This window comes from Streptomyces viridochromogenes (genome assembly GCF_001270495.1).
Classification (GTDB): Bacteria; Actinomycetota; Actinomycetes; order Streptomycetales; family Streptomycetaceae; genus Streptomyces; species Streptomyces viridochromogenes_A.
The window spans coordinates 55,653-486,383 of the sequence record NZ_LGUR01000117.1; the positions used below are offsets into that span (position 1 = coordinate 55,653).

The window sequence follows — 430,731 nt, forward strand, 5'->3', positions numbered from 1 at the left end:
AGTGCCGTACCTGGCTGGCGGTTTCCTCGGCGCGGGGACAGCGGGACCACTTGGCGGGGCGGATCGAGGCGTCACTGGGCTACCTGGGGCCACAGGGCTGACCCTCCGCCCTGCCGGGGGGCCGATTGTCAGTGGTGGACGGCAAGCTGGTGGTACGCCCTCATATGCGGGGCGTGACGCGATGACGCCGATCCGGGGAGAGCCGACCGATGCCCACCGCCGTACTGACCGACCGCGAGCGCACCGCCGTCCAGGCCTATCTGCGGCTGTTGCACACCGTACGAGCCGCGTTCGACGGTCCGCCCGGAGCGAGCCGGCCGTCCGTCGTGCCGCCCGCCGTCCTCGCCGAGGCGGAGCAGGCACTGGCGGACGCGGGCCTGAGCGGCAACGAGGAGGTGTTCTTCCGGATGCTCCAGAGCTGGTGTCCGGCGGAGCCGTAGCGGATCACGCAACGACCCCGGGGGCTCAGGTGTGCGGCACGCTCACCGCTGTCGCCACCAGCCCCCGCTGGACGGTCCACCGGCCCTCGAACCCATCGAGCTGACGGTCGCCGACCCATGGTCCCGGCACCAGCAGCCGGGCGCGGAAGCCGCCGCTGCGCCGGTCGCCGGGGTCGGTGAAGACGTCGATGTCGGCCTCGGTGAAGTCCAGCCACTTTCCGGTGAGAGGGAACCACGCCTTGTAGACGGATTCCTTGGCGCTGAAAAGAAGCCGGTCCCAGTGCACGCCGGGGTGGTCGCCGGCCAGGCGGCGCAGCCGTTCCTCCTCGGCGGGCAGGGCGACGGCGGGCAGCACGCCCTCCGGGAGCGTCTGGTGGGGCTCGGCGTCGACGCCGAGGGAGGCCAGGTCGGCGGCGCGGACCAGCGCGGCGGCGCAGTAGCCGTCGCAGTGGGTCATGCTGCCGACCAGGCCGGCCGGCCAGACCGGGGCGCCGCGTTCGCCGGGCAGGATCGGCTGTGCCGGCACGCCGAGCTTGTCCATGGCGCGCCGCGCGCAGGAGCGGACGACGGCGAACTCCCGGCGGCGCTTGCCGACCGCCCGGGCCACGACCGCCTCCTCCTCGGGGTAGAGGACCGTGTTCACGGGCTCTTCGTCGCCGTACGCCTCGACGGTGACCACCGAGGCCGGCAGCAGTTCCTCGATCAACGGGTGCCGTCCTCCCTGGGCAGAATCCGGCGCAGCCGTCCGGGCGGGTCCGGTCGCTTGCTCCACTCGCGGGGGTATCCCACCGACACCTCCTCGAAGCGGACGCCCTCGTGCCAGGTGGTCCGCGGGATGTGGAGGTGGCCGTAGACCATGGTCTCGACCCGGAATCTGCGGTGCCAGTCCGCGGTCAGCCGGGTGCCGCACCACATGGCGAACTCGGGGTACCACAGCACGTCCATGGGATGCCGGTCCAGCGGGTAGTGGTTGACGAGGACGGTGGCCAGGTCCTCGGGCAGTGCGGCGAGCCGGCGCTCGGTCTCGGCGACCCGGGCCGCGCACCAGGCCTCGCGGGACGGGTACGGGTCGGGGTGCAGCAGGTACTCGTCGTTGCACACGATCCCGGTCCCGTTGGCGTACGTCAGCCCCTCCTCCTTGGTGGTGCAGCCGGAGGGCAGGAACGAGTAGTCGTACAGCAGAAAGAGCGGCGCCACGGCGACCGGGCCGCCGGGACCGTCCCAGACGGGGTAAGGGTCCTCGGGGGTCGTCACGCCGAGTTCCCGGCACAGCTCGACCAGGTGCTCGTAGCGGGCGACGCCGCGCAGGGTGACGGAGTCCTTGGGGTGGGTCCACAGTTCGTGGTTGCCGGGTGCCCAGACGACCTTGTGGAAGCGGTCCGCGAGCGTTTTGAGGGCCCATCGGATGTCCGCCACGGTCTCCGCCACGTCACCGGCGACGAGCAGCCAGTCGTCGTCGGAATCCGGGCGCATCTTCTCGACGAGGGCGCGGTTCTCCTCGTAGCCGATGTGCAGGTCGCTGATGGCCAGCAGCTTTCCGGCACCGCCGACCGTCGACGTCACACCTTGCCCCTTTCGATCACACGAACGACACCACGAGACCACAGGATGAGTTCACGGTACAAGGGGGATCGGGTCGGCGCCCCGGCGGGGCCGAGCCAGGTGGCCGGGGTGGTCGGGAATGATCCGCAATTCCGTAACACGTACGTTGCACGCGGCGCCCCTTGAAAGCCGTATGATCGCCCCAACACCACGGCTGACAACGCCCCTTCGCAAGGGGCGGTTTGGTGTCCCTCCAACCACTCTGCCCGGGCATGGGCCTGCTTCGCCCTGCCCGCGAACCCCGAAAGGACGGCCCTGCATGGTCTCTCGCGTACGCGTCTGGCTCAACCGCACGTACGCGGAGAACGTGTTCTTCATGGATCAACTGCGGCGAAATCCCAGTGATCGGGCCGTCGAGATCCATGCGACGCACGGGGACGCCGACTCCCCCGTGCTGGCCGCCGCCGACACCGCCGAGCTGGAGCCGGAGGGCCTGTCCCCGGCCGGATACGTCGAGTACGCCCTCGCCCAGTGCCGACGCCGTGGCGTCGACGTGTTCGTGCCCCGGCTCCACCAGTCGGCGATCGTGGCGCACCGCGCGGACTTCGAGGCGGTCGGTACGGCGCTGCTGGCTCCGCCGCCGGAGGCTGTGGCGGTCTTCCACGACAAGGTGATCGCCTACGAGGCCGTGCAGGCGGTCGGGGTGCCGGTGCCGCCGTGGTGGCGGGTGCGTGACGCCGATGAACTCGTCGCCGCGGTCGAGGAGTTGGAGGCGGCCGGTCACAAGGCATGCTTCAAGCCTGCGTCCGGTGCGGGCGGGGTGGGCTTCCGCGTGATCACGCGCGCCCCCTTCTCGCTGATGCACCTCAGCGGGTTCCCGACTCCGTATGTGCAGCTGGATCATGTCGTGGACGCGTTGCGGCGGGCCGACGAGCCGGTGGACTGGCTGGTCATGCCACGGCTGGAGCAGCCCGAGGTGTCGGTGGACTGCCTCACCGGTCCCGACAACCGGGTCCGGCTGGCGATCGGCCGGATCAAGAACGGTCGGCGTCGTGGGTTCACCCTTCAGGAGCAGTGGCTGGAGCCGGCGCGGCTGATCGCGGAGGGGTTCGGGCTGCACTATCTGTCCAACATCCAGTTCCGGATGTTCGGGGAGACGCCGGTGCTGATGGATGTCAACACGCGGCCGGCCGGGGGCCTGCACCAGCTGTCGCTGTGTGGCGTCAACGTGCCTTGGCTGGCTGTCCAGTTGGCGCTCGGTGAGGACCCGGGAGAGGTCGCGCCGCCGTTCCTGGGACAGGACTACACGGTGGTCTCCGGGCCGCGGCCGCTGCGGCCGGTGTCCATTCCGCAGCAGCGGGGCGAGGTGGAGGGGCCGTTGCTGCCGGCGTTGCCGGCGCCGGCTGACTCCGTCGGGAGCGGGGTCACGTCCGTCACGGCCGGGTTCACCGGCTGAGGTCGCTCTCGTCGTCGCCCGGAGAAAAACTTTCCGGGAGGGTGTATCAGGGCGCGGACAGCGTGCTCATAAGAGTGAAAGGCACGGGGGAACGCACCACCACGGGGGAACGCACCACACGGGGGATGCACGGGGGCTTCGGGTCGGCCGGCGCTGTCACGGGGGCGGCGGCCGGCCGGCCCGAAGGTGCGTCGCGGGGTCAGAAGCGGCCCGCGCCGCGGTACAGCTCCAGTTCCCCGTCGAACTCGACGGCCAGCACCGTGGCGTGCGGGTCGAGGTCCGCGCCGGTGGGCGGTTCGATCCAGAGGACGCCCGGCGTTTCGTGCAGGCCGCCGGTGATGCGGTGGGCCAGTTCGGTGCCGCTGGCGAGGACCGTGACCCGGCGTACCGAACCGAGGAGCCCGCGCACGTTGATCTCCGCGCGCGGGGCGTCGAAGAGGATCAGGTACAGGGTGCGGCGGTCCTTGGAGAGGGTGCTCGGGCCGTAGTGGTGACCGGCCGGGAGGCCGCGCTCGGTGCCGTACACCGCCTCCGCGTGCCTGGCGATCCAGTCGCCGAGCCCCTCCAGGCGTTCGACGTGCTCCCGCGGGATCGTTCCGTCCTCGCGTGGTCCGACGCTGAGCAGCAGGTTGCCACCGCCGCCGATCGTCTCCGTGAAGTAGCGGATCAGCTGGTCGACCGACTTGTGGTTGTGGTCGTGGTGCTGATGGCCCCAGGAGTCGTTGAGCGTCAGGCACAACTCCCAGGGGCCCTCGGGCGGGACGACCGGGGCGCCCTGTTCGGGCGTCGCGTAGTCGCCCTCGCTGAGCATGCGGGCGTTGAAGACGACGTCCGGCACCTCGGAGCGGATCAGCGCGGCCAGCTCGGGGATCCGCCACTGCTCCTCGCTGCGGTCCCACTCGCCGTCGAACCACATCAGGTCGGGCCGGTAGCGGGAGGCCAGCTCCCGGATCTGGCCGTCCCGGTAGGCGAGGAAGCGTTCCCAGGCGTCCAGGTCCTCGTCCTCGGCCGCGACCTCCGAGTAACGGTTGTCCTCCAGCTCCGGCGGGCGGCCGGGCTTGCGTGTGGAGGCGTAGTCGGGATGGTTCCAGTCGGAGTGCGAGTAGTACAGGCCGACCTTGAGGCCCTTCTCGCGCAGGGCCTCGGCGTACGGGCCGATGTAGTCCCTGCCGAGGTTGAGGTCGCCGTACCGCGTGTCCCACAGGGCCACACCGTCATGGTGGCGGCTCGTCAGCACGGCGTACCTGGCCCCGGCGCGGGCGAACAGGTCGGCCCACGCCTTCGGGTCGTACTCGGCGCCCGTGAACCGCTCCAGCTGGGACATGTACTGGTCGTGCGGGACGATGTCGTCGTAGAACGACCAGGACTCCTGGACGCCGTCGACGGCGTAGATGCCCCAGTGGATGAAGATCCCCAACTTGGCGTCGGTGAACCAGGGTTGCATCGGCATGGGGTCAGCCCCTCCGGAGCCGGAGCGTCAGCACCTGGAAGGGGCGCAGCGAGACCGCCACCCCGCCGTCGGAGACCTCGACCGTCTCCTCCAGCGGGCGCTCCAGCAGGTCGGTGACCTGGGCGCCGGCCAGCGGGAAGCCGGTGCGCAACACGCCCTGCGCGCGGCCGCCGCCCGACTCGTAGAGACGCACCACGACATCACCGGACTCGTCGTCGGCGAGCTTGACCGCCTCGACGGTCACGCCCTCGCCGTCGACCGAGACGACCGGCTCGGGCGCGCCGGCCGCGTCCGCGACCCGGAGCGGGAGGTTGAGGGAGTAGCCCTCGGCGACGGTGTCCTCGATGCTCGCGCCGGGCAGCAGCGAGTAGGTGAAGCGGTGCTTGCCCTGGTCGGCCTCCGGGTCCGGGATGCGCGGGGCGCGGACCAGGCTGAGCCGGACCGTGGTCGTCGTACCGCCGTCCTCACGGACCGTACGGGAGACGTCGTGGCCGTAGGTGGAGTCGTTCAGCACGGCGACGCCGTAGCCCGGTTCACCGACGTGCACCCAGCGGTGGCCGGAGACCTCGAAACGGGCCGCCTCCCAGCTGGTGTTGGTGTGCGTGGGCCGCTGGATGTGGCCGAACTGGATCTCCGCGGAGGAGTGCGCGGCCCGGACGTCCACCGGGAAGGCGGCCTTGAGGATCTTCTCGGCCTCGTGCCAGTCGATCTCGGTCTCGAAGTCGATGCGCGGGCTGCCGGCGCGCAGGGTGATGGTCTGGATGATCGTCGAGCCCCTGCCGAAGGACCGCGTCACACGGATCGCGCCCAGCAGCGGGTCCTCGGAGACGACCTCGACCGACGAGGGCTCCAGGAGGTCCGTGTACCGGTTCTTGTAGTGCTTGTCGATGTCCCAGGCGTCCCAGTAGTTCGGGAGGTCGGTGTGGAGGCGGAGCAGGTTGCCCTTGTCGCCGAGCACCTCCCGGTCGGCCCGCAGATCGAGGACGGACGACAGGGTGCCGTCCTGCGCCACCTCCACGCGCACCAGGCCGTTGTCGAGGACACGGCCGGAGACCCGGACCGGCTGTGCGGGCTCGGCGTCGGTCAGCGGGGCGCTGCCGTTGGCGGGCACCTCCACATAGGCCGTGGCACCCTCGGCCGTACGGACCACTTCGGCCCGGTCGAACGGGCTGGTGTTGAAGACCCTTGCCGCGCCGCCGCCCAGCGCCGCGACCGCCTCGGCCGTCAGCGCCTCCAACTCCTCGGCGACACGGGCGTATTCGGCCTCGGCCTCGCGGTGTACCCAAGCGATCGACGAGCCCGGCAGGATGTCGTGGAACTGGTGCAGCAGCACCGTCTTCCAGAGCCGGTCGAGCTTCTCGTACGGGTAGGAGTAGCCCGGCGCGTGGAGTGCGGCCGTCGTCGCCCACAACTCGGCCTCGCGGAGGCGGTGTTCGGAGCGGCGGTTGCCCTGCTTGGTGCGGGCCTGGGAGGTGTAGGTGGCGCGGTGCAGCTCCAGGTAGAGCTCGCCGACCCAGACCGGGGCGTCCGGGTACTCCTCGCGGGCCTTGGCGAAGAACTCGTCGGGGTGCTCGACGACGACCTTGGGCGAGCCCTCCAGGTCGGCGAGCCTGCGCGCGCGTTCCATGATCTCGCGGGTGGGGCCGCCGCCGCCGTCGCCCCAGCCGAAGGGGGCCAGGGAGCGCGTACCGCCGCCCTTCTCCGAGTAGTTGCGGACGGCGCGGTCCATCTCCTCGCCGCTGAAGCGGGCGTTGTAGGTGTCGACCGGCGGGAAGTGGGTGAAGATGCGGGTGCCGTCGATGCCCTCCCACCAGAAGGTGTGGTGGGGGAACTTGTTGGTCTGGTTCCAGGAGATCTTCTGGGTCAGGAACCATTCGTTGCCGGCGAGCTTGGCGAGCTGCGGGTAGGCGGCGGTGTAGCCGAAGGAGTCCGGCAGCCAGACGCCCTTGGTCTCGACGCCGAAGTGCTCGATGAAGAACCGCTTGCCGTGGACGAGCTGGCGGGCGATGGCCTCGCCGCCGGGCAGGTTGCCGTCGGCCTCGACCCACATGCCGCCGACCGGCGCCCACTGGCCCTTCTTCACGGACTCCTGGATGCGGGCCCAGACGTGCGGGTAGTTGTCGCGCACCCACTCGTACTGCTGGGCCTGCGAGCAGGCGAAGATGAAGTCGTCGTACTCGTCGGCCAGCGAGGTGACGTTGGAGAAGGTGCGGGACGTCTTGCGCTTTGTCTCGCGGATCGGCCAGAGCCAGGCCGAGTCGATGTGGGCGTGGCCGACACCGGAGATGGTGTGCGCGCTGGCGTGCGCGGGGCGGGCCAGGACGGGCGCGAGCAGTTCGCGGACGGCCGCGGCGCTGCCGGAGACGTCGTCCAGGTCGAGGGCGTCCATGGCCCGGTCGAGGGCGTGCATGATCTCGTGGCGGCGCGGCTCGTGCTCGCCGAGGTGGACCATGAGCTCGCGCAGCACCTGGAGGTCCAGGTCGAGGTGCCAGACCTCCTCGTCCAGGACGGCGATGTCGGCGCGCTGGAAGGTGTAGAGGGGCTTGTCGCCCGCCGTGAGGATGTCGCCGAGCGGGGTCGTCCTCGAGAAGTTGTCGGCCAGGATGTCCGGGTTGGAGGCGGCCTCGACCAGGTAGTCGATCTCCTCGCCGCCCGCGACCGGGTTGCCGATGGGCACGTACTGGTTGAGCGGGTTGACCGCCTTCAGGGGCCGGCCGTCGGGCAGGTGGACCAGGGCCTCGGCCTGGTTGCCGGGCCAGTCCCCCACGAAGCCGAGGTCGATGACCGCCTCGACGCGCCGTCCGGCCCACTCGGCGGGCACCCGGCCGCGCATCCGGAACCAGGTCGTGCCCCAGGGCGGGCCCCACGGGGTGTCCATCGCGAAGGGCGTGTAGCGGGCGGCCGCGGCCTCCTCGAAGGAGACCGGCTCACCCGGCGCCTGCCAGGCCTCGACCTCGAAGGGGACGGTGGCCGCGTAGATCGCGGGCTTGATGCGCTGGTTGTGGACGCGCTCGACGCGTTCCTCGATCCGGCGGCGTTCGTCGTGCATGAGAGGTCTCCAGGGAGGGAGAGAACGGAGGGGGAAGCGAGGGAGGAGGCGAGGGACTGGAAGCGCTTTCCGGGGCGCGCGCTACCTAAGGTACGCGAGCCCGGGATGGACCCCGGTGTAGCCCTCGACCAGCCTGCGGGCGACGTTGACCGAGTCGACCAGGGGGTGCAGCGCGAAGGCCTTCACCGCCGTGGCCCGGGCACCCGACTCGGCGGCGGCCAGCACCTCCCGCTCGACCGCCTTGACCGAGCAGACGAGGCCGGTGGCATGGTCGGGCAGCGGGGCGACGGCGACCGGGTGGGCGCCGTTGGCGTCGACCAGGCAGGGCACCTCGATGACGGCCTCGGAGTCGAGCACCGAGAGCGTGCCCTGGTTGCGGACATTGAGGATCAGGGTCGTGCGCTCGTCACGGGCGATGGCCCGCATCAGTGCGAGCGCCACCTTCTCGTAGCCGCCGGAGAGGTCGTCGGCGTCGCGCTCGCCGGCGCCGGCCGTCTCCCGGTTCTCGGACATGTAGGTGGCCTCGCGCTCGGCGCGGGTGCGGTCCCAGATCTCCAGGGCGGAGGCGTCCGACCGCTCGACCTCCTGGTAGAAGTGCGCCTGCTGGTCGGCGAGGAAGGCGCCGCGGGTCTTCTCTGCGTGCTGGTAGGCGCGGACGGCTTCCCGGTTGAAGTAGTAGTAGTGCAGATACTCGTTCGGGATCGCGCCGAGCGAGCGGAGCCAGTCGACGCCGAAGAGCTTGCCCTCCTCGAAGGAGCCGAGCAGGTCGGGGTCGGCGAGCAGGCGCGGGAGTTCGTCGCGGCCGGCGACGCGCAGGCCGCGGACCCAGCCGAGGTGGTTGAGGCCGACGTAGTCGATCCACGCCTCGCCCGGGTTCTTGACGCCGAGCACCCGGGCGATACGGCGGCCGAGGCCGACCGGTGAGTCGCAGATGCCGATGACGCGGTCGCCGAGGTGGCGGGACATGGCCTCGGTGACCAGGCCCGCCGGGTTGGTGAAGTTGATGACCCAGGCGTCGGGGGCGAGCCGGGCCACCCGCTGGGCGATGTCGACGGCGACCGGGACGGTCCGCAGGCCGTAGGCGATGCCGCCCGCGCCGACCGTCTCCTGGCCGAGGACGCCTTCGGCGAGCGCGACCCGCTCGTCGTTCGCCCTGCCCTCCAGGCCGCCGACGCGGATCGCCGAGAAGACGAAGTCGGCGCCGCGCAGCGCCTCGTCCAGGTCGGTCGTGGCGGTCACCTCGGGCGCGTCGGGCACCCCGGCCGACTGCTCGGCGAGCACGCGGGTCACCGCGGAGAGCCGCCGGTCGTCCAGGTCGTGCAGTACGACATGGGTGACCCGGCCTTCGGCGCGGTCCGTCAGGAGTGCCCCGTACACGAGCGGCACACGGAATCCGCCGCCGCCCAGAATCGTCAGTCTCACGCTTGAACCTTTCCTGCCACGACCACCTCGACGCCCGCCTCCTCCAGGGAGGACCGGGTCGCCGCGTCGACCGGCGCGTTCGTCACCACCACGTCCAGGTCATCCGGACCGCACACCTTCGCCATTCCCGTACCCGGGAACTTCGCCGCGTCGGCGAGCAGCACGACCTTCTCGCCGGCCTTGATCATGGCCCGCTTGACCGGCACCTCGACGACCGTCGTGTCCATCACCTGCCCGCCCGGCCGCACCCCACTGGTGCCCAGGAAGAGCCAGTCGGCATGCAGCTGGCGCAGATTGTCCTCGGTGAGGAAGCCGACCAGGGAGCGGTACTCGCGGCGGACCATGCCGCCGAGCAGCACCAGCTCGATGCCCTCGTCGTCGGCGAGCTCCTCGTAGACCACCAGGTTGCTGGTGATCACGGTGAGCCGGCGGCCGTGCAGCTGGCGGGCCAGCCGGAAGGCGGTGGTACCGATGTCGAGCAGCACCGACTGACCATCTTCGATCATCGCCGCGGCGTGCGCGGCTATGGCGTCCTTCTCGGGCACGCGCATCTCGGCGACCTCGGCGAAGGGCTGGTCGCCCTCCTCCACGACCGCGCCGCCGTGCACCCGCGTGAGCAGACCGTCCTCCTCGAGTTTGACCAGGTCACGCCTGATCGTGGCGGGGCTCACACCCAGCTGTTCGGAGAGATCGGTCACGGCCGCGGGGCCACCGGCGCGCAGGGCCCGCAGGATGAGTTGGTGTCGTCGTTCTGCCAGCACGACGTGAACACTACTCGTCATCTTCAATCATCGCCATGCTCATTTCTGCTCGGGTATTGACCAATCTCTCCGATCGGCGCACGATTCCGCTCACCGAAATGAAGAGTTTTGACGAGAGGACGTTGCGGTGGACGACGACCGGCCCGATGTGCTGCTGACCGGGCTGCTCTTCTACGACCTCGTCCTCACAGGGCTCGGGAAGCCGCCGACCCCGGGCGAGGAGATCTGGACGGGCGGCATGGGCTGCGGCCCGGGCGGCATCGCCAACCTGGCGGTGGCCGCCGCCCGCTTCGGCCTGCGGACCTCGCTGGCCACGGTGTTCGGCGACGACCTCTACGGCGAGTGGTGCCGGGACGTCCTGTGCGACCAGGAGGACATCGACCTCTCGCTCTCCCGCACGGCGGACGGCTGGCCCACCCCGGTCACCGTCTCCCTCGCCTACGGCCACGACCGGGCCCTCGTCACCCACGGCCAGGAGCCCCCGTACTCACAGGACGCGCTGATGGGCGACCCGCCCGAGGCGCGCACGGCCCTCGTCCACATCGAGGCCGAACCACGCGCGTGGCTGGCCAAGGCCGCCGCGAACGGCACCCAGATCTACGCCGACGTCGGCTGGGACCCCAGCCAGCAGTGGTCCACCGACCTGCTCGACCAGCTCTCCCTGTGCCATGCCTTCCTCCCCAACGAGACCGAGGCCATGGCCTACACCCGCACCGACAGCGCGGCCGCGGCCCTCGGCACGCTCAGCGAGCTGGTGCCGGTGGCCGTGGTGACACGCGGCGGCGACGGCGCCGTCGCCGTCGACCAGACGACCGGCGAGTACGCCGAAGTGCCCGCCCTGGACGTCGACGTCCTCGACGCGACGGGCGCCGGGGACGTGTTCGGGGCGAGCTTCGTCGCGGCCTCGCTGGGCGGCTGGTCGCTGGAGGAACGGCTCCGGTTCGCCGTACTGGCCGCCGGCCTGTCGGTCCAGCGGCACGGCGGCGCCCTCGCGGCCCCCGGCTGGTACGGCGTCGACCGCTGGTGGCGCTCCCTGACCGATCCCGAGCTGAAGCGGGCGTACGGCTTCCTGGCGGACCGGCTCCCCCAGAATCCGGGGCCGCCCGTCGCGTACGCCCCCGTGACCCCGCCCGCACGGCAGAACTGACCTCCCCCCCACGCCCCTCTCATGCGAAGTCCCGAAAAGATCCGAAAGGCGGTGGGAGCTGTGCGGCTCTCACGAAGAGGCCTGCTCCGCGCGGGCCTGGCCGGTACGGCCGCCACGGCGCTCGGCGGCCTGGCGTCCGGCTGTGCCGTTCCGACCGGCTCGACCGGCCGGAACATGGTCCTGTGGTACTGGAGCGGCGGACTGAGCGACACGGTCGTCAAGAACGCCAAGGCGCGTTACGACCGCTCCGTGGCCCTCGACGCCATCCAGATCGGCGGCCAGTACCGCTCGAAGCTCATCACCACCATCACCGGCCGGGCCCACATCCCCGACATCGCGGGGCTCAAGGGCGAGGACATGGCCGCCTACCTGCCGAACGCGGACCAGTTCATCGATCTGCGGACGCTGGGCGCGGAGAAGTACAAGGACCAGTACCTGTCCTGGAAGTGGGACCAGGGCATCGCCGACGACGGCACGATGGTCGGCTTCCCGATCGACTGCGGGCCGGTCGCGCACTACTACCAGTTCGAGATCTTCCGCAAGGCCGGGCTGCCGTACGAGCCCGACGACGTGTCGAAGGAGCTCGACACCTGGGAGAAGTTCTTCGACGCGGGCGTGCGGCTCGGCAAGCGCGTCCCGGGGGCCAAGCTGCTCACCGACGTCAACTCGGTCTTCGAGAACATCGTGCAGCAGGGCGCGCAGCGGTACGTCGACAAGGACCGCCACTTCATCGGCGACCAGGACCATGTGCGGCGGGCCTGGGCGCTCGCCGTGGAAGCCAAGCGGCGTGGGATCGTCTCGAACCTGGTCAGCGGCACCCCGGACCAGCAGTCGGCCATCCAGGACGGCAAGCTGCCGAGCCAGCTGAACGCCTCCTGGGCCAGCTTCGACATCAAGAACGGCGTGCCGAAGACCAAGGGCAGGTGGCGGGTGGCGCAGATGCCCGTGCGGCCCGCCAACAGCGGCGGCTCGTTCCTGTCGATCACCAAGGCGTGCCGGGAACCCGAGCAGGCCTTCGAGATCATCACCTGGATCCTCAACGCGGCCAACCAGGCGCAGGGTTACGTCGACGCGGGCCTCTTCCCCTCCACGCCCGCCTCGTACGACCTGAAGCAGATGCGGGAACCGGACGAGTTCTTCGGCGGGCAGGTCACGACGGACGTCTTCGGGCCGGCCGCGCAGAAGATCGTGGTCGCCTACAACAGCCCGTTCGACATAGCTCTCGGGCAGCCCCTCAAGGATGAGATCAAGAACGTCGGCGTCCTCGGCAAGGACCCCAAGAAGGCCTGGAGTGACGCCATGAGCAAATGCCGTCGCATCGCGAAGCACCTGGGGGTGAGCTACTGATGGCCGTCCTCGAACAGACCCCGCCCGTCGTGGCCCAGCCCTCCCCGGCACGCCCGAAGAAGGGCTTCCGCAAGTACTGGCACCTCTACGCCGCCATCTCGCCCTTCTACCTGATCTTCCTCGGCTTCGGCCTGTTCCCGGTCGGCTTCTCGCTCTACCTGTCCTTCCACCGCTGGGACGGCCTCGGCTCGATGGAGTGGGCCGGGCTCTCGCAGTACCAGTACCTGCTGAGCGACAGCGACTTCTGGAACTCGATCGGCAACACGGTCGCCATCTGGGCACTGGCCACCTTCCCCATGATCTTCCTGGCGATGATCACGGCCGTGATGCTCAACTCCGCGGTCCGGTTCAAGGGCCTGTACCGCGTCGCCTACTTCCTGCCGAACGTCACCTCGGTCGTCGCGATCGCGATCGTCTTCGGCTCGATCTTCGCCACCAACAACGGCATGGTGAACGCCGTTCTGGAGGGAGTGGGGCTCGACCAGGTGGCCTGGCTGAACACGCCCTGGGGCATCAAGGTCACCATCGCGGCGCTGATGACCTGGCAGTGGACCGGGTACAACGCCATCATCTTCCTCGCCGGACTCCAGACCATCCCGAGCGACCTGTACGAGGCGGCGCGCATGGACGGCGCCGGCCCCGTCCAGACCTTCTTCCGGATCACGCTGCCGCTGCTGCGGCCCACGCTGCTGTTCGTGCTCGTCGTCTCGACGGTCACGGGCCTGCAGAGCTTCTCCGAACCGCAGGTCCTGCTCCAGACCTCGTCCAACGACTCGACGTTCGCGGGCGGTCCGGGCCACTCGGGCCAGACGATGGTCCTCTACTTCTTCCAGCAGACCTTCGACAACAACGACTTCGGGTACGGAGCCGCGGTGGCCTGGGGCATCTTCCTCGTCGTCGTGCTCTTCTCGATCATCAACTGGCGCCTCGTGCAGCGCCGGGGCGAGTAGGAGGAGCGCATCATGTCTTCCATCAAGGGATCCCGCCGCAGAGGGATCGCGCTGCACCTCCCGCTGATCATCGGCACGCTGATCTCGGCCTTCCCGTTCTACTGGGCCGTGATCATGTCGACGCACAGCTCGTCGGAGATCTTCTCGTACCCGCCGAAGCTTCTGCCGGGCACGCACTTCCTGGAGAACGTCCGCAACCTCTTCGACGCCGTCGACTTCTTCGGGTCGATGCTGAACTCGCTGCTGGTCGCGGTGTCGGTGACCTTCCTGGTCCTGCTCTTCGACTCGCTGGCGGCCTTCGTCTTCGCCAAGTTCGAGTTCCCCGGCAAGGGGCTGCTGTTCGGCCTGCTCATGCTCATCTTCATGGTGCCCGCGCAGCTGTCGGTGATCCCGCAGTTCGTCGTCATGGCGAAGATCGGCTGGATCGGCTCGATGACCGCGCTGATCGTGCCGGCCGCGGCCAACGCCTTCGGCATCTTCTGGATGCGCCAGTACATGAAGACCGCCATCCACGACGAACTGCTCGACGCCTCCAAGCTCGACGGCGCGAACTTCCTGCGCCAGTACTGGCACGTGGCGCTGCCAGTGGTCCGCCCCGGCCTCGCGTTCCTCGGCATCTTCACCTTCATGGGCCAGTGGAACGACTTCGCCTGGCCCCTGATCGCCCTCACCAACCCGGACAACGTGACCCTTCAGGTCGCGCTCTCCCAGCTCAACGGCACCCACGGCACCACCGACTACGGCATCGTGATGACCGGCGCCCTGCTCGCCCTCGTCCCGCTGCTGATCGTGTTCGCGATCGGCGCCAAGCAGATCATCGGCGACCTCGCGAAGGGAGCCGTCCGCGGATGACGAGCGATCCGCTGCTCGCCCTGCGCCCCTGGGAGGCACCCGAGGTGACCTCCTGGGGACGGCTGCCCATGAACGCCGTCGACCGGCGCTCCGGAGCACTCCCCCTGGACGGCGACTGGCGCTTCCAGTTGCTGTCCGCTCCGGACGCGCCGGTCGGCGGTGCGTGGTCGGCGGCGCACGTACCCGGTGTCTGGACCATGCAGGGCACCGACGACCTTCCGCGGTACCTCAACGTCCGGATGCCCTTCGCCGAGTTCCCGCCCCACTCCCCCGCCGCCAACCCGACGGGCGTGTACGAGCGCGAGGTGGACGTCCCCGCCGAGTGGGCCGGACGCCGGATCGTGCTCCAGGTCGGGGCCGCCGAGAGCGTGCTGCTGGTGCATGTGGACGGGCGGCCGGTGGGCATCTCCAAGGACTCCCATCTGGCCGCCGAGTTCGATCTGACGGGGGCCGTGCACCCCGGCTCGCCCGCGACCGTGCGGCTCACCGTCGTCAAATGGTCCGACGCCTCGCACATCGAGGACCAGGACCACTGGTGGCACGGCGGGATCACCCGCTCGGTGCTGCTGTACGCACGGGACCCCCTGCATCTCGCGGACGTGACCGTGCGGGCCGCGTACAGCGGTGAGCTGCGGGTCGACTGCCGGGTGCGGGACAGCGGCGGCGCGCTGCCCGACGGGTGGTACGTCACCGGCGAGCTGGACGGTGAACTCATCGTCCAGGACGCGGAGTTCGACCAGGCCAACATCGAGGACGAGCGGGTCTCCGACTTCCTGGGCGAGGTACGGCTGCACACCACCGTCCCCGACGTGCGCGCCTGGAACGCCGAGACGCCCGAGCTGTACGGACTGACCGTCCGCCTGCACCGCGCCGACGGCACGGTCGCCGACACCTCCCGCCACCGGATCGGCTTCCGGGACGTCGAGATCGTCGGCCGGGACCTGCTGGTCAACGGCGAGCGGGTGTTCATCCGGGGCGTGAACCGGCACGACTTCCACCCGCTGACCGGCCGGACGGTGTCGTACGACGACATGCGCGCCGACCTGGTCCTGCTCAAGCGCTTCGGCTTCAACGCGATCCGCACCGCCCACTACCCGAACGACCCGACGCTGTACGACCTCGCCGACGAGCTCGGGTTCTACGTCGTCGACGAGGCGGACATCGAGTCCCACGACCACGCCCACGAGATCGCCGACGACCCGCGCTATCTGAACGCCTTCGTGGACCGGGTCTCACGGATGGTGCTGCGCGACAAGAACCATCCGTCGGTCATCATCTGGTCGCTGGGCAACGAGTCCGACTACGGCGCGGGCCACGACGCCGCGGCGGGCTGGGTGCGCCGGCACGACCCGACCCGGCCGATCCAGTACGAGGGGGCGGCCAAACTCGGCTGGGCGGACCCGGGCCTCGCCTCCGACATCGCCTGTCCGATGTACGCGCCGCTGGAGGACTGCGTCGCCCACGCGCTCTCGGGTGAGCAGACCAAGCCGCTCATCCAGTGCGAGTACTCGCACGCCATGGGCAACAGCAACGGCACGCTGGCCGACCACTGGGCTGCCATCGAGGCCACCCCAGGTCTTCAGGGCGGGTTCATCTGGGAGTTCTGGGACCACGGGATTCTGCAACACGTGAGTGACGGAAGACCGGCCGGGCGTGGGGGCGCCGGGCTCTATGACAACGGTGTCGCCGCGCCCGGGTACCGCTGGGCGTACGGCGGTGACTTCGGCGAGACGATCCACGACGGCGCGTTCATCGCGGACGGCGTGGTGTTTCCCGACCGCACGCCCAAGCCGGCGATGCACGAGCACCGGGAGATCGCGGCGCCGGTGCGCATCGAGTGCTTCCGGCACGAGGGTGTCGTCCTGACCAACCACCAGCACTTCCGCGGCTTCGACTGGCTGGCCGCCGTATGGGAGCTGTCGCTGGCGGACGGTCGCATGCTGACCGCGCCGGCCGAACTGCCCGAGCTGTGCCCGGGTGAGACGGCGGCGGTGCCGCTGCCGTTCGCGCTGCCGGAGGACGGCGGTGAGGCGTGGCTGACGCTGCGGGTGACCGTGGCCGAGGACCAGCCGTGGGCGCCGCGCGGCACCGAGGTGTGCGTGCCGCAGGTGCGGCTGCGCGGGCCCGCTCCGGTCGAGGTCGCCGCCGTGGCCCTGGGGGTCGCCCCGGCCGAAGGCTGGGGGAAGGTCGAGGTGGACGACGAGGGTCTCCTCGTCCACCCGCTGCTGACGGTGGCCCCCACGCTCTCACTGTGGCGTGCGCCCACCGACAACGACGAGTTGGGCGGCATGGCGCAGCGCTGGCGGAACTGGGGACTCGACGCGCTGGTGCGCAAGGTCGTGTCCGTACGGCAGGCCGCCGGGCGTTTGACGGTGGAGGCCGAGTCCGCGGGCACGACCGGTGTCGTACGGCACCGGCAGGTCCTCACACCCGTCGAGGGCGGCGTCCGGGTCGAGGAGGAGGCCGAGCTGCCGGAGGCGTTCGACGACGTGGCACGGGTCGGCACGGTCTTCGAGACGATCGCGGGGCTCGACCTGCTGGACTGGTTCGGGCAGGGGCCCTGGGAGTCGTATCCCGACCGCGGCGCGGGCGCTCCGGTGGGCCATCACTCCGTCCCCGTCGACGACCTGTTCACCCCCTACCTGCGCCCGCAGGAGAGCGGCGGCCGGCACGGCGTACGGCGGTTCACCCTGTCCGCGCCGGACGCCACCGGCCTCACGGTGGTACTGGACGAGCCACGCCAGGTCTCGGTGACCCGCTACCGCGCCGAGGACCTGACCGCCGCCACGCACCACGACGAACTGGTGCCGCGCCCCGGCTGCGTGGTGCACATCGACGCGGCGCACCGCGGCCTCGGCACGGCGTCGTGCGGCCCCGACACCTTCCCCTCCTATCGCGTCGCACCGGGCGTCCATCGCTGGAGCTGGACCCTGCGCGTCCTCTGAACTCTCCTCCTCTCCCTCTCTTCATGGAGCACCCATGTGTACTTCGCATGCGCACGACCAGGGCGAGGCCGCGCAGGCCGGCGCCGGAAGACGCAGTTTTCTCCGGGCCACGGCACTGATCGGCGCCGCCGCCACCGCCTCGGTCTCGCTGCCGACGGTGGCCGAAGCGGCATCCGCGGACGACTGGCGGCCCGACTCGGACAGCCGTCGCTTCACGCTCGCCGTGATGCCGGACACCCAGTACCTGTTCGACGGGCCGAGCATCGACAAGGCGCCGGTCGAGGCGTCCCTGCGCTATCTGCTGGAGCACGGCCGGAAGGAGAACATCGTCTTCCTGTCGCACCTGGGCGACCTCACCCAGAACGGCACCCAGCCCGAAGTCGCCGCGATCAGTGAGGCGTTCCGGCTCCTGGACCGGCGGGGTGTGGGATACAGCGTCCTCGCCGGCAACCACGACGTGAAGTCGTCGACGGACGATCAGCGCGGTGCGACGCCGTATCTGGACGCCTTCGGGCCCAAGCGGTTCGAGGGGAAGAAGACGTTCGGCGGAGCCTCCCCCGACGGCTACAACAGCTTCCACCTCTTCAAGGCCGGCGGACGCGAGTGGATGGTGCTCGCGCTGGACTGGCGGCTGTCGGCGAAGGGCTACGCGTGGGCCAAGGACGTCCTCGCCCGGCACTCGAGGACGCCGGTCGTGCTCACCACCCATGAGCTGGTCGTCGAGGACGACTCGCTGTCGGCGTACGGGCAGCAGCTGTGGGACCGGCTGATCGAGGACCACGACCAGATCTTCCTCACCCTCAACGGGCACTACTGGCCCGCCGGCCGGGCGACCCGCAAGAACGCGGCGGGCAACGACGTACACCTGCATCTGACGAACTATCAGAACCGTTACTTCGGCGGCGCGGCGATGATCCGCCTGTACCGCTTCGACCTCGACCGGAACGTCATCGACGTGGAGACGGTCTCCCCGTGGATCCTCGGCCGGGCCGCCAAGGGCCTCAACGAGCTGGAGCGGCAGGAGATCGAACTCAGCGGTGACGCCGACCGGTTCAGCGTCGAGATCGACTTCGCGGACCGCTTCTCCGGCTTCGCCCCGCTGCCCGCCCGCCCGGCGCGCCCCGCCTCGCGGATGCTGGTCCCGGGCACCGTGGCGTACTGGCGCTTCGAGAAGCCGGTGGAGGGCGGCACGGTCCGCGACCTGTCCGGGCGCGGCAACGACCTCTCGCTCGTCACGGTGGGCGGCGGCGAGCTGGGCTGGTCCGCGGACCACCACCCCGACCAGCCCGGCCACGGCAGCCTGGAGTTCCAGGGCTTCAAGTCCCCGCTGAAGGGGGCGTACCTGCGAACGGTCGAGGGGGCGCCGCTCAACTCGGCGACGTTCAGGGACGGTTACACCATCGAGGCGTTCTACCGTCTCCCCTCCGACTGGGACCCCGACCACAACGCCTGGTCCGGCCTGCTGAGCCGGACCGGCACGGGCGGCGCCGCCGGCAAGACCGCCGACGACCCGGACGAGCCGCTCGCCACGCTCTCCCTGTCGAACGACCGGGAGCCGCAGTGGGCGATGCGCCCGCTGAACCAGGAGGGCATCGCCACCAACTGGGCCCAGGAGACCCCGCTGGAGACCTGGTGGCACCTGGCGGTCGTCAACGACGGCACCCACACCACGATGTACGTCGAGGGCTGCCCGGTGGTCCGCAATCCGAAGGCACGCTCGACCGGCATCACATCCGTCGGGCTGCCGTGGCTGCTCGGCGGCTACGAGTACGGCGGCAAGATCGACCAGATCCTGCACGGCCGCCTCGGCGACGTCCGGATCGTCGCACGGGCGCTGCCCGTCAGGTCCTTCATGTCCCACTGACGCCCTACGCGACGACCCTTCACCGACGCCACCGACGCCCTTCGAGGACCACCGTGACCGAGCAGCAACTGCCCACCTGGGCCGACCCATCCGTCTCCGCCACCGACCTCGACCCGCAGGGCGTCTCCAGACGCGGGCTCCTGCGCCGCGCGGGCCTGTTCGGCGCCGCGTTCGCGCTGGGCGGCGCGGCCGTGCCCGCGGTGGCGGCACCGGCTTCGGCCGCCTCCGACCGGGGTCCGGGCGGCGACGACCCCCGCCTCGCCTACCTCGTCGGCGACCACCACATCCACTCCGTCTACAGCCACGACGCCAAGTACACCTTCTCCCAACTCGCCGCCGCGAGCGCCAAGTTCGGCCTGGACTGGATGGTGTTCACCGAGCACTCCAACTTCGGCCACTCGAAGTTCTGCGGAAGTGACCGTTAAGCCCGCAGGTCAGCGACCTGCGGGCTTAATCGGTTCTACACCGTGCCTACCGGGGCCAGTTCTGCACCCACCAGCGTTCACGCACGATGCGCCCGATCTGTTCCACGAACTCGTCCCGAGCCTGTTCGCTGACGTGCCCCTTCGAGGCGAGCCACATGAACTGGCCTTCTTGCTCGACTCCAATGACGGCCCGGCCCCCCGGCAGGCTGTCCACAAGCTCCATACGGAACTCGGCGCACGGCTTTCCTTCTTCTGACTCGTCGTCACCCTGCGTGTTGACGCCTTCCCCGTCCGCCATTCGCACTGCCTCCCTGCTCACAGCCGCACACTCGTTCTCACGTTCGAACGCGCGGTCGAGGTGATCCGTTTGCGCCCCCCAGGCGGATCACCGACTGTGCCATACCGATCAGGGTGTGACCAGAGTGAATCAATGAGTAACGGAAAGTCGTACTATTCGCCCGAATTTCCGTCACTCTGCGTTCGCCTACGGGCAAAGGTCTCAGCGATCTCAGCGAGCTGCCGGCGCTCCTCGTCCGACATCTCCTCAATCCGGGCCGCCAGGACGCGCGTCGTCCGGTCCTGACTCCAGACGTGCGACCGCATGCCGAGGTACTGCGCGGCCGCAGCCTCCTGAACCACGCGCAGCGGCAGCGCAAGACCGACATGGAGGGCGCGCAGGATCGCCTCGGACGGGGCGTCAGTATTCTCGCCGCGCTCCAGCTTGCTGACCCACCCGAACTTGAACGGGCGCTCGCCCGTTTCGGGGTCAACGGACTGCTCAGCGAGCTTCCGGACGCTGATGTTCAGTTCGGCACGCCGCTGCCGTACGAGGTCGGCGAAGTCGGTCCGCTGCTCTGTCATGGCGTGCATTCTGCCCCTTCGCTCCCCTTGCGTGACGCCTGATGTCTACGTTACCGCTATTGATCATTGAGTAAATAGCAGGTCAGGCAACGCAACCGTTCACGCCGCTGCACAAAGTGTCTACGGAAACACTACGCGCGCGCCATCCCCACAAGGTGTGATGTCCGAATCTCAGCTGCGCTGTGCGTTTCCGTAGACAAGCCGTCTACGAGCATGTACTGTCGGCCTTGTTCACGAAAACGCACAACACGTTTACGGAGGTGAACGCGTGCGTCCCCAGCAAAACCCCATGGTCCTCGTCAAGGCTGACCTGCTGGTCCAGCTCATGGAGCGCACCGGCGACGGACGATCGGTCAGCGTCCGAGAGCTCGCCGACGCCGCCGGATGCCACCCCAGCAAGATCGGCCACCTGCGTACTGGCGAGCGAGAGACCGCCACCCAGGACGAGGCAGTGGCAATTGCCAAACGGCTTGGAGTAGACCTCCTCGTCCTTTGGGAGCACACCGGCCGTACCAACCCGGCCCCCGCGGAGCCCCCGCAGATCCTTGCGGTGCCGGCATGAGCGGCGAGTTCTCGTTCGAGGAGGCCGAGCGCCGCTTGGGGCCAGCCGCTGTCGCAGAAGCCCGCCGCAGTGCGGCCGAGGCGCCGGAACTGAGGCCCGAGCAGCTGGAGCACCTGCGGCAGCTGTTCGCCTCGGCGATGGGGCCCGTCAAGCCGCAGCCGGCGGCCAACGCCGCCTGACTCACCAAACGCCGAAGGGCCGCCCAACTCCCCAGTCTGGCGACCCCCGACTCGGCAATCCACCAGATCCCATCGAAGGAGTGGATCACCTTGAAGGACAACCTTACTCAGCTCAGTGCGGCGACCGCGCTGGTGCAGCTCCTTGAGGAGCACCCCGAACTGTCCGAGCACATGTCCTGGTCGATCAGCCGGGTCGGGGTACAGCTTGTCGGCTTCATCCACGAGGGCGGCATGCAGGTGCTCGCGGACTGTGCGAAGTTCCTGGGCGGCAGCGTCCGGGCCGACGAGAGCACGTACGAGAGTGGCGGCCAGCGGTTGCGGACGCACGTGTTGGCGTCGACGTGGCGGGATGTGCCGGTTCAGGTTCTGCTGCCGCTGCCGGTGGCTGCTGAGCAGGTGGCCGCGTGAGCGCCCCGCTGGTGGTGAACACCACGGACGGAACGGTGTGGACGCGTCGTGGTGCGATGCGTGGCGGGGAGGCGCTGTACGCGCTGGCGGCCGTTGAGGACTGCCCGGATCTGGTGATGGCGACGCTGGCGGAGTTGGCGGAGCACGGGATCGCGGGGTCGGCGGATGTGCTGCCGATGCCGGTGGGCCCGGAGCCGTGGTCGCAGGCCGAGGCGCGGGACGAGTTCGAGCGGATCCTGAGGGAGAAGTTCCGCCTTGAGGACGCCCTGAAAGCGGCGCTGCGGGCTGCGGCTGGTGCTCGCCGCGAGCGGGACCTGATCCGTGAGCGGGTGTCGGAGCCGTACGGCTGCACGTACTGCGGTGTGGAGAAGCGCTCGCACGGCCGCCGCTACATCGGCGGGGCGGGGATGCACGCGTGGGAGCGGCCGACGGATGAGCAGGTCAAGGACCGGATGCTGGCCCGGCGGGCGGCTCGGTTCACGTCGCACACGGAGCATCTGGCGACGCTGTCGGTGGCGCGCACCGAGGATCTGCTGGCTGCTGAGGGCCAGGTCGCCGAGCTACTGAAGGAGCGGCACGTCACGAACGAGGCCCTCGACGACGCGGCCCGCGCGCTGAGGGAGCAGCGGGACCGGATCGCCGAGTTGGATGCGCTCACGGCCGCCGCGACCGAGTTCCGTGTGTGGGAGCCGGGTTACGGCCTGTACATCCGCCGGGCTCCGGGCGCGGAGGGCTTCGCGATTCTGGAGGCGCGCCGGACGAGTCAGGGTCGCCGGGCGTGGACGACGTCGGGTCTCCGGTACACGGTCGTGCTGTCGGATGAGGAGTTGTTCTGCTGGCCGGACGCGGAGTCGGCGGTGGCGGAGGCTCGGCGGGTGTTGCCGGGTGCTGTGGTCCGGGAGGACGAGCCGGACGCCATCACGCGGCAGATGGCCCCGTCGCAAGCGTTGCGGGATGTGCCGGACGGCGAGCACTACGCCTACGTCCACCACGGCTACGGCAAGGGCCGGGACCTGCCCGAGACGGGCGGTGCCCCGTGTTGATGCTCCTCGCCGATCTGAACGTGGCCAGCGCCGTGTGCCTGTCCATCAGCATCCACGCCGCCCTCAGCGTGCCGTACTACCTGCTCGTCGAGTCCGAGTCCGCCCGCGACTTCGACCCGCGCCCGGCCGTACGCCGTACCGCCGCCGTCCTGCACCAGGGCGCCGTGCACGCGGGCCACGACCTCAACCGCGCGTACGCCACCAGCCAGCGCGCCGCGCAGGACGCCCTGCGCGAGGCCGCGCTGACCGTGGCCGCGCTCCTCATCCTCACCATCCCGACCGGGGGCCACCGATGAACCGCATCCGCCTGATCATGCACCGCCTCTTCCGCCGCCCCACCATCACCGGCCCGTACCGCCTGTACGTCCGCCGCACCCCGGCCGGCGCAATGCTCGACGTCGAGCACTACCTCACCGCGGTGATTGAGACGATCGCCGACAACGCGGACCTCATGGACCTGCTGGTCGAGATCGAGGAGGACCGCCGCAGCGCCCGCGCCCACAAGCACGACGGGTGGGAGCCCGAGCAGCTCCTCGTCGAGAAACTGACGACCGCGCTCGGCTACGAACTCCCGCTCAACGGGGCGGCCGTGGGACGGCTGGCCGATCGGCTGCGGGCGGTGGCTCCGGTCGCGGCGATCCCGGCTCAGCGTGAGGCGGGTGCGGCATGAGTGCCCGCGAGCGACTGACGGGCATGGTCCGCACCGACCGGGGCGACATGACCGTCTGGGCGCCGTTCATGGTGCGCGACGCCTTGGACGCCCACCGTGCCGAAGCCCTCGACGAGGGCATCACCGCCCTCCGCAAGTGGGCCCACAAGCCGGGCATCTCCTTCGCGCTCGGCGTGCTGCTGTCCGTCCGCGACGACCGGAACCCGGAGCAGCCCGGCCCGACCGCCGCCGACGGGCAGGCGTACGACGGCGAGTTGGCCATGCTCCGCGGCCTCGTAGCAACGCTGAACGCGGTCGCCGAGCACGGCGACCTGAGCGACGTTCGGAAGCTGCTCGGCGAGTACGCCAGCGATGACGCTGCCGCCCGCGAGGAGAAGGCCAGCAGGGCGGACACCACTCCCGACTTCTTCCAAGCCGGCCACGTCTACGCCCGCGAGCACCACGGCCTCCCCATCGAGTTCACCGTCGAACACGTCGCCACCACACCCAGCGGGGACTACCGGGTCGCGTGGGGCTGGCGCAACGCCTTCGGCTGGACGGAGGAGCCCTGGGACTGTGACGACCTCGACGGCTGGACCGACGTCACCGAGCGAGGTCCCGCCGATGAGTGACCTCACCCGCCGCGCCCACCTCCTCGCCGCCATAAGGCAGCACGGACGGCCCGTCACCACCGGGCTCGCCGAGCAGCTCCTCGCCGGGACGTGGCCGACGTACGGCCGCAACACGGCACGCAAGGACCTCCGGGGCCTGAACCGCGCCGGACTCCTCGTCTCTGCCGACGTCGACGGCCGTCGCGTCTACCGCCCCACGACCGGAGAGGACAGCCGCCCGTGAGCTTCCCCACCGTCACGCCGACCACCGACGCCGAGCGCGTCCTCGGTCAGATCCAGCGCGGTGAGATCCGCTGCGGCGCCGCCGTTGCCCGCGCGATCGCCGCCCGGCACGAGGCCGCGTACGGCGGCGCCTTCAACGGCACCCCCGCCCAAGCCCTCCTCGCCAACCTCGCGCGGGCCGACGCCCTCACCGCGCTCAACTTCCAGGACGCCGCATGACCGACCACCGACTAACCCGACTGATGCAGACCACCGATACGTCCGGCGACTGCTGGCTCTGGACCGCAAAGCCGAACGGCGAGGGATACGCCAACGTTCGCATCGACGGCGTGCACTACCGGGCGCACCGGCTCGCCTATGAACTCCTCGTGGGGCCCATCCCTGACGGGCTCGTCCTCGACCACCTCTGCCGCGTCCGGCACTGCCTCAACCCGGCCCACCTGGAACCAGTGACGATCGCCGAGAACATTCGGCGCGGGCGGGCGGTGCTTCCCCCGTACAGCTCGCGTAAGACGCACTGCCCGCAGGGCCATGTGTACGACGAGGTCAACACGTACGTGACGCCGCAGGGCAAGCGGGACTGCCGCACGTGCCGGCGAGCGGCCAGGCGGCGTTGCGACGCACGCCGAAGGGCGGCGGCATGACGACTACGCCTCTGACGGCCGGGGCCACCGCCCCGGCCGCCGGCCGCCGGGTCACCCCGACTGGCCGCCTCATCCTCTCCGCGGACGCCGACCGCGCTGACTGGCTCACCGCCCGCCGCTCCGGCATCGGCTCCTCGGACATCGCCGCGATCCTCGGCATCAGCCGCTACGGCAACGCCCTGTCCGTCTACCACGACAAGACCGGCGGTCTTCCGCTCGACGGCGACGACTCCGAACCCGCCCTGTGGGGGCGCGCGTTCGAGGAGACCGTCGCCCGCGAGTGGGCCCGCCGCAACCGGTCGGTCGTCCGTCGCGTCGGCCTCGTCGCCAACGTGGACCGCCCGCACGAGATGTGCACCCTCGACCGCCGCGTCCTGGAATGCCCGCTCGCCGACGGCCGCGAGAAGTGCGCCGTCGAGATCAAGTGCCGCGACAAGATGAAGGCCTCCCAGTTCCGCGCCGGTGTCGCCGACGACGTGCTGGTGCAGACGCTGTGGCAGGCCATCGTCTGCGGCTTCGACCACGTCCACGCCGCCGTGCTGATCGGCGGGAACGACTACCGCCAGTACGTCATCCGGGTCCGTGACCACGCCCAGCTCGTCGAGGACTTGCGGGCGGCCGGCGAGCGGGCCTGGCAGCAGATCGTCGAGCGGCGGGCCCCGGTCCTCGCGCACGACGCCGACCCGGATGTCCTGCTCGACCTGTACGGGCGGCTCCACCCGGACCGTGCCGGGACGGTCGACATCACCCGGGACGTGGACACGCAGGAGGCCGTCGAGGAGTACCTCGACGCGCACCGGGCCTACGCCGCCGCGGAGAAGCGGAAGAAGGCGGCGAAGGCCCGGATCCTCGCCGGTCTCGCCGGAGCCGAGGCGGCCACCGTCCTCGACAAGCTCCACGTCTCGCTCGACGAGCGCACCAAGAGGACTCCCGACCTCAACCGGCTCGCCGAGCGCTGGCCTGACGCCTACGCCGACTGCGTCGAGGACCGCGTCTACCGCCAGATCAACATCCCCCGCTCTGTCCGTGAGGAGCACAACGCATGAGCACGATCGCTGAGCGGGCCGCAGCGGCCGCTGGCCGAACCGACGGCGCCGAGGCCGTCGACCAGACCCCGACGCCCACGTACAGCCCGGCCCCGCTACAAGACCCCGGCATTCCCGAGCCTGGCCCGGACGGACCGGAGAAGGTCCCCGTCTGGGTCGCCTGGTCCCGTGTCATGGGCGAGGTGCGCGGCATCAACAAGGGCGACTGGTACGGCAGGCCCGGCGAACGCGGCAGCTACCAGTTCCGCGGGGTGGACTCCGCCCTCAACGCGTTCGGTCCCGCCTGCCGCCTCCACGGCGTCCTCGTTTTGCCGATCCACGTCGAGACCGCCTACCGCGACGTGAAGACGTCCGGCGGCAAGCCCTCCCGCGAGTGCACCGCGACCGTCACCTACCGGATCATCGGCCCGACCGGCGACAGCATCGAGGTGCAGTCGGCGGGCGAGTCGATGGACTCGGCGGACAAGGGCACGGCGAAGGCGCTGTCGACGTCGCTGCGTTCGCTGCTGTTCCTGGGTGGCCTGGTCCCGACGAGCGACACGGACCCGGACGCGACGAACATCGAGCGCGGCGAGGCCCCGGTGCGGACGGCGGTGGAGTACCTCGACGAGATCGCCCACCCGCAGACCAGCGCCGGACGGCTGAAGCAGATCTACTACGAGCTCCGGCAGTCGAACCAGCTCGGCGCCCTCGTCACGAATGAGACGGGCGGGGAAGAGCGTGTCGGCGACATGGTCATCCGCCTCGGCAAGGAGCGCAGCGCCGGGGGTGCCGAGTGACTCCCTGGCACCTCCAGCGCATGGCCGCCCTCGACTTCGAGGCGTCCGACAAGACCCCCGACACCGCGCGCATCGTCTCCTGCGCCCTCATCCTCGTCGGCGGTGGCCTGCCCACCGACACCCGCACGTGGCTGGTCAACCCCGGCATCGCCCAGGAGCCCGGCGCGATCGCCGTCCACGGCCTCACGGACGAACACCTCGCCGAGCACGGCACACCCGCCGAGGCGGCCGTCGGCGAGATCGCCAAGGCGGTCGCCGAGGTGGTGGCCGGCGGGACCCCGCTCGTTGGGCACAACCTCGGCTCGTACGATTTCAACCTCCTCAACCACGAATGCCTCCGGCACCTCGGCGACAGCCTCGAAGGTGTCTGCCGCCAGCCCCTGACGCGGGTGGTCGACACCCTCGTCCTCGACAAGCACGCCGCCCCGTACCGACGCCGGGTGTCAGAGACGCAGGGCCCGTACCAGATGCGCACGAGCGCTGAGACGTACGGCCTGAAGTGGGAAGAGGACAAGGCCCACGGCGCCGAGTACGACGCCATGCAGTCCGCGCGGGTCGCCTACAAGATCGGCGCGATCGCCCACACCCGGCCCGAGGACCGGCCCGACTGGGTGCAGCAGCTGCGTAACCGGCGCGGCCCGTATGACCGGTTCAACGACCTGGCGTTCGTGGACGTCGAGGAGCTGCACCGCCGCCAGGTGGTGTGGGCGCGGGAGTCCGCCGAGTCCTATCAGGCGTGGCTGCGGGAACCGGCGAAGTCCGGTGAGAAGCACGACCCGAACGCGGTCATCGACGGCACGTGGCCGCTGCGCCCCGTCGAGGGGGGCGACGCCTGATGTTCGGACTCACCACCACCCGCCGCCTCCGCCGCGAGGTCGCCGAGGCCAAAGCCGACGCCACGGCCGAGACCGACCGGCAGCGCGAACGCGCCGACAACGCCGAGCAGGCCCAAGCCACCGCCGAGTACAACCGCGGCCAGGTCCTTAACCAGCTCAACACCGCCGACGCCGCGAACCGGCGCCTGCACGACCGCAACCTCGAACTCGGGCGCCGCATCAGCGCCTTGACGGAATCCGACCCGGAGTACGCGGCCCGCCTGGAGCGCAGGGTGGCCCGGCTCCGCCTCGCCGGCAAGCGCATCTTCGCCGCCTACGGAGCGCAGAAAAAGCGCGCCGACCGTCTCCAGCAGCGTCTCGACGATGCGTGTGGCCTCAACGCCCCGGCCGTCCTCGCGGGCAGCGGCTGGCAGAGCACCCGCCACGACAAGAAGACGGGGTGGGCGTCATGACGAACCGGATCAGGCCGGTGCTGCACCGCGCGGCCACCCTCCTCTTCCCGGCGACCGGCGTGCACCGGTTGCCCGCAGCCCGCCCGGTGTGGCCGGCCGCCCCGGACACGGTCGTCGCGCAGGCCTTTCGGACGTGTGGGCCGTGCGGGATGGAGTTGCCGGTCACGCTGCACGGCGACGCCTACCTGTGCCCGTTCGGGCACCTGAACGGGGGCGATCTGTCGTGAGCACCCTCGGAGCCGCCCTCATCCTCCTCGCCGTCCTCGGGTTCTCGCTGACTGCCTTGTTCTGGCAGATCGGCCGCGCCCGCCGGGTCGAGTCGGAGCGGGACCGGATCATCCGCGAAGCCGAGCAGCACGACGTCGGCCCGGACGCGCTCCGTCTCCTCCAGGAGCTGGACGCGCACCTCGACGCGTACGCCGCCGCGGTCCACGGCCTGTACGAGCAGCCGCACATCTCGCCCGATCCGGTCCTTGCGGCCGGGCGGGAGCGGCTGTGGGACGCCGTACGCGACAACCAGAACCACCACCAGGGGGACCAGTGAACAGCCAACCTCTCATCAGGACACGCCCGTTGATGGAATCGCGTCCGCTGGTCCTGGCCTCGGTCGCCCCGGCGGCCGGGTCCACGGCACCTGCCATCACCATCACCGTCCACGGCCTGCCCGCCCCGCAAGGGTCGAAGCGACACGTCGGCAACGGCGTCATGATCGAATCGTCGAAGAAGGTCAAGCCCTGGCGGCAGGACGTCAAACACGCCGCCCTCGACATCACCGAAGCCCTCGACGACTGGACCGTCCTCGACGGCCCCCTCGCCGTCGCCATGACGTTCACCTTCGACCGGCCCAAAGGGCACTACCGCACGGGCCGCAACGCCCATCTGCTGCGCGACACGGCACCCACCCGGCCGGCGGGCATGCCGGACTTGTCGAAGATCGTCCGCTCCACGGAGGACGCCCTGACCGGCGTGGTCTGGAAGGACGATGCCCGCGTCGTCGAATACCGGCGGCTCGGCAAGTGGTACGCGGGCACCGCCGCCGCCGACGTGCTGGCCGTGCCGGGCTGCGTCATCCGCGTCTGGCCGCTCGCCGCGGAGGTGACGGTCTGATGTACCGCCACGACAACGACGCCTTGACGGTCATGGATTGGTTCTGTGGGGCCGGCGGCTCCTCCCAGGGCATGCACTCCATCCCGGGCGTCCGCATGGAACGGGCAGCGAACCACTGGGAGCGGGCGATCGAGTCGCACGCCGCGAACTTCCCCACCGTCGACCACTACCGCGGCGACATCCGCGAAGCCCCCGTCGAGACGTGGCCCGTCACCGACATCTTCTGGGCCTCGCCGGAGTGCCCGCAGTGGTCCAACGCCCGCGGCAAGAAGCGCGACTTCGACGCCTCCCTCCAGGGCGACCTCTTCGACGGGTTCGGCCCGTCCGAGGAAGAGGAGCGATCCCGCGCGCTGATGGAGGAAGTCCCCATGTACCTGCGCGGCGTGCAGCAGCGCGGCGGCCTGGTCAAGGCCGGGGTCGTCGAGAACGTCGTCGACGTCCGCGCCTGGGACCAGTGGGACCGCTGGATTGGCGAGATCACGAAGCTCGGCTACAAGACCCGCGTCATCGCCCTCAACAGCATGCACGCCGACCCGCGCACCGTGCACAAGGCCCCGCAGAGCAGGGACCGCCTGTACGTCGCCTACTGGCACAAAAGCCTGGCCCGCACCCCGGACTGGGACAAGTGGCTGCGACCGCGCGCCTGGTGCACCGGATGCGACACGTGGGTGCAGGCCGTCCAGCGGTTCAAGCAGCCCGGCCGCGACATGGGCCGCTACCGCCAGCAGTACGTCTACCGCTGCCCTAACACGAAGTGCCGCAACCAGATCGTGGAGCCGGAGACGCTGCCCGCCGCGGTCGCCATCGACTGGGCGATCCCCGGCCAACGGATCGGCGACCGGGCCAAGCCGCTCGCCGACAAGACCCTCGCCCGCATCCAGGCCGGCCTCGACAAGTTCGCCCGGCCGATCACCCTCGAAGCCGCGGGCAACACCTTCGAGCGCAGGCCGGGCGTGCGGACCTGGCCCGTCGACGCACCGCTCACCACGCAGACCACGACGGCAACGAAGGCCATGGCCTACGAGCCGTTCATGGTCCCGGCGGGCGGCACCTGGCGCAACGACCCGTCCAGCGTGCTGGACCCGATGGCGTGCCGCACCACCCGCGAGAACGACGGGCTCGCCATACCGCCGTTGCTGATCCCGGTCGAGGGGCGGGAGGGGAAGGAGCCGGCCTCCGCGAACAACCCGCTCCGGACCCAGACTGCGCGCAACGAGACCGGCCTGGCGTGGCTGCCGTTCATGGTCACCATGCGCGGCGGCGGCGACCAGCTGCGCGGCCGGTCCATCGGCGAACCAGTCGGCACCGTCTCCGCCAACGGCAACCACCACGGCCTCGTCACCCCGAACCTCCCCGCGTTCGTGATGCGGAACAACGGCAGCGCCGGGAACGGCGGCGAGCACTGCACCCCGGCCGACGAGTACTTCCGCACCATGACCACGGCCGGCCACCAGTCGCTCGTCACCTGGGAGCACCTGCTCGTCCCCTACTACGGCAACGGCACCGCGAAGACCGTCCGTGAGCCTGTCGGCACCCTCTCCACCCGCGACCGGTACGCGCTCGTCCAGGGCGACGTGGACATCGAGGACGTCCTCTTCCGGATGTTGGAGCCGCACGAGATCGGCCGGGCCATGAGCTTCGCCGATCAGTACATCGTCCTCGGCTCGAAGCGCGAACGGGTCCGCCAGTACGGCAACGCCGTCACTCCCAACTGCGCCGAGGTCATCGTCGCCGCCCTCGTCGAGGCGATCACTGGCGAGGACATCGACCGGCACACGCGACCCGAGATCGAGGTGGCGGCATGAGTCACTACAGCGGATCCGTCCCCGACACCGAACCCGCCCGCGCCTGGCTCGTCAAGACGCCATGCAAAGCCGACCCCGACGCCATGTTCGCCACCAGCACCGCCGGAATCGAGGCCGCCAAGGACGTCTGCCGCAGCTGCTCCGCCGTCGAAAGCTGCCTGCAGTGGGCCCTCGAAACCGGCGAAGAGCACGGCGTGTGGGGCGGACTCTCCGACAAGGAACGCCGCGCACTGCGCAGCCGCCCTATCCGCCCGATCAGCATCGACGACTACACCGGCACACCCCGCACATCGCGCCAGGGCCTGTCGTTCCAAGAGATCTGGGACGGCGGCACCTTGGCCGACGGTGAGCACCTTCTGTGGGTCGGCCCGAAGGTCATCTACCGGCGAGGCGAGCAGCAGGTCACGCCGAACCGGCTCGCGTTCTACCTGGATCGCGGGCACTGGCCGGAGGGCGACACGAAGCGGACGTGCGGGGTGGCGGGGTGTGTGCGGCCGGCGCACCTGAATGACCGCACGGAGCGGGATGAGGAAGCCGACCTGGCGGTGGCGGTATGAGCGGCCCGTGGTTCGGCGGCCTCCAAGTCCGCGGCCTCGACAAGGGACAGACCCCGATCGCGGACCTGTTCTGCGTCGCCTGCCGCCATCACGAGCGGACCACGGGCCGGGCCAAGGTCACCGACTACCTGCGGGCCAACCCGCTCAACGAGCACCGCGCACGGTGCCGCCCGAAGACCACCTGAACAGCAGCCCCGCCGAGGCGAATTCGGCGGGGCCACCCACCACCAAGGAGAACACCACGATGGGCTACACCACCAGCTTCGAAGGCCAAGTCGCCGTCGAGCCGCCCCTCAACCCCACCGAGATCGCCTACCTCCGCGACTTCGCCGAGAGCCGCCGCCACCAGCGCCCCGAGGGCCCGTACTCCACCCACGACTACGGCTACAGCGAACTCGGCCACCCCGCCTACAACACCCCGCCCGAGGGCCAGCCCTCGCTGTGGTGCAACTGGGAGCCCACCGACGACGGCACCGGCATCCGCTGGAACGGCGCCGAGAAGTTCTACGACGCCACGAAGTGGATGCAGTACCTCATCGACCACTTCCTCAAGGCCGACGCCGCCGCGAAGGGACAGCCCGGCTTCGAGGCGTTCACCTTCGATCACACCGTGAACGGCGTGATCCAGGCGCAGGGCGACGACCCCGCCGACGCGTGGGAGCTCCTCGTGCTCGACAACGAGGCAGTCGGCGGCGGCATCCACGGCTACTGACCAACCGACCGGCGGCCGGCCCCTCGGCGCCCCAACGCCGCGGCCGCCACCCGGGCCAGCCCCTCAACATCCCCCCGCCGAGGGGCTGGCCCACCCCACAGACCCAGAACCAGAAAGGGACACCGTGACAATCCACATCGACGCCGACGTCAAGTTCGACAGCAAGGTCCTCACCGACGTCGCCGAAGCCCTCGAACCCCACGCCACCGAAATGTTCAAGCAGCGCCGCGGCCGGTGGATGGCCGTCGTCGAGCTCTCCCACGTCGAACGCGCCGAGCCTGGCCCGGACGAGGAGAAGAACCCCACCGTCAAGGTGCGGGTGACGAGCATCGAAGTCGCGGCCGACGAGATCACCGCGGGTCGACTGCGAGGCGTGCAGCGGGAGATGTACGACCGTCGCACCTCCGGCGGGACCCTCTTCGAGTCCGACAGCGACGTCGCCTGATGAGCGGCCGGCCGCAGGGAGGCGCCGACTCTCGCCGCTCTGCGGCCGGGCCGGGCCCGTGCGAGCGCTGCGGTGCTCCCGTGCTCAAGCAACTCGTCGGCCACCGGGCCGCGTTGAACGTCACCGCGGACGCCGTGCCCCAGCCGGCCGAGCAGCTGCTGCCGCTCACCAACCCGAACCGGCTGCTGTGGTGCCTCGTGGCGCTGCACGGCGGCGGGAGCGAACTGCGTTGGCGGTGCCGACACGACTGCGGGCACGACGCGGTGATCGAGCACCGGTGCCCGCCTGGGGTGGCGCAGTACGGGCGCCGGCCCGAGGGGGCGATGTGGTGACCAGGTCAGAGTGCGTCGCTGTCCAGCAGCTCGTGCCAGCGGGGCAGCTTCCGTTCGAAGACGCTGGCGAACTCCGGGTCTCGAACAGCCTGCCGCAGGTCGGCCACCAGCTGTTCGTAGAGGGGTCGGATCTCCGCGTCGTTGACCGCGGCCTCCCAGCGGCCCATGGGGATCAGCATTGCTTGCGGCTTCTCCCGGCGGGTGAGCGCGACGGGCTGGCCGAGGAGGCGTACCTCGGCGATGACCTCGGTCATGTTCGCGCGGACATCAGAGACGCCCATCTTGCGCACGTCGGACTCACTCATGCGCTCAGGATACACACCGGACCAACATCAAAGTCCGTCGCATTGTACAATTCAGGGGCGGGAGAGGCGCACATGAAGCCGCCCTAACCGGCGCGTTCCGCACGCCTTGACCCCATCAACCCCGCACCAAGGAGCCTGCCCGTGAGCAACGTCCGCCACATGCCGCGCGAAGAGGCGGACCAGCTCGGCCCCGAGCAGCACGACGCCGAGCGGTACGTCCTCGGCGGATGCATGCACAGGCCGAAAGACATCACCACCGTCCGCGGCGTCATCACCCGCGCCGACTTCGCGCTCCCGCAGCACGAACTGATCTGGGACGTCATCGGCCACCTCTACGACAACGGCGAGGAGATCAGCCCGCTCACGCTGCGCCTCGCCCTGGAAAAGCGCAAGGAACTCCAACGGGCTGGTGGCCTCGCCTACATCAACACCCTCGGCGACTACAAACTCGACGCCGAATACCACGCCTACATCGTCCGCAAGGACGCCGACCTACGCGCTGAGGCCGACCTCGGGCGCCGCATCGTCAACCAGGCCACCGCACCCGACGCCGAACCGGGCACCGCCGTCACGTTCATCGACGACTACCTCAAGCGGCAACAGGAACGCGCCCTCGGCCGCTCCGGCGACCCCGCCGACGCCCTCCTCGCCGAACTCCTCGACACCAGCGCCCTCGACAACATGCCCACGCTGGAACCCCTCGTCGGTGACCTCCTGCACCTCGACACACTGGCCCGCATCATCGGGCCGTCCGGGCACATGAAGAGCTTCGTCACCATCGACCTGGCCGGCCACGTCGGCACCGGCATGAAGTGGCACGGCCAGTACGTCCGACAGGGCACCGTCGTCTACCTCGTCGCCGAAGGCGCCCGCGGCATCCGCCAGCGCGTGCGGGCCTGGGAGAAGCACTACGGCATGCGCATGGACAACGTCCTGTTCCTGCCCCGCCCCGTCCAGGCCCGCGGCCCCGAGTGGGACGTCCTCATCGAGGCGATGAAGCGCCTGCGCCCGCAGCTCATCGTCATCGACACCCAGGCCCGCGTGTCCGTCGGCGTCGAGGAGAACTCCAACACCGAACTCGGCATCGTCATCGAGCGGATGGACGACCTGCGTCGCGCCACCGAAGCGTGCGTCCTGCTGATCCACCACACCGGCCACGTCGGCGAGCACGGCCGCGGCGCCTCCGCCGCCAAGGGAGCCCTCCAGTCGGAGATGCACGTCTCCAAGAAGGGCGACAACGCCTCCAACATCACGATCACGCTGAAGGTCGGCAAGCAGAAGGACAACGAAGAAGGCAGCGACCTTCAGTTCTCGCTGCGGGTGGTCGCCCTCGACGGCGAAGCCAAGCCCGATGGCTCGGCAGTCACAAGCGTGGTGTTGCAGTCCCTGGACCACCAGCCGGCCGAGGTGGTCAAGGGCACGCCGGAGTGGCTCGTCAGCATCCTCGACAAGGCCGAGATCCCACTGAAGTGGGGCAGCCCCCGCGTCATCAAGTGGTGCACGGAGTACGGCATCCAGATGCGCAAGGAGAAGGTCGAGGAAGCGGTCCGCATCCGCAAGCGGAGGGACTCCTTCGAGGAGGCCGAAGGGGGCCCCGGAAACCTCCCCCCGAACCTCCCCCGCGATCTTGAAGCCGAACTCCCCCACGATCAAGGGGGGAGTTCGGGGGAGTTCGAGGAAAACCCCAGGTCAGACCTCCCCCCAAATTCCGGGGGAGGCACGGGGGACGGCCCATCAAAAACTCCCTCCCCCCGCCCCGTCTCTAAGACGGGGGGAGGTGTGGGGGAAACAGGGGAAAACGGCAGCCCCACCGGACCCCCCTGCACCGTCTGCGACCGCCCCATCCCCGCCGACTGGGCCAACCGCGGATACGACACCCACGTCGGCTGCGACCCCGCCACCGGAAGCCACCCCGCACCCCACGACGCCGCCTAGGAGCACCCCATGACCACCGACCAACTCACCCAGGACGCCCCCGAGATCCGCGTCTTCCACCGCCCGGACGGATGGACCATCCCCCACCTCGAACCCCACCCCCAGGACTGCACCACCAACCACACCGGCCAACGAGACGGCCAGCCGCCCTGCACAGCAACCGCGGTGTGGAAAGTCGTCGAGCTCTACGACCTCCACGCCACCTTCAGCTTCTGGTGCGACAACGACCTGCCCACCGAATACAGGCCGGCCGCCACCCCTGCCGCCTGAGCGCTCATCCGGTTACAGCCGCCACGCGCGCGACCCACGAGTCGATCAGTACCGCGCGCGACCCACACGACCACCGCCCTGCGAACCAGCCACCCACGGAGAACCCCATGGCCGACCAGCCCCTGACCCCCGACATGGTCAACGCGATCGTCCGCGACATGGACGACCCCCGCTACCCGACCCGTATCACCGTCTTCTGCGACCACTGCGGCACCGAGCACACCGGCGAGTACATGGTCCGTGAGGGCGTGACGAGCCGGGAGCGCCTCGCCGTGGCGCGCAAGTACCTAGTGGAGAACGAGGGCTGGGAGCACACCGAAGACGGTGACGACTTCTGCCCGGAGCACGCCGCGCCGGCTGCTGCTGGGACGGGTGAGTGACCGCCATGACCGACCAGACCGCCCCGCTCACCGACCTCGATCTCGACGAGATCGCCAGCCGAGCAGCACACCTCTACGAGTACGTGGCCGTGACGGTCGCCGACGCCGAGCCCGACTTCGAGCAACTCACCGATACCGATGTGCCCGCGCTGCTCGCCGAAGTCCGCCGGCTCCGCGCCGTGCTGGCCGCCGAGCAGTCCGCGCACCGGTTCACCCTGCGGCAGCGCAACAACCGCTCCAACCGACTGATCCACCTGCGCGACCTGGCGCTCGCCCGGGACACCGAGGCACTCCTGGCCGCCGCGAAGGACACGCTGGCAGCCTCGGTCGACGACCACACCGGGTGCAGTGACACCACCGACGAGACCGACGACGAGGGCCTGTCGGGCCCGTGTGACTGCGGTGAGGGCGCCGTGCACTACACGACCGCCGACTGCCCCGCCGCGCAACGCGCCGCCACGCCGGCCGCCGAGGCGTGCGGGAAGTGCAAGACGGTGTTCGACCCGGCCGACACCCGCTTCGACGGCCACGCCCAGCACAAGGGCACGCCGTACTGCCGCCGCTGCGTGGACCTGTGCCGCGACAACGAGATCGCCGACCACCGCTGCGTGATCTGCGCGTGAGCAGCAGGACGCCCGCCGCTGTTGGAGCCAGCGGCGGGCGTACCCCCGACCTTCCCACACCCACCAGGAGCTGACCATGAGCCACCGCCCGACTGGCCCCGCATGCGGCAACAACCCGAACTACCCGCTCAGCGACGGCGACCGTCAGGCCGTCGCCGACTTCAAGGCGTACCTCACCGACCGGGCCGCACTCCGCGACCGCATCGCCGAGGCACTCATCGCCTGGACTTACCGCGGCAAGGACCCCGAGCACGGCGGCATCCTGGACACGGTGCGCGCCAACGCCTACAGCCGCGCCGATGCGGTGCTGGCTGTGCTGCCGCCGCCCGCAGACCGGGCCGCCGTCTTGCGGGAAGCCGCCGACGCCGTTGCCGCGCACCCCGGCCCGATCCCGTACCGGCCGCAGCTCGACGAGGACGGCGGCTTCTGGTGGGACACCCGCGACCGGGACGCCGTCGCCGCCCTGCTGCGCCGTCTGGCCGCCGAGACGCCCCAGCCCGAAACGCAGGCCGACGACACCGACTTCCAGGACCGAGGCGACGCGGCTCGTCGGGCAGCCGGAATCGACGGCACGGCAGGCGACGCCCAGGACGTCCCGCACGGCTTCGTCCTTGACAGGCCTACGGGCAGCTGTCTGTTGTGCGGACTCGCTCTCGGCTACCGCAAGCACCAGCCCGCCGTCGTGCAGGCCGACCCGGAGCCGCCACTGCACGGCGAGTCCGTCGCCCACATCGCCGGATGCCACGACGACGAGCAGGCACACCAGTGAGCACCGCCGAGCTCCTCGTCGAAGCCATCCACACCTTCAACGCGGTCGCCGATGCGTTCGTGCAGTGGCTGATCTTCCTGGCCACTGTCGCCGCGGTCCTCGCGCTCGCTGTGATCGCGTGCGGCGCGTGGGGCGTGCGTGCCCTGTGGCGGCGCGCGGCGGGGCCGTCCTGGCGTCGTGGGCATGTTCGAGCCCGGATCTACGCCGCACGCCGTCTCAGGCGCTCCAACGGGCGCACACGGCCCCACTGGGTCCACAGCCAGCCACTCGACTACGAGGAAGCCGCATGACCGAACAGCCCTGCCCCTTCTGCGAGATCGTCGCCGGACGCGCACCCGCCGCGATCCACCGCAGATGGGACGACGCGATCGCCATCGTTCCGCTGAAGCCCGTCGTCTACGGCCACCTGCTCGTCATCCCGACGGCTCACGTCACCGATTTCGTCGCCGACCCGATCGTCTCCGCAGCCACCATGCGGCGTGCAGCCGAGTTCGCGGGCGACTACCCGGCCGGGTCCATGAATCTGATCACCTCACGCGGCCGGGAGGCCACGCAGTCTGTGTTCCACCTGCACCTGCACCTCGTCCCCCGCGCCGAGAACGACGGCCTGGCGCTGCCCTGGTACAGCGGCCGATCCCGCACGACACGCAAGGCGCGCCCGTGATCGCCCGCGCGCTCGCCGTCGGCATCATCTGCGCCCCCTTCATCAGCGCTGCCCTCCTCGGCCTCGGCCGGGCCGCACGCGCCCTCCTCAACCGCACCCGGAGGAACCCGTGATCGACCGCATCCCGCTGGATGCCATGACCAGCGACCAACTCGACGCCCTGTACGAACGAGTAGCCCAGGCTGAGCAGGAAGCCGACGCCGCAGTCGCTGCAGCCGCACACCTCACCACCCTCGTCGGGAAGCGCTCCGAGCGGGCCGAGCGGAAGGCCGAGGACTAAGGCCGCCGCGCCGACATCGCCGAGCGAGAGCTGCACGTCCTTCGCTCAGGTCTCCGCGCGAACGGCGCCGACCCTACGCAGATCCAGAACCTGTGGGCGCAGATCCGGCTACGCAACCACCAGTGGCGGGACACGAAGCGCGAGCTGGAGCAGACGCAGGCCGCCATCGAACGGGTGCGCGCCCTCGTAGCCGGCATCGCCCACCCCACCTCTGCCGGGATCCGGGAGTACGACCTCGGCCGCCACGAGATGGCGACTGCCGTAGTGCTCGCCCTCACCGAACACGAGCAGCCCACCACCTGACCCGACCGACCCACCCGCGCCCCGCCCTCCACGCGAGGGCGGGCGCTCGCACGTTCACCGCCCCCACGCCTCCGGGCCGCCACCCCGCCACTCGATCAGCGCCGAGCGCACCACGTCCATCTCGTCGAACTCCTGCAACCCCGCCTCCTGCATGAACCGGGCCACGTCCAGCACCGAGTACGCCCGACCCAGGATCGCCCCGTTCACGCGCACGCGCCGGCCGCCGTCCTCGTCGGACGGGTACACGATCACAGGGCGCGGTCCGGGCATGGATCCAGCATGATCCGGACTGTCCGGACTCGCATCCGGGCAGGTCAGTGGCGTAGCCCGGATCACGGTCCGGGGCCCGGATTTGTGCGATCCGGAGAGAGTCCGGACGGTCCGGATCAGTCCGTGGGCGCGTGCCGGGCGGCGGTCTTCACGTCGGCCTCGGCCTGGTTGCGCGCCGTGCCCTGCTCGCGCGCGTACTCGGTGACCGCGGCCTGCACGTCGCGGGCGAGGTCGCGCCAGGCGCGCCATGCGGTGTCGTACGCCGCGGTCTGCTCGTCGGTCCAGCCGCCGTCTTGGGTGGGCGGGCCGTACTCGTCTCGCAGCTGCTCGACGCGGGCGTGCGCCTGGTCGGCGGCGCGCTGGAGGTTCACGAGTTCTTCGAAGGTGTGTGCCACGTGCAGGGAGTTTAAGCAGGGCATGAAGCGGCCCCCGCCTCGGGTGAGACGGGGGCTCGGTGGATGCGGCTACGGGTGCCGCACAAGGTCATCCGTCCTGTGCCCCGGCCTGCCCGTCGGCGAGCTCGCGCAGCCGTCGCGCAGCAGCTGACGCCCCGTACTCCCACGCCTCGTCCAGGTCGCTGAAGTCAGAGCAGTCCGGGGCAGGCATGTCCGATACAGAGTCGGCGCCCTCACGCAGCACGGCGGCCCGATAGGCGCCGACCAGTTCGGCGGCATCCTCTGTGCTCAGCCCGACAAGGCCGGGGTTCTCCAGCGTTTCCATGAGTCGATCGTGGGCTGTCGTAGTGGTCACGGGCTCTCCTTGGTGCTCGGGAGGGAAGCGCCGCTTCTTACGCGGCTGCTTGGGGTTCGCCTTGAAGAACGCGACCACCTCGTCCTCTCGGAACCGGAGTCGCGTGCTGCCCTCGCCCGCCACCGGGGAGGGGAAGATGCCGGTCCGCCGATATGTGTGGATCGTCTGACGGCTGACCCCGTGCTCCGCCGCGATCTCGGTCATCGTCATCAAGCGCGGGCTCCCCTCAGGTTCAGGGCTCTTGGGCACGGCAACATCCTCCCTGATCTGCTTGACGTTTGTAAAGCAGATCGTGCACTCTGGAACGGCACCAACAACACGGCCCCGGTCGGTGTGTGAGAGCCCGACCGGGGCCAGCCGAATCCCCTGAGCTACCAGGAGAAACGACCGTGACCAACGGTACCGACAAGCCCCCGGAGCAGCCCAGCCCGGCGCAGCCCCAGCCGAACCAGATCCTCGCCCAGCCCGCCACCGTCGAGACCTGCCGCGCCGACTACGACGCCGGCGCCGACGTCCGCTCGCGCCTCGGCTGGAAGGACGCCACCTGATGGGCGACACCTTCGGCGGCCAGTGGAACCGCCCAGGCGAGATCAGCCGCAAGGACCGCCAACGAGGCCGCTCGATGCGCGAGGTCCAAGACCGTGCCTCGTACGACAACGAACCCCAACTCGGCTGCGGCGCGATGTTCCTGCTCTGCATCCTCGCCATCGCCGCAGCCATCGGATTGGGGCTGTCGTGATGGAGCGCTTCCTGTACGCCCTCGGCATCGTCGGCGCGTTCACCGCCCTCGCTTTCGCCATCTACCGCGGCGCTGTCTGAGGAGACCCAGTGGACAAGCACACCGCCATCCAGGCCGCCGTCAACGCCGCCGCCGTCGCCACCCAGGCGATCAACGACTACGGGCGGGACTCGGACGAGGCGCGAGGAGCCCTCGACGCCGCGCGTACCGCCGTCACCACCGCCCGCCAACACGGCGCGACCGAAGACGATCTCCGCACCGCACGCCCCGCCTAACCCAGACCGGCCGGGCCCCGAAACCCCCGCGGGGCCCGGCCCCCTTCCGTGAGACGAGACCCACCACATGAAGCTCCGCACCACCCTCACCGCCTGCGGCACCGACGGGCCCTCGGCCAGCACCACCACCGTCGATACCGAACCCCGTACCGGCCGCGCCCGCAGTCGACAGCCTCACCCGCGACACCTTCGACCTCACCTGGTCCCTGGCCTCCGACGCCGAACGCGACGCGTACTGCATGAGCGTCGCCATCCTCCCGTCCGACCAGGCCGCCGAAGAGATGCAGCGCGGCGCCGGCGGCAGCGACGAACTGGACTGGCCGCTGATGGTCGAGCTGATGGAAGCCGAGTGCGCGCTCCGATGAAACACACCTTCCGCAGCCCGCTCGCGCGCTACGGGTTCACGGTCCTCGCGGCCGTCGCCGTCCTCACCGCGCAGCCCGGCCCGTTCCTCGTCTGCGCCGCGCTCGCCGCCTACGCCTGGCGTCACCGCCGCTGACCAGCTCCCAGGAGAGCACCGTGAAGACCAGCAAGATCGAGCGGACCCGCCTCGTCCCCCACACCGTCGACGGCGAGACCGAGATGGTCCTGGACACCGAGGTCATCGAGGTGCCCGCACCCCCCGCCGACTGGGACCAGCGCGTCCGCGTCGCCATCACCATCGGCGCTGCCGTCCTCGTCACCGCGTCCCTCGTCTGGACCACCGCGTCCGTCGGCGCGCTCCTCGCCATGTCCACCGTCGCCGTCGTCGCATACGCCGCGGGCGTCGCCTTCGACGCCTCCTGGATCCTGTGCATGGGCGCCGAGTGGCTGCTCCGCTACGACCCCGACCGCGCCGCGCTGCCTCGCAGAGCCGGGCATGCCGCCCTCGCCGTGTCCATGGGAGCGGTGTTCGCCCACGGCCAGCTCTCCGGGGAGTGGGTCGTCGGGGCGGTCGGCGCGGCGGTGTCCGCGCTCGCGAAGGGCGGCTGGATGATCGCCATGCGCGTCCACGCCCGCCCACTCGACGACCGCACCCAGCAGTGGGTCACCAAGCGGCGCGCCGCCGTCGACGGCCAGCTCGCGATGATCCCGATCCGCCGGGAACTCCAGCGCGGGCAGCACCTTGTCGACGCCGAGCAGCGCAGCCTGACCGGCAACCCGGATCACGGATCCGCCAATCCGGACCAGTCCGGACCGGATCCGCAGTCCGGATCCGCCAATCCGCTGCCCACCCTCAACGGGCCGATGACCGTGAAGCAGGCCGTCGTGACCGCGAAGGACTCCGGGATCCACGATCCGGATGCGGTCCTGCGCTACGTCCACAAGGTCGCCGACGCCAACGCCAAGCCCGAGACCGTCGCCCGCTACCTAAGGGGGGCGTGATGACCGAGTCGAAACCCGGGGTCGACGAGCTCCGCGTGCGCGGCATCCTCCAGCGACACGGCGTCGGCCCGGACGCCGTCCCGCCGAAGCCGGCCGCACGCCCACGGGACTGGCTCGACGGCATCCTCGACACGAAGACCGACCCCGCACCGGCGGCCGCCCCGGAGCCTGAGCCGGACGCCGCGCCCGCCGTGGAGAAGGCCGAGCCGAAGCCGCCCGCCGCCAAACCGAAGAAACGGCCGAAGCAGCCCAGGCGGAGGGCCGCCGCCGAACCGCGCAGCGCCTTCGACACCCGACCGCCGTCGCCCCGCCAGTCCCTGGTCGAGGCGTGGGACCGGGTGCCCTACCGCCTGAAGTGGCTCGCCTACCACGCGTCCGCCGCCTACCTCGGCTGGTCGATCGGGCTGGTCGGCTGGGTCACCTACGTCACCGCGTGGATTGCCCGCACCGGCCTCGCCGGCCCGCAGGCGATCCTCTGGTACGCCGTCGGCGCCCTCACCCTCCTGCTGCACCACCGCACCCGCAGATGGTGGCCGCCCGTCGCCTGGCTCGCCGCCGTCCCCGCCGCCTCAACCGTCGTCGGCGTGCTCCTCTACGGCACGCCCTCCCTTTAAGGACCCCACGTGTTCGGCAACCTCGGCACCGTCGGCCTCGCCGCCGCCCTGACCTGCCTGCTCATCTTCGGCGTCCCTGGCGGCGGCAAGCTCAAGCCGTTGGGCTGGTGGACCACCGTGTTCGTCGCGATGCTTGCCGCCAGCTCCTACAAGGCCGCCGGTGGCCCGTTCACCGTCGTCCCCGACGCGGCCGGCACGGTCATCGGCTTCCTCCAGGGCTTCCTCAAGGGGCTCACGATGCCCGCTCTCGCCCTGTGCGTGCTGATCTTCATGCTGTTCAAGAAGCTGACGACCAAGCAGGTCGGGTTCACCGCGCTGCTGTTCTTCTACATCGCCACCGGCGCTGGCGGCACCTGGACCTACGTTGCCGACGCCATCGAGAACGCCCGGGTGGGCCTCCAGTGACGTACTTCAGCCTGCGCAAGAGCGATCCGGAACCCACGCCTGACGACGTCCACGACGAGGAGCTCGCCGAGGACGAACTCGTTGACGACGAGACGCCAGGTCTGGCCGGGATCGGCGGGGCGCTTTGGGCTGGGGTCAGCGGGCCGGGCAGGTGGCTGCACGCCCGCGGTCGCGCTGATGTGGCGTGGTTGCTCTATGTGGGGTCGGTGTGGGCTGTCGGCTTCTACGGCGGTTGGGTGGCTGTAGGTCTGATCGCGGGATGGGTGCTGGCGTTCGCCGCGTTCGTGCCCCGCGACCAGCTGGACGGGTGGGCTGAATGGGTCGAGCGGCGCAGTCCCGTCCGCCCTGCCGAGCCCGTTCCAGACGCCGCGCCAGAAGCGCCGGTCGACCCCCTCATCACGGTGATGTGGAACCTGATCGGGCAGGCCCCTGGCGTCCACGTGAAGACCCTCGCCGACCGCCTCACCAAAGCCACCCCGGGGGAGCCCGTAGACCGGGCCGCGGTGAGGGCCAAGTTGAGGGCTCTCGGTATCCCCCTGAAGGGCTCCGTCCGGGATGCGGCGGGGAGGGTGAACGAGGGGGTCCACCGGGCCGACCTCCTGGCGTGGGAGGAGGCCCTCTCCCGGCCTGATCCCGATCCCGCCTCTGAGGCCCGTAGCGGCCCTGTAGCTACGGCTGTGACCTGCGATGTAGCGGACGCTCCTACGCCTGTAGCTACGCCCCGATCGAGGCTTCGCGGGCTGCTGTCGAGGGGGGGTGCGTGAATGCCGCACGAGTACTTCTGCCGTGCCTGCGACGCCGTCTCCCCGGAGCGGTGGGAGCGCCGCGTGGATGCCGAGGACGAGTTGGTCGATCACCGTCGCGCCGCTCATGGAGGGTTGGCGCCGGCCGCGGGGGACGGCGTCCGCCCTGTGCATGCGGAGGCGCGGGGCGACGGGATCCTGCCGCGCGGGAGTTGCCTCGCTGTTCTGTTCTTGCTCGCGCTGGTCCTGAGCAACTGCTGGGGCCGCTGAGCCCACAAGCCCCCGGGCGGCCGCCCGGCAACACCCAACCGAAAGGAATCCGCGATGGAGACCAACCATCAGTCCGTCCGTGACTACGCCGCCGCTCGCGAGCGTGGAGACCGCGACGAGACCGAGCGCCTGAAGAACGAGGCGATCGCCCGCTTCAACACCCGCACTACCGACGGCACCGAGCTGCGCGACATGACCGAAGCCTCGATGACCGTGCCGTTCGGCGAGCAGGGCTGACCCCTTAGACCCCGGCGCGGCCGTGCCTTCCGCCAAGACGACTACGGCCGCGCCGGTCCACCCATCCCGAACACGAGACAGGAGACCGCCATCATGGCCTTCCGACGCACCATGCCCCAAGAGGAACTCCGCTCCAAGCTGACCGCCGAGGAGCGTGCACGACACGAGACGACCTACCAAGCATCCAGGGGCGGGCACTTCCCCAAGCCGGACAGGCCGGTGCCGGGTACGCCGCAGGGCCAGCAGGAAGGCTGACGGCCTGCCACACTGGAGACTGCGCGCCGGGTAGCGCCCGGCACCCCCTGAGAACCGCCCCGCTGCCGCAACCCCGTCGGCAGCGGGGCCTCCTCATGTCACAACACGGACACATCCCCTCCACACGGTGCGCACACGGCAGGATGATGCCGATCACGCACCAAACGCCCTTGGGGGGACCATGAGCAACGACACACCACCACCCATGCCCGACTTCCCGCCGGCGCCGCCGGCACCGAAGAAGCCCCGCAACTGGGTCGTCATCGGGACGGGCATCGCCGTCATCGCCGCAGTCATCGGTACCGGGCTGTTCGTCGTCAACTCGCGCGACGACAGCGCGGACATGGGCAGCGCCTCGGCGTCGAGCACGCCGACCGACGAGACCGTCACGGCCGCGGTGGAGGAGGAGCCGACGCCGGAGGACACGCAGCCGGAGATCATGGCTCTCACGGATGCCGTGGAGTACGTGGACGGTTTCGAGATGAGCCTGTCCGACTACAAGCGGGGTACGTCGTCGGAGTATTCGGCGCCGGAGAACACGCCGTACGCCTCGTTCACGGTGAAGGTCAACAACGCGTCGGATGCGGTCGTGGACCTGAACTCTGGGTACATCTCGTGCTTCTACGGCGAGGAGTCCCGTGAGGGTGAGCTGATCTTCTCGTCGGATCCGGAGCTGGGTGGTCTGCCGTCGATGCAGTTGCGTCCGGGCCGGTCGGCGTCGGCGCGGGTGGCGTGTCAGTTGCCGAAGGGTGAGGAGTATCTGCAGATCGAGTTGGCGCCGTATTCGGATGCGGAGCCTGCGATCTTCGCAGGGAATGTGAAGTAGCTGGACAGCGAGAGGCCCCGCCTGGTTGGGCGGGGCCTTCGTCATGCGGTGGGCTACGCGTCGAGCGCCCGCTGAATCGCGGCGGCCTGGACGTCATCGCCGCGCTCGGCGAACCACGCACGCAGCTGTTCCAGCCCGGCCCGGTCGAGAGCGACGGTCGGATGGCCGCTGGCGTCCGTTGTGACGTGGGTGTCGATGCCGAGGCCGGCAAGGAAGGCGCGGAACTCTTCCCGGTCCTGCACGCCCATGGTGGGGGCGAAGAGTTGTGGCTTGCTCGCGGGGCGGACTGGCTCCTTGCTTGGGTGCTCCGGGCCCGCGCCCAGCGCCCGGTCGTAGGCGTCCAGGTGCTGCTCGAACTCCTCGCGGCTGATCCGGTCGGGGTCGATACCGAGGGCGTCCCATAGGTCGTCGCGGGCGCTCATGTGGTGGGCTCCTCGTCCGGGCGCACCGGGCCCGCGTCCAGGTCGACCACCGCACGGAACCGGTGACCGCATGGCAGCCACCGCAGCCGCAGCGCCGTCTCGTCGACCCCGAACGCCGCGTCCTCCACTCGCTGATCGACGCGCTCAGCCTCGGCGTCGCAGGCAGGGCAGCGCGGGAGCGGCGGAGCGGGCAGGTTCCGCAGGACCGTACCCAGCCCTTGAGCGTCTCGTTCACGGAACTGGCGGTGCAGGTCGGCGATCTGTCGGCTAGTGAGTTGCTGCACGGCCTCGCTCATGTGGTCTTCTCCTCGCTGCCCGCCGGGCGCTCCGGCAGCTCGGCGTCCGGTCGGCGCAGGCGACGGCGTACGGCCACGTTCTCAGCATGCCGCGCGTGCAGCACGCGGACGAACCATGCGTTCGCGAGGTACCCGATCGCTCGACGATCGTCCTTCTCGCCCCGATCGATGTACCCCATCAGGGAGTTGCACTTCGAGCACAGCAGGCCACGCACGGCGAAGAACCCGTACTGCTGCGCATGGTCGATGAACAGCTTCCCGTCCGGAGTCTTGGCGGCCGGTGTGCCGCAGAGCTCGCAGCAGCCTCCGGCGTGCGTCCACAGTTCGTCGTAGTCCTCGCACGTGAGTCGGTAGCGCCCGTGCTGGCAGGTGGCGTGATGGGTCACTGGCTACCGCTCTTCTTCGGCCCCGGCTTCGCGGGCTCGATGTCGTGGTCTCGCGCGATGCGGCGGACGTAGGCGGCTGTGAACGGCGAGCGGTGCGTGACGTCGGTCGGCCGCTCACCCCCGCGCAGCGCCTCAACTACCGCCGCAACGGCGGCGTCTCGCGCCTCGTCGTGGGCCTTCTTGGCCTCCCGGTAGCGGTCGGCGGCCTGGTCGAGCTTGGTCATCGGATCCATGCGCAACACGGTAGCGCAATCCCCTTGCGCAACCAAGAGGTGAAGCGCTAGCGTGTATCGCAACAGGAAAGCGCAACAAGGGGGCAGTAATGCAGAACACCACCACCGACCAGGCCCGCTGCCTCCACTGCCACCGCATGCTCCGGTCTGCCAAGTCGATCGCTCTCGGCTACGGCCCCCGCTGCGCCCGCAAGATCCGCAACACCACCGTCGACCTCACCGACTACAAGCCCCACCAGATCCAGTCGGCCCGCGAACTCATCGAGGACGCCGCGATCATCCCCCTCCGCTCCGTCATCTTCATCGCCGTCAGCACCGACGGCACCGAGACCTACAAGACCGCCCCCACCGCCTGCTCCTGCCCCGCCGGCCTGAAGGGCTCGCGCTGCTATCACACCTTGGCCGCACGCTTGCTGTTGGCCGCCTGACCTTGAAGGAGAAGGATGCTCGACCCCAAGTCGGCGCTGCCGCAACGCTTCTGGGACAAGACCCGTTCAGAAGACACGGGCTACAGGACGCCATGCCTGACCTGGACGGCCTTCAAACAGCCCAACGGCTACGGCAAGTTCGGACTGAACGGCAAGAGTCAGTACGCCCACCGAGTGGCGTACGAGGCGCTGATCGGGCCGATCGCCGCCGGGCTGATGATCGACCACCTTTGCCGGAACCGGGCATGCGTGAACGTCGAGCACATGGAGGCAGTGACCAACAAGGTCAACATCCTCCGGGGCGAGACCATCATGGCCGCGAACGCCGCCAAGACGCACTGTCCAAACGGCCACGAGTACACCGAGGAAAACACCTACATCTCGCCGTCCTCCGGAGGCCGTACCTGCCGAACATGCATCCGCGAGTGGCGAGCGAAACGGTCTGAGCGCGAGAAGGCAGAGCGCAGGGCGAAGCCCAAAGAAGAGCCGACCCACTGCCGGAACGGCCACCCGATCAACGATGCTAATCGGTACATAACCCCCAGGGGGTGGCGAGCGTGCCGGGCCTGCACCCGCGATTCGAAGGCCCGCTACAACGAGCGCAAGAAGCAGCGCTGACCGCCCGACACGACAGGAGAACCCCCGTGACCGAACTCGCTCACCGCCAGGAGCAGTCGACCGGCCCGGTCGTCTGGATCCTCTCCACCGGAGAGGACCACGAAGGCGGCGAAGTCCTCGGCGTCTACACCAGCAAGGACGCCGCGAAGGGCCCGTTCGTCGAAGCAGCCAAGCGCATCCCGTTCGACCTCGACAGCGCCTGGCAGGACGAGGAGAGCGGAGCCGTGCACGCCCACGGCGGCTGCGATTGGGTGGCCCTCGAACCGCACCCGCTCATCGGCTACCCGCAGCTCGCCTGATCCCGCCAACGCCGAAGGCCCCACCCGCCGCCAGGGAGTGGGGCCTTCACCATGCGCACCCTGCCACCAGTTGCACACGCCGTTACCATCACACCATGGACACCGGTAACGAACCCACCGTACCGGCCGAACCCCCAGAGGACGGCCCGGACACGGGCACCCCCACCCCCAGCGGCCCCGCCGACCCCCACGGCCTCCGCATGCGCGACGGCCGCCACCGCTTCGCACGCAACCCCGCCCGAGCCGCCCTCGACGCCCGCGCCGCCGAACTCCGCGCCCAGGGCTGGACCTACCAGCGCATCGCCGACGAACTCGGCTACGCCACCAAGACCGGCGCCCTCGACGCCGTACGCCGCGCCGTACGCGAGGTCGTCCAGGGTCCGGCCGAGCGGCTCGTCGCGCTGCACATCGAGCGCCTGGAGACCCTGTACGAGAGGGCGCTGGCAGTAGCCGAGCGGCAACACGTCGTCGTCTCTCACGGCAAGATCATGTACGGCGAGGACGGCAACCCCCTCATCGACTCCGGGCCCGAGCTCGCCGCGCTCCGCGAAGCGAGGACCACGCTCGAATCGTTCTGGAAGCTGGCCGGCATCGCCAGGCCGGACAAGGTCGAGCACTCCGGCGGCGTCACCTACCAGGTTGTCGGCATCCAGCCCGAGGACGTCGTGTGACAACCGCCGTCGTCCGGTTCGAACCGCGCGGCGCCAACGTCGACCTCCTCAAATGCCGGGACGCCGAAGTCGCGGCAGTCGGCCGCGCCGGCACCGGCAAGACCCTCGCAGCCTGTTGGAAGATGCACCTCGCCGCCATGCAGGTGCCGAACCTGCGCGGGTTGATGCTCCGCGCCACACATATCTCGCTGACCTCGACCACCCTGGTCACCTTCCAACGCCAGGTGGCCGCACAGGCGTTGGCTGACGGCAGCGTCCGCTGGTTCGGCGGCTCCAGCAAGGACCCCGCCGCGTTCCGCTACGCCAACGGATCCACCATCCTGGTGGCCGGCGGCGACCGCCCGGAGAAGTTCCTCTCAGCCGAACTGGACCGCATCTTCGTCGACGAGGCCGTGGAGATCAGCCTCGACCTGTACGAGACGCTCATCAGCCGCCTGCGCGGCTCGGCGAAGACGTACAAGCAGATCCTGCTGTCGACCAACCCCTCGCACCCAAGCCACTGGATCAAACGCAGAGCGGACGCCGGAACCCTCCGGATGATCACCTCGACGCACCGGGACAACCCGTACTACGTCGACCGCGAAGGCTCCTACACAGAGGCCGGCCGCGAGTACATGGAGAAGCTCGACGCGCTCACCGGGGCGCGGCGGCTGCGCCTGCGCGATGGGTTGTGGGTGGCGTCAGAGGGCGTCGTCTTCGAGGGCTGGGACGACAGCATCCACATGATCGACCGCTTCGATGTGCCGCCCGATTGGACGCGCTGGTGGTCGATCGACCTGGGGTATACGAACCCCTTCTGCTGGCAGGACTGGCGCGAAGACCCTGACGGCCGTCTCTACTTGGTCCGTGAGATCTACATGACGAAGCGGCTGGCCGAGGACCACGCCAAGCAGATCCTGGAGATCATGCGGCAGAACCCGGACGAGCCGCAGCCACGCGCCATCATCACTGACCACGATGCCGAGGACCGGGCCACGCTGGAGAAGCACCTCGGCATGGGCACCATCGCGGCGAAGAAGACCGTGTCCGACGGCATCCAAGCCGTCCAGTCCCGCCTCAAGACGCAAGGCGACGGCAAGCCGCGGCTGTTCATCATGCGCGGAGGCCTGGTCGAGGAGGACAAGGATCTCCTCGGGTCGGGCCGGCCGACGCGGACGTCGGAGGAGATCCCTGGCTATGTATGGGCGGTGAAGCCGGGGAGCGGCGCGGGACTGAAGGAGGAGCCTGTGAAACAGAACGACCATGGGTGCGACGCGCTCAGGTACATGGTGGCGGCCCGGGATCTGGTGGGCCGGACAAGGGTGAGGTGGCTGTGAGGATGCGGAAGATCAGACTTTCAGAACTGAAAAATCTCCTGTCACCATCCCTGTTGACAGGAGGATTTACACTCATCTCAGTTGGCGTCGGGAATATCTTCGGCGTCGGGGCCGGAATGATCACCGCCGGGGCCGCGATGGTCCTCCTGGGGGCACCGATCGTCCGCGACTGAGAGGAGGGGCGGTGGCCAGACGCAGCATCGCCGACGCCCTCTTCAACCGGTCGACCACCAACACCCCCGTCCCCTTCGCCTCCCGCGCCCAGTCCTACGGCGGCCTGTTCGGCAGCAACCGCAGCGCCGAAGGCCAGATGCGCGCCATGTCCGCCGTGGGCACGCTCTTCGCGATCGTCGACAGGACGTCCAACGCCACCGCCCTCGTCGACTGGAAGCTCTACCGCAAGGCGAAGAGCGGCCGCGACGAGGACCGCATCGAGGTCACCAGCCACGCCGCGTTGGACCTGTGGAACAAGCCCAACCCGTTCATGCCGCGGCAGGAGTTCGTCGAGTCCAGCACCCAGCATTACGACCTCACCGGCGAAACCTGGTGGGTCATCGCCCGCGCACCGGGCTTCAAGCTGCCGCTGGAGATGTGGCCCGTCCGCCCCGACCGCATCACCCCCCAGCCCGACCCCGAGCGCTTCCTGAAGGGCTACGTGTACACCGGCCCCGACGGGCAGCAGATCCCCCTCGAACTCGACGAGGTCATCCAGCTGCGCCGGCCGAATCCCTTGGACCCGTACCGCGGGTTGAGTCCGGTGCTGTCGATCCTCCCCGACCTCGACACCAGCCGGTACGCCGCCGAGTGGAGCCGCGCCTTCTTCATCAACTCGGCTCAGCCGGGCGGGATCATCGAGGTCCCGCAGGCCCTCTCCGACCCTGAGTTCGACGAACTGAGGGCGCGCTGGAACGAGCAGCACAAGGGCGTCGGGAACGCGCACAAGGTCGCGATCCTGGAGCACGGCAAGTGGGTCGACCGAACCATCAGCCAGCGCGACATGCAGTTCGTCGAACTGCGGGGTGCGACAGCTGACCGGGTGCGTGAGGCGTACGGCATCAGCAAGTCCGCGATCGGTGACTTCGAGGACATCAACCGGGCCTCCGCGCTCGCCGCGAAGGCGTGGTTCGCGGAGCAGCAGACGATTCCCCGCCTGGAACGCATCAAGGCCGCGCTCAACTTCGAGCTCCTGCCCATGTTCGGCGCCACCGCCGCGGGCCTGGAGTTCGACTACGACAACCCCACCCCGCCGGATCCGGAGCAGGAAGCAGCGACCCTCACCGCCCGAGTGAACGCCGCCGCCGCGCTGATCGAGGCGGGCGCGTACGGGCCGGCCGCGCTGGAGGCGTTCGAGCTGCCGCAGATCCAGTTCGGGACGCCGGGCGCGGACCCGGACAAGGAGCTGCTGATCAAGTTGGTGACGCGGGCTCCGCTGTTGGCGCCGACGATTCTGCCGATGCTCGGCTTCGACATGCCGACGGCCCCCGCTGCTCCGGCTCCCGCTGCGCCTGCTGTGCCACTGGAGGGCGAGCCCGCGAATGCGTGGCGGGAGCTGGTGTCCGGTCTCGCCGGCGGCGATGGTCCGGACGTTGAGGCGGCGATGCGGTGGGAGGCCGTCGCGGAGATCGACGACAACACGTGCGATCCGTGCCGCGAGAACGACGGGCAGGTCTACCGCAACCGGGCCGCGGCCTACAAGGACTACCCCGGCGGCTCCGGCTACGTGCACTGCGTGGGTGCGGAGTTCGGCAACGAGTGCAGGTGCCGCGTGGTCAAGCGCGGCCGGAAGGGAGAAGGGTCCTGATGCCGTTCATCGACCTGCCGGACCGTATCCCCGGCGTCCGCGCACAGGCCAGTAGCGACCGGCCCTGGTACCGCATCACCAACCAGGCCGCCGACGAGGCGGAAGTGATGCTCTACGACGAGGTCGGAGGCTGGCTCGGCGCCACGGCGGACGAGTTCATCAACGACCTGCGCGGCATCACCGCGTCGAAGATCCTCCTCAGAGTTAACAGCCCTGGCGGCTCGGTGACAGAGGGAATCGCGATCGCCAACGCGCTGCGCTCCCACCCCGCGAGCGTCACGGTCCAGGTCGACGGAGTTGCGGCGAGCATCGCCTCGGTCATCGCGATGGCTGGCGATCGCGTGCGGATGATGCCGAACGCGCTCTTGATGGTGCACGAGGCCAGTGGACTTTGTGTCGGGGAAGCAGCCGACATGATCAAGATGGCTGAGCTCCTCGACAAGATCTCGGACAACATCGCCGGCGCCTACGCGGCACGTGCGGGCGGCACCGAGGCCGAGTGGCGACAGGTCATGAAGAACGAGACCTGGTACCGAGGCGAAGAAGCCGTCGCGGCTGGCCTGGCGGACGAGTACGTGTCGGTGCCCAAGCGTGGCGACGAGCCCGCAGAGCCGGAGATGCGGAAGGCCTTCGACCTCACGGCGTACGGCTACAAGGGCCCGCGCCGCGAGGAGCCCAAGCCTGCTCCGCCCCCGGTTGCGCCCGAAGCGGTCGAGCTGACGCTGGAGACGGCGACGCTCAGCGAGGACATCCGGTCCCTGATCGGCGAGGAAGTCGCCGCCCAGCTGCGTGCCGCGGTCGGTGAGCCCGGGCTGGAAGAGCCCGCCGTGTCCGCCCCCGCGGAGCCGCCCGTCGTGGAACCGGCCCCCGAGTCCAAGGCGCACACCGAGCCCCCAGCCGAGCCCGTGGTCCCGGCCGCCGAACCCGAAGACCCGTGGGCGGCGATGGTCGCCCACCTGACCCAGGACGAGCCCGACGCGTGGTCGGTGCTGGTCTCCAACCTCACCACCACGGCGTCGTCCAGCGCGGCGACGGAAGCCTGAAGGAGGCACCAGTGGCACCCACTCTGACCTCGCCGCGCAACAGCGACGAGCTGGCGGAAATGCTCGCCGACCCGGCGCGCGCCAAGCAGATCATGGAGACGCCGAAGGCACTCGCGGACTTCATCGACGAGTACGCCAACCGGCAGCAGGGCGACGGCACCGAACTGCAGCGGCAGATCGACGAGGGCGTCCAGCGCGGCCTTGCGAACATGCTCCGCGACAACGACGAGAAGGCCGACCGGAGTTCCGTCCAGGACTCCATCAGGCGGCTCAACCTCGACCCGCAGACCCGCCCGGCCAACATGCTGACCTCGCACAAGCAGGCCACCGCATACAACCCGAAGGCTGTCGGGTCCGCGCTGGACGGCAAGTTCGAGAACGCGGCGGACTACTTCCGGCACGCCTGGCACCTCAACCGGGACCCGCAGGCCCGGGCGAAGATGGACGGGATCCGCAACGCGTACTCCAGCGTGGTCCCGGCCGACGGCGGGTTCCTGGTCCCGGAGACTCTGCGCTCGCAGCTGCTTCAGATCGCGCTGGAGTCGTCCGTCGTCCGCTCCCGCGCCACCGTCGTCCCGATGGAGACGGCCCGCGTCCCCTTCCCGATGATCGACAGCACCACCAACGTGGGCTCCGTCTTCGGCGGCATGATCGGCTACTGGGGTGAGGAAGGCGCCGCCCTCGTCGAGTCCAACCCGAAGTTCGGCCGCGCCGAGCTCGACGCGAAGAAGCTCACCGGCTTCGCTCTCGTCCCCAACGAGCTGCTCCAGGACAGCCTGATCTCCTTCTCGGCGCTCATCGAGACCCTCTGGCCGATGGCGCTGGCGTTCTTCGAGGACGTCGCCTTCATGTCCGGGTCGGGCACCGGCGAACCGCTCGGCTTCCTCGGCGGCGAGAACCCTGCTGGCATCGCCGTCCCCAAGGAGTCCGGGCAGACCGCGGACACGATCGTCCTCGAAAACGTCATCAAGATGTACAGCAGGATGCTGCCCAGCTCGCTCGCTCGCGGCATCTGGGTGTGCTCCCCGGAGGCCATCCCCGAGCTGTACACGATGGCCCTCTCCGTGGGCACCGGCGGCGGCCCGGTCATGCTCACCAACGTCGCTGGTCCCGCGCCGATGACCATCTTCGGCCGGCCGCTGGTCGTGTCGGAGAAGGCCGGGCGTCTCGGCGACCGCTCCGACCTGTCGTTCGTGGACCTCTCCTACTACCTCGTCGGCGACCGCCAGCAGATGACCGCCGCATCCTCGACCGAGTACAAGTTCGGCGAGGACAAGACCGCCTACCGCATCATCCAGCGCGTCGACGGCCGCCCCTGGCTCCAGTCCGCCATCACCCCCGCCAACGACGGCCCGTCCCTGTCGCCGTTCGTCGAGATCGCCGAGCGCGCGTAACCCCCCGGCCGACGCCGGCAATCAACCCCCGGCGTCGGCTTCTACCCGGGCCGGCAGTGTCGCCCCGGCAGGGCATCACCAGACGAAAGGACAAGGCTCGTGGCACAGGATGGCCTGGGCAGGCTCTTCGACATCAGCACTGCGTTCGTTCCGACGGACGCGGTCGCGGGTGCGATCACCGGCAAGCGAGTGTCCCTGCGGAACGCGGGCGGCTGCACGATCGTCGTGCAGACTTCCGGCGGCAGCACGGACATTACCGACGTCGACCTGCAGCAGCACACCGCAGCGTCGGGCGGCACCACCGCCGACCTCGACGTGATCACCTACTACTACAGCAAGTCCGAGACGACCCTCGACGGCGACGAGACGTGGACCCGCAGCACGCAGGCTGCAGCCTCAGAGATCACCAACGTGGGCGCTGCATCGGAGGAGCTCCTTCTCGTCATCGAGGTCGACGCCCGGCAGTTGTCCGACGGCTACAGCTATATCAGCCTCGACATCCCGGACCTTGGCACCAACGGCACCCGCTTCTGCTCCGGCCTGTACCTGCTGCGGGACCTCGCGGTGCAGCGCACGCCGGCCAACCTCGTCGCCCCGCTGAGCTGAGGAGCCTGACTCATGAGCACCCTGATTCAGGGCAACGAAGTACGGGCGCTGATGCTCGGGCGTGGACCGGTGTCTACGGCGACGGGCACGCTCGACGAGGACGTCACCCCGACGCTGTTCACGGTCGCGGGCGGCGAGGTGCTGATCACCGCCCTGTGGGCGAAGGTGACCACGGCGATCACCGTGGCGAACACGGTGACGATCCAGGCCAACCCCACCACGGGGGACACCGCCGCGATCGTTGCGGGCGACCTTGGTACCACGGACACCGCGGCCGGGACGGTTCTCGGCTGGGAGCCGGACAGTGCCGCGTTCACCCGCAACGGGCCGCCGGCCTCGGCTGTGGTGTCGACCGGCACCGTCGAGATCGACTCGAACGGGACCAACGTGGACGGCGCGATGACCGTGTACTGCACGTGGGTGCCGCTGACCAACGGCGCAACGCTGGTGGCTGGCTGACATGGCCGGATGGACGTGTGCAGGCTGCACCACCACCTACTCGGTGGGCGCTCCGCGATGCCCGAACTGCGGCAGCACCGAGCGCACCGAGGGCCGCGGCGGGGCTGTGCTGCCGTCGCTGACCGTCGAGTGCGGCAACGGCGCCTGCCCGCACGTGGGGAAGCGGCGGCGGGTGCACCTGCGTACGGCCGCCCCTGGAGTGCTGGAAATGCCGCGCCTGGTCTGTGCCGGGTGCGGCCTGGACATGCCGACGGTCACGCCGTGGCCGCCGGTGACCGGTTCGGAGGAAGACACCATGCCGAAGATCACCGTTCACGGCGGCCCGTCGTACGCCGCCGACATCCCGGCCGAGCCGGAAACGGACGAGGCCGCAGAGGGGAGTGAGGAGCCATCAGCTGGGAGCAGCTCCGAGACATCCTCGCCGAAGTCCGACAGCACGCCCGAGACGAGCGAGACCGGGACCCGCAAGCCTGCCCGCAAGACGGCGAGCCGCTCAAAGAAGGCCACGACGGGGAGCTCTACTGCCCCTTCGACGGATGGCGACCAGGAGACCAGTGGGTCGGCTGCTGACACCGAGGACGCCTCGTCGTGAGCGCCTTCGCGAACCGGGAGCTGTTCAAGGCCACCGGTCTGACCCTGAACAGCTCCACCGACCACGTCACCGCCGGGGTCACGAACGCGACCACGGGCCGGACCGGGGCGATCGACATCTCCCGGGTCAGCAATGGCCTGCTGGTCGTGAACGTGTCGAACGCCCCGACCGGTACTGACCCGACGCTGGCCGTGTTCTTTGAGGTGCTCGACGCAACGGGCACGGTGTGGGTGCAGACCTCGTCGGCGACGTCGATCGGCGGGGCGCTGCTCACGTCGACTGGCTACACCTACGGGCAGATCAGTACGGGCTACACCCTGGCGAACGTCGGCCGGATCCGGTGGGCCCTCACCGGCACGACCCCCAGCTTCACCGGGGTGTCCTTCTCCATCCACGGCCGGCCCTGACCCGCACGACGACGAGACCTGAGAGGAGGTGACGAGAGATGGCGGAACCCGTGTACGCGACGCGTGAGGACGTGCAGCGCGCCCTCGACAGCAAGCTGACCGCCCGCAATGCCGCGCAGATCGACCGCGCCCTGCAGTCCGCGTCCCGGGACGTCGAGTCGCTGTGCCATCGCGTGTTCTACCCGCAGACGGCGACACGCTACTTCGACTGGCCGGACTCCCAGTACGGCACGTCGTGGCGGCTGTGGCTCGACGACTCCGAACTCATCTCCGTCACCACCCTCTCCTCGGGCGGTACGACGATCGCCGCCTCCGATTTCAACCTGGAGCCCAACCGGTCCGGCCCCCCGTACAGCCGACTGGAGATCGACCTCGGCAGCTCGGCCGCGTTCGGCGGCGGCAGCACCCACCAGCGGGACATCACCATCACCGGGCTGTGGGGCTACAAGAACGCCGAGACTACGGCCGGCACGCTCGCGGCGGCCCTGTCCACCACCACAGCAACCACGATCAGCGTGAACGCTGCGGCCGCGGCGGCGCTCGGTGTCGGCTCGGTCATCCGCGTGGATGACGAGCGGATGGTCGTGGCGGGCCGCAGCATGGCCGACAGCGGGCAGAACGTCGGCGGGGCTGGGCTGACCGCGCAGGCGAACAGCGTCGCCGTCGCCGTGTCGGACGGCACCGCGTACTCGGTCGACGAGGTCATCCTCATCGAGTCCGAGCGCATGCTCATCGTCGACATCGCGGGCAACAACCTCACCGTCATCCGCGCGTGGGACGGCTCGGTGCTCGCCGCGCACACGGCCGGCGTCGATATCTACGCCTCCCGCACGCTCACCGTCACCCGGGGCGCGCTCGGCACGACCGCGGCCACCCACTCCAACGGGGCGTCCGTCGTGCGCTGGGACCCTCCCGGCCTGGTCCGCGACCTCGTGATCGCCGAAGTCATCAACCGGGTCACCAACGAGCAGGCCGGATACGCCCGTACTCGCCGGACCAGCGGTGGTCTCTCCAGCAACGACCAGGCCAAGACCGCCCGGGACCTGCCCGCGCTGCGGGAGCAGACCTACAACGCGTGCGGCCGCAAGGCCCGGATTCGGAGCGTGTGACATGCCTGGATTCGACGTCCGCGTCAACAGCAGCGCCTCCGGACCGTGGGCCACCGGCCGGGCCGGGCGAGCCCTGCACGACTACTCGGACGACGTCGAGTACCAAGTCGCGCGTGAGGGCGAGCGGATGGTCCACGCCCGGCTGCGGCAGGTGCTGCGGCATCCGACGGGCTACTACCAGTCGAAGATCAGCGTGGACCGGGCGGGCGACCGCTACAAGATCCACGACCAGCGCATCGTCTACGGACCGTGGCTCGAAGGAACCGGCTCCCGCAACAGCCCGGTCACCCGCTTCCCCGGCTACTTCACATTCCGCCGCACCAAGGCCCTGCTGGACCGCAAGGCCCCGCAGATCGCCCGCGAACTCCTGGCCCGCTACCGGTCGAGGGGGCTGATCTGACATGGCCCTCGACATCCGCACCATCCTCTCCGCCGTCGAATCGCACGCACTCGCGTCCGGCCACTTCGTCACCGTCAACGGGCATGAGCCACTGTCACCGCCCACGTCCGGGATCACCGCCGCGGTGTGGGTCGAGCAGATCGGCCCCGCTCGTGGTGCGTCCGGCCTCACGAGCACATCGACACGGCTGGCCTTGTTTGTGCGCCTGTACTCCTCGCTGGTGCAGCAGGAGCCGGACGCGATCGACCCCGACCTGATGACCGCCCTGGACGCGCTCATGGCGGCGTACAGCGGCGACTTCGAGCTCGGCGGCCTGATCCGCAATGTCGACCTGCTGGGCGCCTACGGCGACCCGCTGTCGGCCCGGGCGGGGTACCTCGCCGAGGCCGGCTCGGAGTACCGGGTCATGACGATCACTCTTCCACTCATTGTCAACGATCTCTGGGCGCAGGTGGCGTAATGACGATCAGGAGCGGCCTCGCGCAGGCCTTCTACTACGGCGGATACGACCTCAGCGGGGACACGGGCTCCGCCAACGACCTCGGCGGCGGCCTCGCCGGCACGCAGGACACCACCCCGATCAACAAGTCCGCGTACCGGCGCATCGGACTGCTGCGGGACGGGCGGATCTCCTGGACCAGCTTTTTCAACGACGCCGTCGGCGCCGCGCACGAACGCCTCGGAGCGCTCCCCACCGCGGACCAGCACCTGATGTGGCTGACCGGCAGCAGCATCGGCAGCCCGGCCGCGTGCATGGTCGGCAAGCAGATCGACTACAACCCCAGCCGCCCGCAGGACGGATCGCTGACCATCTCCGTCAACGCGCAGGCCAACGGGTTTGGCCTGGAGTGGTGCGACCTCCTCACGGCCGGCGTACGCACCGACACGACCGCGACGAACGGCGCCTCGCTGGACCTTGGTACCGGGTCGACAGCGTTCGGGCTGCAGGCATATCTGCAGGTGCTCGCCTTCACCGGCACCTCGGTGACGATCAAGTTGCAGGAGTCCAGCGACGACGGTTCCGGGGATGCGTGGGCGGACGTGACCGGGGGCGCGTTCACGGCGGTGTCCTCGGGGCCGACCGTGGAGCGGATCCAGACGGGCCGAACGCAGACCGTGGAGCGCTACCTGCGGGTCGTGACGACCGGCACCTTCTCGAACGTGCAGTTCGTCGTGGCCGTCAACCGCAATGCGACGGAGGTGTTGTTCTGATGGGCCAGCCGTTCCGCCCCAACGACCCGAAGATGCCGGTCGAGGCGTATCAGACGTTCAGTGTGAAGTCCCGCCCGGACCAGGCGGTCAAGTCGGTGTGTGAGCGTGTCGGCTGTGAGGCGTGGCGGCTGGGCTGGGAATCACTCATCGACGAGTCGACCGACCTCGGCCGCGCGCAGGCGGCGTTCATCCGTACCGAGTCGCGGCGGACGTTCCGGGAGCAGCGCAACGCGGCCGGGCTGACGGTGTTCCGGTTCGAGCCGTATCAGCGGTGCTTCGCGGATCACCAGACGATGCCGGAGAAGTACGTCGTGCGCGGCGGGGACTGGCGGGGCGTGGTGGGCCAGGTGCGGGTGCACAAGCGGGCGGCGGACTGGGTGGAGCACGTGCAGCAGCACATGGGCCTGCTGCTCGACGAGCGGGACAAGGGCTGACGCGATGACCGAACTGAAGCAGTGGCGCCTGACCGTCGGCGGCCAGGACTACACGGACGACTGCGACGACATCGACGTCCAGATGCCCGCGCTCGTGTACGACGTGCCGCACGACGACGGTCGTGCGCAGCGCCGCCACCTAGGCCCGAAGGGCTTCAGCATCACCCTCACGCAGCCGAGCGAGCGACTGCGCTCCCTGGCCGACGGCGGCCACCACATCCGCATCGTGAAGGTGGCGTTCGAGGACCAGGCGATCCGAGTGCCCGTGGTGTTCCACGAGGAATGGGTGGACCGCGACGGGGTCCGCAAGATGTTCGGCTCCCTGTACGTCGACCCCGACCGTGAGCCGAAGTGGGTCACCGAACCAACCGATGGAGGGCGGCGCCCGCTGACCCTCGTAACAAAGGAGGGCTGAGCCTTGGCCATCGAATCCGGATTGGGCTGGACCACGTTCAGCGTGGACGACAGCAGCGGAACGGCGCGGGACATCCGCTCCAGCACCTTCAACCTCGACTGGACGATGCCGCGCGGCGTGCAGGACATCACCGCGCTGACGCAGTCCGCGAACGCGCGACTGCTGCTCCTCGCGGACTTTTCCGGCACAGCGGCGGGCGGCTTCGACGACGGCTCGAACCTCGCGCACGCGGTGTTCAAGACGGTCTCGTCCACGTCGGTCGCCCGGACGATGTCCATCGCAATCTCCGGCCAGACGCTGGCGAACGAGGTGCTGCTGACGGACTACGCGCTGACCCGGGCGCAGTCCGGCGAGTTCACGTGGAGCGTCCCGTTCAGCCTCGCTGACGGAAATGTACCGACTTGGTCTTGAGAACGGTTTCCAATAAGAAGGGGGGTGCAGCATGGGTTACCGACCCAAGCGCCGCATCTACAACCTGAACTTCGCAGGCACCGAATACGAGGGCCTCGAAGTCGCCGCCCGAGGCATGACCGTCGGCGAGGAACTCGAACTCGACGGCCAAGACCTCACCGGCGACCTCATCGTCCGCGCACTCGCGAACCGCCTCATCTCCTGGAACGTGGAGGACGACAACGGCGAGCCCGTGCCCACCACGTTCGAAGGCGTCTGCACACAGGACGGCGCAATGATCCTCGCCATCCTCAACGCCGTACGGCAGGCGAACAGCGGGGTCCCCGACCCTTTGCCCGAGACCTCGCCCTCTGGCGAGACCTCCCCGGCGCCACCAATTCCGATGGCACCACTGTCCGAGAACCTGGAGAGCTACGCCGTGCCCGTCTGATCCTCGGCCTGTGCGACCGCTTCAAGAAGCTGCCCTCGGAGGTGCTTACCGAGCCCGCCGAGCTGCTGCGCCTGATCACCATCGAACAACTCGGCACGCCTGAACAGCCGACGGAAGGAGGGGACCCCGAATGGCCGACGACGTAACCATCACCGTCCACGTCCGCGACCTGACGGGCCCCGGCTTCAACTCCGTCTCCCGCAACCTCAACCAGCTGCAACGCCAGGCCAACCAGATGGGCGGCCAGCTCCGCATCGTCGGCGGCCAGCTCGACAACGTCGCCAGCTCGGCCGCGAACGCCGGCCAGAACCTCGGCGGCGGCACGGGCTTGCGCGGGCAAGCGATCGCCGCCGGGGCCGCGCTGGGCACGACGCTGCTGCCGACGATCGGCGCGCTCGCCCCGATGTTGTCCGGCCTCGCGGTGGTGGGTGGCGGTGCGGCGCTCGCGATGGACGACCTGAAGAAGAAGGCGAAGCAGCTCAAGGCGCCGTTCGAGGAGTGGCAGAAGGTCGCGAACAAGGCGGTCGCTCCGCACACGGAGAAGGCCGTCAAGAGCCTCAAGTCCGCGATGGAGGATCTCAACCCGGTCATCAAGACCGGAGCGGACACCTTCGGCCGGATCACAGAGAAGGCCGCGAAGTTCGTCGACAGCCCAGCGTTCCAGTCGGCGTTCGCGAAGAACGCCGAGATGGGCGCCAAGTGGGTGGAGGAGTTCGCCGGGAGCGTCGGCGACTTCACCCAGGCGTTCCTCGACTTCGGCACCAAGAGTCAGCCCGCCCTGGACGCGTGGGACAACCTCCTCGGCGGTTTCCTCGACACCGGCATGCCCGGCATGTTCAAGGAGATGGAGCAGGGCATCGGCGGCTCCTCCGACTTCCTGAATGGGCTGGCCAGCCTCATCAACGACAGCCTGCTGCCCACCCTGGGGAAGGTCGCCGGGAGCTTCACGGAGGCGTTCGGGCCGCTCCTGAAAGAGCTGCTGATCGGCACGGGGAACGGCATCAAGCTGTTCGGGGAACTGTTCGACGGCGCGATGAAGGCGCTGGAGCCAGCCGCCGATATCGCAGCGGACATCTTCCGCGGCCTTAACGAGATCTTCTCTATCGGCGCGAGCGTGGCCGGGGACCTGGCGAAAGCCCTCGGGGGAGCCCTGCTGGGGACGGTGTCCGAGTTCGCCGGTCAGGGCGGCAAAGTCGACGGGCTGCGCGGCAGCTTCACGCGATTCTCGGACTGGGTGAAGGAGAACCAGGCCACGATCAGGCTGGCATTCGCCGCGATGGGCATTGCCCTGATCGACATGGTGAACATGGGCGTCCAGTCCGTGCCGCTACTGATCGGGGCGTTCCGGGGCATGACGGAGATGGTCCTCGGCAGTGTCGAGCTGCTGATCGACGGCCTCGCCTCGGCGTTCGGTGACCTGCCGGTCGTCGGCGACCTTTTCAAGGACGCACAGACCCAGTTCGACAAGTACGCGGGCGGCTTCCGGGAGAAGCTCGCCGGGATGCAGAGCAGCACCCAGCAGTTCGCAGACATCGCCAGCGAGCAGCTCGGCCGGGCGAAGCTGGTGCTGAACGTGGACCAGGCCAAGGCGAGCTTGGAGCACATCAAGGAGCAGCTGAAGGACCCCGAGCTGACCAAGGAACGCAAGGCCAAACTGTCCGCCGACAAGGAGGAGGCGGAATCGAGACTCGCGGCGGTGCAGCAGAGGCTCGACGGGTTCGACGAGAAGAAGGCCACGGCGACCCTGGACGCCAACCCGGGGCCGTTCAACAGTGACGTCGCCAAGGCCAACGGCACCAAGTTGGCCAAGAAGCTCGCGCTGCTCGGCGCGAACCCGGCCCTCTTCAACGCGGCCGTCCGGGCCCTTAACGGCAGCACGGTCGGCACCGCATACGTCAACATCCAGCCGCGCGGATATACCCCCGGCTCCGCTGGCGGTGGCCTCAAGAAGGCCGACGGCGGCATCGTGAACTACTACGCCAACGGCGGCGTGCGGGACGAGAGCCACATCGCTCAGATCGCGCCGGCCGGGTCGTGGCGGGTGTGGGGCGAGCCGGAGACCGGCGGCGAGGCGTACATTCCGCTGTCCCCTATGAAGCGGTCGCGGTCGCGGGAGGTTGCTGAGGAGACGGTCGGCATCCTCGGTGGTGACGTGCAGTGGTTCGCCAAGGGCGGCGTGACGAAGGCGGAGCGGGAGGCCCGCAGCGGCGCCCGCGGCGATCTGACGATCTCCCACTTCGGGCGGATGGCCGGGTACAAGACTTCGGAGATCATCGGCCAGCTCGGCCGGGCCGACTCCGTCGGCTCGCTGGTGGACGCCCTGAACCAGTGGCGGTCCACCATCCTGAAGGCCACGCACGGCCGGCAGGAGCGCGGCCTGCTGAAGGCGCTGGATTCCTCCGGCCGGAAGCTCTTGTCGTGGGAGAAGCAGCTCACGAAGGTCAGCGCCTCGTTGGAGAAGGCCAAGGACAAGCTCGACAGTCTCAAGAGCGCGGCCGCGCAGCTGTCCGACTCGGTCAAGGGCGGCGTCCTTTCCAGCGCGAACATCACCCGCGGCGCCAGTGGCGACGGCCTGGTGACCACACGGTCTGTCATGGGCGGCCTCATCGCTTCCCGGGACAAGGCGACCGCGTTCTCCGGTGCGCTGGCCGGCCTGAAGAAGAAGGGCCTCTCCTCGGCGCTGTTGCAGCAGATTGCCGAGGCCGGCATCGAGGGCGGCGGGCTGGAGACGGCGGGCGCGCTGATGAGTGCGTCGTCGTCGGAGATCCAGACCATGAACAGTCTGCAGTCGCAGATCAGCGGCGCGGCGGGCAGTGCCGGGAAAACGACGTCCGACGCGGTGTTCGGGGCGCAGATCAAGGCGCAGCAGGCGTACGTGAGCACGTTGACGAAGTCGCAGGACCGGCTGACGAAGTCGATGGAGTCTCTGGCCAAGAGCATCGAGCGGATGATCGAGAAGGCGTTCAAGGGCAAAGCCGCGGGCGGCATCGTCGGCGGCGCAGCGTCGGGCGGGATCCGCTCCAACCTCACGTGGGTGGGTGAGCAGGGCCCGGAGTTGGTGAACCTGGCCCCGGGCACGCGGGTGTGGTCGAACCCGGACTCGCGGCGCATGCAGCAGCAGGCGTGGGCGTCGATGCTCAACGAACCCCGCGGCGCAACTGCGCGGGGCGGGGCCGCGGTGGCCGTCGGCCGCCGTGAGCCGGTGGTGCTGGAGCTGCGGTCGTCGGGCTCGGACATCGACGAGCTGCTGCTGCGGATCCTCCGCAAGGCGATCAAGAACCGTGGTGGGGACGTGCAGTTCGTCCTGACCGGGCGTTCGAACTAGGGAGAGCAGAGTGCACAGGTACAAGGTCGGTAACTGGGCGATGGCCACCACGGCCGCCCCGGTCGAGGTGACGACGGGCACGGCCATCAAGACGATGCTTCAGGTCGCCACCCCGAGCACGCGGCAGATCCAGCTGATCTCCTGGGGGTTCACGCTGGACGCCGCCCCAGCGACAACGGGCGAGGGCGTCATCGAGCTGGTACAGACCGACGTCGCGGCGACCGTGACAGCCCATGTCGCGGCGGGAATTCAGCCGCTGGACCCCAACGCGCCCGCCTCGCTCTGCGTCGGCGGCACTTCACTGACGGGCTACACGGCAACGGCAGAGGGCACGACGACCGCCTCGCGCTCCTTCGACACGGTCAAGATCAGTGGCGTCTCGAACGGGGCGTGGCCCACCAGCTACTCGTACCAGTGGATGCCGGACGAGCGGCCCATCGTCGCAGTGTCGAGGTTCCTACGGGTCCGGGCCACATTCTCAGCCGCGGTGAATGCTCTCGTGTGGGTCACCTTCGACGAGTGACCGGCCAACCAGACGACGAACGAGGAGGTGAGACATGCCTGGCATTGCCGCACGGGTGATGGGGTGGCAGCGCCGCATGGGCGCCGTCGCCGGGCCCTTCGGTGCAACTGGCGAGACTGCCCCCACCGGGCCTGTGCTCGTCGAACTCCTCATCGCTGGCACCTGGGTGGACATCACCTCCTACGTCCTTCAGCGCGACGGCAGCCAGAACGTTTCCATCACCCGCGGGCAGCGCGACGAGGGCGGCCAGCCCGAGCAGTCCACCTGCTCGTTCCAGCTGAACAACAGGGACGGCCGCTTCTCCCCGCGCAACCCGACCTCGCCCTACTACGGGCAGCTCGGTCGTAACCAGCAGATCCGCGTCTCCGTCGCCCGCGGCGACGTGAAGGACTACCGATTCTGGGGCGAGATCAGTTCGTGGCCGCAGCACTGGGACATCACCGGCAACGACGTTTGGATCGAGGTCGACGCCGCCGGGATCATGCGCCGCCTCAACCAGGGCGCGACACCGGAGCACTCGGTCCTGTATGACGCGGTGACCTCCCCGCAGATCGACGCGCTGGTCGCGTACTGGCCGTGCGAGGACGCCGCCACCGCGACGACCGTCGTGTCCGCGCTCGCCAGCGGCTCACCTATGACGTTCACCGGGAACCCGGCCCTCGCTGCCTACAACGGGTTCGGCGCCTCGGACCCGCTGCCTACGCTCACCGGCGCCTCCCTGTCCGGCGGGATCGCCAAGTACGACACCACCACGGTGACGCAGTACCAGCTGCGCTACCTCCTCGCCGTCCCCACCGTCGGGTTCACCGACCTCGACGTGATCTCCCGGCTCACCGTCGACCAGGGCGCCTACAACCTGCGCTTCCTGGACATCCACTACAACGACCCGCCGGGCGGCTTGGGCTCGTTCGGCGGGCCGGGGACACTGACGATCCTGCTGAAGGACGGCGACCAGAACGACCTCGCTGTGAGCGGCACGCCATCGATCAGCCTCGACGTCCGCAACCGCAGGATGCGCGTGTCCTTGGAGGTCGCGAACAACGGCACCGCGATCGCCGTGACCCTGCGCGTCCTCGATGTCGAATCCGGGGTGACGGATTCGACGACGATCGGCCTCGTCTCCACCCAGGTCACCCGTGTCACCAGCGTGTCCATGGCCCCCGACACCCTCGACGGGGACGCCGGCGTGACCGCGGCGGCCATGGGCCACGTCACGGTGCAGACCACGGTCACAGCGATCGATGATCTGGGGCGGGCGCTGGCGCCGGGCGGTGAGACGGCGGGCCGCAGGATTCAACGGCTGTGCGCCGAGGAGGCCATCGCCCTCGACGCAGTGGGTGACCTGGACGACACGGTGGCGATGGGCGGCCAGCCCCGGGTGAAAGCGATCGACCTGATGCGGGAGTGTGAGCTCGCGGACGGCGGGATGCTGCTGGAGAGCCTCGCCGTATTCGGTCTCACGTACCGGACGCGCACTTCGATGTACAACCAGGATCCCGCGCTGGAGCTGTCGTACCCGGACGGGCAGCTGTCGCAGGTACCGATCCCCATCGACGACGACCAGCGCACCCGCAACAAGGTCACCACCTCCCGGGTGAGCGGGGTGACGCCGGCGACGGCCGAGGAGACCGTGGGGCCGCTGTCGACGGCGCCGCCGCCGGTCGGGGTGGGCGTGTACGGCGACGACGTCACCCTTAACGTCGAGACGGACGGCGTGCTGCCGGACCAGGCGGCATGGCGGCTGTCGCTGGGCACGGTCGATGAGGCGAGGTTCCCGCAGATCTCGGTGAACCTGGCGCACCCCGAGTTCGTAAACGACCCGTCCCTTGCGCAGGCCGCGTTGTCGGTTCGGCCGGGCGACCGGATCGTCATCGCGGATCCGCCGGCGTGGCTGCCGCCGGACGACATCTCCCAGCTTGTCCTTGGCCTGTCCGAGACCATCGACCACTTCCAGCACCGCATCAGCTACGTGTGCGCCCCCGAGTCCCCGTGGCGGGTGGGTGTCCTCGACGACGATGTGCTCGGCCGGATCGACACCGACGGCTCCGCCGTCTACGCGGCGATCGACGCCGACGAGCAGACGATGCTGGTCACGCCGACTGACGAGCAGGGCGTGAACCGGTGGACGTCCGATCCGGACGATTTTCCGTTCGGTGTCCGGGCGGGCGGCGAGGTCATGCAGGTCGCCGCCGTCGGCTCGGTGATCAACGTGAACCCCTATTTCGAGACCAACGTGACCGGGTGGGGCGGCAACGGCGCGTCCGTCGCCCATTCCACCGCCGTTGTCCATCCCTCCGCCGCCGGGTCCATCCTCATCACCCCGGACGGATCCAGTGCAGCCGGTGGCGCGAACTCCGCCGTCTCTGCGAATGGGACATGCGCGCCGGGCGACGAGATCGTGGTCTCGATGTGGGCCTACAGCCCCGGAGGCTGGCCCGACATCCGCCCGTGCGTGGACTGGTACGACAGCTCGGGGGCGTTCTTGTCTTCCGGGTTCGGTGACGGCTTCGCCGTTCCGGCCGGGCAGTGGACGTTCCTCTCCCAGACGGTGACGGCGCCCGCATCGACCGCTCGTTTCGCCACCCGGGCCCGGCATGCCGGGACACCACCGGCGTCGGCGATCTGGTACGCGTGGGCGATCCGTGCCGTGCAGCCCGGGGGCTACGTGCGGGATGCGTTCACCCGCAGTGTCACCGATGACTGGGGGACGTCCACGAGCGGGCATGCGTGGGCGCTGTCCGGCGGGACGGCGTCCGAACGGGACGTCACAGGGACCCAGGGGACGGTGACACTGACGTCCGCGCCGTCGACGCTCCGCTTCCAGGCAGTGGATATCAGCGTCAGCGACTGCGACATCAAGGTGCTGGTCAGTGTCGACCAGGTCGCGACGGGTGACCCACTCATGCCGGGCCTTTTGCTGCGTTACGTCAGCGGCAGTCAGTTCTACCGCTGCCGGGTGCACTTCGAGCCCAGCGGCACGATGGGCCTGTCCGCAACCAGCGCGACAGCGCAGATCGGGTCGACGGTGACGTTGCCGTACACCTACTCCGCGAACGATCAGTTCTGGCTGCGGGGCAAGCTCACCGGTGACCGGGTCCGGGCGAGAGTGTGGCCGTCCGGCCATCCGGAACCTGACACCTGGGTCCTCGACCGTGAGCTGAACACGGGCTCGATACCGGCTGGGATCATCGGCCTGACCAGCTCCGCCCTCTCGGGTAACACCAACGTCAACCCGGTGCTCAGTTACGACAACTTCGAGCTGCTCGATCCGCAGCAGTTCGTCGTCACCCGCGAACACAACGGCGTGTCCAAGGCGCAGACGACGGGCACTGATGTGCGCCTCGCCCAGCCCACGATCCTGAGCATGTAGGAGGCCAGCAGTGGTCGAGTACTACCCCCAGCCGCTGGCCGGACAGCGACTCCGCGCCAGCACGCTGCGCGACATGCTGCCCAAGACGGCACGCAAGACGGCGGACACTTCGAGGTCGGCGACGACCACCGCAGCCGCTGACCCGCACCTGACGTTCGAGGTTGAGGCGAACGCCGTCTATGTGTGGGACGGCTGGCTGAAGTACGACGGCGCCACCGGCGGCGACTTCATTGTCGACTTCACCGCGCCCACCGGTTCGCTGGGCGAGTGGGGCGCGCACGGCGCCGGCATCGTCGTGATCGGCGCCGATGACAGCCCTCTCGTGTTGCAGACGGACACCGTGCAGTCGACGGGCTACATGGTGCGCCTGGAGACGAACGACGTCATGCAGTTCAGGACGTACGGCGCGCTGGGCACCGGCAACGCGCTGACGATCCTCATCGCCGGGACGCTCCGTGTCGGCAGCACCGCTGGGACGTTCAGCCTGGACTGGGCGCAGGGCACGTCGAACGCCACCGCCACGACCGTGTTCACGGATTCGTGGCTCAAGATGACCCGCGTCCAATAGGGAGACCGCATGGCAGCCGTACTGAACAGCATCGAATTCCAAGGGCTTCCCGAGGGCGGCGGTGACCCGGTGGCCGTGCTGTCGATCTCCCCTCCGTCGTTTCAGGCGGGGCAGCAGGTGACGGACGAGTTCATCGCTTATGTCGAGGCTTTCATCGCGGGCCAGCAGAACGTGGCCAGCGTGAAGGTCACCAAGTTCGAGACCGTGTCCACGGTCATCTGAAGCGAGGCGTCATGGCCACACCACTGACCGCAGAGCAGATGCTCACCAAGCTGACGGCCGAGGGCCTGACCGTCCACGAATATCCCGGCTGGAAGACCCACAACCGGGACGACGAGACCGGCAAGGCGTTCGGACCCGTGGTCGGCGTGCTCATCCATCACACGGCCGGCCGCAACGACAAGGACCTCTGCTACCGGGGCCGGACTGGTCTGCCCGGGCCGCTGAGCCACGCCTGGTTGGGGAAGACGGCCGGGCTGTGGCTGCTCGGGAACGGGCGGGCGAACCATGCCGGCCTGGTGGACCTGGACGTGGTGAACGCGCTGCGCGCCGAGGTGTCCCCGCTGCCGAAGGATGATCAGGCGAACACGGACGGCAACGACTGCTTGTACGGGCTGGAGATCGAGAATCTTGGGGACGGCCAGGATCCGTACCCTGTCGAGCAGTACCGGCGGGCAGTGTTGTGGGCGGCCGCGTTGTGTCGGGCGCACGGCTGGTCGGAGCGATCTGTGGCGGGGCACAAGGAGGTCCAGCCGGGGAAGATCGACCCGTCGTTCGACATGGACGTGTTCCGGGCTGATGTGCGTGCGCAGTTGGCGAAGGGCCCGACCGTCGTGGTGACGGCGCCGAAGCCGACCCCGTCACGGCCGCGGGTGGATCTGTCCCGCCTGGTGGCCGCGGCGAGGAAGGATCCTGGGGCCGCGCAGGGGCACGTCACGTACATGGCTGGCACCAACCTCGTTGAGGCCGCGCTCGTCAAGGAGGGGCTGCTCGGCCGCCGGTATGCGGGGGACGGCTCGTTCGGGTCGTTGACGCGGGATGCGTATGCGAAGTGGCAGCGCAGGCTCGGCTACAGCGGGAGCGCGGCGGACGGTATCCCCGGCATGACCTCGCTGAAGAAGCTCGGCGCGAAGCACGGCTTCGACGTCGTCGCGTGAAGAAGGAGAACCGACCATGGCCGACCGCCACCCCGGAACCACCCACCTGCTGCGCTACTTCGAGTACGCACACCTCCCCGAGCACCTCCAGCCTGTCAGCGCGTCGTGCGGCGACCTCGCACAGCAGATGGCCGCCGCGCTACCGGACGGACCCGAGCTCACGGCCGGCCTGCGGAAGCTGCTGGAGGCCAAGGACTGCTTCGTACGGGCAGCCCTCGACACCCCGAAGGAGAACTGACCCATGAAGATCCTCGGAAGAGAGCCCGTCGCGATCCTCGCGTTCATCGCGATCGCCCTCAAGCTGTCCTCGGCGTACGGCTGGGACGTGTCCGCGGAGGACCAGGCCGCCATCATGGCCGTCCTGTCCTGCGCCGTCGCGGTTGCCGAGGCGCTCATCCTCAAGACCGGCGCTGCGTTCGCCGCGCTCGTCAACTTCGGGAATGCGGGCCTCGCCCTGTTCCTTGCGTTCGGCTTGAACATGACCGCCGAGCAGCAGGCCCTGTGGATGCTCCTCATCGAGGGCGGTGTCGCGTTCTTCGTCCGCCGCGAAGTCACCGCGCCCGTGCAGCTGCTGCGGATCGAGCAGTCGAGTCCGATGGATCGCGGCTCGCACGCCAAGGCAGCCTGAGCTGACCCGTGAGCGCGTCGGGGAGGTGGTGGCGTGGACGCGGCCATGGTGACGGCGATCGCAGCTCTGATCGGCGGACCCGTGGCCGCGTTGGGCGCCATGTACGGGAACCGCGGCGCGAACCGGGCAGCTCGGGAGGCCAGCGCGGTGACGGGATTCGACAGCCTGACGCAGCGCCTGGTGGCCGAGAGAGACAAGGCGGAGGCCGATCAGGCGAAAGCGGAGGCGCGGGTCGAAGTCCTCGAACTGGAAAACGCGCGCCTGCGGCTGATGGTCGAGCGGCTCGGGGGGACGCCATGACGCGGACGCAGAGCGCCTTGTACCGGGCGCGGCATGTGCTGTGGACGCTCGGCGTGGTCCTGTTCCTGGGAGGAGCAGCCGCGATTGTGTGGCTGCTCCTGGACCGGGATCAGATGGCCGACCAGCTGGCGCACGAGGCGGACCTGCGCGGGATGGCCGTGTCGACGCTCGCCTCGGACGTGCGGGAGCTGCGGGCGCAGGTGCGGGCGGAGGGTGAGACACCGGTGGCGCCGGATCCGACGCAGGCCGTGGAGGATCTCCCGGAGAGGGCGGAGGTGCCGGTGCCGATCCCGGGGCCGCCTGGTCCGGCCGGGAGCCCTGGCCCGTCGGGGACGCCCGGGCGGGACGGCCTAGATGGGAGTCCCGGCGCGAGCGGCGAGCCGGGCAGCCCTGGGGTGGACGGTGCGACGGGCCCGGCTGGTCCTCAGGGCGAGCAGGGTGTTCAGGGGCCGCAAGGCGAGCCAGGCCCTCAGGGGGAGCAAGGTCCCCGAGGCGAGCAAGGGCCGCCGGGGCAGTCGTGTCCGGAGGGATATTCGTGGCAGGCTCCGGCGGGTGATCCGGATGCGTTGGTGTGCCGGCGGGATGGTGCGCCGCCGCCGTCGGATGAGCCGGGGAACGGGAACGGTCTGTTGGCGTTGGATCCGCAGCGCCGCCAGTACGCGTGATCTACCAGTCTGGGACCAGCTGGTAGATCACTGGTAGTTCAGGCCGCCTCGACAATCTCGGCCCGCACCGCCGCCACCCACTCATCCCGCAACTGCTCGTACAAAGCCCGCTCCGCCTGCGTCCACGGCCTACCCGCCGCGCCCCGAACGACGGCACGAATCGCCTCGTTCACGGAGGCAGCAGACCGCACGAGGCCAGGGCCAAGAGGGTTGGGGGACATGGGGACAAGCCTACGGGCCCACACCGACACCGGCCGTCAACCAAATGTCAGGCTGCCCAGAGCCCTCACATGAGGCTGGCCTTGCCCCATACCCTGACAGTGACGAGCTGTTCAGAGAGAGGCAAGGCCATGTCGCCTTCTGATGCTACCCCGGACCCGTACGCCGACCCGCTGAAGTTCGGCCAGCGGGTGCAGATTCTCCGCGAGCGCCGGGGCATGACCCGCGCGCAACTCGCCGACTTCATCGGCGTCTCACCGCACACCCTGAAGAAGATCGAGAACGGGCAGCAGCAGGCGCCCGGCCTCGACATGGTGATGCGGATCGCCGAGGCCCTACGGGTACGCGACCTCGCCGACCTGACGGGTCTACCTGACATGCACGTTGATCTTTTCGTCGGTCCGGGCCATCCCCGCCTCGCCGCGGTGAAGGCCGCCATCGACAACTTTGCGCTCACTTCCAGCATCGAACCCCCGCCCGTGGCGCACGTCGAGGCGCGTCTCGCTCGCGCATGGACCGCCCGCCACGCGGCGAAGAACCACCGCGAGGAGATCGGCAAGCTCCTGCCCGACCTGATCCGCGACGCGCAGGCATTGGTCCGGCACGCGGACTCGGGCAATGAGCGCCGGCGCGCTCAGTCCCTCCTCGCCCAGACGTACTCGCTGTCGCAGTTCTTCATCGCCTACCAACCTGACGCAAGCCTGCTGTGGCGGGTCGCCGAGCGCGGCATGGTCGCCGCCCAGGACAGTGGGGACCCGCACGCCATCGGCGTGGCCGCGTGGCTGCTCGCGCAGGCCCACCGCGACTCCGGCGCCCGCCACTTCGACGCCGCCGACGCCATCAACGTGGAGGCGGTACGGTTCCTCGAACCCCTCTTGCCCGACGCCGACGATGACGTGCTGGCCATCGCGGGCGCGCTGGAGTTCGAGCTCGGCTACACCGCCGCCCGCCGCCGCGAGACCGGTACGGCGTGGCGGCACTGGGACAAGGCCAACGACATGGCCGCCCGTCTGCCCGGCGGCTACTACCATCCGATCACGTCGTTCTCGCAGGCCATCATGGGCGCCCACGCCGTCACCGTCGCTGTGGAGCTGCACCAGGGTGGCGAGAGCGTGCGGCAGGCGGCTCGCGCGGACGAGGTCACGATCCCTTCGAGGCCGCGCCGTGCACGGCACCGGATCGAGGAGGCGCGCGGCTACCAGCTGGACGCGCAGCCGGACGTCGCGATCGCCACTCTGGAGAAGGCGTACCGTGCCGCCCCGGAGACCATCGCGTACAACGGGTACGCGCGGCGGATCATCCTCGAAGAGGTCGAGTCGAAGCAGGCGCCGCGGAGGCGCCGGGCGTCGCAACTTGCCGTGGAGATCGGCATCTTGGCCGCGTAATGGAGGGGACCGGATTCCGGTCCTCTGCCCTACCCACCCGCGCCTACGGTCAGTGATGTAGCGATCACAGACGCACGCGGGGAGCAGTCGTGTCCGACGTACGAAAGCCACTCGAACCACAGCCCGGGGTCCTCATCCACCCCGCCGCAGACCGCCGACTCGCCACCGAGCACTGGCTACTGTCGACACTCCCCGATGACTGGAGGGGCCCGGCGCGGAGGGATTGGAAGAGGCAGCGAGTGACTCTGCTGCCCCTCGGCACGCTGTTCTCTGCCGTCCGTATCCCCGGCAGCCTCATCCTCGCCCTCACCGGCACCCTCACACCCCGCGACATCGACAGCGTGCTCGCGGACGTCCTCCACGGCGGCCCCGTCATCTGCGATCCCCGCCGCGCCTGGTACTACGCACTCGTCCCCGCCAGCGTCCCCCGCACGGTGTCGGCGAAAAAGCTCGACACCTGGCGGGACATCAACGTGGAAGTCCTCGGCAGGGACGCCTACCTGGGCGTGCCTCCACTGGACGCCGTCGCACTGAACCCTCAGGCCCCGGCCTCGTACTGGTCCGTGCCGATGGAGTCAGCCGCGTCACTGTGCGCGCCGCTGACCGTGGGCCGTCTGATCGGCGCCGGACGAGACCGGCTGCTCGAAGGGGTGGGCGAGTGAGCCGCGTCGAACAGCAGTGGGAGGAGAGCGGCCGCGGCGCGGCTCCCCACCAGCAGCGCGTTGTCGTGACGGCCGCCGCCCGCGAGGAGGCCGCTTTCAGTAGCTACTGCGGCCACCTGTCCGGCTGCCGCGAGTGCAACGCACGTTTCGAGACCGGGGCGCCTTTCTGCGACGAGGCCAAGGAGTTGGGCGCGCTCTACCTCGCGGCACACGGCGAGAGCCGCGAGGTAGAGCGCGCCCGGGTGGCGGGAAAGGTGAACGTATGAGCCACACCGACACGGGCACCGGTATCGGGCGCGGCACTGTGCGTCCTGAGCTGTCCGCCGGCCGAGCCGCAGGCTATTGCTGGGTCGAACGCCCGGGCTGGCGCCTGCACTGCACGAAGCCGCCCGGCCATACGGGAAAGCACTGGCACACGTACACCAAGACCGGCTGGTCGTGACAGGCCCCCGCTACCGGCCGCGACGCCGACCGCGCCGGTAGCGGGACGAGGCGGCCGCTACGTCCCCCGAGGCGGCCGTGGGCCCGCCGCCGGGTGCCTCCCCTGTCACCTGGCGGCGGGCCCCTCCTCAGCCGACGAGGCCGGCGAGCGGCACGTCTAGGGCCACAGCGATCCGGATCAAGGTGTCCAGGGTCGGGGACGCGTGGCCCTGTTCAATCCGGTTGATCGTCTGCCGATCCATCCCTGCCAGCTCGGCCAGCTTTTCCTGGCTGAGGTTGGCGTGAAGGCGGGCGGCGCGGATGCGTTCGCCGATGGCCCGGCGGCGAATGAGGACCCAGTCGGGCGGTGGAGCGGACGGCACCCGACCACGCTGTCTGGATCATGAACGAGTGTCTGTATCGTGCACCGTACATTTGTGGATCACAAGCGTGGTAATCGTGCACAGATCGGGGAGGTATGCCACGCGAATCGGTGATACCGAGAGGCAGCGCTTGCCTACGGAAAATCACCGACGAAGGGTAGAAGAAGACACCCCCCGCCAATGACGGCCGGCCGTCGCATCCGCCCCCCAGGCGTGCGGCGGCCGGTCACTTCCACCTGATACGAATCGACTCCTTGTCGAAGTAGCTGCCGTCCGGCATCCGGCCCGGCCGCGCCTTCCCCACCCGAATCTCCATCAGGTAATCGATTGCCGCCCGCCGACGCGACAGGTCGAACTGGTGGTTCCACACGGTGAGGATGTCGTCGGCCGCCACGAGCTCCGCGATCGGATTCCCCTTTACCGCGTCCTTCATCTGCTCCTCCGCGGCCTGCAGCCGCAGCCGCGCCGGCGCTGCCGCGGCACGCCACTCCTGCATGTCCATCTCGCCTTTACCAAGCGAGGTCGCGAGCTCGTCCAGCCGCTGGCGCGCAGCCCGCATCTCAGCCTGAACGGCACTCACGTTGATACTCGGCTCACGGCGGGCCAGTAGGTCGGCGGCGTCCGGCCGCGTCAGCCGCTCGATCACGTGAAGCACCACGTAGTCGTCCAGGCCCTTCCCGTCGCGCGTCACACAGCCGTTCTCGCATCGGTACGCATCCTCCATAGGACCTCGCTCAGCCCCGGCGCCCTTCTTCTTCCCGCGCCGTACGGGGCGCGGGAAGCCCTTCAGCTTTCCGTTGTCGCACTCGTCACAGACGTAGATCCGAGAGCCCAAGTGGCGGCGCACGTTCGTGGTGGAGGACCGGCGTTCCGGCTCCTCCAGCATCGCGACCAGACTCCGATACGTCGGCTCGTCCACGAGGCGCATCCAGTCCGCACGCCCCACGATCTCGCCCCGATGCTGCATCAACCCCGCGTTGCGGGGGCGCATCAGCAACTTGCGAAGCTGGTTTTCCTTCTGCTCGTTGCCGTGCACGGACACGACGCCATGCTTCGCGTTCTCCGCAACGAGGGAGCGGAGTGAAACCCCAGCTAGAACCGCAAGCGTCTCCCGCGCGACGAGGGAGGCTTCCGAGTCTGCGGCAAAGCCCGCGTCGATCCCGCAGTTCGAGCACGCGAAGATAACCAGCAGGGTGTCGCTGCTGTCGCAGGCCTTGCAGATGAGGTCGCGGGTGAACTGGTCGTCCGCGCCGCAGCCTTCGCAGTGCCGGCGGTCTGTGAATCCGTCGGGGCCGTGCTTGCCGCAGGACGGGCATTCCAGGGTGCGGGGGGTACGGCCGTCCGACTCGAACCCGAATGGGCGGGGGCCGCCGCTGTACTCGCCGTGCTGGGCTTTCTGGTCCCGGGCCCGCTTCGACCGTTCGATCATCCGCTCGACTTCGTACCGGGCTTGGACGCCCAACTGGCGGGCGATCATCCTGCCGGTGGCGGTGGACAGGTCGAGGTCGCCCGCCTTGACGGTGCGGGTGGGGATAGCGGCCGGCCCGCAGACGTCGATGTACTCCTCCAGCTCGGCTGGGGAGCGGTGGAGGCGGTCGGTGTGCCAAGCCAGGACGCAGTCTCCTTCGCCGCGGCGGAGCTCTTCGAGCATCGCTTTGTAGTCGGGTCGCGGCTTGCCGCTGTACGCGGAGAGGTCGTTGTCCTCGAAGACGCGGACGATCCGGTACTCGGTGGTCGCGTCGGAGAGCCGCCCGGCGAGTTCACGGCAGTCGTTGGTCTGCCGCTCGGTGGCGAGGTGGGCGCCTTCGCGGTCTTCACTGATGCGGGCGTAGATGAAGCAGCGGACTACTCGGCGGACCGCGGCGATGGCGGTGTGAACATGTTCGGGCACGTGCCTGAGCATGCCACTTTAGAGGTCACCTTCGCAGCACTTCGGCCACGCCAAGTACGGGGCCGCGCTGGAGCACGAGGAGATCCTCAGGGCGCGCGCCGAGAACCCGCGCCAGCTCATCTTCCAGGGCCTGGAGTGGTACATCCCGGCCGCCGAGCACTGCACGGTCTTCGCGGCGCCCGGCGCGCACGAGGTCGACCTGCTCACGCGGTTCGAGAGCGCCTACGACGGCAAGCTGCTCGGCTACGACAAGGGCGGGGCCGCCGACGCTGACACGGCCCGCAACGAGGCCCACGCGGTGAAGGCCCTCAAGTGGCTGGCCGAGCAGCGCCGCACGGGCTACGTGGACGACGTCCTGGTCCTCGCCAACCACCCGATGCGGCTCGGTATCGACTCCCCGCACGAGATGCGGGCCTGGCGGGACGCGGCTCCCGAGATCATGGTCGGCATGGAGGGCGCGCCCGGCGCCCAGGGCGCGGCCATCCCCGGGTGGCGCGGCGCGACCTCGATCCGCGGCGAGTACGAGAACAAGCCGTCGGCGCAGTCATGGGCGGGCTACCCGGCGGACGCGTATCTGACGTACGGCGGCTTCGACTGGGCGACCGCGACGGTGGGCGGTCTGTGGGACTCGATGCTGGCCGAGGGCCGGCTCTTCTCGATCACCACCAACTCCGACGCGCACCGCATCGTCTTCGACACCTGGAAGAACGGCGACTGGCCTGCGGGCCAGAACTTCGACACCACCGGCAAGCTGCCCGACCCGGTCGACACCACCACCCCGCAGCCGGGCAGCGACTTCTGGCCGGGCCAGTTCAGCCGCACCCACGTCGGTGTGACCCGCTACGGCTACCGCGCGGTGATGGCGGGCCTGCGCGCGGGCCGGGTCTGGCTCGACCACGGGCATCTGCTCGACGGCCTCGACGTCCGCCTCAAGCGGGACTGCGACCATGGTCGGGGCGTCACCCTGGGCGGCCGGCTGCGGGTGCGCAAGGGCGAGAAGCTCACGCTGAACGTGACGGTCACGACCGCGTCCCGGCCCAACTCCCAGGGGATCCTCCCGGAGTTGGCGCACGTGGACGTCATCCGGGGCGCGGTGCGCTGCCCGGTGACCGACCGGAACACCTGGCAGGCCCCGGACACCAAGGTGGTGCGGACGAAGGACGTCAGCGGCCGCAAGGGGACGTACACCCTGAGCATCCCGCTGTCCGCCGGAAGCGAGTCCTTCTACGTGCGGCTGCGCGGCAGCGACGGCAACCGTCACGGCGCGGGCTATCTCGGCGCCTCGGTCGACCCGCACGGGCCGATCCCGCACACGCCCGGAGACGGTGACCCGTGGGCCGATACGTGGTTCTATTCGAACCCCGTATTCGTCGACGTGGCAGGGGCCTGATGAAGCGTCATCTCCGCACTCTCGGTTGCTTATCGGTCGCGCTCACCCTCGGTGCGGGGACGGCGGCCGCCGCCGACACGGCCCCGCACTGGGCGCAGACCGGCACGGCGTACACGGACACGCTCGGCGGCGGACAGGGGCTGGCGAGCCGCGCGGACGGCACACTGCTGTACCGCGGGCTCGCCTCCATCCCACTGGACCTGCGGATCAAGGGCTGGAACCACGTCGGGGACCCGGACATCGCGCGGGGCCACGTCTTCGACGCCTACCAGGGCCCCGACACGGCCACGTCGAAGATGTTCGCGGTGACGACCCCGGCCGGGAAGCGCTACGAGTACGTCCACCGGCTCAACCCGGGCGAGAAGCTGAACAACTCCTTCGCCGCCGTCTCGCCCGACGGGCAGTGGCTGGTGTCGGGCGAGTGGGGTTAGCAGCGAAGACTCCAGGTGTTCCCCGCGCCCCTGCTCAACCCGGCCACCCCGCCGGCGGGCGGGGACCTGACGGAGACCTGGCAGATCACCCTGGACAAGCCGGTGCGCGACATCCAGGGCTGCGACTTCGTGACGGACACACGCCTGCTGTGCGCCTCGAACGACGCCACGGGGACACTCTTCCCGGAGATCCGCCCCCTCCTCCAGGTCGACCTGCCGCACAAGGTGGACGGCCGGCCGATCACCGGCACGGTGAAGAGCCTGTTCGCACTGCCGCAACGCAGCGTGTGTTCGGGCACCTTCGAGACGGAGGGCGTCGACTACGACGTGAACAGCGGCACCCTGCGGGCGGAGATGATCCCGCCCGGGGTGTGCGCGGTGGCGACCGCCGTGTACTCCTACCGGCAGGGCTGACGGTCAGGCGTAGAACCGCGACAGACTCTGCAGGACGGCGGCGGGCTTCCCGCCGCCGTCGATCTCTATGGTGCCGTCGACGGTGATCTGCACCCCGCCCGGCACGTCCTCGACCTCCGTCAGCTTCCCGACGAGCCGGATCCGCGAGCCGACCTTGACCGGCGAGGGGAAACGCACCTTGTTCAGGCCGTAGTTGACCTTCGTGGTGACGCCCTGGACGTCGAGCAGCTCGGTGAACAGGGGGATGAAGAGGGAGAGGGTGAGGTAGCCGTGGGCGATGGGGGCTCCGAACGGTCCCTCGGCCGCCTTCTCCGGGTCCACGTGGATCCACTGGTGGTCACCCGTGGCGTCGGCGAACGTGTTGATGCGGTCCTGGGTGATCTCGATCCACTCGCTGGTGCCGAGGTCGCTGCCCGCCAGCTTCTTCAGTTCGTCGAGGCCGTTCACGGTGATGCTCATGGGGTTCCTTAACTGTTGCCGTACCGGGTACGGACACGGGACTTGAGGAGCTTTCCCGAGGCGGTGCGCGGGAGTTCCTCCGCGAGGACCACCGACTTGGGAATCTTGTACTTGGCGAGGCGACCGGCGAGGGACGCGAGGATCTCGTCGGGGTCGGGCGTGGTGCCCTCGCGGGGGACGACGACCGCGCGCGGCACCTCGCCCCACTTGTCGTCGGGCACGCCGATGACCGCGCACTCGACGATGTCCGGGTGGGCGAGGAGCAGGTCCTCGATCTCGGCGGGGTAGATGTTCTCGCCGCCGGAAATAATCATGTCCTTGATCCGGTCGACGATGAAGACATAGCCGTCCTCGTCGATGCGGGCCGCGTCCCCGCTGCGGAACCAGCCGTCGGCGAAGGACGCGGCCGTCTCCTCGGGCAGCCCCCAGTAGCCGGGCATGACGTGCGGTCCGCGGAGCACGACCTCGCCGGTCTCTCCGACGTCGACCGGCGCCATGTCCGGCCGTACGACGCGTACGTCGCTGAAGAAGTGCGGTACGCCCGCCGAACCGGCCTTGCTCACCGAGTGTTCGGCGTCCAGGAACAGGGTGCCGGGCGCGGCCTCCGTCATGCCGTAGCCCTGAAGGAACGTCAGGTCGCGTTCCTGGTAGGCGGCGATGAGCGGGGTGGGGACCGGGGAGCCGCCGCAGGTCAGGATGCGGAGGGAGGACAGGTCGGCGTCGGGCCAGCGGGGGTGGCGGGCGATCTGGTCGAACATGGTCGGTACGCCGAACATGAAGGTGATCCGGTGCCGTTCGACCAGGTCGAGGGTGGCATCCGGGTCGAATGCCTCGACCAGGACACAGGCGCCGCCCTTGAGCAGGACCGGGAGCGTCAGCATGTTCAGGCCGGCCGTGTGGAACAACGGGGCCGAGACCAGGGCGCGTTCGTCGGCGATCAGGTCGGTGTCGACGAGGACGTTGATCGCGTTCCAGATGATGTTGCCGTGGGTGAGCATCGCGCCCTTGGGGCGGCCGGTCGTCCCCGAGGTGTACATGATGATGCAGGTGTCGTCCGGGGTGACCGGTGTGTCGATGGGCTCCTCGGAGGCCGAGGCGAGCGCCTCCTCGTACTCGGCGCCCACTTCGACGTAGGTGCGGACGTCCGTGCTGCCCGGCAGTCCGGCCACCAGCCCGGCGTGCGACGGGCCGTAGACGAGGGCCTTGGCGCCGGAGTCGGCGAGTTGGTAGGCGATCTCGGGTCCGGCCAGGCGGGTGTTGAGCGGGACGAAGACCGCGCCGAGCGTGCCGGCCGCGAACAGGGTCTCCAGGTAGGAGGGGTGGTTCGGGCCGAGGTAGGCGATGCGGTCGCCGCGGCGCACGCCCCTCTCGCGCAGGGCGTGGGCGAGACGGGTCGTGCGGGTGTGCAGGGTGCGGTAGTCGGTGGACGTCTCGCCGTGGATCAGGGCGGTGCGGTGCGGGGTCTTGCGGGCCCGGCGTGCGGGCCATGACCCCAGTCCCTCGTTGCGCATGTCACGCCCCTTACGGTTTCGTCAGCCCGAGCAGCCGGGCGGCGTTCTCCTTGAGGATCTTCGGCTTCACCTCGTCCTTGATCGACAGCTTCTCGAAGTCGGCGAGCCAGCGGTCGGGGGTGAGGACGGGGAAGTCGGAGCCGAAGAGGACCTTGTCCTTCAGCAGGGTGTTGGCGTACTGCACCAGCTGCGGCGGGAAGTACTTCGGCGACCAGCCGGACAGGTCGATGTGCACGCCCGGCTTGTGCGTGGCGACGGCGAGGGCCTCGTCCTGCCAGGGGAAGGACGGATGCGCCAGGATGATCTTCAGATGCGGGAAGTCGGCCGCCACGTCGTCCACGTGGAGGGGGTTCGAGTACTTCAGCCGGATGCCGCCCCCGCCGGGGACTCCGGCGCCGATGCCCGTCTGGCCCGTGTGGAAGAGGGCGATGGTGCCCGTCTCCTCGATCACCTCGTAGAGGTCGTACGCCACCGAGCGGTCGTTGGGGAAGAAGCCCTGGATGCTGGGGTGGAACTTGAAGCCCCGCACCCCGTACTCCTCGACCAGGCGCCTGGCCTGCTTCACGCCCGCCTTGCCGCGGAAGGGGTCGATGGAGGCGAAGGGGATGAGGACGTCCGCGTTGGCGGCCGCGGCCTCCGCGACCTCCTCGTTCGGGACGGGCGCGGTGCCGGTGGCGGACTCGGCGTCGACCGTGAAGATCACGGCGGCCATCTTCCGCTCGCGGTAGTACGCGGCGGTCTCCTCCAGGGTCGGCTTCCGCTTGCCCTCGACCTTGAAGTAGGCCGAGGAGGCGTCGTGCAGGTCGTCGTCCAGGGAGGAGTGGCCCTTGGAGGACACCTCCGCGTGGGTGTGGACGTCGATCGCGACGAGGTCGTCGACATTCATGGCCAGGGCCATCACGCCTCCGGGAACTTGGGCGCCGGGATACCGACCGACTGGAGTTCGGCGCCGACCGAGGTGGGCCAGACGTCGGCCAGGGTGTCGGGGGTCCAGCCGCCGTCGGCGTAGACCGCCGCGATCTCGTGCGGATGCGACCAGAGTGCCACCTTGTCGCCGCCGACGCCGATGGCCTGGCCGGTTACGCCCCGGGCCGCCTCGGAGGCGAGGAAGGGGACGAGGGCCGCGCAGTCCTCGGGGGTGCCGAAGCCCTCGCCCTTGCGCAGGAAGTCGGGCAGCGGCTCGCCGTTCTTCATCGCCTCGATGTACGGGGCGAAGGCGGGGATGGTCTCGGTCATGGCGGTCGCGGCGACCGGCACGATCGCGTTGACGGTGATGTTCGCGCGGCCCAGCTCCATCGACCAGGTGCGGGCGAAAGCGGCGATGCCGGCCTTGGCGGCGGCGTAGTTCGTCTGGCCGAAGTTGCCGCGCTGACCGGCCGGGGAGCCGACCAGGATCAGGGTGCCGCCCTCGCCCTGCTCGCGCATCCGGACGGCGGCGGCGCGGGCGCAGGTGAAGGTGCCCTTGAGATGGGTGGTGATCACCGCGTCGAAGTCCTCGTCGGTCATCTTCCACAGGACCTTGTCGCGCAGGATGCCCGCGTTGGTCACCAGGATGTCGAGCCGCCCGAACTCCTCGACCGCGCGGTTCACCAGCCGCTCCGCGGCCTCGGTCGTGCCGACCGGGACGACCTCGGCGACGGCGGTGCCGCCGGCCTCGGTGATGGACTTCACGGCCGCCTCCGCCACGGCCTCGTCGATGTCGTTGACGACCACGGAGGCGCCGTGCGCGGCCAGGGCGTGGGCGTAGGCGAGGCCGAGGCCCCGGCCGCTGCCGGTGACGACGGCGGCCTTGCCGGTGAGATCGATGCTGGGCAAGGGAGGGTCCCTTCGACGTGGGGTGCGGCTACGAGATCGAAGTTAAGAGCAATAATTGATGTCGTCAATAGTTGTTGGTGACCTTCGGGTGCGTCATGCTGGAATCTGTACAGAGGAACCCCGGCACCGGGGCCGAGACCAGGGAGTCCGCCATCGCCCGCCAGCACGCCAAGAACCCGGCACCCATCGACGCGAACGAACCGTGGATGCGCGGACTGCACGCGGACACGGGTTACCTGCTGTACCGCATGGGCCTGCGCTCGGGTCAGTTGTTCAACACGTTCCTGCAGGAGTCGGGGGTGCGGCTGCGCCACTACGCGGTGCTGCGGTTCCTCGCCACGTCGCCGGGCGCGCTCCAGCGCGAGCTGAGCGCGTCGCTCGGCTACGACCCGAGCGCGATCGTCGGCCTGGTCGACGACCTGGAGAAGCTGGGCTTCGCCGAGCGGCGCCCCTCCCCCGACGACCGCCGCAGCCGGATCATCGTCCTGACCGAGGGCGGCCGGGCGTTCCTGCGGGACACCGACGAGGCCGGGCAGCGTGTCACCAACGAGTTGCTCCAGCCCCTCGACGCCGCCGAGCGCGAGCAGCTCCACGCGCTGCTCCAGCGCGTCACCGAGTCCGGGCTGGGGTGACGCGGTAATGAGGTGCCCATGACCACCGACGCGGTACCGTCCCCGCCGCCTGTGCCGGCCCCGCCGTCTCTGCCGCCCGCGCCGGCCAAAGGGCCGCGTTCCGCGCCCGACCGGCTGCTGTCCGTGCTCGGGGCCTTCGACCTCGAACATCCGGCGCTGTCCCTGACGGACATCAGCCGACGGGCCGGGCTGAGCCTGAGCACCGCGCACCGGCTCGTGACCGCCCTTGCCGAGTGGGGCGCCCTGGAGCGGGACGACTCCGGTCTCTACCACGTCGGGCTGCGACTGTGGGAGCTCGCGGCACTGGCGCCGCGCGGGCCGGCACTGCGGCAGATCGCGTTGCCGTACCTGGAGGACCTGTACGAAGCGACGCACGAGAACGTGCAGTTGGCGGTCCGGGACGGGAACGAGGTCGTCTACATCGAGTGGCTGTCGGGACGCTCCGCGGTCGGCGTGCACATCCGGGTCGGGGCGCGCTGGCCGCTGCACGCCACCGGGGTCGGGCTCGCGCTGCTCGCGCACGGCGACCCCGAGTTCCAGGAGGAGTACTGCGCCGGGCCGCTCGCCTCCTTCACGCCGTACACCGTCACCGAACCGGCCCGGCTGCGCCGCATGCTGGCCGACGTGCGCCGCGCGGGGGTCGCGGTGAGCAGCCGCCAGGTCACGGACGACGCGCTGTCGGTGGCCGCCCCGGTGCGCGGTCCGGGCGGGTCGGTCGTCGCCGCCGTGTCCGTGGTCGTGCCCCAGGCCGACGCGCAGGTCCCGGTGCTGGTGCCGGCCGTGCGGCTCGCGGCGCGCGGGATCTCGCGGGGTCTGGGGTGGCAGCCGGAGAAGGGGACGTAGGGGCGCCGCACGACGGCGTTTCGCCCCGCGGGTCCGACCGGCGCTACAGCCGCACGGTCATCTCCACGGCCACCTCGTCACCGGACCCCAGACCCTGCGGCGCCCGCACCGCCTTCTTGAGCGGCAGCAGATAGCCGCCGCCCTTGGGGAAGAGCGAGGTCTCGAAGGAGACTTCGCCGATCCTCGCCTCGACCGGGATCACCCCCCAGCCGTACGTGGCCATCGCGGCCACCTCGCGAAGGTCGGCGGATTCCTGGTCGGGCACGCTGACGAAGTAGTACGGCGCCGGCCCGCGCCATTCGATCACCTGGCCGGTGAAGGCGAGTTCCATACGTCAGGGTCTCTTCTCTCTCCCAGAGTGTCCACGCCAGGATCCCAGGCCGAGGTCTCCGCTGCGCGGGGAGGGCGACGGATGGGCGCTCCAGCACATTTCCCCATTCAGAGGGTGAACTCCCCTGCGACGGAAGGGTTTTCTCTGCTTCACCTCTTGACGACCGGATGGACGGGGAGCACATTGACGACACTTTGAGAGCGCTCTCAGCCTCAAAGGGAGGAACCCCACCCCGCACCCCCACTCCGTACACCGAGAGGCAGCACCCCCCATGAGTGAACCCTCCGGCATACACCGCAGACACCGCTCCCTCAGGCGGACGTTCGTCGCCCTGCTCGGCACCCTCGGCCTGGCCGCGGCCGCCGCGACCGTCGCCGTGCCGTCCGCGAACGCCTCCGCGCCCACGCCTCCGTCCGGCTGGACGCAGGTCTTCCTGGACGACTTCAACGGCGCCGCCGGCACCGGCGTGAACACGGCCAACTGGCAGTACGCGACCGGCAAGGGCTATCCCGGCGGTCCCGCCAACTGGGGCACCGGCGAGATCGAGACGATGACGAACAGCACCGACAACGTCGCGCTCGACGGCAACGGCAACCTCCGCATCACCCCGCGGCGGGACGCGTCCGGCAACTGGACCTCCGGCCGTGTCGAGACCAACCGCACCGACTTCCAGCCCCCGGCGGGCGGCAAGCTCCGCGTGGAGGCCCGGATCCAGGTGCCGAACGTGACCGGGGCCGCCGCCAAGGGGTACTGGCCGGCGTTCTGGATGCTGGGCGCGCCCTACCGCGGCGACTACTGGAACTGGCCCAGCGTCGGCGAGCTGGACATCATGGAGAACACGCAGGGCCAGAACACGGTGTACGCCACGATGCACTGCGGCACCTCACCGGGCGGTCCCTGCAACGAGACCAGCGGCATCGGCTCCAACACCACCTGCTCCGGCACCACCTGCCAGGCGGGCTTCCACACGTACCGGATGGAGTGGGACCGCTCGACGAGCCCCGAGGAGATCCGCTTCTACCTCGACGGCACCAACTTCCACACCGTGCGGGCCAACCAGGTCGACTCGACGACCTGGACCAACGCCACGAACCACGGATTCTTCATCATCCTCAACGTGGCCATGGGCGGCGGCTTCCCGGACGCCTTCGGCGGCGGCCCGGACAGCGGAACGCAGCCGGGGCACGCCATGGTCGTCGACTACGTCCAGGTACTGTCGGCCGGTGGGAGCGGTACCACGCCCCCGCCGACGGGCAACCGTGACGCGTACAGCTCCATTCAGGCCGAGTCGTACGACGGTCAGAGCGGCGTGAGCGCCGAGACCACCTCCGACTCGGGCGGCGGACAGAACATCGGCGCCGTGGCGAACGGCGACTGGGCGCTGTACAAGGGCGTCAACTTCGGTTCCACGGCGGCCACCCAGTTCGTCGCCCGGGTGGCGAGCGGTGCGGCGGGCGGCGTCAGCGGCCTGGTCGAGGTGCGCCTCGACAGTCGCGGCAACGCTCCCATCGGCAGCTTCTCCGTGGGCAACACCGGCGGCTGGCAGTCGTGGCGGACCATCCCGGCGAACATCAGCGGGGTGACCGGCACCCACGACGTCTATCTCACCTTCACCAGCGGGCAGTCGTCGGACTTCGTGAACGTGAACTGGTTCAACTTCGGCCGCTGACCCGTGCGTCGCACGGTGACCTGCCTCGTCGATGCCCCGCGAGAGCCCGGCGGCCCTCGCGGGGCGTCGTCACGGTCAGCGTCGCCGTCGTAACACCTGGACGATTCTCGGGAGCGCGGCGCCGAGCACGAGGGCGGCGAGCGGGACCGCGACGTCGGTCCAGGTGCGGCGGATGGGCCGGTATGTCGCGACGCCGCCGCTGATCTCGATGTAGCCCACCGGTGTGGCATCCACCCCGCCTCCACCGCCGCCGCCCTCACCGGTCCCGAGTTCGCCGATCCGTCCGGCTCCGGCGCCCAGGCCGAAAGCGACCTTGGCGACCGGGACGACGGTGACGCCGTCGGCGGTGACGGGTTCGCCGTAGACGGCCTTGACCGAGGCGCTGCCGCCGAGTCTGTCGGCCAGATGTTCCAGGAGGGTGTCGGCGGCGTGCGTCGCGGTGATCTCCGTGCTCGGCAGCGGCACGGGGGCTGGGTTCTCTTCGCGGGCTGTCATCCAGGACTCGTACCACCACCGGCAGGGGCGGAACCAGCCCAACGAACCGCACACCACGGACACCTCCTCCCGGCCCACCCAGCGGAGCGTCACCGTAGATCCGACCGAAACGCCGCCGGCGTCACCTCCGTGTGCTGGTGGAAGAACTTGGAGAAGTTCGCGGCGTCCGGGAACCCGATCGCCGCACCCACGCGCCCGATCGGCATGTCCGTGTGCGCCAGGAGCCGCTTGGCCTCCAGGATCACGCGCCGGTCGATGAAGCCCTTGGGCGTCTGACCCGTGGCGGCGCGGACGGCGCGGACGAGGGTGCGGCGGGAGTAACCGAGCTGGTCGGCGTAGGCGCTGACGCTGTGATTGGTGGCGAAGCCCTGCTCGACCGCGTCCCGGAAGAGGGTGAAGGTCGTGTCGGCCTGGCGGCGCTCGGCCTCCGCCGAACTCGCGGCGAGGTGGGCCAGGCGCAGCAGGAATGCCGTCAGTGAGTGGCGCAGGACCGCGGTGTGCAGGCTCAGGGGCAGGGTCGTCGTGTCCTCGTACTCGCGTTGGAGTTGGGCCAGCGAGGACCGGAGGGCGGTGAGCCGCGCTTCGTCGGGGTGGAGCAGGGGCGGGAGGTCGTAGCGGTAGAGGCCGGTGGCCTCGACCGTGGCGCGGGGCAGGAAGCCCGGCTGCATGGCCAGGACGATCCCCCGGTACTCGCTCGCCCGTGAGAAGCGATGGACCTGTCCGGGACGGATCCACAGCAGGTCGCCGGGGCCCGCCTCGTACTCCGTGAAGTCGATCATGTGGCGCACGGGTCCCTGACTGAAGAGCATCACGACGTGGAAGTCGATGCGGTGCACGCGCTCCAGCGGCGCCTCGTCGGCGTGCCACGTGTGGTCGCCGCCGCCCATCGGGCCGAGCTGCATGCCGACGCCGCCGACGCTCAGCTCGACGGGGAAGGGGAACGTTCTGATCCCTCCGTCACCGACGTCCCCTCCGCCGCCGCCTTCGACCCTTGTGTCCACCATGTCCGTCTCGTGCCGCCTCAGTTGCGCGCCGCCCATGCTCAGCCGTGCGGTGCGCCGGCGACGGTGTCCCACTTTCACCACAGCGTGACACACGCCGACCTTCCCTCGTAAAAGTCAGACTTTTACTTTTGAACGCGTTGGACCAGCCACTTCGCTGCGATCGAGGATTTTTTGAAGATGAGCACGCAGACACCGGACAGCTTCGAATGGACCGAACTCGACCGGCGTGCCGTCGACACGGCCCGCCTTCTGGCGGCCGATGCCGTACAGCAGGTCGGCAACGGCCACCCGGGCACCGCGATGAGCCTCGCCCCGGCGGCGTACACGATCTTTCAGAAGGTGATGCGGCACGATCCCGCCGACCCTGAGTGGACCGGCCGGGACCGTTTCGTCCTCTCCCCCGGCCACACCTCGCTGACCCTCTACACCCAGCTGTTCCTCGCCGGGTACGAGCTGGAGCTCGACGACCTCAAGGCATTCCGGACCCAGGGTTCGAAGACGCCGGGTCACCCGGAGTACGGGCACACGGCAGGAGTCGAGACGACGACCGGCCCGCTGGGTCAGGGCGTCGCCAACGCCGTCGGCATGGCGATGGCCGCCCGTTACGAGCGCGGCCTCTTCGACCCGGAGGCTCCCGAGGGCGAGTCCCCGTTCGACCACACCATCTGGGCGATCGTCTCCGACGGCGACCTGGAGGAGGGCGTCTCCGCCGAGGCATCCTCCCTGGCCGGCCACCAGAAGCTCGGCAACCTCGTCTTCCTCTACGACGACAACCACATCTCCATCGAGGGCGACACCGCGACCGCGTTCTCCGAGGACGTGCTCAAGCGCTACGAGGCGTACGGCTGGCACGTGCAGCGGATCGAGCCCGCGCTGGGCGGCGACATCGACGTCCACGCGCTGTACGCGGCGCTCAGGGCAGCGCAGGCCGAGACCGAGCGCCCCTCGATCATCGCCATGCGCACGATCATCGCCTGGCCCGCCCCCAACGCCCAGAACACCGAGGCCTCCCACGGCTCCGCTCTCGGCGCCGACGAGATCGCCGCCACCAAGCGCATCCTCGGTTTCGACCCCGAGCAGAGCTTCGAGGTCGCCGACGAGGTCCTCGCCCACGCCCGCCGTGCCCTGGACCGGGGCGCCGAGGCGCACGCGGCCTGGGACAAGCAGCTCGGCGCCTGGCGCTCCGCCAACCCCGAGCGCGCCCTGCTGTTCGACCGGATCGTCGCCGGGCAGCTGCCCGAGGGCTGGGAGGACGCCCTGCCGGTCTTCGAGGAGGGCAAGTCGGTCGCCACCCGTGCCGCCTCCGGCAAGGTGCTCCAGGCCGTCGGCGCCGTGGTCCCGGAGCTGTGGGGCGGCTCGGCCGACCTGGCCGGCTCCAACAACACCACCATCGACAAGACGAGTTCGTTCCTGCCGAAGGGCAACCCGCTGCCGGAGGCCGACCCGTACGGCCGTACCGTCCACTTCGGCATCCGCGAGTTCTCCATGGCCGCCGAGATGAACGGCATCGCCCTGCACGGCAACACCCGCATCTACGGGGGTACGTTCCTGGTGTTCTCCGACTACATGCGCAACGCCGTGCGCATGTCGGCCCTGATGCAGCTGCCGGTGACGTACGTCTGGACGCACGACTCCGTCGGCCTCGGCGAGGACGGCCCGACCCACCAGCCGGTCGAGCACCTGGCCTCGCTGCGCGCCATCCCGGGCCTGAACGTCGTCCGCCCGGCCGACGCCAACGAGACCGCGGTCGCCTGGGCCGAGATCCTCAAGCGGCACTCCACCAACCCGGCCCCGCACGGGCTCGCGCTCACCCGCCAGGGGGTGCCGACGCTCCCGGTCAACCCCGATACGGCGAAGGGCGGTTACGTCCTGAAGGAGTCCTCCGGCGAGACGCCCGAGGTGATCCTCGTCGCCACCGGTTCCGAGGTCCAGCTCGCCGTCGCCGCGCGGGAGCGGTTGGAGGCCGACGGGATCGGTACCCGGGTGGTGTCGATGCCGTCCGTGGAGTGGTTCGAGGAGCAGCCGCGCGAATACCGCGAGAGTGTCCTGCCGCCGGCCGTGAAGGCGCGGGTCGCCGTCGAGGCCGGTATCGGGCTCACCTGGTACCGGTTCGTGGGCGACGCGGGACGCATCGTCTCCCTGGAGCACTTCGGTGCCTCCGCCGATGCCGGGACCCTGTTCGCCGAGTACGGCTTCACCCCCGAGAACGTCGCCGCCGCAGCCCGCGAATCGCTGGCCGCCGCCCGCGGTTGATCCGAACGCCAGAAGGAAGTTGATCACTGTGACCACCGAAGCGACCGCGACCACCGCGACCGCCGGCACCCTCAAGCGCCTCTCCGACGAAGGCGTCTCGATCTGGCTGGACGACCTGTCGCGCAAGCGGATCGAGTCCGGCAACCTCGCCGAACTCGTCGCCGGCAAGAACGTCGTCGGCGTCACCACCAACCCGTCCATCTTCCAGGCCGCCATCGGCTCCGGCGAGGGCTACGAGGAGCAGCTCGCCGACCTCGCGGTGCGCGGCGTCACGGTCGACGAGGCCGTGCGCATGATGACCACCGCGGACGTGCGCGCCGCCGCCGACATCCTGCGGCCCGTCTACGACGCCACCGACGGCCGGGACGGCCGGGTCTCCATCGAGGTCGACCCGCGGCTCGCCCACGACACGACGGCCACGATCGCCGAGGCCCGGCAGCTGGCCTGGCTGGTCGACCGGCCCAACGTGATGATCAAGATCCCGGCGACCAAGGCCGGACTCCCCGCCATCACCGAGGTCATCGGCCAGGGCATCAGCGTCAACGTCACGCTGATCTTCTCCCTGGAGCGCTACCGCGAGGTCATGGACGCCTACCTCGCCGGTCTGGAGAAGGCCGCCGCGAACGGCCTGGACCTGTCCGGCATCCACTCCGTCGCCTCCTTCTTCGTCTCCCGTGTCGACAGCGAGATCGACAAGCGGCTGACCGCGATCGGCACGGACGAGGCCCTCGCGCTCAAGGGCAGGGCCGCGCTCGCCAACGCCCGCCTCGCCTACGAGGCATACGAGGATCGGTTCGGCTCTGCCGACAACTCGACACGCGTGGGTGACCGCTGGGCCGCCCTCGCCGGTGCCAAGGCCAACAAGCAGCGCCCTCTGTGGGCCTCCACCGGCGTGAAGGATCCGGCGTACAAGTCCACCCTGTACGTGGATGAGCTGGTCGCGCCGGGCACTGTCAACACGATGCCCGAAGCCACGCTCGACGCCACCGCCGACCACGGCGAGATCACCGGCGACACCGTCACCGGCGGTTACGCGCAGGCCCGTGCCGACCTGGCCGCCGTGGAGACGCTGGGGATCTCGTACGACGAGGTCGTCACCCGGTTGGAGGACGAGGGCGTCGCCAAGTTCGAGGTGGCGTGGCAGGACCTGTTGGACGCCGTCGAGAAGTCCCTCGGCAGCAAGGGAGCTGACGCAGAATGATCTCCGACTGGGACAACCCCCTGCGCGACCCGCGCGACCGCCGTCTGCCCCGTATCGCGGGCCCGTCCGGGCTCGTCATCTTCGGGGTCACCGGCGACCTGTCCCGCAAGAAGCTGATGCCGGCCGTGTACGACCTCGCCAACCGCGGGATGCTGCCGCCGGGCTTCTCCCTCGTCGGGTTCGCCCGCCGGGACTGGGAGGACCAGGACTTCGCGCAGGTCGTGCACGACTCGGTGCGCGAGCACGCCCGTACGGAGTTCCGCGAGGAGGTCTGGCAGCAGCTCTCCGAGGGCATGCGGTTCATCCCGGGTGCCTTCGACGACGACGAGGCGTTCGAGCAGCTGCGCGGCACCGTCGACGAGCTCGACAAGGCCCGCGGTACGAGCGGCAACTACGCCTTCTATCTCTCCGTGCCGCCGAAGTTCTTCCCGAACGTCGTGCAGCAGCTGAAGAAGCACGGGCTGGCGGACGCCCCCGAGGGGTCCTGGCGGCGGGCGGTCATCGAGAAGCCGTTCGGCCACGACCTCACCAGCGCGCGTGAGCTGAACGCGATCGTGCACGACGTGTTCGACCCGGAGCAGGTCTTCCGCATCGACCACTACCTGGGCAAGGAGACCGTCCAGAACATCCTGGCGTTGCGGTTCGCCAACCAGATGTTCGAGCCGATCTGGAACCGGTCGTATGTCGACCACGTACAGATCACGATGGCCGAGGACATCGGCATCGGCGGCCGGGCGGGCTACTACGACGGCATCGGCTCGGCCCGTGACGTCATCCAGAACCACCTGCTCCAGCTGATGGCGCTGACGGCCATGGAGGAGCCGGCCGCCTTCGACGCCGCCTCGCTGCTCACCGAGAAGCTGAAGGTACTCAAGGCGGTGAAGCTGCCTCAGGACCTGGGCGAGCACACCGTGCGCGGGCAGTACGCGGCGAGCTGGCAGGGCGGCGAGCAGGTGCTCGGGTACCTCCAGGAGGACGGTATCGACCCGCGGTCGAAGACCGACACCTACGCCGCCGTCAAGCTGAACGTCGACAACCGGCGCTGGGCGGGCGTGCCGTTCTACCTGCGCACCGGCAAGCGGCTCGGGCGGCGGGTCACCGAGATCGCGGTCGTCTTCCAGCGGGCGCCGCACTCCCCGTTCGACTCCACCGCCACCGAGGAGCTCGGCCAGAACGCGATCGTCATCCGCGTCCAGCCGGACGAGGGCATGACGGTGCGGTTCGGCTCCAAGGTGCCGGGCACCTCGATGGAGATCCGGGACGTCACGATGGACTTCGCGTACGGCGAGTCGTTCACGGAGTCCAGCCCGGAGGCGTACGAGCGGCTCATCCTGGATGTCCTTCTCGGGGACGCCAATCTGTTCCCCCGTCACCAGGAAGTGGAAGAGTCCTGGAAGATCCTCGACCCGATCGAGGAGTACTGGGACACCCATGGCAAGCCGGCGCAGTACGCGTCCGGGAGCTGGGGACCCGAGGAAGCCGACGAGATGCTCGCACGAGACGGACGGAGCTGGCGCAGGCCATGAAGATCGACCTGACCGACACCACGGCAAGCAAGATCAACAAGGCGCTGGTGCAGGGCCGCCGCGCGATCGGCACGCCGGCCGTGGGCATGGTCCTGACGATGGTGATCGTCACGGACGAGGAGAACGCGTACGACTCGATCAAGGCGGCCGAGGAGGCCTCGCACGAGCACCCCGCCCGCACCCTGGTCGTGATCAAGCGGCACGCCCGCACCCCGCGCGACCGCACCCGCTCGCACCTCGACGCCGAGGTCCGGGTGGGCGCCGACGCCGGGACCGGTGAGACGGTCGTGCTGCGCATGTACGGCGAGGTGTCCGAGCACGCCGACTCGGTGGTGCTGCCGCTGCTGCTGCCGGACGCGCCGGTCGTGGTGTGGTGGCCGGTTGAGGCACCGGAGAACCCCGCGAAGGACCCGCTGGGCGCGCTGGCGCAGCGCCGGATCACCGACCTGTACACCACCGAGAACCCGCAGGCGGAGCTGGAGGCCCGCGCGCGCTCCTACGCGCCCGGCGACACCGACCTCGCCTGGACCCGGCTCACCCCGTGGCGCTCCATGCTGGCCGCGGCCCTGGACCAGGCCCGGGTGCCGATCATCTCGGCCGTCGTGGAGGCCGAGGCCGACAACCCGGCCGCCGAGCTGCTGGCCCGCTGGCTGGAGGCCCGCCTCCACGTCACCGCCGAGCGCGTCGTCACCGCCGGACCGGTCGTGACCGGCGTGCGTCTGGGCACCGAGAACGGTGAGATCGTCATCGACCGTCCCGAGGGTCCGCTGGCCACGCTGTCCCTGCCGGACCAGCCGTCCCGCACCCTGGCGCTGAAGGTCCGCACCACCTCCGAACTCATCGCCGAGGAGCTCAGGCGCCTCGACGCGGACGAGATGTACGCCGTCGCCCTGCGGGGCGAGGCCACCAAGGAGAACCCCTCTCATGTCTGAGACTGCCAGGCTCACCCGGCGCCCCGAGTGGGCGGCCCTGGAGGACCACCGCGCGGACGCGCTCCAGCGCCCGCGGCTGCGTGAGCTGTTCGCGGCCGACCCCTCCCGCGCCGAGCGGTACGTCGTACGCGTCGGTGATCTGCGCATCGACTACTCCAAGCAGCTGATCACCGACGAGACGCTCGCCCTGCTGCGGGAACTGGCCGTCGCGACCGACGTGACCGGGCTGCGGGACGCGATGTTCCGCGGCGAGCGGATCAACGTGACCGAGGACCGGGCCGTGCTGCACACCGCGCTGCGGGCGCCGCGCGAGGCCGTGATCGAGGTGGCCGGCGAGAACGTCGTGCCCCAGGTCCACGCGGTGCTCGACAAGATGAGCGCGTTCGCGGACCGCGTCCGCTCCGGCGAGTGGACCGGCCACACCGGCCGCCGTATCCGCAATGTCGTCAACATCGGCATCGGCGGCTCCGACCTCGGGCCCGCGATGGCGTACGAGGCTCTTCGCCCGTTCACGGCACGGGAGTTGACGTTCCGGTTCGTGTCCAACGTGGACGGCGCCGACCTCCACGAGGCGGTCCGTGACCTGGACCCGGCGGAGACGCTGTTCATCGTCGCGTCCAAGACGTTCACCACGATCGAGACGATCACCAACGCCACCTCGGCCCGCTCCTGGCTGCTGGCCGGGCTCGGCGGCGAGGACAAGGCGGTCGCCAGGCACTTCGTCGCCCTGTCGACGAACGCCGAGAAGGTGACGGACTTCGGCATCGACCCGGACAACATGTTCGAGTTCTGGGACTGGGTCGGCGGCCGCTACTCCTACGACTCGGCGATCGGCCTGTCCCTGATGATCGCCATCGGCGCGGAGCGCTTCCGGGAGATGCTCGACGGCTTCCACACCGTCGACGAGCACTTCCGCACCGCGCCCATCGAGGCCAACGCCCCGGTGATCCTGGGCCTGTTGGGCATCTGGTACGGCAATTTCCTCGGCGCCGAATCCCATGCGGTGCTGCCGTACTCGCACTACCTGTCGAAGTTCACGGCGTATCTCCAGCAGCTCGACATGGAGTCCAACGGCAAGTCGGTCGACCGCGACGGGCAGGCTGTGGACTGGGAGACCGGTCCCGTGGTGTGGGGCACGCCCGGCACCAACGGGCAGCACGCCTACTACCAGCTGATCCACCAGGGCACCCGGCTGATCCCGGCCGACCTGATCGGCTTCGCCCGTCCGGTCGCGGAACTGAGCGACGAACTCAAGGCGCAGCACGACCTGTTGATGGCGAACCTCTTCGCGCAGGGCCAGGCGCTCGCCTTCGGCAAGACCGCGGACGAGGTGCGCGCGGAGGGCGTGCCCGAGGAGCAGGTCCCGCACCGCACCTTCCTCGGCAACCACCCCACCACCACGATCCTCGCCCCCGAGCTGACCCCGTCGGTCCTCGGCCAGCTGGTCGCCCTCTACGAGCACAAGGTGTTCGTGCAGGGCGCCGTCTGGAACATCGACTCCTTCGACCAGTGGGGCGTCGAGCTGGGCAAGGTCCTCGCCAAGCGCGTCGAGCCCGCCCTCACCGAAGCGTTTACATCAGCCGCTGCCGCGGCGGGCTCGGTCCCCGGCCTCGACCCCTCCACCGCCGCCCTCGTGGCCGCCTACCGTGAACTCAAGGAAGTGAACTGACATGCAGATCGGTCTTGTTGGTCTCGGCAAGATGGGCGGCAACATGCGCGAGCGCCTGCGCAACGCCGGCCACACGGTCGTCGGCTACGACACCAACCCCGAACTGTCCGACGTCGCGAGCCTGGCCGACCTCGTCGACCAACTCGACGCGCCGCGCACGGTGTGGGTCATGGTCCCGGCCGGCCACCCCACCCAGCTGGTGATCGACCAGCTGGGCAGCCTCCTCAAGCCGTACGACACGGTGGTCGACGGCGGCAACTCCCGCTGGACGGACGACGAGAAGCACGCCCAGGAGCTGAGCAAGCACGGCATCGGCTTCGTCGACGCGGGCGTCTCCGGCGGCGTGTGGGGCCTGAAGAACGGCTACGCCCTGATGGTGGGCGGCGAGAAGGAGCACGTCGACCGGCTCAAGCCGATCTTCGAGGCGCTCAAGCCGGAGGGGCCGTACGGGTACGTCCACGCGGGCAAGGTGGGCGCCGGGCACTTCGCGAAGATGGTCCACAACGGCATCGAGTACGCCATGATGCAGGCCTACGCCGAGGGCTGGGAGCTGCTGGAGAAGGTCGAGTCGGTGGACAACGTCCGGGAGGTCTTCCGCTCCTGGCAGGACGGCACCGTCATCCGTTCCTGGCTGCTGGACCTCGCGGTCAACGCGCTCGACGAGGACGAGCACCTGGAGAAGCTGAAGGGCTTCGCCCAGGACTCCGGCGAGGGACGCTGGACGGTGGAAGCCGCCATCGACCACGCGGTGCCGCTCCCGGCGATCACCACCTCCCTCTTCGCGCGGTTCGCGTCCCGCCAGGACGACTCCCCGCAGATGAAGATGATCGCGGCGCTGCGCAACCAGTTCGGCGGGCACGCCGTCGAGTCGAAGGAGTAGCCCGCCGTGGGGGATCTCCTACTGGTCCGCCACGGTGAGACGGAGTGGAGCAGGTCGGGACAGCACACCAGCTGGACCGACCTCCCCCTCACGCAAGCCGGAGAGGAGCAGGCCAAGTCCCTTGCCCCGCTCCTCTCCGGCCGGACCTTCTCCCTGGCCCTGACCAGCCCGCTGCGCCGCGCGGTCCGCACCGCCGAACTGGCGGGCGTCGCCGGGGCCGTACCGGACCCGGACCTGCACGAATGGGACTACGGCGGCTACGAGGGCGTCACCACCGTCACCATCCACCGCTCCCGCCCCGACTGGTACCTGTGGACCGACGGGGTGCCACCGGGCCCGGACGGTCACCCCGGGGAATCCCCGGCCGAGGTGGGCGCGCGGGCCGACCGGGTGCTCTCGCGGGTGGACGTGGCGCTGCTCGACGGCGATGCCGTCCTCGTGGCCCACGGTCACTTCCTGCGCGTGGTGACCGCCCGCCGACTGGGGCTCGCCCCGGCGGAGGGGCGCCTGTTCCAGCTGGCGACGGGCACGGTGAGCCGGCTGTCGACGGAGCACGGTCGGCCTGTGATCGCCGAGTGGAACACCCGGCCGTAACCCCCCTGGCGGAGTTGACAGGTTCGGCAGGCCGGCGTCAGAGTCCCCGCTGATGGAGATCAACGATCTGACGCCGGCCGAGCTGCGGGTGTGGCAGGCCTTTCCCCGGGGCGAAGCCGTGGACTTCCGTACGGCGGAGGACGACAGCGCGCCCGACGGCGCCGACTGGGGACCGCAACGGACCGTGCGCGCCGCGGTGTTGAGGGCACTGCTGCTCGACGGGCCGGTGGAGAGCGGCGAGGTGGCCGCCCTCAAGGTGGCGGGCGCGCGGATCGCCGGTGTGCTGGACGTGCGGTACGCGACGATCGACAGCGTCGCCCGCCTGAGCCACTGTCACTTCGAAGAGGTTCCGGACCTCTCCGGCGCCCAGCTGAAGTACCTCAATCTGACCGGGTCCCGGCTGCCCGGTCTGGCGGGCGCGCGGATGCGGGTCGACGGAGGGCTGCGGCTGACGAGCTGCCGGTTCAGGGGGCGGGTACGGCTCGGCGGGGCGCAGATCGCCGGGGCGTTGTGTCTGGAGGGTGCCGAGATCATCGTGCCGGAGGGGACCGAGGCCCCCGTCCTCCAGCTCCACCAGGTGACCGTCGGCGAGGACCTGTGCGCGTCGCGTCTGCGTACGCACGGAGAGATCCGGCTCGACGGCGCCACAGTGAGCGGCTCGCTCCGCCTGGAGAACGCCGAACTCCGGCGGCCCGGCGGCCTTGTGCTCCACGCCGAGGCCCTGGAGGTGGGCGCCAACGTCCTGTGCAGGCGTCTGGGCGCGCACGGCCGGATCGATCTGCGCGGCGCCCGCATACCCGGTCTGCTCGACCTGCTCTACAGCCGGCTGTCCAACCCCGGCGGTACCGCGTTGCATGCGAGTAGCTGTGTCATCGGCGAGGTGTGGCTGCGCAAGGGCCCGCCGATGGAAGGCATGCTGAACCTGCGGCGCTCCCAGATAGACCACCTGAACCTGGCACCCGAGATGCTGTCGGACCAGGTCCGCATACTCGACCTCACGTACGTCTCCCTGACCCCGCACGTGCCGCCGGAGCACCGACTGCCCATGCTGGAGCGGGACGGCGACACGTTCGACCCGCACGGATACGAGCAGTTGACGGCCTCCTACCGCCGCACCGGCGACGATCACGCCGCCCGTCTCGTCCAGCTCGCCAAGCAGCGCCGCCACCGCACCACCCTGCCCTGGTACGGCCGCCTGTGGGGTCACGTCCAGGACGCCACCGTCGGCTACGGGTTCCGGCCGATGCGGGCCCTGGGCTGGCTGCTGTCGCTGCTCGCCATCGGGTCGGTGGCCTTCGCGCTGGACGCGCCCCCGCCGTTGAAGGCGGACGAGGCACCGCACTTCAACCCGGTGTTCTACACGCTCGACCTGCTGCTCCCGGTGATCTCCTTCGGGCAGGAACCGGCCTTCGCCCCGGAGGGCGGACAGCAGGCCCTGGCGTACGTCCTCGTCCTCACCGGCTGGATCCTGGCCACCACGGTCATCGCCGGTGTCACCCGGACCGTCAGCCGCCAGTGACTCCCGTCATCGGACCGGCCGCCCCGCGTGCTGGGCGGCCAGCCGCACCGGCGCGTTCTGGGCGCCGTAGCCCCGGTAGCCGTCGCGCTGCGCCAGCTCGAAGAAGACGCGGCCGACCGTCACGGTGTAGCAGTGCCGGAACTCGCCGTGCGCGTCACGGTCGTAGAGGATGCCCAGCTCGCGATACGTCTCCAGCTCGCCGTCCGGGAACTCGTACCGCGCCGCCAGATCGTCGTAGTAGTTGGCGGGGATCGGCAGCAGCCGGCCGCCCGCCGCCCGGAAGCGGCGCGCTGCGGCGACCACGTCGTCCGTGGTCAGCGCGATGTGCTGGGCGTGCACCGTGTCGTCGGTCGGCGCCGCGCCCACGCTCAGGGCGATCCGCACACTTTCGTCGGCGTTGGTGACGGCGCGGCTGCGCATCAGGCCGTACGGGTCGGCGACGTCGACGCTCTCCTGGGCGTGCAGGCCGAGGACGCTGCGGTGGAAGAGGGTCGCCTCGTCGAAGTGGTGCCAGGGCTGGGTGAGGGCGAGATGGTCGATGCCGTGGACGCCCGGGGTCCCGGCCCGGTGGGCGACGTCCGTGAAGTCGGCGCGCCAGTTGGGCAGTTCGTTCCGCTGGGTCGCGCAGAAGAAGAGTTCCGTGCCGTCGGGTGCCGCGACCGCGTCGAGCGGGGCGTCCTCAGGGGCGCGGCGCCGGGGCAGTACGGGGGCCAGGAGGGCCTCGGCGCGGCGGGCGGCGCCGGTCGGGTCGGGTGACTCAAGGCCGATCGCGGCGAGCCCGGTGCCGTCCCGGCGTGCGGCGCCGGAGGTGTTGACCAGGATCCTGGCCTCGCCTTGCTGCCACAGGTCGACCGGCTTGCTGCGGTGCCGTGCGGTGCGGGCGAAGCCCAGGGCGCCGAGGACGGCCGAGACCGGTTCGGCGTCGGGCGTGACCAGTTCGGCGAAGGCGATGCCGGTGGGGACGACGGGCGCGGGCGGGGTGGCGACGCCGACCGTCTCCTGGAGGACCAGGAGGGAGCGGTGGGCGTCGACGGCGGTCGGGCCGGCCTCGGCCTGGCGGAAGACGTCGTTGAAGACCTCCAGGGAGAGGGGGCCGTCGTATCCCGTGCGCAGGACGTGGCGGACGAGGCCGGCGACGTCGAAGCCGCCCTGGCCGGGGAAGCAGCGGTAGTGGCGGCTCCACTGGAGGACGTCCATCGCGAGCAGCGGGGCGTCGGCGAGCTGGAGGAAGAAGATCTTCTCGCCGGGGATGTCCTCGATGCCCTTGGGGTCCGAGCCACGGGACAGAATGTGGAAGCTGTCCAGGCAGGTGCCGAGGGCCGGGTGGTCGGCCGCCTCGACGATGCGCCAGGCGTGGTCGTACGTGCTGACGTGCCGCCCCCAGGCGAGTGCCTCGTACGCCACCCGGAGGCCGAACTCCTGGGCCAGGTCGGCGAGTTGGCGCAGGTGGTACGCGGCGAGCGCGTCGTCGTCCACGGCGAGCGGGTGCACGCTGGAGCAGACGAGGACGGTGTCGGCGCCGAGCCGCCGCATCACCTCGAACTTGTGCCGGGCGCGGCGCAGACCGCGGGCGAACTCGTCGGCGGGCACGGCCTCGATGTCCCGCATCGGCTGGTAGAGGTCGACGCTCAACCCCAGATCCGCACAGCGCGCCCGGATCTCCTCCGGGGTCAGCGGGCTGGCCAGCAGGTCGTTCTCGAAGATCTCCACGCCGTCGAAGCCGGCCCGGGAGGCGGCCGTGAGCTTCTCGGTGAGGGATCCGCTGAGGGAGACGGTGGCGATGGAAGTTCGCATGCCGGTACCTCTTCCTGACTCTGCTAGCTGGGGGTTCCTACGGCGCCCGCGCGTTCGGCGAGCTCGGCGATGTCCGCGAGCATGCGCGTGCTGTCGGGCTCACGCCCGGTGAACAAGCGGAACGCGTCCACGGCCTGGAAGACCGCCATGCCGCCCCCGTCGAGGGTGGCGCAGCCCAGCGCCCGGGCCGTGCGCAGCAGCTCCGTCTCCAGCGGGCGGTAGACGACCTCGGCGACCCACAGCCCCGGGTGGAGCAGCTCGGCCGGGAGGGGCAGGCCGGGGTGGGCTGCCATGCCGGTGGGGGTGGCGTGGACGAGGCCGTCGGCGCGACCGATCAGGGTGCGCAGTGCGTCCGGGGTGGCGCCGACCGCCCGGCCCGCGCCGAAGTGCCCGTTCAGCGCCGCGGCGAGATCGCCGGCCCGGTCACGCAGCGCGTCCACGACGGTGACCCGCTCGGCGCCCAGTGTCAGCATGGCGTGTGCGACGGCCGCCCCCGCTCCCCCGGCACCCAGCTGCACGACCCGCTCCAGCGGCACGTCCGGCAGCCCGCGCGCGAACGACGCGGCGAAACCGGTGACGTCCGTGTTGTGGCCGACGGCCCTGCCGTCCTCGAAGACCACGGTGTTGACCGCGCCCAGCGCCTCGGCCTGCGGGGCGAGTGCGTCCAGGTGCTCGATGACGAGCTGCTTGCACGGGTGCGTGATGTTGAGCCCGTCGAAACCGAGGTCGCGGGCGGCCCGCACCAGGTCGCCCACCGCCTGCGGCGGGACGCCGAGCGTGTCGATGTCGATGAGCCGGTACAGATAGCGCAGACCCTGCCGGTCGGCCTCCCGCTCGTGCAGCGCCGGGCTGAGCGACGGTCCGATGCCGGAGCCGATCAGCCCGACGAGATATGAGTCCTTGGCGTCCTTGCCCACCGGTGGACCTCCTGAGCGGCTCACTAATGTACGAACTGGTGAGTTAGTAATAGCAGGCGGACCGGAGCCTGGGAAGGCCTGCCCCGACACGGGAGACGACCGGGCTTCTACAATCACCGGCACGCGGGTGGGCCACCGGGGCGCGCTCACCCCTCGCCGAAGGAAGCCGATGACCAGCGTCGAAGAGCCGGCACGCAGCAACGGGCGGACCCGTGACGCCGCCCGCACCCAGGCCGAGATCCTCGACGTCGCGACGCAGGAGTTCGCCCGGGTCGGCTTCGCGGGGGCCCGGGTCGACGACATCGCCGCCCGGACCAGCACCACGAAGCGGATGATCTACTACTACTTCGGCGGCAAGGAACAGCTGTTCACAGCCGTGCTGGAGCGGGCGTACGGCGTGATCCGGGAGACCGAGCAGCAGCTCGACGTCGAGCATCTGGACCCGGTCGCGGCCATCCGCCGGCTGGCGGAGCTGACCTTCGACCACCACGAGCAGCACCCCGACTTCATCCGCCTGGTCAGCATCGAGAACATCCACGGGGCCGAGCACATCGCCGCCTCCGAGAAGCTCGGCAAGATCGGCTCACCCGCACTGGACGTGATCCGCCGGATCCTGGCGTCGGGGCAGCGGTCCGGCCTGTTCACGGCCGACGTGGACGCCGTCGACCTGCACGCGATGATCAGTTCCTTCTGCTTCTTCCGGGTCTCCAACCGGCACACCTTCGGTGCCCTGTTCGGCCGTGACCTGGTGGATCCGGCGCAGCGCGAGCACTACCGCACGATGCTCGGCGACATGGTGATCGCGTACCTGACGGCACCGCGGGCCGAGGACTGACCGAGGGCCGACAGGCGAGATCCTTCGGCTCGACCTCTTGACACTCGGGAAACCTCGGCGCAACATCCGTAGCCATCCGCTACTAACTATCCAGTGGGTTAATTAACCGGGTAGCTCCCGGTCGGCCGACCCGTCACCCCAGGGATCCGGCGCCTCTCCTCTGCACTCGCTCCCCCATATGGTGGAGTCCCCTCGAAGGAGCACCCCTGTGTCCGTCCCCGACACCGCCGTCGGCCAGCCGAAGAAAGCGGCCACGGCTGCCTGGATCGGCAGCGCCCTGGAGTACTACGACTTCTTCATCTACGGCAGCGCCGCCGCGCTGATCTTCCCCGAGGTCTTCTTCGACGAGTCCGACCCGGCGACGGCGACCCTGCTCTCGCTGGCCACGTTCGGCGTGGCGTACGCGGCCCGGCCGGTCGGCGCGCTATTCCTCGGTCACTACGGCGACCGGCTGGGGCGTAAGAAGATCATGGTCTTCACGCTGATCCTGATGGGTGTGTCGACGTTCCTCATCGGCTGTCTGCCGACCCGCGACCAGGTCGGCACGCTCGCCCCCGTGCTGCTGGTGCTGTGCCGGGTGCTCCAGGGCATCTCGGCGGCCGGCGAGCAGGCCAGCGCCAACTCGATGACCTTGGAACACGCGCCACCACACCGGCGCGGCTTCTTCACCAGCTTCACGCTGAGCGGCACCCAGGGCGGGCAGTTGCTGGCCACCCTGGTCTTCATCCCGGTCGCCGCGCTCCCGGAGGAGCAGCTGCTGTCGTGGGGCTGGCGGGTTCCGTTCTGGATGAGCATCGCGGTCGCCGTCGTCGGGTACGTCATCCGCCGCAAGCTGGAGGAGACGCCGGCCTTCGAGCGGCAGGCCGCCGCCGAGGGTGTCGTCAAGCTGCCGCTCGCCGTGCTGATGCGGGAGCACTGGGCGGATGTGCTGCGGGTGATCGCCGGTGCCCTGGTCGCCTCGGTCAGCACGATCTTCACGGTGTGGGCGCTGTCGTACGCCACCAGCGACTCGGTCGGGATGGACAGGTCCGCCATGTTGTGGGTGGGCGCGCTCGCCAACCTGGTCGCGCTCGGCGCGATCCCGCTGTGGGCCGCGCTCTCGGACCGCATCGGGCGCCGTCCGGTGTACCTGATCGGCGCGGCCGGCAGCGCGGTGACGATGTTCCTCTACCTGTGGGCGATCTCCACCGGCTCCTACCCGCTGACCCTGGTTCTGGGCATCGTCGCCTTCGGTGTGGTCTACAGCGCCGCGAACGGCGTGTGGCCCTCCTTCTACGGCGAGATGTTCTCCACCCGGGTCCGGCTGTCCGGCATGGCCATCGGCACCCAGATCGGCTTCGCGGTCGCCGGTTTCGCGGTCACCTTCGCCGCGCAGATCGCCGGCCCGAACGGCGACGACTGGTCCGCGGTGGCCCTCTTCACGGCGGCCCTGTGCGTGCCTCCGATCGTGGCCGCGCTCACCGCCCGCGAGACCGCGAAGGTCCCGACGGAACAGCTCGGCGAACGCGCCTCCGACAAGACGGCCCAGCGGGAGAGCGTCGCGGCCTGATCCGCTGGCTCACCCCACCGGTCACCCGGTCACCCGGTCACCCGGTCACCCGGCCACTCCACCACTCGGGTCCTCGGACGCAGAGACAGCTCCGAGGGCCCGAGTCGTGACGTGTCGCGGCGCTACGCGTTCGACCAGCCCCTCCTGCACAGCACCAGCCGGTACCCGTCCGGGTCCTCGATCGTGACGCCCCACTCGTTCCAGTACGGGTTCGGCGACACGACCCGCTTGCCGCCGTGCCGCTCCAGCCGGGCCACCAGGTCGTCCGGCACGGGCCCGTCCACGTAGACGACGAGGAGGTCCTCCTCGGTCGGGCGGGGTTCGACCGGGTGGGCGGCCTCGTGGACGAGTTCCAGATGCCAGCCGGCGTCCGGCCAGCCCAGCATCAACAGGTCGTGCTCGCCCGGTTCCCCGCCGCCCACGGCCCGCCATACGACAGCGAGTCCCAGCCCTTCGACCCAGAACCGCTCCGCCGCGGCGAGATCCCTGGACGGACGGGCGATACGGATGTGGCTGCGGCCGTTGACCGGCATGATCGACCCTCCATCTGATCGGCATTGATCCGCTCGGCAGCGTAGGCGGCTCCCGTGCGCCGGGCCATCGGTCATAGGCCCTCCGCCCAGCGCCCTAGTCCTCCGGCCCGGCGGGGTGTGTCAGGCGGGCGTCGAGGATGCCGTCACGGCGGACGAGGCCGCCCGCCGACTCCCAGGCCACTTGCCGGCTTCGTTCGCCATGCCCGTTCCGACCGCTCCGAGCACCACGCCGATCGCGCCCAGCGAAATCGGATCCATCATGCCGCGCACTCCCCCGCCCGTGTCTCCACGTCACTCCCAGGTGATCAACCCTAACGGCAGGCAGGGGAGGTGACGGAGGCTCAGCCCCGGTTGGCGCCCTTCGCGATGCCGTACACCCGCTCCACCCGCAGCCGAAGCACCAGCCGCCCGTCCCGGACCATCGCCGCCCGGAAGTCCTCCCAGTCGGGATGCTCACCCAGGACGTCCCGGTAGAGGCGGACGAGCTCCTCGACCGTGGCGTCGTACGGGTCCTGAGCGACCGGCGCCAGGTCGGCCGTGCCCTCGGCGACGGTGTACGCCCGCCGGTCGGGGGTCGTGACGTGGTACGACGCCCGGGGGTCCCGGCGCAGGTTGCGGGTCTTGGCGCGGTCGTCGGTGATCGAGACGCGGATGATCCGCTCGTCGGGGTAGTAGGCGTGGCTGACGTTCGACAGCTGCGGCCGGCCGTCGCGTTTGAGGGTGACCAGCACCCCGCCGTGGCTCTCGGAGAACAGTGCGAGCAGTGCGTTCTGGGTGGCGTCCTGAGTCATGTCTGGAGCAACCGCGTCGAGCGGCCTGCCCATTCCCTCCTTCGCCCGCCCAGCGTAGACACTGTCTACTCGATCATGGTAGACACTGTCTATGCAGGAATCCGAATCAGGACTTCGGGCCCGGCTCATCGACGTCGGCGTGGATCTCGTGACCCGCGAGGGCGCCCAGGCGCTCACCCTGCGGGAGATCGCCCGCCGGGCCGGCGTCTCGCACGGCGCCCCGCGCCGCTACTTCGCCACCCACCTGGAGCTGCTGTCGGCCATCGCACGACGCGGGTTCGAGGAGCTGGGTCGGCGGGCGACCGCGGCGGTCGAGGACGGTACGGCGAGCCCGCGGGCCCAGGTGTCCGCGCTGGGGCGGGTCTATCTGGAGTTCGCGCTGGGCAATCGCGGCATGTACGAGCTGATGTTCCGTCACGATCTGCTGGAAAGCGGTCACCTGGGGCTGCGGGACACCAGCCTGCCGCTCTTCGGCCGCCTGGTGGAGCTGGTCGTCCAGGTGCGTCCCGACGCCGACGCCCGGCTCGTCGCGGGTGCGTTGTGGGCCAACCTGCACGGCATCGCGCAGCTGTGGGGCTGGGGAAGTCTCCAACTCGCCACGGATACGGATGACTTCGGGCCCTTGCTGCGGTCGTCCCTGGAGGCGCACCTCGGGCCGGTGGGCGAGTGAACCCGCGACTCACTCTCGCGAGCAGCGTCGTCGGCGCCGTGATCGTCGCACTCGACGGGACCGTCCTGACCGTCGCCCAGCCCAGCCTGCGACGCGGCCTGGACGCCTCCTTCGCGCAGGTCCAGTGGACCAGCACCGGCTATCTGATCGCGGTGGCAAGCCTGTTGGTGTTCGCCGGGCGGCTCGGCGACCGGTACGGGCACCATCGGCTCTTCGGCATCGGCATGCTCGGCTTCGGGGCGGCGTCGGCCGGCATCGCGGTGGCGCCCGGCGTCGGCTGGGTGATCGGACTACGGGTCGTGCAGGGCGTGTTCGGTGCGCTGCTGCAACCGGCCACGCTCGGGATGCTGCGGGCCGCGTTCCCGCCCGACCGGCTGCGGGCGCCGATCGCCGTACGGACCGCCGCGATCGGGGTGGCGGCCGCCGCCGGGCCGGTGGTGGGCGGGGCGCTGGTGGCGGGGCCGGGCTGGCGCGCCGTGTTCCTGCTGAATGTCGTCCCCGCCCTCGTCCTCGGTCTGCTCGCCCTGACCGTACGGCCCCCGCGCCCACCCTCCCCGGCCCGGCTCGACCTGCCCGGAGCGCTCCTGCTCGCGGTGGCCCTGGCCTGTCTGGTCCACTCCCTCGTCGCACTGCCGGGGTGGGCCTTCACGGCCGCGACCGCCGCGGTCACCGGCGTGGCCTTCGTCCGGCACGAGCGCCGTGCCGCGAGTCCGCTGCTGCCGGTCGACGTCATCGGATCGGTGGCCGTCGGGTCGGCGCTCGGCATGTTGGTGGCCGCGTCGGCGGCGCTGTCGGGCGCGCTGTTCGTCGGCACCTTCCTGTTGCAGGGCCCGCTCGGCCTGGACCCGTTCCGCAGCGCTCTGGTCAGCCTGCCGCTGGCCCTGCTGATGGTGGTCGCGGCGCCCACCTGCGCGGTGCTGCTGCGCCGGGCCGGGGCCCGCCGTACGACCGTGGCGGCGATGGCGGTCCTGGCGCTCGGGATCCTGGTCCTCTCCCGCGCGTCGGCCATCCCCGCCCTCTGCGCCGGGTTCGCCCTGGTGGGGGCCGGGTTCGGCACGGTGATGGTGGCGGCGACCCATGTCGTCGTACGGGAGGCCGCCATCGGGTCGGCCGGTGTGGCGGGCGGGCTTCAGCAGACCGCGATGAACGTCGGGCCCGTGCTGGGCGTGGCCGCCGCGACCGCCCTCATGGGAGCGGGGGGCGGCTCCGGGCTGCCGCTGGGTGTCTTCGCCGCCCTCGCCCTGGCCGGTGTGGCGCTGGGCCGGGGGCTGCCGGGGCGGCAGGCCACGCCGAAAGACGATCATGGCCAATCGACGGACCGTACACGTGTTCCTGCGCGACGATGAGATCAGAGGCCGTTCCGCCGGGGTATGCCGGAGCGCACCCTCGTCGTACGTATTCGGAGGAGAACGATGGCACTGCTGACACAAGAGGTCGACCCGGGTGAGGTCGGGCTGGACGCGAAGGCGCTGGACCGCCTCGACCAGCATTTCGCCCACTATGTCGACGAGGGGCGGATACCCGGCTACCTGGTGTCCGTGGCCCGTGGCGGTCGCGTCGCCCACCTCACCACCCACGGCCATCGGGACCTCGCGGCGGGGCTGCCCGTCGAGGCCGACACGCTGTGGCGGATCTACTCCATGACCAAGCCGGTCACCTCGGTGGCCGCGCTGCTGCTGGTGGAGGAGGGCAAGCTGTCGCTCGACGACCCGGTGGGCAGCCACCTGCCCGCCTTCGCCGAGCCCCGGGTGTATGTCAGCGGATCCGGCGCCGACACGGTGACCCGCCCCGCCGAGGGACCGATGACCGTCCGGCACCTGATGACCCATACGGCCGGACTGACCTTCGCCTTCTACCACACCCACCCCGTCGACGCCCTGTACCGCGACGCCAACCTGGAGTCGGCCGTGCTGCCCGGCTCCGACCTGGCCAGGACGGTCGACGTGTACGCGAGCCTGCCGTTGCAGTTCGAGCCGGGCACGCAGTGGAACTACTCGGTCGCCACGAACGTCCTGGGCCGGGTCATCGAGGTGGTGTCCGGGCAGCCGCTCGACGCGTTCTTCGCCGAGCGGATCTTCGGGCCGCTCGGGATGACCGACGCCGGGTTCTGTGTGAGCGACGAACAGGCGGGGAGGCTTTCGGAGTTGTACGGCGAGACCGACGGCGGCGGCATCGAGCCGATCCCCGGGCTCCCGCTGCGCGGCCGGCCCCGCTTCCTGTCCGGCAGCGGCGGTATGGCCGCCTCCGCGCACGACGTCCATCGCTTCATGGAGCTGCTGCGCCGCCGCGGCGAGCTCGACGGCACCCGGCTGCTGGCCCCCGAGACCGTGGACCTGATGACGTCCAACCACCTCCCGGGCGGCGCCGACCTGCGGGCCTTCGGCAGTCGCCCCGCCCATGACGAGGCCGGCAACGACGGCATGGGCTTCGGCCTCGGTGTCTCGGTGGTGATCGACCCGACACGGACGAAGGCCCCGACCGTCCTCGGCGCCTACGGCTGGAGCGGGGTGGCGACCACCACGTTCTGGGTCGACCCGCGCCACGACCTGACGGTGCAGTTCATGACGCAGGTGCGGCCCAGAACCTCGCACACACTGTTCCAGGACCTCAAGCGGCTCGTGAACGAGGCCGTCACGGACTCCTGAGAACGCTGCCGGTCACTGGTCCACGCGCAAGGTGAACTCCACTCCTTCCAGGGCGAGTTCACGCAACCACTCCTCCGAGCGGGCCGCCGTCCCGGCGGCGCGGTTCAGGCCCGCCGGCAGGGAGCCGTCCAGGATGTGGCGGACGCCCAGGGCGAGGGGACGGGAGACGCAGCGGGCCATCGCGCTCTCCTCCGCGTCCCCCACCAGGTCGAGCAGGTAACTGCCGGACCACGTCCGCCCGCCCCCGCCGCGCACGTCCAGCGACACGGCGAGGACGACACGATCGCGGTCGGCGTCCGTCGTGGGGTAGGTGGCCGCCAACTCGCCTGCCAGTGCGGCGATTCGGGCATCGTCACCGGCCTTCAGTTCCTCGAAGACGGCGTCCCAGGCGCGCAGCCAGCCCGCCAGGCGCAGGGTGCCGCGCACAAAGGCCTGCGGCTTCCATGTGTCCGGCAGCCCGTACTGCTCGACGAACGGAACGCTGTCGCGGTTGGGGTAGACCTCGAAGGCCTCACCGTCGACGACATGCCGCCGCGTCGCCTCCCACGGCCGCTCGGCGACGGTCTCGGCGCCGTCCCGGATGTAACGGGCCGGTGAGCGCAGGGCGTTGAGCACGCCGGCGGGCGCCCAGCTGAAGCGGTACCTGAAGTCGTTCGGGACGGCGGGGACACCGCCGCAGTACGAGGTGAGGCTGTACGAGGCCGCCGTGTCGTCACCGACGGCCTCCCGGGCACGGCCGACGAGGCAGTGGGCGAAGAGGTGGTCGATGCCCGGGTCGAGGCCGGCTTCGGTGAGGACGACGAGCCCGGCCGCCGCGGCCGCGGGCACCTGTCCGAGAACGGCGTCCGACACATAGCTGGAGCAGGCGAAGTGCGCCTCCTGCCGGACGCAGGCCGCCAGGATCCCGGCGTGCTCCGGTGCGGGCAGCATCGATACGACGATGTCGCCGGGCGCCAGTTCGGCGGTGAGCGCGGGAAGCGTGTAGGCGCGGGGCTCGGCGCGTCCGGTGAGGCCCAGTCCGGCCAGGGCGTCGGCGGCGCGCTCCTCGGTACGGTGCCACAGCCGTACCCGGTCGGCCGTGTCGCACAGCCGGGCCAGGCCGCTGCCCGTGGACAGTCCGGCGCCGACCCAGTGGACGGTGCCGCTCGCGGGAAGCCGCGCGGGGCGGTCAGGCATGACGGAACTCCCCTTCCGCGACGCCGAGTTCACGGCAGGTGTGGTGGAACCGTTCCAGACAGCGCCCCCAGGGGCCGCCCGTCTCGAAGTCCAGCAGCTGAGGCAGCAGCGCCGCGGAGAAGTCGGTGCTGGACTCGCGGGGCAGCAGGGAGGGCAGGTTGTCGATGGCGATCAGGTCGAGCGGGGGTTCCTTGCGCAACCGGCGGACGGGATCGGTCCAGTCGGTGGTGCGGTCGTAGACCGGCAGGACGTTCAGGGGGGAACCGACGTCGACGGTGACGTCGCAGAGGGTGCGCAGTCGGCGGGCCGGGTCGTCGAGGTCCTGCTCGCGGAGGAAGGGCGGGACGGGGGTGGTGGCGAGGACGGCGTTCACCGTCACGTCGTGCGCCAGCAGAGCCGGCCGGTCCACTTCCCGGGTCTCGGCGAGGTCCCAGGGGGTGGCCTCGACCCCTGCGGTCAGGAACGCGAGGCGCGCTCCCCGGCCGCTGCGCCCCAGGGCGCCGATCACGAGCGCGGTGAACTCCTCGTCATCGGGGCCCGGTTGGAGGGTCTCGTCCAGTTCTTCCTTCGTCGTGGGCGTCAGCGGTGCGACGAGCTTCCCGCGGTGCTGGAGGACGGCCAGGGCGGCACCGAGGTAGCCGGCCCAGAAGCCGAACGCGGCGAGGCGCCGGCCGTCGTCGTCCACCAGGTACTCCAGGTCGAGGAGTGCCCCACCGCCCGCCGCGAAGCGCCGGAGCAGGTCCTCGGCGCCGGGCTGTTGCTTGTAGGCGTGCCCGAAGAAGATGTGCCGGTGGGTGAGTTCGCCCGGCTGCTCCGGGAGTTCCTTGAGTCCGATGACGACGGCCTGCCCGGGCGCCGACACCCACGACCCGGCGGGGACGACCCGGCAGCCGACGGCCTCGTACTCCTCGACGGGGAAGATCCGCTGCGGGGACTCCTCGACGGTGAGCGTCACCCCGCTCTCGACGAGCCGCCGTGCGTCGGACGGCACGATCGGGGTGCGTCGCTCCGTGGAACGGACCTCGTGGCGCAGCCACAGGTGGAGATCGGTCATACGCGGTTGGCCTCCGGGCGCTGGGCGTCGGCCGCGAACCGGCCGGCGCTCAAGGGGGTGACGTCCACGAAGGGTACGCGGCCGAGGTACAAGTCGCGGACGACCTCGCCGACGGCCGGGCCCTGCAGAAAGCCGTGGCCGGAGAAGCCGGTCGCGTAGAGGAAGCGGGAGACCGAAGTCGCCTCGCCGATCAGGGCGTTGTGGTCCGGCGTGACCTCGTACAGGCCCGCCCATCCTCCCGTGCGGCGCAGGTCGAGCAGGGCGGGTGCGCGGCGTTCCATGGCCTCGGTGAGGCGGGGGATCCAGCGGTCGTGGGTGTCGGTGGCGAAGCCGGGACGCTCGTCGGGGTCGGACATGCCGAGGAGGAGTCCGGGGCCCTCGGTGTGGAAGTAGAGGCTGGTGGTGAAGTCGATGGTCATGGGCAGGCGCGGCGGCAGTCCGGCGACGGGTTCGGTGACCGCGATCTGGCGGCGCAGCGGCACCACGGGCAGGTCCACGCCGGCCATCGCGCCGACCGCCCGCGACCAGGGGCCGGCCGCGCAGATCACCGTGTCGGTGGCGATGCGGCCGAGGGTCGTCGTGACGGCGGTGATCCGGTCTCCGTGCAGTTCGATGCCGGTGACGTCGTTGTGGCGTAAGATCCGCGCCCCGTACTGGCGGGCGGCGGACGCGTAGCCGTGGACGACGGATTCGGGGGTGCAGTGGCCGTCGTCCGGGGAGTACGCGGCCGCCAGCAGTCCGTCGGTGCTGATCAGCGGGGACAACCTGCGCGCCTCGGCGGGGTCGATCATCCGGCTCGGCACGCCGAGGGAGTTCTGGAGCCGGACGCCCGCCTCGAAGCCGGCGACCTCCTCCGGAGTCGAGAGGAGGAACAGATAGCCGACCCGGTGCAGCCCGATGTCGTAGCCGGTCTCCTCCTCGAACCGCCCGAACGCCTCCAGACTCCGCGCCCCCAGCCGCACGTTGAGCTCGTCGGAGAACTGCGCCCGCACCCCGCCGGCCGCCTTGGACGTGGACCCGGACGCGAGCTCGTCCCGCTCGACCAGGACGACGTCCCGTACGCCCGCCCGGGCGAGGTGGTAGGCGATGCTGGTGCCCATCACACCGCCGCCGATGACGACGACGCTCGCATGGGTGTTCACGGCCGCACCTCCTCGGCCGGCTCCACCGCGGCTCCGTCGCCGGGCCACTCCCGGAGGCCGGCCCGGACGCCGACGGTCGCGATGCGCCGGCGCTCTGCCCCGCCGGCCCCGATGCCCTTGCGTGTGGTCACTGACCCACCTTCCCGGCCGTAGTAGACGATTTCGCCGGGTGCCGTCCGGGCGGGGCGCCGGCCGGTGAGTACGGCTCCCAGCCCGACCAGACCGTCGGGTGTCAGCAACCCCGCGCCGAGGGCGTCCATCACCGGCCCGGCTCGAACGACCCCACTCTGACCACCGAGCACCCGGGAGCCAGCCACCGCGCTGCCGACGGCCGCGCGCGGCGTCGTGACGGCCGTGCCGTCCATGACCGCGGCCAGGCGCCCGGTGACCGGGTCGAGCACGGTGATGACGGCGTGGACGGTGGGCAGGCCCGACGCCGCGTTGCCCGGGTTGACGCTGCCGATCTTCGCGACGGCCCCGGTGTCCGCCGACAGCCGGGACGGATACGCGAAGACCACGCTGTCGTCGGAGCGGCTCGGGTGCGTGTTCTTCCCTGGCAGGTCGGCCGCGTCGAGGTCGGGCAGGTGTGCCACCTGGTCTCCGGAGAGGAAGAGGACGTCGTCGGTCATTCCCCCTTCCTGTCCGGACGGGCCCGGCCGCAATCAGGACAGGTGCGCGACCGCGTCCAGATGGGGCAGGTGGTGGTCGAGGCGCTCCCGCTTGGTGCGCAGATAGGTGATGTTGTTCTCGCACGGCGGGATCAGCAGCGGGACCTGCTCGGCCACCTGGATGCCGTGGCGCACCAACGCCTCGCGCTTGCGCGGGTTGTTCGACATCAGGCGGACGCTGTTCACCCCCAGGTCGTGCAGGATCTCGGCGGCGACTCCGTAGTCGCGGGCGTCCACCGGCAGGCCGAGCGCGAGGTTGGCCTCGACGGTGTCCAGGCCCTCCGCCTGCAGGGCCATCGCCCGCAGCTTGCCGAGCAGACCGATGCCGCGGCCCTCGTGGCCCCGCAGGTAGACGACGATGCCGCTGCCCTCGGCGACGACGGCACGTAGCGCGGAGGCGAGCTGGTCACCGCACTCGCAGTGCTGGGAACCGAAGGCGTCGCCGGTCAGGCACTCGGAGTGCAGCCGGGTGAGAACGTCGTCCGTGCCTATCTCGCCGTAGACCAGGGCCACTTGCTCGTCACCGCGATCGTGGTCGAGGTATCCGACCGCGCGGAATTCCCCGTACACGGTGGGCAGGGGGGCATTCACCACGCGTTCCACGCCGGAACGCTGCGTCCGCTGTCCGGACTTCTTGCCGAGTACGCCAATTTTTTCTGTCATGATTCTTCAGTTCCTAAGCAGAGACGAAAGGCCGTGAAAAGATGAGTGGTTCACAAACGCGGCCGGCGGCACACTCGCTGGTGCCGGCGGACACCACCGAAGACGTACGGACGCGAGGAGCGGGCGTTTCACGGCAGGTCGCGGTCCTTCCCGTCGGAAGCTTCGAGCAGCACGGCGCGTTCCTTCCGCTGGCGACCGACACGCTCGTGGCCTGCGCCGTCGCGCGCGAGATAGCCACGGCGTACCCGGTGCACCTCCTTCCGCCGGTGACGATCTCCTGCTCGCACGAGCACGCGGCCTGGCCGGGGACCGTCAGCATCTCCTCCGTGACCCTTCATGCGGTGATACGGGACATAGCGGCTTCGCTCCGCCGTTCGGGCGTCGACGCGTTGGTGCTGGTCAACGGGCACGGCGGAAACTACGTACTGGGCAACGTCGTTCAGGAGTCCTCCGCGCGCGGCGAGCGGATGGCGCTGTTCCCGGCCCCGGAGGACTGGGAGACGGCACGGGAGCGGGCGGGGGTGGAGACCTCGCTGCTCACCGACATGCACGCGGGGGAAATAGAGACCTCCATCCTTCTGCACACTCATCCCGAATTGATCCGACCCGGTTATGAGACTTCCGATTTCGTATCGGACGACCGCCGTCATCTGCTCACCCTCGGTATGTCCGGCTATACCGATTCGGGCGTCATCGGCCGCCCTTCGCTGGGCTCCGCGGAAAAGGGGAAGCGGCTGCTGGCGAGCCTCGCGGATTCCTTCGGCACGTATGTGGCACTGCTGACCTCCACGGACGATTCCGTTCGGGACACGGGAGACGCAAAATAGCGGCTGGGTTCCGGGTCCGCCATGGTGACGGCGGACCCGGAACCCGCGCGCAGGCCGGTGTACCAGCGGGCGACGAGGACGAGCGCGCCGGGCAGGGCGGCCACGAAACTGAGGACGCCGTACACGACGGCGACGGCCAGGCCGGTGTCGGCGCCCAGTCCCGCGGCCCCGAACGCCCAGGCGGTGACGCCTTCCCGGGGGCCGAAGCCGCCGACGTTCAGGGGCAGGCCCATGGCGAGCAGGGCCAGGACGGCGAGCGGCAGCAGGACGGCCACGGAGGCGGCGGAGCCGGCGATGCGCGCGGCGAGCACGAACATCGCGAGGTGGCCGGCGAGGACGACGACGGAGGAGACGGCGACCCCGGGGCCGTTGCGGCGGGACAGCAGGGCTTCGCGGGCCTCGCCGAGGGTCGTGCGCAGAGCGGTCGGTTTCGTCCGGTCACGACGGGACGGCGCACGGTTCATGCGCACGGCGGCCACGACGGCGAGCGCGCCCACGGCCGCGAACAGGACGAGCGGGGTGAGGTCGCGGGCCTCGTTCAGCACGGGGGACGGCATGGTCAGCAGCACGACGGCGCCGACGACCGCGAGGGCGACCTGACCGGCCGTCCGCTCCAGAACGACCGCGCGGACACCGCGCCCCATGTCGCCGGCGCTCTGCCCGTGCCGCACCGCCCGGTGCACATCGCCGAGGACACCGCCCGGGAGGGCCGCGTTGAGGAACAGGGCGCGGTAGTAGTCGGCGACCGCCGGCCCGAGCGGCAGCCGGATCCGCAGCCCCCTGGCCACGAGCTGCCAACGCCACGCGCTGAACACGGTGGTGGCGACCCCGATCCCGAGCGCCAGGACCAGCGCCGTCGCGTCGATCCGGCGCAGCCCGTCGAGGAAGACACCGGTACCGAGCCGCCAGAACAGCACGCCGAGGATGGCGACGCCGACGGCCGTGCCCAGGTGGGTGCGGACGGTGGGGGTGTTGAGGCGGGACAGAAGGGCACGGAGGGGGCGGCGGGGACGGCCGGCGCGTGGCGCGTCGGGGTCGACGGCTTCCGGGCGGGCGGGCGCGGCCGTACGTACCGCCGCGGGCCGCGTGACGCGTGCCCTTGCCACCGTCTCCACGCTCATGACGCTCCGCCCGTCGGCCGACACAGTGCGAGCAGATCGCTGTGGTGGACCACGACGCGCAGTTCACCGGCCTGGCAGGCGGCGAGGCGTTCGGACAGATAGCGGTCGGCGCGCTCGCGGAGTTCGGGGCGTTCCTCGACGGCCGCGCCGACCCAGCCGCGCAGCCACTGGGCGGTGAGCGCCGACTCGTCGGGGCCCAGCCGCCAGGGGCTGGGGTGCACCTGTACGGTCGCGCCGTGCTCGGCGAACGCCTCGGCCGCCGCCGTGACCGCGTCCGGGCCCAGCATGCCCGAGCGGCGCTGGTGGGCGTTGAACGCCTCGGCGATCTCCGCGTCCAGCGGGTCGGACGGGGTGAGTTCGACGCGGCCGGCGACGGACAGCGTCAGCAGTGCCGGGCAGCCCGCGCCCGCACAGGCGGCGGCGAGGGTGCCGACCTCCTCGCGGGTGAGGACGTCGAGCAGCGCGGAGGCGGTCACCAGCGAGGCGCCGTTGAGGGCGTCCGGCGTGAGCCGGCCGATGTCGCCGCGGCGTGTCTCGACGGTGACGCGGCTGCCGTCGGCGCCGGAGCGCGGGGAGGCCACCGCGGCGAAGTGCAGGAGGTAGGGGTCGCGGTCGTGCAGGATCCAGTGCTGGGCGCCGTCGAGGTGGGGCGCGAGCCAGCGGCCCATGGAGCCGGTGCCGCAGCCCACGTCGTGGATGACCAGCCCGGCGCGTCCCGGCAGGTTGGCGAGCCGGATCCGCAGCGGGTCGAGCAGGTCGTGGGCCCGCGCGGTGGCATCGGCGCCTTCGCGCAGCTCCAGCCACTCGGGGGCGTAACGGGGCGGGTCGTCGGACCCGGCGTCCCTGAGGCGTACGGTGGCCCGCTCCCCGGGGCGGAAGCTGGGCCCGGCCCCGAGGATCACGGCGTCCGTGTCGGACCCCGGTACGGATACGCCGCTCATTTCACCCTCCGCCGAAACGATCCCGCTCTGCGGCCCGGGCGGCTGCGCCGTAGCCGACACGTCTGACGCGTCCGACGCGCCCAACCCGTCCGTCGCGTCCCTCGGTCCCGGCTGGGCCGGAATCGTGCCCCCGGTCTGTGTCGTCGCCGTCTTCCTCATGCCGCCCTCCGGGGTTCGTTCGGCAGCCGGCCCAGGACCGCGGCCAGGCTGCGGGCCGTGCCGGCCCAGCCGTTCAGGGCGGCCCGGCGTCCGCGGGCCGCCGCCTTCAGCCGGCGTCGTACGTCCGCCTCGCCGAACCAGCCGCGCAGTTCGGCGGCGATCGCGGCGGGGTTCTCCGGCGGGACGAGGATGCCGGGGACGCCGCCGTCGGGGGCCCGGCCGACCGCCTCCGGCAGTCCGCCGACGTCCGTCGCCAGTACGGGGATCCCGCGCGCGAGGGCTTCCGTCACCGCCATGCCGTACGTCTCGGCGTAGGAGGTGAGCACCATGAGGTCGGCGGTGTTGTAGCTGGCGTCGAGTTCGGCCCCGGCCTGCGGGCCCGCCAGGATCAGCCGGTTCTCCAGGCCGTGCCGCGCGATCAGGGACCGCAGTTCGGTCACGTACTCGGGGTCCTGGTTCAGCCCGCCCACGCACACACAGCTCCACGGCAGGTCGGTCACCGTCGCCAGTGCCTCCACCAGCCGGTGCTGTCCCTTGCGCGGCGTCACCGCGGCCACGCACAGCAGGCGGGACACGCCGTCCGTGCCGGACGCGAGGGGCGCGATGTCGGCGCCGGGGGCGGCGACATGGACCCGTTCGGGGGCGAGGCCGTGGTGGGAGACGAGGCGGCGGACCGCCCAGTCGCTGGTGGCGATCACCGCGGGGACGGCCCGCAGCACGGTGCGTTCCCGGGCGTCCAGCTCCGCGGCGACGGCGGGCTCAAGACCCGTCTCGTCGCCGAGCGGCAGGTGGACGAGGACCGCCAGCTGCAGCCGCTCCGCCTCCGGGATGATGATCTCGGGGACGCCGCAGGCGACCAGCGCGTCGAGGAGGACGACCGTGCCGTCCGGGAACTCCCGCAGCGTACGGGCCAGTTCCGCACGGGCCGCCGCCCCGGGCCGGGGCCAGCTGCCGTCCACCGCGTGCTTGTGCACCTGCCAGCCGAAGCCGGGCAGGTCCAGGCTCACCCGCCGGTCATAGGCGTTGCCGCCGCTCGGCACGGTCGGGTCGTCGACGCCGCCCGGCATCACGAAGTGCACGGAGCGCAGGGACATGGGGATGATCTCGGCGTTCTTCAGGGCGGAGTGCTGCACCGGCACATAGCCGAGCTTGACGGTCCCCGCCTTATCCGTCTTGTCCGTCTTGCTTGTGCTCTCCGGGCCCGGCTGGTGCAGGGGCCTCTTCTCCAGGGTCGCGTCGGTCACAGCGCACGCTCGTAACTCGCCCAGGCGACATGCGACTCGTGCAGGGTGACGGTGAGACCCGCGAGACCCTTGGCACCCTCGCCCAGCGCGCCCTTCTCGATCCGCTCGGCGAGCCGGTCGGCGATGACCTTGGCCAGGAACTCGGTGGAGGTGTTGATACCGGCGAAGTCGGGTTCGTTGTCGAGGTTTCGGTAGTTCAGCTCAGCGACGACGGCGCCCAGCTCCTGCGTGGCCAGTCCGATGTCGACGACGATGTTGTCGTCGTCCAGCTGTTCGCGCCGGAACGTGGCGTCCACCAGGAACGTCGCTCCATGCAGGCGCTGCGCGGGCCCGAAGACGTCGCCGCGGAAGCTGTGGGCGATCATGATGTGATCGCGGACGGTGATGCTGAACAACGGACGACCCTCCAGGTGCGGTACGCCTAGTCCCCGGCTGATGGCCGCCGGGGATGCCGTGTAGTACGGCTCTTGGCTTCCCCTTGTTCAGCCGTCTCTCACTCTTTTCTCAGGTCAGGCGCTCTTGTCGTCCGGGAATGAACGAGTCCGTCAGGGCGTGTCCGGGTACCTGACGCGGTGACAGAGCGCCGGGATCTCCCCGGAGGTGAGCTTCGGCATCACCTCGGGCAGTTCCTCGAAGGCGCTCTCCCCGGTGACGAGCGCGTCCAGGGCCGGGTCGGCGAGCAGGTCGAGGGCGAGGGCGAGCCGGTCGGCGTACGTACGGCTGGCGCTGCGGGCCGGGGAGACGGTGCCGACCTGGCTGCTGCGGATGGCTAGCCGCCGGGAGTGGAATGCCTCGCCGAGCGGCAGGCTGATCTGCCGGTCGCCGTACCAGCTGAGTTCGAGGACGGTGCCCTCGGCCCTGAGCAGTTCGAGGGACCGGGCGAGGCCCTGTTCGGTGGCGCTGGCGTGGACGACCAGATCGCACTCGCCGAGCGCCTCCTCGGGCGAGGCGAAGCCGGCACCGAGGGCCTTGGCGATGTCGGCCCGGCCCGGATCGGCGTCGACCAACTGGAGCCGGACGCCCGGAAAGCGGGCCAGCAGGGCGGCCACCGAGCAGCCGACCATGCCGCCGCCGACCACGGCGATCCGGTCGCCGACCAGGGGCGCCGCGTCCCAGAGGGCGTTGACGGCGGTCTCGACGGTGCCGGCCAGGAAGGCTCGTTCGGCGGGCACGGTGTCCGGTACGACGGTCACGGCGCTCGCGGGGACGACGTACCGGGTCTGATGCGGATGAAGGCAGAAGACGGTACGCCCGACGAGCTCGTCCGGCCCCTCCTCCACCACGCCGACACTCAGGTACCCATACTTCACCGGTGCGGGGAACTCGCCCTCCTGGAACGGTGCCCGCATGGCCGCGTACTGGCTCTCCGGGACCCCGCCCCGGAACACGAGCGTCTCCGTGCCCCGGCTGACTCCCGAGTAGAGCGACCGCACCAGGACGTCGCCCTCGCCCGGTTCCGGCAGGGTGACCTCCCGGATCTCTCCTTCACCCGGAGAGCTGAGCCAGAACGCACGTGCGGTGCGGTTCATCGGAATCCTCCTGAACGATCGGGAAGCTGTTCACGTACCGAGGTGTGCACAGGTCGCGCACAGTACGCGGCCTTGATCGACTCTGTCATCTGGCCGGAGGAATGTGCGGTGGCCCTGAACAACACGTACGAAGCAAGGCTGGTCCAGCAGGAGACCGCTGTGGGAGCGGGCGTGCAGATCCTGTTGCTGGCCCTGCTCGGTTCGGCGATCGGTATGGGGCCGGCGGGCCTGCTCACCGGCCTCGTCTTCGCCATCGCCTCCTGGGCGCTGCTCTCGCTGGCCCTGCACCGGAGCCGGCTGCGTTCCTTCGGCCCGGCGAACCGGGTCACCCTGGGCCGCGCGACGCTGGTGGGCGGTGTCACGGCGCTGGTGGCGGACTCCTTCCAGAGTTCACCGCCGGTGACGCTGTTCGTCGGCCTCACGGCGGTGGCCCTGATCCTCGACGGCGTGGACGGCAAGGTGGCCCGCCGCACCGGCACGTCGACGGCCCTGGGCGCACGCTTCGACATGGAGGTGGACGCGTTCCTGATCCTGGTGTTGAGCGTGTACGTCTCGATGTCGCTGGGCCCGTGGGTTCTCCTGATCGGCGCCATGCGCTACGGCTTCGTCGCCGCCGCCCGCGTCTGGCCCTGGCTCAACGCCCCGCTCCCGCCGAGCACGGCCCGCAAGACGGTCGCCGCGTTGCAGGGCGTGTTCCTGCTGCTGGCCGCGTCCGGCTTCTTCCCGTACGCGGCGACGTTCGCGGTCACCGCGGCGGCGCTGGCGGCGCTGGTCTGGTCGTTCGGCCGGGACATCCTGTGGCTGTACCGGACCTCGCGCCCGCGGCGGCGGGCGCGTGTGACGGAGGTGCGGGAGCTGGTGGCGTCCTGAGCGGGTGCCTCCGGCGGTTGACCGGGGATGCCTGCGGCGGCCCATCTCGGTGAGTGGGGGTTAATCGCGCAGTTCCCCGCGCCCCTGAGATGCCTGCGGCGGCCCGTTGCGGTGAGTGGGGGTACGCCTGGCGCGTGCGGTTCGTTGGGGGGCCGCGTCGGGTGGGGGCGTCCGTCCTCGGTCCAGCTGGCTGGCGTACGGCCAGGCGGTGCTGCTCCTTGACACCGGGCCAGGCATCTTCCAACCCGCCCGGCGTTGGAAGACGAGCACGGCCACCCCTAACCCTCCACCCGCAGAACTTCGCCTCGCGGCGGAGGCGGCCACTTCTCGGCGCCGGTACGTGCATCTCCAGCCCGTCCGGCGTTTGAGGGCGAGGCCGTAGGCCGATGGGGGTCCAGGGGCGGAGCCCCCTGGCGGGGTCGAAGGGGCGGAGCCCCTTCAAGGGATGGGACGGGTAGGGGCGGCGGGGGCGAGGACATGGGCAGCGGCCGACCGGAGGCCGTCACAAGTTCCGCGCGGCGGGACTTACCGGCGCGGCAACACCCCGATCGCCGCGAGCGGCACGGCCGCGAGTACAAGCCAGGGCACGGCCGTCGGCAGACCAAGGTCGAGCAGCGTGCCGGTTGCCGAGCTGCCGACCAGGACGATCAGGCCGGAGATCGACGACAACGCGCCGGTGTAGAGGCCCAGTCTGCCCTCCTCGGCAAGGTCGGGGACCCAGGCGCGGGCGACCGGCGCGACGAGCATCTGGCCGAGGGTGAGCAGGACGACGAAGCCGGCCGCGGGCAACAGGGCTGCCGTGCCCGTCCAGTCGGCGGGGCGGGCGGCGGCCACGACCGCGAACCCCGCCGCGATCAGCAGCAGTCCGGCCACCATGGACCGGCGCGGGGTGAGCCGCTCCCCCACCCAGTGGGTGACCGGCAGCTGGGCCGTCACCACCAGCAGCGAGGACAGGGCGAACAGCCAGGCCAGCGGCGCCTGGGAGCCGGTGGCGCGCTCCACCTCGTCGGGGAGGGCGAGATAGAGCTGGTTGTAGGCGAGCAGGTAGGCGCCGTACGCGCAGCACAGGGCGAGGAAGCGGCGGTTGCGCAGCAGCTTCCCCGTGCCGCCGCGGAACCGGACGCCTCCCCGCCCGGGTATGCGCTGCGGCAGCAGCCACGCGTGGCCGGCGAGGACGAGGACGAAGATGCCGGCGCCGGCGAGGCAGACCGTACGGAAGTCCACCGAGAGCAGGAGCGCGCCGAGCAGCGGTCCGACGAACGCGCCCGCCTGTCCGGCCACCGTCAGCAGCGCGAGGACGCGGGTGCGGGAGCCGGCCCCCGACTCCTCCCACAGCACCGCCTGCCGGGCCACCTCGGACTCCACGGCCGGCGAGAACAGCGCGGCGGCGAATCCGATCAGCAGCACTGCGGCGATGACCGCCCATGTCTCCCGCGCGTAGCCGAGCCACGCGAATCCGGCGATGCGCAGTACGCAGCCCGCGAGCACGACGGGCCGTATGCCGTACCGGTCGGCCAGCGCCCCGCCCACCACGAACAGGCCCTGCTGGCTGAAGGTCCGCAGCCCCAGCACGAATCCGACCAGCCAGCCCGCCATGCCGATGGCCCGTCCCAGGTGCTCGGAGAGGAAGGGCAGGACGGCGAAGAAGCCGATGTTGAAGGCGAGTTGGGTGAGGATGAGGAGGCGGAGGAGGGGGGAGAGGCGGGGGCGGTCCGGCGCCTTGCGACGCGGGCCGAGTGACAGGAGTGCGGTCATCCGCTCTTCACCAACTCCCTGGCCGGTGTCTGGTTCTCGGGCAGTGGCACGACTGGGTCCGCGCTGCCCCGCCGTCGCCGCACGCCGCCCGCCGCCGTCACCGCCAGCGCGCCCAGCAGGGCGAGTACGGCGGCGGGGGCGAGGACCGCCCAGGGGGCGCGTTCGGCGTAGGGCTGGTTCTCGGCCAGGAGCAGGCCCCACTCCGGGGAGGGCGGCTGGGCGCCCAGGCCCAGGAAGGCGAGCGAGGCGAGGGCGAGGGCGATGCCGGGGAGGCGGAGCAGGGCGTGGCGGGTGACGGGCGGGATCACGGCGGGGAGGAGTTCGTGGCGCAGGAGGTACCAAGGGCCGGCGCCCAGGGCTCGGGTGGCCGTGAGGTGGAGGGCGGCGCGTTCCTGGCGGAGGAGTGCGGAGGTGTGGGCGGCGAGCGGGGCCCAGGCCACGGCGGCCACGGCGAGCGCGGGGGTGGCGGTTCCGCTGCCGACGACCGCGGTGACGAGCAGGGCGACGAGGACCGGCGGCAGTGCGGTGACGGTGTCGACGAGCGGGCCGGACAGCCGGGGCAGGAGGCCGAGTGCCAGGCCGGTGAGCAGGGTGGCGGCGGTGATCGCGAGGGCGAGCAGCAGGGTGTCGAGGGCGCCGTGGCCGACGCGGGCCAGGACGTCCCTGCCGAGGGCGTCGGTGCCGAACGGGTGCGAGGGAGAAGGGGCGGCCAGTCGCTCGGTGGTGTCGAGGGCGAGCGGGTCGCGGGGCAGGGCGAGGGCGATGACGGTGAGGAGCAGGCCGGCGTAGAGGAACGGCAGGACCGTGCGGGCGGGGGGTGTCGGGCGGTGCAGGGACGGCAGCGCGCCGTCGCGCAGGGCGGGGCCGATCAGCAGGCGGGCGAGGAGGTGGGCCAGGCCGGCGGCCGCCGCGGCGAGCAGGACCAGGGCGAGGGTGCCGGCCTGGAGGACGGGCAGGTCCTGGGCGAGGGCGGCCTGGAGGGTGGTGCGGCCCAGGCCGGGGATGTCGAAGATCTGCTCGACGGTGACTGATCCGCCGGTCAGTCCTACGACGAACAGGCCGGTGTTGGGCAGCAGTCCGGGCAGGCAGCGGCGCAGGGCCTGGCGGGCGAGCGCGGGGCCGGGCAGTCCGCGTGCGGTGGCGGCCAGGGCCCAGGGCTCGGCGAAGGCGCCGGGCAGCAGGTCGTCGAGGAGACGGCCGAGGACGGCACCGGCGGGCAGGCCGAGGGCGAGGGCGGGGAGGATCGTCCACTGGGGGCCGTACCAGCCGAGTGCGGGCAGCCAGCCGAGTTGGACGCCGACGACGGTGGCGAGCACGGACGCGGTGAGGAATTCGGGGAGCGCCGCGAGGACGGCCGAACCGCTGCCTCCGGTCCGCCGCGCGTCGAGTCGGCGGTGGGCGCCCAGCCACAGGGTGCGGGCGCAGATCAGCGCGGCGGTCGCGGCGGCGACCGCGAGGGCCACCGCCATCAGCAGCAGGGAGACGCCGAGGGCCTGGAGCACGGCGGGCGTGACCTCGCTGCCGGAGATCCACGACCGGCCGGCGTCCCCGCGCCACAGCCCGCCCAGCCAGTCACCGAGGAGGTGGAACGGGCCGTGGTCCAGGCCGAGTTGGGCGCGGATGTCGGCCAGCACCTCGGGGGTGGGGTCGCGGTCCGCCGACCGGGCTTTGAGCACGGTGAGCGCGGGGTCGGTGTGGGTGAGCCAGGGCAGTACGCCGATGGCGCACACCAGGGCGGCCGCGATTCCCGCACGCCAAAGGAGCATGCCTGCCTGGCGTCGCACGGGTCAGCGCCGGGTGCCGATGCCGACGAGGGTGCGCTCGTACGGGTCGAGGAGCGCGCCGCGCACGGAGCTGCCGACGCCGGTGATGATGCGCTGGTGGACGAGGGGGACTACGGCGTCGGTGCCGAGGACCTCGGCCTCGGCCGCCATCGCCGCGTCCTGCCGCTCGGCCGTGTCGGCGATGTCCGCGGCCTTGGCCACGGCCCGGTCGACGTCCTTGTCGCAGAGCAGGGCCAGGTTGTAGCTGCCGTCGCAGGTGTAGTCGCTGGCGAGGACACCGACGGGGTCGCCGGTGTCGACCAGGCTGTTGCGTGCGCCGACGAAGGCGTCGAATGTGCCGTCCAGGGCGTCGCTCTCCAGCCGCGAGTACTCGCGCACCTCCAGCGTGACCTCGAACCCGGCCTTCTCCAGCTGCTGCTTCAGCACCTGGGCGGCTTCCGGGAGCTCGGGCCGGTTGTCGTACGTGGCGAGCGTGATCCGCGTCCCGTCGGGCTTGCCCGCCTTCGCGCGTCCGACCGGCTCGGTCCGCTTGCCGGCGGCCCAGGTGACGGCGGGCCCGTAGATGCCGGCGCCGGGGTCGGCGTATCCCTCGTAGACGCCCTTGGCGAGCGCGGAGGTGTCGACGGCCTCGCGGGCGGCGGCCCGGAGCGCGGGGTCCTTGAAGGCGCCCTTGTCGGTGTTGAGGAGCAGGCTCGTGGTGCGGGTCGTCGCGATCGCCTCGCGGGTGGCCTTGTCGAGGGTGGCGGCCTGGGCGACGGGGATCGCCTCGGCGAGGTCGACCTGGTCGGTGCGCAGGGCGCTCGCGCGTGCGGTGCCGTCGGCGACGAACTTGACGTCGATGCCGGGGGCCTGGGCCCGGCCGCCCCAGTAGTCGTCGTAGCGGTCGAGGGTGGCGGCCGTGGAGCCGAGGACCTTGGTGAGCTCGAAGGGGCCGGTGGCGGTGCCGACCGGGTCGGCCTTGTCGTTCCTGCCGTACGCCTTGCCGGAGAGGATGGCGAGGGACGGGCTGGACAGGCGCAGGGGCAGGACGGGGTCGGGGGTCCTGGTGGTGATCCGTACGCCGGTGCCGCCGTCGGCCTTCGCGGTGAAGGTGACGCCGGCGAGGGCGGCGGGGACGGGTTTGGCCTGCGCGGCGTGGGTGAGTGCGGTGGCGACCGCGGCCGGGGTGACGGTGGTGCCGTCCTGGAAGGTGGCCTCGCGCAGGGTGAACAGCCAGGTGCGGTCGTTCTCCTGGCGCCAGGAGGCGGCGAGGGCGGGGGCCGCGGCGCCGTTGGCGTCCAGCGCGGTCAGGCCCTCGGTGACGCCGAGGCGGCTGAGGATGGTGGAGTCGGCGCCGTACGGCGAGAGGCGCTCGGCGGGCGAGAAGGCGAGGGCGACGCGGAGGCGGGAGCCGGCTTCGGCGCCGTCGGCGGAGTCGGTTCCGCCACTGGAGGCGAAGCAGCCGGCGAGGACCGGGGCCAGCACGAGGGCGAGGAGCGGGCGGAGTCGGCGTGGCACGGGCTATCGCTCCATCGGTATCTCGAAGTGGACGACGCCGAAGGCGCCGTCGGGATCCACGCGCTCGTCGTGCACGACCTTGCCGCGCGAGCGCCAGAAGGCCTCGGCGCCGGGCACCCGCGGGTCGGTGTGCAGATAGACGGCGCGGTAGCCGCCGTCCGCCGCCGCGAAGGCGAGCAGTTCGTCGACCAGCCGCGCGGCGAGGCCGCGCCTGCGGTGCTCGGGGCTGACGTAGACGCGGCGCAGCTGCGCGGTCTCGCCGCAGGGGTAGCGCTCGGCGAGGTCGCGCGGGTTCGGCGGGTGGGCCGGGCCGCGGGCGTCCAGGGCGGCGGTGGCGACGACACCGTTGTCGTGCGGGTCGAGCGCGACGAGGAGGGTGTGGCGGGGCGGGGCGAGATAGGCGGCGGCCGGGTCGATGATGTCCGCGTGCCAGCGCGGCACGTAGCCGGTACCCAAGTCGTGGTAGACGGTGTCGAGCATCAGGGCTCGCGCACCGTCGAGGTCGTCCGGGCTCGCCGCCCTGATGCTGTACTCATGCACTTGCACATCATATGCATCAGGAGCGAAAGGCCTTTCCGCCCGCCCCCGCCGTTCCGCGCAACCTCCTTACGGCTCAGACGATTTGACAGTGATCGAAGATCACATCCAACCTTTCCACATGACATCCATTTTCAAAAAGGGTACCCTGGTGGCGGAAGAGGGGTGCCGCTGATGCGCATCGCGTTCGTCGGCAAGGGCGGCAGCGGCAAGACCACCCTGTCGGCTCTCTTCTCCCGCCACCTGGCCCGCTCCGGCGCGCCCGTGCTGGCCATCGACGGCGACATCAACCAGCACCTCGCCGAGGCACTGGGCCATGACGGGGACGCCCTGGACGCCCCGCCGCTCGGCGCCCACCTGCGGGACATCAAGGAGTTCCTGCGCGGCACCAACCCGCGCATCTCCTCCGCCGACGCCATGATCAAGACCACCCCGCCCGGCAGCGGCTCACGCCTGCTGACCCTGCTCGGCGACGACGAACTGCACGCGCGGCACGTCCGGCGCGTGGATGCCCAGGGCGTGGACGTACCCCTGATGGTCACGGGCGAGTTCGACGAGAGTGACCTGGGGGTGGCCTGCTACCACTCCAAGCTCGGCGGGGTCGAGCTCTACCTCGGCCACCTCGTCGACGGCCCCGGCGAGTACGTGGTGGTCGACATGACGGCGGGCGCGGACGCCTTCGCGTCGGGCCTGTTCACCCGCTTCGACATGACGTTCCTGGTGGCGGAACCCACCCGCAAGGGCGTCTCGGTCTACCGCCAGTACCGCGACCACGCCCGGGAGTTCGGCATCCGCATCGCGGTCGTCGGCAACAAGGTGACGGGCGAGGACGACCTGCTCTTCCTGAAGGAGGAGGTCGGCGACGACCTCCTCACCCACCTGGTCCACTCCCCCTGGGTCCGTGCGGCCGAACAGGGCCGGGAACAGGGCGAGTTGGAGACCCACAACGTCCACGCCCTGAACGTCCTGCGCGAGGCGGTCGACGCCCACCCCAAGGACTGGCCCACCACCCACCGCCACGCCGTCGAGTTCCACCTGCGCAACGCGCGCGCCTGGGCGGACGACAGGACGGGCGGCGACCTGGCCTCCCAGGTCGACCCGGACTTCGTGCCGGGCCCGGCGCCGGCCTGACCGACACCCCACCTCAGCACCCGGCCGTACTACGGCACCACCCCCACCGAACAGGAACTCACACCCATGTCTCTCGACGTCTCCCCCAAGCTCCTCGCCGAAGCCGAACACGGTGACATCCGCGAGGAGGACTTCGTGGCCACCGTCCGCACCTCACTGCCGTACGCCTACGACCTGATCGCCTCCCTCGCGGCCGAACTGCGCGACGGCACCGCCGAGTTCACGGACAACCAGACCCCTCCCCCGTCCGAGCAGGAACGCGGCCAGCTCCTGCGCGCCCTCGCCAGCGACGCGATCCGCGGCAGCCTGGAACGGCACTTCGGCGTGGCCCTGGCCTTCCAGAACTGCCACCGGGTGGCGGCGTTCCGGCCGGAGGCACGGGACGGGGAGACGTACGGGCGGTTCACGTCGGTACGGTCGCAGGTGCTGAACCAGTCGCCGGAGTTCCGGGACTGCTGACCGTCAGGCCGCGCGCTCGGCCCGTGCCCCGTGCGCGCGGATGATGTCCGCGTACCCGTGCCCGGAGTTCTTGACGGTGCGGGCCTGTGTGCCGTAGTCGACGTGGACCAGGCCGAAACGCTTGTCGTAGCCGTACGCCCACTCGAAGTTGTCCAGCAGCGACCACGCGAAGTACCCGGCCAGTGGGGCGCCCTTGCGGGCGGCGGAGGCGCAGGCCGCGAGGTGCTGGAACAGGTACTCCTGGCGCTCCGGATCGTCGACGGTCCCGTCGGGGCTTACCACGTCCGGGTAGGCGGAGCCGTTCTCGGTGACGTAGAGGCGACGGGCGCCGTAGTCGTGGGTGAGGCGGAGCAGGAGGGTCTCGATGCCGCCGGCGTCGATCTCCCAGTCCATGCCGGTGCGCGGGACGCCGGTGCGGCGGATCTGGCGGGCGTGTGGGGCCGGGCCAGTGGGGTCGTCGGCGACGGTCGCCGGGAAGTAGTAGTTGAGGGCCAGCCAGTCCAGGGGGGCGGCGATGGTGTCCAAGTCGCCCGCGCGTTCCGGGAGTTCGACGCCGTACACCTCCCGCATGTCCACCGGGAATCCACGGCCGTGGACCGGGTCGAGCCACCAGCGGTTGGTGTGGCCGTCCACACGGCGGGCCGCGGCCACGTCCTCGGGGCGGTCGGTGGCCGCGTGGACGGTGGAGAGGTTGTTGACGATGCCGACCTCGGCCCCGGGGGCGGCGGAGCGGATCGCCTGGGCCGGGGGCCATCCTGCCCTCCAGGTGGCCGATCCACGCCGAGCACAGGGGTTCGTTGAGGGTGGCCCACTGGGTGACGCGGTCGCCGAGGCGTTCGGCGACGACGGCCGCGTACGCGGCGAGGTGCTCCGCGGTCTCCCGCTCGGGCCAGCCGCCCCGGTCCTGGAGGGTCTGGGGCAGGTCCCAGTGGTAGAGGGTGACGAAGGGCGTGATGCCCGCCGCCAGCAGTCCATCCACCAGCTCGTCGTAGAACGCCAGCCCTTTCGCGTTGACCCGGAGGTTGGCGGACGCCGACTGCCACAGCAGCATGGCCGTCTTCCCCTTGGCGAAGTCGCTGACGGACTGGTTCTGGGCGTACTCGGCGTTGCCCGGGGCGACGATCTTGTCCTTGGCCATCAGGTCGACGAACTGCTTGACACCGGCGACGGCCCGGTCGGAGGTGAAGTCCGGCTTGCCGTCGGCGGTGAAGAAGTCGGCGCCGTGCTGCTTGGCGAAGACGACGGCATGGTGGATGTTCTCCGAGGGGTTGGAACCCTCCACGCCCAGGCCCCACTTGCCGCCCCCGGAGAGCTTCTTGCCGTCGGCGACCAGCTCGTCCCAGGTGGCCGGCGGCTCGGAGATGCCCGCGTCGGCGAACAGCTGCTTGTTGTAGTAGAGCGCGTACGCCATCGAGTACAGCGGCACGGCGGCCGGGTCCTGCCCCTCGGCTCCGGTCGATCCGAGCGCGGAGTCGACGAAGCGTTCCTTGCCGCCGATCGCGGTGAACTTCTTCGCGTCCCACGGCAGTAGCGCGCCGGTGGCCTGGAGGCTGGCGCTCCAGGTGTTGCCGATGTTGAGGACGTCGGGGCCCTGGCCGGAGGTGGTCGCGGTGAGGATGCGGTTCAGCAGGTCGGACCAGGGGACGACCTCCAGCTCCACCTTGATGCCCGTCTGCTTCTCGAACTTGTCGAGTTCGGGCTGGAGGACCTTCTTGTCGACCTCGATGCTGGCGCCCTGGTTGGAAGCCCAGTAGGTGAGGGTCTTCGGCGAGTCGTTGGATCCGCCGCCGTCGGTCGACGAACCGCCTCCGCAGGCCGCGGCGGCCAGGACCAGAGACATGGTGACGGCGACTACGGCCGCGGTTCGCGCTGTGCGCATGGCTCGTTGTCTCTTCCGGGAGTGCTTAATTTAGAGCGTGAGTTAAGCCTTGAGACGAGCCTGCGTCAAGGCTTTTGACACACCGGGCGGGGCCGACAGTGGGCTCCGTCCGCCGAGGGGCGGAGCCCACTGTCGCCTGCCGCTACCGCGATGCCGTCGCCACCGGCGCTGGTGCCGACGCCGACGCCGATGCCGACGCTGGTGCCGGTGCGTATCCGGTCGGGCGGGCCGTGAATGTGCCGCGGCCCTGCGTCCGGCTGCGCAACCGCGTCGCGTAGCCGAACAGTTCAGCCAGCGGCACGGTCGCCGTGACGACCGCGGCGCCCACCCGGGTGACGGACCCGGAAACCCGGCCGCGCCGAGCCGCCAGGTCGCCGAGGGCTGCGCCGACGGCGTCCTCCGGCACGGTCACCGTGACCTCGACGACCGGCTCCAGGAGGACCATCGCGCAGGCGCGCAGGGCATCGCGGAGGCCGAGTCGGCCGGCCGTACGGAACGCCGTGTCGGAGGAGTCCTTCACATGGGTCGACCCGTCGGTGAGCGTGACACGCAGTCCGGTCACCGGGTGGCCGCCGAGCGGGCCCTCGGCGAGGGCGTCCCGGCAGCCGGCCTCGACGGCACGGACGTACTCCTGCGGCACGCGACCGCCGACGACGGCCGAGCGGAACTCGAACCCGGACTCCGTCTCCAGCGGCTCGACGTCGAGGACGACATGCGCGAACTGCCCGGCCCCGCCGTCCTGTTTGACGTGCCGGAAGACGAAGCCGGACACCCCTCGGCCGACCGTCTCGCGGTAGGCCACCCGAGGGCGGCCGACGTTGACGTCCAGCCCGAGGTCCCGCCGGATCTTCTCCACCGCGACCTCCAGATGCAGTTCGCCCATGCCCGACAGCACCGTCTGGCCGGTCTCGGCGTCGGTCCGCACGACCAGCGACGGGTCCTCGTCCGCCAGCCGTGCCAGCGCGGAGGCCAGCCGGTCGGTGTCGGTGGACCTGCGCGCCTCGACCGCCACGGACACCACCGGCTCGGCCACGCCGGGCGGTTCGAGGACGAGCGGGGCGTCCGGTGCGCAGAGGGTGGAGCCCGCACGGGCCGACTTCAGGCCGACCACGGCCACGATGTCCCCGGCGACCGCCCGGTCCACGTGGGCGTGCCGGTCGGCCTGGACCCGCAGGATCCGCCCGATCCGCTCGGTGCGCCGGGTGCCCGCGTCGAACACGACGCCTCCCTTCTCGATCGTTCCCGAGTACACCCGCAGGTAGGTCAGCCGCCCGGTCGAGGTCGAGCTCACCTTGAACGCCAGCGCCGCGAACGGCGCCGCCGGGTCGGCGGGCCGCTCCTCCTCGACGTCGTCGCGCAGCCCGCGTACGGCCGGCACGTCCAGCGGCGACGGCAGATACGCCACGACCGCGTCGAGCAACGGCTCGACACCACGGTTGCGGTACGCCGAGCCGCACAGCACGACCAGCCCGTCGCCACTGCGCGTCAGCTCCCGCAGGGCGGCGGCCAGGGTCTCCGCCGAGACCGTCGACCGTACGCAGAACTCCTCCAGCGCGCCGGCGTGCAGCTCGGCCACCGCCTCCTCCAACAGCCGCCGACGCCGCCGCGCCTCCTCCCGCATCTCCTCGGGTACTTGTTCTTCTACGGCCGTGTCGGCGCCGTCGGCCCACACCAGCGCCCGCATCCGTACGAGGTCCACGACGCCGCGGAACCCGTCCTCCGCGCCGATGGGCAACTGCACGACCAGCGGCGCCGGATGCAGCCGTTCCCGGATCGAGGCGACCGCCGTGTCGAGGTCGGCCCCGGCGCGGTCCAGCTTGTTGACGAACGCGATCCTCGGCACACCGTGCCGATCCGCCTGCCGCCACACCGACTCGCTCTGCGGCTCGACCCCCGCGACGGCGTCGAAGACGGCGACCGCGCCGTCCAGGACGCGCAGCGAACGCTCCACCTCGTCGGCGAAATCGACGTGTCCGGGCGTGTCGATGAGGTTGATCCGGTGACCGTCCCAGGCGCAGCTGACTGCCGCGGCGAAGATGGTGATGCCGCGATCGCGTTCCTGCGGGTCGAAGTCGGTGACGGTGGTGCCGTCGTGGACCTCGCCCCGCTTGTGGGTGGTCCCGGTGGCGAACAGGATCCGCTCGGTGACGGTGGTCTTGCCGGCGTCGACATGGGCGAGGATGCCCAGGTTGCGGACGGCGGCGAGGGTGTTGAGGTTGGTGCGCACGGCCCTTGGCCTTTCGGGTGATCCGGTTGATCCGGAACGAAAAAGGGTCAGCGCGATTCCCGGACGTTGCGTGCACGCGCACGTGAGCACGGCCTGCCGCCCATCAAAGTCAGTGGACGGCAGGGGTGTTGACGTGTTCTGGCGCTCTCAGATGCTCGTCACGGGCATCCGGTGCCGGCCGCGCAGCGGGCACCGGGAGGACCAGGACACGAGGATCACGTCGTACCGGGAGGAGGAGACGACGACGGCGGTGCGGTCACACACGGCCCGGCTCCCCTCGACTCGTCACGGTGACGCGCCGTTGATCGTTGTGCGGCGCGTTGCTGCGTGGTGAGTGTAGGGAGCCGGGCAGGGTCGAAGCAGCTGATTTTCAGCGGTCGTCGTCGATCGTGACGGCCGAGGCGGGGCAGACCGCGGCAGCCTCGCGTGCGGCTGCGTGCAGGTCCGCGGCGGGCCTCGGTTCGAGGAGGGTGACTATTCCGTCCTCGTCACGCTGATCGAAGACCTCGGATGCCACCAGTACACACTGGCCGGCGCCGCAGCAGCGGCCCTCGTCCACATGGACTTTCACGGCTGTTGCCCACCTTCCCGCTCGGGAGCCGTCACCACCGCACGGGCACGGTGCGCAATCCGCCGACGAGGAGGCCCTCCACACGCTTCAACTCATCGACGGGTACGTCCAGTCGAAGGTTCGGCAGCTTGCGGAGGAGGACCTCCAGGGTGACCTGGAGCTCGGTGCGGGCCAGGCTCTGCCCGAGGCAGGAGTGCGGTCCCGCGCCGAAGGTGAGATGGGGGTTCGGGGACCGGGACAGCACCATGTCGTCCGCGTCGCTGAAGACCCGCTCGTCCCGGTTGGCGGCGGGCATGCTGCACACGACGGTGGTGCCGCTCGGCAGCAGCTCGCCGTCGACCTCCACGTCCTCGGTGAGGTAACGCCGGATACCGAAGCCGAGGTTGGTGTCGAAGCGCAGCGCCTCGTCGACCGCGGTACGCACCAGGGTGGGGTCGGCGAGCAGCCGCTCCCACCGGGTACGGTCGGCGAGCAGCATGGCGACCATCTTGCCGATCATGTTCGCGGTGGTCTCGTGTCCGGCGACCAGGAGCCCCATGGCGGTGCCGAGCAGCTCCTCGTCGGTCAGCCCCTGCCCCTCCCCCTCGCTCTCCCGGATCACCATGCCGATCAGATCCTCGCCGGGCGCGGCGCGCGTCGTGGCGATGTGTGCGGACATGTACTCGGCGAATTCGGTGTACGCCGCCCGGGTCTGGTCGCCGGTGAAGCGGCTGACGTTGAGGAAGGCGTCGGACCAGTGCGAGAACCGGTCCCGGTCACCGGCGGGGACGCCCAGGATCTCGCAGATGACGTAGACGGGCAGCGGGAACCCGAGGCCGGCCTTGAGATCGGCGGGCTGACCATGGCGGACCATGTCGTCGACGAGGCCCTCGGCGATCCGCACCATGCCGGGGCGCAGGGCCGTCATGCGCTTGGCGGTGAAGTACTTGCCCACCTGCCGTCGCCACCGCAGGTGCGGCTCACCCCGGTCGGGCAAGGCGAGGGCCGTACTCCCGTCGGCGGCGGGACCACCGGCCCCTTCGGGGGCGATCCGGGCGGCGCCCACGTCCCCTGCGGTCGGACGGACGAACCGCGCGTCGGACAGCAGGGCTTTTACGTCGTCGTAGCGGGTCAGATAGGCCGCTTTGTCCCCGCTGGGGAGTTCAACGGTGGTCACCGGGCACCGGCGGCGCAGTTGCTCCCATTCGGCCGGCGGCTCCAAGGGGTTGTCGCTGGGCAGGGGCAGCCGAAGAAGTTCGTTCTCGCGCATCTGGCATCACCTTGCATGGGGGGAGGCGGGTGAGCGACACGGAAGCATTCACCGCACGGCACGCTACCCACGTTGTGCATCATGCATCAAGAGTGCATGATGCACTTTCCATGTATGGCGCAATCTCACCGTAGGGTGGGGATTCGCGGGCCTGGGGACTCGCGGACCTGGGGACTTGGCCGTGCGGCCGGGAAGGAGAGCGGCATGGGCGCCCGAGAGGCGGCGGAGCGCATCGAGCGAGAGCTGCTGATCCTCACCCGCCACAAGGAGATGCGGGCACCTCGGGGGCCACGGCGCGGAGACCCGCTGGACCAGAGTGCCTACGTACTGCTCACCAGGCTCGAGACCCAGGGACCGATGTCCATCCCGGACTTCGTCGAGGCCTTCGGACTCGCGGCGTCGACGTTCACCCGCCAGACCTCGGCCCTCCTGCGCAACGGCCTGGTGGAACGGACACTCGACCCGGCCGGCGGAGTGGCCCGCAAGTTCCGGATCACCGAGGAGGGCCTCAGGCTCCTCTCCGAACAACGCGAGGGAATCGTCACCGGCCTGTCCACCGTCGTGGCCGACTGGACACCCGAGCGCCTTGACCGCTTCATCGCCGACCTACGTCAGTTCAACACCGACATCGAACGGATCACCGGGCGGCCTTGGCCGAGGGGCGCGGGCGATTCGGGTCACTGACAGCGGGGTCAGGCACTGACAGCCGGATCAGACACAGACAGCGAGGTCAGGCACAGACAGCAAGGTCAGGATCCGCCAGAGGTGGGGCGACGCCCACCGAGGAGGATGTCGACCAGCGCCGCGGCCCGCCGCTCCGACGCTGCGGCGTTTCCGGTCAGGAGCTGATGGAGGAAAGCGCCGGTGACTGCGTCGGCAACGGCGTCGAGGTCTGCTCCCGCGCCCACCTGACCGGCGTCCACAGCGCGCCGCTGCCGCTCCACGAGTGCTTCGCGCCGAGGGCCGGATGATCGACGCCTCCCCGGCCGGACGGTTGGGTACACCGACCGACATCGCCGCCGCGGCCGCGTTCCTGACCAGAGCCCCGCCGCGGGACCGGCCCATCGGCACGCCGACGCCATAAAACAGCTCATGCGGGTCGAGAAAACCTCGACCCGCATGAGCGGTAACAATCTGTGTCTGTGTCCGAGGGGGGACTTGAACCCCCACGCCCGATAAAGGGCACTAGCACCTCAAGCTAGCGCGTCTGCCATTCCGCCACCCGGACTAGGTGTCTGCCGCCTTGCCGGAAGTGTTCCCGGCGGCGACGTGGACAACAATACCAAGGTTTCGGAGTGCCTTTCACCTGCATATCCGTCCACCTGGGGGCCCACGGCGGGTCATGCGGCAGGGTCCCCCCTCGGCAGTCCGAGCGCTGCACGGCAGGTGACCGGAGGGTCACGCACGGGTGAGGTCGCCCGAGCGCCGGTGGCACCCACACGGAGGCGCCACCGGCCCCCGTCACGGCATGAGGTGGTAGTCCGGGAAGTTCCCGGGCAGCCGCTCCCCCGCCGGCCCCTGGGTCACGGCGCGCACCAACAGCTCGCCGCCGACGAACGCCCCGCGCCAGGACGCGCCGAAGCCGCCGAACAGCTCGTCGCGGTCGCCACGGGAGCGCGGTTTGCCGTGGCCGACCTTGAACGCACGGATCTGCGGGGCCAGGCGGTCGTACGTAGACCGGTCGTCAGTGGACAGGGTGGCGACCAGCGCGCCGTTGGACGCGTTCATCGCCGCCAGCAGCTCCGCCTCGGTGTCGACCAGGACGATGGTGTCGACCGGGCCGAACGGCTCCGCGTGGTGGAGCGGGGAGGACGGGGGCGGGTTCAGCAGCGTGACCGGCTGGACGTACGCCGAGGTGTCCTGGCCGGACAGGAAGCGGGCGTCCGACAGGCTGCCCCGGTGCAGCGGGACGGCGCCGCGGTCGATCGCCTCCGCGACCTGGTCGTGGAGCTCCTTCGCCTTGGCCGCGTTGATCACCGGACCGAAGTCAAGCTGCGGGTAGGCGTCGTCTGCCTTCTCGACCGCCAGCGGGTGGCCGACCCTGAGCCCGCGCACCGCTGGGAGGTACGCCGCCAGGAACTCGTCGAACAGCTCTCGCTGGACGACGAAGCGCGGGTACGCCGTGCAGCGTTGTTTGCCGTAGTCGAAGAGCTTGGGTACGACCGCCGTGAGCGCGTCCCAGTCCGTGTAGTTCCAGATGCCCCAGGTGTTGAGTCCTTCCTGTTCGAGTACATGCCGTTTGCCGAGGTCGGCGACTGCCGTGGCCACCGCGGCGCCGGTGTCGCGGCCGCCGACGAAGGAGACGCAGCCGATCTCGGGCGCCCGCACCAGCGCCTCCGACAGCTCTCCTCCGCTGCCGCTGACGAGGGTGACGGGAATTCCCTCGCGGGCGGCCAGCGCGCAGGCCAGGGTCAGACAGGCGACACCGCCATCGGTCGGGGTCTTGGCGATGACCGCGTTGCCTGCCAATGCCTGTACCAACACTGCGTGAACGAGCACACTCATCGGGTAGTTCCAGCTCGCCACGTTGGAAACCGGACCGTCCAGTGGGGACCGGCCCGTGACCATCGGTTCGATGCCGTCGACGTACCAGCGCACGCCGTCGATGGCCCGGTCGACATCCGCCTGCGCGAGCCGCCACGGCTTGCCGATCTCCCAGACGAGGAGCAGGGCGAGCAGGTTCCGGTGCTGGGTCAGGGCGTCGAGCGTGGCCGCGACACGGGCGCGGCGCTCCTCCAGCGGGATGTGCCGCCACGCGCGGTGCTGGTCGAGCGAGGCGCGTACGGCCTGGTGGGCGGTGGCCCGGTCCAGGCGCGGCGGCCCGGCGATCGGGCTGCCGTCGACGGGGCTGGTGGCGGGCAGCGGTCGGCCGTCCGCCTGCCAGCTGGAGTTCCAGAGGTTGAGGACACGGTCGTCCCGGAATGCCTCCGGGGCGACCGCGAGGCATCGCTGCCAGGCGTCGGACCAGGACGTGCCTGTTTTGAGGGTGAGGGTGGTTGCCATCGGGTCTCCGCTCGCGGTGCACAGTCGGGGGCGGTCGTACATGGCGGTCGTACGAGGGGGCGCATGGGGCGCACATGGGGTACGTGGTGGACGTGCATGGCGGACGTACGTGGCCGGGACGGACTGCTAGCGAGGAATGGCGGCTTCTGGGCCTGACCTCGCGTCCACCACGAGTGAGGTCACGCCTCGGCTCCCAGGCGGTCCAGCACCAGGCGGGCGGTTTCGGTGGGGGTGCCGCCGACCCGTACCCCTACCGCTTCCAGCGCCTCCTTCTTCGCGGCTGCCGTACCGGACGAGCCGGACACGATCGCTCCCGCGTGGCCCATCGTCTTGCCCTCGGGTGCGGTGAACCCGGCGATGTAGCCGACGACCGGCTTGCTGACGTGGTCGCGGATGTACGCGGCCGCGCGTTCCTCCGCGTCGCCGCCGATCTCGCCGATGAGGACGATGAGTTCGGTGTCGGGGTCGTCCTGGAAGGCGGCCAGGCAGTCGATGTGGGTCGTGCCGACGACGGGGTCGCCGCCGATGCCGACGCAGGTGGAGAAGCCGATGTCGCGGAGTTCGTACATCAGTTGGTAGGTGAGCGTGCCGGACTTGGAGACCAGGCCGATGCGGCCGGGCTTGGTGATGTCGGGCGGGATGATGCCCGCGTTGGACTGGCCGGGGGTGATCAGGCCCGGGCAGTTGGGGCCGATGATGCGGGTGCCGCGCGCCTTCGCGTACGAGGTGAAGGCGACGGAGTCGTGGACGGGGATGCCTTCCGTGATCACGACGGCGAGTCCGATGCCGGCGTCGGCGGCCTCGACGACGGCCGCCCTGGCGAAGGCGGGCGGCACGAAGACGACGGTCACGTCGGCGCCGGTCGCCCGTATGCCGTCGGCGACCGAGCCGAAGACGGGCACGGCTCGGTCGTCGAAGTCGACGGTGCGGCCTGACTTGCGCGGGTTGACGCCGCCGACGACGTTCGTGCCGGCGGCGAGCATGCGCCGGGTGTGCTTCATGCCCTCGCCGCCGGTCATGCCCTGGACGAGGACCTTGCTCTCCTTGGTGAGGTAGATGGCCATGTCGTCATGTCTCCTCAGGCTGTGGCGGCGGCGAGTTGGGCGGCCCGCAACGCGGCGCCGTCCATGGTGGTGGCCTGCTGGACCAGGGGGTGGGCGCGTCCGTCGAGGATGGCGCGCCCGCGGGCGGCGTTGTTGCCGTCGAGGCGGACGACGAGCGGCTTGGTCAACTGCACGCTGTCCAGGGCCTGCACGATGCCGTCGGCGACCGCGTCGCACGCGGTGATCCCGCCGAAGACGTTGACGAAGACCGACTTCACGGCCGGGTCGGAGAGGATGACCGACAGCCCGTCGGCCATGATCTGGGCCGATGCCCCGCCGCCGATGTCGAGGAAGTTGGCGGGGCGGGCGCCACAGCCCGCGACCACGTCGAGGGTCGACATGACGAGACCGGCGCCGTTGCCGATGATGCCGACCTCGCCGTCGAGCTTGACGTAGTTGAGGCCCTTGGCGGCGGCCGTCGCCTCCAGGACGTCGTCGTGCTCCACGGCGTCGGCACCCCAACGTGCCTGTCGGAAGCGGGCGTTGTCGTCGAGGGTGACCTTGCCGTCGAGGGCGAGGATCTGCCCCCGCGCGGTGCGGACGAGCGGGTTCACCTCGACGAGGAGGGCGTCCTCGCGGACCAGCACCTCCCAGAGTCGTACGAGCACGTCGACGGTCTGCGGCGGCAGTCCGGCCGCCTCGGCGATCTCGCCGGCCTTCGCGGAGGTGACGCCCTCGGCCGGGTCGACGGGGATACGGGCCACGGCCTCGGGCCGGCCGGCGGCGACCTCCTCGATCTCCATGCCGCCTTCGGCCGAGGCGATGGCGAGGAAGCCGCCTGCCGCGCGGTCGAGTACATAGGACACGTAGAACTCGGTCTCGATGTCCACGGGTTGGGCCAGCATCACCTTGCCGACGGTGTGGCCCTTGATGTCCATGCCGAGGATCTGGCGTGCCGTGATCTCGGCGGCCGCGGGGTCCGCGGCGAGCTTCACGCCGCCCGCCTTGCCCCGGCCACCGGTCTTCACCTGCGCCTTCACCACGACGCGGCCGCCGAGTCGGCGTGCGATCTCGCGGGCTTCCTTGGGTGAGTCCGTCACCTCTGCCCGTGGCACCAAGATGCCGTGTTCCTCGAAGAGTTCCCTTGCCTGGTGTTCGTACAGGTCCATTCCGGCTCCTGACTCAAAAGTGCCGCACGCCCCCTGGACACCACCCACCGGATGCGGGATAACAAGGTTCATACAGTATTCGTCGACTGTATGCAATGTACCGCGAGAGCCGTTCCAACCCCCTACGAAGGGACAGGACTTCGCCATGCCCGACGACACCCAGGACGTCATTTCCGGTGGTCATCTCGTTGCCAAGGCGCTGAAGGCCGAGGGGGTCGACCGCATCTACACCTTGTGCGGCGGCCACATCATCGACATCTACGACGGCTGCGTCGACGAGGGCATCGAGGTCGTCGACGTCCGTCACGAGCAGGTCGCCGCCCATGCCGCCGACGGTTACGCCCGCATCACCGGCAAGCCCGGCTGCGCGGTCGTCACCGCGGGTCCCGGCACCACCGACGCCGTCACCGGTGTCGCCAACGCCTTCCGCGCCGAGTCCCCGATGCTGCTCATCGGCGGCCAGGGCGCCCTCACCCAGCACAAGATGGGGTCCCTCCAGGACCTGCCGCACGTCGACATGATGACGCCGATCACCAAGTTCGCGGCGGCCGTGCCGGACACGGCGCGCGCGGCGGACATGGTGTCGATGGCGTTCCGCGAGTGCTACCACGGCGCGCCGGGGCCCTCCTTCCTGGAGATCCCGCGCGACGTCCTCGACGCCAAGGTGCCGGTGAGCAAGGCGCGCGTGCCCAAGGAGGGCGCCTACCGCGCCTCCACCCGCTCGGCCGGCGACCCCGAGGCCATCGAGAAGCTCGCCGACCTGCTGGTCCACGCCGAGAAGCCGGCCATCCTGCTCGGCAGCCAGGTGTGGACGACCCGCGGCACGGAGGCGGCCATCGACCTCGTCCGCACCCTCAACATCCCCGCGTACATGAACGGCGCCGGCCGCGGCACGCTCCCGCCGGGCGACCCGCACCACTTCCAGCTGTCGCGCCGGTACGCCTTCTCCAACGCCGACGTCATCGTCATCGTCGGCACGCCCTTCGACTTCCGTATGGGCTACGGCAAGCGGCTGTCGCCGGACGCGACCGTCGTGCAGATCGACCTCGACTACCGCACCGTCGGCAAGAACCGCGACATCGACCTCGGGATCGTGGGCGACGCCGGACTGGTGCTGAAGTCGGTGACCGAGGCGGCTTCCGGACGCGTCAATGGAGGCGCGTCGAAGCGCAAGGAGTGGCTCGACGAGCTGCGCGCGGCCGAGCAGACCGCTCTGGAGAAGCGGCTGCCGAGCCTGAGGTCGGACGCCTCGCCGATCCACCCGTACCGGCTGGTCAGCGAGATCAACGACTTCCTCACCGAGGACTCGATCTACATCGGCGACGGCGGCGACATCGTCACCTTCTCCGGTCAGGTCGTGCAGCCCAAGTCACCCGGGCACTGGATGGACCCGGGACCGCTGGGCACGCTCGGCGTCGGGGTGCCGTTCGTGCTCGCGGCCAAGCAGGCGCGGCCCGACAAGGAGGTGGTCGCGCTCTTCGGCGACGGGGCCTTCTCCCTCACCGGCTGGGACTTCGAGACGCTCGTCCGCTACAACCTCCCCTTCGTCGGCATCGTCGGCAACAACTCCTCCATGAACCAGATCCGCTACGGCCAGGCCCAGAAGTACGGCCTGGAGCGCGAGCGGGTCGGCAACACCCTCGGCGACGTCCACTACGACAAGTTCGCGCAGATGCTGGGCGGTTACGGCGAGGAGGTCCGTGACCCCGCCGACATCGGCCCCGCGCTGCGGCGCGCCCGCGAGTCCGGCAAGCCGTCGCTGATCAACGTCTGGGTCGACCCGGACGCGTACGCCCCCGGAACCATGAACCAGACCATGTACAAGTGAGGTGGCCTGCATGACCGGCACGACGGGTACTCCGCCCAAGGCTCTCGAAGGCATCCGCGTCCTGGACATGACCCACGTCCAGTCCGGCCCCTCCGCGACCCAGCTGCTCGCCTGGCTCGGCGCGGACGTCGTCAAGCTGGAGGCGCCGACCGGAGACATCACGCGCAAGCAGTTGCGCGACGTCCCGGACGTCGACTCCCTCTACTTCACGATGCTCAACTGCAACAAGCGGAGCATCACTCTCAACACCAAGACCGAGCGCGGCAAGGAGATCCTCACCGAGCTGATCCGGCGTTCCGACGTCATGGTCGAGAACTTCGGACCGGGCGCGGTCGACCGGATGGGCTTCACCTGGGACCGCATCCAGGAGATCAATCCGCGTATCGTCTATGCCTCCATCAAGGGGTTCGGCGACGGCCCGTACACCAACTTCAAGGCGTACGAAGTCGTCGCGCAGGCCATGGGCGGGTCGATGTCGACCACCGGTTTCGAGGACGGGCCGCCGCTGGCGACCGGAGCCCAGATCGGGGACTCGGGGACGGGTGTGCACGCCGTCGCGGGGATTCTCGCGGCGCTGTTCCAGCGCGAGAACACCGGGCGTGGGCAGCGGGTCAACGTGGCCATGCAGCACGCTGTACTCAACCTGTGCCGGGTGAAGCTGAGGGACCAGCAACGCCTGGCACATGGGCCGCTTGCTGAATATCCGAACGAGGACTTCGGCACGGAAGTTCCCCGCTCGGGAAACGCGTCCGGCGGCGGTCAGCCCGGCTGGGCGGTCAAGTGCGCGCCGGGCGGCCCGAACGACTACGTGTACGTCATCGTGCAGCCCGTCGGCTGGCAGCCGATCAGCGAGCTCATCGGCCGGCCCGAACTCGCCGACGACCCCGAGTGGGCGACGCCGGAGGCCCGGCTGCCCAAGCTCAACAAGATGTTCCAGCTGATCGAGGAGTGGTCCTCGACCCTGCCGAAGTGGGAGGTGCTGGAGAAGCTCAACGCGCACAACATTCCGTGCGGGCCGATCCTGTCCACCAAGGAGATCATCGAGGACTCCTCGCTGGTCGCCAACGAGATGGTGGTCACCGTGCCGCACCCCGAGCGCGGCGAGTTCGTGACCGTCGGCAGCCCGCTCAAGCTCTCCGACTCCCCCGTCGAGGTGTCCAGTTCACCGCTGCTCGGCCAGCACAACGAAGAGGTCTACATCGGCGAGCTCGGCCTCGGCGACGAGGAGCTGCGCCTGCTCAAGTCGAACGGAGTGATCTGACGTGATGGCCGAAGACCGCGTCCTGAGGGTGCGGACGCTCCTCGACTCCGTGCGGACGGAGGGACGCACGGCGCTGACCGCGCCCGAGGGCAAGGTGATCGCCGACGCGTACGGGATCGCCGTACCGGGCGAGGAGCTCGCGACGGACGTCGACGAGGCGGTGGCGTACGCGGCGCGCTTCGGCGGGCCCGTGGTGATGAAGATCGTCTCGCCGGACATCCTCCACAAGACCGACGCGGGCGGCGTGATCGTCGGCGTCGAGGGAGCGACGGACGTACGGGCCGCGTTCCACAAGATCATCGACAACGCGCGCGCGTACAACGCGGATGCCCGTATCGAGGGCGTGCAGGTCCAGGAGCTCCTCCCGCAGGGGCAGGAGGTCATCGTCGGAGCCGTCACCGACCCGACGTTCGGGAAGGTCGTGGCCTTCGGGCTCGGCGGGGTCCTCGTCGAGGTCCTCAAGGACGTCACCTTCCGGCTCGCTCCCGTGACCGCCGACGAGGCACTGTCCATGCTGGACTCCATCCGGGCGGCGGAGATCCTGCGCGGGGTGCGCGGCCAGGCGGCCGTGGACCGGTGGGCGATCGCCGAGCAGATCCGCCGTGTCTCGCAGCTCGTGGCGGACTTCCCGGAGATAGCCGAGGTGGACCTCAACCCGGTGATCGCGACCGCGGAGGGGGCGGTCGCGGCCGACATCCGCGTGATCCTCTCAGAGGCACCGGTCAAGGCGCGCCGCCGCTACGGGCGCGACGAGATCCTCACCTCCATGCGCCGGCTGATGCAGCCGTCGTCGGTCGCCGTCATCGGGGCCTCCAACGAGCAGGGAAAGATCGGCAATTCGGTCATGCGCAACCTCATCGACGGCGGATTCGCCGGGGACATCCATCCGGTGAACCCCAAGGCCGATGACATTCTGGGCCGCAAGGCGTACAAGAGTGTCACGGACGTTCCCGGTGAGGTGGATGTGGCGGTCTTCGCTATCCCCGCCAAGTTCGTGGCCTCGGCCCTGGAGGAGGTGGGACGCAAGAAGATCCCGAACGCCGTGCTGATCCCCTCCGGGTTCGCGGAGACCGGCGAGCACGAACTCCAGGCGGAGATCGTGGAGATCGCCGAGCGACACGGCGTCCGGCTGCTCGGGCCGAACATCTACGGCTACTACTCGACGTGGCAGGACCTGTGCGCCACGTTCTGCACGCCCTACGACGTCAAGGGCGGGGTGGCGCTGACGTCGCAGTCCGGCGGCATCGGGATGGCCATCCTGGGCTTCGCGCGGACCACGAAGACGGGTGTGTCGGCGATCGTGGGCCTCGGCAACAAGTCGGACCTGGACGAGGACGACCTGCTGACCTGGTTCGGCGAGGACCCGCACACCGAGTGCATCGCCATGCATCTGGAGGACCTCAAGGACGGGCGCGCCTTCGTCGAGGCCGCGCGGGCGACCGTACCGAAGAAGCCGGTCGTGGTACTGAAGGCGGGACGGACGGCGGCGGGCGCGAAGGCGGCAGGCTCCCACACCGGAGCGCTCGCCGGCGACGACGCCGTGTACGAGGACATCCTGAAGCAGGCCGGCGTCATCCGGGCGCCCGGGCTGAACGAAATGCTGGAGTACGCGCGCGCGTTGCCGGTGCTGCCCGCCCCCAAGGGCGACAACGTCGTGATCATCACCGGGGCCGGCGGCAGTGGCGTACTGCTCTCGGATGCCGTGACCGACAACGGACTGTCCCTGATGGAGATCCCGCCGGACCTCGACGAGGCCTTCCGGAAGTTCATCCCGCCCTTCGGGGCGGCGGGCAACCCGGTGGACATCACAGGGGGCGAGCCACCGTCGACGTACGAGGCGACGATCCGGCTCGGTCTGGAGGATCCGCGCATCCACGCGCTGGTCCTGGGCTACTGGCACACCATCGTCACTCCCCCGATGGTCTTCGCGGAGCTCACCGCGCGCGTGGTGGCCGAATTCCGGGAGCGCGGCATCGAGAAGCCCGTGGTCGCGTCGCTCGCGGGCGACGTCGAGGTCGAGGAGGCCTGCCAGTACCTGTACGAGCGGGGGGTCGTGGCTTACCCGTACACGACCGAGAAGCCGGTGGCCGTGCTCGGCGCGAAGTACCGCTGGGCTCGGGCGGCGGGGATCTTGGGGGGCGGTTCATGAGGTGAGTGGGCGCGGGTCGGCCGACGGTGCGCGTCGGCCGACCCCGGGACCCGTGCGCACACGAAAGGCATTGGACAGGGGGCGCTGGCCAGAACTTTCGACGCAAGGGGTGCAACTAACGTGACAACTACCGATGTTCCACGGGTCGCCGCCTTCCGGGAGGTGACCGACAAGAACGGACGCGTCTATCGCGTCGGTGAGTCCGACATCGACATCATGGGGCGCAAACGCAAGTGGATGGTGATCCTGCCCTGGGTCGGCATGATGGGCATCTCCTCCGCCGAGTACGCGTTCGCGTCCGCGGAGGACACGCTGCACACGGCGCACCACTGGAACAGCATGCACATCTTCTGGATGATGACCGTCTGGGTCTTCTTCCAGGCCGCGGTGGCCTTCCCCGCGGGCAAGCTGCGGGAGAGCGGAAAGCTGCCGGCCCGCTGGGCGATGATGTGCGGCGCGACGGGCACCCTGCTGGGCTACCTGTCGCTGGCGTTCGCACCGCACGTCGTCTTCGCCTACATCGGCTTCAGCATGTTCAGCGGCATGGGCGCGGGCATGGTGTACGCCACCTGCGTCAACATGGTGGGCAAGTGGTATCCGGAGCGCAAGGGCGGCAAGACCGGCTTCGTCAACGGCGGTTTCGCCTACGGCTCGGTGCCCTTCGTCTTCCTCTTCAACGGCTACATGGATCTCACCAACTTCCGCTGGGTGCTGGTCTCGGTGGGTGTGTTCCTGGCCGGGATCGTGGCGTTCTCCGGCTTCTTCTTCAGGGACCCGCCGAAGAACTGGTGGCCCGCGTCGATCGACCCGCTCAACCCGCCGAACGACCCGCGCGCGGCCCGCTCGCTGCGGATGAACCCGCCGGCGGTCCGCCAGTACTCCCCCAAGGAGGCGTGGAAGACCGGCCGGGTGGTCCTGATGTGGTTCTGCCTGGCCTGTACCTCCGGCGTCAACATCTTCGGTATCGCCTTCCAGGTGGACATCGGTGAGGAGGCCGGATTCGCGGGCGGGATCGTCGCCACGGCCATGTCCCTGAAGGCGATCGTCAACGGTACCGGCCGCGGTGTCATCGGCTGGCTCTCCGACCTCTACGGCCGTAAACGGTGTCTGCTCGTCGTGTGCGTCATCCTGGGACTCTCCCAGTACGGCATCCTCTGGTCGGCGGAGGCCAAGAACCTGCCGCTGTTCCTGATCTTCTCCTCGATCTCCGGTTTCGGTGGTGGCGCCATCTTCCCGATGTTCGCCGCGCTCACCGCCGACTACTTCGGCGAGAACAACAACGCGTCCAACTACGGCATGGTCTACAGCGCCAAGCTCGTCTCAGGTCTGGGCGCGGGCATGGGCGCCGTCGTCGTCGGCGCCTGGGGGCACTCCGGCGCCTTCATCCTGGCCGGCTCCATCTCGCTCTTCGCCGGGTGCGTCGCGGTGTTCCTCAGCCCACCGGGACGCGACAAGGAAACGCGCATCGCTGCCAACCCCCAACCGCTCGGCGAGGACATGGCCTGACATGACGGCAGATCCGTACGCAGCAAGCAGTTCGTCCGCACCGTCCAACGCCGCACACCGTCCCTACCGTGAGGTGACCGACGCGCGCGGGCGCGTCTATCGCGTCGGCGAGACCGACCGCGACATCCTCGGCCACTCCCGCAAGATCATGGTGTATCTCCCGTGGATCGCCATGATGGCCATCAGCGTCTTCGAATACGCGTACGGCTCCGCGGAGGACACCTTGTCCCACGCGCACGGCTGGACGCAGAGCAACACGTTCTGGATTCTCAGCGTCTGGGTGTTCTTCCAGGCCGGTATCGCCTTCCCGGCGGGCTGGCTGCGCGAGAAGGGCATCCTGACGGCCCGCACGGCCATGTACCTCGGCTCCGGCCTGTGCCTGCTTGGCTTCCTCGCCCTGTCGCACCTGGACAACGTCTGGCTCGCGATCCTCGGGTTCGGCGTCATCGGCGGCATCGGCGCCGGCCTGATCTACGCGACCTGCATCAACATGGTCGGCAAGTGGTTCCCCGAACGGCGCGGCGCCCGGACCGGGTTCGTCAATGGCGGGTTCGCGTACGGATCGCTGCCGTTCATCTTCATCTTCAACTACGGGTTCGACACCGCGAACTACCACCGGGTGCTGGACCTGATCGGCTGCTACATCATGATCGTCGTCCTCGGCTGCGCGTTCTTCTTCAAGGACCCCCCGAAGAACTGGTGGCCCGCGGAGGTCGATCCGCTGACGTACTCGGGCGACCGGAAGAACGCGGCGAGCCTCGCCAAGAACCCCCCGGCGGTGAAGCAGTACACGCCGAAGGAGGCCATCAGGACCGGCATGCTGCCACTGATGTGGCTGTCCGTCGTCCTGACCGCCGGAGTGTCGATCTTCGGCATCTCCTTCCAGGTCGACTACGCCAAGGAGGTCGGCTTCGGCCCGCTGGTCGCGGCGTCGTCGATGGGCGTGATGGCGGTCATCAACGGCATCGGCCGCGGTGTCGTGGGCTGGTTGTCCGACCGGTGGGGCCGTAAGTCGACGCTGGTGTTCGTGATCGTCGTGCTGGGTCTGGCCCAGTTCGGTGTGATCTGGGCGGGCGACCTCAGGAGCGAGTGGCTGTTCCTGTTCTTCGCCTTCCTCTCCGGCTTCGGCGGCGGCGCGTTCTACCCGCTGTTCGCGGCGCTTACCCCGGACTACTTCGGGGAGAACTACAACGCCACCAACTACGGTCTGGTCTACAGCGGCAAGCTGATCAGCGGCCTGTTCGGCGGCGGTCTGGGCTCCATGGTGGTCGCGGCCTGGGGCTATGACGGCGCGTACGCGCTGGCCGGCGGCGTGTCGTTGGTGGCGGCGGCGATCGCGTTGCTGCTGCGACAGCCGGGGCGGAGCATGACGGTTCCGCATCCTGCGCGCTGACAGTCGTGCATGTCGTGTGTATCGCGCACATCGCGCATGTGAGGAGGCCCTCCCCACTTCGGGGAGGGCCTCCTCATGTCCGTGCGACGACCGTCAGCACTTCTCCCGCAGCGAGTGCAGGTGCTCGCTCGAACGGCGTGCGAACGTCAAGGAGTCCGTCGGGTTGTCGTGTTCCGCCTGCCAGTGGTGGGCGAACCGCTGTCCGCGGATCTTGGTCACGGCGGAGATGAACCGCTTGTAGTCGATGTCGCCGTCGCCGACGTCGACCATGTCGTAGCCGTACTGGTTGGTCGGGTCGCTCACGCCGTCCTTGACGTGGAACAGCGGGTAGCGGTGCGGCTGCTTCAGTACATAGTCCAGCGGCTCGAAGGGGGCGGCTGATCCGTCGGGCCGCTTCGAGAAGCGGAACTGGCCCGAGTACGCCCAGAAGATGTCCATCTCCAGGTAGACGAGGTCGGGGTCGGTCTCGGCGAGCAGCACGTCGTAGAGGCGGACCTTGGGGTTGTCGGTGGCGAAGGAGAACTCCTCGGAGTGGTTGTGCTGGTAGAACTTCATGCCGCGCGCCTTCGCCGCCGCGCCGTAGGTGTTGAACTCCTCGGCGGCGCGCTTCCAGGCGTCGACGGTGGAGCCGTAGCGGAACGGCCCGGAGGCGGTGCCTATGTGCTTCAGGCCGAGGGCCTGGGCGTCGTCGAGGACCTTGGTGAGGTTCTGGGCGAAGGTGTAGGCGCCCGGATCGTTGGAGTAGTAGCCGACGTGGCTGCCGATCGGGTTCAGGCCGTGGTTCCGGGCCAGCCGCTTCAGCTGCGCGAGGGTGATGGGTCCTGCCGAGCCCTGCGTGTATCCGGCGAACTCGACCTCGTCGTAGCCGTACTTCTCCAACTCGGCGAAGACGGGGGCGAAGCCGAGCGTGGAGACCTTGTCGCGCAGGCTGTAGAGCTGAATGCCGAGGCGGCCGGGCGGGAGGACGGGGCGGCCGCGGCCGGCGCCGCGGGATGCCGTGTCGGTGGCGGACGCAGTGCCGGGGGCGGCGGCCGCGGTGGCTGCGGCGGTCCCGAGCAGGGCGGCGGCCGTGGTGCCCGCAGCCACGCCGAGCATGCCTCGTCTGGTGAGGCGGTGGGTGAGTTCGGGATCCGTCTGGGAAAAGCGGCTCATGCCTGGGAACTCCCTGTGATCGAAGGCCGTTGTCAGTGGTGAGTGCTTCACTTGTGATCAGTCGGAACTGAGCGGGCTGACCACTCAGCCGAGACCGGCGAGTTGGAGCAGAAGTGACTTCACATCGGTGGCCGCGACGCGGTCGCCGACAGCGCGGGGGGTGGAGCAAATGAGGAGCGGACCGTCTTCGTCGCTCGCGGGAATGCGGCCATGGCTGCCGCGAATAGGTGACGGATCCAGAGGCACGACCGCCATCCGGTAACGCATGCCCAGCTTCTTGCGGGCGAGCGCGGTCGCAGCCTTGACCTTGACGTAGGGGTCGAGGGGATCCATGAAGAGTTCGACCGGGTCGTAGCCGGGTTTGCGATGGATCTCGACGAGTCGCGCGAAGTCGGGCGCGTGGACGTCGTCCAGCCAGTAGTAGTACGTGAACCAGGCGCCCGGCTCCGCTACGGCGACCAGCTCGCCGGCACGCGGATGGTCGAGATGGTGGGCCTTCTTGCCCTCGTCGTCGAGGAGTTGCTCGATGCCGGGTAGCCCGTCCAGGGCAGCCCGGGTCGCGTCGAGGTCTTCCGGTCGGCGTACGTAGACGTGGGCGACCTGGTGGTCGGCGACCGCGAAGGCGCGTGACGCCATCGGGTCGAGGTACTCCATGCCGTCCTGGGTGTGCACTTCAAGCAGGCCTGCCCGCCGCAGGGCGCGGTTGATGTCGACGGGGCGGCTCACGCGGGTGATGCCGTACTCGGACAGCGCGACGACGGTACGGCCCTCCGCGCGGGCGTCGTCCAGCAGCGGGGCCATGGCGGCGTCCAGGTCGGCGGCCGCTTTCAGTGAGCGCGGGTCGTCGGGGCCGAAGCGCTGTAGGTCGTAGTCAAGATGAGGGAGGTAGCACAGGGTCAGATCGGGGTGCCGCGTGCGGATGATGTGGCGGGTCGCGTCGATGATCCAGCGGCTGGACACGAGGTCGGCGCCGGGACCCCAGAAGTGGAAGAGCGGGAAGGTGCCCAGCCTCTCGGTGAGTTCGTCGTGCAGGTCGGGCGGCCGGGTGTAACAGTCGGGCTCCTTGCGCCCGTCGGAATAGTAGATGGGGCGGGGGGTGACGGTGATGTCGGTGTCGGCGCCCATGGCGTACCACCAGCAGATGTTGGCGACGGTGTAGTCGGGGTGCGCGCGGCGGGCGGCGTCCCAGAGTTTGTCGCCGGCGACCAGTCCGTTGTGCTGGCGCCACAGGAGTACGTCGCCGAGGTCACGGAAGTACCAGCCGTTGCCGACGATGCCGTGCTCCGACGGGTGGGTGCCGGTGAGGAAGGTGGACTGGGCGGCGCAGGTGACGGCTGGCAGGACGGTGCCGAGCGGCGCCTGGGAGCCGGACTGGGCGAGCCGCTTGAGGTGGGGCATGTGGTCGAGGAGACGGGGGGTGAGGCCGACGACGTCGAGGACGAGGAGAGAGGTGGGGCGGTGCCTGGCGGTGGCACCGGCTCGGGGTGCTGCGCGACCACGTGGTGAGGCGGCCGGGGTTGCCGGGGCCGCCGGATCCACTTGGTCCGCCGAGTCCGGTCGTGCGGTCATGGCAGCTCCTTCAGGCCGAGATCCGTCAACAGGTCGCGGGCGAGGGTGAGTTCGGCTGCGATGCCGTCGGCTAGCTGACTGCGGGCGCGGGGCCGCAGTTCGGCCGGTAGCGCCTGCCAGGTGTAGGTCTCGACCTCGAGGTGGCGGGTGAGCGGGTGCGGGCCGCCGACGAGCCGGGTCAGTGCGGCCTTGAGAACGGGGAGTGTGGAGGTGAGCGGCGCGGCGGGGGCCGCGTGGAGTGGGACGTGGAAGTGCGCCCGCCACGGAGATGTGTCGGGCAGTGCGTCGCCCTTGAGCGCCTCGCCGAGGTCGTCTGTGCCGCGCAGCCCGGGGGCGACGGGGGCCCCTCCGGCTCGATCGGGGGTGAGAGCGAGGGAGGTGCGGGTCTGGTGCAGGAAACGGGGTTCGTCGAAGGCGGCAAGGGCCTCGCGGACCTCGGGGAGATGGGGGTGTTCGGCGTGCAGGGCGGCTGAGAGCTGGGACTTGACGACGGGGACGCGGGCTTCGGCGAGCGCGTCCAGGGCGGTGTGCGGATCTTCGAAGGAGGTGGCGAGGTGGCAGGTGTCCACGCAGATGCCGATGCGGTGGTGCCCGATCAGCGTGAGCGGGGCGATGGCGTCGCCGGTGGTCTCGACGGTGCAGCCGGGTTCGGGTTCGAGGCCGACGCGGATGTCGCGGCCGGTCAACTCCTCCAAGGCGTCGAGGCGTTCGGCGAGGGTGAGGAGAGCGGTGCAGGCGGTCTCTGCGCGGCGCTCGTCGTAGGCGGTGCGCCAGGCGAGGGGCAGGGTGGAGATGCTGCCCTGGGTGACGTCGTCGGGGAGGAGTCCGGCGAGTACGCGGGCCAGGGCGGTGGTGTGGTCGAGGCGCTCGGGGTCGGCCCAGTCCGGCTTGTAGACGCGGTACTTGACCTCTTCGGCACCGAAGCCCTCATACGGGAAGCCGTTGAGGGTGACGACCTCGAGACCGCGTCGGTCGAGTTCGGTGCGCAGGCCGCGCAGGGCGGACGGGTCGGAGACGAGGGCGTGCGCGGCGTCCCTGGCAAGCCACAGGCCGATGCCGAGGCGGTCGCGGCCAAGCCGTCGACGGACGGGTTCGCAGTGGTCTCGGAGCTGGGCGAGGACCCCGTCGAGGGTCTCGGCCGGGTGGACGTTGGTGCAGTAGGCGAGATGGACGGTGGAGCCGTCGGGGTGGCGGAAGCGCATGGCTCACGCCCCCGTGGCCGGTGCGCCGGCCGGATCGGCTCGCTCTCTCGGTCCGGCGGCCAATGCGTCCGACTCGCGCGGTGCGTCGGCCGATTCGGACGACTCGCTCGATGCGTCGGCCGATTCTTGGGGGTCTTTCGGAGCACCGCGGAGGATGGAGTTGCCCTCGTGGGTCGCCTCCGGTGTCACGACGTCGAGGTTGAGGCGGCCGCTGAGCCCGTAGAAGGCGACCGGATTGCGCCACAGCACGAGATCGACGTCGTCCGGGTCGAAGCCTTCGGCCAGCATCAGGTCGGCGACCCGGCGGGTCTTCAGGGGATCGCTCCTGCCCCAGTCGGCCGCGGAGTTCACCAGTACCTGCTCGGTTCCGTACTCGCGGAGGATCGCGACCATCCGCTGCTCGTCCATCTTGGTGTCGGGATAGACGGAGAAGCCGAGCCAGCAGCCGCTGTCCTTGGCCTCCTTGACCGTCGTCTCGTTGAGATGGTCGACCAGCACGTGGCCCGGGGGCAGCGCGGACTCCCGGACGACATCGAGAGTGCGGCGCAATCCCGCGAGCTTGTCGCGATGCGGGGTGTGGACAAGCGCGGGCAGTTCGTGGTCGGCGGCGAGCTGGAGCTGTGCGCCGAGGGCCGTGTCCTCGGCGGGGGTCATCGAGTCATAGCCGATCTCGCCGACGGCGACGACCCCGTCCTTGACGAGATACCGGGGCAGTTCGTCCAGGACGGGAGCGCAGCGCGGGTCGTTCGCCTCCTTGGGGTTGAGGGCGAGCGTGCAGTGGTGGGCGATGCCGTGCTGGGCGGCTCGGAAGGGCTCCCAGCCGAGAAGGGAGTCGAAGTAGTCGAGGAAAGAGGCGACGGAGGTGCGGGGTTGGCCGAGCCAGAAGGAGGGTTCGACGACGGCGCGGATGTCGGCGGCGTGCATGGCCTCGTAGTCGTCGGTGGTCCGAGACGTCATGTGAATGTGGGGGTCGAAGAGGCGCATCAGGACTCCTTGCCGTCTGTGCCGCGGGTGCCCTCAGGGGCCGGCGAAGTGGCTGTGGGGTCGGTCAGGGTCAGGACGCGGTGCAGGTCTCCGGGGACGGGGCGACCCGCGGCGGTGCGTTCGGCGGCGTAGTCGCCCAGCATGCGGGCGAGTTCTGCGTCACCGTGGGCGCGGAGGTCCAGCTCGGCCACGGCGTCGACCGGCACACCGGTGAACAGGCACTTCAGGACCGCGTGGCGCCACTGGTGGGAGTCGAGGTGCCGGGCGGCGTAAGGGCCGACGGCGGCGGCGAGGAGTCGCGTGTCGTTGGTGCGCAGGGCGTCCTCGACGAGCGGGACGGCGTCGGGGCCGGGCACGAGGTGGGGCAGCGCGTGCAGGACGGCGCGGCGTTCGGCGGCGGTGCCCTGGAAGTAGACGCGGGTGACAGCGTCCACGTCGGCGTGGGCAGCGTGCAGGATGAGAACGCGGGCGGCGTCTGCGTGCTCGGAACCGCAGCGACGGCCGGCCTCGGCGATGCGCAACTCCCAGACGGAGATGGGCCCGTGGGTGCCAGGGTGCGCGGCGGCCTCCTCCAGGGCCCGGTGGAGCCAGCCGCGAGCGGCCGTGCCGAGTTGGGCGGCGAGGCGGGCGCGAAGGTCGGCGGGTGCGGTGAGGGCGAGGGACTGGGGTGTGTCTCGGGTGTCCGGCGCGGGCACGGCACCTGCCAGGTCTTCGAGGCCCGTTCTGGCTTCGACGCCCGCGTGGGTGTCCGAGCCGGCTCTTCGATCGGTTCCCGCTCGGGTGTCGGATCCGGGTCCGGCTTGGGCCTCGGCTCGGCTCTCCGTGCCCGGTCCGCCTGCGGCCTCGGCTCGGGTGTCCGAGCCAGCTCTGCCTTCGGCCTCGGCTCGGCTGTCGGCCCCGGCTCGGCTCTCTGCGCCGGTTTTGGCCGCGGCGCCCGTTCGGTGCTGGTGGGTGTCCGCTCCCGGTGTCGCCGGGGTGGTGCCGGGGTGGGTCATGAGGTGCTCCCTTCAGGGGTGGCGGAGGGATCGCCATGAAGTGGGGCTGGGATTGGGACAGGGATCGGTGATCGGGCGGCCGTGGCCTCGGCGCTGCGGAGGAACGGGAGGGACAGTTCGGCGAAGTGGGGACCCGCGTGGGAGTGGCGGGGCAGTTCGACGACGGTCAGGCCCTGGTAGCCGGTGGTGGTGAGGGCGGCGAGCACGGGTGGGAAGTCGATCTCGCCGTCGCCGAACGGGAGGTGCTCATGGATGCCGCGGCGCATGTCCTCGATCTGGACGTGGCGCAGCCAGGGGCCGGCGGCGCGCACGCAGTCGACGGGGGAGAGGGGTTCGAGGCACTGGCAGTGGCCGATGTCGAGGGTCAGTCCGAGGTGTTCCGGGTCGCTGAGGGTGCGGCGGAGTCGGTGGAAGTCGGCGAGGGTGGAGAGGAGGTGACCGGGTTCGGGTTCGACGGCGAGAGGGACGTCGGCTGCGGTGGCGGCCTCCAGGACCGGGGTGAGTGCATCGGCGAGACGGTGCCAGGCCGTGTCCGGATCGGTGCCCGCGGGCGTGATGCCGCTGAAGCAGTGAACGGCGTGAGCACCGAGGTCGGCGGCGACCCGGACCGCGCGGATCAGCAGGTCGACGCGGCGGGCACGGTCGTCCGGATCGGGGTCGAGCAGGCTGGGGCCGTGCTTGCGCCGCGGGTCGAGCACATAGCGGGCGCCGGTCTCCACGGTGACGCCCAGGCCGAGCGCGTCCAGGCGTTGGGCGAGGCGGCGGGTGCGGGCGGCGAGATCCGGGGCGAGGGGGTCGAGGTGCATGTGGTCGAGCGTCAGGCCGACGCCGTCGTAGCCGAGGTCGGCGAGAAGGGCGAGGGCGTCGTCGAGGCGGAGGTCCGCGAGCCCGTTGGTGCCGTAGCCGAAGCGGAGTGGGGTGCGGGAGGAGGCCGGTCCGCCGGGGTCCCGCGCCGGGTGGGGCCGGAGGCTCATGTGACGCTCACCTTCTTCGCGTACTTCCGGCCGATCGGGGCGAGTGCGGCGATGGCCAAGGCGGTGAGCCCGGAACCGGCGCGGGCCGCGAGCACCGCCTGGAGCGGGATGGTGGCGCGGATGCCGCCGCCGACGGCTCGCTGGGTCAGGGGCGGCGAGGGGTTGAGCGCGGCGTGGGTGTAAAGGCGGCCGGCGGTGGCGGCGTAGACGGTGGCCAGGGCGGTGGGCAGGACCCTGTCGAGGGTGAGACCGGCCCGGTCGTGTGCGGGCGTCCGGCGTCCGGCGCCCATGCCCACGCCCACGCCGGTGCCGGTGGCGGTGGCGGTGGCGGTGGCGGTGGCGATGACAGTGGCGGTCCTGTCGCCGGCGCCGGTCGACGCGGCTCGCTTCGTGCCCGGCGCGCCACGTGTCGAGAGCAGGGTGAGGACGGCCGTCACTGCGAGGGCGGCCAGGGGCGGCAGGGCCGTGCCGCCCTGGGTCTCCCGGCGCGAGACGGTCGTCACGGCGAGGGTGTGGGTGCCGAGGAGGGCGGCGGAGGGCAGTGCCTCCCGCGGACGGCCGGTCGTGGCGGCACCGAGGAGATGGTCGAGGCCGCGAGCGGCGGCCATGGCCACGGGGCCGGCGGGTGTGTGCTTCAGGGCGAGGTCATATGCCCAGACGGTGGCGGCCAGGGGGGCGGCCACCGCCAGGGCGGGGCGGCCGGCCCTGGCGGCCAGGCCGAGCCCGGCGGCGGTCAGGGCGCAGGCCGCGGTGAAGGCGGAGGCCGGCCGGATGCGGCCGGAGGGCAGGGGGCGGTGAGGGCGTTCGGCGGCGTCCTCCGCGCGGTCCGCCCAGTCGTTGAGGGCCATGCCGGCTTCGTAGAGGCAGAGGGAGGAGCCGATGGCGAGCAGGGTGCGGGGGTTGGGCCGACCCCCGGCCGCGACGGCCCCGCTCAGGGCGTCGCCGGGGACGGTGAACAGGGCGGGGAGCCGGAGCAGTTCGGCCCAGGCACGGGCCCGGCTCATGGCCGCTCCCCCGGAAGGGGCTCGCCCGGATCGACGGCCGGTGTGGCGGCCCTCTCGACGGACTCGCGGTGACCGGCGCCCTGAGCGGCACCCTCCCCAGCAACCTCGCGGTCACCGGCACCCCGAACGACACCCTCCCCAGCAACCTCGCGGTCACCGGCACCCCGAACGACACCCTCCCCAGCAACCTCGCAGTCACCAGCGCCCGGAGCAACAGCCTCGCCCCGAGCCGTGGACACTCCACCCCGAGCCGTCGCGCCCCGAAGGGCATCGACGCCGTCCGCCGGGCGGAGCCTCTCCCCCAGTCCCGTCAGCGCCGCGTACTGCGCTGCCAGGCTCGCCGGTCCGTCCCCCACCGGGTCCTTGAAGTAGAAACCGAGTTCGCCGAGCGGGCCGGTCAGGCCGGCCTCGTGGGCGCGGGAGGTGAGCCGGGCCAGGTCCAGCACCAGGGGTGCCGCGAGGGCCGAGTCGCAGCCCTGCCAGATGGTCTGGAGGATCATGCGGGTGCCGAGGAAGCCGTCGAAGGCGATGTGGTCCCAGGCGGTCTTCCAGTCGCCGAGCGCCGGGACGTCGTCGATGTGGACCTCGCCCTCGGGGACGCTGCCGAGGGTGTCGGCGAGGACGCGTTCCTTGCCGGCGTTCTTCGCCGCGGCGGCGGCCGGGTCGGCGAGGGCGGCACCGTCGCCGCCGCCCAGCAGGTTGGTGCCGGACCAGGCACGGACGGTCAGGGCGCGCTGCGCGAACATCGGGCCCAGCACGGCCCGCAGCAGGGTCTGCCCGGTCTTGCCGTCCCGGCCGGCGTGGGGCAGGCCGCTGCGCCCGACCTCGCGGGCGGCGACGGGGTGGTGCATGCCCTCGGACGGGGTGAAGTTGACGTAGGGACAGCCCGCGCGCAGGGCCGCCAGCGCGTACAGGGTGCTGGCGGGAAGCGGGGAGTCGGGACAGCCCTGGGACGCGGGTTCGGTGGAGGCGACGTTCACGACGACGGTCCGCTCCAGCTCGTGGCGGTGCGCGAAGTCACGTATGTCGTCGGCGAAAGCCGTGATCAGTTCGGCCTCGCTCCTGGTGTCCCCCCGGATGGGGCCGCCGGGCCTGATCTCCCGGTCGGCAGCCGCGAGTTCGGCGGCGACGGCGGTGGCGACGCGCGGCGGGAGGACGCCGCCTGCGGTCAGGGTCTCGGCGCGTTTGGGCAGGGGGCAGTCGACGGTGTCGTGGCCGCCGAAGACGAGGTCCGAGAGAGCGGGCAGGGCGCTGTCGGTGAACGCGGAGGTCTCGGTCACCATGCCGGTGGGCGGGTGCAGCCCCGCGGTGACGGCGGCGCAGCCCGTGACGACGGTGGTGGCGACGGAGCCTCGTGCCCCGATCAGCCACACCCCCACACGCGGTCGGGAGAGGGACGCGGACATGGGCAGCCTCCTTGTCGTACCTGTCGTGCTTGTCGTGCTTGTCGTGCTTGTCGTGCTTGTCGTGCGCGAACCCGGGGGGAGGGACAAAGACGGCGGGCGGGGGTCCGGCGTCCCCCGCCCGCCGCCCGCTCAGCCGCCCGTCGTGGGCAGTTCCTTCAACTGGATGTTGCGGAAGGAGACCTGGTCGTCGGCGCCATGGTTCTGGAGGCCGATGTGACCGTCGGTCAGACTCCGCTCAGGGTCCTTGTTGGTGAAGTCGTTGATCTTGACTCCGTTGAGGAACACCTGGAGGCGTTCGCCCTGGACCTTGATCTCGTAGGAGTTCCACTGGCCGGGCGGACGCAGGACCTGGTCACGGGCCTTGATGTTCGCCGACTTGAACGAGTAGACGGATCCCGTGGTGCGCTCGGGCGCGTCCGTGGCGTCGATCTGGACCTCGTAGCCCTTGTTCACCGCGGACCAGGGGTCGCCGGAAGCCGGGAAGCCCACGAAGATCCCGGAGTTGTCGTCGCCCTGCATCTTCCAGTCGAGCTTGAGGGAGTACGACTTCAGCTCCTTGGCCTGGTACCAGAGCAGACCCATGCCGCCCTCGGACTCCAGGGTGCCGTCCTTGACGTTGAACTTGCCGGGGCCGGCCTGCTTCCAGCCGTCCAGGGTCTGGCCGTTGAAGATCTTCCGGTAGTCCTTGCTCGGCTTGCAGTCCGCCTTCACCTGACCGGTGGCGTACTGCAGACCGCCGAGCAGGTGGGCCCGGAAGGCCTCCTCGGCGTAGGACTCCTTGGTGTGGCCGCCGCCGGTGTAGAAGGACCGGCCGCCGCCGTAGCTCTGGCACCAGGCGATCGGATGGTCGCCCTTCATGTTCCCGCCCTGGTAGGTGGTCTCGTCGAGGGTGGCGAGGACCTTGGCCTGCTCACGCGGGTTGGTGCGGTAGTTGTACCACTCGTCGGTGCGCTCCCAGGTCTCGCCCAGGTGCGCGGTCGACGGATGGTCGTGGTCCTCGACGCGCACGGTGGCCTTCTGGATGGCCGGATGCGAGTCGAAGTAGGCGCCAACGAGGCCGCCGTAGAACGCCCAGTCGTACTCGGTGTCGGCTGCGGCGTGGATGCCCATGTATCCACCGCCGCCGGCCACGTAGTCCTCGAACGCCTTCTGCTGATCGGCGTTCAGCACGTCACCGGTGGTGGACAGGAAGGCCACCGCGTCGTACTTGGCGAGGTTGGTCGTGGTGAACTGCCGGGCCTCCTCGGTCGCGTCGACCGTGATGCCGGCCGGGGCACCGAGCTCCTTCAGGGCGGTGATGCCGGCCGGGATGGAGTCGTGGCGGAAACCGGCGGTCTTGGAGAAGACCAGGACCTTCTTGCCGCCCTTGAACGGCTGGGTGGAGAACTCGAAGTCGTCCACGTCGTACAGCGCGCCCTCGCCGCCCCTGAAGACCAGGTAGATCTCCGTGGTGCGCTTGGGCAGGGCCCGCAGCGGGACGTCGAGGTTCTGGAAGGTCTCCCAGCCGCCGGTCGGCGGGATGTACGCCGAGCCGTGCAGCGGTCCGTCGGGCGAGCCGGTGCGCAGCTCGATGAAGCCGCCCGCGCCGCCGGAGGAGGCCCGCACGGTCATCTTCTTCTGGCCGTCGAACCGGTAGGGGGTGAAGGAGATCCAGTCGCCGTCGTTGATGTTGCCGACGGTCTTGCCGCCGTTGGCGCCGGTCTTGTCGATGACCGACACGCCCGACTGGGTGGTGAAGTGCTCGCCCTGGCGGTGCAGGGGCTGGAGCACGGTGCGGGCGGTGCCGGTGAGGGCCTCCTGACCGTTGGCACCACTGTCGGTGTAGCTGGCGCCGACGACGCCGTAGATGTTGGCGTTGGGGTCGTGGCCGCCGTCACCGGCGGGCGGCTTCAGGGTGCCCTCGCAGCCCATCTCGCTGGTCAGCTCGTGGGCGTGGGAGTCGTGGCCGAGGCTGTAGACGACCTTGACCTTGGAGCAGTCGATCGTCTCCTCGGGGTCGGTGACGGTCACCTTGAACGGGACGGGCTTGCCGAACTCGGCCAGGGCGCCGTTGCCCGGGACGTCGATCCGTACCTTGGGCTCGGTGTTGCCGACCACGATCCGGGTACTGGCGTTGCCCGTGTTGCCCTCGGGGTCCTTGGCGGTGAAGGTGGCGGTGTAGGTGCCGGCCTTCTTGTACCGGTGGGTGGGGTTGAGGCCCTCGCCCTTGGTGCCGTCCCCGAAGTCCCAGCTGTAGGTGAGCTCCGGGGAGTCGGCGTCCTTGGCGGCACCGGTGAACGTGACCTTCAGGCCGACCGCTCCGGACGTCTTGTCGGCGCTCACCTCGGCGATCGGCGAGAAGCCGTCCTCGGCGTTCTCGATCCGGTACAGCGCGGAGTGCTCGTCGCCCTGGAACCAGGAGATGCCGTAGTCGAGGACGTAGAGCGCGCCGTCGGGGCCGAACTCCATGTCCATGATCTGGGTGCCGGTCCACGGGAAGTCGTTGATCTTCGCGACGGAACCGTCCTCGTTCTGCTCGATCCGCTTGATCCAGCGGCGGCCGAACTCACCCGCGAAGAAGTCGCCGTCGTACGCCTCGGGGAACTTCACTCCGGAGTCGAGATCGGGGTCGTAGCGGTAGACCGGGCCGGCCATCGGGGACTCGGAGCCGCTGCCGAACTCGGGCACGGAGCCGCCGTCGTACGGGATCCAGGCGGCCTGCGCGGGCGGCAGGTCGACCAGGCCCGTGTTGTACGGCGAGGTGTTCTTCGGGGCGGCGCAGTCGAACTTCTCGCCGGAGGTGCCGGTGGCGAAGTCGTAGTCGACGTAGGCGTCGTTGTTGCCGGTGCAGAACGGCCAGCCGAAGTTGGCGGCCTTGGTGACCTTTGCGAACTCGACCTGTCCGGCCGGGCCCCGGCTGGGGCTCGCGGCACCGGCGTCGGGGCCGTAGTCGCCGACGTACACGATGCCGGTCTTGTCGTCGACGCTCATCCGGAACGGGTTGCGGAAGCCCATCGCGTAGATCTCGGGGCGGGTCTTGTCCGTGCCCGGGGCGAAGAGGTTGCCCTCCGGGACGGTGTACGAGCCGTCCTCGGCGACCTTGATACGGAGGATCTTGCCGCGCAGGTCGTTGGTGTTGGCCGAGCTGCGGCGGGCGTCGAAGGCGGGGTTGCGGCCCTCGCGGTCGTCGATCGGCGTGTAGCCGTCGGAGGCGAAGGGGTTGGTGTCGTCGCCGGTCGACAGGTAGAGGTTGCCGTCCGCGTCGAAGTCGATGTCGCCGCCGACGTGGCAGCAGGTGCCGCGGGAGGCCGCGACGTCGATGACCTTCTTCTCGCTGGCCGTGTTCAGCGTGCCGTTGGCGTTCAGGACGAAGCGGGAGAGGCGGTTGACGCCGTCGAACTTCTTGAAGTCCTCGGCGGTGCCGGTCTCCGGGGCGTCGCCCGCGGGGGTGTCGAGCGGCGGGGCGTAGTAGAGGTAGATCGCCCGGTTGTCGGTGAAGTCCGGGTCGATGCCGACGCCCTGGAGGCCCTCCTCGTCGTGGCTGTAGACGGGGATCTTGCCGGCGATCTTGGTGACGCCGCCCTGGTCGGTGAGGCGCAGCGTGCCGTCGCGCGAGGTGTGCAACACGCTGCGGTTCGGGAGCACGGCGAGCGACATCGGCTCGCCCATCTCGGGTTCGCCCTTGGCGAGCGGCACCTGCTGGAACTGTCCCTCGGCGGCTGCCGGTTCGTCGTGTTCCGGGTGGCCGGGGTGGGCGCCGGCGACGGTCGCCGGGGCGCCCACGGTCAGGAGCAGGCCGGTGAACAGGGCGACGGCGGTGCGAAGTCCGGGGCGCCTGGGGGTGTTGCGGGTGCTTCTGAGTCTGGTTCTGTGCACGAAGTCCCTCCGGGAACGGGTGGGCCGTACGGGGTGGGTGCGAAGACGTGCGGTGCGGGCGCCGGGGTGCGCCGTCACCCCGGAGGTGGCTGTGCCATGAACACTTCCGCGTGTCCTGAGCACTTCCGTGTGCGATGACCACTTCCGTGCGTCAAGAGCACATCCGTGCGTCAAGAACACTTCCGTGTGTCCTGAACACTTCAGGGACGGTAACCGCGTCCGTGCGGGGCGAACACCCCTTGCGTCAGACTCGGTCGCCCTTTCTCCCAGCACAGGACAAAGCAGGATCCGCGCAGGTCGGAGGGGGGGCCGGCGGTGCGTCCGGTCCCCGTCCCCGACCAGCGCCGGGTACTCGGTTCAGTTGTTGAACGCGGCGTCGAAGGACGCGCTGGGCGGCTCGAAGTCGTATGCCTTGAGACGGGCCAGCGCCTCGGGGGCGCCCTGGAGCCGGTCCATGCCGGCGTCCTCCCACTCCACGGAGATCGGGCCCTTGTAGTCGATGGAGCGCAGCATCCGGAAGACGTCCTCCCAGGGGACGTCGCCGTGCCCGGCCGACACGAAGTCCCAGCCCCGACGCGGGTCGCCCCACGGCAGGTGGGAGCCGAGGCGGCCGTTGCGGCCGTCCAGGCGTTTGCGGGCCTCCTTGCAGTCGACGTGGTAGATGCGGTCGCGGAAGTCCCACAGGAAACCGACGGGGTCGAGGTCCTGCCACACGAAGTGGGAGGGGTCGAAGTTCAGGCCGAAGGCCGGGCGGCCCCCGACAGCCTCCAGGGCCCGCCAGGTCGTCCAGTAGTCGTAGGCGATCTCGCTGGGATGGACTTCGTGCGCGAACCGCACGCCCTCCTCGTCGAAGACGTCCAGGATGGGGTTCCAGCGGGTGGCGAAGTCCTCGTAACCTCGCTCGATCATCGACTCCGGCACGGGCGGGAACATGGCGACCAGATGCCAGATGGCGGAGCCGGTGAAGCCGATCACCGTGTCGACGCCGAGGGCGGCGGCAGCGCGCGCGGTGTCCTTCATCCGGTCCGCGGCCCGCCTGCGCACCCCCTCCGGGTCACCGTCGGCCCATACCTCGGCCGGCAGAATGGCCTGGTGACGCTCGTCGATGATGGCGTCGCAGACGGCCTGGCCGACCAGGTGGTTGGAGATCGCCCAGCACTTGAGGCCGTACTTGTCGAGCAGCGCCTTCCTGGAGTCGATGTACGACGGGTCCGCGAGGGCCTTGTCGACCTCGAAGTGGTCGCCCCAGCAGGCGAGTTCGAGTCCGTCATAGCCGAAGTCGCGGGCGAGCCGGCAGACCTCCTCCAACGGCAGGTCGGCCCACTGGCCGGTGAACAGCGTGAACGTACGCGGCATTGCGCGTCAGCCTCCTCGGACCGCTATCAGGGTGTGGTTCAGACCGCAATCGGGGTGTAGACGGAGTTCTTCTCGGCGCTCTCCTCCACCGCCGCCAGCACGCGCTGCACCTGCAACCCGTCGGCGAAGGAGGGCTCGGGCTGCCGGCCCTCGGCGATGGCGTGGACCAGGTCACGGGCCTGGTGGACGAAGGTGTGCTCGTAGCCGAGGCCGTGGCCCGGGGGCCACCAGGCGTCCAGGTAGGGGTGGTCGGGCTCGGTGACCAGGATGCGGCGGAAGCCGGCGTGGACCTGGGGTTCCGTGCCGTCGTGGTAGGCGAGTTCGTTGAGGCGCTCCAGGTCGAAGGCCAACGAGCCGTGTTCGCCGTTGAGTTCGATGCGCAGGGAGTTCTTGCGGCCGGTGGCATAGCGGGTGGCCTCGAAGGACGCGAGGGCGCCGGAGGCGAAGCGGCCGGTGAACAGGGCGGCGTCATCGACGGTGACCTGTCCGGTGGCGTCCTCGGACGCGACCGCGGACAGCCCCTTCACCGCCCCGCCGGGCAGCGGCCGTTCCTTGACGAAGGTCTCCGTCACCGCGGACACCCCGGTCAGCCGCTCCCCCGCCAGGTATTGCGCGAGGTCGATGATGTGGGCGCCCAGGTCGCCGAGCGCGCCCGAACCGGCCAGTTCCTTGCGCAGCCGCCAGGTCAGCGGGGCCGCGGGGTCCACGAGCCAGTCCTGGAGGTACGACACCCGCACATGGCGCAGACGGCCCACTCGGCCCTCGGCGACCATGCTGCGGGCGAGAGCGGTGGCGGGCACTCGGCGGTAATTGAAGCCGACCATCGCCAACTGGCCGCGCGCGTACGCCGCTTCGGCCGCCGTCACCATCGTCTCGGCCTCCTCGACGCTGTTCGCGAGGGGCTTCTCGCACAGGACGTGCTTGCCGGCCGCCAGCGCGGCGAGCGCGATCTCGGCGTGGCTGTCGCCCGGGGTGCAGATGTCCACGAGGTCGATGTCGTCCCGCGCGATCAGGGCACGCCAGTCGGTCTCGGTCGCCGCCCAGCCGTGCCGCTCGGCCGCCGTCCGTACGGCGGTGGCGTCCCGCCCGCAGATCGCGGCCAGGACCGGGCTGCGGGGCAGGTCGAAGACACGGCCCGCCGTGCGCCAGCCCTGCGAGTGCGCGGCGCCCATGAAGGCGTAGCCGACCATGCCGACGCGCAGCGGCCGCTTTCCGGCCGCCGTGCCGGGTGGGGACACCCCGGCCCCGGTCTCGGCCGCGGGGCCGGGCCCGCCCGCCTCGGCGACCGTGGCCCTTGCCTGCGCCTCGGCCCCGTCGGGCTGCTGCGGCTGTCCCATGCGATAGTCCTCCTCGTCGTCGTGCCGCGGTGGGGGGTTGCGGGGGCGTCCTGCGGATCGTGCCGTCCTCACTGCCCGGGTCTCGCCGGAGCTACGGCTGTGCCTGTCGCGGTGCGGCGGTCGCCGTTGGGTGTTCCTCGGCGTTGGCCGCCGCCCGGTCCACGGCAACGGCCGCCGCAGGCGAACGGCTTCCCGGCTTCGGCCACTTGGGCTCCCGAGGCTCGATCACCGAGCTCCGAAGGCGACCACCCGAGGCCCTGAGCCCCCGAGGTCCGGAGGCCCCGCAAGCCCGCAAGCCCGCAGGTCCGGGGGTCCGGAGGTCCGGAGGTCCGGAGGTCCGGAGGTCCGGAGGTCCGGAGGCATCGGCCTCCCAAGCTCCGCCACCTCCGCTGCCCAAGCCCGGTCGCCCCGGCAGCCCCGGTCCCGGCCACCTCGGCCGCCCAGGCCCAGGCCGCCTCGGCTCCTCCGGCCCCGGCCACCGCGGTCCCCGGCTCAGATACGGCCACACCGCCGCACGGCCCCTGGGCCACTCGGCCCACACGGCCACTCGGCTCCACGACCCCACCGCCCGAAGTCCTCGACCCCGCTCGGTCGGCCCGTGGTCAGGTGCCGCGCTCTGGTCGGCTCGATCCGCTGGACGCTCCCCGCCCTGCCCGACGGACGCCTCGGCCCCGTCGGACAGGGTGCGCCTCACTTGAAGCCGGTGGGCATGTACTGGTCGACGTTGTCCTTGTCGACCACCGCCGAGTAGAGCGTGATCGAGGCCGGGATCTCGAACTCGGCCATGCCGCTGACACCGTCGCCCTGACCCAGCGCACGGGCCAGGTCGATGGCGGACGCCGCCATGGTCGGCGGGTACAGGACGGTGGCCTTGAGGACGCCGTTGTCCTGCTTGATCGCCTGGAAGGCGGACAGCGCGCCCGCACCGCCGACCATGAGGAAGTCGTCGCGCCCGGCCTGCTCGATGGCCCGCAGCGCGCCCACGCCCTGGTCGTCGTCGTGGTTCCACAGGGCGTCGAACTTCGACTGGGCCTGCAGGAGTTGGGCCATCTTGGCCTGCCCGGACTCGACCGTGAACTCGGCCGCCTGACGGGCCACCTTCTTGATGTTGGGGTAGTTCTTCAGGGCGTCGTCGAAGCCCTGGGTGCGCTGCTGGGTCAGCTCCAGGTTGTCCAGCCCGGCCAGTTCGATGACCTTGGCGTCGGACTTCCCCTTGAGCTTCTCGCCGATGTAGTGACCGGCGTTCAGGCCCATCCCGTAGTTGTCGCCGCCGATCCAGCAGCGGTACGCCTGCGGGGAGTTGAAGATCCGGTCGAGGTTGACGACCGGGATACGGGCCCGCATCGCCTTCAGGCCGACCTGGGTGAGCGCCTTGCCGTCGGCGGGCAGCACCACCAGGACGTCGACCTTCTTGTTGATCAGTGTCTCGATCTGGCCGATCTGCGCGGCGGTGTCGTTCGACCCCTCGGTGATCTCCAGGGTCACGTCCGAGTACTTCTTGGCCCGGCTCTTGGCGTTGTCGTTGATGGCGTTGAGCCAGCCGTGGTCGGCCTGCGGGCCGGCGAAGCCGATGGTGACCTCCTTGCCGGGCTTGTCGTCGGCGGCCGGCTGGTCGTTCGCGGCCGGCTCGTCGCCGGACTCGTTGCTCGTGCAACCCGCGAGGAGGGCCCCCGCCCCGATGGCGGCGGATCCGAAGAGCAGCCCTCTGCGACTGGTGAGCTCTGGCATGGCGGTGAACCCTTTCCTCAGGTCTTGCTGAGCGGGAAGCGGTACGGCCCTCAGGTCGTGCTCGCGGTACGGCGCTGGACCAGCACGGCGGCGACGATGATCGCGCCCTTGGCGATCTGCTGGACGTCGCTCTGCAGGTTGTTCAGGGCGAAGATGTTGGTGATCGTGGTGAAGATCAGGACGCCGAGCACGGAGCCGACGATGGTGCCACGGCCCCCGCTGAGCAGGGTGCCGCCGATGATCGCGGCCGCGATGGCGTCGAGTTCGTAGAGGTTGCCGTTGGTGTTCTGGCCGGAGCCGGCGAGGATGATCAGCAGGAAGGCGGCGATGCCGCAGCACAGTCCGGACAGCAGGTAGAGGTAGAGCCGCTGGCGGCGGACGTCGATGCCGGCGAGCCGGGCCGCCTCCGCGTTGCCGCCGACGGCGACCGTGCGGCGTCCGAAGGTGGTGCGGTTCAGGATCAGCCAGCCGATGATCGTCACGACTGCGAACACCATGACCAGTGGTGGAATGCCGAGCACATAGGCGTCGCGCTCGCCGAGGTCCAGTACAGAGGGCACGGTGACGATCTGCGTCTTGCCGTCCGTGATCTGGAGCGCCAGTCCGCGCGCGGAGGCCAGCATGGCGAGCGTGGCGATGAACGGGACTATCGCGCCGTACGCGATCAGCATCCCGTTGACCAGCCCGCACCCCAGGCCGACGACCACCGCGGTGAACAGGATGCCGACGAAGCCGTACTCCTGTGTCGCGACCGTGGTCGCCCACACCGAGGCGAGCGCCACGATCGCGCCGACGGACAGGTCGATGCCGCCGGAGACGATGACGAAGGTCATGCCGACGGTGACGACGCCGATCACGGAGGCCTGAGTGAGGACGAGTTGGAGGTTGCGGGTGTCCAGGAACTCGTCCGGCTTGGTGATGCCGCCGATGATGATCAGGACGGCGAGGACGCCGAGCAGGGAGAGGGTGCGCACGTCGGCGCGGGCCATCAGGCCGCGCCAGGCGGGCGGTGCACCGGCCGACGGCACCTTGCCGGTGCTGTCCCGGGGCGGTGAGGCGTGCTGCGTCATGACGCCGGGCTTCCTTCCATGACGAGGTCGAGTACGCGGTGTTCGTCGAGTTCACGGGCCGGTGCTGTGTGGACGACGCGCCCTTCGCGCAGTACCAGCACGCGGTCGGCGAGGCCCAGCACTTCGGGCACTTCGCTGGAGACCAGCAGGACGGCGAGGCCTTCGTCGGCCAGCCGCCGCACGACTGCGTACAGTTCGGCGCGGGCTCCGACGTCGACGCCGCGAGTGGGTTCGTCGAGCAGCAGCACCCGGCAGCCGCGCAGCAGCCAGCGGGCCAGGACGGCCTTCTGCTGGTTGCCGCCGGACAGGGTGCGCACCGGCACGTTCGGGTTGTCGGGCCGCAGCGACAGCTCGCGGGTCGCGGCCCTCGCGGCCCCCAGTTCGGCGGCCCGGTCGATCCAGCCGCCGCGTGAGAAGCGGGACATGGAGGAGACGGAGACGTTGCGGGTGACGGACTCCAGCATGAGCAGCGCCTGTGCCTTGCGTTCCTCGGGCGCGAGCCCGAGCCCGGCGCGCACGGCTGCCCGCACACTGCCGGGCCTCAACTCCCGCCCGTCCACCAGGACTTGACCGGCATCGGGCTTCCTCGCCCCGTAGATCGTCTCCAGGATCTCGGAGCGCCCCGAGCCCACCAGCCCGGCGAGCCCGACGATCTCGCCGGGCCGCACGCTCAGGTCGAGCGGCTCGAACTCCCCGTTCCGGGCGAGTCCCCGGACCTCCAGCACCGGCTGCCCGACCGCCGCCATGTCCTTGGCCGGCCGCTCGGGAAAGACGTACTCGACATTGCGTCCCGTCATCAGCGCCACGACCTCGCGCGTCGGCGTCGTCTTCGCCGGAAGCCCGACCGCCACGGCCCGCCCGTCCTTCAGCACCGTCACCCGGTCGCCGATCCTGCGGATCTCCTCCAGCCGGTGCGAGATGTAGACGACGGCGACTCCGGCGGCGGTGAGGTCCCCGACGATGCGGAAGAGGTTGTCGACCTCGTCCGGGTCGAGGGCCGCGGACGGCTCGTCCATCACGATCAGCCGTACGTCGTGGGAGAGCGCCCGCGCCATGGAGACGATCTGCTGCTGCGCCGCCGACAACTCCCCGACCAGACGCGCCGGATCGATCTCCGGATGCCCAAGTCGCTTGAGTAGCTGGGCGGTTGACTCCCGAGCTACCTTTCCGCGTACGACGAAGCCGGCGGCCGTGGGTTCATGGCCGAGGTGGACGTTCTCGGCCACCGACAGATGCTCGACGAGGTCGAGTTCCTGGTAGATGGTGGCGATGCCGAGACGCATGGCGGCGATGGGCGAGCGGAGCGTGACCGGTTCGCCGCGCCAGTGGATGGTGCCGGTGTCGGGCTGGTGGGCGCCGGCCAGGACCTTGATGAGGGTGGACTTGCCGGCGCCGTTCTGGCCGAGCAGGCAGTGCACTTCACCGGCCTGGACGTCGAGGGCGACGCCGTCGAGGGCGCGGACTCCGGGGAACGACTTGGTGATGCCGGACATGCTGAGCAGCGGTGGTTCTGGTGCCATGAGGTCCCCTTGGCGGGCGTGCGGGCCGGTTTCAGGGCGGGGCGAGGCAGAGCAGGGCAGGGCTGAGCGCTGTGCGAGGTGCGGTGCTGGTGAGCCGTACGCAGTGAGTGGCTTACGCGGGTGAGAACACGTGGTCGCTGATGAGCCGGGCCGCGCCGATGACTCCGGCGGTGGGGCCCAACTCGCCCAGGACGATGGGGAGGTTGCCGGTCGCCAGGGGCAGCGACTGGCGGTAGACCTGGGTACGGATCGCGGCGAGCAGGTTGTGGCCGAGGCCGGTCACCCCGCCGCCGATCACCACCAGGCCCGGGTTGAAGAAGCTGACGAGTCCGGCGATGACCTGGCCGACGCGGTTGCCGCCCTCGCGGATCAGGTCGAGCGCGGTGGCGTCGCCCGCGGCGGCCGCCGCCGCGACATCGACAGCGGTCAGGGTGCCGTTCGCCGCCAGCCGTGAGGCGAGTTCCTCCGACAGCCCTTGCTGGGCCGCCTCCACGGCGTCCCGGGCGAGGGCCGCTCCACTGAAGTGGGCCTCCAGGCAACCCCGGTTGCCGCAGGCGCAGGGGCGGCCGTCGGGCACGGCCTGGATGTGCCCGATGTCGCCCGCGCTGCCCGTGACACCGCGGTGGACGTCACCGCCCGCGACGATGCCGCAGCCGATGCCGGTGCCGATCTTGACGCAGAGGAAGTCGCCCACGGAGCGTGCCACGCCCGCGTGCCGCTCCCCCATCGCCATGAGGTTCACGTCGTTGTCGACCATGACCGGGCAGCCGAGTTCCTGGCTGAGCGCCTCCCGCACCGGGAAGCCGTCCCAGCCCGGCATGATCGGCGGAGCCACGGGGACACCCTCGGGAAAGCGGACCGGTCCGGGGACGCCGATGCCGGCGCCGTCGAACCCCTCCGCGAGCCCGGAGGCCCTCAACTTGGCGGCCATGGACAGGACTTGCTCGAAGACCGCGACCGGTCCCTCGCGTACGTCCATGGGCTGGTTGAGGTGTCCCAGGATCTCCAGTTCGGCGTTGGTGACGGCGACGTCGACCGAGGTCGCGCCGATGTCGACGCCGAGGAAGCGCAGCCCGGGGTTGAGCCGGACGTTGTGGGAGCGGCGGCCGCCGCGCGAGGCGGCGAGTCCGTCGGCCACCACCAGGTCCGTCTCCAGCAGACGGTCCACCTCCACGGCCAGCTTGGACCGTGAGAGGTCGATCTGATCGCCCAGCTGGGCCCGGGAGTTGGGTCCGCCGTCGCGCAACAGCCTGAGCAGTCGGGCCTGATGGGCGTTCGCGGGTCGCGCCGTCATACGTCTCACGAGCCCCTCCCCGCCTCATTCGGCCTGTGCGCGCCGGATTTCGGCCACCTCGGTGACCTGCTTTCGAGGGGAACGTAGCAGCGGCCGCCGGAGGTGGGAAGAAGTTACGCAGAGATTGCCGTCAACTTTCTCCACTCACAGGACAAAGAAGAGATCGCTCAGGACTTGGGCCGTGCGTGATACGACCGTCGCGTGTGCTCGGTGTGCTCCCGCATCAGCTGTGTCGCGCGCTGCTCGTCCCGGTCGGTGATCGCGGCGATCATTCCGCGGTGCTCGATCCAGGACTGCTGGCCGCGCTGGCGGGCCACGGGCGTGTAGTACCAGCGGACGCGGCGGTCGACCTGGGCCGCCAGCTCGGCGAGGACCGCGTTGCCCGCGAGGTCCATGATCTTCGCGTGGAAGCGGGCGTTGAGGGCGACGGCGGCGTCCACCTCGTCGGCGGCGACGGCTCTCTCGCCCTCGGCGCACAGCTCCTCCAGCGCCGCGATACCGGCGCTGTCGGCATGGGCGGCGGCGAGCCGGGCCGCCTCGGCCTCCAGCAGCGTACGCACGGTGAGGAGCTGGTCGGCCTCCTCCTCCGTCGGCTCGTGCACGAACGCGCCCTGCGCGGGCCGTAGATCGACCCAGCCTTCGGTGTTCAGCCGCTGGAGCGCCTCGCGCACCGGCTGCCGGGACACACCGAGGTGACCTGCCAGTTCGCTCTCGACCAGATGCTGCCCCGGCTGGAGGGCACGGGTCGTGATGAGTTCGAGCAGCGCCTCGTAGACACGGTCGCGCAGTGGACCGGGCCGTTCGAGCTTGGGCACCGCACCCTGCGGCAGTCCTGTCGACAACATCGGTTCCCCTCCTGGGCGAACACCGGGCGTGCACCGGGCGACTGCATCCGCTAGCCAACCGTCACTGGAAAGCCAGTATCGATTGTCTTTCGTCTACAGTCTACGGCGCACAAAGGCCAGGGCGCCGAGGAGTTGGCCACGTCACACAGGCCTCAGGGACAGCGGACGACCTGTCCGGCATACGACAGGTTCCCGCCGAACCCGAAGAGCAGCACCGGATCGCCGGTCGAGATCCGTCCCTGCTCCACGAGCTTGGAGAACGCCAGCGGAATGCTCGCCGCCGATGTGTTCCCGGACTCGGAGACATCACGCGCGACCACGGCGTTGACCGCGCCGAGCTTCAGCGCGAGGGGCTCGATGATGCGCAGGTTGGCCTGGTGCAGGACGACTCCGGCGAGGTCCTCGGGAGCGAGGCCGGCGCGTTCACACGCCCGGCGGGCGATGGCCGGCAGCTGTGTCGTCGCCCAGCGGTAGACGCTCTGCCCCTCCTGGGCGAACCGCGCCGGCTGCCCCTCGATGCGCACCGCGTGCCCCATCTCGGGAACCGAACCCCACAGCACCGGCCCGATGCGGGCCTCGTCGGACGCCTCCACGACGGCCGCGCCGGCCCCGTCGCCGACCAGCACACAGGTCGTACGGTCGCTCCAGTCGGTCACGTCGGACATCTTGTCGGCGCCGATCACCAGCGCCCGGGACGCGGCCCCCGCCCGGACCGCGTGGTCGGCGGTGGCCAGGGCGTGGGTGAAACCGGCGCAGACGACGTTGACGTCCATCGCCGCGGGCGAGGGGATGCCGATCCTGGCCGCGACCCGGGCGGCCATGTTCGGGGAGCGGTCGATGGCGGTGGAGGTGGCGACCAGGACCAGGTCGATGTCGCCGGGGGCGAGGCCCGCCGCCGCGAGCGCCTTGGCGGCGGCGTGGGCGGCCAGCTCGTCGACCGGCTCGTCGGGCCCGGCGATGTGGCGCGTGCGGATACCCACCCGGGATGTGATCCACTCGTCACTGGTGTCGACCATGCCCGCCAGGTCCGCGTTGGTGAGCACCCTGGCGGGCTGGTAGTGGCCGACTGCGGCGATGCGCGAGCCGTTCATCGATGGTGATCCCCTCGGGCCTTGGGTAGCGGGATTCACCAGTCTGATCAGTGACTCACGGGTACGGGTGCAAGTGATGCCACAGGAAACGGGCGCCCGTGTTGTCAGCTTCCATCAGGCCCCCGGACGCCCGAACAACTTCCGAACGTCTACCCGGTGAACAGCTGCGTAGCCTTTTGTACGAGTTCGTAGAGCCCGTATGCGAGGGGCACACCCACCCAGACCCAGGCGAAAGCGATCAGCCCCCGGCGGCCAGGCGGACTGCTGATGCCACTGCCACCGCTACTGCTGTCGCTGGACATCGGCGGCCTCCTTCTCCTTCGACGCCGGGGCGGGAATGTGATGGCGGGGGTGGACGGGCCGGACGAGTTCGTTGGCGACGAAGCCGACGGCGAGCAGCCCGATCATGATGAACATCGACAGGGTGTACAGGGACGCGCCGTCCTTGCCCGCCTCCTCCTGCCGGTCGGCGATCCAGTTCACGATCAGCGGCCCGAGGACGCCGGCCGTGGACCAGGCCGTGAGCAGCCGCCCGTGGATGGCGCCCACCTGGTAGGTGCCGAAGAGGTCCTTCAGATAGGCGGGGATCGTCGCGAAGCCACCGCCGTAGAAGGAGAGGATCACCAGCGCGCACAGGATGAACAGCGGCTTCGACGAGTCACCGGCCAGCGCGATCAGCCCGTACATGAGCGCGCCCACGCCCAGGTAGAGACGGTAGATGTTCTTGCGTCCGATCAGGTCCGAGGTCGACGACCAGCCGATCCGGCCCGCCATGTTGGCGGCGGACAGCAGGGCGACGAAGCCCGCGGCGGCCGACACCGACACCGGGGTGGAGGTGTTCGCGAAGAAGTCCGTGATCATCGGCGCGGCCTTCTCCAGGATGCCGATGCCCGCGGTCACGTTCATGCAGAGCACGACCCACAGGCACCAGAACTGCGGCGTGCGCACGGCGTCGCGGGCGGACACCTGCGGACCGTCGACGGCGCTGGGCCCGTCGTCACCGGCCGGCTTCTCGGTGCGCGGCACCCGGACCAGCAGCACGCCCAGCAGCATGAAGACGGCGTACGACAACCCGTGCACCAGGAACGCCAGCGCGATCCCGGAGCTGTCGCTGCCGAAGGACTCCAGCATCTGCGCCGACCAGGGCGAGGCGATGAGCGCGCCGCCGCCGAAGCCCATGATCGCGATGCCGGTGGCCATGCCGGGCCGGTCCGGGAACCACTTGATCAACGTCGAGACCGGCGAGATGTAGCCGATGCCGAGGCCGATGCCGCCAACGAAGCCGTAGCCGAACACGATCAGCCAGTACTGCTCGGTGGCGGCACCCAGCGCGGAGAGCAGGAAGCCGGACGAGAAGCAGATCAGGGCGACGGTCATGGCCCAGCGCGGCCCGTTGCGCTCCACCAGCGTGCCGCCGAACGCGGCCGACAGACCGAGCATGACGATGCCGAGCTGGAACGGCAGCGCGCTCTGTGTGCCGCTCAGACCGAGGGCTGATTCGAGCGGCGGCTTGAACACGCTCCAGGCGTAGGCCTGGCCGATGGAGAGATGGACGGAGAGAGCGGCGGGGGGAACCAGCCAGCGGCTCCATCCCGGGGGTGCGACCGGTGGACTCATGATCCCGAACGGTAGGGAGGAAGCCGGAAGTTGAAAAGTCGGCGCGTCGACCGTATGCGGTGAGCGGTATCCGGGGCGCGACGAACGGTCGAACGCCGTACGGAAAGCCAGCCCTGCCCTGCCGGACCGCCGTGCGCGAACCCTTGCTGACCCCCTATCCATACTGTAGACAATATTCAGTCGACGAGATTCGACGCGATCGGACACTACTTCCCAGCCACTCCGCGGTACTCCCTCGACCGAACGGAGCGTTCCGAAGTGAAAGTTGCAGTCCTCGGCGCCGGTGCGATCGGCGCCTACGTCGGAGCCGCGCTGTATCGCGCCGGCGCCGACGTGCACCTCATCGCCCGTGGACCGCATCTCGCGGCCATGAGGCAGCACGGGGTGCGGGTGCTCAGTCCGCGCGGCGACTTCACCGCCCGCGCGCACGCGACCGACGACCCGGCCGAAGTCGGCCCGGTCGACTACGTCTTCCTGGGTCTGAAGGCCAACTCGTACGCGGCGTGCGGGCCGCTCATCGAGCCCCTTCTGCACGACGGCACGGCGGTCGTGGCCGCCCAGAACGGCATCCCCTGGTGGTACTTCCACCGGCACGGCGGCCCGCACGACGGCCACCGTGTCGAGAGTGTCGACCCCGACGGCGCGGTCAGTGCGGTGCTCGCGCCCGAACGGGCCGTCGGCTGCGTCGTCTACGCGGCCACCGAACTCCAAGGGCCCGGTGTCGTACGGCACTTGGAAGGCACCCGGTTCTCCATCGGGGAGCCCGACCGCAGCGTCTCCGGGCGCTGCCTCGCGCTCAGCGAGGCCATGGTGGCCGGTGGCCTGAAGTGCCCGGTGGAGCCGGACCTGCGTAACGACATCTGGCTCAAACTGCTCGGCAACATCTCCTTCAACCCGATCAGCGCGCTGGCCCGCGCCACCATGCGGCAGATGTGCCTGCACGGCGGCACCCGCAAGGTCATCGAGACCATGATGGCCGAGACGCTCGCGGTCGCCGAGGCCCTCGGCTGCGAGGTCGGCGTCTCCATCGAGCGCCGCCTCGCGGGCGCGGAGCGGGTCGGCGACCACCGCACCTCCACGCTCCAGGACCTGGAGCGCGGCAAGCCGCTCGAACTCGACGTACTCCTCGCGGCAGTCGTCGAGCTCGCGGAGATCACCGGCGTTCAGGTGCCCACCCTGCGCACCGTGCACGCCATCTCGGACCTGCTCGCGCTGAGGAGCGCCGCATGAACTCTGACGAACGCCGTACGAGGAAACGCGACCGGACCCCGAAGACCTACACCCGGCTCACCCACCCCCTGGTCCGGGACTCACGCGACGAGCCCTTCCGGCGGGCGAGCTGGGAGGAGGCCCTGAACCGCGCGGCCGAGGGGCTGGCCCGCAACCGGGACGCCTTCGGCATGTTCTCCTGCGCCCGGGCCACGAACGAGATGAACTACGTGGCGCAGAAGTTCGCCCGCGTCGTCATGGGCACGAACAACGTCGACTCCTGCAACCGCACCTGCCACGCGCCCAGCGTGGCGGGCCTGTCGGCGGCCTTCGGGTCGGGCGGAGGCACCTCCTCGTACGAGGAGATCGAGCACACCGACGTCATCGTGATGTGGGGCTCCAACGCCCGCTTCGCGCACCCGATCTTCTTCCAGCACGTGCTGAAGGGGATCAGGAACGGCGCCCGCATGTACGCCGTCGACCCGCGCCGCACCTCCACCGCCGAGTGGGCGGAGAGCTGGCTCGGCCTGAACGTCGGCACCGACATCCCGATGGCGCACGCGATCGGCCGCGAGATCATCCACGCGGGGCTCGCGAACGAGGCGTTCATCGAGCGGGCGACCAGCGGCTTCGAGGAGTACAAGGCGCTCGTCGAGCCCTGGACGCTGTCTTTGGCCGAGAAGGTGACGGGCGTACCGGCCGCCGCCATAAGGGAGTTGGCCCACGCCTACGCCCGTGCCGAGCGGGCCCAGCTGTGCTGGACCCTCGGCATCACCGAACACCACAACGGCACCGACAACGTCCGCGCCCTGATCAACCTCTCCCTGCTGACCGGGCATGTGGGCCGCTACGGCAGCGGGTTGCAACCCCTGCGCGGCCAGAACAACGTGCAGGGCGGCGGCGACATGGGCGCCATCCCGAACCGTCTGCCCGGCTTCCAGGACATCCTCGACCCCGACACCCGCCTGAAGTTCGAGTCGGCCTGGGACACCGTGATCCAGCCCCACTACGGGCTCAACCTCACCGAGATGTTCGAGGCCATGGAGGAGAGCTCGCTCAAGGCCGTCTACTGCATCGGCGAGAACCCGGCGCAGTCGGAGGCGGACAGCGAGCAGGCCGTACGCCGCATGCGGCAGCTGGACTTCCTCGTCGTCCAGGACATCTTCCTGACGAAGACGGCCCGGCTGGCGGACGTCGTCCTCCCCGCGACCGCCGGGTGGGCCGAGACCGACGGCACCACCACCAACAGCGAGCGGCGGGTGCAGCGGGTCCGGCGGGCGGTCACCCCGCCCGGCGAGGCACGCGAGGACATCGACATCATCTGCGAGCTGGCGGCGCGGCTCGGCCACGACTGGAAGTACGCGGACGCCGAGGCCGTCTGGAACGAGCTCAGGTCGGTCTCGCCGGACCACTACGGGATGACGTACGAACGGCTGGCGGAGCACCAGGGCATCCAGTGGCCGTGCCCGAGTACCGAGCAGCTCGAACCGACGTATCTGCACGGCCGGCTGTGGGCGAAGGACCCGGCCGAGCGCGGTGTGCCGGCGCCGTTCGGGATCGTCCAGCACGATCCGCCGGTCGACCTCACCGACGAGGAGTATCCGATCCGGCTCACCACCGGGCGGCGGCTCGACTCCTACAACACCGGGGTGCAGAGCGGGAGTTTCGCCTCCCCGCTGCGACGCGGCGAGTTCGTCGAGCTGTGCCCGGAGGACGCCGAGCGGTTCGGGGTGGTGGTCGGCGAGGAGGTCCAGGTGACCTCGCGGCGCGGGTCGGTCGTCGCGCCGGTGTGGGTCGACACCGCGCTGCGGCCCGGGCTCGCCTTCATGACCATGCACTTTCCCGACGAGGTCGACACCAACCAGCTGACCATCGAGGCGAACTGCCCGATCGCGGGGACGGCGGAGTTCAAGGCGTCGGCGATCCGGATCGAGAAGCTCCCCGTCGCGACCATCGTGAGGTGACCTTAAGTGGACTTGCACTTCGGTGACAGCAAACCGACGGACGACGAACGGGCGGCCGTCGACGCCCTGCTCGGCCCGCCCGAGTCGTCCTGGGAGGGCGCCGACCGCTCCGACGCGGACCTGAGGTGGGCCAGGGGCGGACGCGAGGCCCGGGACCGCCGCGACCTGCTGTTGCCGGGGCTGCACGCGATCAACGACCGGATCGGCTGGCTCAGCGAGGGCGCCCTCGACTACCTGTGCCGGCGGCTGACGGTGCCGCCGTCGGAGGCGTACGGCGTGGCCACCTTCTACGCCATGTTCTCGGTCAAGCCACGCCCCGCGACCGTGCTCCACGTGTGCACGGACCTCGCGTGCGCGGCCGCCGGGGCGAGCGAGCTGTGCGCCGGGATCGAGGCGCGGCTCGGACTCGGGAGTGGGGTGAGCGTGGAGCGCAGCCCCTGCCTCGGTCTGTGCGAGCGGGCTCCGGCGGCGCTCGCGATCAAGGCGGGGGATCCGGTGCGTACGGCGGTCTCGGCGCCGGCGACCGTGCACGACGCCGTTCTCGCCGCGAGCGCCCCGGACTCGGCGCCGGAGGAACCGCCGGCCGTGATGGCGGTACCGCAGGCGGGCAGCGACAGCCTGGTCCTGCTGCGGCGCGTCGGAGTCGTCGACCCGTCCTCGCTGGACGACTACCGCGCCCACGGCGGCTACACCGCACTGCGCCGGGCCTTCGAACTCGGTCCCGCCGGAGTCATCCGCGAGGTCACCGACTCCGGCCTGGTCGGGCGTGGCGGCGCCGCCTTCCCCACCGGCCGCAAATGGCAGGCCACGGCGTCGCAGCCCGACCACCCCCACTACGTCGTCTGCAACGCCGACGAATCCGAACCGGGCACCTTCAAGGACCGCGTGCTCATGGAGGGCGACCCGTACGCGCTGGTCGAGGCGATGACGATCGCGGCGTACGCGACCGGCGCACACCAGGGGTATCTGTACGTGCGGGGCGAGTACCCGCGGGCGCTGGGGCGTCTGGAGCAGGCCCTCGCGCAGGCACGCGCGCGTGGGCTGCTCGGGGAGGACATCCTCGGTCAGGGATACGCCTTCGACATCGAGATCCGGCGGGGCGCGGGGGCGTACATCTGCGGTGAGGAGACGGCTCTGTTCAACTCCATCGAGGGCTATCGGGGCGAGCCGCGCTCGAAGCCGCCGTTCCCGGTGGAGAAGGGGCTGTTCGGCAAGCCGACGGTGGAGAACAACGTCGAGACGCTGGTCAATGTGCTGCCGATCCTGACGATGGGCGCCCCGGCGTACGCGGCGATCGGCACGGACAGGTCCACCGGCCCGAAGCTGTTCTGCGTGTCCGGGAGCGTGGAGCGGCCCGGCATCTACGAGCTCCCCTTCGGCGCGACGCTGGGCGAGCTGCTGGAGCTGGCCGGGGTACGGGAGCGGCTGCGGGCGGTGCTGCTGGGCGGCGCGGCCGGCGGCTTCGTACGGCCCGACGAGCTGGACATCCCCCTCACCTTCGAGGGCACGCGGGAGGCGGGCACGACGCTCGGCTCGGGCGTGGTCATGGCCTTCGACGACACGGTTCCGCTGCCCCGGCTGCTGCTGCGCATCGCGGAGTTCTTCCGCGACGAGTCGTGCGGGCAGTGTGTGCCGTGCCGGGTCGGGACCGTACGGCAGGAGGAGGCGCTGCACCGGATCGTGGAGCGCACGGGTGCGGCGGCCGCCGATGACATCGCCCTGCTCAGGGAGGTCGGCCGCGCGATGCGGGACGCCTCGATCTGCGGTCTGGGGCAGACCGCGTGGAACGCCGTGGAATCCGCCATCGACCGTCTGGGGGCGTACGAATGACCGTGGTACCGCTGGGGATCCCGCGCCGGCTGCTGGAGTTCACCATCGACGGGGAGCCCGTGCGCGGGGCGGAGGGCTCCACGATCCTCGACGCCTGCCGGGCGGCCGGGAAGGACATCCCGACTCTCTGCGAAGGGGACACGCTGCGGCCCAAGAACGCCTGCCGCGTCTGTGTCGTCGAGGTCGAGGGGTCGCGGACGCTCGTCCCGGCCTGCTCGCGCAAGGCCGAACCCGGGATGGAGGTGAGGACCGACACCGAGCGCGCCCGGCACAGTCGCAAGATCGTCCTTGAGCTTCTCGCCTCGTCGGTCGACCTGTCGACGACCCCGCAGGTCGCCGGGTGGATCAAGGAGTACGAGGCGAAACCGGACCGGTTCGGGCCGGACGCGGCGCGGCTCAACGAGGAGCCGAAGGTCGACAACGAGCTGTATGTGCGCGACTACGACAAGTGCATCCTCTGCTACAAGTGCGTGGACGCGTGCGGTGACCAGTGGCAGAACAGCTTCGCGATCTCGGTGGCCGGGCGGGGGTTCGACGCCCGGATCGCGGTGGAGCACGACGCCCCGCTGACCGACTCGGCGTGCGTGTACTGCGGGAACTGCATCGAGGTGTGCCCGACCGGGGCGCTGTCCTTCAAGTCCGAGTTCGACATGCGGGCGGCCGGTACGTGGGACGAGTCGGCGCAGACGGAGACGACCACGGTGTGCGCGTACTGCGGTGTGGGCTGCAACCTCACCCTGCACGTGCAGGACAATGAGATCGTGAAGGTCACCTCGCCGCACGACAATCCGGTGACCCACGGCAACCTGTGCATCAAGGGCCGCTTCGGCTACCAGCACGTACAGAACCGGGACTGATCAGGGACTGGTGGGGACGGGAACATGGGACGAGTCACGGAACGACGCAAGGTGATCCGGATCCGGGACGGAGTGGTCTCCACCCGCCCGGACACACTCGTCGCCGAGGAACCCCTGGAGATCCGCCTCAACGGCAAGCCGCTGGCGATCACCATGCGCACGCCCGGCGACGACTTCGCGCTCGCCGCCGGGTTCCTGGTGAGCGAGGGCGTGCTCGCCGAGCAGGGCGACCTGCAGAACATCGTGTACTGCGCGGGCGCCACGGTGGACGGCTCGAACACGTACAACGTGGTGGACGTGAAGACCTCGCCGGGGGTGGTGATCCCCGACATCACCCTCGAACGCAACGTCTACACGACGTCGTCCTGCGGGCTGTGCGGCAAGGCGTCGCTCGACGCGGTCCGCACGACCGCCCGCTGGCCGATCGACGACACACGGGGCGGCGACGCTCCCCCGGTCCGGCTCGACCCCGACCTGCTCGCGGGCCTCCCCGACCGGCTGCGCGCGGCCCAGCGGGTCTTCGACCGGACCGGGGGCCTGCACGCGGCGGCCCTGTTCACCGAGGACGGCGAGCTGCTCGACATACGGGAGGACGTGGGCCGGCACAACGCGGTCGACAAACTGGTCGGCCGCGCCCTGCAGAACGGCGACCTGCCCCTGTCCCGCACGGTCCTCCTCGTCTCCGGGCGGGCCAGCTTCGAGCTCGTCCAGAAGGCCGTGATGGCGGGCATCCCGGTCCTGGCGGCCGTCTCGGCGCCCTCGTCCCTCGCGGTGGATCTGGCCGCGGAGACAGGGCTGACGCTGGTGGGCTTCCTGCGGGGCAGCTCCATGAACGTGTACGCGGGTGAGGACCGCATCGCCCTGCGGGCCGCGGCCGCCCAGGGCTGACGAGGTTCCCCGCGGCACGGCGGCGGGGCCCTGAACGGCGGGGAGCGCCCCCTGCGCCTGCAGGGGCCCCGCTGTTATGGCTCGGTCGCCTACGGGGCGCCTTGTGCCGGTGTCGAGAGACCGATCGTGCTCGACCCTTCGGGCCTGCGCGCGTTCGGTCTCTCGACACCGGCGCGCCCCTTCGGCTCCCTCGCGGCCGGTGTCGTGGGGACAGTGGCTGTTGGTGGGCCGTTGCCCGGCGATGGTGTGGGCTGGTTGGCCCGGCTCACGTGGCTTTGAAGGTCACATCCGCGGCCCGCACCACCGAACCCAGTCTCGGGAAGTCGAGCCGTACCGATGCCTCGTGCTCGGCCGCCGTGAACGCGGTCATCGCGTCCTCGACGAAGACCAGGTCGTAGCCGAGGTCGGCGGCGGCCCGTGCGGTGGACTCGACGCCGAGGTTGGTGGCGATGCCGCCGAACACCAGCGTGGTGATGCCGCGTTGGCGGAGCCGGTCGTCCAGGCCCGTGCCCTGGAAGGCGCCGATGGTGCGCTTCACGATCTCGATGTCGTCGTCCGTCAGGAGTCCTGGCACGAGGCCGCTGCCGGACGGCTGCTCGGCGACGCCGCTGCGTTCGACGCGGACGAGGACGACGGTCGCTCCCGCCGAGCGGCCGGAGGCGGCCAACTCCTCGCAGGTGACGAGGACTTCGGTGCCCTTCCGGGGTTCGAGGGGCAGCGCGACGATGCGGTCCATCAGGTCGACGAGCACCAGGGCGGTGCGGGCGGGTTCGAGGGCAAGGGCTGCGGTCATGACGGAACGTTATCCGTCGTCAGCTCTGCGTACCGGAGATCCGGATCAACAGGTCCATGAAACGGTCGCGTTCGGCCGCCGAAAGCGGGGCGAGGAGCGCGTCGTTGGCCTCGCGGGCCGCCTTCTCGCAGCGCTTCAGCAGGCGCGCCCCGTCGTCCGTGAGGGAGACGGCGTTCTTACGGCGGTCGTCGGGATCCGGCGCACGGACCACGAGGCCCTGCGCCTGCAGGTCGTTGAGGATCCCGACCAGGTCCTTGGGGTCGAGCCGCACACCGCGGCCGAGGTCCGCCTGTGCGACGGGGGCCAGGTCGCGGACCGCGGAGAGCACTACGTGGTGCCACATCTTCATGCCCTCCGCCGCCAGCGCCTCGGCCACCAGGGAGCGGCCCCGGGCCGCCGCGCGGCCGAGCAGCCAGCTGGGGAGGGAGCGGATCGCGGGGAGCGGGGCTTCGGGCATGCGGACACCCTACCGAGAATTCGTTGGACTTCCCAACGACCATCCCGGTACGGTCGAAACCGTTGGTGTACCCAATGAGTTCTGGAGGTGTGATGCGTCGCGTCCGCTACGAGTCCACCGGCGGCCCCCTGTTCCTGGAGCAGACCCCCGTCCCCGAACCGGGCCCCGGCGAGCTCCTCGTCCGGTGTGAGGCGATCGGCGTGACACTCCCCGTCGTCCGCAAGGTCACCGAGGCCGCCGAGCCGGTCCCGCTGGGCGGCGAGATCGCGGGCAGGGTCGTGGCCGTGGGCGTCGGGACCACCCGCTTCGGCGCCGGCGACCGCGTGACCGGACTGTGCTTCGGGCACGGATACGCCGACTACGCACTGCTGCACGAGGCCATGGCCTCCCCGGTTCCCGACACCGCCACCGCCACCGATGCCGTCGCCCTCGTCCGCAGCGGCCTGGTCGCACTCGGCGCGCTGGAGGCCGCCCGGCCCGAGCCGGGAGAGGCCGCACTGGTCACCGCGGCGGCGAGCGGCGTAGGGCATCTCGCCGTGCAGCTCGCGCGGGCGCGGGGTGCGGAGCGGGTCGTCGGCGCCGTGTCCGATCCGGCCAAGGCGGACTTCGTGCGCTCCCTCGGCGCCGACGAGGTGGTGGTCTATGCGGACGACGACTGGGGAGCACCCGTCGACTACGTTCTCGACGCCGTCGGCGGCGACCTGCTCACCCCGGCCCTCGCCGCCCTCGGCCCGGGCGGACGGCTCGTGGCGTACAGCTCGGGCGGCGGGACCGTTCGGGCATACGACCTTCTCGTGGGCGCGAAGTCCGCCGTCGGGTTCCAGATGGCGCGGATCGCCCGGGAGGAGCCGGAGTTGTACGAGCGGTGGCGGCAGGAGCTGTGGAAACTGTTCGGCGAGGGGCTCGTGACGCCCGCCGTGCACGGAGAGTTCGCGCTGACGGAGGCGGCCGCGGCGCACGCGGCCGTCGAGGCGCGGGCCAACCGGGGGAAAGTAGTACTCCATCCGTGACGTGACACGTGCACGGTTCTTGTGATGTGTGCGATAGCCCAACTAACGTCTGTGATGCGCACCTTGGACGTGGGATGTCCGGATGTTCAGATGCCTGGACACATGACCAGACGATGAAGGGCGGGCCGCACCATGCCGTCAAGAGTTCGCGCACGTCTCAGAGCTGCCCTCGTCGCGGCCGTCGCCCTCACGGCGACGGCCGCGACGTCAGGTCCGGCGGAGTCCCGACCGAGCACCAGGACATCGCCGTTCGAGCAGCAGGTCCTCTTCAGGGCCGACCAGGATCCCGGGTACGCCTGCTTCCGCATCCCGGCGATCGTGAAGTCCAAGGACGGCACGCTGCTCGCGTTCGCCGAGGGGCGGGTACTCAACTGCGGTGACGCCGCCGACATCGATCTCGTCCTCAAGCGGTCGACGGACGGTGGCCGCACCTGGGGGCCGCTCCAGGTCGTCAACGAGGGCAACGGCGACACGCACGGCAACCCCGCACCGATCGTGGACCGTGAGACCGGGCGCATCCTCCTGGCGGAGACGTACAACACGGGCCGTACGGACAGCGGCAGTTGCTCCGTGCCCTGCGATCGCACGCCTCATCTCCAGTACAGCGACGACGACGGCCTGACCTGGTCCGAGCCGCGCGATCTGAGCGCCCAGATACTGCCCGCGGACTGGAACTCCTGGTATGCCACGGGTCCCGTGCACGGCATCCAGCTCACCAAGGGCAAGCACGCCGGGCGGCTTGTCTTCGGCGTCAACACCGAGACCTGGGACGGCAGTCGGGTCACCGACAACCACGCCGCCCTCATCGTCAGCGACGACGGCGGCGACAACTGGCGGGTCGGCGCCACCGACTCGTGGGCCATTTCCGCCGCCGACAGCACCTTCCGGCAGAAGCCGTCCGAGGTGACGCTCACCGAGCGTACGGACGGCACGATCATCATCAGCGGACGGGAACAGGACGGCACCGACCTCGGGCATCGCTCCCAGACGTACAGCCGGGACGGCGGCGACAGCTTCACCGGCCCGTTCCGCGACCTTCCGGACCTCTACACGCCCCAGGTGCAGGGCGCCACGCTCCGCCTGGGCAACCGACTGCTGCTGTCCGCGCCCGGCGATCCCGACCGTCGGCGGACCATGATGATCCGGACCTCCTGGAACGGCGGCACCACCTGGGACAGCGTGGACCGGGGCAAGGTCGTCACCACGGACTGGTCGGGCTACTCCGACATGGTCGGCATCGACGCGTCCACGGTGGGCCTGATGTACGAGGGCGGCGCCGTCGACGCGCGGGACGAGATCCGCTTCGCCCGCTTCACCGAGGGCTGGCTGGGACCACGTCGCGGCCCCGACCCGACCACCCCCGACCTCGCCCCGGGCGCACCCCGCGCGACCGTCCTCGGGGGCGCCCGGGTGACGGACGGCGTAATGGGCAAGGCCATGGAGTTCGACGGCGACGACGCCGTACGCCTGCCGTACCGGTCCCGACTGCCGCTCGGTACGGGCGAGTTCACCGTCTCGCTGTTCTTCCGGTACTCCGCCACGGCCGGCGAGCAGCCGTTCCTGTGGATGGGCGGGATCGGCTCCACCCAGCCACAGGTCTGGCTGCGGGGGGAACCCGCCAACGACCGGGTGCGTGCCCTGATCACCACCCGGGAGGGGTTCGGGACGGTGCACACCTCGTCCGTGTGGGCCGGAGACGCCCACAACGACGACGCGTGGCATCACCTCGCGCTGCGGCGCGGCGGCGGAAAGCTGACCCTCTTCGTCGACGGCAGGGCGATCAGCACCACTGACGTGCCAGGTTCGGTCAGCCGGAACTCGCCGTTCGGCGTGCACGTCGGCCAGCGCATGGACAGCCGGGCCTTCCTCACCGGCGCGATCGACGACGTGCGGGTGTGGAACCGGGCACTCGGTGACTCGGAGCTCGATGCCGCGGCACGGGCCGGTGCCCGTAAGAGTTCGGCCACGCCCGACACCGTCCTGTGGCTGCCCATGGACCAGGTGGGCTGAGACCACTAACGTCCCAGGCGTGCCCGACGACGCACGAGCACGGCAGCGCACGGGAACGGGGCTCGGCCTCCTGCTGGCCCTGGTTCTCGCGGCCGTGCTGCTCACCGCCCTCCCGGACGACGGCGAACGGGAGGGCGGTGGCGCGTGCCGGCCGCACTCGGTCGCGTCCTGGTCGGCCGACAAGGGTCTGACCGGCGAGTTCACCCGGTACGGCGACGACCCCTCCCGCACCGACGACTGGACCGGCGGCGACGGCACCCACTCGGTGCGACTGCCGGACGGCCGACTGCTGTGGCTGTTCTCGGACACCTACCTCGGCCAGGTCTACGCCCCGCCCAACCCCTTCGGCGAGTCCTCGACCTGGCGGGACACGACCGCTCCCCTGGTGCGCAACTCGGCGGTCGTCATGCGCGACGGCCGCCTGGAGCGCACGCTCGCCACGCCCCTGTTCCCCGACCCCGCCCCGAACCAGTGGCGCTGGCCGGTCGCGGCCCGCGTCGAGCCCCGCTCCCCCGGCTCGGACGAGCAGGTCGTACGGGTGCTGCTGTGGGTGCGTACGGCCGGGCAGGCCCCGTGGATCTACGGCGTGCCCACCGCCACCGAGGTCGCCACGCTCGCGCTGCCCGACCTGCGGGTCGAGTCGGTCGTCAAGGTCATCGACCAGCAGTTGGTGCCGGATCCGTCGCGGCGTGTTCTGTTCGGGACGACGCTGGTGAAGGAGGGCGGCTGGACATACGTCTATGGGGGCGACGACGGTCAGGCCGCGTCCCGGCCGACCTCGCACGCGTACGTCGCGCGCGTGCCCGAGGGCAGGCTCGCCGAGCCGGGGGCCTGGCGGTACTGGAACGGTTCCGAGTGGGCCGGGGCGGGCGCCCGGCCGCGCGCGGTGCTCGGGGACGGGCAGCGCAAGGGTGTGGGCAGCGCGTTCTCGGTGGTGCGGGTGCGGGGGACGTACGTCCTGTTCACGATGGCCGCGGGCACCGAGGGGCTGACCACGGTCACGTCGTACTGGGCCTGCTCCCCCGCCGGCCCCTGGCACGGGCCGACGAAGGACTTCAGCCCGGCGCTGCCGCGGGGCGGTCAGGTCGCCGCCTACAACCCGCAGACGCATCCCGAGCTGAGCGGCGAGGGGCGGCTCGTGCTCAGCTATGACGTCAACTGGCTGGAGACGGGGGGCGCCGCGGCGCAGCTCAACCGGAACGTGTCCCTGTACCGACCGCGGTTCGTGACGCTGCGGCTGGCTCCGACGCGGTGACCTGCCGCGGGGCGTCGACGTCGGCTTCGGCACCGGATTCGGCACCGGTGTCGGTGTCCTGTGCCCGGCGCTTGGCGATGACCGCGCACACCATCAGCTGCATCTGGTGGAAGAGCATCAGCGGCAGCACGGCCAGCGAGGCGTGCGCGCCGAACAGGACGCTGGCCATGGGCAGCCCGGCGGCGAGGGACTTCTTGGAGCCGGCGAACTGGATCGCGATGCGGTCCTCGCGGTTGAAGCGCAGCGCCTTGGCGCCGTACCAGGTCAGGGCGAGCATCACGGCCAGCAGCACCACCTCGACGGCCAGCAGGCCGGCCAGCCGGGCCGGGCTCACCTGGTGCCAGATGCCCTGGACCATGCCCTCGCTGAACGCGGTGTAGACGACCAGCAGGATCGAGCCACGGTCGACGAGCCCGAGGACCTTCTTGTGCCGGGCGACGAAGCCGCCGATCCAACGGCGCAGCAGCTGCCCGGCGACGAACGGCACCAGCAGTTGCAGCACGATCTTGACCAGCGAGTCGGCGGAGAAGCCGCCCGCGCCGCCGCCGAGCACGGCCGCCGCGAGGAGCGGGGTGACGACGATGCCGACGAGGGAGGAGAAGGAGCCCGCGCAGATCGCGGCGGGGACGTTGCCGCGCGCCATCGAGGTGAAGGCTATGGACGACTGGATCGTCGACGGCACGAGGGTGAGGAAGAGCAGGCCCTGGTAGAGCGGGTGCGTCAAAACCACCGGGACGAGGCCGCGGGCGGCCAGCCCGAGAACCGGGAAGACGACGAACGTGCAGGCCAGGACTGTGACGTGGAGCCGCCAGTGCTTCAGCCCGTCCATCGCCTCACGGGTGGACAGCCGGGCGCCGTAGAGGAAGAAGAGGAAGGCGATCGCGGCCGTGGAGGCGCCGGACGCCACGTCGGAGGCCGTCCCGCGCGCCGGGAGGAGGGCCGCCAGGCCCACGGTCCCGAGCAGCAGCAGGATGTACGGGTCGATCGGCATCCAACGCGGCCATCGCAGGCGTTTCACTGTGCTCCACTACTTCGCTGTCGTACTCGGCTGTCGCTTCGCCGAGCTTCGGGTTCCCGGCACGGACGTGCCCTCTCCATCGTCCTCCGACGATCAGCGATCGGGAATCCGGCACACCACTCTGACTGTCATCACGTTCCGCGATAACGGCAGCTAGCCTGGGGAGCGTGTACGACCCCTCCCATCTGCGCACCTTCCTCGCGGTGGCCCAGACGCTGAGCTTCACCCAGGCCGCCCGGCGCCTCGGCCTGCGTCAGTCGACCGTCAGCCAGCACGTGCGGCGCCTGGAGGACGCGACCGGGCGGCCGCTGTTCTCCCGGGACACGCACTCCGTGGAGCTGACCGAGGACGGCGAGGCCATGCTCGGCTTCGCCCGCCGGATCCTGGAGGTGCACGAGCAGGCGTCGGCGTTCTTCACCGGCACCCGGCTGCGCGGCCGGCTCCGCTTCGGCGCGTCCGAGGACTTCGTGCTGACCCGGCTGCCGGAGATCCTGGAGGGCTTCCGCTACGACCATCCCGAGGTCGACCTGGAGCTGACCGTCGAACTCTCCGGCACCCTGCACGAGCAACTCGCCGCCGGAAAGCTGGACCTGATGCTCGCCAAGCGCCGCTCCGAGGACCCGCGGGGCGAGCTGGTCTGGCACGACCGGCTGGTGTGGATCGGCGCGGAGCGGCTGCGGCTGGAGCCGGACCGTCCGGTGCCGTTGATCGTCTATCCGCCGCCCGGCATCACGCGGGCGCTCGCCCTGGAGGCACTGGAGCGCCAGGGCCGTGACTGGCGGATCGTGTGCACCAGCGGCAGCCTCAACGGGCTCATCGCGGCGGCCCGGGCCGGACTGGGCGTGATGGCGCACTCCCGGGGTCTGATCCCGCCGGGACTGGCACGCGTCCCCGACCGGGCCGGGCTGCCGGAACTGGGCCGGGTCGACTTCGTGCTGGTCCACGGGGAGCGCCGGACGGCCGCCCAGGGAGCGGCGGACGCGCTCGCGGCGGCGATCCTGGCGGGCGGGGACCGGTTGCACCGACGCTGAGCGCTCCGCCGGAGGTGTCCCTGGACAGGAGGCCGCCCGTGAAGAGGACCCGTGTGACAGGTTCGGCCCCTCGTACGCTGACAGAAGAGACGAGGACACGCCGGGGAAGGACATGATCCACCGGGCCCGGACCGGGTAATCGGGTCGTAGCGATTCGGTGGAGATTACGGGCCCGAAACTTACTCAACCGTCAGTTTTCTGTCCGACCCTTCCCCATGTGAGCGTATTTTCCCACGCTGACCAGTGCATACCTGAGCACCCATCGATTTCCGGCCCCCTCCCGTCCGAAACGTGGTTGGGGTAGCTTTCACGGCGCTGAGCGGAACGTCAGCGAAGCGATCGGACGGGGAGCGGGGAGCGGGGTTTGCGCGAGTTCACCAACCCTCCGTTGGCATTGGCACCGCCCGTGGGCGGCCTGGCCGACATCGTCTTCCAGCATGCGCAGGCGGACCCGCTGTACGCCGCGCTGGGCCGCAAGGACGAGGGCGGGCAGTGGCGGGAGGTCACCGCCGCCGAGTTCCGTGACGAAGTACTCGCCCTCGCCAAGGGCCTGCTCGCCCGGGGTATCCGGTTCGGCGACCGGGTCGCGATCATGTCCCGCACGCGGTACGAGTGGACGCTCTTCGACTTCGCGCTGTGGACCATCGGAGCCCAGGTGGTGCCGATCTACCCCACCTCCTCGGCCGAGCAGTGCTTCTGGACGCTGTACGACGCCGAGTGCTCGGCGGCGATCGTGGAGCACGAGGACCACGCGATGACGATCGCCACCGTCATCGACCGGCTCCCGCAGCTGCACCAGCTGTGGCAGCTGGACGCGGGCGCCGTGCAGGAGTTGTACGACGCGGGCGCCCACCTCGACGACGAGGTGGTCCACCGCCACCGGCAGGCGGTCACCCCCGACTCCGTGGCGACGATCATCTACACCTCCGGGACGACCGGGCGCCCCAAGGGCTGTGTCATCACGCACGGCAACTTCATGTTCGAGGCGGACACCGTCATCGAGCGCTGGGAGCCGGTGTTCCACTCCAAGAAGGGCGACGAGGCCGCGACGCTGCTGTTCCTGCCGCTCGCGCACGTCTTCGGCCGGATGGTGCAGGTCGCCGCGATCCGCGGCAAGGTCCGCTTCGGCCACCAGCCGCAGATGAACGCGGCCGCCCTGTTGCCGGACCTCGCCGCGTTCAAGCCGACGTTCTTCCTGGCCGTGCCGTACATCTTCGAGAAGGTCTTCAACGCCGCCCGCCGCAAGGCCGAGAAGGAGGGCAGGTCGGGCGCCTTCGAGAAGGCCGTCGAGGTCGCCGTGAAGTACGCGGACGCCATGGAGGCCAAGGCGTGGGGCGTCGGTCCCGGTCCGTCGGCCGGTCTGCGCATGCAGCACCAGCTCTTCGACAAGCTCGTCTACTCCAAGATGCGGGCCGCGATGGGCGGCCGCATCCGGCAGGCGATGACCGGCGGCTCGGCGATGGACCGGCGCCTCGGCCTGTTCTTCGCGGGCGCCGGAGTCCATGTCTACGAGGGGTACGGCCTCACCGAGTCCACGGCGGCCGCGACCGCCAACCCGCCCTATCGCACCCGCTACGGCACCGTCGGCCAGCCCATCCCGGGCATGACCGTGCACATCGCGGACGACGGCGAGATCTGGCTGCACGGCCCCAACATCTTCCAGGGCTACCTCAACAACCAGAAGGCCACCGACGAGTCCCTGCACGACGGCTGGCTGGCCACCGGTGACCTGGGCTCCCTCGACGAGGACGGGTACCTCACCATCACCGGCCGCAAGAAGGAGATCCTGGTCACGTCCGGTGGCAAGAGCGTCTCGCCGGGAGTGCTGGAGGAACGCGTCCGCGACCACCCGCTGGTCGCCCAGTGCATCGTCGTCGGCAACGACCGCCCGTACATCGCCGCCCTGGTCACCCTCGACCAGGAGGCCGTCGAACACTGGCTGATGATGCGCGACAAGCCCCAGATGACGGCGGCCGAGCTGGTCCGCGACGCCGACCTGGAGACCGAGGTGCGGCGCGCGGTCGTCGCCGCCAACACCCTTGTCTCGCAGGCCGAGTCGATTCGCACCTTCCGTATCCTCGCCCAGCCCTTCACCGAGGAGCACGGACTGCTCACGCCGTCGCTGAAGTTGAAGCGCAAGGCGATCGAGAACGCGTACGCCAACGAGGTCGAGGCGCTGTACCGGGCCTGATCCCGCCGCTTCCGGTGTTTCCCACGGATTCTCCGGTCAGGAATGCATCTCGGGCCGTGATCGTTGACGATGTCAGTACCACTTGACGACAACCGTAAGGATCAAGAGCTCGTGAGCAGCAAGGTCCCCCCGATCATCCTCAACAACGGCGTCGAGATGCCCCAGCTGGGCTTCGGCGTCTGGCAGGTGCCGGACGACGAGGCGGAGCAGGCGGTCAGCACCGCGCTGGAGGCCGGGTACCGCAGCATCGACACAGCGGCGATCTACGGCAACGAGGAGGGCACCGGCAAGGCGATCGCCGCCTCCGGCCTTCCCCGCGAGGACGTCTTCGTCACCACCAAGCTCTGGAACGACGACCAGGGATACGACTCCACGCTGCGCGCCTTCGACGTGTCGCTGGAGAAGCTGGGCCTGGAGTACGTCGACCTGTATCTCATCCACTGGCCGCTGCCCGCCCGGGGCACGTACGTCGACACGTACAAGGCGTTCGAGAAGCTGCACGCCGACGGTCGCGTCCGCGCGATCGGTGTCTCCAACTTCCTTCCGGAGCACCTGGAGCGGCTGCTCGGCGAGACGTCGGTCATCCCGGCGGTCAACCAGATCGAGCTGCACCCGCACCTTCAGCAGCACGCCTCCCGCGAGTTCCACGCCGAGCAGGGCATCGCCACCGAGGCCTGGTCGCCGCTCGGCCAGGGCAAGGGGCTGCTGGAGGTCCCGGCGATCGTCGCCATCGCGCAGAAGCACGGCCGCACCCCGGCCCAGGTGGTGCTGCGCTGGCACCTCCAGCTGGGCAACGTCGTGATCCCGAAGTCCGTGACGCCCTCGCGGATCAAGGAGAACATCGAGGTCTTCGACTTCAGCCTGGACGACGAGGACCTCGCGGCGATCAGCGCGCTGAACGAGGACCGGCGGATCGGCCCGGACCCGGCCGCCGTCGACCTGGGCTGACGCCCGCCGCGATACGCCCGTCCGCCCGCCGCTCAGCTGTGTGAGCGGCGGGCGGACGCGTTCAGTCGCCGCGCACGTCGGAGAGGACCACCTCGAACTCCTCCAGGCCGGTCACGGTCACATGGGCCTTGGCCGCACCTTCGTGCCTGGCCGCCGCCTGTCCCGCGCGGGACGCCGCCAGGGACGCCTGGTCGACGAAGAGCACTCCGACCAGCCCGCGCCCCCGCTCCCGGTCGACCAGCAGGGACGCCCTGGCCAGCCCTCCGAGGGTGTCGAGCTTGGGCACCACCGTCGCCCGGAACGTGTCGGCGAGCAGGTCCGTGTCGGCCGGCTCGAACTCCAGCCTGGTGACCCGCAGTCCGCCTCCCGGCTCCGGCTGCCGGACCTGGTGGAAGACCAGCGCCTCGTAGTTGTCGACCGCCACCGTCCCGAGGAACGGCTCCAGCATGGCCGTCCGCCGCTCACGCAGCACCTCGTCGCTGTTCTGCCGGGCCTCCGCCGACTCCCACCAGCTCGCCGCGAGCAGTTTCCCGAGCGTGCGGTCCACGAAGACGCTCGCTCCCCGGTATCCCGGGCGGTCTTCCAGCAGCTCCCGCCCTTCCGTGTTCAATGCCCTGATGGCCGCGTCGATCTTCGTGGGATCACCGGTCGTGTAGATGGCGCGTACGAACATGACACCTCCCAGAAGCCGGGGCACATATCCGAAAGCTTCGGTATGTCCAGTCTTCTACTGGGGTGATGACGCCGCAAACAGCGTCCGTAAGGAAACGTTCCTACCAGGAGGATCCGACCCCGGTGCGCATCCGAACACTGCCCCTGACCGCGGCCTCCGGCGCCGCGCTGCTCGCCGCCGCACTGCTCCCCACCAGCGCCTCCGGCATGCCGGACCCGCCGTTCGTCCGCGAGGGCTCGGTCAGCGCCGCCGATCTGCTCGCGAAGGTGACGTCCTGCGCACAGGTATCACACGGCATGTACCGCACCGACGAGACGGCGGCGGCCACCGTCCCCGTGTGCGGGAAGAACGGCGCCGTCTTCTGGACGGCGGACATGGACATCGACTGCGACGGTCAGCGCACCGCCCTGTGCAATGAGCACACCGACCCCTGGTTCCTGCCCGACACGGCGTTCCACCAGTCCGACGGCCGCCCGCTGCGGTCCGACACACTGCCGTACGTCGTCGTCCCCGGTGCCGGCGACATCTGGGACTACAAGGCGGCCGGCATCGGGGGCGGCAGCGTGGTCGCCGTCGTCCACGACGACGAGGTCCGCTACGCCGTCGTCGGCGACACCGGCCCCCGGCGGATCATCGGCGAAGCCTCCTACGCCGCCGCCGAGGCCCTCGGCATCGACCCCGACCCCACCACCGGCGGCACCGCCTCGGGCGTGACGTACATCCTCTTCAAGGACTCCCGCGTCTCGCCCATCGAGAGCCACGAGGCCGCGGTCGCGCTGGGCGAGCAGCTGGCGGAGGAGTTCATCGAGAACAACTGAACACACCGACGCGTCAGTTGGGCTGTCCGATCGGCCGTACGACGACGGTGTTGACGTCGACGCCGTCGGGCTGCCGGATGGCCCACACCACCGAGTCGGCGATCTGGTCGGCGGTCAGCAGATGCCCGGGCGGCAGGCTGCCGTAGCTGTCCCAGAACGGTGTCTCCACCCGGCCCGGGGCGATGTGGGTCACGCCGATGCCCCAATCGGTCACCTGCCGCCGGGTGTTCTCGGCGAGCCCGGTCACCGCCCACTTGGTCGCCCCATAGATGTTGCCGGGCCCGGGCACGAACCCGGCGACGCTGCCGACAAGGACGATCCGGCCACGGGTCTCCTTGAGGGCGTCCACGGATGCGCGGATCAGCAGGGCCGGGCCGAGTACGTTGGTCAGCACCATCTCGGTCCAGCCGGACGGGTCGCCCTCGGCGACCGAGTCGTGGGTGGCGAAACCGGCGTTGGCGACAACCGTGTCCAGTCGGCCGAAGTTCTTGAGCATGGCGTCCACGGCCGCCTGTACGTCGGCGTAGTCGGCCGCGTTCCCGACGACCGTCAACAGGCCCTCGGGCTCCCCGAGTTCCTTGGCGAAGCCCCGCAGCCGCGCCTCGCCACGGCCGGTGACGGTGACCCGGTGCCCGGCGGCCAGCAGCTGCCGTGCGACGGCGGCGCCGATGCCGCTGCCGCCGCCGGTGATGAGTGCGACCGGTGAGTCGGTCATGTGATCCCCCTGTGTTCCGGTTTGGACGAGGGGGAGTCCATCACTTGGAGAGCTCTCGAAGTCAAGGCCCGCCGGTACTGATCGGCGTCACTTCGTCCGTACCGCCGTGTACACCGTCTGGGCCGCGAGCATGAACACGTCCGGACGGTGGTGCACGCTCGCCTTGTCGTCCGGGTCGAGGAGCCGGTCGAGGGTCGCGCGGTCGTCGGCGTCGAGGCGGTCGCCGACGCCCTCGCGGGTGCGGGTGAGTGACGCGACGACGTGGGCGCGGGCGCGGTCCGTGGTGGGGGCGGGCAGGTCGAGGAGGAAGGTGCGGGTGCCGGTGGGCCGGAGGCCGGCGGCGGTGAGCAGGGCCGGCCAGTCCTCGGTCTCGGTGACGGAGCCGGGCAGGTCCGCGCGCATCACGGCGAACCACTCCGCCTCCAGCGCATCGAGCCTCGCCTGGAGCCCGGGCCGCCCGAAGCCGACGTCGCGCGGCAGGAACCGGGCCGGCAGGCCACCCTCCTGGAGGGCCAGCGTGCCGCCGTGTGTGAGGCGGGCGGCGAACGCGGTGAGGGCGGCGCGCTGGTCGCCGAGGTGGTGCAGGCTGCGCCCGGCCCAGAGCAGATCGGCGGGGTAGTCCAAGTCGCCGAGGACGTCCGGGAGTTCACCGGCGAGGGTGCCGAAGCGGTCGGCGACTCCGAGTCGCTCGGCGCGCGCCCGGGCCCGCTCCAGGAGCGGTGCGGATCCGTCGACGGCGACGACGCGGGCGCCGGGGAAGGTGTCGGCGAGCAGGCAGGACACGACGCCGGGGCCGCTGCCCACGTCGACGACGAGCCCCGGCTCGGTCTGCCGCTTGGCGAGCCACGCCATGGCGTGCTCGTACATCGGCGTGAACAGCTCGGCCTCGGCCTCCAGCACCGGGCCCATCTCCGCCCAGTCGAGGTCGGTGTGGTCGTGATGGTGCGCCTGGTGCTGGTGGTGCTGATGGTTCTCGTGGGCCATGGTGGTCCGCCTCTCGTCCGGATGCCGCCAGCGTGCTCCGACGCATGGCCCCCGGGCCACTGTCCTTGCCGTAGCGGCAAAAACAGGGCAAAGAAAATGGGGTGCGGCCCCGGGCGTCGGTCGCCCACGATGGCCCGATGGACGACGACATGGTGAAGCGCTTCCTCGAGGACGGGTTCGTGAAGATCGAGGGCGCCTTCCCGCCGCGCGTCGCCGAGCACTGCGCGCGGCTGCTGTGGCGGGAGACGGGGTACGACCGGGAGGACCCGGGCACCTGGAAGGACCCCGTGCACTGGGTGTACGACATGGCGCAGGGCCCCTTCGCGGCCGCCGTCAACACCCCCGTCCTGCACGAGGCCTTCGACGTGCTGGTGGGTGAGGACCGCTGGCAGTCGCGCTACTCGCTGGGGAGCTTCCCGCTGCGGTTCCCGCACGAGGAGGAACCGGCCGACGCGGGCTGGCACATCGAGGCCAGTTATGTCCCCGAAGGCGCCGAGCACCCGCACACGAACGTGCGCTCGAAGGATCGTGCGCTGCTCATGCTGTTCCTGTTCAGCGAGGTCACCGAGGAGGACGCGCCGACCCGCATCCGGGTCGGCTCCCATCTCGACGTACCGCCGGTCCTGGCGCCGTACGGCGAGACCGGTGCCTCGTTCCTGGAGCTCGGCCCGAAGGTCGCGGAAGCCTCCGCGCACCGCCCCCTCGCCCACGCCACCGGCAACCCCGGCGACGTCTACCTCTGCCACCCCTTCCTGGTCCACGCGGCCCAGCCCCACCACGGCACCCGCCCCAGATTCATGGCCCAGCCACCCCTGCTCCCGACGGTCCCGCTGGAGCTGGAGCGAGCGGACAGCAACTACTCGGCAGTGGAGTTCGCGATCCGCCGGGGCCTGGCCAGAGAGAACTGACCACCCCCGGCGGACCACAACGCCCTGAAGGGGCGCGGGGCTGTATCCATGTGCGGCTCCGCCGCGGGCGCGACCAGCCACAACGGACCCGCAGCCGCACTCACAGCACTACGACAACGGCGGGTACGCGTTCTGCATCAACTGCTGGAACTGCGCCGAGAACCAGTGCCCCGACAGCGGAGCGTCAGGCAGGGCGCCGGACATGTTGTTGCCGTTACGCGGGTTCCCGGTGTACGTCGGGTCGCACATCCGGTCGAAGCCCTTGCCCTCGTCGTTCGGGATCTCCTTGCTCGCGCCGTCGGACTCACCCGGAGGCTTGATCCAGACGTACGCGTCGATCCCGGCCGCCGGGTTGGCCTGCGGCCGCTCACCCAGCCCGGCCCCGGACTGGTTGCACCAGTTGCCGACGTGGATGCGGCGGTCGTAGCGGCCGCCGTTGACGTAGGTGTCGACGTCGGTCATCGCACCCGGGCCGGCCGGCCGCGCGCTGCCGCCCCAGCCGTTCCTCGACGTGTCGATCAGCATGCCGATACCGGAGTTGAACCCGGTGGTGACCAGCTGGTTGCGGAAGGCCTGCGCGAAGGACAGCTCGTCGGTGTACCGGTTCCAGTCGACCCACTTGGACTCACGGACGGACTTGCCGCCGACCGAGTCGTTGATGGTGAAGTTGTTCTCCTTCAGAGCGCTGTAGTTGGCCGTGTTGGCGATGAAGCCGTGAACGTCGTTCACGGTGGCGCCCTCGGAGGTGGCGGCCTCCTTCATCACGGTGGCGCTGGCGGCGAAGTTGTCGTCCCAGCCGATCCAGCCGTGGTGGCCGGCGTCGATGTAGTTGTAGACGTTGGCCGCGTCACCGAGCTTGTTGAGGGCGTAGCCGACGCCCTTCTGGTAGTTGCCGTTGGCCTTCATCACGTCGCACTGCGGCGTGGCCGTCGGACGGCTGCCGGTGTTGGTGACGAGGTTGGGCAGCGAGTCGATCTCGATGGTGGTCACGATCCGCAGCGCGGCGTACTTCGGGTCGGCGAGGATCGCGGCGATCGGGTCGATGTACTCGGTCTTGTAGCGGCCGAGCTCCGTCGGGCCTAGCTCGCCGTTGGAGGCGAGGGCGGCGCAGTCGCGGCCCGGAAGGTTGTAGATGACCAGCTGGACGACGAGTTCGCCGGAGCCCTTCTGGGTCAGGGCCTCGTCGAGGTGGTCGCGCAGGCCCATGCCGCCGTTGACGCCGTTGATGGCGGCGATCCGGTCGAGCCAGACGCCGGTGGGCTGGTTGGCGATCCGGCTGCCGCCCGGTTCGGCGGCGGCCTTCGCGGACCACTCCGGGTTCACGTACACCTTGGCGCCGGAGTACGGGTTGTCGACCTTGGGACCGGTCGGGCCGGGGTCCGGCGGATCCGTGGGGCCCGAGCCGTCGTCGACGTTGCAGGTCACGCCGTCGAGAGTGAAGGTGGCCGGGACGGCGTTGGTGCCGCTGTAGGAGCCCTGGAAGCCGAAGCTGACCGAACCGCCGGTCGACAGGGTCCCGTTGTAGGTCTCGTTGGTGGCGGTGACCGCCGCGCCGCTCTGGCTGATCTTCGCGTTCCAGCCGCTGGTGACCTTCTGGTTTCCGGCGTACGACCACTTCAGCGACCAGTTGGACTTGGCGGAGCCCTGGTTGGTGACCGTCACGGCGGCGGTGAAGCCGGTGTCCCACTGGTTCTGCACCTTGTAGTCGACGGTGCAGGGGACGGCCGCCGTGCCGACGTCCGCGGGGACGGTCGCGGCGAGCGCGGTCCCCGAGGCACCGGCGACCAGCGCCAGGGCGGCGAGCATCGCAGTTCTGGTACGACTCATGAGTGCGGGTTTCCTTCTCCGTGAGGGGAGTTGTCCGTCGAGGGTGCGCGGCTGACCACGCGGCCCGATGCCGTACGACGTGGGGGTTCCGTCGTGGACGGGTACGTCAGCCACTGGCTCAGGCCGTCGCGTACGTGGACGTCGCGCGGCCCGAGGAGGGCTCGTTGAACAGGTCGGAGACGACGATCGACGCCGAGCGGGCGACGGTTGGTGCCGTTCAGGGTGCCGTTCGACTGGAACTCCGTCGGTACGGCATCGCTCCCCGACCCGGAGTACTCCACCGCGCACGCGGGGGTGGCTCTCTGCGCCATGGCCGCCGGCTCCGTCACGGCTCCGGCGACGGCTAAAAGTAATGAACGCGGGGGGTGTCGCATGAGCGACTCCTTGCAGATCAGCGCGTCGTGACGGACGCGTCGACTGATGGAATCGCTCCCACTGGTGTCAATGAAGCTAGCGCCAAGTGACGGTAAAGGACAGAGGAGTTGCTGACTTTCCCTCAACTAAATCCGTCGAATCTTTTCGACTCTTCAAGCACCTTGACCCTTTGCACCCCCATCCTCACTATGGGAGCGCTCCCACTGGTTCAAGCCTTGACTTCTCCGAGCCGCAAGGAGGAACCAGCACGTGCATCCCCCACGCAGACGCAGAACCGCGCGACGGTTGTGGACCGCCGTCGCAGCGGCCCTGGCACTCCCCTTGACCATGCTGGGCACGGGTTCAACCCCCGCCCAGGCCGCGGCAGTTCAGTGCAGTGTCGACTACAAGACCAATGACTGGGGCTCCGGCTTCACCGCGGATCTGACGATCACCAACCGCGGTACGGATGTCATCGACGGCTGGACTCTGACGTACGCCTACGCGGGCAACCAGAAGCTCGGCAACGGCTGGAACGGCACCTGGTCCCAGTCCGGCCAGTCGATCACCGTGAAGGACGCCGGCCACAACGCGCGGATCGCCGCCGGGGCCGCGGTCACCACGGGCGCGCAGTTCAGCTACAGCGGCAGCAACGCCGCTCCCACTAACTTCGCGATCAACGGCACCAGCTGCACCGGTGCCCACCAGCCCCCCATCACCGTGCTGACCAGCCCGGCGGCGGGCGCCGTCTACACCCAGGGCGACGCCGTTCCGCTCGCGGCCACCGCCGCGGCGGCCGACAACGCCACCATCAGCAAGGTCGAGTTCTACGACAACACCACGCTGCTGGGCACGGACACGACGGCGCCGTACTCGCTCTCGGTCTCCAGCTTGACCGTGGGCAGTCATTCGCTGCTGGCCAAGGCGTACGACAGCCTGGGCGCGTCCGCGGAGTCCACGCCGGTCGGCGTCACGGTCGCCTCGGGCCCCGCCGTGGTGGCCTCGCAGGCCCAACTCCCCGTCCAGCAGGGCAAGTCGGCCTCGTACGACCTGAAGCTGTCGACCCAGCCGTCGTCGAACGTGACCGTCACCACCGCCCGCACGAGCGGCAATTCGGGTCTGTCGGTGACAGGCGGCGCCTCGCTCACCTTCACACCGTCGAACTGGAACACCGCTCAGAAGGTGACCATCACCGCCGCCTCCTCCGGCACCGGTGCGGCGACCTTCGAGTCGACGGCGGGCGGGCACGCGAAGGCCACGGTCACCGCGACCCAGATCGCGGCGACGAAGGCGTACGACGCCCGCTTCCTGGAGCTGTACGGCAAGATCACCAACCCGGCGAACGGCTACTTCTCACCCGAGGGCATCCCCTATCACTCGGTGGAGACACTGATCGTCGAGGCGCCGGACCACGGTCACGAGACCACGTCGGAGGCCTACAGCTACCTTCTCTGGCTGCAGGCCATGTACGGCAAGGTCACCGGCGACTGGGCCAAGTTCAACGGGGCCTGGGAGATCATGGAGAAGTACATGATCCCGACCCACGCCGACCAGCCGACGAACTCCTTCTACAACGCCTCGAAGCCGGCGACGTACGCACCCGAGCTGGACACCCCCAACGAGTACCCGGCGAAGCTCGACGCGTCGGTCTCGGTCGGTTCGGACCCGATCGCCGGTGAGCTGAAGAGCGCGTACGGCACGGACGACGTCTACGGCATGCACTGGCTCCAGGACGTCGACAACACCTACGGCTACGGCAACTCGCCCGGCAAGTGCGAGGCGGGACCGACCGACACGGGGCCTTCGTACATCAACACCTTCCAGCGCGGCGCGCAGGAGTCGGTGTGGGAGACGGTGCCGCAGCCGACCTGTGACGCCTTCAAGTACGGCGGAAAGAACGGCTACCTTGACCTGTTCACCGGTGACGCCTCCTACGCCAAGCAGTGGAAGTTCACCAACGCCCCGGACGCCGACGCGCGTGCGGTGCAGGCCGCGTACTGGGCCGACAAGTGGGCCGACGAGCAGGGCAAGGGCGGTCAGATCTCCGCGACCGTCGCCAAGGCCGCGAAGATGGGCGACTACCTGCGCTACGCGATGTACGACAAGTACTTCAAGAAGGTCGGCAACTGTGTCGGGCCGTCCACCTGCCCGGCGGGCACCGGCAAGGACGCCTCGCACTACCTGCTGTCCTGGTACTACGCGTGGGGCGGTGCCACCGACACCTCGGCGGGCTGGGCCTGGCGCATCGGCTCCAGCCACGCGCACGGCGGCTACCAGAACCCGATGGCCGCGTACGCCCTGGCCAACTACGCCGACCTGAAGCCCAAGTCGGCTACGGGACAGGCGGACTGGGCCAAGTCGCTGGAGCGGCAGGTCGAGTTCTACCGCTGGCTGCAGTCCAGCGAGGGCGCGATCGCGGGCGGTGCGACCAACAGCTGGGCGGGCCGGTACGCGACGCCGCCGGCCGGGAAGTCGACGTTCTACGGCATGTACTACGACCAGCAGCCCGTCTACCACGACCCGCCGTCCAACCAGTGGTTCGGCTTCCAGGCGTGGTCGATGGAGCGGGTGGCCGAGTACTACCAGCAGACGGGGAACGCGGCCGCGAAGGCCGTCCTCGACAAGTGGGTCGACTGGGCGCTGTCCGAGACGACCGTCAATCCGGACGGTACGTACCGGATTCCCTCGACGCTTCAGTGGTCGGGCCAGCCCGACACCTGGAACGCGTCAAGTCCGGGCGCGAACAACGGACTTCACGTCACCGTCGCCGACTACACCAACGACGTCGGTGTGGCGGCCGCGTACGCCAAGACCCTGACGTACTACGCCGACCGCTCCGGTGACACGGCTGCCGCGACCACGGCGAAGGCCTTGCTGGACGGCATGTGGGACAACTACCAGGACGACCTCGGCATCGCCGTCCCGGAGACCCGCGCCGACTACAACCGCTTCGACGACGGGATCCACGTCCCGAGCGGCTGGACCGGCACCATGCCGAACGGCGACGCGATCAACTCGTCGTCGACCTTCGACTCGATCCGCTCGTTCTACGAGGACGATCCGGCCTGGTCGAAGATCGAGGCGTATCTCGCGGGCGGGGCGGCGCCGTCGTTCACGTATCACCGGTTCTGGGCCCAGGCGGACATTGCCTTGGCCATGGGTTCGTACGCGGAGCTTCTCGAATAGTCCCCGCGAAGCGCTCCGCGAAAAGGCCGTGACGTTGTCTGCGGGTCCGTTGTGGTTGGTCGCGCAGTTCCCCACGCCCCTGAAGGGGCGCTCCCGTGCACGGCGTTTTCCCGGAACCGCTTGAAGGCTCCGCGTGCGTGGTCCCGTCACCTGACGGCGGGACCGGTCGGCCGGGCGGCCCCCTCCCGCACTGGGGGCCGCCCGGCCTCCCCCCACATCCAGGAAAGGACTCCCCTGTGCGAAGAACCCGCATCCTCACGGCCGTACTCGCACTCGCCGCCGGACTGCTCGCGGGCACCCCGCCCGCACTCGCCGCCCCTGCCGCCAAGGACGTGTCGATCGCCGCCGACACCTACACCTGGAAGAACGCCCGCATCGACGGCGGCGGTTTCGTCCCCGGCATCGTCTTCAACCGGACCGAGAAGAACCTCGCCTACGCCCGTACCGACATCGGCGGCGCCTACCGCTGGCAGGAGTCGTCGAAGACCTGGACGCCGTTGCTGGACTCGGTCGGCTGGGAGGACTGGGGGCACACCGGTGTGGTGAGCCTGGCGTCCGACTCCGTGGACCCGGACCGGGTGTACGCGGCGGTCGGGACGTACACGAACAGCTGGGATCCGAAGAACGGCGCGGTCATGCGGTCCTCCGACCGGGGCGCGAGCTGGCAGAAGACGGAGTTGCCGTTCAAGGTGGGCGGCAACATGCCGGGCCGTGGCATGGGTGAGCGGCTGGCGGTCGACCCGAACAAGAACAGCGTGCTGTATCTGGGCGCGCCCAGCGGCAAGGGGCTGTGGCGGTCGACGGACTCCGGTGTGACCTGGTCGCAGGTGGCGAACTTCCCCAACGTCGGCAACTACGTGCAGGATCCGAGCGACACGAGCGGATACGCCAGCGACAACCAGGGGATCGTCTGGGTCACGTTCGACGAGTCCACGGGGACGTCCGGGAACGCGACCAAGACCATCTACGTGGGGGTCGCCGACAAGGACAACGCCGTTTACCGGTCGACCGACGCGGGCGCGACCTGGTCGCGGGTCGCCGGGCAGCCCACGGGATACCTGGCCCACAAGGGTGTCCTGGACGCGGCGAACGGCTACCTCTATCTCGCCTACAGCGACAAGGGCGGGCCGTACGACGGCGGCAAGGGCCAGCTGTGGCGGTACGCGACCGCGAGCGGCACCTGGACGAACATCAGCCCGGTCGCCGAGGCCGACACCTACTACGGCTTCGCCGGCCTGACCGTCGACCGGCAGAAGCCCGGCACGGTGATGGCGACGGCGTACAGCTCCTGGTGGCCGGACACCCAGATCTTCCGCTCCACGGACAGCGGCGGCACCTGGACGAAGGCGTGGGACTACTCGTCGTATCCCAACCGCGCCAACCGCTACACCATGGACGTCTCGTCGTCGCCGTGGCTGACGTGGGGCGCGAATCCTTCCCCGCCGGAGCAGACGCCGAAACTGGGCTGGATGACCGAGGCGCTGGAGATCGACCCGTTCGACTCGAACCGGATGATGTACGGGACGGGCGCGACGATCTACGGCACCGAGGATCTGACGAAGTGGGACAGCGGGAGCCAGTTCACCATCAGGCCGATGGTGCGGGGCCTGGAGGAGACGGCGGTCAACGACCTCGCCTCTCCCCCGTCGGGCGCCCCGCTCCTGAGCGCCCTCGGTGACATCGGCGGCTTCCGGCACACGGACCTCACCAAGGTCCCCTCGATGATGTTCACCCAGCCGAACTTCACCACGACCACCAGCCTGGACTTCGCCGAGACGAACCCCAACACCGTCGTCCGGGTCGGCAACCTGGACTCGGGACCGCACATCGCGTTCTCGACGGACAACGGCGCCAACTGGTTCGCCGGGACCGATCCTTCGGGGGTCAGCGGCGGAGGTACGGTCGCGGCGGCGGCGGACGGCAGCCGGTTCGTGTGGAGCCCTGCCGGTACGGGCGTGCAGTACACGACGGGCTTCGGCAGTTCGTGGGCGGCGTCGAGCGGCATCCCGTCCGGGGCGATCGTCGAGTCCGACCGGGTCGACCCGAAGACCTTCTACGGCTTCAAGTCCGGGAAGTTCTACGTCAGTACGGACGGCGGCGCGACCTTCACCGCCTCCTCGACGACCGGGCTGCCGAGCGGTGACAGCGTCCGTTTCAAGGCGTTGCCCGGCGTGAAGGGCGACGTGTGGCTGGCGGGCGGTGCGACGGACGGCGCGTACGGTCTGTGGCACTCGACCGACGGGGGTGCGAGCTTCACGAAACTCTCGAACGTCGAACAGGCCGACGCCATCGGCTTCGGCAAGGCGGCGCCCGGGGCGTCGTACCAGGCCCTCTACACCAGCGCGAAGATCGGCGGCGTACGCGGCATCTTCCGCTCCGTCGACAAGGGTGCGAGCTGGACCCGCGTCAACGACGACGCCCGCCAGTGGGGTTGGACGGGCGCGGCGATCACGGGCGACCCGCGGGTGTACGGGCGGGTCTACGTGGCGACGAACGGCCGGGGCGTCATCTACGGCGACACCGCCGACGGCGGCACGACGGACCCGGACCCCGATCCCGACCCGGACCCGACACCGACCGGTGCCTGTGCGGTCTCGTACAAGGTCACCAACCAGTGGTCCGGCGGTTTCCAGGCGGACGTACAGCTGTCCAACACCGGTTCCAGTGCCTGGAGCGGCTGGTCCCTCGGCTGGACCTTCGCCGACGGGCAGCGGATCACGCAGGTGTGGAACGCCGACCATACGCAGTCGGGTTCGGCGGTGACCGCGAAGAACGTGGGCTGGAACGGCAGTGTGGCCGCCGGCTCGTCCGTCAGCTTCGGGTTCACGGGGAGTTGGCAGGGGGCGAACGCGAAACCCACCGCCTTCAAGCTGGGTGACCAGAGCTGCACGGTGAGTTGAGCCGAGCGAGCGCGAGGGCGCGTGCCGTTCGCCGGCACGCGCCCTCGGTGCGCTCTCCTAGAGCTTCCACTCCCCGATCTGCTCGGCGAAGCCCGAGTCCATCCCCCACGTGACCGTGGCCACCTTCGACGCCTTCGGCACCTCGAACACGACCCAGCCCAGCGCCTTCGCGCCCGGCTTCAGCCGGACGTCCGACGACATCGACGGGCCGGCCGTGATGTCGGCGATGACGGTCCCGAACTGCTGGCCCTGGTCGTCGGCCATCTTCGCCCCGTTGATGGGAGCGTCGGAGTAGACCTTGGTGCCGGTGTTGACGAGCTGGAACTGCACGCCGATCCACCGGTTGCCGGACTCGGGGGCGAAGAACTCGTCACTGGACTTGGCGTTGTCGACGACCTTGACGACCGTGACGTCGAGTCCGCTGCCGCCCTCCATGCCCTTGAGGGCGAGCGTGTCACCGACCTTGGCGACGTCGGGCGCGGCACTGCTCTTCTCCGCGGCGGGCTCCTTCTCGCTGCCGCTGGCACTGTCGGCCTTGGCGGAGGCTTTCGCCTTCGGCCTGTCGACGACCTCGTCGCCGGAGCCGGAACCACAGGCGGTCAGACCGAGCGCGGCGACGGCGACGGCCGCGGTGGCGGCGAGACGTATGCGGGTGTGGTGGACCATGTTCTCCCCAGGTTTCGGTGGTACGCATGTGAAGGACCCGTAAAGAACCCGCATGGTTGTACGGATCACCGAAACGATCCGGGGTCGGGAAGCAACCTGGCAGCCCGTTATGACGTCCGGGCTGCCAGACCGGCGGAGGTGATCGCCGATGCTCAGGGCGTGTAGACGGTCGGCCGTGGCGCAGTCGGCATCCCGTTGCCGATGAAGAAGCTCGGGTGCGGGGGCTGGTTGTAGGCGGTGTTCTGCCAGGCCAGGCCCGTGCGGTACATCGGGTCGTGCAGGAGGGTCGTGATCCTGGTGTTCGTCTCGTACGGCGTCGAGTAGATCCTGAGCGCCGTGTTGCCGCTGGTGCGCCAGATGACCTCCTCGCGCCAGTCGCCGAGGATGTCGCCGGACAGTACGGGCGTGGCCTTCGTGCCGTTGTTGGAGGAGACGCCGGAGCCGGTGAGCAGGCGGGTGTCGGACGACGTGCCGTACTTGTCGATGCGGGTGCCGTCGAGGAGTTCGCGGACCGTGTCGCCGTCCCACCAGGACAGGAAGTTGACGGACGACGGCTCACGGCCCTTGGTGGCGCCGGCCTCGTCGCGGATGGAGGTGTCGGAGGCGGACCACACCTCGGCGCCGTCGTTGCCGGCCCAGATGTCCCCGGCGACGCCGCGGCCGTTGTCGCAACAGGCGGCGAGCTTCCAGTTGACCGTGCCGTTGGCCGGGTTGATGTACAGCTCGGCGGGCTGGCCGGTGGACTCCGAGACCTTGAAGTACTCCAGGCCCGCCCGGGACGGGTCGAGGTCGCCGAGATGCTGGGCGTCACCGTGTCCGGTCTTCGTGGTCCACAGGCCGTGGCCGTTGTCGTCGACGGCCATCGAGCCGTACACGATCTCGTCCTTGCCGTCGCCGTCGACGTCTCCGACGGAGAGGCTGTGCGAGCCCTGGCCGTCGAAGCCCTTGCCGGTGTTGGTGGAGGAGTTGGTGTCGAAGGTCCAGCGGCGGGTGAAGCTGCCGTTCCGCCAGTCCCAGGCGGCGATCACCGAACGGGTGTAGTAGCCGCGGGCCATGATGAGGGAGGGGCGGGAGCCGTCCAGGTAGGCGGTACCGGCGAGGAACCGGTCGGCCCGGTTGCCGTAGGAGTCGCCCCAGGACGAGACCGTGCCCCGGGCCGGTACGTAGCCCACCGTCCCCATCGCCTTGCCGGTCTGGCCGTTGAACATGGTCAGGTACTCGGGGCCGGACAGGATGTAGCCGGAGGAGTTCCGGTGGTCCGCCGACGAGCTGCCGATCACCGCGCCCGTGCCGTCCCGCGTGCCGTCGGCCGTCTTCATGGCGACCTCGGCCTTGCGGTCGCCGTCGTAGTCGTACACCTGGAACTGCGTGTAGTGCGCGCCGGAGCGGATGTTGCGGCCCAGGTCGATGCGCCACAGGCGGGTGCCGTCGAGCTTGATGCCGTCGACGATCGTGTTGCCGGTGTAGCCGGACTGGGAGTTGTCCTTGGCGTTGGTGGGCTGCCACTTGAGGACGATGTCGAGGGCGCCGTCGCCGTCGAGGTCGCCGACGGAGGCGTCGTTGGCCTCGTAGGTGTACGCCACTCCGTCGGGGGTCGTGCCGCCGGCGGGCGGGCTGATCGGGACGTCCTTGTACCCCGTGCGGAACTGGACGGCGTGCACGGAGTCGCCCTGCTCCACGCCGTTCACGATCGCGCGGATCGTGTAGTCGGCCTGTTCGGGGGCGCCGGAGTGGAAGTAGTTCGTGGAGCCGGTGACCGGCGTCGAGTTGACCTTCGTACCGGCCCGGTAGACGTTGAAGGAGACGTCGTTCGGGTCGGTGCCCAGCCAGCGCCAGCTGACCAGGTTGCCGCTCGACGTGTGGACGCTGACCACACCCCGGTCCAGCGCCTCGACCTGACGTGCGGTGGCGGCCTCCGCGGTGCCGGCGCCGTTCAGGGTGGTGAGCCCGGCGGCGACCAGGGCGGCGGTGGCGAGCGTCGCGGAGAGAGCGACGCGGCGTCTGCGGTGCTTGCGCGGGTGCTGCACGTGACGTACCTCCTCGGGAGGACGGACGGATTCCGTTCCCTCAGTCGCCGCCGTGCGTGCGGAAGTTGCCGTATCTCTCGGCCAGTTCGGCCACCGTCAGGGCGATTTTCTCGCGGAGTTCGGGCGGTTCGAGCACCTCGACGCCGGTGCCGAGGCGCAGGAACTCGGCGTGAGCGTGGTCGACGGACTCGATGGGGACGGTGGCCCTGGTCCAGCCGTCCGCCTCCGTACGGTGGTTGGTCGCGCGGTCGACGCTCTCTCCGGGCGCCAGTCGCACCACCGCCTCCCGGCGGTACAGCCGGTCGTGGAAGTCGCGCTGGTACGCCCTCCAGTACGCGGCCAGATCGAAGTCGCGGGGGCGAGTGAACTCCTCGTCGGCGGGGGCGAGTTGGAGGATCTGGTCGACGCGGTAGGTGCGGGGGCCGGGGCCAGAGACGACGTACCAGCGGCCCGCCTTGAGGACGAGGCCGTACGGCTCCAGCCGGCGTTCCACGTCGGTGGGCTCCCGCCAGCGGCGGTACAGGACGCGCAGGACGCGGCTGTGCCAGACCGCGTCGGCCACCGCCGGGAGGTGCGGCGTCTCGTCGGCGCCGGCGTACCAGCCGGGTGCGTCGAGGTGGAAGCGGCCGCTGATCCGGTCGGCGTGGCCACGCAACTCCGGTGGCAGGGCAGCGCGCACCTTGAGCTCGGCCGCGGCCAGGACCGAGCCGAGGCCGAGCTGGGCGGCGGGGCCGGGGGCGCCGGCGAGGAAGAGGGCCTCGGCCTCGTCGGCGGTGAGTCCGGTGAGGCGGGTGCGGTAGCCGTCGAGAAGGCGGTAGCCACCGGCGTGGCCCGCATCGCCGTAGAGCGGGACGCCTGCCGCGCTCAGCGCCTCGACGTCGCGGTACACCGTGCGGACCGACACCTCCAGTTCGTCGGCGAGCTGCGCGGCGGTCATCCGGCCGCGGGTCTGGAGCAGCAGGAGGATGGAGACGAGTCGGCTGGCTTTCACTGACACAGGATGGCAGTGAAGCGGTCATAGCGTCGCGTCATGGCCCTCAAGGAGAAACCGGCCTTCGCCGAGAAACTGCTGACCGTACCGCCGCCGATCGAGGTGGCCGGGCGGCACGTCAAGCGCTACCACGTCACCACGGACCCGGCGGGCATCGCGCCCGAGGTGGCGAAGGCGGCGTACGAGATCCTGCCGGAACTGCTGCCGGAGCCGGACGGCACGCCCCCGGCGACGTTCGTCGTGCTGCACCGGGGCGGGGACGACGGCGCCTATCTGAACGCCTACAGCTGGGTGTGGGACAACGTCCTGCACTTCAAGGGCGCTTCGGCGGGCCAGCCGATGCTGGGCTGCCCGGACCGCGACCCGACGAACTTCATCGTCCCCGGGCTGCCGTGGATCGGCTGCGTCTGGGAGCTTCCGCCGATCCTGCACGAACGGGACGCCTGGGTGCGGCACGTCATCGCGCCCGAAGTCCCGGACCTGTCGGCCTACTTGGCCGATGCCCTGCCCGAAGGAACCACTGGAGACCGCGTATGAGCAGCCCGCACGACTTCGACTTCTTCCACGGCGCGTGGGAGGTCCGCAACCGCCGCCGCACCGACTTCCTCGACCCGGGCAGCGACTGGGAGGAGTTCTTGGCCACCAGCCGCTGCCGGCCGCTGTTCGACGGGGCCGCGAACCTCGACGAGATCGACATGCCGCACCTGTCGGCGAAGGGGGCGACGCTGCGGCTGTTCGACCCGGAGACCGAGCGGTGGTCGCTGAACTGGGCCTCCAGCGTCAGCGGGACGCTGTTTCCGCCGGTCTTCGGCCGGTTCGAGGGCGAGCGCGGGGAGTTCTACGGAGACGACACCCACGACGGGAAGGACATACGCGTGCGGTTCGTCTGGTCGGGCGTCTCCGCGGCGTCGGCCCGCTGGGAGCAGGCGTTCTCCCTCGACGACGGACAGACCTGGCTGACGAACTGGGTCATGGAGTTCACCCGGGCTTCAGAAACGCCCGCAGGCTGAACACCGGGTCCGGACGGGGCCGGTCCTGGTCCGGCAGCTCCGCCAGGCGGGCGGCGAAGCCGTCGGCGAGCGCGCCGCCCGGCGGCACGGCGACGAACCAACCCCGGCGCAGGTCGGCGACCGTTCGGCGGGGGCTGCGGCCCTGGCCGTGCCCCGCGAAACGGGCCTGCCCGGCCGGGACCAGCCCGTGGGCGAGGGCGTACGACTCCACGAGCGCCGCCTCGTCCCGGGCCGGGCGGCGCGGACGGGACGCCATGACGGCATCGATGTCACTGCCCACGTTGTGGGCGGCGGCCTTGTCGACCGTGGTGACGTACACCCCGCCGGGCCGCAGGACCCGGGCGCACTCGCCGACGGTGGTGCGCACGTCCTCGGCGGTCCGGGCCAGGTGCAGCAGCCACACGCTGCTGACGGCGTCGAAGCGGCCGTCCCCGAACGGCAGCCGGCGGCTGTCGGCGAGCACGACGGAGCCGGGCAGCCGGGCCGCGGCCTGCCGGGCCATGGCGGGTGCGCGATCGACGCCGACCACGCTCAGGCCGTCGCGTGCGGCGGCGAACCGCCGTGTGACGATGCCGGTGCCGCAGGCGACGTCGAGCAGGCGCCGGGTTCCGGCCGGCAGGAGTCCCAGCACCGCCTCCGCCGCGGCCGACGCCCGGGGCTCGCCGCCGCGTGAGGCGTCGTATCGCTCCGCTTCCTTGTCGTAGTCCAGCACACCCTTCAGTTTGCCCCGTGGCCGGGGGCGAGTCCCTCGATCCTGCGGGCGAGTGCGAAGTCCCGCTCGGTCACGGCGCTCACCGTGTGGGTGTTCACCGTGAGGGACACCGTGTTGTAGCCCAGGGTCAGGTCGGAGTGGTGATCGAGCTCCTCCTGGACCTGGGCGATGTGCACGACCATCGCCGTGGCCGCGAAGTGCGAGGGGAGCCGGTAGGAGCGGGCGAGGCGGTCGCCGTCCAGCGACCAGCCCGGCAGCTCCGCGAGCCGGTCCTCGATCTCCTTCTGCGACAGCGGTTCGAGGGGCATGGCCTCGCTCCTTCCTCAACGGGCTCAACGGGATCAACAGGAGGGTTCGTCTTCAGACTGCCACAGCCGGGGCGCGACAGCCCTGGTCAGGCGGGTGCCCGGCGGGTCGACGGCGACACCTTCGGCGGCCGGATCATCGGCGGCGGCCCGCACGGGGGGCCTGACCCACGATCGCGGTCGGCGCGCCGGTCGCGTAAGACAGCCACGCACTCCTCGACTACGGTCGTACTCATGACCATCGTCCCGTCCGGAGACGCCACGCCCGCCACCGGCCCCGCCGACCAGGGAGTGGGCCCTCTGCTGCGGGCCTGGCGGGAGCAACGGCGGGTCAGTCAGCTGGAGTTGGCGTTGCGGGCCGACTCCTCGGCGCGGCACATCAGCTTCATCGAGACGGGTCGTTCCCGGCCCAGCGAGGAGATGGTGCTGCGGCTGGCCGAGCACCTCGACGTGCCGGTGCGGGAGCGCAACGCCCTGCTGCTGGCCGCCGGGTACGCCCCGCACTACCCGGAGACCCCGCTGGACGACCCGGCGCTGGACGCGCTCCGCGCGGGCATGGAGCGGCTGATCCAGGGCTACGAGCCCTACCCGGCCGTCGTGGTGGACGCGATGTACAACGTCCACGCGGCCAACCGGGGCATCCTGATGCTGCTCGACGGCATCCCGGATCACCTCCTCACACCCCCGCTGAACGCCATGCGTCTGACCCTGCACCCGGAGGGCCTCGCGCCGCGCATCCGCAACCTGCGTGAGTGGCGCGGTCATCTGCTCGCCCAGATCGAGCGGCAGATCGCCCTGCACCGCTCCGAGCCGCTGCGGAAGCTGTACGAGGAGGTGGCGGCGTACCCGGTGCCGGAGGAGGAGGTGCCGGAAGGGACGGTGGCGGAAGGGACACCCGGGAGCCCCGAACCGGCGGAGCCGGTCCCGTACTTCGCGCTGCCGTTGCAGGTCGAGGTCGAGGGCCGCGTCCTGTCCTTCATCTCCTCCATCTCCACGTTCAACACCCCCATGGACGTGACCGTCGCCGAGCTGGCCATCGAGACCTTCCTCCCGGCCGACCCGGCGACGATCAAGTACCTTCAGTCGCTGCTCCCCTGACGGCCCTTCAGGGCCAGGTGCTGGAGCGCGGCGAACGCGGCGACGGTGAGCGCCTGGAGCACGGTCCACACCGCGCCCGCTCCGGTCGGCGCCAGCCACATCGCGAGAGCGACGCAACTCAACACGCTCCAGGCGAGGTTGGCCTCGATCACGGCACGCACCGGGAACGCTCCGGGACGCGCACGGGAGGCGAGGAGCCCGACGGCGGCGGCGTACACGGCGAGGAACGCGCCGAGCGCCAGCAGCAGTCCTCTGTCGACCCCGAGCAGCCGCCCAAGCGGCCCGGACGCGGCGAGGTAGGCGAGCCCGTTCGCGCCGGTCACCACGGCGTCCAGAGCCAGGAGACGGCGCAGCACGGCGTGCGGGTCGGAGGTCCGGGTGAGCGCGGCAAGCGAGGTGGCGGACATGACGAATCACCCTCCGTCGAGGTCGAGTTGCGGTGCTGCGGGACCCGGATCCCGGCCCGGAGTGCGCCGGCCCGGAACCCGGTGACTCAACGATCTCCCGCACGGGCGGGACGGTCGATTACCCGACAGGTAATGGGGGCCGGCACTCGACTCCACTCGACGACACTCGACGCGGCTGAGGACAACCGGTTACGAAGGCGTCCGCGTCCCGCCGAGCAGGGCCGCGATGCTGTCGTCGTCACACGTGTCCCAGAAGGAGCCGACGATGTCCTCGACCTCGTCCATCGAGTCCGCTTCGAACAGGACCGGCTGGTAGGTGGAGATGTCGTACTCGACGTCGACGAGGCTCTTGATGTCCAGCGGCCGGAAGTCGGCGCTGCGGAAGTGGTCGAGTTCCCCGTAGGAGGAGACCAGCGTCGCCCCGTACGCCTTCCGTTCGCCGCGCTCGCGGACGACACCGCATTCGAGAGTGAACCAGAACACCTTGCCGATGAACTGAAGGGCCTCGGCGCTCTGCACGCGGGCCGCGGCGTTGCCCGCGAGCCGGTACAGACGGGCGAAGCGGTCGCTGGCCAGGACGTTGCCGTGCCCGACGAGGTCGTGCAGGAGGTCGGGATCCTCGGTGTAGAAGGGGGAACGAGGATGCCGGAGGTACTGGGTGGAGTGGAAGACGGAGTTCGCCAGACCCCCGCAGAACTCCCGCAACGGAACGAGCGCGGGCGCTGACTGAAAGCGAAACCCCGATATCGATCCCAAGCGGCTGCTCACGTCGCGGAGTTGAGGCACGTGGTCCAGCGGGACGGCCAGTTGTTCTGCCGATTCGAGGTACTCAGTGGACGCATCCGTGCGGTGCCGGGCGATGAGGTCGACGCAGACCGTCCGCCACACCTCGTGCTCCCAGTCGGTGTACTCGACCACCGGAATGGGATCCTCCGGCGTCAGGTCGGCCGACAGTGCCGCGATCTCGCCGCGGCGTATTTCATAGGCGGCATCGGTCATTTGGGCATGCTGCCCCTGCATGAGGGATCACTCCAATTCAAGACGATCGTGTGAGAGCGGGCACCGGCCCGGCCGCCGGTCAGGCGGAAGGAATACCGAGGACGCTGTGCTCGGCTACTTGAGAAGGCATGTCGACGACCCCTGACAGCGCTCGCATCATGCGCCTCATCGAGGAACGGAGTTCTCTCGCGGGTTCATCGAGCAGGACCGCGCTGACCAACTCCAGAGGAGGGTACGGTCGTGACATCGGGCATTCCATTTGGTTCCGCCACTGTGCTGCGAACCGCCTGCCTGAGCACTATGGGATGCAAGTCGCAGGCCGGAATCTGCTGAGTGGCATATCCGTTGGAAGCCATGCGGTCGTCCTAGGAGTTCGACTGGGCAACTCAATCAAATTTAGAACCGGGGACCAGTCGATCCGACCTCTCAGCGCTCCCCGGTCGACGTTTCTCTCAACCGGGCAACTCCTCCGCCCGCTTCCGCAGCGCGATCCGGTCGACTTTACGGTTGGAATTCAACGGGAAACTGTCCAGGTGAACGTATCGGCGCGGCAGTGTGCTGTGCGGCAGCACGGCGCGCACACCGTCGGCCAGCACCTGCTCCGGCGCTTCGTCGCCGGTGTAGAACACGACCAGCTCCGTTCCGTGTGGCGCGGGCCTGGTGACGGTGACCGCGTCGCGCACCCCTTCGCATCCGCGTACCACGTGGTCCACTTCCGCCAGCTCAACGCGCCAGCCGTGCACCTTCACCTGCGAGTCCAGGCGGCCGATATAGACGAGCTCGCCGTCGGGATGCGCGCGTACCCGGTCGCCCGTGCGGTACCAGCGCCGACCGTCGAACTCGACGAACCGGCCCTCGTCGTCGGCCGGATCGAGGTACCCGGACGCCATCTGCGGACCTGTGATCCACAGCTCGCCCTCGACGGAGGACTCCTCCCCCTGCTCAGTCACCAGGCGGAAGTCGTTGCCGTCATGCACCTTCCCGATCGGCACGGTGCCGTTGACGCCCCGCCTCTCCGACTCCTCGCCGGACCAACGGTGCCAGCAGATGCCGATCGAGAACTCGGTCGGCCCGTAGAGGTTCTCCAGCTTCGATCCGGGTGCGGCCGCCAGCCAGTCCACGACGTCCTGACAGCGCAGCGCCTCCCCGCCGAAGAACGACCACCTCAGGCCGGGCAGCGCGCCCTTCTCCAGCCCTCCCATCTCCCGGGCCATCCAGATACCGCTCGGCGTGGAGTGCCACACGGTGACCCCGTGCTCGGCGAGGTATGCGGGAAGATCCCGATACGCCGACAGCGGCACGGCCTGCATCATCGCGCCCGCACCCCACGCGGCGAACACGTCGTGGATGCCGGGGTCGAAATTGAGGTCGTAGGTCTGGGCGAACACGTCATCCGGACGGAAGTCGCACCGCTTGTCGAGCTGCTCGAAATAGTGCGCGAAACCGCGGTGCGAGATGGGAACTCCCTTTGGAGTCCCCGTCGAACCCGACGTGAAGAGAATGTAGGCCGGATCCGAAGGCGCCACTTGGACCGGCTCCGAGAGCTCCGGATGCGACGTCACCGGAATGGTCGGAAACCTGTCGGCGAAACCACCGGTGTCGAGGACCCGAACGGTCGTTTCCGCATCGGTGATCTCCGGCAGTACCTCCAGACCGCGTTCGTCGGCGAGCAGGGTGTCCACGCCGGCCACCTTGATCATCCGGCGGGTGAGCGCCGCGGGGAAGTTCGGCTGGAGCGGAACAACGGTGGCGCCCGCGTACAGCACCGCCAGTAGGCCCACATAGGACGTCCTGCTCTTGCCCGCCAGTACGCCTACCGACCTGGGAGAACCGTTCGCTATGAGCGACCCCGCCCAGTGCAATGCGGTGTTGTGCACCTCTCGATAGGTGACGATATCCGAACCGATCCGTACCGCGGGACGGTCCGGGGCCAGTTCCAGTCCGCGCAAGAATCGCTCGACCAATGTGAGAGACATAAACCTTGCCAACCCCTATCTCTCACGCTGTGAAAGTATTCTTCAGCGTGATGGTTAGTCTCCTATCTTCAAATCAGTAGATTACCGATCGGCACACCGAACTGTACTGACATCCGTCAGGTGCATCGGTTCGGAGTCGATGAGGGTGGTGGCGTTCGAGGTCGGGCGGCACGACCACCCCGACGAGGCCCCGTAACAGACGTCTCACCGCCATCCTCGTGAGACCGGCACCGGAACATGACACACTGCACGGCGTACTTTCGGCGCGTAGGGGAGGCGTGGCGTGAGTGAGCGGCGGCCCGCACCCACCGTGGGCCAAGTAGTGCTCGGCAAGCGTCTGCAGGAGCTCCGAGAGGCGGCCGGACTGGGACGTGACGAAGCCGCACGCGTGCTGCGCGTGGCCCCGGCGACGGTACGCCGGATGGAGACGGCCGAGGTCGCGCTGAAGATCCCGTACGTGCAGGTCCTGCTGGAGACGTACGGCGTCCCGGAGTGCGAGGCGGCCGACTTCGTCACCCTGGCCGAGGAGGCCAACCAGCCCGGCTGGTGGCAGCGCTTCCACGACGTGCTGCCGGACTGGTTCAGCCTGTACGTGAGCCTGGAGGGCGCCGCCCGCATCGTCCGCTCCTACGAGCCGCACTTCGTGCCGGGCCTGCTCCAGACCGAGGAGTACGCCCGTGCCGTACTGGAGGCGGGGACGATCGGGCAGACAGGGCCGGAGACGATAGAGCGGCATGTGTCGCTGCGCATGGAACGGCAGCGCCTGCTGGAGCGCCCGGACCCGCCCCACCTGTGGGTGATCATGGACGAGACGGTGCTGCGCCGTCCCGTGAGCCTCCGCGGCGAGGTGATGCGGGACCAGCTGGCCAAGCTCCTGGAGTTCGCCGAGCGGGACCGCGTCACGCTCCAGGTCGCCGAGTTCGCCTCCGGCCCGCACCCGGGGACGTACGCGCCGTTCAGCCTGTTCCGCTTCGGCGAGCCCGAGCTGCCCGACTTGGTGTACACGGAGTATCTGACCGGCGCCCTGTATCTGGACTCCCGCAGGGAGGTCGCCGCGCACCTGGAGGTTCTGGACCACATGTCGACGGCTGCCGCGTCGGCCGAGCGCACGAAGAAGATCCTGCGGGAGTGCCAAGCGGACTTCTGACCCCGAGGACGTCTGATCCGCAAGGACGTCTGAGCGGCGCGGACTTCTGCCCGGCGTACGGCAACCTTTCCCGCCGCCGCGGACGACCTACCTGTCCGAGACCGCAGACGAGCCCGAGGAGAACACCCCGCATGACCGGATCCGACGCCGCGCCCGACCGCATCGACACCAGTCGGCCGCATCCGGCCCGGGTGTACGACTGGTGGCTGGGCGGCAAGGACAACTACCCGGTGGACGAGGAGCTGGCCCGCAGGATCCTCGCCGTGGACAGCAGCGCCGTCCGCGGGGCGCGCGCCAACCGCCGGTTCATGCACCGGGCCGTCACCACGGTCGCCGAGGCCGGCATCCGCCAGTTCCTGGACATCGGCACGGGCATCCCCACCGAACCCAATCTGCACCAGGTGGCGCAGGGCGTGGCCCCGGAGGCGAGGGTGGTGTACGCGGACAACGATCCGATCGTCCTGCGCCACGCGCAGGCCCTGCTGCACAGCTCGGCCGAGGGCACCACCGCCTATGTGCACGCGGACGTCCGCGACGCCGACGCGCTGCTGGCCCGGGCGGGCGAGGCCCTGGACTTCGGTGCGCCCATCGCGCTGTCCCTGGTGGCACTGACCCACTATCTGGGCGACGAGCCCGACGGCGACGACGTCTACGGCCTGCTGGCGAAGTACGTCGCCGCGCTCGCGCCCGGCAGCTATCTGATCCTGTCCCAGGTGACGCCCGATCTGAACCCCGCCGCGATCGACAAGGCAGCCGAGCACTTCCGGCGCAGCGGCACCTCCTTCCACCCCCGCTCGCTCCCCGAGTTCTCCCGCTTCTTCGACGGTCTGGAGCTGCTCGGCCCCGGTGTGATCCCGGTGTCCGGCTGGCGCCCGGGCCTGGAGGACGTGGCGGCCCAGGCGGAGGGCATCGTGCCCGTGTACGCGGGGGTCGCCCGCAAGGTCTGACCCGTACGGGTGCGGTGAAGGGGTGCGCTCCCGCGCATCGCCCTAGGTTCGTGATCAGGGACCAGGGCAAGCAAGGGAGCGCCTGTGACCGACACGCGGACACCGCCCACCCCGCCCGCCGAGCCACCCCCCGAGCCCGGCGCGGCGCTGCTCAGGGCCGGCAGGTTCTTCCGGCCGGGTACGCCCGCGCCCGATCTGCACAGCGTCCGGCTGACCGGCGGGCGGGAGGCGGACGCCTTCTACCGGGACCGGTGGAGCCACGACAAGGTCGTGGACTCCACGCACGGCGTGAACTGCACCGGCTCCTGCCGCTGGAAGGTGTACGTCAAGGACGGCATCATCACCTGGGAGACCCAGCAGACCGACTATCCGAGCGTCGGCCCCGACCGCCCCGAGTACGAGCCCCGCGGCTGCCCTCGCGGCGCCGCCTTCTCCTGGTACACCTACTCCCCCACCCGGGTCCGCTACCCGTACGTCCGCGGCGTGCTCCTGGAGATGTACCGCGAGGCGAAGCAACGCCTCCGCGACCCCGTCCTGGCCTGGGCGGACGTCCAGAGCGACCCCGAGCGCCGCCGCCGCTACCAGCGGGCACGCGGCAAGGGTGGTCTGGTCCGGGCGAGTTGGGACGAGGCGATCGAGATCGTCGCCGCCGCACACGTCCACACCATCAGGACGTACGGCCCGGACCGCATCGCCGGTTTCTCCCCCATCCCCGCGATGTCGATGGTGTCGCACGCGGCGGGCGCCCGCTTCCACTCCCTGATCGGCGCCCCGATGCTGTCCTTCTACGACTGGTACGCCGACCTGCCCGTGGCCTCCCCGCAGGTCTTCGGCGACCAGACCGACGTGCCGGAGTCGGGCGACTGGTGGGACGCGGCGTATCTGATGATGTGGGGCTCGAACGTCCCGGTGACCCGCACCCCCGACGCGCACTGGATGGCGGAGGCCCGCTACCGGGGCCAGAAGGTCGTGGTGGTCGCCCCCGACTACGCCGACAACGCCAAGTTCGCCGACGAGTGGCTGCACCCGCACCCCGGGACGGACGGCGCGCTGGCCCTCGCCATGGGCCACGTCATCCTCAAGGAGTTCTTCGTCGACCGCGAGACACCGTTCTTCGCGGACTACGTACGGCAGTTCACCGACCTGCCCTTCCTGGTCACCCTGGAGGAACGGGACGGGGCCTACGTCCCCGCGAAGTTCCTGCGCGCCTCGGACCTGGGCCAGAGGGGCGCAAGCGCCGAGTGGAAGACGGTCGTACTGGACGCCGCGACGGGCCGCGCGGTCGCCCCGAACGGTTCTCTCGGCTTCCGCTGGTCCGAGTCGGGCGAGGGCAGGTGGAATCTCGAACTCGGCGACATACGCCCGCAGTTGAGCCTGTACGGCAGCGAGGTCTCGGCGGGTGTCGAGGTACTGCTGCCGCGCTTCGACACCGAGGGCGGGTCGCACGGGCAGGGGCGCGGGGACGTCGTACGGCGCGGTGTCCCGGCGACGAAGCTCGGCGGTGCGCACGGACCGCTGGTGACGACAGTCTTCGACCTGCTGCTCGCCCAGTACGGGGTGGGGCGGCGGGGACTGCCGGGCCGTTGGCCGGTGTCGTACGACGACGCCGACGCGCCCGGCACGCCCGCCTGGCAGGAGGCGCACACCTCGGTCCCGGCCGTCAGGTGCATACGCATCGCCCGGGAGTTCGCACGGACCGCCGAGCGGTCGAAGGGCCGCTGCATGATCCTGATGGGCGCCGGCACCAACCACTGGTTCCACTCCGAGACCATCTACCGCGCCTTTCTCGCCCTGCTGCAGCTCACCGGCTGCCAGGGCCGCAACGGCGGCGGCTGGGCGCACTACGTGGGCCAGGAGAAGTGCCGTCCGGTGACGGGCTGGGCGACGCTGGCGGCGGCGTCGGACTGGGCACGGCCGCCACGGCAGATGATCGGCACGGCGTACTGGTTCCTCAACACCGACCAGTGGCGCTACGACCGGTTCACGGCCGACGTGCTGGCCTCGCCGCTCGGCACGGGCCGGTTCCGGGGGATGACGGGCGCCGACTGCCTCGCGCTGTCGGCGCGCGTGGGATGGATGCCGTCGTATCCGACCTTCGACCGCAATCCGCTGGAGCTGGGCGAGACGTTCGGCGACCCGGTGTCGAGGGTGGTGGCCGAACTGCGGGCGGGCACCCTGAAGTTCGCCTGCGAGGACCCGGACGCGCCGGAGAACTGGCCGCGGGTGCTGACGCTGTGGCGGGCCAACCTGCTCGGCTCGTCGGCGAAGGGCGCCGAGTACTTCACCCGGCACCTGCTGGGCACGCACTCGTCCCTCCAGGCCGAGGAGGCTCCGCAGGACGTACGGCCGCGGGAGGTGACCTGGCGCGACGAGGCACCCGAGGGCAAGCTCGACCTGCTGCTGTCGCTGGACTTCCGGCAAACGTCGTCCACGCTGCTGTCGGACGTCGTGCTGCCCGCCGCGACCTGGTACGAGAAACACGACCTGTCCAGCACGGACATGCACCCCTACGTCCACTCCTTCACCCCGGCCGTGGATCCGCCGTGGCAGGCGCGCACCGACTTCGACACCTTCAAGGCGCTGGCCGAGCGGCTGAGTGAGCTCGCCGTCGGCCATCTGGGGGTGCGGAAAGACCTGGTCGCGACGCCGCTCCAGCACGACACCCCCGGCGAGATCGCCCAGCCGGGCGGCGTCGTGCTGGACTGGCGGCGCGGGGAGTGCGATCCGGTCCCCGGGCGGACCATGCCTCAGCTGACCGTCGTGGAGCGGGACTACACGGCGATCGGCGCCAGGTTCACGACGCTGGGCCCGCTGGCCGAGCAGCTCGGCCTGCCCGCCAAGGGCATCACGCTGAAGCCGGACGAGGAGGTCGAGGACCTCCGGCACCTGAACGGCGTGACCCCCGACGGCCGCCCCTCCCTCGATACGGCCGTGAAGGCGGCGAACACCATCCTCGCCCTCTCCGGCACCACCAACGGCCGCCTCGCCACCCAGGGCTTCCGCACGCTGGAGGCCCGCACCGGGCAGGAGATGGCGCACCTGGCGGCCGAGCACGAGGGCAAGCGGGTCACGTACGCGGACACGCAGGCGGCGCCCGTGCCGGTGATCACGTCACCGGAGTGGTCCGGCAGCGAGTCGGGCGGGCGCCGCTACACCGCCTTCACCCTCAACACCGAGCATCTCAAGCCCTGGCACACCCTCACCGGCCGCCAGCACTTCTTCCTGGACCACGACTGGATCCACGAACTCGGCGAGGCGCTCCCCGTGTACCGGCCACCGCTGGACATGAACCAGCTGTTCGGCGAGCCGCGCCTCGGCCCTGACGGGCAGCGGGAGGTGACGGTCCGCTACCTCACGCCGCACAACAAGTGGTCCATCCACTCCGAGTACCAGGACAACCTCTTCATGCTGGCCCTCTCCCGCGGCGGCCAGAACATCTGGATGTCCCCGCAGGACGCGGAGGCGATCGGTGTCGTGGACAACGACTGGGTGGAGGCGGTCAACCGCAACGGCGTCGTCGTCGCCCGAGCCGTCGTCTCGCACCGGATGCCGGCCGGCACCGTCTACATGCACCACGCGCAGGAACGCACGGTCGCCGTTCCGAGGACCGAGACCACCGGCAGGCGCGGCGGCATCCACAACTCACTCACCCGGTTGATCCTCAAACCGTCCCATCTCGTCGGCGGCTACGCCCAGCTCTCCTGGGCGTTCAACTACCTGGGCCCGACGGGCAACCAGCGCGACGAGGTGACGGTGGTCCGCCGCCGCAGCCAGGAGGTCGAGTACTGATGCGCCCGATGGCCCAGATCGCGATGGTCATGAACCTCGACAAGTGCATCGGCTGCCACACCTGCTCGGTCACTTGCAAGCAGGCGTGGACCAACCGGCGGGGCATGGAGTACGTCTGGTTCAACAACGTGGAGACCCGCCCCGGCCAGGGCTATCCCCGCCGCTACGAGGACCAGGAGCGGTGGCGCGGCGGCTGGGAGCTGAACCGGCGCGGCGCGCTGAAGCTGAAGGCGGGCGGCCGGATCCGCAAGCTCGCCGGGATCTTCTCCAATCCCGAACTCCCGGAGATCAAGGACTACTACGAGCCCTGGACGTACGACTACAAGAACCTCACCGACGCCCCGCTGGGCGACGACTTCCCGGTCGCCCAGCCGATCTCGCAGCTCGACGGCAAACCGATGAAGATCGAGTGGTCGGCGAACTGGGACGACAATCTCGCGGGCGCCCCGGCCTACGGCGACTTCGACCCGATGGCCGAGCGGGCGCGCCGGCATGCCTCGGACAAGGTGCGGTTCGAGTTCGAGCAGACCTTCATGTTCTATCTGCCGCGCATCTGCGAGCACTGCCTCAACCCGTCTTGCGTGGCGTCCTGCCCGTCCGGGGCGATGTACAAGCGGGCGGAGGACGGCATCGTCCTCGTCGACCAGGACCAGTGCCGGGGCTGGCGGATGTGCGTGACGGGATGCCCGTACAAGAAGGTGTACTTCAACCACCGCACCGGCAAGGCCGAGAAGTGCACGCTGTGCTATCCGCGGGTCGAGGTCGGTCTGCCGACGGTCTGCTCGGAGACGTGCGTGGGCCGGCTGCGGTATCTCGGGGTGGTGCTGTACGACGCCGACAGGGTGACCGCCGCGGCATCGGTGCGCAGCGAACGGGACCTGTACGAGGCGCAGTTGGGTGTCTTCCTCGACCCCGAGGACGCCGGGGTGCGGCACGCGTGCGACGCGGCGGGGATCCCGTACGACTGGGTGGAGGCGGCCCGCCGCTCCCCCGTGCACGCGCTGATCAGCAAGTACCGGGTCGCGCTCCCGCTGCACCCGGAGTACCGGACGATGCCGATGGTCTGGTACATACCGCCGCTCTCCCCGGTGGTGGACGCGCTGAGCGAGACCGGGCACGACGGTGAGGACGCCGGGAACCTGTTCGGGGCGATCGACAGCCTGCGCATTCCGCTGGAGTACCTGGCGGAGATGTTCACGGCCGGTGACATCGGTCCGGTCCGGTCCTCGCTGGAGAAGCTCGCCGCGATGCGCGCCCACATGCGGGCGATCAACCTCGGTGAGGAGCCGGATCCTTCCGTGCCGGACGCCGTGGGCATGCAGGCGCGTGAGATCGAGGAGATGTACCGGCTGCTGGCGATCGCCAAGTACGAGGACCGGTACGTGATTCCGACCGCGGCCGTCGCGGACGCCCGGCGGCTGGAGGAATCGGCGCTCCCCGAGGGGTGCAGCCTCGACTACGACGGCGGGCCCGGGATGGGCGGGGACGGCCCCTTCGGCCAGGACTCGGGCCGCAAGCTGCTGCCGCTGGTGCCGGTGGAGAACTTCCACCTCCTGCGCCGACGGCAGACCGCGGACGACACGGCCGACACCACCCCCACAGCCGATGCCACAGCCGAACCCGAGGAGGCCTGATGCCGTCCTTCGAGGTGCTCTACCAGGCGGCCGCCCTCTGCCTGACCTACCCCGACGACGACTTCCGCGCCCGACTGCCGCTGCTGCGCGAGGCGGCCCCGCAACTGCGGGAGTTCACCGACCACGCGGCCGTGACACCACCCACCGAACTGGCCGCGCACTACGTGCAGGTCTTCGACCTCAAGAACCGTCACAGCCTGTATCTGAGCTGGTGGCGCGACGGGGACACCCGGCGGCGCGGCATGTCACTGGTCCGCTTCAAGGACCTCTACCGCGACCACGGCCTGGAGTTCACCGGCGAGGAGCTGCCCGACTTCCTGCCCGCGGTACTGGAGTTCGCGGCCCGCACCGGCAACACCGATCTCCTGCTGGAACACCGGGACTGCCTGGACCAGCTCCGCGCACGGCTCACCGACTTCGGCACACCGTACGCGTCCGTACTGGACGCCGTGTGCGCCACCCTGCCGACCGCGCAGCCGGGGACGCGCCCATGACCACACTCCTCTGGGGCGTCCTGCCCTACGTCACCTTCGTCCTGCTGGTCGCCGGCCTGTTCTGGCGGCACCGCTACGACCGCTTCGGCTGGACCACCCGCTCGTCCCAGGTGTACGAGTCGAGGCTCCTGAACATCGCCTCGCCCGCCTTCCACTACGGCATCCTCTTCGTGCTGGTCGGCCATGTCGTCGGGCTGTTCGTCCCCGAGTCGTGGACGGGCACCGTCGGCGTGAGCGAGCACACCTACCACCTGTTCTCGCTCTACGGCGGTACGGCGGCCGGCCTCGTCACGGTCGGCGGGATCGCGCTGCTGCTCTACCGCCGCCGCACCCGGGCTCCGGTGTTCCGGGCGACGACCGCCAACGACAAGGCGATGTACGTCGTGCTGGTCGCGGCGATCGTGCTGGGCATGGTCGCCAAGCTGACCCACTCCTCCGGCGACGGCTACGACTACCGCCAGTCCATCGCCCCGTGGGCCCGCAGCCTGTTCACCCTCAGCCCGGACACCGACCTGATGGCCGGCGTGCCGGTCCTGTACCAGGTCCACGCGCTGATCGGCATGGCACTGATCGCGCTGGTGCCGTACACCCGGCTGGTGCACATGTTCAGCGCGCCGGTGCAGTATCTGTTCCGGCCGTACCTGGTGTACCGCAGCCGGGACCCCCGACAGCTGGGCCCCCGGCCGGAGCGGCGCGGGTGGGAGAAGACCGACGCCTAGCGCCTAGGCGGCACCGCCCTTCGCGTCCCGGTCGTCGTCGACGATCTCGGCGTCCACCACGTCGTCGTCCTGCGGTGAGGTCTGTTCCGTGCCACTGCCGGTGCCCGCACCGGCGCCGGCGTCGGCACCGGTCGCTGTCTGCTGGGTCTGGGCGTACATGGCCTGGCCCATCTTCTGGCTCACCGTGGCGAGTTTCTCGATGCCGGTGCGCAGGGCGTTCGTCTCGGCGCTCTCCGCCAGGAGCTGCTTCAGCTCAGCTGCCGCCGACTCGACCTCCGACCTGGTGTCCGCGGGGACCTTGTCCTCGTTGTCGCGGACGAACTTCTCGGTCTGGTAGACGAGTTGCTCGGCCTGGTTCCTCGTCTCGGCCGCCTCGCGGCGCTTGCGGTCCTCCTCGGCGTACTCCTCGGCGTCCCGCATCATGCGGTCGATGTCGTCCTTCGGCAGGGCCGAGCCGCCCGTCACCGTCATCTTCTGCTCGCGGCCGGTCGCCATGTCCTTCGCGGAGACGTGCATGATCCCGTTGGCGTCGATGTCGAAGGCGACCTCGATCTGCGGGACACCGCGCGGGGCCGGGGGCAGACCCGTGAGGTCGAAGACGCCGAGCTTCTTGTTGTACGCCGCGATCTCGCGTTCGCCCTGGTAGACCTGGATGCCGACCGAGGGCTGGTTGTCGGTGGCCGTGGTGAAGATCTCCGAACGCCGGGTGGGAATGGTCGTGTTGCGTTCGATGAGCTTGGTCATGATGCCGCCCTTGGTCTCGATGCCGAGGGACAGCGGGGTGACGTCGAGCAGGAGGACGTCCTTGACGTCGCCACGGATGACACCCGCCTGGAGAGCCGCGCCGACGGCCACGACCTCGTCGGGATTGACGCCCTTGTGCGGGTCCTTGCCCGTCAGTTCCTTCACCAGGTCGGTGACGGCGGGCATCCGGGTGGAGCCGCCGACGAGGATGACGTGGTCGACCGCGGAGAGCTTGATGCCGGCGTCCTTGACCGCCTGGTGGAAGGGGGTCTTGCAGCGGTCGAGGAGGTCCGCGGTGAGCTCCTGGAACTGGGCGCGGGTCAGTTTCTCGTCGAGGTGGAGGGGGCCCTCGGCGGAGGCGGTGATGTACGGCAGGTTGATCGTCGTCTCGGACGAGGAGGACAGCTCGATCTTGGCTTTCTCGGCGCCCTCGCGCAGCCGTTGCAGCGCCATCTTGTCGTTGCCGAGGTCGATGCCGTTCTGCCCCTTGAACTTCTTCACCAGGTGCTCGACGACCCGCTGGTCCCAGTCGTCGCCGCCCAGATGAGTGTCACCGTTCGTGGCCTTGACCTCGATGACGCCGTCACCGATCTCCAGCAGCGAGACGTCGAAGGTGCCGCCGCCGAGGTCGAAGACCAGCACCGTCTGCTCCTCGCCCCGGTCGAGGCCGTAGGCGAGGGCGGCGGCCGTGGGCTCGTTGATGATCCGCAGGACCTTCAGGCCCGCGATCTCCCCGGCCTCCTTCGTCGCCTGCCGCTGGGAGTCGTCGAAGTACGCCGGGACCGTGATCACCGCGTCGGTGACGTCCTCGCCGAGATAGGACTCGGCGTCCCGCTTGAGCTTCTGCAACACCCGGGCGGACAGCTCCTGCGCCCGGTAGCGGGTGCCGTCGATGTCGCCCTGGCCCGGGAAGCGCCAGGTCCCTTCGCCCATGTGCCGCTTCACGGAGCGGGCGGTGCGCTCGATGTTCGTCACCGCCTGCCGTTTGGCCACCTCCCCCACGAGCACCTCGCCGTTCTTGGCGAAGGCCACGACCGACGGTGTGGTCCTGGCTCCCTCCGCGTTGGCGACGACTGTGGGTTCGCCGCCCTCCAGGACGGCGACCACCGAGTTCGTGGTCCCGAGATCGATCCCGACCGCGCGTGCCATCGCTGTCCCCTTCCGCCAGGGCGCCCCTTGAACTCCAGCACAAAACTTGAGTGGGTTCTTGTCAATGGGACGAGTGACCGGGGGGCCGGCTACCAAACGAGAACTGAGCGCCCGCTCAGTCTCTGGGGCCCTGGGGGGCAGGCCCGCAGGGCCGCCCCCCCAGGGGCGCGGGGAACTGCGCGACAAGCCCCCCAGGGCGCCGCAGCCGCCACACAGCCGCCGCGGCACCCCCTCGGGCGACCCGCTACACCCGCTACACCAGCTACACCAGCTTCGCCGACAGAGTGATGTTCGTGCCGGTCAGCGCCTGACTCACCGGACAGTTCTTCTTCGCATCCTCCGCCGCCGCAGCGAAGCCCTCGGCATCGAGACCCGGCACCGTCCCCTCGACGGTGAGGTGAATCCCCGTGATCCCCTCCCCCGGCTGGAAGTTCACGTCGGCCGAGGTGACGAGCTTGGCCGGCGGCGTCCCGGCACCCGCCAGAGCGTGCGACAGCGCCATCGAGAAGCAGCTGGAGTGCGCGGCCGCGATCAGCTCCTCAGGGCTGGTCTTGCCGTTGGCGTCCTGGGAGCGCGAGGCCCATGTGACCGGCTGGGCGGCGATGGCACCTGAAGAGTCGAAGTTGACGACACCGTTGCCCTCGAGCAGGTTGCCTTCCCAGACGGTGTGTGCGGAGCGCGTGGTAGCCACGATTCTTCCTTTCGCGTGGGGGCCCGTTTCCTGGGTCCGTTCCCCTATCCGATCACACTCCGGCGCACCGCACCTGGAAGACCGGCCTACGCGGGGTGAACGGCAGGTGGCGTGCAGCATCTCGGGGGCCGCCGATTTTCAGGCGGCCCGTTCCTCCGGCTCCGCCCCCAACGGCACCTGGGGCCCGTTCGATTCCCGCAGCCAGCGGCGCAGCACGCGGTGCACGTGCTCGGCGCCCACGAGGTCCTCCCCGTCACCGGCCGGCGCGGAGAAGACGACCGGCGACAGCAGGAACGGCTTCCCCTGCGCCCCGCCGAGTCCGCCGTGCGAGCCGATCTGCTCCTCGAAGGCGAGGACCTCGCCGCCCTCGGCCGGGTCGTACGCGGAGTTGACCATGATGTCGGCGGCGTTCGGGAACGAGTGCGTGCGGCGTACGGCGTCGGCGGCGCCCGGCCCGAAGATCTTCAACGGCCCCGGATCGTCGTCCAGTCGGTCCAGCGGGACCTCCGCGCCGTACGCGCCCAGCACCACCCCGCCGTGCTCCTCGCTGCGGACGAGCAGGAATCCGACGCCGGGGTGGTTGGCGAGGGTGGTGAGCAGGGCCGGGTGGCGGGCGTCGATCTCCTCCTTGGTCATCCGGTGCGGCACGTCCGGGAAGGAGATCAGGCCGAGGTTGCCGGACGCGAGCACGATCGGCTCCGAGCGGCGGGAGGGGCGACGCTGCTCACCGCCCTCCTCGACGGGTCGGCGCAGCGCCGCGCGGACGGCCGCACGGGCCTCGGCGCCGCTGTGGGTGCGCTGCGCCCTGCGCGGCACGGGCAGCCCGCAGCCGGCCCGCACCAGATCGCCGAGGCCGAGTCCGTAGCGGGACCGGAAGGTCTCGCCGGGGCTCTGGCCGTGGTCCGACAGCACGACGATCCGGTACGGCCGCGGCGCGTGCTCGGCGACGTTCTCGATCAACGCGAGCGCCCGGTCGAGGCGTTCGAGGACCTGGTCGGCGTCCCGGCTGCACGGCCCGGAGTGGTGCGCCACCTCGTCGTACGCCACGAGGTCGGCGTACACGGCGGTGCGGCCGGCGAGCATGTCGCCCATCACCGCGGCCACGACGACGTCTCGCTCGACGACGGTCGCGAAGGCGCGGACGAAAGGGTAGAGGCCGCCGCGGGAGACGCGCGGGCGGACCTTTCGGACGCGGGCCCGGGAGGACTGGCCGATCTCGCGGCCGACCTCGGCGATGAAGGACAGGGCCGTGCGCACGGCGTTGGCCGGGTCGGAGAAGTAGGCGAAGTAGCCCGCGCGGGAACGGTTCTCACGGCCGCGCCGCCTGGTGGCGATGGACAGCACGAGGGCCTGCTCGTCGGCGCCGCCGCTGAAGAGGTTGCCGCGGCTGGCGCCGTCGGCGGTGAGCAGTCCGCCGTCGCCGGTGCGGTCGATGGCGCGGCGCTGGAGTTCGGCGGCGTTGGCGGGACGGTTGCAGACCATCACCTCACGGCCGGCCTTCTCGTACCAGCGGAAGGCGGGGACGTCGTGGTTGCTGCCGTGCAGGATGCCGAGCTGGCTGGCGCCGGTCTGGCTGGACCAGTCGGTGCGCCAGGGGGTGAGCCGGTGGGTGGGGCGGGCGGGGGCGCCGGGGCTGTCTCCGGTCCCGCTGCCCGCGGCGCTGCCCAGCCAGCGGGCGACCGTCGGCATCAGGTCCTTGCCGACGGCGTCGAGGAGGACGTCGTGGCCGACGCCGTCGAGCTGGATGAAGACGGTGCCGGGGCTGGACGGGCCCGGCGGCAGGGCCCTGCGGCGGCGGTCGGCCAGGCGGTACAGCCGGCGCCTGTACGCGTCGTCGTCCCGTACGGCAAGGGCGGCGCCGGTGGCCGACGCCACGGCGGACATCACGGCGGCGACGATGACGGCGGTCTCGGGGGCGGCCTCGCTGTCGCCGGAGGGCACGAGACGCAGGGCGACGATGAGCAGCGAGCCGTTGAGGAAGAAGACGAGGAGGCCGAGCACCAGCGCGGGCACGAGCAGCAGGAGCCGTACGAGAAGAGGCCAGACCAGCGCGGACAGCAGACCGAAGGCACCGGCGCCGAGGGCCGCGGTCATGGCGATGCTGGTGGCGCTGTCGCCGTCGGCGGACTGGAGTTGGAAGTCGGGGAGGACGCCGGCGAGCACGAGCATGGTGACGGTCGAGACCGCCCATACGGTGACGCTCCGCCCTACCTGACTGACGACCCGTCGCCAACGGCCACCACGCACAGCCCACCTCCCGGCCCCATTCTCTCGCCCCCGCCGCCCCTACCCGCCCCATCCCTGGGGCGGAGCCCCGGGAGGGGCGCGGGGAACTGCGCGACCGGCCACGACGGCGCCGCAGACGCCAGACGACCTTTCAACGGCCGTCGTAACCCGCTGTCGGCATCGACAGTCTTCGGTGTACCCGGGCCTTCATCTGCGCGTCGTACGAGGGTTCGGCCCGCCCCACGATCTCCACCCGCACCCCCCGGCGCGCGCACTCCGCGGTGAACTCCTCGACGGACGACAACGCGCTCTCCAGCACTCTCCGGCTGGGCGCCACGAACAGGTCGAGGCCCGGGTGGACGCCCTCCCACAGCACGCTGTGGTCGGCCCGCAACCGGCGTACGAGAAGCTCGCGCGCGACGACGTACCCGTGCTCGGCGGCCCAGCGCGCGCACATCGCGTGCTGGCTGCGGGAGTCCACCAGGAAGGGGTCGGCGTCCAGCTCTTCGAGCGGCGTCAGACTGGCGATCGCCGTCACGCGCACTACGGATGCCCCCATGGCGTCCCCCTCACCTCCGGGTTTCGCCGCCGACCCTACTGCAGCCCGTACGCTTCGGGGAGTCGCGTGAAGGAGGCAAAGAAGGTGCCGGTGGAGATCACGTGGTGGGGGCACGCCACCTGCACGGTCGAGGATTCGAACATGCGCGTTCTCACCGACCCTTTGTTCGCACGCCGGCTCGCGCACCTTCGTCGCCGCCGGGGCGCGCCGCCACCGCCCGCCGCCTGGCGCGCGGATGTCGCCGTGGTCTCCCACCTGCACGCCGACCATCTGCATGTCCCGTCCCTGGCCAGGCTGGAGCGGGGCACCCGCCTGCTCGTGCCCCGGGGCGCGCTCCGGGCGGTGCCGGGCCTGCGCCGGCTCACGCACCTGCAGGTGAGCGAGGTGGAGCCGGGGGATGTGACGACGGTGGGCGGTCTGGCCGTACGGGCCGTGCCCGCGCGGCACGACGGGCGGCGGCTGCCGGTCGGCCCGCGTCGCGCCCCCGCCCTCGGCTATGTCATCGAGGGCGAGGCTCGGACGTACTTCGCCGGGGACACCGGGCTGTTCGACGCGATGGCGAAGGAGGTCGGGCCGGTCGACGTGGCGCTGCTGCCGGTCGGCGGCTGGGGACCGTATCTCGGGGAAGGGCACCTCGACGCGGGGCGGGCGGCCGAGGCACTGGCCCGGCTCGCGCCGCGCAGCGCGGTGCCGGTGCACTACGGCACGTACTGGCCGATCGGCATGGACGCCGTACGCCCCCATGAATTCCACGCACCCGGCGACGAGTTCGCACGGCTCGCGGCGGAGCGCGCGCCCGGCGTTTCGGTGCATCGGCTCGCGCACGGGGAGCGCGTGCGCCCGGAGGTGGCGCGGTGACGCTGCTGGCCGCCGCCACGACGGTGGTGCCGACGCAGTCGACGCAGCAGGCGATCGGCTATCCGTCGCTGTTCCTGCTGGTGCTGATCGGGGCGCTGGTGCCGGTGATCCCGACGGGCGCGCTGGTGAGTTCGGCGGCGGTGGTGGCGTTTCATCAGACGGCACCGTTCTCGCTGGCGCTGGTGTTCGTGACGGCGTCGACGGCCGCGTTCCTGGGGGACGCGACGTTGTACTGGCTGGGGCGGCGTGGCATGGGCTCGAAGAACGGCTCGCGCTGGCTGGAGGCGATCCGCTCGCGTGCGCCGGAGGACCGGCTCACGCAGGCGCAGGAAAAGCTCGCCGCGCATGGGGTGGCGGTGCTGGTGCTGTCCCGGCTGGTGCCGGCGGGGCGGTTGCCGGTGATGTTGGCGTGTCTGCTGGCGACGTGGCCGATGCGGAGGTTTGCGCGCGGGAACTTGCCGGCCTGCCTGGCCTGGGCTGTGACGTATCAGTTGATCGGGATTCTTGGCGGGTCGCTGTTCTCGGAGCCTTGGGAGGGTGTGGTTGCGGCGGTGGCGCTGACGCTGGTCATCAGTGTGGCGCCCAGTGTGTGGAGGCGGGTTCGATCTGCCCGGTGATGTTCGTTGCGGGGTGCGGACCGTATGTGGTTGCTCGCGCCCGCGCGGCGGAGCCGCATGTCGATACAGCCCCGCGCCCCTAGGCGGGCTGCACTACAGCACCCTGGAAGCGCCGACCGGCATGTCCCACAGGTTTTCCCGGTCCAGTCCCGCCTTCTCCCAAGCCGCGCGCACGCGTGTCAGCGGCTCCAGGACCGGTTCCGCCGACAGCACGAACGTCGCCCAGTGCATCGGTGCCATCCGGCGCGCCCCCAGGTCCTGGGCCGCTCGGACCGCCTCCTCCGGGTCGCAGTGGACGTCGCTCAGCCACCAGCGGGGGTCGTAGGCGCCGATGGGGAGCAGGGCGAGGTCGATGCCGGGGTAGCGCTCGCCGATGCGGGTGAACCAGTGGCCGTAGCCGGTGTCGCCCGCGAAGTACACGCGCCGGCCGTCCGGGGCGGTGAGCACCCAGCCGCCCCACAGGCTGCGGCAGGTGTCGACGAGGGTGCGCTTGGACCAGTGGTGGGCGGGGACGAAGTCGAAGCGGACGCCGGACAGTTCGGCCGCCTCCCACCAGTCCAGCTCGGTGACCTGCGTGAACCGGCGGCGACGGAACCAGGCGGCGAGACCGGCCGGTACGAACACGGGGGTGTCGCGCGGGAGTAGGCGCAGGGTGGGAGCGTCCAGATGGTCGTAGTGGTTGTGGCTGATGACGACCGCGTCGACGCGCGGGAGGGCGCCCCAGGCGATGCCGACGGGGGTGATCCGGGCCGGGGTGCCGAGAATGCGGCGTGACCAGACGGGGTCGGTGAGGACGGTCAGTCCGCCGATCCGCACGACCCAACTGGCGTGCCCCGCCCAGGAGACGGCGACGGTGTCCGCGTCCACGCGGGGCACCGGGCCAGGCTCGAAGGGCAGCCGGGCGATGTCGGCGAGGCCCTCCCGCCCGGGGCGTACGGAGCCCTCGCGGGCGAAGCGGGCGAGGGTCTTGAAGCCGGGCAGCGGGGCGGTGAGCCGGTCGTGGAAGGTCCGCGGCCACACCCGGCGTTCGCCCAGCGGACGGGGTGCGGGGAGCGGCGGGAACGGGGACGCGAAGGGTGACGGGTTTGCCGGAGCGCCGGCGTCCCGGGTGGGCCTGCGCGGTGTGGTCGACGTGGGTGACTCGGACTGCTGCGTCATCGAGGAGGCTCCCATCGCTGAGCTTCGTCACGGAGGTCGTCGAAGACCGACTTCAAGTGGATCAACGCGCGGTGCACGTGCGGCAGTTCCAGCGGCGAGGGTGAAGTCACGCATTGCGCTCGTTCCTCGTCCGTGCCGGCCAGCAGCGGTCCGGTGGACAGCCGTACGCGCAGCGCGCCGAGGTCGTCGCCGAAGCGGTGCCCGCCCGGCGCGGGCATGCCGAGCCGGGCGGCGAGGAAGTCCTCCAGGTCCTGCGCGTCCCCCACGCCGTGCGCGGACAGCCCGGCGCGCAGCGGGCCGAGGTCGACGTACAGGTGCCGCCCGGCCTGCGGGGGCCGCGCCACGGCGCCCGCTCCCACCGCGGCGGTGTGCGCGGCGGCGGCCACGCGCGCGTGCAGGCGTACGGCGGCGGTGATCCGTGTGGTAACCGGCTCGGGCTCCTCCAGCGCGTACCCGGCGGCGTGGGCGACCGGCCCGGCGACCCGGGCGCCGAGCGCGGTGAGCACGTCGAGCACGCGCGCGTGGAGGCCGTTCCCGGCGCCGTCCGCGGGGAACCGGGCGACCGCGGCCGGCCAGCCCGGCGGGAGGTGGGCGCCGGCCAGGTCGGTGACGACGGTGACCTGCTCGGGCAGCATCTCGGCGGGGCTGAGCAGCACGGTGTCGTGCGGGGCGTGCACCGTGTCGCGCCAGGTCTCGTCGCTGACCAGGTGCAACCCCTCGTCGGTGGCGGCTTCCAAGGTCTCGTGCAGTGCCTCGGGCGGGGCCACGGTGGCGGTGGGGTCGTCGGCGACGGACAGCACGAGCAGCCGCGGGTCACCGCCCTCGGCACGGACCCGGCGGACGGTCTCCAGGAGGGCGTACGGATCCGGCACACCGCCGCTCTCGGCCGGTGTCGCCACATGGAAGACGGGTCTGCCCAGCAGTCGTGCGTACGGCGCCCACCAGGCGGCACAGGGCCGGGGCACCAGGACGTCGCCGCCGAGCGCGGCGGTCAGCGCGAGCAGCAGGGCGGGCGCCCCGGGAGCGGCCACCGCCTGCTCGGGCCGGGTCGGCAGCCCACGCCGGTCCCAGTATCCGCACGCGGCCTCCAGGAGTGCGGCGCCGCCCCCGACGGGCTCGCTCTCGGCCCTGCCGGCGGCCGCGGCGAGGACGGCGGCCAGCTCGGGCAGCACGGGCAGCCCGTCGCCCGGGTGCGGCGGTCCGTAGCGGACGGGGCCGTGGCCTTCGGGGTCCGTCGGGCGCATGGTGCCTCCGCGCTGTGCCTGGTGCCTCAGTGAGTACCCATCGTGCCGCCGTCCCATGGGCGCCCGCAGAGGTTGCGCCCGTCACAGCGTCGGCGTGCGTCAGTCCTCCGTGGTGGGCGCCTTGCGGCGCAGTCGGTACACCGCGCCGCCGGCCGCGCCCGCGATCAGGAGACCGCCGGCGACCAGCGCGGGGACGGAGTCGGTGAAGGTGCCGCCCGAGCCGGCCCGCACACCGTGGTGGCTCGCCTCGTCGGCGCAGTCGGCCTCGGCGTTGTCGGGTTCGGCCATGTCAGGTGCGGCCTTGTCGGGTTCGGCCATGTCGGGTTCGGCTCTGTCCGAACGGGGATCGGCGCAGTGTTGACCGCCGCCGCCCGTGCCGCCGCTGCCACCCTCCATCCCGCCCTGGCCGCCGTCGTGGCCGCCCTCGATGCCGCCCTCGTGGCCCCCGTCGTCGCCGCCCTGGCCGCCGTCGTGGCCCCCCTCCATGCCAACCTGGCCACCGTCCGAGCCGCCCATGCCTCCGTCCTTGCCGCCCTCTTTTCCTCCGTCCTTGCCTCCGTCCTTGCCGCCGGTGTCGAGGGCCACCGTCAACGTCGCGCTCCACTCCTTGCCCTCCCCTCCGGGCGCCGCCGGGCAGGTGCCGTCCACTGTCCATGCGGAGTCCGATCCGACCGCGTCGGGGTCGCCCTCGAAGTTCCCGGCCGGGGGGATGCGGGCGGTGCCGCTGTAGGCGGGCCCGGCGCTCTTCTCGTCGTTGCCGGAGACCCGTTTCAGCTCGACGGTGCCCTCCTCGAAGGCTTGCGAGGTGGCGTCGAGGGTGGCGGGCGCGGTCCCGCCGATCGGGTCGCAGGAGACCGAGATGGTGACGCTGCCGCCCGGGGAGACGCTGCCGGGGCTGACCTCCGCGGTCGGTTCCGCGAAGACGGCCGAGGCGGCGAAGCCCAGGACGACACCGGCCAGAGCGGCGACGGACAGGGCGCGGACGGTGCGGCGCATGGGGTGAGCTCCTTCGGCCGACGGCTGCGGGGGTACGGCGGTCGTGCCCCCAGCCATGACAGCCCGCCCGGCGGCCGGGCGCGCGCGGCCGGGCACCATTCGCGGGACGGAGCACGGCCGAGCGGGTGACATCCCCGTCAGTTCAGCAGCGTCAGTTCAGCAGCGCCGCCAAGTCGCGCTCCAGGCCGCGGCCCCGTCGGCTGACGACCCCGGCCGCGACGTCCGAGAGCTTGCGGTTGGTGCCCTGGGAGATGCGGCGCAGTACGCCGAAGGCGTCGTCGGCGTCACAGCCGAGGACGTGCATGACGATGCCGCAGGCCTGGTCGACGACGGGCCGGGTGCGCAGGGCGGTGTCGAGCTGGTCGAGCTCGGTGAGCGCGGCGCGGTAGGAGCGGTCGCGGACCAGGCAGCTGGCCGCGAAGTCGCCGAGAGCGTGCACGGGGCCGTGGGCGACGTCCTCCAGGGCGCCCGGCCGGAAGCTGTAGAGACTGAGCGTCACCGTCAGCACGGAACGGCGGAACGGGAGCGTGACACTGGAGCGCACGCCCGAGTCGAGCGCCATGGCGCGGTAGTCCGGCCAGCGCTCGTCGCGCAACAGGTCGGCCGAGTCGACAGGCTCGCCGCGTTCCAGGGCGGCCGGAATGGGTCCGTCCCCGGAGCGGAGCTGCACGGCGACGAGTCCGGCGAGGTCGGGATGGGTGACGGCGGCGGGCCGCTCGGCTCCCGCCTCGGCGACGACGCTGCTCGCTCCGCAGCAGTCGGTGGTGCAGCGCACGGCCTGTTCGACCAGCTCGGACAACCGGCGCCCCGGAAGGGCGGCTTCGGCGGACTCGTGTCCCCAGTGACCCACTGGGTGGTGAGCGGACATCCTCAACTCCTCCTATCTTTCTGCGCGTTCCCGGACCCGCGCGGGAAAAACAGCGGAGGAACAGGCAGAACCTGTGGGCGCCCCGCCGTCCCGGAGCACGTCACCACGAGCTAGGTTCGTCCCTATGGCGAAGACCGACGAATTCGGTGAAGAGCTCGCGGATTTCGTGCGCCGCGTCGCGGAACTCAAGGCGGCGCGGTCCGTGTCGGAAGGGGACCTGCCGACGGTACTGGACGCGGCCATCTTCGAACTCGACCATGTCGCCGACCAGTTGTGGCCGTGGTACGAGCGGCTGTCCTCGTCGGGACCGCCCCGCACGACGTCCGCCGACCGCCAGGAGCAGCATCTGCTCCGGGCCGTGTTCCAGCGGTTTCCGCTCCCCGTGGCGCTGGTGGACCGGGAGGCGGTGGTGCGGCGGCTGAACTTCGCGGCGACGTCCTTCACGGGTGTCCGGGCGGGCTATGCGACGGGCCGGCCGCTGACCGGGTTGCTCGCCCATGCCGACCGGGCCGCCTTCCGTTCCCAGGCTGCGGCCGTGGCCCGCGGTGAGGGCGACCGCAGCCTCACCGTGCGCCTCCAGCAGCGCCCGTCCGTGCCGGTCCACGCGACCCTGACCGCCGTCCGCCCCAGCGGGGAACCGCACACCACCGTGCTGGTGGTGCTACAGCCGGGGGACCTCAGCGCGTCCGAGTCCGCAGGCGTGACCGAAAGCCCGACGACCCAGGTCTCCGACCTCACCGAGGCGACCCGGCACGCGGCCCTGATGGACGTCCTGGACGAGATGACCACGACCCTCCTGACCGCACCGCGCGGCGACCGCGAGGCGGTCGTCCGGGAGGCGGCCCGGGTCCTCCATGGCCGCCTCGCCGACTGGGTGATCGCCGACACGGGCACGGACGGCCTGTCCCGTACGACGGTGCTGGCCCCCTCGGAGAAGGAGGCGAAGACGCTGTCGTCCCAGTCCCCGGCCACCTGCCCCCTCGTCGTGGAGACGGCCCGCTCGGCCTCCCCCGCCCTGCAGGTCCGTCCCCCGGACCCGGACGCCTTCGGCCGCGATCCCGAGGGCGCCCCCGTCCTCGTACAGGCGAACGTCACGTCACTGCTGTGCGTGCCTGTCGTGGTCGGGGGCGCCGTGGAAGGCGTCCTGACACTGTTCAGATGCGGAGCCCGCCTCGCCTTCTCGATGGCGGAGGCAAAGGCGCTGGACACGATGTCCCGCCACATATCACTGGCGGCGACAGCAACCCCCTGAAGGGGCGCGAAACCCGCCCCTCAACCCACGTCGCTCAGAACCTGCTCCCGTACCCGGCTGCAGCACCGGCTGATCAGCCGGGACACATGCATCTGCGAGATGCCGAGCTGCTCGGCGATCCGGCTCTGCGTCATGTCCCCGAAGAACCGCATGTACAGAATCGCCCGCTCACGCTCGGGCAGCGCCGCCAGCCGAGGCGCGACCGCCTCACGGTCCACGACCGTGTCCAAGGCGGGATCGGCGGAGCCCAGCGCGTCGCTGAGCGAGTACCCGTCGTCGCTGCCGGGCAGCTCCGCGTCCAGCGACAGGGCGGTGAAACTCTCCAGTGCCTCAAGGCCGACCTTGACGTCGGCCTCGCTCATGTCCGCGTGCGCGGCGATCTCGGCGACCGTCGGACGGCGACCGGACACGGTCTGCAGGTCCTGGACGGCGAACCGGACGCGGTTACGCAGGTCCTGCACCCGGCGCGGCACATGCAGCGTCCACATGTGGTCGCGGAAGTGCCGCTTGATCTCGCCGGTGATGGTGGGCACGGCATAGCTCTCGAAGGCGTTGCCGCGTTCGGGGTCGTACCGGTCGACGGCCTTGACCAGTCCGAGGGCGGCGACCTGGCGCAGGTCGTCGAAGCTCTCGCCGCGGCTGCGGAACCGTCCGGCGAGCCGGTCGGCCATGGGGAGCCATGCCTCGACGATCCTCTCGCGGACGGTGTCGCGCTGCTGCCCCTCGGGCAGGGTGGCGAGCTTGCGGAAGTCCTCCGCGGTATCGGGGGCGTCGTCGTGCGGGTGGTGCTTCGCGCTCACTGAAGTGGGCATCGTGCGTCGCAACTCCCTTGGTTGTGCTCTGGCTTGGACGGTCACCATGGGAGTGCGGGCGCGTACCGGAGCGGGACACACCCGTGGCGGGGAATCCCCGCTCCCACGGACGTGCCTCCTGTCCGAAGCACTGATTCTTCGCCTGCCCCCGCCCCCGGGCCGCAAACCCCCGGGCAGGTTTTCCACCGTCCGGCAGGGTCACTCGGAGCGGAGCCGCACAGTCCCCCACCGGACCCGGGAGGTCCCGCATGAGCACCAAGGTCGCCGACCATGTCCTGCAGCGCCTTCGCGAGTGGGGTGTGGAGCACGTCTTCGGCTATCCCGGCGACGGCATCAACGGCCTGCTCGCCGCCTGGGGCCGCGCCGAGAACAAGCCCCGCTTCATCCAGTCCCGGCACGAGGAGATGTCCGCGTTCCAGGCGGTCGGTTACGCCAAGTTCAGCGGCCGTCTCGGGGTGTGCGCGGCGACGTCCGGACCGGGCGCGATCCATCTCCTGAACGGCCTGTACGACGCCAAGCTCGACCATGTCCCCGTCCTGGCCGTCGTGGGCCAGACGCACCGCACCGCGATGGGCGGCTCGTACCAGCAGGAGGTGGATCTGCACACCCTGTTCAAGGACGTCGCCTCGGACTTCGTGGAGACGGTGACGGTCCCCGAGCAGCTGCCGAACGTCCTGGACCGGGCGATCCGCACCGCGTACGCGCGCCGTGCGCCCACGGCGATCATCATCCCCGGCGACGTGCAGGAGCTCGACTACTCGCCGCCCACGCACGAGTTCAAGATGGTGCCCTCCAGCCTGGACCGCAGCGGTTGGACGTCGATCCCCTCGGACGACTCGATCCGCCGGGCGGCCGAGATCCTCAACGCCGGTGACAAGGTGGCGATCCTGGTCGGTCAGGGCGCGTCCGGCGCGCGGGCCGAGGTGGAGCGGATCGCCGAACTGCTCGGCGCCGGCGTGGCCAAGGCCCTGCTCGGCAAGGACGCGCTGAGCGACGAACTACCGTATGTCACCGGCTCGATCGGCCTGCTGGGCACCCGCCCCTCGTACGAGCTGATGCGCGACTGCGACACCCTGCTGACCATCGGGTCCTCCTTCCCGTACACGCAGTTCCTGCCGGACTTCGGCGAGGCGCGGGGGGTGCAGATCGACATCGATCCGCACATGGTCGGGATGCGGTATCCGTACGAGGTGAACCTGGTCGGCGACGCGAAGGCGACGCTGGAGCGGCTGATCCCGCTGATCAGGTCCGAGGAGCGCGGCCGTGAGTGGTACGACACGGTGTGCGACAACGTGGCGCGCTGGAGTGAGGTGATGGAGCGGCGGGCGAACCAGTCCGCCGACCCCATCAACCCGGAGTACGTCGCCCGCACCCTGGCCCCGCTGCTCCCCGACAACGCGATCGTCTCCTCCGACTCGGGCTCGGCGGCCAACTGGTACGCCCGCCACCTGACGATGCGGCCGGGCATGCGCGGGTCGCTCTCCGGGACCCTCGCGACGATGGGCTGCGGTGTGCCGTACGCGATCGGCGCCAAGTTCGCCCACCCGGACCGTCCGGCGATCGCGCTGGTCGGCGACGGCGCGATGCAGATGAACGGCCTCGCGGAGCTGATCACGGCGGCGAAGTACAAGGACCTGTGGGAGGACCCGCGCCTGGTCGTGGCCGTGCTGAACAACCATGACCTCAACCAGGTCACCTGGGAGATGCGCGCCATGGAGGGCGCCCCGTCCTTCCTGCCTTCCCAGGAGCTTCCGGACGTGCAGTACGCCGCCTTCGCCCGCAGCCTCGGCCTGACGGGCATCCGCGTCGAGAAGCCCGAGGACGTCGAGGCCGGCTGGCGGGCGGGCCTGGAGGCGGACGGCCCCGCGGTCATCGAGTTCCTCACCGACCCCGCCGTACCCCCGATCCCGCCGCACGCCACCTGGGAGCAGATGGAGGCCACGGCCTCGTCGATCCTGAAGGGGGACGCGGATCGCGGGTCGATGATCAGGCAGGGGTTCAAGGCGAAGGTGCAGGAGTTCCTGCCGGGGCGGGAGAAGAAGGGCCACTGAACTGTTGAACGGCACTGAAGAGTTCAGTTGCGCACGACACAGTTCAGTGGTCAGTTCAGTAGCGCGGTGAACTGTTCAGTGCCGTACCTACTCGACTGGTGGGTACAGCGCTCGGCCGAACTCCTCCGCATAGCCACGACCCCGCCGGCTTCAAGATGAACAGGGGTGAGGATGACCGCCGACCGGGCATACGATGCTCATTCTCCTCGGTGATGTCACGCACGGAAGCAGTCGTCAAGTCCCGTCGCATTCTGGCTAATTGGGTCGGACGTTCACTGCAGGCCGAGTGGCCCGGCCGGTTCGGCGAGTGCGGGCACGAGCTTGTCGGGTGACGTCAGTACCTGCAGCGGTACGTGATCCGCGCCCGCATCGAGGTGCTGTTTCGCCCTCGCCGCGACGGCATCGGCGGTGCCGTGGGCCACGACTGCGTCCACGAGGCGGTCACTGCCGGGCTTGGCGAGGTCTTCGTCGCTGAACCCCATCCGTTTCCAGTTGGCGAGGGCGTTCTTCAGGCTGAGGTACATCTCGAGCGTCTGGCGACCGATGGCGCGCGCCTCCTCGGTGTCGCCGGCCAACACCACCTTGTGCTCCGGTGCGAGGAACGCGTCGGGCCCGATGGTGGGGCCGGGCTGTCGCACACGGCAAAGGCGGGCAGGAGGCGTCCGTTCGGTAGTGGCCGGCCACCACCCTGGAGATGCCCTGCCTACCTGCGCTGACTCGTGTCCTGAGAACAACAGTCATCGCAGGTAGCAGGGCATCTCTAAGGTGGATTCAGGCTCAGTGGGCCATCACGGGCTCGCCCTCGGACGGCTCCAGAGCCCGATTCGGAATCAGGAACGCCGCGATCACCGCACCGGCCACGAAGATCCCGGAGTCCCACGCCAGGGTGGCCGTGTAGCCCTCGACCCCGGCCTGCGCCGCGGCCAGCGCGCTGGGCTTGTGCGAAGTCAGGTAGTCGGTCGTGGCCGACGAGGCGACGGTGGTCAGCAGCGCCGTACTGATCGAGCCGCCCACCTGCTGACCGGTGTTGATCAGCGCCGAGGCGACGCCCGTGTCATCGCGGTGCAGGCCTGAGGTCGCCCCCTGGAACGCGGTGGTCATCACCCCGCCGAGGCCGAGACCCAGCAGGATCATGCCGGGCATGATGTGGGTGGCGTAGGTCTGTCCAACTCGACGCGGAGAGCGAGAACCTGCGTATCACCCGCAAGACCCTCCTCACCCTCCCGCTGCCCTCACCCGCCACCGCCCCGACATCCCGGACCACCCCGCCTACCAGCAGATCCTCACCGCCCTGGCAGACGCAGGCCGACCGATGCGCGCCCGCGACCTCTGCCAGGCCTTCGACCTGCCGATCCTCCCGAAGCACACCGAAGGCATCCGCTCCAAACTGAAACGCCTGCTCAGCCGGGGCATCCTCATCGAAGCCGAACCCGGCTTGTTCGCCCGCCCCGACGCCTGAGAGCCACCCCCCACCCGCGACCAGCGATCCTTCCCCAACCTCAACCACGAAGCTAACAAGAGCTCACGTTCCGCACTCTCAGGCTGAGGACTCCGGTGTGGCGTCATGTTCTGCTCCGGAGCGCTCAGTGGTTCGGGGCAACCGCCGGTTCGCGCAGGCGAGCGTTGTTCTGCAGCGCCCACCGCATGGTCCGCGGTGGGCGCCCGAGCAGGGTTTCCAGTTGGTCGGAGAGGACGTCGTACCGCCCGCCGGCGATCAGCCTGGCCTGGATCCTCAGGTGCGCCGCCACGTGCCGGGCCGCAGCCGGGTCGCCCAGGGCCTCCTGCAGGAGGGTCTCGTCTATGAAGGTCTCGTTCCAGGCCTCCACTTCCTCAGGGATGTAGGTGACCTGGCGTCCCAGCGCGGCTGCGTAGTCCTCAGCGAACCCGTACATGTCCTTCAGCTCCGGGCCGGTGAGCGCGTAGGACTTCGAGATGTGCGGTGCGGGGTCGACCAGTATCTTCACGCACACCTCTGCCAGGTCGTGAACGGCGATGGGCGCGAGCCGCTGGTTGCCGTAGGGCAGGCGCAGTTCACCGTTGCTCAGCGGGCCCAGTTGCATCCAGGTCAGGTGGGGGGACTCGGCGAACGTGGTCGCACGTACGTTGACGGTCGGGAGGCCGGACCAGTCCAGCACCTGCTCGCAGACCCAGTGCGCCCGCTGCTGCGGTGACCAGTCCGTGACCAGTCCGCCGAGCCAGGAACGCCGCTCCTCATCCGGTGTGGTCATCTTCTCGAGCGTCATGTACGACTGCTCGTAGTTGGACAGGTGCACGAAGGCCTCGATGTCGCCCTGGGCTCGCGCCGCCGCGGCCATCAAGGTGAGGGCATCGGCGTAGTACGGCTGCGCGCTCATGCTGAAGTAGATGCGCCGGACACCCTTCAGTGCGGCGGCCACGTCCGCGAGTTTGAGCAAGTCGCCGACGAAGACCTCGGCCCCGGCCTCGCGCAGCGACTGCGCGCGTTCGTCGTCCCGTCGCACGAACGCGCGCACCGGGTGGCCCTGTTCGAGCAGCATGTCGACCATCACCCTGCTCACGCCACCGACTTGGCCGCCGGCGCCGGTGATCAGAATGGGATTGCGTTCCGTCATTGCTGTGTCCTCCATCTGGTTGGGGTGGTCGGCCGTTCAGAAAGCCGAGGAGGGTGGCGTTGACCTCGGCGCGACGCTCCTGCTGCCTGCTTGGTGGGCATGACTGAAAATCGTCTGGTATCTGATTGGTTTCCTCACCGGTGAAGGTGAGGAGGGCGGGTGGCGGGCTGGGATCTCAGGGCTTGGAGATCATGGTGTGGCCGCTTTGGGGCTTGCCTCGGCGATCGCTTGGAGGGCTGCGTCGGTGTCCGCGATGGCCAGCATCCTGTTGATGTCGGCGCCGGCCAGTGCGCCGGCCGCTGCGGAGGCCCCGACCTGGGCGACCAGATCGGTGACGTTGCCGGCCACCCACACACCCGGCACCTCGGTGGTCCCGGCCGTGCCGGAGGCGAAACCGCGGCCCTTCGGCAGGTCCAGCACCGGCAGGCCCAGACCCTCCAGACCCTTAGTGCGGGCCTGCATCGGCGCGGCGACCGCGACGACGCGGCGGGCCACGACCTGGCCGTCGGCCAGGCGCACCCCGGCGAGGGCACCGTCGGCGTCGTTGACGACCTCGGTGACCGGGGTGTCGACGATGCGGATGCCGCGGGCGGCGAAGCGGGCGCGGCTGTCCTCGTCCAGGTCGGTGCCGTGGGTGAAGTAGGTCAGGTCCTCGGTCAGCTGACGGAACAGATACGCGTGGTCGATGGAGGCCTCGCCGGTGGCGAGGATACCGATGGGCTCGTCGCGCACCTCCCAGCCGTGGCAGTACGGGCAGTGCACCACACTGTGCCCCCAGTGCTCGGCGAGCCCGGGCACCTGGGGCAGCACATCCGTGAGGCCGGTGGCCACCAGGATGCGGCGAGCGGTGATGTGGCGGCCGTCGGCCAGGGTGACGGTGAACCGCAGGTCCCCGTCCGCCGACGGGGCGGCAGGCTCGGCCGAGACCACCTCGCCGGACACGACGCGTCCGCCGTACTGGCGCACCTGCTCCCGGCCCCGTCGAAGGATCTCGGACGGCGGGGTGCCGTCCAGGGCGAGGAGGCCGTGCACGGCCTCCGCGGGCGCGTTGCGCGGGGAGCCGCTGTCGATCACGACGACCGAGCGGCGGGAACGGGCGAGGATCAGTGCACCGTTCAGCCCCGCGGCGCCCCCGCCGATCACCACCGCGTCAACGGTCCCCTCGGCCAGTGCGTCGCTCACGTACGGAGGAGTCGCCACAGCCATGGCCTCCTGCCTTTCCTTGTCAGTCATGGTTCGGTCAGCCCTTCGAGTTCTGGGTGGTTGGAGGGGGGTCAGCTGTTCAGGAAGCCCACCATGTGGTCGGCGACCGTCTTGGGCTGTTCGAGGTGCGGGAAGTGCCCCGCCGGGTATGACGATCCGTTCGCCGAGGCCGGTGAGGTGTTCCGACAGGAGCCGACGGAGTCGGTGCCCGGCGCCCCGGCGGACGCTCCCCCCGGCGACCCGGCGGACGCGTCCCCGGCCATCCAGTGGACGCCCCGCCGGCGATCTAGCGGGTGGCCCCGGTGCGCTCCCGCACAGTCGCCGCCTCGCTCGCCGTCGTCCCGGCCCCCGGCTCGGCGCTCTGCTGCGCGAAGCCGCGCCGGCCCGGCAGGATGGCGAGGACGATCAGTGTTCCGGCGGCCATGATGATCCCGCCGATGAGGCTGGTCTGGGCGACTCCGTGGGCGAAGGCCTGGTGGACGGCGTCCACGGCGGCCTGGGCCTGCTGGGGCCCGGCGGCGGGATCCTGCGCGACCCGCTCCGCGACAGCCAGGCCGGCGCCGACCGAGTCCTTGGCGGTCTCCATCGCCTCCGCCGGGAGCCGGTTGCCCACCAGGTCGGTCAGCTCGTCGCGGTAGGCCGTGCCCAGCAGTGAGCCCAGCACCGCGATGCCCAGCGCCCCGCCCAGCTCCAGCGCGGTGTCGTTGACACCGCCGCCGACGCCCAGCTCGGACTCGGGGAAGGAGCCCATGATCGTGTCGGTCGCCGGGGAGATGGCCAGTCCGAGCGCGAGGCCCAGCATCATCAGCGGCGCCAGGAAGTCCCCGTACGTCGACCCCTTGTCGATCTGGGTGAGCAGGAACATGCCCGCCGTGCCGACGGCCAGGCCGGTCACGGCCATCACCTTCACCCCCAGCTTCGGGGTGAGCATCCCGGTCAGCGCGGACCCGAGGAACACCGCACCGCCCAGCGGCAGCAGCCGTACACCCGTGTCCAGGGCGCCGTAGCCGAGGACGAACTGCAGGAACTGCGTCGCGTAGTAGATCACGGCGAACATGCCGAAGAAGAAGAACATCACCGCGAGCATCGAGCCGCTGAAGGGCCGCAGCGCGAACTTTCGGACGTCCAGCATCGGGTGCGGGTGCCGCAGCTCCCAGGCGACGAAGGCGACCAGACCGACACCGGCGACCACGGCGGCGGTGACGGGGCCGGCGCCCCAGCCGGAGTGCGGGCCCTCGATGGCGGCGTAGATCAGGGAGCCGACGGTGACGATCGACAGCAGACCACCGACGTAGTCGATCCGGCCCATGCCCTCCGCCTTGGACGGCGGTACCAGGGCGAGCGCGCCGAATACGGCGAGGACGGCGATCGGCACGTTGATCAGGAAGGTCGAGCCCCAGGCGTGGTCCTCGAGCAGCCAGCCGGAGACCAGTGGGCCGACGGCTACCGCCACCCCGGAGGTCGCGGCCCAGGCGGTGATGGCCTTGGCCCGCTCGCTCCGGGGGAAGGTCGCGACCACCAGGGACAGCGTGGCCGGCATCACGACCGCGGCACCGACACCCATGATCGCGCGGGCCACGATGACCAGTGAGGTCTCGTCGACCATGCTCCCCATCACCGAACCGCCGGCGAAGATCAGCAGACCCAGCACCAGCGCGCCGCGCCGGCTGTACTTGTCGCCGATCGCGCCCAGCACCAGCATCAGCGCCGCGTACGGAACGGTGTAGCTGTCGACGACCCACTGCAGATCACTGCTGCTCAGGCCCAGGTCGGTGGTCATGTCGGGGGCGGCGACGATCAGCGACGTGTTCGCCATCACCGTGATCAGCAGGCTCAGGCACAGCACGAGCAGCGCCCACCAGCGCCGCGCGTACGGCCCGGTCATCTTCTCCACGGGGGTATTTGCAAGGAAGGGCATCAGTAGCTCCTGAGAGGGACGGTCGGATGAGCGGAAGCACTTAATTGCCCATCGATGTGCACAGTAGTTTATTGCCCCTTGCTGTGCAACTATCGCGATGGCTCCCTTCTTCCACCCGCCTTCGAGGTACCGACGTGATCAGCCGACCAGCACGAACACCGACGACGAGGCCGAGACGGTCTCCGGCCCGGCCCCACGAGACGCCGCCCCCTCCTGCTCCGACTTCGACTTCATCCCCCTCGCCGACTTCGACCTCGACTTCGGCGCAGCGTCGGGACGCGCGGGCCACCCGTGCCCGGATCCTCGACGCGGCCCGGCGGGAACTGACCCGCGACCCCGACAGCCGCCTGGAGGACATCGCCGCCGCCGCCGGTGTGGCCCGGCGCACCGTGTACGTCCACTTCGCCTGCCGGGCCGCGCTCGTCGAGGGCCTGGCCGCCGAGGCCGCGGAGGCGATCCGGCGCGCCGTCGCGGGCGCCCCGGCCCCGACCCCCGACGCCGTCGCGGACCTGGCGCGATTCGTCCTCATGGTGTGGCCCGTCGGCGACCGCTACCGCGCCCTGATCCGGCTGGCCCGCGGCCATGACCTCGCACGCGCACGCGTCGACGAACTGCTGACCCCCGCTCGCGACATGGCCACGAGGGTCTTCGCCCACGGCCGCCGACAGGGCGTCTTCCAGACCACCGTCCCGCCCGACCCGCTCGGCCGGGCCATCGAGGCCCAACTGCTGGCCCTGCTCGACTGCGCCGACTGCGGCCTGTGGTCCGACGACGGCACCGGCGCCGCCACCGCCACCCTCATCGCCGCCGGAGTCGCCCCGGACACCGCCGCAGCGAAGGTCGATCAGGTACGGAAGTCCGGGTCGCCCCCGAGTCCCGTCTGAAACCCCGTGCCCGTACCCCACTCGCACTCACACATGTCCGCCCCCCCAACTCCCTGTTCCCCGAAGCCCTTTGGAGGAGGGCCGATCTACCGCCCCCCGCCCCGAGCGCGACTGCGACCAGGAGTGCGAGTTTTCGTACTCGTACTCGCACGAACCCGCCGACGGCTCCGACCGTCGGCTGTCGGTGAGCGAACTCGCCCTGCGGATGGACGGGTTGACGAAGTCGGACGACGACAGCGAGGCCCGGGCCCGCTCGGCGGAGGCGACCGTCTTCCTGTCGTACGCGGACCTGTCCGACGCCCTGGCCTGGAACTGACCCGGGGCTACGGTTCCGACCGGATCCGCGCCCGCGGCCTGACCACCCTCGGCTTCGAGGCCACCGCGACGACGACCGTCTCGGCGGCCTCCGGCAACCGCGTCACCTTCAAGGACTTCAAGGTCGCGGGCCGCGTCGCCCGGCCCGAGGCCAGTGAGACGTTGCTCGGCAGGTCTTCGCCGAGCCGATCGCGCCGCGGAACATCCCCGACGGCCTCCGACTGCGCTCGGTCACCACCACGGAGCAGGGCCTCACCGCCCACTTCTCCGCAAGTCGGTCACCTTCCGCCGCGACGACGCCCGGGACACCTCGTCGACGGGTCGGTCGGAGAGCAATCAGGTGCCGTGGGCCGGAAGAGCCGTAGCCATCGCCGAAGCAACCTCCTCGACCACGGCGCTCGCCCGATCCTTCGGCACGCCGGCCGCGATGAGGGTGGCCGTGGCGATCCGGTGCCCGTCGTCCTCCAGCGCGCCGGTGTTGACGGACTCCACCAGAGCTACGATCAACGCCATCAGGCCTGTGCTCTGCACGGCCGGCGGCAGATGCGAGTGGAAGACGCCGTCCCGCTGCCCGCGCTCCAGGATCCCGGTGACGGCCTCCCGGGCCGGCGCGAGCACCTCGGCGAAGCGCTCGGAGCCGAGGTCCCGCCGGGTGAGCGCCACCAGCATGCGGTAGCGGTCGCCCACGCGCCACATCCGGAGTACGAACCACGCCAACGCCCGCTCGGCCGACTCCCCCGGCTCCGGCCCGGCCTCCACCGCGTTCCGAAACGTCTCGGCGGCTTCCTCGGCGAGCGCCTCCAGCAGCGCCGCCCGCCCCGGGAAGTGCCCGTAGAGGGTGCGCCGGACGACCCCGGCGGCCCGCGCCAGCTCCTCCAGCGTGACATCGGGGTTCCGCCCCAGCTCCTCCCGAGCCGTGGCCAGGATGCGCGCCCGGTTGGACCGCGAATTGCGGCGCAGCGGCTCGCGGCCCACGTGCTTGCTCACGGAGAACCTCACAGCATCAAAGGACGGACGAACGGCCCCCATTTTGTCACGCCGAGCCGAAGCCCCCGTATCACGCCCCAGCAACCGCTGCCTCACGCGGGACCCGCCCCACCTCGTGGCCCCGAAGCTCGGCCGACGCGGAACCGAGCGCGCCCGGTGCGGCCCTCGCGCTTGTTGCTCGACGAGAGCCCCGGCGCGCCGGGCGCCGCCGCCGACCTCGTCCGTCGCGGCCATCCCACCGGCCACCCCCCGTCGGATCAGACCCCGAACTCCCGGATCACCATGTTCCGGAACACCGCCTGCCCGTCGATGGTGAACAAGGCCAGCCCGGTGTCGGACACGTCGGGGAAGACCACGGTCGAGTGCGCGTACCGGCCGTCGTCGACGAACATCTCCACGGACGTGCGGTCGACGAGGACGCGCAGGCGGACCGTGCGGTCGGACAGGTGGAAGGGCGTCCGGCTCTCCTGCCAGCGGTCCGAGGTATCGAGGCCGGCGGTGTAACCGCGGTTGAGAAGGCGTAGTCGCCGTAGACCCCTACGTCGACGTGCCGCCCGCCGTCCGCCGAGCGCCGCAACTGCAGCTCGGCACCCGTAAGTTGGTCCCAAGTGATGTCGCAGATCAGTCCTTCTGGTCCCTGTCGGGGGTCGTGGGCCGGACGGGGAAGCGGGCCATACGGCCGCGATGCGGCGGTGGCCCGCCACGGGGACCGTGGCAGGGCCACGGTTTCGGGTGGGGCGCCGGTGAGGGCGAGGGTGGCGACCACGGCCGCGCCGAGGCCCGCCCGGACCAGGGGCAGGGGCGGTCGGCGAGGTCCCTGACCGAGCGGGGCGACGGTGACCAGTCGGCAGGGGTAACCACGCGGTCATCGTCGTCGGCGATCGGCGCGGACGCCAGGTCGCGCCACTGCTCGTGTGGATCGGGATCGTCGCCGTCGTACTCGACGACCAGGTGGAGGCCCGCCGTGAACTCGCCGAGCTGACCGGGCGTTCGACGGGGCCGGTGACAACCTGACCGTCAAGCCGGTCAGCCGCCCCAAGGACGCCTCTGGCTTCGTCGAGCTGTCCCGCCGCTGGGTCGTCGAGAGGTCGCTCGCGTGGATGATGCACGCACGCCGCCATGCCCGGGACTACGAACGGCTCATCCAGTACTCCGAGACCTGATCACCTGGGCCGTCGTCACCCTCATGACCAGGCGTCTCGCACGGAAGGGGGCCACCCCCAGCTGGCCAAGGAAACCCACATCGGCCACGAGTGCCTGACAGGCGTGGTCACCGTTCCCCGGTCAAGCGGATCCCCGAAGCCCATGCTCCATCTGCTCTCTAGGCGGAGGCGGCAGCCACGAAGAACGGAATGGCGATGAGGAAGCGGTCGGCCTCGGCGCGTCGGTGCTGTTCGGCGAGCCACTCGTCGGCCTGGTCACGGCCGACGGCGCCGCTCGTGCAGGCCGACTCGGCGAGCCTGGTGAGCAGCGGCAGCATCGCGGGATCGGTGAACACGTTGGTGTGCACCTCGACGGTGACGTCGCTGAAGCCGCCGTCCAGGAGCAGGTTGCGGTACTGGCGGCCGGCGCGGGGCGTGCCCAGGAGGTCGGCACGGGCGTGCACGATCGTGCGGGTGAGCGCCGCATCATCAGAGTCGACCATGATGGCGTCCCAGTCCTGCCCTACCAGGACGATCCTGCCGCCCGGGCAGAGGACGCGCCGCGCTTCCGCCACCGCGCGCCACGGCTCCTGAAGTGCGTGGAAGACCTTGTCGGCACGGTAGCCGCGCACACTTCCGTCGGCGAACGGCAGATCCTCCGCCCCCGCCTCCCGGAACTCGGCCGCCGGCCACCGTTTCCGGGCCGCGGCCAGCATCCACGGATCGGGATCCACGCCCACCGCGTGGACGCCACGCTCGGCCAGCTCGGCGACGGCCCGCCCGGCACCGCAGCCGATGTCCACGACAGACGAGCCCGGGACAAGAGACAGCAGCTCGTAGGAGCGGGCCCGCAGCAGGCTGGCGCTCGGCATCTGGTCCATCGCGTCGAGGAGGGCCAGCATGGCCTCGGTGTTCCGGTGCTTTTCCACCGTTTCCGGGTTCTTGGACATGGACGCCAGGCTACGACTTAATGTCAACATGAAGTCAAGCGGAGACAACGGCGCGAGCGCGATGAGCATCGGCGCTCTCGCGGCACGGTTCGGTCTCGCCACGCACGTCCTGCGGCATTGGGAGTCGATGGGCCTGCTGCACCCCGTACGGGACGCAGGCGGACGCCGCCGCTACGGCGCGGACGACCTCACCCGCGTGGCGGCGATCCTCATATTCAAGGAGGCCGGCCTAGGCCTGGACATCATCAGGAGCCTGTTCGCCACCGTCGAGCGCTCTACCCGGCACGAGATCCTGCGTGCCGAGGCCGAAGAGCTCCGATCGAGGATCGCCGCCACCCGGATCTCATTGGAGCTCATCGAGGGTGGCCTGAACTGCGAGCACGAGGACGTCACCCAGTGCCCGTACTATCGGCGGCTCATCGCCGAGCAGGTCGGCTCCCGAGTGCCGGCGCACGGGCGAGCGCGAGGCGGAAAGCCGCCTGCTCAGCGGGGCGATTGAGCACGACCCGTGAGCACGGCCCGACCCGGGCCGGGCGAGGAGCGTACAGGTCCGACCGACGACGAGCCGGAGCCGCTTGAGTTCGTACGACGGCACCGACACTGGCCGAGGATCAGAAGCACGCACTCACTTCGACGCCGTTTGGTCGGCTCACGGCGCTGGCTCCCCGTCTTGAGGTTGACCTGCTCGACCGCCTCGCGCTCCAGGCCTTCGCGGCGACTGACGGCACCTCCTGCAGGGGAACGCACAGCACTCCGTCGTCGGCCACGATCACGTCACCGCGTCGGACGGCGGTGCCGGCGACCACGGCGGGCGCGTTCACCGGGCCGGGGCCGGCCTTCACCGTGCCCTGCGCCGAGACCCCTCGCGAACAGGCAGGGAAGCCTATTGCCGTCAGCTCGGACGGACCATGTGGTCCGCGCGGTCATGCAGCCCATCTCCTTGGTCTCGACGCCGAACACGGGCGTGATGTCCAGCAGCAGGTCGGGGGGAACCTCGCAGACCTGGCGCTGGCGCGGCTCGAACTGGAACCCCTGGGCGGCGACGAGCGGCCGGGTGCGCGGTGGTGGCCGTGGGCCTGGGCGATCCTGCGCGTCAGCAGGGTGGTCGCCTGTGCCTGGTGGCGGTCCCGGGTGTACGGGGGCGTTCGCCACGTGGGTGAGCAGGACGTCGGGCTGACGCTCGCGCAGGATGGCGACGATCGGACCGGTCGCCGACTCGTCGACGCCCAGCGGGAGTCCGTACTGCTTTCCGCATCCGCAGGGACGGCACCCAGCTCCAAGAGACCACCGAGGCGGAGCGCTGGCACGAATTCGTGCACACGCGGTCCGAGTTGGCGGGGCGGCGGCCGCAGTACCACCGTCTGCCGGCGGCGTGGCGTTCGGCGACTGACCGTGCGGTTCAAGCCCGGCGACACCGCGCATGCGGTGGAGCAACTCGACTGGATGCGGGCGCAGTTCTTCGGCCAGCCGCCCGGACGACCGCCCGGCGGCGGGTGAACCTGCGGGCCATGTCTCCGCAGCGTCGAGGTGGGGGGCCGCATCAGATGCCTGTGCGACGAGCGCGGCCGTGCCCTGCTCAGCGGTGGCGCGGGCGAGGCAGCAAGGCGAACGCGCTCTCCGCGATCGAGGTCAGGCGGGCGGGACTGTGGCCGTAGGCGCCTACGACATCGCTCCCGCGGATGACGGTCAGCAGCAGGAGGTACGCGAGGTCGTCGGGATCCGCGTCGGGGTCGATGTCGCCGTTGCGCTGCGCCGCTCGCACACACTCGGCCACCGCCGTCCGGACTACGGAGAAGCAGGCGTTGGCCAGGCGTGTCACCTCGGGGTCGGAGGTGCCGAGCTCCAGGGCCATCTTGGCGGCGAAGCAGGCCGCTGCCGCCCGGTCGGGGGCGGGGGGTACGTCAGCGGCGAGTGGCACCCCGTGGACGGCGCGGAGCAAGTATGCGTGCAGTCGTTCCAGGGCGCCCTCGTCCGGTCCGGCGAGCGCCTTCGGCGCGAACTGCCCCAGCCGGGCGAAGTAGTCGGCCATCGCCTGCAGCAGCACGCCGTGCCTGCCATCGAACGCGGCATAGAGGCTGCCGCGGCCCAGACCGGTGGCGGCGCTGATGTCGTCGAGGCATATTCCGAATCTGATAGACGCTGATGACTACCGCAACGTCATGGCCATTCACCTTCCCGGAACCACACCTGTCATCGGCAGGCACTCCTGCTCCCTCGCACTCGCTCGCCTGGCCGGGGCCGAGACTTGGGCCCAAGCCGAAGACTCGCTCGATTCCCCACAGTGCCGCAAGGAAAATTGGGGAAAAACTACCCAGAGAATCCCTGACTCTCAGGCTTTCTGGAACGGCATTCGAACTTTGGCCGATCTATTTCGGAAACGAGGAGCCATTGATTACGCCGCTCACCGGAAATCACCTTCCGAACTTCTCGAGGTCCCTTATGACAGCCTGTTCTCGATCTTCCGTCCAGTACGGATGGGCGTTACTCGCCAGCGGCAACGCCACGCCGCAGCGTGGATCTGGGAAGCCCTCACAGGCAGCCCAGCCCGTGACTCCCCTGTCTACGCCGGAGGCTGGGAAGGACTGAGCGTGGCCTCGGTGACCGAAGCCCGGCGGAAGTTCCACGATCGCGTTCCGGAATCTGCCGCCAGGGCGTTGACGCTGTGGGGGCTGGAATGGCTGGACGAGAAGGGCACTGGACCCCAGCCCGACTCGAGAGCCGCTGGTGCCGTGGGCGGCCCGGTGCGATCGTGGTCTGCGCACTGAACTGTTCCGCGCGAGGGTTGCTACTTCCTTCTATGCAGAGAAGAGTTCAGTGCCCAGGTCAGGGCCACGGGAACTGAACTTTTTCCTTTCGTCCGGAGGGGGCGGCGCGTCAGTGCCCGAGCGCCGCCCCCTCCGGCCTGTCCGCCTCGTCCGGGTCCCTCGGAAGCAGCAAATCCTCGTAACGGCCCAGTGCCAGCACCACGCCGAGCATGAGCAGTGGGAGGAGCACAGCGAGCAGTGCCATGACCTGGTCCTTCCCCGAGCAAAAGGTGCGTGGGGGGTAAGGGACCGGGTCTCCCCGCTTCCGGTGCGCAAACCCTGTGTTGCCCCGGGATGTACGGGTACGCGGTGCGCACGCCGAAGATCTGGAGGGAGTCATGCAGCGAGGCAGCGACCGGCTGAGCGTTCACCGTGACGACGAGATGAAGCACGAACTGCAAGGACTGCTGAGGTCCGGCCACCCCACCCGGACCGAGGAGTGGCACGATCCGGAGCCGTCCGCCGATGACGATCCGCAGGTCGCGGGTGGTCCGGTGAGGCCGGGGAGTACGTCGTCCCTGGCGACGGTCCGACTCGAACTGGCGCGGTTCCTGGGACGCAGCGCCTTCCCGGCGAGTCCCCGGGAACTGGTCGTCACGTTGCGCCGCGGGTACGCGCCCGACGCCCTGGTGGAGTCGTTGGAGCGCCTGCCGCGCTCGAAGCGCTACGCCAATGTCCAGGAGCTGGCCGAGGCCCTGACCGGGACCGGGGAGCGCAGGAGGGCCCGCGATGGCTGATTTCGTGAGGGACGTCATGACACCGGGCGTGGTCGCCGTCCGCCCGGACGCCTCGCTCGTCGAGGCGGCGCAGCTGATGCGGGCGCAGGACATCGGCGATGTCGTGGTGGCCGACGGACAGGACGTCGTGGGCGTCCTCACCGACCGTGACATCACGGTGCGCGCGGTCGCCGACGGCGCCGACCCGCTGACGGTGAGCGCCCGGTCGGTGTGCAGCCGGGACCCGGTGGTGATCGATCCGGGCGAGCGGGTGTCCGTCGCGGTGGCGTTGATGCGCGAGCACGCCGTACGGCGGCTGCCCGTCGTCGAGGACGGGCTGCCGGTCGGCGTCATCAGCCTCGGGGATCTGGCCGAGACCCAGGATCCCGACTCGGCGCTGGCCGAGATCAGCCGTGCGGCTCCGGACGAGTGATCGGATGAGTGGTCGGTTGAGTGGTCGGACGGGCCGGGACCAGGCCGCCGAGATCAGCTCAAGCTCCTCCGGTGTCACCGTCGACGTCGGCGAAGCCACGGTCCGCTATCTGCTCTACGGCCTGCTGCCCAGCTGGTTCGTGCCGGGAGTCGCCGACTGGTGGATGCACCGCCGGACCCGGATCGAGGAGACGGCGGGCGTCAAGGAGTCCCTCATCCACTCGATGATGATGACCGAGGTCGGCATCCCCATCGCGCTGACCCTGCGCTACGAGGTCAACCCGCTGCTGCTCAGCGTGCAGTTGGGCGCGACGGCGGCGCACGAGGCGACCGCGCTGTGGGATGTGCGTACGGCCGTCGACAGCGACCGCGAGGTCAAGCCGGTCGAGCAGCACATCCACAGCTTCCTGGAGTCGCTGCCGTTCGGCGGGCTGGCGGCGCTGATGTGTCTGCACGCCGACCAGGTGCGGTCCCTGTTGCGCGGAGGCCGGGGCGATCCCGACGCGTGGCGTCTCGTGCCGCGTCGAAGGCCGCTGTCGCGCGGCTATCTCGCGGGCATCGGCGTCGCCATCGGGGCCTGCGTGCTGCTGCCGTACGGCGAGGAGCTGTGGCGTTGCGTGCGCGCCCGCCGGCGGGACAAGAAGCGCTCCACGAGCGACGAGGCCCACTTCAGGGCCACGGAAGGACGTTGAGACATCATGCGTATCGCTTTTCTGACCGCGCCCGAGGGCGTCGAGCAGATCGAGCTCACCGATCCATGGCAGGCGGTGGTGGACGCGGGCCATGAGCCGGTGCTCGTGTCGACGAAGCCGGGCACCATCCAGGCGTTCCACCATCTCGACAAGGCGGACAAGTTCCCCGTGCAGGAGGTCGTGGGCGAGGCGTCGGCGGACTCCTTCGGCGCGCTGGTCCTGCCGGGCGGGGTAGCCAACCCGGACTACCTGCGGATGAACCGCAAGGCCGTCGCCTTCGTGCGGGACTTCTTCGACCAGGGCCGCCCGGTCGCCGCGATCTGCCATGCCTCCTGGACGCTGGTGGAGGCGGACGTCGTCCGCGGGAGGGTGCTGACCTCCTGGCCGAGCCTGCGGACGGACATCCGCAACGCGGGCGGCACCTGGGTGGACGAGCAGGTGCGGATCTGCGACCACGGTCCGAACAAGCTGGTCACCAGCCGTAAGCCGGACGACCTGAAGGCGTTCTGCGAGACGTTCCTGGAAGTCTTCGCGAAGGAGGCATCGTAAATGGGGAACCGCAAGGAGGAGCAGCGGGAGGCCTTCCGGGCGGACGACCCCACGGCCGGGCCGCTCACCACCGACCAGGGCGTCGAGGTCGACCACACCGACGACTCGCTCGCCGCCGGGGAGCGCGGGCCGACGCTGATGGAGGACTTCCACTTCCGGGAGAAGCTCACCCACTTCGACCATGAGCGGATCCCGGAGCGGGTGGTCCACGCGCGTGGCGCGGGGGCGTACGGCTATTTCGAACCGTACGAGTCCTGCGCGGAGTTCACCCGCGCGGCCTTTCTCCAGGATCCGGCCGTGCAGACGCCGGTGTTCGTGCGGTTCTCCACGGTGCAGGGGCCGAAGGGTTCGGCGGACACCGTGCGGGACGTGCGCGGCTTCGCGACCAAGTTCTACACCTCGGAGGGGAACTACGACCTGGTCGGGAACAACTTCCCGGTCTTCTTCATCCAGGACGGCATCAAGTTCCCCGACTTCGTGCACGCGGTGAAGCCCGAGCCGCACAACGACATCCCCACCGGCTCCTCCGCGCACGACACCCTGTGGGACTTCGTGTCGCTTCAGCCGGAGACGCTGCACGCGATCATGTGGCTGATGTCGGACCGGGCGATCCCGCGCAGCTACCGCATGATGCAGGGCTTCGGTGTGCACACCTTCCGGTTCGTGAACGCGGACGGGAAGGGCACGTTCGTGAAGTTCCACTGGAAGCCGCGGCTGGGCGTGCGGTCGCTGGTGTGGGACGAGGCGCAGGAGTGCCAGGGCCGCGACCCGGACTTCAACCGGCGTGATCTGTGGGACGCGATCGAGGCGGGCGAGTACCCGGAGTGGGAGCTGGGTGTCCAACTCGTCGCGGAGGAGGACGAGTTCGCGTTCGACTTCGACCTCCTCGACGCCACGAAGATCATCCCGGAGGAGCAGGTGCCGGTACGGCCGATCGGCCGGATGGTGCTGAACCGCAACCCGGAGAACTTCTTCGCGGAGACCGAGCAGGTCGCGTTCCACACGGCGAACGTCGTCCCCGGTATCGACTTCACCAACGACCCGCTGCTCCAGGCGCGCAACTTCTCCTATCTGGACACGCAGCTGGTCCGGCTGGGCGGCCCCAACTTCGCCCAGCTGCCGGTGAACCGCCCGGTGGCGCCCGTACGCACGAACCAACGTGACGGCTACCACCAGAGCGCGCTGCACAGCGGCACGAACTACTTCCCGAACTCCCTCGGCGGCGGCTGCCCCGCGCACGCCGGTGTCGACGGCAGCGCGTACACGCGCCCCCACGCTCGAACAGAATCGCGCGGGGGGACCCCCTTCGCCGAACGCGTCGACGGCGCCAAGATCCGGCGCCGCAGCCCGAGTTTCCAGGATCACTACAGCCAGCCGGCGATGTTCTGGAACAGCATGGCGGACTGGGAGAAGGAGCACATCGTCGCGGCGTTCCGGTTCGAGCTCGGCAAGGTCGGCGTACGGGAGGTGCGAGCCCGTACGGTCGAGCATCTCGCCAAGGTGAACGGCGACCTGGCGTCCCAGGTGGCGCGCGGCATCGGAGTTCCGGAGCCGTCCGGGACGGAGGCGGCGGACAAGCTCTCCTCCCCCGCGCTGAGCCTGGAGTCGCAGCGCGGCGACGGCTCGATCCGCACCCGGCAGATCGCGGTCCTCGTCACCGACGGCGTCGACACCGCGCAGGTCACCTCGGTACGTGAGGCGCTCACGGCCGAGGGGGGCGATCGTCGAGGCGCTGGCCCCGACGGACGGCGCGGTCGCCGGTGCCCACGGTGACCGGTGCGAGGTCGACCGCGCCCTGCCGACGGTCGCGTCCGTGCTGTACGACGCCGTACTGCTGCCCGGCGGCCCGCACGGCACCCCGCCCACGGCCGCCGTCCAGGACGCGATGCGCTTCGTGCGGGACGCCTACCGGCACGGCAAGCCGGTCGGCGCGCTCGGCTCCGGCGTGGGCATCCTGTCGTCCCTGGAGCCGGAAGGCATACGGCTGTCCGCCGAGTTCCACCACACGGTGGCCGACCAGGGCGTGGTGACGGACACGTCACCGGGCCCGGCGAGCGAGGACTTCCTGGATGCCTTCAAGGCCGCCCTGTCGGCGCACCGGCATTGGGGCCGTCCGCCGGTACGGCGCTGAGCGCCGGACGGTCAGCCGTGATGGGCGGGGCGTGCGCGGCGCACGCCCCGCCCATCACACGTTGCGGTCGCGGGCGCCCTCCCGAGTGCGGCCCGCGGCCACCGTGCGGCGCGGGTTGCGGCGCAGGTACTCGCCCTCCAGCTGCGCCATGCGTTCGTTGTGGGCCCGCAGCGCGCCGTTCGAGCCGTACAGCAGCGTGTCGTGACGCGTCCGGTGGATGGTCTCCAGCTCCTTCATGAGCTGCTGGTCGTCCAGCCGGCTGGGGTCGACTCCGGTCATGGTGGTGCCCCGCTCGTCGTGTTCAATCATGCGGTCCGGGTACCCGCCCGTGGAGCACACAGCACCCGAGCGGCGTACAGGAGAGACAGACCATGGATCTCGCCTTCCTGAACCCACTGTACGAACACCCCGGCCCTTGGGCCTCCGTATACGTGGACACCTCCCGGCACACGGAGGACACCCCCCATGAACGGCACCTGACGGCTCGAGCCCTGTCGCGGGAGCTCGCCGGGCAGGGCGCCGACGACGCGACCTGCCGGGCCGTACGGGATGCGCTGGAGGAACTGCGGCACTCCTCCGAACCCCATGGCCGCGCGATCTTCGCCCGAGCGGGTGAGGTGGTCCTGGATCCGCCGCTGTCCCGTGCCCCGCTGCGCGACAGCACCGACTGGGCCCCGCTGCCGCACACCGCGCCGCTGCTGGAGCTGGCGGGCGAGGATCCGGTCTGCGTGGTGGCCTACGTCGACCGCCGGGGCGCCGCGTTCGAGCTGCGGACCGCGCTGGGCCGGCAGGACGTCGGTACGGTCACCGGCCGACAGCATCCGATCCACCGGACGAGCACGGTCGACTGGTCCGAGCGGCACTTCCAGCTCAAGGTGGAGAACACCTGGGAGCACAACGCGGCCGAGATCGCCGACGCGCTCACCGTCTGCCAGGAGGAGACCCGTGCCGACCTGCTGATCCTCGTGGGTGACGACCGGGAGCGGCGGACGGTGCACGACCGGCTGCCGCAGCGGTTGCACGATCTCGTGGTGGAGGCGCCGCACGGCACCGGCAGCCGACTGCTCGACGGGGACGTCGAACGGGCCCGGGAGGAGCATGTACGGCAGCGGGCGGTGCGGGAGCTGGAGCGGTTCCTGGCGGCGCGCGAACCCGGGGCCGAGGGGCGTGCCGGGGCGGTGGAGGGTGTGCCCGCGCTTGTCGCGGCGGCGCGTGAGCACCGTATCGACGAGCTGCTGATCCGGCCGGACGGCCCTGACGCGCACCGTGAGGTGTGGATCGGGGAGGACCCGGACCAGCTGGCGGTGCGCCGTACCGACCTGAAGATCCTCGGCGAGCAGAACTCCTGGCCGGCCCGCGCCGACGACGCGCTGATCCGCTGCGCGGTCGCCACGGGTGCGGGGGCGCTGTCGGTGACGCCGGCGTCCCAGGGGGAGACCCCGGCGGGCGGCCTGGGAGCACTGCTCCGCTGGACCTGACCGGCAGCTCCCCGCCCCCGCCGCCCCTACCCGTCCCATCCTTCTGGGGCTCCGCCCCAGACCCCGCTCCTCAAACGCCGGAGGGGCTGAGTTTCAGCCCGTCCGGCGTTTGAGGACGAGGCCCGCAGGGCCGAAAGCGGGGGTCTGGGGGCGCAGCCCTCAGGGATGGGACGGGTAGGGGCGGCGGGGGCGGAAAACTATCGTGCCCGCTCCACCCGCCGCTCGTCCCACACCGGCTCCGCCGTCTCCCGCACCCGCCCGTCGCTGCCGAACACCAGATACCGGTCGAAGGATCGCGCGAACCAGCGATCGTGCGTGACCGCCAGCACCGTGCCCTCGAAGGCCTCCAGACCCTCCTGAAGGGCCTCGGCGGACTCCAGGTCCAGGTTGTCGGTCGGCTCGTCGAGAAGGAGGGCGGTCACGCCCTCCAGTTCCAGCAGGAGGATCTGGAAACGGGCCTGCTGACCACCGGAGAGGCGATCGAACGTCTGCTCGGCCTGGTGGGTGAGTTCGTACCGGCGCAGCCGGGACATCGCGGCGCCCCGGTCCTGGGCGTGCTCCTTCCACAGGATGTCGAGGAGCGTACGGCCCATCAGCTCAGGATGCGCGTGCGTCTGCGCGAAGTGCCCGGGCACGACGCGCGCACCCAGCTTCCACGCCCCCGTGTGCGCCACGTCGTCCCCGGCCAGCAGGCGCAGGAAGTGCGACTTGCCGGAGCCGTTGGAGCCGAGGACGGCGACCCGTTCGCCGTAGAAGACCTCCAGGGAGAACGGCTGCATCAGCCCCGTGAGTTCGAGTCCCTCGCAGGTGACGGCCCGTACCCCGGTACGGCCGCCCTTCAGCCGCATCTTGATGTCCTGCTCGCGCGGCGGCTCCGGCGGCGGGCCGATCTCCTCGAACTTGCGCAGCCTGGTCTGGGCGGCCCGGTAGCGGGAGGCCATGTCCGGGCTGTTCTCGGCGGCTTGACGGAGCGTCAGCACCAGCTTCTTCAGCTGCGCGTGCTTCTCGTCCCAGCGCTTGCGCAGCTCCTCGAAGCGGGCGAAGCGGTGGCGCCGGGCCTCGTGATACGTGGCGAAGCCGCCGCCGTGCATCCAGGCGTCGGCGCCGGCCGGCGACGGCTCGACGGAGACGATCTTCTCGGCTGCGCGGGCGAGGAGTTCGCGGTCGTGGGAGACGAAGAGGACCGTCTTGCGGGTCTCCTTCAGCCGCTCCTCCAGCCACCGCTTGCCGGGCACGTCGAGGTAGTTGTCGGGCTCGTCGAGCAGGAGCACCTCGTCGCTGCCGCGCAGCAGCGCCTCCAGCACCAGCCGCTTCTGCTCACCTCCCGACAGGGTCCGCACCTGCCGCCACTGCGCCCTCTCGTACGGCACGCCGAGCGCGGCCATGGTGCACATGTCCCACAGCGTCTCGGCCTCGTACCCGCGCGCCTCGGCCCAGTCGGCGAGCGCCTGCGCGTACTTCAGCTGGGCCGCCTCGTCGTCGACGGTCATGATGCCGTGCTCAGCTGCGTCGACGGCCTGCGCGGCCTCGCGGATCCGGGGCGGCGCGACCGAAACGAGCAGGTCGCGCACCGTCGTCTCGTCCCGTACCGATCCCACGAACTGCCGCATCACGCCGAGTCCGCCACTCACGGTGACGGTCCCGCCGTGCGGTTTCAGCTCACCGGAGATCAGCCGCAGCAGGGTCGTCTTCCCGGCCCCGTTCGGCCCGACGAGCGCCACCACGGCGCCTTCCCCCACCCGGAACGACACGTCGCCGAGCAACGCCCTCCCGTCGGGAAGGTAGTACTCAAGATGCGCGGCTTCCAGATGTCCCATGGGGCCGCATTCTGATATCCAGCGACGGGCGCGGGCAAACGCTTATCGGCGCCGGCCAGCATCTTCAGCCCGTCCGGCGTTTGAGGACGAGGCCCCTTAAGGGCCGAAGCGGGGTCTGGGGCGGCAGCCCCAGCGGGGTCGAAGGGGCGGAGCCCCTTCACAGGATGGGACGGGTAGGGGCGGCGGGGGCGAGAAACCTCGGCCCAGCCCTAGTCGGCGTCCACCGCCCGCCCCGTCGGCCCGCCCTCCCCCACCGGAGCGACCACGGCCCCCGCCCAGGTCAACGCCTTCCAACCGTCCGCCGGCGCCCCCTCCAGGATCACCACCCCGGTGTTGTCCAGCGGGTGCGCCGCGGCGAAGGGCACGTCCACGTTGACCGCCCGCGCCGCCGTCCACATACGGATCGCGGCGCCATGACTGACCATGGCCACCGTCCCGGCCCCGCTCGCCGCGGCCTCCGCCACCACGGAGTCGTAGCGCGCCAGCACCTCCACACCGCTCTCACCGCCCGGCATCCGCAGCCCCGTGTCCCCGGCCGCCCAGGCGAACACCGTCCGCATGTAGAGCCCGCCCTGCTCGGTGTCCCCGCGCGCCATCTCCAGGTCCCCCGCGAACACCTCGCGGATCCCGTCCCGCACCAGCACGTCGAGGCCCCGCGCAGCGGCCAGCGGGGCGGCGGTGAGCTGGGTGCGGACCAGAGTGGACGCGTAGACCGCCTCGATGTCCTCGTCGGCCAGCGCCGCGGGAAGGGCGGCGGCCTGCTGTTCGCCGAGGGCGGTCAGACCGGCGCCCGGAACACTCGTGTCCAACAGGTAGTCCACGTTGGCCGGGGTCTGGCCGTGGCGGACGAGCAGCAGGCGCATGTACGGGTTCCTCCGTGTGTCGGTCACCGCCGGCCGGTCAGCAATCGGCGACTTCAGGGTACCCAGCCCTGTATGAGCCCAGACGTCGACCTCACCGTCCCGAAACCCGGCCGGCACGCCCTGCGCGACCGGCTCCTCGCCCTCGACTCCCGGCTGTTCGAGTTCGCCGCCGAGCGGAACTGGCCGTATGCCGAGCCGGTCCTGCCGCGGCTGAGCCGGAGCGCGAACCACGGCGTGCTGTGGTTCGCGACGGCCGCCGTCATCGCCGCCGGCCGGACCCCTCGGGGCCGCCGGGCCGCGGCCCGCGGCCTCGCCTCGTTGAGTCTGGCCTCGCTGACCATCAACACCCTCGGCAAGCGGTCGGTGCGCCGGCCTCGCCCCGTGCTGGACCCCGTACCGCTGGGCCGGCAGCTGAAGCGCCAGCCGATCACCACGTCGTTCCCGTCCGGGCACGCCGCGTCGGCGGCCGCGTTCGCGACCGGAGTCGCGCTGGAGTCGCCCGCCTGGGGCCTCGCGGTGGCTCCGATCGCCTGGTCGGTCGCGTTGTCGCGCGTGTATACGGGCGTCCACTTCCCGAGCGACGTGGTGGCGGGCGCGGCCCTGGGCGCGGGTGCCGCGTTCGCCGTGCGGGGCATGATCCCGACGCGTGACCGGCTGGTCCCGCCGGCCCGGACCCGGACGGACGTACCGGCGCTGGAGGACGGAGACGGCCTGGTCGTGGTCGCCAACAAGGCGTCGGGCAGCTCCGACCAAGTGCACGCCCTGCTGGACATTCTGCCGCGCGCCGACCTGGTCGAGTGCGAACCGGCGGACACCCGGGCCGAGTTGCGCAAGGCGGCGGCCCGGGCCCGGGTGCTCGGGGTGTGCGGCGGCGACGGCACGGTGAACACGGCCGCCGAGGTGGCGCTGGAGCACGGCCTGCCGCTCGCGGTGCTGCCCGGGGGGACGCTGAACCACTTCGCCTACGACCTGGGCGTGGAGGACGAGCGCGACCTGGGCCGGGCCGTCCGGCGGGGCGAGGCGGTGCGCGTGGACGTGGGCCGGTTCACCTGCGACGGACGGCAGGGCGTGTTCCTCAACACGTGCAGCCTCGGCGTGTATCCGGAGCTGGTGCTGGAGCGGGACCGCTTCTCGCCCCGGATCGGCGCCTGGCCGGCCGGGGTGCTCGCGGCGCTGCGCGTCCTGCGCCGGGACCGCCACCCGCTGCACGCCGAAGTCGCGGGCCGCGCGCACCCGTTGTGGATGCTGTTCGCCGGGAACGGCACCTACCACCGGATGGGCCTCGCCCCTGCCCGGCGCCTGAATCTCGCGGACGGCGTGCTCGACGTACGGGTCGTGCACGGCGGCCGCCGCCCCGCGCTGCGCCTGCTCGCGGCCGCCGTGGCAGGCCCGCTGACGCGTTCTCCCGCCCACGCGGCGGTCCAGGTCGGCCGGCTCCACCTGTCCGGCGTCACACCGGGCGCACTCCTCGCGTACGACGGTGAGGTCACGGAGGTGGGCGGCGAGGTGACGCTGGAGAAGCTGCCTGAGGCACTGACGGTCTACCGTCCGCTGGCCGGTGCCTGACATGTTCCTGATGAGCCGTCAGTCCAGATAGTAAAACGCAGGTCTCACCATTCGACATGCGACGTACCGTGTCGAGTACCGCCAGGCGGGGCCGCGCGCCCCGTGAACCGGTACGACGCGACGAGGGGAACACGCATGTCGAAGGCCCAGGAGACCGCCGTCTACACCCACGGGCACCACGAGTCCGTGCTGCGTTCGCACACCTGGCGTACGGCCGCCAACTCGGCGGCCTACCTGCTCGGCTCGCTGAAGCCGCACATGAGGATCCTGGACGTCGGCTGCGGCCCGGGCACCATCACCGCCGACCTGGCGGCCCTGGTCCCCGACGGACAGGTCACCGGCGTCGACCGGGCGCCGGAGATCCTGGACCAGGCCCGGGCCACGGCGGCCGGGCGAGGGCTGACGAACGTCGACTTCGCGGTCGCGGACGTGCACGCCCTGGACTTCCCGGACGACACGTTCTGTGTGGTCCACGCCCACCAGGTGCTCCAGCACGTCGGCGATCCGGTGAGCGCGCTGCGCGAGATGAGGCGGGTGACCAGGCCGGGCGGCCTCATCGCCGTCCGCGACTCGGACTACGCGGCCATGACCTGGTATCCGGCGTCCCCGGGTATGGACGCCTGGCTGGACCTGTACCGCCGCGTCGCCCGCGCCAACGGCGGGGAGCCCGACGCCGGACGCCGGCTGAAGTCCTGGGCGCTGCGGGCCGGGCTCACGGACATCGCGGCCACGTCGAGCACCTGGACCTTCTCGACGCCGGACGAGCGGGCCTGGTGGAGCGGGCTATGGGCGGATCGCACGCTGGCCTCGGCGTATGCCGAGCGGGCCACGGAGGGCGGACACGCGAGCGCGGAGCAGTTGCGGGCCGTGTCGGCGGCCTGGCGGGAGTGGGGCCGGCGGGAAGAAGGCTGGTTCAGTGTTCTGCACGGGGAGATTCTGTGCCGTAAAGAAGCCTGAATCGCGCGTTTCTGGAAACCCGGTGAGCAGGAGGTCAAAAAACTATGGTTCCTATTCTGCTCGTGCTGCTGCTGGCGCTGATTCTCTTCGGCGCCGGATTCGCGCTGAAGGCGCTGTGGTGGATCGCGGTCGTGGTTCTCGTACTGTGGCTCCTGGGTTTCGTGATGCGCGGCACCACCGCGGCAGGAGGCAGGGGTCGCTGGTACCGATGGTAGATCCAGGTCAACGATGAAAAGTCGCCGCTGACGAAACATGAGAAATCGGCAGTGAATTGATTTCACTGCCGATTTCTCACGTCTTGTGAAGCCGATTCCTCACTCCCTGGGAAGCAACGGCCCCAGTGGACCGAGGTCCAGGTTCAGGTCCTCGGGCCGCAGTCCGTAGCGGTCCCGCAGCTCGGCCATACGGTCGTCCAGCAGCATCAGCGTGAGCCCGATGCGCTCCTCCTGCTCCTCGCTCAGGTCGCCCGTGTCGAAGCGGCGCAGCGCCTGGCGCTCCATGAGCTGGCGCAGCAGCTCCACGACCGTCAGGACGAGCTTCACGAGGTCGCGTTCCACGGTGTCGGGGTCGAGGTCCAGCCGGTTGCGGTGGTGGGACGTCACGCCAATTCCCCCCAGGGCGACGGGACCTGCTCGTTGACCGAGCTGATCAGCGCGTTCAGGTCGATCCGGACGAGGTCGACGTCCGCGATCCGCAAAGTGATGTCCCCCGTGACCACGACGCCCCCGGAGAGCAGCCGGTCGAGCAGGTCCACGAGGGCGATCTCACGGCGTTCGACGGCGGTCACGGCTCCACCTCCGGCTCCTCCGCGAACTCGTCGGTGAAGGAATAGGCCGCCCAGGGCCCGGTGAGTTCGACCCGGATTCCGGGGGCGTCGTCCTTCTCCCGGTCCACCAGTTCCACGAATTCCTCGGAATCGGCACGCGGCACGAGATAAGCGGCGTTGAGCATGTTCTGCCCGGACGCACCGGAAAGGGCGGCGTTCTGCGGGGCGTGCAGCCGGGAATCCTCGGCGAAGGCGGAAAGCGTTTCGTGGAGTCGGCCGGCGAATGCGGCGGCCTTCTGCCATACGTCCTCTCGGGCCCGGGTCTGCATACGGCGCCGACGCAGATAGTCGCGCCCCGACACGGGCTCCTTGGCCTCCTTGGCCTCCGCAGCCTCCTTGGCCTCCGAGGTCTCCGCGCCCTCTGAGGTCTCCGGTTCGGCATACACCTTCACGCCCCACTCGACCCGGCCCTCCAGCCGGTCGAGGACGCGCCGGAAGTCCTCCTCGCGGGCCTCCATCATGGTCCGTACGCCGCTGTCGTCCCGGAAGACGGTGGCGAGCCGCAGCGGCAGCGGAGTGGTGACGACGGTGAGCGCGTCGATGACCTGCTGGTGGGCCCGGGCCGTGGCGGTGAGCCAGTCCAGGTCCTCCAGATGGGCGCGCAGCGGCTCCTCGGCGAAGTCCGCCTCGGGCACCGTACTGACGACGGCGATCAGGCCGTGGTGCGTCAGCTGCTTGGGCGGCGACCCGGCGACCCCGGTCAGCTGGGACTGGAGGGCGGAGCGAAAGGGGCGACAGACGGCGTAGACGTAGCGCAGTCCGGTCATGGGGCCTCCTCCTGTTGCCTGGCGGGCTCCAGCTGAGCCAGGCGCTCGCGCAACTCGGCGTTCTCCCGGGCCAGTTCGTCCCGGCGGGCGCGCGTCGACAGCGCCGGGTCGTCCTCCCACCAGTCGATGCCCATCTCCTTCGCCTTGTCGACGGAGGCGACGATGAGCCTCAGCTTGATGGTGAGGAGTTCGATGTCGAGCAGGTTGATCCGGATGTCGCCCGCGATGACCACGCCCTTGTCGAGCACCCTCTCCAGGATGTCGGCGAGGTTGGCGCTGCTGTCGTGGCCGTAGGGCTGGGGCAGCCGCCCGGGAGTCGTCATCGGCGGCTCCCGCCACCGGCGTACTCGGCCTCGTCCTCGGCCTCGCTCTCAGGCTCCTCCTCGGGCTCCTCCTCGTACTCGTCCTCGTCCTCGGTCTCGTACTCGTCCTCCGGTTCCTCCACGTCCTCGGCCGTGTACTCCCCGTTCTCGTCCTCCCCGTTCTCCTCGTCGTCCTCGTCGTCCTCCTCGGCGTACGCGGCTTCCCCGTCTTCCTCCTCTTCTCCTTCGTACGCCTCCTCGTCCTCCTCCGCGACCGCGTCCTCATGGCTGCGGACGACCTCGCCGTCGCGGATCTCGCCGCGCCAGCCGTCCTCCGCCTCTCCCTTGAGGGTGACGTAGCGGACGTAGTTCTTGAGGTCGAGCCGGGCGCGGCGGCCCTGGGCGCGCCAGATGTTGCCGGTCTTCTCGAAGAGGCCCTTCGGGTAGTACTCGACGACCAGCAGGACACGGGTGAGGTTGTCGGCGAGCCGGTGGAAGGAGACGACGCCCTTCGTGGTGCCCTTGGCGCCCTCCGACGTCCAGGCGATGCGGTCGTCGGGCGTCTGCTCGGTGGTGTGCGCCTTCCAGCTGCGGTTGGACCAGAAGACCTTGAGCTGCCAGTCGGACGTCGTGTCGTCGGCGCGGTTCGCGCTCTTGACGCCCTTCGCGAAGGTGCTGAAGTCCTGGTACTGGGTCCACTGGTCGTACGCGGTGCGCAGCGCGACGCCGACATCGACGTACTCGATGATGACGGTGGGCTTCTTGCCCGCCCCGCCCTTGCCCTTGCCGCCGCCGAGATTCTTCAGCGCGTCGGTCACGCCGTCCTTGGCGCGTGAGGCGCCGAGTTCCAGCGCGCTGCGCAGTGGTCCCTTGCCCTCGGCGAGCTTGCGGCCGCCGTCCAGGGCGAGCTGGGCGAAGCCGGGGCTGCGGCCCTCGGCGATGTCGGTCAGCTTGACCGTGGCTTCACCGAGTTTCCGGCCGGCGCCGGTCAGCAGTCGCGTGGCCTGGGCGGCGAGGTACTCGCGCAGTTCGGCCTTGAGCCGGTCGGCGGCCTCGCTCTGGGCCAGGCCGCTGAGCGGTCCCGTGGCCCCGCGGGCCGCGGAGGTCGCCGACTTCGCGGATCCGAGTGTCTCGGTCATCGCTCGTCACCGCCCTTCGGCAGCCGGGACCGTGCGCCGCGGGCGGTTCCGCGCGCCGCGGCCGTCTTCTTGGCGGCGGGCTTCCCGTTCGCCGTCTTCTTCGCCGCCGTCGCCTTCTTGGCCGGCGCCGTCTTCTTCGCCGCCGCCTTCTTCGCCGCGGTCTTCTTGGCGGGCGCCTTCTTCGCCGGAGCCTTCTTGGCCGCCTTACGACGCGGCTCCTCCTCGTCCCCGGGCTCCTCAGCGTCGTCCTCCGGACCGAGATCCTCCGCCCCGGACGCCACCCCGGCCAGCTGGTCACGCACCTGTGCGGTACGCCCGTGCAGCCGGTCGGCGAAGGCGTCGAGCTGCCGCTCCACCATGGCGCCCGACGCCGCCTTGCCCACGCCGCGCAGGTCCTCGCGCAGCTGGTCCCCGATCTCCTTGAACTGCGGGTTGTTCTGCAGTTGCTGGGACACCAGGTCCGCGAGCGCCCGCGGGCTCAGTTGCATCCGCTTGCCGGCCACCAACGTGCCGACGGCGAAGGCCAGCTTCATCTTCTTCGTACGTCCGAGGACGTATCCGGCCCCTACCGCGAGGCCCAGTCCCACTCGGTTCATCGTGCCGTCCCATCACTTGCCCGTGCCGCGCGCAAGGGCGATCTCCAGCCGGTCGAGGAGCTCGTCCTCCCGACGGTCGAACTCCTCCTCGTCGATCTCGCCCCTGGTCAACTGCTCTTCCAGCGCGGCGAGTTCGGCGCGCACGGTCGCCGGGTCGTAGTAGAGGCGTTCCGCCTCCTGCAAGACCTGTCTGATCACCCATGCGCTGCCGCGCACCGGAGCGAACGGCAGCAGCACCACCTCTCCGACCAGTCCCACGTCACTCCTCCACACTCTCCGCGGTCTCCGGGCTCGCCACGCCGGTCATGGTCCCCGCGGGCTCGGCGGGGCCCGGATCGACGAAGCTGTACGGGGGCAGCGGGCCGTTGACGCGCAGGTCGAGGTGGGGGTGGCCCTTGCGGAGCTGTTCCACCGCGGTGAGGAAGGTCTCGACCCCCTCGCGGTCCACCAGGAACGACACGTTGGCGAGCCAGCCGCTGGAGTCGGGACCCACGCTGACGGCGTCCGCGGCGGGCTCCAGGGTGTGCTGGACGTCGGTCGCGTCCTCGGCCTCCTGGGCCTTGACCGCGGCGACCACCATCTCGCCGAGCCGGAGCCGTTCCTCGTACGTACCGCCGCCGGCCTGCCGGTTGGCCTCCGTGATGGCCCGGATCTCCGGGTTCTCGGACAGCACGCGGTGCAGCACGGCCTCTTCGGCGTGGCTGGCCTTGATGTTGTACTCGACCTTGCCGTCCAGGGCCGCGAGGCGTTCCTTGTAGTGCTCGGCGCGCTCGGCGAGGACTCCGGTGACCGTGTCGTCGTCGGGGGCGAGGCTCCCGAACCGCATGGGCAGCACGCAGCCGCCCGCACCCACCTCGGCGAGCACGTTCGAGTGGGCGAGCAGTTCCCTGCGCTTGGGGCGCAGCCCTTCGGGGGCGTCACTGACCAGGGCGGCCAGGCCACCTTCCTTCAGTACCCGGATCGGGCTCGGCGGGTCGCCGACGCCGCCCACGGCGCTCGGAAGTGAGGGGTGCGAGCTCGCGGTGATGCCGTACACGTACGTGCTCACTCCTGCTCCTCCTTCCGGCGCGACGCGGTGGCCTTGCGGGCGCGCGGCTTCGGCTGGGCCTCGCCTTCGTCCCGTTCGTCCCGCGCCTGCTTGAAGGCGTCGGAGATGGTCTCGGCGGCGCCGGACAACGCCCCCTTGGACTTGCCGCGCGCGCCGGACTCGGTCATCTCGCCGACGAGGTCGGGCAGACCCGGGTTCTTGCGCGGGCCGGCCTCCAGGTCGAGCCGGTTGCACGCTTCGGCGAAGCGGAGATAGGTGTCGACGCTGGCGACGACGACCCGTACGTCGATCTTCAGGATCTCGATGCCGACGAGGGAGACCCGTACGAACGCGTCGATGACCAGCCCCCTGTCGAGGACGAGCTCCAGGACGTCGTAGAGGCCGCTGCTGCCGCCTCCGCCTCCGGTCTGCTGTGCCGGGACAACGGTCATGCCGGCCGTTCCTCCTTGTCTGGGGATCTTGTTTGGGGATCTTGTTGGGGACGGTGTCTGGGGATGGCGTGACGGGCGTGGGTGGGCGGCTCGGGGGTGCGGTGAACGTCCCCTAACGGCCGCCGGACCTGTGTGCGTCGGACCGTCCGCGTTCGTAGCGGCGGACCCGGCGGTAGCCGGTGAGCTGCCCCTGGGGGTCGAGATCCACCTGGTAGCTCGCCATCAGGCTCATCGTGTCGGGGACACGGGCCAGCTCCAGGACCTCGATCTCCAGCACCCAGCCGTCCTCGGTCTGTTCGAACGAGGACACGGTCTCCGCCGCCTTGCCGGTGAGCTCGGCGAGCTGGGCCCGCGCCTGGCGCAGGACCTCCATCGGGCTCGGCATGTCGTCCGCCCCGCCCTGTCGTTGTCTGGATGATTTGCGTGAGTTCTGTGAATCAGTCATGGGCGCCTCCCACGGCGAGTGGCCCGGAAGGCCTTGGCCAAACCCATGAGTTCGCTTGTGTCAGCCACGCAGTGCGTCGAGCCTGCGCCGGGCGGGCCCGAGGGCGCGGGGACGGCTCATCACCCCCGCCCAGGGGTTGGTGCGGGCCTGGTCCACGGCATCCGCGATGGTCCAGCGGCGGGCGTCGAGGTCCGGGTCGTCCAGCTCGGCCCAGGTGAGGGGCGTGGCCACGGGGGCGCCGGGCCGGGGGCGCACGGTGAAGGGCGCGACCGCCGTCTGGGCGTAGGCGTTGCGCTGCACGTCCAGGTAGAGACGGTCACCGCGGTCCTTCTTGCGGGCGGCGGTGGTGAGCCGGTCCGGGTGGGCCTCGACGAGGGTGTCGGCGACGTCCCGGGCGAACTCGCGTACCTGGTCGAAGTCCTGCTCCCCCTTCAGCGGTACGACGACATGCAGGCCACGTGACCCGGTCGTCATGAGCGCCGACGGCAGCTTCAACGCGTCGAGCAGTTCGCCGAGCAGCCCGGCCGCCTCCCGCACCTGCGCGAAGTCGTCCTCGGCCGGATCGAGGTCGAAGACCATCCGGTCGGGGAAGTCGATGCGATCCGTGCGCGACAGCCAGCGGTGCAGGGTGAGACACGCCTGGTCGGCGAGGTAGACGAGGGTCGCGACGTCGTCGCAGACCGTGTGGCGGACGGTGCCGTCCTCCTTGGCCACCTCGACCCGGGTGATCCAGTCCGGGTAGTGCTCCGGGGTGTTCTTCTGCATGAACTGCGGTCCGTCGACGCCGTCGGGGTGCCGTTCCAGCATCAGCGGACGGCCGCGCAGATGCGGCAGCATGAACTCGGCGACGGACCGGTAGTAGTCGACGAGGTCGCCCTTGGTGTACTCCTTGGCGCCCCCGTCACCGGGAAAGAGCACCTTGTCGACGCGCTTGACCTCGACGGTACGGCGGCCCGCCCGCACCTGTTTCGTGCCGTCGCCGCCGGTCACCGTACGACCGCCTCCTCCACCAGCAGTTTCCCCGCGGCGGCGATGGACGCGGCGTCGATGCCCGCGGCGTGCAGCTGCTCGTCCGGCGAGGCCGAACCGGGCATCCTGCGGACGGCGAGGCGCACCAGGCGCGGCACCGGGCGCCCGTCGAGGAAGGCGTCGAGGACGGCGTCGCCGAGGCCGCCCTCCTCGTGGTGGTCCTCCACGGTGAGCAGGCAGCCGGTCTCCTCGGCGGCCCGGCGCAGGGTGGCCCGGTCGACGGGCTTGACCGAGTAGAGGTCGACGACCCTGACCTGGATGCCGTCGCGGTCCAGCGCGTCGGCGGCGGCGAGTGCCTCGTGCACGGTGACGCCGGCCGCGACGACGGTCAGCCGGTCGCGGTCGCTGGAGCGCAGCACCTTGCAGCCGCCGACGGGGAACTCCTCGTCGGGGCCGTAGATCACCGGGGCGGCGCCGCGCGAGGTGCGCAGATAGCGGACGCCGTCGAGACCCGCCATGGCGGCGACGAGCTGCGCGGTCTGGTTGGCGTCACACGGGTAGAGCACGGTCGAGCCGTGCACGGCCCGCATCATCGCCAGGTCCTCCAGGCCCATCTGGCTCGGCCCGTCCTGTCCGATGGCGACGCCCGCGTGCGAGCCGACGAGGTTGATGCCGACACCGCTGACCGACGCCATGCGCACGAAGTCGTGGGCGCGGGTGAGGAAGGCCGCGAAGGTGGAGGCGTACGGCACCCAGCCGCGCGTCGCGAGCCCCACGGCCGCGGCGACCAGCTGCTGTTCGGCGATGTAGCACTCGAAGAACCGGTCGGGGTGTGCCTTGGCGAAGAACTCGGCGCGGGTGGAGTCGCTCACCTCGCCGTCGAGGGCGACGATGTCGCCGCGTCCGGTGCCGAGCGCGGCGAGCGCCTCGCCGTAGGCGTTGCGGGTGGCGACCTCCTCCCCCTTCTCCCAGCGGGGCAGTTCGAGGTGTCCGGCGGGCACGGCGTGCAGCATGCGGGTGGCGGGCGGCTCGTGGACCCGGACGCGCAGGTCACGCGGTCCGCCGAGTTCGGCGATGGCCTCGTCGGCGTCCGGCAGCGGCTTGCCGTGCAGTCCCTCGCGGTCCTCGACGGCGCCGACGCCCTTGCCCTTGAGGGTGCGGGCGAGGATCACGGTGGGCTGCCCGACGGTGGACCGGGCCTCCCCGTAGGCACGGTCGATGGCGTCCACGTCGTGCCCGTCGACCTCGACGGTGTGCCAGCCGAAGGCCTGGAAGCGGCGGGCGTAGGCGTCGAGGTCGTGCCCGTGCCGGGTCGGGCCGCGCTGGCCGAGCCGGTTCACGTCGACGATCGCGGTGAGGTTGTCCAGATGCTCGTACGCCGCGTGCTCGGCGGCCTCCCACACGGATCCCTCGGCGAGCTCGCTGTCCCCGCACAGCACCCACACCCGGTACCCGGTCCGGTCCAGCCGCTTCCCGGCCAGCGCGATGCCGACGCCGATCGGCAGGCCCTGCCCGAGCGAACCGGTCGCGGTCTCCACCCACGGCAGCCGCCGCGGCGTCGGATGCCCTTCGAGCCGGCTGCCGAGCTTGCGGAAGGTGACCAGTTCGCCGTCCTCGATGGCGTCCGCGGCCTTGTAGGCGGCGTAGAGGAGGGGTGAGGCGTGCCCCTTGGAGAGGACGAAGCGGTCGTTGCCGGGGTGGGCGGGGCGGTCGATGTCGTAGCGGAGGTGCTCCGCGAGGAGTACGGCCATCAGATCCGCGGCGGACATCGACGACGTCGGATGCCCCGACCCCGCGGCGTCGGAGGCACGCACACTGTCCACGCGCAACTGCTGGGCCAGTTCGACGAGTTCAGCGGTGTTCATGGGTGTCCTGGTCTCCTTCGGAAGGCTGGCGGGAGCGGGGTTCGGGGGCTATGGGGGCGTCCGGGTGCGGCTTGTGCACGGCCGGCGAGCCGGGCGGTGCTTCGTCGTCCGCGGAGGTACCGGGGTCCGGCCCACGGCCCGCGCGCAGATCGGGTCGCGTCACCGGGCCGGGCGGCTCGGGGTGCTTGCCGGCGTCGGGGTCCTGGACGGGGTCGGGCGGCTCGGACCCGGTTGCGGGGCCGGGCCCCGGACGCGTGGCGGGTTCACCGGCTGGCTGGTCCTTGGCCGGCGCGCCGCCGGGCTGGTTCTTGGCGGGTTCACCGCCAGGTTGGTTCTTCGCGGGCTCACCGCCGGGCCGGTTCTTCGCCGGCGCGCTGCTCGGCTGCCGCCCCTTCGCGGACTCGGGCTCGCGTCCGGACGATCCGGACTCCCCGGGATTCGGTCCCGCCGAGGGCGCCTTCTCCGGCCGCCCCGGCGTGCGCGCCAGCTCCGGGGAGGCGGTGTCCAGCGGCACCGACCACGAGCGAACCAGCCCCAACTGCACGGCCTGGCGCGGCAGTACGGCGTCCAGGAGCCAGTCGGCGGCGACGCGTACGCGGTTGCCGGGCATCGCGGCGAGGTGGTAGCCGCGGGTGACGGCGCCCGCCGCCACGCCGGACAGGTGGACGCCGAGCGGGTTGGCGGCCGCCTTGACGCCGCCGAGGTCCACGACGAAGCCCATGTCGCGGTGGCGGTAGGCGCGCCGCTCACCGAGGCCCAGGGACGCGGCGACGTTGTGGGCCACGGTCTTGCCCTGCCGCCAGGCATGCTGGGCCGTCATCGGCGTGTACTCTCCGGGCTTCTCCAGGTCGGGCACGGCGGCTCCGTCCCCCGCTGCGAACACCTCGGGCCGGCCCGGCACCTGGAGGTGGGGGTCGACGAGGAGGCGGCCCCGCTCAAGGGGCAGGCCCAGGGACTCGGCGAGCGGGTCGGGCCGTACTCCGACGCACCACACCAGGGTGCGGGTGTCGACGAACTCGCCGTCGGTCAGCAACACCCCACCGTGTGTGGCCTCCTTCACGGAGGTGCCCATCCGTACGTCCACGCCCCGCTGCCGCAGCACCCGGTCGGCGGTGCGGGAGAGCCTCGGGTCCAGCTCGGGCAGGACGCGGTCGGCGATGTCGAGCAGCAGCCAGCGCGGCCGCATACCGGCCCGCAGAGGGTGTTTGCGCACCTGGGCGTCGGTGAAGAGCTGGCCCTGCGCGGCGACCTCCGTACCGGTGTATCCGGCACCTACGACGACGAAAGTGCACCGCGCGGCGCAGCTCTTGGGGTCGTCGGCGGCCGCCAGCTCCACCTGCCGGGTCACGTGGTCGCGCAGGTACAGCGCCTCGGGCAGGCCGCGGAAGCCGTGCGCGTGCTCGGCGACGCCGGGGATGGGCAGCAGCTTGTTGACGCTGCCCGCGGCGAGGATCAGCCGGTCGAAGCGCAGGCTTCCGCCGTCGCCCTCGGGTCCGGTGTAGTGGACGGTGTGCCCGTCGAGGTCGATGGAGTCGGCCTCGCCCAGCACGAGCCGTACATGAGGCAGGGTGCCGGAGAGCGAGACGGTCACCCGGCGTGGTTCCAGGATGCCGGCGGCGACCTGGGGCAGCAGGGGCAGATACAGGAAGTAGTCGGTCGGGTTCAGCAGGGTGATGTCGGCCTTGTTCCGGGTGAGCCGGGACAGGGTGCGGGCCGCCCGGTACCCGGCGAATCCGGCGCCGACGATCACGATGCGGGGTCGACTCACGGTTTGCCTCCGGGGCTGTCGCGTACCTCGGGAGCCTTCCGCGTCCCCCTGGTCAAGGCCCCCAAACGTCGCCCCCCGGCCGGCGCCGGCTTCCGGAGCGCCGACCCGTACGTCCCGGTTCCGGGTCGGTTTCCCGCCTGGCCGCCGGGTACCCGGACGGCGACCCGTCCCCGCCGCCGACCCGACGCGGCAGTTCCGGAGGTGCCCCCCATGCCCGAGTACGGCTATTTCCTGGCGTGCGAGGAGTTCCGTCCCGCCGAACTCGTCGAGCAGGCGAGGATGGCGGAGCAGGCCGGATTCCAGTCGCTGTGGATCTCGGACCACTACCACCCGTGGAACGACGCGCAGGGCGAGAGCCCCTTCGTGTGGTCGGTGATCGGCGCGATCTCGGAGGCGGTGTCGCTGCCGGTCGAGACGGCCGTGACCTGCCCGACCGTGCGGATCCATCCGGCGGTGGTGGCGCAGGCCGCGGCGACCTCCGCGGTCATGACGAACGGCCGCTTCCGGCTCGGCGTCGGCTCGGGCGAAGCCCTCAACGAGCACGTCCTGGGTCATGTGTGGCCGCCCGCGAGCGTCCGTCTCGAGATGCTGGAGGAGGCGATCCTGATCATGCGCCGGCTGTTCACCGGCGAGGAGATCAGCCACTACGGCAGCCATTACCGGGTGGAGAACGCCCGCCTCTACACGGTCCCCGACGAACCGGTCCAGATCGACATCTCCGGCTTCGGCCCGGCGGCGACGGCCCTGGCGGCCCGCGTCGGCGACGGCTTCATCACGATGATGCCGGACGAGGAGCTGGTCACCCAGTTCCGCAAGGGCGGCGGGCACGCCAAGCCGGTGATGGGCGGCACGAAGGTCTGCTACGGCACCGACCGCGACGACGCCGTACGCACGGTGCGGCGGCTGTGGTCCAACCAGCTGCTGCCCGGCGAGATGGCCCAGATCCTGCCCTCGCCGCGCCACTTCGAGCAGCTGGAACCGCTGGTCACCGAGCAGATGGTGAGCGAGAACACGGTGTGCGGCGACGACGTCGACGAGCACGTGGCCGAGCTGAACGCCTTCGCCGACGCGGGCTTCGACCGGGTCTACGTCAGCCAGATCGGCCCCGATCAGCGCGGGTTCTTCGACTTCTACCGCACCAAGGTGCTGCCTCAGCTTCAGCCGTGACGAGGGGCGGGCCCACGCGATGAAACTCCATCTCCCCGTCGTCTCCGTCTACACGGTGCCCACCGACGCCCCCGAGGCGGACGGCACCCTGGCCTGGAACTCCACGACCGTGGTGATCGCCGAGGTGACGGCGGGCGACGCGACCGGCACCGGCTGGACCTACGGCCCGGCGGCGGTCGGCGACTTCCTGCGCGACCACCTCGCGCCCCTCGTCGAGGGACGAGGCGCCCTGGACATCCCCGCCGCGCACGACGCGATGACCAGGGCGATCCGCAACGCGGGCCGCCCGGGCATCGCCGCGTGCGCGCTCTCGGCGCTGGACATCGCCCTGTGGGACCTCAAGGCCCGACTCCTCGAACTGCCCCTGGCCCGGCTGCTGGGCAGCTGCCGCGAACGCGTCCCCGTCTACGGCAGCGGAGGCTTCACGACGTACCACGACACGCATCTGGCCGCGCAGTTGAACGGCTGGGTGCACGGCCAGCACATCCCGCGCGTGAAGATAAAGATCGGCGAGGACTGGGGCCGCGCGGCCCTGCGCGACGTGGCCCGGGTCCGGGCGGCCCGCCAGGTGATCGGCGTCGAGGCGGAGTTGTACGTGGACGCCAACGGCGCCTACACCCGCAAGCAGGCGATCCGCGTCGGTCACGCCCTCGCCGAGCACGGCGTCGGCTGGTTCGAGGAGCCGGTGTCCTCGGACGACCTGACCGGGCTGCGGCTGATCCGCGACACCCTGCCGTGCGACGTCACGGCCGGCGAATACGGCTACGACCTCCCGTACTTCGCCCGCATGATCGCCGCGGGCGCGGTCGACTGCCTCCAGATCGACGCGACCCGCTGCGGCGGCCTGACCGAGTTCCTGCGCGCCGCAGCCCTGGCCCAGGCCCACGGCCTGGAGGTCTCGGCCCACTGCGCACCGCACGCCCACGCCGCGGCGGCGGCCGCCCTGCCCAACCTGCGGCACATCGAGTGGTTCCACGACCACGTCCGCGTGGAGGACATGTTCTTCGACGGCGCCCTGGATCCCAGGGGCGGCACGATCACCCCGACCCAGGGCCTCGGCCACGGGCTGACGCTGAGGGCGGAGGAGGTGCAGGAGTTCCGGGTCGGCTGACACGGCCCATCGCGTCGCGGCAGCACCGGAGCGCTCAGCGGCGAGCCAGGCGGCTCAGCCGACGTGCAGCCAGCACGCCGACGCCGATCGTGACCGCCCGCCCCACCCTGCCACGGTTGCGGGACAGCCACTCCTGGCGGCTTCCCGGGCGGGACTCCTCGTCGAAACGCCCGTGCGCCCCGAAGTCCCGCCCGTGCGGACCGTCCGCCGGCGTCCACAGGTTCCCCGGAGCGGCCTGCTCGCCCTCGTCGTGCTGCGCGTCGAACCCGGTACGCGCCAGATACCGGTCCAGGAACCCGGGAACGACGGCGTTGGCCATCAGCGTCGCCACCGTCGAACCCCCGACCCAGTACTCCCGGCGCCGCCCGTGCCCCGCGGCGTGCACGATCGCCCGCGCGGCCACCTCCGGCTGGTACACCGGCGCCACCGGCCTGGCGCGTCCCGGCACACGGCTCAACACCCAGTCGAACTGCGGGGTGTTGAGAGCGGGCATCTGCACCATCGTCGTACGCACCCGGCTCCCGTCGCGGAGCAGCTCGCAGCGCAGCGACTCGTTGAACCCCTGAATCGCGTGCTTCGCCCCGCAGTACGCCGACTGCAGCGGGACCCCGCGGTAGGCGAGCGCGGAGCCGACCTGCACGATCGTGCCCCGGTCGCGCGGCAGCATGTGCCGCAGGGCGGCCCGGGTGCCGAACACATACCCCAGGTACGTCACTTCGGTCACCCGCCGGAACTCGTCCGGAGTGATCTCGGTGAAGGGGGCGAAGATCCCGGCGAAGGCGTTGTTGACCCAGACGTCGATCTGCCCGAAGGCGTCGACGACCTGCTGGGCCGCGTCGTCGACGGCCTTGGCGTCGGCCATGTCCACGGTGACGACCAGGGCCTCACCGCCGGCCCGCTGCACTTCGTCCGCCGCACCGGCGAGACCCTCGCGTCCCCGGGCGAGCAGGGCGACCCGGTCACCCCGCGCGGCGAAGGCCAGGGCCGCGGCCCGGCCGACACCGCCGCTGGCCCCGGTCACGACGACGGCCCTGCCGCGCTTCGGCAGGGCCCCCTCCCGCGGCTTGCGCACCGGCCTCACGCCCGGTGGTGCGGCTGCTCGGGGTCGATGTCGTCCGGGTGCGGCTGCCGCGCCCCGGGCGCGTGCGGTGTCCCCGCGCCGGGCACTCCCGCCTCGGGCGGGCCGGCCGGCATCGGGGGATACGGCAGGCCGAGCCCGCCGGGCGGGGCGACCGGGGCGCTGCCGCCGACGGTGCGTCCGGGGGCGTGTCCCGGCTCCGCCGCGTGGTCCGGCATCGGCCGGGACGCCGACGGGCGTGCGGCGCCGCGCAGCGCATACGCCACCACGCCGAGGATCGCCGCGGTGATCAGTGCCGCGGCCCAGTCCGGCAGCCCGGTGGCGAGGCCCAGCCCGAGGGCGAGCGCGAGGGCCGCGCCCGCGTACAGGGCGACGGCGCCGGAACCGGCGTAGAGCATGGCCCGGCGGCGCTGCCTGCGTGTCTGCTCGCGCAGTTCGTCGCGCACGGTCTCCCGCGCCACCTGCGCCAGCTCGTCGACCAGTTGCTTGTCCAGGTGCTCAAGATGATCCAAGCGGTCCATGGGCGCCGAGTACCCGCACAGGCGTGCGCATAACAGCGTGTGTCACGGCACGTACCCGCACGTGAACCCCTCGGAGTGAGGGGATCGCGTGAAACGATCTCCCCAGCCCCGGCTCCCCCAACTAGGCTCGTCCGTATGGACATCCTGGGAACCACGCTGCGCGTGTGCGTCGACGACCTGGAGAGGGCAGTCCCCTTCTACGAACGGCTCGCGGGCGGCCAAGCCCTCCGCTTCGAACGCGGCGGCGTCCAGGTGGCCGCGATCGGCTGCTTCCTGCTGATGAGCGGCCCGGAGGCCGAGCTGGAGGTGCTGCGCAAGGTCGCGGCGACGATCGCCGTGAAGGACGTCGAGGAGGCCCACCAGGTGCTCACCGAACTGGGTGCGCACATCATCGCGGGTCCGGTGCCGACGCCGGTGGGCCGCAACCTGATCGCGATGCATCCCGACGGGGCGATCTACGAGTACGTGGACCGCCAGGGCTGATCGTCAGGGCTGGTCCAAGGCCGACACGATGATGTCGGCCAGCAGCGCGACGAGTTCGCCGGGGGGCGCCGGCCGGCTAGGCCCGCATCTCGGCGGTGATCGCCCACCGCTCGTGATCCCGCCAGGCCCCGTCGATGAAGAGCATGCCCGGCGAGAAGCCCTCCAGGCGGAAGCCGCAGGCGCGGGCGAGGGCGATCGAGGCGGTGTTGGCCGGCTGGACGTTGATCTCCAGCCGGTGCAGCCGCAGCGGCCCGAAGGCGTGGCCCACCACCAGGTCGAGACCCTCGCGCATCAGGCCGCGCCCGGCCGCGTGGGCGAAGGCGCCGTAGCCCAGGGCCCCGCACTGGAAGGCGCCCTCGACGATGTTGTTGATGTTGACGAACCCGGCGATCCCCCCACCGTCGTCCTTCGCGCAGACCAGGAACCCCGCCTTGCTCGGATCCTCGATCAGCCGTCCCGCGTAGGCGGCGTACGCCGCGGCGCCGTCCGGCGGGAAGAGCCACGGATGGTGCAGTTCCTTGCTCTCCCGGGCACGCGCCGTGAACTCCGCGCTGTCCTCGTACGTGAAGTGACGTATGCCCACGCGGGGGCCTTCGGCGAGATAGCGGGACGCGGGGTGAGGCATTGCGCCAGCCTACGACGACCCGCTATCGACGCCGGCCCATGAAGTACGCCCCGACCAGCGCACCGATGACCCCCATGGCGAGCAGCGCCAGCCACAGCGGCATCGTGACCAGGGGCACCAGCAGACGGATCTCGGTCTCGCGGGTGTTCTCGAAGACGAGGACCAGGGCGAGGGCGAGCAGCACCAGCACGATGATCCCCTTGGGGGTCAGCGCACCGCGCCGGCCGCTCTGCGTCCCGCCCGCCTTCCTGCCACCCTGCGACGTCGTCCTCGCGGTCATATGACTAGGATGCTCCCGGCGACGCGATCACGCATGGTGAGCGACCCTGCAAGCGCTCAGCCGATCACCGGCAGTTCGATCACCCCCGTGTCCTCGGGCGCGCTGACCACGGTCACCGGCTTGATCCCCCGGTTCCCGAAGTACGCGTCGTCACTCGCCGCGATCACGAACCGCAGCCGGTGCCCCTTCTCGTACCGGTGCACGATCCCCGGCAGGGTCACGGTGAAGCTCTTGGTGACGTCGGGCACGCGGACCGGTGCGACCAGCCGGTGCACCAGCGTCTTCGTGCCGTCGGGCGCGACGTCGTACAGCTTGGCGAACAGGACGAGCTTGTCGGCGGCGTCCCCGGAGTGCTGGGTCCGCTCCGCCCGCGGGGAGACGACCTTCAGGGTGGCCCGGGGTGCGCCCACGACGTCGGTGGTGCGCGCGAGCGGCTCGCTGGTCCAGCCGAGGTAGGTGCCCTCGGTGTCGTACGGCGCCGGGTCCGGGAGGCCGATGGCTCCGGCGAGTGAGCTCTCGGAGTGGCTGGTGGGGACGAGCCAGTTGGTGTACGTCCGGCTGCCGCGGGCCACCTTGCGGCGGTTGTCGACGAGCTTGCCGTCGCCGGAGAGGTAGAGCGTCCGGCTGAGCGCGGGGACGCGGTCGGTGGTGGCGTAGGTGTCGTTGGGGTCGGTGATCCAGTCGCGGTAGTAGGCGAAGTCCGGTCCGGTGTCGACGTTCCGTTTCCCCAGGTAGCGGTCGAACCAGGCGAGGATGCGGCGGCCGACGTAGCTGGTCTCCAAGTTGCCCTGGCCGAGGTTGAGTTCACCGGCGGCGGGGTCGCTGATGCCGCCGCTGTGGCCCCAGGACTGCCAGATCATCTTCGTCGGCGTTCCTTGGGCTTTGAGGGTCTTGTACGTCGCCGTCGCCTCGTTGAGGTTGAAGAGGCTGTCGGCCTGGCCCTGGACGAGCAGGGTGGGTGCCTTGACGCGGTTCAGGTACGAGACCGGCGAGACGCCGCGTGCGTAGGTGAGCAGCTCGGCGGTCTGCTTCGCCGGGTAGCGGCCGGAGTTGAGGGTGCGGACGGTGTCGCAGACCTTGGTGACGAAGTGCAGGCAGGCGAGGGAGTTGACGCGGGAGGGGTCGAGGTTCGGCTCCAGCAGGGGCTGGCCCTCGCCGATGAGGTAGAAGCCGTTGGCCCACTGCCATTTGAAGGCGCCCGGCACATTGCTGCCGGCTGTCGCGTTGTTCGGGTCGAGGGAGTACACCAGGTCGTGCCAGGTGATCATCGGCACCAGCGCGTCGAGGCGCTGGTCGACGGCCGCCGTGGCCAGCTGGATGGCCCCGCCGTAGGAGCCGCCCACCATGCCGAGGCGCGGGTCGCCCGGGGCGTCGAGGGTGACGAAGTCGGCTTTCGTGCCGTCGTCGGCGGCGCGGCTGCCGCCCAGGAAGTCGATCAGCCGGGAGGCGGCGACCGCGTCGATGGTGGGGTCGTCGAGCGAGATGAGGCAGCCCGACTCGCCGAAGCCGAGCCCGGAGTAGACGAGGGAGACGTATCCGCGCTGGGCGAAGGTCTTGCCGATGGCGTCGGTCGAACCGTCGGACTTGCTGCCGCCGAAGCCGTTGGTGGCGAGGACGGCGGGTGCGGGGTGGGCGCGGTCCACGCCCGCGGGCCGGTACAGGTCGGCGTCGACGATGCAGGTGCGGCCGCCTGCCTGGACGGTGAACTTCAGGGCGGTGACGGTGAACTGGGCGCTCGCGGCGGCGGCCGGAGCGGTGAGCGCGAGGGGTGCGGTGAGCGTGGCGCCGAGGAGGAGAGCGAGCGGGGCTCGGAATCTGGGCACACGTCGGGACACGGAGACCTCCACACTGAGGCACGTTGAGGACAGCCCTGTTTACCGACCAGTAAGTACTGGCCGGTTGTCATGGTGTGACACGTGTCAGACGAGGTCAATCGCCGTGACGGTGGTTTCTTGACAGAAATTCAGTGAAGGGCGGGTCAGGCGAGGGCGGGCTCGTCGAGGGTCAACGTCCCCGCGTCGGCGTCGAGTTCGGCGCCGACCCCGAGGGGAATCGTCAGCGCCCCTTCACCGTGCCCGAACCCGAACTCCTCCACAACGGGCACACCGAGGCCGCCCAGCCGGTCAGACAGCAGCGCACGCACCCGCTCGTACGGCTCGCACTCCTGCCACGACCCGAGCAGCACCCCGCGCACGCCGTCGAACAGGCCGGCCCGCAGGAGTTGGGTGAGACAGCGGTCGAGCCGGTACGTCTCCTCACCCACGTCCTCCAGGCACAGCAGTCCGCCGCGCGCGGAGGTCCGGGCGTGCGGGGTGCCCGCCTCGGCCGCGAGCAGACAGAGACAGCCGCCGAACGTGACGCCGCGCGCCCGGCCCGGTACCAGCGCGGAGCCGGTGGAGGTGATCGTGCGCACCGACTCCGGCTCGAACAGGGTGGCCCTCAGATGCTCCTGCGCCCGCGCGTTCTTGATGAAGTCGATGCCCGCCGCCATCGGCCCGTAGAGCGTGGCCAGCCCGAGCCGCGTGGCGAACGCCTCGTGCATCACCGTGACGTCGCTGAATCCGACGAACACCTTCGGCCCGGCCGCCCGCATCGCCTCCCAGTCGAGAAGGCCGACCATGCGCTGGGCCCCGTAACCGCCCCGGGCGCACAGCACCGCGGCCACGGAAGGGTCGCACCAGGCGGTCTCCAGATCGGCGGCCCGGTCGGCGTCGCTGCCCGCCAGATAGGCGAACTGCCCGTGCCGGTCCAGCACATGGGGTGCCACCACCGGATCGAGATCCCAGCCGCGCAGTATGTCGAGCCCGGCCTGCAGCCGCTCCTCGGACACCGGCCCGCTGGGTGCGACGACGGCCACGCGGGCGCCGGGGGCGAGGCGGGACGGCCGCAGGAGCGGCCGTACGGGCGTGTTCACTTGGTGAGCTCCAGTTTCGGCACTCCGGGCGGGTTGAGTCCGAAGGCCTGGGCGTACAGGGAGAGTTCGGACTCCAGGACGCGGATCATGGTCTCCGCCCGCCGGAAACCGTGGCCCTCCCCCTCGAAGGCGATGTAGGCGTGCGGCACCCGGCGTCCCTCCATGCGGGCGAGGAACCGCTCGCACTGGGCGGGCGGGCAGATGACGTCGTCCAGACCCTGGAGCAGCAGGAACGGCACGGTGAGACGGTCGGCGTGCACGGCGGGTGACCGTTCCGCGTACCGTGCCGGCACCTCGGCGAGCGGTCCGACCAGGGTCTCCAGGTACCGCGACTCCAAGTCGTGGGTCTCCCCGGCACCCCAGCCGGCCAGGTCGAGGATGGGGTAGAGGATCGTGCCGCAGGCGTAGACGTCGGTGGTGGTGAGCGACGCGGCCGCGGTCCAGCCGCCCGCGCTGCCGCCGCGGATGGCGAGCCGGTCGCGGTCGGCTGTGCCCTCGTCGGCGAGGGCGAGCGCGACGGCCGCGCAGTCCTCGACGTCGACCACGCCCCACTGCTCGCGCAGCCGGTTGCGGTACTCCCTGCCGTACCCGGTGGAGCCGCCGTAGTTGACCTCGGCGACCCCGATGCCGCGCGAGGTGAAGTAGGCGATGGCCAGGTCGAGCACGAGGGGCGCCCGGCCGGTCGGCCCGCCGTGCGCCCAGACGACGAACGGAGGCGGGGTATGGGCGGGGGCCACGCACCCGGGGTTGTGGGGTGGGTAGACGTGCGCGTGGATCTCGTCCCCGGCGGGGCCGGTGAAGGTGCGGATCTGCGGCTCGGGGTAGTAGGCGGGGTCGACGGCGTCGTCGTGTTCGGCGCCGATGACCCGGGCACGGCCCGTACAGGTGTCGAGTTCGACCACCTCGTGCGCGCTGCGCGGGCTGGCGCCGACGGCGACGATCCGCTCGCCGTACACCGCGAGTGTCGGCTCGAACTCCGTCCAGGGGCCCGCCGCGTCGACGATCTCGCCGGTCTCGGGGTCCAGCACCCCGAGGGCGGTCGGCCCGCGGCCGTGCACCACGGCGACGAGCCCGCCCTCCAGTGGGGCGAACCAGCGCAGGCCCGGCTTCCACAGCGGCCCGCCGAACTCCTCGTCGCGCGGGCACAGGGGGTCGCCGTCGCGGTAGAGGTTCCACCAGCCGCCGCGGTCGCTGACGTACAGCAGCCGGCCGTCAAACGCCCAGTCGACCTGGGCGATCGACTCCTCCGGGCCACCGGCGACGGCCCGCGGGCTGCCGAGCGTGCCGTCGGCGCCGACGTCGGCGACCAGCAGCTCCGTGCCGTCCCAGGGCATGCGCGGATGGTCCCAGGCGAGCCAGGCCGTCCGCCGCCCGTCGGGCGAGATCCGCGGCCCGGTGACGAACCGGTGCCGGTCGTCGGTGAGTTCGCGTACGGCGTTGCGGTCCTCGGCCGCCGATCCGTTCAGCGGGACGGCGGCCAGGACGCGCCGCACATCGGTGGGCCCCTCCCCCGTGAACTCCTCCAGCACGCACCACACTTCGCCGAGTTCGAGCCGCACCTGCGGCTCCGCCCAGCGCAGTCCGCCGCCCACGGCCGACACGGGAGTGAGCGGTCGCGGCTCGCCGCCCTCGTCGTACCGGTAGAGCCGCTGATCGGCGAAGTCGACGAAGACGACGAGCGGCCGCCCGTCGACCAGCACGCCCGCCCAGGGCTGCCCGCCGTACTCGACGACCCTGCTGCGCACGTTCCACGGAGCGGGCAGCACGGAGTCCTCCATCCCCTCGGCCCGCCGCCGCACCAGGGTGCGCCGGCCGCCCTCCGTGGGCCGCGGCTCGGTCCACCACACCTCGTCGCCGACGAAGCCCACCCACTCGGGGTGCCCGTCGTGGGTGGCGGCGAGGGCCGCGTCGATGGGCGAGGGCCAGGAACCGTACGCCAGCGTCCGCACTGTCTCCCCCATCTCGCCTAGGCCGTCCGCAGGAAGCGGTCGAGGACACGGACGCCGAAGTGCAGCGCCTCCACCGGCACGCGCTCGTCGACACCGTGGAACATCGCCCCGTAGTCGTAGCCCTCCGGCAGCTTCAGCGGGGAGAAGCCGTAGCCGGTGATGCCGAGCCGTGAGAACTGCTTGGCGTCCGTGCCGCCGGGCATGCAGTACGGCACGACGTGCCCCTCGGGTGCGAACTCCTCGACGGCGGCGCGCATCCTGGCGTACGTCGGCGAGTCCACCGGCGACTGGAGGGCCACCTCGCGATGGTGGAACTCCCAGTCCACGTCGGGCCCGGTGAGTTCGTCGAGGGTGGCACGGAACTCGTCCTCGATGCCCGGGAGATAGCGGCCGTCGACGTAGGCCACGGCCTCCCCGGGGACCACGTTGACCTTGTAACCCGCCTCCAGCATGGTCGGGTTGGCGCTGTTGCGGACGGTCGCCTCGACGAGCCCGGCCACCGGGCCGAGCTTCTCCAGCAAGCCGTCCACGTCGTCCAGGTCGGCCTCCAGGCCGTACAGCGCGGCGAGTTCGGTGAGGGCGGCGCGGACCGTCGGGGTCAGCCGCAGCGGCCACTCGTGGGCGCCGATCCGGGTGACGGCGGCGGCGAGGCGGGTCACCGCGTTCTCCCCGTTGGGCCGGGAGCCGTGCGCGGCCTTCCCGCGTGCGGTGAGCTTGACCCAGCCGGTGCCGCGCTCCCCCGCCGCGATCGGGTAGATCTGCCGCCCGCTGCCGTCGTGGACGGTGAAGGCGCCGGACTCGCTGAAGCCCTCGGTGCAGCCCTCGAAGAGCCCCGCGTGCCGGTCGGCGAGGAACCCGGAGCCGTCCTCGGCGCTGGCCTCCTCGTCGGCGGTGAACGCGATCACGACGTCCCGTCGGGGCCGTACGCCCTGCCGGGCCCAGGCCCGGACGACGGCCAGGATCATCGCGTCCATGTTCTTCATGTCGACCGCGCCCCGCCCCCACACCACCCCGTCGCGGATCTCCCCGGAGAAGGGGTGCACGCTCCACTCGGCGGCCTGCGCCGGCACCACGTCCAGATGACCGTGGACCAGCAGCGCGTCGGCCGACGGGTCGGTGCCCTCGAAGCGGGCGACGACGTTCGTCCGGCCCTTGGTGCGCTCCAGCATCGTGGGCTCCAGGCCCGCCTCGGCCAGCCACTCGGCGGCGTACTCCGCGGCCGGGCGCTCCTGGCAGTCGCCGCCGCCCCGGTTGGTCGTGTCGATGCGGATGAGGTCGGAGGTGAACGTCACGACCTCGTCCAGTGCCTGCTGGTCAGCCATACTGCTCCTCCACCGCGGCCGAGACGATCGTGGTGACCGCCTTGAAGGTACGGATTCCCTCGTACATGCGCTCGCTCGTGTACGCCACCTTCCGCTCCCCGATCCGTTCGACACCCGGGACGACGGTGGCAGCCATCGCGAGATGCTCGGCGTCGAATTCGAGGGCGACGGTGAACGGGCCCTCGCTCACCGGCGCCTGACGGACCGCAAGCGCGGCCGCCTCCTTGGCGGCGGCCCGGATGTCGGCGGCGGTCCTGGCCGGCGTACGGCACACGGCGGCGTACCGCGAGACATGGTCCTTGACGGCGACCTTCAGCGCCTCGGGCGCGTACCCGAGGGCGTCCTCGCAGGCCACGTCGTCGCCGGTGACGAGCACGACGGGCACACCGTACTCGGCGACGACACGCGCGTTCAGCAGTCCCTCGCTCGCCCGCACGTCGTTCAGCCACACGCCGGTGACGGAGTTGGCGAGGTAGGTGTGGGCGAGGACGCCCTCCATGCCGGCGCCCGCGTGGTAGCCGACGAAGGCGATGCCGTCCACGTCGCCGTGCTGCACGCCCTCGACCATGGACAGCGCCTTGTGCCGGCCGGTGAGCATCTCCGCCCGCTCGTCGAGCCGTTCGAGCAGCAGATTGCGCATGCTCCAGTGGGCCTCGTTGATGACGACCTCGTCGGCGCCCCCGTCGAGGAATCCCAGCACGGCGGCATTGACGTCCGAGGTGAACATCCCCCGGCACCGCTCCCACTGCGACGTCCCGGGCAGTACGTCGGCCGGCCAGGTCACGCCGGTGGCACCCTCCATGTCGGCGCTGATGAGGATCTTCATGTGGATTCACGTTACGCGTCGACGAGGGAACTTCCTACGAGTCGGAAGAGCCGTATCAAGCCGTGGTGCGGGGCTTGAGGAAGGCCAGCGGCACGGCCACGACGGTGGCCACGGCCATCACCCCGGCGGTGACGACGGCCTCCCCGGTGGACAGGCCGCTCGCGACCCCGGTGAACAGGGTGACCAGCAGCGCCCGGCCGCTCATGCTCAGCGAGGACGCCGGTCCCTGCAGTTCGGGGAAGACCTGGAGGGAGCGGCCGAAGACGACCGGGTAGACGGCGGCGAAGCCGACGCAGAACACGGCCAGCGAAGCGGTGGTGGACACCGGGCCGTCCCCGAAGGCGAGGAACAGCCCCACCCCGGCCACAGCGGCGGCGATGCCGCACGCCACGGTGCGTCCGGGACCACCGATGAGGGCCATGAGCTTCGCGGCGAAGAGGCTGGTGACGGCGAACGACGCGACGATGACCAGCAGATGGCCCGCGAAGGCCAGGGTGGACAGCCCGAAGTCGTCCGTGTACTCGCCACCTATGGCGAGTGACGCCGACTGCAACGTGTCCCCTTCTGAGCGTTCCCGATACGAGGGTGACCGTCGGTATGAGTTCGGTCCTCGATGCGAGCTTGGATCTCAAGATCGGTCGTCGCTCATCGTAGGCAGACGGTCGCCCCTCGCCACAACGTGATTTCTCACCCCGACCCGCTGTCCGGGCACGTCGCGAGCGGCCGAGCACCTCTTTCACGCCCCCGAGGCGCGCTTGTCAGCCACCCGGTCCGGGCACTACTGTCACCACGCCTTGGTGAACGGGAAATCCGGTGTGATGCCGGTGCGGCCCTCGCCACTGTGAATCGGGAAGTCCGGCTCCGGCCCTCACGGGCAGCCACTGGGTCCTTCGGGACCCGGGAAGGCGGAGCACGGGCGGTGCTACCCGTCAGCCAGGAGACCGGCCAAGGCACGTCAACCATCCACGAGGTGCTGGAGAGGGTCTGCTGAGCCATGCACATAGCCGAGGGTTTCCTGCCTCCGGCGCACGCGGTCGCCTGGGGCGTCGCGTCCGCGCCCTTCGTCGTCCACGGCGTCCGTTCACTCACCCGTGAGGTCAAGGAGCACCCGGAGAGCACCCTGCTCCTCGGCGCCTCCGGAGCCTTCACGTTCGTCCTGTCCGCGCTGAAGCTGCCCTCGGTGACCGGCAGCTGCTCGCATCCCACCGGCACCGGCCTCGGTGCCATCCTGTTCCGGCCGCCGATCATGGCCGTCCTGGGCACCATCACGCTGCTCTTCCAGGCGCTGTTGCTCGCGCACGGCGGTCTGACCACCCTCGGCGCCAACGTCTTCTCGATGGCGATCGTCGGTCCCTGGGCCGGATACGCCATCTACAAGCTGCTGCGGCGTTACGACGTGCCGCTGATGGTCGCCGTCTTCTCCGGGGCCTTCGTCGCCGACCTGTCCACCTACTGTGTGACCAGCGTCCAGCTGGCGCTCGCCTTCCCCGACCCGAGCAGCGGATTCCTGGGCGCGCTCGGCAAGTTCGGCTCCATCTTCGCCGTCACCCAGATCCCCCTCGCGGTGAGCGAGGGACTCCTCACGGTCCTCGTGATGCGGCTGCTGGTGCAGTCCAGCAAGGGCGAACTGACCCGGCTGGGCGTGCTCCTGACCAAGAAGCAGTCCCGGACCGAGACCGAGTCCGAGGCGGTGACCCGATGAGCCGGAGTCCGATGAGCAAGAACACGAAGATCAACGTCCTGCTGCTGCTCGTCGTGGCCGCCCTCGCCGTGCTACCGCTGGCCCTCGGCCTCGGCGACCACAAGGAGGAGCCGTTCACGGGCGCCGACGGCGAGGCGGAGTCGGCGATCACCGAGATCGAGCCGGACTACAAGCCCTGGTTCTCGCCGCTGTACGAGCCGCCGTCCGGCGAGATCGAGTCGGCGCTGTTCTCCCTCCAGGCGGCTCTCGGTGCCGGGGTCCTCGCCTACTACTTCGGCCTGCACCGGGGACGGCGGCAGGGCGAGCAGCGGGCGCTGGAGCGGCTGGGGGACGACGCCGATCGCCCGGCCGGCGCCGCCGCCGAGGAATCCACGGCCGAGAGGGCCTGACGCCTCGTGCTGCCGATCGACGCGGCGGCGCACAGCAGTCGCTGGCGCCGCCGTCACCCCGTGGACAAGGCCGTGCTCGGGCTGGGCCTCACCGTGCTCGCGATCTCGTTGCCGCCCTGGCCGGGAGCCGCACTTGTCCTGGTCACCGCCCTCGCCGTACTGCTGGGTCCGGCGGGGGTGCCCGCGCGGCGGCTGTGGCGCGCCTACCGCGTCCCGCTCGGCTTCTGTGTGACCGGCGCGGTCACGCTGCTGGTCCAGGTCGGCGGGCCGGAAGGCTTCGTGTCCCTGGCCGACGAGGGCCCGCTGCGCGCCGGGGAGCTGCTGCTGCGCACCTCGGCCGCCTCGCTCGGGGTGCTGCTGTTCGCCTTCACCACCCCGATGTCCGATCTGCTGCCCCGCCTGGTGAGGGCCGGCGTGCCCGCGCCCGTCGTCGACGTCGCCCTGGTGACGTACCGCATGAGCTTCCTGCTCCTGGACTCCATGCGCCGTATCCGGGAGGCCCAGGCCGCCCGGCTCGGGCACACCGGCAGGGCCGCGGAGTGGCGGTCGCTGGCCGGGCTCGGGGCCACCGCCTTCGTGCGGGCCTTCGACCGGGCCACCCGGCTCCAGGCCGGGCTCGCCGGGCGCGGCTACGACGGCACCCTGCGTGTCCTGGTGCCCGAGGCCCGGGTCTCCGTCCGCTTCACGGCCGCGAGTTGCGCACTGCTCGCGACGCTGGCCGCCCTCACCCTCGTACTGGAAAAGGCCCTGCCATGAGCGAGCCCACCGCCCTGGTCGCCCTGCGGGGCGCGTCCTACGCCTACGAGGACGGCCCCGTCGTCCTCAGCGACCTCGACTTCGACGTGCGCGAGGGGCGCGCGCTTGCGCTGCTCGGGCGCAACGGCAGTGGCAAGACCACGCTGATGCGGCTGCTCAGCGGTGGACTGCGCCCGCACGACGGCCGGTTGACCGTGGCGGGTACGCCGGTCACGTACGACCGCAAGGGGCTGACCCGGCTACGGACGACCGTGCAGCTGGTGGTGCAGGACCCGGACGACCAGCTGTTCGCCGCGTCCGTCGCCCAGGACGTCTCCTTCGGCCCGCTGAACCTCGGTCTGGCCGATGCCGAGGTACGTGTGCGGGTCGACGAGGCGCTCACCGCCCTGGACATCACCGCGCTGGCCGACCGGCCCACGCACCTGCTGTCGTACGGGCAGCGCAAGCGCACCGCGATCGCGGGCGCGGTGGCGATGCGGCCCCGTGTGCTGATCCTGGACGAACCGACCGCCGGGCTCGACCCGGACGGCCAGGAGCGCCTGCTCGCCACCCTCGACGGACTGCGCGCGAGCGGCACCACGGTGGTGATGGCCACCCATGACGTCGACCTGGCCCTGCGCTGGGCCGACGACGCGGCGCTCCTCACCCCGTCCGGCGTACGCACCGGTCCGGCGGCCACCATGCTGGCCCGCACCGATCTCCTCCAGCAGGCTGGACTACGGCTGCCGTGGGGCGTCGCGGCCACCGAACTCCTTCGCTCCCACGGCCTGTTGACCGAGGCGGCGGACGGTCCGCGGACCGCCGAGGACCTGGCCGCCCTCGTCTCGGCCCCCGCCGAGGGCTGACGACTTTGCCCGCCAAAGGTCGTCAATGACTCGAATGTTCTCTCACTCCCTGTTCTATGGAACCGGCGTACACCGGGAGTACGGGAGTGAGGGAACATGGCCGAGGACCTCGCGGGCGCGGGCCCGCCGCCGCAGTCCGCCGGCTTGAAGCCCAATGCGATCGGGTTCCTCGACGCACTGGTCATCGGGCTGAACTCCACCTCCCCGGCGTACTCGGTGGCGGCGGTCATCGGCCCGGTGGTGGCGCTGGTGGGGATCCACGCCCCCGGTGTGATGCTGGCGTCGTTCGTGCCCATGCTGCTCATCGCCTCGGCGTTCTACTACCTCAACAAGGCCGACCAGGACTGCGGCACCACGTTCTCCTGGGTCACCCGGGCCATGGGGCCGTGGGCCGGGTGGCTCGGCGGCTGGGCCATCGCGATGACCGGGGTGCTGGTCGTCGGGTCGCTCGCGGACGTGGCCGTGACCTTCGCCCTGCTCGCCCTCGGCCTCGACAGCTGGGTGGACGACGACGTGCTTCGCCGGCTGCTCACGGTGCTGCTCATCCTGGTGATGACGGCCATCTGTGTCATCGGCACCGAGGTGTCGGCCAAGGTGCAGAACATCCTGATCCTCGCGCAGGTCGTCTGTCTGCTCGCCTTCGCCGTGGTGGCGCTGTACCGCGTGTACGCCGACACCGGCACGCTCGACGCCGTCGAACCGTCGATCAGCTGGCTGGACCCCTTCGGAGCCGGCGGGGCATCGCTGACCGGGGCCCTGCTGCTGGGTGTGTTCATCTACTGGGGCTGGGAGTCGGCGGTCAACCTCACCGAGGAGACCGAGGACTCCGCCACCGCTCCCGGCAAGGCCGCCGTGTGGTCGACGGTCATTCTGCTGGTGACCTATGTGGCGGTCGGTTTCGCGGTGGTCGCCTACGCCGGAGCGGCCTATCTGGCCGAGAACGCGGCGGAGGAGGAGTTCATCTTCGCCCTGCTCGCCGAGGAGGCCATGGGCGGCTGGCACTGGGTCGTACTGCTGGCGGTCTCGACGTCCGCGCTGGCGTCGACCCAGACGACGATCATCCCGGCGTCCCGCACGGCGCTGTCCATGGCGCGGCGGCATGCGCTGCCCGCGCATTTCGGGCGGATCCATCCGCGGTTCCGCACGCCGGACGTGAGCACGTGGTGGGTCGCCGGCATCGCCATCGCCTGGTACCTCGTCGTCAGCGAGATCAGCTCCAACGCGCTGTTCGACTCGCTCACCGCGCTGTCGCTGCTGATCGCGTTCTACTACGCGCTCACGGGCGTCGCCTGCGTCGTCTACTACCGCCGCCATCTGACGCGCAGCGTCCACCACTTCGTCCTCATCGGCCTCGGCCCGCTCGTCGGCGCCGGGCTGCTGGCCTGGCTGCTGGTGGAATCGGTCATCGACATGTCCGACCCCGCCAACTCCTACAGCGGCGACTCGTGGTTCGGGCTCGGTCCCCCGCTCGTCATCGGTATCGGCATCGCCGTCACCGGCGTGGTCATCATGGTCGTACGGCGGCTGCTGGCGCCCGTGTTCTGGTCGGAACGCCCCGGTGTGGTCGACCCCTCCCTCGTCGACGGTGACGGGCCGGGGAGCAAGGAGTCCTGAAGATGTCAGTCGTCCTCGGCTTCGACGAGTCCCCGGGCGCCGTGCGTGCGCTGACCGTCGCGATCGAGCTGTCGGCAGCGTTCGACGAACCCCTCGTGCTGGTCTACGGCGCCGCGGCCCCGGGCGCCATGGGCGACGAGTACGCCGCCCATCAGCAGGCGGTCCGCGAAGCCGGTCAGCTCGCCCTCGAGCACGCGGTCCGGGTGGCGGAGGAGGCCGGTGTGCGGGCCACGGTCGAGCTCATCGACCAGAAGCCCGCACCGGCGCTGATGGATGCCGCGTCACGCCATGCGGCGCGGTTCATCGTGGTGGGCACGTGGGGCGAGAGCCCGGTGCGCGGGGCGCTGCTGGGCTCGACTCCCCACAAGCTCCTGCACCTCTCCGGCGTCCCGGTCCTCTGCGTGCCGACCGAGACCTGAGCCGCCTGTGTGCCCACCGGGACGAGCGGTTCAGGTCGCCGTCGCCGCTGCCGCCGCCCGCCCCGCCGTGCGGCCCGAGAACAGGCAGCCGCCGAGGGTCTTCCGGGTGAGGAGCTTCTCCTCGAAGGGCTCCACGACTGCGGGACCAGTTCCCCACGTGACATGGAAGCGCGGCCCGAGTTGCCGTGTCCGTCCGCGAGCCCGCCGCCGCGCTCGGCCCAGCCGACGATGGGGAACCACTGCATGCCGAGCCCGGCCAGCCAGGACCGCATCTCCTCGGAGGCGAAGTCCACGTACGCCTCGGCCCACTTGTAGGCCCAGTAGTCCTGCCCCGACGGGTCGGAGATCCCGCGGTCGAAGCCCGTGCCCAGCCAGTCCTGCCAGGCCAGGTCGTGGGAGTCCTTGACGCCCATCAGCCGCTGCTCGTCGGAGTTGACGAAGGAGAGCCCGCCGAAGGACCAGAACGCCTGCCTCCGAGACTCGCCTCCGGCTCCTGGTCCAGCAGCACCTTGCGTCCCGCCGCCTCCAGTTCGGCCGTGGCGACCAGCCCGGCGAGCCCGTGGCCGACGACGATGGCGTCCGCGTCCGCGGATCCGGCCGAGGCAGCGAAGGCCGGGAACGTCGCCTGCGCGAGAGCGGCACCGGCGAGCACCCCGCCGGCGACGGTCAGGGCACGACCGCGGGTGATCGCGGCAGGGGCTGACGACGGGTTCTCCATGGGCTGCCTTCCGGAGGTACGCAGGGGCATGACGCAGGGGTGCTGCGCGGGGCGGGAGGCACACGAGAGGCCGCTGTGGCAGCGGGTGTTACCGACGGCAGCCCTGGGGGTCGCCGCGGTCGCCAGATGCCGCAACCGTGAACTCTTCTCACGTTTGATGGATGCGATCCACCAGGATGTCGATCACCGACGGCGTCCGCGGCCCGTAGCCGAGCAGCACCCCGTCCTCCATGTCGACGACCCGGCGGTTCATCCCGGCCGGCGTCTGGCTGATCCCCGGAATATCGACCAGACCGTCCACACCGCCGACCGACTCCAACCCCTTGGTCATCATCAGGATCACGTCCGGCTGGGCCCGCACCAGGGCCTCGCTGGTGATCGGCGTGAACGGCTTGTCCAGTCCGGCCTCCTTGCCCGCGTCCAGGGCCCCCGCGGCCTCGATCAGCGAGTCGGCGCCCGACCCCTTGCCGCCGATCAGATAGACGGCCGCGCTGCCGCGCATGTACAGGAAGGCCACCTTGGGCCTGCTGCCCTTGGGTACGGCGGCGCGGGCGGCGGCGAGTTCGTCGCTCATGCGCTTGTTCAGGGCCTCGCCGGCCTCGGGGACGCCGAGCGCCTCGGCGACGCGGGTGGTGCGGGTGGTGACGTCGGCGAGTTCGGTGGCGGGGTCGAGGACGACGACGGGGACGCCGGCGTCCCGGATCTGGTCGATGGCCTCCCGGGGGCCGGTGTCGGTGTCGGCCAGCACGACCGTCGGCCGCAGCGAGAGCACGCTCTCCGCGCTCACGTCGTGCGCCTTGGTGACCTGCGGGAGCTTCTTCGCCTCCGCGAACGTGGCGGTGACGTCCCGGCCGACGACCCGGTCACCGAGGCCCAGCGTGAACACGATCTCCGCGACACCGCCGTTGAGCGGCAGGATGCGCGAGGCGTCCTTCACCGTCACCCTGCGACCGTCGGAGGAGTCGACGGTGACCGGCAACTTCGGGGCGGGCGGCTCACCTTCGAGCGGGACGAGGGTGTTCTTCGCGAGCCGCTTCTCGGCCGCGGCGGCGCGGGCGCTCGCGGAGGCGGGGGAAGCGTCGGTCCCACCCGAACCGGAGGAGCCGGAAGAACCTCCCCCGGCGCAGGCGCCCGACACGAGCGCGAGCGTCAGGCCGAGGACGGCGAGATGTCTCCGGGATGCGCGCATGGGTTTCCCTTCCCTCTCTGCTGGCACACTACCGAGCAATACTTTAGGTTAGGCTTACCTTAGTTTCCTCTGGTGGGGGTGTTCCATGGCGTGGGCAAGTAGCCTGCACCGCACGGGAGTTGGACCGTTCCTCGGGTTCGCGGCCGTGGCCGCCCTGCTACTTCCGGCCGCCGGGCCGGCAGCCGCGGCAAGCGGTTCGGCGACGGGCCCCGAGGGCCAGAAACTCACCGTCTCCAAGTCCTCCGGCCTCGATCCGGACGGCGAGACGGTGACCGTGACGGGCTCCGGCTACAACACCGAGAAGGGCATCTACGTCGCCTTCTGCGTGGACAACGGCGCGGGTAAGACCCCCACGCCGTGCGTGGGCGGGGTGGACATGTCCGGTGAGTCCGGGGCGTCCGCCTGGGTCTCCTCCAACCCGCCGTCATACGGGGAGGGACTGGCGAAACCGTACGAAGGCAGCGGCCACAAGGGCTCGTTCAGCGTGCCGCTCAAGGTGCGCGCCAAGGACGCGAACACCGACTGCGCCAAGTCCGGCGTGAAATGCGCCGTCATCACCCGCAACGACCACACCCGGGGCGGCGACCAGAGCCAGACGGTCCGGATCCCGGTGACCTTCGGCGGCAGTGGCGGGAACACGTCGAACGGCGACGGCGCCTCGGCGACGCCGACCGCGTCGGCCGGGGCGAGCACGACCGGCGGTGGGGGTAGGGGCAGTTCGGCCGAGAGCGGCGACACGACGTCCGACGGGCCGCTCGCGAGCACCGGTTCCGCCGCCCTGACGGCCGGCGGGACGGCGGCCACCCTGGTCGCGGCCGGCACCGGGGCCTGGCTCTGGGCCCGCAGGCGGCGGCGCGCGGCGAACGCGGGGTGACCGTGAACGCGGGATGACCGCAGTACGGGCCGGCACTCGCATCCCGCCCCGCACCTGACCGCACATTCCTGACGTTCCAGATATTCCAGAGGGGGACTTGAAGATGGGGAAAAGACCCGGCGCCGCCGCCGTGACAGGCGGTGCCCTGCTCGCGCTGCTCTGTCCGGGCGCGGGGTCGGCGGTCGCACAGGACGCGGGCCCGTTCCCGCGCCCGGTGTCCGGCGGGTACGCGAGCTGGACGACGGCCGATGCTGAGCCGGCCGACCACGACATGACGATCGCCGTCGGTGAACCCGCCACAGGAGGATCCGTGGACCGCGCCTGGTTCCCGGCGACGGGCGGCGGCGCGGATCCCGAATCGGGCGCCGCGGAGATCGAGTTGGGCGGCACGGCCCGGATCCTTCCGGCCTCCGACGCGATGCCGCCGTTGACGCTGGGCGGCCTGCGACTGGAGTTGGACGGTGGCGACGACGGCGGCAGCGGCGCCCTCTACGCCCGTACGACCACCGACGGCCACGCGCGTGAGCTGGCGCTGGCCGCCATGACGGCGGACGGCGCCGCCCCTGCCGTACGGGCAGGCGGGGTGACATGGGCCGGGCTGCGGGCGTCACTCACGGGCGAGGGCGCGCGGCTGCTGGCGGAGTGGAGCGGGGAGCCGTTCGCCGAGGGCGACCCTCTGGGCCGACTCGATGTGACGGTCGGTACGGGGAGCGCCCCCTCCCCGGGGCCCGGCGGCTCCGCGCCACCCGCCGGGACACCGTCTCCGTCGCCGGACACCACGGCCCCGAACGGGCCGAAACAGCCGAGCCAGCCGGACCGCGCCACGCCGTCCTCACCGGCGGCGACCGTGTCGGCCGGAGACCTGGCTGCGGGCGGCGAACAGACCGTGCGCGGCGCGGGGTTCGAGCCCGGCGAGGTCGTCCTCGTCGCGATCGACGCCGACACCCGGTACCAGGCGGTGGCCGACGAGGAGGGACGTGTCTCACGGGCCTTCCCGGTGTACGCGACCTCCGTCGAGGGCACGCACACGGTCGAGCTCCGCTCCGTCACCGGCGAACGCGTGGCGGCCACCCGGTTCGAGGTCCGGCCCTCGGGCTGACCCGGGCGCGAGAAGGAGCGAATCCGAACCAGGAGCGGGCCGCGCGGCCCGCTCCTCGGCATACCCAACCGCCCTCAACTGCCGTTCTGGATACGGGAGTTGGAAGTACATCGCCATGCGTTGACAAGCGACGGGAATTCATACTTAGGTTTGCCTTACCTAACCACCCGCAGATAACCCCCGCAGGGTTGTCGCACCCCAGAAAGGTGTCCGCTCACCATGAGACCCGTCCTCTCCGCCCGTACCACCGCCCGCGCCGGCCTCGCCGTCATCGCCTCCTCCGCCCTCACCCTGGGCCTGGCGACCTCGGCCTCCGCCGCCACCTCGACGCGCACGGTCACCGACGGCGGCACGACGTACAACCTCTCGGTGACCGCCCCGAACACGGCGACCGCCGCCGGACAGGTCATCAACGTCACCGGCTCCGGCTTCAACACCGGCCAGGGGATCTACGTGGGTCTGTGCGTGGTCGACGGCGCACCGGGCGCGAACAAGCCCACCCCGTGTCTGGGCGGCCAGGACGAGACCGGCTCCACGGGCGCCTCGCACTGGGTCAACAACACCTTCGGCGGCATGTTCGCCAACAGCTCCAAGTTCGGCTCCGGCGGCACCTTCAACGTGAACATCTACGTCAAGGCCACCCTCGACGACGGCACCGTCTGCGGCCAGGACGTCGACTGCGCCGTCGTCACGCGTGCCGACCACTTCGACAGCAACGACCGCAACTACGACGTGCACGTCCCGATCACCTTCCAGTAAGCGCGCGTAGCACCGACTGGTACTCGGGCCGGCCACCCGGCCGGCCCTTTCCGGTACGTCCGCATCCCGAACTCCTTCCCGTAGGAACCCGCCATGACAGACGACACAACCACGCGGCGGCGGCCGGCCACCCCGGCCGTACGCCGGCTCAGACGCCCCGCGGCGCTTCTGGGCGCCGTCGCCCTGGTGGCCGCCGGAGCCACGGCCGTGACCGTCGGCTCGCCCGCCCAGGCCGCCGACACCCCGAGGACGGCCCTCGGCAAGCAGGGCCAGAAGCTCTCGGTCTCCGCCTCCGCGAACATCGACCCGGCCGGCGAGACCCTGCGCGTCACCGGCGAGGGCTACGACGACACCAAGGGCGTCTACGTCGCCGTCTGCAAGGACAACGGCGACAACCGCGTCCCCACCCCCTGCCTCGGCGGCGCCGACCAGAGCGGCAGCAGCGGTTCCTCGGTGTGGATCATCCCCAGGGACGCCTCCGACGAGGGCGCGGGCACGGTCGCCGAACGGTGGGGCGAGGGCGGCACCTTCGACGTCGACCTGGGTGTCAAGGCCAAGGACAGCGGCCTCGACTGCCTGGAGGTCGCCTGCTCCGTCGTCACCCGTGTCGATCACAACGGCCCCGGCGACCGCTCCCAGGACGTCCGCATCCCGATCACCTTCGAGGGCCATGACCCGGGCGATGGGGACGGCGACGGCGACGGTGTGGACGTCCCGCCGGGCACCGTCAGCTATGTGAAAGCGGCCGAGTTCACCACCGCAGGACGCCCCCTGGACCTCCTCCTCCACCCCGGCTCGGGGAAGCTGTACGTCGGTTCGGACAACATCCCCGACACCTCCGACGTGGCCGAGCAGGGCCTCTACGTCCTGGACCCGGGTGACGGCAAGGTCCTCGGGCACATCGCCCAGGCGCCCGGCCCGAACGGTGCGATGGCCGCCCGTGTGGTCCGGCGGATCGCCGGCCCGCTCCCCGGCGACGGCGTGGTCTTCCACTACCCGCTGCGCGGCATAGGCACCGCCAAGCAAGGGGACGCGGTCGCGCGGGGCGTCTGGTTCAACGGCGCGACGTTCACCGGCGTCGGTCAGGACGCGGACACCTCCACCGTCCTGGTCGCGGCGGGCCCCGAGCTGCGCCGCGTCGAGATCGCCACCGGCGCCGTGCGGGACACCGTCACGCTGGAGGGCGGCAACCAACTCGGCGTGGACGCCGCGCGCGGCACCGCCTGGTCCGTGGGCACCAGCGAGGGCAAGCCGGTGCTGCGCCGTGTGGACACCGCAACCTTCGAGGTCACCGCCACGGCCGAACTCCCCGCCGACTCCGTCTTCTTCGTCGAACCGGACCCGGCCACCGGCAACGTCTGGGTGGCGAGCGGGACTTCGGTGCTCGTCTTCGACAAGGACGGCAAGCCGCTGACCACCCTGACGGGCGCGGACCGGCCCACGGCGGCGGCCTTCGACAAGACCACCGGGCGGGCCTTCGTGCTGCGCGAGGACCTCTCCGAGAGCACCTCGGACCAGAACGGCTCGCTCCAGATCCTCGACAGCGCGACGTTCCGGCGGACGGCCGACCCGCTCTCCCTCGCGGGCAGCCTCGCGGGCGCCTACGCGGGCGTCGCCGTCACCCCCGGTGCGGCCTCCGTGTACGTCACCAAGCAGGCGGAGAGCAAGGTCGTCAAGCTCGACCTGCGTATGTCCCCCAAGGTCACCCAGTCCCCCACCGACCAGTCCGCCGACCCCGGCGACGAGGTCACGTTCGTCGCGGCGGCCGAGGGCACCCCCGAGCCGACCGTGCGCTGGCAGGTCAGCCCGGACGGCGGCCAGACCTGGTCGGCGCTGGAGGGCGCGACGAAGAACGCGTACTCCTTCACCGCCAGGGCGGCGCAGAACGGCTACCGGTACCGCGCCGAGTTCACGAACGCCGTGGGCACGACCCGTACCGCGCCGATCACGCTGACGGTCACCGAGTCCACCGGGGACGGCGGCGCCACCGGAGGCGGCGACGGCGGAGAGGAGTCCGAGCCGTCGGGCAGCAGGACCGAGACCGGCTCCGAGGGCCAGAAGCTCACCGTCACCCCGGTCAACCACCTGGCCACCGAGAACCAGACACTGAAGGTCACCGGCGCCGGCTACGACACCGACAAGGGCGTCTACGTCGCCCTGTGTGTCGACAACGGCGACGGCGAACTGCCGACGCCGTGCGTCGGCGGTGTCGACATGAGCGGCGCGTCCCACTCCTCGGCGTGGATCTCCTCCAACCCGCCGGACTACGGCCAGGACCTCGCGATCCCGTACGGCGACGGCGGCTCCTTCGAGGTCGAGCTGTCGGTGGACGCCAAGGACGAGTTCACCGACTGCTTCAAGGCCAGGTGCGTCCTCGCCACCCGCGCCGACCACACCCTCTCGGGCGACCGCTCCCAGGACGTGAAGGTCCCGGTCAGCTTCGTCGGACAGGACCCGGTGGACACGGACCCGGAGCCCGGAGACACCGGCGGGACGGGTGGTCCCGGTTCCTCGGGCGGCACGACGGGCGGCGCTAGGGACACGGCCGGTGGCAGCACCACGGGTTCGACCGGCGGCGGCACCGGCACGTCCACCGCGGGCGGCGGCCTCGCCTCCACCGGCCTCACCGTGATCTCCGCCGCCGCGCTCGCGGCCGCCCTGACAGCCACGGGCTGGGTGGCCTACCGCCGGGGCCGCAGGGTCGAGTGACCTGGGGTGGTCACGCCGTGCGGCCCGCCACCACCCACCTCGACGGCAGCTCGATACGCGTGCCGTCGGGCCCGTACTCCGTGGTGATCAACGGCAGTTCGCCGCCGGCGAGGACGGTGAGCCCGGCCGCGCGCAGGTACTCGGGCACGGACTCGTCGGCCACCTCGCCGGGGGCGATACCGTGCCGGAAGACGGGCGCGAGCTTGGGCGGCGGGCCCGACGGGCCCTGGGCGAGGCCCAGCAGGACGGGCTTGGCGGACTCGGAGAGTTCGACGAGGAAGACCCGGCCGCGCTCACCGACCAGCGTGGCGATCTGGTTCACCATCGACTGCCGGTCGTCGGGCTCGGCCTGGTGCAGGACGCCCCGCACATAGACGTTGGCGTCACCGAGTTCGGCGTGCAGCGTCTCGGCCTCGGCCTTCTCCACGGCGTCGAACAACCGGTACGTCGCCGGCCCCGCGGGGTCGGCGCGCCGGGCGTGGTCGAGGGCCGCGGCGGACAGGTCGGCGCCGACGACGCGCGGGAAGCGCTCGGCGAGGAAACGGGTCTGGGTGCCGTTGCCGCAGCCCAGGTCCACCATCGCCAGAGCAGGATCGGTCAGGTACGCCTCGAAGAGGGCCAGATGGCGGCCGGCGGTCAGGGCCGGTTCCGCGTCCCAGAACACCGCCCCCGGTTCCTCGGGGGCTTCACGCCAGAAGCCCTCCCAGGCCTCCCGGTAACGACTCGTCACACTCATGCCCGACTCCCCAGGTTGCGACGCCGACCCGCCGTGAAGTGACGGGCGAGTACGGTTTATCGCGGCCTGGTTTCGGCCACAAGCGCGCGGCGCATACCTTCACTCCGCATTCGAGACCCGTACGCCGTCGTGCGCCCTTTGGGCCACGATGTGTCAGCGGCGCGGGACCGTGAGTTCGAACCAGACGGCCTTGCCGGTGCTCGTACGGCTCGCGCCCCACGCACGGGCCAGCACACTCACGACCCGCAGGCCGCGCCCGACGTCGTCGGTGGGCCCGGCATTCAGCAGGGTCGGCAGGTCGTGATCGTCGTCGTCCACCTCGCACAGCAGCGTGTCACCGCGCACGAGGCGCAGTTCGACGGGGCGGCTGTGGGAGTGCCGTACGGCGTTGGTGACGAGCTCGCTGACCATCAGTTCGGCGCTGTCGGCGAGGCCGCCCAGGCCCCAGTCGTGCAGCTGCTCCCGGACGACGGCGCGGGCCCGGCGGGCCTCCACCGGGTCGAGGGGGAGCCGCCATTCGGCGACGTCCTCCGGTTCGATGCCGTTGAGCCGGGCCATCAGCAGGGCCACGTCGTCCTTGCGGCCGCCGCGTGTGTTGAGCGACCGGATGACGGTGTCGCAGGCGTCGTCCATGGAGGCGGCCGGGTGGGCGGCGGACTCGCAGAGTGTCGCGAGTCCCACACCGATGTCCTCGCCGCGCACCTCGACCAGCCCGTCGGTGCACATCACGATCCGGTCGCCGGGCTCCACGCGCACGCGTACCGCCTCGAAGGGGACCCCGCCGACGCCGATCGGCGCACCCGTGGGCAGGTCGAGCAGCTCGCTGCGCCCGTCCTCGGCGCGGACCAGGACGGGCGGGATATGGCCGGCGTTGGCGATGTGGAGCTCGCTCGCGATGGGGTCGTAGACGGCGTACAGGCAGGTCGCGAGGTAGGTGTCGCCGAGGCGCTGGGCGAGGTCGTCGAGGTTGCGCAGCAGCCGTGCGGGCGGCAGGTCCAGGGCGGCCATGGTCTGCACGGCCGTACGCAACTGGCCCATCATGGCGGCCGAGTTGAGGCCGTGGCCCATCACGTCGCCGACGACGAGGGCGGTGCGCGCGCCGGGCAGTTTCACGGAATCGAACCAGTCGCCGCCGACCCGGCCGAGGAGGGTGCCGGGCAGATAGCGGGTGGCGATGTCGCAGCCCGCCATACGCGGCGGGATGTGCGGCAGCATGCTGTCCTGGAGGGTCTCGGCGACGCTCTCCTGGTACGTGTACATGCGCGCGTTGTCGAGCACGAGGCCCGCGCGGGCGGCGAGTTCGGCGCCGGTGACGCGGTCCATGTCGTTGAAGACGGGCCGCTCGGGGTGGCGCAGCAGGATCATGAACCCCAGCACCACGTCACGGGCCTTGAGCGGCACGACCAGCATGGAACGGCCCGTGATGAGCGGCCGGATGTCGCGCTTCTCGAACTGGGAGGCGATGGCATGGCCCATCTCCTCGCTGATGCGCGGCACAAGCACGGGATCGCCGGTGGTCATGCACTGGAAGAACGGCGTGTGCGCGGGGAAGGGCATGGCCTCGCCGACCGGCACGACGTCGTCCCAGCGGCCGGGTTCGTCGGTGTGCTCGACGGCGACCCGGTGCCACATGGTGGTCGTGTCCGGCACGCCCTCGGGGAACCCCTCGCCCGCGACGACCTGTTCGCGCAGATAGGTGCCGGCGACGTCGGTGAAGCGGGGCACGACGGCCTTGCTGACCTCGATGATGGTCCGCGACAGATCGAGGGAGGTGCCGATGCGGCCGCTGACCTCGTTGAGGAACTCCAGCCGTTCGCGTACGGCCGCGTATTCGAGGTTCTCGACGTCGTCGGGGTCCTCCTGCGGTAACGGCAGGCCCTGAGCGGCGGCCCGGGCGGCCCGCTCCCGGCGGGCCCTGCGCTCGACGCGCCGGGGCACGCCCCAGTCGGGGGTGACGGGCACCCGGTCGTTCTGGCTGAACTCCAGGACGGGATAGCCCAGTTCGAGGATCTGTCCGACGATGCGGGCGCTGTCGTCGACGCTCATGCTGGGGAGGATCTCGGGGAGCTTGCGAGCGAGTTCCTCGGCGCCGGGGAAGTCGGTGTGCAGGGCGAACCCGGGAGCGACACGCTCGTAGCGGGTGTCCCCGTCGTGCTCCTGGTCGTCCTGCTGGAGCCGTCCCACGTCGGCGCCGAGCACGAGCAGCCGCTCCGGCCCGGGTCCCACCAGCGGGTAGGCCCACCACAGCACGTCGACGCGATCGCGCTCGGGCACGGTGAGACGGGCGCGGCCCGCCGCCGGGTAGTACAGCCGCCCGTCGAGGGAGGATTCGAGATCGTGGCCGAGACCGTCGTACGCCGCGTAGGCGCCGTACGGGGAGACGTCGTCGTCCTCGGGGAGCGCTCCGGAGACGGGCAGCAGGTCGACGGCCGGGCGTCCGAGCGCCTCCTCCTTGGCGGCACCGAACAGACGGCGTGCGCCGGAGCTCCAGTGCGAGACGAGGCCCTCGCGGTCCACCACGACCACGGCCAGCGGGATCCGTCCGGACGCGGCTTGTTCCGCCACCGCGCCGTCCCTCTCGGTGCCACGGTCCATCGCCCAGGCCCTCTCTCCCCAAGGCTCCGCAAGATCTGCGCGCCCCCACCACCGTACGGCTCAGGGCCGAGGCGATGTGCCGCAATACGGGAATTGATGAGACAGGTTCACGTCGCCTCGCGCATCGGCCGCAGGGCCCGTCCACAGCGCGTCCGCGCAGGACAGGCCGGTGTCCCGGTCGTCGGCTCAGTCCTCGTGCCCGAGCTGAAGGTCGCGTTCCGTACGGCCCCCTCCGGCGACTTGGAGCACGGTGGCGACCGGCGGGTAACCCGTGGCGATGACGGTGTACTCGCCGGTGGCCAGATCGACGAACCGGAAGGTGCCGTCCGGTCCGGTGGTCAGCGAGTCCATGACGTTGCCGGCCGCGTCGAGGAGGGTCACGCGCGCGTCCTCGACGGGCCGTCCGCCGCCCGCCCGCACGGTGCCGCGCAGCAGGGCGCCGCCGGCGAGTTCGATGTCCTGACGGGTCTCGCGGGCCGCCTTGACGGTGACGGGAACGGCGGCCGGGCGGAACGCGGCCGCGCTCGCGGCGAGGGTGTACTCCCCGGCCACGAGTTCGGTGATGACGTAGCCGCCCTCGCGTCCGCTGCGGGTGGTGGCGACGACTTCGCCGTGCACGTCGGTGAGCGTGACGGTGGCGTCCACGGGGGTGCCGTCCGGGGTGAGCACCCGGCCGGCGAGGCGTCCGGCGCCGCCGAGGACGATGTCCAGTACGACGGGGCGCTCACCGACGGTCACGGAGACGGCCTGCGGCTGGTGGCCGCCGGCGGCGGCGATCATGACGTACGACCCCGGGCCCGGCGTCGCCAGCGTGTACCGCCCGTCGCCGCCGCTCCCGCCGCGCCCGACCTGCTGCCCGGCGATGTCGATGAGCGTGAGCGCCGCGCGCGGTACATACGTCCCGTCCGGATGCTGCACCGTGCCGCGCACGGGAACTTCGGCGGCGTACGGCGAACGGGCCGCGGGGATCGGGGTGTTCACCGGCGCCGATTCCGTCTCCGGGGCCGGGGCGTTGTGGGACACCAGCGGTTTCTCCTTGAGGAAGAAGGCGATCAGCAGACCGAGGACGAGCACCGGCACGAGGTACAGGAAGATCCTCGGCATGGCGTCCGCGTAGGCCCGGATGTAGTCGTCGCGCAGCGCCGGGGGCAGGGTGTGGACGAGCTGCGGGGTGATGGACTCGGGGTGGGGCAGCTCGCCGCCCGCGCGCGTGGGGAGGCGTTCGGCCAGGGCGTCCGTGAGCCGGTCGGCGAACAGCGTGCCGAAGATCGCCGCGCCGACGCTGCCGCCGATCTGCCGGAAGTAGTTGTTGGCGCTGGTGGCGGTGCCGAGGTCGGCGGGGCGCACGGAGTTCTGCACGGCGAGGATCAGGACCGGCATCACCATGCCGATGCCCGCGCCGAGCACGGCCATCCAGAGGCTGTAGTGCAGCCGGGGCGTGTCCACTTCGAGGCGGGACAGCAGCCACATGCCGACGGCCGAGAGCGCGCTGCCGAGCACGGTGTAGATCTTGTAGCGGCCGGTGAGGCTGATGAGCTGGCCGCAGACGATGGAGGCGCCGACGATGCCGCCCATCATGGGCAGCATCAGCAGGCCCGACTCGGTGGCCGTCGCGCCGTCGACCATCTGGAGGTAGGTCGGCAGATAGCTGGCGGCGCCGAACAGGGCGACGCCGATCACCAGGCCGACGAGTCCGGTGACGTTGAAGACGGAGTCCCTGAACAGCCGCAGCGGAATCAGGGGTTCGGCGGCGAAGTGCTCGGCGACGAGGAAGAGGACGGTGGCGAGGGCCGCGCCCGCGCCCAGGCCGAGGATGACGTGGGAGTCCCAGGCGTACTCGGTACCGCCCCAACTGGTCAGCAGGACCAGGCAGGTGGAGGCGGCGGCGAGCAGCAGGGCGCCGAGGACGTCGAGCCGGGCCTTGGCCTTCGGCTTGGGCAGCTTCAGCACGACGGCGACGACGGCCAGGGTGACGAGGCCGAAGGGGACGTTGATGTAGAAGCACCACCGCCAGGAGAGGTGGTCCGTGAAGTAGCCACCCAGCAGGGGCCCGGCGACCGAGGCGAGCCCGAACGCGGCGCCGATCAGGCCCATGAAGCGGCCGCGCTCCCGGGCCGGCACGATGTCCGCGATGATCGCCTGGACGCCGATCATGAGCCCGCCCGCGCCGACGCCCTGGACCGCGCGGTAGGCGATCAGCTGGTCCATGGTCTCGGCTCGCCCGGCGAGCGCCGAGCCGACGACGAAGACGACGATCGCGAACTGGAAGACGCCCTTGCGGCCGAGGAGATCGCCGAGCTTGCCGTAGATCGGCAGTCCGACGGTGGCGGTGAGCAGGTAGGCGGTGATCGCCCAGGACATCCTGTCCAGGCCGTGCAGCTCGCCGACGATCTTCGGCAGCGCGGTGGCGACGATCATCTGCTCCAGCGCGGCCAGCAGCAGCGCGAGCATCAGCCCCAGGAAGACCAACCGCACCCGGCGCGGACTCAGCTGGGGCTCGGCGTCCTGGGGTGGAGCCTGTGGAGGGGGTGCGGTGACGGTTTCGTCCTGCACCAGAGTCGTGCCGCCCACGTACCGCTCCCCTCGCCGCACCTGCTCACATTTCCCGCAATAGGCGACAACTACGAGCAAGCACGGCGAGTTACGGCACCGTCCCGGACACGGCCGAGATCCACTCGATCCGGTGAGGAGGCCAAGGACCCCCGAACACCGGGGACTTACTTCTCGACCTCGGCGGCGAGGTTGGCGAGCAGTGCGTCGTAGATGCGGCCGAGGCCCTTGGGCGCGAAGGTCTTCTCGAAGAAGCCGCCGATGCCGCCGGCGCCCTGCCAGGTCGTGGTGACGACGACGCGGGACTTGCCCTCACCTGCCGGGGTGACCCGCCAGGTGGTGACCATGGAGGAGTTGCGGTCCTTCTCGACGAGCTCGCCGTCGGTGGGCTCGCTGACCTCCAGCAGGCAGTCACGGACGCGCTTGCTGGTGGCCTGGAGCTTCCAGTGGACGAGGGTGCCCTCGCCGTCGCCGCCCTCGCGCACCTCGTACTCGCTGTAGTGCTCGGGCAGGATCTTCTGCCGGGTTCCGCTGTAGTCGGCGAGGGCGTCGAACACCTTCTCCGCGTCCGCCGCGACGACCCGCTCCGTAGTGGCCTCGACCTGCGCCATTGACTTCCTCCAGGACCTGATTTCTCGGGGGTTGGGGCAAGCCAACCACCCCGCCGCCGGAGCACCCAAATCGGGGTACCGATCAGCTCACCGAAGCGATCGCACAGTGATCGGAAACGAAGCCGGGAGATAGGTCGCACGATCAAGGGAACATGTGTTCTATTCTGAGGGCAGTGCTACCGAGGAGGCACCATGCGCTGGGAGAACCTCACCCTGGAGTCCGAACACAGCCGGGCCGACGCCGCGCTGTTCGGCGCGGACGCCGTGGTCACCCGCACCTTCGACACACCCAAAGTCCCCCCAAGGACGTATTAGGTGCCTGTACGCTTGTCGGCATGCCTACCTCCTCCGCGGCGGACGCTCCCGCCACGTTCCGGCGTCGCAAGCGGGCCAGCCTCTACGTCCGCCTGTCGGTAGCTGCCGACGCTGAGAACCTGTCACTTGATGGCATGATCGAGGACATGCGCGACCTCTGTGCGCGCGAGAATCTCGAAGAAGTCGCCTTGCACATCGACGATGGTAAGTCGGGCGGACGGCGCGACCGAGACAAATTCCAGGCTTGGCTCAACGACGCACGTACCGGCGCGTGTGACGTCCTCGTCAACCCCGTTACGGACCGCCTGACCCGTGAGGGCCTGAACGTCGCTGCGACGATCCTGGACATCGTGGAGGGCAAGGACCCAGCGACGGGTGCGCCATCCCACAAGCCGGTCCGCCTGGTCGACTGCAACGGCCTGGACTCCCTCCACGGCGACGCCTTCCGCTTTCGCTTCGTGATCCAGGCGGAGGTAGGCCGGTCCGAGCGCGAGCGCATCCGTCAGCGTTCACGGGACCGCGAGCGACGGTTGAAGCGCGCCGGCCGCTGGGGCGGAGGGACGGCCCCCTTCGGCTACAAGGCCGTTCCCAATCCGGAGAAGGACGAGGAGGGCAACCCGAAGGGCTGGGTCCTGGTCATTGAGCCTGCGGAGGCGAAGGCCGTCCGGGAGGCCGCTGACGCACTCCTGAAGACACCCCCGGACGCGTTCAACAAGGTCGTCCGCCGCATGAACCACAACGGCCCTGCGCCCCGCCGTGCTGACCACTGGTCCAGGGTCACCCTGCGCCGTGTCCTTACCGGGGACGCGATCCTGGGCCGCGTGTCCGAGAACGGACGGCCACTCCGCGACGCAAAGGGCGAGATCGTAGCCCCCTTCCCGCCTGTCCTGACGCTGGCCCAGGTGACCGCCCTGCGCGCCCGCCTGGCCGGTACTGGTGTCCAGGCCAAGCTTGCTGATGGCCGTCCGTCACGCGTCCTGTCCGGACTCCTCACATGCCACTCCTGCCAGGCGGACCTGACTGTCCACCACTCCGTCCGCAGGTACCGCGTAGGCAAGGAGAAGCGGCTAAAGGAGGTACCACAGATCACGTACCGCTGTCCCACGCGAGGCTACGGCGGCACGTGTGAGAAGCCAGTGGCCGTGTCCGCCGAACCAGCGGAACAGCACATCGTTGGCCTCTACTTGGCCACGGTTGGCCACATGCCCAGGTACGAGGAGCGGACGACCGTGTCCGGCCTGGAAGAGATGGCCGCCGTGGAGGAGGAGATCAAGGAGGTACTGGCCGACCTGGCCACGAACGCGGACGCGGACACGTTCGCCCGCCTGCAACAGCTCCAGGCACGTCAAAAGGAGCTGTCCGAGAAGGACTTGACCACGCGGACAGAGCTGGTACCGACTGGTCAGACCCTGGCGGAGTACTGGGCGGGCGCCATGGTTGACGACCGCCGTGACCTCCTGGACGAAGCCTTTGAGGAACTGACGATCCTGCCCGGCAAGCGCGGGATCAAGGGGTTCCAGGAGGACCGCCTGATCCGGCGCTGGGCGGAGGATGACGAGGAGCTGGACGAGGACCAGGAGGCCCTCCTAGACGCGCTGCCGGCGCCCGCGGAGGCCGTGAAGCCTTCGCCTGACGAGGTCCTGGCGGAGCTGGCGCCGTACGTGGAGACGGTGAAGCGGCTGAAGGCGGACGGGGTCGACGTGGACTCGTACCTGGTGATGTAGGGGCCGAGGGGCCGACAGCGGGCGAGTTGTTCTCTTATTTTTGTTCTGTCCCACTAACTAAATAATCTCTACTTCTTCTCGCCTCTTGGGGCTTAGCCCAGAAGCTGGGACAGAACTCCTCCTTTCAGAACAGCGCAGATCAGGGGACCTCCTCTCCGGTCAGGTAGCGAATCGCTCACCCGACCTGAGGAGAGGTCCCCTTGGTCGTCCAAGAGACCCACTGCGCCCACTGCGGCGACCCCCTGACCGGCCGTCAGCGCCGTACGTGCTCGCCACGCTGCCGGAAGGCCGTACAGCGCTCCGCGCCTGCCCTGCGGACGTGCAAGCTGTGTCGCCAGCCCTTCCAGCCGTCCGGCCCTGGCCGACAGTCCATCTGCCCGTACGACGACGCGGACGACTTCTGTCAGGGCCTCCAGGACGACCAGGAGGACGCGGAGGCCGCGCGCCTGGCCGCCCGCGAGGAGGCTGTGTGCGAGGGCCCTGAGTGCTCCTCTCCGCTGCCGTACGCCGGACGTGGGCGCCCGCCCCGGTTCTGCTCCTCCTCATGCCGCACGCGCGCCTACCGGCGGGAGGCTCGATCGTGAACGCAGTCTCCGCAGTCCCCGCGCCACTCCTGGCCGACCGCCAGGCCCGCACGCGCGTCAACCGCCGTCTGGCCGCCCTGGGCGTCCCTGCGAAGGCGTGCAGCCTCTGCTACACCCTGAAGGGCCTGGACGCCTTCCCTGTCCACCAGGGCGGCTTCCGTGGCCGTCTGGCCCGCTGCAAGGAGTGCCACCGCGCCGGCCAGGCCCGCCTTCGCAAGGATCCCGCCTACCGTGCCGCGGAGCGCCAGCAACAGCGTCCGTACGACCGCAAGCGGGCCCTGGAGGACGACCGCAGGGCCTACATGCTGGGTCGCTCGCAGCTTCGCCGTGCGCTGGAGGTCGGTGCCGAGTACGACGGCCACCAGCCGGAGGACCTGGCCCTTCACTGGGATGACGAGGGCTACTACGCGTGCGTGTGCTGCGGTGGCCCATACGAGCACCTGGACCACAACGTCCCCTTGATCAGGGGCGGCTCACACACGCTGGACAACCTCCTGCCACTCTGCCAGGACTGCAACCTGGCCAAGTCCGGTAAGTGCCCGTACCGCTTCTACGCGGAGCGCTTCCCTGCGCTGAAGCCCTACCTGGCGCCTTTCTTCGACGTTCACGAACGCCTGACGGAGGAGGAGCTGGCCGCCCGCGAGGCTGCCGTTAACGACTCAAGCGAGGCGGCTTGACTCGACTCAATTGAGTCGGCTACTTTGGAGGCCCGCCAGGTTGGCGGGGACGAGAGGGGTTAACGATGATCATGCAGTGTGGTGGGTGCTCCGCAGATGTTCGCGTGACGCGGCAACAGTTCAAGGACGAGGACACGGCACCGTGTGACAACTGCCCGGCAGGGGTCGACCTGGCTCACGCCCGTGCCCACAGCAACTAACCGTTAACGACTGACGCTCGGCCCCTGGCCTTCCCGCTGGGGGCCTTCGTCATGCCCCCAAGTTACCGCCCGGTAGGGGACATCCTCACCGGTCAGTAGTAGGGACAGACGAGGTCCTGGAGTGCCGCGCACTCAGCAACGAATGCGACCTGGCGGTCTGAGCGCTAGGACCTCGTCGACAGTCCTCGCCCCTTCGTAGCTCAGTTGGTAGAGCGGCCACCCCTCCACGCCTCACCCAGGCGGGAGGACAGTGGCGACGGTTGATGCGCTGGTTCGAGACCAGCCGAAGGGACTTGCGCGACTCCGGGGCGTCCTCTCCCCCGTTGAGCGCGCTCTGGGGCCCTGTTGCGACGCCTGAGGGCGGGAGACAGGGCCCCATCAACCTCTGCGCGGAGGGTTCGACAGCGAGGGTGGATGGTGAGAGCGCCCGATGCCGCACAGTAGCCGTGGCCGTAGGTGAACCCCTGCGGCGCGACGGCCCCAAGACTTCCCCGCCCTGGGTGTTTGGCCTCCAGGTCGGGGAACGCTGCTCCCTCGCCCCTCGTAGCTGTCGGGTCTGGGTCATGCATGCGGGTAGCGCCCGCAGGCTCGGAAACTCCCCCTGATCAGGGGACGGAAGAGCGGTGCCGGTCGTCTAACGGCCTAGGACTCCTCCCCTTCCGGGAGGTAATGCAGGTTCGAATCCTGTCCGGCACACTCCGCCCCGCAGGCCCTAAGCCTGCGCTCCCGCCCTGGCGGGTGACTGGTCCGTTGGGCGCGGACAGGGTAGGGGCGGACGCGCCCGACAGGTTGAAGCGCTGGCGACGGCGCGAGGGGTTCAAATCCCGACTACCCGCAACGCTTTGCAGGCTTCTGACCTGCGTTAACGACACTTTCCCGCTGCCCTGGAGGCCACCGTGACGAAGGCGTGGCTCGCGTGGCTGGCCGCGTTCGTGGCCCTGGAGGCCAAGGCCCTGGCCGACAAGCGCAAGGGCGACACGCTCAGCGAGCACGCCTGGCGCTGGTTCGGCATCAAGGCCCAGTCGCCCATGCCGTCCGGCTGGGTACGCTTCCGGCGCTTCAGCCTCCTCGCCGGCCTGGTGTGGCTCACGCTCCACTTTCTGACGGGCGGCTGGGTGTAGCGCTGGCGACGGACGCGCCCTTGCCGGGACGGACGATCTGGAGGGCCAGGTAGGGCACGAAGGCCACTACGTCACGGCCTTGGCTGCCCTTGCGGCCCACGAACTCCACACCGTGGTCCGTGTACCGCATGGAGCGGGCCTCCACGGTCTGAGTGCTGCCATCCGTGAACGTCACTTCGAACTCAGTCATGGCTCCAAGCCTACTCAATGGGGGTGGCTGCCGTGGCCCATCGCGCATTGTCCGTATGCCCGACGCCTGGGTGTCCCACGCTGACGCCTGGTGGCCGCTGCGACGCGTGCAAGGCGAACGCAAGACGTTCACGACGCTCGCCCACCCAGGCTGGCTACGATGCTCAATGGAAGCGCACACGACGCGCGTACCTCATGGCCCATCCGCTGTGTGAGTGCGAGGACTGTGCATCCATCCCTTCGCCGCTGCGATCAGCTGCCACGGAGGTTGACCACATCGACGGCCTGGGCCCACTCGGTCCACGTGGTCACGACTGGTCCAACCTCAGGGCGATGACGAAGCGCTGTCACTCACGCTCGACTGCACGCAACCAGCCTGGAGGCTGGAACGACCGCGCTTGATCACTCAGCGCTGAGTCACCGAGCGTGACGGGGGCCGGGGGGTGACCCCTAACGATCATGGACCTCCAGAACGCGGGGGAGGGCTCTGGCCCCTGCGCCCGGTTCAGACACCTGATGTGACCCCCGATACACGCACGCATCGTGACTGCCCGAAGGGGGTGATCACCCATGCCCAGAGGTGGAGCACGCGCCCGCTCCGGGCCGGCGCCGACCAGCACCGAGCGGAGCCACAAGGCCAAGACCGACACCCAGGGGTGGGTCACTCTCCCTATCGACGGCCGCGACGGCCCGTTGCCCGCCTTCCCGCTGTCCTCCCCGAGCGACCGTGAGTACGAACTCTGGGAACGGCTCTGGGAGACGCCGCAGGCCGTCATGTGGGAACAGCTGAACCAGGAGTTTGAGGTGGCGTCCTACGTGCGCCTCCTGGTCCGCGCTGAGAAGCCCGGATCGTCCGCCATCATCTGGGGCCAGGCAAAGCAATTCGCGGAGTCGCTGGGCCTCTCCGTGTCCGGCATGCAGCGAAACCGCTGGACGATCGCCCCCGTTAACGACGATTCCGACCAGTCGGCGCCCCAGTCCGCTGTCTCCCCTGTCGCCGACCTGGCCGCGCGCCTGAGGGCGGTGTCAGGTGACTGACGGCAAGTGCCTGGTCGTCACGCTGGCGTGGATCGAGCGGCACGCTGTCATCCCTGACGGCTTCGACCAGGGCAAGCCGTTCACGATGCTGCCGTGGCAGCTGAAGGTGGCGAGCAACCTCTACACGGTCAAGGCCACGGCCCAGGTCGGCCAGAAGTCGACCGCGTTCGTGTACCGCCGTGCCCAGGTGATCATGCCCCAGAAGTCGGGCAAGGGCCCCTTCGCTGCCGCTGTCGTCCTGGCCGAAGCCGCGGGTCCGACCGTGTTCGATGGCTTCGCGGAGGGCGGGGAAGCGTACGAGTGCGCCGACTGGGGCTGTCCCTGCGGTTGGTCGTACGTTTACGGCGAGGGCGAGCCTATGGCTGTCCCCCAGCCGACGCCCCTGATTCAGCTTCTGGCGACCTCTGAGGACCAGGTAGCGAACGTCTACCGGCCGCTGAAGGCCATGATCAAGCACGGCCACCTGTCCGCGCTGATGAGCGTGCGCGAGGGGTTCGTCAAGGTCGGCGACGAGGGCCGAATAGACGTGGTCACCTCGTCCGCACAGAGCCGCCTGGGCAACCCCATCACCTTCGCCATCCAGGACGAGACAGGCACGTACACGGCGACGAACAAGATGATCAAAGTCGCTGAGACGATGCGTCGCGGCCTCGCCGGCATGTCCGGCCGGTCCATGGAGACGACGAACGCGTACGACCCGTCCGAGTACTCCACGGCCCAGAAGACGCACGAGTCCAGCGCGGAGGACGTCTACCGCTACTTCCCGCAGGCTCCGCCCACGCTGAGCTACCGGAACAAGCAGGAACGACGCCGCATCCACCGCGCCGTGTACGTCGACTGCCCTCACATCGACCTGGACGCGATCGAGGCCGAAGCGGCGGAGCTACTGGAGTCCGACCCTGGCCAGGCCGAACGATTCTTTGGCAACCGCATCGTCGCAGGTCACGGCGCTTGGCTTGAAGCCGCGCAGTGGTTGTCTCGCGCGAGCGAGCGCGAGAAGCCTGCGCCGTCCCAGTACAAGCTGATGAAGGTCCCGATTGTCCTTGGGTTCGACGGCTCCGACAGCGACGACTGGACAGGCGTCCGCGCTGAGACGATGGATGGCTATCAATTCACGCCGACCTACGGCCCCAGCAAGCGACCCACCGTGTGGGACCCCGCTGAGTGGGGTGGACAGGTCCCCCGCCTGGAGGTCGACGCGGCGGTTGATGAGCTGTTCCGCACGTACGACGTCAAGTTGATGTACTGCGACCCCCCGTACTGGGAGACAGAGGTCGACAACTGGGCGGAGCGCTACGGCGAACGCCGCGTTATCCGCTGGCATACGCGCCGCATCGTCCAGATGCATGCCGCCGCTGAGCGGATCAAGACGGACATCATCAAGCGCGACTCGGGGTTCACGCACGACGGTTGCGAGATCACCGAACGCCACATGTTCAACGCACGCATGGCCGCTCGGCCGAGTGACCGGTACGTCCTGGCGAAGCCGGAACACCGCCGGAAGATCGACCTCGCCGTTGTGAGCGTGCTCACCCATGAAGCCGCGTGCGATGCCATCGCCGCAGGCCTGTTGAAGAAGAAGCCGCTGTACATGTCGGCGTGAAAGGAGTGTGGGCGTTGGCTACCCGTGAACAGGCTCTTACGCTGGTCGGCTTGCTGGAGAATGAGCTACTGCGCCGGCGCCCACAGATTCAGCTGACCTCTGACTTCTACCGGGGGAACCAGCCGCTGACCTTCGCCTCCGACCAGTTCCGCAAGTTCCACGGGGACCGGTATCGCAAGTTCGCGGACAACTGGGTCCAGGTCGTCAGTGACTCCCCCGTGGAGCGTCTCACCGTGAACGGCTGCATGCCGTCCGGGGTGACCGAGGCAGACAAGGAGTCGTGGCGCGTCTGGCAGGAGAACGGCCTGGACGCTGACTCCCAGCTGGGCTTCCTGGGGGCCGTGAACGCCTCCCGTTCCTTCGTCCTGGTCTGGGGCAACCCCGACGACGAGGAGACGCCCGAAGTCACCTTCGAGGACGCGTCGCAGGCCATAGTGGCGTACGTGCCAGGCTCACGCCGTAGGCGCCGTGCCGCGCTGAAGCGATGGGACGACGGCGACAGGTCGCACGCAACGCTGTACCTGCCTGACGAGGTCTGGAAGTTCGAACGGCCGATCCTGGCCGCCGGCACCGAGTCACCGCAGATGCGCGCTGTTGACGAGGAGCTGTCGAAGTGGGGCCTCCGGGACACTGGCCTGGAGCCGAACCCCCAGCCCAACCCGATGGGCGTCGTGCCCATGGTGGAACTTCCGAACAGGCCGACGCTGGTGGACGACCCGATCAGCGACGTAACCGGCGTGATCTCCATGCAGAACGCCGTCAATCTCCTGTGGGCCCAGCTGTTCACGGCGGCTGACTACGCGTCGTTCCCCCAGCGCATCGTCCTGGGCGCGGAGGTCCCTGAAATCCCGATCCTGGACGAGAACGGCCAGATAGTCGGGTCGCGCCCCGTGGACCTGGAGCGCTTCGCTGTCGACCGCGTCATGTTCTTTACGGGCGATGACGTCAAGGTCACGGAGTGGACGGCTGCCAACCTGGAGGCGTACACGAAGGTGATCGAGGTCGCCGTAGGCCACATTGCCGCGCAAACGAGGACACCGCAGCACTACTTGGTTGGCAAGATGGCCAACCTGAGTGGGGATGCACTCCTAGCCGCTGAGACCGGTCTGGTGAAGCGTGTCGAGGAGAAGCAAATCTGGTTCGGCCAGGCCCTCCGCGAGATGTTCCGTCTCATTGCCCTGGCACAAGGCCAGGACGCGAAGGCGCGAGCGATAGCCAGTGGTCGCGTTCTGTGGGCGGACGCTGAGTCTCGTTCCCAGGCCCAGCTGGCAGATGCACTGACCAAGCTGCGACAGATCGGCTTCCCGTTCGAGTGGCTGGCCCTTCGGTTCGGCTTGACCCCGACGGAGGTTGCTGACCTCCTCCTCATGCGGGACCGCGAACTTCAGGCCGATCCGATAGGCGCAATGACCCAGCTCATGGCGCAGGACCCCGCCCTGGGTTCAGCCGACCCAATTGGGGCGTCTGGTGGTGACGATGGCGTGGAACCCGTGGGCCAGGAGGCACCAACAGCAGCGTGAAGCCCTGGCGGAGACCACGGCTCGCGCAGTCCTAGCCGAGTGGGCGAAGGTCCGGCCTGACGACGTGGCGCGCGACTGGGGGCGACTACTCCCCCGGGTCACTGCGTACGTCCAGGCCGGACAGCTCCACGCGGCAGAGGGCACGCACACCTTCATGAAGGATCTCCTGGGGCCCGACGCCGAAGGCGCCCCGGAGGTCGTCCCCGAGCAATTCGCATCTCAGACGCCCGACGGCCGGAACCTTACGGGGGTCCTGGCACGCGCGATCCCGACGGCCATCAGGTCCCGCTCGGCCGGCCAGTCCCCGCAGACCGCAATGGCGCGGGGCGCTGCCTTCCTGGACATGGTGGTACGGACGATCGTTTCCGACACGGGGCGCCAGGCGGACCAGGCCGCAATGGTCGCTAACCGCAGGGTCGTCGCGTACGTGCGCGTAGTGGAGTTGCCCGCCTGTTCGAGATGCATCATCCTCGCCGGCCGCGAGTATGGCGTGTCGACCGGTTTCCTTCGGCATCCCCGCTGTGACTGCACCATGGAGCCGGTTACCCGCCGCAACAGGCCGATGCCGCTGGACGCTGAAGAGCTGTTCGAGTCGATGACTCCGGCACAGCGGCGGAAGGCGTTCGGTGAAGCGGGCACGAAGGCCATTGAGGACGGCGCTCGTATCTCGTCCGTCGTGAACGCCCGCAAGTCCATGGCGAAGGTCGAGATGTTCGGCCAGACGGTCCAGGTCACGTACGCGGGCACTGGTTCGCGGAAGAAGAAGCGACCGCCACGGCTCATGCCGGAGGAGATCTACCGCCAGGCCGAGTCTCGCGAGCACGCGATTCGCCTTCTCTACAAGAACGGCTACCTGAGGTAGCGCGCAACGCGCCCTCTCCCCCTTCTCTCTGACCCCCGCGCAAGGCGGCTGGGTCCCTTTCCCGACCCCGCAACGGAGGCTTCGCATGCCCGAAAACACCGACGAGACGACCCCCCAGACCGGCACCGAGGAGACCCACACTCCTGGTACCGGAGAGGGCGCCCCCCAGGGGACCGGCCCGACTGGCGACGGTGACGGCACTGCCGGAGGCTCCGACACCCCGGAGGGCACGGACGCCCTGGGCGACGCCGGTAAGAAGGCCCTGGACTCCATGAAGGGCAAATGGCACTCGGAGCGGGACCGGCGCCGTGAGCTGGAGGCAGAGCTGGAGACCCTGAGGGCCCCGAAGCCGTCCGGCGACAACGACCAGCCTGACCCGGAAGCGATCCGGCGTGAGGCTACGCGGGAGGCCACGAAGGCCGCGAACACCCGCATCCTGCGATCGGAGATCAAGGCCGCTGCCGCGGGCAAGCTGGCCGACCCGACCGACGCACTGGCGTACCTGGACCTGTCGTCCTTCGAGGTCGACGAGAACGGCGACGTGGACGCCGACGAGGTCCGGGACGCGATCGACGATCTTTTGACCCGGAAGCCCTACCTGGCCGCAACTGGCCGACCGCGCTTCCAGGGGTCCGGCGACGGTGGCGCTCAGCGCAAGGCGGAGGGACCGTCCCAGCTCACCCGCGAGGACCTGAAGCGGATGGGCCCCGCCGAGATTCACCAGGCCAAGCGTGACGGCCGCCTGAACAAGGTGCTCGGCATCTCCCAGTAACCCCCTTAGACGCTTGGAGCGTTCATGGCTGTTGACACATTCATCCCTGAGGTCTGGGCGGCTGACCTGTTCGTGGCCCTCCGCCACGACACCGTGTTCGGTCAGTCCGGCATCATCAACCGGGACTACGAGGGCGAGATTTCGGCGTCCGGCGACACCGTCCACATCGGTTCGCTGACGCGTCCGACCATCGCCACGTACACGAAGAACTCCACGGCGATCAACCCCCAGACCCTGACCACCACGGACCAGACGCTTCTGGTCGACCAGAGCAAGTACTTTGCCTTCGAGGTCGATGACATCGACCGGCGCCAGGCCCGCGACGGTGGCCAGCTCCTGAACAAGGCCGCGAACGACGCCGCGTTCGGCCTGGCCGACACGGCGGACCTGTTCCTGTCCGCTCTGATGACCGCGAACGCGGGCAACGTCATCACCGCTGGTGACGCTGCGACCGCTGACGCTGCGTACAAGATCGTGCTCGCCCTGAAGGTGAAGCTGGACAAGGCGAAGGTCCCGAGCGCCGGTCGCTTCCTGATCGTCTCGCCGGAGTTCCACGCGCTCCTGCTCCAGGACGCCCGGTTCATCGACGCGTCCCAGTACGGCGACAGCAACGCCATCCGCAACGGTGAGGTTGGCCGGATCCTGGGCTTCAACGTCCTGGTCAGCCTGAACCTTCCGGCTGGCACCGCCGGCACCGCGCCGGAGGTCTCGAACTTCGTCGTGGCCGGTCACGCCATGGCGACCACGTTCGCGGAGCAGATCAACAAGGTCGAGGCGTACCGCCCTGAGGGCAGCTTCGGCGACGCGATCAAGGGCCTTCACCTGTACGGCGCGAAGGTCGTCCGCCCGGAGGCCCTGGCCGTCATGGACGTGGACGTGACTTCGGGTCTGCCCACCTGATCCAGCTGAGTAGTGGGTCCGCTGGCTAGCGCTGGCGGGCCCGCCTCGGTTCCCTTCCCTCTCCCTCTTTCCCACCAGGAGTGCACCCATGGCGGACGTCGCCGTTGAGATCGTGAACAACTCCAAGCAGACCGTTCGTATGACCGTGGACGACGGCGAACAGCTGGACTACCTGAAGAAGCTGGTCCGGCGCGAGGACCTCCAGTCCGTCAAGGTCGTGACTCCGGCCGGTCGCAAGCCCGCCGCGAGCAAGTAAGGGAGTGACGTCCCGTGGCCCTGTCCCCGCTGGCGACGACCGCTGACCTTGCGGCCAGGGGCGTCACTGTCGCGGCTGAAGAGACAGCCTTCGTTAACTCCGCCCTGGCCACTGCCTCCGCTGTGGTGCGCGAAGCGGCTGGGTCCCCGATCAGCGAGACGACCAGCACGGTTGAACTGCCCGGCGAGGCCGCTGCATGGCTGCACTTGCCTGGCCTTCCGGTCCGGTCGGTGTCTGCTGTCCTCCTGGACGGCGTGGCTGTGACGGACTGGAAGCTTCGCGCTGGCGCCCTCTGGCGCGCGTGCGGATGGCAGTCTGGATGCGACCCGTCTGACGTGACGGTGACGTACGTTCACGGTCTGCCGGAAGTCCCGGAGGACATCGTGGACCTGGTGTGCCGCATGGCTGGCCAGGCCCTGGTGAAGTACCGGGAGAACCCTGAGGCGATCGGCACGAAGCCTGTCGTTCAGGAGCGCATCGGCGACTACTCCGTCACCTACGCCTACGAACTCACCTACTCCGACATGGAGTTGCCGAAGTACCTGCGCCGTCGGCTGGCCGCGCGCTTCGGTAACGGTGTTGAGACGGCGAGGACACGTTGAGCCGCGTCTCTCATCTGCTGAACAGGCAGCTTCAGGTGTGGCGGCACGTCCGCACGCCGGACGGCGGGGGTGGCTGGACCCAGGCCTGGACCCAGGTGTCCACCACGCGGGCCAGGATCTCCCAGCCGTCCGCCCGTGAACGCGTCGTCGCCGACGCCTCCCAGGCCCAGCTGACCCACGTCATCTACACGCCCGACGGCGCGGACATCCGACGTGGTGACGAACTGCGCCTGGGCGCCCGGGTCTTTGAGGTCCTGGCCACCTACGAACCCTCCGAGCCTGGCACCTACCTGCGCGTGAACTGCGAGGAGCGCCAGCCAACCTAAGGAGTCCCGCGCATGGCGGCTCTTTCCGCTCAGCGTCTGGCCGTGGCTGGCGCTGCTCCTTCCTACTCCGCTGCGGCAGCTGGCGGTGACACGGCCCCTGTCGGCAAGGGGCTGGTCCTCCACGTCGTGAACGGCAGCGGCAGCGCAGTCACCGTCACCGTTGTGACCCCCGGCACCATCGACGGCCTGGCCGTGGCAGACGCTGCACTATCCGTACCGGCTGGTGCGAGCGGCTTCATCCCGCTGGGGAACGTGTACCGCAACCCGTCGACCAACCGAGCGGCTGTCACCTACAGCGCCACCACAACCGTGAGCGTGGCCGTCCTCCAGCTTCCGTAAGGGGGCCGTATGAACGCTGCATTCAGCGGCCTTCGCACTGCCCTGGCCCGCCTTCGCCTGATCCCCGCGCGCGTGAACGAAGCGCGATCGGAGGCCTTGCGCGACTGGGCGGAGGCCCTGGAGAAGACAGCGAAGGACCTCGCACCTGTCCGACGCGGCGTCCTGCGCGACTCGATCCAGGCGAAGGTCAATGAGTCGTCGGGCAAGGCATGGGTCCGGGTCGACCCGACCCAGTCCCTGGACTACCCGTACTACGTGGAGAAGGGCACTTCCAAGATGGAGGCCCAGCCCTTCCTTGGTCCCGCCGCGCAGATCCACCGACGCACTGGCGAGCGAGCCCTTCGCCGTGCTGTCCCGAGACGGCTGGGGAGGTAGCCATAGCCACCGCTATCTGGCCCCTCCAAGTGGCCATCTACCAGAAGCTGACCGCCAGTTCCGCGCTGATGGCTCTTGCCACGGGCGTGTTCGACGAGGTCCCGGAGGACCAGGCGTTCCCGTACGTGTCCTTCGGCAGCATCGTCGAAACCAAGGACGACACACACGACCGCCAGGGCCTGTTCGTGACCGTGGTCATCCACGTCTGGTCCAAGTACCCAGGCAACCGCGAAGCCGCGGACATCTTCTCCGCTCTGGACGCCGCGCTGGACCGCCAACCCCTCGCGGTCGCGGGCTTCAAGGACGTGTCCATCTGGCACGAACAGCACGAAACCCTGAGGGATCCGGACCCTTCCATCAGGCACATCAACGCGCAATACAGGGTCCGCCTGACCCGACTTTAGGAGGAGCCACGCATGTCTGGTGTGGACGCTTTCGGTATCCAGCTTCAGCGGTCCGACATGGCAACACCGTCGGCGACGTTCACGGCCATCGCCAACGTTACGAACCTGGGCGGTCCGGAGATCGAGCGGGAGACCTACGACGTCACCGCGCACGACTCCACGGACGGCTGGCGTGAGTTCGTCGGCGGTCTGAAGGACGGCGGGGAGGTCAGTGTGGAGGTCAACTACGACCCCCGCGACCACGACACCCTGGTTGCCGACTTCGAGGACGACGCCCCGCGCGATTACAAGATGGTCTTCCCCACGCAGGCCGGCGGAGGCAACTGGGCCTTCAAGGCCATCCTGAAGGGCTTCAAGCAGGAGGCCCCGGTAGACGACAAGTTCACGGGCGAACTGACCTTCAAGGTCAGCGGCAAGCCCACCATCACCCCTGGAGCGTGACCCGTGGCAATCCTCTCTGCTGACGACATCCTCAACGCCGACGACCTGAAGTCGGAGCCGGTAGAGGTCCCCGAGTGGGGCGGCACGGTCCTCGTTCAGGGCATGTCCGGCACGGCGCGCGACCGCTTTGAGGCCGCGATGATGAAGGACAACATGTCCGGCGTGTCCAAGGACAAGGCTCTGGACAACTACCGCGCCCGCCTGGCCGCTGCGTGCATCGTGGGCGAGGACGGCAAGCGGCTCTTCCAGGGTGACGCCGTCGTGCGGCGGCTGGGTGAGAAGAGCGCCCAGGCCCTTACCCGGGTCGCGGAGGTCGCCTCCCGCCTGTCCGGCCTGACCGACGCCGACGTGCAGGAACTGACGGGAAACTGACGGACCGGCCAGAGCGACAGTTCTACTTCCGCCTGGCCGGTCATCTCGGCATGACGGTCCGTGAACTTCTCGCCCGCATCACCTCCCGTGAACTCACGGAGTGGATGGCGTACGAAAGGATCACGGGCCCGCTCGACTCCCGGCTCCGCACCGACATCAGTGCCGCAATCATCGCTGCCACGGTGGCCAACTCCGCGAGCGGCAAGGCCAAGGCCAAGCCCCGGGACTTCATCCCCACCTGGTTCAAGCGAAAGAAGACCCCCGCCGAACTCTGGCAGGAGGTCATGAAGGCGAACGCTGCCCTAGGTGGCGGAGTCCAGACCTCAGACGAAAGGGGGTGAGCCATGGCTACGCTCGCCTCCCTGACTGTGGCCTTGGGCATAGACACAGACGAGGTTTCGTCAGGTGCCAGGCGCGCTACTGCCGCACTGCGGTCCATCGGCGCCACCGTGTCCGGCATGACCCAGGACGCTGAGGGGAACTGGCGCAGTCTTGACGGACGCGTCCTCTCCTCGGCACACGCCATGATGACGAACGGTCAACGCATGCGTGATGCCCTGGGTGGCGTCGGTCAGGTCATGCGAAGCCTGGGCCAGACCGCGGCGCGAGACATGGCCGAAGGCATACGTCGGGCCGGAGACGCTGGCGTCAAGACACTGGGCGGCCTGTCAAAGGCATTCGGCGTGGCCAGCGTCGGCGCGATCGGTGCGGCTGGCGCAATGGCCGCCGTGCCCGTGGCGATCCTGGGTATCGGTGTCGCCGCTGCGGCCCAGTCCCAGACGGTGAAGGACGCCTTCTCCGGCCTGAAGGACCACGTCACGTCCACCATGCAGGAGCTAGCGAAGCCTCTCGTCAAGCCGCTGGCCCAGGCCGCCGGTCAGATGAAGGACATCTTCGACGACATCGCCCCGCAGCTGGGCAAGATGTTCGAAGCTGCCGCGCCCATGATTAAGCCCTTGGTCGCGGGCATCGGCGACCTGGTGAAGGGTCTCGTCAACGGCTTCGTCCCCGTCATGGAGAAGGCCGGCCCCCTGGTCGAGTCGCTGGGCGGTCTGCTCGGCACCCTGGGCAGTGCCCTGGGCGGCTTCTTCGAGGGCCTGTCGTCTGGCATCGGTTCCGCCGGAGCCGTGTTCGACGGCCTGGGTTCCGTGCTCGGGGCCCTCCTGCCGACACTGGGCCAGCTCATGGGAACGATCCTCGAAGTTGCCGGTCCTATCCTGGGCAAGCTCCTGACCGGCCTTGCTCCCGTGATCGAGATTCTCGGCCAGGCTCTCCAGCCTGTCATTGTCGCCCTGGGCCCTGTCCTGGACGCCCTGGTTACCGCGTTCCTGGCCCTCGTCCAGGCCCTCCTTCCGCTCCTGCCTCCCATCGCCCAGCTGGTCGTTGCACTGCTACCTGCGTTGACACCGATCCTTCTGGCCCTGGTCCCGCTGTTCGGCGCCCTGGGCGAGGTCGTTAACGCCCTGGTCCCGATCCTTACGCCCATCATCGCGCTGGTCGCGAAGCTGGCGACGATCCTTGGCGAACACCTGGCAGCGTTCATCACGGACGTCGTGGTCCCCGCAGTGAAGGCCCTGGCCGCGCTGCTCCGGGGCGACTTCTCCGAGGCTGGCGAGTTTGCCAAGACGGCCATGAAGAACGCTGCCTCATGGATCGTCAAGACGTTCACGGAGCTGCCGGAGAAGATCGGGAAGGCCCTCGAAGGTCTGCCTGGCGTCCTCAAGAACGTCGCCGTGACCGCTGGCACGGCCTTCCTGAGAAGCCAAAAGACCATGATCGACAACTGCATCAAGGACCTGAAGGCCCTCCCCGAAAAGTGCCGTCAGGCAGCTATGGGCATGGGCAAGGTCCTGCTGTCCGCTGGCCGCGACCTGATCCGAGGCTTCATCAGCGGCATCACCAGCATGTTCGGATCCGTCCGCAGCAAGCTGGGAGAGCTGACGTCGATGCTGCCGGACTGGAAGGGCCCTGCGGCCCTGGACAAGCGCATCCTCACGCCCGCCGGCCGCAAGGTGATCGCTGGTTTCCAGCACGGCATTGCCGCCCAGGCGCCCCAGTTGAGGCGTCAGCTCCAGGGCCTGACGGCGGACCTTCCCGGCATGGTCGCGGACGTGTCCCCCCGCGGCGTACTCAGCGCGGCGATGCGCAATGACCAGCGCGTCACGTTCGACGTGACCGGCGCGGACGAGGACATGAAGCGGCTCATCCGCCGCATCGTCAAGGACGACGGCCGAGGCGACGTGCAAACCGCCTTCGGCCAGCGATAAGAGAGGGGGTCAGCGGTGGCATTCCCGCTGGACATCCGTACGGACATCTTCGTAGGCGGCACCTGGCAGAACATCAGCCCCGACGTCTACGTCCGGGACGTCAAGCAGATCGTTCGCGGCCTGCGCGACCAGGGTTCCACCGCTGACCCCTCCTCCCTCCGGCTCACGCTGGACAACCGACTGGGCAAGTACACCCCCCGCAACGCCATGTCACCGCTGTTCGGGCTGATCGGACGGAACACCCCCATCCGCGTCAGCCTGCCCAGCGAGGATGACAACTACCTCCAGCTGGACGGCCGAGACGGCAACTACGCCGACACCCCGGACGCCGCGGCCCTGGACATCACGGGGGACCTGGACGTCCGTGCCGAGATCTCCCCCAACTGGTACGGCTCCGACAACCAGTTGATCATTGGTAAGTGGGACCGCCCGACCCTTCAACAGAGCTGGATGTTTCAGGTCGTTGACGGCACCGTGAACTTCCGCTTCACCACGAACGGCGACGACTACGCGACCGCCCGCGCCTTCGCCCGCCCGCTCCCTGATCTCCCCGAGCGCGCTGCCATCCGCGCGACGCTGGACATCGACAACGGCAACGGTGGCAACACGGTCACCTTCTACTGGGCCGAGACGCTCGATGGCCCCTGGACCCAGATAGGCGCCCCCGTCAGCAACTCCGACGGGACCACGGCCCTGTTCAGCGGCAGCGCTCCTCTCCGGATCGGCATCACGGACCTGCGCAACGGCGTTCACCGCTCGCGACACCCGTTGAACGGACGCGGCTACCGCTTCGAGGTCCGCAACGGGATCAACGGCACGGTCGTTGCCTCTCCTGACTTCCGCGCTGCCACCGATGGCGCCTCCTCCATCGTCGACCCACAAGGCCGAACCTGGACACTCCACGGCTCCGCCGAACTCCGGGACCGTGAGGACCGGTTCATGGGTGAAATTGCGTCGTGGCCAAACCGCTGGTCCGTTGACGACGCCGACCGGTACGTCCCGATCACGGCTACCGGCATCATGCGCCGACTGGGACAAGGCGCGAAGGCCCTCGAATCAACCCTCCGCCGGCGCATCCCGTCGGGCAACCCCCTGGCCTACTGGCCCCTGGAGGAACAGCAGGACGCAACGCGGGCCTACTCCCCGATTCCCGGAGTCCTCCCGGCGTCGGTGTCCTCCGTCGACTGGGCGTCCTTCGACACCTTGCCCTCGTCCGCCCCGCTGCCACGCCTGACTGGCATCTCCTCCTTGGTCGCTACGGTCCCCTCGGCCACCCCGGGACAGTGGCAAGTCGAGATGGTCTACAACGCCAACGACCTGATCCCCCTCACGGACTCAGAGGTCCTGAAGATCCACTCAGCCGACGGCACTGTCCGCCGCTGGGAGATCCTGTTGCGCAACGCGCGCGCGACCGTACGCGGGTACAACGCGGGCAACGTAAAGATCATTGAGCGGTTCATCAGCATCGGTGCCGACGTGTTCCACGGCTGGGTGCGCCTTCGTGTGTTCGCCTTCGACAGCGGCGGCTCCTTCTCCTGGAACGTCGGCTGGCAAGACGTCGGAGGCAACGCTGGTGGCTACGGGAACACCGAGACAGGTACATGTGGCAGCGTCGCCAGCCTGTCCGCTGACTGGCCCGCGCTGACCGAAGGCTGGAGCGTCGGCCACATCTCAGTCCTGCGCGAAGCGGGCAGTGTCCTGTACGACGGATCCGATGACGCATACCGGGGCGAGACGGCCTGGGAGCGCATGCGCAGGCTCGCGACCGAGGAGGGCCTTTCGTTCACGCGGACCGCTGGCCGGCTGCCGGTTGAAGCCGTCGGGTACCAGCGCCGTAGCTCCCTGGTCGACCTGTTCGAGGCAGCTGCCGACGCTGACGGCGGACTCCTCACGGAGGACATGCGACGGATCGGACTGCACTACCGCGACCGGTCCAGCCTCTACACCCAGGACCCCCGCATCACGTTGAGCTACGTTCAGCCTGGCCTGGGGCCTGACCTGGAACCTGTCGACGACGACAGCGGCGTCACGAACGACGTCACCGTCACACGCGACGGGGGTTCCTCCGCGCGCGCTGTCCTGGAGGACGGCCCCCTGTCGGTGGACAGTATCGGCAAGTACGACACGTCCAGGACGGTCAGCCTCTCCGACGATGAACAGGCTGAGCCTCACGCCTACTGGCGCTTGCATCTGGGCGCGTGGGACGGCGCCCGGTACCCGTCCGTCTCGCTCATGCTGCACAAGCCTGGCGCGCAGTGGCTTATCCCGCTGGTGATGCGCTTGCGCGAGGGCGACAAGATCAGGCTCACGGACCTCCCCGAGTGGGTCAGTCACGACGATGTGGAGTTGATCGTCATGGGGTGGACCGAGCGTCTCGACATGTACCGCTGGGAACTGACGCTGAACTGCGCGCCAGCTGGCCCGTGGGACACGGCCGTGACCGACCATGCCGTCTACGGCAAGGCCAACACGGACGGCTCCGTCCTCGCGGCAGCCGCCACCGACACGGCCACCTCGCTACTGGTCCGCGTCACGGTCGGTCCCCAGTGGACTGAGGACCCAGTGTTCTTCCCGCTCCAGGTCCGTCTGGGCGGGGAGGTCGTCCAGGTCAACGCGATCGGTGCAGGCGTGTCCGACACGTTCACCCGCTCCCTGACCTCGTCCTGGGGCAGCACCGACACGGGTGAGGCCTGGACGAACACGTCCGGAGCCGTCAGCGACTACAGCGTGTCAGGCGGGCAGGGTCGTCACCTCCTCACCTCGCTGAGCGTCTCGCGTCGGTCGGCCTTCACCCAGCCGTACGCGGACGTGGACGTGCGCGCCGACATGGGCGCCTCCCAGGTCGCGACGGGCGGCAACATCATCGGCTCACTCATGGCCCGCGTGGTCGACGGCAACAACATGTACCTGGCGCGGATTGAGTACCGACCGTCCGGCGGTGCGTGGCTGGTAGTCCGGCGCAGGGTCAGCGGAGTGGAAACCACGCTGGGGTCCGTCGTCCAGGTGGCCACCTCGTACTCCGCCGGCCAGATGTTCACGGTGCGGCTCCAGCTGGAGGGCACCACGCTCCGCGCCCGTGCATGGGCCGTCGGCTCCACGGAGCCTGGCACGTGGCAAGTCACCGCCACCGACGCATCGTTCGCCGCTGCCGGAACGTGTGGCTTCCGCTCGATCCTGGAGACGGGGAACACGAACGCGTCGCCGTCCGTGCTGTTCGACAACTTCAAGATCACCACTGACCAGCGCTTCACGGTCGTCCGTTCCGTTAACGGCGTCGTCAAGCCCCATGCTGCGGGCACGGTCCTTGGCCTGGCCTACCCAGCGCTCACCCCCCTGTAAGGAGATCCCTTGTCCACTCCTGTCGACATGTGGCGCCCCGGAATGGACCTCACGGGCGGTCGCCTTCAGTACATGCTGGAGCGGCTGAATACCAGCTCCACCGTGAACGTCGAGACCTTCGGCGCCGTAGGCGACGGGACGACCGACGACACTGCCGCGATCCAGGCCGCCCTTGATCTCGCCCACGATTCCGGGGGCGGCCTGGTCCAGTTCACACCTGGCAAGACGTACGCCGTGTCCACGTTCTTGGTCGTTTACGACTTCACCACCATCTACGCGTACGGCGCGACGATCAAGGCCATCGGCAACTCCGGCTTGCTCCGGAACTTCCTGGACACCGAGACCTTCAGCGTCTACGGCGGGCACTCCCACATCCAGGTCCTGGGCGGTGTCTGGGACGGCAACGCCTTCAACGGCACGACCGGCAGCGTCACGTCCATGACCAACATCATGAACTTCGTGCACTGCCAGGACATCACCGTCCGGGACGCCACGCTGACCAACGTGTCCAGCGGACATGCCATGGAGTTCAACTCCACTGACGGCGCGAAGGCCCTGAACTGTCGCTTCCTGGGCTACGAGGACAACACCGTTGACAGCTCACGCCAGTACAGCGAAGCGGTACAGATAGACATCGCCGTGTCCGGCTCCTCGTCCATCGGCGCCTTCGACAACACGCCCAGCAAGAACATCCTGGTGGATGGTTGCTACTTCAGCGACTCGTCCCGCTGCGGCTTCTTCGGTCGCGCTGTCGGCAGCCACACGCTCGCGGGCGGCCAGTACTACTACGGTATCCAGGTCGTGAACAACCGCGTGGAGGGCACTCTTCAGGAGGGCATCCGGGGGTACGGGTGGCGCCGTGCGCTGATCGCCAACAACATCATCAACAACACGGGCTTCAGCGGCATTGCCGTGACGCACCCGAACCCCGCCAGCGCCGGCTACTCCCCGAACAGCCGAAACATCTCGATCACGGGCAACACGATCGAGCGACCGGCCACGGACTCCGGCATCCGCGTCCTGGGCTACTCCGGCGCGACGATCGACCAGGTGGCCATCTCGGGTAACTCGATCCTGGGCAACGCCGCTGACTCCGCGAACGGGATCCAGGTCGAATACTGCTCACGCCCCAACGTGAACGGCAACACGATCTCTTCCGTCGGGTCGACCGGCATCTACAACAACCAGTCCGACGGTGGGTCCATCAACGGCAACACCCTTCGGAGCGGGGCCACGACTGGTATCAACATCAACAACAGCACTGGCACCACGATCAGCGGCAACAACGTCGACACTTGCGGAACGCACTGCATTGTGGTCAGCGGCTCGAATGACTTCCTGATCACGGGCAACCGCACGACCAACGCAGGGAACGGCGCGGCAGCCTCCGCGAACAACGCCGGCATCCGCCTGAGCACTGGCGCCACCGATGGCATGGTGACGAACAACCGCATCATCAAGGGCTCCACGATCAAGGGCATTTCCGTCATTGACGGAGTCAGCGGGAACACGATCGCCAACAACGACCTGACGGGTAACTCCTGGTCGGCGACCAACAGCGCGGCCAGCGGAACCGTTGCCGCCTTCTCAGTCGGTACGTCCACGGTCACGTACGGGTTCGGCGGTGGCGTGTCGAACCCTGGCGACAACCTGGTGTCCTGACCCCCCGCTCTCTCCTCCCCATTCGTTAACGGCCCCTGGGCGCTGGCTTCGTGCTGCCCGGGGGCCGCCCCCTGGAAGGACTCACGCATGTCCACCACCCCCATGACTCCGTCCCAGCTCCTGGCCAATCTCACCGAGTGGGGCGTCAAGTTCGAGGAGTACCGGTCCTGGCGGACCCACAACCGGGACAGCGCCACGGGCAAGTCCTTCGGTCCGGTATCCGGCTTCATGGTCCACCACACTGGGTCCGACGCGAGCGACCAGCGCGCGCTCCTGTACAACGGCGTGGCCGGTCTGCCTGGCCCCCTCTGTCACTTCGGCCTGGCCCAGGACGGCACGGTCCACCTGATCGGCTGGGGTCGGACCAACCATGCGGGACTGGGAGACCCTGACGTCCTGCGCGCTGTCGTTAACGAGTCGTACGACCAGTACCCGCCCGTGGACAACCAGTCCACCGTGGACGGCAACGATTGCTTCTACGGCGTAGAGATCTGGTACAGCGGCGGCCACAAGATGACGGACGCTCAGTACGCCACCCTTCGCCGGCTGGCCGCTGCGGTCTGCGACTACCACGGTTGGTCCGCGAAGTCGGTCATCGGACACGGCGAGTGGGGTTCGCCGGGCAAGTGGGACCCCGGCATGTCCGCCGGTCGCATGATGGACATGGCCGCTGTCCGCGCCGACGTCCAGTCCACCCTGGACAGCAAGGTGGCCACGCCGTCCAAGCCCACCACTCCGACCAAGCCCGCCCCGAAGCCGACCACTCCGGCGAAGCCGGTCGTTGACCTCTCGAAGGTGGAGAGTGCGGCCAGGACCAACCCGCCCATGGCTGGCCGGACGGTGACCTACTCCGGCGTGAAGACGCTGAAGGCCGCACTCATCCGCGAGGGCCTCCTTGCCAGCTCAGACACGGACGGCCACTACGGACAGCGCGTGGTCAAGGCGTACGCGGCATGGCAGCGCAAGTGTGGGTACTCCGGCGCCGCGGCGGACGGTGTCCCCGGCTGGACCAGCCTCCGGAAGCTGGCCGCGAAGCGCGGCTTCACCGTCGTCCGATGAACGGACAGGGACCGGACGGCCAGGACAACGACGTGGGGACGGTGACCATCGGCGCCCGCGAGATCTATGACCAACTGGTGGCCATGCGGGAGGAGGTCCGGACATCGACCCAGAGCCTGGCCACCATGACCGACCGCCTGGCCGATCACGAGGACAGGATTCGTGCCGTGGAGCGATGGAAGTACTCCGTCCCCACGGCCCTTGTGACCGCTGTCCTATCAGCGGCCACGACCATCTACACGAAGCTGGGAGGCTGACGTATGGAGAAGCTGAACAAGGCCCTCGCGTGGGCGCGCGAGAACAAGCGCGTGGCCCTGGCCGGCGCCGCGGTAGTGGCTGGCGTCGTGGCGCACTACGTGCCGGGGCTCCCGAAGGAGGCGATCGTCAACGCTGTCGCCGTCCTCCTCGGGGTCTGATCCGGGGGACGTCCTCTCCGGCCTGGTGGTAACGGACCACTACCCGGGGAGGACCCTTGAAGGACATTGCGCTGACCGGCCTGTCCCGCGCCGGTAAGGACTCGGTCGCGGCCAGGCTGGTGGAGGCCCACGGATACGTTCGCGTCGCCTTCGCTGACAAGCTGAAGGAGGCCGCGCTGAAGGCTGACCCCCTGATCCCGCACATGCAAGGAGACAGGCAGCTGACCACGCGCCTGTCCGAAGTCGTCCGGCTGGTCGGCTGGGAGTATGCCAAGGATGATCTTCCGGAGGTCCGCCGATTCCTTCAGGACTACGGCCAGACGATCCGCGAGATTGAGCCCCAGTTCTGGATCAGGGCCGCAGGGTTCGCCGTCCGGGCAGCGCACGCCGCTGGCAAGCCGGTCGTCGTGACGGACGTCCGGTACCAGAACGAAGCCGACTTCCTGACCGTGAACGGCTTCCGTCTGGTCCGCGTCGAACGTCCGGGCCAGACCCCGGGCCAGCACCGCAGCGAACGGGAAATGCTGGACTACCCGGCGGACCGCACCATCACTAACGGTGGCTCGCTGGAGGCACTGGCCGCGCTGGCCGACACGCTGGTTGTGTGACTGAAAAGGGGTCCCTTCGGGGGCCCCTTCTTCGTTGTCAGGCGCCCTCATTGGGGCGGCTACGCTACTCTGGAAACTCCGCCAGTTGATCAAGGGAGAGTGACCATCATGGCGAGGACCACGAAGAAGCAAGAGGCCGCAGACCTGATCGAGAGGGTTAACGACCTCCTGGAGGCAGGCTCCTTCCTGGAGGCGTACGCCGCGCGCCCGACCGTGGAGACGGCCATTCAGGCGTGCCGGCCCCAGGACCGTGCCGCGCTGACCAAGGACCTGGAGCACGCCTACGAGACGCACCCAGAGCCAAAGGAGCCGGAGGCGCCCACAGAGCTAGCCATTCGCTCCTGGCACGACGTAGAGGGCGTGGACGCTGTCGTTAACGACGGTGTCAAGCAAGTGCGCAAGGCCGTCAACGCGGGCCTGAAGACTGCCGACATGGCCAGGCAAATTGCCGAGACGCTGTTGGACGCGCGCCTGAAGATGCGGACCGTTGACGATCTCCCGGACATCGTCGCGGACCGGAAGTATACGAAGGACATCGCACGGGACCTGTTCCTGGAGGCCCGCAAGGGCGTGACGGAGGAGGACGTTCACCGCTGGGCCACGCACAAGTCCCTGGCGAAGGCGGTCCGAAACCGCATGTCGGACGTCGTCGTGGAGTACCTCCGTGGCCTGGACGACAACCCTGACGCGTTCCCCGCCATGGACAGGGCACGCAAGGAGTTCCCGAAGCTGTCAGCCACCGAGGCTGTTTACGCGCTGTACGAGAAGGCGGGGACCACGCTCCCCCGCAAGGGACGTACAGAGCTGGCCCGTGACGACGCTCGCCGGAAGGCTGAACTCCTCCGCCAGCTGGAGGCCGGCACCTATCAGGAGGAGGACGAGGAGCAGGACGGCGAGGAGCTGGCGAAGGACATTGCCGCCCTGGAGCGCGTGGAACGCGGGTTCTTGATCGCCACGGAGCGCGCTGCCAGCCTGACCCCCGAGGCTCGCGGCCAGCTGAAGGCACGCCTCAATGAGATGATCACGAAGTTGGCCGCTGCGGCGGCTGGCTTGTAGGGCGGGGCCATGGCTGAGCAGATCATTCGACAGCCGGACGGACGGCTGGCCGTCTTCTCCTCCGTCTCTGACTCCTTCGTCCTCCTGGACGCGACGCCGGACGAGGTCGTGGAGTGGCGGGCGACGGAGGCAGCGGAGGCCGCGCGCCGGAACACCAGGGCGGAGCTGGCGCGCGTGCTGGACGATGCCAACGACCGGCCGTACCGACAGTTCACGCTGACCTGGGAGGAGGCGTCCAGGCGTCACGCGCTGGCGGACGATGACGAGACGTAGCCTCCGACGCGCACAGACGATGGGTCGGCCCCCGGCGCGGGGTCGGCCCTTGTTGTTTCAGCGGAAGGAGGGGCGGGGCGCCTCTAGTTGTTTCTTTATTTTTGTTTAGTCCCACTTAGAAAAACATTCCCTATTCCTCTCGCCTCTCCAGCTTCGCCTCAACAACTGGGACAATTCTCGATTTCCATTCTGGGGACCTCCTCTCCGGTCAGTAGTGACGGCACTCGCCCCGCTACCTGGGAGGACCCTTGTCCAAGATCGATACCGTAAAGAAGGCGGGCGCCCGCTTCTACGTGAACGACTCGCGCCCCAACGTCACCGTGCCTGGCGTGACGTCCGTCGTCGGCATGCTCCCGAAACAGGACTTCCTGGGCCCGTGGCAAGCCAACATGGCCGCTGACCTCGCCATCGACTCGTTCGACTACCTCAGGCAGATGGCTGACCGCGACAGGGCCGGAGCGAAGCGCTACATCGCCGGCGCTGCCCGCCGATACACGGAGGTCCGGTCCAAGCTGGGTTCCCGCGCCCACGACGTGTTTGAGCGGCTCATGAACGGTGAGGAGGTCGACTACGTCCACCCCGACATCGTGAACCACGTCCGGCACTTCCAGGAGTTCCTGGCCGCTGTGAATCCGGAGCTGGTCCGCGCGGAAGACGTGGCTTGGTCGTATGAGCACGAGTACGCGGGCAGCTTCGACGCGATCCTTCGCATCTGGGTCCAGGTCGACACCTTCGGCCGGATCACCATCACCCCGGACCGCTCGGGGACCCCGATTCTGGTCATGGTCGACTACAAGACCAGCAAGAGCACCTACACCGACGTGGCCCTTCAGCTGGCCGCCTACCGCTACGCGGACGTGATCATTGACGAGGACGGCAACGAGGAGCCGATGCCCGCCATTGACTCCGCTGCGGTCCTGCACATCACGGACGAGGAGTGGTCGTTCAAGGGCGTCCGCGCTGACCGTGACGTGTTCGACTACTTCGTAACGCTCCGGAAGGTCTTCCGCTGGGTCCGCGAGGACAGCAAGGACGTCATCGGCAAGGCCCTGGCCTCCTCCAAGGGCCGCATGGTTACCGGCACCCAGCGACGGGGGAAGTGAGCACATGGCCGACTCGTTCAGGCTCGATCCGCTGATGGCCCTGGAGCCTCCGGGACCGATCGTCTTCCCCCCTGTCCCCATGTCCCGTGAGGAGGCCCTGGCGAAGGCCACGGAGCACGTAAACGCCCTCGCCACGAACGGCCGCGGATACCAGGACGGTGTCCGCTTCGCCGACAAGGTGGAGGCAGTGGAGCGGCTGGCCCGCTTCCTGGCCGGCGACAGTTCGGGGGCCTGATGGCGCAGCGCATGATGAACGGTCCGGAGCCGCTGTACCGCCTGGTTGTGGTGAAGCGGCGGACCCAGCGCAACCCTGCGTATACGGGTTGGGGGTGCGGTGAGCCGCTTCTGGTCGCGACTGACGAGACCTATACGGAGATCTACGGCCCGTACGTCCGCCAGCACGCGGCCACGACAATGAAGGGGAAGGAGTCCGGCCCCTTCACTGTCTCGGCAGAGATCCAAGTCTGTGCGCCCCAGTGGGGCCCTGTCGTTAACGCTGCCCAGGCGAAGGAGGCCTGACCTTGCCCACTGAAGAGGAGATGCGCGACCCAGCTTTCTGTTGGCGCTGCATGCGCAAGTGTGGTTCCCAGCCGCACCCCTGACGCCTCCTCAAGGCCCCCGACTGGCTTCGTGCCTGGTCGGGGGCCTTTTTGCGTTCTGGGGGACATCCTCTCCGGGCCAGTGGTGACAGCTCATCACTGAGAGGGGTTCACGATGACCGCCGACTTCCGAGAGACGCGCGTCACCGTCGCTGGTACGGAGCACGTCATACGCACGGAGCGTGGAGGCAGGGTCCGCACTGACAAGCAACTGGAGTCCGCACACACACGAAGGCCGTGAAGGCGAAGGTCGTTGCGTTGCGCCGTGCCAATCTCCCCCGCCTCCTGGCCGCCGCGAAGGCAGCGGAGGAGCGGGCAGAGAGCGGCAACTGGCTTGCCAAGGAGGACGCGAAGCTTGCGCGCCGTCGCGTCCGGACCGCTGAACGCGGCTCGCTTCCCGTGTGACTGGGGGACGTCCTCTCCGGACCAGGGGTGAGGGACAGCGAAGCGCCAGCTCAGAGCCAGGGGACGCCCTCCCCGGACCAGTAGCAGAGGGGCGCTTCACCCCAACTTCAGTCACTTGTCAGTCACCCCTGGAGGCACTGTGTCCATGCTCGACATCTTCGCGACCGACCCGGAGGCGAAGGCAGCACGCGAGGAGCGAGAGTCCGCGAGGGAGAGGGCGACGCGCCCTGACTACGCCTTCCAGTTCCGTTCCGGCGGTCGCGTGAACGGCAAGCCGGTCAGTCTCCGCCAGTGGCGCATCACCACGCCGAAGCTGGAGGTCGCCCAGGCCGTCAAGGAGCTGTACGGCGGCACCATCGGTGAGGCCCCGAACGGGGATTACGCGGTGGACACCGACACCGAGACGATCGAGGTCGTCATAGACGCCTCCAAGATCGAGTCCAAGCTCATTCAGTGGGCGGACGGCCTCCCCGTGCACGAGTGCGACGGCTCCGTGTTCCTGTCGCCCGACGAGGACAAGGGCAAGCCGTGCGGCTGCCCGAAGATCCTGGCGGAGCGGAAGGAGAAGGCCAAGCAGCGTCGTGGCCCGAAGCCGAACATCGTTCTCCCGATCCGACTCCCGCAGGACGAGGACCTGGGCCTGGGCAAGTACACGGCCACGGCGTGGTCCTTCGCGGAGGACCTCCCCTACACCATGAAGGCCCTGGGCCGCATCGACGGTGAGGCCCTCTGCATCCTCCGCCTGGAGCACGTGGAGTACACCACGCAGTCCGGGGAGAAGCGGGAATTCACGAAGCCGGTCCTGGACGTCGTCACCTCGTACCAGGACGCCATCTCCGCTGACCCGGAGGACTGATGGCGGGCAGCCGGGCCGCGATTCTGCGGGCCTTGCCGGACGCCACGATCAAGCGGCCCCTGTGGACGTTCCTCTGGTCCGACGCGAAGGCTGTCCTCCACGAACGACGCCGACGCTTCGGCATCGACGAGGAGCGCATCAATCCCGCTGACCTGGAGGAGGACGGCGACGCATGACCCGATGGTCCGGCCCTTGACGGGGTCGGGCCTTCGGGCGTGCCAACACCGTTAACGACAGGAGGTCACCCAGTGACGTTCCGACTTCCCAGCGGAAACATCGTCCGTACGTCCGACCAGGGCGGAGGCTGGACCGAATTTGAGACGCGCACCGCTGACAACCGCGTGATCAGCACCGTGTACCTGGCCGGTGCGAAGCGTGCCGCCACCATCAGCGACCTGGAGGCGAACGCCCAGTGAAGCGCCGTGAACTTCGCCGCCGCGTGTTCCTGTTCGGCAAGCCCTACGCCTGGCACACCGCCCCGGACGGGAGGCTGACCCTTCGTCCGCTGTCGGAGGGCTGGTCCGCGCTGACCGGCGCGCACGCTGCCCTGGAGTCTCTGCGGCGCGCACGCGACATCTGACCTCTGGGTCGGGCCCTTGACGGGGTCCGGCCTTCAGGGGCGCCCAGACCGTTAACGACCAGGAGGCACCCATGGCCGAAGCCACGAAGTCCACCCGCACCGTGACGACGACGGAGGAGTCCTACACGCTGACCCTGACCCCGCAGGAGTACGCCTACCTGACCGCCCTGGTCGGTGACCAGCCGAGGGGCCACGGCGACGGGGCCAGCGGCACGATCTGGGACGCCCTGTTGACGCCGGCCAACGGTGATCAGTTCACGCACAACGGCGTGACCTACGACCTGACGGCGGAGTACCTGGACGCGTCGGGCGACCGCTGGAAGTTCACGGGTGCGCGGGACAGCAACGGCCAGCCGCTGATCTCCTGCCTGGTGGAGGACTCCGCCGGGTACCAGGACTGGCCGCTGTCGCGCTTCGTAGAGACCTACTCATACAGCCCCGGCATCCGCCGCGCCTGACGCGCGTCTGCGCCCGCCTGGTCCGGCCCCTGACGGGGTCGGGCCTTCGGCGTTGCCTACAACCGTTAACGACAGGAGGCAGCGTGTTCCGAATCATCGCGAAGGCCAGCGCTCCGGCCCTGGGCGACGTCCGCCAGCTGGGCCAGGGGGACGTCGTGATCCTGGACGAGGACGCCACGGAGCGCCCCGACTGGGGCCGCTACCTGGAGGCCATGAACCAGGCCATCACGAACGGCGCCGAAGTGTGCCAGGCCGCCAACTGGCCTGTCCGATGGGCCACGGGGGTGGACCAGTGACACCCGCTGACGTCGCCGTACGCGTCCTCGCCATGGCTGCCTTCCTGGCCGCCCTCGCCTGGGCCCTGGACCTCTTCCCCTGGCAGCGGAGGCGTTACTGATGAACCATACCGGCATCCCCGCGGACGTCCATCCCGTCTGGCCCGCGCCTGACGCGGAGCCTGTCGACGTCACCGCCCTGACCTCCGCTGTCCGTGCCGCATGGATCACGCCGGACCTGATCGCAGACCTGGAGGACTGATGGACGACTGGCGCGGGCTTGACCCGCTGGCCGTGGCCCAGGAAGAGGCCGCCACCCGTCGCGCTGAAGAGGAGCTGGCGGAGTCGTCCTCCTGGTCGTCCTACGGCAACGGCGCGGCGATGCAACTGGACTGGGAGGACTGAATGGACGACTTCGAGATTCGCCAGCGGGAACGACGGTCCGGCGTGGCCCCAGTGCTGGACATGGACGGTCCGCTGTTCGTCGTCTGGGACATACAGCTGGACAAGCGCGTCCCGTTCGGCAACTACCGCCGGCACGACCAGGCCGTGGCCCGGATCCTGGCGGAGCGCCGGAAGCGGCGCGGCGTCGCTGAACCTTCGTCCTGCGCTGAGTGTGGCATCCCGAAGCGGCCGCACGGCCGTCGCTTCACCCTGTCTGCTGGCGTGCACACCTGGCAGGCCCCCGACCAGGCCCTGATCTTGCGCCGTATGCGCACACGTAGGGAGTTGAGGCAGCGTGGCTAACCCTTCGAAGGCCCGCGGCACCCGCTGGGAGTCCGCAATACGCGACTACCTGAACGGCGTCCTGGAGTACAGCCACCCCACGGACTGGCGGCTGGTCAAGCGCCAGGCCCAGGAGGGGGCCAAGGACGTCGGAGACCTCCACGCCTGGCCCTTCATCCTGGAGGCGAAGGACGTCAAGTCCCCGGCCGTGCCCACGTGGTTGCGCCAGGCCGACCAGGAGGCCGTTAACGCTGGCTTCCCGTACGGCGTCGTGATCCACAAGGTTCGGGGGAAGGGCCCCGCCCTGGCCCGCGTCCACATCACAGCGGAGACGTACGACCGCCTGATGGTCGCTTGCCCGGAGGCGCACGCCGCTGTCGCGCCTGACTCCTACTCGCCCAGGTTCCGGTACTGGACCTGGACCCTGGCCGACTTCGCGGAGGTCCTGCGCGCTGTCCGGCAGACGGAGTCCCTGGACATCGGGACCTTCGCCCAACCTGACCTGCGGTTGTTCGCGGAGTAGGGGACGTCCTCCCCGGTCCAGTGACGTAAGCACACGCCCCCGACAGACGGGAGTCCCCGTATGGACGTTTCCGCGATCCTGGACCGCTTCCAGGAGGTCAGCGACCAGCCGGACGGCGGTTACCTGGCCCTTTGTCCATCGCACGGGGACTCCCGTCCCTCGCTGCGCATCTGGTTCGGGGAGGACGGACGTGTCCGGATGACCTGCCGCGCCGGATGCGAGACGAACGACGTGATCACCGCTGCCGGCCTGCGCTGGCGAGACATGTTCAACGCGACCGGCGCGGCACGCGTCGTCAAGGCCGCGAAGCCGGTCCTGGTCGGCACGGAACAACTGGCCGCCCTGCGCGTGTATCTGGACGCTGCGGCCCAGGAGTTCAGAAACTCCCCTGCGGAGTCGTACGCGGTCCGCCGCTTCGGCATGACCCAGGACCTGGCCTCCCGCCTGGGCCTGGGGTACGACGACGGCCAGCTTCCGGGACTGATGTTCTGGGACGAGGAGGGACGGCGGCGTAACTACCGCTCCCCTGGCTTCCGGCGGCACCCGCGCCTGATTGTCCCCCTGGTCGGCTTCGACGGCACGCCCCGCGGCCTGCAGGGCCGTGACGTGTCCGGCGACTGTCCGGCGCGATGGATGTCCCTCGTCAACCCTGACGGGATGCACTGGGGTGCCTATGGCGTCCTTCTGGCCGACCGTGAAACGGACGTCTTCATCGTCACGGAGGGCCCAGGCGATGGCCTGACCGCCGTGGCCGCCGGCTTCCACGCGGTCATCATCCGTGGCGCCTCCCTGGTGGCGAACCCCGAACTGGTGGAGGAGCTGGCCGCGGGCCTGAAGGGCAAGCGCGTCGTCCTCGCCGGAGACAACGACAAGGCCGGCAACGGCTTCACTGAGCGTCTGGCCGCCGGCCTGGCCTCCCACGGCGTCCCGACCCAGGCCCTTGCCATCCCCAACGAGGGGGACGACCTGACCGATTGGAGGGCCCGTGACGTGAACGCCTTCCCCGATGCCCTGGAGGCTGCCGTTAACGCCCCTGCGCCCGCTCCGGCGCCCGCCCAGGACGACGACTCGCCCCTTGCCACCCAGGAGGACGTGGCCCCGACCAGGGACCAGGTGGACCTGATCACGGACCTGTACTACGACACGATCAGGGAGTACGGCGCGTCCGACGTCCAGGGGGCGTACCTCCTGGCCCAGTTCGCTGACGGCCAGATCAAGTATGCGCCTGGCCTGGGGTTTTATACCTGGACAGGCCGTGTCTGGGAGCGGTCGGATCTGAAGGTCCGCAACATGGTCCACTTCATCGGTCGCGCGCTGATGGCCGCTGCGAAGCGGAAGACGGAGGACAAGGCCCCCGACGCGAAGGAGGACCCCGGGGAGGGCCTGCGCAAGGCGGCCAAGGGGTTCACGACCAGGCGGAAGATTGACGACCTCCTGGCGGAACTTCAGTCGGTGCCTTCCGTTCACGTTTCGCCCACGTACTTCGACAGCCAGCCGGACCTCCTGTCCTTCCGGAACGGGACCGTGGACCTGACGACAGGGGTGATCCGCCCCCACGACAAGGACGACTTGCTGACCTACTGCCTGGACATCAGTTACCGGCCGGAGGCCACGTGCCCTCGCTGGGAACAGTTCCTGGCGGAGATCTTTCCCGGTATGCCGGAGATGCCGGCGTACATCCGCCGCCTGGTCGGCTACGGCGTCACGGGCCACACCGCGGAACAGTGCTTCGCTGTCCTGCACGGGCGCGGCGCGAACGGAAAGTCTGTCCTGACGGACACCCTGACGAACGTCTTCCGCTCGATCACGGCCACCACTCCGTTCAGCACCTTCGAGGAGAAGTCGTCCGGCGGCATCCCGAACGACATTGCGGCCCTGCGAGGCTCCCGCCTGGTCATGGCCAGCGAGGGCGAGTCGGGTAAGCCGATGTCCGAAGCGGTCCTGAAGCGCGTGACCGGTAAGGACGAGATCTCCGCGCGCTTCCTGCGCCAGGAGTTCTTCACCTTCAAGCCGACGTTCCTTCTGATGCTCGGGACCAACTTCAAGCCGAAGTTCCGCGGCCAGGACGAAGGCTTGTGGCGTCGCGTGAAGCTGATTCCGTTCGTTCGGTTCTTCGCGCCGGAGGAGCGGGACCACACCCTGGACCAGAAGCTGGTGGCGGAGGCCGAAGGGATCGCAGCCTGGGCCGTCCGCGGTGCGATGGAGTGGTACGCCTCCGGCCTTCAGGATCCCCAGCGCATCGTGGACGCAACGAAGGACTACCGGCGCACGTCGGATGCCCTCGCCGGGTTCTTCCCTGGCGTCCTGGAGCGGTGCGACGAGGACACGGCCATGGCCGGCGGTGAGGCGTACCAGGCGTACAAGCACTGGTGCGAAGCGGAGGGCCTGCCCCAGCGCGAGCAGTGGACACGCCGCACGTTCATCGACGCCCTGGCCGAACGCCGCGTCCCCAACAAGCCGACCACGAAGGGCATTGCCCTGATCGGTGTCCGTCTCGCCTCCGACCACTCCGACGCCCCGGACGGTCCGGGCATCTTCGGGGACGAGTAGCCGGGGGACGTCCTCTCCGGACAGTCGTGAACGCCCTGGGTCGGGCCCTTCGGGGTCCGGCCTTCCGGCGTGACTACGACTGATGGAGGGACACACGTGCCTCAGACTCGCACGCCGCTGACGCTGGCCGATCACTTCAAGATCCTGGCCCTGATCGCAGACCTTCGCGCCACTCGAAAGCCGGTCCATCTGGACCTGTTCTGCTGCCAGGGTGGCGCATCCGCCGGCTACGACAGGGCAGGCTTCGCGGTCCTGGGCGTGGACGTGGACAACCAGCCGCGGTACCCGTTCGCCTTCGTCCAGGCGGACGCCGTGGAGTTCCTGGCCCGCTACGGCCACCTGTTCGACAGCGTCAGCGCCAGCCCTCCGTGCCAGGCGTTCACGCTGGCGCAGCGGATCCAGGGCAACACGCATCCCGACTTCATCGTGCCGATACGCGCGCTTCTGGCGGACCTGGACCGGCCCTCCGTGATCGAGAACGTACCGGGCGCGCCCCTGGTCGATCCGGTCGTCCTCTGTGGGGCCATGTTCGGGATCCACACGTACCGGCATCGGCTGTTCGAGACAGGCGGAGGCTTCACGTTCACGGCGCCGGAGCATCCGGAGCACAAGGCCCCCACCGTGAAGATGGGCCGGAAGCTGAAGCCTGGCGACTTCTATCACGCCGTAGGCAACTTCCAGGGCGTCGACTACGTCCGCCGTGACCTGGACATGCCCTGGGCCACGCGTGAGGGCCTGCGGGAGTGCATACCGCCCGTCTACGCAATGTTCATCGGCGCCTATCTGCTGGCGCACCTTCGCCCCTAGGCGACCGACTCACTAGCCCCTCCCTGGCAGGACAAGGCCGGACCTCCACCGCGGGGGTCCGGCTTTCCCCCTGTCCGCATCGTCAACGGAGAGGGGACGACATGCGTTACGTCGGAGGTAAGAGCCGCCTTGCGAGGGCCATATCGGAGGCCATCCAGGCCCGCCGCCAGGGCCGGAGCAAGTACGTGGAGCCGTTCCTGGGAGGAGGCGCGACGTTCGCGCGCATGGCCCCGCTGTTCGATCACGCCAGCGCGGGTGACGTCGTGCCGGACCTGGTCCTGATGTGGCAGGCGGCGAAGAATGGTTGGCAGCCCCCGACGGACGTAGATGACGCGCTGTACGAGGCGCTGAAGACCGCCGGTCCGTCGCCTGTTCGTGGGTTCGTCGGGTTCGGCTGTTCGTTCGGCGGTAAGTGGTTCGGAGGCCGCGCGAAGGGCGGATTCAACGCTGACGGCACGCCGCGGAACCATGCGGCGGAGTCGGCCCGTGCGGTACTGCGCCTGGCGCCCAGGATGGCAGGCGCGGACGTCCGCCAGTGCGGGTACCAGGACTGGCGCCCGGATGCGGATACGGTCGTCTACTGCGATCCGCCGTACGCCGGCACACAGTCCTACGGCGCGGCCGGCGCGTTCGATAGCGCGCTGTTCTGGAAGACCGCTGAGTCCTGGGTGGCAGACGGCGCGCTGGTCCTGGTGTCGGAGTACGAGGCGCCGGCCGGCTGGGTCCCCGCACTGGTGACGGAGCACCGCCAGTCACTACAGCACGGCAAGGGCGGAAGGCCCAAGACCGTCGAGACCCTGTGGGTTCACGAGACCCAGCACTGACACAAGGCCGGACCTCCACCGCGGGGGTCCGGCTTTCCCCCTGTCCGCATCGTCAACGGAGAGGGGACGACATGCGCCACTTCAGCGGCACCCTGAACGGCCTGGGCTGGGACGGATACGTCGTGGAGCGCCCGGAAGACCTGGAGCCATTCCGCGACTGGATCCGCCGCCAGGCCGAATCCCGCACGCCGGTCGCTGTCGACACGGAGACGTGCGGCCTGAAGATCTACGCCTGGGGCCCTGGCTTCCTGCGCCTGGCCCAGTTCGGCAACGAGACGGAAGCGTGGGCGCTCCCGATCGAGCATGGCGCTGTGTACGCGGAGGCCGCCGTCTGGGCCCTCCGCATCCTGCCGGACATCACGGGTCACAACTGGGCCGGCTTCGATGCCCTGGTCTGTGACGAACACCTGGGCGTCCCCCTGGAAGAGACCTGCGCGAAGGCCACGGATACCAAGATCCTGGCGAAGCTGATCGACCCCCGCGCGGAGATGGAGGGCGGCATAGGCCAGAGCCTGAAGCCGCTGTCCGCGCACTACATCGACGCGTCCGCGCCGGACACCCAGGACGGCCTCAAATCCGTCTTCAAGGACCTGAAGCTGAAGATCGCTGAAGGCTTCGCGAAGATCCCGCTGTCGCATCCCACCTACCTCGAGTACGGCCTCTTGGACGTGATCCTGACGTCCCGGCTCCGCCCTCGCCTGGAGCGGACGCTGGCCAAGCTGGGCGTCCCGCAGCGGCTGTCCGTTTACGAACACCGCGTGGCCCGCATCTGCGCCCAGATGGTCCGCGCCGGCATGGTCCTGGACGAGGAGTACACGACCGGCCTCCAGGCCGATCTGTCCTACGACGCGGACCAGTTCGCGGAGATCGCCCTTCGCTACGGCGTGGAGTCCGTGAACTCTGGCCGCCAGGTCTCCGCCGCGCTCCTGGACATGGGCGAGTCGCTGACGGAGAAGACAGCGTCCGGCGCCTGGAAGGTGGACAAGGCCGTCCTGATGGCGATCGCGGACCTGGATCGAGACTGGAAGGCCATCGGTTCACGGCCCCCGAACGCCCTCGCTGACGCTGTCCTTCGCAGCAAGCGGGCCGGTAAGTGGCGGAGCGCGTACGCGGACAACTTCCTGGAGAACGTGGACGCCAGGGGCCGGATCCACCCCAACATCCAATCCATGCAAGCGCGGACCTTCCGCATGTCGGTGACCCAGCCGGCGGTCCAGACGCTTCCGTCCTCGGACAAGATGATCCGCCGTGCGCTCCTCGCCGACGAGGGTCACGTCATGATCAGCACCGACTTCCAGGCCGTGGAACTTCGCGTCCTGGCCGCGCTGGCTGACGTGAAGCGCATGAAGCTGGCGATCGCCAACGGGGAGGATCTGCACTCGTTCACGGCCCGCCTGGTGTTCGGCGAGGGGTTCACGGACAAGGACCGGAAGGTCTCCAAGGGAATCGCGTTCGGCAAGGTCTACGGGGGTGGAGCCACGACTGTGGCCCGCCAGACTGGCGCCCCGATCGACGCTGTTCAGCGCGCCATGGCGAAGTACGACCAGGTCTACCCGGAGGTGGGCCGCGCGGCGAAGGACTGGCGCATAGAGGCGTTCAACAACCGCATGGTTGCCGTCTCGATCACGGGTCACCGTCTCCCGCTGGACCGCGACCGCACGTACGCCGTGACGAACTATCTGGTCCAGTCCACGGCCCGTGACTGCCTGGGTCAGGCCCTGATCCACATGGACGAACGCGGCCTGGTCCCGTTCCTGCGCCTCCCGATCCATGACGAGGTCCTGGCTTCGGCCCCGAAGGAGGACGCGAAGGACATCGCGCGGGCCATCTCGGAGTGCATGACGTTCGACCTGTTGGGCGTCCCGATCGCCGCTGATGCCGAAATCGGCAAGCGGTCCTGGGGTTCGCTCTACGGCGCCGACTTCTGACCGGTCCCGATCGACTGTGAACGGCCCTGTACGTATGACACCCGTCACGCGTTCAGGGCCTTCACCGATTCGTTACACATGCCGACTCAAGTGAGTCGCCTGGAAGGCGATCGTCCATAACAACGCGGTCTACCTGGGACAACGTCTCCTACCCAGGTCTGATCTGTGGTTTCGCGTCGATCGCTACTGGTCAGTAGGCGTCATCCGGCTGGCAACCTTGGACATCCAACCGCTTGTGCCGACTCAATTGAGTCGCTTACTTTCACATTGCGCTCACAACTCGCGGACCGATCAGCCGCGAACGGAGGGGCGCGTTCCCCACCACACCCATGTCCCTGGTTCCCCATGCCCTGGCCCAGCCATGCCCTGGCCCAGCCATGCCCGGATCCGGGGGCCCCCAGAGAGGGCCACCACCGTGAACGTCACCACTCGCACCCAGGTCATCGGCTCCGTCATCAGCGAGGAGGTTACGGACGAGACGCTGGCCGCAGCGCAGGCCGGCAACCGCGACGCTGGCGCATCGATCCTGGCGGACCTGGAATCCCGCTTCGCCGCCCTGGCCCGTCGGACCGCTGCCCGCACGGAGGGCGACGCCAGTGAGGGCCTGCGCTCCGCCTACGTGGAGGATCTGACCCAGGAGGCCGCCCTGATCGCCTGGGAGTGCCTGGTCGGGTACGAGGGCGACAGCGTTGACGGCTTCCGCGCCTACGCCTTCCGCTACGTGGAGCGTGAACTTCCGGCCCGCGCTCGCGACATGATGAACGGCACGGACGACGACTCTGACGGTAAGAAGCTGTTCGCGCAGATGGTGAAGCACTTCCGCGCTGCCGACGTGAACCACCAGATGATCGAAGCCGACTACGTGAACCTTGCTGAGTCCGCGGTCCAGGACAAGGGCCTGGTCGCCACGCTGAACGGTGGCGCCTACAAGTCCCGCGTCCGCATGTCGCCGGAGGCCGCCTACGCCGCGCGCCTGGCGTACCAGGGTGCCATCTCGATCTACGTCCCGACCGCTGGCGAGGACGCCGACACCACCATTGCGGACACCCTGGCCGACCCCACGGCCGTTAACGACCTGGACGTGGTCCTGGGCGGCTACCGGCCGATCCAGTGGGTTCTCCCCGCCCTGGTCCTGGAGGACAACCTGGCGACGCCGAAAGACGACGTCCAGCGCGGCCTGGTCCTCCTGGCGCTGGATCGTTTCCGCGCTGGCACGGTGACGGAGACGGACCTGGAGCTGATGGAGGGCCTTACCTGCCGCAGCGAAGCCGTTGGTACGGCCGTGGACATGCTGCGCTCCCTGCACACCCAGCGCGAGGAGGGGCCGGACGCGTCCACCGCTGAGTCCCAGACGAACGCTGCCCTGGGCCGTGGCTCGATCGCCCTGACCGCCCAGCGGGCCATCCTGGAAAAGGCCACGGACGACGCCGTGAAGCGGGCCCTGGTGCGTCGCGTGCTCGGCATGCTGTCCCCGCGTCAGGCGTACATCCTGGCCGCGTCGTTCGGCTTCATGGGCAAGTTCAAGGACGACGCCCAGGTGGCTCGCGAGATGGCCAAGGCGGGCATCGCCGACGTGGAGGCGGCCAGGGTGCGCAAGGACCGCGACAAGGCGCGTGCGGCGTTCACGAAGCGCTGGGCGTCCCTGGTCGCGAGGGGTGGCGAGCGCATGGCCCTGGAGCTGGCCGCTGCCATGCAGGGTGTTGACCTGACGGAGGCCCTGGACGAGGACTGACAGGGGACGCCCTCCCCGGACGGAACCAAGGGGCCTCACCGCTGGGGCCCCTTCCAGCCGCCTCAACAGGGGCGTTTACGAGAGGACCACCCCATGTCAGACCTGGACGCCCTGGGCAACCCCGAACACGAGTGTGACGAAGGGTGCGGCCCCTACGAGCCGCAGGCTGACCGCAACCTTGAAGACCTGGACGAGTCGGCCCACATCGACGCCCTGTACGAGGAGTTGAACCTGGTCCGCGAGCACGTGGCCTTGCTGCTCCTGGCGCTGGCCCAGGTGGAGGGGCCGACGATCGGCCTTCAGCCGCGCGGTATCTCCGTGCTCCTGGACCTGTCCCAGACGGAGGCTGAAGCCCTCCTGGGCCGCAAGCACCATGACCCCCAGGCCGTCGTGAACCACGCCATCAGCGTTGCCGGCGAGGACGGATACGTGGGCCGCGCCATGGAAGCCGTGTTCCGCGCTCAGATCATGCGCGCCTCCGCCGTGACCAGCCCGGACGAGGACGACGAACAGGATTGACGCGACTCAATTGAGTCGGCTATCTTCAGCACTCCAGCCGCCCCTATTGGGGCACCTGCCCTGAGAGGACCTGACCCGTGAACGCCATCCGCACGCGCCTGACCGTCACCGCTGGCGTCGTCATCATCGCCCTGACCGGCGCTGCCTTCTGGCTTTCCTACGCCCACCTCCACGACGTGGCCGCGACTCACGGCCTGGGCACGTCCCCCGCCAGAGCCTGGGCCTGGCCCGCGACCCTGGACCTGTTCATCGTCGCCGGAGAAATCATGATGCTGGTCGCCGCACTGGCGAAGCGCCGTGACTTCTGGGCCATCGGCTTGACGGTCGCTGGGTCGGTCGGCTCCATCGGCCTGAACGTTTACGGTGTCGGCGCCGACGCACCCAAGATTGAGTACCTGGTGGCCGCCGTCCCGCCGTCCGCCGCCCTCCTGGCCTTCGGCGCCCTCATGCGGCAGGTTCACCACGCCTTGGCTGGCGAGGAGGAGGCCAAGGCGGAGCCTGGGGAGGCCCTGACGTACGAACTCCAGGGTGATCGCCCGCTGTCTGCCCGCTTCATGGAGCCCCTGGAGGAGTACCAGGCCGCCATGGACGAGGTCGTGGAGAAGATGGCCACCGAAGCCGGCGTGCCCCTGGAACTGGTCAAGACCACTGCTACAGAGGACGCTAGCGACTCCGCCGACGAGGACGAGGACTCCGAGGAGGAGGTACCGGTCTACACCATTTCTTCGAAGCCGACCCTGGCGGAGATTGACGCCGCCATCCAGGACATCCGGAAGGAGGGCCGCCCCCTCTCCGGCGGTCGCCTGGCGAAGTACTTCGGGGTGAGCGGACGCACTGGCCGCCGCTATCTCTCCGAGTGGAGCGAAGCCCAGGAGTCGACCGCCTGACACCCCGTCATTGCAACCCCCTGCAACCTTGTACAACCTTTTGGCCGGGCCCCCAACTTAGGGGGCCCTTCCCTTTGGCCAGGGCTTTTTACCTTCCATTTGCCCGTAACAGAGTGGTCACACCACGCGTCGCATGCCTTACAGTTGGTTGAAAGGGGAAGAGCCGATTCCGGGGGGTTTTTGTGAACTCTTGCTCCGTGACGTTGCGCGCCTTCATACCGTGTGTTACGTCCTACGGCTGGACCTGGGGCGAGTGGCGTGGGGAGACGCCTCTTGCCGTTGAGGTCCTGGCCGAACTTGCCGAACTGCCGCGAGTGCTCCGTTCGTACTCCACGACGGTTGCCACCATGTTGCGCATGGCCGACTCCGGCGACAGGTTCAACATCACCGCGTACGGGACACGTTCAGGTCGTGTCTACGGTCGTGATCAATGGCTGTTCGATGCCGTGTACGGCACATACCGGCCGCACGGTGACCCGTGGGTCCCGCGCCGATTCAAGGTCCTACAGGACACCGAATCCGAACAGCCGTTCGAGAGGCATGCAACGGGTGTTGCCCCCGTTGTGTCACTGATGAGCCGGCGGGCACCCCTGCCGGAGGACTGCCCTCCGATGGTCGCATGACGGGTACGCTCCGGGCATGGACCTACCTCCGATTACCGAGCGCGGTACACGGGACCAACTGGCAGAGCAACTACGCGACATGTCGACGGGCTGGTATCTGCGGGCCAACGACCGGCTGTCCGAACAGGCAGCCGACGCGGCGGACCAACTGACAGCAGGAGCCGACTCCGTGACGGTGGGACATACCACTTACACGGTTGACGAACCTGGTGACAGCGCGTCGACTCCGTAGTTACCCTGGTCACACTGGTCTGGCAACAGGCTGGACCTAGCGCGCAGTTAGGACAACAGCAAAATGACCCAAGCGGACAGCGCTGCTCCTGCGCTGAGAAGGTCGCTTGACTCTGACCCCACCCAGGGCCAGGGGCAAGCGGAGATCACTGCAACCACGCCCCTGCCTCCTGGGTGGTCGTCTTTCTGCTCCAAGCCGACCCGGACGGATCCGGCGCACTGGTACGCCACAGCGCCATGGGACGCCGACGTCATCAACCTGTCCCATGGCCTGAGGGGCGACGAGAACCAGCTGACACAGACCGTGGACGCCGAGACGTGGAGAGGGCTCCACCGCGTCGTGGCAGAACAGGTGCTCTTGCACCAACAGCTGTCGGGGCGGGCGCATGCCTAGGGCCGTCCTAAAGTACGTACCGCACACCATCAGGCACGCGCCCGACCTTGAATCGACGCGTCAGGCCCACTGCACCACGGCCGGCTGTGGCGAGTCGTCCACCCCCAGCGACGAGGACACTGTTCAGCTCTGGTGCCTCGGTCACACGGGACGGCACCCCGAGCACACCGTGTTTCGACGGGTCTTCACCGACCACGCACGAGTGATACGAGAGGAGTAGTAACGCCACCCCGAGACAGGCCCCGTTCACCGCGCCAGGTGGGCGGGGCCTTTCCGTTGCCTGTGAGCGGGGCGTGAGAGAGACGTGAGGAACCAGTAGCCATGCATATATCTATGCCGCTACCCGGGCACATTGGACCATGGAGGCCCTGGACTCTCTCCCCTTTTGTCCAGGGCCTTCTTCATGCCCGCCCAGGTCAGGCTGTGGTTAACGACTCCAGCTGTAATACGTCCTAGCCAGGACTTCCGACACACCCGAGTTCGCCGGGATCACGTTCCACGAGATCCGGGCCCGCTCGATCATCAACCGGGTGCCGGGCGCCTCGCGCATGCCCTTCGAGTGGACGGTCAACCCGTATCGGGGCTGCTCGCACGCGTGCGTGTACTGCTTCGCCCGCAAGACCCACAGCTATCTCGACCTGGACACGGGCCTCGGCTTCGACTCCCAGATCGTGGTCAAGGTGAACGCGCCGGAGCTGCTGCGCCGGCAGCTCTCCGCACGTCGCTGGCAGGGCGAGCACATAGCGATGGGCACGAACGTCGACTGCTACCAGCGGGCGGAGGGCCGCTACCGCCTGATGCCGGGCATCCTCGCCGCCCTGCGCGATCACGCCAACCCCTACTCGATCCTGACGAAGGGCACGCTGATCCTGCGCGACCTGGAGCTGCTGAAGCAGTCCGCCGAGGTGACCGACGTCGGCATCTCCGTCTCGGTCGGCTTCGTCGACCCCGAGCTGTGGCGCACCGTGGAGCCGGGCACGCCCGCCCCCGAGCGGCGCCTGGACGTCGTACGGACCCTGACCGAGCACGGCCTCGGATGCGGGGTGCTGATGGCACCGGTGATTCCCTTCCTGAGCGACCAGCCGGCCCAACTGCGGGCCAGCGTGCGGGCGATCGCCGCCGCCGGGGCGACCTCGGTCACGCCGCTGGTGCTGCATCTGCGGCCCGGGGCGCGCGAGTGGTTCATGGCCTGGCTGGGCCGCGAGCACCCGCACCTGGTGCGCCGTTACGAGCGGCTGTACGCGGACGGTGCCTACGCGCCGAAGTGGTACCAGCGCCGGATCACCCGTCAGGTCCACGACCTGGCGCAGGAGTACGGCATCGGCCCCACGCGCGCGGGCATGCCCCGGCGGATCCGCGAGCCCGAACCGGCGCCGGAGCCCGCCGGGCACACGCAGCAGGAACCGACCCAGCTCTCCCTGCTCTGAGGGCATTGGGGGCCTTGGGGGGCATTGGAGCGCATCTCTCGGCCCAATAGGGTCAAGTCTCGTCAGAACCTGTTCTTCCAGGCGTCCGTTCCGGGATGAATGCGGCCGGGACCGTGGCTCTCGCGGTCCGCATCCCTCCGTCCTGGGAGGACCCCATGGGAAAACGCGCAGCCATGCTGTGCGGTGCCGCCGTCGTCATGGCCGCGGCCGTGCCGGCCGTCCCCGCCGCCGGGGCGAGCGCCCCGCACATCGCCGACACCGCTCAGGCCGCACCCCTCACCTGGAAGAAGTGCGGCACCACGAAGTACCCGACGCTCCAGTGCGCGTCCCTGGAGGTGCCGCTCGACCACGCCGATCCGCGCGGACGGCAGATCACCCTCGCGCTGTCCCGCGTCCCGCACACCGCGAAGAAGTACCAGGGCCCGCTGCTGGTCAACCCCGGCGGCCCCGGCGGCAGCGGCCTCACACTCGCCGGATTCGTCGCCTACGCGCTGCCGAAGGCGGTAGCGGCCCAGTACGACGTCATCGGCTTCGATCCGCGCGGGGTCGGCGCGAGCAAACCGGCCGTCAACTGCAAGTCCGGCTACTTCGCCCCGGTGCGCCCGGACTCCGTGCCGCGCACACCAGCGATCGAGCGGGCCAACCTCCAGCGCGCCAAGGCCTTCGCGCAGTCCTGCGGAAAGAAGTACGCGGACGTGCTGCCGCACATCAACACGATCAGCGCCGTGCGGGACATGGACCGGATCCGCGCGGCTCTCGGCACCAGGCAGATCAGCTACTTCGGCTACTCGTACGGCACCTACCTCGGCGCGGTCTACGCGAAGCTCTTCCCACAGCGGGTGCGACGCGCGGCCCTGGACTCGGTCGTCGACCCCACCGGCGTCTGGTACGAGGCCAACCTCGCACAGGACGTCGCCTTCGACGACCGCCACCGCGCGTTCCTGGCGTGGGTCGCCAAGTACGACAAGACGTACCGGCTCGGCGCCGATCCCGCGCGGGTCGAGGCCAAGTGGTACGCGATGCGGGCAGCCCTGGCCAACGCGCCGGCCGGCGGGAAGGTGGGCCCCTCCGAGCTGGAGGACACCTTCCTGCCCGGCGGCTACTTCAACGGCTACTGGCCCTATCTCGCCAAGGCGTTCGCGGCGTATGCGAACGACAAGGACGCCGCCCCGCTGATCGAGGTCTACGAGAAGTTCGGCGCCGCGGACGCGTCCGACGAGAACGGATACAGCATCTACGCCGCCGTCCAGTGCAGGGACGCCGCCTGGTCCCGGGACTGGCAGCGGTGGCGCGCGGACAACTGGGAGGTGTACGCGAAGGCGCCGTTCATGACCTGGAACAACGCCTGGTACAACGCGCCGTGTGCGTTCTGGCCGAACGAGTCCCTCCCCTCGGTGAGCGTCATCAACGGCAAGGTCGCGCCCGTGCTGCTGTTCCAGGCGACCGGCGACGCGGCCACCCCGTACCAGGGCGCCGTCACGGTGCACCGGCAGCTGGCCCGCTCCAGCCTGGTGGTCGAGCGGGGCGGCGGCAACCACGGCATCACGCTGGGCGGCAACTCCTGCCTGGACAAGCACCTCGCGGCCTACCTGACCGACGGGACGGTGCCACGCGGCGACGGCGTGGTCGACGCGGTGTGCGAGGCCCGGCCCGACCCGAAGCCGCTGAGCTCCAAGGCGACGTCGGCCACGGCAGCGGGCGCCGAACTGCACAGGCTGATCGGCTTCCGCCACTGAGCGGGTGACCGCCTGACCAGCCGACCGTCCGGTCGCGCCCGAGGGTCCGTCGGGGGCGTTGTCAGACCCGTGGTCCACCATGGACGCATGAGTGAGCTGACCAGGATTCCCGCCCCCGACGGAGTCGCCCCCGCCGCCCAGTACACGCATGTCGTGCTCGGTACGGGCCGTTTCGTCGCCGTCTCCGGCCAGCTCGCCCTGGACGAGGACGGCAGACTCGTCGGCGAGGGCGATCCGGCTGTCCAGGCCCGCCAGGTCTTCGAGAACCTCAGGCGCTGCCTCGCGGCGGCCGGGGCGACGTTCGACGAGGTCGTCAAACTCACCTACTTCGTCACGGACATGGCACACATGCCCGCCATCCGCGCGGCCCGTGCCGAGCACATACCCGACGACCGGCTGCCTGCCGCGTCGGCGGTCCAGGTCGCGGGGCTGGTGCGGCCGGAGTTCCTGATGGAGGTCGAGGCGTTCGCGGTGCTGCCGGACTAAATCGAAGGCCGGCCGGGGCGGGCGGCCTCTAGGGTGCCGCCATGAACGACGACGACCGCATCGGAATCCGCCGTATGACCCTGGCCGACTGCGGCCGCGTCTCCGAGATCCGCGTCGGCGGCTGGCGCAGCGCCTATCAGGGACTCATGCCGCAGTCGTACCTGGACGCCATGGACGTGACCCAGGACGCCAATCGCCGCCGCGCCCACTTCACGGGGGCCGACCGCAGGGTGGTGAACCTGGTCGCCGAGGAGGACGGCGGGATCGTCGGCTGGGCCTGCCACGGCCCGTACCGCGGCGGCGAGGGGCACACGGAGGACGCCGAGTTGTACGCCCTCTACGTGGACCCCGAACGGTACGGCGCCGGCACGGGCCACGCCCTGCTCCAGGAGTCGATACGCCGGTGCACGGCCGCCGGACGCCCCCGCATGCTCCTGTGGGTCCTCAAGGACAACACCCGCGCCCGGCGCTTCTACGAGCGGGCGGGCTTCCGCCCGGACGGCGCCGAGGAGCCCTTCGAGGTGGACGGCGTGCAGGTGCCCGAGGTGCGGTACGTGCGGGAGCTGGCGGCTCACCGCTGACGCGGAATCCGCGCCAGCGCCTGAACCGCCGCCTCTGCCAGCGCCGGGTGGGCCAGGGCCTCGTTCAGGACGCGTCTGGCCCTCTTGTCGCCGAGGGTGCCGAGGCCTTCCACACAGGCCAGGGCCACGCGGCGGTACGGGTCGTGCGGATGCAGGCGGCGTTGCAGGGTGGTGATCAGGGCGGGCACCGCCTCGGGGGCGCGCAGCTCGACCAGGAGCCGGACCGGGTGCAGGGCGTAGGCGACGCGGAGTTCATTGGTGGCGAGGGCGGCCGCCGCGCGGGCCGTGCGCGGGTCACCGAGCCGGGCCAGGGCGTGGGCGGCGGAGACACAGCGCTGCGGGTCACGGTGGTTCAGGAGCAGGACGAGGGACTCGAAGGCCCGGCGGTCCCCGGCGATGCCCAGCCGGAACGCGGCCAGCTCCCTCGCCCACAGCGGCTGTCCGGGCGCGGTGAGCACGTCGGCCAGTTCGTCGAGGTCCTCGGTCGCCACGAGGTGGTCGTACGCGGGCGACGCCCCGGACTCCTGCCGTAAGCGCTCCGTGAGTGATCGCAACTCTTCGTCCATGAAGGCGAGCGTATGCAAGCGGCCCGCTCGGCGGGACCTACATCACAAAGACGAGGTCTGGCGCGCTCGTTACCCACCGGTTAAGCTCATACGAGCGAGTCACCCACTCGTGGATTTACTTGCAGCGGCCTGGTGACGCAGCCACTGCAAGGGAGCACCTCCCACGCCTTCAAGGCGGTGGGGGCGCTGGTCGGTTCGGTACATCAGGTACCGCAGTACGACTCGGCTCCGGGACAGGGCCGGTCGGATCCGCCGTTCCCCGGCGCGTGTGCACGCGCTCGGCGGCGGCACCGGGCGTGTGCGCCAGAAGCCCGGCAACACCCGCACTCACTCCTTTCTCCGCACCCGGTGCGCCTTCTCGGCGCACCCGGGGGCGTTTCCAGTCGTCACCCTCATTCCTGGAGTCCCGCGATGGCCACTCCCCTGTCCGACCCCTCGTCCGACACCCCTCTGTCCCCGCTCAGGACCGTTGCCGTCGTCGGCCTCGGCACCATGGGCACCGGCATCGCCGAGATCCTGGCCAAGGCCGGTCGCGAGGTCATCGGCATCGACATCAGCGAGGCCGCCGCCGCCAAGGCCGTCGCCGCCCTGGAGTCCTCGACCGCCCGTGCCGTGGAGCGCGGCCGGCTGACCGAGGAGGAGCGCGCGCAGGCCCTGGCCCGCGTCCGCACCTCCGCCGACCTGCGGGCCGCGGCCGACGCGGACCTGGTCATCGAGGTGGCGCCGGAGTCGTACGAGATCAAGCAGCAGATCTTCCGCGAGCTGGACGGGATCGTGCGCCCCGAGACGATCCTGGCGACCGGTACCAACGCCCTCTCGGTCACGCGGCTGGCCGCCGACTCGGCGCGCCCCGAGCGCGTGCTCGGGCTGCACTTCTTCAACCCGGCACCGGCGATGCGCCTGGTCGAGGTGGTCTCCTCCGTGCTGACCGCGCCCACGGCCGTCACCGCGGTCACCAACCTCGCCCTCGACCTCGGCAAGGAGCCCGTCGCGGTCGGCGACCGGCCCGGGTTCGTCGCCGACGGGCTGCTGTTCGGCTACCTCAACCAGGCGGCCGCGATGTACGAGGCGAAGTACGCCTCCCGCGAGGACATCGACGCCGCGATGCGGCTCGGCTGCGGGCTGCCGATGGGGCCGCTGGCCCTGCTCGACCTGATCGGCATCGACACCGCGCGCCGGGTTCTGGAGGCCATGTACGCCGAGTCCCGCGACCGGCTGCACGCCCCCGCCCCGATCCTCAAGCAGCTCAGCGAGGCGGGTCTGACGGGCCGTAAGTCGGGCCGTGGCTTCTACACGTACGAGGCGCCGGGCAGCGCCACCGTCGTGCGGGACGCGCTGACGCCGCTGGACGGCGCCGCTCTGACCCCCGGCCGGACGGTCCGCTCCGTCGGTGTCGCCGGCTCCGGCACCATGGCGTCCGGGATCGCGGAGGTCTTCGCCAAGGCCGGGTACGAGGTCGTGCTCGCCGCCCGCAGCGAGGAGAAGGCGCAGGCCGCGAAGGCCCGTATCGGCAAGTCGCTTTCCCGCTCTGTCGACAAGGGGCGGATGACCGCCGAGGCCGCCGCGCAGACTCTGGACCTGATCACCGCGGCGGGTTCGTACGACGCGTTCGCCGACGTCGATCTGGCCGTCGAGGCCGTCGCCGAGGACCTGGAGATCAAGCGGCAGCTGTTCGCGACGCTGGACAAGGTCTGCAAGCCGGGCGCGGTGCTGGCCACCACCACCTCGTCATTGCCCGTCGTCGCCTGCGCCCGTGCCACCTCGCGTCCGCAGGACGTGATCGGCATGCACTTCTTCAACCCGGCGCCGGCGATGAAGCTGGTCGAGGTCGTCCGTACGGTGCTCACGGCCGACGACGTCCACTCCACGGTCCGCGAGGTCTGCGGGCGGATCCGGAAGCACGCCGTTGACTGCGGCGACCGTGCCGGGTTCATCGTGAACGCGCTGCTGTTCCCGTACCTGAACAACGCGATCAAGATGGTGCAGGAGCACTACGCGACGCTCGACGACATCGACGCCGCGATGAAGCTGGGTGGCGGCTACCCGATGGGCCCGTTCGAGCTGCTGGACGTCGTCGGGCTCGATGTCTCCCTGGCGATCGAGAAGGTCCTGCACCGCGAGTTCCGCGACCCGGGCCTCGCCCCGGCGCCGCTCCTGGAGCACCTGGTGGCCGCGGGCTGCCTCGGCCGCAAGACCGGCCGTGGCTTCCGCGAATATGCCCGGCGCTGAGCGGCCCGGGGACTGGTTCGGAGCGGGTCAGGAGTGGGGCGGGCTGCTGGATCCCGGCAGCCCGCCCCCGCCCGCCCCGCGCAGCTCTCCGCCAGCCGACCGAAGCGGCTCGCCGCCGCCCGCCCGACCCGGCGCTCCCTCGCCCGTCCAGGGCGGGGGAAACCCCGTGCATGCGCATCAAGCTGCGCACATGCAGTACGTTCGGGTCATGTCCCAGCCCGCCAAGTCCTCACGTACACCAGCCACGTCCGACGCGCCGGAAAGTGCCGCCGGCAGTCGCGCGGCCGCCCAACGGCTCAAGATGCGCCGCGAACTGGCGGCCGCGGCGATGGAGCTGTTCGCGACCAAGGGGTACGAGGCGACCACCGTCGACGAGATCGCGGCCGCGGCCGGGGTCGCCCGCCGCACCTTCTTCCGCCACTTCCGCTCCAAGGAAGAGGCGATCTTCCCGGACCACGACGACACCCTGATCCGCGCCGAGGCGGTACTGAACGCCGCCCCCGCCCATGAGCACCCGCTCGACACGGTGTGCCGCGGCATCAAGGAAGTCATGCGGATGTACGCGGCCCGGCCGGAGATCTCGGTCGCCCGCTACAAGCTCACGCGCGAGGTGCCCACCCTGCGCGAGGCCGAGATCGCGTCGGTGGCCCGCTACGAACGCCTCTTCACCCGCTACCTCCTCGGCCACTTCGACGAGCACGCCCACGACGACGACGCCAACGACGACCCGCTGCTGGCGGAGGTCGCCGCGTCCGCCGTGGTCACGGCCCACAACCACGTCCTGCGGCGCTGGCTGCGGGCGGGCGGGCAGGGCGATGTGGAGGCGCAGCTCGACCATGCCTTCGCGATCGTGCGGAGGACGTTCGGGACGGGCATCGGCGCGGGCCGGGACACCGCGCCGCGTACGGCGCCGGCCTCCGTGGCCGCGCAGGGTGAGGTGCTGGTGACCGTGGCCAGGACGGACGCGCCGCTCGACGAGGTGATGCGGACCATCGAGCAGGCGCTGAAGGAGCGGGCGTAAAGCGTCACCAGGGTGTGGAGGCGAGGACTTGGCCTCCTGGTGGGCTCCGCCACGGGAACCATTTCCCCGGCCCGTCCGTCCTCCATGTCGAAGCACGATCTTCACGGTGTGCGACGGAAGTGGGTTGCCATGCAGACGAACGACCCGACCAAGCTCGAGGCCACGCTGGCCGACGGGCGGCGCATGACCCTGTCCCTCCCCGCGACGGAAGCGAAGTGGGCCGGCGACGGCATAAAGGGCCTGCGCACCGTCCCGCCCACGCACACGGGCCGCGGCGAGGAGCCGCGCGCCCTCCCCGAGGAGCCGGCGCTCCCCCTGCAGATAGCGCTGCTCGGCCTGGGCGCCTAGGCGGGTTGCGGAGGTCCCTGGCCAGCCCCAGCCCCCCGTGCCGGACCGACCGGCCCGGGGCGAGCACCAAGCCGGGCATGTTGTGGCCGTGGCGAGCAGGACGCGAGGGCGGCCCGGTACCGGGCCGATCAGGGACATCCCGTCCGGGGTCATCGGGCGCGACCCATCCACTCCTGCGCCCACCGCTCCCAGTCAGCCCCCGGCGGATACGGCCACGCGGCCGCCGCCAGCGCCTCCACATGGCCCTGCCGGAAGCGGTCCCGGCCCCGGTCCACCTCCATCGCCCCGGCGGCCCGCACGCCCTTGCCCAGCGGCGCCAGCACCGCCTTCGCCGAGCCCAGGTGGACCAGCCGCCTCGGCAGTGACTCGGCCGGCACAGCGACGCTGTAGCCCTTCCCCGGCGGCCACCTCGATCCGTACGCCCAGCAAGGCGGACACCTGCCGGGACCGGACGCCTGCGGCGATCACCACCACGTCCGCCCGATAGGTCCCGGCCGTCGTACGGACCTCGACGCGGTCCGCGCCGCAGCCGCTCGGCCAGCGTGGCCACGAACTGCCCCGGACCCACGGCCCACTGGCGCTCCACCAGGAACCCGGCCCGCGCGGCGGGCCTCAGCGCCGGCCCCGTCTCGGCCAGCGCCGTGGGCACCGGCGCCGTGGTGGCGGGCCGTGCTGCGCAGCCCCAGGGCGGCGAGGAAGTGCAGCAGCGCGCTGCTCGGCACCGGGTTGATCCTGATGGGCTACCACCGGGCGACCGATAGCACCCGATTTGAACCTACTCGTCGGTAACTTTGATCGATCATCGCTCATTTGTTACGTAAAGATTTCATCTGAGAGCAACTTCTGGCACTCGGTGCCTTGCCGGATGACACGCCGTGCCATACGTTGAAGGAGTCCGGGCGGCCGGCGTGCAGAGACCTTTCGTACGTCGGCTGTCCCCGCAAACCCTTCCCGGGGTCTGCGCGCCCGGCGCCTGCGTCACAGGCAACCTCCCGCGCCACAAAGCGCTGCCGAACAGCACCACCCGCCGAACCGACGGCAACCACCAAAACCCTCAGCAGCACCGACGTAACCCTCAGCACCCCTCCCTCAGGGTGCGTACCGCCGGAGGCAACACCGTGACCGTGAAGGACATTCTGGACGCGATCCAGTCGCCGGAATCGACGCCGGCCGACTTCGCCGCTCTGCCGCTCCCCGAGTCGTACCGCGCGATCACCGTGCACAAGGACGAGACGGAGATGTTCGCGGGCCTGCAGACCCGCGACAAGGACCCGCGCAAGTCGATCCACCTGGACGACGTTCCGGTGCCGGAACTCGGGCCGGGCGAGGCCCTGGTGGCCGTCATGGCCTCCTCGGTCAACTACAACTCGGTCTGGACCTCGATCTTCGAGCCCCTGTCGACCTTCGGGTTCCTGGAGCGCTATGGCAAGCTCAGCGAGCTCACCAAGCGCCACGACCTGCCGTACCACATCATCGGCTCCGACCTCGCGGGCGTGGTCCTGCGCACCGGCCCGGGCGTCAACTCCTGGAAGCCCGGTGACGAGGTCGTCGCGCACTGTCTGTCCGTCGAGCTGGAGTCCAGCGACGGCCACAACGACACCATGCTCGACCCCGAGCAGCGCATCTGGGGCTTCGAGACCAACTTCGGCGGCCTCGCCGAGATCGCCCTGGTCAAGTCCAACCAGCTGATGCCCAAGCCGGGCCACCTGAGCTGGGAGGAGGCCGCGGCCCCCGGGCTCGTGAACTCCACGGCGTACCGCCAGCTGGTCTCCCGCAACGGCGCCGGCATGAAGCAGGGCGACAACGTCCTGATCTGGGGCGCGAGCGGCGGACTCGGCTCGTACGCGACCCAGTTCGCGCTGGCCGGTGGCGCCAACCCGATCTGTGTCGTCTCCAGCGAGCAGAAGGCGGACATCTGCCGGGCGATGGGCGCGGAGGCGATCATCGACCGCAACGCCGAGGGCTACAAGTTCTGGAAGGACGAGAACACCCAGGACCCGAAGGAGTGGAAGCGCTTCGGCAAGCGCATCCGCGAGCTCACCGGCGGCGAGGACGTCGACATCGTCTTCGAGCACCCCGGCCGCGAGACCTTCGGTGCCTCGGTCTACGTCACGCGCAAGGGCGGCACCATCGTCACCTGCGCCTCGACCTCGGGCTACAACCACGAGTACGACAACCGCTACCTGTGGATGTCGTTGAAGCGGATCATCGGCTCGCACTTCGCCAACTACCGCGAGGCCTGGGAGGCCAACCGGCTCATCGCGAAGGGCAAGATCCACCCCACCCTGTCGAAGGTCTACTCCCTGGAGGAGACCGGCCAGGCCGCCTACGACGTGCACCGCAACCTCCACCAGGGCAAGGTCGGCGTCCTGTGCCTGGCCCCCGAGGAGGGTCTCGGCGTGCGCGACGAGGAGATGCGCGCCAAGCACATCGACGGCATCAACCGCTTCCGCAACATCTGATCCGCACCATCTGAGACACCCGAGGTCATAGATGACTGAGCGTCAGCCCGCCGAAGGTGCGCGGGAGAAGGACCGGCCGTGGCTCATGCGCACGTACGCCGGTCACTCCACGGCCGAGGCGTCCAACGAGCTGTACCGGCGCAACCTCGCCAAGGGGCAGACCGGCCTGTCGGTCGCGTTCGACCTGCCGACGCAGACCGGCTACGACTCCGACCACATCCTCGCCCGCGGCGAGGTCGGCCGGGTCGGCGTGCCGGTCGCGCACCTCGGTGACATGCGCCGGCTGTTCCAGGACATCCCCCTGGAGCAGATGAACACCTCGATGACGATCAACGCCACCGCCATGTGGCTGCTGGCGCTCTATCAGGTCGTCGCGGAGGAGCAGGGCGCGGACATCACCAAGCTCCAGGGCACGACCCAGAACGACATCGTCAAGGAGTACCTGTCCCGCGGGACGCACGTCTTCCCGCCGGGTCCGAGCCTCCGCCTGACGACGGACATGATCGCGTACACGGTCTCCCACATCCCGAAGTGGAACCCGATCAACATCTGCAGCTACCACCTGCAGGAGGCGGGCGCCACGCCGGTCCAGGAGATCGCGTACGCGATGTCCACCGCGATCGCGGTTCTCGATGCCGTACGCGACTCAGGGCAGGTCCCCGCCGAGAAGTTCGGGGACGTCGTGGCCCGTATCTCCTTCTTCGTGAACGCGGGCGTCCGCTTCATCGAGGAGATGTGCAAGATGCGGGCGTTCGGGCGGATCTGGGACCAGGTCACGCGCGAGCGCTACGGCATCGAGAACCCCAAGCAGCGCCGCTTCCGGTACGGCGTCCAGGTCAACTCCCTCGGTCTGACCGAGGCGCAGCCGGAGAACAACGTCCAGCGGATCGTGCTGGAGATGCTGGCCGTGACCCTGTCCAAGGACGCACGCGCGCGTGCCGTGCAGCTGCCCGCCTGGAACGAGGCACTGGGCCTGCCCCGGCCCTGGGACCAGCAGTGGTCGCTGCGGATCCAGCAGGTACTGGCGTACGAGAGCGATCTGCTGGAGTACGAGGACATCTTCGAGGGCTCGAAGGTGATCGAGGCGAAGGTGGACGAGCTGGTCGAGTCCTCGCTCGCCGAGATCGACCGCATCCAGGAGATGGGCGGCGCGATGGCCGCCGTCGAGTCCGGCTACCTCAAGTCCCAGCTGGTCGCCTCGCATGCCGAGCGCCGGGGCCGGATCGAGTCCGGCCAGGAGAAGATCATCGGTGTCAACGCCTTCGAGGGCACCGAGCCGAACCCGTTGACCGCCGATCTGGACACGGCGATCCAGACGGTGGACCCGGCCGTCGAGGCCCGGGTGATCGCCGGGCTCCAGCACTGGCGCGACACCCGGTACCAGCCGCCCTTCAACCACCCGCGCCCGTGCAAGGCGCTGGAGAGGCTGAAGGAGGCCGCGAAGGGCACCGCCAACCTCATGGAGGCCACCCTGGAGTGCGCCCGCGCCGGTGTCACGACCGGCGAGTGGGCCGGGGCCCTGCGCGAGGTGTTCGGCGAGTTCCGGGCGCCGACCGGCGTGTCGTCGGCGCCGGTGGCGATCCCCGCCGAGGAGGGCTCGGCCCTGTCGCTGGTCCGCCGCAAGGTCGACCTGACCGCGAAGGACATGGGCGTCGGCAAGCTGCGCTTCCTGGTCGGCAAGCCGGGCCTGGACGGGCACTCCAACGGCGCCGAGCAGATCGCCGTGCGGGCACGCGACGCCGGGTTCGAGGTGGTCTACCAGGGCATCCGGCTGACGCCCGAGCAGATCGTGGACGCGGCCCTCGCGGAGGACGTGCACGCGGTCGGCCTGTCGATCCTCTCCGGATCGCACGCCCAGCTCGTGCCGGACGTCCTGGAACGGCTCCGTGTGGCCGGTGCCACAGATATACCCGTGATCGCCGGTGGCATCATCCCGAATGGTGACGCCGAGCAGCTCCGGGCCGCCGGAGTGGCCGCCGTCTTCACCCCGAAGGACTTCGACATCACCGGAATCATCGGCCGCATCGTCGACGAGATCCGGAAAGCGAACAAGCTCGACCCCCTGGAGGTCCCCGCATGACCACGGTCAACCGCCTTCGCCCCCGGCGTTCCTGCCTGGCGGTACCGGGCTCGAACCCCCGCTTCCTGGAGAAGGCTCAGGGCCTCCCGGCGGACCAGGTCTTCCTCGACCTGGAGGACGCGTGCGCGCCGCTCGCCAAGCCCGAGGCGCGGCACACCATCGTCAAGTTCCTCAACGAGGGTGACTGGACGGGCAAGACGAGGGTCGTGCGCGTCAACGACTGGACGACCGAGTGGACGTACCGCGACGTCGTCACGGTCGTCGAGGGAGCCGGCCAGAACCTCGACTGCATCATGCTGCCGAAGGTGCAGACGGCCCAGCAGGTCGTCGCCCTCGACCTCCTGCTGACCCAGATCGAGAAGACGATGGGCTTCGAGGTCGGCAAGATCGGCATCGAGGCGCAGATCGAGAACGCGCAGGGCCTGAACAACGTCAACGAGATCGCGACGGCCTCGCAGCGCGTCGAGACGATCATCTTCGGCCCGGCCGACTTCATGGCGTCCATCAACATGAAGTCGCTGGTCGTGGGCGAGCAGCCGCCCGGCTACCCGGCGGACGCCTACCACTACATCCTGATGAAGATCCTGATGGCCGCCCGCGCCAACAACCTCCAGGCGATCGACGGCCCCTACCTCCAGATCCGCAACATCGACGGCTACCGCGAGGTCGCCCAGCGCGCCGCCGCGCTCGGCTTCGACGGCAAGTGGGTGCTGCACCCGGGCCAGGTCGAGGCGTCCAACGAGATCTTCTCGCCCTCGCAGGAGGACTACGACCACGCCGAGCTGATCCTGGACGCGTACGACTACTACACGTCCGAGGCCGGCGGCAAGAAGGGCTCCGCGATGCTCGGCGACGAGATGATCGACGAGGCCAGCCGCAAGATGGCGCTGGTCATCTCCGGCAAGGGCCGCGCCGCCGGTATGCAGCGCACCAGCAAGTTCGAGATCCCGGAGGCCTGAGCGCGATGCAGTTCGGACGCACCTACGAGGAGTTCGAGGTCGGGGCGACGTACAAGCACTGGCCGGGCAAGACGGTCACGGAGTACGACGACCACCTGTTCTGTCTCCTCACCATGAACCACCACCCGCTCCACATGGACACGAACTATGCGGAGAAGACGACGGACTTCGGCAAGAACGTCGTCGTGGGCAACTACATCTACTCCCTCCTGCTCGGCATGTCGGTCCCGGACATCTCCGGCAAGGCGATCGCCAACCTGGAGATCGAGTCGCTCAAGCACGTGGCGCCGACCTTCCACGGCGACACGATCTACGGCCAGACGACCGTGCTGGACAAGTGGCCGTCGAAGTCGAAGAACGACCGCGGCATCGTCTACGTCGAGACCAAGGGCTACAAGCAGGACGGCACGCTCGTGTGCGTGTTCCGCCGCAAGGTGATGGTGCCGACCGAGACGTACATCAAGGAGCGCGGCGGCGAGCAGCCGGGCCGCCCCGAGCTCAAGGAGCAGGAGAAGTAGCCATGGCGCGACTCGCCCAGACCGCCGGTCTGACCGACATTCAGCAGGAGATCCTCTCCACCGTCCGCGACTTCGTGGACAAGGAGATCATCCCGGTCGCGACCGAGCTGGAGCACCGCGACGAGTACCCGCAGCAGATCGTCGACGGCCTCAAGGAGTTGGGCCTCTTCGGCCTGATGATCCCCGAGGAGTACGGCGGTCTGGGCGAGTCGCTCCTGACGTACGCCCTCTGCGTCGAGGAGATCGCCCGCGGCTGGATGTCGGTCTCCGGCATCATCAACACGCACTTCATCGTGGCGTACATGCTCAAGCAGCACGGCACGCAGGAGCAGAAGGAGCACTTCCTGCCGAGGATGGCCGCCGGCGACATCCGCGGCGCCTTCTCGATGTCGGAGCCGGGCCTGGGCTCCGATGTGTCGGCGATCACGTCGAAGGCGGTGAAGGACGGCGAGGAGTACGTCCTGAACGGCCAGAAGATGTGGCTGACGAACGGCGGAACGTCGTCTCTCGTCGCCGTACTCGTCCGAAGTGACGAAGGACACCCCGAGGGCACCGCGCCCCACAAGTCGATGACGACCTTCCTCGTCGAGAAGGAGCCCGGCTTCGGAGAGGTCCGCCCCGGCCTCACCATCCCCGGCAAGATCGACAAGATGGGCTACAAGGGCGTCGACACGACCGAGCTCATCATGGACGGCCTGCGTATTCCGGCCAATCGGGTGCTCGGCGGCGTCACCGGCCGAGGTTTTTACCAAATGATGGACGGCGTCGAGGTCGGGCGCGTGAATGTGGCGGCCCGTGGCTGTGGTGTCGCTCAGCGTGCGTTCGAGCTCGGCGTCCAGTACGCCCAGCAGCGTCACACTTTCGGCAAGCCGATCGCTCAGCACCAGGCCATCCAGTTCAAGCTGGCCGAGATGGCTACCAAGGTCGAGGCGGCGCATGCGATGATGGTGAACGCAGCACGCAAAAAGGACTCCGGGGAGCGAAACGACCTCGAAGCAGGGATGGCGAAGTACCTCGCCTCCGAATACTGCAAGGAGGTCGTCGAGGACGCCTTCCGGATCCACGGCGGCTACGGCTTCTCCAAGGAGTACGAGATCGAGCGCCTCTACCGTGAGGCTCCGATGCTGCTTATCGGTGAAGGTACCGCCGAGATCCAGAAAATGATCATTGGTCGCAGACTGCTCGAAGAGTATCGGTTCCAGGGCTAGATGTCCGGGTTCGGGGTGCTTTCTTCGAGAAGAAGATCACACCCCGTCAACACTCTTCGGCCGCCGACTCGACTTCCTGGCTTGCCCAGTTGTGGCCCGCGACCGGTACCATCCCGGGAAAGCCGCCGTCCCCCGTCGAAGCGCGGCATCATCCGCTACGAAGGTCATCCATGCCCCACAGCCAAACCTCTGCACCACGCGACAGCCGGGCCGGCGTACGCCTCGCGCGCGGAGCATCGCCGTGGCTTCTCCCGACCGTCGCCACCGCAGCCCTCAGCCTGGCCCGCGCACGCCGCTCCGGCGTAGCGAAGGCCGTGGCCGTGCCCGCCACCGCGCTCGCGGCGGGCATGCTGTGGTTCTTCCGCGACCCCGAGCGCGAGATCGCCCAGGGCCGGGTCATCTCGCCCGCCGACGGTGTGGTGCAGAGCATCATGCCGTGGAAGGACGGCCGCACCCGCGTCGCGATCTTCATGAGCCCGCTCAACGTCCACGTCAACCGTGCGCCGCTCTCCGGCACGGTCACCTCCGTGGAGCACATCCCGGGCGGGTTCGTTCCGGCGTTCAACAAGGAGAGCGAGAACAACGAGCGCGTAGTCTGGCATTTCGACACCGAACTCGGTGACATCGAGATGATCCAGATCGCCGGCGCGGTGGCCCGTCGCATCGTCCCCTACATCCCGCAGGGCACGAAGGTCGAGCAGGGCGACCGTATCGGTCTGATCCGCTTCGGCTCGCGTGTCGACATCTACCTGCCCGAGGGCGTGGAGGTCGCGGTCGAGGTCGGGCAGAAGACCGTGGCTGGGGTGACTCGCATTGACCGTGATTGATCCTGAGACACAGCCGGGCTGGGTGCCCGAGGCCGACGACGTGGACGAAGAGGAGGAGATGCCTCTTTCTCTCCGCCTGTCGATAGCGGACACCCTGACCCTCGGCAACGCGACCTGCGGCTTCATGGCGGTGTACTTCACCACCACCGGCATCCTGATCCCGCACCTCTCGGGTGACGATTTGGGCATGGCCCGCAACAGCGCGGCCACGGCGGTCATCCTGATGCTGTGCGCGGCGGTCTTCGACCTGTTCGACGGCCTGGTGGCGAGGAAGCTGCGCTCCTCCCCCATGGGCGCGGAGCTGGACAACCTCTCGGACCTGATCAGCTTCGGCCTGGCCCCGGCGTACTTCGTCCTGGTCTACGGCATGGTCGCCAACGACGCGCACGAGCGGGTGGCGGCGGTCGGCGCGATCGTCGTTCTGCTGGCGGTGGTGCTGAGACTCGCCCGGTTCTCGTGTGTGACGGTGCCGAACGGCATGTTCCAGGGCATGCCGTCCCCCTTCGGGGCGCTGACGGTCGTCTCGATCGTCCTGCTGGAGCTGCCCTTCGTGGCGACGCTGCTGGCGATCCTGGGTACGGCCTGGCTGATGGTGAGCCGGGTCGAGTACCCGAAGCCGCGGGGGCGCCTCGCGGTGGCGATGCTGTCCTGGATCGTCGTGTCGATGGGTCTGCTGGCGGCCTGGGCCTTCGATGCCCCCAGCGGCCAGCTTCTCCTCCAGACCGGCTGCGCGTTGCAGCTGGTGATGGGCGCGGTCATTCCGCTGTTCGCCACGGCTCGCCGGGTGAACAACTTCCGTGACAACCGGCGTGAGGCGCGGGCGGCGCAGCTGCCGTAGCGCTCCGCTGAGTGGGGCCCCGGACCGGGTTGGTTCGGGGCCCTTCGCATGTCCGGCAGCGGCACCGGTGCGGACCTGGGGGGCCTCGCCCCCGCCGCCCCTACCCGTCCCATTCCCCAGGGGCTGCGCCCCTTCGACCCCGGTTGTCTTTCGGGTGCGGGCGGGAGAGGGCTGGTCGCGCCCACGCGGCGGAGCCGCACATCGATACAGCCCCGCGCCCCTTCTGGGGCTCCGCCCCAGACCCCGCTCCTCAAACGCCGGAGGGGCTGGATTCGCCAGGCATCTTCAGCCCGTCCGGCGTTTGAGGACGAGGGGAAGCCGGTGTCAGGCCAGGAAGTCGCGCGCCAGTCGTTCCGCCGAGCGTTCCAGGATGGGTCCGGCGTCCGCGATGCACTTGGCCACGTCCGGCTCGATCTCCGTCAGCGGGTACGCCCGCCGGATCCCGGCTCGGCCGAGCGCCTCCGGTGCCAGCGCGAGGCGGCCACACACCGCGACGACCTCCTTGCCGGCCGCGCGCGCGGCGGCGGCGACGCCCGCCGGGGCCTTGCCGTGCAGGGTCTGCTCGTCCAGGGAGCCCTCGCCGGTGATGACCAGGTCCGCCCGCTCCAGCGCGGACGCGAAGCCCAGGACGTCGAGCATGACCTCGATGCCGGGCCGGAAGCCCGCGCCGATCAGCAGGGCGCCGTAGCCGATGCCCCCCGCCGCCCCCGCGCCCGGCGACGCGGCGTGCTCGGCCGCCTTGGGACCGAGCGGCCCCTCCAGCACCTTCGCGAAGTGCGCGAGCGCGGCGTCCAGCGTCTCCACGTCGTCCGGGGAGGCGCCCTTCTGCGGCCCGTACACCGCGGGCGCGCCCTTCGGGCCGGTCAGCGGGTTGTCGACGTCGCTGGCGAGCACCAGTTCGACGGAGGAGAGCCTCGGGTCCAGGCCGGAGAGGTCGGCGGTGGCCAGGTCACCCAGGCCGCCGCCGCCCGGCGTCACGGGCTCCCCGTCCGCGTCGAGGAAGCGCGCGCCCAGCGCGCTCAGCATTCCGGCGCCGCCGTCCGTGGTGGCGCTGCCGCCGACCCCGAACACGATCGTGCGGGCGCCCGCGTCCAACGCGGCCCGCAGCAGCTCTCCGGAGCCGTAGGTGGACGCCGTGAGCGGCGCGAAGACGCCCGCGGGCAGCCGCTGCAGGCCGCTCGCCTCCGCCATCTCCACGACCGCCGTGTCGCCGCGCAGCGCGAACGCCGCGGTCACCTCGTGCCCGAGGGGCCCGGCGACCCGGACCTCCCGCCGCTCGAAGCCGGCCGCGACCGCCGCGTCCACGGTTCCGTCGCCGCCGTCGGCCACGGGCATGGCCTCGACCTCGACGTCCGGCACGATCCGGCGCAGACCGGCCGTCACCCGCTCGGCGACCTGCACGGCCGTGAGCGACCCTTTGAACTTGTCCGCGGCGATGAGCACGCGCTGTGTCACCTGATTTTCCCCTTGTTCTCCGGGCCTCGCGCACGCCAAGGCCAGTCGCGCCGCTGCGACCTTAACCGGAGGAGGCCCGTGACGTCATGCGATGCCCGGACCCTGAGAAGGCGGTGGGAACAACTTACGAGCGGCCTGGGAAGCCGCTGTGCGAGCTGCCGAACCTCCGAGCGGCCGCCGCCGGAATTGGGTAGACCGGTCCTATGACCCCTGTGGGCACTGAGCCAGAGCTCGCCGACCGCGTCCTCGGGGGCTGGCTGGGCCGGATCGCGGGCAACATGCTCGGCAAACCGGTCGAGCAGGGCGACCTGTGGACGCGGGACCGGATCGATCAGTATCTGCGGCAGGCCGCCGCCCTGCCCCTCACCGACTATCTCCCCGAGCCGCCGAGCGAGGACCACGGCCTGGAGCTGCGGCCCGAATGGCGGCAGTGCGTGCGCGGCCGGATCCACGGCAGCTGCCGCGACGACGACGTCGACTACGCGATCCTCGGCCTCGACCTGCTGGAGACCCACGGCTTCGGCTTCAGCACCGAGCAGGTCGGCGACCTGTGGCTGCTGCGACTGCCGTATCTCCAGACCTTCACGGCGGAGCGGGCCGCGTACCGCAACCTCGCGAACGGGCTGAAACCGCCGCTCACCGCCACGTACGACAACCCGTACCAGGAGTGGATCGGCGCCCTCATCCGCGCCGACATCTACGGCTGGACCTGTCCGGGCGACCCGCGTCGCGCCGCCTCCCTCGCCCGCCGGGACGCGGTGCTGTCGCACACCGGGAACGGCGTGTACGGCGCGATGTGGGCGGCGGCGCTGATCTCCGCGGCGTTCACTGCGCCCACGGTCCGCGAGGCGATCGACCAGGCGCTCGTCGTCATCCCGGCGAGCAGCCGCCTCGCCCGCACCGTACGCCGCGTCGTCTCGCTCCATGACACCCGGATGACCTGGGAGGACACGCTCACCACGGTCGCCGAGGAGACCGCCGGGCTCGGCTGGATCCACACCATCCCGAACGCCGCCGTCCTCACCGCCGGGCTTCTCTACGGCGACGGCGACTTCACGCGCACCATCACCCTCACCGTGCGCGGCGGCCTGGACACCGACTCCAACGGGGCGACGGCCGGTTCGGTGGCGGGGGTGCTGACCGGGGCGGAGGCGCTCCCGGAGCAGTGGACCGGGCCGCTGGAGGACACGGTGCGCAGTGCGGTGTTCGGGTTCGACGGGGTGCGGATCAGCGAGCTGGCGGAGCGCACGGTGCGGCTGGCGGAGGCCGAGGTGGAGTGAGGAGTAGGGAGCACCCGTTCGACTGAACTGGCAGCGATCCCCGGGCCGGGTTGCGCGGGCTCGTTAGGCTGCCTGGATGACCACCACGCCAGACTTCGCCGCGTACATCGCGAGTCTCCCCCGTGTCCTCGCCGGTGCCGCCGCCCTCTTCCGTGACGGCGAGGGCCAGGTGCTGCTCGTGGAGCCCAACTACCGTGAGGGCTGGGCCCTTCCGGGCGGCACGATCGAGTCCGACGACGGCGAGACGCCCCGCCAGGGCGCGCGCCGCGAGACGTTCGAGGAGATCGGCCTGGACCGGGAGCTGGGCCGGCTGCTCGCGGTGGACTGGGTGCACGGGACGGGGCGGCCGCCGCTGGTGGCGTATCTGTACGACGGCGGGGTCCTCGGCGAGGACGACTTCAAGGCGATCCGGTTGCAGGAGGAGGAGCTGCTGTCCTGGCGGCTGGTTCCGCGCGGGGAGATCACCGCTCATCTGCCCGGCGCCCTGGGCCGCCGCGTCCTGGCGGCGCTGGACGTCCTCGCGGACGGCGAGGGCACGGCGGAGCTGGAGAACGGTCACCGGGTGGCCTGACGGGCCCCTCGAATATCCATTCGCGGCCGTCACGGCGACCGTCCTACCCTCGGCAGCATGACCAAGCCCCTCGTCGCCCTCCTCAGTGGCGCCGGTATCTCGACCGACTCCGGGATCCCCGACTACCGCGGACCGAACGGGCTGTGGCGGCGGGATCCGGAGGCCGAGAAACTCGTGACGTACGAGTACTACATGGGCGATCCGGAGATCCGGCGGCGCTCGTGGCAGATGCGGCGCAAGAACCGGACGCTCAAGGCCGAGCCCAACGCGGCGCACCGGGCGGTGGCCGAGCTGGAGCGGTCCGGGGTGCCGGTGCGGGTGATCACGCAGAACGTGGACGGGCTGCACCAGCTCGCGGGGATGCCCTCCCGCAAGGTGCTCGAACTGCACGGCAGCGCACGGAGTGTGCTCTGCACGAAGTGCCATGCGCGCGGGCCGATGGAGGACGCCCTGGCGCGGGTCGAGGCCGGCGAGGACGACCCGCCGTGCCTGGAGTGCGGCGGCATCCTCAAGTCGGCCACGGTGATGTTCGGCGAGCGGCTCGATCCCGTGGTCCTCGGTGAGGCGGTCGCGATCACCAAGGCCTGCCAGGTGTTCATCGCCGTCGGCAGCAGCCTTCAGGTGCAGCCCGCCGCCGGACTCGCGGGCGTCGCCGCCGACCACGGCGCCCGGCTGGTCATCGTCAACGCCGAGCCGACGCCGTACGACGACCGCGCCGACGACGTCGTACGGGAACCCATCGGCACGGCGCTGCCCACGCTGCTGCGCGAACTGGCCGGCTAGGGCGGCCGCCCGGAACTAGAACAGTGCCGTTCCGTTCTCGAAGTCCAGCAGTCGCCGCTTGCGGTCCAGGCCGCCGCCGTATCCGGTGAGGCTGCCGTTCGCGCCGACGACGCGATGGCAGGGGATGATGATGCCGATCGGGTTCCTGCCGTTGGCGAGGCCGACCGCGCGGGAGGCGCCGGAGTTGCCGAGGGCGTCGGCGAGTTCGCCGTAGGAGCGGGTCTCGCCGTACGGGATCTTCCGTAGTTGCTCCCAGACGCTGCGCTGGAACGGTGTTCCGCACAGGCGCAGTTCCAGGGTGAACTCCTTCAACTCGCCTGCGAAATATGCCTCCAGCTGGTCCTCGGCCTCTCCGAAGAGGGATTCCTCGCGGGTGCCGAAGGTCTCTTCGTGCGGGCGGTGGCGTTGGTCGGTCATGTAGAGGCCGCACAGGACGCCGTCCTCGGCGACGAGGGTCAGGGGGCCGTAGGGGCTGTCGATGACGGTGTGCTGTTTCATCGGGAGTTCCTGATGTCCTTACACGGGGAGGAAGTTGATCGGGTGGCTGTCCGTCGCCCACAGGTACTGGACGGCGTACGCCCGCCAGGGGCGCCACGCGGCCGCCCGGGCCGTGAGGGCCGCCGGAGTGGACGGGAGGCCCAGCTCCTGGGCGGCACGGCGGATGCCGAGGTCGGTGGGGAGGAAGGCGTCGGGGTCGCCGAGGGCGCGCATCGCGATGACGTCGACCGTCCAGGGGCCGAAGCCGGGGAGGGCCAGGAGACGGGCGCGGGTCTGCGGCCAGTCACTGTCCGGGCCCAAGTGCACCTCTCCGTCGGCGAGTTGACGGACCAGGGTGGTGAAGGTCGCTCGGCGCGTGCGGGGCATCGCCAGTGACTCCGGGTCCACGGACGCCAGCGCCTCGGGGGACGGGAAGAGGTGGGTGAGGCCACCTTCGGGATCGTCGACCCGCTCGCCGTGGGCGGTGACCAGGCGGGCCGCGTGGGTGCGGGCGGCGGCCGTGGAGACCTGCTGGCCGAGCACGGCCCGTACGGCGAACTCCGCCTCGTCGACGGTGCGCGGGACCCGGCGTCCGGGCGCCTTGTCGACCAGGGGCGCGAGCAGGGGGTCCGTGCGCAACTGGTCGTCGATCGCGACCGGATCCGCGTCCAGGTCGAGCATCCGGCGGCACCGGCTGATCGCGACGGTCAGATCGCGCAGGTCACCGAGGGTGAGACGGCAGGCGATGTGGTCGGGCTGGGGTGACAAGGACACGATGCCGTGGCCGTACGGCAGCCTGAGCGTGCGGCGGTACGCGCCGTCCCGCCACTCCTCGACCCCGGGGACGGCGGTCGCCGCGAGGTGGCCGAAGAGGTTGTCGGGGTTGAGGGGGACGCGGAACGGCAGGCGCAGGGTCAGGACGCCGGCGGTGTTCGCCGCGGTCCCCGGGGTGCTCGGGGTGCCGCGGGGTGCGCGGGTGCGCAGGTCGGTCGGGGCGAGGGCGAAGACCTCGCGGACGGTGTCGTTGAAGGTGCGGATGGAGGCGAAGCCGGCCGCGAAGGCGATGTCCGCCATGGGCAGGGGCGTCGTCTCGATGAGGAGGCGGGCCGCCTGGGCGCGCTGGGCGCGGGCCAGGGCGAGCGGGCCGGCGCCCAGTTCGGCGAGGAGCTGGCGTTCGATCTGCCGGGTGCTGTAGCCGAGGCGGGCGGCGAGGCCGGGCACGCCCTCGCGGTCCACGACGCCGTCGGCGATCAGCCGCATCGCGCGGGCCACCAGGTCCGCGCGCTGGTTCCATTCCGGGGAGCCGGGGCTGGTGTCCGGGCGGCAGCGCTTGCAGGCCCGGAACCCGGCCTGCTGGCAGGCGGCCGCGCTCGGGTGGAACCGCATGTTCGCGGGCTTGGGCGGGACCACCGGGCAGCTGGGCCGGCAGTAGATCCCGGTGGTCACGACCGCCGTGTAGAACCAGCCGTCGAAGCGGGCGTCCTTGGACTGAACAGCGCGCACGCAGCGCTCGGTGTCGGTGTGCATCCCCTTCTGCATGCGTCCAGCATCGACCACAGGAGGCGCCGAGGGCTGGCGAGAATCCGACATCAACCTCGTCTGCGCTGGGAGCTGCCGGATCCCTCAGGGGACCTTGAGCACATCACATGAACAATCATTCATATGTTCGCGTACGATGAGTAAGATACCCACATGGGTCATGGAGCCGTCACCACCGCGCAGGACGCAGCCGAGCGCGTACGTCTGGACGCGGCCAACGTGGCCAAGGTCGCCACCACCCTCCAGGCTCTCTCCACCCCATCCCGCCTGCTGATCCTGGCGCGGCTGCGCGAAGGGCCCCTGCCGGCCACGGAGTTGGCGGCCGAGGTGGGCATGGAACAGTCCGCCTGCTCGCACCAGCTGCGGCTGCTGCGCAATCTGGGCCTGGTGGTGGGTGAGCGGCGCGGCCGTTCGGTCGTGTACGCCCTGCACGACCACCATGTCGCCGAGCTGCTCGACCAGGCCGTGTACCACGTGGAGCATCTGCGGCTGGGCATCAGCGACGCGGCCGACTGAGACCGGTCGTTACGACGCCGACGGGCCCGGAGCCGGGCCCACGCCCCGCAACTGCTCGATCTTCCCGCCGAGTTGGGGACGGAGCTGTTCCAGCAGCTCCGGCTTCGCGCTGACCACCCAGCGGGTGCCGACGAGGTACTTGCCGCCGTAGACGGCGGCCGCGTCCAGCCAGGTGAGCTTGAGCTTCTCCTGCGGGAACGTCGTGATGAGGTAGTCGCCCCGCTTCGTCCGGCAGACTCCTTCACGCAGTTCGTCCGCCTCGGTCCGGATCCTGACCTTGCAGCCGGTCAGGTCGGCGAGCACCTCGACCTTGGCCGGGGCCACCACGCCGGCCGCGGTGGCGGAGACGTTCGTCGGGCTGCTCTTCGCGGCGGAGCCTTCCTTGCCCTCGCCCCCGCCGCACGCGGTGGCCAGGAGCAGAAGAGCCAGGCTGCCGGTCGCCGTCGCGACGCGGCCGACGCGACCGGTGCGTCCTCGGTGTGCCTGCACGAAGCTTCCTCGGTGTGACTGTGACTGCACGAAAGGTGGTACGGATCAGCACCGGATGCCGTTCACCTCGTGGGTCACGGTCTGTTCGGTCAGCCGACCTGCGCGGCGAACGCCTCGTACGCCCGCTCGTCGAAGAGGACGAAGCGGACCTCCTCGACGTCGGTCTCCGCCTCGCGCACCGTGGCGACCGCGATGCGTGCGGCGTCCTGCAGCGGATAGCGGTAGACGCCGGTGGAGATCGCCGGGAAGGCGACGGTGCGGGCGCCGAGCTCGTCGGCGACCCGCAGGGACTCGCGGTAGCAGGAGGCGAGGAGGTCCGAGCGGTCCTCCTGGGCGGAGAAGACCGGGCCCACCGTATGGATCACCCAGCGGGCGTCCAGCTCCCCCGCCGTCGTGGCGACCGCCTGCCCCGTGGGCAGGCCCTTGCCGTACCGGGAGGCGCGCAGCTTGCGGCACTCGTCGAGGATCGCGGGGCCGCCGCGGCGGTGGATCGCGCCGTCGACTCCTCCCCCACCGAGAAGGGAGGAGTTCGCGGCGTTGACGATCGCGTCCACGGTCTCGCGCGTGATGTCGCCCTGAACGAGCCTGATGGTGGTCATGACTGCCTCTATAGCAGCCCTGGCCACCGGTGGCCGGTTCATGACCAGGCGATCGGCAGCGAGCGCACCCCGTGGACCGTGCTCGTCGAGAGGGCGAGCGACTCGGGCGGGGCCGTCATGCGCAGGGACGGGAGCCTGCGGAACAGGGCGGACAGGCCGAGGCGGAGTTCGGTGCGGGCGAGTGCCTGGCCGAGGCACTGGTGCAGCCCGTGACCGAAGGCGAGGTGGCCGCTCGCGTCGCGGCGGACGTCGAGGGCGTCGGGGTCGGCATACACGGACGGGTCACGGTTGGCGGCCTGCAACGCCACCACCACGCCCTCACCCGCGCGGATACGGACGCCGGAGAGGTCGACGTCCTCCGTGGCGACCCGCCGTATCCCGGAGTGGATGACGGTCAGATGGCGCAGGAGTTCCTCCACGGCGCCCGGCCACAGGGAGTCGTCCGTGCGCAGGGCGTCGAGCTGGGCCGGGTTCTGCAGCAGGGCGATCACAGCCAGCGGGAACATGTTGGCTGTCGTCTCGTGGCCCGCCAGGAGCAGGAGGGAGACCATACCGGTGGCCTCGTCGAGCGTGGCCTCGCCGGTCGCCACGCGCTGCGCGGCCAGCCGGGAGATCAGGTCGTCGGCGGGGTCGTGCGCGCGTCGCTCGATGAGGGCGCGCAGATAGCCGTAGAGCGCCATGCGGGCGGACATCGCCTCGGCCGGGTCGCCGGCGACGCTGGTGAGGGCGTTGGACTTCGCGCGGAAGAAGCCGTGGTCCTCGTAGGGGACGCCGAGCAGCTCGCAGATGGCGAGGGTGGGGAGCGGCAGCGCGTACGACGCGACCAGGTCCGCCTCCGTGGCGTCGCCGTCCGTCATCGCGTCCAGCAGGTCGTCGCAGATCCGCTGGACGGCGCCCTCCATCTGCTCGATGCGCCGGAAGGTGAAGTCGGGGATGAGCATGCGGCGCAGCCGGGTGTGGTCCGGCGGGTCCATCTGGTGGAAGAGGCCGGGGGCCTGCGGCGGGGCACCGGGGCGGGTGTGGGGGAAGGCGGGGTGGTTGGCGTCGGCGCTGAAGCGCGGGTCGGCGAGGACCGTGCGGGCGTCCTCGTGACCGGTGACGAGCCAGGGGCTGTTGTCGCCCCAGATCGTCACCCGGCGGACCGGCTCCTCGGACTGCCACTTGGCGTACTCGGGGGCCGGGTCGAGCAGGGGGCGGATGGCGGGTAGGGACGGGTACGTCGTCATTTCTCGGTTCCTTCGGTGTGCAGGTCCGCGAGGGTGAGGAGCAGGGACTTGACGTCGGTGGCCGCGTACGCCTCCTTCGCCCCGTCCGGCCGCGAGCACAGCAGTACGGGGCCGTCGGCGGGGTCGCCGGGCAGGCGACCGTGGCTGCCGCGGACGCCGGACGGGTCCAGGGGGACCGTCTTGAGGCGGTAGCGGAAGCCGAGCTTCTTGCGGGCGACCTGGCCGACGGCACGCAGTTTCACCGCGGGGACCGTCTCGTCGTAGAGAAGCTCGGCGGGGTCGTAGCCGGGCTTGCGGTGGATCTCGACCTGGCGGGCGAAGTCGGGGGCGCGGTCGTCGTCCAGCCAGTAGTAGTACGTGAACCAGGCGTCGGGGTCGGCGAGTGCGACGAGTTCGCCGGAGCGCTCGTGGTCCAGGCCGTGAGCCGCCTTGCCCTCCGTGTCCAGCACCCGTTCCACGCCGTCGAGTCCGGCGACGATCTTCGCGACCGCCTCGGTGTCGGCCGGGTCGCGGACGTAGACGTGGGCGACCTGGTGGTCGGCGACCGCGAAGGCGCGTGACGTCCACGGGTCGAGGTACTCCATGCCGTCCTGCGTGTACACCTCCAGCAGCCCTGCCCGGCGCAGGGCGCGGTTGATGTCGACCGGGCGGGAGACGGGCGTGATGCCGTACTCGCTGAGCGCCACGACGGTCGCGCCCTGGCTCAGGAAGTGGTCGATCAACGGGCGCAGGGCGTCGTCGAGTTGGCGGGCGGCCTGGATGGTGGCGGGTGAGTCGGGGCCGGAGCGCTGGGGCTCGTAGTCCATCTGCGGGATGTAGACGAGGGTGAGGTCGGGGCGCTTCTCGTCGAAGACCTGGCGGGCGGCTGCCAGGATCCACTGGGTGGAGGGCATGCCCGCGTTCGGCCCCCAGTAGGTGAAGAGGGGGAACGGGCCGAGCCGGTCGGTGAGTTCGTCGTGCAGGGACGGCGGCCAGGTGTAGCAGTCGGGTTCCTTGCGGCCGTCGGAGTAGTAGACGGGGCGCGGGGTGACCGTCCAGTCGACGTCGGCGCCCATCGCGTACCACCAGCAGATGTTGGCGACCTTGTAGTCGGGGTCGGTCCTGCGGGCCGTCTCCCAGATCTTCTCGCCGCCGACGAGCGCGTTGTGCTGGCGCCACAGCATGACTTCGCCGAGGTCGCGGAAGTACCAGCCGTTCGCCACCGCGCCGTGCGTGGAAGGGGGTTCGCCGGTGAGGAGCGTGGACTGGACCGTGCAGGTCACGGCGGGGAGCACGGTGTCGAGCCGGGCCTGGAAACCGCGGTCGCCGAGGGCGGCGACGGACGGCATGTGCTTCAGGAGGTTCGGGGTGAGGCCGACGATGTCGAGTACGACCACACGGTTCATGAGGGGTCCTCCTTGAGGCCGAGACCGGTCAACCGGTCGCGGGCCCAGGCGAGTTCGGCGGCGATGCCGCCGGCCAGGTCGGCGGGCGGGTCGGGGAGGACGGACCAGGTGTAGGTCTCGACCTCGATGTGGTCGCAGTGTGCGGAGGGCCCGCCCAGCAGCCCGGCGAGGACCTGGTCGAGCTGGTCGGCCGTCGTACGCAGCGGGGGTTCGGGGTCGGTGTGCAGCGGGGCGTGGAAGTGGACGCGCCAGGGGCCGGCGTCGGCGGGAAGCTCGCCGGCGAGGGCGTCCGGGAGGTCGTCCACACCGAGGACGTCACCGTCGCCGCTGGTCCGGGTCTGGTGCAGGAACCGGGGTTCGGCGAGCCGGTGCAGGGCCGCGCGGGCGGCGGGGTCGGCCGGGTCCGCGGCCTCCACCGCGCAGGACGCCTGGAGTTTGACCACGGGCATCCCGGCTTCCGCGAGCCGACGCAGGGCCTCGGCAGGCTGCTCGAACTGCACGGCGAGATGGCAGGCGTCGAGGCAGATGCCGAGCCGGTCGGGATCCAGTCCGCCCAGCTCCCGCACCGCCTGCGTGGTGGTCTCGACGACGCACCCGGGTTCCGGTTCGAAGCCCACGCGGATACGGCGGCCGGTCCACGCTTCGAGCGCCGCGAGCCCCGTGGTCAGCCGGTCCAGGGCGTGCCGCGCCTCCTCGGCGCAGACGGGCGTCCACGGGGTGCGCCACGCGAGCGGCAGGGTGGAGACGCTGCCGTGGTCGACGTGGTCCGGGAGGAGGGCGGCAAGGACGCGGGCGCAGTCCAGGGTGTAGTTCAGCCGGGCCTCGTCGGCCCAGTCGGGCTCGTACACGTCCTTCTTGACGACCTCGCGGTGGAACCCGGCGTACGGGAAGGCGTTGAGGGTGACGGTCTCCAGCCCGCGCGCCCGCAGTTCGGTCCTCAGACGTGCCAACGCGCTCTCGTCATCGGCGAGTTCCGTGACGACGGGACGCGCCAGCCACAGCCCGATGCCTAGCCGGTCGGTGCCGAGGCGTTCCCGCACGGGCTCGGCGTGGTCGGCGAGTTGGGCGATGACGCCCTCCAGGTCCTCCGCCTGGTGAACGTTGCTGCAGTAGCCGAGGTGGACGGTCGTACCGTCCGGGTGCAGAAAGCGCATGGGCTGCTCACGCTCCCCCGCGACGTATGGAGTTCCCCTGGAAGGTGGCCAGCTCGTCCGGCTTGGGCTCGTCCAGCTCCAGTCGCCCGCTCTGGTCGTAGAAGGCGACGGGGTTGCGCCACAGCACCTCGTCCACGGCGTCGTCGTCGAACCCGGCGGCGAGCATGGCGTCGGCGGTCCTGCGGGTCTTCAGCGGGTCCGAACGCCCCCAGTCCGCGGCGGAGTTCACGAGCATCCGCTCCGTCCCGTGCTCCTTGAGGATCTCGACCATCCGGTCCTCGCTCATCTTGGTCTTGGGGTAGATCGAGAACCCGGCCCAGCAACCGCTGTCGAGGACCATGCCGACGGTGAGCTCGTTGAGGTGGTCGAGGACGACGAGTTCGGGGGCGATGCCCGACTCGCGTACGACGTCCAGGGTGCGCCGGGTGCCGGCCGCCTTGTCGCGGTGCGGGGTGTGCACGAGGGCGGGCAGCTCGTGCTCGATCGCGAGCTGGAGCTGACGGGCGAGCGCCTCGTCCTCCTCCGGGGTCATCGAGTCGTAGCCGATCTCGCCGACGGCGACGACCCGGTCCTTGGCGAGGTAGCGGTCCAGTTCGTCGAGGACCGGGAGGCAACGCGGGTCGTTGGCCTCCTTCGGGTTGAGCGCGATCGTGCAGAAGTGCTGGATGCCGAACTGGGCGGCGCGGTACGGCTCCCAGCCCAGCAGCCCGTCGAAGTAGTCGTAGAAGCTCTCGGGCGAGGTGCGGGGCTGGCCGAGCCAGAAGGCGGGCTCGACGACGGCGCGCACCCCGGCGGCGTACATCGCCTCGTAGTCGTCGGTCGTGCGGGAGGTCATGTGGATATGGGGGTCGAAGATGCGCACGGTCAGCCCTCTTCCTTGAATACGTCCGCGAGTGGGTCCGTGGTGGGTGCGTGCCGGAGTGTCTGCTGGAGCGCGTGGTCGAGTTCGGCGCCGACGATGTCCGGGAAGGCACGGACGACGGGCCCGATGTCCTGGGGCACGTCCCGGCCGGCGACGATCCGCTCCTGGGCGAAGTCGGCGAGCATCCGGGCCAGTTCACGGTCGGCGCGGGTGCCGAGGCCGGTGACGCGGTCCAGCGGGATCCCGCAGAAGACGCACTTCAGTACGGCCTGGCGGAACTCGGCGTCGGGGAGGCGCGCGGCGGCGTACGGCCCGAGGGCGGCCTCGATCAGGGTGGTGTCGTTGCCGCGCAGCGCCTCCCGTACGAGGGGCAGCGCGAGGTCGCCCAGGTCGAGCAGGGGCAGGGTGCGCAGGACGGCGCGTCGTTCCGCCGGGTCGCCGTGCCGGTGGAGGCGGGTGACCTCGTCGGCGAGCTCCTGACCGCGCAGGGGCAGTGCGGTGATGAGGACGGCCCGGGCGGCCTCGTCGACGGTCCAGTAGTGGTCCATACGGCCGTGTCCGCAGCGCCTTCGAACGGCGGGGAACAGGCGCCGCACGGCAGCGGGTTCGGCGGCGACCTCGGCGGCGCTCTCGTCCAGCCAGGTGCGGGTCGTGGGATCCAGTACGGCGATCAGGGCGGGGTGGGGGTCCGGCGGGGCCGAGAGGGAGGCGGTCGTGACGGCCATGGAGGAACAGCCTTCTGCGAGGTGGGAGGAGTGGGGCGGGAAGGAGAGCGGGCGGGGCGGTGACTAACGGACCGCGCGCAGGAACTCGATCGAGCGGCGGGCGACGTCGGGCGCGTCGAGCGAGCCGCCCTGGATCTCCACGGAGATCAGGCCGCGGTGGTTCAGGTCGCGCAGGGCGTCCAGGACGGGCGGGAAGTCGATCTCGCCGGCGCCGAATTCGAGGTGCTGGTGGATGCCGCGGCGCATGTCCTCGATCTGCACATTGCGCAGAAGCGGTGCCGCGTCGTGCACGCAGTCCAGCACGGAACGTTTCTCCACGCAGTGCGCGTGACCGATGTCCAGGGTGATCCCGAACAGCTCGTGCCCGTCCACCAGTTGGGCGAGGTGCAGGCAGCGCTCCACGGTGTCGACGAACATGTACGGCTCCGGCTCGAAGGCCAGCGCCACCCCGTACCTCTCCGCGGTCTCCAGCACGGTCTCGACCCCGGCCGCGAGCCGCTTCCACGCGTCCCGCTCCGGCAGCCCGTCCGGCACCGGGCCGCTGCACAGGTGGACTGTGGGCGAGCCGAGGTCCGCGGCGATGCGCAGGGCTCGCCGCAGCAGGTCGATCCTCGCCCCGGAGCCGTCCGACATCAGCGTGGGCAGGTGCTTGCCCCAGGGGTCGAGGAGGAACGGCGCGCCGGTCTCCACCGTCACTTCCAGTCCGTGCCGCCCGAGCTGCCGCGCGAGGGCGGCGACGTGCCGGGGCAGCTCGTCGGCGTACGGGTCGAGATGGCCGTGGTCGAGGGTGAGGGCGACGCCGTCGTAGCCGAGGTCGGCGAGGACGACGAGGACATCGGTCAGCCGGTGATGGGTGAAGCCGTTGGTGCCGTAGCCGAACTTGAGAGGGGTGGAGGGAGTAGTGGGGGGAGGTCTCATGGTGCGGATTCCTCACACGGAGGTGCGGTGGGTCTCAGGTGGGCGATATGCGCCGGGCGAGCCGTCGCGCGAGGGGATGGACGACGCCGAGCGCCGCGGCGACACCCGGTGCCCCACCGCGCGCGGTGAGCGCGGCCTGCAAGGGCATCAGCCCCAGAATCCCGGCCCCCACGGCCCGCCGTACGTTCTCCCCCGACGGCTTCCGCACGGCACGGACCTGGGCGGAACCGTAGGCCCCGAGGTAGGCGAGAGCACCGGCGGCAGTGAGGGCGGTGCGGAACCTCTTGGAAGGCACGGTGCCGGCAACGCCTTTAAGGGGCGCGGGGCTGTGTCGAACTGCGGCTCCGCCGCGGGGCGCGACAAGCCACCACGGCGCCGCAGCCGCGCGATGCCCCTTCGCGGCACCCCCTGAGGCGTCTTGCTCGACCGGAACCGCCGTAGCCAGGGCAGTCGCCGCAGACACGGCGAGGGTCACCCCCGGCACCCGCACCGGCGCCCCACCGATCTCATGGCGACTGAGCGCCATCAACGTACCGGTGTGCACCCCGACCAGCCCGGCGGGCACAGCGGCACGCCGCACCGCGACACCAACCGATTCCGCCCCCGCCCCAGGCACCACCGCACCGGCCAGAACGTCCAGAACCCGTGCCCCTGCCATGGCGAAGCCCCCCGCCGGCGTGGACTTGAGCTTCAGGTCATATGCCCAGATGAGTCCGGCCAACGGCAGCGCGACACCCACACTGCGCCGACCCCCCGCGGCAGCGGCGAGCCCGATCCCCGCCACGGTCAACGCCCCGGCCACGCCAAGCGCCGTACGCCGCGGAACACGCCCCGACGGCACAGGCCGATCCGGTCTCTCGACGGAGTCGACCGTGGCGTCGGCGTAGTCGTTGAGGGCCATGCCGGCCCAGTAGAGACAGACGGAGGAACCGATCACTCCGAAGGTACGGGCGTCCAGCGGGCGTCCGGCGGCGGCCGCTCCCGCGATCACGTCACCGGGCACACTCAGCGCGGCCGGGGCTCTGACGAGCAGGGCGAGGTCGCTGAGGCGCACGGCAGACCGGGATCCGAAGCGGACAACCGCTTTCCGATCTTTCATGGCCGCACCCTACTCGCGGCTATTGAGCCTTCAGATACCTACCCCCCGGTAAGGGGAGTGACAAAGAAGACACAGAATTCCCTTACCGCGGAACCCGAACTACCGGTAAACGTGGACCGTTTGACCGGTCTCACGGCTCCTGCCGCAGCCGCCGCCACACCGCCTTGGCCGCGTTGTGCCCCGACATCCCGTGCACGCCCGGTCCGGGCGGGGTCGCCGACGAGCAGATGAAGACAGCGGGGTGCGGGGTGCGGTAGGGGAAGAGCGACAGCTTGGGCCGGAGCAGGAGTTGGAGCCCGGAGGCCGCTCCGGAGGCGATGTCGCCGCCGACATAGTTGGCGTTGCGGGCGGCGAGCTCGGCCGGGCCGGCCGTCGCGCGCGCGAGGACGCGGTCGCGGAACCCCGGGGCGAAGCGCTCCAGTTGACGTTCGAGGACGTCCGTGAGGTCTCCGGTCCAGCCGTTCGGCACATGCCCGTACGCCCAGAAGACGTGCTTGCCCTCGGGGGCCCGCGTGGGGTCGACGACGCTGGGCTGCACCGTGATCATGAACGGCTTGTCGGGCGCCCGGCCTTCCCGGGACGCGGCGCGCAGGGCGGCGCCGATCTCCGCGCTGTCCCCCCCGACCTGCACGGTGCCGGCCCGCCGCGCCTCCGGCGAGGTCCATGGCACCGGGCCGTCCAAGGCGTAGTCGATCTTGAAGGCGGCGGCGCCGTAGCGGTAGCCCTCGTAGTAGCGGCCGAAGCCGGCGATGCGGGCCAGCGCGGTGGGCGAGGTGTCGAAGATGTACGCGCGCGCGGGCGGCAGGTCGTCGAGCCGCTTGACCTCGTAGTCGGTGTGGACGGTGCCGCCGAGGTCCTTCAGATAGGCGGTGAGGGCGTCGGAGATGGACTGGGAACCGCCGCGGGCCACGGGCCACCCGCGGGCGTGGGCGGCGAGGGCGAAGACCAGTCCGATGGCACTGGTGGCGAAGCCGTCCAGCGGGGCGATGACGTGCGCCACGAGGCCGGCGAAGAGCGTCCTGGCCCGCTCGTCGCGGAAGCGGCGCGTCAGCCAGGTCGACGGGGGCAGTCCGACCAGGCCGAAGCGGGCGAGCGTGACCGGGTCCCGGGGTAGTGCGGTGAGGGGCAGGGACATGAAGTCACGGGCCAGCGTGTCCCACTTGGCCAGGAACGGCTCGACCAGCCTGCGGTACGTGCCCGCGTCGCGCGGGCCGAACGAGGCGGCGGTCTCGGCGACGGACCGGGACAGCACGGCGGCGCTGCCGTCGGTGAAGGGGTGCGCCATGGGCAGCCCGGCGTGCAGCCACTCCAGGCCGTAACGGTCGAGCGGCATGGTCCGGAAGACGGGCGAGTTGATGCCCAGGGGGTGCGCGGCGGAGCACGGGTCGTGCCGGAAGCCGGGGAGGGTCAGCTCCTCGGTGCGGGCTCCGCCGCCGACGGTGTCACGCGCCTCGAACACGGCCACGGAGAAGCCGCGGCGGGCCAGCTCCACGGCAGCGGTCAGTCCGTTCGGCCCCGCACCCACCACGACCGCATCGAGCATCGACGGCACCTTCGGACTCCTTCGTCAGCCGATGGCCATTGAAGGATCAGGATATGCCGGGGCACTGACAGACCGGGGCACGGTGTTCCAGCCGGGGGTGCGGTGCCCCGACCAGGGCCACGGGGCCGTATGGATCTGCGGCTGGACCGCGCTCCCCTGGACGATCAGTTTCCCGCCGACAGCAGTCCCGCGACCCGGCGAGCCGTAGCCGCGTCCCGGGCCGTCGTGAACGGCAGGGCGTTGCCGCCCGTGATCCGGAACGGTTCGCCCGCGTGGGTCAGGTGGGCGCCACCCGCCTCCTCGACCAGGAGAATGCCCGCGGCGTGATCCCATGCGGCCTCCCAGCTGAACGCGGTCGCGTCCAACTCGCCCCGGGCGATGGCGAGATACTCCAGCCCCGCCGAGCCGCACGCGCGCGGCCTGACCCCGTCGGTCCACAGGCCCAGCAGCGCGCGCTTCTGTTCGTCGGTCGTGTAGTCGGGGTGGGACGTGGCGATGTCCAGGTCCCGGCCGGGCTCCGGCGCGCCGGAGTGCAGCCGCTCGCCGTCGAGGTAGGCGCCCTTGCCCCGTATCGCCGTGGCCAGTTGGTCGCGGGCGGGGGCGTAGGTCCAGGAGGCGAGCAGGACGCCGTGCTGTGCGAGCGCGACCAGCGTGCAGAAGCCGGGGTCTCCGTGCACGAACTGGCGGGTGCCGTCGACGGGGTCGACGATCCAGACCGGGGCGTCGCCCTGTAGCGCGTCGTACGACGCCGGGTTGGCGTGCACCGCCTCCTCGCCGACCACGACCGAGCCCGGGAGAAGCGCGCCGAGCACCCCGGTGAGGTACTGCTCGGCGAGCCGGTCGGCGTCGGTCACCAGGTCGTGCGGTCCGGCCTTCTGGTCGATCTCATGGGCGGCGAGCTGCCGGAAGCGGGGCATGATCTCGCCCGCGGCAGCCTTGCGGACCGCTTCCTCCACGTCCGCTTCGTGCTGTGCGAGAAACTCGTCGATGGTTTCGTTGTATCCGATCACCCCTCCATGAGAGCACGCCCCGCTGACAGTCCCCGCCTGCCCGGTGGACGCCGGATGGCATCGGCATGAACATGGGGGGTGCGTATCCGCAGGTCAGGGGTGTGCGTATCGGCAGGTCAGGGGCGTGCCCATGACGCCCGGCGGCCGTTCTCAGCGCCCGACGGCGTAGCCCTGCATCCCCCGTGGATTCGCCGCCGCCGACAGCACCCCGGTCTCCGGGTCCCGCGCGACCGCGCACAGCCGGCCCTCCGACCAGGCGTCACCGACGGTCACCGCATGGCCACGCCGCCGTAGCTCCGCCACCACCTCGGGGGCCGTACGGGACTCCACGGTGACGCTTCCCGGTCGCATCCCGCGTGGGTAGAAGGAACCGGGGAAGCTGTCGTTGTGCCAGTTCGGGGCGTCGATCGCGCCCTGGAGGTCGAGGCCGCCGCGGACCTGGCCGCGCAGGGCGACCGCGAGGAAGAAGTGCAGCTGCCACTGGTCCTGCTGGTCCCCGCCGGGCGTACCGAAGGCCATGACGGGCACACCGTCGCGCAGGGCGACGGACGGCGTGAGCGTCGTACGGGGCCGCCGTCCCGGTGTCAGCGAGTTCGGCAGGCCCTCCTCCAGCCAGGTCATCTGGAGCCGGGTGCCGAGCGGGAAGCCCAGTTCGGGCACGACGGGGTTGGACTGGAGCCAGCCGCCGCTGGGGGTGGCCGCGATCATGTTGCCCCAGCGGTCGACGATGTCGAGGTGGCAGGTGTCGCCACGGGTGCCGCCGTCGGCGGAGACGTCGGGCTCGCCCGGCACCGGCGACGTCGGGCTCTTGGCGACCGTGGGTTCACCTGCGCCCAGCGCGTCGAAGCCGGGCCCCTCGGTGGCCGCCACGCGCGCGTGGGCGCACAGTCGCGGGGCGCGGCCGCCCGGGCTGCCGGGCCGCAGCTCGTGGGAGGCCCTCTCGCCGACCAGCTCCCGCCGTGCGGCGTTGTAGCGGTCCGACAGCAGCTCGTCGAGCGGTACCTCGGTCGCGTCGCCGTACCAGGCCTCCCGGTCGGCCATGGCCAGCTTGCAGCCCTCGATCAGCAGATGGACGTAGTCGGCGGACCCGTACCGGGGCAGCTCGTGCGGCAGCAGCGCGAGCTGCTGGAGGAGGATCGGGCCCTGACTCCAGGGGCCGGCCTTGCACAGGGTCCAGCCGTTCCAGTCGTACGTCGCCGGCGCCTCGTAGGTCGCGGACCAGCCGGCGAGGTCGGCGGCCGTGAGCGTGCCGGAGTGTCGCTCGCCGCTGGTGTCCAGGGTGGGCCGCCGGGCCTGCCGCACGAGGGCCTCGGCGATGAAGCCGGTCCGCCACACCTCCCGCGCGGCCTCGATCTGCGCGACCCGGTCCCCGGCACCGGCGACCTCGTCCAGCAACCGCTTCCAGGTGGCGGCGAGGGCGGGATTGCGGAACAGCTCCCCGGGCCGGGGCGGCTTCCCGCCCGGCAGATACACCTCGGCCGACGAGGTCCACTCCGTCTCGAACAGCTCCCGCACGGTCTCGACGGTCTCGCCGACCCGCTCCACGGGCGCGTGCCCGTCTTCGGCGTAGCCGATGGCGTACTGGAGCACATCGGCGAGGGACCTGGTGCCATGGTCCCGCAGGAGAAGCATCCAGGCGTCGAACGCGCCGGGCACGGCGGCGGCGAGCGGTCCCGTCCCGGGCACGAGTTCCAGCCCGAGCCCCCGGTAGTGCGCGACGGTCGCCCCGGCCGGCGCCACGCCCTGCCCGCACAGCACCCGCACCTCGCCGCCCGCCGGGGCGAGCAGGATCGGTACCTCACCGGCCGGCCCGTTGAGATGCGGCTCGACGACATGCAGCACGAACGCGCCCGCCACGGCGGCGTCGTACGCGTTACCCCCGCCCTCCAGCACGGCCATCGCGGACTGCGAGGCGAGCCAGTGGGTGGAGGACACCATGCCGAAGGTGCCTTGGAGTGTGGGGCGGGTGGTGAACATAGGACCTCTCACCTCGCTGTTTACACACATTGGCCCGGCTGACGGGCAATCAGGACCGGCCTTCCCGCTCCCCCAGCAGGCTATCGATCACCGACGCGAGCACGACAGGGGAGCGAAGTCATGGATCCGAGTCGGGAGTTGGGCGGTGGCGGCACACGCGACTTAAGAAGCCGTATCCACGCGGTGCCACCAAGGGCTCGGCGTGGATGGCTCCATGTGCACCGCCTATTCGGGTGCTTGTGTGAAATCGACGCTTCTCGCGTGTGGGCCGGCGGCATACCTCTGGCGAGCACACACCGATCGAAGGAGATACTTATGCGTGCACCTGCCATGCTTGCCGCCGTCGCTCTCGCCGGGAGTGTTCTGCTCGGAGGGCCGGGCCAGGCCTTTGCCGACGAGAACGACGATGCGAGCAACAGCGGAATGGAATTCGGGAACAGCGCTCCGGCTGATTCCGATTTCGGCCAGGGTACGTCCGAGGCCGGACAGGGCGCGTCCGGCTTCGACCAGGGTGCGTCCGGCTTCGACCAGGGTGCGTCGGGCTTCGGCCAGGGCGGGTCTGGTTTCGGCGAGGGCCTGGATCTCTGACGGCCACGCCGCCGCGCCTTCGTCCCCACGCCCCGCACCGGGATGCTCTCGGTGCGGGGCGTGGGATCGGGGCCTGCCGGAGGGCCCTGACGGAGGGCGGAGATCCAGGTCACAATCTGCGAGAGGGAAAGGTCACAGCCCTGCCCTCTGCTGCTCCTTTGTCGTTCTGACCTAGCATCCGAGCATGACGGTCCTGCCTGACGACGGGCTCTCGCTGGCCGCCGAGTTCCCTGACGCAACCCATGAGCAGTGGCAACACCTGGTGGAAGGTGTGCTGCGCAAGTCGGGCAAGGACGTCTCGGGCCCGGCAGCGGTAGAAGCCCTGTCCACTGCTCTGGAGGACGGGCTGCGCACCCGTCCCCTGTACACCGCGCGCGACGCCGCGCCCGATCCCGGCCTGCCCGGGTTCGCCCCGTTCGTCCGTGGCGCTCGCGCCGAGGGCAACACGGTCGGCGGCTGGGATCTGCGCCAGCGGCACACCACGGTCACGGACGGCGTGGCGCTCGCGGACCTGGAGAACGGCGTCACCTCGCTCTGGCTGGTCCTCGGCGAGGGCGGCATCCCGGTGGCGTCGCTCGGCCGGGTCCTGGACGGCGTCTATCTCGACCTGGCCCCCGTCGCCCTCGACGCGGGAGCCGACGTGGAGCCCGCCGCACGGGAGTTGCTGCGGCTGTACGAGGAGCGGGGCGTCGCCAAGGAGGCTGCGCGCGGCAACCTCGGCGGGGACCCGCTCGGCCATGAGGCCCGTACCGGAGAGTCCTCGGCGTTCGCGCCGGTCGCCTCGCTCGCGCGGCTGTGCGCCGAGGAGTACCCGGGGCTGCGGGCGCTGACCGTGGACGCGCTGCCGTATCACGAGGCCGGCGGCTCGGCCGCCCAGGAGCTGGGCTGCTCGCTCGCGACCGGCGTCGCGTATCTGCGGGAGCTCACCGCGGCGGGGCTGACGGTCGAACAGGCGTGTGCGCAGCTGGAGTTCCGCTACGCGGCCACCGCCGACCAGTTCCTGACCATCGCCAAGCTGCGGGCGGCGCGTCGGCTGTGGGCGCGGGTGACCGAGGTGTGCGGGGCGCCGAGCGCGCAGGTGCAGCACGCCGTCACCTCGCCGGTGATGATGACGCGCCGCGACCCGTGGGTGAACATGCTGCGCACGACTGTCGCCACGCTGGCCGCCGGGGTCGGCGGCGCCGACGCGGTGACCGTGCTGCCCTTCGACCACGCGCTCGGCCTGCCGGACGCGTTCGCGCGACGCATCGCCCGCAACACCTCGACCATCCTCATCGAGGAGTCGCACCTCGCCCGGGTGATCGACCCGGCGGGCGGCTCCTGGTACGTGGAGCGGCTCACGGACGAACTCGCCCATGCGGGCTGGGAGTTCTTCCAGCGGATCGAGGGCGCCGGAGGCCAGGCCGCCGCGCTGCGCTCCGGGCAGCTGGGCCAGGACCTCGCCGCGACCTGGCAGGCGCGGGCCGGCAAGCTCGCCAAGCGCCGCGAACCCGTGACCGGCGTCAGCGAGTTCCCGCACCTCTCCGAGCCGCCCGTGGAGCGCGAGCCCGCCCCCGAACCCCGGTCCGGCGGCCTCCCCCGGGTCCGCCGCGACGAGGCGTACGAGGCCCTGCGCGCCCGCTCCGACGCCCACCTGGCCGCCACCGGCTCCCGGCCCCGGGTCTTCCTGGCCGCGCTGGGCCCCGCCGCCGCGCACACCGCGCGCCTCACCTTCGCCTCGAACCTCTTCCAGGCGGGCGGCATCGAGCCCGTCACCGGGGGCACGTTCGAGGAGAGCGGTGCCACCGAGGTGTGCCTGTGCTCCAGTGACGCCCTGTACGAGGAGCAGGCCGAGTCCGTGGCCGCCGGGTTCAGGTCGGCGGGCGCCACGCATGTGTTCCTCGCGGGCCGGCCCGGGCAGTACACCGAGGTCGACTCGTACGTCTTCGCGGGCTGTGACGCCGTCGCCGTGCTGTCCGCCACCCTCGACCGCATGGGAGTGTCCTGATGGGAATCCCCGACTTCTCCGGGATCGAGCTGGGGACCCCGACCGCCGGCGGCGGCGCCGACGAGTGGCGTACGGCCGTCAAGCAGGCCACGGGCGGCGACGAGCCGCTGTGGGAGACACCCGAGGGCATCGCGGTCAAGCCGCTGTACACGGGCCGTGACCTGGAGGGCCTGGACTTCCTGTCGACGCAGCCGGGCATGGCGCCGTATCTGCGCGGCCCGTACCCGACGATGTACGTCAACCAGCCCTGGACGATCCGCCAGTACGCGGGCTTCTCGACCGCCGAGGAGTCCAACGCCTTCTACCGCCGCAACCTCTCGGCCGGCCAGAAGGGCCTTTCGGTCGCCTTCGACCTGCCGACCCACCGCGGCTACGACAGCGACCACCCGCGCGTGACGGGTGACGTCGGCATGGCGGGCGTGGCGATCGACTCGATCTACGACATGCGGCAGCTGTTCGACGGGATCCCCCTCGACAGGATGACCGTGTCGATGACGATGAACGGCGCCGTGCTGCCGGTGCTCGCGCTCTACATCGTGGCGGCGGAGGAGCAGGGCGTACCGCCGGAGAAACTGGCCGGGACCATTCAGAACGACATCCTCAAGGAGTTCATGGTCCGCAACACCTACATCTATCCGCCGAAGCCGTCGATGCGGATCATCTCCGACATCTTCGCCTTCACCTCGCAGCGGATGCCGCGCTACAACTCCATCTCCATCTCCGGCTACCACATCCAGGAGGCGGGCGCGACGGCCGACCTGGAACTGGCGTACACCCTCGCGGACGGCGTGGAGTACATCCGCGCGGGCCGCGAGGCCGGTCTGGACGTGGACGCGTTCGCGCCCCGGCTGTCGTTCTTCTGGGCGATCGGCATGAACTTCTTCATGGAGGTCGCCAAGCTGCGGGCGGCGCGGCTGCTGTGGGCCAAGCTGGTCAAGCAGTTCGACCCGAAGAACTCCAAGTCGCTGTCCCTGCGCACCCATTCGCAGACCTCGGGCTGGTCGCTGACCGCGCAGGACGTGTTCAACAACGTCACGCGCACGTGTGTCGAGGCGATGGCGGCGACGCAGGGCCACACACAGTCGCTGCACACCAACGCCCTCGACGAGGCGCTGGCCCTGCCGACCGACTTCTCGGCGCGCATCGCCCGCAACACCCAGCTGCTGCTCCAGCAGGAGTCCGGCACCACGCGGGTCATCGACCCGTGGGGCGGCAGCGCCTACGTGGAGAAGCTGACGTACGACCTCGCCCGGCGGGCCTGGCAGCACATCCAGGAGGTGGAGGCGGCGGGCGGCATGGCCAAGGCCATCGACGCGGGCATCCCCAAGCTGCGCATCGAGGAGGCCGCGGCCCGCACCCAGGCCCGGATCGACTCCGGTCGCCAGCCGGTCATCGGCGTCAACAAGTACCGCGTCGACAGCGACGAGCAGATCGAGGTGCTCAAGGTCGACAACTCCTCCGTGCGCGCCCAGCAGATCGCCAAGCTGCGGCGGCTGCGCGAGGAGCGGGACGAGACCGCCTGCCGGGACGCCCTGGACGCCCTGACCCGGGCCGCCGGCGGCGAGGGCAACCTGCTGGAGCTGGCGGTGGACGCGGCCCGCGCGAAGGCCACCGTCGGGGAGATCTCCGACGCCCTGGAGAAGGTGTACGGGCGGCACGCGAGCCAGATCCGTACGATTTCCGGCGTGTACCGCAACGAAGCCGGCCAGTCCCCGTCCGTGGACCGCACCCGTACCCTCGTGGACGCCTTCGAGGAGGGCGAGGGCCGCCGCCCCCGCATCCTGGTCGCCAAGATGGGCCAGGACGGCCACGACCGCGGCCAGAAGGTGATCGCCACCGCCTTCGCCGACCTCGGTTTCGACGTCGACGTCGGCCCGCTGTTCCAGACCCCGGCCGAGGTGGCCCGCCAGGCCGTCGAGGCGGACGTGCACATCGTCGGGGTGTCGTCGCTGGCGGCCGGACACCTCACCCTCGTACCGGCGCTCAAGGAGGCGCTGGCCGAGGAGGGCCGCGAGGACATCATGATCGTGGTGGGCGGGGTCATCCCGCCGCAGGACGTCGCGACGCTGCTCCAGATGGGCGCGGCGGCCGTCTTCCCGCCCGGGACGGTGATCCCGGACGCGGCCTACGACCTGGTCAAGCGGCTGGCGGCCGACCTCGGGCACGGCATCTGAAGCCCATGGCGATCGAACTCGATGCGTATGTGAAGGGTGTACTCGACGGGAAGCGGGCGGTCGTCGCCCGCGCCATCACCCTCGTCGAGTCCACCCGTCCCCAGCACCGGGCGCTGGCCCAGCGGTTGCTGACCGAGCTGCTGCCGTACAGCGGGAAGGCACGCCGGATCGGCGTCAGCGGGGTGCCGGGGGTCGGCAAGTCGACGTTCATCGACGCGTTCGGCACGATGCTCACCGGCCTCGGTCACCGGGTCGCGGTGCTGGCCGTGGACCCGTCGTCCAGCCGTACGGGCGGGTCGATCCTGGGTGACAAGACGCGGATGGAGCGCCTGGCTGTCGACCCGGCGGCCTTCATCCGCCCCTCCCCCACCGCGGGCACGCTGGGCGGCGTCGCGAAGGCCACCCGTGAGTCGATCGTGGTGATGGAGGCCGCGGGCTACGACGTGGTGCTGGTGGAGACGGTCGGGGTCGGCCAGTCGGAGACCGCGGTCGCGAACATGGTCGACTCCTTCCTGCTGCTCACGCTGGCCCGCACCGGCGACCAGCTCCAGGGCATCAAGAAGGGTGTCCTGGAACTGGCCGACGTGATCACCGTCAACAAGGCGGACGGCCCGCACGAGCGGGACGCCCGGGCCGCCGCCCGCGAACTGTCGGGCGCGCTCCGGCTGATGCACGGCCCGGACGCCGCCTGGACCCCGCCGGTCCTGCACTGCAGCGCCCGCGAGTCGACCGGCCTGGACACCGTCTGGGAGCGCCTCGAACAGCACCGGACCCTGCTGGACTCCACCGGCCGCCTCGCCGCCAAGCGCCGCGACCAGCAGGTCGACTGGACATGGAACATGGTCCGTGACGAACTCCTCGGCCGTCTGCACGCGGACGGGGCGGTACGGGCCCTCGCGCCGAAGCTCGAACAGCTGGTCAGGGACGGCGAGTTGACGGCCACGCTCGCCGCCGAGCGGATCCTCGCGGCGTTCGAAGGAGAGCGCGGCCCTCAGGATCAGCACACCGAGGTGTCGGGATTGCGCGGTGCGACCAGCCCCGACTCATAGGCGAACACCACGAGTTGGGCCCGGTCTCTCGCCCCCAGCTTCGTCATCGCCCTGCTGATGTGGGTCTTCGCCGTGAACGGGCTGATCACCATGTGCTCGGCGATCTCCTCGTTGGTCAGGCCGCGCGCCGCCAGCGCCGTCACCTCGCGTTCGCGGCGGGTCAGACACTCCAGGCCGGGGGCCGTGGCCCGGTCCGGAGGGCGGGAGACGAACTCGCCGATCAGGGTGCGGGTCACCGACGGGGACAGCAGCGCCTCGCCGCCCGCCACCACCTCGATCGCCTGGAGCAGGTCGGCCGGCTCGGTGTCCTTCAACAGGAAGCCGCTCGCGCCGGCCCGCAGTGCCTCGAAGACGTACTCGTCGTGGCCGTAGTTGGTGAGGATCACGACCCGGACTCCCGACAGGGCGGGGTCGGCGGCGATGTGCCGGGTCGCCTCGATGCCCGTCATCACCGGCATCTGTACGTCGATCAGCGCGATGTCGGGCACCTGGGCCCGGATCAGCGCCAGACCCCGTTCGCCGTCGGCCGCCTCGCCGACCACCTCGATGCCGTCCTCGGCCTCCAGCAGGGCCCTGAAGCCCGCCCGCATCAACGCCTGGTCGTCGACGAGCACCACCCTGATCACGCCGTCCGTCATCCCGCCTCCCCCAGCGGCAGCCGTGCCCGCACCGCGAATCCGCCCTCCGCGCGCGGGGCGGCGTCCAGAGTGCCACCGAGCGCCGTGACACGTTCACGCATGCCGGTCAGCCCGATGCCGGGCGTCGGCGGTCGGGACGGATCGGCGGTGCCGTCGTCCTCGACGCATATCGCCAAGTCGCCGTGCTCATAAGCGAGTCGCACGCTCACCTTCGCCGGTCCCGCGTGCCGTGCCGCGTTGGTGAGTGCCTCCTGGACGATGCGGTACATCGCCCGGTCCACGGTTGCGGTCAGCGGCCGTTCCTCCCCCGTCACCGTCAGATCGACCGCGAGCCCCGCCGTCCGCGCCCGCTCCACCAGCAGCGCGGGAGTGCCGGTCGGCTCGTCGGTGCGCAGTACCTCCAGTGTGGCGCGCAGCTCGCGCATGGCCTCTCCGCTCGCCTCCTGGATGGCGAGCAGGGCGGGCGGCACCTCTTCGCCGCGCTTGCGGGCCAGGTGCACGGCCACGCCCGCCTGGAGCTTGACGATCGAGATGCTGTGGGTGAGGGAATCGTGCAACTCCCTGGCTATACGCAGGCGTTCCTCGCCCGCCCGGCGCAGCGCCGCCTCCTCCCGGGTGCGTTCGGCCTCCAGGGCGCGCTGCTCCGTCTGGCGCAGATACGCCTGCCAGTTGCGGTCGGCGAGGCCCGTCACCACCGCGCACAGGAACCAGCCCGCGAGGAGCGACGCCTCGCGCGTGACATCCGAGGCCGCCGAGCCCGCGGCCACGTATCCGCCGAGGAAGACGGCGGCCGCGGCCGCTGCGGTACCCCGATGCCCTGTCCGCGACGCCGTGTGCACCGCCACCACGACGGGAACGACCAGCCCGGCGGCGGGCCCGGCGTGCACCACGTCGGCGAGCAGGCAGCCGGTGGTGACCGCGAGGACGGCCCGCGGGGCGATGCGGTGCGCGGCCAGGGCCAGCGAACCGGCCACGATCAGCGCCCAGTCGACGGGCCCCGCCCGGTCGTCCGCCACGGCGGCGAGCACGGTGATCACGCCGACCACGACCGCGAAGGTCGCGTCGGCGAGCCGCTCGCGTGTGATCCGGTACCCGCTCATGCCCGCACACTAGACCGCCGCACCGACAGCAACGTCAGCCCTGTGGACGGCTCTTCGACTACTCCCGGCGTAGTAGTGCCGGGCACCGGTCCGCCTCGCCGGAGCAGCACCGACTGTCTTCGGCTGTACGACGCCCCGGACCGCCCCGGCGGCGCACGCTGCTGTCCATGCCCACACCCTTCCGTTACACCGAGCCCCTCCCGCCCAAGTCGGCCACCGGCACCGTCGTCGAGGTGTACGCGCAGATCGCCCTCGACTTCGGCATCGCCGAACCCGTCACCTTCGTGGTCCTGTCCTCCGCGCCCGAGCTCCTCGCTCCCACCTGGGCGTTGCTGCGCGAGTCCCTCATCGCGGGGCCCGGCACCCGCACCGGCAAGGAACTGGCGGCCCTCGGGGTGTCCCTCGCCAACAAGTGCCCGTTCTGCGTGGACGCGCACACCGTGCTCCTGCACGCCACCGGCGACCACGCGCTCGCCGAACGCCTGGCCCGCGGGGAGCGCCCGGAGAACGAGGAGCACGCGCGTGTGCTCGCCTGGGGGCAGGACACGCGCGTGCCGGGCGCCGCCCTGGAGCCGTATCCCTTCCCCCGCGAGCACGCCCCCGCCTATCTCGGCACCGCACTCACCTTCCACTTCATCAACCGGATGGCGTCGGCCCTGCTGACCGAGAACCTGCTGCCGGCGGGCGCCCAGCGCTTCCGGGCCGTACGCAGCCTCACGGGCCGCACCCTCGCCCGCACCGTGCGCCGCCCCGCCCGCCCCGGCACGTCCCTCCCGCTGCTCGACCCGGTCGACCCCGGCGAGGCCCCAGCGTGGGCGGAGGGCACTCCCGTCGGCATCGCGTACGCGGCGCTGCTCAGGGCGGCCATGAGGGGCGCGGGCCTGCTGGACGCCGACGACCACCACCTCCTCGAACAAACCCTCCAGGACTGGGACGGAAAGCATCCACCGCTCGCCTGGGACGGGTTCCCGGACCGCCGGGAGCGTCCGGGGGCGCGGCTGGCCCTGCTGGCCGCCCTCGCGCCGTACCGCGTCACGGACGAGGACGTGACGGCATGGCGCCGGCCGGAGCACACCGACCACTGTCTGGTGCATCTCGTGGCGTACGGCGCCTTCCTGGCGGTCGATCGCATTGAAAGCGCTATCTGCGCCCAAATCACCCAGGAGGCCATGTAACTCGCCCAGGACACCCCGTAATTGGAGCCCTGATACGGCCCTTCCGTAATGGCGTCAGCACGGAGCGAGTTGGCACTTCCGTCCCACAGGGAGTCATGTGACACTGGCGTCCCGTCCGCAGTGCGGACTCCTTCCGCACCATCCCCCACGAGAAGTGCGCCGTGCGTTCTCTGCCCTTGCCGCTTGCCCTCACCGCGCGTCTGTCGCCCGTCGTCGTGCTCGCCGCGGCGGGCTGGGCGCTGTCGTCCGGACCGCTCGCCGCGACGGCGGCGACCGAAGACCAGGCGACGCAGAAGAGCGGCGAGGAGTCGCCGACGGCCCCCGCCACGGCTGCCGCGTCGAAGACGTACGCCTCCGCTCCCTCACCGTGCGACAGCCTGGGCTCGAAGACGATAAAGGCGCTCGTCCCGGAGGCGAAGACGGCCGGCAAGGAGATCCCGTCAACCGACTCGAAGCTGCGCCGCACCTGCTCGTGGAACGCGCTCAAGGGGTTCGAGTACCGGTGGCTGGACGTGTCCTTCGAGATCACGGAGTCGGACGAGGCGGCCCAGAAGTCCTACAAGGACCGCGTCGCGGACCGGAGCGGCGGCGGTGACGTCCCCGGCATCGGCGACTCGGGGTACTCGGTCGTGAACCTCACCACCGAGGACAAGCAGCAGACCCGCGAGGGCGTGGTGCTGGTCCGCGTGTCCAACGCCCTGGTCTCCGTCACGTACAGCGGCAGTGACTTCGAGTCGAAGAAGGCGCCCGGCACCGACGAGATCAACAAGGGCGCGATCAAGGCGGCCAGGGAGGCGGTCGCCGCCTTGGAGGAGGGCCGGGAGGGCTGACCGTCCTCCAAGGCGGGCCGGCCCGGTTCAGGCCGCGGGTTCAGCGGCGACGCGTTCCCGGTGACCGGCCATCAGCACCACGTAGAGCACCAGCGAGGCGCCCAGGCCCACCGCCCAGCCGTAGTCGGCGAGGGGCTTGAGGAACGGGATCAGTCCGTCCGTCGGGAAGGGCCCGGTCTTCGCGCCGTCGGCGCCGACGCCCGAGTACGAGCCGCCGACCGCGAGGACGCCGCCGACGAGGAAGGCGACGATCGCGCGCCAGTTCCAGCCGGACGCGTACCAGTAGCGCCCACCGGGCGTGTACAGGTCGGCGAGGTGCAGGACCGTACGGCGCACGATCCAGTAGTCGGCGATCAGGATGCCCGCGACCGTGCCGAGCAGTCCGCCCACGACGCCGAGCCAGGTGAAGATGTAGAACTCGGGCGTCGAGATCAGCTTCCACGGGAAGATCAGGATGCCGACGACACCCGTGATCAGCGCGCCGGTACGGAAGTTGATGAGCTTCGGCGCCAGGTTCGCCAGGTCGTACGCCGGGGACACCACGTTCGCCGCGATGTTCACGGAGACGGTCGCGACGAGGACGATGACCAGCGCGAAGAGCAGCCCGAAGGCGTTGTCCGTCTTGGCCGCGAGGGCGACCGGGTCCCAGATCGCCTCGCCGTAGACGACCTCGGAGCCGGAGGTGACCAGCACGGCGAGGATCGCGAAGAGGGTCATGGTCGTGGGCAGGCCGAGGGACTGGCCCCAGGTCTGCGCCTTCTGACTGGCACCGAAGCGGGTGAAGTCAGGAATATTTAGGGACAATGTCGCCCAAAAGCCAATCATCCCCATGAGTGACGGAAAGAAGACCGGCCAGAAGTCGGCGCCCCAGCCGAGCTTCGACGGCTGGTCGAGCAGCGCGCCGAACCCGTCCGCCTTGACCGCGATCCAGACCAGCAGCACGAGCGCGCCGACGATCACGAAGGGCGCGGCCCAGTTCTCGAAGTGCCGCAGGAAGTCCATGCCCCGGTAGATGATCGCGATCTGGAGGGCCCAGAAGAGGAGGAAGCACAGCCACAGCGGCCACGGGTTGCCCGCGATCTTCCCGGCGTTCTCCCAGCCACCGCCGGTGAGCTTGGACCCCAGCGCGAAGATGCCGCTGCCGCCGATCCAGGTCTGGATGCCGAACCAGCCGCAGGCCACGGCCGCCCGGATCAGCGCGGGAATGTTGGCGCCCCGCAGTCCGAAGGAGGCCCGCGCCAGCACCGGGAACGGGATGCCGTACTTGGGACCGGCGTGCCCGGTGGCCAGCATCGGCAGCAGCACGATGATGTTGGCCAGGGCGATGGTGAAGACGGCCTGCTTCCAGTCCATGCCGAGGGCGACCAGGCCGGAGGCCAGAGTCCAGCTGGGGATGCAGTGGGCCATGGAGATCCACAGGGCCGCGAAGTTGTACGTCGTCCACTTGCGCTCGGCGACCGGGACGGGACGCAGGTCCTCGTTGGCGAAGGGGCTGTCGGCGGGGAACGCCTCGGGAGCGAGTTCGATGCGTCCGCCGGTGTCGGCGGACTGGGATATCTGTGACCCCGTGGGGACTGTGTCGGTCATGAGCAGGCCAATCGACGTGCGGGACGGGAGGGACAGGCCGTGCGGGGGCCTTGGGCCCCTCCCCGGGGCGGAGGCGGGGAGGCCGGGGACCGCGGGGAGGGAGACAAGGTGTGGGGGGTCGGGTGGAGCGGTGTTGCTGTTCGGTGCGTCAACCAGCCGACGGATGTCAGGAGTTGTTGACCGCGGGAATGACCGACGAGCCGTACACGTCGATCACGGCTTCCTGCGCGTCGTGCATGTCGTAGACGGCGAACTGGTCGACGCCGAGCTCACGCAGCGCTTTCAGCTTCTCGATGTGCTTCTCGACCGGCCCGATCACACAGAACCGGTCGACGATCTCGTCGGGCACGAACTGCGTGTCCGGATTGTCGGCGCGCCCGTGGTGGGAGTAGTCGTACCCCTCACGCGCCTTGATGTACTCGGTGAGTTCGTCGGGTACGGCGGCGGAGTGCTGCCCGTACTTGGCGACCAGGTCGGCCACGTGGTTGCCGACCATCCCGCCGAACCAGCGGCACTGCTCCCGGGCGTGGGCCAGGGCCTCGGGCGAGTCGTCCGCGGTGACGTACGCGGGAGCGGCCACGCAGATCTTCACGTCCGCCGGGTCGCGCCCGGCGGCGACGGCCGCGTCCTTCACGGCCTTGACCATGTACTCGGTCAGATAGAGGTCGGCGAGCTGGAGGATGAACCCGTCGGCCTCCTCGCCGGTCATCTTCAAGGCCTTCGGACCGTACGCCGCCATCCATACGGGCAGTTCGGCGCCGGGCTTGATCCAGGGGAACCTCACGACGGTGCCGCCGCCGAGGTCTGCCTCCCGGCCGCTGCCGAGCGCCCGGATGACCTTCATGGCCTCGCTTATGCGGGCCAGGGTGTTGGGCTTGCGGCCGGCGACGCGCATGGCCGAGTCACCGCGGCCGATGCCGCAGACCGTGCGGTTGCCGAACATGTCGTTGAGGGTGGCGAAGGTGGAGGCGGTGACCTCCCAGGTGCGGGTGCCCGGGTTGGTCACCATCGGGCCGACCTTCAGCTTCTGCGTGTTGGCCAGGATCTGGCTGTAGATGACGAACGGCTCCTGCCACAGCACGGCCGAGTCGAAGGTCCAGCCGTAACCGAACCCGCTGCGCTCGGCACGTTTCATCAGGCTGACGACCCGCGAGGCCGGCGGGTCGGTCTGCAGGACGAGTCCGAAGTCCATGAGCTCCGCTCCTAGTTGAGGTATTGACAGGTGGAGCGGGGGGTGTAGACGCCCTGCCCGGCGCGGCCGGTGTACTCCCGCTCGGTGATGACGGGTTCGCCGCGCGAGAGGACCGTCTCGACCCGGCCGGTGGTCTGCTTGCCCTCGTACGCCGAGTAGTCGACGTTCATGTGGTGCGTCACGGCGGACATGACCTGCTCGGCCTGCGGGTCGTAGATCACGACGTCGGCGTCCGCGCCCGGCGCGATGGTGCCCTTCTTCGGGTACATCCCGAACATCCGGGCCGGGGTCGCGCAGGCGATCTCGATCCAGCGGCGGCGCGAGATATGACCGTCGAGTACGGCCTGGTGGAGCAGGTCCATCCGGTTCTCCACGCCGGGAAGGCCGTTGGGGATCTTCGAGAAGTCCCCGCGCCCCAGCTCCTTCTGGCCCACGAAGCAGAAGGGGCAGTGGTCGGTGGAGACGACCTGGAGGTCGTTCGTCCGGAGCCCCTTCCACAGCTGGGCCTGGTGCTCCTTGGGCCGCAGGGGCGTCGAGCACACGTACTTCGCGCCCTCGAAGTCCGGCTCGGCGAGGTTGTCGGTGGACAGGAACAGATACTGCGGGCAGGTCTCGCCGAAGACGTTCAGCCCCTCGTCACGCGCGCGTGCCAGCTCGGCGACCGCCTCCGTCGCCGAGACGTGCACGACGTACAGCGGGGCGCCCGCGACCTGGGCCAGTTTGATGGCCCGGTGGGTGGCCTCGGCCTCCAGCAGCGCCTTGCGCACCTCACCGTGAAAGCGGGGGTCGGTCTCGCCCCTCGCCAGCGCCTGCTCGACCAGCACGTCGATCGCGATGCCGTTCTCGGCGTGCATCATGATCAGGCCGCCGTTCTCGGCGGAGCGCTGCATGGCGCGCAGGATCTGGCCGTCGTCGGAGTAGAAGACGCCGGGGTAGGCCATGAACTGCTTGAAGGAGGTCACGCCCTCCTCCACCAGCAGGTCCATCTCCTTGAGCGTCTCCTGGTTCACATCGGAGACGATCATGTGGAAGCCGTAGTCGATCGCGCAGTTGCCCTCGGCCTTGGCGTGCCAGGCGTCGAGGCCCTCGCGCAGCGAATGGCCCTGGCTCTGCACCGCGAAGTCGATGATCGTGGTCGTACCGCCCCAGGCGGCCGCCCGGGTGCCGGTCTCGAAGGTGTCGGAGGCGAAGGTGCCGCCGAACGGCAGCTCCATATGGGTGTGGGCGTCGACGCCGCCCGGGATCACGTACTTCCCGGTGGCGTCGATGGTCCGCTCGGCCGTCCATGCCTCGGCGACCGGGGTGCCGCTCGCGGCGAGGGCGGCGATACGGCCGTCCTCGATCAGGACGTCGGCGTGCATCTCGTCGGACGCGGTGATGACGAGACCGCCGCGGATGACGGTACGGCTGGTCATGGTCCCTCTCCTCGCAGAGTGACTCGCAGGGTGAACGGTGCGGTCAGGGCGCGGTGAGCGGCGTGTACGCCCCCGGCGCCCGGTCGCGGTAGAACTGCCAGCGGTCGCGGACCTCGCGGAGTTTGGCCAGGTCCAGGTCGCGGACGACGAGTTCGGTCTCCTTGTCGCTCGCCACCTCCCCGACGAACTGGGCCTCCGGGTCCACGAAGTAGGTGGTGCCGTAGAAGTCGTTGTCGCCGAGGTCCTCCACGCCGACCCGGTTGATCGCGCCCACGAAGTACTCGTTGGCGACGGCCGCGGCCGGCTGCTCCAGCTGCCACAGGTAGCGGGAGAGTCCGCGGGAGGTGGCCGAGGGGTTGAACACGATCTCGGCGCCGCTCAGGCCCAGGGCGCGCCACCCCTCCGGGAAGTGGCGGTCGTAGCAGATGTACACGCCGATCTTCCCGACGGCCGTCTCGAAGACGGGCCAGCCGCTGTTCCCCGGACGGAAGTAGAACTTCTCCCAGAATCCCTGGACCTGGGGGATGTGGGTCTTGCGGTACTTGCCGAGGTAGGAGCCGTCGGCGTCGATCACGGCGGCGGTGTTGTACAGGACGCCGGGCTGCTCCTCCTCGTACATCGGCAGGACCAGGACGATGCCCAGCTCCTTGGCCAGTGCCTGGAAGCGCCGGACGGTCGGGCCCTCGGGGATCTGTTCGGCGTACTCGTAGAACGCCTTGTCCTGCACCTGGCAGAAATACGGTCCGTAGAACAGCTCCTGGAAGCACAGCACTTGAGCACCCTGGGCGGCCGCGTCGCGCGCCGCCTGCTCGTGTACCTGGATCATCGATTCCTTGTCGCCGGTCCAGGCGGTCTGGAAGAGGGCGGCACGAATCACTCGGCTCATCGGGACCTCCGGTCGCTCGGTGTGCGAGAAGGCTAGGAAGTCCGGACGATCGGTTTGAGTTGCACGGTGTCACGTCTGCGGGCATGCGGCGTGCCACGGTGTCACCCTGTCGTGATCCCATGTTTCACCGCCGTTTTCCCAGGTCGTCGCAGGTTTCAGCCCTGTTGCGCGTCGTGCGCGAGGAGTGCGATGTGCACCGATGCGGCCTGCTCGAAGTCGTCGAGGTCGACACCGAGCCGTCCCTGTATCGCCTCCAGGCGGCGGTAGAGCGCGGGCCGGGAGACGTGGTGGAGCTGGGCGGTGCGGGACTTGTTGCGGCCGGAGGCGAGATAGGTCCGCAACACGGCGAGCAGGTCCTCGTCCGCTCCGGAGAGCAGCCCGTCCAGCTCGCGCTCCGCGAAGGACTGCACCTGCGGGTCGTCCCGCAACAGGCGGATCAGGCCGCGCAGATGGACGTCCTTGAGGCGGACGACTGCCGGGAGGTCGAGGGCGGCCGAGGAGTCGGCGACGGCGTCGGCGACATGCTGGGCCTCGCGCAGTCCGGCGGGGACCTCGTCCCAGGCGGTACGCGCGTCGGCGGCGGCCACGACGGTCCGGGGCGCCCCCGACTCCGAGCGCACCCGGGCGGCGAGGTTGGCGGTGAGCACGGCGGCGTCCTGGTCCCGGGCGAGGCTGAGCAGCACGGCGGTGGCTCCGTCGGCGAGCTCGGCGACGATCCCGGACAGCCCCAGCAGCCGCAGTACACGCTCCAGTTGGCCCGGTTCGCCGTCCCGCACGACCAGCGGCACGAAGGCACGCCGGTTGACCGGCAGCCCCGCGGCACGGGCACGTGGCAGCAGCTGCCTCGCCGGTACGACGCCGCTGACGAGGTCGGTCAGCAGGCTCTGCGCGGACTGCTCCTCCCAGGTGTGCGCGGAGCTGCCGCCGAGCATGCGGTGCAGCACGAGCGCCTCGGCGGCGCGGTCGGCGAGCAGCCGCCCGGTGGCGGTGTCGCCCCGGTATCCGCACAGCATGATCTGACCCCACCGCTCCCCGCGTCCGCCGAGTTCGGCGCGGATCCAGCCGTCGCCCGCGCTGCCGCCGGCCTGGCGGGCGATGCGCTCCCAGTCACGCAGCACGTCGTCCACGGCCGACCGCTCCCCCGCCGTGGCGAGGACACGGTGGGCAAGATTGGTGACGACCACGGGGCAGGCGCTGTGCGAGGCGACCTCGTCGAGGAGCCGTTGCAGCGGGGCGCCCGCGGTGATGAGGCCGGTGAGCGCGGTCCGTACCGCCTCCGAGAGGCTGACCGCGGCGAACTTCCTCCGCACCAGCCGGCACTGGACCTCCTCGGTCAGCTCGGCGAAGGGGAAGGGCCGGTGCAGGACGACCATGGGCAGCCCGCACCGCTCGGCCACCCGGCGCATCACGTCCGGCGGCGCGGGGAACGCCCGGCCGAGGCCCAGGACGACGGCCGCGGCCTCCGCCCGGTGCAGGGACCGGATGTACTCGGCCTGCTTGTCCTCGTCCCCGGCCAGCAGCACGCCGGTGGTGAGCACCATCTCGCCGCCGCTGAGCATCACCCCGACGTCCGGGGCCTCGGCGACATGCACCCAGCGCACCGGCCGGTCGAGCTGGCCGGCGCCGGCCACCACCTCGGGCTCCCCGGCGAGCACCCGCTCCAGGGTGAGGACCTGCCGGACCGACAGAGCGGGTTCCGAGAGTTCCGAAGGCTCCAACGGCTCAGAGGTGGTGGCCATGGCGATGTTTCCCTAACTCGGGTGCTCGGGTGGGTCCTGCTAGATGCTCCTCAGAGCGTTCTCGAGGATCGCGGCGCCCTCTTCGGCCTCCGCGACGGTGAGGGACAGGGGCGGGGCGACGCGCAGGGAGGTGGTGTTGTGCCCGCCGCCCTTGCCGATGAGGAGGCCGCCCTCGCGGGCCGCTTCCAGTACGGCCGACGCGGCGGCCGGGTCGGCCTCGTCCGTGCCGGGCCGGGTGATCTCGATGCCCAGCATCAGGCCCCTGCCGCGCACCTCCCGTACGTGCGGCACATGCGTCGCGACGGCCCGCAGCCGTTCCACGAGCAGCCCGCCGACCCGCCGGGCGTTGCCCTGGAGGTCGTGTTCCAGCAGGTACGACAGGTTGGCGAGGCCGGCCGCCATGGTGATCTGCGTGCCGCCGAAGGTGGAGATGCTGTTGGAGTCCAGGCAGTTCATGATGTCGGCGCGGGCGACGACACCGCCGATGGACATGCCGTTGCCGATGCCCTTGGCGAAGGTCAGGATGTCCGGCGGACCGGACTGACCGTGCGCCTGCCAGCCCCAGAAGTGGTCGCCGGTACGGCCCCAGCCGGTCTGCACCTCGTCGGCGATCCACAGGATCCCGTGCTCGGCGAGCACCTCGCGGAAGGCGGCGTACAGACCGTCCGGCCCGGATGTGAAGCCGCCCACGCCCTGGATGGGCTCGGCGATCAGCGCGGCCGGCGGGCGGGTGTGGCCGAGGATGTCCTTGAGGTCGTCGACGCAGGCCGCGATGAAGTCGTCGTCACTCAGCTGCGCGTACGGCCCACGCGTGCGCACCCCGCCATGGACGTACAGCGTCTGCAACGGCGACAGCGAGGTCGGGGACCAGCCGCGGTTGCCGGTGATACCGACCGCGCTGAAGGAGCGGCCGTGGTAGCTGTTGCGCATCGCGAGGATCGTGTTGCTCCGCCGGTAGGCCGTCGCGAGGAGCAGCGCGGTGTCGTTGGCCTCGGTGCCGGAGGTGGTGAAGAAGACGCGGGCGTCCGGGATGCCGCTCAACTGGGCGATGCGTTCGGCGAGTTCGACCATCGGCCGGTTGAGGTACAGGGTCGAGGAGTGGATGATCCGCCCGGCCTGCTCGCTGACCGCCTTCGTCACCTCGGGCAGGGCGTGCGCGGTCATCGTCGTCAGGATGCCGCCGAAGAAGTCGAGGTAGCGGTTGCCCTCGGCGTCCCACACATGGCGGCCCTCGCCGTGGGTGATCTCCAGCGGCTCCTCGTAGTAGAGGGCGAGCCAGTCGGGCAGGACGGCTCGGTGGCGTCCCAGCAGGTCCTTGGTCACGGCTGCACCAGCCCTTCGTAGGCGTCGGGGCGGCGGTCGCGGTAGAAGGCCCACTGTTGCCGCACTTCTTCGATGAGGTCGAAGTCGAGGTCGCGGACGATGAGTTCCTCCTCCTTGTCACTGGCGGTCTCCCCCACGAACTGGCCGCGCGGGTCCACGAAGTACGACGTCCCGTAGAAGTCGTTGTCGCCGTACTCCTCGACGCCGACCCGGTTGATCGCGGCGACGAAGTACTCGTTGGCGACGGCGGCGGCCGGCTGCTCCAGGCGCCAGAGGTAGGAGGAGAGGCCACGGTGGGTGGCGGAGGGGTTGTAGACCAACTGGGCGCCGTTGAGCCCGAGTTGCCGCCAGCCTTCCGGGAAGTGACGGTCGTAGCAGATGTAGACGCCCACCTTGCCCACCGCCGTGTCGAAGACGGGCCAGCCGACGTTGCCGGGCTTGAAGTAGTACTTCTCCCAGAAGCCCTTGACCTGCGGGATGTGGTGCTTGCGGTACTTGCCGAGGTAGGTGCCGTCGGCGTCGATCACGGCGGCGGTGTTGTAGTAGAAGCCGGACTGCTCGACCTCGAAGACGGGGACGACGACCACCATGCCCGTCTCACGGGCGAGCTCCTGCATACGACGCACGGTCGGCCCGTCGGGTACCGGCTCGGCCCAGCGGTAGTGCTCCGGTTCCTGGACCTGACAGAAGTAGGGAGCGTTGAAGACTTCCTGGAACCCGATGATCCCGGCACCCTGCCGGGCGGCCTCGCGGGCGTGCTCCTCGTGTTTCGCCACCATGGACTCGGTGTCGCCGGTCCAGGTGGCCTGGACCAGAGCGGCACGTACGACGTTGGCCATGAGCTGCTCCTTCGACGGGACGTCAGAGCCTCTACGCCCGTAGAGGGGGGCCGTAGAGGCTCGAAAGTAAGCCCCTGGAACAGCCTTGCCAAGACCATCGTCGTTAACCCGCGGAGTCGATCACGTTTCACACTCCTGAGGGTGACGGATGGGGCCGGTGAGAGGGGGTGCCACACCCCGCGCTCCCGGCCTCTCAGGCCGTGTGGCCCGCCACCCGCAAGGCATGGACGAGATCCCACTGGCACTCGTCCGAGACCCCTTGGGCGGCCGCCAGCAGCAGCGGTACGAGCGTCTTCGGGTCGGCCGCGACACTGCGGGCGGCCTCCTCCGGGGTGCGGACGCGGACGTAGGCGTCGAGCAGGGCACGGACCTCGCGGTGCCGCCCCTCACCGGCCAGCGCCACGACGGCCTGCCCGATCTCGTGCGCGGGCCGCCCCACGCCCTGCCGCAGGATCTGCTCCCCGTCCTCGGCGCGCCCCGCCGCGGTCAGCGCGTCGGCGGCGGCGACGAGCCGCTCGGCGGGCAGCGAGGCGGCCTCCCACAGCAGAGTCGCCCAGTCGGCCCCGAGCCCGGCGCGCTGCATCTCCGCGGCGAGCAGCGGAAAGCGTACGGCGGGCCAGTACGCGGTCTCGACGAGCAGCGCGTGCGCCTCACCGGTGCGCCCCTCGCCGCGCAGCCGCACCAGCGTCTCCACGGTCCCGACGACCTCGCGCCGGTCCGCCACGCCCATCGGCTCGGCCTGCGGCTCCGTCGGCGTCGCGGGCGTCTCGGCCCCGGCCTCCGCCCCGGCGAACCGGGCGCCCCGCGGGGTACGGCGGCGGGTGACGGGCTGGGCCGGGAGGGTGGGGAGGCTGGGTGCGGCGGGCGGTACGACGACGGGGGCCGAGTCCTCCTCGACCATCCCGGCGAAGCGGGCGCTGCCCCGGCGGCGTTTGCGCGGTGTCCCCCGCCCGTCGGGCCGGCTCTTCTCGCCGGCCGCGGCGTTCCCCTGCTCCTCGGCCGCCCAGGAGGTCGTCCCCGCGGCCGGCCGCGCGTCACGCTGACCCGGCATGGTGCGGCTGCCACCGCCTGCGGAACCGGCCTCACCGGGCTGCGCACCGTCCGCACCGGCCCCGACCCCCGCCCCGACGTCCCTGAATCCGTCGCCCCCGAATCCGTCGCCTCCGAACCGGTCCTCGACGCGGAAGACGGACCCCTCCGCCACCCGCTCCCGCCGTATCGCCTGTCCCTGAACACTCGCCGCCCGGCGGTCCAGGTCGGCCATCCGGGTCCGGAGTTCGGTGCAGCGGGCGCTCGCGCGTTCGTGGTCGTCGCGGGCCCAGGCGAGGTCGAGGCGGATCGCGTCGGCCTGCTCCTGGCTGCCGGCGGAGGCGAGCGAACGGCTCAGTTCCGCTTGGCGTTCGGCGGCGTACCGCTGTTCGCGGAGCATCACGTCGAGGCGGTCGCCGAGGGCATCACGGCCGCCGGGCCGGGTGTCGTACGCGGCGAGGGCGGCGGCGTGCAGGGTGCGGGCGCGTTCCGTCTCGGGGGCGGCACCGCCGGGGCCGTACTGGCCGGCGAGGTCGTGCAGGAGCGCCTCCACCACGTCCCAGGGCGGTACTTCACGTCCGTCCAGACATGCCTGCATGCCCTCCGGGTCACGCTGCCAGAACACCCCGCACCAGCCGGCGCCCTGGTCCAGGCGCGCCAGCAGTCCGTCCAGGTAATTCACGAACTCCCGTATCTGCGACGGGAGTTGATCCACTGACATCGCCCAACTCCCGCCAGACCGGAGTACTCCGGTCCGTTAGGCAACACCAGCCATGTTACGAACGCGCTACGGGGAGTTTTCCGTATGGACGCAGAGTACTCCGCGGCTGCCGGAACGTGACGTGCCCGGCCGTCCGGTCGCCCGGCCCCTCAGGCGGCGGCCTCGGTGACCGGGGCGCAGCGCCCGGCCAGTTCGTCCATCGAGAGGCCGAGGGCGTGCGCGAGCGCGGACACCGTGAAGAAGGCCGGCGTCGGCGCCCGGCCGGTCTCGATCTTGCGCAGCGTCTCGGCGGAGACACCGGCGCTCGCCGCGACCTCCGTCATGCTGCGGCCGCCGCGGGCCTCGCGGAGGAGCCGGCCGAGCCGCTCGCCGCGTTCACGCTCTTCGGGGGTGAGAGGGGTGCGCACCATGACACCCATTCTAATACCGCACCCGGCCACTCCACCCCATTCAAATACCGGTATAGTAATTGGCATGGTGGAACTGAAGACGGACACGTCGATCGAAGCGATGTACAAGGCGGGGCAGGTCGTGGGGCAGGCCCTCACGGCCGTACGCAAGGCCGCCGACGTGGGGGTCTCCCTGCTGGAGCTGGACGAGGTGGCGCGCGAGGTGCTGCGCGTGGCGGGGGCGACCTCCCCGTTCCTCGGCTACCGCCCCTCCTTCGCCCCCGTCCCCTTCCCCGCCGTCATCTGCACCTCGGTGAACGACGCGATCGTGCACGGCATCCCGACCGGGTACCGCCTGCGCGACGGCGACCTGGTCTCCGTCGACTGCGGCGCCGAACTGGGCGGCTGGGCCGGCGACTCGGCGATCAGCTTCACGGTCGGCACGCCGCGCCCGGCCGACGTACGCCTCATCGAGACGGCGGAACGCGCGCTGGCGGCGGGCATCGAGGCGGCCGTGGTCGGCAACCGCCTCGGCGACATCGCCCACGCGATCGGCTCGGTGTGCCGGGCGGCCGGGTACGGCGTCCCGGACGGGTTCGGCGGGCACGGCATCGGCCGCAAGATGCACGAGGATCCGTCGGTGCCCAACGAGGGCCGCCCGGGCCGGGGCATGCCGCTGCGGCACGGCCTGGTCCTCGCCATCGAGCCGATGCTCGTCGCGAGCGGCAGGGACGACTACCACGCGGCGCCGGACGGCTGGACCCTGCGCACGAACGACGGCTCCCGCGCGGCCCACACGGAGCACACGGTGGCCATCACGGAAGCGGGGCCACGGATTCTGACGGCGCGCTGAGCGTCGGCACCCCGCCCGCCGCCGCGGGCCGATCGGGCGCCGGGCGTTCCGGGCAGGGGTGCCCCGGCCGTGATCGCCGTACCGAACCTGCCGAGGCTGCTTCCGCAGTCGCCGGGCGTGCTGCCGGCGAGCGCGGCCAGTGCGGCCCCCGCGACCGGCGCGGTCGGCGCCCCGTCTCCGGTGTGCCGCCGCGCCGCACCGGCACCTCGTGTGCGGACACAGGGCCGTCGATCCCGGCCACCGCGCCCTCCTGCCGAGCCCTCCCGACCCGCACCGCCGCCGCGTCCCTGAAGGTGCCCCCGGCCATCGTTCGTGCGAAGGTGTTCTACGAACGCGGCCAGGTGTAACCGGCTTCCGCCCGGGTTACCCGACTCCGGCACGCCGATCAGCGAGGGCGACCCTGCCCGCGCAGGGACGCCGGATGGGAACGCCATGACCAGCGGCTTCAATGGTGGTCCGGAAGACTACGACCCCTTCGGAGAATTCCTCGCCCGCTTCTTCGGCGGACCGCGCCCCGGCCCCCGGCAGATCGACATCGGCCGTCTGCTCAGCCAGCCGGCCCGGGAACTGGTGCGGGGCGCCGCGCAGTACGCCGCCGAGCACGGCAGCCGCGACCTGGACACCCAGCACCTGCTGCGCGCCGCACTGTCCGCCGAGCCGACCCGGAGTCTGCTCAGCCGGGCCGGTGCGGATCCCGACTCGCTGGCGACGGAGATCGACGAGCGGTCGGGTCCCGTCCAGCACCCGCCGGGCGAGGCCCCGCCGCCGACGTCGCTCTCCCTGACGCCGGCCGCCAAGCGCGCCCTGCTGGACGCGCACGACCTGGCCCGGGCGCGCGGCACCGGCCACATCGGCCCGGAGCATGTGCTCAGCGCCCTCGCCGCGAACCCCGACTCCGCGGCCGGGCACATCCTCAACGCGGCCCGGTTCGCCCCTTCGGGCGGGCCGGCCGAGGCCGCGGACGCCCCCGATCCCCGGCCCCGCATCGACCAGCGGCCGCGCGTCGACTCCGGTACGCCCACCCTCGACAAGTACGGCCGCGACCTCACCGACCTCGCCCGCCGGGGCCGTATCGACCCGGTGATCGGCCGGGACGAGGAGATCGAGCAGACCATCGAGGTGCTCTCCCGGCGCGGCAAGAACAACCCCGTGCTGATCGGTGACGCGGGCGTCGGCAAGACCGCCATCGTGGAGGGCCTGGCCCAGCGGATCGCCGACGGCGACGTGCCGGACATCCTCGGCGGCCGGCGGGTGGTCGCGCTGGACCTGACGGGCGTGGTCGCGGGCACCCGCTACCGGGGTGACTTCGAGGAGCGGCTCAACAACATCGTGGGCGAGATCCGCTCCCACTCCGACCAACTGATCGTCTTCATCGACGAGTTGCACACCGTCGTAGGCGCCGGAGGCGGCGGCGAGGGCGGTTCCATGGACGCCGGGAACATCCTCAAGCCGGCCCTCGCGCGCGGCGAACTGCACATCGTCGGCGCGACCACGCTGGAGGAGTACCGCAGGATCGAGAAGGACGCGGCGCTCTCCCGCCGCTTCCAGCCGATCCTGGTCCCCGAGCCGACCACCGCCGACGCGATCGAGATCCTGCGCGGCCTGCGCGACCGCTACGAGGCCCACCACCAGGTCCGCTACACCGACGAGGCGCTCGTCGCCGCCGTGGAGCTGTCGGACCGCTATCTCACCGACCGCCGGCTGCCGGACAAGGCGATCGACCTGATCGACCAGGCGGGCGCCCGGGTACGGCTGCGCGCCCGCACCAAGGGAACGGACGTCCGGGCCATGGAGCGCGAGGTCGAGCAGCTGTACCGGGACAAGGACCAGGCGGTCGCCGACGAGAGTTACGAGCAGGCGACCCAACTGCGGGACCGTATCGTCGAGTTGAAGCAGCGCATCGCGGACGCGGCCGGCAACGGGGAGGTCGACGAGGGGCTGCACCTGGAGGTCACCACCGAGGCCATCGCGGAGGTCGTGTCCCGGCAGACCGGTATCCCGGTGAGCAGCCTCACCGAGGAGGAGAAGGACCGGCTGCTCGGCCTGGAGGAGCACCTGCACGAGCGGGTCGTCGGCCAGAACGAGGCGGTGCGCGTCGTCTCCGAGGCGGTGCTGCGCTCACGCGCCGGGCTCGCCAGCCCCGACCGGCCGATCGGCAGTTTCCTGTTCCTCGGCCCGACCGGCGTCGGCAAGACCGAGCTGGCCCGGGCACTCGCCGAGGCGTTGTTCGGCAGCGAGGAGCGCATGGTCCGCCTGGACATGAGCGAGTACCAGGAGCGGCACACCGTCAGCCGCCTGATCGGCGCCCCGCCCGGCTATGTCGGCCACGAGGAGGCCGGTCAGCTCACCGAGGTGGTGCGCCGGCACCCGTACTCGCTGCTGTTGCTCGACGAGGTCGAGAAGGCCCACCCGGACGTCTTCAACATCCTGCTCCAGGTCCTGGACGACGGCCGGCTGACCGACTCCCAGGGCCGCACGGTGGACTTCACCAACACGGTCATCGTGATGACCAGCAACCTGGGCTCGGACGCGATCAGCCGGGGCGGCGCCGGGATCGGGTTCGGCGCGGGCGGCGAGGAGGCCGACGAGGAGGCGCGGCGCGAGCGGGTCCTGCGGCCGCTGCGCGAGCACTTCCGGCCCGAGTTCCTCAACCGGATCGACGAGGTGGTCGTGTTCCGCCAGCTGACCCCCGAGCAGTTGCGGCGGATCACCAACCTGATGCTGGACGGGACCCGCCGGCTGCTCCAGGCCCAGGGAGTCTCAGTCGACTTCACCGGCACGGCCGTCGACTGGCTCTCCGAACGCGGCTACCAGCGCGAGTACGGCGCCCGCCCGCTGCGGCGCACCATCCAGAAGGAGGTCGACAACCAGCTCTCCCGGCTGCTCCTGGACGGCCGGATCGGCGAGGGCGGCCGGGTGACGGTGGACGTGGCGGACGGGCGGCTCACCTTCCGTGCGGAAGAGCTGCCGCCCGCCCCCGAGTTGTGACGTACCGGGTGTGGCGTTCCGGGTGGTGACGTTCCGGGCCGGTACTACGACGTCGGCCGCACCACCATCGCCGAGCCGCCGCCCCGCCGTACCGTCTCGGCGGCCGCCAGCCACTTGCCGTTCGGCAGCCGCTGTACGCCCGTCGCCGCGCCGATCTCCGGGTTGAGCCGGAAGCCGTGCCCGATGGCCTCCAGCTTGGCCCGCAACGGGCTGTTGTACAGGCCCGGTTCGAGTTCGGTGGTGGTCTGGTTGCGCTGGCTGGCGCGGGGCGCGGCGATCGCGTCGACCAGCGGCAGGCCCCGGTCCAGGAAGCCGGTCAGGGTCTGCAGAACGGTCGTGATGATGGTCGCGCCACCGGGTGAACCGAGCGCCACGACAGGCTTGTTGTGCTGGTCGAGGACGATCGTCGGCGACATCGACGAGCGCGGCCGCTTGCCCGGCCCCGGCAGGTTCGGGTCATGGACGTCGGGGCTCGCCGGGGTGAAGGAGAAGTCCGTCAGCTCGTTGTTGAGGATGAAGCCGCGACCCGGGACCGTGATGCCGCTGCCGCCGGTCTGCTCGATGGTGAGGGTGTACGAGACGACGTTGCCCCACTTGTCGGCCACCGTGAGGTGGGTCGTGCTGTCACCCTCGTAGGTGGTCGGCGCGGCCGTGCCACTCGCGTCGCAGGCCGTTGGGTTGCGCGGGTCACCCGGCGCGACCGGACTGGTCAGCACCGCGTCGTCCTTGATCAGGCACTCCCGCGAGTCGGCGTACCGCTGTGACAGCAGCTCCTTCGTCGGTACGTCCTCGAAGGCGGGGTCACCGACCCAGCGCCCGCGGTCGGCGAAGGCGATACGGCTGGCCTCGATGTAGCGGTGCAGGTACTGGGCCTCGCTCGCCTTGGACAGGTCGGTGTTCTCCAGGATGTTGAGCGCCTCGCCGACCGTCGTGCCGCCGGAGGAGGAGGGCGCCATGGAGTAGACGCCGAGACCGTCGTACGAGGTCCTGGTGGGCGCCTGGGACCTGGTGCGGTAGGTCGCCAGGTCCTTGGCGGTCAGATCGCCGGGACGGGCCTTCCAGCCGGAACCTGGGTCGACGGGCGGGTGGTTGACCGTGTCGACGATGTCCTCGGCGAGGTCGCCGCGGTAGAGGGCGCCGACGCCCTTCCTGGCCAACTCCGCGTAGGTACGGGCGAGATCGGGGTTCTTGAAGGTGGAGCCGACGACCGGGAGCCGCCCGTTCGGGAGGAACAGCCTCGCGGTGTCCGGGAAGTAGCGGAACCGGGTCTCGTTCGCGGCGGTCTGGTCGCGGAAGGTGCCGTCGACGGTGAAGCCGTCCCGGGCGAGCCGCTCGGCGGGCTTCAGCAGCGTGCCGAGCCGCTTGCTCCCCCACTGGTCCAGCGCCTTCTGCCAGGTGGCGGGCGTGCCCGGGGTCCCGACACTGAGGCCGCTGCTGACGGCTTCGGCGAAGGGGATCGCCGTGCCGTTCTCCACGAAGAGGTCGGAGTCGGCGCTGGAGGGTGCCGTCTCACGGCCGTCGATGGTGCGCACCGTACGGGACTTGGCGTCGTAGTAGACGAAGTAGCCGCCTCCGCCGATGCCGGCCGAGTAGGGCTCGGTGACGCCCAGCGCGGCGGCCGTGGCCACGGCGGCGTCGACGGCGTTGCCGCCGTCGCGCAGGACCTCGATGCCGGCCGCGGAGGCGTCCGCGTCGACGCTGGACACCGCGCCGCCATAGCCGACGGCGACGGGAACCTTCTCAACCGCCGTGCTCTCGGGGGCGGGTGGCGCTGCGGCCCCCACCGACACCACGGCGGCCGAGACCGCCAGTACCGACAGTTTCCGCGCGACAGGGCGACGCATCCGCACCTCCAGTCAGGGACCGTTCGCGCAGCCTATGCGATCGACATGCCCCCGTCAGCCCGGCCGCGCCGGAGCGCTGCTCGAACACGGGTTTGCGTTGGCCCGCTAGCATGCGCGCCCATGAGTGACGACGTGCGCAACATCGTGCTGGGCGTGGTCGCGGCGGCCATCAGCGCCGGACTGGGCTGGCTCGCCCGTACCTACCTGTGGAATCGGAAGCTCCGCCGCAAGCAGGCGTTCTTCGGGCTGCCCGACAACGCCGAGTCCCTGCTGGTGGTCAACCGCGGCGCCGGCGGCCCCGAACTGACGGTGATGCGCTACGACGTGTTCGCGCTCCTCGAACTCGCCGCCCTCATCAAGGACTGCAACGCCCACGCCCAGATCGTCCCGCACGACGCGGCACGCCAGGGCTTCGGCGAGCGCACCGAGTTCTGCGTCGGCGGCCCGGCGTCGAACCGCCGCATGATGGCGCACCTGGCCTCCCTGCTGCCCGGGGTGCGGGTGAACGTCGACGCCGAACCCGGCCCGGACCGGGGCGCCCTGCAGGTCGGTTCCGAGCGCCATCGGGTGGAGGTCGGCAAGGAGGAGTACGCACTCCTCGCCCGGCTCACCGTCGACCAGAGCCACGGCACCCGCCCCGTCTTCCTCTTCTGCGGCCAGACCGCGATCACCAACCAGGCCGCCACCCGCTACCTCGCCCGCAACCACGAGCGGCTGGCCCGCAAGCACGGCACGGGCTCCTTCGTCCTGCTGCTGAAGGTGGTCAACTCGCAGGCTTACGGACCGGATGTGGTGGAGCTGGTCGCGGATGTCACCAGGGCGGCACAGGCACCCCTGCCGGCACCGGCGGCGACTACGCGTAATACCCACCGGGCCTCCTGAGGTTCATCACATTCCAGTAATCGTTACCGCCACGTAACTTACCGACGGGTTACTTACGGTAAGGGGCCCCGGTTACCGTTCGGTCACTTTGCACTGACACGAGTGACACGAGCGAGGAGTGACCAGTGGGACACCACAACAAGGCCCTGCGTACGACCGCCGTGGGCGCCGTCTCCGCGACTCTGATCGCCGGAAGCGCCCTCGGCCTCGCCCCCGCCGCACAGGCGGCCCCGAACAGCGTCCGCTTCGTCGACATCAGCGGTGACGGCGGCACCACCCTCAAGGCGAACGTCATCACGCCCGCCGGCGCCGACGGCAGCAGCCGCTACCCGCTGCTCGTCCTGCCCACGAGCTGGGGCCTGCCCCAGGTCGAGTACTTCGCGCAGGCCCAGAAGCTCGCGAACTCCGGCTATGTCGTGGTCAGTTACAACGTGCGCGGCTTCTGGCAGTCGGGCGGCGAGATAGAAGTGGCGGGCCCGCCCGACATAGCCGACGCGTCCCGGGTGATCGACTGGGCGCTCGCCAACACCCCGGCCGACGCGGGCCACATCGGCATGGCGGGTGTCTCGTACGGCGCCGGCATCAGCCTGCTGACCGCCGCGCACGACAAGCGGGTCAGGGCGGTCGCCGCCCTCAGCGGCTGGGCCGACCTCATCGGCTCGATCTACTCCGGCCGCACCCAGCACGTCCAGGCCGCGGGGCTGCTGGACGGCGCGAGCCTGGTCACCGGCCGCCAGAGCGCCGAAGTCCGGCAGATCTTCAACGACTTCTACGCCTCCAACCTGTCCAAGGAACAGGACATGATCAATTGGGGGAAGAAACGTTCGGCCGCGACATACGTGGACCAACTGAACAAGAACGGCGCCGCGGTCATGATGGCCAACGCCTGGGGCGACACGATCTTCCCGCCCAACCAGTACGCGGACTTCTACGAGAAGCTGACCGGCCCCAAGCGGCTGGAGTTCCGCCCGGGCGACCACGCCACCGCCGAGCTGACCGGCCTGTTCGGTCTCCCGAACGACGTGTGGACCGACACCGCGCGCTGGTTCGACCACTACCTCAAGGGCGAGGACAACGGCATCAACCGCGAGCTGCCCGTCCAGCTCAAGTCCCGTTCCACGGGCGGCTACGAGGGCTATCCGGACTGGAAGTCGGTCGGCGCGACCAACCGGAAGATCGCCCTCGGCGGCACGACCACCATCCGCACGAACGTCAACTCCGGTGCGGACGGCGGGGTCGTCTTCCTGTCCAGCATCCTCGACCAGGTGGCCCACGTGCCCCCGATGGCCTCGATCCCGCTGATCCCCCGGCTCTGGGCGGGCGTGTGGCAGTCGGAGAAGTACGCCACGCCCCAACGCGTACGTGGCACCGCGAAGTTGCACACCACCGTCACCCCGACCAAGGAGAGCGGCACCCTCGTCGCCTACCTCTACGACGTGGGCCCGCTCGGCCTCGGCAAGCTGGTCAGCAACGCGCCGTACACCTTCCACGGGCGTACGCCCGGAAAGCCGTTCGCCGTCGACCTGGAGTTGTACTCCACGGCCTACGACGTCCCGGCAGGGCACCGACTCGCCCTGGTCGTCGACACGGTCGACCCGCTCTACATCGAGCACAACCCGTCCGGCGCACGGCTGACCTTCTCCTCACCGGCGAACGACCCGTCGTACGTGTCGATCCCACTGCGCGAGCAGTGATCTCCGGCCGGCGCCGGGCGGGTATGGCTCTATGACTGCTGCCCCCTGCTGCCCCTGGTCTAGGGGCCGTGGGGGGATCCCCACCCGGCAGCAGCGTCCCTGGTCGCGGCCGGGGCCACCTCCACGGCCTTGGGGACGGACGAATCATCGTAGTCGACGTCGGACTCGGCGAGGATTCCGGCGTGGAGAAACACCGTTCGGCTCGGCATGGGTCGTACTCCCGCTCAGTGATGGAGGATCTTCGAGAGGAAGTCCCGGGCGCGCTCGCTGCTGGGATGGGTGAAGAACTCGTCGGGGCTGCGGTCCTCGACGATGCGGCCGTCGGCCATGAACACCACGCGGTTGGCGGCCGAGCGGGCGAAGCCCATCTCATGGGTGACGACGATCATCGTCATGCCGTCGCGGGCGAGTTGACGCATGACCTCCAGCACCTCGTTGATCATCTCCGGGTCGAGCGCGGAGGTGGGCTCGTCGAACAGCATCGCCTTGGGTTCCATGGCGAGGGCCCGGGCGATGGCGACGCGCTGCTGCTGGCCGCCGGAGAGCTGGGCGGGGTACTTGTCCGCCTGGTCGGCCACCCCGACGCGCTCCAGGAGTTCACGGGAGCGCCGGTCCGCGTCGTCCTTCTTGCGCCCGCGGACCTTGACCTGGCCCAGCGAGAGGTTCTGCAGGACCGTCTTGTGGGCGAAGAGGTTGAAGGACTGGAAGACCATGCCGACTTCGGCGCGCAGCCGGGCGAGCTCCTTGCCCTCCGCGGGCAGTGGCTGCCCGTCGAGCAGGATCGTGCCGGACTGGACGGTCTCCAGCCGGTTGATGGCCCGGCACAGTGTCGACTTCCCCGACCCCGAGGGGCCGATGACCACGACCACCTCCCCTTTGCCGACGGTGAGATCGATGTCCTGTAGGACATGCAGGTCCCCGAAGTACTTGTTGACGTCACGCAGCTCGATCAGTGGATCGCCAGCCATGCCCAGCCCCAGTCACTCTCAGCTGTGTAGCGGTTTTCGCAAACTATCCGGGCAACAATGAACTTAATGCACGACACGCACTTTTCGGGCATAAGCCGTATTTACACCGAACTTATGTCGAACTGCGGGCCGGCGCCTCATGCTTCCGCGACCTCCGCGTACAGCTGCGACAGCTCGGGCACCCCGCTCACCGCCCACTCCTGCCCGGAAGCCACGACATCGAACTCACGGCCGGAGGCGAGCCGGACGACCGGCTGACCGTCCGGCCAGATCTCCCAGGCGGCTCCGGGCACGGTACGCACGATGACGGTGCCGAGATACAGACCGGCGTCGTTGCCCAGCCACGGCAGGATCTCCTCGTCGTCCCGCCAACGCGGCAGCAGCTGGTCGAGCGCCTCCAACGAGGCGGCGGTGTCGTCGAGTTGGACCCCCGCCCGGGACGCGTGGGAGCGCAGGAGCTCGCACTCGGAGAGGAGTTCGGCGATGCCCTCGGGGTCCGGGGCCCCGCGCTTCTCGGGTCGGTTGCCCAGAAAAGGGATCTTCATATGCCCAGCGTGTCATTCGTACTGCCGAACGCACCACAGGCGCGCGGGCCGCCGATTCCGGTCGAGTTCACGCCGAGTTCGGGCATGGCTCGTTGACGGGTCACGGGCGCCTCTCTAACTTCACGGTGCGTCTTGCGTCTCGTCGGAACGTCTCGTGTACGTCTCGTCCGTACGTCTTGCCTGTTCTTCTCACCTGAAGTTGTCATGCGCAGTCATACGTAGTCCTGAGCGGTCGTGAACGGGAGGAGTCGGAGTTGCGCCGACGTGTGTGGAGTTCCGCGGTCGTCCTCGCTCTCTTCGCGGTCCTGGTGCCGGGTGTCTCCGCACAGGCCGCCCCCGAGCGCAGAGCCGGGCCGCTCCCCCTGGAGCGGCTCTTCGACAACAGGGCCGTCAGCGACGACGCCCGGCCCGCCGAGGCGAACTTCGACGGGGCGGGCGCCTCCCTGTCGGCCCAGTCCCTCGCGGCCGCCGGCTGGACACCGGGCCGCGCGCTGACCGTGCAGGGGGCCCGGCTGGTCTGGCCGAAGCGGCAGCCCGGCCAGCCGGACAACGTCGTGGCCGCCGGACAGGACGTACGGGTGCGCGGGCGGGGCGACGCCCTCGCCTTCCTGGTGGCGGGGACGGGCGCCTCCGGCGCCGGCGGCACCGGGACCGTCACGTACTCCGACGGCAGCCGCACCTCCTACCGCCTGACCACTCCCGACTGGCGCACCGGCCCCCTCGCCACCAAGGCGGTGGCCCTGACCCACATCAACACGCCCGGCGGCCAACTCGCCGAGCGTCCGCGGCTGTACGTCATGACCGTGCCGGTCGTGGTGGGGCGCGCGGTCGCCTCCGTACAGCTGCCGCAGGCGTCCGGGCTGCATGTGTTCGCGCTGTCGGTGCGGGCCCGGGCGACCGGCTGGACGGGGAGTTGGGCGACGGCTACGGGGGGCTATCCGACCGTGGGACCATGGACCGACCGGACGCTGCGGCTGGTGGTGCACACCTCGGCCGGCGGGCCGCGGGTGCGGCTGCGGTTCGACAACACCTTCGCCGCGGCGCCGGTGCGGATCGGGAGCGCCACGGTGGCGGTGCAGGAGGCGGGCGCGGCGGCGCGGGCGACGCCGGTCGCGGTGTCCTTCCGGAGTGCGGCGGGCGTCCAGATTCCGGCGGGAGCGCAGGCGTACAGCGACCCGCTCGGCTTCGCCGTACCCGCGGACACCAATCTGCTGGTCAGCTTCCATCTGCCGGGCACTGTGCCGGCCGCGCCCGTGCACCGGCTCGCGCAGCAGCGGTCGTATGTGAGCGCGCCCGGTGACCACACGGCGGACGGCTCCGCCTCGGCGTATCCCACGGTCCTGACCAGCTGGCCGCTGCTGACCGGTGTCGACGTGGGCGGTGGGCCGGGGTCCGTGGTGCTGCTCGGCGACTCGATCACCGACGGCGACAAGTCCACGATGGACGCCAACCGGCGTTGGCCCAATGTGCTGGCCACCCGGCTGCTGAAGCAGAGTGTGGTCCCGCGCTATGGGGTGCTCAACCAGGGAATTTCGGGCAACCGTGTGGTCTCCGACCGCTATCCCGGTGACGGCGTCTCCACGGACACGGCTGGGGTCAGCGCCCTGTACCGCTTCGACCGGGATGTCCTGGCCCAGACGTCGGCGCGTACGGCGGTCGTGTTCGAGGGCATCAACGATCTGCGGTGGGACACGACCGCGGAGCAGGTGATCGCCGGGCTGCGCGAGATCGCCGACCGGGGGCATGCACGGGGGCTGCGGATGCTGGCGGCGACGATCCTGCCGTGCGAGGGGGAGGTGCGCTGCACCGCGTTGGCTGACATGGAGCGGGTCGAGGTGAACGAGTGGATCCGCTCCGGCGCCGCGTTCGACGGCGTGCTCGACTTCGACGCGGTGGTACGGGATCCGGCGCGACCCTCTCGCATGCTGCCCGCGTACGACAGTGGGGACCATCTGCATCCCGGCGACGCGGGGCTCGCTGCGCTGGCTGAGGCGGTGGACCTGAGGTTGCTGGTGCCGTGAGGTCACCGGCGTCGGGGTGGGCGTCTGGGGGCTGTGCCCCCAGGCCCCCCTGTCGGCCTGAACGGCCTCGTCCTCAAACGCCGGACCGGCCGAGAGGGTTCCCCTACACGTCCAGGTCCACGACCACCGGCGCGTGGTCGGAGGCGCCCTTGCCCTTGCGCTCCTCGCGGTCCACGTAGGAGTCGGTGACCGCCTTCGCGAACGGCTCGTTGCCGTACACCAGGTCGATGCGCATGCCGCGGTTCTTGGGGAAGCAGAGCTGGCGGTAGTCCCAGTACGTGAACGGGTGGTCGTACTTGAGGGGGCGCGGGACCACGTCGGAGAGACCGGCCTCGCGCAGGGAGGCGAGGGCGGCGCGCTCGGCGGGGGTGACGTGGGTGAGGCCCTCGAAGGCGGCCACGTCGTAGACGTCGTCGTCCGTCGGCGCCACGTTGTAGTCACCCATCACCGCGAACGGGCGGCTGCCGCCCGCGTCACCGGCGACGGCCGCCTTGAGGGCCTCGAACCACTGGAGCTTGTAGGCGTAGTGAGGGTGGCCCACCTCACGGCCGTTCGGTACGTAGACCGACCAGACGCGGATCGGGCCGCAGGTCGCGGAGATGGCGCGGGGCTCCTCGACGCCGTCGTAGCCGGGGTCGCCGGGGACGCCCTTGACGACCTCCTTGAGGCCGACGCGGGAGAGCACCGCCACGCCGTTCCACCGGCCGGTGGCGTTCACCGCCGCCTCGTAGCCGAGGTCGCGCAGCGGGTCGAACGGGAACTGGTCCTCGGCGACCTTGGCCTCCTGGAGGCACAGCACGTCGGTGCCGCTGCTCTCCAGCCAGGCCAGGAGCCTCGGCAGGCGGGCGGTGATCGAGTTCACGTTCCAGGTCGCGATGCGCATGCCTGACAACCTACCGGGCGGGACTGACAACCCGGCCCCGGCCCGGGTGGGGCCGCTCACACCTCCGCGGAGTCCCCCGGCACCAGGCGCAGGTGCTCCGAGCCGCCCAGGCCGCCGATCTGGCGGTCGTAGATCGGTCGGGCCAGGTCGGTGAGCAGGGCGTCGTGGATGTCGTAGGCGCGCTGGGGCTTGACCTCGCGGACGTAGTCGATGACCTCGGAGATCTTGTTCCAGGGGGCCATGACCGGGAGCATCAGCGTCTCGACCGGCTGGTCGGGCACGGTGAGGGCGTCGCCGGGGTGGAAGACGCGGCCGCCGTCGATGAGGTAGCCGACGTTGGTGATGCGCGGGATGTCGGGGTGGATCACGGCGTGCAGTTCGCCGTGGACCTGGACGTCGAAGCCGGCCGCGGTGAAGGTGTCGCCGTGGCCGACGGTGTGGACACGGCCCGGGAACGCCGCCGAGATCTGCTCCGCGACGGCCTTGAGCGTCCAGATCTCGGCGGCCGGGTTGGCCTCCAGGGCCGCCCGCAGGCGCGTCTCGTCGAAGTGGTCGGGGTGCTCGTGCGTGACGAGGATCGCATCCGCGCCGACCGCTGCGTCCTCCTCACTGAATCCCCCGGGGTCGAGGACGAGCGTGCGCCCGTCCTTCTGGAGGCGGACGCAGGCATGCGACTTCTTCGTGAGCTTCATGGCACCATCCTGCCCCCGGGGCCGGTTCACGATCGCCCTCGTAGCGGTCACGCGGTGGGCGTGGTCACTCCGTGGGAGTGGTCTCCTCCCTTATGACCTGCTGGGCGACCTTGAACGCGCTGTTCGCCGCCGGTACGCCGCAGTAGACGGCCGCCTGGAGCAGTACTTCCTTGATCTCGTCGGGGGTGAGGCCGTTGCGCAGGGCGGCGCGGGTGTGGAAGGCGAGTTCTTCCATGTGGCCGCCCGCGACCAGGGTGGCGAGGGTGACACAGCTGCGGGAGCGCCGGTCGAGACCGGGTCTGTCCCAGATCTCACCCCAGGCATAGCGGGTGATGAACTCCTGGAAGTCCCCGGAGAACTCGTCCGCCTGTGCCAGCGCCCGGTCGACGTGCGCGTCACCGAGCACCTCGCGACGGACCTTGATCCCGGCGTCGTACGGGTCCGGCCGTCCCGTCGCCTGCGGCTGTACGACGGCAGCGGCGATCTCGGCGATGGGCGCGGGCTGCGGAGGCGCGGCGGCCAGGACCGGCTTGACGGGGGCGGCGACGATGGCCATCTGGCCGGTGGAGGAGTCGTAGGCCGGCTGCCAGGCGGTGGTGAAGTGCCGGACCAGCAGGTCGGTGACGGCGGCGGGCTGCTCGACCGGGACGAGGTGGGAGGCGCCGGGCACGACGGCGAGCCGGGCGTCCGGTATGCCGGCGACGAGGGTGCGTGCCTCCGCGGGGCCGGTGACCTGGTCGTCCGAGCCGACGAGAACGAGCGTGGGCACGGTGACGCCGCCGAGCTGGGGCCGTACGTCGAAGGAGGCGAGCGCCTCGCAGGCGGCGATGTAGCAGCCCGGGTCGGTGGTGCGCACCATCTGCACGGCCCACTCGGTGATGGCGGGCTGGGCGGCGGCGAAGCCGGTGGTGAACCAGCGGTCCGGCGAAGTGCGGGCGATGGGGTCGAGGCCGTTCGTGCGCACGATCACGCCCCGCTGCCGGAACTCGTCGGCCGTGCCGAAGCGGGGTGAGGCGGCGATCAACGCGAGCGAGGCGACGCGCTCCGGGTGGCGCAGGGCGAGTTCGATGCCGAGCGCGCCGCCCAGCGCACAGCCGGCGTAGCCGAAGCGCTGAACGCCCAGGCGGTCGAGGGTGGCCAGCAGCCGTTCGGCGAGCTCGGCGACGGAGCCCGCCGGGTACGCGGGTGCTCCGCCGTGCCCCGGCAGATCGAACCGGAAGACGCGCCAGTGCTGCGTCAGCTCGGGGACCTGCCGGTCCCACATGTGCCACGTGGTACCCAGGGAGGGACCCAGGATCAGGACTGGGGCGTCTTCTGGCCCGTCAAAGCGGTATTGCAGGGTGTTCGGTGGTGTCTCGCTCACCCGTCTGAGCCTCTCATCTGTCACGCCAGCCCCTATGAGCGGGGTGCTGGCCGTAGCTGTTTGACGAGGTGGAAGACCTCCCGGGCAGCGTAGCGTTTGAGGCAGCGGACGATTTCGCGCCGGGACTTGCCCTCCTTGATCCGGCGCTCGTAGGAGTCCTGGGTGCGCGGGTCGACCCGAAGACGGGTGAAAACGATGCGGTGGAGCGCGGCACTGGCCTGCCGGTCGTCGCCGCGGTTGAGGCGACCGCGAAGAAGCCGGCCGCGCCCGCCGCGTAGATCGCCGCCGGGACCGCCACGAACGTATAGGCCGTGTAGACGTCACCGCCGAGCAGGAACCAGGTGATCCAGGTCCCGAACGACCGGCCGCCCAGGCCCCATTCGTCTCACGAAGAAGAAGATGAAGACGGCGAGTGCCACGCCGTTCACGCCGTTGGGCATGGCTGCTCCCGTGCGGGGACGAAGGATTTCAAGCGGGTGATGACGTGAGGGCCGGCCGGGCGCTTGCAGGTCAGCCCGCCACGGGAGCGGCCCAGGGCCTCATCTGAACGATGTTGAACAGGACGTCCGCGGCGGCGCGGGCGCGCAATCGTTGCAGTAGGCGGTGCGACGCTCAAGGCCAGCCAGATCATTGCCGCGTAGCCGGTTCATGCGCCGGCGGACGAAGGACTTGATGTCGGTGAGACGTGTCCGGGCCATCTCGAGGTCCGGGATGGATGGACGCCAGTTCGTCGGGGCCAAGTTTGGGGACCAGCTCGGCGTCCAGCATCACCCGGTGTATCCGTGGAGGACCGAGCGGTCACCGGCTTGTCGAGCTCGTAGACCACGACCATGTCGCTCATGGCTCTACCTGGGTAGCCCCGGGGGCGAACCGCCTGCAGCCTCGCGCCGGATGTGATCGGCTGGCGGGCTCATCCGCGTGACCCACCTCTGTTGCGGCCAACAGGGGCAGTGGAGGTTCATTCCCGGCGCCGTGAAGTACTCCGCCTTGGCCAGGAACGTGATGCGCCGTTTCAGCACTGCGGGCATGAGGAGGGGATCCGCGAAGGACAGGTGGTTCCCGCCGACGATCGCCGCGCCCTCTGCCGGAACATGGTCGAGCCCCCCGGCCCTCGGCGGGAACAGGCAGCCGCAGCAGCGGCCCAGGAAGGACGTGCTCGAGCGCGTACGGCGGCTCCCCACTGCCCAATCACGTCTGGTTGGCCCGCGCGGCCCTCACCGACGCCCCGCCCTCTAGCCTGATGCAGCGGAGGCGAGGCTCAGTGGCGTGGTCGTATAATTCCTAAACTTCTTGGTGCACGTCTTCCGACAGGTGCCGGGATCCCCTTGCAAGGAATTCCTTCACCTATCCCCTTGTATGTGAATATTCCCAATCCTACGGTTAGTGATACTTATGCTTTTCCATTAGGACACTGTCATGCCGCAGGACCCACAGGCGCCTCAGTGGCCCGAGCCTGACTCACCTGCCCCGAAGAAAATGCGCCGCCTCACCAAGATCCTGCTGGGGATCGCCGCGACGCTCATTCTCATCATCATTGCCGCAGCCCTCGGGTCCTCCGGCGGAGACGGCGGAGGCGCCAAACCGCCGCCAGCCAGGGAGGCCCCCGAGGAGACCTCTCCGCCGAACGAACCCGCCCCTCAAGGGGGAGGGGCGGAAAGGGAAGAGAGCGAGACCGCGCCCCCGAGCGAGACTCCTCCAGCCGCCGAGAGTCCGAGCGTCACGGGCCATGTGATCGAGCGCATCGTCGACGGTGACACCATCGAAGTCCGCGGCGACGGCGGAATCCTCCCCAGGGGCCAGACCGCCACAGTCCGCCTCCTGGAAATCGACGCCCCGGAGGTGGGGACCTGCTACAGCGAAGAATCGTCCGCCCGTATCGCGGAACTACTGCCCGTGGGCTCCAGCGTGCGCGTCGAACGCGACAAGGACCTCAAAGACCAGTACGACCGCTATCTGCTGTACGTGTGGAACGACCACGAGGAGTTCGTGAACCACTCCCTGGTGAGCACCGGGCACGCCGAGGCGGTTCTCTACCAGCCCAACGACAAGTACTGGCAGAAGATCTCCCAGGCCGGCAGCGACGCCAAGGACACTGGGGAAGGGCTGTGGTCTGCCTGCGGCAAGGAGACAGAGACTCCGGAGCCGACCGCTCCGGAAGATCCCTATCTCCCGGCGCCGCCGCCCGACCTGGACTGCTCCGACCTTGACGGACCTGTCCCGGTCGGACCCGGCGACCCCCACCGTCTCGACCGAGACGGTGACGGCATCGGCTGCGAGAGCAACTAATTCGACGAGAGGAGACGGCACGCCGAGCCGACGAGCGCACAGCGGCCCAAGCGGCCGCCGAAGCGGAATGGGTCCGACTGACCAGCGGCGACCCGGTCACCGTCATCGCGGCCCTGGAAGCGGCCTTCGAGGACAACATCTCCCCAGCGGCACCCATAGACAGCACCGGTACCGCGGCAACGGTGGTCGTCGCCTTCCCGCCACCGGCGGTGGTGCCGGAGCGCAAGCAGGCGACCACCCCATCCGGTAAGCCGACCCTGCACAAACGCACGAAAGCAGAGCGGAACAGCCTGTATGTACGCGCGCTGGCCTCCACCGTCCTGGCAACCGTCAAGGAGACTCTGGCCGCGGCGCCCAGCGTCAAGGAAGTGACCATCCTGGTCGTCCGGCAGGACCCCGACACCCACAAACCGGAGGACTACCTCGCCGCGATCTACGCCGGCCGGTTCACTCGAGAGCGGCTGGCCACCCTCAACTGGAACCAGGTGGATCCTGTCGCCGAACTGCTCCTCGCACCCGGTGCGATGCTTTGTCGGCGGCGACAAGCTGGCGATGTGCTCCCGCTTGATCTCGCCGCTGAACCGGAGCTCGCTGCGGTCGTCGCACAACTACGCGCCGACTTGTAGACGTTCCGTGCACTCGGGCGCTGCGAACCCAGACTGTGCGACAACGCCCCTCATTGTCAGGTCCCTCACACGTCGAGGGCGGTCAGCTGCACCAGGACCTGCATGATGGCGGCGAGGATGCCGTGTGCGACGACCACGGGCATGGGCAGGTGCCGTTCAGTGCGCGCCGCCTCGTCTGCGGCAGCCGTGCTGGCGGTACACAGGGATCCAGTGCGCTGGATGTATTGCCCCGGAGCGTTGTTCACGCGGCTGATGGGTGGCTGGCTTCCGAGTGCGGTGTGGCAGCGATGGTGGTTGTAGACGTGGAGGAAGTCTGCAAGGGCGGCGGAGCGTTCGGTGTTGCTGTAGGGCTGCAGGTAGGCCCAATTCGTCGAGCAGCACCACGTGGTCGCGGGTCTCGCGGTACCCGCGGAAGCTGCGTTGTGCGAGCGTCTCGTGCTCGGTCTCGGCCGCGATCGACGTCTCGGTCACGGACGTGCGGTACTCACCCTGCCAGGAGACTGTGCGCAACGCGTGGTGAACCTGGGCCACGGGATCGACCAGATCACGGCGGCGCAGAAGACGGCGGTCACGAACGATTGGTGAAGTCACGACCAGCACGACGCCGACGCCGAACAGCCCCGTGAAGCCCCACCGGACCAGGCTCGTGATCAATCAGGGCCAGCACAGTACGGCGCGGCGGCCCGTCAGGGGCCGCCCGTGGATGACAGGTGGCTTGCAAAGGGACCTGAGGGGTTTTTTCAAGCGGCTCTGCGTGAGGGCGAGTTGCGCATAGCGTTGGGGCAGGGCAGTCCCGAGCACGTCTCATCACGTTCGTCACGCTGCAGGTCCTGGAAACTCGGCCGGGACGCTCGGCGACGGTGAGGGGCGCTCGCGCAGGTGATGCTCTCTGCAGTGGCCGGTGTCAGTGCCTTCGCGGGCCGGCGCCTCGGCGCCGCCGAGCAGCGTAGGCAGCTGCCGCTGCGAGGGAGGTGCAGGCCAGGGCTGCGCCCAGAGCCCATTCGTAGTCGGCGGGGCCGGTGCTGCCACCGACGCCGCCCTGGACGCCGCGGCTGGGGACAGGGGTGGCCGCCGTCGTGCTGGTGGTGCTTCTGCGGGGCAGGACCTCGCAGGCGATGCCGTCGTCCGGCCCCTGGTCCTCGTCCAGCCGGTGGGGGTCGCTGCGGTCTCGGTTCAGCTCTGCCTGGGCGTCTTCCTGGAAGGCGAAGTCGCGGCAGTCCAGATCGGGTTGGGCATGTGCCAGGCCGGCCAAGGGGCCGGTGGCGAGGGCAACCGCCACTGCGGCGGTGAACGCGGTGCGTATCCGCATGGGTCATTCCCTTCGGCCGGTGGCCTGCACGATCGTCACCGCGACCCTATGGAGATGACCCGGGCCCCGCGCGTGCTGTTAGGCCGAACGGGCACGGATCGGCGTGCGCCCGGGACAGAACACGGGGCGGCCGCCGTCGGGCGGCCGATCAGGTCCGGTGCTGTACTGAAAAGGCAGAATCTCTCTGCCCTGGGAGGGCGCCATGTGCCCCCGCCTCACCCTGATCCGGACGCCTGGCGTCGCCGGGTCGCAGCACACGCGCCCAGGGCGCCCCAGGCGCCTGAAACACCCTGGATCTGCTGGAGCAGATGCTCCCAGGTTCCGTCGGCCGACCACAGCCGGTGGCGTTCATAGACGATCTTCCAGGGCCCGAACCGTTCCGGCAGGTCACGCCACTGCACGCCGGTCCGCACCCGGTGCAGAATCCCGTCGATCACCTGCCGATGGTCCCGCCACCTGCCACAACGCCTGTTACGGTCAGGCAGGAACGACCGCAGCCGTTCCCACTCCGCATCACTCAGATCACCCCGCCCCATGACAGGAAGAACGATCCGAACACAGACGGGTCGCAAGATCACAAGAACTGCGATTCCTACTCCGTGACGAACGGTGCGTATCCAACCGGGACCTCGCTCACCTGAAGGTCAGAGAAGAGCAAGGTCAGGTTGTGCGCATTGGTCTCAATGCGCACCTCGTGGAAGTCGATCCCGAGGGTCTTCGACCAGCGTCGGGTCGCCTCCGACTCGGGAAGGAGCTTCGCTCCCGGATAAAGGCAGTGCCACTTCACTCCCCAGACGTATCCGTCGAGGTCAACACCGGGTTCGTGGTCGATGAGCCGGTCGTCCAAAGACACCCGCCAAGTCTCCGCCGGCACTGACGTCTCGCACCGCGCCTCAACGCAGTACCTGAAGAGGTAGCGCAGGTGGGACGGCGTGATGCCGGTACGGGGATCAGCCGTCGCGTAGACGATGACCTCGTAGTCGCGCATGTAGTTGGTGTATCCGTGGTGCACAACAGCGTGATCGAAGGTCTCGTCCAGCATCTGTTCAAGTACGGCGGTATCCATGCCGCCCTTCTACCTCACTCGGCGAGACCTTCGACAACGAGATTCGCGGGTGTCGGCCGCCGTTGCCTCAGAGATCGCCCGGACAAGTCCTAGTAGCTGATGGTCTTGACGCGGTGGAAGATGCGGGTGCCGGTGCTGTCGTAGACATGGACGCCGTCACCCTGCATGACCTTGTGGAAGTGGTAGGCGCCGCCGTCCTGGTACTTGGTGGTGTCGCCCCGGTGGAGTTCCACGAACCCGAAGAGGCCGGCGCTCTTGTAGCGCACGGTCGAGCCGACCCAGGCGAGCCGGTCGTCGGCCTTGCTCCAGGTGGTATCCCCGACCATGCCGTCGGCGGCGAGCCCGCGGCTCTGCTGCCACTTGATGGTGGCCGCCTTGGTCTTGGGTCCGAAGTCCCCGTCGACATCCTGGAAGTCCAGGTAGTGCTCGGCGACCAGGATGGCCTGCCAGAGCACGACGATGTCGGTGCTCGACGACTCCCCACAGCCGTAGCACAGCGAGTTGCCGAGCTCCTCGAAGTGGTCGCCGAAGTCGTCGGTGAGGGCGCCGTCACCGTCGACGAACGTGGTCCCGTAGGAACCGGAGTTGCTCGCGTAGGCCGCCTGCGCCGAGCTCATGGGAAGTACGGTCGCGATCGCCGCGCTCAGCGCGACGAGACCCAGCTTCCACCCTCTGCGGTTCATGTGTCTCCCTCGGATCGGATCCTGCTGTGCTCGCTGCGCACAGGATCGACCAGAGTGACGCCGAGGTGACCCTGCATCTTTCGAGGTTGCCCAAGCCCCCCTCCCGAGTGAGGGTCTGGCAGCGGGGCTTCGTGCGCGCCCCTCTGGTCTCGAAACGAACCCAATGGGGGACATATCGCATGGAAGATCCCAATGTGCTCGCGGCCCAGCAATGGGTGAACGCGACCTACGACGGCGTGGCCAAGGGCTACGTCCGCTGCGCCCAGGACGGCAGCACCGGATGGGAGACGGTACTCAGCCTCACCCAGGGCCTCCAGCACGAACTGGGCATCTCGCCGACCGTGCGGAACTTCGGTCCCGGCACCTTCAGCGCACTCGAGGCGCGCGGCGGCATCCGTCCCTCCGAGAGCAACGCCAATCTGGTCCGCATCATCAACTACGCGCTGTGGTGCAAGGGGTACCGCGGCGCTTCACCGGCAAGTCAGTGGACCGCGACGACCACCGATTCGATGAACGACTTGATCGGCGAGGCCGGTCTGGCGTCGTCCGCGACCATCTCCAATATCCCCACCAGGCCCCTTGTGCAGTTCATCAAGGCGCTCATGCGCATGGACCAGTTCCGGCTCGTCCCCGGCGGCACGGAGGAGATCCGGAAGTTCCAGCAGCATCTGAACCAGATCTACGTGTACGACGAGGCCATCACCACCATGGACCTCGCTCCATGCGACGGCGTCTACTCGCGTGATGTGCAGCAGGCCGTGATGAAGGCCCTCCAGTTCGAGATCGGCATCCCACGGTCGGAGATCGGCGGGTACTTCGGCTCGAACACCAAGGCGAAGCTCAAGGAGCAGCCCACACTGAGCGTGGGCAGCAGCGGCAACCTGGTCCATCTGTTCACGGCCCTGTGTGTCTTCAACTCGCCGGTCGTCGAAGGCGAGGGCGAGACCACGACGCGTATCCGCAGCGACTACATCGACCATACGGAGACGTTCGTCCGGGCCTTCCAGAGGTTCAGCCAGATCACCGTGACCGGCAAGTCGAACTTCGACACCTGGGCGCAGCTCCTCGTCTCCACCGGCAACGAGCTCCGCACCACTACCGCAAGCGACCAGGCAGCGCCGCTCACCTTCGCCCGGGCGCAGGCGCTCAGTAACGCCGGGTTCCAGGTCGTGGGCCGTTACCTCGACGAACATCTCGACCCGAGCGATGAGCACTACCTGGGCAAGGCGCTCACCAGTGCCGAGCTGGGCGACATCATCCGCGGTGGCCTGCGCGTGTTCCCGATCTTCCAGTGGAACGGCACGACGAAGGCCAACTTCACCTACGCCAAGGGATTCGAGCAAGGCGATGTGGCCGAGACCAGGGCACGGGAGTTCGGTTTCGGCCAGGGCACCTGCATCTATTTCGCCGTGGACTTCGACGCGACGGGGTCGGACATGGACGCGGTCCTCGACTACTTCCGTGGCGTGCGCGCGGCCCTGGGCCGGACGAACCGCTACACCTACGGCGTCTACGGCTCCCGGAACGTGTGCATCAACGTCACCCACCGCGTCGGAGCCACCTGGTCGTTCGTATCCGGCCTCTCCTGGGGATTCTCCGGCAACCTCGGCTACCCGCTGCCCGCGAACTGGTCGTTCAACCAGATCCGCAACGGCACGTTCAGCTACGGCAGCGGCAGTTTCGGCGAAGCCTGGGAGATCGACCGGAATGTGTGGCGCCGCTTCTCCGACCCGGGCACGGCCGTCCTCAATCCCGTGCAGTCGCCCGCACAGGATTTCATCGACCTCGTCCAGCGCCTTTACACGGCCGCCCTGGAGTACAACGCGGGGGCCGACCCCGCCAAACTCGTCTGCCAGTTCTTCCGGCAGGTTGAGTACAACTCCTTCGACTGGAGGGTGGCCCTGGAAGCTGTCGACCAGGGATGGATAGCGAAATTGGCGGAGCAGGGGCTGACCCTCACCGGCAGAAGGAGCTTCACCGATCCGGTGACCGGGACCTCCGTCGGTACGGAGCACCTCATGGCAACCCTGGAGATGTGCCTTGAGTACTCCTCGACCACCGACCTCGTGACACTGGGGGACGGTGGTGGCTGGGGCGGTGACCTCGTGACGTTCTACATGGACTGGCGCGAGGCCAAGGCCCAGTACCCGAACCCCATGCTCTTCGCCCAGGACTACCTCGGCAAGCGTGACGCCGCGTCCACCTTCTCCAACGATCAGTGGATTCAGGACGCCGACGGGTTCAACATCATGCGGCTCATGAAGACGGAGTCGCTCAATCTCCCCACAGCGGTCGCCCGTTACTACGGGACCGACAGTCCGGGAGCTGGCGACCGGGTCTGCCAGCGGCGCTACTCGCTGTTCTACGCCGACCGTTTCGACAGCGACAGTTCGACGACGCAGACCCTCGCCAGGAATCTGATCCTGGGTGAGAACTGCGACGCCGCGCTGATCGCGGGGACATGGCTACTGAGAAGCAAAGAAAGCCTCGACCCAGCGGACCAACCGGACAACATCGGACCGAACCTGCTCAGCAGTTTCGTGCTCGCCTACGCGTGGGAACTCGAGGAACGCGCCGATGCCGAGAAGGGCATATGACATGGCACTGACACGACGAGCCGTACTCCTTTCCGCCGGCGCTCTGGGCGCGGGCGCCGCACTGAGCGGCGTCCTCACCGGACCCGCGACCGCGGCCGAGCCCGGGCCCGCGACCGACAGCAAGTGGACCGCACGGCGCAGCGACAACGGCTGGGCCATCGACCCGGACGCCCTCGACTCGTTCCGTGTCGAGGGCTCCCCCGCCACCGTTCGCCTGCACCGTGCGGCGTCGGCGGTCCTCCTGCACGTCGCGAGACGCTGGCACTACGAGGTGGTGCCGCTGCACAGCTCCCGGGACGTCCAGGGACACCGCACCGACCGTGCCGTACGGGCCGCGTACGAGTCGAACTACCTCTCCGGCAGTGCGATCGCTCTGCTCGGGGCGGGCGACGGCCTGTGGCCGCACCAGGAGGCGATCGTCCGCGACATCCTGGCCGACTGCGGCGGCGTGGTGCGCTGGGGCGCGGACCTCTCCCCCGCCGCCGCGTGCCACTTCCAGATCGACGTCGGGCCGGATGCCAAACCCTTCACGCAGCTCACGAAGGCCCTCCGCGACGGCGCCGTGCACCACAACGGCCCGCGCCCCGGCGCGGTGGACGACCCGGCCGCGCCGAAACGCCGCGCCGAAGCGCGCCGCCTGGCCAGGGCTCAGAGCAAGAACTGACAACTGTCGTCCTGCGCTCGAGACGATGGAAGTTCGGCCTCGGTCTTCTCGCCGCTGGTCTGGTCGACGACTGATCGCCACCCCGGCACAGGCCGTACCCGCCAACTCAGGTGGGCAGGACCTCGTACGTGTGCGGCGCCGGGGGCCTCACCGACTACTTCGGTGACCGCTTCCCGGAGGTCTGCCACTGCCTGCACGATGGATGCGCTGACCCCAGCACCGACATCATGCTGCTGTGGCAGGCCATCCGACTGGCGTTGGACTTTGCGGGAGCGAGGGATACGTCCCGTGGTCGCGAAGAGTTCCCGTGTCACATGGTGTGCATCGGCCGTAGGAGTCGTGTCGTCGCCGCGTCCTTGCTCCGGGTCCTCGAGAGAGGAGAACCGAGTGCAACGGTGCCCACGACAGACACTGAAGCCGACGTGCTCAGAAGCCCCGCCGGGTCGCACCTGCGGGGCTTCTCGTCGCACCCTGCTCTCACACGCCTATCACCGGCTGCGTCGACTCCCTCGGACCAGAATGCCCTGACCTGGCATAACGCGCTCCTCTTGGGCCGACCTGGACGCCCACGGACAGTCTCTACAACCTGTGCCACGTGGTACCCAGGGAGGGACCCAGGATCAGGTCTGGGGCGTCTTCTGGCCCGTCAAAGCGGTATTGCAGGGTGTTCGGTGGTGTCTCGCTCACCCGTCCGAGCCTCTCATCTGTCACGACAGCCCTCCCAGCGCCTGGCCGCCGCCGGGCGGGCCCTCCCGGCCGGATCGGCCGGGTGAACTCCGTCCCCGGCTCTTAGGAGCCGGAGGTGAGCCGGGGACATGACGGCCTGGCAGTAGGCGTTGTCACCCGGGCCGTGGACACCACCGTTGAAGGTGACCCGGTACGGGCGGTTCGGCGCGAAACGGCGGGCGGTGGCGAAGCCGACCGCGTCCTCGTTGTGTACGGGGTCGGCGCGGGACCAAGCCGGTGGACCGCGGCGGTGGACCGCCCTCGACGGCCTCAGCTCCTGCCTGAGCGGCGTCACTTTGCAGGAAGTGAGCCCGCAGCTATCCTCATATTCAACAATGCGACTAGGTGCCTAGTTGTTCAGCGATGGCCGTGTGCCACTTCCATCAGCAGCGTTGACGAGAGGCGGTCGGCCCCGTGTCGAGCAGTGGGTATCTGCGCTATGTCGCCCTGGGCGACAGCCATACCGAGGGGCTCGGGGACGGCGACGACGTCCGTGGTCTTCGGGGCTGGGCGGACCGGCTCGCCGAGGAGGTCGCCCGCCACAGCCCCGGCCTGCTCTACGCCAACCTCGCGGTGCGCGGCCGTAAGGCCGGTCAGGTGCGCGCCGAGCAACTGGCGCCGGCTCTCGCGATGCGGCCCGACCTCGCCACCGTGGTGGCTGGGGTCAACGATGCGTTGCGCCCGGGCTGCGACCTCGACGAGGTGGCCGGCCATGTCGAGGCGATGTTCGCCGCCCTCACGGCGCAGGGCGCCACCGTCGCGACCCTCATGTTTCCCGATGTCGGGCGTATCACGCCGTTGGCCCGCCCGATCGGTCACCGTGTTCTCGCACTCAACGCGCGCATCCGGGAGGCCGCCGACCGCCACGGCGTGGTGGTGGCGGAGACGGCCGCGCACGCGGCGGCGACCGATCCGCGGTTGTGGAGTGCTGACCGGCTGCACGCCGGCCCGCTGGGACACGCGCGCATCGCGGCTGCCGCGGCCCAGGCGCTCGGTCTGCCGGGCAGCGACGACAAGTGGACCCTCCCCCTTCCGGCCGAGGGGACAGACATCTCTGTCTGGAGGACCGTGGGTGCCGAACTGCGCTGGGCCGGCACCTTCCTCGGCCCTTGGATCGGCCGCCGCCTGCGTGGCCGCTCCTCCGGCGACGGCCGTCGGGCCAAGCGGCCGGCGCTGCTTCCGGTGGCCGCGCCCGCCGGGGACACCTCCCCATCAGTGTGATGCTCTGGCTTGCGACGACGCCGGCGGCTCCTCGTGCTGAACCGCTCTTCACCGGACGGGAGCCGGAAATGAGTGACATCCATCCCGCCGACAAGGAACCGCAGCCGGTCCTCGCTCGGACACAGACCGACGACCCCTGAGGGGCCGGGCTGCTCACGACCGCCAGCTAATAACTTTGTTGACGAACTGTATGGGTGGAACCGCCGCAGTCAGCCGTCGGCCCGGAGCGCGGCCGTGCGCTGTTCGAGCCTGCGCAGCGCCATGTCCCCCCACTGGAGGTTCTCCCGCTCGAACGACATCCCGCGCAGCAGGGTGAGATACGGGCCGATGCGCTCGGCCTCGGCGAAGTACGCCTCCTCGGAGCGCCCGTCGAGCAGGCGCTGCCGGAGCCGCTCGTAGCGGGCCAGCTTGGCGGTGGCCCACTCCATGCGCTCGGTGATGGCGGTCCGGACCGCTTCCATGTCGCCCGCGTCCAGGCACTGCACCTTGACAAGCAACTCGTCCCGGATCACCGCCGGTTTAACCAAGGGCTGGGCGGTGTAGGCGTGGACGGCCTTCCGCCCGGCCTCCGTCAAGGAGAACAGTCGCTTGTTGGGGCGGCGCTTCTGCTCGACGACGCGGGCCGTGACGAGTCCTTCGGCCTCCATGCGATCCAGCTCCCGGTAGAGCTGCTGAGGCGTCGACATCCAGAAGTTGGCGACCGTCGCATCGAACGCCTTCGCGAGGTCGTACCCGGACGCCTCGCCCTCCAACAGCGCGGCCATCAGCGCGTTCCGCAAAGCCATGGACGCACGCTAGCAGATTAATCAACAACGTGACTAATAGTTCACCCTCCCCTGTAGACAAGTCCTAACGGTGCCCTCTACTCTCCATCACACCTATTCATCTTTTTGAATATCTGAGGCGGGCTCATGCATCCCTTCCGTAAGGCCGTCGAGAGCCGCGACCTGGACGCTGTGGCCGCTCTGCTGGCCGACGACGTCGTCTTCACCAGCCCCGTCGCCTTCAAGCCGTACCCGGGCAAGGCGATCACCGCGGCGATCCTGCGCGGCGTGCTCCGGGTCTTCGAGGACTTCACCTACATCCGTGAGATCGCCAATTCCGACGGCCGCGATCACGCCTTCGTCTTCACCGCCACCGTCGCCGGCAAGCAGATCCAGGGCTGCGACTTCCTGCACTTCGACGACGACGGGAAGATCGACGAGTTCACGGTGATGGTGCGCCCGCTCTCCGCCGCCCAGGCGCTCGGCGAGGCCATGGGCGCCCAGTTCGAGCGGATCGCCCGAGAGGCCGCCGAACAGTAACCACGACGACGGACTTCGACGCGGTGGTCATCGGCGCGGGCAACGCCGGACTGACCGCCGCCACCCTCCAACGCGCGGGACTGCGCACCCTCCTCGCGGAGCGCCACAACGTTCCCGGCGGCTGCGCCACCTGCTTTCGACGAGGCCGCTTCGAGTTCGAGACGGCGCTGCACCAGCTGTCCGGAGTCGGCCTGGAGGTCCAGCCGTACACGCTGCGCTGGCTGTTCGAGAAGCTGGGCGTCGCTGACTCACTGGAGTTCGTCCAGGAGCACGACCTGTACCGCGCCGTGGTACCCGGCCGGCACGATGTGACCCTGCCCGCCGACCGGGCCGGCGCCGTGGACGCCCTGGAGGAGGCCTTCCCCAGCAACCGCGCCCGCGTCGAGCCTTTCTTCGCGTTCGCCAGGGACGTGACGGAGCCGTCACGGCACACGACCTCGACGCCCGGATGCTCGCGCAGCCAAGCTTCCAGCTTGTCGGCGGTGCGGTCGGGCAGCACGTCGATCCGCTCATAGGTCTCGGCGTCGATCACCACGGTGGCAAAGCGGTGCCGCCGGCGCAGAGCGAAGTCGTCGACGCCCCTCACGCGGGGCGTCCGCCCGGTGGGCAACGGGATGCGCAGCAGGGCGCGCAGGGCCGTGTGGCGAGCAGGCCCGCCGCGAGTATCGTCAGCAAACGAGATCCCGCCCGGCCGCCAACTCCTTCACCACAGACTTGACTTACCTGGTCAGACGGGCCGTGCGTCGCTGGTGACGCTCAAACACTCCGGGCATCTGCTCGCGGAAGGGCTGCCGGCAGTCGCGCGTGGAACACACCAGGCGCCGCACCCGCACACGGACGTCGAGGACGGCTGCCCGTCCGCCGCCTCTGCTTGAGGGCGTTGCGCCGCTCGGGGCGGTTGAGCAGCAGCCACCGCACGGTGCCGCGTTGCTCGACGAGCAGAGGTTCGGTGTCGGTCAACGTGGCTCCAGGGGCGGCGAGTTCGGTGCGCCGGCGGTTGCGCTCGTGCCCCCTTGACCCAGGCCCTCGGTGCCGTACTCGACCGGATGGCCGCTGCCTCCGGATCCGGCCGCGTCATCTCAGGCCGATCGAGTGGAACCTGGTCGGTCCGCTGACCGAGGAATCTTCACCGCGGCGTTTGCCGAGTGGCAGGCGCCCGTGGGAGGTCATCGCCTCCGCCGCAGGATGCCTGCCGCCCTTCGACCGAGCCGACATGGCTACTTCGGCGCCCTTGCCACCGGAGCAACGGATCGGCGGGCTCCCCCATCGCTCCCGGTCAGGCTGGAGGCACCACGGGCAGGACGATGCGGGACGGCCGGGCGGGGTCGTGGAAGACCTGCTGCCGGGCCACTCGGGCCGTGGTCGCGTTCTCCTCGGGTTCGCCCGTGTTGAGGTTGCGGTCCCAGCGGGGGAAGTTGCTGGAGGTGACCTGGACCCGTATCCGGTGCCCCGCGCGGAAGACGATGCTGGTCGACCACAGGTCCACGACGTGTTCGGCCGCCTCGCCCAAGGTCGCCGCGCGCACCCGCACGATGCCGTCGGCCACATTGCGGGAGACACCGTTCTCGTCTACGTCGCACAGGCGTGCCACCCAGTCGGTCGAGGGTCCGTCCGTGGCGGCGAAGAGCACCGCCCGGACGCGGCCGGTCACCTCGACGTCCTCGGTGAGCGGTTCGGTGGTGAAGACCAGGACGTCCTCGCGCGCCTCCACGGCCGTCTGGTCGAGCGGCCCGGGACGGAACTCGTCGGACATCAGGAGCGCGCCGCCGGTCGTGGGCACCGGGTCCATGGGGTCGTAGGTGAACTCCTCGGCCCGCTCGGCCGTGGACGGCGGCTCCTGCGTCAGGCGTCCGTCGGCGCGCAGGTGGAAATCCGTGTCCACCGCCCGCGACAGGGGCCATTCCGTCTCCTCGCGCCACTGGTTGATACCCATGACGAACAGCAGCACCCTGCCCGTGTCCGGATCCAGGGCCTCGCCGTCGCCGAGCGTGCGCTGGAACCAGTCGAGCTGGAGGCCGTGCAGGGGTCCGCGCATGCCCATGAAGGCGGAGTTCGCGCCGAACCCGAAGTTGACGTCGCCGATGACGTGCTGCTGGTTGGTGTGGCCCCACGGGCCCATGATCAGCGTGACGGACCGGCCGGCGCTGCGCATGGCGGCGAAGTTGTCGAGCGTGCCCTGGGCGAAGATGTCGTACCAGCCGCCGACCTGGAAGGTGGGCAGGTCAACCTCGTCGTGCCTGCCCGCGACACGGCAGGACGTCGCCCAGCCGGGCTCCCGCCGGGAACGCTCGTAGCCCAGCTCGGGCAGGTCGTGCCGGGCGAACGCGGGAAACCGCCCGGCGGGCAGTTCGCCGTAGCCGCCGTCGGCCAGGCCGTCGAGATCCTGCACGAGCCTGCCGAGACTGCCGCCGAGCATGGCCGGGTCGGTGCTGTGACGGCGCATCAGCGCGTCGGCGCCCATCATGAGGGACCAGGGCGCGGTGATGCCGAGTTCGATCGCGCCGTCGCGCGTCCACAGTCCGTCGTCCGGGTCGGACCACGTGACCATCGGCGCGATCGCCTTCAGCTCCGGCGGCTTGGACAGCGCCGCCATCCACTGGGTGTTGCCGAAGTAGCTGGCGCCGATCATGCCGACGGAGCCGTTCGCTCCGGGAAGGGCAGCGGCCCACCGTACGGTGTCGTACCCGTCGCTCTCCTCGTACGTCCAAGGCTCCCACTCCCCCTCGGAGGCGAACCGGCCGCGGGTGTCCTGGAGGACCACCATGAAGCCACGCCGAGCCGCCGCCAGGGGATCGAGGAGGGCGATCGCCAGGGCCATCTGCTTGCCGTACGGCAGTCGGCTCAGCAGCACCGGCCACGGCCCCGTGCCCCCGGGCCGGTAGACATCGGCGCGCAGCACGGTGCCGTCACGCATCTCGGCCGGAACATCGAACTCGATCTGAATCTCTGCCACGCGCTGCTCCTTTGCACGCCACGACGCTGTCAGGCACATGGTCGAACCTGGCCCCGTCCCGCACTACACCCGAACGGGGGTGACTAAGGCGCTCTCGGGGCGGTCAGGCCACCGCGTTCAGCAGGTCGGCCAGCAGGTCGGGCCGTTCCAGGGCGATGAAGTGGCCGGTCCTGGGGACCTGCGTGAAATCGGCGGCCGGCACAGTCCTCCTCGCCGTAGACGAGGTGGACGGGCGCCTTGACCTCGGGGTAGCGCGAGCGGGCGGCGATGAGGTTGGGCAGGTTCTGGTACACGGCCCTCGCGACGGTCGAGGCATGGGGGACAACTCGTCCATCCCTGAGATGCAGGCCGGTGGCCGAGGTGAGCGCGTCGATCGTGGCGGTGCCGAACAGCTCGCGCACCGCAAAGCCGGCGGGGGTGCGGAAGGAGGCGCTCGGCGTGCTTGCCGGCCTCGGAGCCGACCATGTCGTGGCGGGGCACAAGCGTCCCGGCCGGCCCGACTCCCCGGGCATCCTCGCCGAGACCCGCGCCTACCTCGATGACTTCGAGGACCGCGTCGCGCGCACCGCGTCCACTGAGGAGCTCTACCGAGCGATGCTGGAGCTCCATCCGGACCGGGTCAACCCGGGGGCCCTGTGGGGCTCGGCCCGTTCGGTGAAGGGCTGACGCGACACGCCTCCTTCGGCCCCGTGCCACTGTGGCCTGCACCATGCGTCCGGCTCACAGCCGATCACCGACCCGTGGTACGCGCAGGGCCGCGCTGTTCACTCGCTGCTTCAGCGCGCGTTCGCTCTCTTCGATGGCCGGCCCGGTGAAGTAATACTCCCTGGTGCGGCGGGGGGCGAAGCGTACCCGGGTCTGCGCGATCCGGTGCAGGGCCGCGTCGGCCCGCCGATCACCGCCGCGGTCGAGCCGACGGTACTGCCGACGGGCCCGAGAAACGCTCGACTGGAGTACCGGCCTTGTCCGCCAGGCCGACGGACCCTGTCGGGCACGTTCCCCGACCACCCCGTCCGGCGTCCGGGCTGACGGGTGACGGGCGGTTCGGTCTCTGCCAAGACCGTATGGCCCGTACCCTTCGTGGTATCTACGGCGTCACATAGCGGGCGCCAAACCACTGGAGGCAATACCTCGTGCTGATCGCTCAGCGTCCGTCACTGACCGAAGAGGTCGTCGACGAGTTCCGCTCCCGGTTCGTGATCGAGCCGCTGGAGCCGGGCTTCGGCTACACCCTCGGCAACTCCCTCCGCCGTACGCTCCTGTCCTCGATCCCGGGTGCGGCAGTCACGTCCGTCCGTATCGACGGCGTGCTGCACGAGTTCACCACCGTGCCGGGCGTCAAGGAGGACGTCACCGACCTGATCCTCAACATCAAGCAGCTGGTCGTGAGCAGCGAGCAGGACGAGCCTGTGGTGATGTACCTGCGCAAGCAGGGCCCGGGTCTGGTCACCGCCGCCGACATCGCGCCGCCGGCCGGTGTCGAGGTGCACAACCCCGACCTCGTCCTCGCC

General features: G+C 70.2%; 430 protein-coding genes, 3 tRNA genes, 20 pseudogenes and 1 riboswitch (1 of these 454 cut by a window edge). Of the genes and pseudogenes, 261 read left to right on the forward strand and 192 right to left on the reverse strand.

Going from position 1 to position 430,731, the window contains the following annotated elements; genetic code table 11:
* Together ADK36_RS12125 and ADK36_RS12130 are read left to right on the forward strand one after the other, a co-directional pair.
* Window positions 1-101: the end of a hypothetical protein gene (locus tag ADK36_RS12125; protein WP_048579276.1), read on the forward strand. The gene continues 424 nt to the left of window position 1, outside the view; the window shows 101 of its 525 coding nt (coding positions 425-525); its start codon lies off the left edge, out of view; it ends in the stop codon at window positions 99-101.
* A 108-nt stretch (window positions 102-209) separates the two neighbouring features.
* A complete protein-coding gene (locus ADK36_RS12130) occupies window positions 210-440 on the forward strand; it encodes a hypothetical protein (protein ID WP_048579277.1) in 231 nt (76 codons plus the stop codon).
* 25 nt (window positions 441-465) lie between these two features.
* Here ADK36_RS12130 and ADK36_RS12135 read toward each other — a convergent pair whose 3' ends face one another.
* The gene (locus tag ADK36_RS12135; RefSeq protein WP_053197306.1) at window positions 466-1,146 is read right to left on the reverse strand and encodes a 4'-phosphopantetheinyl transferase family protein; all 681 of its coding nucleotides are present in this window, start codon (window positions 1,144-1,146) and stop codon (window positions 466-468) included.
* The gene (locus tag ADK36_RS12140; RefSeq protein ID WP_048579279.1) at window positions 1,143-2,003 is read right to left on the reverse strand and encodes a metallophosphoesterase family protein; all 861 of its coding nucleotides are present in this window, start codon (window positions 2,001-2,003) and stop codon (window positions 1,143-1,145) included. Before ADK36_RS12140 ends, ADK36_RS12135 begins: the two co-directional genes overlap by 4 nt.
* A 298-nt stretch (window positions 2,004-2,301) precedes the next feature.
* Here ADK36_RS12140 and ADK36_RS12145 point away from each other — a divergent pair, with 298 nt between their 5' ends.
* Window positions 2,302-3,438: an ATP-grasp domain-containing protein gene (locus tag ADK36_RS12145; RefSeq protein ID WP_053197308.1), complete on the forward strand. Its 1,137-nt coding sequence runs from the start codon at window positions 2,302-2,304 to the stop codon at window positions 3,436-3,438.
* A 199-nt stretch (window positions 3,439-3,637) separates the two neighbouring features.
* On the opposite strand, the gene ADK36_RS12150 is transcribed toward ADK36_RS12145, so the two are convergent.
* From ADK36_RS12150 to ADK36_RS12165, 4 genes are all read right to left on the reverse strand, one after another.
* On the reverse strand, window positions 3,638-4,888 hold the full coding sequence (locus ADK36_RS12150; protein WP_048579281.1) for an alpha-L-fucosidase: 1,251 nt from the start codon (window positions 4,886-4,888) through the stop codon (window positions 3,638-3,640).
* Window positions 4,889-4,892: 4 nt separating this feature from the next.
* On the reverse strand, window positions 4,893-7,937 hold the full coding sequence (locus tag ADK36_RS12155; RefSeq protein WP_048579282.1) for an alpha-mannosidase: 3,045 nt from the start codon (window positions 7,935-7,937) through the stop codon (window positions 4,893-4,895).
* 81 nt (window positions 7,938-8,018) lie between these two features.
* The gene (locus tag ADK36_RS12160; protein WP_048579283.1) at window positions 8,019-9,359 is read right to left on the reverse strand and encodes a 6-phospho-beta-glucosidase; all 1,341 of its coding nucleotides are present in this window, start codon (window positions 9,357-9,359) and stop codon (window positions 8,019-8,021) included.
* Window positions 9,356-10,120, reverse strand: a complete 765-nt coding sequence (locus ADK36_RS12165) for a DeoR/GlpR family DNA-binding transcription regulator (protein ID WP_048579284.1) — start codon at window positions 10,118-10,120, stop codon at window positions 9,356-9,358. Before ADK36_RS12165 ends, ADK36_RS12160 begins: the two co-directional genes overlap by 4 nt.
* A gap of 127 nt (window positions 10,121-10,247) precedes the next feature.
* Between ADK36_RS12165 and ADK36_RS12170 the strand changes: the two genes are divergently transcribed.
* From ADK36_RS12170 to ADK36_RS12200, 7 genes and pseudogenes are all read left to right on the forward strand, one after another.
* A complete protein-coding gene (locus ADK36_RS12170; RefSeq protein ID WP_048579285.1) occupies window positions 10,248-11,267 on the forward strand; it encodes a carbohydrate kinase family protein in 1,020 nt (339 codons plus the stop codon).
* A gap of 60 nt (window positions 11,268-11,327) precedes the next feature.
* Complete coding sequence (locus ADK36_RS12175) at window positions 11,328-12,614, forward strand: extracellular solute-binding protein (RefSeq protein ID WP_053197309.1); 1,287 nt, start codon at window positions 11,328-11,330, stop codon at window positions 12,612-12,614.
* Complete coding sequence (locus ADK36_RS12180; RefSeq protein WP_048579287.1) at window positions 12,614-13,564, forward strand: carbohydrate ABC transporter permease; 951 nt, start codon at window positions 12,614-12,616, stop codon at window positions 13,562-13,564. Before ADK36_RS12175 ends, ADK36_RS12180 begins: the two co-directional genes overlap by 1 nt.
* Before the next feature lie 12 nt (window positions 13,565-13,576).
* Entirely contained in the window at window positions 13,577-14,416 is an 840-nt protein-coding gene (locus ADK36_RS12185) for a carbohydrate ABC transporter permease (protein ID WP_048579288.1), read from the forward strand.
* A complete protein-coding gene (locus tag ADK36_RS12190; RefSeq protein WP_053197312.1) occupies window positions 14,413-17,361 on the forward strand; it encodes a glycoside hydrolase family 2 TIM barrel-domain containing protein in 2,949 nt (982 codons plus the stop codon). The genes ADK36_RS12185 and ADK36_RS12190 overlap by 4 nt, the downstream gene beginning before the upstream one ends.
* A gap of 34 nt (window positions 17,362-17,395) precedes the next feature.
* The gene (locus ADK36_RS12195; protein ID WP_053197314.1) at window positions 17,396-19,225 is read left to right on the forward strand and encodes a LamG-like jellyroll fold domain-containing protein; all 1,830 of its coding nucleotides are present in this window, start codon (window positions 17,396-17,398) and stop codon (window positions 19,223-19,225) included.
* Window positions 19,226-19,278: 53 nt separating this feature from the next.
* Window positions 19,279-19,632, forward strand: a pseudogene (locus ADK36_RS12200) (PHP domain-containing protein); the annotation flags it as partial.
* Between the two features lie 64 nt (window positions 19,633-19,696).
* Here the strand turns inward: ADK36_RS12200 and ADK36_RS12205 are convergent.
* A complete protein-coding gene (locus ADK36_RS12205) occupies window positions 19,697-19,948 on the reverse strand; it encodes a hypothetical protein (RefSeq protein ID WP_053197317.1) in 252 nt (83 codons plus the stop codon).
* A gap of 152 nt (window positions 19,949-20,100) precedes the next feature.
* Complete coding sequence (locus ADK36_RS12210) at window positions 20,101-20,511, reverse strand: XRE family transcriptional regulator (protein ID WP_234329746.1); 411 nt, start codon at window positions 20,509-20,511, stop codon at window positions 20,101-20,103.
* Between the two features lie 268 nt (window positions 20,512-20,779).
* Between ADK36_RS12210 and ADK36_RS46140 the strand changes: the two genes are divergently transcribed.
* The 23 genes and pseudogenes from ADK36_RS46140 (at window position 20,780) to ADK36_RS12325 (ending at window position 32,921) form a co-directional block, all read left to right on the forward strand.
* Window positions 20,780-21,073 carry a helix-turn-helix domain-containing protein gene (locus ADK36_RS46140; protein ID WP_078950827.1) on the forward strand — a complete coding sequence of 98 codons (294 nt, stop codon included), beginning with the start codon at window positions 20,780-20,782 and terminating at the stop codon, window positions 21,071-21,073.
* On the forward strand, window positions 21,070-21,252 hold the full coding sequence (locus tag ADK36_RS12220; protein ID WP_053197323.1) for a hypothetical protein: 183 nt from the start codon (window positions 21,070-21,072) through the stop codon (window positions 21,250-21,252). Before ADK36_RS46140 ends, ADK36_RS12220 begins: the two co-directional genes overlap by 4 nt.
* A 90-nt stretch (window positions 21,253-21,342) precedes the next feature.
* Window positions 21,343-21,660: a hypothetical protein gene (locus ADK36_RS12225; protein ID WP_053197325.1), complete on the forward strand. Its 318-nt coding sequence runs from the start codon at window positions 21,343-21,345 to the stop codon at window positions 21,658-21,660.
* Window positions 21,657-22,703 (forward strand): hypothetical protein, encoded by a 1,047-nt coding sequence (locus ADK36_RS12230; protein WP_159391126.1) that lies wholly within the window; start codon window positions 21,657-21,659, stop codon window positions 22,701-22,703. Before ADK36_RS12225 ends, ADK36_RS12230 begins: the two co-directional genes overlap by 4 nt.
* Entirely contained in the window at window positions 22,703-22,999 is a 297-nt protein-coding gene (locus ADK36_RS12235; protein ID WP_053197327.1) for a hypothetical protein, read from the forward strand. Before ADK36_RS12230 ends, ADK36_RS12235 begins: the two co-directional genes overlap by 1 nt.
* Complete coding sequence (locus ADK36_RS12240; protein WP_053197328.1) at window positions 22,996-23,373, forward strand: hypothetical protein; 378 nt, start codon at window positions 22,996-22,998, stop codon at window positions 23,371-23,373. Before ADK36_RS12235 ends, ADK36_RS12240 begins: the two co-directional genes overlap by 4 nt.
* On the forward strand, window positions 23,370-23,984 hold the full coding sequence (locus tag ADK36_RS12245; RefSeq protein ID WP_159391127.1) for a hypothetical protein: 615 nt from the start codon (window positions 23,370-23,372) through the stop codon (window positions 23,982-23,984). The genes ADK36_RS12240 and ADK36_RS12245 overlap by 4 nt, the downstream gene beginning before the upstream one ends.
* A complete protein-coding gene (locus tag ADK36_RS12250) occupies window positions 23,977-24,207 on the forward strand; it encodes a hypothetical protein (protein ID WP_053197332.1) in 231 nt (76 codons plus the stop codon). Before ADK36_RS12245 ends, ADK36_RS12250 begins: the two co-directional genes overlap by 8 nt.
* Window positions 24,204-24,425: a hypothetical protein gene (locus ADK36_RS12255; protein ID WP_053197335.1), complete on the forward strand. Its 222-nt coding sequence runs from the start codon at window positions 24,204-24,206 to the stop codon at window positions 24,423-24,425. Before ADK36_RS12250 ends, ADK36_RS12255 begins: the two co-directional genes overlap by 4 nt.
* Window positions 24,422-24,850 carry an HNH endonuclease signature motif containing protein gene (locus ADK36_RS12260; RefSeq protein ID WP_053197337.1) on the forward strand — a complete coding sequence of 143 codons (429 nt, stop codon included), beginning with the start codon at window positions 24,422-24,424 and terminating at the stop codon, window positions 24,848-24,850. Before ADK36_RS12255 ends, ADK36_RS12260 begins: the two co-directional genes overlap by 4 nt.
* On the forward strand, window positions 24,847-25,896 hold the full coding sequence (locus ADK36_RS12265) for a lambda-exonuclease family protein (protein ID WP_053197749.1): 1,050 nt from the start codon (window positions 24,847-24,849) through the stop codon (window positions 25,894-25,896). The genes ADK36_RS12260 and ADK36_RS12265 overlap by 4 nt, the downstream gene beginning before the upstream one ends.
* Window positions 25,893-26,675, forward strand: a complete 783-nt coding sequence (locus ADK36_RS12270; protein WP_053197339.1) for an ERF family protein — start codon at window positions 25,893-25,895, stop codon at window positions 26,673-26,675. Before ADK36_RS12265 ends, ADK36_RS12270 begins: the two co-directional genes overlap by 4 nt.
* On the forward strand, window positions 26,672-27,511 hold the full coding sequence (locus tag ADK36_RS12275) for an exonuclease domain-containing protein (RefSeq protein ID WP_078950828.1): 840 nt from the start codon (window positions 26,672-26,674) through the stop codon (window positions 27,509-27,511). Before ADK36_RS12270 ends, ADK36_RS12275 begins: the two co-directional genes overlap by 4 nt.
* Entirely contained in the window at window positions 27,511-27,963 is a 453-nt protein-coding gene (locus ADK36_RS12280; protein WP_053197340.1) for a hypothetical protein, read from the forward strand. The genes ADK36_RS12275 and ADK36_RS12280 overlap by 1 nt, the downstream gene beginning before the upstream one ends.
* The gene (locus tag ADK36_RS12285; protein ID WP_159391128.1) at window positions 27,960-28,190 is read left to right on the forward strand and encodes a hypothetical protein; all 231 of its coding nucleotides are present in this window, start codon (window positions 27,960-27,962) and stop codon (window positions 28,188-28,190) included. The genes ADK36_RS12280 and ADK36_RS12285 overlap by 4 nt, the downstream gene beginning before the upstream one ends.
* On the forward strand, window positions 28,187-28,507 hold the full coding sequence (locus tag ADK36_RS12290; RefSeq protein ID WP_053197344.1) for a hypothetical protein: 321 nt from the start codon (window positions 28,187-28,189) through the stop codon (window positions 28,505-28,507). The genes ADK36_RS12285 and ADK36_RS12290 overlap by 4 nt, the downstream gene beginning before the upstream one ends.
* Before the next feature lie 32 nt (window positions 28,508-28,539).
* A complete protein-coding gene (locus ADK36_RS12295) occupies window positions 28,540-29,070 on the forward strand; it encodes a RusA family crossover junction endodeoxyribonuclease (RefSeq protein WP_053197346.1) in 531 nt (176 codons plus the stop codon).
* Window positions 29,070-30,875 carry a DNA cytosine methyltransferase gene (locus ADK36_RS12300; protein ID WP_053197348.1) on the forward strand — a complete coding sequence of 602 codons (1,806 nt, stop codon included), beginning with the start codon at window positions 29,070-29,072 and terminating at the stop codon, window positions 30,873-30,875. The genes ADK36_RS12295 and ADK36_RS12300 overlap by 1 nt, the downstream gene beginning before the upstream one ends.
* A pseudogene (locus ADK36_RS50940) lies at window positions 30,872-31,126 on the forward strand (WhiB family transcriptional regulator); the annotation flags it as partial. The gene ADK36_RS12300 and the pseudogene ADK36_RS50940, both read left to right, overlap by 4 nt.
* Window positions 31,127-31,428: 302 nt before the next feature.
* Complete coding sequence (locus tag ADK36_RS12310; protein WP_053197352.1) at window positions 31,429-31,617, forward strand: hypothetical protein; 189 nt, start codon at window positions 31,429-31,431, stop codon at window positions 31,615-31,617.
* Window positions 31,596-32,144, forward strand: a complete 549-nt coding sequence (locus ADK36_RS12315) for a hypothetical protein (RefSeq protein WP_234329747.1) — start codon at window positions 31,596-31,598, stop codon at window positions 32,142-32,144. The genes ADK36_RS12310 and ADK36_RS12315 overlap by 22 nt, the downstream gene beginning before the upstream one ends.
* Window positions 32,145-32,268: 124 nt before the next feature.
* Window positions 32,269-32,589: a hypothetical protein gene (locus tag ADK36_RS12320; protein ID WP_053197354.1), complete on the forward strand. Its 321-nt coding sequence runs from the start codon at window positions 32,269-32,271 to the stop codon at window positions 32,587-32,589.
* Window positions 32,590-32,669: 80 nt separating this feature from the next.
* Complete coding sequence (locus tag ADK36_RS12325; RefSeq protein WP_053197356.1) at window positions 32,670-32,921, forward strand: hypothetical protein; 252 nt, start codon at window positions 32,670-32,672, stop codon at window positions 32,919-32,921.
* A 5-nt stretch (window positions 32,922-32,926) separates the two neighbouring features.
* Here the strand turns inward: ADK36_RS12325 and ADK36_RS12330 are convergent, their stop codons facing one another.
* A complete protein-coding gene (locus ADK36_RS12330) occupies window positions 32,927-33,226 on the reverse strand; it encodes a hypothetical protein (protein WP_053197357.1) in 300 nt (99 codons plus the stop codon).
* Window positions 33,227-33,367: 141 nt separating this feature from the next.
* Between ADK36_RS12330 and ADK36_RS12335 the strand changes: the two genes are divergently transcribed.
* The 9 genes from ADK36_RS12335 (at window position 33,368) to ADK36_RS50945 (ending at window position 38,450) form a co-directional block, all read left to right on the forward strand.
* Window positions 33,368-35,161, forward strand: coding sequence for an AAA family ATPase (locus ADK36_RS12335; RefSeq protein ID WP_053197359.1), 1,794 nt, complete (start codon window positions 33,368-33,370; stop codon window positions 35,159-35,161).
* Window positions 35,162-35,170: 9 nt separating this feature from the next.
* Complete coding sequence (locus tag ADK36_RS12340) at window positions 35,171-35,431, forward strand: hypothetical protein (RefSeq protein WP_053197361.1); 261 nt, start codon at window positions 35,171-35,173, stop codon at window positions 35,429-35,431.
* A gap of 107 nt (window positions 35,432-35,538) precedes the next feature.
* Window positions 35,539-35,811 (forward strand): hypothetical protein, encoded by a 273-nt coding sequence (locus ADK36_RS12345; protein WP_053197363.1) that lies wholly within the window; start codon window positions 35,539-35,541, stop codon window positions 35,809-35,811.
* Window positions 35,812-35,816: 5 nt separating this feature from the next.
* On the forward strand, window positions 35,817-36,434 hold the full coding sequence (locus tag ADK36_RS12350) for a hypothetical protein (protein WP_159391129.1): 618 nt from the start codon (window positions 35,817-35,819) through the stop codon (window positions 36,432-36,434).
* A gap of 76 nt (window positions 36,435-36,510) precedes the next feature.
* On the forward strand, window positions 36,511-37,203 hold the full coding sequence (locus ADK36_RS12355; RefSeq protein ID WP_053197368.1) for a hypothetical protein: 693 nt from the start codon (window positions 36,511-36,513) through the stop codon (window positions 37,201-37,203).
* Window positions 37,200-37,493: a hypothetical protein gene (locus tag ADK36_RS12360; RefSeq protein ID WP_053197370.1), complete on the forward strand. Its 294-nt coding sequence runs from the start codon at window positions 37,200-37,202 to the stop codon at window positions 37,491-37,493. The genes ADK36_RS12355 and ADK36_RS12360 overlap by 4 nt, the downstream gene beginning before the upstream one ends.
* A complete protein-coding gene (locus tag ADK36_RS12365) occupies window positions 37,490-37,867 on the forward strand; it encodes an HIT family protein (RefSeq protein ID WP_078950829.1) in 378 nt (125 codons plus the stop codon). Before ADK36_RS12360 ends, ADK36_RS12365 begins: the two co-directional genes overlap by 4 nt.
* Window positions 37,868-37,976: 109 nt before the next feature.
* Window positions 37,977-38,147 carry a hypothetical protein gene (locus tag ADK36_RS48765; RefSeq protein ID WP_159391130.1) on the forward strand — a complete coding sequence of 57 codons (171 nt, stop codon included), beginning with the start codon at window positions 37,977-37,979 and terminating at the stop codon, window positions 38,145-38,147.
* Between the two features lie 174 nt (window positions 38,148-38,321).
* On the forward strand, window positions 38,322-38,450 hold the full coding sequence (locus ADK36_RS50945; protein WP_267887401.1) for a hypothetical protein: 129 nt from the start codon (window positions 38,322-38,324) through the stop codon (window positions 38,448-38,450).
* Between the two features lie 54 nt (window positions 38,451-38,504).
* Here the strand turns inward: ADK36_RS50945 and ADK36_RS12370 are convergent, their stop codons facing one another.
* The 3 genes from ADK36_RS12370 to ADK36_RS12380 form a co-directional block, all read right to left on the reverse strand.
* On the reverse strand, window positions 38,505-38,720 hold the full coding sequence (locus tag ADK36_RS12370) for a hypothetical protein (protein WP_053197372.1): 216 nt from the start codon (window positions 38,718-38,720) through the stop codon (window positions 38,505-38,507).
* Between the two features lie 116 nt (window positions 38,721-38,836).
* Window positions 38,837-39,115, reverse strand: coding sequence for a hypothetical protein (locus tag ADK36_RS12375; protein WP_053197374.1), 279 nt, complete (start codon window positions 39,113-39,115; stop codon window positions 38,837-38,839).
* Between the two features lie 88 nt (window positions 39,116-39,203).
* Window positions 39,204-39,680, reverse strand: coding sequence for a helix-turn-helix transcriptional regulator (locus ADK36_RS12380; RefSeq protein WP_053197376.1), 477 nt, complete (start codon window positions 39,678-39,680; stop codon window positions 39,204-39,206).
* Window positions 39,681-39,859: 179 nt separating this feature from the next.
* On the opposite strand from ADK36_RS12380, the gene ADK36_RS48770 reads away from it, so the two are divergent.
* From ADK36_RS48770 to ADK36_RS12425, 13 genes are all read left to right on the forward strand, one after another.
* On the forward strand, window positions 39,860-40,018 hold the full coding sequence (locus ADK36_RS48770) for a hypothetical protein (RefSeq protein ID WP_159391131.1): 159 nt from the start codon (window positions 39,860-39,862) through the stop codon (window positions 40,016-40,018).
* On the forward strand, window positions 40,018-40,209 hold the full coding sequence (locus ADK36_RS12385; RefSeq protein WP_053197380.1) for a hypothetical protein: 192 nt from the start codon (window positions 40,018-40,020) through the stop codon (window positions 40,207-40,209). Before ADK36_RS48770 ends, ADK36_RS12385 begins: the two co-directional genes overlap by 1 nt.
* Window positions 40,210-40,298: 89 nt before the next feature.
* The gene (locus ADK36_RS12390; RefSeq protein WP_053197382.1) at window positions 40,299-40,484 is read left to right on the forward strand and encodes a hypothetical protein; all 186 of its coding nucleotides are present in this window, start codon (window positions 40,299-40,301) and stop codon (window positions 40,482-40,484) included.
* Between the two features lie 239 nt (window positions 40,485-40,723).
* Window positions 40,724-40,849 carry a hypothetical protein gene (locus tag ADK36_RS50950; protein WP_267887402.1) on the forward strand — a complete coding sequence of 42 codons (126 nt, stop codon included), beginning with the start codon at window positions 40,724-40,726 and terminating at the stop codon, window positions 40,847-40,849.
* Window positions 40,834-40,983, forward strand: coding sequence for a hypothetical protein (locus ADK36_RS48775; RefSeq protein ID WP_234329748.1), 150 nt, complete (start codon window positions 40,834-40,836; stop codon window positions 40,981-40,983). Before ADK36_RS50950 ends, ADK36_RS48775 begins: the two co-directional genes overlap by 16 nt.
* Before the next feature lie 20 nt (window positions 40,984-41,003).
* A complete protein-coding gene (locus ADK36_RS12395; RefSeq protein ID WP_053197384.1) occupies window positions 41,004-41,849 on the forward strand; it encodes a hypothetical protein in 846 nt (281 codons plus the stop codon).
* The gene (locus ADK36_RS12400; RefSeq protein WP_053197385.1) at window positions 41,849-42,463 is read left to right on the forward strand and encodes a hypothetical protein; all 615 of its coding nucleotides are present in this window, start codon (window positions 41,849-41,851) and stop codon (window positions 42,461-42,463) included. Before ADK36_RS12395 ends, ADK36_RS12400 begins: the two co-directional genes overlap by 1 nt.
* Before the next feature lie 9 nt (window positions 42,464-42,472).
* Complete coding sequence (locus ADK36_RS12405) at window positions 42,473-42,868, forward strand: hypothetical protein (protein WP_053197388.1); 396 nt, start codon at window positions 42,473-42,475, stop codon at window positions 42,866-42,868.
* On the forward strand, window positions 42,865-43,632 hold the full coding sequence (locus ADK36_RS12410; protein WP_053197390.1) for a hypothetical protein: 768 nt from the start codon (window positions 42,865-42,867) through the stop codon (window positions 43,630-43,632). Before ADK36_RS12405 ends, ADK36_RS12410 begins: the two co-directional genes overlap by 4 nt.
* The gene (locus ADK36_RS12415) at window positions 43,633-43,881 is read left to right on the forward strand and encodes a hypothetical protein (protein WP_053197392.1); all 249 of its coding nucleotides are present in this window, start codon (window positions 43,633-43,635) and stop codon (window positions 43,879-43,881) included.
* 54 nt (window positions 43,882-43,935) lie between these two features.
* Window positions 43,936-44,118 (forward strand): hypothetical protein, encoded by a 183-nt coding sequence (locus ADK36_RS12420; protein ID WP_053197395.1) that lies wholly within the window; start codon window positions 43,936-43,938, stop codon window positions 44,116-44,118.
* 93 nt (window positions 44,119-44,211) lie between these two features.
* The gene (locus ADK36_RS48780; protein ID WP_159391133.1) at window positions 44,212-44,373 is read left to right on the forward strand and encodes a hypothetical protein; all 162 of its coding nucleotides are present in this window, start codon (window positions 44,212-44,214) and stop codon (window positions 44,371-44,373) included.
* A 181-nt stretch (window positions 44,374-44,554) separates the two neighbouring features.
* Window positions 44,555-45,199: a hypothetical protein gene (locus tag ADK36_RS12425; protein ID WP_063784877.1), complete on the forward strand. Its 645-nt coding sequence runs from the start codon at window positions 44,555-44,557 to the stop codon at window positions 45,197-45,199.
* 53 nt (window positions 45,200-45,252) lie between these two features.
* Here ADK36_RS12425 and ADK36_RS12430 read toward each other — a convergent pair whose 3' ends face one another.
* The 4 genes from ADK36_RS12430 to ADK36_RS12445 are packed head-to-tail and all read right to left on the reverse strand — an operon-like array spanning window position 45,253 to window position 46,536.
* Window positions 45,253-45,621, reverse strand: coding sequence for a hypothetical protein (locus ADK36_RS12430; protein WP_053197401.1), 369 nt, complete (start codon window positions 45,619-45,621; stop codon window positions 45,253-45,255).
* Window positions 45,618-45,917, reverse strand: coding sequence for a hypothetical protein (locus ADK36_RS12435; RefSeq protein WP_053197403.1), 300 nt, complete (start codon window positions 45,915-45,917; stop codon window positions 45,618-45,620). Before ADK36_RS12435 ends, ADK36_RS12430 begins: the two co-directional genes overlap by 4 nt.
* Window positions 45,914-46,303 (reverse strand): endonuclease domain-containing protein, encoded by a 390-nt coding sequence (locus ADK36_RS12440; protein ID WP_053197405.1) that lies wholly within the window; start codon window positions 46,301-46,303, stop codon window positions 45,914-45,916. Before ADK36_RS12440 ends, ADK36_RS12435 begins: the two co-directional genes overlap by 4 nt.
* Window positions 46,300-46,536: a hypothetical protein gene (locus tag ADK36_RS12445; protein WP_159391134.1), complete on the reverse strand. Its 237-nt coding sequence runs from the start codon at window positions 46,534-46,536 to the stop codon at window positions 46,300-46,302. Before ADK36_RS12445 ends, ADK36_RS12440 begins: the two co-directional genes overlap by 4 nt.
* A gap of 89 nt (window positions 46,537-46,625) precedes the next feature.
* On the opposite strand from ADK36_RS12445, the gene ADK36_RS12450 reads away from it, so the two are divergent.
* From ADK36_RS12450 to ADK36_RS12590, 30 genes are all read left to right on the forward strand, one after another.
* Window positions 46,626-46,964 (forward strand): DUF6011 domain-containing protein, encoded by a 339-nt coding sequence (locus ADK36_RS12450; RefSeq protein WP_053197408.1) that lies wholly within the window; start codon window positions 46,626-46,628, stop codon window positions 46,962-46,964.
* A 15-nt stretch (window positions 46,965-46,979) separates the two neighbouring features.
* Window positions 46,980-47,582, forward strand: a complete 603-nt coding sequence (locus ADK36_RS12455; protein ID WP_053197411.1) for an HNH endonuclease signature motif containing protein — start codon at window positions 46,980-46,982, stop codon at window positions 47,580-47,582.
* 26 nt (window positions 47,583-47,608) lie between these two features.
* Window positions 47,609-47,881, forward strand: coding sequence for a hypothetical protein (locus tag ADK36_RS12460; protein WP_053197413.1), 273 nt, complete (start codon window positions 47,609-47,611; stop codon window positions 47,879-47,881).
* Window positions 47,882-47,976: 95 nt separating this feature from the next.
* Complete coding sequence (locus tag ADK36_RS12465; RefSeq protein ID WP_053197415.1) at window positions 47,977-48,552, forward strand: hypothetical protein; 576 nt, start codon at window positions 47,977-47,979, stop codon at window positions 48,550-48,552.
* Window positions 48,549-49,868, forward strand: a complete 1,320-nt coding sequence (locus tag ADK36_RS12470; protein ID WP_053197417.1) for a phage terminase large subunit — start codon at window positions 48,549-48,551, stop codon at window positions 49,866-49,868. The genes ADK36_RS12465 and ADK36_RS12470 overlap by 4 nt, the downstream gene beginning before the upstream one ends.
* 2 nt (window positions 49,869-49,870) lie before the next feature.
* Window positions 49,871-50,041, forward strand: coding sequence for a hypothetical protein (locus ADK36_RS48785; RefSeq protein WP_159391135.1), 171 nt, complete (start codon window positions 49,871-49,873; stop codon window positions 50,039-50,041).
* An 11-nt stretch (window positions 50,042-50,052) separates the two neighbouring features.
* Window positions 50,053-51,669, forward strand: a complete 1,617-nt coding sequence (locus ADK36_RS12475) for a phage portal protein (protein ID WP_053197419.1) — start codon at window positions 50,053-50,055, stop codon at window positions 51,667-51,669.
* On the forward strand, window positions 51,669-52,712 hold the full coding sequence (locus tag ADK36_RS12480; RefSeq protein WP_053197421.1) for a head maturation protease, ClpP-related: 1,044 nt from the start codon (window positions 51,669-51,671) through the stop codon (window positions 52,710-52,712). The genes ADK36_RS12475 and ADK36_RS12480 overlap by 1 nt, the downstream gene beginning before the upstream one ends.
* An 11-nt stretch (window positions 52,713-52,723) precedes the next feature.
* Entirely contained in the window at window positions 52,724-54,106 is a 1,383-nt protein-coding gene (locus ADK36_RS12485) for a phage major capsid protein (protein WP_053197423.1), read from the forward strand.
* 99 nt (window positions 54,107-54,205) lie between these two features.
* The gene (locus ADK36_RS12490) at window positions 54,206-54,712 is read left to right on the forward strand and encodes a hypothetical protein (RefSeq protein WP_053197425.1); all 507 of its coding nucleotides are present in this window, start codon (window positions 54,206-54,208) and stop codon (window positions 54,710-54,712) included.
* 12 nt (window positions 54,713-54,724) lie between these two features.
* Window positions 54,725-55,171, forward strand: a complete 447-nt coding sequence (locus ADK36_RS12495; RefSeq protein ID WP_053197427.1) for a hypothetical protein — start codon at window positions 54,725-54,727, stop codon at window positions 55,169-55,171.
* 1 nt (window position 55,172) lies between these two features.
* Window positions 55,173-55,763, forward strand: coding sequence for a hypothetical protein (locus tag ADK36_RS48790; protein ID WP_159391136.1), 591 nt, complete (start codon window positions 55,173-55,175; stop codon window positions 55,761-55,763).
* Window positions 55,760-56,170, forward strand: coding sequence for a hypothetical protein (locus ADK36_RS12505; RefSeq protein WP_053197431.1), 411 nt, complete (start codon window positions 55,760-55,762; stop codon window positions 56,168-56,170). Before ADK36_RS48790 ends, ADK36_RS12505 begins: the two co-directional genes overlap by 4 nt.
* Before the next feature lie 38 nt (window positions 56,171-56,208).
* Window positions 56,209-57,279, forward strand: coding sequence for a hypothetical protein (locus ADK36_RS12510; protein WP_053197433.1), 1,071 nt, complete (start codon window positions 56,209-56,211; stop codon window positions 57,277-57,279).
* A 1-nt stretch (window position 57,280) separates the two neighbouring features.
* Window positions 57,281-57,679: a hypothetical protein gene (locus ADK36_RS12515; protein ID WP_053197434.1), complete on the forward strand. Its 399-nt coding sequence runs from the start codon at window positions 57,281-57,283 to the stop codon at window positions 57,677-57,679.
* 1 nt (window position 57,680) lies between these two features.
* A complete protein-coding gene (locus ADK36_RS12520; RefSeq protein WP_053197436.1) occupies window positions 57,681-58,139 on the forward strand; it encodes a hypothetical protein in 459 nt (152 codons plus the stop codon).
* The gene (locus ADK36_RS12525) at window positions 58,139-58,891 is read left to right on the forward strand and encodes a hypothetical protein (protein WP_053197438.1); all 753 of its coding nucleotides are present in this window, start codon (window positions 58,139-58,141) and stop codon (window positions 58,889-58,891) included. The genes ADK36_RS12520 and ADK36_RS12525 overlap by 1 nt, the downstream gene beginning before the upstream one ends.
* Entirely contained in the window at window positions 58,891-59,325 is a 435-nt protein-coding gene (locus ADK36_RS12530; RefSeq protein ID WP_053197440.1) for a hypothetical protein, read from the forward strand. Before ADK36_RS12525 ends, ADK36_RS12530 begins: the two co-directional genes overlap by 1 nt.
* Before the next feature lie 4 nt (window positions 59,326-59,329).
* Complete coding sequence (locus tag ADK36_RS12535) at window positions 59,330-59,740, forward strand: hypothetical protein (protein WP_053197442.1); 411 nt, start codon at window positions 59,330-59,332, stop codon at window positions 59,738-59,740.
* 3 nt (window positions 59,741-59,743) lie between these two features.
* Window positions 59,744-60,151: a hypothetical protein gene (locus ADK36_RS12540; protein WP_234329749.1), complete on the forward strand. Its 408-nt coding sequence runs from the start codon at window positions 59,744-59,746 to the stop codon at window positions 60,149-60,151.
* A gap of 31 nt (window positions 60,152-60,182) precedes the next feature.
* Complete coding sequence (locus ADK36_RS12545; RefSeq protein WP_053197444.1) at window positions 60,183-60,581, forward strand: hypothetical protein; 399 nt, start codon at window positions 60,183-60,185, stop codon at window positions 60,579-60,581.
* A gap of 130 nt (window positions 60,582-60,711) precedes the next feature.
* Complete coding sequence (locus tag ADK36_RS12550) at window positions 60,712-63,906, forward strand: hypothetical protein (protein ID WP_053197446.1); 3,195 nt, start codon at window positions 60,712-60,714, stop codon at window positions 63,904-63,906.
* Window positions 63,907-63,916: 10 nt separating this feature from the next.
* A complete protein-coding gene (locus ADK36_RS12555) occupies window positions 63,917-64,429 on the forward strand; it encodes a hypothetical protein (protein ID WP_053197448.1) in 513 nt (170 codons plus the stop codon).
* 34 nt (window positions 64,430-64,463) lie between these two features.
* On the forward strand, window positions 64,464-67,799 hold the full coding sequence (locus ADK36_RS12560) for a hypothetical protein (RefSeq protein ID WP_159391137.1): 3,336 nt from the start codon (window positions 64,464-64,466) through the stop codon (window positions 67,797-67,799).
* Window positions 67,800-67,809: 10 nt separating this feature from the next.
* Complete coding sequence (locus tag ADK36_RS12565) at window positions 67,810-68,367, forward strand: hypothetical protein (protein ID WP_053197453.1); 558 nt, start codon at window positions 67,810-67,812, stop codon at window positions 68,365-68,367.
* Window positions 68,368-68,376: 9 nt separating this feature from the next.
* On the forward strand, window positions 68,377-68,589 hold the full coding sequence (locus ADK36_RS12570; protein WP_053197454.1) for a hypothetical protein: 213 nt from the start codon (window positions 68,377-68,379) through the stop codon (window positions 68,587-68,589).
* Between the two features lie 11 nt (window positions 68,590-68,600).
* Complete coding sequence (locus ADK36_RS12575; protein ID WP_053197456.1) at window positions 68,601-69,524, forward strand: N-acetylmuramoyl-L-alanine amidase; 924 nt, start codon at window positions 68,601-68,603, stop codon at window positions 69,522-69,524.
* Between the two features lie 16 nt (window positions 69,525-69,540).
* On the forward strand, window positions 69,541-69,762 hold the full coding sequence (locus tag ADK36_RS12580) for a hypothetical protein (protein ID WP_053197459.1): 222 nt from the start codon (window positions 69,541-69,543) through the stop codon (window positions 69,760-69,762).
* A gap of 3 nt (window positions 69,763-69,765) precedes the next feature.
* Window positions 69,766-70,152 (forward strand): hypothetical protein, encoded by a 387-nt coding sequence (locus ADK36_RS12585; RefSeq protein WP_053197461.1) that lies wholly within the window; start codon window positions 69,766-69,768, stop codon window positions 70,150-70,152.
* A gap of 33 nt (window positions 70,153-70,185) precedes the next feature.
* Window positions 70,186-70,452, forward strand: a complete 267-nt coding sequence (locus tag ADK36_RS12590) for a hypothetical protein (RefSeq protein WP_053197465.1) — start codon at window positions 70,186-70,188, stop codon at window positions 70,450-70,452.
* A 703-nt stretch (window positions 70,453-71,155) separates the two neighbouring features.
* Here ADK36_RS12590 and ADK36_RS12600 read toward each other — a convergent pair.
* Window positions 71,156-71,290 carry a hypothetical protein gene (locus ADK36_RS12600; protein ID WP_338060777.1) on the reverse strand — a complete coding sequence of 45 codons (135 nt, stop codon included), beginning with the start codon at window positions 71,288-71,290 and terminating at the stop codon, window positions 71,156-71,158.
* 177 nt (window positions 71,291-71,467) lie between these two features.
* On the opposite strand from ADK36_RS12600, the gene ADK36_RS12605 reads away from it, so the two are divergent.
* From ADK36_RS12605 to ADK36_RS12620, 4 genes are all read left to right on the forward strand, one after another.
* Complete coding sequence (locus ADK36_RS12605) at window positions 71,468-72,721, forward strand: helix-turn-helix domain-containing protein (protein ID WP_053197470.1); 1,254 nt, start codon at window positions 71,468-71,470, stop codon at window positions 72,719-72,721.
* A 239-nt stretch (window positions 72,722-72,960) separates the two neighbouring features.
* The gene (locus ADK36_RS12610) at window positions 72,961-73,383 is read left to right on the forward strand and encodes a hypothetical protein (protein ID WP_234329750.1); all 423 of its coding nucleotides are present in this window, start codon (window positions 72,961-72,963) and stop codon (window positions 73,381-73,383) included.
* The gene (locus ADK36_RS12615) at window positions 73,380-73,649 is read left to right on the forward strand and encodes a hypothetical protein (RefSeq protein ID WP_053197475.1); all 270 of its coding nucleotides are present in this window, start codon (window positions 73,380-73,382) and stop codon (window positions 73,647-73,649) included. Before ADK36_RS12610 ends, ADK36_RS12615 begins: the two co-directional genes overlap by 4 nt.
* On the forward strand, window positions 73,646-73,825 hold the full coding sequence (locus ADK36_RS12620; RefSeq protein WP_053197478.1) for a hypothetical protein: 180 nt from the start codon (window positions 73,646-73,648) through the stop codon (window positions 73,823-73,825). The genes ADK36_RS12615 and ADK36_RS12620 overlap by 4 nt, the downstream gene beginning before the upstream one ends.
* 127 nt (window positions 73,826-73,952) lie before the next feature.
* Here the strand turns inward: ADK36_RS12620 and ADK36_RS12625 are convergent, their stop codons facing one another.
* Both ADK36_RS12625 and ADK36_RS12630 read right to left on the reverse strand, forming a co-directional pair.
* Window positions 73,953-74,186, reverse strand: a complete 234-nt coding sequence (locus ADK36_RS12625; RefSeq protein ID WP_053197479.1) for a helix-turn-helix domain-containing protein — start codon at window positions 74,184-74,186, stop codon at window positions 73,953-73,955.
* A gap of 226 nt (window positions 74,187-74,412) precedes the next feature.
* On the reverse strand, window positions 74,413-76,077 hold the full coding sequence (locus tag ADK36_RS12630; protein WP_159391138.1) for a recombinase family protein: 1,665 nt from the start codon (window positions 76,075-76,077) through the stop codon (window positions 74,413-74,415).
* 37 nt (window positions 76,078-76,114) lie between these two features.
* Between ADK36_RS12630 and ADK36_RS12635 the strand changes: the two are divergent.
* Together ADK36_RS12635 and ADK36_RS12640 are read left to right on the forward strand one after the other, a co-directional pair.
* Window positions 76,115-77,467 (forward strand): annotated as a pseudogene (locus ADK36_RS12635) (histidinol-phosphatase); the annotation flags it as partial.
* Window positions 77,467-78,312: pseudogene (locus tag ADK36_RS12640) on the forward strand (hypothetical protein). The pseudogenes ADK36_RS12635 and ADK36_RS12640, both read left to right, overlap by 1 nt.
* Window positions 78,313-78,315: 3 nt before the next feature.
* Here ADK36_RS12640 and ADK36_RS12645 read toward each other — a convergent pair.
* Genes ADK36_RS12645 through ADK36_RS12660 form a run of 4 tightly spaced genes read right to left on the reverse strand, consistent with a single transcriptional unit; the run spans window position 78,316 to window position 82,097 of the window.
* Window positions 78,316-78,771, reverse strand: coding sequence for a MaoC family dehydratase (locus ADK36_RS12645; protein ID WP_048579292.1), 456 nt, complete (start codon window positions 78,769-78,771; stop codon window positions 78,316-78,318).
* A gap of 8 nt (window positions 78,772-78,779) precedes the next feature.
* Window positions 78,780-80,282, reverse strand: a complete 1,503-nt coding sequence (locus ADK36_RS12650; protein WP_053197484.1) for an acyl-CoA synthetase — start codon at window positions 80,280-80,282, stop codon at window positions 78,780-78,782.
* Between the two features lie 10 nt (window positions 80,283-80,292).
* Entirely contained in the window at window positions 80,293-81,168 is an 876-nt protein-coding gene (locus ADK36_RS12655) for an amidohydrolase family protein (RefSeq protein ID WP_048579602.1), read from the reverse strand.
* Between the two features lie 11 nt (window positions 81,169-81,179).
* Window positions 81,180-82,097, reverse strand: a complete 918-nt coding sequence (locus ADK36_RS12660; protein ID WP_048579294.1) for an SDR family NAD(P)-dependent oxidoreductase — start codon at window positions 82,095-82,097, stop codon at window positions 81,180-81,182.
* 95 nt (window positions 82,098-82,192) lie between these two features.
* On the opposite strand from ADK36_RS12660, the gene ADK36_RS12665 reads away from it, so the two are divergent.
* The gene (locus ADK36_RS12665; RefSeq protein ID WP_199830157.1) at window positions 82,193-82,729 is read left to right on the forward strand and encodes a MarR family winged helix-turn-helix transcriptional regulator; all 537 of its coding nucleotides are present in this window, start codon (window positions 82,193-82,195) and stop codon (window positions 82,727-82,729) included.
* A gap of 12 nt (window positions 82,730-82,741) precedes the next feature.
* Window positions 82,742-83,572, forward strand: a complete 831-nt coding sequence (locus tag ADK36_RS12670; RefSeq protein ID WP_053197485.1) for an IclR family transcriptional regulator — start codon at window positions 82,742-82,744, stop codon at window positions 83,570-83,572.
* Between the two features lie 43 nt (window positions 83,573-83,615).
* Here ADK36_RS12670 and ADK36_RS12675 read toward each other — a convergent pair whose 3' ends face one another.
* A complete protein-coding gene (locus ADK36_RS12675) occupies window positions 83,616-83,903 on the reverse strand; it encodes a DUF1905 domain-containing protein (RefSeq protein WP_053197487.1) in 288 nt (95 codons plus the stop codon).
* Window positions 83,904-84,174: 271 nt separating this feature from the next.
* Between ADK36_RS12675 and ADK36_RS12680 the strand changes: the two genes are divergently transcribed.
* Window positions 84,175-85,572: a glycoside hydrolase family 16 protein gene (locus tag ADK36_RS12680; protein ID WP_048579297.1), complete on the forward strand. Its 1,398-nt coding sequence runs from the start codon at window positions 84,175-84,177 to the stop codon at window positions 85,570-85,572.
* A 75-nt stretch (window positions 85,573-85,647) separates the two neighbouring features.
* Here the strand turns inward: ADK36_RS12680 and ADK36_RS12685 are convergent, their stop codons facing one another.
* Window positions 85,648-86,067 carry a GerW family sporulation protein gene (locus ADK36_RS12685; RefSeq protein WP_078916030.1) on the reverse strand — a complete coding sequence of 140 codons (420 nt, stop codon included), beginning with the start codon at window positions 86,065-86,067 and terminating at the stop codon, window positions 85,648-85,650.
* Window positions 86,068-86,156: 89 nt separating this feature from the next.
* Window positions 86,157-87,071 carry a helix-turn-helix transcriptional regulator gene (locus ADK36_RS12690; RefSeq protein ID WP_048579605.1) on the reverse strand — a complete coding sequence of 305 codons (915 nt, stop codon included), beginning with the start codon at window positions 87,069-87,071 and terminating at the stop codon, window positions 86,157-86,159.
* 177 nt (window positions 87,072-87,248) lie between these two features.
* Here ADK36_RS12690 and tkt point away from each other — a divergent pair, with 177 nt between their 5' ends.
* The 8 genes from tkt to ADK36_RS12730 are packed head-to-tail and all read left to right on the forward strand — an operon-like array spanning window position 87,249 to window position 97,645.
* Window positions 87,249-89,324 (forward strand): transketolase, encoded by a 2,076-nt coding sequence (tkt, locus tag ADK36_RS12695; RefSeq protein WP_048579298.1) that lies wholly within the window; start codon window positions 87,249-87,251, stop codon window positions 89,322-89,324.
* Between the two features lie 19 nt (window positions 89,325-89,343).
* Complete coding sequence (tal, locus tag ADK36_RS12700) at window positions 89,344-90,525, forward strand: transaldolase (protein WP_048579299.1); 1,182 nt, start codon at window positions 89,344-89,346, stop codon at window positions 90,523-90,525.
* A complete protein-coding gene (gene zwf / locus ADK36_RS12705; RefSeq protein WP_048579300.1) occupies window positions 90,522-92,051 on the forward strand; it encodes a glucose-6-phosphate dehydrogenase in 1,530 nt (509 codons plus the stop codon). Before tal ends, zwf begins: the two co-directional genes overlap by 4 nt.
* Window positions 92,048-92,983 carry a glucose-6-phosphate dehydrogenase assembly protein OpcA gene (gene opcA / locus ADK36_RS12710; protein WP_048579301.1) on the forward strand — a complete coding sequence of 312 codons (936 nt, stop codon included), beginning with the start codon at window positions 92,048-92,050 and terminating at the stop codon, window positions 92,981-92,983. Before zwf ends, opcA begins: the two co-directional genes overlap by 4 nt.
* On the forward strand, window positions 92,976-94,652 hold the full coding sequence (pgi, locus tag ADK36_RS12715; RefSeq protein ID WP_048579302.1) for a glucose-6-phosphate isomerase: 1,677 nt from the start codon (window positions 92,976-92,978) through the stop codon (window positions 94,650-94,652). Before opcA ends, pgi begins: the two co-directional genes overlap by 8 nt.
* Before the next feature lies 1 nt (window position 94,653).
* The gene (gene gnd / locus ADK36_RS12720) at window positions 94,654-95,532 is read left to right on the forward strand and encodes a phosphogluconate dehydrogenase (NAD(+)-dependent, decarboxylating) (RefSeq protein WP_053197489.1); all 879 of its coding nucleotides are present in this window, start codon (window positions 94,654-94,656) and stop codon (window positions 95,530-95,532) included.
* Between the two features lie 6 nt (window positions 95,533-95,538).
* A complete protein-coding gene (locus ADK36_RS12725) occupies window positions 95,539-96,126 on the forward strand; it encodes a histidine phosphatase family protein (protein WP_053197491.1) in 588 nt (195 codons plus the stop codon).
* A 52-nt stretch (window positions 96,127-96,178) separates the two neighbouring features.
* Window positions 96,179-97,645 (forward strand): hypothetical protein, encoded by a 1,467-nt coding sequence (locus ADK36_RS12730; protein ID WP_053197492.1) that lies wholly within the window; start codon window positions 96,179-96,181, stop codon window positions 97,643-97,645.
* Window positions 97,646-97,651: 6 nt separating this feature from the next.
* On the opposite strand, the gene ADK36_RS12735 is transcribed toward ADK36_RS12730, so the two are convergent.
* Together ADK36_RS12735 and ADK36_RS12740 are read right to left on the reverse strand one after the other, a co-directional pair.
* A complete protein-coding gene (locus ADK36_RS12735; RefSeq protein ID WP_053197494.1) occupies window positions 97,652-99,439 on the reverse strand; it encodes a bifunctional sugar phosphate isomerase/epimerase/4-hydroxyphenylpyruvate dioxygenase family protein in 1,788 nt (595 codons plus the stop codon).
* A 23-nt stretch (window positions 99,440-99,462) separates the two neighbouring features.
* Window positions 99,463-100,356 carry a shikimate dehydrogenase gene (locus ADK36_RS12740; protein WP_048579307.1) on the reverse strand — a complete coding sequence of 298 codons (894 nt, stop codon included), beginning with the start codon at window positions 100,354-100,356 and terminating at the stop codon, window positions 99,463-99,465.
* A 169-nt stretch (window positions 100,357-100,525) separates the two neighbouring features.
* On the opposite strand from ADK36_RS12740, the gene ADK36_RS12745 reads away from it, so the two are divergent.
* A complete protein-coding gene (locus ADK36_RS12745) occupies window positions 100,526-101,191 on the forward strand; it encodes a TetR/AcrR family transcriptional regulator (RefSeq protein ID WP_048579308.1) in 666 nt (221 codons plus the stop codon).
* A 208-nt stretch (window positions 101,192-101,399) separates the two neighbouring features.
* Window positions 101,400-102,740, forward strand: coding sequence for an MFS transporter (locus ADK36_RS12750; RefSeq protein WP_053197496.1), 1,341 nt, complete (start codon window positions 101,400-101,402; stop codon window positions 102,738-102,740).
* Window positions 102,741-102,862: 122 nt separating this feature from the next.
* Here ADK36_RS12750 and ADK36_RS12755 read toward each other — a convergent pair whose 3' ends face one another.
* From ADK36_RS12755 to ADK36_RS12760, 3 genes are all read right to left on the reverse strand, one after another.
* A complete protein-coding gene (locus ADK36_RS12755) occupies window positions 102,863-103,273 on the reverse strand; it encodes a VOC family protein (protein WP_053197498.1) in 411 nt (136 codons plus the stop codon).
* A 120-nt stretch (window positions 103,274-103,393) separates the two neighbouring features.
* The gene (locus tag ADK36_RS49450; RefSeq protein WP_199830176.1) at window positions 103,394-103,534 is read right to left on the reverse strand and encodes a hypothetical protein; all 141 of its coding nucleotides are present in this window, start codon (window positions 103,532-103,534) and stop codon (window positions 103,394-103,396) included.
* A gap of 80 nt (window positions 103,535-103,614) precedes the next feature.
* A complete protein-coding gene (locus ADK36_RS12760) occupies window positions 103,615-104,064 on the reverse strand; it encodes a PPOX class F420-dependent oxidoreductase (RefSeq protein WP_053197500.1) in 450 nt (149 codons plus the stop codon).
* A gap of 91 nt (window positions 104,065-104,155) precedes the next feature.
* Between ADK36_RS12760 and ADK36_RS12765 the strand changes: the two genes are divergently transcribed.
* From ADK36_RS12765 to ADK36_RS12775, 3 genes are all read left to right on the forward strand, one after another.
* Window positions 104,156-104,734, forward strand: coding sequence for a TetR/AcrR family transcriptional regulator (locus ADK36_RS12765; protein WP_053197502.1), 579 nt, complete (start codon window positions 104,156-104,158; stop codon window positions 104,732-104,734).
* The gene (locus ADK36_RS12770) at window positions 104,731-106,080 is read left to right on the forward strand and encodes an MFS transporter (RefSeq protein WP_053197505.1); all 1,350 of its coding nucleotides are present in this window, start codon (window positions 104,731-104,733) and stop codon (window positions 106,078-106,080) included. The genes ADK36_RS12765 and ADK36_RS12770 overlap by 4 nt, the downstream gene beginning before the upstream one ends.
* Window positions 106,081-106,146: 66 nt before the next feature.
* Window positions 106,147-107,379 (forward strand): serine hydrolase domain-containing protein, encoded by a 1,233-nt coding sequence (locus ADK36_RS12775; RefSeq protein ID WP_053197507.1) that lies wholly within the window; start codon window positions 106,147-106,149, stop codon window positions 107,377-107,379.
* 12 nt (window positions 107,380-107,391) lie between these two features.
* Here the strand turns inward: ADK36_RS12775 and ADK36_RS12780 are convergent, their stop codons facing one another.
* Genes ADK36_RS12780 through ribA form a run of 5 tightly spaced genes read right to left on the reverse strand, consistent with a single transcriptional unit; the run spans window position 107,392 to window position 112,082 of the window.
* Window positions 107,392-108,555 (reverse strand): saccharopine dehydrogenase family protein, encoded by a 1,164-nt coding sequence (locus tag ADK36_RS12780; RefSeq protein ID WP_048579315.1) that lies wholly within the window; start codon window positions 108,553-108,555, stop codon window positions 107,392-107,394.
* On the reverse strand, window positions 108,548-109,609 hold the full coding sequence (locus ADK36_RS12785; RefSeq protein WP_048579316.1) for a saccharopine dehydrogenase: 1,062 nt from the start codon (window positions 109,607-109,609) through the stop codon (window positions 108,548-108,550). The genes ADK36_RS12780 and ADK36_RS12785 overlap by 8 nt, the downstream gene beginning before the upstream one ends.
* Complete coding sequence (locus ADK36_RS12790) at window positions 109,606-110,751, reverse strand: NAD(P)/FAD-dependent oxidoreductase (protein ID WP_048579317.1); 1,146 nt, start codon at window positions 110,749-110,751, stop codon at window positions 109,606-109,608. The genes ADK36_RS12785 and ADK36_RS12790 overlap by 4 nt, the downstream gene beginning before the upstream one ends.
* Window positions 110,748-111,380, reverse strand: coding sequence for a hypothetical protein (locus ADK36_RS12795; RefSeq protein ID WP_053197509.1), 633 nt, complete (start codon window positions 111,378-111,380; stop codon window positions 110,748-110,750). Before ADK36_RS12795 ends, ADK36_RS12790 begins: the two co-directional genes overlap by 4 nt.
* A gap of 33 nt (window positions 111,381-111,413) precedes the next feature.
* Window positions 111,414-112,082, reverse strand: a complete 669-nt coding sequence (ribA, locus tag ADK36_RS12800) for a GTP cyclohydrolase II (RefSeq protein WP_030054880.1) — start codon at window positions 112,080-112,082, stop codon at window positions 111,414-111,416.
* Window positions 112,083-112,123: 41 nt separating this feature from the next.
* On the opposite strand from ribA, the gene ADK36_RS46145 reads away from it, so the two are divergent.
* Complete coding sequence (locus tag ADK36_RS46145; RefSeq protein ID WP_078916008.1) at window positions 112,124-112,909, forward strand: creatininase family protein; 786 nt, start codon at window positions 112,124-112,126, stop codon at window positions 112,907-112,909.
* A 98-nt stretch (window positions 112,910-113,007) separates the two neighbouring features.
* Here the strand turns inward: ADK36_RS46145 and ADK36_RS50115 are convergent.
* The 5 genes and pseudogenes from ADK36_RS50115 to ADK36_RS12825 form a co-directional block, all read right to left on the reverse strand.
* Window positions 113,008-114,030 (reverse strand): annotated as a pseudogene (locus ADK36_RS50115) (lysylphosphatidylglycerol synthase transmembrane domain-containing protein); the annotation flags it as partial.
* Window positions 114,027-114,971: a class I SAM-dependent methyltransferase gene (locus ADK36_RS12810; protein ID WP_078916010.1), complete on the reverse strand. Its 945-nt coding sequence runs from the start codon at window positions 114,969-114,971 to the stop codon at window positions 114,027-114,029. The gene ADK36_RS12810 and the pseudogene ADK36_RS50115, both read right to left, overlap by 4 nt.
* A 155-nt stretch (window positions 114,972-115,126) precedes the next feature.
* Window positions 115,127-116,269, reverse strand: a complete 1,143-nt coding sequence (locus ADK36_RS12815; protein ID WP_107086863.1) for a glycosyltransferase family 4 protein — start codon at window positions 116,267-116,269, stop codon at window positions 115,127-115,129.
* Window positions 116,270-116,370: 101 nt separating this feature from the next.
* Window positions 116,371-116,769 (reverse strand): 6-pyruvoyl trahydropterin synthase family protein, encoded by a 399-nt coding sequence (locus ADK36_RS12820; RefSeq protein ID WP_048579320.1) that lies wholly within the window; start codon window positions 116,767-116,769, stop codon window positions 116,371-116,373.
* Between the two features lie 150 nt (window positions 116,770-116,919).
* Window positions 116,920-117,903 carry a zinc-dependent alcohol dehydrogenase gene (locus ADK36_RS12825; protein ID WP_053197511.1) on the reverse strand — a complete coding sequence of 328 codons (984 nt, stop codon included), beginning with the start codon at window positions 117,901-117,903 and terminating at the stop codon, window positions 116,920-116,922.
* A gap of 108 nt (window positions 117,904-118,011) precedes the next feature.
* Between ADK36_RS12825 and ADK36_RS12830 the strand changes: the two genes are divergently transcribed.
* Complete coding sequence (locus tag ADK36_RS12830; protein ID WP_048579322.1) at window positions 118,012-118,773, forward strand: CDP-alcohol phosphatidyltransferase family protein; 762 nt, start codon at window positions 118,012-118,014, stop codon at window positions 118,771-118,773.
* 525 nt (window positions 118,774-119,298) lie between these two features.
* Here ADK36_RS12830 and ADK36_RS12835 read toward each other — a convergent pair.
* From ADK36_RS12835 to ADK36_RS12850, 4 genes are read right to left on the reverse strand one after another with little or no spacing between them, the layout of a single operon-like run.
* The gene (locus ADK36_RS12835; protein ID WP_048579323.1) at window positions 119,299-120,528 is read right to left on the reverse strand and encodes an MDR family MFS transporter; all 1,230 of its coding nucleotides are present in this window, start codon (window positions 120,526-120,528) and stop codon (window positions 119,299-119,301) included.
* Window positions 120,525-122,294, reverse strand: a complete 1,770-nt coding sequence (locus ADK36_RS12840; RefSeq protein ID WP_199830158.1) for an ABC transporter permease subunit — start codon at window positions 122,292-122,294, stop codon at window positions 120,525-120,527. Before ADK36_RS12840 ends, ADK36_RS12835 begins: the two co-directional genes overlap by 4 nt.
* 21 nt (window positions 122,295-122,315) lie before the next feature.
* On the reverse strand, window positions 122,316-123,809 hold the full coding sequence (locus tag ADK36_RS12845; RefSeq protein ID WP_048579325.1) for an ABC transporter substrate-binding protein: 1,494 nt from the start codon (window positions 123,807-123,809) through the stop codon (window positions 122,316-122,318).
* Window positions 123,810-123,812: 3 nt separating this feature from the next.
* Window positions 123,813-124,349, reverse strand: a complete 537-nt coding sequence (locus ADK36_RS12850; protein WP_053197513.1) for a GNAT family N-acetyltransferase — start codon at window positions 124,347-124,349, stop codon at window positions 123,813-123,815.
* Between the two features lie 171 nt (window positions 124,350-124,520).
* Here ADK36_RS12850 and ADK36_RS12855 point away from each other — a divergent pair, with 171 nt between their 5' ends.
* A complete protein-coding gene (locus ADK36_RS12855) occupies window positions 124,521-125,477 on the forward strand; it encodes an ATP-binding protein (protein ID WP_048579608.1) in 957 nt (318 codons plus the stop codon).
* A gap of 66 nt (window positions 125,478-125,543) precedes the next feature.
* A complete protein-coding gene (locus tag ADK36_RS12860) occupies window positions 125,544-125,936 on the forward strand; it encodes an SCO5389 family protein (RefSeq protein ID WP_053197515.1) in 393 nt (130 codons plus the stop codon).
* 3 nt (window positions 125,937-125,939) lie between these two features.
* Here ADK36_RS12860 and ADK36_RS50120 read toward each other — a convergent pair.
* The 5 genes and pseudogenes from ADK36_RS50120 to ADK36_RS12885 form a co-directional block, all read right to left on the reverse strand.
* Window positions 125,940-126,951 (reverse strand): annotated as a pseudogene (locus tag ADK36_RS50120) (family 1 glycosylhydrolase); the annotation flags it as partial.
* Window positions 126,952-127,815: pseudogene (locus tag ADK36_RS49460) on the reverse strand (ABC transporter substrate-binding protein); the annotation flags it as partial.
* Between the two features lie 142 nt (window positions 127,816-127,957).
* A complete protein-coding gene (fusA, locus tag ADK36_RS12870; RefSeq protein WP_053197518.1) occupies window positions 127,958-130,042 on the reverse strand; it encodes an elongation factor G in 2,085 nt (694 codons plus the stop codon).
* 370 nt (window positions 130,043-130,412) lie between these two features.
* Complete coding sequence (locus tag ADK36_RS12880; protein WP_053197521.1) at window positions 130,413-130,613, reverse strand: ferredoxin; 201 nt, start codon at window positions 130,611-130,613, stop codon at window positions 130,413-130,415.
* A 31-nt stretch (window positions 130,614-130,644) separates the two neighbouring features.
* Entirely contained in the window at window positions 130,645-131,862 is a 1,218-nt protein-coding gene (locus ADK36_RS12885) for a cytochrome P450 (RefSeq protein WP_053197523.1), read from the reverse strand.
* Between the two features lie 204 nt (window positions 131,863-132,066).
* On the opposite strand from ADK36_RS12885, the gene ADK36_RS12890 reads away from it, so the two are divergent.
* The gene (locus ADK36_RS12890; protein WP_053197524.1) at window positions 132,067-132,546 is read left to right on the forward strand and encodes a MarR family winged helix-turn-helix transcriptional regulator; all 480 of its coding nucleotides are present in this window, start codon (window positions 132,067-132,069) and stop codon (window positions 132,544-132,546) included.
* Window positions 132,547-132,611: 65 nt separating this feature from the next.
* Here the strand turns inward: ADK36_RS12890 and ADK36_RS46150 are convergent, their stop codons facing one another.
* From ADK36_RS46150 to sucC, 5 genes are all read right to left on the reverse strand, one after another.
* Entirely contained in the window at window positions 132,612-132,983 is a 372-nt protein-coding gene (locus ADK36_RS46150; protein WP_078942523.1) for a TetR/AcrR family transcriptional regulator C-terminal ligand-binding domain-containing protein, read from the reverse strand.
* Between the two features lie 22 nt (window positions 132,984-133,005).
* Window positions 133,006-133,090, reverse strand: a tRNA-Leu gene (locus tag ADK36_RS12895).
* A 233-nt stretch (window positions 133,091-133,323) separates the two neighbouring features.
* Window positions 133,324-134,865, reverse strand: a complete 1,542-nt coding sequence (locus ADK36_RS12900; RefSeq protein WP_048579333.1) for an aldehyde dehydrogenase family protein — start codon at window positions 134,863-134,865, stop codon at window positions 133,324-133,326.
* A 179-nt stretch (window positions 134,866-135,044) separates the two neighbouring features.
* Window positions 135,045-135,929: a succinate--CoA ligase subunit alpha gene (gene sucD, locus ADK36_RS12905; RefSeq protein ID WP_053197526.1), complete on the reverse strand. Its 885-nt coding sequence runs from the start codon at window positions 135,927-135,929 to the stop codon at window positions 135,045-135,047.
* Between the two features lie 14 nt (window positions 135,930-135,943).
* Window positions 135,944-137,077, reverse strand: a complete 1,134-nt coding sequence (gene sucC / locus ADK36_RS12910) for an ADP-forming succinate--CoA ligase subunit beta (protein ID WP_053197529.1) — start codon at window positions 137,075-137,077, stop codon at window positions 135,944-135,946.
* A 145-nt stretch (window positions 137,078-137,222) separates the two neighbouring features.
* Between sucC and ADK36_RS12915 the strand changes: the two genes are divergently transcribed.
* The 5 genes from ADK36_RS12915 (at window position 137,223) to ADK36_RS12935 (ending at window position 145,214) form a co-directional block, all read left to right on the forward strand.
* Complete coding sequence (locus ADK36_RS12915; protein WP_048579336.1) at window positions 137,223-138,905, forward strand: thiamine pyrophosphate-binding protein; 1,683 nt, start codon at window positions 137,223-137,225, stop codon at window positions 138,903-138,905.
* A gap of 10 nt (window positions 138,906-138,915) precedes the next feature.
* Complete coding sequence (gene frc / locus ADK36_RS12920; RefSeq protein WP_048579610.1) at window positions 138,916-140,166, forward strand: formyl-CoA transferase; 1,251 nt, start codon at window positions 138,916-138,918, stop codon at window positions 140,164-140,166.
* Between the two features lie 4 nt (window positions 140,167-140,170).
* Window positions 140,171-142,315: an acetate--CoA ligase family protein gene (locus ADK36_RS12925; protein WP_053197766.1), complete on the forward strand. Its 2,145-nt coding sequence runs from the start codon at window positions 140,171-140,173 to the stop codon at window positions 142,313-142,315.
* A gap of 120 nt (window positions 142,316-142,435) precedes the next feature.
* Window positions 142,436-143,821, forward strand: coding sequence for an OFA family MFS transporter (locus tag ADK36_RS12930; RefSeq protein ID WP_048579337.1), 1,386 nt, complete (start codon window positions 142,436-142,438; stop codon window positions 143,819-143,821).
* A gap of 1 nt (window position 143,822) precedes the next feature.
* Window positions 143,823-145,214, forward strand: a complete 1,392-nt coding sequence (locus ADK36_RS12935; RefSeq protein ID WP_048579338.1) for an OFA family MFS transporter — start codon at window positions 143,823-143,825, stop codon at window positions 145,212-145,214.
* Between the two features lie 93 nt (window positions 145,215-145,307).
* Here the strand turns inward: ADK36_RS12935 and ADK36_RS12940 are convergent, their stop codons facing one another.
* The 19 genes from ADK36_RS12940 to ADK36_RS13025 form a co-directional block, all read right to left on the reverse strand.
* Window positions 145,308-146,366, reverse strand: coding sequence for a sugar phosphate isomerase/epimerase family protein (locus ADK36_RS12940; RefSeq protein WP_053197530.1), 1,059 nt, complete (start codon window positions 146,364-146,366; stop codon window positions 145,308-145,310).
* A gap of 84 nt (window positions 146,367-146,450) precedes the next feature.
* Window positions 146,451-147,935, reverse strand: coding sequence for a nucleotide pyrophosphatase/phosphodiesterase family protein (locus tag ADK36_RS12945; RefSeq protein ID WP_078942524.1), 1,485 nt, complete (start codon window positions 147,933-147,935; stop codon window positions 146,451-146,453).
* On the reverse strand, window positions 147,932-149,137 hold the full coding sequence (eboE, locus tag ADK36_RS12950) for a metabolite traffic protein EboE (RefSeq protein WP_053197532.1): 1,206 nt from the start codon (window positions 149,135-149,137) through the stop codon (window positions 147,932-147,934). Before eboE (ADK36_RS12950) ends, ADK36_RS12945 begins: the two co-directional genes overlap by 4 nt.
* A gap of 3 nt (window positions 149,138-149,140) precedes the next feature.
* The gene (locus tag ADK36_RS12955) at window positions 149,141-150,121 is read right to left on the reverse strand and encodes a TatD family hydrolase (RefSeq protein ID WP_078916014.1); all 981 of its coding nucleotides are present in this window, start codon (window positions 150,119-150,121) and stop codon (window positions 149,141-149,143) included.
* A complete protein-coding gene (locus ADK36_RS12960) occupies window positions 150,121-150,816 on the reverse strand; it encodes an EboA domain-containing protein (RefSeq protein ID WP_234329751.1) in 696 nt (231 codons plus the stop codon). Before ADK36_RS12960 ends, ADK36_RS12955 begins: the two co-directional genes overlap by 1 nt.
* Window positions 150,817-151,112: 296 nt before the next feature.
* Window positions 151,113-152,090, reverse strand: coding sequence for a sugar phosphate isomerase/epimerase family protein (locus tag ADK36_RS12965; protein WP_053197534.1), 978 nt, complete (start codon window positions 152,088-152,090; stop codon window positions 151,113-151,115).
* Window positions 152,087-153,094, reverse strand: a complete 1,008-nt coding sequence (locus tag ADK36_RS12970; protein WP_053197536.1) for an SCO3242 family prenyltransferase — start codon at window positions 153,092-153,094, stop codon at window positions 152,087-152,089. Before ADK36_RS12970 ends, ADK36_RS12965 begins: the two co-directional genes overlap by 4 nt.
* On the reverse strand, window positions 153,091-154,500 hold the full coding sequence (locus ADK36_RS12975; RefSeq protein ID WP_234329752.1) for an inositol-3-phosphate synthase: 1,410 nt from the start codon (window positions 154,498-154,500) through the stop codon (window positions 153,091-153,093). Before ADK36_RS12975 ends, ADK36_RS12970 begins: the two co-directional genes overlap by 4 nt.
* 129 nt (window positions 154,501-154,629) lie before the next feature.
* Window positions 154,630-158,355: a ThuA domain-containing protein gene (locus ADK36_RS12980; RefSeq protein ID WP_053197538.1), complete on the reverse strand. Its 3,726-nt coding sequence runs from the start codon at window positions 158,353-158,355 to the stop codon at window positions 154,630-154,632.
* Between the two features lie 357 nt (window positions 158,356-158,712).
* The gene (locus ADK36_RS12985; RefSeq protein ID WP_053197540.1) at window positions 158,713-159,711 is read right to left on the reverse strand and encodes a sugar phosphate isomerase/epimerase family protein; all 999 of its coding nucleotides are present in this window, start codon (window positions 159,709-159,711) and stop codon (window positions 158,713-158,715) included.
* A 38-nt stretch (window positions 159,712-159,749) separates the two neighbouring features.
* Window positions 159,750-161,048, reverse strand: coding sequence for a Gfo/Idh/MocA family protein (locus ADK36_RS12990; RefSeq protein WP_053197542.1), 1,299 nt, complete (start codon window positions 161,046-161,048; stop codon window positions 159,750-159,752).
* Window positions 161,049-161,738: 690 nt separating this feature from the next.
* The gene (locus ADK36_RS12995) at window positions 161,739-162,776 is read right to left on the reverse strand and encodes a substrate-binding domain-containing protein (protein ID WP_048579346.1); all 1,038 of its coding nucleotides are present in this window, start codon (window positions 162,774-162,776) and stop codon (window positions 161,739-161,741) included.
* A gap of 50 nt (window positions 162,777-162,826) precedes the next feature.
* Window positions 162,827-163,846 carry an ABC transporter permease gene (locus ADK36_RS13000; RefSeq protein WP_048579347.1) on the reverse strand — a complete coding sequence of 340 codons (1,020 nt, stop codon included), beginning with the start codon at window positions 163,844-163,846 and terminating at the stop codon, window positions 162,827-162,829.
* Window positions 163,843-165,366 carry a sugar ABC transporter ATP-binding protein gene (locus tag ADK36_RS13005; RefSeq protein ID WP_048579348.1) on the reverse strand — a complete coding sequence of 508 codons (1,524 nt, stop codon included), beginning with the start codon at window positions 165,364-165,366 and terminating at the stop codon, window positions 163,843-163,845. Before ADK36_RS13005 ends, ADK36_RS13000 begins: the two co-directional genes overlap by 4 nt.
* A 112-nt stretch (window positions 165,367-165,478) precedes the next feature.
* The gene (locus ADK36_RS13010) at window positions 165,479-166,660 is read right to left on the reverse strand and encodes an ROK family protein (protein WP_048579349.1); all 1,182 of its coding nucleotides are present in this window, start codon (window positions 166,658-166,660) and stop codon (window positions 165,479-165,481) included.
* Between the two features lie 167 nt (window positions 166,661-166,827).
* Complete coding sequence (locus ADK36_RS13015; protein WP_048579350.1) at window positions 166,828-167,505, reverse strand: GntR family transcriptional regulator; 678 nt, start codon at window positions 167,503-167,505, stop codon at window positions 166,828-166,830.
* Window positions 167,506-167,657: 152 nt separating this feature from the next.
* The gene (locus ADK36_RS13020) at window positions 167,658-168,596 is read right to left on the reverse strand and encodes a beta-ketoacyl-ACP synthase III (RefSeq protein WP_048579351.1); all 939 of its coding nucleotides are present in this window, start codon (window positions 168,594-168,596) and stop codon (window positions 167,658-167,660) included.
* Window positions 168,597-168,745: 149 nt separating this feature from the next.
* Window positions 168,746-168,898: an MFS transporter small subunit gene (locus tag ADK36_RS51420; protein ID WP_425315275.1), complete on the reverse strand. Its 153-nt coding sequence runs from the start codon at window positions 168,896-168,898 to the stop codon at window positions 168,746-168,748.
* The gene (locus tag ADK36_RS13025) at window positions 168,879-170,213 is read right to left on the reverse strand and encodes an OFA family MFS transporter (RefSeq protein WP_053197543.1); all 1,335 of its coding nucleotides are present in this window, start codon (window positions 170,211-170,213) and stop codon (window positions 168,879-168,881) included. Before ADK36_RS13025 ends, ADK36_RS51420 begins: the two co-directional genes overlap by 20 nt.
* A gap of 258 nt (window positions 170,214-170,471) precedes the next feature.
* Here ADK36_RS13025 and ADK36_RS13030 point away from each other — a divergent pair, with 258 nt between their 5' ends.
* From ADK36_RS13030 to fdhD, 5 genes are read left to right on the forward strand one after another with little or no spacing between them, the layout of a single operon-like run.
* On the forward strand, window positions 170,472-171,443 hold the full coding sequence (locus ADK36_RS13030) for a 2-dehydropantoate 2-reductase (RefSeq protein WP_053197545.1): 972 nt from the start codon (window positions 170,472-170,474) through the stop codon (window positions 171,441-171,443).
* Entirely contained in the window at window positions 171,440-173,386 is a 1,947-nt protein-coding gene (locus ADK36_RS13035; protein ID WP_053197548.1) for a molybdopterin oxidoreductase family protein, read from the forward strand. The genes ADK36_RS13030 and ADK36_RS13035 overlap by 4 nt, the downstream gene beginning before the upstream one ends.
* Before the next feature lie 6 nt (window positions 173,387-173,392).
* Window positions 173,393-175,216, forward strand: coding sequence for an NAD(P)H-dependent oxidoreductase subunit E (locus tag ADK36_RS13040; protein ID WP_053197550.1), 1,824 nt, complete (start codon window positions 173,393-173,395; stop codon window positions 175,214-175,216).
* A complete protein-coding gene (locus ADK36_RS13045) occupies window positions 175,213-176,073 on the forward strand; it encodes a 2Fe-2S iron-sulfur cluster-binding protein (RefSeq protein WP_048579356.1) in 861 nt (286 codons plus the stop codon). The genes ADK36_RS13040 and ADK36_RS13045 overlap by 4 nt, the downstream gene beginning before the upstream one ends.
* A gap of 24 nt (window positions 176,074-176,097) precedes the next feature.
* On the forward strand, window positions 176,098-176,961 hold the full coding sequence (gene fdhD / locus ADK36_RS13050) for a formate dehydrogenase accessory sulfurtransferase FdhD (RefSeq protein ID WP_048579357.1): 864 nt from the start codon (window positions 176,098-176,100) through the stop codon (window positions 176,959-176,961).
* 265 nt (window positions 176,962-177,226) lie between these two features.
* Here fdhD and ADK36_RS13055 read toward each other — a convergent pair whose 3' ends face one another.
* On the reverse strand, window positions 177,227-177,754 hold the full coding sequence (locus tag ADK36_RS13055; protein ID WP_048579358.1) for an isochorismatase family protein: 528 nt from the start codon (window positions 177,752-177,754) through the stop codon (window positions 177,227-177,229).
* Between the two features lie 19 nt (window positions 177,755-177,773).
* The gene (locus ADK36_RS13060) at window positions 177,774-178,211 is read right to left on the reverse strand and encodes a MarR family winged helix-turn-helix transcriptional regulator (RefSeq protein WP_048579359.1); all 438 of its coding nucleotides are present in this window, start codon (window positions 178,209-178,211) and stop codon (window positions 177,774-177,776) included.
* Between the two features lie 92 nt (window positions 178,212-178,303).
* Here ADK36_RS13060 and ADK36_RS13065 point away from each other — a divergent pair, with 92 nt between their 5' ends.
* The 3 genes from ADK36_RS13065 (at window position 178,304) to ADK36_RS13075 (ending at window position 182,486) form a co-directional block, all read left to right on the forward strand.
* Window positions 178,304-179,221, forward strand: coding sequence for a quinone oxidoreductase family protein (locus tag ADK36_RS13065; RefSeq protein ID WP_053197552.1), 918 nt, complete (start codon window positions 178,304-178,306; stop codon window positions 179,219-179,221).
* A 132-nt stretch (window positions 179,222-179,353) separates the two neighbouring features.
* A complete protein-coding gene (locus ADK36_RS13070; RefSeq protein WP_053197553.1) occupies window positions 179,354-181,231 on the forward strand; it encodes an exo-alpha-sialidase in 1,878 nt (625 codons plus the stop codon).
* A 19-nt stretch (window positions 181,232-181,250) separates the two neighbouring features.
* Window positions 181,251-182,486, forward strand: a complete 1,236-nt coding sequence (locus tag ADK36_RS13075; protein ID WP_048579362.1) for a DUF4185 domain-containing protein — start codon at window positions 181,251-181,253, stop codon at window positions 182,484-182,486.
* On the opposite strand, the gene ADK36_RS13080 is transcribed toward ADK36_RS13075, so the two are convergent.
* The gene (locus ADK36_RS13080; RefSeq protein ID WP_048579363.1) at window positions 182,422-183,477 is read right to left on the reverse strand and encodes a bile acid:sodium symporter family protein; all 1,056 of its coding nucleotides are present in this window, start codon (window positions 183,475-183,477) and stop codon (window positions 182,422-182,424) included. The genes ADK36_RS13075 and ADK36_RS13080 overlap by 65 nt on opposite strands.
* 194 nt (window positions 183,478-183,671) lie before the next feature.
* On the opposite strand from ADK36_RS13080, the gene ADK36_RS13085 reads away from it, so the two are divergent.
* The 3 genes from ADK36_RS13085 to ADK36_RS13095 all read left to right on the forward strand — a co-directional run bounded on the left by ADK36_RS13085 (window position 183,672) and on the right by ADK36_RS13095 (window position 187,674).
* Entirely contained in the window at window positions 183,672-184,535 is an 864-nt protein-coding gene (locus ADK36_RS13085; RefSeq protein ID WP_048579364.1) for a LysR substrate-binding domain-containing protein, read from the forward strand.
* Between the two features lie 364 nt (window positions 184,536-184,899).
* A complete protein-coding gene (locus ADK36_RS13090) occupies window positions 184,900-186,726 on the forward strand; it encodes an AMP-dependent synthetase/ligase (RefSeq protein ID WP_053197556.1) in 1,827 nt (608 codons plus the stop codon).
* Window positions 186,727-186,837: 111 nt separating this feature from the next.
* The gene (locus ADK36_RS13095; protein ID WP_053197558.1) at window positions 186,838-187,674 is read left to right on the forward strand and encodes an aldo/keto reductase; all 837 of its coding nucleotides are present in this window, start codon (window positions 186,838-186,840) and stop codon (window positions 187,672-187,674) included.
* 61 nt (window positions 187,675-187,735) lie between these two features.
* Here ADK36_RS13095 and ADK36_RS13100 read toward each other — a convergent pair whose 3' ends face one another.
* Window positions 187,736-188,347, reverse strand: coding sequence for a hypothetical protein (locus ADK36_RS13100; RefSeq protein ID WP_048579367.1), 612 nt, complete (start codon window positions 188,345-188,347; stop codon window positions 187,736-187,738).
* Window positions 188,348-188,469: 122 nt separating this feature from the next.
* Here ADK36_RS13100 and ADK36_RS13105 point away from each other — a divergent pair, with 122 nt between their 5' ends.
* Window positions 188,470-189,165 (forward strand): glycoside hydrolase family 75 protein, encoded by a 696-nt coding sequence (locus ADK36_RS13105; protein WP_048579368.1) that lies wholly within the window; start codon window positions 188,470-188,472, stop codon window positions 189,163-189,165.
* Between the two features lie 13 nt (window positions 189,166-189,178).
* Here the strand turns inward: ADK36_RS13105 and ADK36_RS13110 are convergent, their stop codons facing one another.
* Together ADK36_RS13110 and ADK36_RS13115 are read right to left on the reverse strand one after the other, a co-directional pair.
* Window positions 189,179-189,880 carry an SDR family oxidoreductase gene (locus ADK36_RS13110; protein WP_053197559.1) on the reverse strand — a complete coding sequence of 234 codons (702 nt, stop codon included), beginning with the start codon at window positions 189,878-189,880 and terminating at the stop codon, window positions 189,179-189,181.
* 87 nt (window positions 189,881-189,967) lie between these two features.
* Window positions 189,968-190,864, reverse strand: coding sequence for a class I SAM-dependent methyltransferase (locus ADK36_RS13115; RefSeq protein ID WP_053197561.1), 897 nt, complete (start codon window positions 190,862-190,864; stop codon window positions 189,968-189,970).
* A 137-nt stretch (window positions 190,865-191,001) separates the two neighbouring features.
* Between ADK36_RS13115 and ADK36_RS13120 the strand changes: the two genes are divergently transcribed.
* Complete coding sequence (locus ADK36_RS13120; RefSeq protein WP_048579371.1) at window positions 191,002-191,772, forward strand: phytanoyl-CoA dioxygenase family protein; 771 nt, start codon at window positions 191,002-191,004, stop codon at window positions 191,770-191,772.
* Window positions 191,773-191,880: 108 nt separating this feature from the next.
* On the opposite strand, the gene ADK36_RS13125 is transcribed toward ADK36_RS13120, so the two are convergent.
* Window positions 191,881-193,599: a glycoside hydrolase family 6 protein gene (locus ADK36_RS13125; RefSeq protein ID WP_053197563.1), complete on the reverse strand. Its 1,719-nt coding sequence runs from the start codon at window positions 193,597-193,599 to the stop codon at window positions 191,881-191,883.
* The gene (locus tag ADK36_RS47875; RefSeq protein WP_199830159.1) at window positions 193,596-193,910 is read right to left on the reverse strand and encodes a hypothetical protein; all 315 of its coding nucleotides are present in this window, start codon (window positions 193,908-193,910) and stop codon (window positions 193,596-193,598) included. Before ADK36_RS47875 ends, ADK36_RS13125 begins: the two co-directional genes overlap by 4 nt.
* 313 nt (window positions 193,911-194,223) lie before the next feature.
* Here ADK36_RS47875 and ADK36_RS13130 point away from each other — a divergent pair, with 313 nt between their 5' ends.
* A complete protein-coding gene (locus ADK36_RS13130) occupies window positions 194,224-197,139 on the forward strand; it encodes a glycoside hydrolase family 48 protein (protein WP_053197566.1) in 2,916 nt (971 codons plus the stop codon).
* Between the two features lie 236 nt (window positions 197,140-197,375).
* Complete coding sequence (locus ADK36_RS13135) at window positions 197,376-200,039, forward strand: cellulose binding domain-containing protein (protein ID WP_048579374.1); 2,664 nt, start codon at window positions 197,376-197,378, stop codon at window positions 200,037-200,039.
* A 57-nt stretch (window positions 200,040-200,096) separates the two neighbouring features.
* Here the strand turns inward: ADK36_RS13135 and ADK36_RS13140 are convergent, their stop codons facing one another.
* From ADK36_RS13140 to ADK36_RS13150, 3 genes are all read right to left on the reverse strand, one after another.
* Window positions 200,097-200,705 (reverse strand): DUF4352 domain-containing protein, encoded by a 609-nt coding sequence (locus ADK36_RS13140; RefSeq protein WP_053197568.1) that lies wholly within the window; start codon window positions 200,703-200,705, stop codon window positions 200,097-200,099.
* A gap of 152 nt (window positions 200,706-200,857) precedes the next feature.
* On the reverse strand, window positions 200,858-202,732 hold the full coding sequence (locus ADK36_RS13145) for a rhamnogalacturonan lyase (protein WP_053197570.1): 1,875 nt from the start codon (window positions 202,730-202,732) through the stop codon (window positions 200,858-200,860).
* 40 nt (window positions 202,733-202,772) lie between these two features.
* Entirely contained in the window at window positions 202,773-203,723 is a 951-nt protein-coding gene (locus ADK36_RS13150; protein ID WP_053197572.1) for a helix-turn-helix transcriptional regulator, read from the reverse strand.
* 39 nt (window positions 203,724-203,762) lie between these two features.
* Here ADK36_RS13150 and ADK36_RS13155 point away from each other — a divergent pair, with 39 nt between their 5' ends.
* Together ADK36_RS13155 and ADK36_RS13160 are read left to right on the forward strand one after the other, a co-directional pair.
* A complete protein-coding gene (locus ADK36_RS13155; RefSeq protein ID WP_048579378.1) occupies window positions 203,763-204,260 on the forward strand; it encodes a hypothetical protein in 498 nt (165 codons plus the stop codon).
* On the forward strand, window positions 204,257-204,733 hold the full coding sequence (locus ADK36_RS13160) for a hypothetical protein (protein WP_053197574.1): 477 nt from the start codon (window positions 204,257-204,259) through the stop codon (window positions 204,731-204,733). Before ADK36_RS13155 ends, ADK36_RS13160 begins: the two co-directional genes overlap by 4 nt.
* Here ADK36_RS13160 and ADK36_RS13165 read toward each other — a convergent pair.
* The gene (locus ADK36_RS13165) at window positions 204,702-205,445 is read right to left on the reverse strand and encodes a class I SAM-dependent methyltransferase (protein WP_048579380.1); all 744 of its coding nucleotides are present in this window, start codon (window positions 205,443-205,445) and stop codon (window positions 204,702-204,704) included. The two genes, ADK36_RS13160 and ADK36_RS13165, sit on opposite strands and share 32 nt — an antisense overlap.
* A gap of 5 nt (window positions 205,446-205,450) precedes the next feature.
* Complete coding sequence (locus ADK36_RS13170; protein WP_048579381.1) at window positions 205,451-205,753, reverse strand: 4a-hydroxytetrahydrobiopterin dehydratase; 303 nt, start codon at window positions 205,751-205,753, stop codon at window positions 205,451-205,453.
* A gap of 231 nt (window positions 205,754-205,984) precedes the next feature.
* Here ADK36_RS13170 and ADK36_RS13175 point away from each other — a divergent pair, with 231 nt between their 5' ends.
* Window positions 205,985-206,848, forward strand: a complete 864-nt coding sequence (locus ADK36_RS13175) for a helix-turn-helix domain-containing protein (RefSeq protein ID WP_048579382.1) — start codon at window positions 205,985-205,987, stop codon at window positions 206,846-206,848.
* Here ADK36_RS13175 and ADK36_RS13180 read toward each other — a convergent pair.
* From ADK36_RS13180 to ADK36_RS13190, 3 genes are all read right to left on the reverse strand, one after another.
* A complete protein-coding gene (locus tag ADK36_RS13180) occupies window positions 206,830-207,255 on the reverse strand; it encodes a hypothetical protein (RefSeq protein WP_053197576.1) in 426 nt (141 codons plus the stop codon). The two genes, ADK36_RS13175 and ADK36_RS13180, sit on opposite strands and share 19 nt — an antisense overlap.
* Before the next feature lie 189 nt (window positions 207,256-207,444).
* A complete protein-coding gene (locus tag ADK36_RS13185; protein ID WP_048579384.1) occupies window positions 207,445-208,275 on the reverse strand; it encodes a phenylalanine 4-monooxygenase in 831 nt (276 codons plus the stop codon).
* A 431-nt stretch (window positions 208,276-208,706) separates the two neighbouring features.
* Entirely contained in the window at window positions 208,707-210,203 is a 1,497-nt protein-coding gene (locus tag ADK36_RS13190) for an AMP-binding protein (protein ID WP_338060778.1), read from the reverse strand.
* A 310-nt stretch (window positions 210,204-210,513) separates the two neighbouring features.
* On the opposite strand from ADK36_RS13190, the gene ADK36_RS13195 reads away from it, so the two are divergent.
* The 6 genes from ADK36_RS13195 (at window position 210,514) to narI (ending at window position 218,960) form a co-directional block, all read left to right on the forward strand.
* Complete coding sequence (locus ADK36_RS13195; RefSeq protein WP_078942525.1) at window positions 210,514-211,377, forward strand: helix-turn-helix domain-containing protein; 864 nt, start codon at window positions 210,514-210,516, stop codon at window positions 211,375-211,377.
* A gap of 131 nt (window positions 211,378-211,508) precedes the next feature.
* Window positions 211,509-212,324 (forward strand): SAM-dependent methyltransferase, encoded by an 816-nt coding sequence (locus ADK36_RS13200; protein WP_048579386.1) that lies wholly within the window; start codon window positions 211,509-211,511, stop codon window positions 212,322-212,324.
* 84 nt (window positions 212,325-212,408) lie between these two features.
* A complete protein-coding gene (locus tag ADK36_RS13205; RefSeq protein ID WP_053197580.1) occupies window positions 212,409-216,113 on the forward strand; it encodes a nitrate reductase subunit alpha in 3,705 nt (1,234 codons plus the stop codon).
* Window positions 216,113-217,747, forward strand: coding sequence for a nitrate reductase subunit beta (gene narH / locus ADK36_RS13210; protein WP_053197582.1), 1,635 nt, complete (start codon window positions 216,113-216,115; stop codon window positions 217,745-217,747). The genes ADK36_RS13205 and narH overlap by 1 nt, the downstream gene beginning before the upstream one ends.
* Window positions 217,747-218,241 (forward strand): nitrate reductase molybdenum cofactor assembly chaperone, encoded by a 495-nt coding sequence (gene narJ, locus ADK36_RS13215; protein ID WP_048579389.1) that lies wholly within the window; start codon window positions 217,747-217,749, stop codon window positions 218,239-218,241. Before narH ends, narJ begins: the two co-directional genes overlap by 1 nt.
* Window positions 218,238-218,960, forward strand: a complete 723-nt coding sequence (gene narI, locus ADK36_RS13220) for a respiratory nitrate reductase subunit gamma (RefSeq protein ID WP_048579390.1) — start codon at window positions 218,238-218,240, stop codon at window positions 218,958-218,960. The genes narJ and narI overlap by 4 nt, the downstream gene beginning before the upstream one ends.
* Window positions 218,961-218,963: 3 nt before the next feature.
* On the opposite strand, the gene dnaK is transcribed toward narI, so the two are convergent.
* The 4 genes from dnaK to ADK36_RS13240 all read right to left on the reverse strand — a co-directional run bounded on the left by dnaK (window position 218,964) and on the right by ADK36_RS13240 (window position 224,329).
* Entirely contained in the window at window positions 218,964-220,853 is a 1,890-nt protein-coding gene (gene dnaK, locus ADK36_RS13225) for a molecular chaperone DnaK (RefSeq protein WP_048579391.1), read from the reverse strand.
* 262 nt (window positions 220,854-221,115) lie between these two features.
* Window positions 221,116-221,544 carry an OsmC family protein gene (locus ADK36_RS13230; RefSeq protein ID WP_048579392.1) on the reverse strand — a complete coding sequence of 143 codons (429 nt, stop codon included), beginning with the start codon at window positions 221,542-221,544 and terminating at the stop codon, window positions 221,116-221,118.
* A gap of 138 nt (window positions 221,545-221,682) precedes the next feature.
* A complete protein-coding gene (locus tag ADK36_RS13235; RefSeq protein WP_048579393.1) occupies window positions 221,683-223,791 on the reverse strand; it encodes a phage holin family protein in 2,109 nt (702 codons plus the stop codon).
* A 130-nt stretch (window positions 223,792-223,921) separates the two neighbouring features.
* Window positions 223,922-224,329, reverse strand: coding sequence for a hypothetical protein (locus tag ADK36_RS13240; RefSeq protein ID WP_048579394.1), 408 nt, complete (start codon window positions 224,327-224,329; stop codon window positions 223,922-223,924).
* An 84-nt stretch (window positions 224,330-224,413) separates the two neighbouring features.
* Between ADK36_RS13240 and ADK36_RS13245 the strand changes: the two genes are divergently transcribed.
* The gene (locus ADK36_RS13245) at window positions 224,414-225,187 is read left to right on the forward strand and encodes an MBL fold metallo-hydrolase (RefSeq protein WP_053197770.1); all 774 of its coding nucleotides are present in this window, start codon (window positions 224,414-224,416) and stop codon (window positions 225,185-225,187) included.
* A complete protein-coding gene (locus tag ADK36_RS13250) occupies window positions 225,184-225,804 on the forward strand; it encodes a DedA family protein (protein WP_053197584.1) in 621 nt (206 codons plus the stop codon). The genes ADK36_RS13245 and ADK36_RS13250 overlap by 4 nt, the downstream gene beginning before the upstream one ends.
* A gap of 93 nt (window positions 225,805-225,897) precedes the next feature.
* Here the strand turns inward: ADK36_RS13250 and ADK36_RS13255 are convergent, their stop codons facing one another.
* The 4 genes from ADK36_RS13255 to ADK36_RS13270 form a co-directional block, all read right to left on the reverse strand.
* A complete protein-coding gene (locus ADK36_RS13255) occupies window positions 225,898-226,962 on the reverse strand; it encodes an MBL fold metallo-hydrolase (RefSeq protein ID WP_053197772.1) in 1,065 nt (354 codons plus the stop codon).
* Window positions 226,959-228,206 (reverse strand): aminotransferase class I/II-fold pyridoxal phosphate-dependent enzyme, encoded by a 1,248-nt coding sequence (locus ADK36_RS13260; protein ID WP_048579397.1) that lies wholly within the window; start codon window positions 228,204-228,206, stop codon window positions 226,959-226,961. Before ADK36_RS13260 ends, ADK36_RS13255 begins: the two co-directional genes overlap by 4 nt.
* Window positions 228,207-228,305: 99 nt before the next feature.
* Window positions 228,306-229,202, reverse strand: a complete 897-nt coding sequence (locus ADK36_RS13265; RefSeq protein ID WP_053197586.1) for a hypothetical protein — start codon at window positions 229,200-229,202, stop codon at window positions 228,306-228,308.
* Between the two features lie 151 nt (window positions 229,203-229,353).
* Window positions 229,354-230,070: an ANTAR domain-containing response regulator gene (locus tag ADK36_RS13270; RefSeq protein ID WP_053197588.1), complete on the reverse strand. Its 717-nt coding sequence runs from the start codon at window positions 230,068-230,070 to the stop codon at window positions 229,354-229,356.
* A 124-nt stretch (window positions 230,071-230,194) separates the two neighbouring features.
* On the opposite strand from ADK36_RS13270, the gene ADK36_RS13275 reads away from it, so the two are divergent.
* Entirely contained in the window at window positions 230,195-231,322 is a 1,128-nt protein-coding gene (locus ADK36_RS13275; RefSeq protein WP_053197590.1) for a GAF domain-containing protein, read from the forward strand.
* A gap of 20 nt (window positions 231,323-231,342) precedes the next feature.
* On the opposite strand, the gene ADK36_RS13280 is transcribed toward ADK36_RS13275, so the two are convergent.
* Entirely contained in the window at window positions 231,343-232,134 is a 792-nt protein-coding gene (locus ADK36_RS13280) for an RNA polymerase sigma factor SigF (protein WP_048579401.1), read from the reverse strand.
* A gap of 248 nt (window positions 232,135-232,382) precedes the next feature.
* On the opposite strand from ADK36_RS13280, the gene ADK36_RS13285 reads away from it, so the two are divergent.
* On the forward strand, window positions 232,383-234,185 hold the full coding sequence (locus ADK36_RS13285) for a thiamine pyrophosphate-requiring protein (protein WP_048579402.1): 1,803 nt from the start codon (window positions 232,383-232,385) through the stop codon (window positions 234,183-234,185).
* Between the two features lie 272 nt (window positions 234,186-234,457).
* On the opposite strand, the gene ADK36_RS13290 is transcribed toward ADK36_RS13285, so the two are convergent.
* Both ADK36_RS13290 and ADK36_RS13295 read right to left on the reverse strand, forming a co-directional pair.
* On the reverse strand, window positions 234,458-234,823 hold the full coding sequence (locus ADK36_RS13290) for a hypothetical protein (protein ID WP_199830160.1): 366 nt from the start codon (window positions 234,821-234,823) through the stop codon (window positions 234,458-234,460).
* Between the two features lie 139 nt (window positions 234,824-234,962).
* Window positions 234,963-235,319, reverse strand: a complete 357-nt coding sequence (locus ADK36_RS13295; protein WP_234329754.1) for a hypothetical protein — start codon at window positions 235,317-235,319, stop codon at window positions 234,963-234,965.
* Window positions 235,320-235,497: 178 nt separating this feature from the next.
* On the opposite strand from ADK36_RS13295, the gene ADK36_RS48795 reads away from it, so the two are divergent.
* A complete protein-coding gene (locus ADK36_RS48795) occupies window positions 235,498-235,644 on the forward strand; it encodes a hypothetical protein (RefSeq protein ID WP_159029074.1) in 147 nt (48 codons plus the stop codon).
* Between the two features lie 124 nt (window positions 235,645-235,768).
* Here ADK36_RS48795 and ADK36_RS13300 read toward each other — a convergent pair whose 3' ends face one another.
* The 4 genes from ADK36_RS13300 to ADK36_RS13315 all read right to left on the reverse strand — a co-directional run bounded on the left by ADK36_RS13300 (window position 235,769) and on the right by ADK36_RS13315 (window position 239,897).
* Complete coding sequence (locus ADK36_RS13300; RefSeq protein ID WP_199830161.1) at window positions 235,769-236,776, reverse strand: NAD(P)H-binding protein; 1,008 nt, start codon at window positions 236,774-236,776, stop codon at window positions 235,769-235,771.
* A 189-nt stretch (window positions 236,777-236,965) separates the two neighbouring features.
* Window positions 236,966-237,982, reverse strand: coding sequence for an NAD(P)/FAD-dependent oxidoreductase (locus ADK36_RS13305; RefSeq protein WP_048579404.1), 1,017 nt, complete (start codon window positions 237,980-237,982; stop codon window positions 236,966-236,968).
* 68 nt (window positions 237,983-238,050) lie between these two features.
* Complete coding sequence (locus ADK36_RS13310) at window positions 238,051-238,242, reverse strand: hypothetical protein (protein ID WP_048579405.1); 192 nt, start codon at window positions 238,240-238,242, stop codon at window positions 238,051-238,053.
* A gap of 23 nt (window positions 238,243-238,265) precedes the next feature.
* Complete coding sequence (locus ADK36_RS13315; RefSeq protein ID WP_048579406.1) at window positions 238,266-239,897, reverse strand: MFS transporter; 1,632 nt, start codon at window positions 239,895-239,897, stop codon at window positions 238,266-238,268.
* A 134-nt stretch (window positions 239,898-240,031) separates the two neighbouring features.
* Here ADK36_RS13315 and ADK36_RS13320 point away from each other — a divergent pair, with 134 nt between their 5' ends.
* Window positions 240,032-240,781: a TetR/AcrR family transcriptional regulator gene (locus tag ADK36_RS13320; RefSeq protein ID WP_234329755.1), complete on the forward strand. Its 750-nt coding sequence runs from the start codon at window positions 240,032-240,034 to the stop codon at window positions 240,779-240,781.
* A 70-nt stretch (window positions 240,782-240,851) separates the two neighbouring features.
* The gene (locus ADK36_RS13325) at window positions 240,852-241,097 is read left to right on the forward strand and encodes a hypothetical protein (protein WP_053084628.1); all 246 of its coding nucleotides are present in this window, start codon (window positions 240,852-240,854) and stop codon (window positions 241,095-241,097) included.
* 335 nt (window positions 241,098-241,432) lie between these two features.
* Here ADK36_RS13325 and ADK36_RS13335 read toward each other — a convergent pair whose 3' ends face one another.
* Together ADK36_RS13335 and ADK36_RS50125 are read right to left on the reverse strand one after the other, a co-directional pair.
* A complete protein-coding gene (locus ADK36_RS13335; RefSeq protein ID WP_048579407.1) occupies window positions 241,433-242,083 on the reverse strand; it encodes a TetR/AcrR family transcriptional regulator in 651 nt (216 codons plus the stop codon).
* 257 nt (window positions 242,084-242,340) lie between these two features.
* A pseudogene (locus ADK36_RS50125) lies at window positions 242,341-242,708 on the reverse strand (GH32 C-terminal domain-containing protein); the annotation flags it as partial.
* A gap of 382 nt (window positions 242,709-243,090) precedes the next feature.
* On the opposite strand from ADK36_RS50125, the pseudogene ADK36_RS50130 reads away from it, so the two are divergent.
* Window positions 243,091-243,341, forward strand: a pseudogene (locus ADK36_RS50130) (IS5-like element IS4811 family transposase); the annotation flags it as partial.
* A gap of 63 nt (window positions 243,342-243,404) precedes the next feature.
* On the opposite strand, the gene ADK36_RS13340 reads toward ADK36_RS50130, so the two are convergent.
* Window positions 243,405-244,175 (reverse strand): methyltransferase domain-containing protein, encoded by a 771-nt coding sequence (locus ADK36_RS13340; protein ID WP_048579408.1) that lies wholly within the window; start codon window positions 244,173-244,175, stop codon window positions 243,405-243,407.
* Window positions 244,176-244,203: 28 nt separating this feature from the next.
* Between ADK36_RS13340 and ADK36_RS13345 the strand changes: the two genes are divergently transcribed.
* The gene (locus tag ADK36_RS13345; protein WP_048579409.1) at window positions 244,204-244,674 is read left to right on the forward strand and encodes a MerR family transcriptional regulator; all 471 of its coding nucleotides are present in this window, start codon (window positions 244,204-244,206) and stop codon (window positions 244,672-244,674) included.
* Between the two features lie 112 nt (window positions 244,675-244,786).
* On the opposite strand, the gene ADK36_RS46170 is transcribed toward ADK36_RS13345, so the two are convergent.
* The 3 genes from ADK36_RS46170 to ADK36_RS50955 form a co-directional block, all read right to left on the reverse strand.
* Window positions 244,787-245,017 (reverse strand): hypothetical protein, encoded by a 231-nt coding sequence (locus ADK36_RS46170; RefSeq protein ID WP_234329756.1) that lies wholly within the window; start codon window positions 245,015-245,017, stop codon window positions 244,787-244,789.
* Between the two features lie 734 nt (window positions 245,018-245,751).
* Window positions 245,752-246,219 (reverse strand): TetR family transcriptional regulator C-terminal domain-containing protein, encoded by a 468-nt coding sequence (locus ADK36_RS13350; RefSeq protein WP_234329757.1) that lies wholly within the window; start codon window positions 246,217-246,219, stop codon window positions 245,752-245,754.
* A gap of 830 nt (window positions 246,220-247,049) precedes the next feature.
* A complete protein-coding gene (locus ADK36_RS50955) occupies window positions 247,050-247,184 on the reverse strand; it encodes a hypothetical protein (RefSeq protein WP_267887404.1) in 135 nt (44 codons plus the stop codon).
* Window positions 247,185-247,317: 133 nt separating this feature from the next.
* Between ADK36_RS50955 and ADK36_RS13355 the strand changes: the two genes are divergently transcribed.
* The 5 genes and pseudogenes from ADK36_RS13355 to ADK36_RS13375 all read left to right on the forward strand — a co-directional run bounded on the left by ADK36_RS13355 (window position 247,318) and on the right by ADK36_RS13375 (window position 251,499).
* Window positions 247,318-247,716: a DUF2795 domain-containing protein gene (locus ADK36_RS13355; RefSeq protein ID WP_048579410.1), complete on the forward strand. Its 399-nt coding sequence runs from the start codon at window positions 247,318-247,320 to the stop codon at window positions 247,714-247,716.
* Window positions 247,709-248,128 carry a CBS domain-containing protein gene (locus ADK36_RS13360; RefSeq protein ID WP_030047988.1) on the forward strand — a complete coding sequence of 140 codons (420 nt, stop codon included), beginning with the start codon at window positions 247,709-247,711 and terminating at the stop codon, window positions 248,126-248,128. The genes ADK36_RS13355 and ADK36_RS13360 overlap by 8 nt, the downstream gene beginning before the upstream one ends.
* 4 nt (window positions 248,129-248,132) lie before the next feature.
* Window positions 248,133-248,819: a hypothetical protein gene (locus tag ADK36_RS13365; RefSeq protein WP_053197592.1), complete on the forward strand. Its 687-nt coding sequence runs from the start codon at window positions 248,133-248,135 to the stop codon at window positions 248,817-248,819.
* A 6-nt stretch (window positions 248,820-248,825) separates the two neighbouring features.
* Complete coding sequence (locus ADK36_RS13370; protein WP_053197594.1) at window positions 248,826-249,368, forward strand: type 1 glutamine amidotransferase domain-containing protein; 543 nt, start codon at window positions 248,826-248,828, stop codon at window positions 249,366-249,368.
* Window positions 249,369-251,499, forward strand: a pseudogene (locus ADK36_RS13375) (catalase).
* A gap of 54 nt (window positions 251,500-251,553) precedes the next feature.
* Here ADK36_RS13375 and ADK36_RS13380 read toward each other — a convergent pair.
* A complete protein-coding gene (locus ADK36_RS13380) occupies window positions 251,554-251,808 on the reverse strand; it encodes a DUF6158 family protein (RefSeq protein ID WP_030047991.1) in 255 nt (84 codons plus the stop codon).
* A gap of 62 nt (window positions 251,809-251,870) precedes the next feature.
* Between ADK36_RS13380 and ADK36_RS13385 the strand changes: the two genes are divergently transcribed.
* Complete coding sequence (locus ADK36_RS13385; RefSeq protein ID WP_048579414.1) at window positions 251,871-252,977, forward strand: Vms1/Ankzf1 family peptidyl-tRNA hydrolase; 1,107 nt, start codon at window positions 251,871-251,873, stop codon at window positions 252,975-252,977.
* 197 nt (window positions 252,978-253,174) lie between these two features.
* On the opposite strand, the gene ADK36_RS13390 is transcribed toward ADK36_RS13385, so the two are convergent.
* Window positions 253,175-254,794 carry an ABC-F family ATP-binding cassette domain-containing protein gene (locus tag ADK36_RS13390; RefSeq protein ID WP_048579415.1) on the reverse strand — a complete coding sequence of 540 codons (1,620 nt, stop codon included), beginning with the start codon at window positions 254,792-254,794 and terminating at the stop codon, window positions 253,175-253,177.
* 209 nt (window positions 254,795-255,003) lie between these two features.
* Window positions 255,004-255,657 (reverse strand): histidine phosphatase family protein, encoded by a 654-nt coding sequence (locus tag ADK36_RS13395; RefSeq protein ID WP_048579416.1) that lies wholly within the window; start codon window positions 255,655-255,657, stop codon window positions 255,004-255,006.
* A 72-nt stretch (window positions 255,658-255,729) separates the two neighbouring features.
* On the opposite strand from ADK36_RS13395, the gene ADK36_RS13400 reads away from it, so the two are divergent.
* From ADK36_RS13400 to ADK36_RS13410, 3 genes are all read left to right on the forward strand, one after another.
* Window positions 255,730-257,223 carry a bifunctional phosphatase PAP2/diacylglycerol kinase family protein gene (locus ADK36_RS13400; protein WP_053197596.1) on the forward strand — a complete coding sequence of 498 codons (1,494 nt, stop codon included), beginning with the start codon at window positions 255,730-255,732 and terminating at the stop codon, window positions 257,221-257,223.
* Window positions 257,224-257,358: 135 nt separating this feature from the next.
* The gene (locus tag ADK36_RS13405; RefSeq protein WP_053197598.1) at window positions 257,359-258,180 is read left to right on the forward strand and encodes a methyltransferase domain-containing protein; all 822 of its coding nucleotides are present in this window, start codon (window positions 257,359-257,361) and stop codon (window positions 258,178-258,180) included.
* 44 nt (window positions 258,181-258,224) lie between these two features.
* A complete protein-coding gene (locus ADK36_RS13410; RefSeq protein WP_030047999.1) occupies window positions 258,225-258,395 on the forward strand; it encodes a hypothetical protein in 171 nt (56 codons plus the stop codon).
* Window positions 258,396-258,494: 99 nt separating this feature from the next.
* Here ADK36_RS13410 and ADK36_RS13415 read toward each other — a convergent pair whose 3' ends face one another.
* The 13 genes from ADK36_RS13415 to ADK36_RS13475 form a co-directional block, all read right to left on the reverse strand.
* Window positions 258,495-258,782 carry a gas vesicle protein K gene (locus tag ADK36_RS13415; protein ID WP_048579419.1) on the reverse strand — a complete coding sequence of 96 codons (288 nt, stop codon included), beginning with the start codon at window positions 258,780-258,782 and terminating at the stop codon, window positions 258,495-258,497.
* Window positions 258,779-258,967 carry a gas vesicle protein gene (locus tag ADK36_RS13420; protein ID WP_030048001.1) on the reverse strand — a complete coding sequence of 63 codons (189 nt, stop codon included), beginning with the start codon at window positions 258,965-258,967 and terminating at the stop codon, window positions 258,779-258,781. The genes ADK36_RS13415 and ADK36_RS13420 overlap by 4 nt, the downstream gene beginning before the upstream one ends.
* Entirely contained in the window at window positions 258,964-259,773 is an 810-nt protein-coding gene (locus ADK36_RS13425) for a GvpL/GvpF family gas vesicle protein (protein ID WP_048579420.1), read from the reverse strand. Before ADK36_RS13425 ends, ADK36_RS13420 begins: the two co-directional genes overlap by 4 nt.
* Window positions 259,770-260,096, reverse strand: coding sequence for a gas vesicle protein (locus tag ADK36_RS13430; RefSeq protein WP_030048003.1), 327 nt, complete (start codon window positions 260,094-260,096; stop codon window positions 259,770-259,772). Before ADK36_RS13430 ends, ADK36_RS13425 begins: the two co-directional genes overlap by 4 nt.
* On the reverse strand, window positions 260,093-261,214 hold the full coding sequence (locus ADK36_RS13435) for an SRPBCC family protein (RefSeq protein WP_053197600.1): 1,122 nt from the start codon (window positions 261,212-261,214) through the stop codon (window positions 260,093-260,095). The genes ADK36_RS13430 and ADK36_RS13435 overlap by 4 nt, the downstream gene beginning before the upstream one ends.
* Window positions 261,211-261,810: a hypothetical protein gene (locus tag ADK36_RS13440; protein WP_048579422.1), complete on the reverse strand. Its 600-nt coding sequence runs from the start codon at window positions 261,808-261,810 to the stop codon at window positions 261,211-261,213. Before ADK36_RS13440 ends, ADK36_RS13435 begins: the two co-directional genes overlap by 4 nt.
* Before the next feature lie 12 nt (window positions 261,811-261,822).
* Entirely contained in the window at window positions 261,823-262,068 is a 246-nt protein-coding gene (locus ADK36_RS13445) for a gas vesicle protein GvpG (protein WP_048579423.1), read from the reverse strand.
* Window position 262,069: 1 nt separating this feature from the next.
* Complete coding sequence (locus ADK36_RS13450) at window positions 262,070-262,858, reverse strand: GvpL/GvpF family gas vesicle protein (RefSeq protein WP_048579424.1); 789 nt, start codon at window positions 262,856-262,858, stop codon at window positions 262,070-262,072.
* Window positions 262,855-263,289: a gas vesicle structural protein GvpA gene (locus ADK36_RS13455; protein ID WP_048579425.1), complete on the reverse strand. Its 435-nt coding sequence runs from the start codon at window positions 263,287-263,289 to the stop codon at window positions 262,855-262,857. Before ADK36_RS13455 ends, ADK36_RS13450 begins: the two co-directional genes overlap by 4 nt.
* Before the next feature lie 112 nt (window positions 263,290-263,401).
* Window positions 263,402-263,734 (reverse strand): gas vesicle protein, encoded by a 333-nt coding sequence (locus tag ADK36_RS13460; RefSeq protein ID WP_078916017.1) that lies wholly within the window; start codon window positions 263,732-263,734, stop codon window positions 263,402-263,404.
* Between the two features lie 60 nt (window positions 263,735-263,794).
* A complete protein-coding gene (gene ligD / locus ADK36_RS13465; RefSeq protein WP_048579427.1) occupies window positions 263,795-264,724 on the reverse strand; it encodes a non-homologous end-joining DNA ligase in 930 nt (309 codons plus the stop codon).
* Entirely contained in the window at window positions 264,721-266,568 is a 1,848-nt protein-coding gene (locus ADK36_RS13470) for a transketolase (RefSeq protein WP_048579428.1), read from the reverse strand. Before ADK36_RS13470 ends, ligD begins: the two co-directional genes overlap by 4 nt.
* Window positions 266,555-268,336, reverse strand: coding sequence for an NAD(P)/FAD-dependent oxidoreductase (locus ADK36_RS13475; RefSeq protein WP_078916018.1), 1,782 nt, complete (start codon window positions 268,334-268,336; stop codon window positions 266,555-266,557). Before ADK36_RS13475 ends, ADK36_RS13470 begins: the two co-directional genes overlap by 14 nt.
* Window positions 268,337-268,546: 210 nt before the next feature.
* Between ADK36_RS13475 and ADK36_RS13480 the strand changes: the two genes are divergently transcribed.
* On the forward strand, window positions 268,547-269,503 hold the full coding sequence (locus ADK36_RS13480) for an LLM class F420-dependent oxidoreductase (RefSeq protein ID WP_048579429.1): 957 nt from the start codon (window positions 268,547-268,549) through the stop codon (window positions 269,501-269,503).
* A 19-nt stretch (window positions 269,504-269,522) separates the two neighbouring features.
* On the forward strand, window positions 269,523-270,614 hold the full coding sequence (locus ADK36_RS13485; protein ID WP_048579430.1) for an enolase C-terminal domain-like protein: 1,092 nt from the start codon (window positions 269,523-269,525) through the stop codon (window positions 270,612-270,614).
* 34 nt (window positions 270,615-270,648) lie between these two features.
* Here ADK36_RS13485 and ADK36_RS13490 read toward each other — a convergent pair whose 3' ends face one another.
* Window positions 270,649-271,686, reverse strand: coding sequence for an SDR family oxidoreductase (locus tag ADK36_RS13490; RefSeq protein WP_078916019.1), 1,038 nt, complete (start codon window positions 271,684-271,686; stop codon window positions 270,649-270,651).
* A gap of 5 nt (window positions 271,687-271,691) precedes the next feature.
* Window positions 271,692-272,213 carry a phage holin family protein gene (locus ADK36_RS13495; RefSeq protein WP_048579431.1) on the reverse strand — a complete coding sequence of 174 codons (522 nt, stop codon included), beginning with the start codon at window positions 272,211-272,213 and terminating at the stop codon, window positions 271,692-271,694.
* 135 nt (window positions 272,214-272,348) lie between these two features.
* Between ADK36_RS13495 and ADK36_RS13500 the strand changes: the two genes are divergently transcribed.
* The gene (locus tag ADK36_RS13500) at window positions 272,349-272,696 is read left to right on the forward strand and encodes a VOC family protein (RefSeq protein WP_048579432.1); all 348 of its coding nucleotides are present in this window, start codon (window positions 272,349-272,351) and stop codon (window positions 272,694-272,696) included.
* A gap of 76 nt (window positions 272,697-272,772) precedes the next feature.
* On the opposite strand, the gene ADK36_RS13505 is transcribed toward ADK36_RS13500, so the two are convergent.
* The 8 genes from ADK36_RS13505 to ADK36_RS13540 all read right to left on the reverse strand — a co-directional run bounded on the left by ADK36_RS13505 (window position 272,773) and on the right by ADK36_RS13540 (window position 281,165).
* Window positions 272,773-273,321: a GNAT family N-acetyltransferase gene (locus tag ADK36_RS13505; protein WP_053197602.1), complete on the reverse strand. Its 549-nt coding sequence runs from the start codon at window positions 273,319-273,321 to the stop codon at window positions 272,773-272,775.
* A gap of 22 nt (window positions 273,322-273,343) precedes the next feature.
* Window positions 273,344-273,601 carry a LapA family protein gene (locus tag ADK36_RS13510; protein ID WP_048579434.1) on the reverse strand — a complete coding sequence of 86 codons (258 nt, stop codon included), beginning with the start codon at window positions 273,599-273,601 and terminating at the stop codon, window positions 273,344-273,346.
* Between the two features lie 56 nt (window positions 273,602-273,657).
* The gene (locus ADK36_RS13515) at window positions 273,658-275,436 is read right to left on the reverse strand and encodes a CocE/NonD family hydrolase (RefSeq protein ID WP_199830162.1); all 1,779 of its coding nucleotides are present in this window, start codon (window positions 275,434-275,436) and stop codon (window positions 273,658-273,660) included.
* 143 nt (window positions 275,437-275,579) lie between these two features.
* Window positions 275,580-276,515 (reverse strand): S66 peptidase family protein, encoded by a 936-nt coding sequence (locus ADK36_RS13520; RefSeq protein ID WP_053197606.1) that lies wholly within the window; start codon window positions 276,513-276,515, stop codon window positions 275,580-275,582.
* The gene (locus ADK36_RS13525) at window positions 276,512-278,476 is read right to left on the reverse strand and encodes an LpqB family beta-propeller domain-containing protein (protein ID WP_053197608.1); all 1,965 of its coding nucleotides are present in this window, start codon (window positions 278,474-278,476) and stop codon (window positions 276,512-276,514) included. Before ADK36_RS13525 ends, ADK36_RS13520 begins: the two co-directional genes overlap by 4 nt.
* A 5-nt stretch (window positions 278,477-278,481) precedes the next feature.
* A complete protein-coding gene (locus ADK36_RS13530; protein WP_048579438.1) occupies window positions 278,482-279,786 on the reverse strand; it encodes a M20/M25/M40 family metallo-hydrolase in 1,305 nt (434 codons plus the stop codon).
* Complete coding sequence (locus ADK36_RS13535) at window positions 279,779-280,612, reverse strand: M55 family metallopeptidase (RefSeq protein ID WP_053197610.1); 834 nt, start codon at window positions 280,610-280,612, stop codon at window positions 279,779-279,781. Before ADK36_RS13535 ends, ADK36_RS13530 begins: the two co-directional genes overlap by 8 nt.
* A 55-nt stretch (window positions 280,613-280,667) precedes the next feature.
* The gene (locus ADK36_RS13540) at window positions 280,668-281,165 is read right to left on the reverse strand and encodes a hypothetical protein (protein WP_199830163.1); all 498 of its coding nucleotides are present in this window, start codon (window positions 281,163-281,165) and stop codon (window positions 280,668-280,670) included.
* 225 nt (window positions 281,166-281,390) lie between these two features.
* Window positions 281,391-281,576, forward strand: a riboswitch (cobalamin riboswitch).
* Between the two features lie 30 nt (window positions 281,577-281,606).
* Here ADK36_RS13540 and ADK36_RS13545 point away from each other — a divergent pair.
* The 6 genes from ADK36_RS13545 to ADK36_RS13570 all read left to right on the forward strand — a co-directional run bounded on the left by ADK36_RS13545 (window position 281,607) and on the right by ADK36_RS13570 (window position 286,337).
* Window positions 281,607-282,314 (forward strand): energy-coupling factor ABC transporter permease, encoded by a 708-nt coding sequence (locus ADK36_RS13545; protein WP_048579440.1) that lies wholly within the window; start codon window positions 281,607-281,609, stop codon window positions 282,312-282,314.
* Between the two features lie 11 nt (window positions 282,315-282,325).
* The gene (locus ADK36_RS13550) at window positions 282,326-282,703 is read left to right on the forward strand and encodes an energy-coupling factor ABC transporter substrate-binding protein (protein ID WP_048579441.1); all 378 of its coding nucleotides are present in this window, start codon (window positions 282,326-282,328) and stop codon (window positions 282,701-282,703) included.
* A 6-nt stretch (window positions 282,704-282,709) separates the two neighbouring features.
* Window positions 282,710-283,459, forward strand: coding sequence for a cobalt ECF transporter T component CbiQ (gene cbiQ / locus ADK36_RS13555; RefSeq protein WP_048579442.1), 750 nt, complete (start codon window positions 282,710-282,712; stop codon window positions 283,457-283,459).
* Window positions 283,456-284,304: an energy-coupling factor ABC transporter ATP-binding protein gene (locus tag ADK36_RS13560; RefSeq protein WP_048579443.1), complete on the forward strand. Its 849-nt coding sequence runs from the start codon at window positions 283,456-283,458 to the stop codon at window positions 284,302-284,304. The genes cbiQ and ADK36_RS13560 overlap by 4 nt, the downstream gene beginning before the upstream one ends.
* Before the next feature lie 96 nt (window positions 284,305-284,400).
* Window positions 284,401-285,918, forward strand: coding sequence for an APC family permease (locus tag ADK36_RS13565; RefSeq protein ID WP_048579444.1), 1,518 nt, complete (start codon window positions 284,401-284,403; stop codon window positions 285,916-285,918).
* A 2-nt stretch (window positions 285,919-285,920) separates the two neighbouring features.
* Window positions 285,921-286,337 carry a universal stress protein gene (locus tag ADK36_RS13570; RefSeq protein ID WP_048579445.1) on the forward strand — a complete coding sequence of 139 codons (417 nt, stop codon included), beginning with the start codon at window positions 285,921-285,923 and terminating at the stop codon, window positions 286,335-286,337.
* A 69-nt stretch (window positions 286,338-286,406) separates the two neighbouring features.
* On the opposite strand, the pseudogene ADK36_RS13575 reads toward ADK36_RS13570, so the two are convergent.
* Window positions 286,407-287,055 (reverse strand): annotated as a pseudogene (locus ADK36_RS13575) (FAD-binding protein); the annotation flags it as partial.
* Between the two features lie 148 nt (window positions 287,056-287,203).
* Window positions 287,204-288,244 carry a heme/hemin ABC transporter substrate-binding protein gene (locus ADK36_RS13580; RefSeq protein ID WP_053084633.1) on the reverse strand — a complete coding sequence of 347 codons (1,041 nt, stop codon included), beginning with the start codon at window positions 288,242-288,244 and terminating at the stop codon, window positions 287,204-287,206.
* 85 nt (window positions 288,245-288,329) lie between these two features.
* On the opposite strand from ADK36_RS13580, the gene ADK36_RS13585 reads away from it, so the two are divergent.
* The 4 genes from ADK36_RS13585 to ADK36_RS13600 all read left to right on the forward strand — a co-directional run bounded on the left by ADK36_RS13585 (window position 288,330) and on the right by ADK36_RS13600 (window position 293,685).
* A complete protein-coding gene (locus ADK36_RS13585; protein ID WP_048579446.1) occupies window positions 288,330-289,118 on the forward strand; it encodes a hypothetical protein in 789 nt (262 codons plus the stop codon).
* A 103-nt stretch (window positions 289,119-289,221) separates the two neighbouring features.
* Window positions 289,222-290,217 carry a hypothetical protein gene (locus tag ADK36_RS13590; protein ID WP_159391139.1) on the forward strand — a complete coding sequence of 332 codons (996 nt, stop codon included), beginning with the start codon at window positions 289,222-289,224 and terminating at the stop codon, window positions 290,215-290,217.
* Window positions 290,218-290,436: 219 nt separating this feature from the next.
* Window positions 290,437-290,976: a hypothetical protein gene (locus tag ADK36_RS13595; RefSeq protein ID WP_048579448.1), complete on the forward strand. Its 540-nt coding sequence runs from the start codon at window positions 290,437-290,439 to the stop codon at window positions 290,974-290,976.
* A gap of 93 nt (window positions 290,977-291,069) precedes the next feature.
* Window positions 291,070-293,685: an immunoglobulin domain-containing protein gene (locus tag ADK36_RS13600; protein WP_053197613.1), complete on the forward strand. Its 2,616-nt coding sequence runs from the start codon at window positions 291,070-291,072 to the stop codon at window positions 293,683-293,685.
* A gap of 10 nt (window positions 293,686-293,695) precedes the next feature.
* Here ADK36_RS13600 and ADK36_RS13605 read toward each other — a convergent pair whose 3' ends face one another.
* The 4 genes from ADK36_RS13605 to ADK36_RS13620 form a co-directional block, all read right to left on the reverse strand.
* Window positions 293,696-294,421 (reverse strand): class I SAM-dependent methyltransferase, encoded by a 726-nt coding sequence (locus ADK36_RS13605; RefSeq protein ID WP_053197615.1) that lies wholly within the window; start codon window positions 294,419-294,421, stop codon window positions 293,696-293,698.
* Window positions 294,422-294,574: 153 nt separating this feature from the next.
* The gene (locus ADK36_RS13610) at window positions 294,575-297,016 is read right to left on the reverse strand and encodes an ATP-binding SpoIIE family protein phosphatase (protein WP_053197617.1); all 2,442 of its coding nucleotides are present in this window, start codon (window positions 297,014-297,016) and stop codon (window positions 294,575-294,577) included.
* Between the two features lie 186 nt (window positions 297,017-297,202).
* A complete protein-coding gene (locus ADK36_RS13615) occupies window positions 297,203-299,587 on the reverse strand; it encodes an MFS transporter (protein ID WP_053197619.1) in 2,385 nt (794 codons plus the stop codon).
* 146 nt (window positions 299,588-299,733) lie between these two features.
* Window positions 299,734-300,177 carry an SRPBCC family protein gene (locus ADK36_RS13620; protein WP_048579453.1) on the reverse strand — a complete coding sequence of 148 codons (444 nt, stop codon included), beginning with the start codon at window positions 300,175-300,177 and terminating at the stop codon, window positions 299,734-299,736.
* A gap of 192 nt (window positions 300,178-300,369) precedes the next feature.
* On the opposite strand from ADK36_RS13620, the gene ADK36_RS50960 reads away from it, so the two are divergent.
* From ADK36_RS50960 to ADK36_RS13640, 7 genes are all read left to right on the forward strand, one after another.
* The gene (locus ADK36_RS50960) at window positions 300,370-300,492 is read left to right on the forward strand and encodes a hypothetical protein (RefSeq protein WP_267887406.1); all 123 of its coding nucleotides are present in this window, start codon (window positions 300,370-300,372) and stop codon (window positions 300,490-300,492) included.
* A gap of 20 nt (window positions 300,493-300,512) precedes the next feature.
* Entirely contained in the window at window positions 300,513-302,216 is a 1,704-nt protein-coding gene (locus ADK36_RS50965; RefSeq protein ID WP_053197622.1) for a recombinase family protein, read from the forward strand.
* Between the two features lie 200 nt (window positions 302,217-302,416).
* Window positions 302,417-302,800 carry a hypothetical protein gene (locus ADK36_RS49465; protein WP_053197624.1) on the forward strand — a complete coding sequence of 128 codons (384 nt, stop codon included), beginning with the start codon at window positions 302,417-302,419 and terminating at the stop codon, window positions 302,798-302,800.
* Window positions 302,797-303,477 carry an HNH endonuclease gene (locus ADK36_RS13635; RefSeq protein ID WP_053197626.1) on the forward strand — a complete coding sequence of 227 codons (681 nt, stop codon included), beginning with the start codon at window positions 302,797-302,799 and terminating at the stop codon, window positions 303,475-303,477. The genes ADK36_RS49465 and ADK36_RS13635 overlap by 4 nt, the downstream gene beginning before the upstream one ends.
* A 389-nt stretch (window positions 303,478-303,866) precedes the next feature.
* Window positions 303,867-303,969, forward strand: a tRNA-OTHER gene (locus ADK36_RS48800).
* 331 nt (window positions 303,970-304,300) lie between these two features.
* Window positions 304,301-304,373: transfer RNA gene (locus ADK36_RS48805), tRNA-Glu, on the forward strand.
* A gap of 200 nt (window positions 304,374-304,573) precedes the next feature.
* Window positions 304,574-304,798, forward strand: coding sequence for a hypothetical protein (locus ADK36_RS13640; RefSeq protein ID WP_078950830.1), 225 nt, complete (start codon window positions 304,574-304,576; stop codon window positions 304,796-304,798).
* Here the strand turns inward: ADK36_RS13640 and ADK36_RS48810 are convergent.
* Window positions 304,764-304,988 carry a hypothetical protein gene (locus ADK36_RS48810; protein ID WP_159391140.1) on the reverse strand — a complete coding sequence of 75 codons (225 nt, stop codon included), beginning with the start codon at window positions 304,986-304,988 and terminating at the stop codon, window positions 304,764-304,766. The two genes, ADK36_RS13640 and ADK36_RS48810, sit on opposite strands and share 35 nt — an antisense overlap.
* 569 nt (window positions 304,989-305,557) lie before the next feature.
* Here ADK36_RS48810 and ADK36_RS13645 point away from each other — a divergent pair.
* From ADK36_RS13645 to ADK36_RS13850, 48 genes and pseudogenes are all read left to right on the forward strand, one after another.
* Window positions 305,558-306,025: a hypothetical protein gene (locus tag ADK36_RS13645; RefSeq protein WP_199830164.1), complete on the forward strand. Its 468-nt coding sequence runs from the start codon at window positions 305,558-305,560 to the stop codon at window positions 306,023-306,025.
* Window positions 306,018-307,628 (forward strand): hypothetical protein, encoded by a 1,611-nt coding sequence (locus tag ADK36_RS13650; RefSeq protein ID WP_053197631.1) that lies wholly within the window; start codon window positions 306,018-306,020, stop codon window positions 307,626-307,628. The genes ADK36_RS13645 and ADK36_RS13650 overlap by 8 nt, the downstream gene beginning before the upstream one ends.
* Window positions 307,629-307,642: 14 nt before the next feature.
* Window positions 307,643-309,148 carry a phage portal protein gene (locus ADK36_RS13655; protein WP_053197632.1) on the forward strand — a complete coding sequence of 502 codons (1,506 nt, stop codon included), beginning with the start codon at window positions 307,643-307,645 and terminating at the stop codon, window positions 309,146-309,148.
* 343 nt (window positions 309,149-309,491) lie between these two features.
* Window positions 309,492-310,010: a hypothetical protein gene (locus ADK36_RS49470; RefSeq protein ID WP_199830165.1), complete on the forward strand. Its 519-nt coding sequence runs from the start codon at window positions 309,492-309,494 to the stop codon at window positions 310,008-310,010.
* 85 nt (window positions 310,011-310,095) lie between these two features.
* Window positions 310,096-310,782 (forward strand): hypothetical protein, encoded by a 687-nt coding sequence (locus ADK36_RS13665; RefSeq protein WP_053197635.1) that lies wholly within the window; start codon window positions 310,096-310,098, stop codon window positions 310,780-310,782.
* Between the two features lie 24 nt (window positions 310,783-310,806).
* A complete protein-coding gene (locus ADK36_RS13670; protein WP_053197637.1) occupies window positions 310,807-311,682 on the forward strand; it encodes a P22 phage major capsid protein family protein in 876 nt (291 codons plus the stop codon).
* A gap of 88 nt (window positions 311,683-311,770) precedes the next feature.
* Window positions 311,771-311,938 carry a hypothetical protein gene (locus tag ADK36_RS49475; protein ID WP_199830166.1) on the forward strand — a complete coding sequence of 56 codons (168 nt, stop codon included), beginning with the start codon at window positions 311,771-311,773 and terminating at the stop codon, window positions 311,936-311,938.
* Window positions 311,939-311,952: 14 nt separating this feature from the next.
* On the forward strand, window positions 311,953-312,540 hold the full coding sequence (locus tag ADK36_RS13675; RefSeq protein WP_053197639.1) for a hypothetical protein: 588 nt from the start codon (window positions 311,953-311,955) through the stop codon (window positions 312,538-312,540).
* A complete protein-coding gene (locus ADK36_RS13680) occupies window positions 312,537-312,866 on the forward strand; it encodes a phage head closure protein (RefSeq protein ID WP_063784879.1) in 330 nt (109 codons plus the stop codon). Before ADK36_RS13675 ends, ADK36_RS13680 begins: the two co-directional genes overlap by 4 nt.
* A gap of 12 nt (window positions 312,867-312,878) precedes the next feature.
* Window positions 312,879-313,205: a hypothetical protein gene (locus ADK36_RS13685; RefSeq protein ID WP_053197641.1), complete on the forward strand. Its 327-nt coding sequence runs from the start codon at window positions 312,879-312,881 to the stop codon at window positions 313,203-313,205.
* A 9-nt stretch (window positions 313,206-313,214) separates the two neighbouring features.
* Window positions 313,215-313,580: an HK97-gp10 family putative phage morphogenesis protein gene (locus ADK36_RS13690; protein ID WP_053197643.1), complete on the forward strand. Its 366-nt coding sequence runs from the start codon at window positions 313,215-313,217 to the stop codon at window positions 313,578-313,580.
* 29 nt (window positions 313,581-313,609) lie between these two features.
* Window positions 313,610-313,984: a DUF3168 domain-containing protein gene (locus ADK36_RS13695; protein WP_234329759.1), complete on the forward strand. Its 375-nt coding sequence runs from the start codon at window positions 313,610-313,612 to the stop codon at window positions 313,982-313,984.
* Between the two features lie 12 nt (window positions 313,985-313,996).
* Window positions 313,997-314,425, forward strand: coding sequence for a phage tail tube protein (locus ADK36_RS13700; protein ID WP_053197645.1), 429 nt, complete (start codon window positions 313,997-313,999; stop codon window positions 314,423-314,425).
* A 3-nt stretch (window positions 314,426-314,428) separates the two neighbouring features.
* The gene (locus ADK36_RS13705) at window positions 314,429-314,797 is read left to right on the forward strand and encodes a hypothetical protein (RefSeq protein WP_053197647.1); all 369 of its coding nucleotides are present in this window, start codon (window positions 314,429-314,431) and stop codon (window positions 314,795-314,797) included.
* A gap of 50 nt (window positions 314,798-314,847) precedes the next feature.
* A complete protein-coding gene (locus ADK36_RS13710) occupies window positions 314,848-315,138 on the forward strand; it encodes a phage tail assembly protein T (RefSeq protein WP_053197649.1) in 291 nt (96 codons plus the stop codon).
* Window positions 315,139-315,255: 117 nt separating this feature from the next.
* The gene (locus ADK36_RS13715) at window positions 315,256-317,064 is read left to right on the forward strand and encodes a phage tail protein (protein WP_199830167.1); all 1,809 of its coding nucleotides are present in this window, start codon (window positions 315,256-315,258) and stop codon (window positions 317,062-317,064) included.
* A gap of 15 nt (window positions 317,065-317,079) precedes the next feature.
* Window positions 317,080-320,403 (forward strand): hypothetical protein, encoded by a 3,324-nt coding sequence (locus ADK36_RS13720; RefSeq protein ID WP_053197653.1) that lies wholly within the window; start codon window positions 317,080-317,082, stop codon window positions 320,401-320,403.
* A gap of 9 nt (window positions 320,404-320,412) precedes the next feature.
* Entirely contained in the window at window positions 320,413-322,065 is a 1,653-nt protein-coding gene (locus ADK36_RS13725) for a right-handed parallel beta-helix repeat-containing protein (RefSeq protein ID WP_159391141.1), read from the forward strand.
* An 87-nt stretch (window positions 322,066-322,152) separates the two neighbouring features.
* Window positions 322,153-323,124 (forward strand): N-acetylmuramoyl-L-alanine amidase, encoded by a 972-nt coding sequence (locus tag ADK36_RS13730; protein ID WP_053197656.1) that lies wholly within the window; start codon window positions 322,153-322,155, stop codon window positions 323,122-323,124.
* Window positions 323,121-323,381: a hypothetical protein gene (locus ADK36_RS13735; RefSeq protein WP_053197659.1), complete on the forward strand. Its 261-nt coding sequence runs from the start codon at window positions 323,121-323,123 to the stop codon at window positions 323,379-323,381. The genes ADK36_RS13730 and ADK36_RS13735 overlap by 4 nt, the downstream gene beginning before the upstream one ends.
* Before the next feature lie 3 nt (window positions 323,382-323,384).
* Window positions 323,385-323,540: a hypothetical protein gene (locus tag ADK36_RS48815; protein ID WP_159391142.1), complete on the forward strand. Its 156-nt coding sequence runs from the start codon at window positions 323,385-323,387 to the stop codon at window positions 323,538-323,540.
* 56 nt (window positions 323,541-323,596) lie between these two features.
* Window positions 323,597-324,148, forward strand: a complete 552-nt coding sequence (locus ADK36_RS13740) for a hypothetical protein (protein ID WP_053197660.1) — start codon at window positions 323,597-323,599, stop codon at window positions 324,146-324,148.
* Between the two features lie 108 nt (window positions 324,149-324,256).
* A complete protein-coding gene (locus tag ADK36_RS13745; protein WP_159391143.1) occupies window positions 324,257-325,204 on the forward strand; it encodes a hypothetical protein in 948 nt (315 codons plus the stop codon).
* A gap of 9 nt (window positions 325,205-325,213) precedes the next feature.
* Entirely contained in the window at window positions 325,214-325,477 is a 264-nt protein-coding gene (locus ADK36_RS13750) for a hypothetical protein (RefSeq protein WP_053197664.1), read from the forward strand.
* A gap of 248 nt (window positions 325,478-325,725) precedes the next feature.
* The gene (locus ADK36_RS13755; RefSeq protein WP_053197666.1) at window positions 325,726-326,580 is read left to right on the forward strand and encodes a hypothetical protein; all 855 of its coding nucleotides are present in this window, start codon (window positions 325,726-325,728) and stop codon (window positions 326,578-326,580) included.
* A 4-nt stretch (window positions 326,581-326,584) separates the two neighbouring features.
* The gene (locus ADK36_RS13760; RefSeq protein WP_053197668.1) at window positions 326,585-326,815 is read left to right on the forward strand and encodes a hypothetical protein; all 231 of its coding nucleotides are present in this window, start codon (window positions 326,585-326,587) and stop codon (window positions 326,813-326,815) included.
* 914 nt (window positions 326,816-327,729) lie between these two features.
* Complete coding sequence (locus ADK36_RS13770; protein WP_053197671.1) at window positions 327,730-328,440, forward strand: hypothetical protein; 711 nt, start codon at window positions 327,730-327,732, stop codon at window positions 328,438-328,440.
* Entirely contained in the window at window positions 328,440-328,616 is a 177-nt protein-coding gene (locus ADK36_RS49480; protein WP_199830168.1) for a hypothetical protein, read from the forward strand. The genes ADK36_RS13770 and ADK36_RS49480 overlap by 1 nt, the downstream gene beginning before the upstream one ends.
* 72 nt (window positions 328,617-328,688) lie before the next feature.
* On the forward strand, window positions 328,689-328,856 hold the full coding sequence (locus ADK36_RS48820) for a hypothetical protein (RefSeq protein ID WP_159391144.1): 168 nt from the start codon (window positions 328,689-328,691) through the stop codon (window positions 328,854-328,856).
* Window positions 328,853-329,020, forward strand: a complete 168-nt coding sequence (locus ADK36_RS48825; protein WP_159391145.1) for a hypothetical protein — start codon at window positions 328,853-328,855, stop codon at window positions 329,018-329,020. The genes ADK36_RS48820 and ADK36_RS48825 overlap by 4 nt, the downstream gene beginning before the upstream one ends.
* Before the next feature lie 71 nt (window positions 329,021-329,091).
* Window positions 329,092-329,478 (forward strand): phiSA1p31-related protein, encoded by a 387-nt coding sequence (locus ADK36_RS13775; protein WP_053197673.1) that lies wholly within the window; start codon window positions 329,092-329,094, stop codon window positions 329,476-329,478.
* Window positions 329,479-329,561: 83 nt separating this feature from the next.
* Entirely contained in the window at window positions 329,562-329,774 is a 213-nt protein-coding gene (locus ADK36_RS13780; protein WP_053197675.1) for a hypothetical protein, read from the forward strand.
* A gap of 100 nt (window positions 329,775-329,874) precedes the next feature.
* Window positions 329,875-330,015: a hypothetical protein gene (locus tag ADK36_RS48830; RefSeq protein WP_159391146.1), complete on the forward strand. Its 141-nt coding sequence runs from the start codon at window positions 329,875-329,877 to the stop codon at window positions 330,013-330,015.
* The gene (locus ADK36_RS48835; protein ID WP_159391147.1) at window positions 330,015-330,158 is read left to right on the forward strand and encodes a hypothetical protein; all 144 of its coding nucleotides are present in this window, start codon (window positions 330,015-330,017) and stop codon (window positions 330,156-330,158) included. The genes ADK36_RS48830 and ADK36_RS48835 overlap by 1 nt, the downstream gene beginning before the upstream one ends.
* Complete coding sequence (locus ADK36_RS13785) at window positions 330,159-330,500, forward strand: hypothetical protein (RefSeq protein ID WP_053197677.1); 342 nt, start codon at window positions 330,159-330,161, stop codon at window positions 330,498-330,500.
* A complete protein-coding gene (locus tag ADK36_RS13790) occupies window positions 330,493-331,002 on the forward strand; it encodes a hypothetical protein (protein WP_199830169.1) in 510 nt (169 codons plus the stop codon). Before ADK36_RS13785 ends, ADK36_RS13790 begins: the two co-directional genes overlap by 8 nt.
* 60 nt (window positions 331,003-331,062) lie before the next feature.
* Window positions 331,063-333,552 (forward strand): phage/plasmid primase, P4 family, encoded by a 2,490-nt coding sequence (locus ADK36_RS13795; protein WP_053197679.1) that lies wholly within the window; start codon window positions 331,063-331,065, stop codon window positions 333,550-333,552.
* A 96-nt stretch (window positions 333,553-333,648) separates the two neighbouring features.
* The gene (locus tag ADK36_RS13800) at window positions 333,649-334,359 is read left to right on the forward strand and encodes an SAM-dependent methyltransferase (RefSeq protein ID WP_338060779.1); all 711 of its coding nucleotides are present in this window, start codon (window positions 333,649-333,651) and stop codon (window positions 334,357-334,359) included.
* Between the two features lie 101 nt (window positions 334,360-334,460).
* Entirely contained in the window at window positions 334,461-335,183 is a 723-nt protein-coding gene (locus ADK36_RS13805; RefSeq protein ID WP_053197681.1) for a DNA adenine methylase, read from the forward strand.
* Between the two features lie 71 nt (window positions 335,184-335,254).
* Entirely contained in the window at window positions 335,255-337,111 is a 1,857-nt protein-coding gene (locus ADK36_RS13810) for a DNA polymerase (protein ID WP_053197682.1), read from the forward strand.
* 415 nt (window positions 337,112-337,526) lie between these two features.
* Window positions 337,527-338,843: a hypothetical protein gene (locus tag ADK36_RS13815; RefSeq protein ID WP_053197684.1), complete on the forward strand. Its 1,317-nt coding sequence runs from the start codon at window positions 337,527-337,529 to the stop codon at window positions 338,841-338,843.
* A 93-nt stretch (window positions 338,844-338,936) separates the two neighbouring features.
* The gene (locus ADK36_RS13820; RefSeq protein WP_053197686.1) at window positions 338,937-339,362 is read left to right on the forward strand and encodes a hypothetical protein; all 426 of its coding nucleotides are present in this window, start codon (window positions 338,937-338,939) and stop codon (window positions 339,360-339,362) included.
* Window positions 339,363-339,439: 77 nt separating this feature from the next.
* On the forward strand, window positions 339,440-340,249 hold the full coding sequence (locus ADK36_RS13825) for a DUF2637 domain-containing protein (protein ID WP_053197689.1): 810 nt from the start codon (window positions 339,440-339,442) through the stop codon (window positions 340,247-340,249).
* A 197-nt stretch (window positions 340,250-340,446) separates the two neighbouring features.
* Window positions 340,447-340,872, forward strand: coding sequence for a hypothetical protein (locus tag ADK36_RS48840; RefSeq protein ID WP_159391148.1), 426 nt, complete (start codon window positions 340,447-340,449; stop codon window positions 340,870-340,872).
* Between the two features lie 1,074 nt (window positions 340,873-341,946).
* A pseudogene (locus tag ADK36_RS13835) lies at window positions 341,947-342,924 on the forward strand (Rv2578c family radical SAM protein); the annotation flags it as partial.
* A 155-nt stretch (window positions 342,925-343,079) separates the two neighbouring features.
* Window positions 343,080-344,660 carry an alpha/beta hydrolase gene (locus ADK36_RS13840; RefSeq protein ID WP_048579455.1) on the forward strand — a complete coding sequence of 527 codons (1,581 nt, stop codon included), beginning with the start codon at window positions 343,080-343,082 and terminating at the stop codon, window positions 344,658-344,660.
* An 87-nt stretch (window positions 344,661-344,747) separates the two neighbouring features.
* Window positions 344,748-345,146, forward strand: a complete 399-nt coding sequence (locus ADK36_RS13845; protein ID WP_048579456.1) for a RidA family protein — start codon at window positions 344,748-344,750, stop codon at window positions 345,144-345,146.
* A gap of 41 nt (window positions 345,147-345,187) precedes the next feature.
* Window positions 345,188-345,727, forward strand: coding sequence for a GNAT family N-acetyltransferase (locus tag ADK36_RS13850; RefSeq protein ID WP_048579457.1), 540 nt, complete (start codon window positions 345,188-345,190; stop codon window positions 345,725-345,727).
* On the opposite strand, the gene ADK36_RS13855 is transcribed toward ADK36_RS13850, so the two are convergent.
* On the reverse strand, window positions 345,718-346,293 hold the full coding sequence (locus ADK36_RS13855) for an adenylosuccinate lyase (protein WP_048579458.1): 576 nt from the start codon (window positions 346,291-346,293) through the stop codon (window positions 345,718-345,720). The two genes, ADK36_RS13850 and ADK36_RS13855, sit on opposite strands and share 10 nt — an antisense overlap.
* A 411-nt stretch (window positions 346,294-346,704) precedes the next feature.
* Between ADK36_RS13855 and ADK36_RS13860 the strand changes: the two genes are divergently transcribed.
* The 3 genes from ADK36_RS13860 to ADK36_RS13870 all read left to right on the forward strand — a co-directional run bounded on the left by ADK36_RS13860 (window position 346,705) and on the right by ADK36_RS13870 (window position 349,891).
* Complete coding sequence (locus ADK36_RS13860) at window positions 346,705-348,522, forward strand: 3-hydroxyacyl-CoA dehydrogenase family protein (RefSeq protein ID WP_048579459.1); 1,818 nt, start codon at window positions 346,705-346,707, stop codon at window positions 348,520-348,522.
* A gap of 208 nt (window positions 348,523-348,730) precedes the next feature.
* Entirely contained in the window at window positions 348,731-349,543 is an 813-nt protein-coding gene (locus tag ADK36_RS13865) for a TetR family transcriptional regulator (protein WP_048579626.1), read from the forward strand.
* Between the two features lie 129 nt (window positions 349,544-349,672).
* Window positions 349,673-349,891 (forward strand): hypothetical protein, encoded by a 219-nt coding sequence (locus ADK36_RS13870; RefSeq protein WP_048579460.1) that lies wholly within the window; start codon window positions 349,673-349,675, stop codon window positions 349,889-349,891.
* A gap of 149 nt (window positions 349,892-350,040) precedes the next feature.
* Here the strand turns inward: ADK36_RS13870 and ADK36_RS13875 are convergent, their stop codons facing one another.
* Complete coding sequence (locus tag ADK36_RS13875; RefSeq protein ID WP_048579461.1) at window positions 350,041-350,268, reverse strand: hypothetical protein; 228 nt, start codon at window positions 350,266-350,268, stop codon at window positions 350,041-350,043.
* 741 nt (window positions 350,269-351,009) lie between these two features.
* Here ADK36_RS13875 and ccrA point away from each other — a divergent pair.
* The 7 genes from ccrA (at window position 351,010) to pssA (ending at window position 358,783) form a co-directional block, all read left to right on the forward strand.
* Entirely contained in the window at window positions 351,010-352,353 is a 1,344-nt protein-coding gene (gene ccrA / locus ADK36_RS13880) for a crotonyl-CoA carboxylase/reductase (protein ID WP_048579462.1), read from the forward strand.
* Window positions 352,354-352,384: 31 nt separating this feature from the next.
* On the forward strand, window positions 352,385-354,433 hold the full coding sequence (locus ADK36_RS13885) for a protein meaA (RefSeq protein WP_048579463.1): 2,049 nt from the start codon (window positions 352,385-352,387) through the stop codon (window positions 354,431-354,433).
* Window positions 354,430-355,392: an HpcH/HpaI aldolase/citrate lyase family protein gene (locus ADK36_RS13890; protein ID WP_048579464.1), complete on the forward strand. Its 963-nt coding sequence runs from the start codon at window positions 354,430-354,432 to the stop codon at window positions 355,390-355,392. Before ADK36_RS13885 ends, ADK36_RS13890 begins: the two co-directional genes overlap by 4 nt.
* Before the next feature lie 5 nt (window positions 355,393-355,397).
* A complete protein-coding gene (locus ADK36_RS13895; RefSeq protein ID WP_030948303.1) occupies window positions 355,398-355,910 on the forward strand; it encodes a MaoC family dehydratase in 513 nt (170 codons plus the stop codon).
* A gap of 2 nt (window positions 355,911-355,912) precedes the next feature.
* Window positions 355,913-357,118, forward strand: a complete 1,206-nt coding sequence (locus ADK36_RS13900) for an acyl-CoA dehydrogenase family protein (RefSeq protein ID WP_048579465.1) — start codon at window positions 355,913-355,915, stop codon at window positions 357,116-357,118.
* Window positions 357,119-357,288: 170 nt separating this feature from the next.
* Window positions 357,289-357,945, forward strand: coding sequence for a phosphatidylserine decarboxylase (locus tag ADK36_RS13905; RefSeq protein WP_048579466.1), 657 nt, complete (start codon window positions 357,289-357,291; stop codon window positions 357,943-357,945).
* Between the two features lie 22 nt (window positions 357,946-357,967).
* The gene (pssA, locus tag ADK36_RS13910) at window positions 357,968-358,783 is read left to right on the forward strand and encodes a CDP-diacylglycerol--serine O-phosphatidyltransferase (protein ID WP_048579467.1); all 816 of its coding nucleotides are present in this window, start codon (window positions 357,968-357,970) and stop codon (window positions 358,781-358,783) included.
* 324 nt (window positions 358,784-359,107) lie between these two features.
* On the opposite strand, the gene ADK36_RS13915 is transcribed toward pssA, so the two are convergent.
* Window positions 359,108-360,226: a glycerate kinase gene (locus tag ADK36_RS13915; protein ID WP_048579627.1), complete on the reverse strand. Its 1,119-nt coding sequence runs from the start codon at window positions 360,224-360,226 to the stop codon at window positions 359,108-359,110.
* 215 nt (window positions 360,227-360,441) lie between these two features.
* On the opposite strand from ADK36_RS13915, the gene ADK36_RS13920 reads away from it, so the two are divergent.
* The 3 genes from ADK36_RS13920 (at window position 360,442) to ADK36_RS13930 (ending at window position 362,872) form a co-directional block, all read left to right on the forward strand.
* A complete protein-coding gene (locus tag ADK36_RS13920; protein WP_048579468.1) occupies window positions 360,442-361,518 on the forward strand; it encodes an ADP-ribosylglycohydrolase family protein in 1,077 nt (358 codons plus the stop codon).
* A gap of 76 nt (window positions 361,519-361,594) precedes the next feature.
* Window positions 361,595-362,089, forward strand: coding sequence for an NUDIX domain-containing protein (locus ADK36_RS13925; protein WP_053197692.1), 495 nt, complete (start codon window positions 361,595-361,597; stop codon window positions 362,087-362,089).
* Window positions 362,090-362,146: 57 nt separating this feature from the next.
* The gene (locus ADK36_RS13930; RefSeq protein WP_048579470.1) at window positions 362,147-362,872 is read left to right on the forward strand and encodes an SIR2 family NAD-dependent protein deacylase; all 726 of its coding nucleotides are present in this window, start codon (window positions 362,147-362,149) and stop codon (window positions 362,870-362,872) included.
* Between the two features lie 15 nt (window positions 362,873-362,887).
* Here the strand turns inward: ADK36_RS13930 and ADK36_RS13935 are convergent, their stop codons facing one another.
* Both ADK36_RS13935 and ADK36_RS13940 read right to left on the reverse strand, forming a co-directional pair.
* A complete protein-coding gene (locus tag ADK36_RS13935) occupies window positions 362,888-363,370 on the reverse strand; it encodes a methylated-DNA--[protein]-cysteine S-methyltransferase (protein WP_048579471.1) in 483 nt (160 codons plus the stop codon).
* Between the two features lie 18 nt (window positions 363,371-363,388).
* Window positions 363,389-364,888, reverse strand: a complete 1,500-nt coding sequence (locus tag ADK36_RS13940; RefSeq protein WP_276525471.1) for an AlkA N-terminal domain-containing protein — start codon at window positions 364,886-364,888, stop codon at window positions 363,389-363,391.
* Between the two features lie 153 nt (window positions 364,889-365,041).
* On the opposite strand from ADK36_RS13940, the gene ADK36_RS13945 reads away from it, so the two are divergent.
* A complete protein-coding gene (locus tag ADK36_RS13945) occupies window positions 365,042-365,404 on the forward strand; it encodes an ArsR/SmtB family transcription factor (protein ID WP_048579472.1) in 363 nt (120 codons plus the stop codon).
* A gap of 9 nt (window positions 365,405-365,413) precedes the next feature.
* On the opposite strand, the gene ADK36_RS13950 is transcribed toward ADK36_RS13945, so the two are convergent.
* The 12 genes from ADK36_RS13950 to ADK36_RS14005 all read right to left on the reverse strand — a co-directional run bounded on the left by ADK36_RS13950 (window position 365,414) and on the right by ADK36_RS14005 (window position 378,391).
* Window positions 365,414-365,893: a hypothetical protein gene (locus ADK36_RS13950; RefSeq protein WP_048579473.1), complete on the reverse strand. Its 480-nt coding sequence runs from the start codon at window positions 365,891-365,893 to the stop codon at window positions 365,414-365,416.
* 89 nt (window positions 365,894-365,982) lie between these two features.
* Window positions 365,983-366,492: an O-acetyl-ADP-ribose deacetylase gene (locus ADK36_RS13955; RefSeq protein ID WP_048579474.1), complete on the reverse strand. Its 510-nt coding sequence runs from the start codon at window positions 366,490-366,492 to the stop codon at window positions 365,983-365,985.
* Window positions 366,493-366,530: 38 nt separating this feature from the next.
* Window positions 366,531-367,718 (reverse strand): cytochrome P450, encoded by a 1,188-nt coding sequence (locus ADK36_RS13960; protein WP_048579475.1) that lies wholly within the window; start codon window positions 367,716-367,718, stop codon window positions 366,531-366,533.
* The gene (locus ADK36_RS13965) at window positions 367,715-369,103 is read right to left on the reverse strand and encodes an alkaline phosphatase family protein (protein WP_048579476.1); all 1,389 of its coding nucleotides are present in this window, start codon (window positions 369,101-369,103) and stop codon (window positions 367,715-367,717) included. Before ADK36_RS13965 ends, ADK36_RS13960 begins: the two co-directional genes overlap by 4 nt.
* Window positions 369,100-370,257 carry a metabolite traffic protein EboE gene (gene eboE, locus ADK36_RS13970; protein WP_048579477.1) on the reverse strand — a complete coding sequence of 386 codons (1,158 nt, stop codon included), beginning with the start codon at window positions 370,255-370,257 and terminating at the stop codon, window positions 369,100-369,102. Before eboE (ADK36_RS13970) ends, ADK36_RS13965 begins: the two co-directional genes overlap by 4 nt.
* A gap of 7 nt (window positions 370,258-370,264) precedes the next feature.
* Window positions 370,265-371,119, reverse strand: coding sequence for a TatD family hydrolase (locus ADK36_RS13975; RefSeq protein ID WP_048579478.1), 855 nt, complete (start codon window positions 371,117-371,119; stop codon window positions 370,265-370,267).
* Between the two features lie 2 nt (window positions 371,120-371,121).
* The gene (locus ADK36_RS13980; RefSeq protein WP_063776791.1) at window positions 371,122-371,844 is read right to left on the reverse strand and encodes an EboA domain-containing protein; all 723 of its coding nucleotides are present in this window, start codon (window positions 371,842-371,844) and stop codon (window positions 371,122-371,124) included.
* Window positions 371,845-371,907: 63 nt separating this feature from the next.
* Window positions 371,908-372,762, reverse strand: a complete 855-nt coding sequence (locus tag ADK36_RS13985; protein ID WP_048579479.1) for a sugar phosphate isomerase/epimerase family protein — start codon at window positions 372,760-372,762, stop codon at window positions 371,908-371,910.
* A gap of 34 nt (window positions 372,763-372,796) precedes the next feature.
* A complete protein-coding gene (locus ADK36_RS13990; RefSeq protein WP_048579480.1) occupies window positions 372,797-373,861 on the reverse strand; it encodes an SCO3242 family prenyltransferase in 1,065 nt (354 codons plus the stop codon).
* A gap of 130 nt (window positions 373,862-373,991) precedes the next feature.
* A complete protein-coding gene (locus ADK36_RS13995) occupies window positions 373,992-375,404 on the reverse strand; it encodes a phytoene desaturase family protein (protein WP_048579630.1) in 1,413 nt (470 codons plus the stop codon).
* 164 nt (window positions 375,405-375,568) lie between these two features.
* Window positions 375,569-376,414, reverse strand: coding sequence for an inositol monophosphatase family protein (locus ADK36_RS14000; protein ID WP_048579481.1), 846 nt, complete (start codon window positions 376,412-376,414; stop codon window positions 375,569-375,571).
* Window positions 376,415-376,564: 150 nt separating this feature from the next.
* Window positions 376,565-378,391, reverse strand: a complete 1,827-nt coding sequence (locus tag ADK36_RS14005) for a gamma-glutamyltransferase family protein (protein WP_048579482.1) — start codon at window positions 378,389-378,391, stop codon at window positions 376,565-376,567.
* A 315-nt stretch (window positions 378,392-378,706) separates the two neighbouring features.
* On the opposite strand from ADK36_RS14005, the gene ADK36_RS14010 reads away from it, so the two are divergent.
* The 4 genes from ADK36_RS14010 (at window position 378,707) to meaB (ending at window position 384,189) form a co-directional block, all read left to right on the forward strand.
* On the forward strand, window positions 378,707-378,979 hold the full coding sequence (locus ADK36_RS14010) for a hypothetical protein (RefSeq protein WP_159029076.1): 273 nt from the start codon (window positions 378,707-378,709) through the stop codon (window positions 378,977-378,979).
* A 184-nt stretch (window positions 378,980-379,163) separates the two neighbouring features.
* A complete protein-coding gene (locus tag ADK36_RS14015; RefSeq protein WP_048579484.1) occupies window positions 379,164-380,966 on the forward strand; it encodes a methylmalonyl-CoA mutase subunit beta in 1,803 nt (600 codons plus the stop codon).
* On the forward strand, window positions 380,966-383,140 hold the full coding sequence (gene scpA / locus ADK36_RS14020) for a methylmalonyl-CoA mutase (RefSeq protein ID WP_048579485.1): 2,175 nt from the start codon (window positions 380,966-380,968) through the stop codon (window positions 383,138-383,140). The genes ADK36_RS14015 and scpA overlap by 1 nt, the downstream gene beginning before the upstream one ends.
* 5 nt (window positions 383,141-383,145) lie before the next feature.
* Window positions 383,146-384,189 carry a methylmalonyl Co-A mutase-associated GTPase MeaB gene (meaB, locus tag ADK36_RS14025; RefSeq protein ID WP_048579486.1) on the forward strand — a complete coding sequence of 348 codons (1,044 nt, stop codon included), beginning with the start codon at window positions 383,146-383,148 and terminating at the stop codon, window positions 384,187-384,189.
* On the opposite strand, the gene ADK36_RS14030 is transcribed toward meaB, so the two are convergent.
* Both ADK36_RS14030 and ADK36_RS14035 read right to left on the reverse strand, forming a co-directional pair.
* Entirely contained in the window at window positions 384,138-384,827 is a 690-nt protein-coding gene (locus tag ADK36_RS14030; protein WP_053197694.1) for a response regulator, read from the reverse strand. The genes meaB and ADK36_RS14030 overlap by 52 nt on opposite strands.
* Complete coding sequence (locus tag ADK36_RS14035) at window positions 384,824-385,927, reverse strand: sensor histidine kinase (RefSeq protein WP_048579488.1); 1,104 nt, start codon at window positions 385,925-385,927, stop codon at window positions 384,824-384,826. Before ADK36_RS14035 ends, ADK36_RS14030 begins: the two co-directional genes overlap by 4 nt.
* Before the next feature lie 167 nt (window positions 385,928-386,094).
* On the opposite strand from ADK36_RS14035, the gene ADK36_RS14040 reads away from it, so the two are divergent.
* Both ADK36_RS14040 and ADK36_RS14045 read left to right on the forward strand, forming a co-directional pair.
* Complete coding sequence (locus ADK36_RS14040) at window positions 386,095-387,102, forward strand: carboxymuconolactone decarboxylase family protein (protein ID WP_048579489.1); 1,008 nt, start codon at window positions 386,095-386,097, stop codon at window positions 387,100-387,102.
* A gap of 161 nt (window positions 387,103-387,263) precedes the next feature.
* Window positions 387,264-387,932, forward strand: a complete 669-nt coding sequence (locus tag ADK36_RS14045) for a hypothetical protein (RefSeq protein WP_053197697.1) — start codon at window positions 387,264-387,266, stop codon at window positions 387,930-387,932.
* Window positions 387,933-387,959: 27 nt separating this feature from the next.
* Here the strand turns inward: ADK36_RS14045 and ADK36_RS14050 are convergent, their stop codons facing one another.
* The 9 genes from ADK36_RS14050 to ADK36_RS14090 form a co-directional block, all read right to left on the reverse strand.
* Window positions 387,960-389,519: an NCS1 family nucleobase:cation symporter-1 gene (locus ADK36_RS14050; protein WP_048579491.1), complete on the reverse strand. Its 1,560-nt coding sequence runs from the start codon at window positions 389,517-389,519 to the stop codon at window positions 387,960-387,962.
* Window positions 389,520-389,685: 166 nt separating this feature from the next.
* Window positions 389,686-390,711: a TIGR03842 family LLM class F420-dependent oxidoreductase gene (locus tag ADK36_RS14055; protein WP_053197698.1), complete on the reverse strand. Its 1,026-nt coding sequence runs from the start codon at window positions 390,709-390,711 to the stop codon at window positions 389,686-389,688.
* 11 nt (window positions 390,712-390,722) lie between these two features.
* Window positions 390,723-392,126, reverse strand: coding sequence for a dihydropyrimidinase (gene hydA / locus ADK36_RS14060; protein ID WP_048579493.1), 1,404 nt, complete (start codon window positions 392,124-392,126; stop codon window positions 390,723-390,725).
* A gap of 43 nt (window positions 392,127-392,169) precedes the next feature.
* Window positions 392,170-393,012 (reverse strand): nitrilase-related carbon-nitrogen hydrolase, encoded by an 843-nt coding sequence (locus ADK36_RS14065; protein WP_048579494.1) that lies wholly within the window; start codon window positions 393,010-393,012, stop codon window positions 392,170-392,172.
* A 155-nt stretch (window positions 393,013-393,167) separates the two neighbouring features.
* The gene (locus tag ADK36_RS14070) at window positions 393,168-394,751 is read right to left on the reverse strand and encodes a PucR family transcriptional regulator (protein WP_048579495.1); all 1,584 of its coding nucleotides are present in this window, start codon (window positions 394,749-394,751) and stop codon (window positions 393,168-393,170) included.
* Window positions 394,752-394,790: 39 nt separating this feature from the next.
* Complete coding sequence (locus ADK36_RS14075; protein WP_048579496.1) at window positions 394,791-396,074, reverse strand: aspartate aminotransferase family protein; 1,284 nt, start codon at window positions 396,072-396,074, stop codon at window positions 394,791-394,793.
* On the reverse strand, window positions 396,071-396,913 hold the full coding sequence (locus tag ADK36_RS14080; protein ID WP_048579497.1) for a nitrilase-related carbon-nitrogen hydrolase: 843 nt from the start codon (window positions 396,911-396,913) through the stop codon (window positions 396,071-396,073). The genes ADK36_RS14075 and ADK36_RS14080 overlap by 4 nt, the downstream gene beginning before the upstream one ends.
* Window positions 396,914-397,106: 193 nt before the next feature.
* Window positions 397,107-398,663: a hypothetical protein gene (locus ADK36_RS14085; protein ID WP_053197700.1), complete on the reverse strand. Its 1,557-nt coding sequence runs from the start codon at window positions 398,661-398,663 to the stop codon at window positions 397,107-397,109.
* A gap of 149 nt (window positions 398,664-398,812) precedes the next feature.
* Window positions 398,813-399,073, reverse strand: a complete 261-nt coding sequence (locus ADK36_RS14090) for a helix-turn-helix domain-containing protein (RefSeq protein WP_048579631.1) — start codon at window positions 399,071-399,073, stop codon at window positions 398,813-398,815.
* A 64-nt stretch (window positions 399,074-399,137) separates the two neighbouring features.
* Here ADK36_RS14090 and map point away from each other — a divergent pair, with 64 nt between their 5' ends.
* A complete protein-coding gene (gene map, locus ADK36_RS14095) occupies window positions 399,138-399,905 on the forward strand; it encodes a type I methionyl aminopeptidase (protein ID WP_053197701.1) in 768 nt (255 codons plus the stop codon).
* A gap of 432 nt (window positions 399,906-400,337) precedes the next feature.
* A complete protein-coding gene (locus tag ADK36_RS14100; RefSeq protein WP_048579500.1) occupies window positions 400,338-402,893 on the forward strand; it encodes an ATP-dependent Clp protease ATP-binding subunit in 2,556 nt (851 codons plus the stop codon).
* Between the two features lie 44 nt (window positions 402,894-402,937).
* On the opposite strand, the gene ggt is transcribed toward ADK36_RS14100, so the two are convergent.
* Complete coding sequence (gene ggt / locus ADK36_RS14105) at window positions 402,938-404,737, reverse strand: gamma-glutamyltransferase (protein ID WP_053197703.1); 1,800 nt, start codon at window positions 404,735-404,737, stop codon at window positions 402,938-402,940.
* A 120-nt stretch (window positions 404,738-404,857) separates the two neighbouring features.
* Between ggt and ADK36_RS14110 the strand changes: the two genes are divergently transcribed.
* Both ADK36_RS14110 and ADK36_RS14115 read left to right on the forward strand, forming a co-directional pair.
* The gene (locus ADK36_RS14110; RefSeq protein WP_048579502.1) at window positions 404,858-405,619 is read left to right on the forward strand and encodes a hypothetical protein; all 762 of its coding nucleotides are present in this window, start codon (window positions 404,858-404,860) and stop codon (window positions 405,617-405,619) included.
* Window positions 405,620-405,744: 125 nt separating this feature from the next.
* The gene (locus tag ADK36_RS14115) at window positions 405,745-407,313 is read left to right on the forward strand and encodes a CocE/NonD family hydrolase (RefSeq protein WP_048579503.1); all 1,569 of its coding nucleotides are present in this window, start codon (window positions 405,745-405,747) and stop codon (window positions 407,311-407,313) included.
* A 224-nt stretch (window positions 407,314-407,537) separates the two neighbouring features.
* Here the strand turns inward: ADK36_RS14115 and ADK36_RS14120 are convergent, their stop codons facing one another.
* Window positions 407,538-408,281 carry an amino acid ABC transporter ATP-binding protein gene (locus ADK36_RS14120; protein WP_048579504.1) on the reverse strand — a complete coding sequence of 248 codons (744 nt, stop codon included), beginning with the start codon at window positions 408,279-408,281 and terminating at the stop codon, window positions 407,538-407,540.
* Between the two features lie 137 nt (window positions 408,282-408,418).
* Window positions 408,419-408,826 carry a DUF6278 family protein gene (locus tag ADK36_RS14125; protein ID WP_048579505.1) on the reverse strand — a complete coding sequence of 136 codons (408 nt, stop codon included), beginning with the start codon at window positions 408,824-408,826 and terminating at the stop codon, window positions 408,419-408,421.
* Window positions 408,827-409,080: 254 nt separating this feature from the next.
* Here ADK36_RS14125 and ADK36_RS14130 point away from each other — a divergent pair, with 254 nt between their 5' ends.
* On the forward strand, window positions 409,081-410,847 hold the full coding sequence (locus ADK36_RS14130) for an SGNH/GDSL hydrolase family protein (protein ID WP_053197705.1): 1,767 nt from the start codon (window positions 409,081-409,083) through the stop codon (window positions 410,845-410,847).
* A 103-nt stretch (window positions 410,848-410,950) separates the two neighbouring features.
* On the opposite strand, the gene ADK36_RS14135 is transcribed toward ADK36_RS14130, so the two are convergent.
* The 6 genes and pseudogenes from ADK36_RS14135 to ADK36_RS14155 all read right to left on the reverse strand — a co-directional run.
* On the reverse strand, window positions 410,951-411,730 hold the full coding sequence (locus ADK36_RS14135; protein ID WP_053197708.1) for an exodeoxyribonuclease III: 780 nt from the start codon (window positions 411,728-411,730) through the stop codon (window positions 410,951-410,953).
* Window positions 411,731-411,786: 56 nt separating this feature from the next.
* The gene (locus tag ADK36_RS14140) at window positions 411,787-412,422 is read right to left on the reverse strand and encodes an MBL fold metallo-hydrolase (protein ID WP_048579508.1); all 636 of its coding nucleotides are present in this window, start codon (window positions 412,420-412,422) and stop codon (window positions 411,787-411,789) included.
* A 64-nt stretch (window positions 412,423-412,486) separates the two neighbouring features.
* Window positions 412,487-413,785: a 4-carboxymuconolactone decarboxylase gene (gene pcaC / locus ADK36_RS14145; protein WP_053197710.1), complete on the reverse strand. Its 1,299-nt coding sequence runs from the start codon at window positions 413,783-413,785 to the stop codon at window positions 412,487-412,489.
* Between the two features lie 32 nt (window positions 413,786-413,817).
* Window positions 413,818-414,048 (reverse strand): annotated as a pseudogene (locus ADK36_RS51425) (IS110 family transposase); the annotation flags it as partial.
* Window positions 414,021-414,225, reverse strand: a pseudogene (locus ADK36_RS46185) (sodium:solute symporter); the annotation flags it as partial. The pseudogenes ADK36_RS46185 and ADK36_RS51425, both read right to left, overlap by 28 nt.
* A gap of 519 nt (window positions 414,226-414,744) precedes the next feature.
* Window positions 414,745-414,973: pseudogene (locus ADK36_RS14155) on the reverse strand (lysophospholipid acyltransferase family protein); the annotation flags it as partial.
* Window positions 414,974-415,261: 288 nt separating this feature from the next.
* Here ADK36_RS14155 and ADK36_RS14160 point away from each other — a divergent pair.
* Together ADK36_RS14160 and ADK36_RS14165 are read left to right on the forward strand one after the other, a co-directional pair.
* On the forward strand, window positions 415,262-416,071 hold the full coding sequence (locus ADK36_RS14160) for a thermonuclease family protein (protein WP_234329760.1): 810 nt from the start codon (window positions 415,262-415,264) through the stop codon (window positions 416,069-416,071).
* 182 nt (window positions 416,072-416,253) lie between these two features.
* Window positions 416,254-416,697 carry a hypothetical protein gene (locus tag ADK36_RS14165; RefSeq protein ID WP_048581815.1) on the forward strand — a complete coding sequence of 148 codons (444 nt, stop codon included), beginning with the start codon at window positions 416,254-416,256 and terminating at the stop codon, window positions 416,695-416,697.
* A 65-nt stretch (window positions 416,698-416,762) separates the two neighbouring features.
* Here ADK36_RS14165 and ADK36_RS49485 read toward each other — a convergent pair whose 3' ends face one another.
* From ADK36_RS49485 to ADK36_RS14190, 6 genes and pseudogenes are all read right to left on the reverse strand, one after another.
* A complete protein-coding gene (locus ADK36_RS49485; RefSeq protein ID WP_048581814.1) occupies window positions 416,763-416,942 on the reverse strand; it encodes a hypothetical protein in 180 nt (59 codons plus the stop codon).
* Window positions 416,916-417,062: pseudogene (locus ADK36_RS47890) on the reverse strand (IS481 family transposase); the annotation flags it as partial. The gene ADK36_RS49485 and the pseudogene ADK36_RS47890, both read right to left, overlap by 27 nt.
* A 539-nt stretch (window positions 417,063-417,601) precedes the next feature.
* Window positions 417,602-418,006, reverse strand: coding sequence for a hypothetical protein (locus ADK36_RS14175; RefSeq protein WP_048581813.1), 405 nt, complete (start codon window positions 418,004-418,006; stop codon window positions 417,602-417,604).
* A gap of 215 nt (window positions 418,007-418,221) precedes the next feature.
* The gene (locus ADK36_RS14180) at window positions 418,222-418,542 is read right to left on the reverse strand and encodes a transposase (RefSeq protein WP_107086858.1); all 321 of its coding nucleotides are present in this window, start codon (window positions 418,540-418,542) and stop codon (window positions 418,222-418,224) included.
* A 56-nt stretch (window positions 418,543-418,598) separates the two neighbouring features.
* A complete protein-coding gene (locus ADK36_RS14185; RefSeq protein WP_048581812.1) occupies window positions 418,599-419,072 on the reverse strand; it encodes a hypothetical protein in 474 nt (157 codons plus the stop codon).
* An 89-nt stretch (window positions 419,073-419,161) separates the two neighbouring features.
* Window positions 419,162-419,755: a peptidoglycan-binding domain-containing protein gene (locus ADK36_RS14190; protein ID WP_048581811.1), complete on the reverse strand. Its 594-nt coding sequence runs from the start codon at window positions 419,753-419,755 to the stop codon at window positions 419,162-419,164.
* Between the two features lie 179 nt (window positions 419,756-419,934).
* Between ADK36_RS14190 and ADK36_RS14195 the strand changes: the two genes are divergently transcribed.
* Together ADK36_RS14195 and ADK36_RS14200 are read left to right on the forward strand one after the other, a co-directional pair.
* The gene (locus ADK36_RS14195; protein WP_107086859.1) at window positions 419,935-422,352 is read left to right on the forward strand and encodes a glycoside hydrolase domain-containing protein; all 2,418 of its coding nucleotides are present in this window, start codon (window positions 419,935-419,937) and stop codon (window positions 422,350-422,352) included.
* 1 nt (window position 422,353) lies between these two features.
* Window positions 422,354-423,016, forward strand: a complete 663-nt coding sequence (locus tag ADK36_RS14200; RefSeq protein WP_048581809.1) for a hypothetical protein — start codon at window positions 422,354-422,356, stop codon at window positions 423,014-423,016.
* A 588-nt stretch (window positions 423,017-423,604) separates the two neighbouring features.
* On the opposite strand, the pseudogene ADK36_RS51430 reads toward ADK36_RS14200, so the two are convergent.
* Window positions 423,605-423,727: pseudogene (locus ADK36_RS51430) on the reverse strand (alpha/beta fold hydrolase); the annotation flags it as partial.
* Window positions 423,728-424,156: 429 nt separating this feature from the next.
* On the opposite strand from ADK36_RS51430, the gene ADK36_RS14205 reads away from it, so the two are divergent.
* Window positions 424,157-424,963, forward strand: coding sequence for an SGNH/GDSL hydrolase family protein (locus ADK36_RS14205; protein WP_053197720.1), 807 nt, complete (start codon window positions 424,157-424,159; stop codon window positions 424,961-424,963).
* A 209-nt stretch (window positions 424,964-425,172) separates the two neighbouring features.
* Here ADK36_RS14205 and ADK36_RS14210 read toward each other — a convergent pair whose 3' ends face one another.
* Window positions 425,173-425,748 (reverse strand): PadR family transcriptional regulator, encoded by a 576-nt coding sequence (locus tag ADK36_RS14210; RefSeq protein WP_053197722.1) that lies wholly within the window; start codon window positions 425,746-425,748, stop codon window positions 425,173-425,175.
* Between the two features lie 126 nt (window positions 425,749-425,874).
* Between ADK36_RS14210 and ADK36_RS14215 the strand changes: the two genes are divergently transcribed.
* Window positions 425,875-426,267: a nuclear transport factor 2 family protein gene (locus ADK36_RS14215; RefSeq protein ID WP_053197724.1), complete on the forward strand. Its 393-nt coding sequence runs from the start codon at window positions 425,875-425,877 to the stop codon at window positions 426,265-426,267.
* Between the two features lie 23 nt (window positions 426,268-426,290).
* On the forward strand, window positions 426,291-426,782 hold the full coding sequence (locus tag ADK36_RS14220) for a phytoene desaturase family protein (protein WP_053197727.1): 492 nt from the start codon (window positions 426,291-426,293) through the stop codon (window positions 426,780-426,782).
* Here ADK36_RS14220 and ADK36_RS46190 read toward each other — a convergent pair.
* The 3 genes and pseudogenes from ADK36_RS46190 to ADK36_RS51210 all read right to left on the reverse strand — a co-directional run.
* A pseudogene (locus ADK36_RS46190) lies at window positions 426,677-427,127 on the reverse strand (transposase); the annotation flags it as partial. The gene ADK36_RS14220 and the pseudogene ADK36_RS46190 sit on opposite strands and share 106 nt — an antisense overlap.
* A 416-nt stretch (window positions 427,128-427,543) precedes the next feature.
* Entirely contained in the window at window positions 427,544-429,220 is a 1,677-nt protein-coding gene (locus tag ADK36_RS14225; RefSeq protein WP_053197728.1) for a CocE/NonD family hydrolase, read from the reverse strand.
* Between the two features lie 103 nt (window positions 429,221-429,323).
* Window positions 429,324-429,540: pseudogene (locus ADK36_RS51210) on the reverse strand (alpha/beta fold hydrolase); the annotation flags it as partial.
* 31 nt (window positions 429,541-429,571) lie between these two features.
* Between ADK36_RS51210 and ADK36_RS14230 the strand changes: the two are divergent.
* Together ADK36_RS14230 and ADK36_RS14235 are read left to right on the forward strand one after the other, a co-directional pair.
* Window positions 429,572-429,886, forward strand: a complete 315-nt coding sequence (locus ADK36_RS14230; RefSeq protein ID WP_053197731.1) for a hypothetical protein — start codon at window positions 429,572-429,574, stop codon at window positions 429,884-429,886.
* A 467-nt stretch (window positions 429,887-430,353) separates the two neighbouring features.
* Window positions 430,354-430,731 (forward strand): annotated as a pseudogene (locus ADK36_RS14235) (DNA-directed RNA polymerase subunit alpha); the annotation flags it as partial.

Coding starts and splice junctions, on each gene's coding strand:
- ADK36_RS12130 (WP_048579277.1), top strand. CDS start 210: ATGCCCACCGCCGTACTGACCGACCGCGAGCGCACCGCCGTCCAGGCC.
- ADK36_RS12145 (WP_053197308.1), top strand. CDS start 2,302: ATGGTCTCTCGCGTACGCGTCTGGCTCAACCGCACGTACGCGGAGAAC.
- ADK36_RS12150 (WP_048579281.1), bottom strand. CDS start 4,888: ATGCCGATGCAACCCTGGTTCACCGACGCCAAGTTGGGGATCTTCATC.
- ADK36_RS12155 (WP_048579282.1), bottom strand. CDS start 7,937: ATGCACGACGAACGCCGCCGGATCGAGGAACGCGTCGAGCGCGTCCAC.
- ADK36_RS12180 (WP_048579287.1), top strand. CDS start 12,614: ATGGCCGTCCTCGAACAGACCCCGCCCGTCGTGGCCCAGCCCTCCCCG.
- ADK36_RS12185 (WP_048579288.1), top strand. CDS start 13,577: ATGTCTTCCATCAAGGGATCCCGCCGCAGAGGGATCGCGCTGCACCTC.
- ADK36_RS12190 (WP_053197312.1), top strand. CDS start 14,413: ATGACGAGCGATCCGCTGCTCGCCCTGCGCCCCTGGGAGGCACCCGAG.
- ADK36_RS12195 (WP_053197314.1), top strand. CDS start 17,396: ATGTGTACTTCGCATGCGCACGACCAGGGCGAGGCCGCGCAGGCCGGC.
- ADK36_RS12205 (WP_053197317.1), bottom strand. CDS start 19,948: ATGGCGGACGGGGAAGGCGTCAACACGCAGGGTGACGACGAGTCAGAA.
- ADK36_RS12210 (WP_234329746.1), bottom strand. CDS start 20,511: ATGACAGAGCAGCGGACCGACTTCGCCGACCTCGTACGGCAGCGGCGT.
- ADK36_RS12220 (WP_053197323.1), top strand. CDS start 21,070: ATGAGCGGCGAGTTCTCGTTCGAGGAGGCCGAGCGCCGCTTGGGGCCA.
- ADK36_RS12235 (WP_053197327.1), top strand. CDS start 22,703: ATGCTCCTCGCCGATCTGAACGTGGCCAGCGCCGTGTGCCTGTCCATC.
- ADK36_RS12240 (WP_053197328.1), top strand. CDS start 22,996: ATGAACCGCATCCGCCTGATCATGCACCGCCTCTTCCGCCGCCCCACC.
- ADK36_RS12245 (WP_159391127.1), top strand. CDS start 23,370: ATGAGTGCCCGCGAGCGACTGACGGGCATGGTCCGCACCGACCGGGGC.
- ADK36_RS12250 (WP_053197332.1), top strand. CDS start 23,977: ATGAGTGACCTCACCCGCCGCGCCCACCTCCTCGCCGCCATAAGGCAG.
- ADK36_RS12260 (WP_053197337.1), top strand. CDS start 24,422: ATGACCGACCACCGACTAACCCGACTGATGCAGACCACCGATACGTCC.
- ADK36_RS12265 (WP_053197749.1), top strand. CDS start 24,847: ATGACGACTACGCCTCTGACGGCCGGGGCCACCGCCCCGGCCGCCGGC.
- ADK36_RS12270 (WP_053197339.1), top strand. CDS start 25,893: ATGAGCACGATCGCTGAGCGGGCCGCAGCGGCCGCTGGCCGAACCGAC.
- ADK36_RS12280 (WP_053197340.1), top strand. CDS start 27,511: ATGTTCGGACTCACCACCACCCGCCGCCTCCGCCGCGAGGTCGCCGAG.
- ADK36_RS12285 (WP_159391128.1), top strand. CDS start 27,960: ATGACGAACCGGATCAGGCCGGTGCTGCACCGCGCGGCCACCCTCCTC.
- ADK36_RS12295 (WP_053197346.1), top strand. CDS start 28,540: ATGGAATCGCGTCCGCTGGTCCTGGCCTCGGTCGCCCCGGCGGCCGGG.
- ADK36_RS12300 (WP_053197348.1), top strand. CDS start 29,070: ATGTACCGCCACGACAACGACGCCTTGACGGTCATGGATTGGTTCTGT.
- ADK36_RS12310 (WP_053197352.1), top strand. CDS start 31,429: ATGAGCGGCCCGTGGTTCGGCGGCCTCCAAGTCCGCGGCCTCGACAAG.
- ADK36_RS12330 (WP_053197357.1), bottom strand. CDS start 33,226: ATGAGTGAGTCCGACGTGCGCAAGATGGGCGTCTCTGATGTCCGCGCG.
- ADK36_RS12340 (WP_053197361.1), top strand. CDS start 35,171: ATGACCACCGACCAACTCACCCAGGACGCCCCCGAGATCCGCGTCTTC.
- ADK36_RS12345 (WP_053197363.1), top strand. CDS start 35,539: ATGGCCGACCAGCCCCTGACCCCCGACATGGTCAACGCGATCGTCCGC.
- ADK36_RS12350 (WP_159391129.1), top strand. CDS start 35,817: ATGACCGACCAGACCGCCCCGCTCACCGACCTCGATCTCGACGAGATC.
- ADK36_RS12355 (WP_053197368.1), top strand. CDS start 36,511: ATGAGCCACCGCCCGACTGGCCCCGCATGCGGCAACAACCCGAACTAC.
- ADK36_RS12365 (WP_078950829.1), top strand. CDS start 37,490: ATGACCGAACAGCCCTGCCCCTTCTGCGAGATCGTCGCCGGACGCGCA.
- ADK36_RS12370 (WP_053197372.1), bottom strand. CDS start 38,720: ATGCCCGGACCGCGCCCTGTGATCGTGTACCCGTCCGACGAGGACGGC.
- ADK36_RS12380 (WP_053197376.1), bottom strand. CDS start 39,680: ATGACGATGACCGAGATCGCGGCGGAGCACGGGGTCAGCCGTCAGACG.
- ADK36_RS12385 (WP_053197380.1), top strand. CDS start 40,018: ATGGGCGACACCTTCGGCGGCCAGTGGAACCGCCCAGGCGAGATCAGC.
- ADK36_RS50950 (WP_267887402.1), top strand. CDS start 40,724: ATGAGCGTCGCCATCCTCCCGTCCGACCAGGCCGCCGAAGAGATGCAG.
- ADK36_RS12400 (WP_053197385.1), top strand. CDS start 41,849: ATGACCGAGTCGAAACCCGGGGTCGACGAGCTCCGCGTGCGCGGCATC.
- ADK36_RS12415 (WP_053197392.1), top strand. CDS start 43,633: ATGCCGCACGAGTACTTCTGCCGTGCCTGCGACGCCGTCTCCCCGGAG.
- ADK36_RS12420 (WP_053197395.1), top strand. CDS start 43,936: ATGGAGACCAACCATCAGTCCGTCCGTGACTACGCCGCCGCTCGCGAG.
- ADK36_RS48780 (WP_159391133.1), top strand. CDS start 44,212: ATGGCCTTCCGACGCACCATGCCCCAAGAGGAACTCCGCTCCAAGCTG.
- ADK36_RS12425 (WP_063784877.1), top strand. CDS start 44,555: ATGAGCAACGACACACCACCACCCATGCCCGACTTCCCGCCGGCGCCG.
- ADK36_RS12430 (WP_053197401.1), bottom strand. CDS start 45,621: ATGAGCGCCCGCGACGACCTATGGGACGCCCTCGGTATCGACCCCGAC.
- ADK36_RS12435 (WP_053197403.1), bottom strand. CDS start 45,917: ATGAGCGAGGCCGTGCAGCAACTCACTAGCCGACAGATCGCCGACCTG.
- ADK36_RS12445 (WP_159391134.1), bottom strand. CDS start 46,536: ATGGATCCGATGACCAAGCTCGACCAGGCCGCCGACCGCTACCGGGAG.
- ADK36_RS12450 (WP_053197408.1), top strand. CDS start 46,626: ATGCAGAACACCACCACCGACCAGGCCCGCTGCCTCCACTGCCACCGC.
- ADK36_RS12455 (WP_053197411.1), top strand. CDS start 46,980: ATGCTCGACCCCAAGTCGGCGCTGCCGCAACGCTTCTGGGACAAGACC.
- ADK36_RS12465 (WP_053197415.1), top strand. CDS start 47,977: ATGGACACCGGTAACGAACCCACCGTACCGGCCGAACCCCCAGAGGAC.
- ADK36_RS48785 (WP_159391135.1), top strand. CDS start 49,871: ATGCGGAAGATCAGACTTTCAGAACTGAAAAATCTCCTGTCACCATCC.
- ADK36_RS12480 (WP_053197421.1), top strand. CDS start 51,669: ATGCCGTTCATCGACCTGCCGGACCGTATCCCCGGCGTCCGCGCACAG.
- ADK36_RS12495 (WP_053197427.1), top strand. CDS start 54,725: ATGAGCACCCTGATTCAGGGCAACGAAGTACGGGCGCTGATGCTCGGG.
- ADK36_RS48790 (WP_159391136.1), top strand. CDS start 55,173: ATGGCCGGATGGACGTGTGCAGGCTGCACCACCACCTACTCGGTGGGC.
- ADK36_RS12510 (WP_053197433.1), top strand. CDS start 56,209: ATGGCGGAACCCGTGTACGCGACGCGTGAGGACGTGCAGCGCGCCCTC.
- ADK36_RS12515 (WP_053197434.1), top strand. CDS start 57,281: ATGCCTGGATTCGACGTCCGCGTCAACAGCAGCGCCTCCGGACCGTGG.
- ADK36_RS12520 (WP_053197436.1), top strand. CDS start 57,681: ATGGCCCTCGACATCCGCACCATCCTCTCCGCCGTCGAATCGCACGCA.
- ADK36_RS12525 (WP_053197438.1), top strand. CDS start 58,139: ATGACGATCAGGAGCGGCCTCGCGCAGGCCTTCTACTACGGCGGATAC.
- ADK36_RS12530 (WP_053197440.1), top strand. CDS start 58,891: ATGGGCCAGCCGTTCCGCCCCAACGACCCGAAGATGCCGGTCGAGGCG.
- ADK36_RS12535 (WP_053197442.1), top strand. CDS start 59,330: ATGACCGAACTGAAGCAGTGGCGCCTGACCGTCGGCGGCCAGGACTAC.
- ADK36_RS12545 (WP_053197444.1), top strand. CDS start 60,183: ATGGGTTACCGACCCAAGCGCCGCATCTACAACCTGAACTTCGCAGGC.
- ADK36_RS12550 (WP_053197446.1), top strand. CDS start 60,712: ATGGCCGACGACGTAACCATCACCGTCCACGTCCGCGACCTGACGGGC.
- ADK36_RS12560 (WP_159391137.1), top strand. CDS start 64,464: ATGCCTGGCATTGCCGCACGGGTGATGGGGTGGCAGCGCCGCATGGGC.
- ADK36_RS12570 (WP_053197454.1), top strand. CDS start 68,377: ATGGCAGCCGTACTGAACAGCATCGAATTCCAAGGGCTTCCCGAGGGC.
- ADK36_RS12575 (WP_053197456.1), top strand. CDS start 68,601: ATGGCCACACCACTGACCGCAGAGCAGATGCTCACCAAGCTGACGGCC.
- ADK36_RS12580 (WP_053197459.1), top strand. CDS start 69,541: ATGGCCGACCGCCACCCCGGAACCACCCACCTGCTGCGCTACTTCGAG.
- ADK36_RS12585 (WP_053197461.1), top strand. CDS start 69,766: ATGAAGATCCTCGGAAGAGAGCCCGTCGCGATCCTCGCGTTCATCGCG.
- ADK36_RS12605 (WP_053197470.1), top strand. CDS start 71,468: ATGTCGCCTTCTGATGCTACCCCGGACCCGTACGCCGACCCGCTGAAG.
- ADK36_RS12620 (WP_053197478.1), top strand. CDS start 73,646: ATGAGCCACACCGACACGGGCACCGGTATCGGGCGCGGCACTGTGCGT.
- ADK36_RS12645 (WP_048579292.1), bottom strand. CDS start 78,771: ATGAGCATCACCGTGAACGGCCTCGACGAACTGAAGAAGCTGGCGGGC.
- ADK36_RS12650 (WP_053197484.1), bottom strand. CDS start 80,282: ATGCGCAACGAGGGACTGGGGTCATGGCCCGCACGCCGGGCCCGCAAG.
- ADK36_RS12655 (WP_048579602.1), bottom strand. CDS start 81,168: ATGAATGTCGACGACCTCGTCGCGATCGACGTCCACACCCACGCGGAG.
- ADK36_RS12665 (WP_199830157.1), top strand. CDS start 82,193: ATGCTGGAATCTGTACAGAGGAACCCCGGCACCGGGGCCGAGACCAGG.
- ADK36_RS12675 (WP_053197487.1), bottom strand. CDS start 83,903: ATGGAACTCGCCTTCACCGGCCAGGTGATCGAATGGCGCGGGCCGGCG.
- ADK36_RS12680 (WP_048579297.1), top strand. CDS start 84,175: ATGAGTGAACCCTCCGGCATACACCGCAGACACCGCTCCCTCAGGCGG.
- ADK36_RS12685 (WP_078916030.1), bottom strand. CDS start 86,067: ATGACAGCCCGCGAAGAGAACCCAGCCCCCGTGCCGCTGCCGAGCACG.
- ADK36_RS12690 (WP_048579605.1), bottom strand. CDS start 87,071: ATGGTGGACACAAGGGTCGAAGGCGGCGGCGGAGGGGACGTCGGTGAC.
- tkt (WP_048579298.1), top strand. CDS start 87,249: ATGAGCACGCAGACACCGGACAGCTTCGAATGGACCGAACTCGACCGG.
- zwf (WP_048579300.1), top strand. CDS start 90,522: ATGATCTCCGACTGGGACAACCCCCTGCGCGACCCGCGCGACCGCCGT.
- opcA (WP_048579301.1), top strand. CDS start 92,048: ATGAAGATCGACCTGACCGACACCACGGCAAGCAAGATCAACAAGGCG.
- pgi (WP_048579302.1), top strand. CDS start 92,976: ATGTCTGAGACTGCCAGGCTCACCCGGCGCCCCGAGTGGGCGGCCCTG.
- gnd (WP_053197489.1), top strand. CDS start 94,654: ATGCAGATCGGTCTTGTTGGTCTCGGCAAGATGGGCGGCAACATGCGC.
- ADK36_RS12730 (WP_053197492.1), top strand. CDS start 96,179: ATGGAGATCAACGATCTGACGCCGGCCGAGCTGCGGGTGTGGCAGGCC.
- ADK36_RS12735 (WP_053197494.1), bottom strand. CDS start 99,439: ATGCGAACTTCCATCGCCACCGTCTCCCTCAGCGGATCCCTCACCGAG.
- ADK36_RS12745 (WP_048579308.1), top strand. CDS start 100,526: ATGACCAGCGTCGAAGAGCCGGCACGCAGCAACGGGCGGACCCGTGAC.
- ADK36_RS12755 (WP_053197498.1), bottom strand. CDS start 103,273: ATGCCGGTCAACGGCCGCAGCCACATCCGTATCGCCCGTCCGTCCAGG.
- ADK36_RS49450 (WP_199830176.1), bottom strand. CDS start 103,534: ATGATGGATCCGATTTCGCTGGGCGCGATCGGCGTGGTGCTCGGAGCG.
- ADK36_RS12760 (WP_053197500.1), bottom strand. CDS start 104,064: ATGACTCAGGACGCCACCCAGAACGCACTGCTCGCACTGTTCTCCGAG.
- ADK36_RS12765 (WP_053197502.1), top strand. CDS start 104,156: ATGCAGGAATCCGAATCAGGACTTCGGGCCCGGCTCATCGACGTCGGC.
- ADK36_RS12775 (WP_053197507.1), top strand. CDS start 106,147: ATGGCACTGCTGACACAAGAGGTCGACCCGGGTGAGGTCGGGCTGGAC.
- ADK36_RS12780 (WP_048579315.1), bottom strand. CDS start 108,555: ATGCCTGACCGCCCCGCGCGGCTTCCCGCGAGCGGCACCGTCCACTGG.
- ADK36_RS12785 (WP_048579316.1), bottom strand. CDS start 109,609: ATGACCGATCTCCACCTGTGGCTGCGCCACGAGGTCCGTTCCACGGAG.
- ADK36_RS12795 (WP_053197509.1), bottom strand. CDS start 111,380: ATGACCGACGACGTCCTCTTCCTCTCCGGAGACCAGGTGGCACACCTG.
- ribA (WP_030054880.1), bottom strand. CDS start 112,082: ATGACAGAAAAAATTGGCGTACTCGGCAAGAAGTCCGGACAGCGGACG.
- ADK36_RS46145 (WP_078916008.1), top strand. CDS start 112,124: ATGAGTGGTTCACAAACGCGGCCGGCGGCACACTCGCTGGTGCCGGCG.
- ADK36_RS12810 (WP_078916010.1), bottom strand. CDS start 114,971: ATGAGCGGCGTATCCGTACCGGGGTCCGACACGGACGCCGTGATCCTC.
- ADK36_RS12825 (WP_053197511.1), bottom strand. CDS start 117,903: ATGAACCGCACCGCACGTGCGTTCTGGCTCAGCTCTCCGGGTGAAGGA.
- ADK36_RS12835 (WP_048579323.1), bottom strand. CDS start 120,528: ATGACCGCACTCCTGTCACTCGGCCCGCGTCGCAAGGCGCCGGACCGC.
- ADK36_RS12840 (WP_199830158.1), bottom strand. CDS start 122,294: ATGCTCCTTTGGCGTGCGGGAATCGCGGCCGCCCTGGTGTGCGCCATC.
- ADK36_RS12855 (WP_048579608.1), top strand. CDS start 124,521: ATGCGCATCGCGTTCGTCGGCAAGGGCGGCAGCGGCAAGACCACCCTG.
- ADK36_RS12860 (WP_053197515.1), top strand. CDS start 125,544: ATGTCTCTCGACGTCTCCCCCAAGCTCCTCGCCGAAGCCGAACACGGT.
- ADK36_RS12885 (WP_053197523.1), bottom strand. CDS start 131,862: ATGCGCGAGAACGAACTTCTTCGGCTGCCCCTGCCCAGCGACAACCCC.
- ADK36_RS12890 (WP_053197524.1), top strand. CDS start 132,067: ATGGGCGCCCGAGAGGCGGCGGAGCGCATCGAGCGAGAGCTGCTGATC.
- ADK36_RS46150 (WP_078942523.1), bottom strand. CDS start 132,983: ATGCGGGTCGAGGTTTTCTCGACCCGCATGAGCTGTTTTATGGCGTCG.
- ADK36_RS12900 (WP_048579333.1), bottom strand. CDS start 134,865: ATGGCAACCACCCTCACCCTCAAAACAGGCACGTCCTGGTCCGACGCC.
- sucD (WP_053197526.1), bottom strand. CDS start 135,929: ATGGCCATCTACCTCACCAAGGAGAGCAAGGTCCTCGTCCAGGGCATG.
- sucC (WP_053197529.1), bottom strand. CDS start 137,077: ATGGACCTGTACGAACACCAGGCAAGGGAACTCTTCGAGGAACACGGC.
- ADK36_RS12915 (WP_048579336.1), top strand. CDS start 137,223: ATGCCCGACGACACCCAGGACGTCATTTCCGGTGGTCATCTCGTTGCC.
- frc (WP_048579610.1), top strand. CDS start 138,916: ATGACCGGCACGACGGGTACTCCGCCCAAGGCTCTCGAAGGCATCCGC.
- ADK36_RS12925 (WP_053197766.1), top strand. CDS start 140,171: ATGGCCGAAGACCGCGTCCTGAGGGTGCGGACGCTCCTCGACTCCGTG.
- ADK36_RS12935 (WP_048579338.1), top strand. CDS start 143,823: ATGACGGCAGATCCGTACGCAGCAAGCAGTTCGTCCGCACCGTCCAAC.
- ADK36_RS12940 (WP_053197530.1), bottom strand. CDS start 146,366: ATGAGCCGCTTTTCCCAGACGGATCCCGAACTCACCCACCGCCTCACC.
- ADK36_RS12945 (WP_078942524.1), bottom strand. CDS start 147,935: ATGACCGCACGACCGGACTCGGCGGACCAAGTGGATCCGGCGGCCCCG.
- eboE (WP_053197532.1), bottom strand. CDS start 149,137: ATGCGCTTCCGCCACCCCGACGGCTCCACCGTCCATCTCGCCTACTGC.
- ADK36_RS12955 (WP_078916014.1), bottom strand. CDS start 150,121: ATGCGCCTCTTCGACCCCCACATTCACATGACGTCTCGGACCACCGAC.
- ADK36_RS12965 (WP_053197534.1), bottom strand. CDS start 152,090: ATGAGCCTCCGGCCCCACCCGGCGCGGGACCCCGGCGGACCGGCCTCC.
- ADK36_RS12970 (WP_053197536.1), bottom strand. CDS start 153,094: ATGAGCCGGGCCCGTGCCTGGGCCGAACTGCTCCGGCTCCCCGCCCTG.
- ADK36_RS12975 (WP_234329752.1), bottom strand. CDS start 154,500: ATGTCCGCGTCCCTCTCCCGACCGCGTGTGGGGGTGTGGCTGATCGGG.
- ADK36_RS12985 (WP_053197540.1), bottom strand. CDS start 159,711: ATGCCGCGTACGTTCACGCTGTTCACCGGCCAGTGGGCCGACCTGCCG.
- ADK36_RS12990 (WP_053197542.1), bottom strand. CDS start 161,048: ATGGGACAGCCGCAGCAGCCCGACGGGGCCGAGGCGCAGGCAAGGGCC.
- ADK36_RS12995 (WP_048579346.1), bottom strand. CDS start 162,776: ATGCCAGAGCTCACCAGTCGCAGAGGGCTGCTCTTCGGATCCGCCGCC.
- ADK36_RS13000 (WP_048579347.1), bottom strand. CDS start 163,846: ATGACGCAGCACGCCTCACCGCCCCGGGACAGCACCGGCAAGGTGCCG.
- ADK36_RS13005 (WP_048579348.1), bottom strand. CDS start 165,366: ATGGCACCAGAACCACCGCTGCTCAGCATGTCCGGCATCACCAAGTCG.
- ADK36_RS13010 (WP_048579349.1), bottom strand. CDS start 166,660: ATGACGGCGCGACCCGCGAACGCCCATCAGGCCCGACTGCTCAGGCTG.
- ADK36_RS13015 (WP_048579350.1), bottom strand. CDS start 167,505: ATGTTGTCGACAGGACTGCCGCAGGGTGCGGTGCCCAAGCTCGAACGG.
- ADK36_RS13020 (WP_048579351.1), bottom strand. CDS start 168,596: ATGAACGGCTCGCGCATCGCCGCAGTCGGCCACTACCAGCCCGCCAGG.
- ADK36_RS51420 (WP_425315275.1), bottom strand. CDS start 168,898: ATGTCCAGCGACAGCAGTAGCGGTGGCAGTGGCATCAGCAGTCCGCCT.
- ADK36_RS13025 (WP_053197543.1), bottom strand. CDS start 170,213: ATGAGTCCACCGGTCGCACCCCCGGGATGGAGCCGCTGGCTGGTTCCC.
- ADK36_RS13035 (WP_053197548.1), top strand. CDS start 171,440: ATGAACTCTGACGAACGCCGTACGAGGAAACGCGACCGGACCCCGAAG.
- ADK36_RS13045 (WP_048579356.1), top strand. CDS start 175,213: ATGACCGTGGTACCGCTGGGGATCCCGCGCCGGCTGCTGGAGTTCACC.
- fdhD (WP_048579357.1), top strand. CDS start 176,098: ATGGGACGAGTCACGGAACGACGCAAGGTGATCCGGATCCGGGACGGA.
- ADK36_RS13055 (WP_048579358.1), bottom strand. CDS start 177,754: ATGACCGCAGCCCTTGCCCTCGAACCCGCCCGCACCGCCCTGGTGCTC.
- ADK36_RS13060 (WP_048579359.1), bottom strand. CDS start 178,211: ATGCCCGAAGCCCCGCTCCCCGCGATCCGCTCCCTCCCCAGCTGGCTG.
- ADK36_RS13065 (WP_053197552.1), top strand. CDS start 178,304: ATGCGTCGCGTCCGCTACGAGTCCACCGGCGGCCCCCTGTTCCTGGAG.
- ADK36_RS13070 (WP_053197553.1), top strand. CDS start 179,354: ATGCCGTCAAGAGTTCGCGCACGTCTCAGAGCTGCCCTCGTCGCGGCC.
- ADK36_RS13080 (WP_048579363.1), bottom strand. CDS start 183,477: ATGCCGATCGACCCGTACATCCTGCTGCTGCTCGGGACCGTGGGCCTG.
- ADK36_RS13100 (WP_048579367.1), bottom strand. CDS start 188,347: ATGTTCGTACGCGCCATCTACACGACCGGTGATCCCACGAAGATCGAC.
- ADK36_RS13110 (WP_053197559.1), bottom strand. CDS start 189,880: ATGACCGACTCACCGGTCGCACTCATCACCGGCGGCGGCAGCGGCATC.
- ADK36_RS13115 (WP_053197561.1), bottom strand. CDS start 190,864: ATGGCCCACGAGAACCATCAGCACCACCAGCACCAGGCGCACCATCAC.
- ADK36_RS13120 (WP_048579371.1), top strand. CDS start 191,002: ATGGACGACGACATGGTGAAGCGCTTCCTCGAGGACGGGTTCGTGAAG.
- ADK36_RS13125 (WP_053197563.1), bottom strand. CDS start 193,599: ATGAGTCGTACCAGAACTGCGATGCTCGCCGCCCTGGCGCTGGTCGCC.
- ADK36_RS47875 (WP_199830159.1), bottom strand. CDS start 193,910: ATGGCGCAGAGAGCCACCCCCGCGTGCGCGGTGGAGTACTCCGGGTCG.
- ADK36_RS13140 (WP_053197568.1), bottom strand. CDS start 200,705: ATGGTCCACCACACCCGCATACGTCTCGCCGCCACCGCGGCCGTCGCC.
- ADK36_RS13155 (WP_048579378.1), top strand. CDS start 203,763: ATGGCCCTCAAGGAGAAACCGGCCTTCGCCGAGAAACTGCTGACCGTA.
- ADK36_RS13160 (WP_053197574.1), top strand. CDS start 204,257: ATGAGCAGCCCGCACGACTTCGACTTCTTCCACGGCGCGTGGGAGGTC.
- ADK36_RS13170 (WP_048579381.1), bottom strand. CDS start 205,753: ATGCCCCTCGAACCGCTGTCGCAGAAGGAGATCGAGGACCGGCTCGCG.
- ADK36_RS13175 (WP_048579382.1), top strand. CDS start 205,985: ATGACCATCGTCCCGTCCGGAGACGCCACGCCCGCCACCGGCCCCGCC.
- ADK36_RS13180 (WP_053197576.1), bottom strand. CDS start 207,255: ATGTCCGCCACCTCGCTTGCCGCGCTCACCCGGACCTCCGACCCGCAC.
- ADK36_RS13185 (WP_048579384.1), bottom strand. CDS start 208,275: ATGCAGGGGCAGCATGCCCAAATGACCGATGCCGCCTATGAAATACGC.
- ADK36_RS13200 (WP_048579386.1), top strand. CDS start 211,509: ATGACCGGATCCGACGCCGCGCCCGACCGCATCGACACCAGTCGGCCG.
- narH (WP_053197582.1), top strand. CDS start 216,113: ATGCGCCCGATGGCCCAGATCGCGATGGTCATGAACCTCGACAAGTGC.
- narJ (WP_048579389.1), top strand. CDS start 217,747: ATGCCGTCCTTCGAGGTGCTCTACCAGGCGGCCGCCCTCTGCCTGACC.
- narI (WP_048579390.1), top strand. CDS start 218,238: ATGACCACACTCCTCTGGGGCGTCCTGCCCTACGTCACCTTCGTCCTG.
- dnaK (WP_048579391.1), bottom strand. CDS start 220,853: ATGGCACGCGCGGTCGGGATCGATCTCGGGACCACGAACTCGGTGGTC.
- ADK36_RS13240 (WP_048579394.1), bottom strand. CDS start 224,329: ATGGGGGCATCCGTAGTGCGCGTGACGGCGATCGCCAGTCTGACGCCG.
- ADK36_RS13255 (WP_053197772.1), bottom strand. CDS start 226,962: ATGACGCAGCAGTCCGAGTCACCCACGTCGACCACACCGCGCAGGCCC.
- ADK36_RS13260 (WP_048579397.1), bottom strand. CDS start 228,206: ATGCGCCCGACGGACCCCGAAGGCCACGGCCCCGTCCGCTACGGACCG.
- ADK36_RS13265 (WP_053197586.1), bottom strand. CDS start 229,202: ATGCGCCGCACCGTCCGCGCCCTGTCCGTCGCCGCTCTGGCCGGTGTC.
- ADK36_RS13270 (WP_053197588.1), bottom strand. CDS start 230,070: ATGTCCGCTCACCACCCAGTGGGTCACTGGGGACACGAGTCCGCCGAA.
- ADK36_RS13275 (WP_053197590.1), top strand. CDS start 230,195: ATGGCGAAGACCGACGAATTCGGTGAAGAGCTCGCGGATTTCGTGCGC.
- ADK36_RS13280 (WP_048579401.1), bottom strand. CDS start 232,134: ATGCCCACTTCAGTGAGCGCGAAGCACCACCCGCACGACGACGCCCCC.
- ADK36_RS13285 (WP_048579402.1), top strand. CDS start 232,383: ATGAGCACCAAGGTCGCCGACCATGTCCTGCAGCGCCTTCGCGAGTGG.
- ADK36_RS13295 (WP_234329754.1), bottom strand. CDS start 235,319: ATGATCCTGCTGGGTCTCGGCCTCGGCGGGGTGATGACCACCGCGTTC.
- ADK36_RS48795 (WP_159029074.1), top strand. CDS start 235,498: ATGCGCGCCCGCGACCTCTGCCAGGCCTTCGACCTGCCGATCCTCCCG.
- ADK36_RS13300 (WP_199830161.1), bottom strand. CDS start 236,776: ATGACGGAACGCAATCCCATTCTGATCACCGGCGCCGGCGGCCAAGTC.
- ADK36_RS13305 (WP_048579404.1), bottom strand. CDS start 237,982: ATGGCTGTGGCGACTCCTCCGTACGTGAGCGACGCACTGGCCGAGGGG.
- ADK36_RS13310 (WP_048579405.1), bottom strand. CDS start 238,242: ATGGCCGGGGACGCGTCCGCCGGGTCGCCGGGGGGAGCGTCCGCCGGG.
- ADK36_RS13315 (WP_048579406.1), bottom strand. CDS start 239,897: ATGCCCTTCCTTGCAAATACCCCCGTGGAGAAGATGACCGGGCCGTAC.
- ADK36_RS13340 (WP_048579408.1), bottom strand. CDS start 244,175: ATGTCCAAGAACCCGGAAACGGTGGAAAAGCACCGGAACACCGAGGCC.
- ADK36_RS13345 (WP_048579409.1), top strand. CDS start 244,204: ATGAAGTCAAGCGGAGACAACGGCGCGAGCGCGATGAGCATCGGCGCT.
- ADK36_RS50955 (WP_267887404.1), bottom strand. CDS start 247,184: ATGGCACTGCTCGCTGTGCTCCTCCCACTGCTCATGCTCGGCGTGGTG.
- ADK36_RS13355 (WP_048579410.1), top strand. CDS start 247,318: ATGCAGCGAGGCAGCGACCGGCTGAGCGTTCACCGTGACGACGAGATG.
- ADK36_RS13360 (WP_030047988.1), top strand. CDS start 247,709: ATGGCTGATTTCGTGAGGGACGTCATGACACCGGGCGTGGTCGCCGTC.
- ADK36_RS13365 (WP_053197592.1), top strand. CDS start 248,133: ATGAGTGGTCGGTTGAGTGGTCGGACGGGCCGGGACCAGGCCGCCGAG.
- ADK36_RS13370 (WP_053197594.1), top strand. CDS start 248,826: ATGCGTATCGCTTTTCTGACCGCGCCCGAGGGCGTCGAGCAGATCGAG.
- ADK36_RS13380 (WP_030047991.1), bottom strand. CDS start 251,808: ATGATTGAACACGACGAGCGGGGCACCACCATGACCGGAGTCGACCCC.
- ADK36_RS13385 (WP_048579414.1), top strand. CDS start 251,871: ATGGATCTCGCCTTCCTGAACCCACTGTACGAACACCCCGGCCCTTGG.
- ADK36_RS13390 (WP_048579415.1), bottom strand. CDS start 254,794: ATGGGACATCTGGAAGCCGCGCATCTTGAGTACTACCTTCCCGACGGG.
- ADK36_RS13395 (WP_048579416.1), bottom strand. CDS start 255,657: ATGCGCCTGCTGCTCGTCCGCCACGGCCAGACCCCGGCCAACGTGGAC.
- ADK36_RS13400 (WP_053197596.1), top strand. CDS start 255,730: ATGAGCCCAGACGTCGACCTCACCGTCCCGAAACCCGGCCGGCACGCC.
- ADK36_RS13405 (WP_053197598.1), top strand. CDS start 257,359: ATGTCGAAGGCCCAGGAGACCGCCGTCTACACCCACGGGCACCACGAG.
- ADK36_RS13410 (WP_030047999.1), top strand. CDS start 258,225: ATGGTTCCTATTCTGCTCGTGCTGCTGCTGGCGCTGATTCTCTTCGGC.
- ADK36_RS13425 (WP_048579420.1), bottom strand. CDS start 259,773: ATGACCGGACTGCGCTACGTCTACGCCGTCTGTCGCCCCTTTCGCTCC.
- ADK36_RS13430 (WP_030048003.1), bottom strand. CDS start 260,096: ATGACGACTCCCGGGCGGCTGCCCCAGCCCTACGGCCACGACAGCAGC.
- ADK36_RS13435 (WP_053197600.1), bottom strand. CDS start 261,214: ATGACCGAGACACTCGGATCCGCGAAGTCGGCGACCTCCGCGGCCCGC.
- ADK36_RS13440 (WP_048579422.1), bottom strand. CDS start 261,810: ATGAACCGAGTGGGACTGGGCCTCGCGGTAGGGGCCGGATACGTCCTC.
- ADK36_RS13455 (WP_048579425.1), bottom strand. CDS start 263,289: ATGACCGTTGTCCCGGCACAGCAGACCGGAGGCGGAGGCGGCAGCAGC.
- ADK36_RS13460 (WP_078916017.1), bottom strand. CDS start 263,734: ATGACTGATTCACAGAACTCACGCAAATCATCCAGACAACGACAGGGC.
- ADK36_RS13470 (WP_048579428.1), bottom strand. CDS start 266,568: ATGAACACCGCTGAACTCGTCGAACTGGCCCAGCAGTTGCGCGTGGAC.
- ADK36_RS13480 (WP_048579429.1), top strand. CDS start 268,547: ATGCCCGAGTACGGCTATTTCCTGGCGTGCGAGGAGTTCCGTCCCGCC.
- ADK36_RS13485 (WP_048579430.1), top strand. CDS start 269,523: ATGAAACTCCATCTCCCCGTCGTCTCCGTCTACACGGTGCCCACCGAC.
- ADK36_RS13495 (WP_048579431.1), bottom strand. CDS start 272,213: ATGGACCGCTTGGATCATCTTGAGCACCTGGACAAGCAACTGGTCGAC.
- ADK36_RS13500 (WP_048579432.1), top strand. CDS start 272,349: ATGGACATCCTGGGAACCACGCTGCGCGTGTGCGTCGACGACCTGGAG.
- ADK36_RS13505 (WP_053197602.1), bottom strand. CDS start 273,321: ATGCCTCACCCCGCGTCCCGCTATCTCGCCGAAGGCCCCCGCGTGGGC.
- ADK36_RS13510 (WP_048579434.1), bottom strand. CDS start 273,601: ATGACCGCGAGGACGACGTCGCAGGGTGGCAGGAAGGCGGGCGGGACG.
- ADK36_RS13525 (WP_053197608.1), bottom strand. CDS start 278,476: ATGGGGGAGACAGTGCGGACGCTGGCGTACGGTTCCTGGCCCTCGCCC.
- ADK36_RS13530 (WP_048579438.1), bottom strand. CDS start 279,786: ATGGCTGACCAGCAGGCACTGGACGAGGTCGTGACGTTCACCTCCGAC.
- ADK36_RS13535 (WP_053197610.1), bottom strand. CDS start 280,612: ATGAAGATCCTCATCAGCGCCGACATGGAGGGTGCCACCGGCGTGACC.
- ADK36_RS13545 (WP_048579440.1), top strand. CDS start 281,607: ATGCACATAGCCGAGGGTTTCCTGCCTCCGGCGCACGCGGTCGCCTGG.
- ADK36_RS13550 (WP_048579441.1), top strand. CDS start 282,326: ATGAGCAAGAACACGAAGATCAACGTCCTGCTGCTGCTCGTCGTGGCC.
- ADK36_RS13560 (WP_048579443.1), top strand. CDS start 283,456: ATGAGCGAGCCCACCGCCCTGGTCGCCCTGCGGGGCGCGTCCTACGCC.
- ADK36_RS13565 (WP_048579444.1), top strand. CDS start 284,401: ATGGCCGAGGACCTCGCGGGCGCGGGCCCGCCGCCGCAGTCCGCCGGC.
- ADK36_RS13570 (WP_048579445.1), top strand. CDS start 285,921: ATGTCAGTCGTCCTCGGCTTCGACGAGTCCCCGGGCGCCGTGCGTGCG.
- ADK36_RS13580 (WP_053084633.1), bottom strand. CDS start 288,244: ATGCGCGCATCCCGGAGACATCTCGCCGTCCTCGGCCTGACGCTCGCG.
- ADK36_RS13585 (WP_048579446.1), top strand. CDS start 288,330: ATGGCGTGGGCAAGTAGCCTGCACCGCACGGGAGTTGGACCGTTCCTC.
- ADK36_RS13590 (WP_159391139.1), top strand. CDS start 289,222: ATGGGGAAAAGACCCGGCGCCGCCGCCGTGACAGGCGGTGCCCTGCTC.
- ADK36_RS13595 (WP_048579448.1), top strand. CDS start 290,437: ATGAGACCCGTCCTCTCCGCCCGTACCACCGCCCGCGCCGGCCTCGCC.
- ADK36_RS13600 (WP_053197613.1), top strand. CDS start 291,070: ATGACAGACGACACAACCACGCGGCGGCGGCCGGCCACCCCGGCCGTA.
- ADK36_RS13605 (WP_053197615.1), bottom strand. CDS start 294,421: ATGAGTGTGACGAGTCGTTACCGGGAGGCCTGGGAGGGCTTCTGGCGT.
- ADK36_RS13610 (WP_053197617.1), bottom strand. CDS start 297,016: ATGGACCGTGGCACCGAGAGGGACGGCGCGGTGGCGGAACAAGCCGCG.
- ADK36_RS13620 (WP_048579453.1), bottom strand. CDS start 300,177: ATGGCGCAGGTCGAGGCCACTACGGAGCGGGTCGTCGCGGCGGACGCG.
- ADK36_RS50960 (WP_267887406.1), top strand. CDS start 300,370: ATGCGCTGGGAGAACCTCACCCTGGAGTCCGAACACAGCCGGGCCGAC.
- ADK36_RS50965 (WP_053197622.1), top strand. CDS start 300,513: ATGCCTACCTCCTCCGCGGCGGACGCTCCCGCCACGTTCCGGCGTCGC.
- ADK36_RS48810 (WP_159391140.1), bottom strand. CDS start 304,988: ATGACTGAGTTCGAAGTGACGTTCACGGATGGCAGCACTCAGACCGTG.
- ADK36_RS13645 (WP_199830164.1), top strand. CDS start 305,558: ATGCCCAGAGGTGGAGCACGCGCCCGCTCCGGGCCGGCGCCGACCAGC.
- ADK36_RS49470 (WP_199830165.1), top strand. CDS start 309,492: ATGGTGGTACGGACGATCGTTTCCGACACGGGGCGCCAGGCGGACCAG.
- ADK36_RS13665 (WP_053197635.1), top strand. CDS start 310,096: ATGCCCGAAAACACCGACGAGACGACCCCCCAGACCGGCACCGAGGAG.
- ADK36_RS13670 (WP_053197637.1), top strand. CDS start 310,807: ATGGCTGTTGACACATTCATCCCTGAGGTCTGGGCGGCTGACCTGTTC.
- ADK36_RS49475 (WP_199830166.1), top strand. CDS start 311,771: ATGGCGGACGTCGCCGTTGAGATCGTGAACAACTCCAAGCAGACCGTT.
- ADK36_RS13685 (WP_053197641.1), top strand. CDS start 312,879: ATGGCGGCTCTTTCCGCTCAGCGTCTGGCCGTGGCTGGCGCTGCTCCT.
- ADK36_RS13690 (WP_053197643.1), top strand. CDS start 313,215: ATGAACGCTGCATTCAGCGGCCTTCGCACTGCCCTGGCCCGCCTTCGC.
- ADK36_RS13700 (WP_053197645.1), top strand. CDS start 313,997: ATGTCTGGTGTGGACGCTTTCGGTATCCAGCTTCAGCGGTCCGACATG.
- ADK36_RS13710 (WP_053197649.1), top strand. CDS start 314,848: ATGACGGTCCGTGAACTTCTCGCCCGCATCACCTCCCGTGAACTCACG.
- ADK36_RS13715 (WP_199830167.1), top strand. CDS start 315,256: ATGACCCAGGACGCTGAGGGGAACTGGCGCAGTCTTGACGGACGCGTC.
- ADK36_RS13730 (WP_053197656.1), top strand. CDS start 322,153: ATGTCCACCACCCCCATGACTCCGTCCCAGCTCCTGGCCAATCTCACC.
- ADK36_RS13735 (WP_053197659.1), top strand. CDS start 323,121: ATGAACGGACAGGGACCGGACGGCCAGGACAACGACGTGGGGACGGTG.
- ADK36_RS48815 (WP_159391142.1), top strand. CDS start 323,385: ATGGAGAAGCTGAACAAGGCCCTCGCGTGGGCGCGCGAGAACAAGCGC.
- ADK36_RS13745 (WP_159391143.1), top strand. CDS start 324,257: ATGGCGAGGACCACGAAGAAGCAAGAGGCCGCAGACCTGATCGAGAGG.
- ADK36_RS13750 (WP_053197664.1), top strand. CDS start 325,214: ATGGCTGAGCAGATCATTCGACAGCCGGACGGACGGCTGGCCGTCTTC.
- ADK36_RS13760 (WP_053197668.1), top strand. CDS start 326,585: ATGGCCGACTCGTTCAGGCTCGATCCGCTGATGGCCCTGGAGCCTCCG.
- ADK36_RS13770 (WP_053197671.1), top strand. CDS start 327,730: ATGCTCGACATCTTCGCGACCGACCCGGAGGCGAAGGCAGCACGCGAG.
- ADK36_RS49480 (WP_199830168.1), top strand. CDS start 328,440: ATGGCGGGCAGCCGGGCCGCGATTCTGCGGGCCTTGCCGGACGCCACG.
- ADK36_RS13775 (WP_053197673.1), top strand. CDS start 329,092: ATGGCCGAAGCCACGAAGTCCACCCGCACCGTGACGACGACGGAGGAG.
- ADK36_RS48830 (WP_159391146.1), top strand. CDS start 329,875: ATGAACCATACCGGCATCCCCGCGGACGTCCATCCCGTCTGGCCCGCG.
- ADK36_RS48835 (WP_159391147.1), top strand. CDS start 330,015: ATGGACGACTGGCGCGGGCTTGACCCGCTGGCCGTGGCCCAGGAAGAG.
- ADK36_RS13785 (WP_053197677.1), top strand. CDS start 330,159: ATGGACGACTTCGAGATTCGCCAGCGGGAACGACGGTCCGGCGTGGCC.
- ADK36_RS13795 (WP_053197679.1), top strand. CDS start 331,063: ATGGACGTTTCCGCGATCCTGGACCGCTTCCAGGAGGTCAGCGACCAG.
- ADK36_RS13805 (WP_053197681.1), top strand. CDS start 334,461: ATGCGTTACGTCGGAGGTAAGAGCCGCCTTGCGAGGGCCATATCGGAG.
- ADK36_RS13810 (WP_053197682.1), top strand. CDS start 335,255: ATGCGCCACTTCAGCGGCACCCTGAACGGCCTGGGCTGGGACGGATAC.
- ADK36_RS13820 (WP_053197686.1), top strand. CDS start 338,937: ATGTCAGACCTGGACGCCCTGGGCAACCCCGAACACGAGTGTGACGAA.
- ADK36_RS13840 (WP_048579455.1), top strand. CDS start 343,080: ATGGGAAAACGCGCAGCCATGCTGTGCGGTGCCGCCGTCGTCATGGCC.
- ADK36_RS13845 (WP_048579456.1), top strand. CDS start 344,748: ATGAGTGAGCTGACCAGGATTCCCGCCCCCGACGGAGTCGCCCCCGCC.
- ADK36_RS13850 (WP_048579457.1), top strand. CDS start 345,188: ATGAACGACGACGACCGCATCGGAATCCGCCGTATGACCCTGGCCGAC.
- ADK36_RS13855 (WP_048579458.1), bottom strand. CDS start 346,293: ATGGACGAAGAGTTGCGATCACTCACGGAGCGCTTACGGCAGGAGTCC.
- ADK36_RS13860 (WP_048579459.1), top strand. CDS start 346,705: ATGGCCACTCCCCTGTCCGACCCCTCGTCCGACACCCCTCTGTCCCCG.
- ADK36_RS13865 (WP_048579626.1), top strand. CDS start 348,731: ATGTCCCAGCCCGCCAAGTCCTCACGTACACCAGCCACGTCCGACGCG.
- ADK36_RS13870 (WP_048579460.1), top strand. CDS start 349,673: ATGCAGACGAACGACCCGACCAAGCTCGAGGCCACGCTGGCCGACGGG.
- ADK36_RS13885 (WP_048579463.1), top strand. CDS start 352,385: ATGACTGAGCGTCAGCCCGCCGAAGGTGCGCGGGAGAAGGACCGGCCG.
- ADK36_RS13890 (WP_048579464.1), top strand. CDS start 354,430: ATGACCACGGTCAACCGCCTTCGCCCCCGGCGTTCCTGCCTGGCGGTA.
- ADK36_RS13895 (WP_030948303.1), top strand. CDS start 355,398: ATGCAGTTCGGACGCACCTACGAGGAGTTCGAGGTCGGGGCGACGTAC.
- ADK36_RS13900 (WP_048579465.1), top strand. CDS start 355,913: ATGGCGCGACTCGCCCAGACCGCCGGTCTGACCGACATTCAGCAGGAG.
- ADK36_RS13905 (WP_048579466.1), top strand. CDS start 357,289: ATGCCCCACAGCCAAACCTCTGCACCACGCGACAGCCGGGCCGGCGTA.
- ADK36_RS13920 (WP_048579468.1), top strand. CDS start 360,442: ATGACCCCTGTGGGCACTGAGCCAGAGCTCGCCGACCGCGTCCTCGGG.
- ADK36_RS13925 (WP_053197692.1), top strand. CDS start 361,595: ATGACCACCACGCCAGACTTCGCCGCGTACATCGCGAGTCTCCCCCGT.
- ADK36_RS13930 (WP_048579470.1), top strand. CDS start 362,147: ATGACCAAGCCCCTCGTCGCCCTCCTCAGTGGCGCCGGTATCTCGACC.
- ADK36_RS13935 (WP_048579471.1), bottom strand. CDS start 363,370: ATGAAACAGCACACCGTCATCGACAGCCCCTACGGCCCCCTGACCCTC.
- ADK36_RS13940 (WP_276525471.1), bottom strand. CDS start 364,888: ATGCAGAAGGGGATGCACACCGACACCGAGCGCTGCGTGCGCGCTGTT.
- ADK36_RS13945 (WP_048579472.1), top strand. CDS start 365,042: ATGGGTCATGGAGCCGTCACCACCGCGCAGGACGCAGCCGAGCGCGTA.
- ADK36_RS13955 (WP_048579474.1), bottom strand. CDS start 366,492: ATGACCACCATCAGGCTCGTTCAGGGCGACATCACGCGCGAGACCGTG.
- ADK36_RS13960 (WP_048579475.1), bottom strand. CDS start 367,718: ATGACGACGTACCCGTCCCTACCCGCCATCCGCCCCCTGCTCGACCCG.
- ADK36_RS13965 (WP_048579476.1), bottom strand. CDS start 369,103: ATGAACCGTGTGGTCGTACTCGACATCGTCGGCCTCACCCCGAACCTC.
- eboE (WP_048579477.1), bottom strand. CDS start 370,257: ATGCGCTTTCTGCACCCGGACGGTACGACCGTCCACCTCGGCTACTGC.
- ADK36_RS13980 (WP_063776791.1), bottom strand. CDS start 371,844: ATGGCCGTCACGACCGCCTCCCTCTCGGCCCCGCCGGACCCCCACCCC.
- ADK36_RS13985 (WP_048579479.1), bottom strand. CDS start 372,762: ATGAGACCTCCCCCCACTACTCCCTCCACCCCTCTCAAGTTCGGCTAC.
- ADK36_RS13990 (WP_048579480.1), bottom strand. CDS start 373,861: ATGAAAGATCGGAAAGCGGTTGTCCGCTTCGGATCCCGGTCTGCCGTG.
- ADK36_RS13995 (WP_048579630.1), bottom strand. CDS start 375,404: ATGCTCGATGCGGTCGTGGTGGGTGCGGGGCCGAACGGACTGACCGCT.
- ADK36_RS14005 (WP_048579482.1), bottom strand. CDS start 378,391: ATGTTCACCACCCGCCCCACACTCCAAGGCACCTTCGGCATGGTGTCC.
- ADK36_RS14010 (WP_159029076.1), top strand. CDS start 378,707: ATGCGTGCACCTGCCATGCTTGCCGCCGTCGCTCTCGCCGGGAGTGTT.
- ADK36_RS14015 (WP_048579484.1), top strand. CDS start 379,164: ATGACGGTCCTGCCTGACGACGGGCTCTCGCTGGCCGCCGAGTTCCCT.
- scpA (WP_048579485.1), top strand. CDS start 380,966: ATGGGAATCCCCGACTTCTCCGGGATCGAGCTGGGGACCCCGACCGCC.
- meaB (WP_048579486.1), top strand. CDS start 383,146: ATGGCGATCGAACTCGATGCGTATGTGAAGGGTGTACTCGACGGGAAG.
- ADK36_RS14030 (WP_053197694.1), bottom strand. CDS start 384,827: ATGACGGACGGCGTGATCAGGGTGGTGCTCGTCGACGACCAGGCGTTG.
- ADK36_RS14035 (WP_048579488.1), bottom strand. CDS start 385,927: ATGAGCGGGTACCGGATCACACGCGAGCGGCTCGCCGACGCGACCTTC.
- ADK36_RS14040 (WP_048579489.1), top strand. CDS start 386,095: ATGCCCACACCCTTCCGTTACACCGAGCCCCTCCCGCCCAAGTCGGCC.
- ADK36_RS14050 (WP_048579491.1), bottom strand. CDS start 389,519: ATGACCGACACAGTCCCCACGGGGTCACAGATATCCCAGTCCGCCGAC.
- ADK36_RS14055 (WP_053197698.1), bottom strand. CDS start 390,711: ATGGACTTCGGACTCGTCCTGCAGACCGACCCGCCGGCCTCGCGGGTC.
- hydA (WP_048579493.1), bottom strand. CDS start 392,126: ATGACCAGCCGTACCGTCATCCGCGGCGGTCTCGTCATCACCGCGTCC.
- ADK36_RS14065 (WP_048579494.1), bottom strand. CDS start 393,012: ATGAGCCGAGTGATTCGTGCCGCCCTCTTCCAGACCGCCTGGACCGGC.
- ADK36_RS14070 (WP_048579495.1), bottom strand. CDS start 394,751: ATGGCCACCACCTCTGAGCCGTTGGAGCCTTCGGAACTCTCGGAACCC.
- ADK36_RS14080 (WP_048579497.1), bottom strand. CDS start 396,913: ATGGCCAACGTCGTACGTGCCGCTCTGGTCCAGGCCACCTGGACCGGC.
- ADK36_RS14085 (WP_053197700.1), bottom strand. CDS start 398,663: ATGTCAGTGGATCAACTCCCGTCGCAGATACGGGAGTTCGTGAATTAC.
- ADK36_RS14090 (WP_048579631.1), bottom strand. CDS start 399,073: ATGGTGCGCACCCCTCTCACCCCCGAAGAGCGTGAACGCGGCGAGCGG.
- map (WP_053197701.1), top strand. CDS start 399,138: ATGGTGGAACTGAAGACGGACACGTCGATCGAAGCGATGTACAAGGCG.
- ADK36_RS14100 (WP_048579500.1), top strand. CDS start 400,338: ATGACCAGCGGCTTCAATGGTGGTCCGGAAGACTACGACCCCTTCGGA.
- ggt (WP_053197703.1), bottom strand. CDS start 404,737: ATGCGTCGCCCTGTCGCGCGGAAACTGTCGGTACTGGCGGTCTCGGCC.
- ADK36_RS14110 (WP_048579502.1), top strand. CDS start 404,858: ATGAGTGACGACGTGCGCAACATCGTGCTGGGCGTGGTCGCGGCGGCC.
- ADK36_RS14120 (WP_048579504.1), bottom strand. CDS start 408,281: ATGGCTGGCGATCCACTGATCGAGCTGCGTGACGTCAACAAGTACTTC.
- ADK36_RS14125 (WP_048579505.1), bottom strand. CDS start 408,826: ATGAAGATCCCTTTTCTGGGCAACCGACCCGAGAAGCGCGGGGCCCCG.
- ADK36_RS14135 (WP_053197708.1), bottom strand. CDS start 411,730: ATGCGCATCGCGACCTGGAACGTGAACTCGATCACCGCCCGCCTGCCG.
- ADK36_RS14140 (WP_048579508.1), bottom strand. CDS start 412,422: ATGAAGCTCACGAAGAAGTCGCATGCCTGCGTCCGCCTCCAGAAGGAC.
- ADK36_RS14160 (WP_234329760.1), top strand. CDS start 415,262: ATGCGCCGCCTCACCAAGATCCTGCTGGGGATCGCCGCGACGCTCATT.
- ADK36_RS14175 (WP_048581813.1), bottom strand. CDS start 418,006: ATGCGGATACGCACCGCGTTCACCGCCGCAGTGGCGGTTGCCCTCGCC.
- ADK36_RS14180 (WP_107086858.1), bottom strand. CDS start 418,542: ATGGGGCGGGGTGATCTGAGTGATGCGGAGTGGGAACGGCTGCGGTCG.
- ADK36_RS14185 (WP_048581812.1), bottom strand. CDS start 419,072: ATGGATACCGCCGTACTTGAACAGATGCTGGACGAGACCTTCGATCAC.
- ADK36_RS14190 (WP_048581811.1), bottom strand. CDS start 419,755: ATGAACCGCAGAGGGTGGAAGCTGGGTCTCGTCGCGCTGAGCGCGGCG.
- ADK36_RS14195 (WP_107086859.1), top strand. CDS start 419,935: ATGGAAGATCCCAATGTGCTCGCGGCCCAGCAATGGGTGAACGCGACC.
- ADK36_RS14200 (WP_048581809.1), top strand. CDS start 422,354: ATGGCACTGACACGACGAGCCGTACTCCTTTCCGCCGGCGCTCTGGGC.
- ADK36_RS14210 (WP_053197722.1), bottom strand. CDS start 425,748: ATGGCTTTGCGGAACGCGCTGATGGCCGCGCTGTTGGAGGGCGAGGCG.
- ADK36_RS14215 (WP_053197724.1), top strand. CDS start 425,875: ATGCATCCCTTCCGTAAGGCCGTCGAGAGCCGCGACCTGGACGCTGTG.